Origin of the sequence: Pseudoclavibacter sp. CFCC 13611 (assembly GCF_008831225.1) — a bacterium.
Taxonomy (GTDB): domain Bacteria; phylum Actinomycetota; class Actinomycetes; order Actinomycetales; family Microbacteriaceae; genus Pseudoclavibacter_A.
The window spans coordinates 57672-470561 of sequence record NZ_WBKE01000003.1 but is presented as its reverse complement, the minus strand read 5'-3'; the positions used below and the strand labels follow the sequence as shown (position 1 = coordinate 470561).

Genomic DNA, 412890 nt, shown 5'->3' with positions numbered 1-412890 from the left:
GGGGCTGGGCCTATGACCCAGCTACCTCCGGCACGTCGATCCCAGTGCACGTCTACGTCACACGCCCCGACGGCACTACTGCCGGATACTCCGCACTCAACGGCACACCCACCACAGCCAACCTACCAAGGCCCGACGTCAACAACGCCTTCACCATCACCGGCAACCACGGCTACAACTTCCAGATACCCATCACCCAGACCGGCACCTACAAAGTCTGTACCTACGCCATCGGCACCAACTGGCGTAACACCGGCAACAACCCCCAAATCGGCTGCAAAGTCATCAACACAGGCACCGCGGCAGCCCCGCGAGGGTCATTTGACGAGCTCTCGCTGACTTCGAGCAACGCTCTGACCATCAGGGGCTGGGCCTATGACCCAGCTACCTCCGGCACGTCGATCCCAGTGCACGTCTACGTCACACGCCCCGACGGCACTACTGCCGGATACTCCGCACTCAACGGCACACCCACCACAGCCAACCTACCAAGGCCCGACGTCAACAACGCCTTCACCATCACCGGCAACCACGGCTACAACTTCCAGATACCCATCACCCAGACCGGCACCTACAAAGTCTGTACCTACGCCATCGGCACCAACTGGCGTAACACCGGCAACAACCCCCAAATCGGCTGCAAAGTCACCGCCAAGGAGCAGATCAGCTAGATCAATATGTCACGCTGCTTGTTCCGATAAGAGGGTTTCTACCGACCCCTCGCCAGGACGCACCTATCGCGAAGACTTCCACACTGTATGTACCGTGCTGGGTGATTGGAATCCTCACATCCAGCCCATGATTACCGGTTAGGCCGAAATACATGTTCACATCTTGACGCTGTTGGTCTGCGACGATCGGCGCAGATTGATTCATCGAGTGTCCGACTCTTTTCCCTTCTGGATCTGTAACGTAGATGTGCACCGGAATGGATTGAGAGGGCGTTGCTGGATCGACCGCCCAACCGCGAATCTGAATAGCCGCGCCAGTATCTGCAACGGCCACCTTTGCCTCGTCGACTACTCCAAGAGCAGTCACGGGGGCCAACTCGCTGGAAGTGGCACATCTTGCATCAGAGTGCACACTACCGTTCACCGCTGCATAGACGCAGATTTGGTAGGTGCCTGGCCGTTTCACCTCGATAGTCTCATCGAATCCGTGTGCGTCCCCCGGAGAGTAACTAGACTCGAAGGCTCTTCCGACATCGCTTCGAGGCTTGTCCGCAGTGAACCTGTAGCCAGCACGACTGCCATCCTCTAGGCGTTTGACGTAGACGTCGGTGTTAATCGACCGCGACGGGTCGCTGACGTCGAATGCCCACCCTCGCACACGTATTGTGCCGTTGGACCCTTCATCGCGAGTCGTGATCTCATCCGCAGAAGAGAGAAGCAGAACGCCTTGGTCGAGGATAACCGGCGCGCCACGCGATTGCACTTCAGTTCCCTTGCGCACGAGTGTCATTTCAAGTGACTCAATTCGCAGCGACTGCCCAGTCGTGCCTGAGACCTGTCCGTTCTTGGCCCATCCCATCCAGCCGACGTTCTGAGCGTGCACGCGATAGTAGAGATCGTATTTCTCGGCCAGCTGTCCAGTGACCTTCAGCTGTAGGGCTTCCACTCTCAGACTCTTCCCGACGCTGCCGACAGGTTGGCCACCATCTTGCCACCCTGTCCAGCCCTGGTTCTGCACGTGTGCGTTCCCTGCTACTGAGCCGGTGAGGGAGGCACCCACTGTCTGAACCTTCACTGCCTCCAGCCTCAATGACTGGCCGGTGCTACCAGACTGCATGCCATTGGTCGCTGGGGACTGCCATCCAACATTCTGCACATGAGTGGCATACGTAAGTTGTGTAGCGTCTTCGGCAGAGACACCAGCGGGCAGCCCATAGACTCCATCTAGATACGCGACACGCTTGGCTATCCAGTCACTTAGGTACCTCTGACTCCCGGTGACCGACCTCACTCCGTCAATGGAGTACTTCCCGCCCGCTGGCCATACCTTCTCGTTCGCCGCAGCAGACTTCTTGTTCGCAGCAAGAATCGTATTGAGACTGCTCGGAAGCTGCGCAAATGCTTCTCCGACACCCCCCGCCTGGTTGTAAATTTCGCGGAGTCTGCTGTCGAACTCGGGGTGTTGCGCGAGCTGGCGGAACCAGGCATTGCCGCTCCCAACGAGTTGTGCAGCATTCTTCGCATAGTTGGTGGTTTCGTCCATGCCTGGTTGATTGTACAAAGACCAGTCATAGTCCCAGATCGGACCAATATGAAGCCGATCGTCTTGGCCATCCATGGAGAAGAAAACACTCGTGGCGGTTGAATCACGATTCTCAGTGAGCTCGACGATGAAGTAGTAGAATGCAAAGGAGTCGACATCGATGAGGTTTTCTATGTTCGCCCATTGTGGATTGGGATCAGACAGAGCCTCGTCCAGTGTGTCAATCTTAGTTTGAAAGCTCCTCCAACCCCTTTGAGTGTCAGCGTCGAGAGCTCCATCATCGACGCCGTTCTTCGAATCCTGAAGGACAAACAGAGTGCCGCTCTTTGTCCGGTGTGTGTGAGCCTCACCTGAACCACGAAGCGTGTCCAGTTCGACCAACACACCGTCCTTGTTCTTGAGGTTGACTCGATCCTTTCCAACCTCCACCTTGTCAGTCAAAAGATAGTTTCCCAAGTACTTACCGTTGATAACGAGGTCAACGTAGGCTGCCGGCGGGGAGTATGTCATCCCCAAACGCTGACCGAGATCATAGATCAACTTGTTTCGAGCCAGAGATGCATCCAGATGGTTCGCCAATAGGACCCACGATTTCGCCCCTTTGTCTTTGTCCAGACCAAGCAAATTCACTTTGTCTGAAAAGGAGATCTGATACGGCTTTTTCGCACCGTCCCAGGTCGAGTTGCCTCGACCGCGAATTGTTACTCCTGTCGCATCGAGATTGTTCGACGCAGTATCGGGATCGCGTAGGGCCACTGTGGAACCACCGAACTTTGGCCATGATCCATTTGTGCGATTGCTGCCGTTCAAGTCGCCGAGCGTCTTACCCCCACCAATATTGATACTCAGCAGCGGGATGCCGTTCTGAGGCGTGGATGGATAGGAGTCTGCAGCGCCCCTGCCCTGCCGTGCCTGTGGCTCACCCGACTCTGCCTGCACCTCGCGCAGTTGATCTGGCGTGAGTTCCGAGTCGCTTTCCCCAGCAGTCGAGTCGCTGCTTCTGTCTTCCGAATCGTCATCGTCTTCGACCGAGGGCTGATTCGCATCGCTCTGACTCGGAGACGTGGTCGAACCGGAATCATCAGGTGTCGCAAAAGCCGAGATACCGTTGCCTGAGACGAGTACTGAGCAAAGGACAATCAGCGTCGCCACTCGGCCAAGGCGCAATAGATTCAAACTGACGCGTAGGTGCACACTACCCCCTAGAACGGCTAGATACTTGTCAGGAGCTTAGCCCATGGCAAGTGTCAGTCATGAATCCTCTGTGAGTTTATCGCTGTTCTCTTCGTATCACTTCACCGATATAAAGTGTCGCAGCTCCCTGCTTGACCACCTGGAGTGTGCGGGCGCACCCTGATTCAATGGGTACGTCGCTGAGCACAAATCGCACATCTGACTGTGCAAATTCACTACATGCATCGAAGGTCACATTGATGGCATCGGGTGCCGGATTCGTCACGATTGGCTCCCCTGCACCAAACGTCCATTTCACTTGGGCGAGCCTGTTCCACTGGTACTCATATCGGCTCGCCGGATCAATCTCGTTCCACATCTGAATCGGCGGATACGTCTGCATGCCACCGTACATGGCAACACCTGTCTCAAAAAGAACAGACATCACCTCGGGCCCTCCGACATTCACCCAGCGCGCGTCTGCGTCCGACGCTGACAAAGCTTGCACGGCCTGCCCCGCTTCTGTCTCCCGCAGGTCATACACACCTAAAGTAATTGGATTCACTCGGCCGCACAGTGCGACTGAAACCAAGAGCAGCACCACTGCTGCGGGCAGAAGCCGGCGACGCACAACCCACGCCATGGCAAGAGCCAAGACTACCGCCACCCAAATCCAAACGGTCGATGTCTCGGTCACAGTAGAATGGCCCCTTCTCAGCCCAAGAGCCACGACAACGACGCTGAGCCCCACTAGCAACACCGCAGAGGTGGCAATCCACCACGGACCCCTTCGTTTGAGCGTATCTAAACGATGCACTAGCAACGCCACTGCGACTACATTCAAGACGACAAAGGCAAGCCGGAGTCGATGCTCCGTGGTTAGGAAGAGTCCAAGAGGCTTAGATAGTAATGCCCAGCCTGGAACATACAGAAACGCGAGAATGACGAGGTCAGCAACAACGACAGAAATGAGCGTCCAGTCGAGATGGCCCGTAACCTTACGACAATGCGCAACCGCCCAGACCATCGCAGGAACAAGAAATAGGCTAACCAACAGAGCACTTGCAGATTCCGGAACGTTAGCGCCGAGACCACTGTAATCACCTGCAATCAAGGCACTCTGAAAGGGTGCTGACATCAGAGCAAGCAGGTCGTGTCGATCTCCTTGCCCTGGAAGAGTGTTCCGCGCCCCTGGATATGCCGTCGAGAGCACTTGCAGCACGGAAGCTCGTTGCTCAACCAACCAGAGCCCCACCACAAAGATTGCAGTAGCTCCCGCCACGAGTAGTGGAGTCAGGCGCGCAAGGACGACGCGCCACCCCAAAGAACGCCCATGAACAGTGAATGCGACCAGCCCTACTGACACAAAAAGAACTGGCACGAAGGTCGCGATCATGTAGGGCACGTACAGGCTCATTGCCATGGTGACTGTGAGATATCCGGCTACAGTAGCACCAGCCACTCGCACCCAACGTCTATCCGCTCTCAGAGCGAGAACCACCGCCGCCAGAACAACAAACGCCCACGCTACAGGCCACAAGGTCGAGGGCAGCATCCACCATTGAATGATCGGGCTAAAGAACGCCGCGATGCTCAACGCAGCCGCAGAAAGTGGCCGAGTCGGAAGAATGAGCACAAGAAACACATAGCAGCCACCCACCAAGGCGACGACCGGTAGCCACCAACGCACTGCCATGCCCTGATCCAGTGGCAACATCAAGAAACCCAGCAGATGTGGACGAAAGGCCATTGACCAGTGCCGGGTCGGGGCATCGTTGTACATCAGTGCGTTGACCCCGCCAGGAAACGCGCCGTTCATGACTGGGAAACCAAGCTGGTATTGAGACACAACCCAGCCGGACTGAATCATCCACTCGTCAGACCGAATCGGCCTCGGCTCTCCTGCAAGTACTGCCGCCCCTTCCTGATCGCCGAAATAGGAGGCCCACGCGGTAGTAGAGCTCCCGGAAATTCCGAACGTCACTAGGACGCCTGCCGTTGCAACTATGAGAATAGGAAACCACAACAGGACAAACAGATTCGGCATCCCGCTCTTACGCGGCTTTGTCAGCTCAACGACTCGGTCTTGAAAGAGGATCAGATACCGATTGCTTCTCGTCAGGGTCTCCTGCATGCGAGACAAACACACCCTCCGTGTATAGGCCAAACGACACCTCTAGAAACAGCCGTCATGTCGATCTCAAAGGAGCGAACTGCCAAGCCCGCCATCGTCTATAATCGAATGTACCGCGTGTGACTCCCGAGCACGCCACCATGGGGAGACATGTTTCCAGAACTCGAAATCGCAGCAATCATACCCTGCCACAATGAGGCTGCTGCTGTCGGCAAAGTGATCGCAGATCTGCGCAAGGCCGTCCCTCAGCTGACGATCTACGTCTACGACAACCTCAGTACAGACGGAACGGCAGCCGCCGCTCGGGAGCAGGGAGCGATCGTACGCTCCGAGCTTCACAAGGGCAAAGGCAATGTCGTCCGCCGCGCTTTCGGCGACATCGAAGCAGACGTCTACGTGCTTATCGACGGCGACGACACATATGATGCCCATGCATTGCCCCAGATGATCCAAACGCTTCTTGACGGTCCGTTCGACCACGTATTAGGGGTTCGGCAAGAGCAAACTGACTCTGCATACCGCCCTGGCCATTCTCTTGGCAATCGTGCGTTCAACAGTCTGGTCAGCTGGCTGTTCAAAGAGCCAGTCAGAGACATGCTCAGTGGATACCGGGTGTTCTCAAAACGATTTGTAAAGTCCTTCCCTGCAGTCTCTCGGGAATTCGAGACTGAGACCGAGCTCACCGTGCACTATGCAAGCCTCCGCATTCCCCACGCCGAGGTCGAAGTTGGTTTCAAAGATCGGGCCGAAGGCACAGAGAGCAAGCTGAACACGGTGAGCGACGGCATCAAGATTCTTTCCCTCATCGTTGATCTCGTGCGTTTCGAGCGCCCGCTCGTCTTCCATGGCGCGCTGGCGCTCATCGCTATGGTGGCAGCCATGATTTTCGGAGTACCTGTTCTCATCGACTTCGCACAGACTGGCTTGGTCCCCAAGCTTCCGTCAGCAGTTCTCGCGTCTTCTCTCGCTATTTTGGGCTTTATCAGCCTGTCAATAGGGATGATGCTTGACGGCATACGCCGCAACCGTCATGAGAACGCGCGCCTGTTGTACCTACAGTACCCGGCTGTGAGTTCAGGCAAGTAGCTCCAAAAGCCTACGCCCGTATCCGCTCTTGATCAGTGGCTCCGCAATAGTGCGGAGTTCGTCATCACTAAGGAAGCCCTGCCGCCAAGAGGTCTCTTCTGGCGATCCCACGAAGAGCCCCTGTCGGGCCTGCACGGTGCGAATGAAGTTGGTGGCGTCGTTGAGGCTGTCGAAGGTGCCGGTGTCGAGCCAGGCGGTTCCTCTGGGGAGGATTTCAACTTGGAGCTGACCCTGTTCGAGGTAGATACGGTTGAGGTCAGTAATTTCAAGTTCGCCTCGGGCCGAGGGTTTGAGGTGTCTGGCAATGTCGACGACTTGGTTGTCGTAGAAATAGAGGCCAGGGACAGCGTAGTTGCTCTTGGGGCGTGCGGGTTTCTCTTCGAGACTGATGGCGGTGCCGTTTCGGTCGAATTCGACGACGCCGTATGCGGTGGGGTCTGATACCCAGTAGCCGAACACGGCGGCGCCGTGGAGGTTGTCGAAGCGTTTCAGTTGGGTGCCGAGGCCTGCGCCGTAGAAGATGTTGTCGCCGAGAACGAGGGCGACATCATCGTCGCCGATGTGGTCTTCGCCGAGGATGAATGCTTGGGCGAGGCCGTCTGGTGAGGGCTGAACGGTGTAGGTCAAGTTGATGCCGAACTGCGAGCCGTCTCCCAAGAGCCTCTGAAACTGCTCGGCGTCGTGCGGGGTGGTGATGATCAGGATGTCCTGTATGCCCGCGAGGATGAGGGTCGACAGCGGGTAGTAGATCATCGGCTTGTCGTAGACGGGCACGAGCTGCTTGCTGATGCCGTAGGTGATCGGGTGCAGTCGAGAACCGGTGCCACCGGCCAGAATGATTCCTCGCATGGCACCATTCTTCCACATCCTGGGCTCCCAGCAGGCGGCAAACTCTCTGCACAGTAGGATGGAGTCTATGGCTGAAGTGATTGTGACCGGCGGAGCCGGGTTCATCGGATCGAATTTCGTGCACCATGTGGTAGCTGAGCGCCCTGGGTGGCATGTGACGGTGTTGGACAAGCTGACGTATGCGGGCAATCTCGCGAACATCGCTGGTCTACCGGAGGATCGCGTGTCGTTCGTGAAGGGCGATATCGCTGATGCGGATCTGGTTGATGGCCTGGTCGCTGGTGCTGATGCGGTGGTGCATTACGCGGCTGAGTCGCATAACGACAACTCCCTGCAGAACCCGCGCCCGTTCATCGATACGAACCTGATTGGCACGTACACACTGCTGGAGGCGGTGCGTCGTCACAACGTGCGTTTTCATCACATCTCGACAGACGAGGTCTACGGTGATCTCGAGTTGGATGACCCGGCACGTTTCACGGAGCACACACCATATAATCCGTCTTCGCCGTATTCATCGACGAAGGCCGGCAGTGACCTGTTGGTGCGGGCGTGGGTGCGTTCGTTCGGTGTTCAGGCCACGATCTCGAACTGCTCGAACAACTACGGCCCCTACCAGCACATCGAGAAGTTCATTCCTCGACAGATCACGAACGTACTCTCGGGCATCCGCCCGAAGTTGTACGGGGCTGGCCTGAATGTGCGCGACTGGATCCATACGAATGACCACTCCTCCGCAGTACTCAAAGTGCTGGAAGAAGGACGCGTCGGTGAGACGTATCTGATCGGTGCTGATGGCGAGCAGAACAACAAGACGGTGGTCGAGCTCATCCTTGAGCTGATGGGCAAAGACGCTCATGACTACGATCACGTCAATGACCGTCCCGGGCATGACCTGCGCTACGCGATCGACTCGACCAAGCTGCGCAGCGAACTCGGCTGGCAGCCGAAGTTCACCGACTTCCGTTCCGGCCTAGCTGAGACCATCGCCTGGTACACCGATCACGAGGAATGGTGGGCCGCGCAGAAGACAGAAGTCGAGGCGAAGTACGCCCAGGCAGGGCAGTAAGGGAGGAATGACGAACGTGAGCGAAGAGCTGCGCTACGAGCGCACCCTGCAGGCCACCACGACCGACATCCCCGGGCTGGTCGTGTTCGATCTGCCGGTGCATGGTGACAACCGAGGCTGGTTCAAGGAGAACTGGCAGCGGGCGAAGGAAGTAGCGTTGGGGCTGCCGGATTTCGGGCCGGTCCAGAACAACATCTCGTTCAACGCGACCCGTGGCACCACGCGTGGTATCCATGCCGAGCCGTGGGATAAGTACATCTCGGTGGCGACCGGGGCGATCTTCGGTGCGTGGGTCGACCTCCGCGAGGGGCCCACGTTCGGTGCCGTGCACACCCAGGTGATCCGCCCCGACCAGGCGATCTTCGTGCCGAGGGGTGTGGGCAACGCGTTCCAGACACTGGAAGACGCCACGGCATACAGCTATCTGGTCAATGATCACTGGTCAGCGGACAAACTCGACCAGTACTCGTTCGTGAACCTCGCCGATGAGACGCTGGCCATCGACTGGCCCATCCCCCTCGAGCAGGCCGAACTGTCAGACAAAGACCGCAACCACCCCAAACTCGCCGACGCGAAGCCCGTCACCGGCCGCACTACCCTGGTGCTCGGTGCCAACGGACAGCTCGGCCGCGCGCTGAAAGCCGAGTACGGCGGCCAGGCCGTCTACGCGGACCGCACCGTGATCGACATGACCAGCGACACCATCGCCACCGACTACGACTGGTCGAACGTGGGCGTGATCATCAACGCCGCCGCGTACACCAACGTCGACGGCGCAGAGACCCTCGAGGGGCGTCGCGCCGCCTGGCAGATCAACGTCAACGCCGTATGCCAGCTCGTCGACATCGCCCGCACGCACCACGCCACCCTCGTCAACATCTCCAGCGACTACGTCTTCGACGGCATCATCCCCGTGCACGACGAGAACGAACCCGTCTCGCCCCTCGGTGTATACGGACAGACCAAAGCCGCCGCAGACCAGATCGTCGCGACCCTGCCCGCCCACTACACTATCCGCACCAGCTGGGTCATCGGCGACGGCAACAACTTCGTGAAAACCATGTGGAACCTCGCGAAAAAAGGCGTCAAGCCCTCGGTCGTCAACGACCAACACGGCCGCCTCACCTTCACCACCACGCTCGCCGCCGGCATCCACCACCTCATCGACACCCACGCGGCACACGGCACGTACAACATCACCAACAGTGGCCCTGTGCAGAGCTGGGCAGACATCGCCAAGACCGTCTACGAAGCCGTCGGCGCCAACCCCGACGACGTCACCCCCGTGAGCACCGCCGACTACTACAAGAACAAGACCGGCATCGCACCACGACCAGAGCACAGCACACTCACCCTCGACCGTGTGCAAAGCACCGGCTTGTCGATTCCAACTGCGGCCACAGCACTCTCAGAGTACGTGAGTCAGGACTGGGGAAATCGTTGACGTCCCTCGGACTGGATACCTCACTGCCACTCGTGATCATGCCCGCGTGGAATGAGTCGGCGGTCATCGAGTCAACGATTCGCGACGTTCAGCAGAATGGCCCGAAGTGTGTCGTTCTTGTAGTTGATGACGGGTCGGATGACGACACCCCGGCCATAGCCCGCAGAGCTGGTGCTGTCGTACTTCAGCTGCCGTTCAACATGGGGGTCGGGGCGGCGATGCGTGCGGGCTTCACGTTTGCCGAGCGCATAGGGTTCTCCCGTGCTGTGCAACTTGACGCTGACGGTCAGCACAATCCTGAGGATCTGCAGAAGCTGCTTGACGCGGTGGATGCTGGCGCCGATATCGTCATCGGCGCCAGGTTCGCCGAGGTCGGCGAGTATGAAGTGCACGGACCGCGCAGATGGGCGATGAATGTGCTTGCCAGCGTGCTGTCGAAACTTGCAAACACACACCTCACTGATGTCACTTCCGGTTTCCGTGCCGCGAGCGCGAAAGCCATCCACCAGTATGTGCGCCACTATCCGGCAGAGTATCTCGGTGACACGATTGATTCATTGGTTGGTGCAATACGAGCCGGCTGTGTCGTACAGCAGGTGCCTGTCGCCATGCGACCGCGACAGGGAGGAATCCCCAGCCACTCGCCATGGAAGGCTGCCATCTACTTGGGACGATCAGGACTGGCACTTGGGTTCGCCTTGATTCGCCGCGCACCGGGAGCGCAGGCCAAGCGGGAAGGGGTTCGACAGTGAGAATTCTCGCAGCCATCTTCGTTCTGGCAGTGCTGGTTCTTCTCTTCGACCTAGTCAGACGGCAGAAGCTTAAGGAGAAATACGCGATCCTCTGGATGACCCTTGGGGTCGCGACACTTGTCTTAGCCGTCTTCCCTCGGATTCTCTACTGGCTCTCTGCACTGGTCGGCGTTCAGATTCCTTCGAATCTTTTGTTTGCTATGACACTCGCGTTGCTTGTCGGCGTCTCAGTTCATCTCTCCTGGGAACTATCCAGAAGCGAAGGACGCACCCGCCGGCTGGCAGAGGAGGTCGCCATTCTACGCACGCAAACAGAACTGATGGATCGATCGAACACAGAGAGGGATCGCCGATGAATCACGGGCAAGTCACGGCGATCATACCCACCTTTCACCCGGGGGCTGGATTGCTTGAGTGCGTGAGTTCCCTGGATGAAAACGGGATACGCGACATCGTCATTATTGACGATGGGTCCGATTTGGACAGGTCCAACGCCACGCTGCGCTTTCTTGACGAGGGTATTGAAGCGGCTGACCTCAAGATTAGACTGATTCGAAAGCAGCAGAACCTAGGCATTGCGAACTCATTGAACATCGGAGTCAACCAGGCGCGAGAATCTGGGCTGGCGCAAGCGATACTCACCATCGACCAAGATTCTCGACTTCCGAGGGGCTACGTCTCATCAGCGCTACAGCAGCTCGAACAGGCACACGATGAAGGCATCAAAGTCGGTCTTCTTGCCCCCAGCTCCATTGCAGGACGGAACGTCAAACGTGATTTAAACAACGCTCAGACCCACTGGGATCATCTGTTTGACCCGATTCAATCAGGGGCTGTGATCCCCCTGGAGACTCTGGATGCTGTCGGCCTGTTTGACGAGGACCTCGTCATTGACGGGGTCGATACAGACTTCAACTACCGTTGCCTCGAGCAGGGACGTTCCCTACTCGCCGTGGACGGCACAAACCTCTCTCATGCGATTGGCGAGCCAACTCCCCTTGAGCTGTTCGGTCGCCCTGTGCGCGTATTTGGCCGCCAGATCACCGTGGCTCGGCACAACCCTCTGCGCATGTACTACATTTCCCGAAACTCGATACTCATCGCTCGGGCGCATAGAAGGCACCTCGGCTGGCGCCGAGTTCTGAGACGACAGTTAATGGACGTTCCTTCGGTCATCTTGTCAGTTACCGTTGACAAGAACAGAACAGCGAACCGTCAGGCAGTCCGCGCTGCACTTCAGGATGCCCGACGGGGTTTCAAAGGGCAACGGCCAGCGGGGTCGGTGCGCTGAAGTTCAGCCCCGATCACCGGCCTTGGGCTGTAGATGTGTGAGCAGGCGATATGCGCGAGAGGTGATGTGGCATCTGGCAGCCCGTTGCGCCTTGCGCCATCCCATGGCTGCGAACTTTCGTTCGAACTCTCGAAACAGCGCCTCTTCTTCAGTGAATCGCCCACCTTCGCGGGCAAGTTCAGATGAGACGGACTTTTTGTGCCTGCGATATGTGAAGCACACCTCGTCACCGATGACCATGCTGCCACCGTCGCCGATGACACTCAAGAGCAACCGCAGGTCAAGAGCTGTTTCCATGCCCGAGTCGAACCCAAAACTGCGTACGTTCACAGTCTTCCACGCAATGGAGGGAAAATATGCCCAGTCGCCTCTGAGCAGGCTCGTGGCAAGCGCCTCTCCAGACAGTACGCGTTCTGCCCTACCTCTCAGCCGTGGTCTGATTGCTGATTTGACTCGGTCAACGAGGGGCCTGACTGCCTGCCCCGTTTCATCGATGACGCTCACGCCCGGTTGCACGATAGCGGCGTCCGGCAGCATGCCCGTCAGTCGATCGAGCTCACCAATGTAATTTGGAAGCAGGACATCATCAGATCCGAGCAAGATCGTGTACGTTCCTGTCGAAAGTTCCAGCGCCTTCTGAAAGTTCAATGCCAGCCCCAGGTTTTCCGGGTTCCGCATGTATGTGATGCGAGGATCGTTCAGGCTTTTCACCCAGTGGCCTGCGGATTCGTCTGGATACGCGTCGTCGAGGACAGTGAGCGTCCACCCAGTAGCTGTCTGCTGGCGAAGAACACTTAGTACCGCCTGTTGAAGGAGCGCCTTCGGGCCGTAGTACGGCAGCATTATGGCGAACTTGGTGTCACTCATGGGGTACCTCCTGTCTTCTTCTTCCCGCGGAACAACGGGGCAAGGGCACGGCTGACCGTCAGTTCACGCACTGATCCGACATCTAGAACCCCTTCTTTCTGCTCTTGCTGAAGCCACTTCGAATAACTGGCAAAACCATCCCGCAGAAAATGCTGTTGTGCATCGATAAACTGTGGGGAATAGCTTGAAAGACGCTCGCTCAGCGTACCCACCATGAGGTCTCGCCATCCGGTACCCATCTGAAAGACCGCGCGCGTCATAGCCAGAAGAGAGCCAGATCCTTCATACTTACGGGCGATGCCACGAAGTATGCTCAGAGTCTTCAATGGGTCACTGCGCCGCTCTTGGAGGCTCTGTTCCCCGATGACGTTGCCGCCATGCTGAACGTAGTCTTGCAGCACCTCGTCCACGACTGTCACAGTGCCCAGCGCACCAGCACATGCCGCAACCCAGTGATCATGCACCTCTGAGCGAGAAGACAGCGCCGGGAACGGGAGGGCAAGCGTACGGGCCTCTGGCCGAAAGAGCATCATCGCGCCTGAGAACTGATTAATCAGAAGAAACTCAGACAAAGACACCACCCGACGGTCGGTCTTCTCTCTGATCACAGCGCCGCTCGGGTATCGAACAATCCTCGCCTGTCCGGAAACCAAGGTGTTTTCGTCCAGAGCGGGGATCAGTCTCTCGAGCTTCTCGGGATACCAGTAGTCGTCCTGATCACTGAAGCCGTACCAGGCTGCGTCATCTGGGCAAGCCTTCAATGCTCTTTCAAAGTTCCTGTAGAACCCCACGCGTTCTTCGCACCCTGATACAGAGAAACGTGAGTCGCCATCAGTCGCCTCGCGAACGAGCTTCTGCACGTGTTCAGGCTCGCCGTCTGCAGAAATCACGCAGACAAAGTCTTCTACAGTTTGCATCTGAAGGGATCGCAGTTGCCGAGCGAACAGCTCTGGATCAGGTCTATACGCAGCTAGGGCAATCGCGCCGGTCATGCCTCACCATTCCTTTTCTCGTTAGGTACCCCGGATCGACGTTCTCTCTTCAGCTCGATCATTGCACTCGGTGCGAGAACCGCAAAGACGGCTATCTCGCTGACCACAAACCCCAAGGCTACTCCCAGCGCTCCCCACAGATATCCTCCAATGAGCATGGCTGGGACAGAGCTAATAGCAGCAAGGGCGGTTGCGACCAGTACAGTGGATGTCTTGCCTGCTGGAATCAAAACGTTTCGGTTCAACGGGGTAGAGATCGAAATGAGCAGAAACACGACACCATATGCCATGAGTACTGGCTGTGATACAGCCACCTCGCTGCCAAAAGCAACTCGGGTGAGCCACGGCCCAAGAAATACCAGACCGAGGAATCCCACAAGTCCGAGCAACAAATGCGCCGACATGCCTATCCACTGTCTACGCAGACGATTGCCACGCTGATTGGTTTCGAGTACCCAGCTCTGCAATGTATTGCCCAGTACCATGACCGCCATGGTCGCGAATCGGTAGAGCTTGTCGGCCGAGGTCATCTCTGCAGTCGCTGAGACACCGGCGGCAATAGCCGCCGCCGTCACTGGTGCTGCAGTGTAGAGCCCCCCAGCCAGCTCGATGAGTGCAGGCTGCCCGTTTAACACGAACGCGCGGCGAAAATCACGCAATGCCGGCGGGCCTGAGGGGATCCCTCTGCCCAAGATATGTCTGTGGAAAAGGAGAAGGCCTATTAGCGGGCCTGTTGCTATGCCGACCGGGTACCAGAGCAGATTGCCCGTCAGAACAATCACAACAGCGGAGGCCAACATTGCGAGAACTGTGGGGATCGTCTCAAACTTGAGAATCAGTGAGGGCTTGCCTTCACCGACTGCAAACCAGGCAAAGGACATCCCCGTGATCATCGATGCGACTGTCATCGTGATGCACAGGAGCTTTTCCAGCACCCCATAGTCGAGGTTGAATCCGAGAATGGCACTGCTGACAGCGGCCAGGAGCATCAACAGCAGAGGCCGTGTCAGAAGGCTCTCCTTATAAATGGAGAGCCTGTCGACAGACGTCTTGGCGAGTGCGATTCGCGCACCGCCAACCGTATTCCACCCATAGCTGACAACAATTCCACAGAACGATCCCACGGCCTGCCCCAATCCGATGGCGGCCCATCCGTCGACGCCGCCCATGCGGGAGACAATGGGCAGCAGTACCAACGAGCTCAGTGTGCTGATAAGCGGCAGCGTCGTGAACCCGAGGAATCGTTTCACGATCCCCTGCGCATACTTGCTTTCTGCTGACGCGCTCAATCGCAGATCCTGATGCGCAGCAGCCGGGCATTCCCGACTTGGACGACGGTCTCGGCCACATCGGAGGGGATGTCCTCGATGCCGGGAAAGCGATACCCACCGTTGTTCACCTGCCGAATGCCGAAGTCCAGAACATAGTCGACCCCAGAAGTAGCCACTGCTTCGCATACCTCAGACTTTTCTTGAGGGTTTTGGTCAGCACGGCTCAGACTCTCACGCAGAATCCCCTCATCAGCACTCTCGACAAACAGCACGTGAGCACCCGTGACCTGCCGGTCGGCCAAAGCGTAGGCGAACGCGGCACCTGTTCCAGGGTTCACCATGATGCGAGCATCAGGCGGCGTCACCTCGTCAAGCTGGTCCAGCACGGCTTTTTCGTCAGAATCGAGCACCGAGGAATCAGCTGTTACCTGATAGGTTTTCTGAGCTTCCTGCAGAGGCCGCGCCAGAGCCCAGCTTTGCAGGGCGACACAACCGATGATGATTGTCGCGATTGCTAACCGCACGTGGACGCGGGCGCATAGCGCCGAAAGGCCATATGCGCCGAGCAAGACAGCCGGTAGCACGACGAGGGCTGCCGCCCGGTAGCTGTCGTTGTACAACACCCCACCCACGAAGTCTCGCAATCCGCCCTCGCGAAAGCCCGAGACGATAACGAAGGCAGCTGCGGTCATGAGAAAGAGCAGTGGAGCGAAGAGATCAGCCCCCCTAACAAGCTGCCAACCTCCCACCCACATCAGAACTGAAGCGGCTAGAGCGATTCCCGCACCCATCTGAGCATTAAGTGCGACCTCGCCGAAGGCCTGAGCGACAGTCTGAGTCGGCTCCCAAACAGCGGCAGCTGCCGGTGGCCGCACAATGTTCCAGAGCACGGCAATGACCAGCCACACCGACACGACCGTGACGAAGGCCATCGCCCAGATGCCAATCCCACGACCTCGAGCTGTCTTGCTGCCCCAAGCAAGAGATCTCGTGGAGACCACCACGCCAAAGATGACGAGCTGGTACATCAGCGCATTCGGGTGAGCGACAGCAAGCGAAGACGCTGAAACACCGAGCAGGACAAGTGTCGCGAACCGTGATTCTCGCGAGATCGGGCATCGTTGAGTGAGCAGCAGGCGAACGACAAGGGTAGTTACTGCAGGGATCAGGCTAAATCCGAGCAGATTTGGGTAGAGCACACCGTAGTACAGGAAGCGCAGTGGGAACGACAGGAATGCAACTGCCGCAACCCCCGCGGCCAGTGCAATGTGCTTCTGTGAAGGCCACAGCTGCTGAGCCAGCAGGATCACGCCCATGGGCCAGACCAGGGCAACGATCACGAGGTTCACTGCATTAGCCGCGATGGGAATACTGGATCCTGAAGCCAGAGCGACCACAGACACGACCTCATGCCAAGCCGCGGGATAGAACTGACCGAGATGCTCTTGATCTATGAGCTCCATCACTCTGAAAGGCGATGAAGCTCCCGTATCCAGAATGAAGCGAACCGCATTCAGGTGGAACATGTTGTCGTAAGACTGGGAGAATCCTGTCGGAGAACCGACCAAGTAGAGCATGTAGGCGGTCATAGCGACAGCAGGTATGACTGAAGCTCTGACTAGAGTTCCGAGTGTCAGAGGGAGTGCGACTCTGCTGCGCCATTGCCATCGAGGCAAGATCAGCCACCGGCGCAGCAGCCATCCGATACCCACACCGACGAGCAACAACGCCGTCACTCCCGCGATCACTGACATCAGGTTCCAGCGCACCGTGAACACACCGTATCCCAGAGCGACGAGGACGATCAGTGCCAGAGAAGCTACCGGGGCCAGGGCCACCCCAGCTGCTGACCGTACCCCATAGGCACGGAGAAGAAGCCACCCCGGCAGGTACAGAGCACAAATTGCTATGCCCACGCCCAGTAGCAGCTGCAACCAGTCCGTCATCAAAATTCCCTAGCTCCCAGTGCGTACAGTACACAGACCCGTTCAGCTTATCGAAGTGGCCAGCGCTGATGCTCCTTACTCAGTGGCGGTAGACTCGACCACTGGACGCGAACCAACACTGCGAGGCATAGAACCATGACTTCCCAAGACACTTCCTATACATCTGTAGCTGTCAACCGTGTGATCTTTCCAATTACTGATCAGCACGAAACGGCCCCCCTTTATGCCATACCTTGGCAACCCCGTGTGTCATCCCAGTCTTTCGCCCAAGGGACTAAGCGGGGTCCTGCAGAGAATAGCCCTCTGAGAGCGACAACACCACCGTTCGTCGAGCCCTCAGACGTCTACGAGTTCATCGACAGGCGCTCGATTCGTGTACTCCCTCATCGCCGCCTCTCTTTAGGCACGTATTTCAACGCTTTTCCAGCGAGCTATTGGCAACGCTGGACAGGTTACAATTCCGTCACCTTGACCGTCACAATCAAGGGATCCGGTCAACTGCTTGTCATCCGGTCTTCTGCTCGTGGACGGTATGGGGTCTCCAACAGCCTGTCAGTGGCGGATGAGACCGTGTCAGTCGAGCTTCCTTTGAAGAGCTTCTTCGATGGCGGCTATTACTGGTTCGATGTCATCGCGAACGATGGCGGTGCCGAGATCTCAGATGCTGAGTGGAGCGTCAAGGTACTGAAAACGTTTACTCCCCATACGGTTTCCGTTGCCGTCACAACGTTTAATCGTCCCAGCTACTGCGTCAACCAGATCAAAACGATCGCGCACAGTGCTGATACTCGGGCGGTACTCGATAAGCTCTATGTCATCGACCAAGGAACTGATCATGTGGAAGCTCAGCAGGCTTTCCCTGCCGCCGCCGCTGAGCTCGGGGATCAGCTCGCGCTTATCTACCAGCCCAATCTTGGAGGGTCTGGAGGATTCAGCCGCGGGATGTACGAAACCGTCAAAGCAAGTACGAGCGACTACGTTCTACTTCTCGATGATGACGCGATCTGTGAGCCTGAGTCGATTGTGCGTGCAGTCAACTTCGCACAGTTCTGTTTGAAGCCCACACTGGTTGGAGGTGGGATGCTGCACCTTGACGACCGGCCCGTGCTCTATACTCAGGGCGAGCGCTACGATCCACGTACTGCATGGATGTCCCCGGCAGGTCCAGACGGATACGATCACGATTTCGCAGCGAAGCCTCTGCGAGACTCTCCCCTTCTCCACCGCCGCAATGACGTCGATTTCAATGGCTGGTGGATGACGCTAATCCCGACGCAAGTCATCCGTGAGATTGGCCTGTCGCTGCCTGCGTTCATTAAATGGGATGACCTCGAGTACGCTATTCGAGCCCAAGAACACGGCTATCAGACTGTGTCTCTTCCCGGCGTAGCGGTCTGGCACATGGCGTGGCACGACAAAGATCCCGTTCGCACGTGGGAAGAGTACTTCACCCACCGCAACCGCGTGATTGGCACTCTGATGCACTCACGTGTCCCACGCGGAGGAAAACTCCCACTGCGAAGTCTGCTCGGTGATCTCAAGCTGCTGCTGTCACTCGAATACTCGGCTGTCCATTTGCGTCGACTCGCACTACGCGATGCATTTACCGGTCCTGACGTTCTGAGCAAGACCATCAAGACTCGTCTCCAAGAGATCCGAGAAGAACGGACCAAGTTTTCTGACGCGCAGGTCATTTCCGATGTGCGCAAGATCCCTACCGTCCGTCCTATCGTGCCGGCACGTGCTGATGGAGGGCATCTAATCCCGAGGGCGGCTCTCGCCGTGCGCACTGGACTACGGCATGTGTTGAGAAAGACCTCGACCGAGCGCCTCAGTGCACCTGAGAAATCAATCCAGTCGCAGGACATCCTATGGTGGCGCTTCGCCGAAGTAGACTCAGCTCTTGTTACCACACCGAGTGGAGATGGTGTCGCATGGTTCAAGCGAGACCGTGATACGCTGCGTGAACTCCTCAAGAGCAGCATTGGGTTGAACCTGAAGCTGCGCCGCGAGTGGGATCGTCTTGCTGAGCAGTACGCCCGTGATCTCCCACGAGTCACTTCACTCGAGACTTGGGAGAGAATCTTCGAAATCGCAGAGCAGCCGAACAGTCCAGTCCACACGGCAGATCTGAAGGCTAAGAAGCCGACTCGATAGCTCCGACTCGTCGCCCACTCGGAAAATAGAAAGAGGGATCCGCAAACAGGCAAACCTAGTTGCGGATCCCTCTACCGACCTGATGCTCGCAACAAAATCGACGACCTAGTTGAACCAGCCGCGCACGACGTTGTCGAATCGGCTCAGTGCTGATCCGATCGCCATGTGCATGTCGAGGTACTGATAGGTTCCGAGCCGGCCGCCGAAAAGCACCTGCGGCTCATTATCAGCGAGAGCACGGTAGCCTTGCAGCTTTTCGCGGTCTTCCGGAGTGTTCACCGGGTAGTACGGCTCGTCGCCTTCATCGGCGAAACGCGAGTACTCACGCATGATGAGCGTCTTCTCCGACTGGTAGTTCCGTTCCGGATGGAAATGCCGGAACTCGTGGATGCGCGTGTACGGTACGGTCTCGTCAGAGTAGTTCATCACCGGTGTGCCCTGGAAATCGCCCGTCTGCTTGACCTCTTTCTCGAAGTCCAGCGTGCGCCAGGACAAAGCCCCGAGCTCATCGTCGAAGTACTTGTCAAGCGGTCCGGTGTAGACGATCGGAACTTTGCCGACCATCGCCTTCTTGTTCAGCGGCTGCGACTCGTCGAAGAAGTCGGTGTCGAGTTTGACCTCGATGTTGGGATGGTCTGCCATCTTCTTCAGCCACGGAGTGTAGCCGTCGACCGGCAGACCCTCGTGCGTGTCTTTGAAGTAGTGGTTGTCGTAGGTGTATCGCACCGGCAGACGGTTGATGATGCTCGGGCTGAGCTTCTTCGGATCGGTCTGCCACTGCTTTGCGGTGTAGCCCTTGATGAACGCCTCGTAGAGCGGACGGCCGATCAGCGAGATCGCCTTCTCCTCGAGGTTCTCAGGCTCTTTTCCGTGCAGCTCCGCCGCCTGCTCGGCGACCAGTGCACGAGCCTCATCGGGGCCGTACGCGGCCTGGAAGAACTGGTTGATCGTGCCGAGGTTGATCGGCAGCGGGTAGACGACGCCATCGTGGTTCGCGTAGACACGGTGCTGGTAGTCCGTGAACTTCGTGAACTGATTGACGTACTCCCACACATGCTCGTTCGACGTGTGGAAGAGGTGAGCGCCGTACTTGTGGTACTCGATCCCCGTCTCAGGATCGATCTCGCTGTAGGCGTTGCCGCCGATGTGGCTGCGGCGTTCGATGATGGTCACTTTCAGCCCGAGCTGCGTTGCAGCTCGTTCCGCGATGGTGAGTCCGAAGAACCCAGAGCCGACGATGAGAAGATCCACTGAACGCGTCCAATCTGTGCGAGGTGCAGGCGTCGCAGCCTTAATGAGGGCATACTGCATCCATACTAGCGGCCCCGACTCTGCCGCTGACATTCCAGATTACCGACTGGGCTCACACTGAGAGGGACGAACGGCCGAGGACGACTTGGTAACCTAGAGAGGTTATGCCTTCACCCAAGTACCGCAACGACATCCAAGGTCTGCGTGCCGTTGCAGCACTGCTCGTGGCCGTCTATCACATCTGGTTCCACAGGGTGTCCGGTGCAGTCGACCTCTTTTTCTTCATCTCCGCCTACTTCATGACGACATCGCTGCTGAGACGACTCGACGGCGAGCCTCTGCGAGCGCAGTGGCGGCAGATCTGTCAGTTCTGGGTGAACCTGCTCAAACGCATGCTTCCGCAAGGGTGGGTCGTCTTGGTCGTGGCTGCTCTAGCTGCTTGGTACATCACCCCTATGACCTGGTGGCAGCAGATGATCAGCGAATTCGCTGGCGCTGCGACGTTCACCGTCAACTGGGTGCTCGCGGCTCATGGCAACGACTATCTTCACACCGGAGACGTCCCGTCCCCCGTCCAGCACTACTGGGCGATGGCCGTGCAGTTACAGGTGTACGTGATCTGGCCTGTACTCATCTGGGCGGCAGCGCGCATCGGACGGCACCTGCACCTGACGTCTCCAAGAGCTGTGCTGCTGGTGCTCGGCGTCTTAGGCACTGCCTCTCTCGCCTACTCAGTTTTCCTCACCGGCGTCGATCAACCACTCGCCTACTACGACACGTTCACACGCTTTTGGGAGTTCGCCGCAGGCGGCATCTTCGCAGTCGTTCTGCCGCTCCTTCGAGTTCCGCGGCCGGTGCGGATCGTCTCAGGCTGGATCGGACTGCTCGGTCTGTTGAGCTTCGGCATGCTCGTCAACGTATCTGAGCGCTTCCCCGGGGCCATGGCTTTGGTTCCTCTCGCCTTCGCTGCACTAATCTTCATCTCGACTGAGACCGGCAGCCCCTTCAGTACTGAACGACTGCTCGGCAGCAGGCCACTGGTCTGGCTCGGGGCGAATTCCTACGGCCTCTACCTCTGGCACTGGCCGATCCTCACGCTGTGGCTCGCCAATAATGGGCAGTCTCAGCTCTCGTTTTCACAAGGCATCGTCGCCATCGAATTGGCGGTCCTGCTGGCGTGGCTCACCACCCGGTTTATCGAGGCACCGTTACGTCGCGCAACGAAGCAGCCAGCCACACCACACCATGTCGCTCGAGCACGCGGGCATCGCGTGGCTACACCGCCGACGAAGGCTCTACAGGGCATCGGCACTCTCGGCCTCGTTTTGGCTCTCGTAGTGACTCTCTGGGGTATGCACATCCGCCAGCTGACAAAGGTCGCCAACGAAACAGCCAATCCCGGAGCAGCCGTCCTCACCTCTGGCTATGACGGTCCTCAACTCTTTACCTCGTTGCAGCCATCCCCGGCGGGCTTGGCACAACAATGGCCAGAATGGCCGAGATCTTCGTGTACAGCTCATGCTGAGTACGGCGTGGCTGTTACTGAGTGCATACTCGATGCCCGTCTACAAGCGAGCACGGAGGCCTCCCCTACAATCTTTGTACTGGGCAGCTCCCATACCGATTCATGGACGACGACTCTTGCGCAGGTCGTGCAAGAGCAGCACTGGAGGATGCGAGTTCTCGTTGGTCCAAGCTGCGAGGTTCAGTCATATTCGGATGATCAATTCGAGTTGGCCGAAAAGACTGACTCCGTTTGCGCTGCCATGAACCAAGTCGCTTTGGACGTCATTCGGCAGGATCCGCCCGACGCTATCCTCACTGTGGGCAACCGTTCCGTTGCCGACTCACCCGAGCTCAGTCTCGACTCACGGTTCATTGAGCGGGTTGATGCTTTTCGAGAAATGGGCATTCCTCTCATAATCATTCGCGACAACCCACGATTTAGCCTTCCTCCCAGCACATGCGTTGCAGCGCTGAAAGAACCACTATCGCAACTCAGCAACTGTGACGTCCCACGGGAAGAGGTTCTCTCCCCTGTGCCTTATGAGGATCTCTTCCCGGAACCACTCTCCAGCGACCCGCACGTACAGACCCTCGATCTCTCAGACCTCTTCTGCCCCGATGGCGCGTGCCCTGCAGCAATCGGAGGCGTATTGGTCTACATTGACGGCAACCACCCCACGCGCGACTATATGCGCACTGCGACTCCGTTTTTCGCGGAGCGCTTCATTCCAGCCCTCGAGCGCGCAATCTCCACTGTTCAATAGCCCATCGTCTAACCTGTACAGACGATGAACTCCAAGCAAACGAACGGATACAGAACCGACATCCAGGGCCTGCGCGCACTCGCCGCCCTGCTGGTCGCCGCATATCACATCTGGTTTCACCGGGTCTCAGGCGCCGTCGACCTGTTCTTCTTCATCTCGGCGTTCTTCATGACGGCGTCGCTGCTGCGCCGCTTCACCACCGCCACGCCTCGCGAGGGCCTGCGCGAGCTGCGTCGGTTCTGGGGCAACCAGTTCAAACGCCTGCTGCCCCAGGCCTGGACGGTGCTCGCCTTCACCGCGATCGCCAGCATTCTGATCACCCCGATGGCCTGGTGGCGACAGATCGTCGACGAGCTCACCTCGGCGGCGATGTTCACCGTCAACTGGGTGCTCGCCGCGAACAACGTCTCGTACATCCACAACGACGACATCGCGAGCCCCGTGCAGCACTACTGGGCCATGGCCGTGCAGATGCAGGTCTTTCTCGCCTGGCCGCTGCTGATCGGCCTCGCTGTGGTCGTCGCACGCCTGCTGCATCGCAGCCCCAAGAAGTTCGTCGCCGTGGCCCTGTTGCTCGTCGGCGGCGCCTCGCTGGTGTACTCGATCGTCACCACGGGCACGCGCCAGCCCTTCGCCTACTACGACTCGCTGGCCCGCGTCTGGGAGTTCGCAGCCGGCGGCCTGTTCGCCATGGTGCTCCCCTACCTCCGCGTCGCGCGCCCGATCCGTCTCGCGGCCGGCTGGGTGGGCGTGATCGGCTTGTTGGTCTTCGGTCAGATTGCGGATGTCTCCTCAAGTTTTCCGGGAGCCATCGCCGCGGTGCCGCTCACCTTCGCCGCCCTGATCTTCATCTCGAACAAGACCGGTCGCGTTCCCGGCACCTCGAGCCCCTTCGGCACCGACCGTCTGCTCTCGACCAGGCCGCTCACCTGGCTCGGCGGCATCTCCTACGGCATCTACCTCTGGCACTGGCCGCTGATGACGCTCTGGCAGGCGAACACGCGTTCCACTGAGCTCAGCGCGTGGCAGGGCGTCGTGGTCATCGCCGCTGCGATCGGCCTCGCCTGGCTGACGACGACCTTCATCGAGAAGCCGGTTCGCGCCCCGCGCCAGCCAGCGGCGAGCGCGGCAGCACGTGTGCCGTTTCTCACACGGCATCCTCACATCGCCCGTGCGCTTCGTGCCAGCCGCCGCCCCGCCATCCGGGTCGTGGGCATCGCCGCCGTACTGGGCATGGTGGTCGTCGGCTGGCAGGCCGACATCAACCGCATCACCGGGCGCAGTGCGAACGCCGACAATCCCGGCGCCAGCATCCTGACCGCCGACTATCAAGGACCGCAGCTCTTCACCACGCTGCAGCCTGCCGTCACCGGGCTCGACAACGAGTGGGCAGACTGGTCATCACAGTGCGACCCGCTCGACGCACACGGCAGCGAGCTGATCACCTGCGTGAACCAGCCGGCCAATGACCCGACCATGGCCGATGACGCCACCGACCCAGCGACGCTGCCGCATCGCACGATCTTCGTGGCCGGCGACTCGCACATCGACACTTGGATGACCCTGCTCGCCCCACTCGCCGACCGCAACAACTGGACGCTGCGCACGTTCATTCTCGGCGGCTGCCCGGTACAGTCAGAGGGAACCGGCAAATACTGGCCCGATGAGACGCAGCGCATCGCTGACTGCCAGGCCATGAACGACACCATGCTCGACGCCGTCGCGACCGAGCGCCCCGATGCCGTGTTCACCGTCGGCAACGTGTCGGTCGCCGACTCGCCTGACATCCATTTCGAGGATGCTCTGGTGACGCAGGTGCAGCGCATCACGCAGCTGGGCACACCGGTCGTGCTCATGCGCGACAATCCACGCTTCTCGACGGCGCCGAGTCTCTGCGTCTCTCAGGCGCAGGACACGATTCTGGCGGTCGACCAGTGCGCGACGCCGCGCGACCAGGTGCTCGCCGACGTCGATCTCGCCGACGTGCTGCCGCAGCCCCTGGCCGATGACCCCGGCGTGCTCACGCTCGATCTCGCGCACCTGTTCTGCACAGCCGACAGCTGCCCGCCGGCGATCGGCGGCCGGCTGATCTACATCGATGACAATCACCCCACGCGCAGCTACGTGCAGACGCTCGAACAGTGGTTCGATCCGGCAGTTGCCGACGTGCTGGATCAAGCGGTGCAGCACCGCCAAGAGATCGCACGCCTGGCCGCGTAAGCACTGTGCGCAAAATCCGCGGTCAGCGCCATTGCCACCCCAATCAGTCAGATGTTTCACGTGAAACGGGTTCACCGTGGATTCGCGACCATTCACCAAGCCTTACTCGGCGTGAGAACGAGTTCTCTAAGACGTCCCGATGATGCACGGCGGAGATGCGCACGTGCTTCGGCCAGTGAGAAATGGACGTGCGGCACTTCGGCACCCTGCGGAATCGGTGTCAGAAGCCAGCGCACCACGCTCGCCTAATACACGCGCAGTGGGGTGTTCACCTCAGGCACGTGCGCACCTGCTGCCAGCGTGGCCAGGCAGCCAGTGTCTTGGTGAGAGTCTCGCGATACCAAAGATCGGTGCGTCCTGTGCGCACCCCGTGCACCACGTCGCAGTCGACGGCTTCGGCGAGCTTCAGAGCCTGTGCAACATCGTCACCGACGAACTGTCCGTCGCCATCAACGAAGACGATGTAGTCGGGATCGAGGTCGAGGCCGACTCGATAGGCGCGCAGGCCAGCGGGACGATGACCACGATTCTGCTCGGCATGAATGATGTGCACATGGCCATGTGCAGCCGCATACTCGTCGGGCCTGGCCTGCATGTCATTGGTCGAATGGTCGTCAACGACCACGACGTCGAACACACGGGTCGGCGGGCTGAGCACTTCGATCAGTTAGTCGAGGAACCCGACGATGCCGTCCTGCTCGTTGAAAGCCAGCATCACCAGCGCCACATACGGATTCACGCGTGCTCCCCAATTCATTCACCGTCTGTGTGCCATGAATCGGCTTCTCAACAGAACTCGGTGCCTGCCATGTCACATGGCTGCCGACGAGTAATGTTGTCGCAACAACGCCTGTGGGTGCGACGTCATCGAGCCAAGACATAACCTTCACCCGCCAGACCGAGTATCCTGAAACGTATATGTCCGCGTCACCTAGCCCCGCCTCACCACGCTCGAAGGTCGAGACGATCACGAAACCACAATCCGGCATCCGTCGTCTGATCGCGGCCACGTGGCGATTTCTGGCCGTCGGCGCGCTCAGCAGCATCATCGAGATCGCCTCGTTCAACGTGCTGATGTGGCTCGGGCTCGGGCCAGTCTGGGCAAAGGTCGTGGCCACGGCGATCTCGACCGTCAACGCCTACTTCGGCAATCGGCAGTGGGCGTTCAGCTCGCGTGAACACCGTCGACGAGGCGTCGAGATCGCACTGTTTCTCGGTGTGAACGCCGTGTGCCTGGCACTGGGCGCTGGGCTAGTCTGGGTGGGCATCGAACTCACGCAGATCATGCTCGGTCGCACGGTCGGCACGGTCGTGATCAACATCATCAACATCATCAGCATCGGGCTCACCACAATCGTGCGCTTCGGCCTGTACCACTGGCTGGTGTTCCCGAGGCGCGAGCGTAGCCCGCAGGCCGACCCGGCCGATGTCGAGATTCGGCGCTGACCTTTCGCGCGACTTCCGCTGAGGTCGCAGCTCACCCAATCAAAGGCTTCAACGCGGTCTGTTCCTCATCGGTCAGCACCTGTTCGTAGTACCGAAAGATGTTCCCGGTCATCAGTCGACGGGACTCAGTCGGGTCTCCCTGCTTGATCGCCTCAAGCAGACGCCCTGCGTCTTTGGCCGACTGCTGCACCACGCGTTGACGGTCACCGGGCTCATTGAGTCGGCTCTGCGCGATATGCGTGAGCGCGTCGCTCAAGGCCGCACCGCTCACTTCGATGAGACGGTTCTTGGCGGCGGCCCGAATCGCCTGGTGAAAGCGTTTGAGCCACGGCCCGAAGGCTTCTGGCCCGACCTGGCCAGATTCGAGAAGCCGCTGGATCTCATCAGTCACTCGTGCGATCTCGGCGATCGCCTCGTCATCGTGATGTGCGGCGGCAAGCAGGGCCGCCTCACCGTCGATGATGAAACGAAACTGCAGCAGCTCGACCCTGGTGGTGCCGGCCTGCGAAGCCATTCTCTGCAGCGGCCCGTCGAGCACCTCGGCGGTGAACGGCAGCACCACAGGACCACGAGGGTCGCCTGGCCGCGAGTCGACCAGGCCCGTCGCGTGCAGCACCCGCATGGCCTCACGAACCGTCGATCGGCTGACAGAGAAGGTCTCGACGAGTTTGCGCTCGCCGGGAAGCCGGTCGCCGGCCTGCAGCTCGCCCGAGATCACCGCCTGCTCGATCTGCTCGACGATCTGCTCATACGCGTTCACTCGTCGAACCGGGCTGAACTCCATGCTGTCTCCTCACATCGGTGCGGCCTCCCAGCCGGCGTGGGCACCTGTGGCGCTGCAGCTCTCTTCCGGTGACATGGCAGAGTGAGAGAACAGCAGCCAGAGCTGGCCCGACCAGTATTCTACGCGTTCGACGACGAAGGCACCCGACCTCAGCTGGCGGCGCGATCCAGGCTCGGAATGGCCTCCAGCAGACGCTCTGTGTAGTCATGCTTCGGTGCGTCGAACACGGCGTCGACGGGGCCAGCCTCGACGATCTGCCCCGCTCGCATCACGGCAACCGTCTCACACGAGTGGCGCACGACATGCAGATCATGCGACACGAAGACCATGGTCAGGTTCTCTTCGTGCACCAACTCGTCGAGCAGGTTCAGCACCTCGGCCCGCACCGACACATCCAACGCCGATACCGCCTCATCGGCGATCAGCACCTTCGGCTTCATGATCAGGGCCCGAGCTATGGCGATGCGCTGTCGCTGACCGCCTGAGAACTGATGCGGAAAGCGATCAGCCGCCTCTGCGGCAAGCCCCACCCGTTTCAGCAGGGCGACGACCCGCTCGCGGCGCTCCTCGGTCGAGACTCCGCGCAGACCCTCTGAGACGATGTCGAGCACGCGCATCTTGGGATCGAGCGACCCCATTGGGTCTTGAAAGACGATCTGCACCGACTCACGCAGCCATCGCAGACGTGACTCTCTCGTCGATTCGATCTGATTGCCCAGAATCGACACCTCGCCAGACGTGGCATTGTCGAGCCCCGTGAGCAGACGCAGCAGCGTCGACTTGCCACAGCCCGACTCACCGACGATGCCGAACCGCTCGCCTCGCCGCACATCGAAAGAGATGCCGCGCAGCGCTTCAACCGTTCGTTTGCGCCCCAGAGGGCCGCTCGAGGTTCGATAGGTCTTCACCAGATCGCGCACCCGCAGAATCGGCTCGGGCTCTGATGCGGCAACGGCATTAAAGACCTTGTCGGCAGCCGCTTCGCCAGAGGGCTCGAGCCAGGTGTGTGCGGCCGGTGTCAGCTGTGGCCTGGTCGTGCTCGAATCTCTGACAGCGGCCGGCACCTGGGCGGCGCGGTCACGAGCCTGCGAGAGATCGACCACTGTGGCGAGACGCCCGTCTGCACGTGTGCGCAGCTGTGACGCCGCCAGCAGCGCGCGCGTGTAGTGATGCTGCGGCTGGGTGAACACCCGATCGATCGGCCCGGTCTCGACGACGTCTCCTCGCTGCATGATGACGACGCGATCGCAAAGCGACGCAACGACGCCCAAGTCGTGAGTGATGAACAGCAGCGAGGCGTCATGCTGCCGCACCTGTCGACGCATCAGCTCCAGCACCTGTGCCTGCACCGTCGCATCGAGCGCCGTCGTCGGCTCGTCGGCCAGAAGCAGATCGGGGCGATTTGCCATCGCCATCGCCAGCATCACGCGCTGGCGCTGCCCTCCTGACAGCTCGTGAGGGAACGCGGTCGCGGCGCGCGCAGGGTCTGGCAGCTGCACCTCGTCGAGAAGCTCGACCGCTCGGCTTCTGCACGCCGTGCGTGGCAGAGACGAGTGGAGGCCGATGATCTCGGCGACCTGATCGCCGACTTTCATCAGCGGGTTGAGCGCAGTCATGGGCTCCTGAAAGACCATCGAGAGACGATCTCCACGCACCTTCGACCACTCCCCCTCGTCCAGCTGCGACAGGTCTCCGACGCCGTCAAGCGCGATCGTGCCAGTCGAGGTCAGCGGATCGGGCAGCAGCCCGATGATCGACAGGCAGGTCAGCGACTTGCCTGATCCCGACTCTCCGATCAGGCCGATGCGCTCGCCGCGCTGAATCGTCAGATCCAGCCCGTGTACCAGCTCTTTGCGACCGGCGTTGACACGCAGCCCGTCTATCGTCAACAGGGTGTTCATCGTGTTGCCTCCATTCGCGGGTCAAAACGATCTCGCAGGCCATCGCCCAGCAGGTTGAAGCCCAGCACAGTCACCGCGATGGCGAGACCGGGCCAGACGAGAGTGAGCGGCTGCACGTAGAGAAAGCTCTGAGCCTCCTGCAGCATGCGCCCCCACGAAGGTGTCGGTGCCGGTGTGCCCGCACCAAGGTATGACAGCGCTGCCTCGGCCAGAATGGCCACAGCGAATCCGACCGAGGCCTGCACGATGAGCATGCCCCGGATGTTGGGCAGCACGTGCCGGAAGGCGCTGAAGATCGGGCCACGACCCGCAGCACGAGCGGCCATCGAGTATTCGCGACTCAGCACCTGCAGGGTTCCGGAGCGCACGAGCCGGGCGACACCCGGTGCCGCACCGATGCCCAGGGCGATCATGGCCACTGTCGTGCTGCCGCCGAACACGGCGGCCAGAATGATGGCGAGCAGCAGCGGAGGGAATGCCTGAACGATGTCGTTCCACCGCATCATGACGCCGCCGATACGTTTGCCTGACATCGCCGAGGTGATGCCGAAAGGCACTCCCAGCACGAGAGAGATGCAGACCGTCACCGCCCCGACCATCAGCGGCGGTCGAGCGCCGGCCATGATCTGACTGGCGATGTCTCGGCCGAGACCGTCGGTTCCGAGCAGATGAACGGCGCTCGGCCCCTCCAGACGATGGGTGGGGTCTGTCGCCAGCGGATCCATCGGAGTCCATACCAGCGAGACCAGTGCGAGCAGCACCATCAGCGCCACCAGGATGGCACCGACGATCAGCGAGCCGTTCAGCCGCGAACTCTGTCGGCGCACCGCGGCCAGAGAGAGAGCTACGGTATTGACACTCATTCGACACTCCTCAGACGTGGGTCAACCAGCGTGTGGATGACATCGACGATTAGGTTCACCAGCAGCACCAACATGACGATCACCATCACGATGCCCTGGACCTGGATGAGATCTCGGTTGGCCACCGAGCGCAGAAGCAGGCTTCCCATGCCGGGGACGACGAACACCGTCTCGATGACGACCGCCCCGATGATCAGCGCGGGAAACTCGACTCCGGTGACCGTGATCACCGGCACGATCGCGTTGCGCAGACCATGTCGGCGCATGGCCTGCCAGGGCTTGAGTCCCTTCGCCCTCGCGGTGCGCATGAAATCCTCTCGCAGCACATCGAGAACCGATCCGCGCATGTATCGAGAGAGGATCGATCCGCGCACCAGCCCGAGTGCGAGCGCCGGAAGGATGAGATGCTGCAGAAAGCCGACGAAATCCTCACCCGGCGCCGACCATCCGCCAGAGGGCAGCCAGCCGAGCATCACGGCGAAGACCGTCACCAGAATCAGGCCCGCCAGAAAGCTGGGAATCGAGATGCCCACCTGACTCACCGCCGAGTAGAAGGCCCCGTCAATGTGCTTGCGACGTACTGCGGCCAGCGTGCCGAGTGGCAATGCGATGATCAGGGCGACGATGATGCCCGAGAGTACAAGAATCAGAGAGACCTGCAGAGCCTCGAAGATCTGTGGGCCCACGGCGGTGTGACTCGCGTATGAGGTACCGAGGTCACCGCGCAGAAACCCGCCGATCCACTCGAAGTAGCGCACGATCAGTGGACGATCGAGACCGAGCTGCTGCTGCAGCCGCTCGACATCGGCCTCGGTGGCATCCGTGCCCAGCTGCGCTCTGGCCGGATCACCGGGCATGACGCTGAGCAGCAGGAACACCACGACCGACGCCACGATCACCGACGCCACGAACGACAGGACTTTTCGTGACAGGGACACAAGCATGTTGTTCAGTCCTTTCCGACCGAGACAGAGAGGTCAGGTTGCCGGATGGCGGGCAGTCGGGCGCACAGGCCCAGGCTGCCCACCATCCGAGCGCGGCCTACTTGCTGACGGTGACCTGCGAGAAGTCGATGCCCGCTCCGTAGTAATCCGTGGGAAGACCAGTCACCGAGGCCTTGGAGGCCACGATGTTCGGTGTGTTGTACAGCCACACTGCCGCTGCGTCGTCGACGATCTGCTGCTGTGCCTTCTTCATGGCCGCCGTCTTCGCCGAGTCATCGGTGGCTGCCTTCGCCTCTGCGAACGCCGACTGCACGTCGGCATTGTCGTATGACCAGTAGTACTTCGGGTTGCCGAAGTTCGTCATGTTGTGCGCCTCGATGTGGTTGGTCACCGTGAGGTCGTAGTTCTTGCCGGTCATCGTCTTCTCGACCCAGACCGCGGGAAACTCCTGCACCTCGAGGTTCACCTTGATGCCGACCTCCGAGAGGTTCGACTGGATGACCTGAGCGGCTGCCTGCGCATACGGGCGGTTCGGAACGGTGAAGGTCAGCGACAAGTCAGACACCCCGGCCTCTCGCAGCAGCTGCTCAGCCTGATCAGGATCGTGCTTTCCGGCTTCGCCGAACTCCTCGAACCAGGCGTCGGTGGGCACTGACGGGCCGTTGAGCACGGTGCCGTGACCGCTGGTGGCTGCGGCGAGCACGGCATCCTTGTCGATCGCGTGTGTGATCGCCTGGCGCACGCGAACATCCTTCAGCGCCGGGTTCGCCTCGTTCATCGGCATCACGACGACCGATTGCGTCGACCCTTCGGTCACGGTGTACTTCGAATCGGATTTCAGCGCATCGATCTGGTCGTATGCCTCGGCCTGGAAGAGCGCGTCGGTCTCACCCGTGCGCAGCGAGTTCGCTGCGGCCGAGGCGTCGGCGTAGTAGGCCAGGTCGACTTCGGCGTTCTTCGCCGACGTGCCCCAGTAGCTGTCGTTGCGCTTCAGCTTCATCTTGACGCCGGGCTCGTACGACACGAACGTGTAGGGGCCGGTGCCGTTCGCGGTGGTCGACATGGTCGCCACCGAGTTTGGCGCAATCATCGAGCCCAGCACCGTCGTCAGCCAGAACAGCAGATCTGAGTCGGGCTTCGACAGCACCACGTCGGCCTGCGTGGGTGAGACGACTTCGACGTGGTCGATCGCAGCAAGGTTCGACGGGGTGTTCGCCTTCCACTGCGGCACACGCTCAAGCGAAGCCTTCACCACATCCGCATCGAATGCAGTGCCGTCGTGGAATTTGACCCCGTCACGCAGGGTGAACGAGTACCGCAGGCCGTCGTCGCTCACCTTCCAGTCTGTTGCCAGCAGCGGCTGAATCTGACCCCTGTCGTCCAGCTTGACCAGGCCTTCATAGACGTTGCCCGCGAGCGCCTGGAAGATGGCCGCTCCGCCGCTGGTGGTGAAGTCCAGGCCAGCCGGTGACGCGGCCATGCCCACAGTGACGGTGGCCGCGTCATCGGCCGCGCCGGAGCCTCCAGAGCCGCTGCCCCCGGCCGAGCAGGCCGAGAGAGAGATGGCGACTGCTGTCGCGACGAGACCTGCGCCGATGCGGCGCAGAGTAAGTGATCTGTTGACTGACATGCTTGCTCCTCAGGGTTGTGCAGGGGGTTACGGTTCGACTGTGCAGAGCTCGGAATCGGTGGTCATGGAGGTGGATCAGGCCGAGAGTGTCGGCCAGGGACGTACGGCGCTCGCCGGCCGCTCACTCTCGAAGAAGTGCGCGGCCGCCAGAGCGAGACGATCTTCATATCGGGCTGCAGCGATCTGCACACCGACGGGGCTGCCGGCCTCAGTGAATCCTCCGTTGACGCTGACTGCCGGCTGTCCTGACATGTTGTAGGTTACGCAGAATCCGATATGCGACATGGGATCGTTCACATCGTTGCTCGGCATCGGCCACTCTGCAGGGAACGCCGCACCGGGTGAGACCGGCGAGAGGATGACGTCCACATCTGCAGTCGCTGCGATCGTGCGCCGTGCGACGTCCAACTGCGCATCATGCGAGCGCAGAGCATCCTCACCGCTGATGCCGTGGCCTCCACGGCACCACTCGGCGATGAACGGCAGCAGCAGCTTGCGGCGCTCGGGATCCATTCTGCAGTAGTCGTTCCAGTGACCGATGCGCCAGAAGAGGTCGATGAGGTCGATCGTTCCGCTCTCGAGGAAGGGAGGGATCTCGACGATGGTCGCCCCGGCCCGCTCGAAGACCTCTGCCGCCTGTCGCACGACATCCAGCACCTCGGGGTCGGCCGCAGCCCCGTCGCCGACGTCGAGCACGAGGCCGATGCGTCGACCTGCCGGGTCGAACGTGAGATCGGCCCAGTCGATGCGCTGTTTCGGCAGACTGTAGGGGTCACGGTCGTCGGGGCCGGCGAGCGCACCGGTGGCCAACGCGAGGTCGGCGACGCTGCGCCCCATCGGCCCGATGTGCCGACCGAAGTACGGCGGATCGACCGCGATGCGACCGAACGTGGGTTTGAAGCCTGCGACTCCGCACCAAGATGCGGGCAGTCGCACCGAGCCGCCGATGTCTGACCCCAAGTTGATCGGGGCGTAGCCGATCGCCGCCGCAGCGCCGCCGCCGCTGCTCGAACCTCCCGGGCTCCAGGCCAGATTCCACGGATTGCGCACCGTCTCATGCAGTGACGAGACGCCCGATGAGAGCATTCCGAGCTCTGGCATCGTCGTGCGCCCCAGAATGATGGCGCCTTCGCTCTGCAGCCGTTCGATGACGGGAGCGTTCGACTCAGCGGGAACCGGGGTCGTGGCCGCCGAGCCCCATGGCGTCGGGCGGCCTTTGACCTTCTGATTCTCTTTCAGCGTAACGGGCACGCCGTCGAGCGGCCCGAGAGCGTGGCCGCTGGCCCAGCGTCTCGCCGATTCCTGTGCTGCCTCAAGAGCCTCCTCGGGAAAGCTGTCGTATATGGCGTGCAGCGCAGGTTCGCTCTTCTCGATCAGCTCGAAGCTGGCCGAGACGACGGCCTGCGGCTCGAGATCGCCCTCTTTGTAGGCGGCGACCAGTTCGGCAGCCGAAAGCCCGGTCAGGCTGGTGCCGCCGGGTTCTGCGGCCGGGTCATGTGTTGTCGAAGCAGACATCTTTGCGATCAACTCCTCGGTTGTGATGAGTCCATCGTCGGGGTCGTTTGTTACCAGCCAGTGTCAGACAACAGCCAAGTGTGTTACTGATCAGACCAGTAGCACGAGTCCACTGCTCACTGACGCGCTGTTGGTCAAAACCACCCCGCGAGCGCTGTATCGTACGTATATGGCTTCTGTCTCAGTGATCGTGCCTGCAAGCGGGCAGGCTGCACGGCTGCGTCACGTGCTCAAAGACCTCGAGGCGCAGACGCTGCGCCCCATGGAGATCATCGTCGTGACCTCTGCGAATCAGACCGAGCTCGAGCATCAGCTTGACCTCGCCAATCTGCAGGCTCGGGTGATCGGCGTCGCGCACGGAGCCGACGAGGCAGACGCCCTCAACGTCGGCGTGAGTTCGTCACACGGCGATCTCGTCGTCGTGCACCCAGAGAGCGCGTCATGGGCACCCACCGTGCTCGAGTCGGCGACCGACTGGCTGCAGTCACACCCCGCGATGGATGCCGTGGGCGTCTCCGCCTCCACCGGCGAGTCCGCCGTCTCAGGCTCCACTGCCCCACTCGTTTATCGGCGCACGTCACATGCCGTGCTCGGCTACTATCGCGCCCCCGAACACGGCAATGAGACCGTCGCAGAGAACTGGCTCAGGCGCCTGAACGACCGGAACCCCGTGTACGCGCTGCCGAATACGGTCACCGGGCACGGCGAACCACAGCTGCTGCTCGCCGGCGACTCGACGTCTGCCGAAAGCGCTGTGCGCATGGCCAAGCAGGGCTTCGCCCGCGTGCGCAGCCTGATCTCCAAGACCGTGACCGGTCGGCTCTCCCCCGCATCGTTCACGACACGCGATGCCGCCGAAGAGCAGGAAGTCGCGCTGCACTCAGCGGTGCGCATCGGTGCCGTCGCGCTCGGGGCGGTCGCCATTGCCGCGATCGCGCTGACCAGCCGTCGACGCCGTCCGAGCGAGCACGCTGACGCCTGAACCTGTCACACGCGTGCCACGCCGCTCCAGCAGCGCGTGCACGACCAACCCGGCCACGAGCGCCCAGAACGCGGCGCCCACACCGAACACGACAATGCCACTGGCTGCCACCAGCATCGTGACGATCGCCTGCGTCTGCTGCCCGGCTGCTTTGAGCGCTGACGTGAGCGCCCCGCCGAACGCCCCGATCAGAGCCAGACCTGCAACGGCCTCGATGAGCCCCTCAGGCGCAATGGCGACGAGAGTCGTGAGCGCACCCGCCGTCGCAGCGAGCACCAGATAGCTGCATCCACAGGTGACGGCCGCGATCCAACGGCGGCTTCTCAGCGGATGCGCATCGGGCCCCGCCGCCAGCGCTGCGGAGATCGCGGCCAGGTTCACGGCATGCCCTCCCGCCGGAGCGGCGACGGCAGTGGCCACCCCGGTCACCAGCATGCTCTCGCGCCACGGCACATCGAATCCGTTGGCACGCATGACGGCGACGCCCGGCACGTTCTGCGACACCATCGTGACGAGGTAGAGCGGTGCCGCGATACCGAGCACTGCTCCGAGGGTGAAGCTGGGCATGGTGAGCGACACCGAGGGCAGCATCGAGGCGAGGGCGAAGGCGGGGGCGACCGATGCATCCACCGAACGCCCGACGCCCATCGCGAAGGCCACGGCGATCGCCAGCGCAAGCGCGAACGCGGTGGGCACGGCCCACTTGGGTGCGAGTCTCAGCAGCACCAGCCACACCACGATCACCGGTGCGACCGCAAGGGGCGAGACGGTCAGGGCGTGCACAGGGGCAAGGCAGAGCGGCAGCAGCACGCCGGCGAGCATCGCCTGAGCGAGGGCCGCGGGAATGCGCGCGATGAGGTCGCTGAGCCCGCGCCAGAGGCCGGTGAGCAGAATCAGTACGGCGACGACGAGAAAGGCGCCGACTGCCGCTGACCATGCAGCGGGGTCTGCACTGGGGGATGCGCCGGTGAGGCTCGAGCCTGCAGCGCCGGCAAGCAGAGCTGCGCCCGGCGTCGACCAGGCGAGGGTGATCGGGCTGCGGTGTCGCAGCGCGAGCCAGATGATCCCGAGGCCCTGCACAAGGCAGAGCGCGACGAGACCTGAGGTCGCCTGATCGAGGTCGGCGCCCACGGCGCGCAGGCCGGCGATCACGATGGCCGACGAGCTGGTGAAGCCGACCAGAGCCGTGGTGACGCCCGCGAGAATCGGCTGGAGGCTGCCTGAGCCTGTGCCCTCTCGTGTGGCCGCGTGGGACTGTTCCATATATGGAACATAGCGCCACGTCGGCGCACCGCCAAACTCGCAGCCCGGCCAACCTCGCAGCACCGCCGAGCTCGCATCCCTGCCAAGTTCCCAGCACTGGCAACCTGACAGCTCTGGCATACTCACAGCACTGGCGAAGGCGGTGCGCCGACAGCCGGTGCTACTCGCTGACGCGACGCCGCAGCAGCATGACGCAGAGTCCGATCGTCAGCGCGACGCCGGCTGCACCGAGGCAGGGCCACACCCACTCTCCGCTTCCGCCGGTGTGCGCCAACGCATCGTTTGAGGTTTCGGCTGCCGTCTCAGACGGTGCTCCGCCGTGACTCGCCTCGGCCACATCGTTCGCGGGCGTCTGTGCCGGATTCGTGGGAGCCGGGTCTGTCGGAGCCGGGCCTGTGGGTTCCGGGTCTGTGGGCTCCGGGTCTGTGGGCTCCGGATCGACCGGCGTAGGGTCGACCGGCGTGACCGCAGACTCGACCTTGAGCGACACGACGCGCACCGAGGGCCTGGTGTCGTCCCAGGTGAAGAGCGCGGGGGCACCGATTGCGAACTGCACCGTAGTGCTCTGTCGGGCAGGGTCCTCAGTGAGGTCGGCGAACGACCTCCCAAGGTGCTCGCCCGCGCCGGTGCCCATGATCACCGCAGCCCCGGGGACCGCCTCGTCGGCGTTCACAAGATCGGCGGCATTCAGCACACCCGTCGTCGAAGTCGGCAGGGCACCCGTCACCAGTGCGTGCGAATCGAGCGCGACCGCGTATCCGGCGCCGTCCAGATCTCCGCTGGGTGACCCATCCATACCGCCGACCAGCAGCATCGACCGATTCTGCATGCGTGCAGCGCCAACTGCATGACCGAAGTGATCATCAGAGGCGATGCCGTTGAGCCACCAGCCGCGTTGGGTCTGAACGCCCGATTCGTCAGCCGTGCGCACGCTGAATCCCGCAGTCGCTTCCGGGTCGGTCGTGACCGGGGCGTCGGAGTCTGAGCCGAGCACGACGACGGCGCTGCCGGTCTTCGGGGCGTCGGAGTCGCCGCCCAGCATCACATCGTCGAAGCCGTCGGCGTTGATGTCGCCGATGGAGACCGCCGATCCTCCCAACAGGTCATAGCCGCGCTTGGGCCCTTCGATCCGATAGCCGGGCACCGCACCTGCCCCCACCTGCACAGACTGCCGAACGTCAGTCAGCACCCAGTTCACCCCCGTCGCGAAACTCTGCACGCCAGGCATCGACCACGAGGCCGACCCGACCAGCAGATCGTCACGGCCGTCGCCGTTCGCATCACCGGCTGACACCGCAGAGACGAGATCGATGCTGTCGGGATCGCCTGAGATCACCGGGGCGTCGAGCTCGTCGAGTGCACTGGTCTGCGGCAGGCCGTCGGCGCTGAGCACAGTGATTCGGCCCCGCGTGTCAGTGACACCGATTTCATCGAACCCGTCGCCATCGACGTCACCGACGCCAATCGCGCGCGTGATCGATCCGGTCACCGTTCGTCCGCGTTCGCCGAGATCATCGAGTGCCACGTCGCCGAAATCTGCTGCTCCGAAGACGATGCTGAGCGACCTGCCCTGCCGCACCACGGCGAGATCGTCATAGCCGTCTGCATTGACATCACCGGCACAGCGAAGATCCGATCCGGTGCCCCAGTCGCTGTCGTTGATGCGCACGGGGCGGAGGTCGGTCACCGAAGAGCCGCTCTCTGCAGCACTCGCAGTGTCGTCGAGCAGCACGTACGCGGCACTGGACTCGGCGTCGCCGTAGCCGAACATCGCGAAGTTGCCGATGCCCAGGTCTGGCCGGCCATTGCCGTTGACGTCACATCGAACCTGCGACATCGTGGCGCCGAAGCCCGTCGACTCCTGCCCGACAATCGTCGCGTCATGTGTCACGTCGACGGCGGCTGCTGCAGCATATGCCGCCTGCGGCATACTTGCGGGCACTGCGCTGCCGAGCGCCACCGCCAGCGCGGCACAGGTCAGCGTTCGAGCACGCGAACGTGCGGGGATGATAGACGTCTTCGTCATTTGACTGCTCTCTACGGGGGTTCGAGATCTCGCATGGGCGTTGCCTGCAAGCACAAGCACAAGCACAACCGTGAGAGATTAGCATGACCTTGGCAAGGCCGCACTCTCTTTCAACAGGTGACCTCTCTGTGTCTGCCGTCGCTAGACTGCGAGCATGACCTCCCGTGCGACGACCCCTCCGCCGGGCCGTGCGGCGCAGACGCGCATGGTTCCTGCGTCAGGTGGCGCATTGCCGCAGAGCCGTGAACCAGCGGCAGCCGTTCTGCCAGACCTCGCTGCAATCGGCGAACGCATCCGCAGCCTGCGCAGCGAACGCGCGATGTCGCTGCGAGCGCTGGCCGAGGCGTCCGGCGTCGGAGTGGCCTCCCTCTCGCAGCTGGAGAACGGCCAGCGCAACCCGACGCTCGCGACCCTCTATGCGCTCGCGGGTGCGCTGGGAGCTCCGCTTGCCCTGTTGCTGGATGCTCGAGCCGGCTCGTCAGTCGGGGGCCCGGGGGTCTCGGTGCGGCTGCTCGACACTGACGTCATCGGGGTCGACAGCGACAGCAGCGCACAGGTCACGATCGAGGTGTACCGACTGCACCTCGACAGTGGGGCCTCTCGCCGCTCCCCTGCACACGGCCCCGGCGTCGTCGAACACGTGCAGGTGCTCACCGGGATGCTGCGCGCGGGTCGTGAGGGTGAGGAGCGCGAAGCCTCAGCGGGGCAGAACCTGGAGTGGGTCAGCGATTGCCCGCACACCTACCGCGCGGTGAGTGGCCCGGTCGAAGCCGTGCTGGTAATCACCACTCCGCTCGTCTGACCGGGTGTTCCTGCCACGCGCCTTCACCCCACTCGCCGCGCTTGCGGCCCCCTCTGCAGCCGGCCCCCACGCAGCAGCCCAGACCCGAGCGACCACTGCAGCCACCCCAGCCACCGCAGCCACGCATCCGCCTCAGCCGCCCCAGCCGCCTCAGCCGCCGCACCTGTGTAGCGAAATTCGTGGCAAACCAGCGCTCTAACCACAAATGTCGCTGCACAGTCACGCTGCACAGTCACGCTGCGCCGTCACACTACACAGTCACGCTGCGCAGTCGCGTGGTGCCATCGCGCTAGGCCTGGTGCTGGTCGAGAAAGCGCTTCGGCACCTCGGGCTCGCCGAGACCGAGCATCAGCCGGTTCGCCCAGTTGAAGAACGCAGCGCCGTTGATGATGTCGATCACCTGCAGATCGTCGAGACCAGCCGTGCGCAGCACGTCGACATCGGCCTCGCCGAACTCGAGCGGGCTGAGCGTGAGCACCGCCGAGGCGCGCTCGATGGCGTTCCAGAGGTCGTCACCCAGGTCGGTGGCAGCTCCCCCGTTCAGCGCACCGGCCCCCACGCCTCGATCGAGCAGACGCTGCACGTCGGCCTGGCGTGAAGCCCCGGCGGCCTCCGACTCGTGACTGGCCCGGGCCGAATGCACCGAAGCGCAGTAGACACAGCCGTTCACTCGCGAGGTCACCGTCGCCGAGAGCTCGCGCTCGGCCCGGCCGATGCCGTCGTCGACGTTGAAGAAGATGTCCATGTCGGTCAGCGTGCGCGCCTCGAGGGCATCGGGGTCACGCACCAAGAGCCGGAAGTACGGGTTCTTCGCGCGCAGATCCTCCACCAGCGCCTCGCGGTGCCGATCAGTGAGCTCGTCTTCGGCGAGCGGCTCAAGCCACGGCACCCAGCCCAGCGAATGCTGCACGAAGTGCGTCGGCCGAGCGAGCTCGGGATAGATGTGCACCGGCGTACCGACCGTGCCCAGCGTGTCAGCCGGCAGCGATGCGGGCTCGCCCGTGGCATCCACCGCTGCTGCGTGCGCCTCGTCGGTGAGCGCGATCACGTCGGCGTTCTCATCGGTCGCAACCGACCCCGGCGGCGCCGCGTCGGGCGCGATGGCGGATGCCGGAGCCGGAACCGTACCGGCCAGCGCCCGCAGCCCCCATGCGCTGCGCAGCTGGAACGCGAGAAAGGCGATGAGCTGCTCCAGACTGACCAGGTCGGTGGTCGACCATCCGGCCTCGCTGAGCGGCACGAGCATCTCGGGTCGCGAGTCACGCGGGTGCAGTACCAGAATCTGCGCAAGCTGGAAAGCAGTCGACAGACGCGCACCGAGGGCATCGCGCTGCTCGTCGGTCAGACGCAGGTCGGGGCCGGGACGATTCTCGTTCGCCAGCTGCGGCTCGCGATAGATGCCGAACGGCCCCTGCACACGGTTGTTCGTCACGACCTCGTCGATGATGCCCGACAGCCGCTTGACCGCGGTCTCGTCTTCGATCGCGTCAGAGAGCAGATCGCGATAGAAGCTGCTGGCCTCGTCGAAGCCGTGCAGACCAGCCACCAGCGTCGCTACCGCATAGCGCTCGTCGTAGCCGAACGTGCCGGGCTGCTCGGGCTCGAGCAGAGCCGCGAAACTGCGCTGAGCGTTCTCGCGCGCCTGCTGCCGATGGCTGCGCAGCTCGTCGAGAGCGCTGCCGGGCGTGATGCCGGCCAGCTGGTCGATGATGTCGACGTTCGGTTCAGTCATGATCGTTCCTTGTCTCGGGGATGCTGCGGTGCCGGTGCGGCGAAGTCGTGCGCTGGTCTGATGCTGGGTCGTGCTGTGCCGTGGCTCACTCGGGCAGGGTCACAGCGGTCACGCAGCCATGCTCACTCGAGTGTTTCACGTGAAACACTCTTCGTGAAGGGCAGGCGACGTCCTGGGATCGCCGCGATGAGCTGCTGAGTGTACTCGGTCTCGGGATTCGCGAAGATGCGCTCCGTGGTACCGGCCTCGACCTGCCGGCCATGGCTGAGCACGCTCACCGTGTCTGAGATCTGCTGCACGACGGCGAGGTCGTGCGAGATGAAGACATAGGTCAGGGCAAGCTCCTGCTGCAGCTTCGAGAGCAGCCGCAGAATCTGCGCCTGCACAGTGACGTCGAGCGCTGAGACCGCCTCATCGAGCACGATAAGCCGCGGCTGCAGCACTAAGGCACGCGCGATGGCCACGCGCTGCAGCTGGCCGCCGCTGAGCTCGCGCGGGCGGCGTTCGAGGGCGTCCTGAGGCAGCGCCACCAGGTCGAGCTGCTCGGCGGCGCTGCGCCGCCGCGACGCTTTGTCGCCGATGCCGAAGTTGGCCAACGGCTCGGCGATGATGTCGCCGATCGTCTGCTTCGGGTCGAGCGAGCTGTACGGGTTCTGATAGACGAGCTGGATGTCTCGGCGCAGCTGTCGGCGCGCCTTGCGGTCCAGCCCGAGAATGTCAGATCCGTCGAAGAGGATGCTGCCCGAGGTCGGAGCGTTGAAGCCGGCGATGCTGCGGCCCGTCGTGGTCTTGCCCGAGCCGGACTCCCCCACGAGCGCATGCGTGGTGCCCGCCCGCACGGCGAACGACACGTCGTCGACCGCGACGAAGGGCTCCTTGCCACGCCCGCCACCGAACTCTTGACGCAGGTGTTCGACGCGCAGCAGCGGAGCATCCGCCGCCGCGGTCGCCGAGGAATCGGGCGACGTCACAGCCGGACGCTTCCAGTGCACGGCCTCGGTGATGTGCGCGAACGAGGGCGCGTCATCGAGCAGCTGTCGGGTGTAGGCGTGCTGAGGGTTCGAGAGCACCTGCACCGCCGAACCGTGCTCGCGCACTTCGCCGTGCTGCATGACCACGACCTGGTCGGCACGATCACCGGCGACGGCGAGATCATGAGTGATGAAGAGGATGCCGGTGCCGTCCTGCGAACGCAGTTCGTCGAGCAGATCGAGAATGCGCTGCTGCACGGTCACATCGAGCGCGCTGGTGGGCTCGTCGGCGATGATCAGACGCGGCTGCAGCGCGATGGCCGCGGCGATGAGCACACGCTGCTTCATGCCGCCGCTGAGCTCGTGCGGGTATTGTCTCGCGCGCAGATCCGGCTGGTCGATGCCGACGCGCTCAAGCAGCTCGAACACGCGCCGGTTTCGGGCGTCCCGATCCTTCCAGCGGTGGATGCGCAGGGCCTCTGACACCGTCTCGCCGATGCGCTTGACGGGGTTGAGCGAGTTGTTCGGATCCTGCGGAATCAGGCCGATCTGACGCCCGCGCACCGCACGCCATTCGCGCGGCCCGAGGTCGGAGAGCACCGACGACGTCGCACGCACCGCGGCACCGTCTTCGGGTCTGTCCATGCTCACCTGATCGCCCACGCGCAGGTCGGGGCCCAGAGTGATGGTGCCGCGCACCAGCTCGGCGTTCGTCGGCAGCAGGCCCATCACGGCCTGCGCCGTGGTCGACTTGCCCGAGCCTGACTCGCCGACGACGGCGGTCACCTCACCGGCGCGCACGCTGAGGTCGATGCCGTGCAGGGCGTCGATGTGTCCGCTGCGAGTGCGGTAGCGCACCGCGAGGTCAGAGATGTTCAGCAGGTCGCTCATTGATCCGCTCCCTTCTGAATGGCCTGGCTCAGTCGGTTGGTGGCCAGCACGACCAGCAGCACGACGATGCCCGGCAGCACGGTGAGCCACCAGGCGGTGGCCACGTAGTTGCGCCCCTCGGCGATCAGCAGCCCCCACTCAGGCGTGGGCGGCGGAGCGCCATAGCCCAGAAAGCCCAGAGTCGAGATCTGCAGAATCGCGCTGCCGAACTGCAGCGCCGCGAGAGCCAGCACCGGGGCCAGCGAGTTGGGCAGAATGTGCCTGAGCAGCACGGTGCCGAAGGTGCCGCCGCTGCCGTAGGCCGCCTCGACGTACTCGCTCGCACGCACCTGCATCACCCGCGAGCGCGCCAGCCGTGCGAACGTGGCCACCGAGGTGACGCCCACCGCGATGGCGGCGTTGGTCGTGCCGAAGCCCAGCAGAATGATCACGCTGAGCGACAGCAGCAGACCCGGAATCGACAGCAGCACGTCGACGATGCGCATGAGCACGGCATCCACCGCCCCGCCGCGGGCACCCGCGAACAGACCGATCAGGCTGCCGACGACGAGGCCGACCAGCACGGCGATCAGCGCACCGCTGAGCGACTGCACGGCGCCGTGCACGACGCGCGTATAGAGATCGCGGCCGGTCTGATCGGTGCCGAACCAGTGCTGGGCGCTGGGGGCCTGCAGCGAGACGCCGGATGCCACGGTCGGGTCACCGGGGGCGAAGAGACCCGGCATGACGGCCCAGAGCACCGCGATGAACAGCACCAGCAGCGAGAGCAGCACTGTGGGTGTGCGCCAGATGCGTTTCATGACCGCACCTCCTTGCGCAGACGAGCGTCGAAGACCGGGTAGAGCAGATCGACGATCAGGTTGATGATCACGAACACGGCTGCCGAGATGATGACCACGGCCATCAGCACCGGAGTGTCTCGGTTGGCGACTGCCTGTGCGGTGATCTGGCCGATGCCGGCGCGACCGAAGACGGTCTCGGTGACGACCGCGCCGCCGATCAGCTCGCCGAAGAGCAGGCCTGCGATGGTCATGGTCGGCAGCAGCGCGTTCTTCGCGACATTGCGCCAGAGCACCCAGCTGGTGCTCGCGCCGCGAGCGCGCACCACAGTGACGAAGGGCTGCACCCTGACCTCGTCGATGCTGCGAATGAGCACCTGCGCGAGCGGGGCGGCGATCGGAATCGACAGGGTGAGCACCGGCATCACCAGCGACTGCGGGCCGCTTGCGCCGATCAGCGGAATCAGCTTGAGCTGGAACGAGAGCACCTGGATGAGGATGATGCCGATCCAGAACACCGGCACCGAGACGAACAGCGGCGGCAGCGTGCGAAAGATGCGGCGCAACCAGGCGAACGCTCCGAACGTCGAGGTGAAGGCGATCGTCACGGCCAGCAGCACGGCGAGCGCGAAGCCCAACAGCGCGAGCAGCAGCGTCGAGGGCAGGGCCTCTGAGAGCATCGTCGTCACCGCCGACCCGGTCTGCACCGAGTAGCCGAGCTGACCGGTCAGAAACCCGCCGAGCGAGATCAGATAGCGCAGCCAGACCGGCTGATCGGCACCGTACGACCCGCGGATGTCAGCCAGCTGTTCGGGCGAGAGCCCGAGTTCGGGGCTGGCGTAGCGGGCCACTACGGCGTCTCCGGGCAGGGCGGCTAGCAGCACGAAGGCCACGGTGTATGCGGCCAGCAGCACCAGCAGCGCCTGCCCGGCACGACGCAGAATGTAACTCATCTGAGGCGATTCACCACTTGTCTGTGTTCAGCTCTACTTGTTCAGCCAGGTGCTGTAGAAGTCCGGTCGGCCCACGGCCTCGGTCTTGAAGCCCTGCACGTACGACTGCAGGCCGAAGACCTGCGGCTCTTCGAAGATGGGCAGCACGTAGGCCTGCTCGCTGAGGTAGTCCTGCACCGCCTGGCTGGCGGCCTCGCGCTCCGGAGCGGTGGGCTTCGACGCGACGTCCTGCAGCAGCTGCTCCAGGTGCGCGTCGCCGTAGCTGCCGTCAGTCTTGTTCAGGTTCAGCAGCGTGTTGCGGTTGTCGCCGGCGAACTGGCTCTTGATCACGTCGTAGTCGGCACGACCGACCATTGAGTGGTACACCTGCACGGTGTCCTGATCGAGCGATGCAGCGGTCTGCGCAGCCTGATCGCCCTGATAGAGCTCAACCTCGATGCCGATCTGCTTGAGCTGCTCCTGAATCTTGGTGACGACCTCTTTCGAGCGCGGCTGCGGCAGCGCCTCATTGAACGTCAGAGACAGGCGCTGGCCGTCTTTCTGACGAATGCCGTCGGCCCCCGGCGCCCAACCGGCCTCGTCGAGCAGCTGCTTCGCCTTGTCCTGGTCGTACACGTAGTTCGACGACTGGTCTTTGTATCCGGCAGCGCTCTTCGCCAGCGACGAGGTCGCCAGCGGGTACGAACCGGTGAACAGCGAATCAACGATGTTCTGACGGTCGATGCCGGCGATGATCGCCTGGCGCACGCGAATGTCGCTCAGACGAGAGTCGCGGAAGCGGAAGTTCAGACCGTTGTTGACTCCGTTCGTGCTGGCGGCAACGAGCTGCAGTCCAGCGCCGGTGATCTGGGCCTCGTCGGGGGCTTCGATCTGGCGGGCGACGTCGGCCTGGCCTGCGACGACCGAGCCGACGCGCACGCTGTCTTCACCGGCGAGCACGAAGTTGATCTGGTCGAGGTATGGGCGACCCTGGTGCTCTGCTGACGGCGGGGCCCAGTTGTAGTCGTCGCGAGCCTTCAGCGTGAGCTGGGTGCCCACTTGCTCGTCTGCGACCACGAAGGGGCCCGATGTGATGATGTCGGTGGCGTGACCAGGGCCGAAATCCTCATTCGATTTGTCGAGTGTGGCGTTGGCGAGCAGACCCGCGTTCAGCGTCGATGTCGCCTGTTCGAAACCGGGAGCCGGCGCGGTGAAGTGGAACTTGACCGTGTGATCGTCGACGACCTCACCATGGTCGTAGTTGTTGATCTGCTCTGACGCCGTCAGTTTGCGCGTCTTGTCGCCCTTACCGAACAGATCGAAGTTCTTCACCACGTTCGCGGCATCGAGCGGAGTGCCGTCGGAGTAGGTCACGCCCTCGCGCAGTTTGAACGTGTACTCGGTGGCGTCGGCGTTGATTTCGGGAAGATCCGTGGCGATCCACGGCTTCAGCTCGAGCGTCTGGGGATCCTGATAGAGCAGACGGTCAGTGATGTTGTTGACGATGCCGCCGTTGGGGTAGAAGCCGGCCGCGGGTGGGTAGAGACCCGTGAACGTCTGCGGCTCGAGATAGGTCAGTGTGCCACCGGTCTTCGGGTCACCGGCTTGCTGAGAGGTCCCAGAGCCACCCGACGAGCATCCGGCGAGCAGTGAGACAGAAGCGGCGACTGCAGCTGATGCGAGCAGTGCGCGACGCAGACGAGAGGTGCGCATGGTGACTCCTTCGATATCGGGGGAACTGACATAGTTCACCCGACAGCGTTCGATCGCGCCACCTTTCACGTCACAAACTGAAACAGTGCGACACTGGGTTTCGACGCGTACGTAAGGTTCTTCAGTGCACACCACGAATCCCCTCCTCTCTTCACGCGCGGCCGAGACTCGCCCGGCCTCCGCCTCTCGCGCATCCATCGCCGTCGTCGGCGTCGGCCCTCGCGGCGTCTCGCTGATCGAGCGTCTGGGTGCCGCCATCAGCGTCGCGCAGAGCGCACACCCGGCAGACACCCCAGCCCCGATCGATCTGCACCTCGTCGACGATCAGCAGCTGGGCGCCGGTCGCATCTGGCGCACCGATCAGACGCGCACACTGTGCATGAACACGCTCGCAGGTGCCGTAACGCTCTTCACCGAGCCCGGCGCGACCGTCGAGGGGCCGGTTCGCGAGGGGCCCACGATGTACGAATGGGTGCTGCTCGCGCTCGACGCCGCACGCCGTGCGGGCATCGCGGCGACCGGGGATGCCACCTCGGCCGACCCCTTCGTCTCGGCGGATGCTGCGGCCGGGTTCGCCGCACACGAACACGATGCGAGCGACACGGGCACGGCGCACGCACCGCATCCGACGCATGCGCTGCACGGTGAGCAGCTCGCACAGATTTCTGAAGCGCATCGACGCGTCTGGGTGGAGCATCCGGCCGATCTGACCGCGCTGTCGCCGGTGCTCGACGAGATGGCCCGCACACGCCCCGAGTCGAACCCGACGCGTGCGCTCTATGGCGAGTACATCCGCTGGTGCCTGGACGTCGCCCTCGCCTGGCTGCCCGACAACGTACAGGTGCACCGCCACCATGCTCGCGTCGTCGGTCTCGCCGCTGCAGGGGCCGAAGCGGCCGGCATCGGTGAAATCGCCGGCGATGACGCCGACATCCTCACGCTCAGCGACGGCGAGCGCATCCGCGCCACGGCGACCGTGATCTCGGGCGGCTGGCTGCGCAACGCGCCCACCGTCGAGGAAGAGGCCCTGCGCCTGGCGACGCACTGGCACCCGGAGCTGGTCTGGATCGCCCCGGACAACCCGATCGACCAGCCGCTCGAGAACGTGCCCGGCGGCGAGACCGCCCTCGTGCGCGGCACGGGCATGGGGTTCTTCGACGCGATGGCGCTGCTCACAATCGAGCGGGGCGGGCGGTTCGAGGTGACCCCCGAGACGCGGTCGGGGCTCACCTACGTGGCCGGCGGCCGCGAGCCGAAGCTGCTCGTCTCGTCGACGCGCGGGTATCCGTTCCTGCCGAAGTCGGAGTACCACTCGCTGCCGCCGAAGGCCGACCTGCATCGGCTCGGCGCGGTCGTCCGTCGGCTCGAGAACGAGGCGGCGGCCGAGGCCCAGACCGGCCGTCTCGTCGGCAGCATCGACTTCGACGCCGAGGTGTGGCCCGCGATCGTGCGCGACGCCTATGAGGCGCACGCCCGCACGCTGGCGCGGGTGCGCCCGCAGGCTCTGCTCGTCGACCTCACCGAGATCGTCCACCTGATCGACACCACCCCGGCCGAGTTCGCCGCGCTCGACGCTGCGCTGGCGCCGGTGATTCCGAACGAAGACGACCGGTTCCATCCGGATCGCCTGATCGCTCCCCTGGCAGGCATCGACACTGCACCACAGGCCAACGCACCACAGACCGAGGCGTCCTCCGCCGACAGGCACGATGTCGCATCCGCCGTCGAAGCGCTCACGCAGCTGATCGGCAATCGTCTGGTCGGCGACCTGCACGAGGCCGAACTCGGCCTGGACAGCCCGATCAAGGCGGGCCTTTGGGCGTTCAGCGCCGCACGCAAGCCCTCGTCGGTGCTCGGTCGCGGTGGGCGCTTCACTTGGGAGTCGCGCTGCGGCCGCTACCACGACCTGATGAGCTTCGGCGGCATGATCGGATCGGGGCCGCCCGCGTTCCGCAGCCGTCAGCTGCTCGCGCTGATCGACGCCGGTCTGGTGCACTTCGTCGGGGCGCACCCCACACTGACGATCGACGAAGGAGGCGACTCGCAGGGGCCCGCGTTCGAGCTGCGCTCGCCCACCACCGGCGGCACGCCTCTTCGCGCCCGCACGCTGATCGACGCGTGGATGCACTCCCCCGACGTGCGCATCTCGGCAGACCCGCTGCTCTCGAGCCTGCGTGCGGATGCTCGCGTGCGCCCGCATGAGCTGCGCCGCGCCGACGGCACTCGTCTTGAAGGCATCGCCCCCGATATCGATGTGGCGACGGGCTTGGTCGTGCATGCCGACGGCGAACTCGATGCGCGGGTGCACGTGGCGGGCATCCCGCTCAACGAGCTGCTCGGCGACGCGGTGATCAGCCCGATGCCCGGCACCGATCCGACGATGCTGCGCGAGACCGATCGCGTGGCTCGCAGTCTGGTGGCACAGGGGCTGTAGGGGCTGCGGGGCTGCGGGTCGGGGGCTCAGGGCTCAGGGCTCAGGGCAAGACTGCCCTGCATCGTTTCGCCGCCGCCAGCACTGTTCCCGGTTCCCGCTGCCGCCAGCGCTGTTCCCGATTCCCGCTGCCGCTAACACCGTTCCCGCCGCCAGCCTCCATCGAGCCATGGCAAATGCTCGGTCACCGCATCCAAACATGGAACTTGGCATGTCTCGATGAGCTACGACGACATTTGCCATGTCTCGACGCCGATGTGCGCACAGGCTGGCCCCTGATCAGCCCATCCGACGGCGCAGACCCCACAGACACACAGACACACAGACCAATGAAACGGCTCAGGCGTCGAAGGCGTCGAGCGTGCGGTCACCGAGCTCGATGCGCGGGCGCACGTCGACATTGGTGATCTGAGTAGATGGCCCGGCATCGACGACGAAACGCACAGCACGAGCAATCTCTGCCGGATCGATGATCTCGTAGACCGGCTTCGGCGCTTTCTCTGCTGCACGGGTCTCAGCACCCGCACTACCTGTGCCACCACGATTCATCTCGTGCAGCATCGGCGTATCGGTCGGGCCCGGGCTCACCGTGGTCACACGCACCCCGGCGTTGGCCTCTTCTTTGCGCAGCGAGTCGACGACGCCGAAGAGCGCGTGCTTCGACATGGCATAGACGGCATTGCCCGGCTGCGGATTCGACCCTGCCCCCGAGTTGATGAACACCGCGATACCGTGACTCGCCCTGAGCTTCGGCAGCAGTGCCGCAGTGAGCGCCGCCGGTGCGCCGACGTTCAGCGAGAAGTGCCGCTGCCACTCTGCGGCCGGCGCGTCAGCCACCGAGTTGCGGCGCGCAATGGCTGCGGCATGCACGACGACATCCACCCGATCGACGACGGTCGCCAGCTCAGCGATCGCGTCGCGTTCGCCTCTCATGCTGTCGGTGCCGCTGCCGCTGCCGTTCGCCTCGGCGCTGGCCACGTCATCGGCTCGGTCTGATGTGCCGCTGGACTCCCGGCCAGCCGCGCCGTCTGCGACATCACGCATCTCGGCTGCGACTCGCGCGTCGAAGACGGCGGCAAGGTCAGCGGCAAACGGCTCGGCCCCGTGCTCGTGAGCAAGCTGCCGCAGGATGCTCTGGTCGCGCCCGACCGCGATCACACGATGGTCGCGGGCCAAGTCAGCGACGATGAGCCTCCCCATGCCTCCGGTGGCTCCGGTGACGATCGCGACCGGGAGGTCAACGCGGATGCTGTTTGTTGCGGTCTCTGCCATCTCTGCGGCCTTTCTCGTCACGCCCGTCTCACCTGCCCCCACGACATCTCGATGCTCGGTGCTGGGCGTCATCAGCGACCTGTCGGCTCACCGGTGCCGCCCGCACTCGAGCCGCCGCCCGAGTTGCCGTCACGGCGTGCGCTGCCACGCTGAGCACCGCGCTCCGCGCCAGACTGATCGTCGCGATGGGTGCCTCGCTGGGCGGCCGCACGATTGCGGGCCTCGTCCAGGCTCTGCGCGACGCGCTGCTCTGTCTGCCCCTCGCGCACGGCATCCTGCGTCAGCAGTGCGGTGCGAATCTCGTCGCCAAGCTGCGAGACTCCGCCGGGGGTACCGGGCAGCAGCACGGTCGTCGCGCCGTTGCGGCCGAGTGTGGTCAGCGTGTCGAAGTACTGCGTCAGCAGAATCAGGTTGATGACGTCAGACTCTTCGATGCCCTCATGTCGCAGCTCGGCGATCGACGCATGCAGACCGTCGATGATCGCCTTGCGCTGATTCGCGATGCCCTCGCCCTGCAGCTGCTTCGCTTCGGCCTCGGCTCGCGCCTCGGTGACCACGCGGATGCGATCGGCCTCGGCGAGATCCTGCGCGGCGACGCGTTCGCGCTGAGCGGCGTTGATGCGGTTCATTGCCGACTTCACGCTGGCGTCGGGATTGATGTCGGTGACCAGCGTCTTGATGATCTGGTAGCCGAACTCCCCCATTTCGCCGGCGAGCGCCGCACCCACGGTCTGCGCGATGTCGTCTTTGCGCTCGAACGCCTCGTCGAGCTGCAGGTTCGGCACAGTGGCCCGCACCGCGTCGAAGACGTAGCTCTTGATCTGAGCCTCGGGATCATCGAGGCGGTACCACGCGTCGGCGACCCGCTGAGGCAGCACCGCGTACTGCACCGACACCAGCACGAGCACGAACACGTTGTCTTTGGTCTTGGTCTCGACCTGCAGGTCGAGCTGCTGCACACGCAACGAGACCACGCCTGCCTTCTTCTCGATGAGTGGGATCTTGACGTTCAGACCCGGTTGTGCGATTCGCACGAAACGGCCGAACCGTTCGATGATGGTGTTGGTCTGCGTCTGCACGGTGAAGAACGTGCCGAAGGCGAGCAGAATCAGGATGACGATGACGACGGCGAGAACGATGATTCCCATGGGATCACTTGCCCTTCAGGCTTCGGTGATGACTGGCCTCGCGCGCCGAGACGCTGCGGACCGCGGTTGCGCACATTGTACCGAAGCCCTCTGACAACGTGCTGGTGCACTGTTCCGATCACAGATGGTGCAGGCCACTCCGACCTTTCGTCCTTTCGTTGCTCAGCTGCCTGCACGGCGACCGCATCCGCATCCGACGCACGAATTCACCACTCACCCAAACGTGACGTTTCACGTGAAACATTCGCAGGCAAGTCGTCACCGATGACAGGGATGTCATGGACACGGATGCGGAACTATCGCGACCGCTGGGGGTCGCCTCAGAGGCTCTCAGCTCCGGCATCAAACCTGCAGCGGGAAGCACAATTCGTCGCCTAGGGGATCTCAGTGGCTGTGGCAGCACAGGCGGCTCCGCGCAGACCGGTCACAGAGCTAAAGTGATCCCATGAGTTCCGAGACATCCGCATCCACATCTCCCATCACCTTCTTCGGTGCCGCCTGGTGCGGTGACTGCAGACGGGCCAAGGCTTTGCTCGATGACCTTCACGTGACCTACGACTATGTCGACCTCGTCGCAACTCCGGAGCGAGCCGAAGACGCGAAACGCATCAGTGGCCGCACCAACATCCCCGTCATCGCCTTCGCCGACGGCACCCACCAGGTCGAGCCGTCGAATGCCGAGCTCGAAGCCAAAGTGCGCGAACTCGGGGTCGTGCCCGAGTAGGGTCGTTGCGTCGCCACGGGGAGCGTTCACCAGCCAGTTGCCCTCCGAAGGCACATTGAATGATGCAGTCACGGGAACGTCGCCGAGTCATGGAGATTGTGACCAGCAGCACCTAGTAGCAAGCCGATGAGTCACGTCATCATCGATGTATCACGGCGCCTATTTCGCCAGACAGACTCATCACGGGTTCACCTCGCGCACACGGGGGGCAAGTGATGTTTGAGGGTCACCGCCGCACATGCGGGGAACTCGGTTGGGCGGGGTGTGGGGTGTGTGCGGCGGCGGGATCCCCCCCGCGCATGCGGGGAACTCCTGCGCTCGGCTGCTCCGGTATTCCACGGTCACGGATCACCCCCGCGCATGCGGGGAACTCGTCGACCTTGCTTCGTTCAGAGGAACGGCACGCGGACCACCCCCGCGCATGCGGGGAACTCCAGCCGGTCCGTGTCGTCGATCGTGATGACACGGGATCACCCCCGCGCATGCGGGGAACTCAACGCGACTAGCATGGCCGTGTCGACCTGCAGCGGATCACCCCCGCGCATGCGGGGAACTCGCGTTCGTCGGACTCAACATCGGTTGAAGCCCGGGATCACCCCCGCGCATGCGGGGAACTCGTCAGACAATTCCTCGACCAAGGCGTCACCGGAGGATCACCCCCGCGCATGCGGGGAACTCATCATCTCAGTGTCAGCGGTGCCGAAGATGCAGGGATCACCCCCGCGCATGCGGGGAACTCGCAGGACCAGCCACACAGGCGAAAGCCCAGGCGGGATCACCCCCGCGCATGCGGGGAACTCCCGGAGAAGGTACGTGACCTGCTGGTAGACGCGGGATCACCCCCGCGCATGCGGGGAACTCGCAGAGGTGATCGAGTGTCATGCTGAGCGGGACGGATCACCCCCGCGCATGCGGGGAACTCCTGCAGGCGGGTGACATAGTGACAGTGAGCGCAGGGATCACCCCCGCGCATGCGGGGAACTCACCGCGACGAACCCGGCGTTGTTGTCGCCATAGGGATCACCCCCGCGCATGCGGGGAACTCGGGTTCGTCGCGGTCGGGGCTGTGGGCACGACGGGATCACCCCCGCGCATGCGGGGAACTCTCCCGCTCTGACCCGGCCCTGGTCGGCCGGCGGGGATCACCCCCGCGCATGCGGGGAACTCCAGGGCTTCGGGCACACGGCGGCAGAGCGCCGCGGATCACCCCCGCGCATGCGGGGAACTCGCGGTCATGCACCATTCAGAGGGTCTACTCCAGGGATCACCCCCGCGCATGCGGGGAACTCACGAACCGACACCACACGTCTGCCGTGCCCTGGGGATCACCCCCGCGCATGCGGGGAACTCGGAGAGCCCGAGGTGTTCTCGCAGGGTCTTGAGGGATCACCCCCGCGCATGCGGGGAACTCCCGGACCAGGACTCGGCCACCACGCAGGAAACCGGATCACCCCCGCGCATGCGGGGAACTCTCCAGCCGCTCGCTGTGTCTAGCCAGCCGCTGGGGATCACCCCCGCGCATGCGGGGAACTCACGGCGCGGGCGGTGCCTGCTGACACGGTGGGAGGATCACCCCCGCGCATGCGGGGAACTCGCTAAGGGCATCACACTTTGGAAAGACGAAGACGGATCACCCCCGCGCATGCGGGGGACTCTGCCCTGGTACTCGCGATAGAACGTCGCGGCGCGGATCACCCCCGCGCATGCGGGGAACTCGGTGTCGGGGCGAAGGGCGCGATCGTCGAGCCGGGATCACCCCCGCGCATGCGGGGAACTCCTGCCCGAAAGCGCGTTGATGTTCGCCTGCAGGGGATCACCCCCGCGCATGCGGGGAACTCTCACAGGCGTGTAGGGGGTAGACGATGGTGGCGGGATCACCCCCGCGCATGCGGGGAACTCCTGCCCGAAAGCGCGTTGATGTTCGCCTGCAGGGGATCACCCCCGCGCATGCGGGGAACTCTCACAGGCGTGTAGGGGGTAGACGATGGTGGCGGGATCACCCCCGCGCATGCGGGGAACTCAGAGCGTGGGGACGCGAGCTTGACCTCGCCGCTGGATCACCCCCGCGCATGCGGGGAACTCGAGCTTCTGGCCCTCACCATCACCGGTGGGGGCGGATCACCCCCGCGCATGCGGGGAACTCTGCACGGCATGGTCGCTCTGTTCCGTCTGGGTGGGATCACCCCCGCGCATGCGGGGAACTCGAGGTCGACGGGTCACCGATCGCGTTCGTCGACGGATCACCCCCGCGCATGCGGGGAACTCGGGTCGTGGGCGCTGGGCTCGACGTTCGCAGACGGATCACCCCCGCGCATGCGGGGAACTCCGACGCGTTCACCCTCATAGATGAACCTTGTCGGGATCACCCCCGCGCATGCGGGGAACTCTCGACGAGCAGCTTGCCGCCCACCTTCTCGACGGGATCACCCCCGCGCATGCGGGGAACTCTTCATCAGGTCGTCGTTCTCCCACTGGGAATCGGGATCACCCCCGCGCATGCGGGGAACTCTACGACGCGCAGAGCCTCGCCAAATGGACGTATGGGATCACCCCCGCGCATGCGGGGAACTCTGCCGCATGCCCCACGGAATGGCCGCATTGTGGGGATCACCCCCGCGCATGCGGGGAACTCGAGGGTCACCGTACTTCAAGTCGGCGGACATGGGGATCACCCCCGCGCATGCGGGGAACTCGTGCAGCCCATCTCAGTTTGGGCAAACCCCGGGGGATCACCCCCGCGCATGCGGGGAACTCACCGGCAACCTCGAAGAAGACGCCGCCAAAGAGGGATCACCCCCGCGCATGCGGGGAACTCTGCCGACGATTCGTCGTTCGTGAACGCCGATGGGGATCACCCCCGCGCATGCGGGGAACTCTCACGCAGGCGCGTCTTCTGTGCCTCGCTGATGGGATCACCCCCGCGCATGCGGGGAACTCCGTCGAGTCCAGCGCTACTCGATCCATCAACAGGGATCACCCCCGCGCATGCGGGGAACTCCGCGACACACCGACCTCGACGCCGACGTTCATCGGATCACCCCCGCGCATGCGGGGAACTCCACCGCGTAGACGGTGTCGTAGCTGACGGTGGCGGATCACCCCCGCGCATGCGGGGAACTCCGGGCGTTGTTGCGCGCGATGGCTTCCAGTTGTGGATCACCCCCGCGCATGCGGGGAACTCGACCTGCGCGCCGTCGCCGCCGTCCACCCCGGGGGATCACCCCCGCGCATGCGGGGAACTCCTCGCTGAGAGGTCGGGGCAGTTCGAGGTCGCGGGATCACCCCCGCGCATGCGGGGAACTCGTGCTGCTCGACGACCTCGGCGATGCTGCCGAGGGATCACCCCCGCGCATGCGGGGAACTCTGGCGCAGTCAGCGTGAACACATGGTGGTGTGGGGATCACCCCCGCGCATGCGGGGAACTCGTGTCCCCACTCAAGAAACTCGCCCTCTGGTACGGATCACCCCCGCGCATGCGGGGAACTCTCTCGACTGGACGCGGCCGGTGCCCTCCGAGCCGGATCACCCCCGCGCATGCGGGGAACTCAAGCACTACTTCTCCGATGCTCGGGCGAAGGACGGATCACCCCCGCGCATGCGGGGAACTCCCCACCGGGTCGCGGCGAGCACGGCACGCACAGGGATCACCCCCGCGCATGCGGGGAACTCCGAGTTCCGGAGCTATGTCTCCATCCCAGACAGGGATCACCCCCGCGCATGCGGGGAACTCCAATGCCCACGTGCTCGATGACGGCAGGTCCACGGATCACCCCCGCGCATGCGGGGAACTCAGCTTCGTGTCGGCCGCCGGCAGCCCTGACTGGGGATCACCCCCGCGCATGCGGGGAACTCCAGGAATCGCCAATGGCAAGGGCAAGGTCATCAGGATCACCCCCGCGCATGCGGGGAACTCCAGGAATCGCCAATGGCAAGGGCAAGGTCATCAGGATCACCCCCGCGCATGCGGGGAACTCTGGCATTCGCAGGCCGTGAGGTCGATTCTCGCGGGATCACCCCCGCGCATGCGGGGAACTCCATGCTGCGATCTCCTTGCCGATCTCGTTGCGGGGATCACCCCCGCGCATGCGGGGAACTCCTCCTTCTTGTTTGGTCTTGGTTGGGCGGTATGGGATCACCCCCGCGCATGCGGGGAACTCAGTGCGAGCTGTACCTTCCAGCTCGTCCAGTCGGGATCACCCCCGCGCATGCGGGGAACTCGCGCCATGTTCATGCGTGACGCCGTCCCGTCACGGATCACCCCCGCGCATGCGGGGAACTCTTGCCCTTGAGCAGCATGTACTCGGGGGTGAACGGATCACCCCCGCGCATGCGGGGAACTCCCGGACGAGAAAAGCCCCGCACAATGGCGAGGCGGATCACCCCCGCGCATGCGGGGAACTCAGCGCCTCGTCAGGCCAGCCCAGGAACTCGGCCGGATCACCCCCGCGCATGCGGGGAACTCCGTTTCTGTTTGCGTGCCTCGGCGCGTTCCCGGGGATCACCCCCGCGCATGCGGGGAACTCGACTACGACGACCTGAAGGCGAAGGCCGGAGAGGGATCACCCCCGCGCATGCGGGGAACTCTCTCCTTGCACAGGTCCAAGGGTTGGGCGCCGAGGATCACCCCCGCGCATGCGGGGAACTCTACTGGATCGAGGCGAGGCGTGCGTGATGTGACGGATCACCCCCGCGCATGCGGGGAACTCGTGTTGCGCGTTGTCGAGTCGCACCCCTCGGCGGGATCACCCCCGCGCATGCGGGGAACTCAGTTGAAGTTTACTGGTGGAGTACTGCTGTGTCTGGCAGGAATACTTTGATTACGACAGTGGCTCAGGCCTACGTACATCTCAACAGAGCGAGCGCAGAGCGTTCAAGCTGAGCTCTAGCATCAACCGTTGAGCACATCCGTAGACTATGGGAGCACACTCGCCTTGCTTTTCGCAGGGGTGACCCCGTAGGCGGTCTGAACCGTGCAGAGTCCTCGCGCGAGCGGGGTTTAGCCATGAGTATGACATCAGAGTCACTCATTGCTGAATGTAGGTGGTCTAATTGACTTACCACTCTCGATGTGTCAGTATGTTCCCAGAGCAGTGATCCAATCAGTTCACGCTCAGGGGGGGGAACAACATGATCGACGCTAACGGCACCCACAGACAGGCCGCCGCCAGTCAGCTCTCCCCCGCTGCGCGCTCAGTGTGGGCAAAGACCAATCTGGGCGATCCGAACGATTCAACTTCCCACCTGCAGCTGTGGCAACATCTGTCTGACACTGCTGAGGTCGCGCAACTGCTCTGGCACGAGTTCATCCCACCTCATGTGCGCCACCACATTTCGCAGGCCCTCTCGCTCGAACCACCTCACGTTGAGGCGCTGTACGTCTTTCTTGCTGGTGTGCACGATGCCGGGAAGAGTTCCCCGGCGTTTGTAATGCAGGCACCCTGCTTCGCACAGGCCTCAGGCGACTGCGGCCTGCCCATCCACATGGAATACAGCGGCAATCCGCTACGCAGCAAGGTTCGCCATGAACTCGTCGGCGAGGTTTCTCTGGCCGCATGGCTACAGAGCCAGGCGACGGTACCCAGACGCACCGCTGACTTTCTGGCCTCCGTACTCGGCGGTCACCACGGCAAAGGCACCACCGACGCACAGATCCAGCTGTGCCGAGAGCAGCCCGCCTTGGTCGGCGACGAGCCGTGGCAACGTGTGCGCAACGAGCTGTTCGCATGGATGGCCGACCTGACTGGCGTGCAAACCGCACTTCGCCATCTCGCTAAGTCGCCCATCCATGAGGCCACAGAAACCAAGACCGCGGTGGTGCTGCTCACCGCGTGCGTCATTCTTGCAGACTGGATCGCCAGCAGCACGTGGCTTTTCCCTCTCAACACGGGCAGCTCCGATGCACTCGCACACGATGCCGAAGAACGCGCACGACACGCATTCCGTCACCTGCATTTTCCAGCCCCATGGCATGCGGCGAGCACCTCAGAGACACTCGATGAGCGCTTCGCCGCGCGCTTCGGCATCACGGGCGCTCACGTGCGACCGACGCAACGCGACGCGGTGCAGGCCGCACAGCAGCTCACCGCCCCTGGGCTGATCATCATTGAGTCGCCGATGGGCGAGGGAAAAACCGAAGCCGCGCTGCTGGCAGCCGAAACCCTCGCTCAGCGCTTCAGGCTCAACGGCGTCTCATTCGCCCTGCCCACACAGGCCACCACCAATGCGATGTTCACCCGTCTGCATTCCTGGGTCGAACAGCTGCCGTCAGACGAGTCACTCACTCTCGCATCCCTAAGCCTCGTGCACGGCAAGAGCGGTCTCAACCCGGAGTTCGCCGCGATGCCCCACTCCTTTGCGCCAGAGACCCTCCCCGAGAAACCTGAAGACCCCCACGCGGCCGAGACCATCGCAATCACTCACCGCTGGCTCGAAGGCCGCAAGCGAGCCACGCTCGCTTCATTCGTCGCCAGCACCTTCGACCAGCTGCTGATGATGGGGCTCAGCAGCAAACACGTCGTGCTGAGACATCTCTCCTTCGCCGGCAAAGTCGTGATCCTCGACGAAGTGCACGCCATCGACGCCTACACCAACGAATTCCTCGAGACCACGCTGGCCTGGCTCGCCGCCGAAGGCGTGCCCGTCATACTGCTCTCAGCCACGCTGCCACCGGCCCGTCGCGAGGCGCTATTATCCGCTTATTCCTCAACGGTTCCAAGCGAACCCGAGTCAGATCACTCGGCCGATGAAGACGATCTCTTCCCACAGCTCGACGCCGACGTAGACACGGCTCTCAACAACGTGACGCCCTCTCAACCGTCGAATGCCGCCGTCGCGGCAGCAGACATCTCGTACCCGCTGATCTCTGCCGTCACTGCCACCGGCGCACGACAGGTCTATCGCCCAGAGCCCTCTGGCCGCGAGACCGAGCTCACCGTCACCGCCATCGCCGACGATGACGACTCTCTCGTCGACGCCATCCGAGACCTCGCCGCACAAGGTGGTGCCGTCGCGGTCATTCGCAACACCGTGGCACGCGCACAGCACGCGCACAAACTACTCAGTGTGGCCTTCCCCGAAGCCGAGATCACCTTGGCGCACTCTCGATTTCTGGCCTTCGACCGCGCTGCACTCGACGCCGCACTCGTTCATGACTTCGGCCCGCACAGCACCGGCTCAGGGCTCCGCATCGTGGTCGGCACCCAGGTGATCGAGCAGTCCCTCGACGTCGACTTCGACCTCATGTTCACCGACCTCGCACCCGTCGACCTCATGCTGCAGCGCGCCGGGCGGCTGCATCGACACGATCGCAACCGACCCCAAGGGCTTGAGACCGCCTGGCTGATCATCACCGGCGTCGATTGGCAGCCACATGTGCCCGCGCCCGCCAGAGGCTCCACGGTCATCTACGGCTCGCACCTGCTGTTGCGCACACTTGCCACGTTGGATGTGCGACCCGGCACCCAGCGCACCGTGCGTCTGCCGAACGACATTCCGGTACTCGTTCAGAAAGTGTATGGCGATGAGGCAGTGGGGCCCTTCTCCTGGAGCACAGCCATGATCGCAGCCGCAGCCGAATGGGCTGAGCGCCGAATCAAGCAGGCTGGCAAGGCTCGCCCCTTCCGGCTCGCCCCGCCGCAAGACGTGGCGATCCCTCCTTCTCTGCGCAACTGGCTCGAAGTCGCGACCGCAGATCCAGACTCACCTGAGGGGCGCGGCAGCCGTTCGAGCGTGCGTGACGGCGACGACTCCTTCGAAGTGCTCGTGCTGGTCAGACGTGGCGAACAGCTGCAGCTTCCGCCCTGGGGAGAGTGGAACGAAGCCGAACGCCGGACTCTTCCAATGGCCAACGCCGTGCCCGACGAAGCACAGATTCACGCCATGCGCAGAAGCACCATCGCCTTGGGCTCAGCTGCGACTGGCGTGTACGACGACCTCGACGCGCTGATCCGTGCACTCGAGGCACATACCGCGAGAGAGATTCCACAGGAGTGGGATCAAGCGACAGCCCTGCGAGGCGAGCTCTACCTCGTCTTCGACGAGCATGACGAATGCCGACTCGACGTTCCCTCTCACCAGGGCCCACCACGTGACCTCACCCTCACCTACAGCCAAACCACCGGATTGGAGCATTCCTGATGCCAGATCAGCCCGCCGACGCCCAGCCCGACACCGTACCTGCAACCTTCAACCTGCTTGACGAAGCATGGCTGCCCGTCGAACGCATTGACGGTTCGCGAGATTCCCTGTCACTTGTCGAGGTCTTCGCGCAGTCCCGACAGATCACACGCTTCGTCGGCGACCTGCCGTTGCAGGACTTCACTCTGCATCGCCTCCTACTGGCTGTGCTCTACGGAGTCATCCCGGGCGGTCCTTCTGCCAAACAATGGCGGTCTCTCTGGCAGAACGGCTTCCCGGGTGCTGTCACCGCATACCTTGAACGGTACCGACACCGCTTCGATCTGCTCGACGACGAGCAGCCGTTCTTTCAAGTCGCTGATCTCACCACGTCGAAAGGTGAGATGACCGGGCTCGAGCGGTTGATCCTCGACGTGCCCAATGGACATCTCTTCTTCACCACCCGCAGCGGTCGCGGTCTCTCCTCGATCAGCTTGGCAGAGGCAGCCCGCTGGCTGGTCACCGTGCAGGCGTACGACCCATCGGGCATCAAGAGCGGCGCCCTCGGCGACGACCGGGTGAAGGGAGGCAAAGGATACCCGATCGGAATCGCGTGGGCAGGCCACCTCGGCGGGCTACTGGTCACGGGCCGCACGCTGCACGAGACACTTCTGCTCAACTTCGCGGGGCAGGAGGTGCAGCCAGACGTGCGCTGGACCGACCGCAGCAGCGGTGTGCTCCACGACGTACCGGTCTGGCAACGTCCACAGCCGACCGCGGCAGCCTCTCTCGGCCTTGATCAGCCGTCAGACGCCATCGGTGGCACGACCTACTTCCATGGCCCGGCGACGCTCTACACGTGGCAGAGCCGTCGCATCCGCCTCGGCGTCTCGGGCGACCGCGTCACGAGCGTACTGCTCGCGAACGGCGATACGCTCAAACCGCAGAACGCCCACCAGTACGAGCCCATGACCGCCTGGCGCAAAAGCGAACCGCAGGCGAAAAAGCTCAAAATGTCGACTGTCTACATGCCGCTCGAACATCAGCCCGATCGTGCCCTTTGGCGAGGCGTCGCACAGTTCCTGCCCGTGAGCCTGCCGCAGGCCGGAGCTGACCGCCTCCCCTCCCTCACCACCAGGTGGCTGAGCCGGCTCCAGGCCGAGCATCTCATCGGCGACGATCAGCTCGTGCGCCTGAAAGCCTTCGGCGTGGAGTACGGCTCGCAGTCCTCGGTGGTCGACGAGGTCATCAGCGATGACCTCGATCTGCCTCTCAGCGTGCTGTCCTCGAGCGATCCCACAGTGAAGGGGCTGCTCGACTCGGCGACTGCTCTGGCTGACTCCGGCGTCGGAGAAGCCACCCGATTCGCCGCGAACATCGCTCAGGCCGCCGGTCAGCCCGTCGAAGGCCCACGCCGTCAAGTGCGAGAACGGGCCTTCGAGCTGCTCGACTCGGCCTTCCGCAAGTGGGTGCAACAGCTGACGGCAGACGCAGCGCAGGACACCACAGCCCTGAGCGCCTGGCAGGATGCCGTGCGCGACATCCTGCGCACGATCGGCGACGAGCTCATCGCGAGCGCCCCCCCGACGGCATGGACAGGCCGGGAAGTCTCATCCGGCCCGAAGGGTGAACGGCAGCAACGAGACCTGCCGCACGCTGACCTCTGGTATCGCGCCGCAGTGCGCAAACTTATCCCGGCAGAGGCCGACCCCAATACTTCCGCAATCGCCTGATCTGAGGAGAAACGCATGACCGAAACGCACACAGAACGCCCGCCACATCCGGAGCTGCGCGCATTCCCGAAGTACATCGACAAGAGAATCACCGCTTTAGTCTTCGGCGACCACGATTTGCTCAGCGGCCCAGGATACCTTCGCAACGGGCCCCAGGCCACAGCGGCACTCGCCCGGCTGCGCCACAACGTCGGCAAGCCCATCGGAGCCGACCCGAGCATCCTCACATGGACCATCGCTGACCTGCCACAGCATCGCCCGGCAGAGGGTGACCAGCCGACCGACCGAGAACTCGCGGCGCACACGGCACTCACCCTCTTCGCCCTGCACCAGCAGTCGAATCACGACACATCTGCGCACCGACTCAGCACATCCTTCGCACGAGCCTGCGCGCTGCTGCGTGCTGGCTCGATCAACGCAAAGGGGATCGAGCGCAGATTCGCCGCTATTCAGACCTCGACCGACTGGGATGAGACCGTGCGACATGCGCGCGGGCTCGTCCAACTGTTGAAGAGCGGCCGACAGCCTCTGGACTACGCGCACTTCGCCGAAGACCTGGTCACTCTGCGCGACCCCGACCGCGCCACCGGTGTGCGACTGCGCTGGGGGCGCGACTTCGTCCGCACAATCACACCACGAACCCCGTCAAGCGCCGCCTGACCTCAACCGACCGCACAGCACACTTCAGACAGGAGACATTATGAACACTCGCACCATCCTCGACATCAGCATCCTCCAGACGGTTCCCCCGAGCAACCTCAACCGAGACGACACCGGCAGCCCGAAGAGCGCGATCTACGGAGGTGTGCCCCGCGCCCGAGTCTCCAGCCAGGCATGGAAACGCCCCACTCGCGAGCGGTTCCGCACGCTGCTCGACTCCGAAAGCCTGGGCATCCGCACCAAACGCGTCGTCGAGGTGCTCGCCGCGCGCATTCTGGAGCGCAGTCCGCAGGTCGACGAAGACGCTGCGGCAGAGCTCGCCGCGGAGATCTTCAAGGCTGGCGGGTTGAAGCTCACTCCCCCTCGCGCACGCAAGAACGGCGCCGCTGACGAAGCCCCGAAGACACTCGACGAGACAGGCTATCTGTTGTTCCTGGGGTCACGACAGTACGATCGACTCGCCGAGCTCGCAGTGACTGCGCTGCAGGCCGACGATCCGAAGGCTGCCGCGACCGCCGAGAAGAAGGCCATCAAGACGATCCTGAAAGAGGACAACGCCGTTGACGTCGGACTCTTCGGACGCATGGTCGCCGACACCACCGACCTGAACATTGATGCGGCGTCTCAGGTCGCCCATGCGATCAGCGTGCACCGGGTGGATGCCGAGGCCGATTACTTCACCGCTGTCGATGATGTGAAGCAGGGATCTGACGACGCGGCGGATGCCGGCGCGGCGATGATCGGCACGGTCGAGTTCAACTCGGCCACACTGTATCGCTACGCCAACGTCGATGCCGACCGTCTTCGAGAGAACCTCGGCAACATCGATGCGACGGCAAAAGCGGTCGAGGCCTTCGTCACAGCCTTCGTCACGAGCATCCCCAGCGGCAAGATCAACACCTTTGCCCACGACACTCTGCCCGACCTCGTCGTGTTGAGCATTCGCGACACCCAGCCGGTGAACCTTGTGGGCGCCTTCGAGAGCCCGGTCACCGGCCCGGACAGAGTGAAGGATGCCGCTGATCGCCTCGTTACACGTGAGCAGCAGATCGATGAGGCTTACGACACCACACCGATCGCCACCTGGGTGGTGCGCATCGGAGAGGCCACCGCCGCAGCCGATCAGCTTGCTCCAGCGACATCGCTCAAGGCAGCCGCTGCCGCCGCACGCTCGCTGGTCGAGCAGCGACTCGCCGACTCTGAGACGAGTAACTGAGATGTCGTACGTGATCACGCTGCGACTGGCAGCGCCCCTCCAGGCATGGGGTGCCTCCAGCCGGTTCTCGCGACGCATGAGCGAACGCGCACCGACGAAGAGCGGCGTCATAGGGTTGATCGCGGCGGCTCTCGGCCTGGCGCGCACGGATTCGCTGGAACGATTCAGCGCGCTGCGCTACGGTGTTCGAGCCGACCAGCCCGGGTCGCTGCTGCGCGATTTTCACACCGCCCATGATGCCTCGGGTGCATCGATGCCGCTCTCCCAGCGGTATTACCTCCAGGACGCAGTGTTCCTCGCCGGGCTCGAGTCAGATGATCGCGAGCTGCTGGAGAGCTTCGCTCGGGCTCTGCGGCATCCACATTTCCCGATCTTCCTTGGGCGGCGCAGCTGCCCTCCTGACGGCCCTATCGTCACTCAGACCGTCGAAGGGGATCTCGAGACGGTGCTGCGCGAAGCTCCGTGGGCAGGCACAGCCCGTCATCTGGCTGTGCGCTGTGCGCGACACGACTGGAGTGCGAGCGCTGGTATCGCTGCCGAGCTGCTTATCGAACCTCGGCAGGACGATCTCTCAGGCGCCACCGCCGAGACTCTTGCCGATGAGCCGGTGAGTTTCGATCCCGAACGACGACGGTATGCGACACGGCGCATCCGACGACTCGCTCCCGTCGAGTTCGCGTCACTGACGCCGACAGATGTGGTCGCAGGCAGCGCAGAGGTCTGTGACCCGTTCGAGACCGTGCTCGAGCTTGAGAGCAGAACCTCGTCTCGCAACAGTCAAGAGGAACAGCAATGACGTATCTCAGCAGAGTGACACTGTCGCCATCCGCACGAAAGACGACACGGGCGCTGGCCTCCCCCGAAGTGCTGCATGCCATCGTCGCCCGAGCCACAGAAGGCTCACCTGATGCAACGTCACCCCGAGGGCGCACACTCTGGCGCCTCGACCGCGGCGCCGATCGGCATCGCCTGTTCATCGTCAGTCCCAGCCAGCCCGACAGGCAGGTCTTGGCCGACGAGCTCTCGGCGGAGCCGAAGGGCTTGGCGACACTCGACTACGCTCCGCTGCTTCGGGCCGTCAAAATGGGTTCTGAATGGCGGTTCCGGCTCAAGGCGAACCCCACGAAGTCGCTGTCGCAGGGCGAGGGGCAGCGTGGCCGACGCGTCGGCCTGGTCAAGACATCCGAACAGCTGGAGTGGCTCACCTCCCGCGCACAGCGACTCGGAATCGAGTTCCCCTCCAACCGGTTCGGGCAGCCCGAGGTGATCGTGCACGACAGTCGCACGGTCGAGTTCCGCCGCGCGTCAGCCACCGTGACCCTGGCGACCACCGTGTTCGATGGTTTTCTCATCGTTCGCGACGCGGCGCTGCTGCAGGATGCCTTGGTGAACGGAGTCGGACGAGCCAAGGGATATGGATACGGCATGCTGACCCTGGCGAAACCAGATGGGCCAAAGACCGATGGCTGATGTTCCCGGGGTTCGGCCGCCTGAGATCTCAGAGGTGTTGCGAGCAAGCGATCGTTTGACGTTCATCTACGTCGAGCACTGTGTCGTCAATCGCGATGCCAACGCCATCACAGCGACGGATGCCCGTGGCACCGTGCACATCCCGGCGGCGACGCTCGGCAGCCTGCTGCTGGGCCCCGGAACCACCGTGACACACGCTGCGATGTCACTGCTCGCCGAGTCGCGTTCGACATGCGTCTGGGTTGGCGAGCAGGGGGTGCGCTACTACTGCCACGGAGCCACTCTTGCCAGATCGACCAAACTGCTCGAGGCACAGGCACACTTGGTCTCGACCAAGCGGTCTCGCATGCGGGTGGCACGCGCGATGTACTCTATGCGGTTCCCTGGTGAAGACACCTCAGGTCTCACCATGCAGCAGTTGCTCGGTAAAGAGGGCACCAGAGTGAGACGCGTCTATGCCCGCGAAGCCCAGCGCACCGGCGTCGACTGGCGTGGCCGATCCTACAAAGTGGCCGACTTCGACAACGCCGATGCGGTGAACCAAGCGCTCAGCGCCGTCAGCACGTCGCTCTACGGGGTGGTACATGCGGTCATCGTCTCGCTGGGATGCTCCCCCGGCCTCGGCTTCGTCCACACTGGCAACGACCGCAGCTTCGTCTACGACATCGCCGACCTCTACAAAGCCGACCTCACGATACCGCTGGCCTTCGACCTTGCCGCTGGCGAGCATCCTGACATCGGCACCGCTGCACGCCGAGCCGTGCGCGATCAGATGCGCTCGAGACGGTTCATGGATCGATGCGTCCGAGACATCCGCCAGCTGCTGCTGCCTGATGCTGAACCGGTCGTCGCGGAATTCGAAGACGACTTGGCCTCCGACACAGGGGCGCTGTGGGCTGGCGGAGCCGGACGCGTCGCCTCAGGTCGAAACTATGGAGCCGCCTCCGTCGTGGATGAGGCCGACCAGTGATCACGCTCGTCGTCACCGCCAGCCCGCCGAAGCTGCGCGGCCATCTCACGCGGTGGCTCATGGAGATCTCACCCGGGGTCTACGTGGGCAGTGTTCCTGCGCGCGTGCGAGACCTGCTCTGGCAACAGGTGCTCGAGAATCTTGCCGACGGTCGCGCAATCATGGCTTACAGCGCTCAGAATGAGCAGGGCCTCGAATTCCGGACCCATGGGCAGGATTGGCAGCCCCTCGACTTCGACGGCGTCACCCTCATGCTGCGGCCCAACACCTCACAAGAACAGCAGCGCAACGGCCGCCGAGCAGGCTTCAGCAAGGTCTCTCGTATGCGCAGGTACGGCAGATGACCCAGACTGCGCCCGTCATCGCCTTCGCCGACGGCACCCACCAGGTCGAGCCGTCGAATGCCGAGCTCGAAGCCAAAGTGCGCGAACTCGGGGTCGTGCCCGAGTAGGCTCGACACATGACGAAGAAACCCGCCTCGCAGGCTGCCACATCCGCATCGAAAACACCTGCGTCGAAACGTGGCCGTGAGATCGCCGTCACCGTCGTCGGCGTCACACAGATCGCTCTCGCGGCCATCGCCGCTGCCGATCTGTCGCATCGGCGCTCAGACGAGGTGCACGGGCCGAAGATGGTCTGGTCGCTCGCGTTGAACATCCCGTGGGCCGGCCCGCTCTCGTACTTCGCGCTCGGCCGCAAAGACCCGACGTCTCTGCCCCGATTCAAGTGACCAGTTCGCTCGGCTAGACCGCGCGTCACGAAACGACGACCCTGGTGTGCTCCCAGTGCGCCACAATAGACGCATGAGCACAGCTGCAACCGCCACCGCATCCAACGACGACGAATCTCGTCGACCCGTCGACGCCTCTCGCTCCGAGAGCAGAGCGCCTGCTGCTGACCCGGCCGGTGCCGGCGGCTCTGTGCGCGACACGACGCCCGGCACCATCGGCACCCCGCTCACCCCGCATGCGACCCGCGCGCTGCTGCTGGGCTCCGGCGAGCTCGGCAAAGAGGTGACCATTGAACTGCAGCGTCTCGGCATCGAGACGGTCGCTGTCGACCGATATGCGAACGCACCGGCGCATCAGGTCGCCCACCGCGCACACGTGATCGACATGCAGGATCCCGCAGCACTGCGCAGCGTGCTCGAGACCGAACGTCCTGACCTGATCATTCCCGAGATCGAGGCCATCGCGACCACCGTGCTCGCCGAGATCGAAGCCGAGCAGCCGTGGCCGGTTCGGGTGGTGCCCACCGCCCGCGCGACCGTGCTCACCATGGACCGCGAGGGCATTCGCCGTCTCGCGGCCGAGACCTTGGGGCTGCCCACCAGCCCGTACCGCTTCGTCGATTCGGTCGACGAGCTGCGCGTGGCCGTCGGCGAGCTCGGTCTGCCTGCGGTCATCAAGCCCGTCATGTCGTCGTCGGGTCATGGCCAGTCGGTGCTGCGCACACTCGACGACGTCGACGCTGCGTGGGATGCCGCCCAGACCGGGTCTCGCGGCCACGCTGCCGAGGGGCATGCTGTGCGCTGCATCGTCGAGGGCTTCGTCGACTTCGACGACGAAATCACCCAGCTCACAGTGCGCCACACCGGTGGCACCACGTTCCTCGACCCTGTGCACCACCTGCAGGTCGACGGCGACTACGCCGAATCATGGCAAATGCCGCATTCCGGCACCTCATCCATGCCAAGTTCCATGCCTCGATCGGTGGGCGACACAATTCCCATGCCTCGATCGGCGAGCGACGCAGACCCCCTTCCCAGCTCAGAGGAGCACGCCGAGAACCGTCCCCGCTACCAGGAAGAGGCCGCCCTCAGCGAGGCAATCGTCACCAAGGCCCGCGACGTCGCTCGGCGCATCACCGACGCGCTCGGCGGCTGGGGTCTCTTCGGAGTCGAACTCTTCGTCAAGGGCGACGAGGTCATCTTCAGCGAGGTCTCTCCCCGACCGCACGATACCGGGCTCGTCACGCTCGTCAGCCAGGATCTCAGCGAGTTCGCCCTGCACGCCCGTGCCGTGCTCGGGCTCCCCGTGGCCGAGCCTGAGCGCTTCCCAGGCGCGGCGGCGAGCGTGCCCGTCAAGGTCGCCGGCAGCGGCGTGCCGGTGTTCAAACATGTGGATGCGGCACTCGCCGCCGCCCCGACCGCGCAGCTGCGTCTCTTCGGCAAGCCTCGAGTCGACGGCGAGCGCCGTGTGGCGGTCGCTCTCGCCCGCGGAGCGAACGTCGACGAAGCCCGAGCACGTGCCCATGCGATCGCAGACGCCCTGCAAGTCGATCTCATCTGACCGACGGGCATAGCCGAACAGCGCCCACCGATTCGGCGAGAGAGCTGTGTGCTCAGCATGGCCTCGTCGCCCGAAACGGCACGAGTGCGCATGCCCGAACCCCCGCCGGAGTGACCGCAGAGAGACCCGGACGAGAATGTTTCACGTGAAACATTCGCGAGCACTTGTGAGCATGTCAAGGCGTTTCACGTGAAACGTCTGCAGCGTGTGTGGACTAGAATCGCGCTCCATGACCACACCTACACTCGAACGCAACCTACAGAACAGGCACCTGCAGCTCATCGCCATCGGCGGAGCCATCGGCACAGGCCTGTTCATGGGCAGCGGAAAGACCATCTCGCTGGCCGGCCCCAGCATCCTGCTCGTCTACGCGATCATCGGAACAATGCTGTTCTTCGTGATGCGCGCACTCGGCGAGCTGCTGCTCTCGAATCTGAACTATCGGTCGTTCGCCGACTTCGCCGGCGACCTGCTCGGGCCATGGGCGACGTTCTTCACCGGCTGGACATACTGGCTGTGCTGGGTCGTCACCGGCGTCGCCGACGTCATCGCGATCACCGGCTACACACGCTTCTGGTTTCCAGACATTCCGCTCTGGGTGCCCGCGATCCTGCTGATCGCCCTGCTGCTGGCTCTCAACCTGCCCACCGTGCGCAACTTCGGTGAGATCGAGTTCTGGTTCGCACTCATCAAGATCGTCGCCATCGCCGCACTCGTCATCGTGGGCATCATCATGCTCGTGACGCACTTTCAGACGCCGTCGGGCGACACCGCCTCGATCACGCACCTCTGGGATGAGGGAGGCTTCTTCCCGACAGGTTTCTGGGGCTTTGTCGCCGGATTCCAGATCGCCGTCTTCGCCTTCGTGGGCATCGAGCTCGTCGGCACCGCGGCCGCCGAGACGCAGAACCCTCAGACGACGCTACCGAAGGCCATCAACTCGATTCCCTGGCGCATCGTGCTGTTCTACCTGGGCTCGCTCTTCGTGATTCTGACAGTGAACCCGTGGAACAAGATCGACCCGACACAGTCGCCCTTCGTCAACATGTTCGCGATGGCCGGCATCGGCATCGCCGCACACGTCGTCAACCTGGTCGTGCTCACCTCGGCCGCATCGTCGGCGAACAGCGGCATCTACTCGACCTCGCGCATGGTCTACGGCCTCGCCACCCAAGGCCACGCACCCTTCTGGCTCAGCGCCCTGAGCAAGCGTCGCGTGCCGAAGAACGCGCTGTTCTTCTCATGCACCTTCCTGCTCGCAGGCATCGTGCTGCTCTACGCCGGCGACTCGGTCATCGGTGCGTTCACGGTGATCACGACCATCTCGTCGGTGCTCTTCATCTTCGTCTGGACGATCATCCTCTGCAGCTACCTCGCCTATCGACGCAAACGCCCCGAGCTGCATGAGAAGTCGACCTACAGGCTGCCCGGCGGCATCGTCAGCGTGATCGTCGTGTTCGTCTTCTTCGCGTTCCTGCTCTGGGCGCTGACACAGGAACAGGACACCCTGCAGGCACTCATCGTCACGCCCGTCTGGTTCATTCTGCTGGCGGTCGTCTACTTCTTCATGCGGCACCGCATCAGCACCAACAAGACCGACCTGGCCGAGGTGGGCGTCGACATCACACCTCGCACCGAGCCGGTGCCCGGCACGAACAACGACGTGCCCGCCGACCGACCGGACACATCGACGAAGCGCGACTGACGCATCCGTCGCCCGACGCATCCGTCGCCCGACGCATCCGTCGCCTGACGCGGCGAGGCCCGCACCGCAGAGCGTGACCGCACCGCAGAGCATGAACACACCACAGAGCGTGACCGCACCGCAGGCACCAGGAAAGTGACAGAATCGACGATATGACCAGCTATCAGCCCGAGCCCGGGCACGTCACGATGTTCACCACTCCATGGTGCGGGTACTGCCGCAACCTCAAGGCGCAGATGCAGCGTGCCGAGGTGCCGTTCGAAGAGGTCGACATCGAGCAGCACCCCGACGCTGCCGAGATCGTCAGCAAAGTGAACGGCGGCGACCAGACCGTGCCGACGCTGCTCTTCGCAGACGGCAGCGCGGCGACGAACCCCTCGCTTGCGCTGGTGCGTGAGCGGCTGGGTGCCGCGTAGCGGTCTCACTCTGCGGCGGATGCCGTGGTCGCCCCGCCTCGCGCGGTCAATTCGTGCTGCCCCAACGGGCGACGTAAGATCGTCAGTGGACCGCCTCGCCGACGTCGGTCCGTCTGAGCCACAAGATATTGACGCAAAGGAGCTCATATGGCCGCCAAGAAGGCTGACCTGTCCAGCATCGAACTTCCCGAGGAGTTCTCGGGCATCAGCGTGCAGAAGCTGCAGGATGTCAGCGACGCCCTGCAGAAGGCGGCCGACGCCGCGCTGCTCGCCGCCGAGACCGGCACCGAGCCCGCACAGTGGCGCCGCCTGTCGGTCTCGACGCTGACTTCGACGATCTCGCGCACCGCGATCGAGACGATCATGCGCGTGACGAACATCCACCCCGCCACACTGCGTGCGCAGCTGACCGCTGCCGCTGCGATCAACGCCGAGCAGATCGCACGCGGCGCCGAGCTCGACGCCGCCGAGATCAAGACGTCGGTCGCCGCCTCAGAAGAGGCCCTGCGCCTGCTCGAGGCCGCCATCCAGCACCTCACCGAGGTCATCGGCGACTGAGGCCCCGCTGCCACAGAAGAAGAGGCCCTGCTGCCGCTGCCCCACCGCGAGATACGGTGCGGCGACGACCGCAGGGCCTTTTCGTGTGCCCGAAACGGTTCTGTGGCTCAGCCCTGCTGCTCGGCCCACCAGGCCTGCAGTCGTTTCGTCGCCTCTTCGAGGCCCAGTGGCCCCTCGTCGAGGCGCAGGTCGAGCAGGAACTTGTAGGCCTTGCCCACGACAGGCCCCGGCTCGACGCCCAAGACGCTCATGATCTGCTGCCCGTCGAGCTCAGGGCGCACCGCCGCGAGCTCCTCCTGCTCGTTCAGGTATTCGATGCGCCACTCCAGCTCGTCGTAGGCGGCGCGCAGCCGAGCCGCCTTACGCTGGTTGCGCGTGGTCATGTCTGCTCGCGTCAGGCAGTGCAGACGCTGCAGCAGTGGGCCGGCGTCGCGCACATAGCGCCGCACTGCGGCATCCGACCACTCCTGCTCGCCGTAGCCGAAGAAGCGCATATGCAGCTCGATGAGCCGAGCGACGGGCTTGATCACGTCTTTCTCGAAACGCAGCGCCTTGAGCCGCTTGGTCGCCAGACGGGCGCCCACCAGGTCGTGGTTGTGAAAGGTCACCACGCCGCCGGGTTCAAGACGACGCGTCGCCGGCTTGCCGATGTCGTGCAGCAGCGCTGCGATGCGCAGCACCAGATCCGGCTGATCGCCTTCGAGGTCCATGGCCTGCCTCAGCACGGTGAGCGAGTGCTCATAGACGTCTTTGTGGTGATGGTGTTCGTCGGTCTCGAGGCGCAGGGCGGGCAGCTCGGGCAGCACATGGTCGGCGACCCCGGTGTCGACCAGCAGACGCAGACCGCTGATGGGGTCGTCCGAGAGCATCATCTTGACCAGCTCGTCGCGCACGCGCTCGGCAGAGATCATCGTGATCGTGGCAGAGCGCTCGGCTGCGGCGTCATAGGTCTCAGGGTCGACGGTGAACCCCAGCTGAGCCACGAAACGAGCCAGGCGCATGATGCGCAGCGGATCGTCTGCGAACGAGACCGCGGCTGGCCCGGGCGTGCGCAGCACGCCGGCGAGCAGGTCGCTCACGCCGCCGAAGGGGTCGACCACGGCTCGTGCGGGCAGTCGCACCGCGATCGCGTTGACGGTGAAGTCCCGCCGTTTCAGATCGTCTTCAAGGTTGTCGCCGAACTCCACCGTCGGTTTGCGCGTCTGGTGATCGTAGGAGTCAGCCCGATACGTGGTGACCTCGACCTGCTGACCGTCGATGCGCGCCCCGACCGTGCCGAAGGCCCGGCCGATGTCCCAGTGCGCCGTCGCAAGCGGCTTCAGCACGGCGAGCGCCTCATCCGGGCTCGCACTCGTGGTGAAGTCGAGATCGACCCCCTGATGACCGAGCAGCGCATCGCGCACAGAGCCGCCGACCAAAGAGAGCTCGAAGCCCGCTTTGTCGAAGGCGCGTCCGAGCTTCAGCAGCGTCGGAGAGTCGAGCACCCGATGCATCGCTCCCATCGCCTCGACGATGCTCTTCGGCTGCTGCTGCGACTCGGCCTGCTGGTTCTCGTTCATATCCTGACAATCTTCCCACAGCCTGCCCGGAATCGACCCGGAGCTCGCGCCGGTAGAGTAGAGACGCACAATTCGAAGGGTACTCATGCACGCAGAACGTCGCGGCCGCTCGGCTGGTCAGTCCTCTGCGCCCCTTCGGCCCGCACCGGCGGCAGCACCTGTCCGGCGGTTGGGGGCGATCGGCGGCATCCTGCTGTCAGGCGCCCTGCTCTTCACCGCGACGGCTCCGGCAGCGCATGCCACAGCCACCTCGCCAGCAGCGAGCGCCACGGCAGACGTCACCACGGCATCCGCCGTCACGCCTGCCGGCCGTGACAAAGCCACGACCCAGCCCACTCGGGTCTCAGCCAGCGACGTGCAGCTGAGCATCGACCATCCCCCACGCGCGCTCGATGCGCACAGCCCCTTGAGCATTACGGCGACGGTGACCAACAACGGCGACGAACCGTTGGTGTCTGCGATGGTCGAGTTCTATCTGGGCAACCGACTGATGACCACCACCACGCAGGTGCGCGACTGGTATGACACCGCGAGCGCCACCGGGCCGAGCAACCGTGCGACGAAAGTCGGGGGTCGGCCCATGCAGACCATCGAGCCGGGCACCAGTGCGACCGTGACCTTCGACGCCGACGCCGATCGACTGCCCACCTGGCAGTTCGCCGACGACAAGGGGGTGCTCGGCTACGCGGTGCGCCTCACCTCGAACAGCAGCGACAGCGTCTGGCAGCAGAGCACGCTCGCCTGGAACGTCGCCCAGAGTGACGTGCGGCCGCTCAACGTCATCGTTCCGATCACCGCGCCCGTGGCGGCTGGCCGTTTCTACACGGCCGAACAGCTGGCCCAGCTCACCGGCGCCGACGGCGAGCTCACCACGCAGATCGACGCGCTCGACTCGTTGAACGTCCAGCTGGCCGTCGACCCCAAGATCCTCGCCAGCATCGCGCTGCTGGGCACGAGCGCGCCGGCGGATGCACTGGCGTGGAAGCAGCGGCTCGATGCCTTCCCCGAGATCATGCCGCTCATCTGGAGCGACGCCGACGTGCAGGCGCTCTCCGCGGCAGGAGTGTCTCAGATCGGCGACGACCTGCTCGGCGGCGGCGTGGCAGGCAGCACCGACCAGCCGCTCGTGCTCGCACAGGCGCCTGGCGACCTCTCCGCCTCAGGGCTCAGCGTGGTCAGCGGCCAGCGGCCGCTCATCATCAGCACCGATCGACTGCAGGACACCTCGGCCGATGTGAGTCTGCGCCGACTGCAGGGCACGCCGGTGATCGGGGCCAACCACAACCTCATCGATGCGCTGCACGACAGCCTCGAGAGCGACGGCGCCCAACAGCAACGCGACCTCGACCGCATCACGGCGATGGCGACGACGCTCGGCCTGGCCACACAGGATTTCTCGACGGTCACCACCGTGCTGCCGCGCGGCTGGAGCCAGCAGGCCAAGCAGGCCGGCGACGCGCTCAGATCGGTCGCCGGCTCCGGTGTGCGTTTCCAGCCGGGGGTTCAGATCACCCCGCACCACGACGCACAGAACGGCGGCGACACCGGCGATCAGAGCGACGGGCACGACGCCCCGCAGACCGATCTCGACACCTCGTCGCAGACCGCCGAGCAGGACGACCTCAGCCCGCTGGGCGAGCTGGCTCAGGCCGCCTCGTCGGTCGATCGCCTCGCCTCCGTCTCGGCCGACCCTCAGAGCGTGCACAGCACGTTCCTGCAGCAGACCGCCTCGCTGTGCGGCGCGGGCTGGACCCGCAACGACACCTGGCGCCAGGCGGTCACCGCACAGGCTGCCGAGAGCGCCGCTCAGCTCGATGCCGTCGCAATCACCTCGACGACCAACCTGACCCTGGTCTCGGGCAGCTCGCAGATTCCCGTGGCCGTGCGCAACGACACCGGACAGCCGGTGACCGTCCAGGTGCACATCTCTCCCAGCACCGGCCGCGTCACGACGAAGTCTCCCGTGAGCCTCACCATCGACCCGCACAGCGCAGCCACCGCACAGGTGCCAGTTCGGGCGATCGCCAACGGCAGCGTCGTGCTGAACATCGGCATCACCAACGACCACGGCGACCCGATCGGCGAGACGGTATCGCGGCCGATGGACGTCCAGGCGCAGTGGGAGGGCATCGGTCTCGGCATCGTCGGCGCCGCCGTCACCCTGCTCTTCGGCTTCGGGCTCGTGCGCAGCCTGATTCGGCGCCGACATCGACTGTCGGCCGACGGCGAGCCGCCCGCCGAGCATCCCGACCACACGACGGAGACCCCGACCCGATGACCGCCAAACCCGCCTCTGTGGGGCGCAGCTCGCTCGTGCTCGCCCTCGGCACCGCCGTCTCACGACTGCTCGGCTTCGTGCGCACGTTCCTCATCGTGGCGGCACTCGGCGTCAGCACCACCGCGTCCAACGCCTTCATGACGGGCAATCAGATTCCGTCGCTGCTGTACCAGCTCACCGCAGGCGGCGTGCTCACCGCCGTACTCGTGCCCCAGATCGTGCAGGCGACCCGCGGCGCGGACGGCGGCCGCGGCTATATCAACAAGATCATGACGCTGGTGCTCTCGGCGCTGCTCATGGTCACGCTGCTGCTCACGCTGCTCTCGCCCATGATCACCAAGGCGTTCACCGGAGGCTGGTCGGGAGACAACCTCGCCCTCGCCACCGCGTTCACATACTGGTGCATGCCTCAGGTCTTCTTCTACGGCCTCTATGCGCTGCTCAGCGGCATCTACAACGCCCGTCGGGTCTTCGGCCCGTACACCTGGGCTCCCGTGCTCAACAACGTCGTCTCGATCGCCGGCTTCCTCGTCTTCATCTGGCTCTTCAGCGCCGACCCCCAGGGCAACACCCCGGTCAGCGACTGGACGCCCGGCATGATCTCGACACTGGGACTCTCGGCGACGCTCGGCGTCGCGCTGCAGGCCGCGATCATGTTCGCCTGGTGGCGCAGAGCCGGTCTGAGCTTTCGGCCTGACTTTCAGTGGCGTCACACCGGGCTCAAGCCCACGTTCGTGGCCGCCGTGTGGATTCTGGGCATGGTCGCGCTCGACTGGCTGCACTCCTTCGTGAAGACCGTCGTGGCCAACTCGACCGAGCCGTATCGCACCCCCGGCGACACCACGCTGATGGGCCTCACCAGCTTCGAGACGGCCAGCCTCCTGCAGCTGGTGCCGCACGGCATCATCGCCGTGTCGATCGCCACCGTCTACTTCACGAGGTTCAGCGAGCACGCGGCGTCACACGATCACGTCGCCTTCACGCGCGATCTCTCGGCCAGCCTGCGCCACACCGGGGTGCTCACAGTGTTCGCCGCCGCCGCCATGACCGTCGTCGTCATGCCGATGGCCCGCATCTTCACCACCGGAGACTTCGCCCAGAACCAGGCCTTCGCCCGCGTGCTGCTCGTGCTGATGCCCTTCTTGATCGTGGTGAGCGCCAACCTCTTCGCCATCCGCGCCTTCTATGCCCTGGACGACACCAGAACTCCGTTCTTCGTCGCCCTGGTGCGCATGGCACTGGTGCTGCCCTGCTACTGGCTGACCACCCGCGGAGACCCGCATTCAGTGGTGTTCTTCGAGACCCTGGTCTCCGGCTGCGCCATCGCCTTCGACACCGTGGTGCTCTTCTGGCTGCTGCGCCGCCGTCTCGGCGGCATCGACGGCCGCCATGTCGTGCGCGTGCACGTGCGAATGCTGCTCGGCGCCGTGGTCTCGGCGGCGGTCGGCCTCGGGCTGATGGTGCTGCTCGGCGCATTCGCCCCCGGTGGCTTCGCGCTCGCCTCAAAGGTCACAGCGGTCGTGAGCTGCGTGCTGCTCGCGGTCGTCATGGGCGTCGTCTACATCGTCATGCTGCGTCTGCTTCGTGTGGATGAGCTGGGCACGCTGCTGCGTCCGGTCGGCAAGATCTTGGGTCGCCTTCGCAGCCGCGGATGACCTCACGGCGGGAATAGGCGTCTTCGATCCGAGGTTGACCTGAGATGTGGGTCGAGAGCCGGTCGACACAGCCGTAGGCTGGAGGTCGGCCTGCGATTCAGGCCCCGCAGCCGACGCTCAGCGTGCGGCCGCGGTCACATCACGAGAGCACAGGAGACATTCCACATGAGCGTGCATGACGTCGTCATCATCGGTTCCGGCCCCGCTGGCTGGACCGCAGCCATCTACACCGCCCGTGCCGGTCTGAAGCCTGTGGTGATCGCCAGTTCGGTCGAGACCGGCGGCGAGCTCATGAAGACCACCGCGGTCGAGAACTTCCCAGGCTTTCCCGACGGCGTGCAGGGGCCCGACCTCATGACCCAGATGCAGCAGCAGGCCGAGCGCTTCGGCACCGAAGTCGTCTACGACGACGTGACCGACGTCAAGCTGCTCGGTGACACGAAGGTGCTCACCACAAGCCTCGGCGACACCTACGAGGCCCGTTCTGTCATCATCTCGACCGGTTCGGCCTACCGCCGACTCGACCTGCCGAACGAAGACCGACTCTCTGGGCACGGCGTCTCGTGGTGCGCGACCTGCGACGGCTTCTTCTTCCGAGACAAGGTCATCGCCGTCGTCGGCGGTGGCGACTCGGCGCTCGAAGAGGCCACGTTCCTCACCCGTTTCGCGTCGAAGGTCTACCTGATTCACCGGCGCGACGAGCTGCGCGCATCGAAGATCATGCAGCAGCGCGCTCTGGCCAACGAGAAGATCGAGCCGATCTGGAACTCCCAGGTCGTCGCGATCGAAGGCGAGGATGAGCTGCGCTCGGTCGAGCTGCAGAACACCGTGACCGGCGAACGCAGCACGCTCGACATCGAAGGGCTCTTCATCGCGATCGGCAACGACCCGCGCACCGATCTCTTCGCCGACCAGGTCGACCTGACCACCGAGGGCACCATCGCCGTCGAAGGGCGCAGCTCGCGCACCAGTGTGCCCGGCGTCTTCGCGGCCGGCGACGTGCTCGACGCCACCTACCGCCAGGCGATCACCGCCGCCGGCTCGGGCTGTGTCGCGGCGATCGACTGCGAGCACTACCTCGCCGATCTGGACGACCAGGCCGATGAGGCGGGGGTGCCCATGGCATCCGCCGAAACCGCAGCAGTCTGACCCGAGACCTCAGACCACCACTGAACTCAAAAGGAGCTGACATGACCGTCATCAATGTGAACGAATCCAACTTCAAGCAGCAGGTGCTCGACGCCGACGTGCCCGTGCTCGTCGACTTCTGGGCGGAATGGTGCGGCCCGTGCCGCGCCATGGCGCCGGTGCTCGAAGAGTACGCGAACGACCACGAGGGCAAGGTCGTGATCGCCAAACTGAACGTCGACGAGAACCCGAACCTCGCCGGCCAGTACCGCATCACGTCGATTCCCGCGCTCAAGCTGTTCTCGAAGGGCGAGGTCGCCACCGAGGTCATCGGCGCCCGCCCCAAGGCGCAGCTCGAGAAGGATCTCGCCGAACACGTGGCCTGAGCGAATCGCGCTGACCCCTCTCCCTGCTCCCCGCCGCGCAGGTCTCCACCCCTCGGAGACTCACGCGGCGGGGAGTTCTGTGTCATCGCCACCCGTTCGGAATGTGCGACACGCTCGCCATGCGGGTGCTCTGTGACCTGCGCGACACATGAGGAGGTTATGCTGGTGCAATCTGGAGGTACAACGGTGTCCGATAATGCAATTCCGTCCACGAACTCGTCGCAGAGCTCAATTCGTCTCGACCCTTGGCTCGATCAGTATGCAGAGCGAGCCTCCGGGCTCAGTGCCTCCGAAGTCCGCGCCCTGTTCGCCGTCGCCTCACGCCCTGAGGTGGTATCGCTCGCCGGTGGCATGCCCTTCGTCTCGGCGCTGCCGCAGGAGTACCTCGGCGACGCCGCTCGCATCGCGACCACCACGCGTCGCGGCGAGGCCCTGCAGTACGGCTCGGGGCAGGGCATTCCGCACTTTCGCGAGCAGATCTGCGACATCATGAGTCTGGAGGGCATCCACGCTCACCCCGACGACGTGGTCGTGACCACCGGCTCGCAGCATGCGGTCGACCTCATGTCGCGCATCTTCCTCGACCCTGGCGACGTCGTCATCGCCGAAGGCCCCAGCTATGTCGGCTCGCTCGGCATCTTCCGCTCGTATCAGGCCGAGACCGTGCACGTGCCGATCGACGACGACGGCCTGCAGCCACAGGCGCTGCGTGAGACGATCGCGCGGCTGGAAAAGGCCGGCAGGCGCATCAAGTTCCTGTACACGATTCCCAACTTCCACAACCCTGCGGGTGTGACGCTGACGATGGAGCGTCGACGCGAGGTGCTCGACATCTGCCATCAGCACGGCATCCTCGTGCTCGAAGACAACCCGTACGGGCTCCTCTGGTTCGATCGTGTGCCCCCTGAGGCCATCCGCTCGCTCGACAGCGACGGCGTCGTGTATCTGGGGTCGTTCTCGAAGATCTTCGCCCCGGGCTTTCGCCTGGGATATGTGCTCGCGCCCCATGCGGTGCGCGAAAAGCTCGTGCTCGCCAACGAATCCGCCGTGCTGTCGCCGACGACCTTCGGCCAGGTCATGGTCTCTGAGTACCTCGAGCACAACGACTGGCGCGGGCAGATCGACACCTTCCGCGGCCTGTACCGCGATCGGCGTGATGCGATGATCTCGGCTCTGGACGAGTTTCTGCCGACCCTCGACAAGACGCATCCCAACGGCGGCTTCTACATCTGGCTGTCACTGCCTGAAGGCTTCGACTCCAAAGAGATGCTGCCGCTCGCCGTACACGAGCTCGTCGCCTACACCCCGGGCACGGCCTTCTATGCCGACGGCACCGGCCAGGACAAAATCCGGCTGTCGTTCTGCTACCCGACACCGGCAGAGATTCGCACCGGCATCGAACGACTCAGCCGTGTGGTGCACCGTGAGCAGGATCTGCTCGCCACCTTCGGCACGTCCCGCCCTCGCACCGACGCGCAGCACGGAGTGAGCACTCCCCCGCCAGACACCGTCTGAGTACAGGACACACCCACCCGGACGCGAGCCGAGAGCACGGACCGACCATCGCATCCCACGATGCGATCGTGATGAGACTGAGAGAGGCAGACCGATGACCGCAGAGAACGTCAGCAGCGAGAACGCCACCGCGAGTGACGTCAGTGAGAGCGAGGCCGAGGCGCTGAATGTTCTGGTGCTCGCCGGCGGAATCTCTCACGAGCGCGAGGTCTCAGTGCGCGGCGGCAACCGCGTGGCCGAGGCCATTCGCCGTGCCGGCGCACAGACCCGCGTGCTCGAGCCGAACGCTCGCCTGCTCGATGAGATCACCGCGGCGGCACCCGACGTGATCTGGTCGGTGCTGCACGGCGCAAGCGGCGAGGATGGCGCGCTGCGTGACGTGCTTCGGCTGACCGGAATCCCGTATGTGGGCAGCGGTCCGGCAGCGGCACGCCTGGCGTGGGACAAGCCCACTGCCAAAGAGATCGCCCGTCGTGCCGGCGTGCAGACGCCGGAGTGCGCCGTGTTTCCACGTGAGACGTTCAGCGAGCTCGACGCGCACAGCGTGCTGTCGGCCGTGGCCGATCGCTTCGGGTATCCCCTGGTGCTGAAGCCGGTCAAGGGCGGTTCGGCACAGGGCGTCTCAGTCGTCGAGCACGCCGACGAGCTGCCTCGCGCACTGGTCGACGCGTACAGCTACTCAGACGGGCTGCTCGTCGAACGCCATATTAGCGGCACTGAGGTCGCCGTCAGCATCATCGACACCGGTGACGGCCCAGAGGCTCTGCCCATCGTCGAGATCAGCCCGTTGAAAGGCCGATACACCTACGAGGCGCGCTACACCGCCGGTGACACCGACTTCTATGTGCCCGCACGGCTCACCGAAGAGGTCGCCGACCGGGTGGCCGCCGACGCCGTCACCGTGCACACCGCACTCGGACTCGCCGACTTCAGCCGCATCGATCTGATCGTCGATGCCGAGGGCACGCCCTGGTTCATCGACGCCAACGTCACACCTGGGGCGACTGAGACCTCGCTGGCACCGCTCGCGATTCGTGGCGCGGGTCGCACTGAGGGTGAGGTCTATCTCGACATCGCTCGCGCTGCCATCTCGCGCGCACACGCCTGAGCTGGCGAGCCGACCGTCGCGAGATGTTTCACGTGAAACATCTCGCGAGACACGGTCGTCATCTCTCGATCAGTGCTCGCCGAAGCCCTTCACCCCGAGCGCGCCCACGATGCGGTTCAGATCTCCCACCGTCGCGAAGTCGATGACGATCTGCCCCTTCTTCTTCGACAGAGAGACGCGCACGCGCGTGTCCAGCTGGTCTTCGAGACGCTCCGCGACTTCGTGCAACTGATCCTGGATTCCACCGGCCCGTGCCTTGGCTTTGGCCTGACGTCGTGGCGTGCGCTCACCCAGCTGCTCGGTCTCACGCACGCTCAGACCCTCGTGAATGACCTTGTCTGCCACCTTGTCGATGTCATGAGTCTCGGCCAGAGACAACAGCGCACGGGCATGGCCTGCCGAGAGCACTCCCGCAGCGACCTTCGACTGCACGCCCGTCGGCAGCTTCAGCAGGCGCAGGGTGTTGCTCACCTGAGGGCGTGACCGCCCGATGCGCTGGGCAAGCTGCTCCTGTGTGATGCCGAAGTCCTGCATCAGCTGCTGGTAGGCGCTCGCCTCTTCGAGTGGATTCAGATTCGAACGATGCAGGTTCTCGAGCAGAGCGTCGCGCAGCATGTCTTCGTCGGCAGTCTCACGCACGATGGCCGGAATCGCCTCGAGACCGGCTGCCTTTGAAGCGCGCAGCCGGCGCTCACCCATGATGAGTTCGTACCCGCCTTCTTCACGACGGCGAACCACGATCGGCTGCAGCACCCCGAACTCGCGGACGGAGTGCACCAGCTCATCGAGCGCTTCTTCGTCGAACTCCTTGCGAGGCTGCACCGGGTTCGGCACCACGTCGTGAGGCGAGACTTCGATCAGGGTCAGGCCGGGCACCGCAGCAAGATCTGTCTCTGCCGGTGTCTGCTCCACCGTGTCGACGGATACGCCCTCTGCCGCAGCCGCCTCGTCTGCGGCACGCAGCACTGCCGATGCGGCTGTGTTTCGCTCCTGCTCGACGACTTCGATGCGCACATCGGCCTCGCTGACCTCGACAGCGTCGGGTGCAGGCACAGTCTTCACTGTCTTCTGGCGGCGACTCTTCTTCGAGGCATTCGCGCTGTCAGAACCGCCTGCAACAGACGCATCAGCGCGCTCGCGACGACTGCCGCCGCGACGAGACGCCTCGAAACCGCGTTCTGCAGCCTCTGCGGCCTCGACGTCGGAGTGCGCCTGCCCTCCTGCGGGTGCGCCATCGAAGAAGACATCGACTGGGCGCTTGCGGGCGTCAGAAGCCGTCTCAGGCCGACCGCCACGACGCTGCTCCGTGTGTGTGGGGATCAGCGAGCTGATGCCGCGACCGAGACCACCTTTTCTACCGGCCATGATGCTCCTCTCGCTGGCTGAGCTCTGCAGCCGCTTCGATGTATGAGATCGCTCCCTTTGACCCCGGATCATACGCGATGACGCTCTGCCCATAGCTGGGTGCCTCGGCAATGCGAACCGTACGCGGAATCACCGCTTGCAGCGTCTCTTCGGTGAAGTGTGATCGCACCTCGTCGGCGACCTCTTCAGAGAGCCGTGTGCGGGCGTCGTACATCGTGAGCAGAATCGCACTGAGGCACAGATCCGGATTCAACTGGTCGTTGATCAGCAGAATGTTCTTCAGCAGCTGGCTCAGCCCTTCGAGCGCGTAGTACTCGCACTGAATCGGAATGAGCACTTCGTGCGCCGCCACGAACGCATTCACCGTGAGCAGCCCGAGACTGGGCGGGCAGTCGATGAAGATGAAGTCGAAGTGCGTCTCACGGTCTTGGCTCAGGCTGTCGATGGCCTGCCACAGTCGATACTCGCGCGACGGCAGTGACACCAGCTCGATCTCGGCGCCGGCCAGGTCGATGCTCGACGGCGCACAGTACAGCTGATCGTTCTCTGCGCTGGGAACGATCACCTCGCCGAGCCTGGCATCACCGATCAGCACGTCATAGATGCCCACGCCGCCCTCACGGATGTTCACGCCCAGCGCGCTTGAGGCGTTGCCTTGAGGGTCCAGGTCGATCACCAGCACGCGCATGCCGTTCAGTGCCAGAGCGGCAGCCAGGTTGACGGTCGTCGTCGTCTTGCCGACTCCGCCCTTCTGGTTCGTCACACTGAAGACGCGCGTACGACTGGGCTTTCTGAAGTCGAGTTCGGCCACGGCCTTGCGGCGTCTCGACAGACTGGCCAGTTCTTTGGCCAGCGGTGTCGAGTCATCGAATTCCACGCGTGTTTCACCCTCGCTCGAGATCTAGATCATGCCCGATGCAGATGCCCACCGGGTCATCATTGGACGTGTTCAGTTTAGTGCCCGGTGCCGACATTGACACGACGTCGGTGTTTCACGTGAAACACCCTCACCGACGACGTATCGAGAAAACCGTGCGCCCCGAGCGACGTTTCACGTGAAACATCACTCGGGAGGCGGTCACGACTCTTCGTGCACGCCGGGTGCAGGCATGCCCTCGGCGTCTTCGAGATCGGGAGTCTCGCCGACCGGGTACTCCCGAGGCCAGCCCAATCCGCGGGCGCCGTCTGGCGAGCCGACCGGAGACCCGAGTCCTTTCGCCACATCAGCCGGGATCTCTGGGAGCTGCGTGCTCTCGTCACTCATCACATTCTCCATCCGGGTTCGTGACCGCGCTCACGATGCGACCGCGCTCTATTCGTCTTCGATGGTCGGCAGCGTCGCGCAGACCACCGTGGTCGGCTCGCTCAGGTAGTCGGCGCCGAGATGTTCGACATGGACGTCCTGCAATGCGAACTTGCGAATCGGCTTGCTCGCCGCTTCGATCTCGGCCGCAGCGGAGCGGCCTTTCATCAGCACCAGCGAACCGCCTGGCCGCAGCAGCGGAGCCGTCCAGCCGATCAGCGTCTTCAGCGCGCTGACCGCTCGAGCCGTCACCACGTCGACCATGACCTCGTCGGTGACCTCCTGCGAACGCGCGCGAATCACCCGTACGTTCGTCAGCCCCAGCCGTGCGCTCTCGTCTTCGAGCCATGTGCAGCGCCGCTCCATGGGATCGATCAGGGTGAACTCGGCGTCTGAGCGGATGATCGCCAGCACCAAGCCCGGCAGTCCCGCTCCGCTGCCGACGTCGGCGACACGGGCACCCTCGGGAATGCGCTCTTCGACTGCTGCGCAGTTCAGCAGATGCCGACTCCACAGCCGACCGTACTCGCGCGGCCCCAGCAGACCGAGACGTTCGCCCTGCTCATAGAGATCGTTGGCGAGCTGCACGAGCTGCACACGTGCGACGGGAAAGCGTTCTGCGACGACGTCGGGCTCGTCTTCGAGCTCGCCGATCTGCTGCTGATCGCTCGACATCAGTTCGATGCCTCGTCTGCCGACGACCCCTGCCCGTCTGACTCGTGCTCAGAGGTCGCCTCATCGCCACCGAGTGTCAGCACGACATGGCGACGACGACCCTCACCCTCTGAATCGCTCTCGAGGCCCTCGGCCCGCGCGAAGTCGTGCACAAGCTTTCGCTCGTACGAAGACATGCCGGGCAGCGCCACACGATCGTCACCCGCCTGCAGCCGCTCGGCTGCATCCTGGACGAGCTCTTCGAGTTCGTGCTCACGCTGCTCTCGCGAGCCCTGCACGTCGAGCACCAGGCGACTGAACTCACCCGTCTTCTGCTGCACCGCGAGACGCGTCAGCTCCTGCAGCGCCGACACCACGCGTGGCGACGCCAACGTCGAAAGGTTGGAGTCTTCGTCGTCGGAATTCACCCCGATGTATGCCCGCCCGCTGCGCACCTCGATGTCGATGTCACCGTCGAAATCGGCGATGTCGAGAAACTCCTCGATGTAGTCAGCCGCGATATCGCCCTCGATCTCGAGTGCGCTGCGCGTCTCGCTGCTCTGCTCGTCGCTCATCGCTTGCCCTTTCTCTTGCTCCGGCTCGACTTCGAGCCTTTGCCCTTGCCCTGGCCAGCGTTCTGCTGGCTCCGGTCACCCTGTTGGCTCGTGTTCTCGCCCGGCTGAGCGCCCTGCGGGCTGCTCTGCTTCGAGCCTGATGCGGATGCCGAAGCTGCGCCCGAATGGTCGCTTTCGGTCGACTTCGCATCGGCCGCGCCGTCACGCTGCTGATCGGTCAGCTGCACGCCCTGCTTCTTGGCGCGGCTCTTGCCCACCGGCTGCTGGCGCTGCCCCTGCCCACGCCCTTCATGCTTGGCGAGCTCTTCGCGCTGACGATCGGTCAGCTTGCCTTTGGCCTCAAGACGGCTCTGTCGAGCGAAGTACGCGACGCTGCCCGGCGTTGGCATGCTGCGAATCACGATGGCCTGCTGCACCATGGTCCAGAGGTTCGAGGTGAACCAGTAGATCAGCAGACCGATCGGAAAGGCCACACCTGAGAAGATCATCAGGAACGGCATGCCGTACATGAGCATCTTCTGCTGCCGGAACATCGGAGACGCCTTCGTCTCTTCTGAGATGTTCTTGCCCATGATCTGAATACTCGTGTACAGCTGCGACGAGACCATGAAGATCACCAGCACGACGGCGAGCAGCACGACCTGCCACTGAATCGGATCGGCGTTGATCGAGTTCATCAGCGTGGTCGACAGCTGTGCGCCGAAGATCGAGCCATGCTGAAAGTCATTGGCCAGGTCGCCGTTCAGCACGCCGATGCCGCTGTGCCCCTGCGCGGCCTCATGCAGAACGGTGTACAGACCGAAGAACACCGGCATCTGCACCAGCATCGGCAGACAGCCGGCCATCGGGTTCGTGCCGGCGTCTTTGTACAGAGCCATCTGCTCCTGCGCCATGGCCTGGCGTGACAGCTGGTCTTTCTTACCTTTGTACTTCTGCTGCAGAGCGCGCACCTTCGGGGCGAGCTCCATCGATGCACGGGAAGACTTGATCTGCTTGACGAAGAGCGGGATCATCGCCGCACGCACGATGAGCACAAGACCGATGATCGAGAGCGTCCACGCCCAGCCAGAAGAGGCTCCCAAGCCGAAGATGTTGACCCAGACCCAATGCCAGCTCACGAGCACGAGCTCGATGAGCCACTTGATGGGCCACAGGATGCTACCGATGAGATCCACGTGTTCTTCTTTCGTCTGAAGCGGTCAGCTGGTCTTTAGTGATGTCGGGCACTCAGTGCCACGGCTCAGTGAGGTCACCGCCGATGGTGAACGCCCTCGTCATGCGCGTGATGAGTGTGCTGGGGCTCATGACGACCTGACGGCACGGGATCGACGCCTCCCGCTGAGAACGGCTGACAGCGCAGCAGCCGCCACACCGTGAGCCCCGTGCCGATCACGAACCCTCGACGTTCGAAGGCTTCGAGGGCGTAGGCCGAGCAGGTCGGATAGTAGCGGCAGACGTCTCCATAGAGCGGAGAGATGAATCGGCGGTAGCCACGCAGCACCAAGACGGCAAGACGACGCGGCAGCATCCAGACGAAGACCCCGACCTCGCACAGCAGTGTGGAACAGGGAACAGGACTGACCGTCATGACGCCCTCTTCGTTTCGGTACGACCGATCACGGCATCGCGAACCTCGTGACGCAGTTCGCCATAAGTGGCCCGCGCCGCATTGGGCTTCGCTCGTACGACGATCAGCCATCCTCTGGGAGCCGTCTCGAGCAGTTCGTGAGCGATCTCACGGAGTCTGCGTTTCACGAGATTACGTTGGACGGCATTGCCGACCGCCCGGCTGGTGACAAACCCGATTCTCGTGGTCGTGTCGTCGTCGGTGGCCAGCAGGTGCACCAACAGGTGCCTGGTGCCACGACGACGACCGCGACGACTCACTTTGGAGAAATCAGCGGATGTTCTCAGTCGATGCGGTCGGTCGAGCATGCGTATTACGCAGCGAGCTCTGTGCGCCCCTTGCGACGACGTGCCGACAGAATCGAGCGGCCGGCGCGGGTGCTCATACGAGCGCGGAAGCCGTGCTTCTTGGCGCGACGACGGTTGTTGGGCTGAAACGTTCTCTTGCTCATGATCTCTCCGAAAGATGGTAAAAGGGCATGCCGATATACTCGGGCAACTAGCGGTTAAACCTACCGATCAACCCGGTACAGGTCAAGCCGACAAACATGACAATCCACAATCATGCACACAGAACGAGCCGAACCCGGCTCTGACACGCCGAAATCCGCGCACGAAGATTTGCGAAGAGCATCCGAGCGCGCTAGCGTATCCGGAGCGGCTCAATAGGAGTGGCTTTCCACAGTTATACACATGTGGGTAATCCTGTGCATAACCCTGTGGAATCGTGACAAAGGGCCGGGAGTGCATCATGCCGCAGATCGATGCGACAGCAGACCCGGAGGGCTTCTGGCAGCAGATGGCCGACGCCCTGCAGTCCGACCCTGACATCACCGGACAGCTCTCCGGCTTCATCGGGCTGATCCATCCCAAAGGCGCCATCGGCGACACCATTCTTCTCGAAGTTCCAGACGAACTCGCCCGAGAGATGATCGAACATCGGGCACGCAACGCCATGATGCGTGCGCTCACCACAGTTCAGCCCGATGGCCCCGCCATCACCAGCTTCGCCGTGGTCGTCAACTCGTCGCTGCGTGAGATGGTCAGCAAGCAGACGCCGCAGAAGCCCTCGACCCGGCAGCCGAGTCTGCATGCGCTCGACATCGATCCGCATGCTCCCGCCCCGTCGTCGACGACGGATGCCGCTGCTGCGCCCCAGCCCGGAGCTGCGGCCGCGAGCGTCACCGGCCTCATCACGGCCGACATGCCTGGGACGGAGGCGAGCGGCACATCCGCCACACAGCCCTCGGCGACCACGTCACCGGCAGCGCCGATTCGACCGAGCGTGCCCACCGTGCAGGCGAGCGCACCGAAGCCCACGGCCGGCGGCAACGGGAACCGACTCAACCCGAAGTACACCTTCGACAGCTTCGTGATCGGCGCGTCGAACCGCTTCGCGCACGCGGCTGCCTTCGCCGTCGCCGAGACCCCGGCCAAGGCATACAACCCCCTCTTCATCTATGGCGAGTCCGGACTGGGCAAGACCCATCTGCTGCATGCGATCGGCCACTACGCGATCAGCCTGTTTCCCGACATCCGAGTGCTCTATGTGAGCTCTGAAGAGTTCACCAACGACTTCATCAACTCGATTCAGCGCAACGAGGCGGCCGAGTTCCAGTCGCGCTATCGCGACATCGACGTGCTGCTCATCGACGACATCCAGTTTCTGCAGGGAAAGGACTCCACTCAGGAGGCCTTCTTCCACACCTTCAACAATCTGCACGATCACAACAAGCAGTTGGTGATCACCAGCGATCTGCCGCCCAAACAGCTGACCGGCTTTCAGGAGCGCATGACCTCGAGATTCGAGTGGGGCCTCACAACCGATGTGCAGGCGCCCGATCTCGAGACGCGCATCGCGATTCTGCGCCGCAAGGCCGAGAGCGAACAGATGGAAGTGCCCGGTGACATCCTGGAGCTGATCGCCAGCAAGGTGTCTTCGAACATCCGCGAGCTCGAGGGCACGCTGCTGCGAGTGATCGCCTATGCGAGCATCGAGCAGAAGCCGATCGACTTTCCCCTGGCGCAGACGGCGTTGAAAGACATGATCACGCTGGCAGACGACAACTTGGTCGACCCCGACACGATCATTCAGACCACGGCGACCTATTTCTCATTGAGCGTCAACGACATCGTCGGCACCTCACGCTCACAGCAGATCGCGCTGGCTCGCCAGATCGCGATGTACATCTGCCGTGAGCTCACCAGCCTCTCACTGCCCAAGATCGGGCAGATCTTCGGCAATCGCGATCACACGACCGTGATGTACGCCAACAACAAGATCTCGCGCCTGATGCAAGAGAAACGCAACATCTATACCCAGGTCACCGACATCTCGACCGCTGTGAAGCAGGCGCACCGCTAGACCGCGGGCTGTGCCCGGCTGACGGGTTCGCTCTCCCCTTCCCAGGGCCATCCCTTCCTTCTCAGGGCCATCCCTTCGGCGTCTCAGGGTCATCCCTTCAGCGTCAGAAGATGCGGCCGCCGTCGACCCACAGCGTGCGTGTGCCCTCGCCAGACTGGACGCACATCTCCTCTGGTGCGCCCTCGCTCCAGAACGGCGATCCACGCCTCTCCTATACACACTCCTGCGCATCTGGATGCCCCCCACTGCGCACGGTTCGAGCCGCAGGAGGGCACATTTCGCTGGCCCGGACAGTCTCTCAATCGCACTCTGGACATGGCCGCGAAGGTGAACGACAGGTTTCTGACGAATGATGGAGTTATCCACAATCCACAGGTCAATTCCACAAGTTACACCGGTGTAGTTCTGGGCGGCCGCAACTATCCACGGGTTTGTCCACACCCTGTGGATAACTCGAGAAAACCGCAAATGCATGACTTTATCCACATATCTCTCCACAGATCTGTGGATAACTGGGTGAAACTGGGGAGAAATCGCCGGTTTTTGTGTACAGACGCCGCATCTGGCAAAACCCGCGCTCTTTTCTCCACAGCGCTCTCCACAAGCTGTGCACAAACTACATCGATGTCGTTCCCACGTTTTCTGTGCCCAACAGCAGGTCATGCACGGAATCCACAAGCGTTGTTAACCTTGCAGAGTTACATCTTTCAACAGCGAACTCTCTACGAACCTTCTCTTCCCCACTCGGCAGGCCTGGGAAAGATATGCTCATGAAGAGCGACCCTCGTGGCCGACGCAGCACTGCTCCAGCACATTGCAGAAGAGCAGCTCTGCTGCACGTCTGCTTCAGCCTCGCTTGCTGATTCTCAATAAGAGACGCGTGCTCTGCTCTGATGTTCGTTGTCTCAGCGGCTCTGAGCAGACGGGAACACCTCGAGCCGCACGCTGACACACCAGAATTGTGTCGACGCAGAATTGTGCGAAGATGGTGGGTGCGCTCACGCGCATACCAGTACCTCTGTGCCTGTGATCGGCGACACGCCGCGCACCAGGCCGAACCGTCGATCGTCTCAGTGACGAGACGTCGCGCGGGTGCAGCGGTATGCGCTGACCAAGACAGCAGTTCCGACAGAGAGGCATCCGTGAAACTCCAGATCAATCGTGACCTGCTCGCAGAGGCTGTCTCTTTCGCGGTGAAGCTGCTGCCTCAGCGCACGACCCTGCCGATCCTCGGTGGCATTCTTCTCGAAGCACAGGGCGGCGATCTGCATCTGGCCACCTTCGACTACGAGGTCTCATCGCAGACTGCTGTGGCGGCAGACATCGAGACAGAGGGCAGCGTGCTGGTCAGCGGACGCCTGCTCGCCGACATCTCGTCGAAGCTTCCCGGCGACGACGTCACCCTCTCGCTCGAAGACGGAAAACTGCTCGTCGTCAGCGGCGCAGCACGCTTTGAGCTCTACACCATGCCGCTCGAGGAGTACCCGAGCCTGCCGCAGATCGATCAGTGGGTCGGCACGGTCGACGCCGAGAAGTTCGCCGACGCGATCGCCCAGGTGGCCGTCGCCGCATCACGAGACGACGTCACGCCGGTCATCACCGGCGTGCAGATCGAGATCGACGAGAGCGAACTCACGTTCCTGGCCACCGACCGCTACCGCGTCGCCGTGCGCGGCATCGAGTGGAACAACGACGAACAGGCTGAGGGCAACGCTCTGGTTCCTGCGCGCACACTGAACGAGGTCGCCAAGACCTTCGCCCATCAGGGCAGCGTCAAAGTCGCTCTGATCAAGAACGACGATCGCGAGATCATCGCGTTCAGCGCGAACCGACGCACCGTCACGTCGCTGCTGATCAAAGGCAACTACCCGCCCGTTCGCCGGCTGTTCCCCGAGACCGTCGAGAACTACGCCGTGGTCAACACCGCCGAGCTGATCGAGGCCGTGCGCCGCGTCTCGCTGGTGCTCGATCGCGAGAGCCCGCTGCGCTTCACCTTCAACCTCGACGGCGTCACGCTCGATGCGGCAGGCAACGACCAGGCGCAGGCTCGAGAGCGTGTCGAGGCGTTTCTCACCGGTGACGAGGTCGTCATCTCGATGAAGCCGCAGTTTCTGATCGACGGGCTGAACTCCACTCGCTGCGAGTTCGCCAAGATGGCCTTCACAAAGACGGACAACCCGCACAAGCCCGGTCCCGTGCTGATCACGGGCCAGACCAGCAAAGACGGCGAGCAGCCGGGTGCGTTCAAGTACCTGCTGCAGCCGAACCTGCTGCTGCGCTAGCGAGCCGCTGTGTACGTGCAGTCGCTCCAGGTGCACGACTTTCGCAACTACACGCGCGCCGAGCTCACTCTGGGGCCGCAGATCTGGGTCTTCGCCGGCCGAAACGGCCAGGGCAAGACCAATCTCGTCGAGGCGGTGCGCTATCTTTCGGTGTTCGGCTCGCATCGCGTCTCAAACAATGCTCCGATGGTGCGTGCCGGCCAGCGCCAGGCCGTGGTGCGTGCGACAGTGCTGCACGAGGGCCGTCAGCTGCAGATCGACGCGCAGCTGAATCTCGACAGCCCCAATCGCATCCGCATCAACCGTGCCCCCAAACGCGTGGGCGAGGCGCAGGGCCAATTCTCGACGGTGCTCTTCGCCCCCGAAGATCTCGCCCTGGTCAAAGGCGGCCCAGAGGTGCGGCGGCGTGCTCTCGACGAGCTCTGCGTGGGCACCCGCGCCCGTTTCGCCGAGACGCTCGGCGACTATGAGCGTGTGCTGCGACAGCGCAACACCCTGCTGAAATCGGCGCGGGCGGCACGCACCGCGGCCGCAGGGCTCAACACCCTCGACATCTGGGACGAGCAGCTCGTCGACCTCGGAGCCCAACTGCTCGTGCAGCGCGCCGACCTGGTCGCTCGCCTGGTCGAACCGCTCAACCGCCTCTACGACCTGATCGCCGACACCGACGCCAGAGCCACCGCGCAGCTGGTCACGAACACGGTGGCCGATCGCCCGGGCGACCTCGAGCATGTGCGCTCCGCGTTCGCCGACCGTCTGCGCGCCGCTCGCGACACCGATCTCGACCGCGGCGTCACCACGGTCGGGCCGCACCGTGACGACCTGCTGCTGTCGATCAACGATCTGCCTGCCCGCGAGTATGCGAGTCACGGTGAGAGCTGGTCGCTCGCGCTCGCTCTGCGGCTCGCCGGGGCCGAGGCGCTGCGCCTAGCCTCCCCCGCAGGTGACCCCGTGCTCATTCTCGACGACGTGTTCGCCGAGCTCGACAGCGCCCGCCGCAGCCGACTCATCGAGCTGGCTGCGGGCTACGAGCAGGTACTGATCACCGCCGCGGTGCTTGACGATGTGCCGAGCTTCGGCGATCGTGAGACGAGAACGGTGCACGTGGCTCATGGCGAGCTGACCGGCGACGGGGTCGTCTACGGAAACGTCGAGGGCGCGCCTGCGGACGACGAGCACCCGAACGCAGAGCGAGGTGACGATGGCCGAGATTCGCGATGAGGCATCCCTCGTCTATCTGCGCATGCGCCGCATCTTCGCCCGCCGCGGTGCCCGCACGGGCGCCCGGAACCTTCGCGGCGACGGGTCGGACGAGCCCTTCGCGGCCGGCCGCGACTTTCGCGGCATCGGCCAGGTGCTCGGGCGGCTCGCCCAGGATCGCGGCTGGGAGCCGACGCTCGAGAAGGCGCGGCTGGCGAGCGAATGGCACACCATCGTGGGTGAGGATGTCGCGCAGCGCACCAGCGCGCGGCTGAACGGAACCGTGGTCGAGGTGCGCTGCGAGTCGACGTCGTGGGCGGCCAGTCTGCGGCTGATGAAGAGCCGTCTGATCGGCCGCATCGCCGAGCTGCTGCCCGAGGTCGAGGTCACTGACATGCGATTCATCGGGCCGGATGCGCCCTCGTGGAAGCGAGGCATCCGCTCGGTGAACGGGCGCGGGCCGCGCGACACCTACGGATGACTCTCTGCCTGCCTCTTCGCGGTGGGGTGCGGTCGCGGATCGTACGAGCGGCGTCTGAACGCGAACCCCTTGATCTGGCGTGGGTCTGTACGCGGAGGACTGGTCATTCGCTCTGAGGCGGCAATACGGCCCGTTGAGACGGATTCTTGATAGAATGGGTGAGTTGAGCTGTGACGATTCTGCGTCAGAGTCGGTCACACCACAGAACCAGGAGCACCACGTCGCGATGACTCAAGAGCCGCATTCCTACGATGCCAGTGACATCACCGTTCTCGAAGGCCTGGAGGCGGTTCGCAAGCGCCCCGGCATGTACATCGGATCGACCGGCCCGCGCGGGCTGCACCATCTGGTGTACGAAGTCGTCGACAACGGCGTCGATGAGGCCCTCGCCGGTTTCGCGACGCACATCGAGGTGACGCTGCTGCCCGACAACGGCGTGCGTGTGGTCGACAACGGACGCGGCATTCCGGTCGCTGAGCACCCCACTGAGCACAAGTCGACCGTCGAAGTGGTCATGACGGTGCTGCACGCGGGCGGCAAGTTCGGCGGCGGCGGCTATGCCGTCTCTGGCGGTCTGCACGGCGTGGGCATCTCGGTCGTCAACGCGCTGTCGGTCAGAGTCGAGACCGTCGTCAAACGCGACGGCTACGTGTGGCGTCAGTCGTTCCGCGACGGCGGGCAGCCGGTCGCCGCCCTTGAGCGTGGCGAGGCCACCACAGAGACCGGCACGTCACAGACGTTCTGGGCCGATCCCGAGATCTTCGAGACCGTGGTCTACGACTTCGAGACGCTGCGGCAGCGCTTTCAGCAGATGGCCTTTCTGAACAAGGGACTGACCATCACCCTCACCGACCTGCGCGGCGAAGAGCCGGTCGAGGTCAAGTACCACTACGAACACGGTCTGGTCGACTACGTCGAGTTTCTGAACTCGAGCAAGAAGGCCGAGGTCATCAACGACCCGATCATCGACTTCGAGGCCGAAGACACCGAGAAGCGTCTGTCGCTCGAGGTGGCCATGCAGTGGACGACTGCGTACACCGAGAGCGTGCACACCTACGCCAACACGATCAACACCTATGAGGGCGGCACGCACGAAGAGGGCTTCCGCGCCGCGCTCACCACGCTGATCAACAAGTACGGGCGTGAGAAGGGCATCCTCAAAGACAAAGATGAGAACCTCTCGGGCGACGACGTGCGAGAGGGACTCACCGCCGTCGTCTCGATCAAGCTCGGCGAGCCGCAGTTCGAGGGTCAGACCAAGACCAAGCTCGGCAACACCGAAGCCAAGGCGTTCGTGCAGAAGGTCACCGGAGAGCAGCTCGCCGACTGGTTCGACCGCAACCCGCAGCAGGCCAAAGACATCGTGCGCAAAGGCATGCAGGCCTCGCAGGCACGTCTCGCCGCACGCAAGGCCCGTGAGGCCACCCGGCGCAAGAGCGTGCTCGAGTCGGGCGGCATGCCCGGCAAGCTCAAAGACTGCTCGTCGAAGAACGCTGAGATCTGCGAGATCTTCCTCGTCGAGGGCGACTCGGCAGGCGGCTCTGCGGTGCAGGGCCGAAACCCCGAGACTCAGGCGATTCTGCCGCTGCGAGGCAAGATCCTCAACGTCGAGAAGGCGCGTCTTGACCGCGCACTGCAGAACAACGAGATCCAGGCCATGATCACGGCGTTCGGCGCCGGCATCGGCGAGGAGTTCAACTACGACAAGCTGCGCTACCACAAGATCGTGCTGATGAGCGACGCCGACGTCGACGGCGCACACATCGCGACGCTGCTGCTCACGTTCTTCTTCCGCTACATGCGGCCGCTGATCGAGCAGGGCCACGTCTTTCTCGCCCAGCCGCCGCTGTATCGACTCAAATGGAGCGACCGCGAGCATGAGTTCGCCTACTCCGACGAAGAGCGTGACGAACTGCTCGCCGAGGGCAAGGGCGCGGGTCACCGTCTGCCGAAAGACTCCGGCATCCAGCGGTACAAGGGCCTGGGCGAGATGAACTACGAAGAGCTCTGGGAGACCACCATGAACCCCGAGTCGCGCACGCTGCTGCAGGTGCAGCTCGAAGACGCGGCCCAGGCCGACGAAGTGTTCTCGGTGCTGATGGGTGAAGACGTCGACTCACGACGCACCTTCATCCAGACCAACGCGAAAGACGTGCGATTCCTGGACATCTGACGATCGTGACGCGCTCAGGCGCGTGACCCCAGCATCCGCATCGCACACTCGAATCGCACAGACGAAAGAGACAAGCAGAACATGGCAGACGACACACAGGGCCCCGAGAACCCGGGCACCGACGACCAGAGCACCGGCGTGACGCCGAACTCGGGCGTCTCGTTCGGCAGCGCAGGCAGCACCCACAACCACGGGCACATCTCGCAGGTCGACCTCAACGTCGAGATGCAGAAGTCATACCTGGACTATGCGATGAGCGTCATCGTGGGGCGTGCGCTGCCCGACGTGCGCGACGGTCTGAAGCCGGTGCACCGCCGCGTCATCTACGGCATGTTCGACGGCGGCTACCGACCTGACAAGGCCTTCTCGAAGTGCTCGCGTGTGGTCGGCGAGGTCATGGGCCAGTATCACCCGCACGGCGACTCGGCGATCTACGACACCCTCGTGCGCCTGGTGCAGCCGTGGAGCCTGCGCTATCCGCTCGCGCTCGGCCAGGGCAACTTTGGCTCGCCGGGCAACGATCCCGCCGCCGCGCCGCGATACACCGAGACGAAGATGGCGCCGCTCGCGCTCGAGCTGGTGCGCGACATCGACGAAGACACGGTCGACTTCCAGGACAACTACGACGGCAAGACGCAGGAGCCGGTCGTGCTGCCCAGCCGGTTCCCGAACCTGCTGGTCAACGGCTCGGTGGGCATCGCCGTCGGCATGGCCACGAACATCCCGCCGCACAACCTGCGTGAGGTCGCCGAAGGCGTGCAGTGGTCGCTCGAACACCCGGATGCGTCGCGCCAAGAGCTGCAGGATGCCCTGATTCAGCGCATCAAGGGCCCGGACTTCCCCACCGGCGCGCTCGTGCTGGGCCGCAAAGGCATCGAGCAGGCCTACCGAACCGGTCGCGGGTCGATCACGATGCGCGCTGTGGTGAACATCGAAGAGATCCACAACCGCACCTGTCTCGTGATCACCGAGCTGCCGTACCAGGTGAACCCCGACAACCTGGCGATCAAGATCGCCGAGCTCGTGAAAGACGGACGCGTCTCGGGCATCGCCGACATTCGCGACGAGACCTCGGGCCGCACCGGCCAGCGCCTGGTGATCGTGCTCAAGCGCGACGCGGTGGCCAAGGTCGTGCTGAACAACCTGTACAAGCACACGCAGCTGCAGGACAACTTCGGCGCGAACATGATCGCCCTGGTCGACGGGGTGCCGCGCACCCTCTCGATCGACCAGTTCATCAGCCTGTGGATCACGCACCAGATCGAGGTCATCGTTCGGCGCACCAAGTTCCGTCTGCGCAAGGCCGAGGAACGCGCCCACATCTTGGAGGGCTACCTCAAGGCCCTCGATGCGCTCGACGAGGTCATCGCTCTGATTCGCGCATCCGCCACCGTCGAAGACGCCCGTGAAGGCCTGAAGAAGCTGCTCGGCATCGACGACCTGCAGGCGCGCGCCATTCTGAACATGCAGCTGCGTCAGCTCGCGGCGCTCGAGCGGCAGAAGATCACCGATGAGTACAACGAGCTGCAGGCCAAGATCGCCGAGTACAACGCGATTCTGGCCAGCGAGGCGCGCCAGCGCGAGATCGTCGGCGAGGAGCTCGGCGAGATCGTCGCCAAGTACGGCGACGATCGCCGCACCGCGATCCAGCTCGGCTTCGACGGCGACATGTCGATGGAAGATCTGATTCCCGAAGAAGAGGTCGTCGTCACGATGACCCGCGGCGGGTACATCAAGCGCACCCGCTCGGACAACTACCGTTCGCAGCACCGCGGAGGCAAGGGCATCAAGGGCGCACAGCTGCGGGCTGACGACATCGTCGACCACCTGTTCGTGACCACGACGCACCACTGGCTGCTGTTCTTCACCGACGCCGGGCGGGTCTACCGTGCGAAGGCGTACGAGGTTCCCGAGGCGGGACGCGACTCGAAGGGACAGCACGTCGCGAATCTGCTCGCGCTGAACCCCGACGAGACGGTCACGCAGGTGCTCGACATCTCGGGCTACGACCAGGCGCAGTACTTGGTGCTCGCGACGCGCAACGGTCTGGTCAAGAAGACCCGGCTCGAGGCCTACGACTCACCGCGTTCGGCCGGTCTCATCGCCGTGAACCTGCGTGATGACGACCAGCTCGTCTCGGCGCTGCTGGTGAACGACGACGACGAGATCCTGCTTGTGTCGCGTAAGGGCCTGAGCCTGCGCTTCGTCGCCGACAACGACACGCTGCGCCCGATGGGCCGCGACACCTCGGGGGTGAAGGGCATCACCTTCCGGGCGGGCGACTCGCTGCTGTCGGCGTCGGTGATTCCGGCCGATGCGGATGCCGCGGAGCAGTTCGTCTTCGTGGTCACCGAGGGCGGATATGCGAAGCGCACCGCGGTCGACCAGTATCGCGTGCAGGGTCGAGGCGGCAAGGGCATCAAGGTGGCCAAGCTGAACGACGACCGCGGCGATCTCGCCGGAGCGCTCATCGTCTGCGAGAACGACGAAGTGCTCGTGGTGCTCGCGGGTGGCAAGGTGATTCGCTCGTCGGTCGCGGAGGTGCCGGCCAAGGGACGCGATACGATGGGTGTCGTCTTCGTGCGCGCCGACGGAAAAGACCACGTGATCTCGGTCGCACGCAACGAAGAGCACAGCCTCGATGAGGCTGAGGCCGTGGCTGATGCCGAAGCGGGTGCCGAGGCAGCCGCAGCGGTCGAGCCGTCAACTGAAGACACTGATCAGCCCGCTGTGGCTGAAGAGCAGTGAGAGGAACCCACAATATGAACATGACTCCCCCGCCGGTGGGTGGCTCTGGCCCGAAAGCCTCACGTCGTCTGGTGCACCTGCGCCTGTCTGGCATCAACGCCTGGTCGGCGCTGAAGGTGTCGTTTCTGCTCAGTCTGGCGCTGATGATCGTCGAGCTGGTCTGCTCGTTCGTGCTGTGGCTCTTCGTGGCTCAGCTGGGCATGTTCCAGCCGATCAACGACCTGCTGTCGACGACGACGAGTGACGGTTCTGAGAACGTCGCGCGCATCTTCAGCTTCGGTCGCGTTCTGGGTCTGACTCTGCTGGCCGGTGTCGTGACCGTGATCTTCGGCACGCTCGGCGGCGGGCTGATGGCCGTGATCTACAACGCGGTGGCGCGCATCGTGGGCGGCGTGAAGCTCACGTTCAGCAACGTCAAGTAGCGATTTCACGGGTCGAGATGCCCGCGTGCATCTCGACTTGTGCGCAGCGCCGTTTATACGTTAAGCTTTTCTGGTGCTGTGCATTGGGCCTATAGCTCAGGTGGTTAGAGCGCTTCGCTGATAACGAAGAGGTCCCTGGTTCAAGTCCAGGTAGGCCCACCAATGCGCATACTTGTGGGTTTGGTCGTCTCAGACTCATCCAGACTCACAGGTTGAGCACGCGGGGCCTTAGCTCAATTGGTAGAGCGCCTGCTTTGCAAGCAGGAGGTCGCGGGTTCGATTCCCGCAGGCTCCACGTCAGCAGTACCCCAACGCCCCGTCTTCGGACGGGGCGTTCTTCGTCCTTTCTGGCTTCTTCGTCTCTTCTGTTTTCTTCGTCCTACTGGTTTTGCACGGGATTCTCACACCCCCTGCGTCTGTGTAGCGATTTTCGTGCTCAAAGGTCGATATTTCCGCAAAAAGTGTAGATCGGATTGCTCCCGAGTGCGCTGTGCGCGTGTGCGGGAGGTCACCTCACAATCGCATCCCCGTCGTCTCACAATCGCATCCCTCGTTGAGTCAGCGCGCTGCGCAGCCGCGCAATGGCCAAGGCGGGGCGATTGAAGACGTGGTCGGCGGTGAGCACGATGACGATCCAGCCGGCGGCCTGCAGCTGCTCTCGACGCTCCGCATCGCGCAGAAAGCGCTTGCGGTCTGCGAAGTGGTGGCCACCCTCGTACTCGTAGCAGACGCGAAATCGCTCATACGCGCCGTCGACGCAGGCAATCCAGGCTCCGGTGTCGTCGAAGAGATCCTTGTTGAGCGCAGGTTCTGGGAGACCCGCCTGGACGAGGATGAGCCGAACCCATGACTCCGGTCTGGACCAGGAATCCTCGCGTACGTGTGTCAGTGCGCGGCGCAGCGTGTGGGCGCCCGCTCGGTGGTAGCGGTCGACTGCGTGGCGCAGTTCGGTCAGCGTGGTGAGCGGAGGTCGTTGCAGCGTCCGCCTGACGGGCCACGGCCGACGGTCGATGCGCACGGCAGCGTCTGCGGCCGCGACAAGATCGAAGAGGCCCAGGCTGTCGGCCAGAGATGCCCAAGTGTCGGCGACGTTCACCAGCGGCATCCACTCGCGCACGATGCGCTGAGTGCCCGGCGTCAAGAGGTGGCCTCTGACTCCTTTCACACGGGGCCTCCGGCCGGGGTGCGTCGTCGCCAGGTGGATGTCATGGTGCGAAAGCCGCGGAAGCGGCAGTCCGAAGAGCAGCGCAGCGGTGGAATGGCTGAAGCACTGGTCAGGAGTCAGGAGATAGGAGTATGCGTGCGCAAGTGTGCGGATCAGCTCGTGCTGGCGCTGCACCGACAGCGCCGACGGGTGCTGGTTGGGATGCTGTGGGAGCTGCCAGTGCATGAGCTCAGCAGCCTCGCCCTGAGCGCGGACACCGCGAAACGGCGTGTAGAGATCGGCGCCACGAAGCCGCCAGGGGGAGACGCCGCAGGCCAACGCCTGTGAGACGGAGAATACGTTCGGAAGAACGTCTGGGAGTGGCTTCGCACGGCGGGTCATGCACTCATGGTGAACCAAGCACGGTCAGCCGGTCGACGTGTAGCGATAGATGTGGGAAACCTTGGGGTAAACCACGAATTGTGCGTAGTGGGCTGGTGCTGGTGGTGGTGCTGGTGCTGAGGGTGCGAGATGGTTGGGGCGCTGGTACTGCTCGGGGCGGCAGATGAGTGCGCAGCGACTCAGAACTGGTGCTCGGGGCCGGGGAATGCGCCGGACGCGACCTCTGCGGCATACGCCCGCGCAGCATCCGTCAGAACGCCGCGAACGTCGGCGTACTGCTTGACGAAGCGCGGCATGCGGCCGGCGCGCAGCCCCGCCATATCCTGCCAGACCAGCACCTGAGCGTCGCATTCGGCGCCGGCGCCGATGCCGACGGTCGGTATGTGCAGGGCGGCGGTGACCTCTGCGGCGACGGCCGCGGGCACCATCTCGAGAACGACGGCGAATGCCCCGGCGGCCTCGAGCGCTCGTGCCTCGGCGACGAGGCGGGCGCCGTCGTCTCCCCTGCCCTGCACACGATAGCCTCCGAGCTGATGCTCGGACTGCGGGGTGAAGCCGATGTGCGCCATCACAGGAACGCCGCTGCGCACGAGCTTCTCGACCTGCGGCACGACTTCAAGCCCGCCTTCGAGCTTCACCGCGTGTGCGCCAGCTTCTTTCATGAAGCGTGCAGCGGTGAGGAAGGCCTGCTCGGGCGACGCCTGATACGACCCGAAGGGAAGATCGGCGACGATCAGCGCGCGTTTCGCCGCTCGTGAGACGCCACGAGTGAGCATGATCATTTCGTCGACGGTCACCGGCAGCGAACTCTCGTTGCCCAACACGTTGTTCGACGCGGAGTCACCGACGAGCAGTACGGGTATGCCGGCCTCTTCGAAGATCTGCGCGGTGTACATGTCGTACGCGGTGAGCATCGCCCATCGCTCGCCGCGCTCTTTCATCTGCTGCAGGTGCGGGATGCGCACTCGGCTCGTCGGCTTCGGTGCTGCAGTGCCGTACGGTGCGGGCTGATCGCTCACGCGGATCCTCTGTTCGTCAGTCGGCGCACGAAGGCACGACTCTCAGAAAGCGTCGGTGCTCGTGCGGGGGCCGTGGTTCAGCGTAGTCGTCTGAGAGGCGGGTCGTATATGCCAACAGTGGTATATACGACCCGCCTCTCGATCATGGTCAGTGTGCGTGCACCGACCGCCGTCGTGTCTACTTCTGGTCGAGGCCCTTGCCGGAGGGCGACACCAGGATCTTCACGGCCCTCTCATTGCGATGGATCAGCGTGTCGAAGCCCTCGTCGACCAGGTGATCGAGCGCGATCTTGCCGGTGATGAACGGCTTGAGGTCGATCTTGCCGCTCTCGACGAGCTTGATCGTGGCCGGATGGCTGTTCACGTAGCCGATGGTGCCGCGGATGTCGAGCTCTTTCATCACGATCTTGTGCATGTCGAGCTCGGCCTTCTTGCCCCAAATCGACACGATGACGATGACGCCGGTCGGGCGCACGGCGTCGAGCAGGGTGTCAAGCACGACCTGGACGCTGGTGCACTCGAACGCGACGTCGGCACCCTTGCCGTCGGTGAGCTTGCGGGTCTCTTCGACCACGTCGACCTCGGCCGGGTTGAAGGCGTAGTCGGCGACGCCGGCGTCGAGAGCCTTCTGGCGGCGCAGCGGGCTGAGCTCGGAGATGATGACCTTCACGCCCAGCGCGTGCAGCACGGCTGCGGTCAGCTGACCGATGGGGCCTGCACCGCCGACGATGGCGGTCTGGCCCTCCTGAACGCCGGAGCGCTCGACGGCGTGATAGGCCACGGAGAGCGGCTCGATGAGTGCGGCCTGATCAAGGGGCAGACCTGCATCGATCTTGTGCACCCACCGGCGGCGCACCACGACGTTCTCGGCAAGGCCGCCACCGCGACCGGCGAGGCCGATGAAGTTCATGTCTTTCGAGAGGTGGTAGTCCTTGCTCTCTGGGCCGGTGTAGACGTCGTCGCTGATGATGTACGGCTCGACGACGACGTGATCGCCGACCTTGAGATCGTCGATGCCTTCGCCGACCTCGCTGATGACGCCTGAGAACTCATGCCCGAGGGTGACGGGAGCCGACTCTCCCGAGATGGGATGCGGATGGCCTGCCGGGGGCACGAAGATCGGGCCGTCGAGGAACTCGTGCAGGTCGGTGCCGCAGATGCCGCACCAGGCGACATCGATGCGCACCGTGCCGGGCTTCAGCTGCTGGGGCTCGATGTCTTCGATGCGAATGTCGCCGCGGTCGTAATAGCGTGCTGCCTTCATGGTGTGGTTGTCTCCCTTGCGTGGCGCGACAGCACACGCACGGCGGCTGTCGCAGTGTTGGGTCGACGGATTCCCCCGTCGGCTTAAGTGTATCGGCGGTGAGACGACGACCTCTGAACAGCAGAGAAACAGCCGCGAAGTGTCTTGTTCTGGGACACTTCGCGGCTGTCAGTCAGCAGTGCTGATCGGTGCGGACGAGAGAATCAGAGATCGTCGTCGAACTCGTCGTCGATGCCGATCCAGTGTTCGTCGGCCAGCGTCACCGCACGCACGATGGCGACACCGATGCCGACGACGGCCGCGATGCCCAGCGTCGGCAGCAGCCACCGCCCGGCACCCGCCTTCTTCGGCTCGGTTGCGTCGGCGACCTGCTCGGACACCTCGTGCGTTGCCTGTTTCGCCTTCTTGGCCGCCTTCTTGGCCGCTTTCTTCGTCTGTTTCACCGATTCGACCACAGCATCTTTCACCTCTGCCGCAGTCTGGTCGGCGCTCTGCTTGAGATCGGTCGCCCCGCGGCGCACGTTCTCGGCGACATCGGCGTTGACCGGTGCCTCTTTCAGTGCTTCGAGCACGGCTTTCGCAGTGCCGACGGCCGTGATCGCGGCAGGCACCACATCGCTGTAGAAGCGCTCTTTGGCGACCTGTGTGGTCTGGCCGGCGACCTCTGCGCCTTTCTGCGCCAGGGGTTTGACGGTGTTGTTCGTGAAGTGCTCGAAGTCTCGGATCGCCTTTTCGAGGCGCGTCTTGAGCTGTTCGACGTTCTCAGTTGCCTTGTCTGCCATGGTGTGACCTCCTGTGCCCATTGTGCCATCTCAGGCAGCGGCCGTCAGACATCTGTGACAAACTCAACGCATCTTGCCAGCATCGTCGGTTGTGCGAGAATCGACGCATGACTCAGCACACGCATACTGCGACTCTGCACACGAACCACGGTGACATCGTCATCAACCTCTTCGGCTTTCAGGCACCGAAGACCGTCGAGAACTTCGTCGGTCTCGCCACCGGCGAGAAAGAGTGGAAGCACCCGGGCACCGGCGAGACTCAGACCACTCCCCTGTACCAGAATGTGATCTTCCACCGCGTGATCCCAGGCTTCATGATCCAGGGCGGCGACCCGATCGGCACCGGCACCGGCGGCCCGGGCTACGCCTTCGACGATGAGATTCACCCCGAGCTGCAGTTCACGAAGCCCTATCTGCTCGCGATGGCCAACGCCGGCCAGCGCGGCGGGCATGGCACCAACGGCTCGCAGTTCTTCATCACCGTCGACGCGACCCCATGGCTGAACGGCCACCACACCATCTTCGGCGAGGTTGCTGACGACGCCTCGCGCAAGGTGGTCGACGAAATCGCCGCCGTCGCCACTCAGCCCGGCGATCGCCCGGTCGAAGACGTGGTCATCACCGGTGTCGACGTCGTCAAGGCCTGACGCATGCCGTCATTGAACCAGCGGGTGCGTCGGGCGTTCCAACGTCCCGGCGCACCCGTCGTCAGCTATGTGATCATCGCCCTGTGCGTGCTGGGCTATCTGCTGCAGCTCGTCGTGCCCGGCTTCACCTCGCTGATGCAGTTTCACAGTGCATATGTCGGCACGTTCTTTCTCGCCGGCCCTGAGTCCGGCTTCTCCGGACTGATTCCCTTTGAGCCCTGGCGTGCGGTCACCTACGGCTTCGTGCACTCCACGCTCGGAGTGCTGCCGCTGCATCTGCTGCTGAACATGTACACGCTCTGGATCTTCGGCACCATTCTCGAGCCGATGCTCGGTCGCGGACGCTTCATCACGCTCTACGTCTTCGGTCTCGTGGGCGGCGCACTCGGTGTCTACCTGCTCTCGCCGCAGACAGCGGTGATCGGCGCATCAGGCGCGCTCTTCGCGATGATGGGCGCGCTGCTGGTGATGCAGCGTCGACTGGGTGGTCAGACGACTCAGCTGCTGGTGCTGCTTGCGATCAACTTCTTCTACGGGTTCTTCGCCGGTGGCGTCAGCTGGCAGGCGCACCTCGGCGGTCTCGTCGTGGGGCTGCTCAGCGGGCTCATCCTGGCCGAGACGCGTCAGCCCAAAGACCGCACGCTGCGCATCGTCTACTTCGTCGTGCTCGGCGTGGTCATGGTGGTGCTCTTCGCGATCGCCCCGGGGATGCTCTGGCAGCGCTAGGCGGTGATGTGGTCGTTCACCGGCACCGCGGCCGAGGTCAGCGCCAGCGGGTGGTCATCAAGAAGCCGACCATCAGAATGCCGAAGCCGACGAGGATGTTGCCCTGGCCGAGGGCCGGGATCGGCCACTGGGCGCTGAAGCTAATATAGAAGACAATGATCCAGAGCAGGCCGATGGCCATCAGGCCGAACATGACGAACTTGAACCACGGTGGGTTCGGTTTCGTGTTCTTCGACCGGCCGGCCGTCTCGGTCGAATCCTGCCGGTCGGAGTTCTTTTTCTTGTTGTTCGCCACGGAAGTACAGTGTAGCCCAAGGAGTGCAGACTTGTGAGTGAATCGATGTCGCGCCGAGAGCGCCGCCGCAGCGAGCAGCCGCGCCGCGCACGTCGCTCGGTAGGGTCGGCCATCGTGACGGTGATCGGCGAGCTCATGCTGACTGCGGGTGTGCTCGTGCTGCTCTTCATCGGCTGGAAGATGTCGCTCAACGACTCCAACATCGACCGCTCTCAGGAGAGAGCCGCAGCAGGCATCTCGCAGGGCTGGCAGCAGGAGGCAGCCCCAGGAACGGGCGGGCAGGCCACGTCGACGCCGGGCGACCCGAGCATCCACCCAGAGGGCAACGACATCTTCGGAGTGCTCTACATTCAGAGACTCGGCGACCAATGGCAGCGGCCGATCGCTCGGGGAGTCGAGAAGAAGCCCGTGCTCGACCACATCGGCTTCGGCTGGTATCCCGATACGAACATGCCCGGCCAGGTCGGCAACTTCGCGGTTGCCGCACATCGTGGTGGTCAGGGATCGAGCCTGCGCTACGTCGACAGCCTCACCGTCGGCGACAAGATGGTCATCGAGACCAAAGACGGCTGGTACACCTACACCTACCGCAACACCGAGTACGTCATGGACGTCGACGTGAACGTGCTGAATCCGGTGCCGCAGAGCAGCGTGCAGGCCACTGACCGGCTGCTGACGGTCACGAGCTGCAATCCGTATCCCTTCACGAACGGCGAGCGGATCATCTCGTACGGTGTGCTCGACAACTTCCAGCCGCGCTCGGCCGGGGCACCCGCGTCACTGGACTATCTGCAGAAAGGCTGATCCATGTACGGACTGATCTGGAGAATTCTACCGGGCCCGTGGCCGGTCAAACTGCTGCAGTCGCTGATTCTGGTCGGCGCAGTGCTCGCGTTGCTCAACTGGGTCGTCTTTCCCTGGGTGAACACCCTGGTCGACACCGGCGAAGCGACGGTGGGTTGATGAGCGACATTCTCGTCGTCGACAACTACGACAGCTTCGTCTATACGATCAACGGCTACCTGCAGCAGCTGGGCGCGACGACGACGGTCGTGCGCAACGACGAGCTGCAGACCAGTGATCTCGACGAGGCTCTGGGCCGCGTCGCCGGGCTGCTGATCTCGCCTGGACCGGGAACCCCGGCCGATGCCGGTGTGAGCCCCGATGCCATTCGCTGGGCTGCGGCACATCGCCTGCCCATGCTGGGTGTCTGCCTGGGGCACCAGGCGCTGGCTGAGGTGTACGGAGCCACGGTGTCGAACGCCGAGCAGCTGATGCATGGCCGGCTCTCGAACGTCGTGCACGACGACGTGCCGTTCTTTGCGGGTGTTCCCGAGCGGTTTCAGGCCACGCGATACCACTCACTGGCGGTGGTGGATGCCACGGTGCCGCCCGAGCTGCAGGTGACGGCTCGCACTGATGACGGGGTGATCATGGCGCTCCAGCATCGTGAGCTGCCTCTGTGGGGTGTGCAGTACCACCCGGAGTCGGTGCTGACCGAGCACGGCTACCGTCAGTTCGGAAACTGGCTCGAACTGGCCGGCGTCAAGGGGGCTGCGGAACGCGCCGCCCACCTCAGCCCGCTGATCAACGAGGCGTGAGCCGCCGAGCAGACTACGGAGCCGGCGGTGCTGACGACTCAGGGGCCGGTGCCTCACTCGACGGCGACGGTGGTGGTGCGCACTTCGAGCTGTCAGCCATGTAGTAGTACAGGATGACCTCGGTCGAGGCGTTCGCAGCCAGTTCGGTACCCGGTTTCGGGTCAGAGTACTGCACGGTGTAGGACGAGGCCTGGCAGCGGCGCACCGGCTGTGGCCGGGCAGAGAGCCCGAGGTCGCGCAGCTGGCTGATCGCGTCGTTGATCGGCTTGCCGACAAGATCGTCTGGGATGACGACACGGCCGGAAGAGACCTGCAGGCGCACCGAGGTTCCGGAGCGCACCTGGCTCTGGGCAGTGGGCTCAGAGGCGATCACCTGACCGGTGGGAATGTCGCCGTTGATCACCTGCGTGATCTGACCGATCTGCAGACCGGCATCGGTCAGCTTCTTGGTGGCTTCGTCCTGAGTGAGCTTCGAGACGTCGGGGATGGTGACCATGGGGGCGCCGCTGGAGACCTTCACCTGCACGTCGCTGCCGGCCAGAGCCAGGGCGCCTGCAGGGGGGTCGGTCTCGATGACGCGACCAGGCGAGACCGAGTCGTCGGTCTGATCGACCTTGACCGGATTCAGCCCGCGGTCTTTCAGCTGCTGCTCGGCGGTCTGATAGGTGGCTCCGGCCAGGTTCGGAACGGCGACCTGAGCCCCCTCGGGGCTGGCGATGCGCGGCTGCAGCAAGGCGAGCCAGAGAACGGCGATGACGCCGATGACGCCCACGCCGATCACGATGGCCCAGATGGTGCCGATGCCGCCCTTGCGCAGCTCGCGATCGATGAACCGCGACGAAGGGTCGTCGTCTTCAGGGTCGAGATCGAGCGCGTCGTCGATGGGGGAGTCTTCGAGAATCAGAGTGCTCGCCGCATCGTAGCTCGGGCCGCGAGTGGGCAGACCCTGCGCCAGTCGATCGACGTCGGCTCGGAAGTCTTCGGCGGTCTGGTACCGACGCGTCGGGTCTTTCGCGAGGGCCGACAGAATGACGCGGTCGTCGTTCTCGCCGAGAGCGTCGTTGAGGCTGCTCGGGGTCGGCGCGGTCGCGTTCACATGCTGATAGGCGATCGACGCCGGGCTGTCGCCTTTGAACGGCACACGACCGACGAGCATCTCGTACAGGATGACGCCGACGCTGTAGAGGTCTGAACGACCGTCGACACGGTCGCCGCGAGCCTGTTCAGGTGCGAAGTAGAGTGCGGTGCCGACGACCGAACCGGTCTGGGCGACGGTGCCCTCGCTCTCGCTGAGCGCACGCGCCACGCCGAAGTCCATCACCTTTGCGTCGCCGCTCGAGGTGATCATGATGTTGCCGGGCTTGATGTCGCGGTGGATGATGTTGGCCCGGTGCGAGTACTCGAGGGCACGCAGCACCTGGTCGGTGATCTTCAGCGCCTCGGCGCGGTCGATCGTGCCCTTCGCGAGCTTCTCTTTGAGCGTCTGCCCCTCGACGTATTCCATGACGAGGAACGGCACCTCTTGAGGGCGCGCATTCGGCCCGGTGGCGATCATGTCCTGCCCGGCATCGTACGTGCGCACGATGTACGGGCTGATCATGCGAGCTGCAGCGGTGGTCTCATTGCGAAAGCGCTTCTGGAAGATCGGATCATCTGCCAGCTGAGGTCGAAGCAGTTTAATGGCCACGGTGCGACCAAGTCGGGTATCGGTGCCAAGGTAGACGTCACCCATACCACCGTGCCCGATGAGACGGCCGACTCTGTATCGGCCGCTCAACAACGGCTGTTCACTCATACACCCACCTGTAGACAGTAGATTCCGTCCGCCAGTCTAGCGGAACTGACACGGGAATCCGTGTAGCCCGGCTCAGACGCTGTCGAGAGATCACCTGCCTCAGTGCTTTTGCTGGGTGCTCTGCGTCGGCGTGGGCGTCGGCGTAGCAGTAGGCGTCGGTGTCGGGGTGGTGTACTGGCCCACCGTCACGCTGATGCTCACACCGGGCTGGAAGGTGCCGGCCTCATGGCTGAGCACCTTGCCGTCTTGCGCAGGCGAGTCCACCGACTGCTCGATCTGGTTGACCGAGAGCCCCTTGCTGTTCAGCTGAGCCCGCACAGCGGCGATGTCCTGCCCGACGAACTCGTCTGCGGCGATGGTCACCGTGCTCTGGGTCGGCGTGGGCGTTGGCGTCGGCGTCGGCGTGCGCGTCGGCGTCGGAGACGGCTTCTCAGAGGGAGTCTCTGAGGGCGTCTCAGTCACCGTCGGGCTCGGGGCCGGCGGTTCGGGCTCACTCTGATTGGCCAGCAGCGCCCAGACGCTGCCACCGGCGACGAGCAGGAGCAGTGCGATCAGCGCGACCAGTGGCCACGTCCATTTGTTGCGCTTCTTCTTCGGCTTGCGTTTTTTCGCATCGTCGACCTGGGTTGCGCTGGCGTCGAGCAGCGGCTGCCCGTTCTGTGTGCCGATGATGGCAGTGGCCGGCTGAGTGGCATCTTGTGTGGTGCCGATCAGCGCGGTCTCTTCGAGCGCGGTGGTCTGCTGCCCGGTCGGCGTGACCTGCGGAACCTCCATGGCCGCAGTGCGGATGTCGCCCACGCGCAGTGCCTCAGCAGCTTTGGCCAGATGCGTGGCCGACTGCGGGCGGTCGGCGGGGTTCTTGGCGATGCAGCTCATCACGAGCTTGTTCACCGCGGCAGGCACACTGGTGGGCAGCGGCGGGGGAGTCTCGTTGATTTGAGCCATTGCGATGGCGACCTGGCTCTCGCCGGTGAAGGGCCGACGACCGGCCAGGCATTCGTAAGCCACGATGCCCAGCGAGTAGATGTCGGTGGCCGGTGACGCCGGGTGACCGCTCGCCTGTTCGGGCGAAAGGTACTGCACAGTGCCCATGACCTGCCCAGTGGCCGTCAGGGGCACCTGATCGGCGATGCGGGCGATGCCGAAATCGGTGATCTTGACATGGTGATCGGGCGTGATGAGCAGGTTGCCCGGTTTCACGTCGCGGTGCACGAGACCCACCTTGTGCGCGGCGGCAAGCGCCTGCGCGGTCTGGGCGACGATGTCGAGCACCTGGTCGACCGGCAGAACGCGCTCGTGTTCGAGCACGTTTGACAGCGGTTCGCCGGGCACGAGCTCCATCACCAGATAGGCGCTGCCCTTCTCTTCGCCGTAGTCGTAGACGCTGGCGATGCCCTCATGGTTCACGAGTGCGGCATGCCGAGCCTCGGCGCGAAAGCGCTCCAAGAACCCGGGGTCGCCCATGTACTCGTCTTTCAGAATCTTGATGGCGACGTCGCGACCGATGACCTCGTCATAGGCCTTCCAGACCTCGCCCATTCCGCCGACCGCGATACGGCTCGTGAGCTTGTATCGTGCGCCGTACGTGAGGCCTTCTGTGGGTCTCATCTGTCTAACACCGCCTTCATGATCTTCTGCGCCATGGGAGCCGCCACCCGGTTCGAGCCCTCTGAGTCACCGTAAGCGCCGCCCTCTTCGACCACGACCGCGACTGCGACCTTGGGATCGTTCGCCGGCGCGAAGCCGGTGAACCAGAGATTGTACTGGCTCTCTTTGGTGGTCTCAGCGGTGCCCGTCTTTCCGGCGACCTCAACCCCGTCTATTCTTGCACCTGAAATCTCGCCCGATGAGACATTGTTCACCATCATCGATGTGAGAGTCTGTGCGTTCTCTGCAGATATGGCCTGGTTGAGCTTCTGCGGAGAGAACTGCTGTGTGACCGACAGATCGCGGCCGCGCACGGCGTCGATCAGCCCGGGCTGCATGCGGGCGCCCTTGTTGCCGATCGTGGCCGAGATCGAGGCGACCTGCAGCGGCGTGACGCGCACATCGTACTGGCCGAAACTGGACAGCTGCAGCTGCGCGGTGCTCATGCCGGTCGGGTATCGACTCGCGGTGACGTCGAGCGGAATCTGCTGGTTCTCGCCGAAACCGAAGTCTTTGGCCGTCGAAGCGACCTTGTCTTCGCCCAGCTGCGGCCCGAGCTCTGCGAACGGGATGTTGCACGAGTACTGCAGCGCGGTCTTCAGCGTGGTCTCAGCGCCGCCGTTGCCGCAGGCGCGCTTGGTGACGTTGTAGATCTGTGTGCTGGTGCCGGTGAGGGTGAGCGAACCGGGGTTGGGGAAGGTGCTCTCGGGCGTGTAGCCGTTCTCGAGTGCGGCCGCCGACATGATCAGCTTGAACGTCGACCCGGGAGGATACGTGTCACCGCCGATCGCGCGGTTCACCAGAGGCTTGTCCTCCGCCGCATTGAGCTGATCGAAGACCTGGTTGGCCTGAGCGGTGTCGTTGTCGGCGAGCTTGGCGGCGTCGAAGCCGGGCTTCGAGACCATTGCGAGGATGCGTCCGGTCGAGGGGTCCATGGCGACCGCTGCGCCCTTGCGATCGCCCAAGGCATCCCACGCGGCCTTCTGTACGGCCGGGTCGATCGTCAGCACCACGTCGGAGCCCCGCGGCTCGGTGCCGTTGATGCGGTCGACGAGCTGGTCGATGGTCTGACCGCGGCTGGTGCCGGTCAGCGTCAGGTTCTCGGCGCTCTCGATGCCGGTCGGAGCCAGACTGTGCGAGTACCAGCCGGTGACGGCCGAGTACATCTCGCCGCCGGGGTAGCTGCGGGTGAACCGGTACTGGTTGTCGACCGGGTCGGACTGCGCGATCACCTGGTTGCCGACCACGATGCTGCCGCGCTGCACTTTGAAGCCGTCGAGAATGGCGCGCGAGTTTCGCGGGTCGCTGTTGAGCTGCTCGCCGAAGATGCCCTGAATCAGGCTCGTCGACACGAAGAGCGAGATGAAGAGCAGGAAGACGACGATCGCGACGCGGCGCAGACGCGTGGTCATGAGTGGGCCTCCTTCTCGGCAGGCGAGCCGACGGCGGATGCCGGGGCAGCGTCCGCCGTGCTGCGCAGGGCCCCGAATCGGTCGGCCTGCGAGCGAATCGAGTCGGTGATGCGCAGCAGCAGGGCCATGATGACCCAGTTCGCCAGCAGGCTCGAGCCGCCGGCTGCGAGGAACGGTGTGGGCAGGCCGGTGAGCGGGATCACCCGCGTCACACCGCCCACGACGATGAACACCTGCAGGCAGAGCACGAACGACAGCCCGGTGGCCAGCAGGCGGCCGAAGTCATCGCTTGCGGTGAAGCCCACCCGCAGGCCGCGGCCGACCAGCAGCAGGAAGAGACAGAGGATCGCGAAGATGCCGATCAGACCGATTTCTTCGCCGATGCTGGTGAAGATGTAGTCAGAGCGTGCGAGCGGCGTCAGCTGAGGGTAGCCGCGGCCCCACCCGGTGCCGAACATGCCGCCGTGCGCCTGACCGAAGAGTCCCTGCACGAGCTGGTAGCTGCCGCCGTACTGCTGGTTGTAGAGCGTGTCGTCGAGCGGGTCGATCCAGGCGTGGATGCGGCCCTGCACGAGCGGAATGAAGCGGTAGGCGGCGAGGCCGCCGGCGACGAACATGAGCAGCCCGATGACCACCCAGCTGGCCAGCCCGGTGGCGACGTAGAGCATCACCAGGAAGAGGCCGAAGTAGAGCAGCGAGGTGCCGAGGTCTTTCTGCACCACCAGCACGGTCATCGCCATCGCCCAGACGCCGAGGATCGGCCCGGAGTCTTTGGGGCGCGGGAAGGTCATGCCGGCGAAGCGGCGGCCGGCGGCGGTGATGCTCTCACCACGCGCGACCAGGTATCCGGCGAAGAAGACCGCGAGCGTGATCTTCGCGTACTCGCTGGGCTGGAAGGTGACCGGCCCCAGCTTGACCCAGAGCTCGGCATTGGTGCCCAGCGATGTGCCGATGCCCGGAATCATGGGCAGGACCAGCAGCACGATGCTCGCCAGCATGAACACGTAGGTGTATCGCTGCAGCACGCGGTGGTTGCGCAGAAAGTACAGCACGACCGCGGCGATGACGACTGCTGCCGTCGCCCAGAGCGCCTGTCGCATCGCGGGGGTCGAACCGGTCGACCCCTGGGCGATGTCGATGCGGTAGATCGCGACGATGCCGATCGAGTTCAGCGTCGCGGCGATGGGCAGGATGATCGGGTCGGCCTTCGACGCCCGCACACGCAGCACGATGTGCAGGGCGAGCACGGCCGCCCAGAAGACGGCGCCGATGACGAACGGGGGAATGTCGAGCGCGCCGAGTGCGCCGAGCTGCACGGCCGCCAGACCGAGTGCCGAGACGATGGCGCCGAGAACGAGCAGCACCAGCTCGATGCCGCGCAGATTCCGGTCGACCAGACGCAGGTTGTGCTGGCGACTCACTGGGCGGCCCCGTTCGTCGTGGCGCGTGGCGACGCGCTGCCGCGTTGGGCGTCTGAGGTGCCGTCAGGATGCGCGGTCAGGGGAGTCTCATCGGGCTCGGCGACCGAGACCGGCCCGGTGCCGTCGTCGGGCTGCGGGCTCTGCGTCGACTGCGGCTGCTCGGTGCTGTCGCGTCGGCGGTGCTCGCTGTTCAGCTCGCCGAGGCGACTGGCGGCCGCGTCGAGCGAGGGGAAGGCCACCGTCTCGCGCACCTGCTGCTGCGTGAGCTCGTCGAGGTCAGACATCGGAATCTGCGGCAGCCGCGAGTCGTCGACGGTGTGACTGAGCCTGAACGGGCCGACCTGCTGATTCACACCCTGGTAGATGACGGCGTAGCCGGCGTCTTCGCCGATGTAGTACTGCGTCTGCGTCCAGCGCCAGCCGAGCCAGGCGCCGAGGCCGATGCCGCCGATGATCAGCACGCTCAGCACGCTGACCACGACCCGGCGCAGAACGGTGCGGCGTCTGGTCTCGGCGATCAGCTCGTCGAGGTATTCGTCGGCCTGCGACTCGAACTGAGTCGGCTCGAGTCGTCGCGGCTTGAGATGGCTGGCCGCCTCACGCAGGGCGTGCAGGCTCTGCGCCTTCTGTGTGCGGATGCGTTCGAGGTGGTCGAAGCGCACCTCGCGTGCCGCCGCGCCCACGATGACCGGATGCCCGGGTGTGCCGTGCGGAGTGGCGTCGGGGTCGGCATCGGGCTCGACCAGCACCACAGTGCAGTTGTCAGGCGCACCATTGCGCAGCGCGAGCTCGAGCAGATGCGCGCAGGTCATATCGGCGCTGTCGCCTCGTGCCAGAGTCTTGGCGATCGCCTCGTCGCCCACCGGCCCGCTCAGACCGTCGGAGCAGATCAGCAGTCGGTCGCCGGGGTTGATCTGCTCGGTGAAGACGTCGATGTCGGGATTGGCCTCGATGTCGCCGAGCACGCGCATGATGACCGACCGTCGGGGGTGCACCAGCGCCTCTTCTGGGGTGATGCGACCGGCGTCGACCAGACGCTGCACGAAGGTGTGGTCTTTGGTCAGCTGGGTGAGCTCGCCGTCGCGCCAGCGATAGATGCGCGAGTCGCCGATGTGCGCGATGACCGCGGAGTCGTCGACGGCGAGAAAGCCCGAGAACGTGGTGCCCATGCCGGTGAGCTCCGGGTAGTCGGCCACGGTCTCGGAGAGCGTCGCGTTCGCCCGCCGCAGCGCCAGCTCGATCGCCTTCGCGGCCTCGTCGACGGTGTCGAAGCGCCGGTCGAGGTCGACCAGTGACTGCACGGTGAGCGCCGAGGCGATGTCGCCGCCGGCGTGTCCGCCCATGCCGTCGGCGACGGCGAACAGGTACTGACCTGCGATGGCCGAATCCTGGTTGTTGCGCCGCACCTTGCCGGTGTGGCTCAGCGCAGTTGCTCTCAGCACGGTCATGAGATCAGCCTCGCAGCTCCATGACGGTGGTGCCGATGGTGATGGGCACTCCGATGCCGACCGGCGTCGGGCGCGAGATGCGCTGACCGCCGACCATGGTGCCGTTCGTCGAGCCGAGGTCTTCGACCATCCAGGTGTCGCCGCGTTTCGACAGGCGGGCATGGTGCGTCGAGGTGTAGTCGTCACGCAGCACGACGCTTGAGTCCACGCTGCGACCGAAGGTCAGGGCATCCTGGCTGAGCGTGAGCTGGCGACCGCGCACCGGACCTGCGGTGAACACGAGGTGGGCGGGCGTGCCTGTCGAGGCTGCGGATGCCGCACGGCGTCCCGAGGCCGCAGGTGCGACAGGCGCAGCGGCAGGGGAGGCCGACGGAGCCGAGCCGGCGCTCGCGGCTGCTCCGCGCATCCGCTTGACCTTCGGGCCGAACAGATCGGAGCGCACGGCCCAGATGACCGAGAAGACGAACAGCCAGAGCAGCACCAGAAACACGGCGCTGATCAGCAGGTAGAGCAGCTCGCCGCTCATCAGCCCACCGCCTTCGGTGCCCGATGGTATGAGATCAGGGTCGAGCCGACCACGAAGTCGAGGGGGCCGGCGAGCTCCAGGGTCGTGATGCGCTGGCCGCCGACCTTGGTGCCGTTGGTCGAGCCGAGGTCGCGCAGCACGACGGTGGTGCCGTCCCAGGTCACACTGGCGTGCTGCTTCGAGACCGCTGAGTCGTTGACGGTGACGTCGCACTCATGGCTGCGCCCGATGGCCGTGACCCCATGGCGCAACGGGTAGGACTGCCCCTGCACCTCGAGCACCGGTACGAGGGTGACGTCGCCGACGGTGGTCGAGCTGGTCACGTCGAGCATGCCGACGCTCTGACTGTCGTCGGGCACGATGGCCACGGTGAGCGGGCCGGGAAACTGATACCCCTGCTGGTGGGCATAGGTGTGCAGGTCGGCGACGAACTGGTTCGCCAGCGAAGAGCCCTGCGCCCTGAGACGGTCGAAGTCGGCCTGGCTGATGCGCACGCGCAGGGCGTTCGGCACCAGAATCGTGTCACGCGAGAGGATGCGCGTGTTCGAGTCGAGCTCTCCCTTCAGCGCAGAGAAGATCTCGAGCGGCTGCAGGCGGGAGCGAAACGTCTTGGCGAAGGCGCCGTTGACAGCACGCTCCAAGCCGCGTTCCACGTTATCGAGTAGTCCCACTCGTCTCCTCACACCGATCTGTCGCAGCTATGGTACCCGGTTCAGCTGTGAGACGAGGAGTCGAGTTGCCGAGCAGCATCGTTTTCATGCTAATCTGTTCCAGTGCAGTCGCGCAGTTCGACCCAGTCGGAGTGTGCAATGCCCGAGTGGCGGAATTGGTAGACGCGCTAGCTTCAGGTGCTAGTGATCGCAAGGTCGTGGGGGTTCAAGTCCCCCCTCGGGCACCAGTGCAAAACCCCCGGAATCTCAACGGTTCCGGGGGTTTTTCTATGCACCGAGAACGGGCCATGTCCCGTCATATGTCCTAAGCGGTTTCGAGGAGGCGCTCGAACGCTGCCACGGCCTCGCGCTGCACCGTCGGCAGAACGTGGCTGTAGAGGTTTAGCGTGATCGTAATCGTCGAGTGGCCGAGGCGTTCCTGCACAACCTTGGGGTGCACGCCGGCCTGCAGCATGAGCGTGGCGTGAGTGTGCCGGACGTCGTGCAGACTGATCTCGTGAGGCGGCGTCTGCTGCCGCTCGACGCAGTACCTGGCGCACCGGTCGACGGCCGAGCGCCAACGCCGGCTGACGTTGTCGGGGTGGCGGGTGCCGTTGTCGTCGAGCCGGCCAAAGACGTTCGCGTTGCGAGCCGTGAACGCGATGTTGACCTGGGCGAGTGTCGACCGCCACTTCTTGAGCGTGATGATCGTGGCTTCGTCGAGGTCGACGACACGGGTGTGCCCTGACTTGGGCTTCTTCACCTCGAGTCGCTCTGGCCTGGTCTTCACGACCACTACTGCACGTCTGACTGAGAGTGTCTTACGGGCGAGGTCTATGTCGCCCCAGCGCAGCGCCAAGAGCTCGCCGCGACGCAGGCCCGTGTGAGCAGCGGTGAACCAGAGGGCAGCGAGATCGTCGTTGTCGGCCGCCCAGGTCGTGAACGCCTGCAGCTCGTCGACTGTCCACGGGTTGATCTCGTCTTTCGCCGCTTCGATCTCGGTCATGGTGGGTGGGTTGGCCGTCTTGCTGCGCGCGACGTTGCGCTGCAGCAGTCCCTCGTCGACAGCGGCTTGCAGTACCGAGCTGATGATCGTGTGCACCTTGCGCACCGAGTTCGGCCCCAGACCTTCGCCCTCATGACCCTTGTCGGCGCGGCCGGAGCGTTCGAGATCTCGATACAGTTTCGCCAGGCGGGCGGCTGTGATGCGGTTGAGCGGTACGGTGCCGATGTTCGGGTATATGTGCGCGTTCAGCTTCTTCTCGTACCCGATCAGTGTTGTCGAGGCGAGGCGGCGGCCGTCCAACCAGGTGCGTGCGTAGTCGCCGAACGTCACGAGGTCGTTGGTCTGCACTGTGCCGGTTTGGCGTCGCTCGCTGACTGCTGCCTGCATCGAGTCTTCGGCGTCCGACATGGTAGAGAAGCCGGCTTTGCCGATGCGCTTCTCGCCTTGCTCTGGGTGCTCGACGTCAATGGGCACGTAGAGGCGCCAGCGCCAGCGTTCGCCTGCAGCGGTCTTGTATCGTGACAGCCCGCCCTTGCCTCGGCGCCGGGTGCGCTTGTCAGTCACGGCCATACTTCTCGATGCCTTGGGCAGTAGTAAGACGCATGGCCTCGACCAAGGCTCCTGCTTCGTCGTCTGTTCCCTCCCACGCTGCTTGTGGCACTGATATGGCGCGTGCATGAATCTGAGGCTTCGCGATGCTCTTGAATCGCAGCGTTTCGATGTTGTCGACCTCGGTGCCACCTGGGAACGAGTGCACTGTCAGCGGTTCGTCGCCTCGGCCCCAGAGCCAAAGCACGTTAGCGCCACGTTCGTTAGCGAAGCCCGTGATCTCGGCCGTTGTCCAAGGATCGCCCTGCTCGGGCAGAAGTAGCGTCAGGGGAGACACATCAAGGGCCACTGCGAGTGCTGTCAGGTCATCAGCGTCAACTCGACGAGCCTCAGCCTCAATACGACGCAGGCCAAGCTCTGGGATGCGGTGGCCGTTCTCTGTGAGCCGCTTCGACAGCGCAGCATATGTCAGGTTCTGGCCGTCACGTAGGCGACGCACATTCTTTGCGACGGTCTGCCCAGTGGGGCCGAGCTCGATCTTCTTCATGCCGGGTTTATCAGTCATGCCGACAGTATGGCAGATCGTTTTGATCTGACTTGAGGTCGGCTTGCGTGCGTGTGCGTTCATGTGCTTAGATGAACTCGGAAGCGTTCAGAATGAACGGCAAGCAGTTCGAAAGGACTTATTATGAGGTCAAAGTCAAAATACCCTTGTGGTGTCAGTCTCGAGGACCTGCAGCGGTCTAGCGCTGCGACGATCACACGAACAGAAGCAGCAGCTGTCATGGGAATCGACCCTCGCACGGTATCCAAGGGCATCGCCGAAGGCACGATCCCGAGTATCAAGATCGGCCGGCTGCAGATGATCCCACGTGAGCGGTTCCTCGCACTGTTCGACTGCGAGGCGGCATAGATGACCACCACAAAGAGAAAGACCCTCGTGGCGGACGGCGCTGCAACGCCTGATGTCACACCCGAGGGCCAGCAGGATCCAACACCTAGCAAGGAGCAGAACCTTATGACCACAGTATATCGAGTAACCGATTGGGCTGATGCCGTGCACTTCGGTACCGCCGAGCAGATCGTCGGCCGTGCAGGCGCGAAGTTCGGCCGCGAGAACAACTACTGGCGCGCCGTCGCCCCGAACCCGCATGAAGACACGATCGACATTCTCGACCGCTACCGAGACGTGACTATCCACGCTTGCCACGAGGACTACTGGATGCAGGCTCTCACGGGCTGGCGTTGGGAGCTTCGCGGTGACGGCTCGATCTGCCTGTACCAGGAGATCAATGAAACGTTCGGGTACGAGTTCACCGTCCTGCTGACCGAGGACAAGCGCGTGATCGCGGGCATGGAGTGCCCGTCGTCGTGGGACTTCGACAACGGCAGCGAACTCGAGGGCATGGCGAACGCCTACACCGACCTGGCCGAGTGGCTCGACTGGCAGGGCACAGCACTCGACGCGATCAAGGCCGTCTTCGAGGGGGCCGACCATGAGTGACTTCGAACCCCGAGACTTCACCTTCAGCGAGGGCACGTACCCGTTGCACCTCAAGATCGACACCATCACCGCCTACACGGGCGACGAGTTGATCCGCATTCACGTCGACCAAAACTACATCCACCTGCACCCAGACCAGCTCGGGCCCGTGCTGCTCGCCCTGATCGACGCCGGCACCTCGATCACCGACGACAAGACGGTGCAGCGGCCGAGTGCGCAGTGTGCTGAACCGCAGCTCGATGGTATCGGGGGTGGGTTGTGAATGCCACGGTTATCGGCCTCGACGGCAAGAAGCACCCGCGTCACAAGACCATCGGCGATGAGAGACTGCGCATCATCGGCACCGAGCACATGCTGTTCCACCAGGGAAAGTCCGTGCGCCAGATTCAGGACATCCTCGCCAAGGGCCTCATCTCCCGTTCTGTCGGCACCATCCACGCAGACCTGACGAAGTGGCAATGCTCCCAGTGTTCAGGTGGCGCATATTGCTCACCTGAACAGCATGACGAGATCGCAGGTGGCCGATGACCGCCCTTATCGCCGCTGGCCTGCTCGGGCTCGCACGTTTCATCTGGTGGCCCGACCAACCCGTGCTCTTGCTGCTCGACTGGGCGCTGTTCGTCGCCGGTATCGCCCACTTTCTGATCCATGATTCGCAGATGACCTCGCAGGAGGAACTTGATGACAACAGCATTCGACCGACTGGTCTCGACGTTCGAGACGGCTGGGCTGAAGGTCAAGCACACTGGGCCGCGTAAGGCGTCGGCGCAGGCGCCCGGACACTCTGGGAAAGACCTCTCCGTGTCGCTTATGGGCATCGACGGCATGGTGCTCGTGCACTCGTTCTCCGATCCGACGGCAGACGTTCTGGCCTCGCTCGGTGTGAAGCCGGCAGACCTGTTCGACGAGCCTCACGGCGCCCGGTACGAGTACCGCACGGCCTCTGGTGCCCTGGCACGCACGGCGTACCGGTCACCGACGAAAGTGTTTCGCCAAGATGTTGTCAACACGGCCGAGACACCGCTCTATCACCTCGACGAGGTGACGGCTGGCGTCAAGGCTGGGCGGCGCATCTGGGTGTGCGAGGGCGAGAAAGACGCCGACGTGCTGCGTTCGCTGGGCGAGGTCGCTACGACAGCGCCGCAGGGTGCACCGTCGTGGGCGAAGGCCGACTACACGCCACTGGCGCATGCGCTCGAGGTCATCATCGCGGCAGACGACGATGAGGCGGGCAAGGCTCGCGCGACCGGCCTGTTCGCTCACCTGCAGCAGGTCTGCGATGGCACTGTACGGGTCGTGCTGCCCGCCGAGGGCAAAGACATCGCCGATCACGTCATGGCCGGCCACGGCCCGGACGAGCTGCGCGAGGTGACGACCAAGCGACCGGCGCGCAGGGTCGCTCTGACCAGGGCATCTGCGGTGACGACGACACACCAGCCGTTCGTCGCTGCCGATCTATGGCCAGAGGACGTACTCTCGCTGGTCGCAGGCCGGGCCGGCGAGGGCAAGTCCACTTGGGTCCTGCACAAGCTCGCCCAGGCTACTCGAGGCGAACTCGAGGGCGACTACAAGGGTCAGCAGCTTACCGTGGCGATCACGGCGACGGAGGACTCGAAACCGCTGCAGCGCATGCGTCTCGAGGCCGCCGGCGCTGATCTCGACCGGGTGCTGTTCCTCGAGGCGATGATCGACGTCGCCGGAGAGGACATCGAGGGCGTGCCGCGCATCCCGGACGATCTGCCACAGATTCGCCGGCAGCTCGAACGGGCCGGTGTGAAGGTCTGGGTGATCGACCCGATCACAGGTCTGATCGCTGGCGACTCGAACCGCCGTGATGACGTGAGGGCGAGCCTCGATCCGCTGGCCGGCCTCGCCCGCGACCTGCATCTGTCCATCGTCGGCGTCGCACACTTCGGCAAGGGCGGCGGCAGGGCGTCAGATAAGGTCAGCGGGTCGCATGCGCTGCGAGATGTCGTGCGATCGCTGATTCTGATCGCAACAGATGACGAGTCCGGTGACCGCGTGCTCACGCTCGATAAAAGCAACTATTCTACCGCAGCGGGCCAGTCCTGGGCGTTCCGTCTCGAGAACACCGAGGTGCCCACCAGCGACGGCACGATCGAGGACATCGCCCACGTCGTCGAGCTCGGCGCCAGCGAGCTGAACGTCTCGGAGATCATCAACCGAGAGCCCGCAGGCGACGAAGACGGTGAAGATCGCAACGCGGCCCAGGCGTTCGTCATCGACTACCTCAAGAATGTCGACAGTGGTGAGGCGAAAGCCGGTGACGTTCTCAAGGCCGGCCGTGCATCTGGGTTCTCTGACACCGAGCTGAAGAATGCGCGCAAACGATCGAAAGACCCGAAGATCGCCTCTCGCAAGTCTGGCTTCGGTGCTGGCTGGGTCTGGGCCATCGAAGAGGCCAGCCTCGAAGGTGTCACGAAGGTGTCCAAGGTGTCACGCTCTCAGAATGCGACACCTTCGACACCTTCGGTGACACCTTCGCAAACTGATCACGTCTCGCTACTGCGCACCGCCACTAAGAAACACACACGCCTGCAGGTCGTCGACGAGCACACCCGACTCTGCCCAGTGCATCACGCACCGCTGAACGGCAACACCTGCGCGCAGTGCCTCGCCCAGGCGAAAGGAGGTCAAGGTGCTTAGAACATGGACGGCACCCGACGGGTCTGTCTGGCCGCTCACCGGCTACTGGTGCCCACAGTGCAGCATGCCGATGGCCGAGGCCGCAGCGACATCGCTTGGCGTGCACCCGTGCTGCATGCCCGACTACCTGCAGCACACCGAGAACCACATCGCCCAGGAGGTGCAGCATGTCTGATCTGCGAGGCGTCTACGCGCAAGCAAGCCAATGGCGAGAACCAGACGGCAGCACCCGAGACTGCATCCGCATCTACTGCGCAGGACGGTTCCTCACTGCGATCGAACCAGACCACGCCTACCGGCTCAGCGACCAACTCGTCGACGCCGCAGAGACCATCGAAGACCGTCACCACACAGAACAGGAGAACCGATCATGATCGGATCGCGTCCAAAGAGGAAAGACCTAGAGACATCGGTCGAGAAGCTCGAAAGAGCTCTTGCCGCTGAACGCCAGGCTCACCGAGAGACCAGGCAGAAGTACCTGCAGAAGATCAGCAACCTGCAGGCCCAACTCATCGACGAAAGGAACAAGTATGACAACCGACGCAAACGAAGCAGTGCAGGACGACGCCCAAACCGCGGCTGAACCAGATGACACGAAACACGCTGCCGAGAGCAAAGGGAACAACGAGGCGGCACGCTACCGGGTACGGCTTCGCGAAGCAGAAGCCCAGCGAGATGCCCTGGTTGTCCAGCTCTCAGCTGCGCGCAGTCAGATCGTGCAGAACTCGACCGCGGCCCAGTACATCGACAAGAGGGCACGCGGTGACGTGTTCACCGATCCAGACCAATTCTTCGACGAGGAAAGCGGCAACCTCGACGAGGTTAAGCTGCGCGAGTTCGTAGAGGGCCTGCGCCAGTCTAAACCGTACATGGCATCGAACGCAGGTGTCGATCACAACCTAGGCCGAGAGCAGTCAGGCGCAGGGCTCGCAGCGAGTTTCGAGAGCGCCATCATGGGCAAACACGAGTAAACTAGCAGGGTAGGGCAGTTAGGCCGGGTGCCAGCTCCCTACCCTGCAGCCCCTGGTGGGTATCGGTCGAGATCCGTGATCTCCCGTGAACAAGCAAACAATCCGTTTCATCCACCAAGGAGAGAACTATGCCTACAACCACTTCTACCAATCAGGGAGCATTCCCCAACGTCAGCTACTTCCCAGCAGAGGACATCGTGGCCGATGCTCTCGTGCTGCAAGTCACAGACCAGGGGCCAGCCGTCGAGGGCGACCAGCCAAGCGTGCGCGTTCCCTACGTCACCGACGTTGCTGCAGGCTTCGTCGCTGAGGGCGCCAACATCGACGAGAGCGACCCAACGCTCGCAGAGATCGTGGTCAACACAGACAAGATCGCAGTGCTGACGAAAGTCTCGAACGAGGCCTACCGAACGGGCGGTGTCGCCGGCCTGCTGACAAACAGCCTGCGCCGCAGCGTCATCACCAAAGCTGACACAGCGTTCCTCACCAACCCATCCAACCCAACCGGCCTCGGCGCCGTCACGGGCATCGTCAATGGCGGAGAGATCACCACCAACCTCGATGCACTCGTCGACGCGATCGCAACCGTCGAAGACAACGGCGCAACGCCAAGCCATATCATCGCCAGCCCGAAAGCATGGGCCGCAGTGCTCAAGCTCAAAGTGGGCAGCGACTACAACACGCCACTACTGGGAGCGACGTCCGACACTGCAGCGCGTCAGCTGCTCGGCATCCCCGTTCTCATCAACAAGGCAGCAGCCGACAACACACTGCTCGTCGTCGATCGTTCGCAGATCGTCTCGAGCGTCGGACAAGTCGCCGTAGCAACCAGCTCAGACCGCTACTTCGACGATGACAGCGTGGGCGTTCGCGTCACGCTGCGCTTCGGCTGGGGAGTGGTACGACCTGACCGGCTTGCCAAGCTGACCATCGCCGAATGAGTCGACACTGACCGACAGCTGGGGTGGGGTGACTCCCTCGCCCTGGCTGTCGGTCAGGCCCGGCGGCATAGTGACTTTTCACACAGGCAGTTCTTACGTCTCTACCAGTTGCAATGGCTCTCTCGCTGCATCTGAGTCTGATGTCCCGACCCATGTCCTACCGACCTGGTAGCTGGGTGTTCTTGGATGTTTCTCAGCTCGAGGGCGCCGGCCGATAGCCCGCTGTTTACGTACGTTCATGCCGATTCGAGTGCTGCCGTGTTGGTCGTGCCATGAGAGTTCAAGTCCCCCCTCGGGCACAGGCTCATCTCAGTGAGATGAGAGAAACCCCCGGAACCTCAACGGTTTCGGGGGTTTCTTCGTCTCTGCGCGTTTCTGCTCAGGCAGGTGGGCCCGCATCGCAGATCGACGACCCTATGAAGGAGACGAAGATGGCACGCAGGGCAGCATGGCGAGCTGGGCACAGCCCGACGATCATCGGGCACCGCGGCGCGAGCAGCGAGGCGCCAGAGAACACGCTCGCGGCGTTCGATGCGGCGGTGGATGCTGCCGCACGCGAATCGGGGCCGGGTGCGCCCGCCTGGATCGAGCTCGATCTGCAGCACACCGCTGACGGCGAGGTGGTGGTGATCCACGACGACGAACTCGATCGCACGACGTCGGGGCAGGGAGCCGTCTCGGCACGCACCTCGGCCGAGCTGCGCACGCTGGACGCCGGCACCTGGTTCGATGCGGCGTTCGCCGGCCAGCGCATCCCCACGCTCGCCGAGCTGGCCGAGTGGATCGCGGCCAACCCGACCGCCCACGTACTGGTCGAGTACAAGGGGGCGTGGTCACCCCAGCAGATCACGCCGACGGTCGCGAGTTTCGAGGCGGCCGGAGTGGGGGAGCGTCTGGTGCTGCAGAGCTTCGACCCGAGGACGGTGCGTTCGCTGCAGCTGCGCGCCGGCGACTACGCCCTCGGGCTGCTGATCGATGAGACCGCGCACTACCCCGAGATCGAGACCGCCGAACTGCTGAGCGTCTCGGCGGTGAACCCGCACTGGAGGCGTGCGCTCGCCGAACCCGACCTGGTGCGGGCGGTGCACGAGCGACTGGGCGCCCAGATGGCGGTGTGGACGCCGGACGAGCCTGTCGACTGGGATGCGCTGGCCGCGGCCGGCGTGGATGCGATCATCACGAATCGTCCGCGCGAGGCTCGCTCGCACCTCGGCTGAAACGGTCGCGTGCAGCGGCGGCCTTCGGCCTGTGCCGGCTCGAGACCGTGGCTGGCCTCGAGCCGGCGCCAGCGCGTCAGTGCTTGTCGCCGTCGGTGTCGAGCGGGTTCGGGTTGCCCGAGGCGATGTTGGCCTCGTGCACCTCGCGGGCGATCGTGACCTCCGGGGCCTCACTGCCCTCTGCCTCGGCGAGCTCGTCGGCCATAGGCCGGCTGGCCACCACGGGGAAGGCGCCGGTGAATCCGATGCGCTCAGTGGCGATGCGCTTGACCTCGGAGCGGCAGGCATACCAGCCGATCACCAGAAGCGGGATCACGATGAGCATCGACGCCAGCGTGTAGGTGCCGGTCGGGTAGTCGAGGCCGATGAGCACGATGACCAGCAGCAGGAACGCGAGTGTGGCGTAGTTCGTATATGGCGCACCCGGCATACGAAACTTCGGCCGTCGGTAGAGACCCTGCTTCGAGAGCTGGTAGTAGCGCAGATGCGCGAGCGTGATCGTGGCCCAGCCCGAGATGATGCCGATCGAGGCGAGGTTCAGCACGATCTCGAAGGCCTGCTCGGGAACGAACATGTTGAGCACGACGCCCATGAGAGTCACGATCGCGGTGAGCAGGATGCCGCCGTAGGGCACGCCCTGAGGCGAGATCTTCTGTGCGAACTTGGGCGCCGAGCCGGCCATCGACATGGAGTGCAGGATGCGTCCGGTCGAATACATGCCGGCGTTGAGCGACGAGAGAGCGGCGGTGAGCACCACCAGCTCCATGATCGGAGCGGCCGCATCGATGCCGATGTGGCTGAAGAAGGTCACGAACGGGCTCTCGCCGGCACTGTATGCGGTGTAGGGGAGCAGCAGCACCAGCAGCAGCACCGAGCCGACGTAGAAGACGGCGATGCGCACGATCACGGTGTTGATCGCCTTCGGGATGACCTTGCGGGCGTCTTTCGTCTCGCCAGAGGTGGTGCCGACGAGTTCGATGCCTGCGTAGGCGAACACGACGCCCTGCATGATCACCAGGGCAGGCAGGATGCCATTGGGGAACATGCCGCCGTTGTCGAAGATCAGCGTGAAACCGCGTGGATCGCCGGTCGGTGTGCCGAAGATGACGAAGATGACGCCGAGTACCAAGAAGAGGACCAGCGCACCGACCTTGATCAGCGCGAACCAGAACTCCATCTCACCGAACACTTTGACCGAGATGAGGTTCATGCCGACCACGATGATGAGTGCCAGCAAAGCGATCGTCCACTGCGGAATCGAGGCGATGAACGGAGAGTACTGCCCGAACCATTTCACGTAGATCGCGATCGCCGTCACGTCGACGATCGAAGTGGTCGCCCAGTTGACCCAGTACATCCAGCCGCTGACGAATGCCGCCTTCTCGCCGAAGAACTCGCGGGCGTACGAGACGAAAGATCCCGAAGAGGGACGGTGAACGACCAACTCGCCGAGCGCTCGCAGAATCAGGTAGGCGAACACGCCACAGAAGGCGTAGATGATCAGCAGAGACGGGCCGGCCTGTGCGAGACGGCCGCCGGCGCCGAGAAAGAGACCCGTGCCGATCGCGCCGCCGATCGCGATCATCTGGAGCTGGCGTGCCCCGAGGCCCTTGTGAAAGCCGGCTTCCTCTTCGATGAAGATGTTCTCTTCGGGTGCAGCGGTGGTGACGGTGCCCGTATTCGGTGAGAGGCCGTCGGGCTTCGAGTGCTGTTGTGTCATCGGTTCTCTCCCTCGTGTGTGTTCGACCGTTCTGTGAGAACGACGTCTTTGACCTGATCGAGATGGAAGCGCATGGCGTCTTCTGCCTCGGTGATCGACCCTTGGGCGATCGCGGCGACGATGCTGCGATGCTCGTGCTCAGAGGGAAGACGGCGGTTGGAGCCGTCGTTCAGCTGGCCGGACTGCAGGGCGAGAGCCGCTTTGATGCTGCGCAGCACGGTGGTGAAGACGCGGTTGCCCGAGGCCTCGGCGATCGCGAGGTGCAGCTCGGTGTCCTGCCTGACCCATTCGTCGGGATCATCAGTGCGCTGCATGCTCTCGATGAGCCCCTGCATATGCTCGAGGTCGTGCTCAGAGCGGCGCACGGCAGCGAGACCTGCGGCCGGAATCTCGATGTGCGGCCTGGCCTCGACGAGGTCAGTGGCGCCGAACCCGGCGAAGTCGACTTGTGAGATGGGTTCGGTCGCGATCACGAAGGTGCCGACCCCGACTCGTGTGGCCGTCGTGCCGCGCACCTCGAGGACGCGCAGTGCTTCGCGCACGACCGAACGGCTGACGCCGAACCGTGCGGCGAGTGCGGCTTCTGAGGGCAGGCGCTGGCCGACCTTCACCACCCCGGCACTGATGGCGTGTTCGAGGTTCTGGCGAACATACTCGGTGGCACCGAGACGGTTGGCCGGTGGCACTCCTGCAGTCTGGCTGTCGGACAGGTTCATGAGAACAAGCTTGAGAGGTCTGCGTTTCCCCGGTGTTACACGGGTGCATCGACCTGGTTGCGTGGTCAGACCACGCAGGAGAAGGCGTGCCGGCCGGCCGACCGACTCGGCGCGCGAGTCAGCGCTTCTTGCCGCCGAAGATGCCGCGGATGACCTCGCGCACCACGGTCTGGAACGTGCGCGACTTGACCACGTCGTCGATCACGTCGGCAACACCGTGCTCTTTGGCGGTTCGGGAGCCTGAGCGCGATGTCGACCGAGACTCGCGCTCGCGGGCGGCCTCATCGCGCTGGCGCTCGCGCTCTGCTCGGTCGGCGGCCTTGGCATCCGCATCGGCCTGCTTGGCGGCCGCCGCGTCAGACGCAGCCTGCGAGGCGGCGTCGATGCGACCCTGCAGCTTCGCGGCGGCGCCCTCGGTCTGCGCAGGCGTGCCGTACTTGGCCTGCAGGGGCGAGGATGCGATGGCCTGGGACATGGCGTCTGCCGGCATCGGATCCATCGAGCCCTGCGGGGCGCGAACACGCGTCCAGGCGACCGGGGTCGGCGCGCCCTTGTCGTTGATGACGGTCACGATCGCCTCGCCGGTGCCCAGCTGCGTGAGCACCTCGCCGAGCTGATACTCGCTGGTCGGGTAGGTCGAGACGGTGGCCTTGAGCGCCTTGGCGTCATCGGGGGTGTGCGCACGAAGGGCATGCTGGATGCGGCTGCCGAGCTGGCCCAGCACGTCTCCGGGCACGTCTTTCGGCGTCTGTGTGACGAAGAAGATGCCGACGCCCTTCGAACGGATCAGGCGCACGGTCTGCGTGATCGTCTCGACGAAGCTCTTCGAGGCTCCCTTGAAGAGCAGGTGCGCCTCGTCGAAGAAGAACACGAGTTTGGGCTTGTCCTGGTCGCCGACCTCGGGCAGCGCACGGAAGAGCTCGGTGAGCAGATACATGAGGAAGGTCGAGAACACCGCGGGGCGATCCTGCACGCCGGGCACCTCGAGCATGCTGACCACGCCGAACTCGGTCGTCGCGCCGTCTGCGCCGGTCACAGATGCGGTGCGCAGAAAGTCGGTGACCTCGACGGCGGGCTGGCCGAAGAACACGTCTGCGCCCTGTCCGGCGAAGTTCACGATCTCGCGCAGGATCACACCGGCGGTCTGCGGCGAGAGACCGCCGATGCCCTTGAGCTCGGCCTTGCCTTCGTCGCCGGTGAGCCAGCTGAGCAGAGTGCGCAGGTCGTCCAGGGTGATCAGGGGCAGGTCGTTCTGCTTCGCGTAGTGGAAGACGAGGCCCAGGCTCGACTCCTGCGTCTCATTGAGGTCGAGCACGCGGGCGAGCAGCGTCGGGCCGAAGCCGTCGACCGTCGCGCGCAGCGGCACGCCCTGGCCGACGCCGCCCAGTGAGAAGAACTCTGTGGGCGTCGCGACGGGGTGCCAGTCCTGGCCGATGCCCTGCGTGCGTGCGGTGAGCTTGTCACTGGGAGTGCCGGCGACGGCGAGGCCGGAGAGATCGCCTTTGATGTCTGCGGCGAAGACGGGCACACCGTTGGCGGCGATCTGCTCGGCCAGGCCCTGCAGTGTCTTGGTCTTGCCGGTGCCGGTGGCGCCTGCGATGAGGCCGTGGCGGTTCAGCATGCCGAGCGGGATGCGCACCTGCACGTCTTTGAGCGGCTCGCCGTTGACGAGTGCCCCGATGTCGAGCGTCGTGCCTTCGAAGGTGTAGCCGGCCTTGACGGCGTCGACGGCCTGCTGCGAGAGCGGGCCGGATGCCGTGGTCGCGCTGGGCTGGGCTGCGGACTGTGCTGCTGGTGCCGCAGCTGTCTGTGCCGCGTCGGTCTGCTCAGTATCGGGCTGAGCTGCTTGCGCGTCTGCGGGCTGGGACGCTGGAACCGGTGCGGCCTCCTCAGTGGATGCGGGTGCGGGTTCTGGTGCTGCAGCGTCTGCGGGCTGCTCCGTGCTCTTCTCGACCATGCAGTAAGTCTACGGCCGGGGCTCAGCTGTTGCCGCTGCAGACACTCTCTGCCATCTGAGGCCAGTGGCAAAGGAGTCGCCGCCACGGATTGCACTTCGCCGCCGCCGACCGCTCGTTGCTGCCACGGATCGCTCGTTGATGCCACGGATCGCTCGAAGTGGGGGCGATTTGGAGCGAACGCGGTGCATCTGGAGCGAACGGCGGCGGCGACGCCGCGGGAGCTTCTTCGGGGCTGTGCCATCGCTGCAGCCGTGTAGCAGTTCTTGTGGCGAGCGAGCGCTTTACCCACAAAAAGTGCTGCAGGAGCGCGATAGGCGGCAACGCGGTGCATCTGGAGCGAACGGTGGTGGGAGTGCGGTCGAAGCCGCTGCAGAGCCAGGCCCTAGTCCAGCGGCGGCATCGGCTTCCAAGAGCGATCGCGGTAGATCTTTCGCGCCCCGCGCATCCCTTTGAACAGCGCCGACAGCCCCGACTTGAACGAATGGTCGACCGTGACGATGCGGATCACCTCTTTCGCGAGCGTCAGCAGCGTGCCGAAGCCGAAGACGAACCGGTTGTAGTCGCCATGCAGGCGAAAGTACCGCGCCATGTAGCCGCGGTTGCGCATGATGTGAAAGCGCACCATGTCGCTGGTGCCGTTGAGCTTGCGGGTGCCGAGATCGAGCCGTTTGATCTCGCGGGTGCGCCGCAGAATGAAGGTGTTGACCAGCGCCGGCGTCGTGACCTTGGAGGTCAGGTAGCCATAGACGGTGTCGTCCCAGTAGATGAAGAAGCGGGGATCGGGCAGCCCGACCTGCCGCACGACGTCGCGATGAAAGAGCCCGCCCTCGAAGCAGACCGTGTTCATCGGCAGCCAGTCTTGGGCGCTGAAGTCGTCTTTGGCCACCGGGTTCGGAATGCCCAGCGGCACGTTGAAGTCGAACTGCCAGTAGAACGGCGACCCGTCGTAGTTGTACCGGCGCCCCTGAATGACCTTGAAACGGTCGGTCCACGGGGTCAGCCGCTCGATCGCCTCGGGCAGCACGGCCACGTCGTCGTCCATCAGCCACAGCCACTCGGCGCCCAGGTCGTAGGCGATCTTCGTACCCGCGCTGAAGCCTCCGGCCCCGCCGGTGTTCTCTTCTTGGGGCGCGTAGACGAGGCGATCGCGGCCGTCGGCGCGTTTGCCCAAGCGCTCGCGGTACGACTCGACGATCTCGCCGGTGTCGTCGTGCGAGGCGTTGTCCACGATCACGATCCATGAGGGCGAGGTCTTGAGCTCAGTGAAGCTGTCGAGCAGCACGCGCAGCAGCTTGGTGCGCTTGTACGTGACGACGACGATGGCGACGTCGAGCGGATGCCGTGGCGCGGGAGTGCCCTCGGCTTGCGGCTGCGACTCAGCGCTCACGTCGACCCGACTCCCGTTCACAGTTCATGGCGGTGGGCCTGGGATTCGAACCCAGGGAGAGTTGCCCCTCACTTGTTTTCAAGACAAGCTCCTTCGGCCGCTCGGACAGCCCACCATGTCGGTCTCGCCGCGCGGCCTGATCAGTCGAGATCAGGATGCGAGAGCAAGAGACAACCAGACCATCATACAAGACAAGGGCCGGCCCCGCGTGGATGCGTCTTCTGGCTCTGTGGCGACGAGAGCGCTCGTCAGCCGACGATCGAATGAATCAGATCGGCGACACCGTCGCCGTCGAGATCGGCCACGACTCGGTTGGCCATCGCTCTGACCTCGGGCAGTGCGTGCCCCATGGCCGCACCGATGCCCTCTTCTGCCGCCCAGGTGATCATCTCGATGTCGTTGAGCCCGTCGCCGACGACCGCGACGCGGTTGCGCGGGATGCCGAGCCGGCGCCGCACCTTCTCGAGCGCCGTGCCTTTGTTCACGCCGAAGGGTGCGATGTCGAGCCAGGCCGACCAGCCCACCGAGTAGCTCACCTGGTGCAGGCCGATGCCCTCGACGATGCGCTGAAACTCGGCGGTGTCATGCGCGGGAGAGAACACGACGACGCGTGTCACAGGGTGTGAGCGCAGGTCGTCGAGCGACACCAGCTCGGCGGGAGCGCTGAAGGTGCCCGCGTTGAACGGGCGGAAGAACCGCCAGCCCTGGTCGGCGTCTTCGACGGCATACTTGGCGTCAGGCAGCGAGGGAACCAAGGCGTCGATGACCGGTGCCGGGTCGAAGAGCGTCATGTCGACGACGCGCCAGTGCCCGGTGCACTCTTCGTGCGGCTCGACGCCGCTGTCGTCGACCGCCCGAGTGCGGATGCCCTGGGCGGCCTGACCTGTCGGCTCGCGCATGCCGCAGACGAGCGCACCGTTCGAGCACACGCTGTATTCGGCGGTGAGGCCCAGTTCGCGGTAGATGCCTGTGACACCCTGAATGGGGCGCCCTGTGGCGATCATCACGACGTGGCCAGCGGCCTGTGCCATGTCGATCGCGCGCTGTACGGCGGCGCTGGCACGGTTGTCTGCGTCAACCGTGGTGCCGTCGAGGTCGAGTGCGATCAGCCAGCGGCCCTCATCATGCACAGGCGGCAGCGGGATGCTGCCGGTCTCGGGAAACGAACCCTTGCCCGGGGCGTGCCAAGGCAGTGCGTTGCCAACCATGTTGCTCCTCTTCGTTCACCCGCACAGTAGCCCATGCCGGTGACACTGTGGCGAACGGAGCGGGGCGTCAGGCGCCCGGCGTGATCGCCTCGATGCCGCCCAGATACGGGCGCAGTGCTGCCGGCACGCGCACCGATCCGTCGGCCTGCTGGTGGTTCTCGAGAATCGCCACGAGCCAGCGCGTGGTCGCGAGAGTGCCGTTCAGGGTGGCGACCGGAGCCGTCTTGCCGCCTTCTTCGGGGCGGTATCTGATGCCCAGGCGGCGTGCCTGATAGGTGGTGCAGTTCGACGTGCTGGTCAGCTCGCGGTAGGTGTGCTGCGTCGGGATCCAGGCTTCGGTGTCGAACTTCTGAGCGGCTGATGAGCCCAGATCGCCGGCGGCGGTGTTGATCACTCGGTACGGCAGCTCGACCTTCTGCAGCATCTGCTCCTCCCAGCTCAGCAGTCGCTGATGCTCGGCGAGAGCCTGATCAGGCGTCGTGTAGACGAACATCTCGAGCTTGTTGAACTGGTGCACGCGCAGGATGCCCCGGGTGTCTTTGCCATGCGAGCCGGCCTCGCGTCGGTAGCAGGTCGACCAGCCGGCGTAGCGCTTCGGCCCGGCTGTGAGGTCGATGATCTCGTCGGAGTGATACCCGGCCAGCGCGACCTCGCTGGTGCCGGTGAGGTACTGGTCGTCTGCGTCGAGGTGGTAGATCTCGTCGGAGTGCTGATCGAGGAAGCCGGTGCCCTGCATGATCTCGGGGTTCACGATCGTGGGTGTGATCATCGGGGTGAAGCCGTTCTCGATCGCCTGGTCGAGTGCGAGGTTCAGCAGGGCGAGCTCCAGCCGAGCGCCCCAGCCGGTGAGGTAGTAGAAGCGCGCGCCGGAGACCTTCGCGCCGCGCTCCAGATCGAACAGCCCGAGGTGCTCGCCGATCGCGACGTGGTCTTTCGGCTCGAAGTCGAACTGCGGGTGCTCGCCGATCTCGCGTTCGACGGTGAAGTCGTCTTCGCCGCCTTCGGGCACCCCCTCGAGCACGAGGTTCTGGATGCCGCGCACGGCGACCGAGAACTGCTCTTCGGCCTTGCGTGCGCGCCCCTCGGCCTGCTTGACCTGGTCGGCCAGCTCTCTGACCTGAGCCACAAGTGCGGCCTTCTCTTCTTTCGGCGCCTTGGCGACCTGCTTGCCGAAGGCGTTCTGCTGAGCACGCAGAGTCTCGAACTCGGTCAGCGACACCCGGCGCGAGGCATCGGCCTCAAGAGCCTGGTCGACAGCACTGACATCGCCTCCACGGGCGCGCTGGCTCTCGCGGAAGAGATCTGGGTTGGTACGCAGCAGTTCGACGTCAATCACCCCACCAGCGTAAACCACCCGCGCAGCACGCGCAGGGCAGCCACAGCAGGCATTCAGAATGCGCGGCTACGATTGAGGGCATGGTCAGATCCCCGGGCGCGAAACGTCGTCGAGCCGCCGTGGTCTACAACCCGGTGAAACTCGACCGTGTGCGCCTGAATCCGATCGTCGAGCGTCAGGCCGAACGCCACGGCTGGGGGTCGACGCTCTGGCTCGAGACCTCGGCCGACGACTCGGGCGCCGCTGCGGCCCGTACTGCGCTCGAACAGGGCGTGCAGCTCATTCTCGTCGCCGGCGGCGACGGCACTGTGCGCGTGGTGGCCGAAGAGGTCGCCGATTCAGGCGTGCCCGTGGCACTGATTCCCGCAGGCACCGGCAACGTCCTCGCGCGCAACCTCGAGCTGCGCCTCGCGAACGTCGAAGACGCGATCGAAGTCGCTTTCACCGGCCAGCCGCGAGCCGTCGACGTCGGCGAGGCCCGCATCCGCCGTGTCGACGGCCAGATCGAGACCAAGGCGTTCGTCGTGATGGCAGGTCTCGGCCTCGACGCCGAGATCATGGTCAGCACCAGCTCACGCGGCAAGCGGCTCTTCGGCTGGGTCGCGTACGTGACCGGTGCGCTGCGCGCGGTCAACCGGGCCGAACGCTTTCGCGCGCGCATCACCGCCGACCGGCGCCGCGACATGCGCACGCGCTCGCACACGGTGCTGATCTGCAACTGCGGCATGCTGCCCGGCAATCTGCTCTTGGTGCCCGACGCCTCGATCGACGACGGCGAGCTCGACGTGCTCGCGATCTCTCCACGGAGGCTCAGCGACTGGTTCGGGCTCTGGCGGCGCATCGTGGTCGAGCATCAGCTGACGCGTTCGCGCACCGGCCAGCGTCTGGTCGAGCTCGGCGGAACCCACCGGCTCACCACGCTCTCGCACACGGTGGGCAAGACCATCGATGTGAGCGTCGAACGGGTGGTGCCGTGCGAGCTGGACGGCGACGTCTTCGGCGAGGCGATCGGTCTCGAAGCGCGGATCAGACGCGGGGCGCTGTTGGTGCAGGTGCCTGCCGGGCTCGCCGACTGACCGCAGCCTGCAGGCGGCCACTCGCGCAGCGCCGCATCAGGGCTTGAGATAGTCTGGCGCGTCGGGCAGCCCGAACACCTTCTCGAGCGTGTGCACGTCGTGCTGTCGCATCCAGCTGGCCAGGGGCACGCCGACGTAGCGGTAGTGCCAGGCCTCTTCCATGTATCCCGTGGTCTGCTCCTGGCCGGTCTCGTAGCGCTGTACGAAGCCGAAACGCCAAGAGTTCTGCTGCAGCCAGGTGCCGAGCCCGGTGTGAGCGAACTCGTTGCACAGCTCGCACGGAGGCTGGGTCTCGTTGATGTCGCAGGCCAGGCCGGTCTGGTGCTCGCTGTGGCCTGGACGTGACGAGTAGCGGTCGGCGGCGGCCTGCCCGTCGCGTCGTTCGTACGTCTCGTAGAGGGCCTGCTGCCGCTGATAGCTGCGGAATCCGCTGATGATCTGGATGCCCTGGCCGAGCTCGCGCTGAGCGGCGGCGTCCATGTCGTGCAGCGCGGCCGCCGCGTCGTGCCGCAGGCGCTCGCCGTCACGGTTCACCGAGACGTTGACGGTGTCGAGATCGTCAGGCTGCCAGTCGATCGGAGAGAGCGGGCGCGCCTTGTTCGTCACGACCCAGATCGAGGAGGGATCGTCGGTGGAGTGCTGGGTGAGGTCGAGATCGGTGTCGAGCGGAGGGAGCGCCGACGTGTCAGACCAGTTGATCTGCTCGTGCGGCTCGGCCGCGGATGACGGCTCGGTGGCGACCTCGTCGCTCTGGGCCGCGGTGGATGCGTCGCCTTCGCCGCGTTCGAGCAGCGGCACCAGCGCGATCATCAGCACGGCCAGCAGCGTCATGGTGATGGTCGCCACACGAATGCGCAGCTGACGGCGATGTTCGGCGATCTGGTGCGGATGTCGCCCCGGGCGCAGCTGGGCGCGGCGACCGGGTGGAGTGGGGAGACGGCGGTCGATCACTGCAGAAGCGCCTCGTACCACTGGGCGGCGTCTTTATAGTCGTCGTTGGTCTGATGCGGCATGGGCTCGCAGGCTTCGCGCGTCGCTCGTGGGTAGGAGCCCAGAAACACGACGTTGGGGCTGAAACGGTGCACACCGCGCAGCGCCTCGGCGACTCGGGCGTCGAGGGCGTGCCCCTCGAGATCGATGTTGAAGCGGTACCGGCCGAGTTCGTCGCCGATGGGGCGCGACTCGATGCGAGTCATGTTGATGCCGCGGGTGCTGAACTGCTCGAGCAGTCTCAGCAGCGCTCCGGCCTCGTCGACCGGCAGCTCGGCGATCAGGCTCGTCTTGTCTGCTCCGGTGGGTGCGGGCAGACCGCGGTCGGGGCCGAGCAGCACGAACCGGGTCACGGCGTTGCGGTTGTCGCCGATGTCACGGGCGAGCACCTCGAGATCATAGTGATCGAGCACCCGTTCGCCGGCGATGGCGGCGTCGATGTTCTGATCGTGCAGCGCGCTCGCTGCCGCTGCGGCGTTCGACGGCGCCGGCAGAAAATCGTGTTCCGGCAGATGGCCGGCCAGCCAGGTGCGGCACTGCGGGTACGACATCGGATGCGTGGTGAGGTGGCGCACCTCGCTCAGGGTCGTGCCAGGTCGGGCCAGCAGATGGAAGGTGATGGGCACCAGGCGTTCGCCGAGGATGCGAACGCCCGGCATCGTGGCCAGGGCGTCGAGCGTGGCGCTGACGCCGCCCTCGATCGAGTTCTCGATGGGGATCACCGCGTGGGTCGACCGGCCCGTGGCGACGTCGTCGATGGCCTGAACCACCGAGGTCACCGGCTGCCACCGACCCAGGTGCTCGGGGTCGACCTGGCGCAGTGCGTCCTCGGTGAAGGTGCCCGCCGGGCCCAGGTAGCTGTAGACGGCCTGCGTCGTGGAATCGGTCATGCACTCATCGCTTTCACCTGTGACTTCAGCCCATCTGAGGCTGAATCGCGCCGTCGGGCGGCTGTGCAGCAGCCCGAACGTCAGCGCAACTCAGTCTACGAGGTCTGGAAGGCTGCGACTGAGCGTCGCCGGTAGACTCCTCGGTGTGCTCTCACCGCTGCTCTCCCGACATCCTCGTGCCCGCGGTCGCGCTGGTGGTCGTCTCCGCCGTGTGCCCCGCGCCGTCGTCACAGGTGCATTCGCTCTGACGCTGAGCGTCGCCGCCAGCGGGTGCACGACGCCCACCGTTCCGCAGACCACGACCGGGCCGCTCGAGGTGCGCATCGCCGCCGGGCTGTCGCTGCCAGACGGTGTCGCCGAACGATTCGAGCAGCAGACCGGCATGTCGCTGTCGGTCGACGACTCGCACAGCGCCGACGATCTGGCGGCACATCTGCATGATGGCGACGCCGATCTCGTCCTGGGTGTGAGCGCCGCGAACTCCTCGGGCATCGACGGCGACGCCGGTCTGGTCTCGTATGTCTCGCCTCGTGCCGGCGACGGGGCCGCAGACTTCGCGCTCGATCGCAGCGACCGGCTCACCGCGGTCAGCTACGACTTGGTCTGTGCGCTGGTCGATGGCTCTGCGGTGGCTGCCAGCGGCAGGCCGGCGCCCACATCGCTGCACGACGTCGTCGCTCAGTCCGACCGCCTGGTGATGCCCGACCCGGCCAGCGACAGCTCGGGCCTGGTGGCGCTCGCAGCCGTCGACCGGCAGAGCAGCGGCACAGACCAGCTGACCGACTCCCTGCGTCAGCTCGGTCAGGCGCAGATCGAACCCACCGAGGCACAGGCGCTGCAGGCCTCGGCAATGGGCGGGGGCGATCGCCCGGTGGTGTTCGCCTCGGCGATGCGCGCCGTCGATATATTCCCTCAGGGGAATATTGATGCGGTGACCTCGACATGCACGCCGCGGGTGCGCTACGCCGCGATCGTGGCGGGCTCCGCACACGTCAACGAGTCGCGCAAGCTCGTCGATCTGCTGCTCGACGATGGGGTGCAGAGCGACATTGCGCGCTCGTGGAGCGCACTGCCGGTGCAGCGCAACGCATCGGTGCCGCAGCAGTATCAGCGCTTCGTCGACGGCTACGCGGCCACGGCATCCGGCGCCGATCTCGCAGTGCTGCAGCAGCAGCTGCCCGCGCTGCTCGACGCGTGGCAGCAGCAGACCCCCGCGGTCAGGCCTCGCTGATCAGATCGTGGTGATCCGGTCGCCCAAGCGCGCTGCGGTCACTTCGACGGCGTCGGGGTTGCGGTCGATCAGCACGAAGCGTCGATCGAGCTGGGCCGCGACTGCTCCGGTGGTGCCTGATCCGCAGAAAAAGTCGAGTACGAGATCGCCCGGCCGACTTGAGGCCTGCACGATGCGACGCAGCACGCCTTCGGGCTTCTGCGTGGGGTAGCCGGTGCGCTCCGACCCGCTGGTGGGCACGATCGTGTGCCACCAGACATCTGTGGGCAGCTTGCCTCGTGCGGCCTTCTCGGGGGTGACCAGACCCGGTGCCATGTACGGTTCTCGGTCGACGCCGGTCGAGTCGAAGAAATAGCGGTCCGGGCGTTTCACGTAGACCAGAATCGTGTCGTGCTTCGCCGGCCAGCGTCGCCGCGACTTGCCTCCGAAGTCGTAAGCCCAGATCAGCTCGTTGAGAAAGCAGTCGCGCCCGAAGACGGCGTCGAGCATCACCTTGGCATAGTGAGCCTCGCGATAGTCGAGGTGCACATAGAGCGTGCCGGTCTCGTCGAGCAGCCGCCAGGCCTCGATCAGCAGCGGCTCGAGAAACCCCCAGTAGTCGTCGAAGCGGTCGTCGTACTCGCGCAGTCGACCGCGCACGGCGCGATACGAGGCGCCCTGAAAGCCGGTGCGCAGCCGGCCGACCGGCTGTGCCGTGGATGCCGTGGTCGCGCCGGCGCGAGAGGCCGCGGCCCCGAATGCGCTCGGCTCCGAGGCGTCACCATCAGCCGGCGCTTGGCCGTCTGACTCGTCGTTCACTCGTCGAGCGGACATGCGCTGCGATGTCTGCCGCCGGCCGGTGTTGAACGGCGGGTCGATGTAGATGAGCTGGCAGCAGCCGTCGTCGAGCATGGGCAGCACGTGGCCGCTCTCGCCCTCGATGAGCAGCCCGTGCCCCGAAGCCAGACCGCGCGCCAGCTCGGTCAGTTCGGATGCCGTCGTGTCAGTCGTGCTGTGGGTCACAGCTGCTGCTCGATCCAGGCGATGATGTCGCTGACCACCTGATCACCGTCGACCTCGTTGAAGATCTCATGCCGCATGCCCTCGTAGAGCTGCACGTCGACGTGCTGCAGACCGACGTCTCGATAGGCCTGCGCGAGTCGTTCGACCGACTTCGGGCTGCCGACCGGGTCATCGGCGCCGTTGGCGATCAGCAGTGGGATGTCGCTGCGGATGCGCGGCGTGGGCCGGGTGAACAGCCGGAGAGCGTCCCAGAAGCCGTGGCTGGAGAGCACGGTGCGGTCGGTGGTCAGGGGATCTGCCGCGAAGGCTCGGCCGACTTCGGGACGACTGCTGAGCCATTCGTAGCCGCTGGCACCAGGGGCGTCCCATCGCCGGTTGAAGCGGCTGGGAGTCACCCACCCGGGCTGGCAGTAGGCGGTTCCTGTGAGCACTGCGGCAGAGTACGTCTGCGAGCGGATGTTCAGCAGGTGCTGGGTGATGAACGAGCCCCAGCTGTGCCCGAAGATGACCGGTGGCCGGCCGTCACCGAGCTCTGCAGCGGCTCGCGAGACGGCGAGCACGGCGAGGATGGTGGCCTCGAGGCCGCCTTTTCCCAGCCGCCCCATCGCTCTGAGCGTGTCGGTCTGTGCGGCCACGGCGGGGTCGTCCTCCGGTACGTCAAGCAGCGCCGCCGCCCCGGTCGCACCGTGGCCGCGATGATCGTCGGCTACGACGTCGAACCCTGCCGCAGTGAGCCGACCTGCGATCGCGACGTAGCGACCGGCGTGCTCGCCGATGCCGTGCACCAGCTGCACCACACCGCGCGACCGCTCGGACTCTGTGCGCCACACATAGTGGTAGTTCGCAACGCCCCAGCGGTCGATCATGGTGTGCACTTCGGCACCCGATCGCCGCAGGTGATCGAGGTACTGTTCGAGCACCTGTGCAGTCGCTGTCATGAGGTTCACTGTAGCGGCATCACTGTTCTGTGCCGACCTGAAACAGATAGGCTGTGAAATCATGCGCAAGGTCCTGCTCTATTACCTTTTCACTCCGGTCGCCGACCCCGAGGCCGTGCGGCTCTGGCAGATCGCGCTGTGCGAGGGGCTCGATCTGCGCGGACGCATCATCGTCTCGGAGCACGGCATCAACGGCACGGTCTGCGGCGACATCGAGTCGTGCCGCGCCTACGTTCGGCGAACACGCGAGTATCAGCCGTTCCACGACCTCGAAGTGAAGTGGTCGTCGGCCGACGAACAGGTCTTTCCGCGCCTCCGTGTCAAGGTTCGCGCCGAGCTGGTCTCGTTCGGCGCTCCCGGAGAGCTCCGGGTCGACGAACACGGCGTCGTGGGCGGCGGGCGGCATCTCAGCCCGGCACAGGTCGATCAGCTGGTCGCCGAACGCGGCGACGAGGTGGTGTTCTTCGACGGGCGCAACGCCTTCGAAGCCGAGGTCGGACACTTTGCTGGTGCCGTCGTGCCGCCAGTCGAGCACACCCGAGACTTCGTCGAGGTGCTCGACCGCGGTGACTACGACGACCTCAAGCACCGGCCGATCGTGACCTACTGCACCGGCGGCATCCGCTGTGAAGTGCTCTCGGCGCTGATGCGCGCTCGTGGGTTCGACGAGGTCTACCAGATCGACGGCGGCATCGTCCGGTACGGCGAGCAGCGTGGCGACGACGGCCTCTGGCAGGGGTCGCTCTATATCTTCGACGACCGCAAGACGATCACATTCAGCGACCACGCAGCGCAGGTGGGCCGCTGTGCGCTGACCGGCGCCCCCACCACGACCTACTACGACCTCGACCGTCTGCCAGACGACCTCGTCACCGCTCTCGGGCATGCGCCCGGCGACGTGGGGCAGGTGCTGCTGTGCGATGACGTCGTCGCCCGCTACGCGAAAGCTCGGTAGGTGATGCTGAACTGGCTGCCTGACGTCAACCTGGTCGACGGCACGCTCGTCTCGACCCTGCGCATCGTCGTGTTCGCCGGCATCGTCGCGCTGCTCGTGTCGATGTGGCGCCGATGGCGAACGCTGCTCGTGGTGATCGGCATCGCCGTGGCGAGCGGCGGCCTGGGATGGTTGGGGGCCTGGCTCGTCTCAGACGTGTTCAACGTGTTCGGCGTCAGCATCGGCGCCGTCGCCATGCGGCGGGTCGGTCTGGGGTTCGCCGAGCTCGGGCTGCTGATCTCTGTGATCGTCGTCGCAGGCAGCTGGCGCAGCTGGCGGCGATGGGTCGCTCTGCTGGTGGCGGTCGCCTCGCTGTGCTTCACCGCTCTGCAGGTGAACTCGACCTTCGGGCAGTACCCGACGCTGCACGCCGCACTGGGCATCTCGAAGTTCGGTCCGGCGAACGACTCGCTGCTGCGCACCTCTGATCTCTCGCTCGGCGACTGGCGCGGTCGGCACCATGACCTGCCCGATCACGGCACGGTCGTCTCGGTGCACATTCCGACGCAGGCTTCGAACTTTCGCCCTCGCGACGGCGTGGTCTACCTGCCGCCCGCAGCCGTCGCCGACGACCCGCCGCAGCTTCCGGTGATCGTGGCCATGACCGGGCAGCCCGGGGCGCCTGACGACATGTTCACCGCCGGCCAGCTGCAGCCGGTGCTCGATGCCTACGCCGCCAAACACGACGGCATCGCCCCCATCGTCGTCGTGCCCGATCAGCTCGGCGACGCCTACCAGAATCCCATCTGCGTCGATTCGCAGCAGATGGGACAGGTCGAGACCTACCTCATGCAGGATGTGCCCGACTGGATCTCGCACCACCTGCCGGTGAGCACCGAGTCGAGTCAGTGGACGCTCGGCGGATTCAGCCAGGGCGCCACCTGCACCATGCAGATGGGGCCCGCGAACACGGCGCGCTTCGGGCACCTCTTTGCGATCTCGAGCGAGATGCAGCCCAACAACGCACCCGAGGCCGAGATGATCGATCAGTACTTCGGGGGCGACCGCAGCGCATTCGTCGCCAAGACTCCGCTCGGGGCGCTCGCACAGCATCCGGCCCAAGGTCAGGACGTTCTTCTGGCCGCCGGCAGCAACGACGCCGACGCGCAGGCCGCGATCGCCAAGTTCGTCCCGGTCGCGAAGCAGTCGGGCCGTGAGGTGCAGACCTTCATCTCGCAGGGCACCGGCCATGACTGGTACACGGTGCGCGCAGTGCTGCCGTCGATCATCGACGTGCTCGGAGTCCAGCTGGGCCTGGCCGATCACGAGGAGCCCGCCCAGACGTGGCCCAACGTCGTGAGGGCGACGCCATGATCGACGAGATGAGACGCCTCCTCGCTGCCGTGCCGCGCTGGCTGCGCGCCCGACCGCTCACCGTGGCGGTGGTGATTCTGCTGATCGCCGCCAACGTGCTGGTGCGGGTGCTCGACCAGGTGCTGGGCACGTCGCTGCGCACCGACCTGTCAAGCGTCAGCGCCATGCAGACGACGACCGGTCGTGCTCTGTGCGTGCCGGCCTCGATGCTGATCAGTGACCGATGGATGCTGGTGGTGGTGCATGTTCTGCTCACGCTGGTGCTGTTGGGCGTTGCGGAGCGCCGGCTGGGCTGGCTGCGCGCACTGGTCGGACTCATCGTCGCCGGCCTCGGCGGCACGGCGATCGGCATGCTGCTGCTGCTCGCCGGGCTGCACGTCAACGAGATGTGGTCGCTGAGTCTGGCCGCGCAGGCGAGCAGCATGATGTGGGCGCCGCTGACCGGCGTGCTGCTGGCGGCGACCGGCGTCATGAACGTGTTCTGGCGTCGTCGGGTGCGTACGGTCGGCTACTCCGTGCTCATCGCGCTGCTGCTCTTCGGTGCGACGCCCGGACACCTCTATGCCCTGCTGGCCGCAGTCATCGGGCAGCTGTTGGGCATGTGGTGGGGCAGAGACCGACACGTGCACGTGGTCGGTCGAAGCTCGCATCATGAGGCTCGTGTGCTGCTGGCGACGCTGGTCGCGGTGTTGGGGGTCGGCCCGGTGCTCACGGTGTTCTCGGCGGTGCCGCTCGGGCCGCTCGCACCGCTCGGTCTGCTGCTCGGCGAAGGCGACATCGACATCAGTGGGTCGGGGCCGAACTCCGACCACTTGGCACGGTGCCTCGCCAGCGACCAGCTCACCGGGTGTCTGCACGAGTTCTCGGTGGCGCGCGTCTCGACGATCAGCGGCATCGTGGTGACCATTCTGCCCACGCTGCTGCTGCTCGTCAGCGCGTATGGCATCCTGCGAGGTCGCCGCGTGGCGGCCTGGATGGCCATCGGCATCAACCTCGCCTACTCGCTGCTCTCACTCTGGTACTTCTTGATCGGGCCGTTCCTGATCGGCGGGCTGTCGCTCAACCATCACCACGGCATCGGTGAGATCACCTTCGTGCTGCTGGCCTCGGCGCTGGCCCCGCTCGTCGTCTCGGCGCTGTTGGTGGGCGGGCTCAGACACCTGCAGCTGCGCCCGTCGCGTCGACGCCTGATCGGCGCGATCACCGCAAGCCTGGGCACCTTTGCGCTGCTCTCGGCGCTGTATCTCGTCGTCGGCGTGGTGCGACCCGGCGACTTCACGCCGCAGACCTCGTTCGGGGCCCTGCTCGCAGACCTGCCCGAGCGGTTTCTGCCGGCCGGGTTCTTGGGGCTGACCAGACCCGGGTTCCTGCCCGCGGGGGCGCTCTCCGGCACGATCTATCACTGGATGGGGCCGCTGACCTGGCTGGTGGTCATCGTGAGTTCGATCTCGCTGCTGCAGGTGGTGCCGCCGCGTTCGGAGCGTGCGGCACGGGCGAAGGTCGACGATCTGCTGCTCAAGGGCGGCCGGTCGCTCTCGTTCATGGCCACCTGGCCGCACAATACGTACTGGTTCTCGTCGACCGGACGAGTCGGCATCGCCTATCGTGCGTCTCACGGCGTTGCGCTCACCGTGGGAGAGCCGTTCGGCGCTGAGAACGAGATCGATGCGGCCACGCTGGAGTTCGTGCGCTTCTGCGACGATCACGCGCTGGTGCCGGTGTTCTACAGCGTGCATGATCACTGCCGCGACCTGCTGGCCGCGCACGGGTGGAGCTCTCAGCCGGTCGGCCTGGAGTCGGTCATCGACCCGGTGCACTGGCAGACGAAGGGCAAGCGCTGGCAGGATGTGCGCACGGCGATCAACCGCGCCAAGCGTGAGGGAGTGACCGACCGCCTGTCGGTGTTCGCCGACCTCTCGCTGGCTACCCAGCTGCAGATCAAGGCCATCAGCGAGGAATGGGTCAGCGAGAAGGCGCTGCCCGAGATGGGCTTCACGCTCGGCGGCGTCGAACAGCTGCGCGACCGCCGGGTGCGCCTGCTGCTGGCCGAGAACGAAGACGGTCAGGTGCTCGCCGTGACCAGCTGGCTGCCGTTCTGGCGCGACGGGCGGGTCGTCGGATGGACGCTCGACTTCATGCGCCGCCACCCCGACAGCTCGAACGGCGTGATGGAGTTTCTGATCGCGCGCATGGCCGAGCGGCTGCAAGAGGAGGGCGAGGCCGAGAGCATGAGCCTCTCAGCGGCACCGCTCGCCGGTCTCGACGAAGACGACGGCTCTGCGCTCTCCCGCCTGCTGGCCGCGATCAGCGGCGCCCTGGAGCCGGTCTACGGCTTTCGCTCGCTGTTCTTCTTCAAGCGCAAGTTCCAGCCCGAAGAGCAGCAGATCTCGGTGGTCTATCCGGATGCCTCGGCGCTGTCGTCGATCGCGCTCGCGGTCACCGAGGCGTACGTTCCGGGCATGCGTCTCGATCAGCTGGTGACCTCGCTTCGGCGCAGCGAGGCGACGAGCGACGTCTCACCCAGTTAGACATCTCTTCACAGGAACGGCTACCATAACCACACGAGGTCATGCACAGCGGTGCCGTACCCCGCGACACCGAAGACGGCTGGCCTCTCGACAGAGAGGAACGACATCATGAGTTTTCTCGGATTCCTTCTGCTCGGCCTCATCGCCGGCGCCATCGCCAAAGCCATTCTGCCCGGCAAGTCTGAGGGTGGCTGGATCTCGACCCTGGTACTCGGCATCATCGGTGCCATGCTCGGCGGCTGGCTGGGCAACGTGCTCTTCGGCGCCGAGATGAACCGCTTCTTCTCGATCGGCTCCTGGGCCCTCGCCATCGGCGGCTCATTGATCGTGCTGCTGATCTGGGGCGCGATCACTCGCAAACGCAGCTGAGCCTGCCGTGGCAGAGACCCGGCGCTCGGAACATATCACCTGCCGCCGTGTGACGGTCGACGGCGGCGAGATCTCGATGCTGCATCTCGCCGCCGTGACCGGTGTGAGCGCATCTCGGCGCTTCGTCGTGCTGCACGGCATCGGCATGGCGGGCAACACCTTCAGCGGCCTGGCCGAGCGGCTCAGCTCTGTAGGAGAGGTCTGGGCACCCGACATGCCCGGCTTCGGCGACTCGCCGGAGCGTCCGACCCCGTTGAACATTCCGCAGACCGCCGACCTGCTCGCCCAATGGATGCGGGTGGCCGGCGTGCCCACCCCGGTCACGCTGGTCGGGCACTCGATGGGCACCCAGGTGGCCGCCGAGATCTGTGTGCGTCACCCTGAGCTCGTCGACCGTCTGGTGCTGATGGCGCCGACGGTCGACGCCTCGGCGCGATCTGCGGCGACACAGGCGCTGCGCATGGCCGACGACCTGCGCGACGACAGCCTGCGCGTGCTGGGCCTCGGTCTGGCGAACTACGTCAAAGTGGGCCCGAAGTGGTTCGCCGACAAGCTCGGCATCATGCTTGACCATCGTATCGAGCAGGTGCTGCCCCAAATCCGTGTCCCGACGCTGGTGCTGCGCGGCAGCGATGACAAAGTCTGCCCCGAGCCCTGGGTGCGGCACTGTGCGCAGCTGACTCCCGGAGCGACGTTCGTGCAGCTGCCCGGCGTGGGGCACGAGACGATGATCGCGGATGCCGACCCGGCTGCCGAGGCCATCCTGGCGTTCCTGCGTGCCTGCGACGCCGATCGGGCGGAGGCCGCGCAGAGGCGTGGCAACGCGCAGGCGTCGCGTCTCACCTGAGGCCAGGGCTGCTGTGCCTGGCGCTGTGGCCAGCCCCGTCGGACTATCCGCGCTGTGTGGTGAGCCGCGAATCCGGGTCCAGACAGCAGCACCCCCGCACAGTGGATGCTGTGCGGGGGTGCTGCTGTCGGCTGGTCAGTCTGTGCTGGTCAGCCGGGTTCTCTCAATGAGAACGTCGGGCGAGACCGATCAGAACGATCCGTCGATGTCGGTGACGACGACGACCTTCTCGTTCACGAACTCCTTGATGCCGAGGTCGATGAGCTCATGGCCGTAGCCCGAGTTCTTGACGCCGCCGAAGGGGATGTCGGCCTTCACGCCGGTGGGCTGGTTGATGTAGACCATGCCGGTGTCGAGACGACGAGCGACATCCTGCGCACGGTGGATGTCCTGGCTGAACACCGAACCGCCCAGGCCGAACGGCGAGTCGTTGGCGATGCGCACGGCGTCGTCTTCGTCTTTCGCGCGGTAGAGCTGCGTCACCGGGCCGAAGAACTCGGTGTGGAACGCATCGGTGTCTTCGTCGATCTCGGTGAGGATGGTCGGCTGGAAGAACGCGCCCTGAGCCGGCACGTCGGCGGCGAGGGTCTCAGCCTTGGCGCCGTCTGCGACGGCCTGCTCGACCTGCGCCTTGAGGTCGTCAGCGGCCTTCTGCGACGACAGCGGGGCCAGAGTGCTCTTGGGATCCATGGGATCGCCGGCGACGAGCTTGGCGACGCCCTCGCGGTAGCGGGCGACGAACTTGTCGTAGACCGCGTCGACCACGATGAGACGCTTCGACGAAACGCAGACCTGACCGCCGTTCCAGTGGCGGCCGAAGACGGCCCAGTCTGCGGCCTTCTCGACGTCGGCATCCTCGAGCACGATGAATGCGTCGGCGCCGCCGAGCTCCAGAGTGCTCTTCTTGAGGTGCTTCGCGGCCAGCCCGGCCACGAGCGAGCCGGCCTTCTCGCTGCCCGTCAGAGCGACGCCGCGCACGCGCGGGTCGGCGATCACTCGCTCGGTCTGATCATGCGGCAGGAACAGGTTGGTCAGCAGGCCTTCAGGGGCACCCGCCTTGGCGAACAGGTCGACCATGGCCAGCGCCGACTGCGGAACGTTCGACGCGTGCTTGAGCACGATGACGTTGCCGGCTGTGACCTGCGGGGCCGTGATGCGGATGACCTGGTAGTAGGGGAAGTTCCAGGGCTCGACGGCGAAGATGACGCCCAGCGGGTCGCTGACCAGCTGCACGTCGGTGTCGCCGAAGCCGGCGGCGGGCAGGAAGCGAGGCTTGAGCGCCTCGGCTCCGAACTTCACGTAGTAGTCGAGCATCTGCGCGCAGAGCTCGACCTCGAGCTCGGCCTCGCCGATGAGCTTGCCCATCTCAAGGGTCAGAATCTCTGCGTACTCGCGTTTGTTGTCGCGCAGAATCTGCGCGGCGCTGGCCAGAATCTCGGCACGGTGCTCGAAGCTGGTCTCGCGCCAGTCGAGGAACGTCTTGTGCGCCTGCTCGAGTGCGGCGTCGACCTCCTGCTCGGTGGCGTTCGGGAACTGCTTGACGACCTCACCCGTGAACGGGTTGGTGGTTGCGTATGCCATGAACCTCTTCTTTCTCGATGCGACGACGAAGACCTCGGGTGCCTTGCGGGCACGAGATCGGCCGGGTGCAGACCCGGATTCGTCGTCGCCGTCGTGTGGCGGTCGGGAACGGCCGCCAGGATGTCCGAATCATTTTAGTGGTCAGGCCACATGATCCGGTTGCCATAGTCATGAACGCTGAGAGGCGGATTGTATTCCGATGCGGCCAGAATGCCAATTGCAACGCTCTGCAACCCGAGCACACCGATCTGCAGGCAGGGCAGTCAGTAGACTGCCGAACGTGAGCGCGCACAACGGAACAGCACAGCAGCCCGATCAGCCCGGCCAGCACGACGACCAGAGCCGACACCGACACGGCGAGTACAAGCTGCCCGGCGGCAAGCTGGTCGTCGTCGATCTGCAGGACGTCGACGGCTTCATTCGTGGATTCCAGCTCTCCGGAGACTTCTTTCTCGAGCCCGACCACGCCCTCGACGCGATCAACGCGGCGGTCGAAGGCATGCCGGCCGACGCATCCGCCCGTGCGCTGCAGCAGCGCATCGAGTCGGCACTGAGCCCAGAGGTGCACCTCGTCGGCGTCACCGTGCCGGGCATCGTCACGGCCCTGCGCCGTGCGATCACGCATGCCACCACCTGGCGCGACCATGAGTGGCAGCTGGTGCGCACCGATCCGCTGCCTCCGCGGGTGCATCTCGCCCTCGACCAGGTGCTCACCGAGGCGGTCGCCGCCGGCGAGCTCAAACCGACTCTGCGCATCTGGAACTGGAACCAGCCCGCGATCGTCATCGGCTCGTTCCAATCGGTGCGCAATGAGGTCGACCTCGAGGCGGCAGCCCGCTTCGACGTGCCGGTGGTGCGCCGCATCTCGGGCGGCGGTGCGATGTTCATGGAGGGCGGCAACGTGGTCACCTACTCGCTGTATGCGCCGGCCAGTCTGGTCGCCGGCCTGAGCTTCGAAGACTCCTACGCCTTTCTCGACTCGTGGGTGGTCACGGCGCTGCGTGAACTCGGCATCGACGCCTATTACAAGCCGCTCAACGACATCGCGAGCACCGCAGGCAAGATCGGCGGCGCCGCGCAGAAGCGCATCTCCGGACGCGGGCGCACCAGCGGCGGCGTGCTGCACCATGTGACCATGAGCTACGACATCGACGCCGACCGCATGGTGCAGGTGCTGCGCATCGGTCGAGAGAAGCTCAGCGACAAGGGCATCCGCTCGGCCAACAAGCGCGTCGACCCGCTGAAGTCGCAGACCGGTCTGCCCCGTGAGGCGATCATCGACCACATGTGCGAGGTGTTCGCCAAAGAGCACGGACTCACAGCCGGCACGCTGTCGCCCGAGCACTTAGCGGCGGCCGAAGAGCTCGCCGCGACGAAGTTCTCGAGCGATGAGTGGCTCTACCGCGTGCCCTGAGCTGACTGCGCTCAGCCGCCGGCCCCGAGAGCTACCGCCGGCTCTGAGCTACCGGCCCCGAGCCGCGCACTCAGCCAGCTGCTCAGTCGCTCAGCAGCACCAGCTCGTCGCTGCCGCGACGCACGCGAGGGGCGACCTCGCGCTCACGGGCGCCCTCGTCGAGCTGGTCTGGAGACGCGTGCCGACCGGCGACGGTCACGGTGAAGACCTGCATCTCGTCTGGCAGCTCGAACTCGTCGTGCAGGCCGCTGGCGTCGATGCCCGAGATCTGGTGGGTGTCATAGCCGTCGTACTGCAGCTGCAGAGTCTGGTTCGCGACGGCGAGGCCCAGATCGTACGCTGCGGTCGGCAGCGTGTGCCCGTCGGCCTCGATGTACGCCGCGTTCACGATGACGAGGCCTGCCCGGTGCACCCAGGCCTGGTTGAAGGCGGTCAGGTGCGGCAGCACGCGGTCGAAGATCGCGCCGCGTCGGCCGTCTTCGCTGCGACGCCCGATGACGAAGCGCCAGGGCTGGCTGTTGAACGCAGAGGGCGCCCAGCGCGCCGCCTCGATCGCTGCGGCGATCGCCGACTTGTCGACGGTCGCGTGTTCGTCGAAGGAGCGCGGACTCCAGCGGGCGGCGATGGCCGGGGCGAGATCGGCGTCTGTGACGGCGTGGCGAGCGGTGGATGCTGTGGTCGAAGACATGTGGCTCCTGCGTGTGTGCGTGGTCGAGAAGGAAAGTGCCTGCACAGCGCAGTGTAGGCCCTGCGGCTGGTCGGCTCCATATACTCCTATCATGACGTCACGACGAGGCAGCAGACAGCGCCTCACGCGCAATCTGATCCTGCTGGCCCTTGTGGCGGTGCTCGCGATCTGGGTGTTCGTGCAGCGCGGTCTCGACGCGAACGAAGCCACCAGCCCTGCTGCGCACGATGCCGGGGCGCACACCTCGGCATCCGCCGCACCGAACGAGAGCGGAGTATCGCGCGCCAAGCCGAGCGAGGCCGCCCCGAAAGACACCTCGCTCGACGCCCCGGGGGCGCACGCCGGCAGCTCGGGCGACATCAGCGGGCTCAGCCGGCTGCAGGGCACCGACCATTTCACCCGCAACGCGCTCACCCATATTTTCTCTGGTGAGATCAGCCGTGCAGGCAAAGCGGTCGGCTATCACTCGCAGGCGTTCACCGGAACGAAGGGCGCGGTGGTCGGCGGCACCGAGACCCCTCCCGACACGCAGGGGGTCTACACCGCCCAAGTGACGGTCGACGGGCGGGCCAAAGCGGGCAACCGCGGTTTCTCGACGTTCTACCCGACCTCGATGAGCGCGCAGCAGGTGGTCGACGCGATCAATGAGGCGTATGACAGTCGTCGCGCGCAGGGTGACGCGTTCGTCGGGCGCGGCGGCGGGCTCACGATACAGATGGCGCTCGACGACCGAGGGCGCATCATCACGGCGTACCCGGTGCAGCGATGAGTCACGCCCACGAGTCAGCAGACGATGCGCTGCAGCAGCGCGATCTGCGCCATGAATTCGCCGAGATCCGCTTTGACGACGGCACGGTGGTGCCTGAGATCCGCTTCGACGACCCCCGGGCCCGACTGGTCGGGCGTCTGCTGATGAACGACCTGCAGGGGCGCGACGCACAGGGAGCGCTCGACCTGATCGACCGGGTGCTGGCCGGCAGGCTGCCGGTGGCCGAGATCGCGGGCAACACGACTCGTGCCGTGGTCGGCCCGCAGACGACCCGACTGATCGATGACATCGGGAGCCCGGCCGACGGGGCCAATCGGCTGCAGACTGACGTCGCTACCTCTTCTTTGCGCGCGATCATCGTAGAGTGGTTCGGGTATGCCGCCCGCACGCGCGCGCGGCACGCACAGGCCCTTGAGCCAGAGGAGACCGAATACGATCGTGCACTCGGTTCTGCGTCTCGCGGTCGGCCCTCGTGCGATCACGAAGCAGGGGAAGAGCACGGAGCATGACTCGTCGACGCAGTGACCTGCTCGCGCAGGGGGGTGCCGCAGCGCTGAAACCTGCGCGCGGCATCGGGTGGCCCATCACGGTCGTCGTCGCCTCGATTCTGCTGTCGCTCGCGGCGTGGGTGGCGTGGGGGCCGCTGCCGGTGCAGTCGGCGAGCATCGCCTTCGCCGATACCTCGCTGCAGCAGGTGGATGCCGGCGCAGAGTCCGCAGACACCGCGGCGGTCGGCGGCGGTGCGGGCGCTGGTGCTGATCAGCCTGCCGATGCCCAGCTGGCCTGGCCGTCGACCGGAGCCGGAGCGTTCGTGCTGCGCAGCCTCGGCGATCAGCCTGCGGCGAGCCAGGTGAGCGTCTCGATGACGCACGGCGAGCAGAAGGCCTACTCGATCGCGAGCGTGACGAAGCTCGTCACCGCGCTGCGCGTGCTCGATCGTCGGCCGCTGCAGGTCGGCGACCAAGGGCCGTCGATCACGATGACGCAGGCCGACGAAGACCTCATGAAGAGCTACGTGGAGCAGAACGGTTCGGTCGAGCCGGTGACCGTCGGCGCGTCGATCAGCCAGTTCCAAATGCTCGAGCTGTCGCTGCTGCCGTCGAGCAACAACTACACCACCAGCTTGGCGACTTGGGCGTTCGGCAGCGTCGACGACTATCTGGAGAGCACCCCGGCCTGGCTGGAGGAGAACGGCTTGGGCGGCATGACGATCGCCGACCCGACCGGAATCGACGAGCGCAACCAAGCGACCCCAGAGCAGATCGTGCACTTGGGCGAGCTCGCGCTGGCGAACCCGGTGGTGCGTCAGATCGTCTCGACGCAGACAGCTGACATCCCAGGGGTCGGCGAGATAAAGAACCACAACTCCCTGCTCGGCCAACAGGGTGTCGACGGGCTGAAGACCGGCAGCCTGGCCGACGTGTTCAATCTCGCCTACTCCGCCCATTTCACCGTTGACGGGGTTCCGTTCGAGCTGATCGGAGCCGCCCTCGGCAGCACCGAAGACCATGCGAAGCTGCAGCCTGAGGTCGATCAGCTCATTCAGTCGATCAGGCAGTCGATCATCTCGCGTGATGTGCTCGTCGCCGGTGAGTCGGCAGGAACGCTGACCACGTCGTGGGGGGCGTCGGCTGATGCGCAGTCTGCGGCCACGGTGCACGTGCTGAGCTGGCAGGGCACGCCGGTCACGGGGCGGTTCGTCGGCGCATCGGTGCAGGCTGGGGCGCGATCAGGATCACAGGTGGGCACGGTGCTGATCGAGCGAGCAGGCGAACAGGTCGGCTCTGCGCCGGTGCTGATCTCTCAGTCGATCGACGACCCGGGGCTCGACTGGCGCATCGCCAATATCGGGCTGCTGCCCGGCCCGGCCTGGTCGATGATCACCGGCCAGACCGGGTCATAGCTCGGCGGCGTTCATTCGGCGAGAATCACCAGATGCGAACGCGCTCGTCGCTGCCCAGCCACAGTCGATCGTCTGCGACGACCGAGAACACCTCGTGAAAGGCGTCCAGGTTGCGGGGAATCTGATTCGCGCGCAGATCGTTGGGCGAGTGCGGGTCGATGGTGAGCAGACGCACTGCCTCTTCCGGGCGACGCTTCTCGGCCCAGACCTGCGACCACGACAGAAAGAACCGCTGCGGGCCGGTGAGATCGTCGATGACCGGCGCCTGACGTGCGGCCTGGGCCACGGCATCTGCCGCTGACTGCGCAGGGTCGACGCCCAGCGACAGCAGGTATGCCTGCCAGGCGATCGAGAGGCCGCTGAGGTCGGCGATGTTCTCACCCAGCGTGAGGGCGCCGTTGACTTTGTGGCCGGGGGCGTCGAGCGGCTCGAGCGCGTTGTACTGCGCGACGAGCGCGGCGGTGAGCTTCTCGAAGGCCTCGCGGTCGGTCGCGCTCCACCAGTCGACCAGTCGACCGTCGCCGTCGTACTTCGACCCCTGGTCGTCGAAGCCGTGGCTGATCTCGTGGCCGATCACGGCGCCGATGCCGCCATAGTTCGCGGCGTCGTCGGCCTCGGCGTTGAAGAAGGGCGGCTGCAGAATCGCAGCCGGGAACACGATCTCGTTGAAGCCGGGGTTGTAGTAGGCGTTCACGGTCTGCGGGGTCATGAACCACTCGTCGCGGTCGATCGGACGACCGATCTTGCCCAGCTCCCGCGCCTGCTCGTAGCGCCCGATCGCACGCACGTTGCCGACCAGGTCGTCGCGGTCGATCTCGAGCGTGGAGTAGTCGCGCCACTTCACGGGGTAGCCGATCTTCGGAGTGAACTTCGCGAGCTTCTCGAGAGCCAGACGCTTGGTGTCGTCGCCGAGCCAGGTCAGCGAGTCGACCGAGCGGCGGTAGGCCTCGATGAGGTTCGCGACGAGCTCGTCCATGCGGTGCTTCGCCATCGGAGGGAAGTGCTGCGCGACGTACTCGCGCCCGACGGCCTCGCCCAAGCCCCCCTGCACGAGCGAGACGCCGCGCTTCCAGCGGGGGCGCAGCTCGGGGGTGCCGCTCAGTGTGCGGCCGTAGAAGTCGAAGTTGATCTCGACGAAGTCGTGCGAGAGGTAGGGGGCGGCACCGCGGATGACGTTGACGGCGAGCCATGATCGCCATGCCGGCAGCCGGTCTTCGGTGAGCAGGGCGGCGAGACCCTCAAGTGCCGACGGCTGTGCGACGACGACCTCGGCGAGCACCTTCGGGTCGACCTGCGCGGCCTCGAGATAGGCGCTCCAGTCGATGTTCGGCGTCGCGGCGACGAGCTGGTCGAACGTGCGCAGATTGTAGGTCTTCTCGATCTCGCGGCTCGCGACGACGTCCCAGTGTGCGGCCGCGATGTCGGTCTCGAGCTGCAGCACGTCGTGGGCTCGCTCGGCGGCGGCGTCGACGCCGGCGAGCTCAAGCAGCACCTGCAGGTAGATCAGGTACTTGCCTCGCACGTCGGCGAACTGCTCTTCGCGGTAGTACGACTCGTCGGGCAGGCCGATGCCGCCCTGCATGACGAAGGGCACATAACGGTCGGGCTGCCCCGGGTCGTTGTCGACGTAGAGCCCGAAGAATCCGCTCGAGCCGCGCTCCTCGGCGCGGCCGACCGCGGTCACGAACTCGGTGACGGTCTGCGGTGCCAGCGCGGCGGCGATGTCGTCGGCGATCGGAGAAGCGCCCAGCTGCTCGGCGCGGTCTTCGTCCATGAAGCTCGCGTAGAGATCGCCGATCTTGCGGCGGTCGGCGGTCGAGGCGTCGTCTGCGTTCGCGTCGGCCTCGGCGTCGGCCTCGATGATCGTGCGAATCGCGTCTTCGGCCGCCTCGGCGAGCTGCAGGAATGCACCATAGCGCGACTTGTCGGCCGGAATCTCGGTGCGTTCGAGCCAGCGTCCGTCGACGTGCAGGTAGAGGTCGTCCTGCGGGCGCACCGCAGGGTCGAGGTCGGTGACGCGGATGCCAGATGAGAGGTCGGCGGGCTGAGAGTCGCGAGAGGCAGCAGAAGTCATGCCCACAGCATAGTTGTCGACGTGGCGGTGTCCGCCTGTCTGCCCGCACCCGGTCGATTTCCCTCGCATGCGGCCGCAGAGTGTGCCTAGCATGGAACATGGTCAACCCTTACGATGAACTGCCACAGGTTCCCTCATTCACGCTCACCAGCGACGACGTCGTCGACGGTCAGACGCTGAAGTCGGCCCAAGTCGGGGTCGGCGCCGGCGGAGAAGGCCGGTCTCCGCAGCTGTCGTGGTCGGGCTTCCCCGCCGGCACGAAGAGCTTCGCGATCACGGCCTACGACCCCGACGCCCCCACCGCGAGCGGCTACTGGCATTGGGCGGTCTATGACGTACCTGCCTCGGTGACCTCGCTGGATGCCGGCGCCGGCAACGCCTCGACCGGCGGCGGATCGCTGCCCGCGGGTGCGATCGCCCTGACGAACGACTCGCTCGGTCGCGACTTCGTCGGCGCCGCACCGCCCGTCGGGCACAAGCCGCACCACTACTACTTCGTGGTGCACGCCGTCGACGTCGACCATCTCGATCTGCCAGAGAACGCGACGCCGGCCGTGCTGGGGTTCAACCTCTTCTCGCACACGCTCGCGCGCGCGACGCTGGTCGGCGTCTACCAGCGCTAGCGCGATCGAGGCGCTGCCCCGGCGACGTGTCAGGCGTCGCCGCTAGAGTGCCTGTATGACCGAACCGCGGCACAGCCTCGACCGGCGCATCACGGCCCTCGCGGTTCCGGCGCTCGGCGCGCTCGTCGCCGAGCCGGTGTTCACGCTGATCGACTCGGCGATGATCGGCCACTTGGGCGCTGCTCCGCTGGCCGGGCTCGCAGCCGCGGCGAGCATCCTGCAGACGGCGGTCGGCCTGATGGTCTTTCTCGCCTATGCGGCCACGCCCCTCGTCGCACGTCGCCTGGGCCAGGGACGGCCCACCGAAGCGCTCGCCGCCGGCATAGACGGGCTCTGGCTCGCACTCCTCACCGGCGTCGCGCTCGCGGTCGTGGGGTGGTGTGCCGCCGACCCGCTTGTGGCGATGCTCACCCCTGACGCCGAGGTGGCCTCCCACGCTCATGCGTATCTGCGCGTCTCGCTGTTCGGCCTGCCGGCGATGCTCGTCGTGCTCGCAGCGACCGGCGTGCTGCGCGGTCTGCAAGACACCAAGACGCCGCTGGTGGTGGTCGCAGCAGGCATGGGCGCGAACGTCGGACTGAACGCGTTCTTCATCTACGGGCTGGGCTGGGGCGTCGCAGGCTCGGCGCTGGGCACCGTCGTCGTTCAGTGCGGCATGGGCTTCGTGCTGGCCGGCATCGTCGTGCGGCGCGCCCGTGCCGTCGGTGCTGGCCTGCGGCCGGAGTGGGCGGGTGTGGGCCGCTCGATGCGCGAAGGCGGCTGGCTGTTTCTGCGCACGGCGACGCTGCGCGTGGCACTGCTCGCGACGGTCTGGCTCGCCGCGCGTCTCGGCACCGACACCCTCGCCGGCTACCAGGTGCTCTTCTCGCTGTTCAGTGCGTTGGGCATGGCCTTCGACGCGCTCGCCGTCGCCGGTCAGGCGCTGGTCGGGCTCGAACTCGGCGAGCGTGAGCGGCAGCGACGAGAGTCGGCAGACGCCAGAGCCCCGAAGGGCTCTCCGACGGCCCCCTTCGGCGTGCGCGTGGTGAGCCGACGGCTGCAGCAGTGGGGCGTTCTGGTCGGGGCAGCGCTGACCGTCGTCTTCGTGGCTGCCTCGCCGTGGGCCGGGCGAGCGTTCACGAGCGACCTGGGTGTGCTGTCGATGCTGACCCCGGGGCTGATCGCGATGGGGGTGACGCTGCCGCTCGCCGGGTACGTGTTCGTGCTCGACGGCATCCTGATCGGCGCCGGCGACGGACGCTATCTGGCGCTGGCCGGGCTGCTCAACTTGGCCGGCATGGCTGTGTGGATGGCGGCGGTGCTCTGGCTGCTCGACGGCGCCATGGTCGCCGATCAGTGGAAGCTCGTCGCGGTGTGGTCGTGCTTCGGCGGCGGGCTGATGATCATGCGCGCCCTCACTCTCGGGCTGCGTCTGCGGGGCGACCGCTGGGTGCAGCGCGCCTAGAACAGCCGCTCGTCGGCGTCGTCGGTGCCGCGCATGGCCTCGTAGTCGAGCACGAGGCAGCGGATGCCGCGGTCCTCGGCCAGGGTGCGCGCCTGCGGTTTGATCTCCTGTGCGGCGAAGACGCCCTGCACGGGGGAGAGCAGCGGGTCGCGGTTCAGCAGCTCGAGGTAGCGGGTGAGCTGCTCCACCCCGTCGATGTCACCTCGACGTTTGAGCTCGACCGCGATGTGCTCCCCGTTCACCCCGCGGGCCATGATGTCGACCGGCCCGATCGCGGTGGCGTACTCTCGGCGCACGAGTTCGCATCCCTCGCCCAGCAGCTCGATCTGTGCCGCGAGCAGCTCCTGCAGGTGCGCCTCGACCCCGTCTTTGATCAGTCCGGGGTCGGTGCCGAGCTCGTGCGAGGTGTCGCTGAGAATCTCGTGGATGCCCACGATCAGCTGGTCTGACGTCTTGCGCTGGGTGACGCGCCAGACTTCGGTGACGCCGACCTTGCGCTGGTCGTCGTCGGGCTCGTCGACGGTCAGGCTGCAGGGCGGTGACATCCAGTTCAGCGGCTTGTACGAGCCGCCGTCGGCGTGCACGAGCAGCGAGCCGTCGGCTTTGAGCATGAGCACACGGGTGCCGAGGGGCAGGTGAGACGTGAGCCGCCCGGCGTAATCCACCGTGCAGCGAGCAATGACGAGACGCACATCGGCATTGTAGACGGGCAGACAGGCGTTTCACATGAAACATCGGCACACTAGTAGAGTTTGTAGATCAGACTGACCTGGCGAAAGGGGCCTTGATGGCGCAGTCGCGACGAGAGCGACGTGAGGTTGAACGTCGCCTGGCGAAGGCGTCCTCCGCTGCGAACGACAACCGCTTCACCGCGGTCGCACGCCACGGTGCGCTCGCGCCGGCCGGAGGCGGCCCCAAGGCGATCTTCAAGTGGCTCGCCCTCTGCGTGACCATGGTCATCGTCGGAGGCATCGCACTCGCCGGGCTGATGGTCTGGTCGGTGCAGAAAGACATCGGCTACTTCGACTTCACGAACGTGGACGGCAGCCCGCAGGTCGCCACCGTCGACGGCCCGGTCAACTTTCTGCTGATCGGCTCTGACACCCGCAAAGACCAGGGTGAGGGCTTCACGGCCGAAGACAAAGACGCCGACCTGGCCGACGTCATCATGCTGCTGCACGTCTCGGCCGACCATCAGACGGCGACCGCAGTGAGCTTTCCGCGAGATCTGATGGTCTCGATGCCCGCGTGCCCCAAGACCGACGGCAGCGGTGGCACCTACCCGGCGCAGAGCCGGGTGCAGATCAACTCGACCATCTCGTACGGCGGGCCGAGCTGCACGGCGCTCACCATCGAGAAGCTCACCGGCGTCGACATCGGCTTCGTCGGAAAGATCGACTTCAAGGGCGTCATTGAGATGTCGAACGCGATCGGCGGCGTGCCCGTCTGCGTGACGAACGACATCAACGACAACGACTCCGGTCTGCACCTGACGGCCGGCGAGCACACGATCCAGGGGTCGGACGCTCTGGCGTTCCTGCGCAATCGCCACGGCGTGGGCGATGGCAGCGACCTCGGGCGCATCAGTTCGCAGCAGGTCTATCTCTCGTCGCTGGTGCGCACGATTCAGACTCAGGGTGCGCTCACGAACCCGGTGCGGCTCTACGACCTCGCCTCTGCCGCAGCCCGCAACATGGAGTTCTCGTCGAACCTGAAAGACACCGGCATGCTGGTCTCATTGGGTGCGACGGCGGCTGGCATCTCGCTCGACAACGTCGCTTTCGTCCAGGCCCCAGTGACCGAAGACCCCCGCGACCGTAACCGCGTCGTGCTCGATCCGACGCTGTCGACGCCGCTCTTCCAGGCGATCGCCTCGGGCGAGGGCGTGCGGCTGAACGAGAACAGCAAGACGGGCATCGGATCAGAGACGGTGGGTGAGGCGCCTGACGCCGCCGCCTCGCAGCCGGCAGATGCCGCGCCGTCGACGTCAGCGCAGCCCTCGCCCGCCTCGGGGTCGCCTGCGCCGGAGGCCTCGCAGCCGGCGACGGTGCTTCCAGAGGGCATCGTCGGGCAGACTGCCCGAGACCAGACCTGTGCGGTGGCCAACCGGTAGGTCTGCGCTTGAGCGGTGTGGCGCGCCCGTGCGAATCCGCTATGATGACATGGTGCCTTTCGCGGGCACATCTGGAGACGTCGCATAGTCTGGCCTAGTGCACCACCCTGCTAAGGTGGAGTCCCGAATTTCGGGACCGAGGGTTCAAATCCCTCCGTCTCCGCGCTGAGTCGAAGGCCCTGCATCCCACAGAATCACCGGGATGCGGGGCCTTTGTTATCGTGTCTTCAGAAACGTGAGAGCCATCTGTTCGCTGCCGCTGCTAACCTGTCTTCGAGGCCTGAATGCCGGCCTGCGGACGAGGGAGCAGTACCCGCATACGACAAGACTGACTCGTAGGAGGGTCACGTCGTGGCATGGATCATACTCATCGCATCAGGTCTGCTTGAGACCGTCTGGGCGGCAGCGCTCGCGGCGTCGCGAGGTTTTCGCAGACTCTGGCCCAGCATCCTCTTCGTCGTCGCGTTCAGCGCGAGCATGGCCGGCCTCGCATATGCAATGTCGGTGATCCCGACCGGCACGGCCTATGCCGTCTGGGTGGGCATCGGCGCATGTCTCACGGTGGTCTGGTCGATGGTGAGCGGTCGAGAACGCGCCTCGATCGCGCGTGTGCTGCTGCTCGTGCTGCTCGTCGCATCCGTCATCGGCCTGAAGGTGGTGAGCTGATGCCGTGGGTCATCCTCGTCGTGAGCGGCGTGCTCGAAGCTGTCTGGGCGACCGCGCTCGGAAGCTCCCAGGGGTTCACGCAGCCGGTCGCGGTCATCGTCTTCTTCGTCGCACTGGTGATCAGCATGGCTGGTCTGAGTCGTGCGGCTCGTACGATCCCGATCGGCACCGCCTACTCGGTCTGGGTGGGCATCGGTGCGGTGCTGACGGTGGTCTTCGCGATGGCGACGGGTGCCGAGTCGTTCTCATGGCCCAAGGCGGCCTGCGTCGGCGGTGTCGTCGTGGCGGTGATCGGGTTGAAACTGGTGCGGTCGGATGCGGTGATTGCGAAAGACGCGGAGCCGTCGCCTAAAGAGTGAAGGTCAGCGCGTAGAGCGCGGCGAAGATCACCGCGGGCAGATAGAGCAGGATGCCCAGCGCCCACGAGACGAACACCTTGGTCGAGCGGGAGCTCCACGACCCGGCCCCAATGACAATGTGCAGCGCGATGCCGAGCACGAGCACGACCGGAAAGCCGTAGACGAGCACCACCAAGAAGATCAGCGGGGCGTATGGGCCGGGAGAGGTGACGGCCACCAGGGCGTACCAGATCGACGCGACTGCCAGCGGTAAGAGTGGCAGTGCGATGCTCAGGCGCCGTGCCCACTGCTCTCTGCGGTTGAGCCGGGGGCTGGCGGGGTTCTCAGCAGTCATCTTCAGTCGAGTCTATCGGACAGCATCCATATGAGGCGTGCTTCGGCGCCATTCCGGGGCTCGCGGGGGCGGTGACTGCAGTCGTCGAATGTCAGAGGGTGTGTGTTGAATCAGGACATGGAAGCCACAACGCACCTCGCGCAGCCCTCGCAGCCAGACCCGCTGCAGGCCTTGATCGCGCTCGGTCGCGTGGCCGGCGCGGTCGGTGCGCAGACCGGAGCGCCTGTGGCGGCATCTGGGCCTGCGTCGACGTCTGGTGCTGTGTCGGGGGCCGAGCATGCTGACACGAGTGGGCCCGGCTCGCGCTGGGGCGACCTGACAGGGGATGCCTTGGTCGCGGCCGTCGAACTCGTCGAGCACGCAGGGCGCGCCATAGATTCGCTGCGTGTGCAGGTGGCCGGTGAGGTGGCTCAGCGGTGCGCGGCGTGTGACAGCGACGAGCGTCTGTCGACGAAGTACGGACAGCGCACTGCGGCAGAACTCATCGAGTACGTGGCCGGAGTCTCGGCTCGGGAGGCACGCCGTCGGGTGCGGCTCAGCGAGCAGCTGCTCGGGCGAACGAGTGACACCGGCCTACCGTTGCCTCCGCTCTTCGCGCAGGCTGGTGCGGCGCTTGCGGCCGGTGACCTCGGCGTCGAAGCGGCCGAGGCCATCGTGAGCGAACTGGGCAAAGCGGCTCCCCGGGCTGATCTTGAGCTGCTGGATGCAGCCGAGTGCGCGCTCGTCGACGGGGCGTGCCCGCAGCGCGAGTCTGAGCAGACGAATGTCGGCTCACCGAATGCTGCAGGCGACGACGATCATGGTGAGTCGGGATACCTGCAGCGTGTGCCCGGCCTTTCCGCAGATCTGGTTCGGGTGCAGGCGCGAGCTTGGCGAGAGGCGCTCGACCCCGATGGGGTGCAGCCACGAGAAGACGAGGCGGTCAATCGACGCGACTTCTGGATTTCATCTCGGGCTCGCAACGGGCTGCATGCTGTGCGGGGTACGATCCCAGCTGATGTCGCAGCTCGTGCGCTCGCGGTCTTCGACGCCTGTCTCAGTGCGAAGACCCCGCCGCGGTTTCTGCGTGACGTCGTCGGCGGTGCAGATGCGACAGGTGATGAACACCGAGATGGCGTGAGCGGCAGTCGACCGACCGAGACGCGCACGCTCGGCCAACAGCGCGCCGACGTCTTCGCCGCCATGGTCGCCGCGCTCACCGGCAGCCCAGAGTTCCATATGCCGCCTGCGGTGATCGTGACGATCCCGGCTGCGGATCACTCTGCCAGTGGTTCTGCCAGTGGCTCTGGCTCATCTTCTGCAGAGGCCGCTCTCTCTGGCAGATGCTGTGGCATCGGACCGGTCGCCGAGACCGGCAGCATCTCGGGCGTCGACGACCCGGTCGCCGCGCAGACGATCGGTCGAATGGCCTGTGACGGCGGCGACCAGCTTGCACGGCTCGACGCACAGGGAGCCCTCGTCTCGCTCACGACGACGCAACGGGTGTTCAGCACGCACCAGCGGCGGGCGATCGCGGCTCGAGACGGTCACCAGTGCGCGATTCCGGGCTGTCGCATCCCTGCTCATGCGTGTGAGGAACACCATGTCGTGCCCTGGCAGCAGGGCGGTAAGACGCATGTCGGCAATGGCGTGCTGCTGTGCTGGTGGCACCACCGTCACATCGACAACGGAGCCTGGCAGATCACGATGTGCGAAGGCAGACCGCAGATCCGGCCGCCGCAGATTCGTTCGCTGCTGCATCAGACCGCACGTCGAAGGCGATGAAGAGGGCATGTTCACAGCGTCCGCTCAGCTCAAGTCATTGCACACCGGGCAAACTTGCACGTAGGGTAATTTCATGCCCGTCTCTTCTGCACCACAATCAGCGTCGCGTCCCGACGCTGTGCGTGAGCCTGGCCGACGCGAGCTCAATCGCGCGGCCACCCGAGCGGCAATCATCGATGCCGCCATCAGCCTGGTGCTCGAGCATGGGCGCGATCACGTGAACGTCGAGCAGATCGCCGAGCATGCAGGGGTCTCACGACGTACCTTCTTCAACTACTTTCCCGGCATCGACGCAGCGCTCAATGCGCCCACCGAAGACCTGCTGGTCAAGGCCCGACAGCAGATCGAGAATCGTCCCGCTGACGAATCCGTCATCGATGTCGTGATGCAGGTCTTCTCCAGCAGCGTCACGTCCAGCTATCTGCAGCAGTGCCTCGAACTGGCTGCTGCCCTCGACGGGCACGCCGAATTCCTGCAGTACGAACTGATGGCGTGGGATGAGGCGGAATCCCGGTTCGTCACCGCGCTGCAGCAGCGCGCGCCTGAGGGGATGCCACGCATACGCCTGGTGGTGTTCGTCGCGTCGGTGCTGGCGAGCTGCCGTGCGACCATCAACGTCTGGCTCGGCGAGCGACATCAGGGCGCAGCGGCAATCGGTGCCGCTGACTCGTCTCGTACGCACGTGCCTTTCGCAGGCGCTGCGCTCACCGACGCCGACCTCATCAACCTCAAAGACCAGCTGCTCGAAGCAGTCAAGACCGTGCGCGATGGATATCAGGATCTCTGATGCTGACCCCCTACCCGCAGACCGCGCTCTAGCCCGCCCCCACACGAAGGAATCTCTCCATGGCCTCACTGCTCTACCGACTCGGGCGCTTCAGCGCGGCGCACCGGCGCATGGTCGCATCGATCTGGCTGATCATCATGATCGCGGTGGGCGGGGCGGTCGCCGCCTTCGCCGGCACGACCAGCAACAACTTCACGATCCCGGGCACCCAGTCACAGACGCTGATCGACCGACTCTCCGATCGCATCCCCGCGGCATCGGGCGGCACCGGCAGCATCGTCTTCGATGCGGGCGAGGGAATGCAGTTCACCGACGAGCAGAAGGCGGCCATCGGGCGTGCGCTCGCCGACGTGAAGCAGCAGGACGCCGTCGCCACTGTGATCGACCCGTTCGAGACGCAGCAGCAGCTTGAGTCCGGCCGTCAGCAGATCGATCAGGGCAAACCCCAGCTCGACGCCGCAAAGGCGCAGCTTGACGCCGGTCAGCAGCAGCTGGATGCGGCGAAGAGCCCCCTCACTCAGCTCGAGCAGGCCCGCGACGCCGCGCAGCAGGCGGCGCAGCAGGCTGCTGATGCCGGGCAGTCCGCTGCAGCCGCGCAGGCCACCGCGCAGGCCGACGCCCTGACTGCGCAGCTCGAGGCCGCGCAGCAGCAGCTGGCGCCCCAGCAAGAGAAAATCGACGCCGGTCGCGCCGAACTCGACCGACAGCAGGCCGAACTTACTCGTGCCGAGCGCTCTCTCGATGCCGCATCCGGGGTGCAGCTGGTCTCAGACAACGGCCGCATCGCACAGGCGCAGGTGACCTTCACGACTTCGTCCGACAACGTCTCGGCCGAAGACAAAGAAGCCGTCGTCGAAGCCGTCAACCAGGCTCTCGACGGCTCTGGCGTGACGCCTCAGTACAGCACCGAGATCGCGTCGAGCATCTCAGGCCTGTTCGGCCCGGGCGAGGCGATCGGAATCCTGGTCGCCGCGATCGTGCTCGTCATCATGCTCGGCACGCTGATCGGTGCCGGTCTGCCGCTGCTCATGGCGATCGTCGGAGTGGTCGTCGGAGTCGGCACGACCTTCGCCCTCACCGGTGTGATCGAGATGACCTCGGTCTCGCCGATGCTCGCGCTGATGCTCGGCCTCGCCGTCGGCATCGACTACTCCCTCTTCATCGTCAATCGCCATCGCATCCAGCTGAAACAGGGCATGCCGATGCACGAGTCCATCGCACATGCCTCGGGCACGTCGGGCAACGCCGTGCTCTTCGCCGGGCTCACCGTGGTCATCGCGCTCGCCGCACTGGCCGTTCCCGGGCTGCCGTTCCTGACCGTGATGGGTCTCGCCGGTGCCGGCACGATCATCGTCGCCGTGCTCGTCGCGCTCACGCTGACGCCGGCCATGCTCGGCTTCGTGGGGATGCGCATCCTGAGCCGCCGGGAGCGGCGTGCGCTGCAGAGCTCCAGCGTCGACCCTGCCGCTGAAACGGCAGACGCAGCGGCAGAGCAGGCACCGAAGGCCTCGTCGCAGGCTGCCGCACCGTCCGCCTCGAAACGTTCGTCCAAGGCGGGCCCGCGCTGGGGGCGCATCGTGACTGCGCATCCGTGGCTGGCGCTTCTCGCCGGAGTCATCATCGCCGGGGTGCTTGCGCTGCCCGCCGGCCAGCTGCGGCTCGGGCTGCCCGACGGCAGCTCCGAAGAGCCCAGCAGCACGGCGTACAAGTCGTACCAGCTGATCAGTGAGAACTTCGGGGCCGGCTCGAACGGACCGCTGGTCGTCGTGGCAGAGCTGCCCGAGAGCGTCACCACGGCCGAGCAGCAGGAGGATGCCTCACTCGACCTGGCCGATCATCTGCGTTCGATCGACGGGGTCGCTGCCGCGGTGCCCGGCGGAGCGAGCGACGATCACCGCACCGCTGTGCTGCAGGTCGTCTCGAACGACGGCCCGTCGACGGAGCAGACCGAGCAGCTCGTCGAGCGCATTCGCGCCGATGCCGCCGAGATCGAGCAGCAGACCGGCGCGCAGGTCGGGGTGACCGGGCTCACCGCAGCGAACATCGACGTGTCGAAGAAGCTCGGTGACGCCCTGCCGCCGTATCTTGCGATCGTGGTCGGGCTCTCGCTCGTGCTGATGATTCTGGTGTTCAGGTCGGTGCTGCTGCCGGTGCTCGCGACGCTGGGATTCCTGCTCTCACTGGCCGCCAGCCTCGGAGCGGTCGTGGCGATCTACCAGTGGGGATGGCTGGGCTCTGTCTTCGGGGTGCACGACCCGGCCGCGGTGCTGAGCTTCCTGCCGATCATCCTGATCGGCGTGCTCTTCGGCCTGGCCATGGACTACCAGATGTTTCTGGGGTCAGGCATGCGCGAGAGCTTCGCACACGGGGCGACCCCGCGCCAGGCAGTGCTGCACGGCTACAAAGTCGGCGGTCGCGTGGTCGCGGCTGCGGCCATCATCATGATCAGCGTCTTCGCCGGGTTCGTCTTCTCGGAGCTGACCATGATTCGCCCGATCGGCTTCGCGCTCGCGTTCGGCGTGCTGATCGACGCGTTCCTGGTGCGCATGACGATCGTGCCTGCGGCGCTGTACCTGCTGCGGCGCTCGGCCTGGTGGATTCCCAAGTGGCTCGACCGCATTCTGCCCGACGTCGATGTGGAGGGCGCGAAACTCGATGCGCTGAAGTCGTCGTCGAAGCCGGCGCGGTGAGTCGTCAGCCGCGCTCCAGGGTGCCCAGCACGTCGCCGGCGTCGTCGAAGGCCGTCATCCGGTCGCCCTCGACGCTGACTTCGCGCGTCTTGTCAAGCCAGTCGAGAATGACGCTGCATCCGCGCAGCGTGTGCATGTCAAAGCGGAGCGTCGTGCGATCCTCGCCGCTTGGCGAGAAGCTGCCAGAGAGATTGTTGCAGTTGTCCGATCCGATGAACGTTCCGTCGTCGGAGAACGTCAGATAGGCACCCGTCGGGTCGTCTTTCCACGAGCCGATGAGGGAGGCCTGGAGGTCGGGAATCGCAGACGAAGCGACAGGTTCGTCAGCAGCAGAATCTGACGAGGTGGGTGTGGGGTCAGACCCCGAGGAGCCGCAGCCTGCGGCTGAGAATGCGATGGCGGTCACGAGTGTGACGGTGGCGAGATGATGCAGGCGCATGATGAACCCTCTCAGTCGAAGAAGCTGGGTCTTGCTGTGATTGTTGCACAGAGTTGACTAGAAATTCACAGCCATCTGATAGTCTCGCGTCGGCTGTTGAAATAGACGGCTGTCAAGACAACGACATGCTTTGCGCTGACTGGGGGGAACGCAGAGACGCTGTCCTCGGGCAGTGTTTGCTCCCGCGTCGCAATGAAGCTGACGAGAGGAACCAATGAAGTCGAGCTGGCTGAAGAAGTCGGTGGCCGCAGTCGGGGCGCCACTGGCGGCCCTGACTGTCACAGGCGTGTTCGCCACGTCTGTGGCCGCTCAAGAGAACACCACATCTGACACTCCGGGGAGCGCAGAGGCGCTGATCTCCGAGGTGCAGAACCAAGGGCCTGAGAAGGCCGAGCTGCTGCAGGGTGCGGCAACCAAGGCCGACGGCAAACTCATCGCGATCGTGAACACGGGCGACGACCAGAAGCTGAACCAGGCCGTAGAGCTCAAGACGCAGCTGGAAGACAAAGGCGTCGAGGTTTTGACCTCAGAGAAGGGTCTCACCGCGCTCGCGGGCGACGACCTGGTCGGCGGCGCAGGCTTCGCCACACCTGGTGCTCCGACGGCTGAAGGGCTGCCGTACGGGCTCTGCTCAGTCGGCTTCTCAGCGTGGTCCCCGAAGGGCGACCCGGCCTTCATCACTGCTGGTCATTGCTTCCCCAATACCTATGGCGACACGGTCTACCGGACTGATCCTCGGCATGACGAGGCGTTCGCCGGTGCAGGCAGCGCAGCGTCCGCAGACTTTGCCGGCGTGGCTCTCGGAACCAAGAAGTTTGCCCAGTTCGGCGGCCCGAACGGGACTGCCGGGGCGGAAGGCGACAAGAACTCGATCGACATCGCCGCTGTCGATGTGACTGATCCCTCCGCACGGACGCTCCCCGAAGTCACCGATTGGAGCACCGCATCCACTGGCGATCTCTCGGGCAGCACGTCAGTCGTGACCTCAGTGGGTGCAGCTCAGATCGGACAGTCGGCGACGCGCTCAGGGCGTACGACGAAGCCGAGCACGGGTGCCGTCTCAGCTGTGGACGGATGGATGCAGGTCGACAACAAGTTTGTGCACGGCTTCATGTTGGATGCATCGGCTGATCACGGTGACTCTGGCGGGTCGATCGTCCAAGGCACCAAGGCAGTCGGCGTGGTCTCAGGCGGAGGCGACGTCACCTACAGCGACGGCACGAAGAAGACCATCGTCTGGGGCGCATCTCTCGTCGACTCGCTGCCTGCGACCGGTGGATACAGCATCGCGCTGCATCTCGACGCGCCGAAGGTCACGACTCCGGCAGGTGCGAAGGTCGAACTCGGGTCGCCGATCACCGGCACCGCCCCGGCCAACACCAAGCTCGTCGTGGAGAACGGCGGCAAGACCACGAGTGTCGACGTCGACGGCAACGGCAACTGGTCGTTCCCGGTTCAGGCCCCGGCAGGAAAGCAGAGCTTCACCCTGCATGTCACTGACAAGGACAAGGGCTTCAACAAGTCGGCCACGGTCGAGACCTCGGTCGAGGCCGTCGTGCCCGCACCGGCCATCACGACACCGGCTGACGGCTCCACCGTCGCCGGGCCGCTGAGCGTGATCGAGGGCACCGGCGTCGCCGGAGCCACCGTCACCCTGACCGGCGACGTCACGCAGACGACAACGGTGGGTGCAGACGGCAAGTGGAGCGTCAAGCTCGACAACGCCCTGGACTACAGCAACGATCAGTACACCGTGAATGCCGTGCAGAAGCTCGGCGAGGTCGCCTCTGAGCAGGCAGCCACCTCGAAGTTCAAGGTGGTTCCCGCAGCTCCAGTCATCGAGAACCCGATCAACGGCACGGAGTTCGCCCACGATCAGCTGCCGACCACGATCAGCGGCACCGGCATCGCCGGAGCCGAACTCGCTGTGACCGTGCGCTCCGAACCACAGACCGTCACCACTGAGGTCGGCGAAGACGGCAAATGGAGCATCGCCGTCCCCGCTGGTCTCGAGGCCGGTCAGCACAGCATCACCGCAGTGCAGACCGTCGACGCAGTCGCGTCGCTTGAGGCTCAGGCAGCCTTCAGCATCCAGTCTGCACCGACGCCGGGCGGCACGGATCAGCCCGGTGGCGACCAGCAGCCTGCCGGCGACAAAAAGCCGGCCGCTCCTGCCGCCGAGGAGCCGGTGAAAGACGGCACGCTCGCACACACCGGTGCCGAGGCCGGGCAGTTCGGTCTGCTCGCCGCCGGCGCGGCCGCCATCGCGCTGGCAGGCGCAGGCGTGCTGCTGGCTCGTCGTCGCAGCTCGCAGCGATGAGTCTGACCCTCGACTGAGGGTCGCAGCACGATGACATCGCATCGGTGAGAGGGCCCCACCATTGGTGGGGCCCTCTTCTGCTTCCTGCCTGGGCTGCAGTTCGCGCCGGGGCCTCGAGCTTGAGTCGGGGCTTCGAGTTTGAGCCGGACCTCATGCGTCTGGCATACTGATGCAGCTGCGCTGTCATCCCCCAACGCGACACGCATCTGTTCCTGCACCTCCGACAATGCGAACACCCGTTCGCACCACACCGCGACGCTCCTGACAACGCTCAAGGCGACGCGCTGCGCGACCACCTGAGCCAGCATCCCCAGCCGATTTCGCAGTCGGGACGGCAGGCCACACATCGCGAGGCGTGCACCACCGAGTCGAGAGCGCTCGCAGAGGCTCAGGGCCGATGTGCTCGCCGGGCCGCTGACGTGTCCCCGCAGCAGAGAGACGCTCATGACTCTGCTCAGACTGCTGACCGCATTCACGAAGCGCTACTGGCCCTGGGTCGTGGCGGTCTTCGTGCTCCAGCTCGTCTCGACGCTGGCTGCGCTGTACCTGCCCAGCCTGAACGCCGAGATCATCGACGACGGCGTGAGCCAGGGCGACACCGATCTGATCTGGTCGATCGGCGCGAGGATGCTCCTGGTCTGCTTCGTCCAGGTGGTCACCGCCGTCGGTGGCATCTGGTTCGGTGCGCGCACCGCCATGGCCGTGGGGCGCGACCTGCGTGCCGGTGTGTTCGACACCGTCACGTCGATGAGCGCGCAGCAGGTGAGCGGACTCGGTGCCGCCACGCTGATCACCCGAGGCACGAACGACGTGCAGCAGGTGCAGATGCTGCTGCTCATGACCCTGAACTTCATGGTGTCGACCCCGATCATGTGCATCGGCGGCATCGTCATGGCCGTGCGCGAAGACGTCGGGCTGTCGTGGCTGGTCTGGGCGTCGGTGCCGCTGCTGCTGGTCATCGTGGGCTTTCTGGTCGCCCGACTCATGCCGCTCTTCCGCGGCATGCAGGATCGCATCGACGACATCAACGGCGTGCTGCGCGAACAGATCATCGGCATCCGCGTTGTGCGGGCGTTCGTGCGCGAACCGCATGAGACCACACGTTTCGCCGGCGCGAATCGACGTCTCACCGACGTCTCACTGAGAGTCGGCGCCATCTTCGTGCTCATGTTCCCCGTGATCGGCATGGTGCTGCACCTCGCGACCGCAGCAGTGCTGTGGTTCGGCGGCCACCGGGTTGACGCAGGCGAGATGCAGGTCGGTTCGCTCACCGCATTTCTGCAGTACCTGCTGCAGATTCTGATGGCCGTGATGATGGGCACTTTCATGGTCATGATGATTCCGCGCGCCGTCGTGTGCGCCGAGCGCATCGACGAAGTGCTGAGCACTGAGCCCGATCAGACCGAGCCCGAGCACGAACGCGAGGTGCCGCGCATCGGCGTGGTCGAGTTCGACGGCGCGGGCTTTCGCTACCCGGGTGCCGAGCAGCCGGTGCTCGCAGACCTGACCTTCACCGCGCGTCCCGGCGAGACGGTTGCGATCATCGGCTCGACGGGGTCGGGCAAGACCACGCTGCTCAGCCTGATTCCGCGACTGATGCAGGCGACCGCCGGCGAGGTTCGCATCGATGGCGTGCCGGTCGACGAGCTCTCGCGCCGTCAGCTCGCCGAGCGGGTGAGCCTGGTCACACAGCGGCCGTTTCTGTTCTCGGGCACGATCGCGAGCAACCTGCGCTTCGGGCGCGAGGACGCAACCGACGACCAGCTCTGGCAGGCGCTCGAGGTCGCACAGGCGGCCGATTTCGTGCGCGAGCATCCCGACGGCCTCGAACGCCGCATCTCGCAGGGCGGCACCAACGTCTCGGGCGGCCAGCGGCAGCGACTCTGCATCGCGCGCACGCTGGTCGCGCACCCCGACGTCTACCTCTTCGACGACTCGTTCTCAGCTCTCGACGTGGCGACGGATGCGCGGCTGCGGCGCGCCCTGAAGCCTGCGCTGGCCGGGTCGACGGCGATCATCGTGGCGCAGCGCGTCGCGACGATTCGCGAGGCGGATCGCATCCTCGTGCTCGACGACGGACGCATCGTCGGTCAGGGCACGCACGATGAGCTGCTCGCCTCGAACGAGACCTATCAACAGATCGTCAGATCGCAGCTGTCGGCAGAGGAGGTGGCGTGATGAGCGAACGCGCAGACAAGCGAGACGCGGCACAGACGAAGGCCGCGGCCTCACACGTGCACGAACCCGATGACGAGGACTTCACACCGACGCCCGGCGACGGCGACATGTTCGGAGACGCCCCAGCGGTCACCAAGGCCCAGCACTTCTGGCCGTCGGTGCGACGCCTCTTCGGCCTGCTCGCGCCGCACAAGCTGCCGCTCGTGCTGGTGCTGCTGTTCGTCACCTGCTCGGTGGTGCTGAACGTCTGGGCGCCCAAGGTGCTGGGGCAGGCGATGGACACCATCTTCAACGGCGTCGTCGGCAGCCAGCTGCCGCAGGGCGTCAGCCGAGATCAGCTCGTCGAGCAGATGCGTGCCCAGGGCAACACGCAGATGGCCGACATGCTCGCCAACATGGACGTGGTGCCCGGCATGGGCATCGACTTCACCCGACTCGGCGTCATCATCGTCATCGTGCTGGGCATGTATGTGATCTCGTCGGCGTTCATGTGGGCGCAGGGCGAGGTGCTCAACCGCATCACCATGCAGGCCGTCAGCAAGCTGCGCTCTCGGGTCGAAGACAAACTCAACGCGCTGCCTTTGAGCTATTTCGACACTCGCAAACGCGGCGATCTGCTCTCGCGCGTCACCAACGACGTCGACAACGTGCAGAACGCCCTGCAGCAGGCCTTCGCCCAGCTCGTGCAGTCGGCGCTGAGCGTCATCGGCGTCACGGTGATGATGTTCGTCGTCTCGTGGCAGCTTGCGCTGGTCGCCCTGCTCGCGCTGCCGCTCGCCGCTGTGATCACGGGCGTGATCGGCGTGCGCTCGCAGAAGCTCTTCGCGGCTCAGTGGAAAGAGACCGGCCAGCTCAACGGCACCATCGAGGAGTCGTTCTCAGGGCACGACCTGGTGACCATCTTCGGGCGCAGCGACCGCATGGAGCAGGCTTTCACCGAGCAGAACGGCCGCCTCTACCAGGCGTCGGCGGGCGCGCAGTTCGTCTCGGGCATGATCATGCCGGTGATGCAGTTCGTCTCGTACCTGTCGTATGTGGGCATCGCGGTGCTCGGCGGGCTGAAGGTCGCCTCGGGCACGATGACGCTGGGCGACGCGACCGCGTTCATCCAGTACTCGCGCGAGTTCACTCAGCCGCTCGCACAGATGTCGGGCATGGCCAACATGCTGCAGTCGGGCGTCGCCTCGGCCGAGCGCATCTTCGAGCTGCTCGACGCTGACGAACAGGATCCCGACACCGTCACCGAGGAGCTTCCCGAGCATCCGACCGGGCGCGTCACCTTCGACGACGTGAGCTTCAGCTACGACCCGGAGGAGTCGCTCATCGAGCACCTCTCGTTCGAGGCGCAGCCGGGCCAGACGATCGCGATCGTCGGCCCGACCGGGGCAGGCAAGACCACTCTGGTCAATCTGCTGATGCGGTTCTACGAACTCACCTCGGGGCGCATCCTGCTCGACGGCGTCGACATCACAGACATCTCACGCGCCGACCTGCGCTCGCAGACCGGCATGGTGCTGCAGGACACCTGGCTGTTCAAGGGCAGCATCCTCGAGAACATCCGTTACGGCCGACTCGATGCGACCGACGACGAGGTCGTGGCCGCGGCACAGGCCACCTTCGTCGATCGCTTCGTGCGCCAGCTGCCTGATGGCTACGACACCGTCATCGACGAAGAGAACGGCAGCATCTCGGCCGGCGAACGTCAGCTGATCACCATCGCGCGAGCGTTCCTCGCCCGACCGACGCTGCTGATCCTGGACGAGGCGACCTCTGCGGTCGACACCCGCACCGAGGCGCTGGTGCAGCACGCGATGGCTACCCTGCGCACCGATCGCACCTCGTTCGTGATCGCCCACCGACTCTCCACGATTCGTGACGCCGACACGATTCTGGTCATGGAGCACGGCAGCATCGTCGAGCAGGGCAGTCATGACGAGCTGCTCGAACAGCACGGCGCCTATCGTCGCCTCTATGAGAGTCAGTTCAGCGGCGCGGCCGAGTGAGCGGGACTCAGCCGCTGCTCGCGCGGCTGTGACGCCCTTCGGCTGACGACTCGGGCGAAGCGGCAGGGTAACGTTGAGGCGAGCATCGCCGCCGACATGAGGAGCCCACCACCGTGAACGCCCTGCAGATCAACGCCGCTCTCGCCACTGACGTCGGTCTGCGGCGCAGGCTGAACGAAGACTCCGGCATCGCCGAGCGACCGGTCTATGCGGTCGCCGACGGCATGGGCGGGCACGACTCGGGCGAGGTCGCGAGCGAGCTGGTGGTCGAACGGCTGGGTGCGCTGGCAGCGGCTTCGACCGGTGGTGCGACATCGGCGGATGCGGTGGCGGATGCTCTGCGGCAGGCCCAGCGCGAGGTTGCCGAGCTCTCGGCGAGTCGCCCCCATGGGGCAGGGTCGACCGTCAGCGGCGTCGCGCTGGTCGAGTCGGCAGGCGAGCCGCACTGGCTGGTCTTCAACGTGGGCGACTCGCGCGTGTACCGGTCGCGCAATGGGTCTCTGGTGCAGTGGACGCGCGACCACTCGCAGCTGCAGCAGTGGCTCGACGCCGGTCGCATCACGCCCGAGCAGGCCGCAGAGAGCTCACGAAGCAACGAGATCACGAAGGCGGTCGGGGGCGACGACTCCGATCCCGACTTCTTTCTGGCGCCGGTCGTCACCGGCGAGCGGCTGCTCATCTGCTCTGACGGGCTGCACGGTCTGGTCAGCGCCGAGGCGCTGCGGGCCTCGCTCGTGATGGGCGGCACTCCCCAGACCACGGCCGACTCGCTCGTGGAGCGTGCGCTGATCGCCGGGGGCACCGACAACGTCACGGTGATCGTGGTCGACGTGGTGTCTGGCGGGCTGCTCAGCGATCCGGAGTCGCCCAGCGAAAGCCTCGCCTCACGGGCCGACGCGGCGCTGGTGCACAACAAGCGTCGAAGCGCGGCTCATCATGAAGTCGAGCACTCCGCAGAGACCGGCGACACCCGCTATGTCTCTCGATCGAGCCGACGGGCGCGAATCCTCACTGAGGCAGACGAGACCGTGCTGATCACTCCCAGTGAGTCCGGCGACGACCTCGACGACGACCTCGACGACGACACCGTCGTGATCAGGCGCGGGCCGACTGCTGTCCCAGACGAGTGTGTCGTCGAACACATCGACGACACAGTGCCGGTCGGCCGGGCCTCCGACGGGGCCGACACCAGGCCGATTCGCCGCGAGCGGCGTGCGCGAGCATCCGTCGAACGTTCGCAATAGTCATTTCGACGTGTGTCTTCGCCCTCCTGTGCCTTAGAATCGCTAGAGACTTCGGGAGGGTGACATGGGCAAAAGACTGCCGTCCGCTCCTCCTGCGCTTTCCGGCTGCACCTATGTGCGTCCACTGGGAACCGGCGGCTTCGCCGATGTCTTCCTGTTCGAACAGGACATGCCCCGTCGCCCCGTCGCAGTGAAAGTGCTGCTCTCCGACGTCGTCGACGAAGACGTCGTGCGCATGTTCAACGCCGAAGCCGACGTCATGGCGCGGCTCAGCTCGCATCCCGCGATTCTCAACGTCTATCAGGCGAGCATCGCACCCGACGGTCGCCCCTACCTGGTCATGGAATACTGCCCGACGGGCGTCTCCCCGGCCTACCGCGAACAGGTGCTGCCGCTGCCGACGGTGCTCGACATCGCGGTGCGCATGGGCAGCGCGCTCGAGACCGCACACCGGGCGGGGGTGCTGCATCGCGACATCAAGCCTTCGAACATCCTCTTCACCTCGTTCGGCACGCCGGTGCTCGCCGACTTCGGCATCGCGACCTCGCTCTCCGGCCGCCACGCGACCGATCTGTTCGCCATGTCGGTGCCATGGAGTGCCCCGGAGGTCGTGCGCGAGCAGACGAGAGGCACGGTCGCCACCGAGGTGTACTCACTGGCCGCGACCGTCTACACCCTGCTGGCCGGGCATTCGCCGTTCGAGATACCGGGCTCTGGGCGCAACTCGGCAGACCGGCTCAAGGCGCGCATCGTCAAAGGCCGCATCACGCCGATCAACCGCGAAGACGTGCCGCCCGTGCTGCAGCAGCTGCTGCAGCGATCGCTGTCGACCAATCCTGCCGAGCGGCCGGCGACCGCGCTCGAGTTCGCCCGCGCGATCCAGCAGATTCAGCAGCAGATCGGCGTCGTGCCCACGCAGCTCGAAGTGGCTTCGTCAGAGTGGGCGGGCGCCGGGTCGGTGCTCGGGTTCGATGACGCGGCGCTGCGCGGACCGAAACGTGCGGCTGTGCCGGTGGCCTCGGGCCGGCGGCGGCACGGGCGCAGCGTGCGCGAGCTGGCGACGCAGACCGAGGTGGTCGATGAGGCCCGAGGCGCTTCGGGGCGGGGCCGACTGTGGCTCTGGTCGGGCGTGACCGCTGCGCTCGTCGTGATCGCGGTGGCCGTCACCGTCTGGGTGGTCGGGCAGTGAGCCCGGCGGGGGAAGGCGCGGTCGGCGTCGCAGGTGCGAACGCCGGCCTGCAGCGCCTGCTGCGCAGCCGGTGGACGCGGTGGATCGCGCTGTTGGTGATCGTCTCGCTGGCAGCGGTGGGCGTCATCGTCTGGCGCGGAGTGCCCACCCAGCAGGCCGACTTGGGAAACCCCACAGTGTGGTCGGTCAACGGTCGGGGTCCGCTCTACGGGCAGGTCAACACCGACGTCACCGAATTGGGGGCGATTCACGCGGGTGACCCGAGCGCGTTCAAGATCAGCGGTGTGCTGCAGAGCGGCTCCGACGTCGTGCTCTACAGCGATCAGCAGAAGCTGAAGACGGTCGACCCGACGAATCCGGTGAGTGTCGACGACCCGCAGGATGTCACGGCGGCGCCCTTCGACGCCGATGTGATCGTGCCCTCCGGCGGCTACGTCGCCTTTCTGAACCGCAAGACCGGCACGCTGGGCGCGGAGTCGATCGGTGATCTGGCCAGAGGAGTCTCGCCGTCGCCGATCAATCGGCGTGAGGGCGATGAGACCGAACGCTTCGTGGCCGGTGCCGTCACCGAGCGGGGGCGCCTCTTCGGGCTGAGCAGCGCGGGAGACCTCGTCGAGTTCGACGTCACCAGCGACAAAGAGGTCGCTCGCCGGTCGACCGACGGACCGACGTCGGGTGACAAAGTCGAGATGACGGTCTTCGGCGAGCATTGGGCCGCCCTCGACCACAGCGACAGCGGTGCGACGCTGTGGATCGACGGCACCCAGGTGGATGCTCAGCTCGGCGCGGGTGCACGGCTGGCCGTCGCCGATGCAGAAGCCGACCAGCTTGCGACATCCGACGAATCGGGGCTGCGCACCTTCGACGCGCACGGCGCTCACGGCGACATCAGCGTCGATGCGCAGGGCGCTCCCGCCGCCCCGGTCTGGGAGGCCGGCTGTCTGCATGCCGCCTGGGGGTCGGGCAGCGCGATGTCGGTCTCGGACTGCGGCGGTGATTCGCAGTCGCTCGACGTGCCGACTCAGGCGGCTGTGAGCGCGAGCCAGCCGGTGTTCCGACGCAACAACGGCGGCTTCGTGCTCAACGACGTCGCCTCCGGGCTGATCTGGCAGCGTTCGGGCGACGACTGGACACTGGTGCCGTCGTCGGTCGCCTGGCAGCGTGATGACGACCAAGAAGAGACCAGCGACGCGCAGCAGAACCAGGACGCCCGGCAGAATGAGTGCCCGATTCCGGCCAGCGGCGCCAACGCCGAGTTCGGCGTGCGGCCCGGGCAGCTCACCACGATTCCCGTTCTGGTGTCGGCACTCGATCCGAATCCGCAGGACACGATCTCGATCGTGCCGTCGGCCGACAGCCCGAAGTGGAATGCGGGCGGTCTCGGCGATCTGTCGGCGGTCAACGACGATCAGGCCGTCGCGCTCGCGCCGACGGCCGCCGAGGGCAGCGGCACGATCGGCTTCGTCATCACCGACGGCTCCGACTGCCGGGTGAACGCCGAGGCCAAAGTCACCGTGCACCCGATGAGCGAGAACAGCGCACCGGAGTATCGCGCGGTCAACGACCAGTCTTTGGCCAACCTGCAGGTCGCTCCCGGCGGCTCACTGCGGTTCAACGGGCTGAACGGATGGGTCGATCCCGACGGCGACCCGGTCTACGTGACGCAGGCCACCGCATCCGTCGGCACCGCCGCAGCCACGCCGTCGGGCATGATCGCCTACAAGGCCGACGACGACCAGCCCGCCGGACGCGTCGTGATCACCGTCGAGGTCTCCGACGGCCGCGGCGGCGTCGCGACGCGAGACGTGCCGGTGACCGTCGCCGACTCCCCGCTGCTCAAGGCGCGCTCGTTCTCGCGCACGGTCACTGTCGGCACCTCGCCGTCGATCGACCTCAGCGAGTTCGTCAGCGGTGTCTCGGGTGGTGGCGTCGAGGGCAGCCGCGTCGAACTCAGCCGCGCCACCGTCGACGAGAGCCTGCAGTCGAAGGTGCGCGTGCAGCCCAGCAGCGACTCGCTCTCGGTGAGCGTTATGGCGAGCGAGGCCGGAGTCTACCCGGTGACGTATGAGGTGAAGTCGGGGGCCAGCCAGGCGACCGCGACGATGCTGATCACGGCCAGTGCCGCCGAGAACAAGATGAGCACCCCGCCCATCAGCGTGTTCCTGCGGCCCGACGAAGACGTCACTGTTGATCCGCTGCAGCCGGTGAGCAACCCCGGCGGGCGAGTGCTGATGGTCGGCGACGGCCAGCAGTACTCGTTGGCCGACCCGAGGTCGTCGCTCAATGCGGCGGCCGTCGGCGGAAGCTCGCTGCGGGTCAGCGGGCAGACTCCCGACAAGCTCCCTGGCCGCATCGGCACGTTCACCTACGCGGTGACCGACGGGGCGCAGACGATCACCGGTCAGGCGACGGTCTTCCAGCTCGACGAGAGCCTGTCGACGAAGCCGGTCGCCGTCGCCGATCAGGTGACGGTGCGGGCGGGCGATCAGATCGACATCCCGGTGCTCGACAACGACGTCGCCCCGGCGGGAGGCACTCTGATGCTCGACCCGCGGCAGACCACCGACGATCTGCCGGGTCTTGCCTTCCCCTCTGGCTCAGTGCTGCGCTATCTGGCGAGTGACACGCCGGGCAGCTATACGATCGACTACCGGACGTATTCCGCGGGACACCCGGGAGAGGGTTCGATCGGCCGAGTGAACGTGCGGGTGACCACCGAGGACGGCAACCAGCCGCCGACCCCCAAGAACATCGACGCTCGTGTCGAGGCGCGCAGCAGCACGATGATCAGCGTGCCGAGCTTCGGCGTGGATGCCGATGGCGACGACGTCAGCGTGGTCTCGGTCACGCAGCCGGGACAGGGTGGGTCGGCGCAGGTGCTCGCGGACGGGCGGGTGCAGGTCAGCAGCACCGATGACGCCGGGCCGATCGAGTTCGACTACACCGTCGCCGATTCGCGCGGAGCGACCGGTACCGCGCACATGCGGGTCGGTGTCATCACGAACACCACGCTGGCTCCCATCGCCTACAACGACTACGTCGAAGCCGCTCCCGGCACCGATGCCGTGACGATCGATCCGACGCTCAACGACACCCGCGTCGGCGACGAGAAGCTCGAACTGCAGTCGGCCGACGAAGTGGTGTCAGCGGCGGCAGAGGGTGACGCGGCGCGATCGCCGGTCGAGGTCTCTGACAACACGGTCACGCTGCACCCCGGTCGGTCCGTCGGCAAGACCGTCTTCACATACACGGTGCAGAGCGCAGGCGGCAGCACCGCCACTGGAAGCATCGTGCTGAACGTCACCAACGACGCCCTGCCGCAGTACCCGGTGCTGGTCGACACAGTGATCGGCGCCGGAGAGATCGACGGCGACTCGTTCGGCGCCGACGTCATCGCCAACAAGCTGGTCTGGTCGGGCCCTGACCTCTCGATCGAACTGCGCGGATCTCCCGACGGCATGCGTCTCGACGGCGATCGGGTGCAGGGGTCGCTGAGCGACCACCGGCAGATCGTGCCGATTTCGGTCACGGCGCCCAAAGGCGACGCCGAACAGGCCCCGCAGACGTGGGCGTTCGTCCGCGTGCCGAAGAAAGACGCCCTCCGGCCGCAGCTCAAAGACCCGACCAAGGTGTACGAGGTGCGCGAGCAGCAGCAGGTCTCGGTGAATCTCGTCGATGAGATCGGCCGGCTCAGCGGTCGCACGCTGCAGGTCAACGCGGCCCGGGCATCCGGCGCACGTTCGCAGGCGACCTGCTCGTCATCCGGCACCACGGTCACCTATGCGGCCGGCGGCGACAGCCAGGTCGAGCGTGACACGTGCAGCGTCGAGGTGCAGTGGGCCGGCGACGACGGCACCCGCAGCACTGTCGCTCTGCCGATGAGGATCACACTCGACAACCCGCCGCCCGAGATGCGCGCGCAGCAGATCGCGGTCGTCGCGCCGGCCGAGTCCAAGACCGTCTCGCTGACCGACTCGGTGCAGTGGACCGACGACAAAGGCAAACTCGGCTTCCAGTGCGGGCCGGCGTCTGGCGCGCCCGGTGTCACGGTGACCTGCAGCGGCTCTTCGGCGACGATCACGGTCGCCGCCGACGCGCAGCAGGGGTCAGTGGCCGGCTTCGACGCGAAGATCGTGTCGCCGTCGTTCGCCCCGCAGCCCGGTGCGAGGCTCAGCGTGCAGGTCGGCACGCTGCCGCCGCAGACGCTGTCGGCGGCCGGCCTGTCGATCGATGTCTCGGAGGGCGACGGCGGCGCGGCTTCGGGCAGCGTCGACGCGCTGGCTCCGAACGGTTCGATCAGCAAATATCGCCCGGTCGAGCTGACCGGTGTGAGCTTTGCCGGCGCCGCAGGAGTGACCGCTTCGATCAGCGGCTCGAACATCTCGGTGCAGGTCGCGGCGAACTCCCCCGGCGGCGTGAAGAGCGGCACCTACCAGGTCAGAGACGCGCAGGGGAACACCGGTCAGGGGCGCATCGAGGTCAACTACCAGGCGCGGCCGAACAGGCCGAGCGTCAGACTCGACACGGTCGGTGACGGCACGGTCACACTGGCGATCGCCCAGAGCGAGACGCTGAGCGTGCCGGCCGTGACCGGCTTCAACGTGACCTACGGCGGCGGCTCGAAGAACTGTGCCGTCGGCGGCACCTGCACCATCGGCGGCCTCAAGAACTTCGAGAACCAGACCTTCACCGTCGCTGCGGTCAACGACGTCGGGTCGTCGCGTGAGACGGCGTCGGTGTCGGGCTTCGCGTACAAGGCGCCGTCGACGCCCAGCATCGGCACCGTCGCACCCTCTGGCGACCGCCAAGCGAGGATCGAGGTCAGCATGCCCGACGACAGCGCCTCGACCATCACCCTGACCAGTGAGAGCGGCAGCTCCTCCGGGCTGGGAGGCTCGGGAGGAACCACCACCATCGGCGTGAACAATGCGCCGACAGGAGTCACCGTCACCGCATCCGCCCGCGACGTGCCGACCGGACTCCGCCAGGCGCCCGCAACCACCGCAGGCACCGCGACGACCTCTGCCTACGGCGTCGGCAAGCCGGGCATCTCCGGCGTCTCTGCGTCGGCCCAGAACGGTTCGGTCTCGGTCACCGGCGACATCAGCGCCCAAGGCGGTCAGACCAAATACTGCTGGATCGTCAACGGAGAATGCAGACGTGAGGGGTCTGGCGGCAACGCGGCGACCACGTTCGGCCCGAGTGACCTGAAAAAGAACATGCCGAACACCTTCGTGCTGCAGGCCGAAGGTCTCGACGCTGAGGGCAGAAGCGTCGGGTGGGACACGACATCGCAGTCGAACAGTGTCTCTGCGACACCGATCACATTCCCCTCGAGTGCAGGCAGAGTCAAGTATCGGGTGAACAACGACGGCACGTTCGGCGGTCTGGCCGACAGCGAAGACGACGGCTTCACTGCCGTGGGCGAGGGCCCGCTCCCGAGCGCATCGAATCAGAGCTACACGATTCGATGGAGATTCTCCGACGGCACGACCGACAGCCAGACCTACACCGTCGGCCCAGCCGGCAAGCCGCAGTACCCCTTCTCCATCGGGGAGTCGAGCGGCTGGCAGAGCGGCACCGTGGAGCACACCTTCACCAGTGCGGCAGAGTGGACCTTCACGCTGCCTGCGATGCCGACCGTCAATGCCTCGAGCGGTGACTACGAGGTCACGGTGCAGTACCGCAAAGGCGGCGGGAGCTGGCAAGAGCTGGAGGCAGGCACCACATCTGTCAAGCTGCCCGAGGGCACGGCGACCTACACGTTCCAGTGGTCCGTGAAGTTCAAGAACCAATTGGAGAATCCGAATTCAGCCGAGCGGCAATTCACCCTGAAGACGCAGGCCTATGAGCCGCCTGCCCCTGCCCCGGAGCCTGAGCCTGAGCCTGAGCCTGGAGGCGGCGAGGGCGGCAGACCCGCGACCACCCCGTGACGCTCGTGATCGCCACACGCGGTCAGCGCGAGGTCACCAAGCATCCATCGAAACAGGAGAACGCATGAGCAGCAGCATCACCGCCGGGCAGTCGGCGTGGTTCGGCGACACCTTCGGGCGCCTCGTCGACAACGTCGAGCAGGCGATCGTGGGCAAACGCCACGTCATCGAGCTCGCCTTCACCGCGCTGCTCACCCGCGGGCACCTGCTGCTCGAAGACGTTCCGGGCACCGGCAAGACCGCGCTTGCCCGGGCGCTCTCGCGCACCGTGCAGGGCACTTCGTCGCGGGTGCAGTTCACCCCGGATCTGCTGCCTGGCGACATCACCGGCATCAGCGTGTACGACCAGAAGCGCGGTGAGTTCGAGTTTCACAAGGGCCCGATCTTCGCGAACATCGTGCTCGCCGACGAGATCAACCGCGCCTCGCCGAAGACCCAGTCGGCGCTGCTCGAGGTCATGGAAGAAGGGCAGGTCACCGTCGACGGCGTCACCCGGCCGCTCGACAGGCCGTTCATGGTGATCGCGACGCAGAACCCGATCGAGCAGGCAGGCACCTACCGCCTGCCCGAGGCGCAGCTCGACCGCTTTCTGATGAAGACCTCGCTGGGCTACCCCGACTCGGCGTCGACCCGTCGCATCCTCGAAGGCGCCGCCGTCACCACCGATCAGATTCCCGGCATCATTCTGCCCAAGGCCGTCAACGACATGATCGCGCTCACCGCCGGTGTGTTCATCGAACCGGTGCTCATCGACTACATCACACGGCTGGTCGAAGCGACGCGTGACGCGGCGCAGACGAGGCTGGGCGCCAGTGTGCGCGGCGCTCTCGCACTGGCCAACGTGTCGCGCACCTGGGCGCTCGCACACGGGCGCAACTTCGTCACGCCAGACGACATCAAGGCGCTGGCTCTGCCGGTGCTCGGGCACCGCATCATCCTCGACCCCGAAGCCGAGTTCGACGGCGTCACCGCCGACCAAGTCATCGGGCAGGTTCTGCTCGACACCGCTCCGCCGACGCAGGGGGCTGCCCAGTCGTGACCTTCGACCCCAGCACTCGCACCTCGACGCGCACCGAGACCGTCACCAGCTTCGCGCAGGGCAGCGTCTCGACGCGTGCTCGCGCACGGCTGAGCGTGTTCGGCGCGCGTTCCGTGCGCAGGGCCCGGCGGTGGATGCGGCATGCCGTCCGGTGGCTCGGCGAGACCGTGACGGCGGCGGGGTGGGTCGCCGTCGCGGTCGCCGTTCTGGCGACGCTGCTGGGGCTGAGCCTGGGGATCGTCGAGTGGCTGGTCGCCGGGCTCGCCGCATTGGTGCTGCTGCTGATCGGATCGGTGTTCCTCTTCGGGGCGAACGCCTACCAGATCGACCTCGGTGTGCTGGAGGATCACGTCGTCGCCGGTGACGAGGTGACCGGCGACATCACCGTCACGAACGTCTCGCGGCGGCCTGTTCTGCCGGGGCGTCTGGAGATTCCCATCGGCGCCGCCCTGGCCGAGACGCACGTGCCCCTGCTGCTGGCGGGAGCCACGCATGCGCAGCGCATCGGCATCCCCGCCCAGCGTCGCGGCGTCATCGCCGTCGGGCCGGTTCGCTCGGTGCGCGCCGACCCCATCGGACTGCTGCACCGTGACATTCAGTGGACCAAGAGGCACACGCTCTTCGTGCACCCGAAGACCGTGTCGCTGCCGACGACCGCCAGCGGCTTCGTGCGCGACCTCGAAGGAACGCCCTCATCGGTGCTGGTCAGCGACGACATCTCGTTTCACGCCGTTCGCGAGTACATGCCGGGAGACGCCCCGCGCAACATCCACTGGAAGTCGACGGCCAAGACCGGCACGCTCATGGTGCGTCAATACGAAGAGACGCGTCGTTCGAAGGTCGGCGTCGTGCTCGGCATGGCAGCTGACGACTTCGCCGCCGACGATGAGTTCGAGCTCGCGGTGAGCGCCGCGGCGTCGATCGGCGTGCGTCTCATTCGTGACCGGCGAGATCTCGACGTGGTGGTCAGCGCAGAGGTGCCCGAGTCGGCCCGGCGAGTCATCCGGTCGGCACGTCGGCTCAGCACGTTCACGCCGATCACTCTGCTCAACGACTTCAGCGGGGTCGACCGCAGCGCCCAGATGATGCGCCTCGACGAGGTGGCCACGCTGACCGCCCAGCAGATCGACGGGCTGTCGCTGGTGTTCATGGTGTGCGGCTCGTCCCTCTCACTGCACGATCTGCAGACGGCAGCGCACCGATTCGGTCTCGACACCGCGGTGGTCGTGGTGCGCGTCGACCTCGACACCGAGCCCGGGGTGCAGCGCATCGGCGACATCACCGTCTTCACGCTGGGCGTGCTCGACGACCTTCGGCATCTGATGGCGAGGGTGGTGCAGTCATGAGTGACGTGGGTCAGGCGCGGGCCGTCTCACGTGCACAGCTGGTCGCCACTCTGGTGTTCACCAGCGTCGTGCTGGCGCTCGTGATCATCGGTTCCTGGCCGATCTATCGCAAACCCACCCTCTTTGTGGCCGGCGCAGCGGCGCTCGTCGCAGGTCTGGCCGTCGGACTCATCATCGTGCGGCGGCGCCTGCGGGCACTGCCGGCACTGGCACTCGCGCTGGCGACCTACGCCGTCGTCGGGCTGCTGGCAGCGGTGCCGTCGACGTGGTCGGCGCTGCCGGCCACCTTGGGTGACGGCGCGCTCGAGGTGCTGACCGCTCCGGTCACGGGCTGGAAGAACCTGCTCACGATCACGATTCCGGTCGGCGACTTTCAGGGCATGCAGCTGCCGCTCTTTCTGGTCGTCTACGTTGCGGCCCTGCTCTCTGTGCTCTTCTCGCTGCGTCTGGTGCGGTTCTGGGGGCTCGCTCTGGCGGCGCTCGCGGTGGCGCTGCTCTTTCCGACGGTCTTCGGCGCGCGCGCCGCCGCCGAGACGGTGACGGTGCCGCTGCTCTCCCTGCGTGCACCGGTGCACCTGATCTGCGGCCTGCTGGGCCTCGGCCTTCTGCTGGCCTGGCCGATCGTGCGGCAGCGACGGCAGCGCCTGGCCGCTCGCGTCGCCTACGTCAGCGATGTGCTCGGGGATGCCGAGGGCGAGACCGCTCGAAAGTCGACCGATGCCGCGAAGGTCGCCGTCGCGTCCTCAGGCAGGCGCGCCGCACGACTGCGACGGATCGCTCTGGCCGTCGGCATGGCCGTCGTCGCCGCGGTGGTGGCCGGAACGGTCAGCGGCCCGCTGCTCGGCGACCGCGATCGCATCGTCGGCCGCAGCGTCGTCGAACCCGAGACGCAGGTTCCGCCGCTGAACAGCCCGCTGGCGGCCTTCCGCCGCAACTTCACCGCGGCGCATCTGAACCAGACGCTGCTCAGCGTCAGCGGCGACGCACCGCAGCGGCTGCGGTTCGCGACTCTCGGCGAATACGACGGGCAGGTCTTCCGCACGGCAGATCCCGAGCAGAGCAACAGCGCCGACACCGCGTTTCGCCGGGTGCCGTTCGTTCTTGACACCGCTGGCGCGACGCGCGACGCGACGGTCACGGTCGGTGACTACCAGTCTGTGTGGGTGCCCCTCGGCGAGCAGCTCGAGCAGCTGCACTTCGACGGCGGCGACCAGCGGTCGCTCGGCAGCCGGTTCTTCTTCAGCGACCGTCTGCAGTCGGGCCTCCAGCTCGCCGATCGGGCGGGCCAGCAGGGTCTTCGCTCGGGCGACGAGTACACGTTCTCGTTCGCCCCGAACGACGAGCAGCCGTCGTCTGAGGTGGGCCCGGGAGTCGGCTCGGTCGACGGGGTCAGCGCCGATCTGATGCCCGCGCTCAACGAGTGGGTCGCCCAGAAGCGCGAGGGCGGGGCCACGCTCGGCGAGGTGCAGCGGCTGAATCGGCTGCTCATCCAGCGCAGCTATCTGGGGCACAGCAAGGATGATCCGGGCCACGATGAGAACAGCTGGCTGCCTCGGGACTATCAGTTTCGCAGCAGCGACGCCGGGCATACGCGTGCACGTATCGACGGGCTGTTCGCCTCTATGCTCGATAGCCGCTATCTCGACTGCTCGAGCACGGTGTCGCAGTGCGCGGCCACGGTCGGCGACCAAGAGCAGTATGCGACGGCGACCGCGCTCGTCGCGCGGGTGGTCGGCTTTCCGTCTCGGGTCGTCTACGGGGCGAAGGTCGACGACGACGGCCAAGTGCGGGGCCGGGATGTCACGGCCTGGGCAGAGGTGCTCACCAGCGACGGTCGGTGGGTCGCCATCGACGCCGACCCGCGCACCGACAACCGCTTCGTCGAGAACCCAGACCAGAACGCGTTCAAACGGTACAGCCCGACGACGGCTCAGCAGAACGCAGGGCAGGTGCCGCCGCCGGACAAAGACCCGTCGGGGGGAGACCTCGGGTCGGATGTGGCCAGCGGCAGCCAGACACTCGCTCAGGTGCTCGCGATCGTGCGCCTCGCCACGACGGTGCTCTTCTGGGCTGCGCTGATCACGCTGCCGCTCTGGGGAGTGCTGCTGCTCAAGCTTCTGCGACGTCGCCGTCGTCGTACTCGGGGCACCGCTGACCAGCGCGTCGTCGCCGGCTGGGACGAACACGTCGACAACATCGTCGACGCCGGGGGCAGCGCGCCGATTCGGGCCACGCGACGCGAGATCGCCGAGCCGTTGAGCAGCGAGAGCCGACAGCTCGCCGACCTCGCCGACTGGGCGGCGTTCTCTGGAGTCGCACTGAGCACCGAGCAGGCAGCGGAGTACTGGCGACTCGTCGACGCCGAGCGTGCTCGGATGGTGGCGGGCAGAACCCGCTGGCAGCGGTGGAAGGCGCGGTTGTCGCCCAAATCGCTGACAGGATATGTTAGACGCGTGCGCATTCTCGCACAGGTGCCCCAACGTTTCCGCTTGGGGCTGGGAAGAGGAAAGACAAGATGACGAATCCGCAGTTTCCCTCGTACGGATCCAACGACTGGACCGGTGGTCCTTCCCTCGCCCAGCAGGCGGCCGATCCGGCCACCTCGCCGGAGCAGATGCGCGTCATCATCCAGCAGGATCCCTCGCTCTCCGCGGTCGTGGCGGTGAACCCGAGCGTCGATGACGCGCTGCGAACCTGGCTGTGGGAGTACGGCGGCGACGACGTGCGCCAGGCCATGACCGATCAGTACGAGCAGGCTCTGCAGGCGCAGCAGACACTCGCGACGCAGGCGACGGCCGACGACGGCTTCGGTCAGCAGGAGGTCGTGGTCGAGCAGGTCGTGCAGGCAGCGCAGGCCCAGGCGCAGACGGACTCGTGGTACCAGGAGTCGGCCCCGGTGATCGACTCGGTGCCCGGGTTCACGGCTGCGCAACCGCCAGCCGATGGGGCTTTCGGCACGCCGCAGGCACCGGCACAGGCATTCGCGGCAGAACAGCAGGCGCCGTTCGCCGAGCCCCAGCATGCGCTCGAGCCACAGCCCGCTGCACAGCAGGAGTCCCCGATCTTCGGCGGTGCTGAGAGCTTCGGCTCGACGGGCTTCGGCACCGCCTCCGACGTCGAAGACGACGACGTCGAGAAGACTGTGCTGGTGCGCCGCAATCATCGTCCGGTCAGCCGCCTGCTGCTGGAGTCTGGTGACAGCGTCGAGATCGAGGCCGATGTGGCGATTCTGGGACGCAACCCACGAGGTGAGTTCAGCCGACGTGATCAGATCGTGCGCATCCCCGATTCGCACAAGACGATCTCGAAGACGCACGCCAAGCTGGAATGGGTCGACGGCGGCTGGTTCATCACCGATCTCGAGTCGACGAACGGCGTGACGCTGGGCACGGCCGACGATGAGGTCGAGATCACCCCGAACACCGCGACTCCGCTCGACGGCCCGTTCGCGCTCGGGCTCTACCGTATGGAGCTCAAAGTCGATCGCTGATCGCGGCCAGGCGCCAGCCGATCAGAGCTTGTGCGACGGGTGTGCAGTGTGTATAGTGATTCTTCGGACATGCGCCCGTAGCTCAGCTGGATAGAGCGTCTGACTACGGATCAGAAGGCCGGGGGTTCGAATCCCTTCGGGCGCACCACCGAAAAGGCTCCGCTGCGGCGGGGCCTTTTTCATACCCGTGCGATGAACATGGACGCGAGAGAACATGAGCGCGAAGTGAACACCGAGCAGCTGAATCAGGTGCGTGCGCTGCTCACACAAGCGGTCGAGTCGCTGCGTGCGGCCGGAGCCGACGATGAGGCGCTGGCCCGTTATGTGGCGCCGCGTCGACGATGGATGTTCACCCGCCGCGCCCGTCTCGAACCCGTCTGCCGTGTCTGGCGCATCGGAACGCTCCTGGTCGACGAGGCAGGCGACGCGTGGATCGTCGGCACGACGACTCGGGCGGTCGAACCGGCGTGGCCGCGCAACACGGCGCTCGCGATCGAAGAGCGCCGACAGCTGCAGGAACTCGCCTGGAATGGCCCCTTCGAACCCGGCGACACGGTGAACTTCGAAGCTGTGCCGATCGACCTGAACAGCAGCGGGCACGGTGAGACCGAGGCGTGCCCCTTCGTCGAGGTCGACGGCGAGATCATGGTTCGGTGGGATCCCCACACGACGGGCACACGGCTGCAGCCGCTGGCAGAGTACCTGGCCGAGCAGGTTCGCCTGCGCATCGACCCGTTCAGTTAGACGGCAGTCCGAGATTGCGCAGGGCGTCACGCAGTCGTTCGCGCCCGTAGAAGTCGGCGTAGTCGGCGAAGTGCTCGGTGATGTAGCTCTCCCAGTCGAACTCGCGCCCGTAGTCGGCGAAGAAGCCGTTGATGCGCTCGGCATAGGCGTCCAGTCCGGGCAGCACGTCGGCGTCGTACTGCTCTTGATGCACGACGACCTCGGGCAGCGGGCGCGGGCGAATCTTCGCGCGGTCGGTCGGACTCGGCCACCCCAGCGTCATGCCGAAGGCGACGGCTGCGTGCGACGGCAGTGCGAGGGCGGCTGCAGTCTCTTCGGGGTGATTCCTGGCTCCGCCGATGTACGTGATGCCCAGGCCCAGAGACTCGGCTGCGACCGCGGCATTCTGTGCGGCGAGCGCGGCGTCGATGAACGCGACCAGCGTGGCCTCGAGCAGTGCGCCGCCGACGAACGGCTGTTCGGCGCGTTCGGCCAGCGCCGCAGAACGGTGCAGGTCGGCGATCCAGAACAGCAGCACAGGCGCCTTGTCGATGAAGGGCTGGTTGCCGATCAGCGGCTTCAGCTGCTCTTTGCGAGCCTGGTCGCGCACGACGATGACGCTCCACGAGTGCTGATTCGAGCTGGTGGATGCGGCCTGTGCGGCGGTGAGAATCGCGCGCAGTTCGTCGTCGGTGACGTCGCGGTCGCTGAACCTGCGCACCGACCGATGCTGCAGCTGTCGCAGAATCGTCGGGTTCACGGCGTCGAACGTCGGCGCACCGTCACCTCCGAAGCGCACGCGCAGCGCCTCGACGAGCTCGTCGCGCGTCGGCTGGTGCAGGTCGGGATTCTGACTGGTCGTTGCGTCTGCGGCTTCGCTCATGCAGTCATGCTATCTGGCTGAGCCGATGCTTGCGCATGTCTCAGCGCGACGCGGCGTTCACCGCGTCGCCGATGCGCTTGAAGATCTCGGTGAGAATCGGCAGTGGCGTGGCGAAGTTGATGCGGATGAAGTCGGCTGCGCTCGGGCCGGTGGCGGCTCCGTCGGTGACCGCGACGCCGGCCTGCTCGAGAATGAAGTCTCCGAGCGGCCGCGGCAGACCATAGTCGCGCAGATCGATCCAGGCGAGAAAGGTTCCTTCGGGGCGACGGTAGTGCGCTCGAGGCAGGTGTGTGGCCACCAGCTCGTCGACCACGCTGCGATTGCGGTCGAGATAGGCGATGAGGTCGCCGAGCCATCCGCGGCTCTCATTGTAGGCGACGGTGTTCGCGACGACTCCCAGCGGGCTTGCCGCGTCTTCGGGCCAGTAGCGCACCTGTTGCCAGATGCGCAGGTCGTCGTCGTTCGAGAAGATCACCTGGGCGGTCTTGAGGCCCGCGAGGTTCCAGGCTTTCGATGCACTGGTCACTGTGATCGTGTGAGAAGCCGCGGCCTCGTTCACCGAGGCGTAGGGCACGTGACGCCTGGGGGCATAGACCAAGGGAGCATGGATCTCGTCTGCGAACACCCTGCCACCGTGGTGTTCGACGACCTCGCTGATGGCGACGAGCTCGTCGCGTGTGTAGACGTGCCCGGTCGGGTTCTGCGGGTTGACCAGCACGAGCACCTCGCCGCCTGCGCGGAAGGCCCGATCGAGCGCGTCCGGGTCGAGGCTCCCGTCGGCCTCGAGCGGCACCTGCACCGTGTCACGCTGCCAGGCCTGCTCGGGCAGAAAGAGGAAGGGCATATACGCCGGGGTCGGCAGAATCACCTTGCTGTCCGACCTGCGCGTGAAGTGCTGCAGCGTCACCTCGAGACCGCTGACCACGTCGGAGAGCCGGCCCACATGGTCGGCGTCGAGCTTCCATCCGTAGGCATCGCCGTGCCACTTCGCAGTGGCCTCCTGCAGGGCCAGCGCCTGCTGCGGCACCAGGTAACCGAAGCGGCCCTCGCGCACCCAGCGCTCGAGCGCCGCGGTGATCTCGGGCGCTGCGCCGAAGTCCGACTCGGCGATGAACGCCCCCACGGCATTCGGATAGTGTGCCCACTTGCGGCCGCCGACGGCGCGCAGTTGGTCGATCGTGATGGCGTCCCAGCTCGTTGCGAGCTCGTCGAAGGCGGATGCGTCGGTCATGTGGTTCCTCTCGGGTGCAGCGCTCGATTGGCTGCGAATTCCAGTACGGTACAGGTTCAATGATGCGCTCGACACGGTGTGAGAGGGGTCGCCGCTGTGGGATGAGCCAGCTGCCCCAGGGGAAGAGGGCAGCCGGCCCGCACTCAGAAGAGTGCTGCGCCACAGCAGGCGCTGTGCGTTTCCGCACGCCCACAGCACTTGCAGATCGTGGTGTGGGCCCCTACAAAGATACCGATCGGCGGGGCGTCAGAGCAAGCGACTCAGTCGGCTTTGACGGCCACGTCGGCGTGTCGGTCGAAGCGGTAGCCGATGCCGCGCACGGTGCGCACGATCTCTTGGTAGTCGCCCAGCTTCGCGCGCAGGCGGCGCACGTGCACGTCGATGGTGCGCTCGTTCGGCACGCCCTCGGCCTCTTCGTCCCAGAGGTCGGCGAGCAGGTCGTTGCGGTGCACGGTCTCGCCCTCATGCTCGACGAGGTGCCCGAGCAGGTGGAACTCCTTGTAGGTCAGTGCGACCTCCTGGCCGTCGACGAGCACACGCTGGCGAGAGAAGTCGATGACGACACCGCGGCGATGCGTCTGGCGTTCCTGCTGCCGTGCGCGCTGGGCCGCAGGGTCGCGCAGAGCCAGCCGCACGACATCCACATCGCGGCCGCCCGCGCCGCGCGGTGCGATCGCGAGCGTCGCGTGCGTCTTGATGTCGGGCACCAGCGCCTCGGCGGTCTCTTTGAGAGCGGCGACGAGCTGCTGCAGGCTGACGCCGCTGGCGGCTGCGCTGACCTCGTCGAAGCCGACGTAGAGTGCGAAGCCGCGAGCTTCGACGTTCTCGTCGCGGCGGGCGTGCGGATGCTGCCCGTGGTCTGTCTGACGGGAGGCCGGTCGCGTGGTGTGCGCGCTCTGGGTGTGTGCGCTGCGGGCGCCGTTGCCGGTCTGCACGTCTTCGGTGAGGCTGCGCTGATCGTATGAAGTGGTCATGAGTGAGTCCTTGGTGTCGTGAGCGATGTCTGTGTGCGGATGCTCGCGCGCTGCCGTCTGATCGGACGCGGGATGCTCCGCGGGGTGAGCGCCGGTATGGTTCGACCGGTGAGGCTGCGGAGTGTCTGACAGTGGGTCAGTGTGCGCTTCGAACCGGTCTGGCTGCTCGGAGGGGTGTCGGGTCAACGACACATTCGGGACGCTTCGGCCGCCATGCGCATCATCGAGCGGCGGCTCACTGCCACCTCGATGCGTGCTGCGCTGGTGTGGTCGAAAATGCTCATAGCGTCCAGTCTGCGATACCGAAGGGGATGAGTCAAGGCGGGTCGTCGGATGTGACGAACAATGACGATTGTGACGCTGGGGTAAGTTGGACGTGGCGCTGCACAGCCGATCCGTGAGTGAGGAACCTTTCGTGAACATGCCTGTCTCCCCCGTTTTCGAGCAGTGGATGGATGCCGCACTCGAGGAGTCGCGAGGCGCGCTCGAGACCGGAGACGTCCCGGTCGGGGCGATCATGCTCGACGCGCTCGGCAACGTCATCTCGGTGGCGCACAATGAGCGCGAGAAGCTCGAAGACCCGACCGCTCACGCCGAGGTGCTGGCGATTCGCCGTGCGGCGAGGGCGTGGAACAGCTGGCAGCTGCCGAATACGACCCTGGTCGTGACGCTTGAGCCCTGCGTGCTGTGCGCAGGTGCGATTCTCTCGGCCCGCATCCCGCGCGTCATCTTCGGCGCCTGGGACGACAAAGCGGGTGCTGCCGGGTCGGTCTACGACCTGCTGCGTGATCGACGGCTCAATCACCAGGTCGAAGTCATCGGCGGCGTGCGCGAGCAGCAGAGCACTGCGCTGCTGCAGGAGTTCTTTCAATCTCGGCGCTGATCTCCGATCGTTTATCTTTGCGACACAGCCTCAATGCCGAGGCGGAAACAGGTAGCCTGAGAGTGAAGGCGGGGGCAGTTGGCTCCGCCGAACCTTGAGGAGGCAGGCCAGAATGACCAAGAAGATCGTGATCGGTGTCGACGGCTCAGAACCGGCTCGCGCAGCGCTGCGCTGGGGTGTCGGTTACGCCCAGCGCGCGAAGACCGAGGTCGAGCTGTTCTACGTGATCGACCTCACCCCGTTCTCTGACACGCCGGTGTTCGAGAGCGAGGCTCTTGCTGAAGGGCAGAAGCTGCTCGATCAGGAGGTCGCATATGCGAAGTCCGTCGCACCCGATGTCACTTACACCACCAACCTCGCTCCCGGCACGCCCACTGCGGTGTTCGAAGAGGAGTCGAAGGGCGCCGAGCTGATGGTCGTCGGCACACACAAGGGCAGCAAGCTGCCGAACGTGATCTTCGGGTCGAAGCCGATCCGCCTGGCCGCGTCTGCGCATTCGCCCGTCGCCGTCGTGCCCACCTATGATCTGGGCGAGCGCCACGGGGTCTACGTCGCTGTCGACGGCAGCCCCACGGGCAATGTCGCCCTCGAATATGCGGCTCGGGCTGCGGATTCGCTCGGCGAGACGCTGCACATCATCTCGGCATGGACGATTCCCGCCATGCCGGCCACCGATGTCGCATGGAGCGCGCAGATCATCGAAGAGGTGCGCAACGAGTCGCGCGCCGTGCTGCAGGGTGCGAAAGATCTCGTATCGGGCATGCTGCCCGACCTGAAGATCGAGACGCAGCTCATCGAGGCCGAGCCGGTGCGCGGCATCGTCGAGACCGCCAAGCATGCTGCGCTGCTCGTCGTGGGCAACCGCGGGCGCAAGGGCCTCACACGTCTCTTTCTCGGGTCTGTCAGCCACGGTGTGCTGAACAACATTCCGTCGCCGGTCATCATCGTCCGGGCCGACGAGAACCTCGAGAAGTAGGCGCTCACTTGCGTCTCAGCGTCGACTGGTAGAGGTCAGCTGAGAGAACGGGCCGCCCCACAGCTGTGGGGCGGCCCGTTCTGCGTCTGGTGTTGAGCGGTCTTCAGCTCTCTGCCGCCGTGTCGAGTGACTGGCGTGTGAGGTCGATGAAGGCGCGGGCAGCCGGAGTCAGCGTACGAGCCGTGCTCCATGCGAGTCCGATGGCGCCGTCGATGCGAGGTGTGATCGCTCTCACGGTGAGGTCGTCACCTCGGTATCGCAGGATGACCGATTCCGGCACGACGGCCGTACCGAGTCTGGCGAGGGCGAGGCGCAGCAGGAGGTCGGGGTCACCTGATTCGAAGGCGATGTGCGGCCGGGCTCCGATACCTGCGAATGCCGTGTCGAGGCGATCTCGGAGTCCGGTTCCGGTGCTGGGAACGATGAGCGGCTGATCGACGAGCGCGTTCAGCGGCACTGACAGCTGTGCGGGCAGGGGAGAGCCGCAGCTGACGGCGACGAGCTGTTCACGGGCGAGCTCCAGCGTCGCAGTTTTGTCCCCGGGCAGGGCGGATCCCAGCCCGACGAGCCCGACTTCCGGGCGCGCATGGCTCAATCCGTCGAGGAGTCGGGCGCTGGTCAGCTCGCGGAGTGTGATGTCGACATCGGGGTGTTCGGCACGGAAGGCGGCAAGCAGCGCGGGCAGGTCGACGGAGGCGGAGCTGATGGTCGAGATCGTCCCGATGGTGAGGTGCCCCGTGACCAGACCGGCGACGGCAGAGACGCTCGCAGCGCCGGATTCCGCAGCATCGAGAGCGGCCTGCGCATAAGGCAGGAAGGCTTCGCCTGCGGCGGTGAGGCGGACTCCGCGTGACACTCGATCGAGCAATGGCTGGCCGAGCTCACGTTCGAGCTGGCGCAGCTGGGCGCTGACTCCGGGCTGAGTCACATGCAGCTTTGCGGCCGCACGAGTCACATTTCCCTCGGCCGCGGTGGTCACGAAGTATCGCAGATGACGCAGCTCCATAACTGTGCATTATATCTATGAGACAATATGAGTATTGGAAGTATTCGCTGGGTGGGCCGACCATTGTCAGCATGACTGTTGGACACTCTCGCAAAGGGCTTCAAACGACCCTGATCTTCCTGGCCGTTCTCTCGACTTCCGTCGCGAGCCTGGGCACACCGCTGCTGCCGGCGGTTCAGGAACACTACGGCGTCTCGTTGTCGGAGTCACAGTGGGCGCTGACGATCACGTTGCTCGTCGGTGCAGTCGTCACGCCGGTGATCGGGAGGCTGGGGTCGGGTCCGGCGCACAGAGCCACCACAATCGGCGCGGTTGCCGGCATGACCGTCGGCTGTGTGCTCGGAGCTCTTCCAGCAGGATTCCCCGTTTTCCTGCTCGGGCGGGCGATCCAAGGGCTCGGGCTCGGGCTCGTGCCGCTGGCGCTTGCGACCGCTCGCAATGATCTTCCCGTGGAACGTCGGGCGAGGTCGATCGCCGCGATCGGCGTCACGACTGCGGCGGGCATCGGCATCGGATACCCGGTCGTGGGTGCGCTCGCCGAACTCGGCGGTGTGGCTGCGCCGTTCTGGTTCGTTGCCGCACTCAGTGCGGTCTGTCTGGTCGCGGTCATCCGTGTGCTTCCCGCCACGACGGCCGGACAGAGCCATGTGGGACTCGTCAGCTCTGCTCTGCTTGGCACAGGACTGACCCTGACGCTGGTGGCGCTCTCTGAGGGAGCCGAGTGGGGGTGGGCATCTGCGCCGGTCATCATGCTGGCGATCGTCGCTCTGGCTCTGCTGGCGGTCTGGGCGCTCTGGGAGCTGCGCGCCGCGCATCCTCTGATCGATCTGAGGATGCTCAGACGCCCGGCTGTGGCCAGTGCGAATGTCACCGTATTCTTGGTCGCGATCGGGTTCTACCCACTGGCGCCCCTGGTGGTCCGGCTGGTGCAGGCTCCGAAGTCGACCGGCTACGGATTCGGAGCGTCGATCCTGACAGCAGGGCTGCTGCTTCTGCCGTTCTCGCTGGCGAGCTTCGCGGCCTCACGCCTCGTGCCCATGCTGACCAGACATCTCTCGTACGAGATCATCGTCGCGCTGGGCTGCCTGTTCCCGCTGTCATCGTATGTGGTCTTTCTCTTCGCGCGCTCCACGTATCCGGAGCTGATCATCGCGATGGCGCTCAACGGACTCGGCGTCGGACTCGTCTACGCGATCAATCCGCTGCAGATCGCCGATGGGGTTCCGCCTGCAGAGACCAGCAGCGCGATGAGCACATATCAGCTGAACCGCAGTGTCGCGTATGCCGTGGGCAGTGCGCTCAGCGCCACTTTTCTCATCATGGCGACGGCGAATGGAGAGAGCTTCGCGCAGCCCTCCGGCTATGACGGCTCGGCGGAGTTCAGCATCGCCGTGCTGGCCTTGGCCTTCGTCGCCAGCGTGGCGTTCGCGCTGAGCGCTCGTCGACGGCGCCGAACCTCTTCTGTTGCGTCTCGGTGAGACTGATGGAACCTGCCGAAAGACGCCGGAACGGCTGGGCGCTACGCAGCCGTGCGCAGGACGTCGGGCTCGATGAAGATCGTCGTGGCGATCGGCACCTGTGCGCGAATGCGCTCCTCGATCGCATCGATGGCCTGAGCCAGCTCGCGCGCCGACTCCGTCGGAGGCACCGCGACCTTCATCGCGACGAGCAGCGCATCGGGCCCGAGGTAGAGCGTACGCAGATGAATGATCTGATCGACATCGTCACCGGCCAGCACGGCGGTGCGAATGCGGTTCAGGTCGGCGTCGGTCGCGCCTTCGCCGATGAGCAGGCTGCGGGTCTCGGCACCGAGCACGAGCGCCACCACGATGAGCAGGACGCCGATGGCGATCGTTCCCACGCCGTCCCAGACGCCGTTGCCGGTGAGCACAGTGAGCCCGACGCCGAACAGGGCGAGAACCAGCCCGGTCAGAGCGGCGGTGTCCTCCAAAATGACCACGGGCAGCTCCGGGGCCTTCGCACGCCGGACGAACTCCAAGACGCTGCTGTCGCCGCGTGCGGCCTTCGACTCGCGCAGTGCGGTGCGCAGCGAGAGTGACTCCAAGACGATCGACACCACGAGCACCGCGATCGGCAGCCACCAGTTGTCGAGCGGATGCGGATGCATGATCTTCTCGTAGCCCTCATAGACGGCGAAGAGACCGCCGAGGCTGAACAGCACGATCGACACTACGAATGCGGCGACGTAACGTTCGCGCCCGAAGCCGAACGGATGCTCAGGCGTGGGCTCGCGGCGCGCCTTACGCCCGCCGACGAGCAGCAGCAGCTGGTTGCCGGTGTCAGCCAGGGAATGCACTGACTCGGCGAGCATCGAGCTGGACATCGAGATCAGGTAGGCGACGAACTTTGTGACGGCGATGCCCAAGTTAGCCAGCAGCGCTGCGATGATCGCGCCGGTGCCCTCCTGCCGTTGCTCGGGTGTGCTGGCAGGAACGGGTGTCGCTGCTGACGCGTTCGTTGTCATCCCTTCAGAATACTCGTCGCGCTGCGTTGCGGGCCCGCAACGCTACTACACTGACCACCATGACTGAGAGCGCATCTGAGAACCTGCATCCGACATCCGCTGTCGCAGCTGACGCCGGCTCGCCGTCGGCGGCTGCACCGAACGCGTTTCCTGCGATCGCCTTTCTCGGCGTCGGCTCGATGAACGGCGCGATTCTGCACGGCCTGATCGCCTCGGGCATCCCCGTGGCCGACGGAGCCGACGACGGCATCCGTGCGACCAATCGCTCTGCGGCGAAGGCCGACGCCCTGGCCAGCGAGTACAGCGGCCGCGTGCATGCGCTCAGCGGCGAACGCGAGGCCGACGCCAACTCGGCGGCGGTGCGCGGGGCGGGCATCGTCGTGCTGGGCGTGAAGCCGTACCAGGTCTCAGAGGTGCTCCGTGACATTCGCGGCGATCTCGCGCCGGGGGCGATCGTGGTGAGCGTTGCCGCGGGCGTGACCATCGCCTCCATGGTCGGCGCGCTGCCTTCGGGCACGCCGGTCTTTCGCGCAATGCCGAACACCCCGGCCCGAGTGGGCGCTGGGGTGACGGGGCTGGCCGCCGGACCCGGCGCCACCGAAGAACAGCGGATGCTGGTGAAGTCGCTGTTTGAGACGGTGGGTGCGGTGCTCGAGATTCCCGAGTCGCGCATCGACGACCTGGCCGCGGTGTCGGGGTCGGGGCCGGCCTACCTGTTCGCGTTCGTCGAGCAGTTCGAGCAGGCGGCGCAGAACATCGGCTTCACCGCCGACGAGGCCAGGCTGCTCGCCGATCAGACTGTGATCGGTGCCGCACGTCTGCTCGACGAGAGCGGGCAGACCGCCGAACAGCTGCGCATCGCGGTGACCAGCCCGGGCGGCACGACGCAGGAGGCGCTCGCAGTGATCTCGCGGGGCGGTCAGGTCGAGAACCTCACCGAGGCGCTGCATGCGGCGATCGATCGGGCGCAGGAGATGGCGGCTGAGAACGCCTGACGCCCGCCGAGGCTCGTGCCTGGAGCCGGGCCGAGCTGTGTGGGGTCGGGCTCAGCGGTCGAGGTTGGCGAAGCGCTCGATGTCTGCGACGCGGCCTGAGACGATCACCAGGTCGTGATTCGTGATCACGGTGTTCTCGGTCGCATAGGTGAACTCTTTGCCCGGTGACTTCACGCCGACGACGGTCACATGGTACTTCGACCGCACGATCGAGCGCCCCAGCGGCTTGTCGCGGATGATCTTCGGGGGGTACAGCTTCACGATCGCGAAGTCGTCGTCGAACTGGATGAAGTCGAGGAGTCGGCCGCTGACCAGATGCGCGACGCGATTGCCCGCCTGCGCCTCGGGGTAGACGACGTGGTTGGCGCCGATGCGCGCGAGGATCTTGCCGTGCGACTGCGTCGACGCCTTGGCCCAGATCTGCGGCACCTTCAGGTCGACGAGGTTCGCGGTGATCAGCACGCTCGCCTCGAGCGTGCCGACGGCGACCACAACGATCTGAAAGTGCCCGATGCCGATCTGCTTGAGCGCCTCGGGGTTGCGGGCGTCGGCCTCGACGGTGTGCGTGACGCGCTCCGACCACTTCTGCACCAGAGACGGGTTCGTGTCGACCGCCAAGACCTCGCGATCGAGTCGGTTGAGCTGACCGGCGGTGGCGGCTCCGAACCGCCCCAGACCGATCACGGCCACTGGTGCGTCGACGGCGATTCTCTCAACCAACGATCGGCCTCTCTTCTGGGTGCTTGTACAGCTGGCGACGCGATGAAGACGCGATCGCCGCCGCCAACGTCACTGTACCAACACGGCCGGCCCACATCGTCGCAGAGAGCACCACGATCGCGGGGGTGGGCAGCTCTTGGGTCACGCCGGTGGAGAGACCGCAGGTCGCGAACGCCGAGATGACGTCGAAGAGCACGTCGGCCAGCGGCCGATCGGTGAACGGCAGAATCGCGATGGTCGAGGCCAGGACGATCGTCGTGCCCCAGAGCACGATGCTCACGGCGACGCGCAGCACGTCGTTGGGGATGCGGCGGTCGAAGGCCTGGATCTCGCCCTGACCGCGCGCCTCGGCCAGGGCCGCGAGCAGCAGCACGGCGACGGTGGTCACCTTGATGCCGCCGGCCGTTGAGGCCGAGCCGCCGCCGATGAACATGAAGAGCTGACTCATCAGCAGGCTGGAGTCGTTCAGCTCGGCCGGGTCGAAGAGTGCGAAGCCGCCCGAGCGGGTCATGGTGGTGTAGAACAGCGCTTCGAAGGGTCGACTCCATGCGACGCTGTCGCCGAACGTCTCAGGGTTGTTCCACTCTGAGAGCGAGAACGCCAGCGTGCCGAGCAGCGCCATGGCCGCCGTGGCGACCAGGGTGAGCCGCACGTGCAGGCTCCAGTGCGGGTGACGGGTGCTGCGCTTCAGCACAGCCCGAAGGTTGCGCATGATGGTGTACACGACCGGGTATCCCAGCGAGCCGGCGAACACGCCGAACACCAGCATCCCCATCAGCCACGAATTCGACTCGTGAGCGGCCAGACCCTCGGGAAAGGGCGTGTACCCCACGTTGTTGAACGCGCTCACCGAGAGATAGACGCTGTCATAGACCGCCGTGCCGAACGAGGCGCCGCCGATGAGCAGATTCGGCAGGATGCCGACGAACAGCACGAACTCGACGATCAGCGACGTGAAGAGCACGGTGGTGAGCAGCCCGCCGACCTCGCCGAGACGGATGGCCTGACCCTCGCTGACCGGGCCGGCGTGCGTGCGCAGCGGGTTGGTGTCGCTCGCCGCGATGAGCCGCTGGCGCAGGCTGAGGCGCCGCGTGACCACCATGCCGAGCATCGAGGCCATCGTCAGCACACCGATGCCGCCGATCTGTGCGCCGATCAGGATCACCGCATTGCCGAACGGCGACCAGTGCGTGGCCATGTCGACGACCGCGAGCCCGGTGACGCAGACGGTGCTCGTCGCCGTGAAGAGCGACTCGTGCAGAGGAGTCCACGTGCCGTTCGCGCTGGCCATCGGCGTGCTGAGCACGAGTGTGACGATGAAGATGATCGAGGTGAACGCCAGAATCGCGAAACGCGAGGGAGAGCGCCCCGCATAGGTCTTGAGACGGTCGGTCAGGCGACGCAGACGTGTCTGCCCCGCACCGATGCCGACTTCAGCGGCCATTTCTGCTCCCGTGGTTCGTGATCGGCCGCACTTCGCCGATGCCCTCAAGCCTATCTCTCATGCTGGGGTGCGTGCCTCCTGCACGGTCGGCGGTGCTGCCGCGTCGGGTCTTCGCGCAGACCGGTGTCGCAAGCGCGGCCGATTGGCTAGCCTAGAGGGCATGAGCTCGGTATTCGAAGCCGTCAGCGAGCAGACTCGCCGACGCATCCTCCAAGCCCTCCACGATGCGGGAGCGGAGCTGAGCGTCTCCGAGCTGGTCGACCAGCTCGAGGTCAGCCAGCCGACGGTCTCGAAACACCTCAGAGTGCTGCGCGACCACGACCTCGTCGAGGTGCGCGAAGACGGCCAGCGGCGGCTGTACCGCATCAATGTCACAGCGCTCGATCCGGTGCGCGAGTGGATCGACGAGTTCTACCCCGAACCCGAGCCCACGGGCCTGGCCACGGTGACCGTCGGGGCGACCGGCGGCAGCGAGGGGGCATCCCCATGCCCGAACGACGGCGCACAGTTCAAAGACGACGACCCGCTGGCCGCGCGTCTCGGCACACCAGAGCACCCGATCGAACGCGGGGTGGCGCAGACGCTCGGTCAGGTCGCCGCAGCGGTCGCGCGGCCGTTCATCGCCGGTGCGCGGCGGGTCGGCCGGGCGTTCGGCCGCCGCTGAGGTAGTGCCGGCGTGCAGCTGCTGGTAGAATAACCGGGTTGAGCAAAAGGTCGGCACCCGACCAGAACATTCAGTGAGGTTTCCCTATGGGTTCAGTGATCAAGAAGCGCCGCAAGAGGATGGCTAAGAAGAAGCATCGTAAGCTTCTGCGCAAGACGCGCCACCAGCGTCGCAACAAGAAGTAGGTCGCAGGGTTCGCGAACGGTCTTCGACCGCGCGAACGCGTGTTGACCAGGGCGTCAGGATTCCTTCCTGGCGCCCTTCTTCGTGCCCTGTTCGTGTGTGTCGGGGTGTGCGTGCCCGGTCACGCGTCAGGGCGCTGGCGTCGGGTGAAGCGGCGGATGCTCCATCCGTTCTGCAGAGCCAGCGTGCGCAGCTGCGCATCTGGGTTCACCGCGACCGGATGCCCGACCAGCTCGAGCAGGGCGCGGTCGTTGATCGAGTCGGTGTAGGCATACGAGTCGGCGAGGTCGTAGCCGTGGGCCTCGGCAAGTGCGCGCACGGCGACCGCCTTCTGCCCGCCGTGACGCACCGGGCCGGCGAAGCGTCCGGTGAGCTCGCCCGTCGGCGTGAGCTCGAGCTGCGAGGCGATGGCGCCGGTGCAGCCGAGGCGTTCGGCGATGTAGTCGGCGATGAGCGAGGGGGATGCCGTGGCGATCCAGACGTCGCGACCTGCCGCCCGGTGGCGTGCGATCAGGCCGGGAATCTGCGGCCAGATGCGCTTGGCGATGTAACGGCCGTAGATCGACGGCATGAGCGCACGCAGGTCGTCGAGACGGTGCCCTGCGGCGATGCCCAGCGCGCGATCCTGGATGTCGGTGAGCTTGCCGGTGTTCTCGCCGCGGTGCGAGAAGCGAAACTGCTGCCAGGCGAACGACCAGATGTCGCGATAGCGGATGACACCCTGCTTGACGGCACCCTGCCCGAAGTGGAAGACAGCGGAGCCGCGCACGATGGTGTTGTCGAGGTCGAAGACGGCGATCTCGGCAGAAGGGGAGGCGGATGACATCACCGCATATCCTACCTGCCCGCGCCGAGATGAGACGTGTCGGAGCCTCGATGACTCGCCGAGATTCCTAGAATCGAGACATGACCATCGATGTGCTGCTGCTGGGCAAACCCGGATGTCACCTCTGTGACGACGCTCGAAGGATCGTCGCAGAGGTGATTGCCCAAGCGCGAGAGGCAGGCGAGCCGGTCACGCTGCGCGAGCGGAGCATCCTCGATGACGCAGACCTGCAGAGGCGCTTCGGCGAGCTGATCCCGGTCGTCTTCATCGGCGACCGACAGGTCGCGCAGTGGCATGTCGACCCGGCGCGGCTGCGGTCGCAGATCGATCAGACGGTCTCAGAAGACTGAATGTCCAGGGTCTTGCGCAGCGGCCGGTTCGGAATGAACAGCACTGCGATGACGGTGAGCACCGACAGGCAGGCAGAGATCAGAAAGATGCGGCCGGTGGCGTCGCCATAGGCGCTGGTGACGATGTCGCGGGCGAAGTCGGGCAGTTGGGAGAGGTCGAGCCCGGACGGCGCGCCTGATGTCGCCTCTGCCGCCTGAGCGCCGGGCCCTAACGCGGCGAAGCCGCTGCTGACCAGATCGCCGACTCGGTTCGACAGCACGGTGCCCAAGACGGCGACACCGGTCGCACCGGCGAAGGTGCGGATGAACGCGACCATGCTGCTGGCCGCACCGACGTCGCGCACGCTCACGGTGTTCTGCACGACGAGCACGAGGTTCTGCATCAGCATGCCCATGCCGAGGCCGAGCACCGCGATGCGGCATCCGGTCTGCCACATCGGCGTCTCGTGCGTGGTGAAGGTGAGCATCGTGAGCGCGGTCGTCACCAAGAGGCTGCCGACGACGAGGAACACCTTCCAGTGGCCGGTTCGGCTGATCAGCACGCCGGTGCTGATGCTCGCGGTGATCATGCCGATGACCATCGGCAGCTGCAGCAGGCCGGCGGCTGTGGGGGTCTGCTGCAGCGCGATCTGAAAGTACTCGCCCAGATAGGTCGATGCGCTGAACAGTGCGACGCCGATCGGAATCGATGCGATCAGCACCAGCGCCGTGGTCCGGTCACGCAGCAGCCCGAGAGGGATGATCGGCTCGGCGACCCTCGACTCGACGAAGAGCGTGGCGACCAGCAGCAGCACACCGCCGATGACCATGGCGAACGAGGCCGGCGAGACCCAGTCGAACGAACCCCGAGGGCCGGCGAACGAGACCCAGATGAGCAGCACGCTGACGCCTGAGGTGAGCAGCAGCGAGCCGGCCCAGTCGATGTGCACCGGGCCGGTGCGCACACTCGGCACTTTCAGCGTGAACTGCAGCAGCACCAACGAAGCGATCGCGAAGGGCACGCAGACGAAGAACGTCCAGCGCCAGCCGAGCGCGCTGTCCACGATGAGACCGCCGACGAGGGGGCCGCTGGTCTGCGCGACGGCGATGACCGCGCCGATGAGACCGGTGTAGCGGCCGCGGTCGCGCGGAGGGGTGATCGTGGCGATGATCGCCTGGGCGAGGGCCATCAGACCGCCCATGCCGAGGCCCTGCAGCACGCGCGCGCCGATCAGCCAGGGCATTCCGTGGGCGAACCCGCAGGCGACCGAACCGATCGTGAAGATGATGATCGCGAGCTGCACCAGCGTCTTCTTGTTCAGCAGATCGGCGAGTTTGCCCCAGATCGGAGTCGAAGCGGCGTTTGCGAGCAGAGCTGCGGTGATGACCCATCCGTACTGAGACTGCGAGCCGTGCAGGTCTCCGACGATCTGCGGCAGCGCGTTGGCCACGATGGTCGTGCTGAGCATCGCCGTGAACAGCGCGAGCAGCAGACCGACGATGACCTTCGCGACCTGCCTGAACGTCAGATTCTGGGTGGCGCTGTCGGGCACTGGGATGGCTGCAGAGCTGTCAGGTGTGTTGGATGCGGGGGACAAACAGGCCTCGGTTCAAAGGTACGTGGTGGATGGTGGGGCGGCGGGGCGAATCAGCTGCCGCCAGCTGGCTGTGCGTCGTCGTCTGGGCGTGCGTCTGCGGCGCCTCGTTCGAGGCGGTCGCTGAGCAGGCCGAGTGCCTGCACCGCCTCGGCAGCCTGCACCTCGTCCCAGACGCCGATGCGGTCGATCAGCCGTCGCGCTCTGAGCTGCTGTGACTCGTGCAGGCGCTTTCGGCCGTGCTCGGTGATCGTCACGATACGTGCACGAGCGTCGTCTGGGTCGGCGACGCGTTCGACGAGACCGTGCTCTTCGAGCTCGGCGATGTGCCTGCTCAACACCGACGGGGTGAAGCCGATCTGCTCGCCGACCTGCGCGGCACGGCAGCTGCCGTGATTCAGCAGTGCCTCGAGCACCAGACTGAGCGGAACGTTCAGCGCGCCTGCCTTCGTGGCCTCGAACGACACCGCACGGGCGTTGCGGATGAATCGAGCGGTCTCACTCACGAGCTGGATGGCGGTCTGGTCTTGCACGAACATCAGTATAGATAGTTGGTTGCGGAATGCAACTAATTACCGCGGTAGGTCTCACGTCGCCGTGTCACCTCTGTTTCAGCAGGTCTCACGGCGCCCGCGTCGCCTCAGAGCGGGCGTGCCGCGCTCAGGGTCGTGTGACCGCTGCGCTGTCGGCGAGCGTGAAGTACTGTCGATCGCGATACATCAGCGGCCCGGACTCTGGGCCTTCGTGCACGTCGAGCACTTCGGCCACGATGAGCTGCGATCGCCCGACAGTGAGCGTGTCGAGTGCTCGGCTGCGCAGGGCCACTGGGGCATCGAGCAGCAGGGGCTCGCCGGTGGGCAGAGTGCCCCAGTGCTGCTCGGGAGTGAAGCGGGGTTCGCCGCTGCGCGCGAAGGCGTCGGCCACGTCAGCCTGACCCTCGCCCAGCAGGTGCACGACGAAGGAGTCGGCGCCGATGATCTGCCCGGCCGACCCGCTCGACTTCGTCACCGAGAACACGAGGGCCACCGGGTCGACCGAGACCGAGGCGACGCTTGAGACGGTCAGCCCGAAGCGTCCGTCGGCCGATTCGGCGGCGACGATGGCGACACCGGCGGGATGCCGGCGAAAGGCGTTCTTGAACCCCTGGACGAGGTCGGTCATGAGTGGCTCCTTCGTAACACGTCTGCCTGCTGTGGCGAACGGCTGCTCTGCCGTGCCCGGGCTCATGCCATCTGATCGGCACAGTACTCGCTGACCGCACAGCGCGAAAGAGCCGAAGCGGAACGTCTCTGTCACGAGACGCAACGCTCCGGCCCTGCGGCGCTGCTCGGCCGCGGTCTCGACGTCAGTGGCTATTCTGCGACAGCCGACTTCTGATCGGGCTGCTGCGCGTCGCCCTTCTTCTCTGGCTTCGCGTCGACGCCGGCCTCCTTGCGCTGCTGCGCAGAGATCGGGGCCGGGGCGCCGGTCAGCGGATCCTGGCCGTTGCCCGACTTCGGGAACGCGATGACGTCGCGAATCGAATCGGTGCGCGAGAGCAGGGCGTTGATGCGGTCCCACCCGAAGGCGATGCCCGCGTGCGGCGGAGCCCCGAACTTGAAGGCGTTGAGCAGGAAGCCGAACTTCTCCTGGGCGTCTTCGGCCGAGATGCCGAGGAACTCGAAGATGCGCTCCTGCACGTCGGTGCGGTGGATGCGCTCGGAGCCTCCGCCGATCTCGTTGCCGTTGCAGACGATGTCGTAGGCGGTCGAGAGCGCGTGCTCAGGATCTTCTTCGAAGCGGTCGATCCACTCAGGGGTCGGCTTCGTGAAGGGGTGATGCTCACTCGTCCAGGCACCGGCGCCGACGGCTACGTCGTCATCGCCCTCTTCGCCGACGCGCTTGAACATCGGGAAGTCGACGATCCAAACGAACGAGAACTCGTCGTCGTTCAGCAGGCCGTTGCGGCGGGCGATCTCGACACGAGCCGCGCCGAGCAGCTCCTGCGAGGGCTTGACCGATCCGGCGGCGAAGAAGACCGCGTCGCCGGGCTTCGCGCCGACGGCAGCGGCGAGACCGTCGCGCTCCGACTCCGAGATGTTCTTGGCCACGGGGCCGGCCAGGGTGCCGTCTTCTTTGAACGTCACGTAGGCGAGGCCGCGCGCACCGCGCGAACGGGCCCAATCCTGCCAGGCGTCGAACTGGCGACGCGGCAGCGACGCGCCGCCCTCGTAGACCACGGCACCCACATACGGGGCCTGGAAGACGCGGAACGGGGTGTCTGCGAAGAAGTCGGTCAGCTCGGTGATCGGGTTGCCGAAGCGCAGGTCGGGCTTGTCCGAACCATAGAGGCGCATGGCGTCGGCATAGGGCAGGCGAGGAATCGGTCGAGGAATCTCGACGCCGATCTCGGCCCAGACTGCGGTCAGCACGTCTTCGGCCAGAGCGATGACGTCTTCTTGCCCGCCGAAGCTCAGCTCGGCGTCGAGCTGGGTGAACTCGGGCTGGCGGTCGGCGCGAAAGTCTTCGTCGCGGTAGCAGCGGGCGATCTGGTAGTAGCGCTCGAGACCGGCGACCATCAGCAGCTGCTTGTACAGCTGAGGCGACTGCGGCAGGGCGTACCAGCTGCCCGGCGACAGACGTGCGGGAACCACGAAGTCGCGAGCGCCTTCAGGCGTCGACCTCGTCAGGGTGGGGGTCTCGACCTCGACGAAACCGTGCGCGTCGAACACGCTGCGGGCGGCGCGGCTGACCGCGGCGCGCAGGCGCAGGGCCTTCGCCGGTGCCGGACGACGCAGGTCGAGGTAGCGGTACTTGAGCCGCACATCGGAGCTGACGCTCTCGGTCTCTTCGGTGCCGGCCAGGGCGGTGGAGACCTGGAAGGGGAGGGCGGCGGAGGGTGCGAGCACCTCGACCTCGGTGGCGACGACCTCGACCTCGCCGGTGGCGAGCTTCTCGTTCGCGTTGCCTTCGGGGCGCAGGCGCACATCGCCGACGACCTTGACCACGAACTCGCTGCGCAGCGGGTGTGCGACGGCCTCGTCATAAATGACGACCTGAGCGATGCCGGTCGAATCACGCAGATCGATGAATGCGACGCCGCCGTGGTCGCGCCGACGATCGACCCACCCTGCCAGCGTGACGGTCTTTCCTACCAAGTCTTTGCCGAGCGACCCGGCCTCGTGCGTACGCAGCACAGATGTCCTTCCGAAGAATGTGATGTCCCGTCGATTCTACTGTGCCGAGCCGTGCCCGGCTCGGCATCATCTGCGCGGATTGGACTTCGCCGCCGCGGATTGGACTGCGCCGCCATGGATTGGACTGAATCGCTCGGTCTGCGCGAGATCGGTGCAGGCAGCTGCGATCCCCGCAGGTGACGCGGCTCGCCGACTCGCACGCGCGCGCAGGGTTGCGTAGAATGCCGCATATGTCTCCCAGACGCATCCATTTGGTGCGCCACGGCGAAGTCTTCAACCCCGACGGCGTGCTCTACGGGCGGCTGCCCGGGTTCCGGCTGTCCGACCGCGGCGAGCTGATGGCGAAGACCACAGCCCGGGCGCTCGTCGACGACGGCCGCCCGATCGCTGCGCTCTATGCATCGCCGCTGCAGCGCGCGCAGGAGTCTGCCGCGCCGTTCGTCGACCTCACCGGTCTGCCGCTGCAGACCGACGATCGCCTCATCGAAGCCGGCAATCAGTATGAGGGCACGGCTCGCAAACCGGGCCTGCACCTGCTGCGAGACCCCAAAGAGTGGCGTCGGGTCTACAACCCCTTCCGCCCGAGCTGGGGCGAGCCCTACCGGCACATCGCCAATCGCATGATCGACGTGATGCGCGCCGCCTGGCTTGCGCGCCAACGTGAGGTTGACGACCATCGGGCGCAGGATGCCGGTCTGGACGCCGACCCCGATGCCGACATCGTGATGGTCAGCCATCAGTCGCCCATCTGGATGGCGCATCGGGCGATCGCCGGCGACGCACTCTTTCACAACCCCGCACACCGCCGCTGCGCGCTCTCGAGCGTGACCAGCTTCGAGTACGACCCAGAGCACGACGTGTTCCACGAGGTCGCCTACTGCGATCCGGCGGCGGATGTGCCCAGCATCGACCAGGGAGCCGTATGACCCCGGGCATCCGTCACCACGACAGCCGTTCCGCGCAGAGCCGTTCCGCACAGAACCTCTCCACAACGCACGCCGCCCAGCAGCGCGCAGACCGACCGCAGGCACGCCGAGCGGCCGGCCGCGGCATCCGCCGTCTGGTCGCCGCTGCGCTCGCAGCAGGCGTCGCCCTCTCGCTGGCTGCGTGCTCGAACGCAGACCCGCTCGCCGAACAGCAGTACGGCGACTCGGCCGACAAGGGCTACATCTCGGGCACCGGCGCGGTGAAAGAGTTCGCCGCCGACCAGCGCCCGGCACCCGTCACCTTCTCGGGCACGACCGAAGACGGTCGGCAGATCACCCAAGACGAGCTCTCGGGCAAAGTCTCGGTGGTGAATTTCTGGTACGCGGCCTGCCCGCCGTGCCGTGCTGAGGCCGGTGACCTGAAGACGCTGCACAGCGAATTCGAATCGCAGGGCGTGGAGTTCTTGGGCGTGAACGTTCGCGACGGCGGCGAGACCGCGCAGGCCTTCGAACGCAACTACGGCATCGACTATCCCTCGGTGCTCGACGCCGAGGCGGCCGGAGGAACCGTTCAGGCCGCCTTCGCCGCGGCCGGCGTGCCGCCGAAGGCCGTTCCGACGACCGTGGTGATCGGTCGCGACGGCCGGGTCACCGCGACGATTCTCGGGCAGCTCGACGCCGGCACGCTGCGGGCGCTGATCAAGACTGCCGTGGCCGAGTAGATGGGCGGCTCTCTCGCCGAGATCGTGCTCTCTGGGTCGCTGTGGGCGGGCGTGCCGATTGCGCTGCTCGCGGGGCTGGTCAGCTTTCTGTCTCCGTGCGTGCTGCCGCTGATCCCGGGATACCTCGCCTATGTGGGGGCGGTGACGCCGGGGCAGCAGGTCTCGGCTCGGCCCTCGACTTCTGCCTCGACATCCCCCGCGACTCAGACCGCGACTCAGCCGCTGACATCACCCAGCCGCTCGCGCACTCTCGTGGGAGCGCTGCTCTTCGTGCTCGGCTTCGCCCTGGTCTTCGTGATCGTGGGCGGGGCGATCGGCACGCTCGGCATGTTCCTGCTCTCGTACGAGAAGATCGTGACTCGGGTGCTCGGCGTGCTGGTGATGGCGCTCGGTCTGGTCTTCGTCGGACGATTCGGATTCATGCAGCGCACGATCAAGCCCGGCTGGCAGCCGCGGCTCGGTCTGATCGGCGCGCCCCTGCTCGGCATCGTGTTCGGGCTCGGCTGGACGCCGTGCATGGGCCCGGTGCTCGCCGCGATCCAGACGCTCAGCTTCACCAGCGGCGACGCCTGGGTCGGCGCCGTGCTCAGCTTCGCGTTCGCGCTGGGCCTCGGCGTGCCCTTTCTGCTGATCGCCGCCGGGTGGGGGTGGGCCAACCGTTCGCTGGGCTGGGCCCGTCGACACGTGCGCGCGATCAATCTGGCAGGCGGTGCGCTGCTGATCGTGCTCGGCCTCGCTCTCGCCACCGGCCTGTGGACCGCGTGGATAAACACTCTGCAAGGATGGATCGGTGCATATGTCACGCTCATCTGAGAACTCCGCCGAGGCCGAGCAGGCCGAGGCCGCGAAGAAGGCCTCCGCCGCCGACCGCGCTCGAGCCGAGGCCGACGCCCGGGCGACCACGCTGTCGACCGGCCGGCAGACCGAGGCACTGCCGCAGGATGTCAAACTCGGCTTCGGCGGCTGGCTGCGGTTTCTCTGGCGACAGCTGACCAGCATGCGCATCGCCCTGCTGCTCCTGCTGCTGCTGGCGATCGCATCGGTGCCCGGCTCGATCGTGCCGCAGCGCGGCGCCGACCCCAACGGCGTCACCAAGTACTTCAACGAGCATCCCGACCTCGCGCCGGTGCTCGACAAGCTGAGCCTCTTCGACGTGTACGCGTCGCCGTGGTACTCGGCGATCTACCTGCTGCTGTTCATCTCGCTGATCGGCTGCATCGTGCCGCGCATTAAGCTGCACGCCAAGGCGCTCTTCTCGAAGCCGCCGAAGACGCCGGTGCGGCTGGGTCGTCTGGCCGGCTACCAGCGCGTCGAGCTGCCGTCGACGGCGGATGCCGTGGCCGCGACGCCGGAGCAGGTGATCGCCACAGCAGATCGGCTGCTGGCCGGGCGCCACTATCGTCGTGCCCGCTATGACCGGCCCGAGTCGAAGCGCTGGCCCGCCGCAGTGAGCGTGAGCGCCGAGCGCGGCTATCTGCGCGAGACCGGCAACCTGCTCTTTCACGTCGCCCTCGTCGGCGTGCTGATCGCCGTCGGCATCGGCGGCGGCATCTCGTATCACGGACAGCGTGTGATCGTGCAGGGCGGCACCTTTCCGAACACGCTGAGCAGCTACGACTCGTTCAGCCCAGGCCGCTGGTTCTCTTCGGAGCGGCTGAAGCCCTTCGCCATCACCCTGGACTCGTTCGAGACGAAGTACGCCGAGACGATGACCGACATCAAGAGCGGTGCCTACGGACAGCCGCTCGACTACACCGCAGACGTGACCGTGCACCACGCCGACGGCAGCGAGGCGCCCGGCCAGATCAAGGTCAACCAGCCGCTGAACGTCGACGGCACCGACGTCTTTCTGCTCGGCAACGGCTATGCGCCCAAGATCACCGTGCGCGACCCACAGGGCCAGGTCGTGTTCTCCGACCCCGTTCCGTTCCTGCCGCAGGATTCCAACCTCACCTCGATGGGTGTGGTGAAGGTCACCGACGTGGCTCCGCAGCAGATCGGCATGCTCGGCTATTTCTATCCCACTGAGGCGTCGGCGCACGAGGGCATGTCGATGTCGGTCTACCCGGCGCTGGACAACCCGGTGCTCAGCCTCAATGTCTACGTGGGCGACCTCGGCGTGGACCAGGGCGAACCCAAATCGGTCTACACCCTCGACCCCGACGGTCTCGAACAGATCGCCGGCGGGCCGAACTCCGGCGACGGCGGCAGCGTGGCGAAGTCGCTGCGGCTGACACCCGGGCAGACCGTCGACCTGCCGGGCGGCCGTGGCACGGTCACCTTCGACGAGGTGCGGCCATACGTCAGCCTCGAGATGCGTCACGATGCGAGCCAGGTGTGGGTGCTCGGCTTCGCGCTCCTCGCGGCCGCTGGGCTCATCGCCTCGCTCTTCGTGCCCCGTCGCCGCATCTGGGTGCGCGCGTGGAGCGAACCCGTGCCCGCAGCCGGGCCGAACCCGGCAGGCGAAGGCGAGACGGCATCCGCCGACGGCACGCGCACGGTCTTCGAGATCGGCGGCCTCGCTCGCGGCGACGACCACCTGCTCGAAGACGCGGTGCGCAGCATCGCCGCCCGTCTCGCGCGGGCGCACGACGACACGAACGACAATCGGCCCCAGGCCGGCGACGCGGTGAAGAAGGGCTAGGCTAAGCAACCATGGATCTGGCGCAACTCGAGGAATGGTCGATGACCGCGGTCGTCACCGCCGGCATCATCTTCGGCCTCGCATTCATCTTCTATGCGTACGACTTCGCGGTGCGTACGGCGGGGCGGGCATCGGCGCGCACACACAAGAGCCTGCGCATCGGCACATCGCTGTCATGGCTCGGGTTCGTCGTCATCGTAGCGGCGGTCGTGCTGCGCGGCGTCGCGGCACAGCGTGTGCCCTGGTCGAACATGCACGAGTTCTCGATCACTGCGGTCGCGATCATCGCAGGCGTCTATCTGTTCGTGAATCTCTGGCGCGACGTCAGCTTCACCGGCATGTTCGTCACCGGGTTTCTCGTGATCGTGCTGCTGCTCGCGACGACCATCTGGTACACCGCGGTCAAACCGCTGATGCCCGCACTGGAGTCGGCCTGGATCGTGATCCACGTGCTGGTGGCCATTCTCGGCACCGGCTTCTTCGCGGTGGGCGCCGCACTGAGCGCACTGCAGCTCGTGCAGGCCCGACGTGAGGCCAAACCCAAAGACCGGCGCCGAAAGAACGCCTACCTCGATGCGCTGCCGTCCAGCGAGAAGCTCGAGCAGCTCTCGTTCACGGTGATCATCATCGGCTTCGTGCTCTGGACGTTCACGCTGATCTTCGGCGCGATCTGGGCGCAGAAGGCCTGGGGACGCTACTGGGGCTGGGACGTCAAAGAGACCTGGACGCTCATCATCTGGGTGGTCTACGCGGGCTACCTGCATGCCCGCGCGACGCGCGGCTGGCGCGGCACTCGCGCGGCGGTGCTGGCCATCATCGGGTTCGCCTGCGTGCTCTTCAACTTCGGCGTGGTGAACACGCTGTTCAAGGGCCTGCACGCCTACTCCGGGCTCGGCTGACCCGCTCGGGCAAGGCCTCTGGCTCAGCCGGCGTCGGGTGAATCGCGCGTGAGCTGCGCGTAGCAGTCAGCGATCCGCTCGCGCCACCATCCGGTGCGTGCCGTGCCGGCGTCGAGCTGGCGCAGCGCATCCGCATCGACTTCGGGCCACCCCGGGGCGATCGCGAAGTCGTGCACCAGCGGGCCGGCCACGACATCCCGATCGAAGAACGCACCGGTGCCGAGCCCGCAGGCGTGCTCAAGTGTCGGCAGTGCGGCCGCTACGCGCGCGCCGAAGGCGATGCCGACCGCCGTGTCGAGCGCCGACGAGACGACCGCGGGAAGCCCGGTCTCTCGCACGATGTCGAGCACTCGGCGTGCGCCGCCGAGCGGCTGGGCCTTCACAATGATGAGGTCGGCGGCACCGAGAGCGGCGACCCGCATCGGGTCTTCGGCCTTGCGGATGCTCTCGTCGGCCGCGATCGGCACAGCGACTGCGGCGCTCGCGAGCATCTCGCGCAGCCGGGCGAGCTCTTCGACTGTCGCGACCGGCTGTTCGGCGTACTCGAGCCCGAAGCGCTCGAGCTGGGTGAGCGCTGCGAAGGCCTCGTCGAGCGACCAGCGCCCGTTGACGTCGATGCGGATGCGCACGTCGTCGCCGACGACCTCGCGAACGGCTCGCAGGCGGGCCCGGTCGTCTTCGAGGGCCTCGCCGAGCGCGGCCACTTTCACCTTGACCGTGTGCAGCCCGGCGAGATCGCCGTAGCGCGCCATGACCTCGGGCACCTGTGAGGCTGGCACGGCAGGCATCGTGGCGTTGACCGGCACGCTGTGCCGCACCGGCTCGGGCTGCGTCTGCCAGCCGGCGTCGAGCGCGGCGGCCAGCCATGTGCTCGCCTCGGCGGTCTCGTACTCCAGAAACGGCGAGAACTCGACCCAGCCGCCGGGCGCCTCGAAGAGGGCGGCCTCACGCACCGTGACGTTGCGAAAAGGCGTGTTCATGGGCAGCGAGACGACTCGCAGCGTGTCGAGCAGCTCGTCGAGCGGGGGCAGTGTGCTCATGTGCCCACGTTACTCCACGGCGTCTGTGACGTTCTGCGTGCCAGGCGCTCAGCGTCAGCGCGGTGCTTCGATCGCGGTGCACCGATCTCGGTGCGTGCAGGGGTCATCTGAAGAGACATGAGTGTATTTGGCATGGAGTATTCGAAGTGGAGTATGCTCGCATCTGTCGCGCTGAGAGGTGCTGCGACACACATGCCGCAGCACACAGCACGTTCCAGCTTGATGCCGACAGGAGTGACGCATGCCCAGAGACCGGCCACTGAGCTCGATGGCGATCATGGTCATCGCTCTGCTCGAAGAGCAAGGGGCGACGCACCCGTACGAGCTGCAGCAGGTGATGCTCAGCCGTGGGGCCGACCGATATATGCGTCTCACCACCGGCACGCTCTACCACACAGTGAATCGCCTGGCCGAACAGCAGCTGATCCGTGCGGTCGGCACGCAGTGCGAGGGCAACCGGCCCGAACGCACCGCGTACGAGGCCACCGAAGCGGGCATCGAGGCTCTGCGCGATCGCGTCGCCGACCTGCTGAAGACGCCGGCTGACGAACACCCGGTGTTCGCCGTGGCGATCGCCGAAGCCCATCATCTGCCTGCGCCGCTGATCGTCGAGCTGCTGCAGCGTCGAGTCGAGCATCTCAGCGAGATCGAGGCGCTCATCGATTCGAACCTCGCCAGCGCCGAGGCCGCCGGTGCCGCACGCCGCTATCTGCTCGGCGCCCACTATCGAAAAGCCCTCGTGACAGCAGACCTGACCTGGACCCGTCAGCTGATCCACGACATCCGCACCGAGCACCTCGAATGGGAGAACAAGTGAACACCGCAAAACCGTCTGACCACGACGTCATGACGCCCCCCGAGACCCCACACGGCCCGTGGCCGGCGCTGTGGGCGCTGATCATCGGCTTCTTCATGATCCTGATCGACACGACCATCGTGTCGGTCGCGAACCCGAGCATTCAGCACGGGTTGGGCATCGACGTCAATGAGGTGATCTGGGTCACCTCTGCATACCTGCTCGCCTATTCGGTGCCGATGCTGGTGGCTGGTCGTCTCGGCGATCGTTTCGGCCCGAAGCGGGTCTACCTGGTCGGGCTGGTGATCTTCACTCTCGCTTCGCTGTGGTGCGGTCTCTCCGGCTGGCTGCCGGGCAGCGGCTTCGTCAACATCATCCTGGCGCGAACGATCCAGGGGTTTGGTGGGGCGCTCATGACGCCGCAGACCATGGCCGTGGTGCAGCGGGTGTTTCCGCCGCATCGCCGTGGCAGCGCCATGGCGGTCTGGGGCTCGGTCGCGGGTCTGGCCACGCTGGTCGGGCCGCTGTTGGGCGGTCTGCTGGTCGACAGTCTGGGCTGGGAGTGGATCTTCGTCGTCAACGTGCCGATCGGCGTCATCGGCTTCGTGCTGGCCGTCTGGCTGGTGCCCGACCTCAAGTCGCATCGCGAGAGCTTCGACTGGTTCGGCGTCGCACTCTCGGCGGTCGGCGTGTTCCTGCTGGTCTTCGGCATTCAGGAGGGCAACCGCTACGACTGGAACCTGTGGGTGATGCTGTCGATCATCGGCGGTGTGGTCTTCCTGATCGCATTCGTGCTGTGGCAGCGCGCAGAGCGCGTCGCTCCGTTGGTGCCGCTGCAGCTCTTTCGCGATCGCAACTTCTCGGTCTCGAGTACCACCATCACCTTGATCGGTCTGAGCATCACTGCGATGTTCATTCCGTTGGTCTACTACTTTCAGATCGTCCGAGGCCTCACTCCGACTCAGTCAGCGCTGATGACCCTGCCCGCCTCGGTGCTCGGCATGCTGTTGGCCCCTATCTCGGGGCGGCTGACCGACCGGGTGCACCCGCGCCTCCTCGCGGCGACGGGCACGCTGTGCTCGGCGCTGGGCATGTGGGCCTACCTGCTCGTCATGCACACAGACACGCCGTGGCAGCTGCTGCTCGTGCCGTCGATGATTCTCGGTCTCGGCAACGCCTTCATGTGGGGGCCGGTCAGCGCCACCGCCACCAGAAACCTGCCGATGAAGCTGGCGGGAGCGGCATCCGGCGTCTTCAACACGGCTCGCCAGATGGGCGGCGTCATCGGCGCTGCGGCGATCGCCGCCGTGATGACATCGCGACTCGATCACTACCTGCCCGGTGCGTCTGGGGCTGCCAGCGCCGGAGGCTCCGCAGGCTCGCTGCCCGAGATCGTCGCCACTGGCTTCACCAGTGCGATGTCAGACTCCATAATCCTGCCCGCGGTCGCTCTGACGGTGGCCGGGCTGGTTGCCCTGCTCTATCAGCGGCCGAACCACTTCGGCGACCGGGGCACGCCGAGCGTCGAGACCGACGGCAGTCCCGCCGCAGCGGCTGCTGCCCGGCAGACCGACTAACGTCGATCTGCGCGCTGACTGATCGCGGCCCAGATGCCCCCGATGATCAGCAGCGCGCCGAAGCCGATCAGCACCGAGATGATCGCGATGGTTGGGTCGATCGTGAACGGCAGTGTGAGCGAGGCGACCACGAGCACAGCCGCCACGATGACGATCAGCCCCCAGACGACGGTGCCGATGCGCGGGCCGGGGCGTCCCGGCGCCTGCACCGGCGCCTGCTCGGGTGTCTGCACCTGAGTCGGTGCGTCGGCGGGCGCAGCGGGCGCACCAGCCTCAGGGGGCGCTCCAGCTGCGGCGGATGCCGTGGTCGCGCCGAGCGGCTCGTGCAGCGGCTCGTGCAGCGGCAGGGTGTCGTGCATGTCTTCGGCGTTCGTCTTCGGCTGCTGGTCGGGATCGCGCGGTTCGGGTGTGGTGGGAAGTGACATCGGAATGACCTTTCGAGAAGAGGATCGGGGAGCGGGCTCAGCGCGTTCGTGCGGGTGGCCGAGGGTCATCGTGCCGGCTGCAGGCTCATCGTCGAGGCGATCAGATGCGCGTTGACGGTCACGCCCGCAGAATCGTCGGTGTCGCCTGAAACGACCCGACCGTCGCGCACCACGGTGATCGAGCTGAAGCCGAGACCCGAGCGCTGCTCGGACTCACCTCCGGGCAGCGCGTCTTGGTTCAGCGTGCTGACGGTGGCCGTCGTCACGATGCGGAACGTGCCCGAATCGGGAATCATCAGAGACAGCGTGCCGGCCGTGCTTGAGACGTCGATCGGCGCCGGGGTGTGCGAAGCGTCGTCGAGCGCCCGAAGATCGAGCCGGCCGGTCGAGGCGACCATGGAGAACGACGGTGCCGACGCCTCGTCGACCAGGTCGCTCGGCTGCACACTCCAGTGCGCGTCGCCGGCGACCGTTACGGGTCCGGTGCGCACGACGGTCAGCGGGCTGAGCGTCAGCGTGGCGGCAGCGGCGACCACGGCGAGAAAGCTCAGCACGCCGCCGCGTCGACCCATCAGCCCGAGAACCGTGATCGTGACGCCGAGCACGAGCAGTGCTGCGGCGAATCCGAGTGCGACGGCGGTGAGCGCGCTGATCTCCGAGCTGATCATCGGCGCGAGACCGCCGACCGCCCCGCCGACGACGAGCGCGATGCCGAAGCCGATCGAGACGGCCGCGCTGCCCGGCCGGCTGCGTTCATGCGAGAGACGTGCGCGTTCCGCTGCCGCCTGACCCTGCATCCGCGCCTGCTGGGCCTGCTGCCGCCCGCGTGCTCGGGCCTCTTCGTGCGCTGCTCTCGCCTGCGCACGACCTTGGGCGTTCGCGGCGGCGAACGCGGCCTTCGACTGCTGTGCGGCGTCAGAGAAGGCGTCACGGGTCTGCTGCGCAGCGTCGTCGTATGCGGTGGGCTGAGGGCCGCCGCCCGACCGGCTCGCGCGCCGGATCAGCCAGACCACCAGCCAGATCAGCGCGGCGGTGACGGCGATCGTCCAGATCACGCGCAGGGCGATGGCGAGGCCCGACAGGTGCAGCACATCGTCATCCCAGAACCAGCCGATGCCGAACCCGTGACCGCCGATCGGGGTGAGCAGCAGCAGTACGACGGCGCCGAGACCCACCCACACCCCGGTGCTCGCGCGGCCCTGCAGCGCCTCTTCGAGATGGATGCGACCGTCGGCCGCCGGCAGCAGCAGCCAGGCCGTGAGGTAGGTGAGCACGCCGATGCCGCCGACGAAGAACAGTGCGACGGCGATGCCGCGTACGATCAGCGGGTCGATGCCGAAGCGATGCGCGATGCCGGAGCACACGCCCGCGAACCATCGGTCTTCGCCACGGGGCACCCCGAGGCCGCGCAGCCAGGGGAAGAAGCCGGTCTGCCGGCTCTGGTCGCCGTGGTCGGTCTGGGCTCCATGGTCTGTCTGGGCGCCGTCGCCGGAGTGACCGGCGTCGGCAGGGCCTTCGGGCGCTGGAGGTGTGGGGTGAGCGTTCATGTTCACCAGTGTGCGTGCCGGGTCGGGGCCGCCGCTATCAGGGATCACCCTGATTTCTGCTCAGGGCACTCTCCCCTGCGGGGATCGCTCCCTGCCACCACGGATCGCTCCGAAACGGCCGTTGACGAGCGATCGCGGTAGAGACCGAGCGCTCCCCGCAGGCGTCCGTGGTTGGATGGAGGCATGAGCCCACCCGTCTCGCAGCGCCGGATGCTGCGCACGCGCCCGCGTGTGCTCGGCGGCGTGTGCGCGGGGCTCGCGGAGCATCTGCACGTCTCGGTGCAGGCTGTGCGCATCGGCATGGTGGTCGCGGCCCTCTTCGGCGGCGCCGGCATCGTGCTCTATTTCTGGCTGTGGCTGCTGGTGCCGGACGCCGACGACCCGGCACGTCAGCCACCCGCCGCCTCGGTCGCGGGCAGCATCCTGCAGCGACCGGGCGATGCAGCTCGGACAACGTCGGATCCCGCACCTTCCACCAGCCGTCGTTTCAACCCGGCCGTGCCGCTGCTGATCGGCGGCGGGCTGCTCGCGCTCGCCATCGCCGTGGCGACCGGCAGCGTGCCGCTGCAGATTCTGATTCCCGCCGCGATCGCCGTCGTGGGCCTGGTGCTGGCCTGGCGTCGGCTCATCAGCGACGGCGCAGCCGGAACGCGGGAGGTGACCTGGCAGGTCATCGGCGGCGCGGCGCTCGTCGTGGTCGGTGTGATCCTGCTCGTGCTGCCGGGCGGCGAGGGGCGACCCACCGGCGTGCTGGGCGGCGCGCTCGCGGTGCTGGCAGGTGCCGGCGTCGCACTGGCGCCGTGGGTCGTCAAAGTGATGCGCACGCTGGCCAACGAGCGGGCGGAGCGTGCTCGGGCGAACGAGCGAGCCGACATCGCCGCGCATCTGCATGACTCGGTGCTGCAGTCGCTGGCGCTGATCCGGCAGAAGTCTGCCCCGGACAGCGACGTCGCACGCATCGCCCGACGCCAGGAACGCGAACTGCGCGACTGGCTGTTCGTGCGCGACACCGGGCTCACAGACGAGGAGCGCGCCGAACCGAGCGACGTCGGCGCACGGCTGCGCGCGATCGCAGAGCGGCTGGATGAGGAGCACGGCTGCACCTTCGACGTGGTGACGATCGGGGATGTCGTGGTCACCGGGGCGCTGCGCGGGAGCGGCGGTGCCGACGCCCTGGTGGCAGCCGCAAACGAGGCGATGACGAATGCCGCCCGGCACGCCGGCGGGCGCATCTCGGTGCTGGTCGAGGGCGGCGTCGACGCGGGAGCGGCGGCTGCGGATGCGATGCCACGTCGCCGGCTGAGCGTGACGGTGACCGATCGCGGCCCGGGGGTCGATCTCGGTGCGATTCCCGATGACCGACATGGCATCCGCTCGTCGATCATCGCGCGCATGCGGCGGTCTGGCGGGCAGGCGCGCATCACCGCAGGCCCGGGCGGTCACGGTACGCGCGTGGTGCTCACCCTCGACGAGCAGGACGCGATGACGACGGAGCGGGGCGGCAGATGAACGAGACGGACGAAGCACGCATCAGCGTCGTGCTGGTCGAAGACCACTCGATCTTTCGGGCGGGGCTGCGCGAGTCGCTCGCCGACGACCTGGCAGTGGTCGGCGAGGCTCCCGACGTCGACGCCGCCGTGCGGGTGATCGACGAGGCCCAGCCGCAGATCGTGCTGCTCGACGTGCATCTGCCCGGTGGTCAGGGCGGTGGCGGAGCAGAGGTGATCGAGCGCTCGCAGCGTTCGGCGCCGCACACGCGCTTTCTCGCGCTGAGCGTCTCGGACTCGGCCGAAGACGTCGTGCGAGTGATTCGCGCCGGTGCTCGCGGCTACATCACGAAGAGCTCCTCGGCCGAAGAAGTCTCTGACGCGGTACGGCGGGTGGCCGACGACGACGCGGTCTTCTCGCCGCACCTCGCCGGGTTCGTGCTCGACGCGTTCGGAGCCGCCAGCGGCGAGACCGCGCAGGCCGACGACGAACTTGACCGGCTCACCCGGCGCGAGCAGCAGGTGCTGCGCCTGATCGCACAGGGCTACACCTACAGAGAGATCGCGGCCGACCTCTTCATCTCGGTCAAGACCGTCGAGACGCATGTCTCGTCGGTGCTGCGCAAGCTGCAGATGTCGTCGCGGCACGAGCTGACCGCGTGGGCGCTCGCCCGCCGGCTGCTCTGACCGAGCGCGACCGGTGGCATGCGGTTCAGCCCACGGGGTCGGCATGATGCGCCAGGGTGAACTCCGCATCCTGCCACGGGCTCGCACCGGTGAGTGCCAGATCGGCGAGGGCCTGACCCCAGACGGGAGCGAACTTGAAGCCGTTGCCCGACATGCCGGCGGCGATCGAGATCCGTCCCTCGCCGATGGTGTCGATGATCGGCCGGCTGTCGGGGCTCTGAGAGTCGGGGTGCACCGACCACCGGACGGGCTCGGGATCGAGACTCGGGAAGATGCGCTGCGCCTGAGTGCCGAGCCAGCGCAGCTGCTCTCGCGAGAGAGTCATCGGACGACGGGCCGGATTGGCCACCGTCGGCAGGTGCAGGTGCGGGCTGACCTTCACGCTGAAGCCGTCGATGCTCGGCGCGCCGAAGGCGTGCATGTCGCCGAAGTCGCGCATGAACCCCGGCAGCCTCGCGGGCAGAAAGGCCGAGATGTCGGCGGGCATGAACCAGGCCAGTGCAAAGTTCGCGACCGTCAGCATCCGGCTCAGGCCCGGCACCAGACGAGCCGTCCACGGGCCGGCCGTCACGATCACGTGACCGGCTTCGACCGCGCCGGCAGAGGTCTCGATGCGAACCCCGGTGCCCGTCGGACTCAGCGAGGTCACGACGGTGTTGTACAGCACCTCGGCGCCGTCGGCCTGGGCCTGTCGTGAGGCCGCGAAGACCGCGCTCTCCGGGCGCACGACGCCGGCCAGCTCGTCGAGGAAGCCCTCGTCGCCGTGGTCGACTGCGAACTGAGGGTACTGGCGTCGCAGGTCGTCGGCGTCGAAGTGTCGATGGGGCAGGTCGAACTCCTCGGCGGCGCTCAAGGCCGCGTGAAGATCCGGGTGCCCGCTGGGAGCGATGTGGATGGCACCAGCCGGAATGAGGAGATCGCGAGCTGCGAGTCGCCCGAGCTCGAGCCACCGGGTGCGCGCTTCGAGCAGCGCCGGGGTGAGATGACGTCCCTCTTTGGCGGCGACGCGGAACAGTCGGGACTCTCCGGTGAAGGCGCCGTGGGTGTGCACCGTGCCGTACTGCTCGATGCCGAGCACGCGCAGCGTGCTCGCGGATCGCCGTCGTGCTGTGGAGAGCGCCCAGAGCGCCATGGAGCCGATCGTGCCGACGCCGACCACGGCGACGTCGACGACTCTGGCAGCTGGTGTGGAGTGCTTGCTCATCCGGGTGCCGGCCTTTCGCCGGGGTTCGGCACGCTGCCGTCTCCGCTCCATCGCCGGGTCGGCTGCAACGGCACATGAAGGGCGGACAACGCCATTGTGAACCTCTTCTGCCGAACGGGAGGTGAAGCCGTGTCGCTCGAACCTGCACGGAATAAGAACCCACCATTGTTATACGAACGTATTGTTTCGGCGCTCTTCCAAGCATGTTTCCACTGGGAAACACTGCGGCTCTGCCAGACCGACCGCTAGAATCGGCGTCGTGAGCGACGCGAACAACTCGACCCCGGCATCCACCCCAGAACATTCGGCAGAACACGCGGCCGCATCGGTCTCTGAGACCTTCGACGCGACGCAGTGGCGCGCAGTCGCGGGCTTCGAAGACTTCGCCGACGTCACCTACCACCACGACGTCAGCGGCCGCATCGCGCGTGTGGCGATCGACCGGCCCGAGGTGCGCAACGCGTTTCGCCCCCGCACCGTCGACGAGCTCTATCGTGCGCTCGACGACGCGCGCTGCAACCCGCGCATCGGCGTCGTGCTGCTGACCGGCAACGGCCCCAGCCCGAAAGACGGCGGATGGGCGTTCTCGTCGGGAGGCGACCAGCGCATCCGCGGCCGCGACGGCTACAAATACTCAGACGACGAGACGCACGTCGACGCCGCCGACCAGGCCCGCTCGGGGCGCCTGCACATTCTCGAAGTGCAGCGGCTGATCCGGTTCATGCCCAAAGTCGTCATCGCGGTGGTCGGCGGCTGGGCAGCCGGCGGCGGCCACTCGCTGCACGTGGTCTGCGACCTCAGCATCGCGAGCCGCCAGCACGCGCGCTTCATGCAGACCGACGCCAACGTGGGGTCGTTCGACGCCGGCTACGGGTCGGCCCTGCTCGCCCGGCAGGTGGGGCAGAAGAACGCCCGCAGCATCTTCTTCCTGGCCGAGGAGTACGACGCGCAGCGCGCCTATGAGATGGGTGCGGTGGACACCGTCGTCGATCACGACCAGATCGAGGTCGAGGCGCTGCGACAGGCGCGGGTGATCCTGACCAAGTCGCCGACGGCCATCCGCATGCTCAAATTCGCGTTCAACGCCGCAGACGACGGCATGGTCGGTCAGCAGATCTTCGCCGGCGAGGCCACGCGCCTCGCCTATGGCACCGATGAGGCCGTCGAGGGCCGCGACTCGTTCCTGCAGAAGCGCGACCCCGACTGGAGCCCGTTCTCGTGGCAGTTCTGACCCCGCTCGAGGTGGCGTCGGCACCGGGGCTGGCGCGACCGCTGGTCGTGGTCGACGCCGACCCGATGTCGCTGTTCACCGCGCTGCCCGACGTGCTGGCCGGGCAGGGGCCGGCGCTGCTGCCGTCGCCCGCTGAGACGGCGGATGCCGAGCGTGCGTTCGTCGAGCAGGCCGGCGGTCTCGAGGGTATGGAGGTCGCCGTCGACCCCGACGTCGCCGTCGTCATTCGCACCTCGGGGTCGACGGGGCGTCCCAAGCGCGTGGGGCTCTCGGCGCAGGCCTTGGTGTCGAGCGCGCGGGGCACGAACGAGATTCTTGGAGAAGGGCACTGGCTGCTCGCCCTGCCGGCACACTATATCGCCGGGCTGCAGGTGCTCGTGCGGTCGCTCGCAGCAGGCACCACCCCGGTCGTCGCACACCACCTGCGCAGTGATTGCGTCGACCGGCACTTCACCCCAGAGGCGTTCGTCGCGGCGACCGACGAGCTGGCGGCGCAGGCCGCTGCCGAGGCGCAGCCGAACGCGTCCGCGCGGGCAGACGCCCCCAGCGCATCCGCCGCACACCTGCTCACCGCGCTGGTGCCGACACAGCTGCATGTGCTGCTCGAAGACGCCGCCGCGCACCCGGCGACGCTCGACGCCCTGCGTCGATATGCGCACATCATGGTCGGCGGGCAGCGTTCGGCGCCCGGTCTGCTGCAGGCCGCCCGCGACGCCGGCATCGACGTGGTCACCACGTACGGCAGCTCCGAGACGGCCGGCGGCTGCGTCTACACGCTCGCCGATGGTTCGCAGCGGCGGGTGGGTGACACTACACTTGCAGTCAGAGACGGCAGCGTCTTCGTCTCGGGGTCTGTGCTTGCCAGCGGCTATATCGCCGACCCCGAGCGCACTGCACAGACCTTCGTCGAGCACGGCGGCAGCCGGTGGCTGGCCACCGGCGACCTCGGCGACCTGACTAAGGGAGTGTTGACCGTGACCGGACGCGACGATCAGACCATCATCACGGGTGGAGTCAAACTCGACCTCAACGAGGTGCACGACGTGCTGCACAGCCTGCCCGGCCTGGACGATGCCGTCGCGGTTCCCTTCGACGACGAGAAGTGGGGCACCCGCTTCGCCGTCTACGCCGACGGGCGCAACCGGGTCAAGCGCATGACGCGAGAAGAGCTGAACCTCGTGCTGCGCGAGCGTCTCGGGCGCCATGCCGGTGCCGCCGCCATCACATACTTCCCCTTCGGGCTGCCTCGGCTGTCGAGCGGCAAGGTCGATCTGCGCTCGCTGCACGAGACGGCAGAGGCGCTGGCGGGTTCGGCGCTCGCAGCTCAGCGCCCCTCTCCCAAAGACTCCATCTGACCGCAACGACCGGCCGCCTCATGGCTGATCGATGACGAATTGACGAGAAAGACCCCCGCTGCATGAACTTTCAGGATCCCTCCGGTTCCCTGACCCGCCGAGCCACGTTCGGCGACTGGCTCGAAGGCGCGAGACTGCGCACGCTGCCCCTGGCGATCGCCCCGGTCGTGGCCGGGTCTGGCGTCGCCGGCCACTACGGCCGATTCAACCTGCTCTTCGCGGTGCTCGCGCTCGCGGTGGCGCTGCTGCTGCAGATCGGGGTGAACTACGCCAACGACTACTCCGACGGCATTCGCGGCACCGATGAGCATCGAGTCGGTCCGGCCCGTCTGACCGGCGGCAAGCTGGCGAAGCCCCTGGTGGTCAAGGCGGCGGCCTTCGTCTGCTTCGGGCTGGCGGCAGTGCTCGGCCTGTGGCTGTCGCTCGCCTCGGGGTTCTGGTGGTTTCCGATCATCGGGCTGGTGGCCATCGTCGCGGCCTGGTTCTATACCGGCGGCTCGCACCCGTACGGCTACGCAGGGCTCGGAGAGGTCGCCGTCTTCGTCTTCTTCGGTCTGGTCGCGACGATGGGCACCGAGGTCGTGCAGACCGGCGCGCCCAGCTGGGTCGGCGTGTGGGCCGCCGTGGCCATGGGGCTGTTCTCGTGCGCGGTGCTGATGATCAACAACATCCGAGACATCGAGACCGACCGCGTGGCCGGCAAGCACACGCTCGCGGCCCGTCTCGGTCGTCGCAATGCGAACATCGCCTACCTGCTGATGTGCGGGCTGCCCTTCGTCATCGCAGCGGTCGCACTGCATCCGGATGCGTCACTCGGGTGGATCTCGCTGGCTGCGGTGGTGCCGGTCGCCTTCGCTGTGGTGCGTGGGCTGCACCCGCGTTCGCCGCGAGACCAGATCGCCTCGCTCAAATTCACCAGCCTCGGAGCGCTGGCCTTCGCGGTGCTGCTCGCCGTCGGCCTGCAGTTCTGAGCTCAGGCGTCGGGCTTCGCAGCGTCGTCAGGCTTCGCAGCGTCGTTGGGCTTCGCCGGCCGGTCTGCACGGCCATCGGCCTGCCGCTCGGCCTCGTCGAGTTGGGCGTCTTCGATGTCGTCGGCCACACGACCGAGGCGACGCTTCGCCCGCACCTCTTCAGGGTGAGCCTTGCGGCGGGCGAGCTCGTCGCTGAACGCCTGACGCTGTTTGCCGAGCACGAGGTATGAGACCAAGAGGCCGACGACGACGGCGATCAGGGCGGCGACGAACGGGTTGAATCCCAGAAGCAGCAGAATGATGAGCGCGACCAGCACGATGCCGACGCGCAGCAGAGTGTAGACGAGCCAGGCGGGAAGCTTTTTCACGCCCTTGAGTCTAGAGGCTCCGCTCATGACGAGCCTGTGCGGGCACGTCGCGAGATTCGAGATCAGATACGTCACCCAGCTCGCTGACAGCGGTCTCGCGTACGATAGACGGCATGGTACGCATCGGAATCGTCGTCGCTCTCGTGGCTCTGGCCGCCATGGTGGTGGCGTTCATCGATGCCGCCCTGACGCCTCGCGGCACCACCGGCGTGATGCCGAAATGGGCGTGGATGATCGTGATCGTGCTGCTGCCGGTCATCGGGGCGGTGCTCTGGTGGTACGCGGGTCGTCCGCGCGCATCGGTGACCGCCGAGGGCTCATCGTCTGCACAGCAGGGTCGGCCCGGTGGTGCGGGCTCGTCGCACGACGATGCCGGCGGCGTGCGCCCGACAGTCGAGCTTCCCAGCGAGAGCGCGATGCACGGCATGACGGCAGACGAGCGCATCGCCTGGCTCGAGCAGCAGCTGTCCGACCTCGAAGAAGAGAACGATCGGCCGAACGGCGGAGACAAATCCTCGAAGGGCGATCAGTGACCGCCGCTGTGGCGGCATCCAGCGAATTCGCAACGGCCCTGCTGCTGGCGCTCGTCGAGCGCGGCGTCAAGCACGTCGTCGTGAGCCCGGGGTCGCGGTCTCAGGCGCTCGCACTCGCCGCGGCAGAGCTCGAGGCCGTTGGCCTGCTTCACCTGCACGTGCGCATCGACGAGCGAGATGCGGCGTTTCTGGCGCTCGGCATCGGCATGGCCACACGACGCCCGGCGGCCGTGATCACGACCTCGGGCAGCGCTGTCGGCAATCTGGTGCCTGCCGCGATGGAGGCCGCTCGCGCACAGGTGCCGATGCTGCTGCTCACCGCAGACCGGCCGGCCGAGCTGCGCGGCACCGGAGCCAACCAGACCACTCGACAGGCGAACATTCTCGGTGATCTGGCGACGCTCGACCACGACCTCGCTGAGGGAGACTACGCGCACGACCCAGTGGGTCTCGCGGTTCGACTCGCCTGCGAGGTGCTGCCGTTCGCCGAGCTCAACCGACCCGGCATCGATGACGGACACATCTCGCTGCGCGGGCCCGTACAGGTCAACGTGCAGTTCGTCGAGCCGCTGTCGGGGCGCCACACCGAGACGAGCGCGCTGCAGGCGCTGGTGCGCCGTCGTATCGACGACGAGCGGCCACAGCATCCGCTGCTGAACGCGACGCGCAAAGAGACGGCCACCGTGCCGGCGCGTGGCGCCGTGCTGGTCGCCGGGTTGGGCGCCAACGTCGATCTGGTGCGAGCGGCTCGTGACGCCGGCGTGCCGGTCATCGCCGAGATCACGTCGGGAGCCCGGCAGTGGCACACCGTCAAGGGCTACCGAGAGTGGCTCGATCACGGAGCCGACGGCGCGTGCAGGATGATCGTCACCGGCCTGCCGTCACTCTCGCGGCAGGTGTGGCACTTCGCCGAACGCGCCGACGTGCAGGTGATCGCGGTGGCTCCGGCCGGGCGTGAGCACTTCTCTCCGGGGCATCGGGCGCGTCGCGTCGACCTGCTGCGGTTCGAAGCGAGCGCGCAGGGGGGTGACGCACACGGCGACGGCGCAGCGGATGCCCCCGGTGCGCCGGTCTTCGCCGATGCGTCGCCGACCGGTGAGGCCCTCACCCGCGAAGCGGTCATCGACGCGGTCTGGCGGCACAGCCGCATCGATGCCCCGAGCGCCGATGCGATCTATCTCGCCTCGTCGCACATGGTGCGCGTGGCCGACGAACGAGTGGGTGCGAGCGCCGTTCCCGTATTCGGGCATCGAGGTCTCGCCGGCATCGACGGCACGATCTCGGCAGCCTCGGGCGTCGCTGACGCACGGCGCACAGCCGGTGCCGGCGCGCTCACGCGCCTGGTCATCGGCGATCTCGCCTTCGCGCACGATGTGGGCGGCCTGCTGCGCCCGGAGTGCGAGGCCGCACCGCCGCTGCAGATCATCGTCGTCAACGACCACGGTGGCAGCATCTTCGCCGGCCTCGAGGTCGCGACCGCAGACCCGGCGCTCTATGAACGGGTCGTGCGCACGCCGCAGCCGCTGCGCGTGCGAGAGACCGCCGCGGCCTACGGATGGGCCTACCGTCAGGCGCGCGACGTCGCCGAGCTCGACGGTCTGGTGGCGGCCGGAGAGCCGGGCATCGTCGAGGTCGTGATCGACGCGTGACTGCGGCCGCCGAGCCCGATGTCGTGCGCGTCGGGGTGCTGCTCGCCGGGGGAGTGGGCGCTCGCGTGGGCGCCGGCCTGCCGAAGCAGCTGGCCGAGGTCGCCAGGCGGCCGCTCATCGAGCACACCATCGCGGCGTTCGAGCGCAGCGGCCTGTTCGACGAGCTGCTCGTCGTGATGCATCCCGACCATGTGGATGCGGTGCGCGCGCTGGTCGGCGACGACGGGTCGGGCGTTCGTCGGCATCCGCTGGTGCGCGCGGTGATTCCCGGCGGTGCCGAGCGCAGCGACTCGTCCCGTCTCGCCCTCGAGCATCTGGCCGGTCGGCTGCCTGACGACGCGCGCGTCTTTCTGCACGATGCCGCACGTCCGTTCGTGAGCGCCGAGGTGCTCAGGCGAGTCGACGCCGGCCTCGAACGTGCAGACGCGGTGGTCACTGCGGTGCCGAGCGCCGACACCGTGATCGAAGTGCGCGACGAAGAGGTCGGCGGGCGCCGTTCAGAGGTGCTGGCGGTGACGCCGCCGCGGTCGCACATGAGACTGGTGCAGACCCCGCAGGCGTTTCGTCTCGGGGTGATCCTCGACGCGCATCGACGTGTGCGTAACGACCCGGAGTTCGCTCCCACCGACGACGGCTCAGTGGTGCGACATGCCCGACCCGACGTCGCGGTGCTGGTCGTCGCCGGCGACGCGGCGAACGGCAAAATCACCACGGCGGCCGATCTGGCCGAGGCGCGTCGTCGTCTCGCTGATCCCGAGGGCTGAACCTGCTCAGCCGGCGAGAGCCTGCCGAATCGGCTGCAGCTTGGCGCTGGTCTCGGCGAACTCCTGCTCGGGCACAGACCCGGCCACGATGCCGCCACCCGCCCAGGCCGTGATCGTCGAGCCGATGCGCTGTGCCGAGCGCAGCCCGATGGCCCATTCGCCGTCGCCACTCGCATCGATCCAGCCGACCGGGCCGGCATAGCGTCCCCGATTCACGCCTTCGATCTCGCTGATCGTCTGCAGCGAGGCCTCACGCGGAACGCCGGCGACCGCAGCCGTCGGGTGCACTGCGGCGATCAGAGTGAGCACGTCTGCGCCGTCGGCGAGCTCGGCGTCGACGTCGGTGGCCAGGTGCAGCACATTGGGCAGCTCGAGAACGAAAGGGCCGTCGGCCCCGAGATCGCGCACATGCGGGGCCAGCGTGTCGAGCAGGCTCTGCGCGGCGAGCGCGTGCTCGTGCTGGTCCTTGGACGACGTCAGCAGGTCGCGGGCGAGGTCGTCGACGGCGGGGTTCGCGTCACGCGGTCGCGTGCCGGCGAGCACCCGCGCATGCACCCGTCCGCGATGCGCTTCGACGAGCGTCTCGGGGCTGGCGCCGAAGAACCCGTCGACGCAGAAGTTCCAGCATGAGGGGTAGGCGGCCTCGAGCCGCTGCAGCACGGTCGGCAGATCGAAGCCCGCCGGCAGGCTCGCGCGCTCTGACCGCGCGACGACCACCTTCTGCAGCGTGCCGTGCTCGATCAGGTCGAGTGCCCGGCGAACTGCGTGCGCGTGCCGTTCGGGCGCGTCGGCATCGGCGTGCAGCGTCGCGACCGAGTCGGCGGCGAGGTCGGCTGCTCGGTGTGCGCGGCGGTCGGCGGATGCGGCCAGCAGATGGTCGACCTCGGCTCTGATGCGATCGGGGTCGAGCCGGTCGTCGACGGAGGCTCCCGCACTCGATTCGATCACCCGGGTGGCCCAGGTGCGCCCGCCGCGCTGTGTGATCAGCAGGCTCGGCACCACGAGCACGCTGGGCACGGCTGCGGCGTCGTCGAAGGCGAACGCTCCGAAGGTGGCCAGACCGGTTCCCGGCTCTGCTGCGGCACCCAGCTGGTGGGCCGAGTCGGCCACTGACTTCCAGACGCGACGGGCCTGATCGAAGCGCTCCGGGCCCGAGAACGTGAGGGTCAGCGCGCGGCCGATGCCCAGCATCCCCTCGCCGTCTCGCCACCAGAGCAGGGGGTCTGCGGCGTCGAGCAGAGGGAAGGGAGTGTCGAAGGCGTGCACCTGGACTGTGCGGGTGGTGAGTTGGAACACGTGCAAGATCCTAGCCCGGAGCCGTCCGCTGTCGGCGATATGACGAGACGCCGTCGTGCCCTGCTCGGGGAAAGTCAGTACACTGGGGCGTTGTGACGAGCGCAGATCTCAGCAAACGACCCGAAGAGGTCTCGGCGATGTTCGACCAGGTCGCGCCGGGATATGACCGCACCAACACGGTGATGACGTTCGGGCAGGTCGGGCAGTGGCGACAGGCCACGACGCGTGCCGTCGCCCCGAGGCCGGGAGAACGTGTTCTCGACCTCGCGGCAGGCACCGGCACGTCGAGCGTGCCCTTTCATCAGGCCGGCGCCGATGTGGTCTCGGCAGACTTCTCCGAAGGCATGCTCGCCGAGGGCCGCCGCCGCTACCCGTTCCTGACGTTCGAGTGGGCCGACGCCACGGCGCTGCCCTTCGACGATGACAGCTTCGACGCGGTGACCATCTCGTACGGGCTGCGCAACGTGGTCGACATGGACAAAGCGATGAGCGAGGCGCTGCGAGTGCTGAAGCCAGGCGGCCGATACGTCATCTGTGAGTTCTCGACGCCGACGTGGCGTCCGTTCGCCAAAGTCTACGACTGGTGGCTCGGCAACGTTCTGCCTCGTCTGGCACAGCTGGCCAGCACCAACGACGCTGCCTACCCGTATCTGAGCGAGTCGATCGAGGCCTGGCCCGATCAGCGCTCGCTCGCCCGGCATCTGCGCGCTGCCGGGTTCGAGCATGTGCAGTGGCGCAATCTCAGCGGCGGCATCGTGGCCCTGCATCGTGCATGGAAGCCGGCGGCGAAGGACGAAGACTGATGGAACGCGGCAACGACACCACCCGACTGGTCAGCGGACCCAAACGGTTCTTTCTGCGCTCCGAGGATCGCCAGCTGGTCGGCCGCATGGAGCAGGGGCTCGAAGACGTCGAGCGGCGCATCGTCAAGGAGTCGACCTCGGCCGACTCGGTGACCAATGCCGCCACCCGGTACCTGGTCGAGGCAGGCGGCAAACGCGTGCGGCCGCTGCTCGCGCTGCTCGCCTCGGAGCTCGGCGAGGGTGTGAACGACGGCGTGCTCGAAGCGGCCACCGGAGTCGAGCTGACCCACGTGGCGAGCCTGTACCACGATGACGTCATGGACGAGGCCGACACCCGCCGCTCGGTCACCAGCGCCCACCGCATTTGGGGCAACAACGCCGCCATTCTGGCCGGAGACATCCTGTTCGCACGCGCGTCGATGATCGTCAGCGAGCTGGGCCAGCAGGCGATCATGATCCAGGCGCACACCTTCGAGCGCCTGTGCCTCGGGCAGCTGCATGAGACGCTCGGCCCGGACGAGGGCGCTGACCCCATCGAGCACTATCTGCAGGTGCTCGCCGACAAGACCGGGTCGCTGATCGCCGCCGCCGGCGAGCTCGGCGTGCTGCTCGGCGGCGCCCCAGACGAGTACCGCGTCGCGGTGCGTCGTTTCGGCGAGTGCATCGGCGTGGCCTTCCAACTCGTCGACGACGTGATCGATCTGCGCAGCACGAGCGACGAGCTCGGCAAGACGCCGGGAACCGATCTGCGCGAGGGCGTGCCGACGCTGCCGTGGCTGCTGCTGCAGCGACAGGCTGAGACCGACCCCGAGGCCGCGGCCGTGCGAGACGAGGTGAAGCGTCTGCTCGCCGACGACGACACGCTTGACCAGGCTCTCGCGACGCTCGCCTCGCATCCGGTCACCGATGAGGCGCTCACACAGGCGAAGGCCTGGGCGAAAGACGCGACCGACGCGCTCAAGGCGCTGCCCGCAGGCCATGTGCGCGACCTGTTCGTACGGCTGGCCGACTACATCGTCAGCAGAAGTCACTGAGATCCCAGATTCAGCAAGGAGCATCGCGCATGTCAGAGTCGTCAGCGAGACAGCCGGCGCGCATCCGGGTCGCCGTCATCGGCGCCGGGCCGGCCGGCATCTATGCATCCGACATCCTGCTGAAGGCCGAGCGCGACTTCGACGTGTCGATCGATCTGTTCGAGCGGCTGCCCGCCCCGTACGGGCTGGTGCGCTACGGCGTGGCCCCCGACCACCCGCGCATCAAAGGCATCATCAACGCGCTGCGTGAGACGCTCGACCGCGGCGACATCCGCATCTTCGACAATGTCGACTTCGGGCGCGACATCACGCTCGACGACCTGCGCTCGCATTACCACGCGGTGATCTTCGCGACCGGTGCGGTCGAGGATGCGCCCCTGCGCATTCCGGGCATCGACCTGCCCGGGTCGTATGGTGCTGCCCGTTTCGTCAACTGGTACGACGGGCACCCCGACTTTCCTCGGGAATGGTCGCTGGACGCGCCCCATGTCGGTGTGGTGGGCAACGGCAACGTCGCGCTCGATGTGGCGCGCATGCTCGCCAAGCACGCCGACGATCTGCTGCCCACCGAGATTCCGGCGAACGTCTATGCTGGGCTCAAAGCCTCGAAGATCACCGACGTGCACGTCTTCGGGCGACGCGGCCCCGCCGACGTGAAGTTCACGCCGCTTGAGCTGCGCGAACTGGGCGAGGTTCCCGACGTCGACATCGTGCTCGACCCGGCCGACTTCGTCTACACCGAGGCCGACGAGGCCGCGATCGCGAAGAACAACCAGAAGAAGGTCATCCGGCGCATCTTCGACAAGTGGCTGCAGCGTGAGCCGGGCACGGCATCGCGACGGCTGCACCTGCACTTCTGGCAGCGCCCGGTCGAGGTGCTCGGCGTCGAGCGCGTCGAGGGGCTGCGCCTCGAGCGCACGCAGGTCGACGCCGAGGGGTGTGTGGTCGGCACCGGTGAGACGCACGACGTCGAGCTCGGTCAGCTCTACCGTGCGGTCGGCTACTACTCGTCGCCGCTCGAGCAGGTGCCCTTCGACGAGGTGCACGGCGTGATTCCGAACGAGGGCGGTCGCGTCGTCGATGAGGGTCAGACCGTACTCGGCGAATACTCGACCGGCTGGATCAAACGCGGCCCGGTGGGGCTGATCGGCTCGACCAAGTCAGATGCGCTCGAGACGGTCACCAACCTGATCGAAGACGTGCATGCCGGTCGCATCTGGCAGCCGACCGTCGCTGCCGAAGAGACCATTCCGGAGCTGCTCGGTGAGCGTGGCGTCGACTTCACTACCCTGGAGGGCTGGCACAACCTCGATGCCGCTGAGCGTGCGCTGGGCGAGGCAGCAGACCGCGAACGTGTGAAGATCGTCTCGCGTCAGGGCATGCTCGATGCGAGCCGAACTGCGAAGAGCTCTGACTCGATCGAGTGACCGCAGGCCTCAGTAGCTGTATGAGGCAGTGCTCGCGACGATGATGAAGATGAACGCGAGCCAGAGCAGCGTCAGTCCGAGACTGGCGTAGCTCACGATCAGCCCGGCGAGGGCGAGACCTCTGCCGCCTTCGCCACGAGTCTTGATCTGGTTCAGCGCGATGTGCCCGAAGACGACGCCCAGCACGTTGAACACGAATGCGAAGATCAACGAGAGAATCGCCATCGTATTGGTCGGCGGTGCCGGCGTGTAGCCGTACTGCCCCTGGCCCGCCGGTGCGGCAGGATACGCCGGTGAAGCAGGATACGCCGGTGCTGCGGGGTAGCCCGGAGCGGCAGGATAGGTCGGCGTGCCTGGGTACGTGGGAGCGCCGTTGGAGACCGGCGGCGCGTCGTATGCGGGAGGATTCTGCGGCGGCGTGCCGTAGGCCTCGGGGCCAGTCTGGTACCGGTGCTCATTCGGGTTCGGGGTGGACGGATCGGGCATGTCTGCTCCTCGTTCAAACGATCAGCTGGTTCTCTGACTGTAACGTGTGTGGCGGCCTGTGCCCGCATCAGGGGTGCCTGTCGTCAGTTGGCCGCCCCGGCTAGGCTTGAGCTGCACGCCCGAACACCTGAGGTCAGGAGAGAACGATGAACGCCCCCAGCCCGCAGGATCCCAATCCCGCTCAGCAGCCTCCTCTGCCACCTGTGGAACCGCGCTCTGCAGGCGCAGAGCCGCAGGCATCGGCGCCGCCTTCGGGCCCCTATCCGACGGCTGCCGGTTTCGGAGAGGCGCTGCGGCCGCGATCCAATCGCGTGGCTCAGAAGATCCCGACGAACCTCTGGATCGCCATCGGCGCGCTCATCGCCGTCACACTCTTCGTGATCGTGTCGCTGTTCTTCGGAGACGTTCCGGCCAAGGGCGGCAAGGTCACGGTCACGGTGATCTATTTCGCGGCGTTCATCGGCATCACGATCGGCGAACTGAGCATCGCCGACCGAGATCGCTTCTATCCCGTGCCGCTGGCGATCGTGAGCAGTGTCTACGTCGTGGCATTCGGCGTGATGCTCACCTGGATAGAGCCGGCGCGTCAGATCAGCGACGTCTACTCCTACCGAAGCAGCGTCTCGACCGCCGGGCAGAACGCTGCGCTGGCGCTCGGGCTGCTCATCCCCTTGATCATCGCGGCCAAGGCACCGGTCGCCGCGGCTCGGTTCACGTTCAAGCAGGCCGGTGAGAACGCTGTGCTGAAGTTTCTCGCCGTCGCCTCGGCGGGGCTGTTCTCGCTGCTGGCCGTGATCCTGTTTCTGCCGACGCTGCTGCAGCGTTCGTTCCGTGTCGACGCAGGCGAATGGTTCGGGCGTCTCATCGTGATCGTCCTGATGCTCGCGTTCCTGGCGATCAGCGTGTTCATTCTGCTGTCTTGGACGTTCAACGCAGACGAACGGCGTGCCCGCCGCCTGGAACGTCAGCAGCGTCTGGCTCAGTCCCGGCAGCGGCCATACGGCTCAGAGACGGCTCAGTGGGCCGCTGAGAGCGCTCCCATCGCGCCGGTCGCCATGCCTGCAGCCGCACCAGAGGCGCCTGCGTACCCAGCGGCTTCTGTGTACCCAGCGGCTTCTGTCCACCCCGAGCCCGTCGTCTCACCGGCCGCTACCGAGGAGCCCACGCCGCATCTGCCGTGGCCCGTCTTCGAAGACGGCATCACTCCGCTGCCGGTGGGAGCCGATGGCCGGCCGGCGTTCAGTGTGCTGCAGCCCTTTCCCGGGCGCACCGAGCCGGTGGTCGAGGGGTCGCCTGAGGCTGATGCGGCGATCGAACGCGCACGGCAGACGCATCCCGGGTACTGAGGCGGCAGGGGCCGCGTCGGTGCGCTGATCAGCGCCGGCGCTGGGCCCCTTTGCCGTTCTTGCCGTCTTGATCGTCTTTGACCTTCGACGGCTGAATGACGAGTCCGCTGATCAGGCCGATGCCCACGCCGACCAGTGAGTAGAGCCATTCGCCGGTGATCGCGAACATGATCAGCCCGACGATCGCGCCGATGATCAGCCCGCGGATGATCTGCCGCTTGCCGAGCGCGCGCTCTTTCGCGGTGGGCTTCGCCGCCGGCTGTCTGTTCTTGCCCTGGCTCATTTCGCTCCTCGGTTCTTCGAACCGTCGTCGGCATCCGCGTCGGGTTTCGAGTGCTTCGGCGTCGCGGTCGACGCGTGGTCGTCTCGCAGATCACGGCGGCGCACCGGTGCAGACGCCCGGCGGCCGGTTCGGCGAGCGGCCCGCTGAGGGTCGGCGTGACTGGCGGATGCCGTGGCCGACGGGTCTTGGTCACAGGCGGGCCCGCCCGGTGCAGACCGACGAGAGGTGACATCCATCGACTGCAGGCGCAGGTCGCGACGACGCAGGGTCGCGCGCACCCGGTCGGTCGGATCGGTCTGGGGCGGCACCGAGTCTGACGGCTTGGGCGGCTGACGCAGCTCAGCGGGCATTCCGAGGAGGCCCAAGGCCATGTCGACGACTTCGTCGTGCCGCCCGAGGTCGGCGAGCGTACGCACCTTGAGAGCGGCGAACCAGCGGCCGGGCTCTTCGCCGGGATACTCGGCGAGACCGAAGTCGAGCCAGCGCAGAGCGTCCTCTCCGCGGCCGAGCGAGCGCAGCGAATCGGCCATCTGCAGGATGGCCAGCGGGCGGTTCTCTTCGCTGAGACCGCGCTTGATCACGAACTCGAGAAAGAGCTGCGCCTTGAAATGGTTGTTGGCGTAGTAGTACGCGCTGGCGAGCTGGAAGACATCGTCAGGATCCTGGGCGTCCATGAAGGGCACGAGCTCTTCGAACAGGCGCACGGTCGACTCGGGGTCTGAGTCTTTCGCGACGTTCCACGCCTGTTCGGCGATGCGCCTCCACAGATGCTCCGTCGGCTCACTATGCATATACAGGAACCCCTAGCGGTAGTTCGTGAACTGCAGGGCGACGTCGAGATCGGCACCCTTCAGCAGCGCGATGACCTCTTGCAGGTTGTCGCGACTCTTCGACGACACTCTCAGCTCATCGCCTTGGATCTGCGCTTTCACGCCTTTGGGGCCGTCATCGCGAATGAGCTTCGCAATCTTCTTCGCCTGGTCTTGGGCGATGCCTTCGACGAACGAGCCCTGGATGCGGTATTCCTTGCCGCTCGCAGCAGGCTCGCCAGCGGTAAAGGCTTTGAGCGAGATGCCGCGTTTGATCAGCTTCGTCTGAAAGACGTCGAGCACCGCGCTGGCGCGCTCTTCGCTGTTGGCGATGATGAGCACGTCTTCGCCGCTCCAGGCGATGGATGCTCCGGTGCCACGAAAGTCATAGCGCTGCGAAATCTCTTTTGCCGCCTGATTCAGGGCGTTGTCGGCCTCTTGACGGTCGATGGAACTGACGATGTCGAAAGAGGAGTCTGCCATGTGACCGATCATACAGAGAAGAACTGTGGATTTGTTTTGCGAGCGGTCGATACTGCTAGTATCCTTATCTGGTTGCGGTCTTCTTGAAACACTGCAGCACGGCGGGTTACCCGAGCGGCCAAAGGGAGCTGACTGTAAATCAGCCGGCACAGCCTTCGCAGGTTCGAATCCTGCACCCGCCACGCCGAGCAGCGAATTCGGCATGCACGACGCAGTCGCGCAGTCGATTCGCCGCTCGCACTCCGGTTTGTCGACCGGGGCCCTGAAGATGTTATTGTCTTATGGTGCCTCGGCCGGTCGGTCAGAGTGCATGCCTCGATAGCTCAGTGGTAGAGCACTTCCATGGTAAGGAAGGGGTCGCGAGTTCAATCCTCGCTCGAGGCTCTCCGGTTCTTCCTCTCTCTTCTTTTCTCCTCAGTCTGCTGCGGCCACCTCATGCACTGAAGGCGGCCATGACTAGCGCATCCTTCCCTCTTCTCACGGCCAGGAATCCGCACGATTCTCGCGTTCTTTCGTCTTCAGGGTGACTCGGCGAGGTGAAAGAGGTCTCACAGCCCCAGAACATGTCTCTGACAGATGATCGTGCCTCTTTCGGTGCATAGGCTGTTGTAGCCGGTGTGCTGTCTGCGCCCCGGGTTCGCACATACATAAGAGATATGAGGATGGTTATGCAGAATCCATCGTTGTTCTCTGGGGGGATCGTCACCGAGCCGTCCCAGAGCAAGACGCGGTTCCGCTGGAGGAGTTCGCTCGCCGTACTGGTCAGCGGCGCTCTGGCGCTGGGAGGTCTTCCTGCCGCAGCCACTGCTGCCAGTGCCGACAGCACGGCCAAGATGACGTATACGACGACATCGACCAGCAAAGACGACGCAGTCAGCACCGGCGGGCGGCTCAGCTACGAGCTTCGGGTCGAATGCTCGAACATGATTCCCGGTGACTGCGCGCAGCCGGTCATCTCGTTCCCCGCGCCCAAGAACGACGACGGCTCGGTCGTGGCGCACACTCCGGTCGTGAGCTCGCCGGCGGTCAAGTCGCAGAACTACGACGAGAAGACCGGTCTGCTCACGGTCGCCCTCAACGACATGAAACCGGGTGAGTCGCAGCAGCTCAGCATCAGCTGGGCCGTCGACAACTTCACGGTCAAGCCCGGCGAAGAGCTTAAGACCGATCCCACCGTGGTGTTCAAGGCCGACGGCACCGACACGCAGGCTGCCAAGGTCGGTGACGATCCCGCACCGATCGTGACCAAGACCTCTCCGCAGATCTCGGTCACCAAGACGCTCGTCTCGCCGAAGGTCGTCAGCGGAACCGGTTTCGACGACCAGGGCAACCTGCCCGCCGTCTACGATCTCTCCGTCTGCGTGCCCGGCAACACCGAGGGCATGGAGAACCTCTCACATGTGACGATCACCGATACCGTGACCGACTCGAAGAAGCGCATCACGGCTGACACGATCAAGGTCGAAGACCTCTCGAAGCAGGCCGGTGACACGGTCACACAGCCGTCCGTCATCCAGCTCGACGGGCAGAATGCCGTACAGATGAAGTACGACATCGATCTTGACGGCCAGACCCTCACTCGCTGCGGGCAGTCGTCTGAGCCGGTGACGCGGCGTGTGCAGGTCACCTACTCGAACGATATTCTGGCGCCGGCGAGCCAGGATGACCCCAACCCAACCAATGACGTCACCAACACCCTGGATGCGACTGCGCAGACGATCAGCGGCACGATGATCAGCGGCCAGTCGGCTCTGAAGCACGCCTTCGCTCGGCCCGGCGGTGGCTCATATGGTCAGCTGATCGCTGTCACGTGGAAGCGCACGAACGACGAAGCAGGGGCCGGTACCGACTCGAACAACACGACCGTCGGCAAGGTCCCCACGACGAGTACCACCAAAGAGTGGGGCTGGACGATGGCCGGCTCATGGCAGGGCGACTCCAAGGTCTACCCTGACTACGATAAGGAGCTTCGGTGGGTAAGCGATATGGATCGCCTTCCCTGCCTGGCCCCCGACCAGAACGGCAACACCGAGGCGAAGTCACCTCTCGGCAAAAAGGGCAACGAGTCGCTCGCCTACGCCTGGGGCGGTGACACCTACCAGAGCCCCTATAACTTCGGCGCCGACGGCAGACTGACGCCGTGGGGCATGCCAGACAAAGATGCCGACGCCCCGTTGTGCAACAACCCCTCGTACAGACTCGACCGCATCTTCTTCCGTAACAGCACGTTGCAGCCCGAGTCGATCTCGAACGTCGCAGCGGTCGAGATCACCTATCTCGAGAACGGCCAGCACAAGTCGAAGATCGAGTACTTCGATCAGGGGCTGTCGCAGCAGGGCACAGTCAACGTCGGAGACAGCGGCAGCAAAGGCTACGCATATCTCTACATGTACGGCAGCACGGCTGCGCAGGGTGCGCCCTCCTTCGGACTCGCCGATGACGCAATCGTGACCGACTTCGTGGTGCACTACCGCAATCAGCCGAACAACATGGGTGGTAATAACTACTCGCTGTGGGGCACCAGCACGTCTGCGTTCGCGCAGTCCGGGCTCAAGGCGCAGACGAACACCGAATCGGTGATTGCGTCGAACGATCCGCAGAAGATGACTGACGCATCTGACCCAGCTTCGGCCAAGGGGCAGAACCCCGTCGGCAACGGCAAGACTTCGGCCGGCTCCGAGCCTCGAGTGCAGCAGTTCGACGATGCCACTGTCGACATGCAGATCAGCAAGTCGGCTCAGGGCGACGTCTCGAAGCTCGCGATCGGCGACACCGTGACCTGGAAGATCGATGCCAGCGTCAATGCGACCATTCCCGAAGACCGCAAGATCAAGCCCGGCATCACCGATGTGCTGCCAGCAGGGCTCGACTACGTTCCCGGCAGCACAAAGTGGGCATCAGTGCCCGCGGGGGTGACCGCGCCCGGCGAGCCAGAGATCGGTCAGAAGACGGTCAACGGCCAGCAGCGCACCACGCTTTCATGGAAGTTCGACAGCGATTTCCCGACTCAAGAGACGGCATCGCTGACGTTTGACACCAAGGTGAGCGTGGCGGCTTCGGCCGGTGCCCACTCTGCCGAAGACGCGCAGTATGTCGCGCTCTACGACCAGAATGCGTCCATCTCAAACGGCGGCAACGACAACGACAAGTACGACGTGAACGGCGACGGTCAGACGTCCGACAGAGTGGCTGCCTCGACGACCACCTGGACGGTTCAGGCGACCAGCGGAGCCACGATTCAGAAGCAGGTCAAGGGCACCGTCGGCGAGGACCACGGCATCGACAACCAGCCTTCGGGCCAGGACTGGTCGAGCGCAGCGGTCTCAGCCGCCAGCACTGACAACTCGGGCACCGCGGTCGACTATCGCCTCAAGGTGAACAATGGCGGAACCACTCCTCTGCAGAACACGGTCGTCTACGACGTGCTTCCGTACGCAGGTGACAAGGCCATCGGCAGCACCCTGGCAGGTCAGGATCGCGGCTCGCAGTTCGACGTGAAGTTCCGCGAGCTCACCGGTCAGCTTCCGGCTGGTGTGAAAGTGCAGTACTCTACGTCGAACAACCCGACTCGTCCAGAGCTCGGGGTCTCAGGCGGCGATGACAACTGGAGCGACCAGCTGCCCGCCAACCCTGCTGACGTTCGTGCTCTGAAGTACACGATCGATGAGCTGACACCGGGTCAGGAGCTCAATCTCGACTACCGGGCTGACATTCCTCAGTTCCAGTTCGGGGTTCCGCATCCTGCGCAGCAGACGGGCAGCGACACCGAGTACGCATGGAACAACCTCGCCTTCCGCACCAGCACGAGCGAACGTGATCTGCTGCCTGCAGAGGCACCCAAGGTCTCCATTCGCTCTGTGCTCGGCGAGATCGGTGACTACGCCTGGTACGACGCGAACCGCGACGGCATCCAGGATGCCGGCGAGAAGCCGGTCGAGGGTGTGAAGTTCCAGCTGCTCGACGGCAACGGCAACGAGGTGAAAGACGTCGACGGCAACCCCGTCACGGCCACGACCGACTCGAACGGTCTGTACAAGTTCGAGGTTCCGGTCGGCGACTGGAAGGTGAAGGTTGTCGAGGGTCCTGAGGGCTACGTCACGACCAAGGCTGACCAGGGCGGTGACAACGAGAAAGACTCAGATGTTCCCGGCTTGAACGTGCCGTCTGAGACGGTCAAGATCACGGCCGACCACCTCGTCGATCACAGCCTTGACGCCGGATTCGTCAAGCCGGCTGTCTCAGTGGGTGACTACGTCTGGTTCGACCAGAACGGCGATGGCATCCAGAACGACGGCGAGAAGGGGATCCCCGGAGTCAAGCTGACCATCACCGACCAAGACGGCAACGCCGTCAAGGACGTGAACGGCAAGGATGTCTCCGAGGTCACGACTGATGCCAACGGCGCCTACGACTTCAGCCTGCTGCCGGTCCTGACCGACGGCAAGAAGTACCAGGTGCACGTCGACAATGCGCAGGACGCATTGAAGGCCTACCAGCCGACGAAGAAGGCAGTCGGAGACGACCGCGCCAAGGATTCGTCCACGGCACAGGCGACCACAGGCGAAGACGGCCAGCCCGCGCTCGACCAGAACGAGCAGCGTGACTCGTCGCTCGACTTCGGGTTCGTCGGCAGCGTCAGCGTCGGTGACTATGTCTGGCAGGATGACAACCGCGACGGTCTGCAGACCGAGGGTGAGCCGGGCATTCCCGGCGTGCTCATCGAGCTGTTCGTCGAGGGGCCTGACGGCACGCTGATTCCGGCCACGTACCCTGACGGAACCCCGGTCGCTGCGCAGCGCACAGACGACAAGGGTGCCTACCTCTTCCCGAACCTGCCGAGCCTGCCGTCACCGGCTGGCAAATACGTCACGAAGATCAAGTCCGACGACGAGCAGACGAAGTCCGTCCTCGACAAGTACCTTCCCACCAAACCAGGTGCGGGGTCAGACCGTGAGAAAGACTCATCGACGGGCCAGGCCTCTTCGATCAAGGATCTCTCGACGCCGGGCGCCGAAGATCGCAGCCTTGACTTCGGCTTCATGCCCAAGGTCAAGGTCGGTGACTACGTCTGGTTCGACGCCGACAAGAACGGCAAGCAGGACGAAGGCGAGAAGGGCATTCCGAACGTCACCCTGACGTTGGTCGGCCCTGACGGCAAGCAGGTGACTGACGTCAACGGCAACCCGGTCGGTCCGGTCAAGACGAATGACGACGGGTACTACGAGTTCGCGAATCTTCCGACGCTCGCTCCAGGCCAGCACTACACTGTGGTGCTCGACAAGGACGGACAGCCAGAGACGCTGGGCAAGTACTCACCGACGCAGCCCGACGCTGCCGGCACTGATCGCGCTGACGACTCCTCGACAGGGTCTGCTTCTTCAGAGGGTCTGAACGCCCCCGGCGACGAAGACCTCACACTCGACTTCGGTTTCGTCCCGACGACGCCGACCGTCGAGATCAAGAAGTACGACGTCAACGGTAACGACGCAGACACAGCCCAAGACGCTGCTGCTCTGCCGAGCGGAGACACCGACCTGCGCTTCACCATCACCAACACCGGTGACGAAGAGCTGGTCAACCTGAAGATCTCTGACGCCATCACCCAGGGAGATGCGACCGTGACCGACTTGGTCTGCACCTTCCCCGATGGCACACAGGGAACCTCATGGGCCGGGCCGCTGAAGGTCGGCGAGAAGTTCGACTGCACGGCAAAGCTCTCGGGAGTCAAATCGGGTGACGATCACGCAGACGCGGCGACCGTCGTGGGCGACGGCCGTTGGTCGGGCGTGCCCGTGACCGATGTGAACGAGTACCACGCTCGCACGCCGAAGCCGAGCATCGATCTTGAGAAGACCGATACCGACGGCAACGACGCAGACACCGAGTCTGACAAGGTGATCGTGAACGCAGACACGCGCGACCTGAAGTTCACGGTGACGAACAACGGCGACGAGGGCCTGAAAGATGTGAAGCTCTCTGACTCGGTCATCAAGGGCGGCGCGAAGGTTCAGAACATCGTCTGCACCTTCCCCGACGGCAGCACTGGCACCTCGTGGGCCGGCGTCTTCGAGGTTCGTGCATCGTTCGAGTGCCGCGGGCAGATCACCGGTCTTGTCGCCGGCGACCTGCACGCTGACAGCGCTACCGTGACGGGAGTCGGCGTGATCACCGGTCAGACGGTGACTGACGAGGATCCCTTCTATGCAGAGCGTCAGCAGTCAGGGCTCGCACGTACGGGTCTTGACGGCATCGGCGGCATCGCTGGCATGATCCTGCTGCTGCTGGGCGGCGGAGTCGTGGCGTTGGCACGGCGCAATCGCAGCAAGTCGGCCAACTGAGCGGTATCCAGCAGGTGAGTCTGTGAGCTGATCGCAGACAGCGTGGGGCCGGTTCCGTCCAGGAACCGGCCCCACATCTGTGATGTGCCTGGCCGAGCTTTCTGAGTGTGGGTCGGCGCTCTGCGGCGGCAGAGTTCGCTGCTCGCCAAGGGGCCCAGACTTGCCTGCACTGAAAGCCGAATGCTAGAGTACTTTGGTTGCGATCAGGCGTGTCATCGTGCCGCTGAGATCACCGTATCCATGGCTGGGTAGCTCAGATGGTAAGAGCGCACGACTCATAATCGTGAGGTCGAGGGTTCGATCCCCTCCCCAGCTACAACACATGCAAGGCCCTGCACCCCGCAGAATCACTGGGGAGCAGGGCCTTCGTCATTCCCCGCAGAAAGCGACGCCACAACACTGGGCACAACATTTGCGGAAATTATGGCCGCGTTCATGGCATCAGAAACGGCGTCGAGGTCGTCATCGAACAGGTCGGCGTACACATCGAGCGTCACCGCCGCCGAGCTGTGCCCGAGCATCCGCTGCACCGCCTTCACGTTCGCGCCGGCCGAGATCGCCAAGCTAGCCGCAGTATGCCGCAGGTCGTGAATCGTCATCGACGGAAGGCCCGCCTTCGCAAGCGCCGTCTTATACCAAGACCGATCCTTCGCGCTCGTGCCAGGCCGTCGCAGGAAGTGGCCCCATCGGTTCGGGAAGAGTAGCGCCTCATCATCGAGGCCTTCGGCACGTCGCTGGATAGCCTGCAGGATCGCAGCAGGCACCGGCACCGAACGATTCTCGTACGTCTTTGGTGAACCGACGTAGATATTCGCGCCGACCTCGACCGCGTTGCGAGTCACCTGGATGCGGCCACGATCGAAGTCCACGTCTGACGGGCGCAGCGCGATAGCCTCGCCCCAGCGCAGCCCGCAGTAGGCGAGCACCAACAGCAGCAGGGTGTGCTCACCGCCAGCAGCGGCCAGCGCGCCGACCTGCTCATGCGTCAGATAGACGTGCTTGCGTCTGATCTTCTTCGGCAGGCTCACACGGGCCGCAGGATCGGCGCTGAGCCGCTTGTCGAGCACCGCAGTGGTGATGATGCCATGCAGCACACCGAAGGCCCGCAGAACGACCGTTGGTGACCGCCTGGACGCCAGCTCAGAGACCCAGGACTGTATCGCCGAGTGCTCAAGATCCATCAGCCGCACGTCACCCCAGACCGGTTCGACATGCGTACGCCATGACGATTCGAGCGGCTTGTACGCCGAGATCTTCAGATACTTCTTGCCGGCCAACCAGTCGGGGCCGAGCTGCCCGATCGTGATCCGGCCGCGCTCGACCGGAATGAACTTCCCCGTGGCCTTGTCCACGACGACACTCGCCTCGAAGGCCACCGCGTCAGCCTTGCGCTTGAACCCGTACTTCGACTGCTGTTTATGATCCGGCTTGCGGTAGACGACCCGGTACCGTTTCGAGCCGTCGGTCAAGGTGTAGGAGTAGATCGGCATTAGTCGTGGTGTGGGGTGCGCTTGCTTGCAATGTACTCGTCAGTTCGTTCTTGGAGGTGTTTTTCGATTTCGTAGGCCCCCAAGAGGCGTTTGCGGTAGATGAAGGGAGCTTTTCGTCTCTGGCCATCGGACATCGTGTGGCGCAGTAGATCAAGAAATTTGTCGACTTCGGATGAGGCGATCATGGATGGAGTAACCACTGTCGCTTCTCGATAGATCCTCTCAGCTTCTTCCTCAGTCACTTCGTCGTGCAGCAAGTAGACATCCAAAGCGGAAGCAAGAGTCAGTTCATCCTGAAAGAGCTGTTGCAAGGCATCGCTCACGGCGCCATGATGCCGTCGTACCTCGGATGCCGCGTACTTGAGGGCGACGATCGCTTCGGATGCTGTGAGATCCTGCACAGACTTCCCCAAGATTGCTGTCGCGTCTTCGGCCTCGGATAGCCGCAGGGGGCGCTCTCCCTTTTCAATGGCCCATACGGTCGCCTGCGACCAGCGATACCCACGATCTCGCATCGCTTTCGCAAGCCCTTCTTGCGATACATTCCCGCGCAAACGCGCCAAGTTTGCGCCTATCTTGTCGTCTCTCGTGGTCATAAATCGAGTCTAGGCGAAATCTAGTTGCCGCTCACCAGAAAAGATGTATGCTAGTGATCGTCCACTAGGAAAGAATCTAGTGGCTGTCCACTTGGAGGGAATATGAACGACCGACTACTGACACCGAAAGCGCTCTGTGAATTGGTACCGGGCACCACGCCGAACTATTGGGCGGGTCTGCGGTTCAAGGGGCAGGGGCCGGCATTCCTGAAGCCGTCACCGAAGCGCGTGCTGTACCGGGAATCGAAGGTCTGGGAATGGCTGGAGAGCACCGAACGTCACGGCACCGCCGAGGGGGCCGCATGACTAACGAGGCAGAGAAAAACCCCGGCGCTGCAAGAGCAGCAGGTGCGCCAACACCTAAAACCGGGGCAGAGATCGAAACACCTAGAGAGGGCAACAATCCAATGACCACAGTATATCGCAGTGTCGAACTCGTGCCAGAAGAGATCAGTGCACACTACAGTTCACTGCTCAAGAGCGCGCGTCGCGCCTACGCGCAGCTGAACGGCGACTTCCGGCCTAACAGCCTCGAGCGTGCAGAGCTTGAGGAAGCGCTCACGAATGCAGGCATGGGCTTCACCGATGGTGAGCCGCCAGTCGCAGCGCTACGCAAGGCATATCGGCAGTACGTCTGGACTCCACTCGACACCACGCAACCATGGATCGGCGACCTTCCGGCCTGGGCTGAGCAGGCCGACGTGTCGTTCGACATCGTTGGTGGTGAAGCCACCGTGGTGTTCTGGTATGGCCGTGGAACCGGTATCGAAACGTCGCAGTCACTCTCATTCCACGTTGGCACTGGCGTCGTGACTGACAAGGGTGAGATGACCACGTGGGTGCACCATGATGATCGAGACGGGGAGATGACAACCGCTGATCTGCACAACCTCGTGGACGCGCTCACGGATCATCTCGAACGCATCGACCAAGAGGACGCCCCGACCACTCGAGTACGCAGATCCACGGACTACTGCGCCGAACCCCAGCACGACGGCATAGGCGGTGGACTGTGACACGCGAACGTATCGACGAGAAGTACACGGACGAGGAACGCGCCGAACTCAGCCAAGGCGTGCAGAACCTCCAGGCACTCATGGCCAAGTACGGGGCGAACACCATCGGCGACCTGTACCGGGCTATCGCAGCTGAACGTGCAGGCGGTGGTGCCGAGTGAGACGCCTGCTGATCCTCGTCGCCGTCCTGGCCGTCCTGACCATCATCCGAGTGGTGGCCGTCATCCCGATCGCCGAGACCGCAGCAGTCATCGTGTTCATCATCGCCGGTGCGCAAGCACTGCACCTCAACGCCCAGCAGTAACCCCGGAGGGTGTCCGCTCAATGGACACCCTCCACCAGTACCAGAAAGGAGGCACGCCATGGCAGATGCGAGATTTCCAGATCGCTGGCTCATGGACCGACGCGTCATGGCTCTGCCTGCCGAGGGCTTCAGGGACTTCGTGACCTCGCTGACCTGGGCGGTGTCGAACATGACTGACGGGAAGATCACCCGAGCCGACCTCATGTTCGTGCCGGGCTTCAACCAGACCAGCATCAGAACGCTCGTCATCAGTGATCTCTGGGAAGAACTCGACGACAACTCGTGGCAGATCATCGACTTCGCCAAGACGCAGAGCAGCAAAGCCGAGCTCGAGGCCTACTTCTCACGCAAGGCGAACGATCGTGACCGCAAGGCGAGACAGCGTGCGAGAGAACGTGCACAGGAGTCACGGGACATGTCACGTGACATGTCTGCGGAATCCCCTAGGCAAGGCGAGGCGAGGCAAGGCAAGGACAGGCAAGGACGAAAGAGAGATGCAGACAACGTGGTTCCACTGCACGCAAACACCTACGTGAACGCTGAGACCGGTGAGCAGATCTCGCAGGAGCAGTACGACAAAGCGTGGCCGGAAGAGCAGGAACAGTATCAGCCGATGGATGGGAGCGCATCGTGAAGTCGAAGAAGGCCGCGCCATTCTTCACGACGATCAAGGGCAAGCGAGTGATGCTGCACGTCGGCACGACGATCATGCACATGACACCAGACCAAGCACGCTACGTCGCCGACCTGCTGCACGACACCGCCGACAAGATCGAAGCCAAGGAGCGCACAACATGTTGAAGACCTGCGCAGTCTGTGGCGAACCCACCGAGCACGCACGCTGCTCAGACCACCAACTACCAGCACGACACCGAGACAAAGCACCACGAGAACAACGAGGCTACGACTCAGCCTGGCAACGCCTATCTAAACGAGCCCGCAAACTGCAGCCCTGGTGCTCCCACTGTGGAACACACCACGACCTCACAACAGACCACCTGCACTGGCCCGCAAGGACACTCGAAGACGTCGACGTGCTCTGCCGCAGCTGCAACGCGAAGAAGGGCAAAGCCGACGGCCGAGACGACTGGAAACAACGACACGGCACCGGTGCCGCCAGCTACCCAGGGGGGATGACCCTCGACCCCGACCCCACCACCCCCCGCGCGCAGGCTTCTTCATCTACACAATTTGTAGATACAACCATTCGTGAGGAGGTGCGACATGGCAAGGGCAGGCGCTAAGGGCGCGATCTCGGCTGATCCGCTGGACTTTGCGGGCTGGCCGGGGCCTGGCTGGCGTCGTTTGGTGCGGTTCGCGCAGGAGTTCGTGGTGGTGCCGAAGGGTGCGGGGGCTGGCGAGCCGTTCAAGTTGCGGCCGTGGCAGGTGGAGATCGTGAAGGGGCTGTTTCCGTACCGTGGGGGCCGGCCTCGGACTGGCCTGGTGTCTTTGCCTCGCGGCAATGGGAAGACGACGCTGGCGGCTGTTCTGGCGCTGTATGAGCTGTTCGCTTCTGAGACGGTGAGCCCGCAGGTGATGGTCGCTGCGGGTACGGAGCAGGTGGCTCGGCATACGTTGAAGATCGCGCAGCGCATGATCGAGTTGTCGCCGGAGTTGGCCGCGCGTGCTCATCTGCTGCAGCATTCGATCAAGGTTCCGCACACCGGTGGGGAGATGGTCACGGCGGCGTCGACGGTTGCTGCGTTGCAGGGCTATGACCCGTCGTTGCTGATCGTGGATGAGTTGCACACGGTCTCGACTGAGGACTGGGAGGCGGCCACGTCGGTGGCTGGTAAGCGCCCGCAGTCTCTGACGTTGGCGATTTCGACGCCGTCTGATTCGCAGGAGTCGGTGATGTGGGAGCTGGTGCAGCACGGCCGCAAGGGCGATGATCCGCAGTTCTACTTCAGGGAGTTCGCGGCTGATACCGGGTGCGACATTCTCGACCATGACCAGTGGGCGAAGGCGAACCCGGCGCTGGGTGACTTCTTGACCGCTGATGGTCTGTTGTCGGTGGCGAAGACGATGCGCGAGGCCGCTTTCAGACGGTACCGGCTGGGGCAGTGGGTTGGTGCTGCTGACACGTGGCTGCCGTTCGGGGTGTGGGACAAGCTGGCGGTCGATCGGCAGCTGCAGCCAGGGGAGAAGATCACTCTGGGTTTCGATGGTTCGGCGTCTGGTGATTCGACCGCGCTGGTGGCGTGCACGATGGATGGTTTCGTGGCGCCGATCGCGGTCTGGTCGAACCCGAACGATCCGGGTTGGCGTGTTCCTCGCCATGAGGTGACGGAGACGGTTGCGGAGTGCTTCGAACGCTACGACGTGGTGGAGCTGGCCGCTGACCCGTGGGGCTGGCGTTCAGAGCTGGAGGACTGGGCGAAGAAGTTCGGCGAGCGGCACGTCATTGAGTACAACACCGCGTACAAGGCACGTATGGCACCGGCCTCTGACCGCTTCTACGCGGCTGTGATGGACGGCCTGATACACCACGACGGCGACCGCACACTGTCGGCTCACATGGGCCATGTCGTCGCCGAGCAGACCGCTGTGGGCGCGATCATCCGCAAGGACAAACGCAACAGCCCACGCAAGATCGACGCCGCTGTGACGGCGGTCATCGCGTTCGACCGAGCGCAATTCCATAGCAAGAAGAAGAAACGGAGGGTTGCTGCATGGTGACCACGCTGGAGAAGTTGAGAGAGAAGCTGCAGGCAGCCCAGGGAGGGCTGGCACAGCTCGATATGTACTATGCGGGCCGGCAGCCGCAGGCGTTCCTGTCGCCGGACTCGAAGGCGGCTCTGGGCAACCGTCTGCGCACGCTGGGGGTGAACTTCCCGAAGCTGGCGGTGACGTCGATCGCGGAGCGCCTGCAGGTGGCGGGTTTCCAAGCGTTCGGCTCTGACGAGGCAGACAAGGATCTCTGGCGCGTCTGGCAGGCGAACGATCTCGAGGAGCAGGCGCATCTGGCGCACGTCGACGCGCTGACCTACGGCCGCAGTTACGTGATCGTCTGGGTAGACGACGCTGGTGACCCGCTGGTGACGGTGGAGAGCCCGCAGCAGGTGACCGCGATCCACGACCCGGCCACGGGGCGGCTGCAGGCCGCTCTGAAGCTCTGGAAGGAAGACGACGGCGTCACCACGAACGCGGTGCTGTACGCGGCCGACACGATTACCAGGCTGCGCGGCAAGGAGTATTCGCTGCAGGTCGTGGAGCGCATCCCGAACCCGCTGGGCGAGCCGCCCGTGGTGCAGATCACGAACAAGACTCGGCTGCTGGATCTCGAGGGCGTCTCGGAGATGGCCGACATTCTGGATCTCGCCGACGCCTTGAACAAGATCATGTCCGATTCGATGGTGTCTTCCGAGTACTTCGCCCGGCCACGCCGCTGGGTGACGGGGCTGGAGATCGCCGAAGACGAGGACGGCAACCCGATCAACCCGTTCAGCAACGAGCAGAACCGTGTCTGGCAGTCTGAGTCGCCCGATACGAAGTTCGGGCAGTTCGACCCGGCGAGCCTGTCGTCGTACACGCAGCTGGTCGCCACGATCACGCAGCAGATCGGTGCGATCTCCGGTCTGCCGCCGCACTATCTCGGCTTGAACGGTGACCAGCCGCCGTCGGCTGACTCGATCCGGTCGGCTGAGGCGTCACTGGTGGCGAAGGTTATCGGCAGGCAGCGCACGTTCGGCCGCTCATGGGCGAAGGTCGCCGATCTGATCCGCAAGGTGCAGGGCGCGGCAGTGGTCGACTACGAGACGATCTGGGCGGCCCCTGACACCCGTACGCCGGCGCAGGTCGCTGACGCGGCCGCGAAGCTCCAGGGCATCGGTGTGCCGCTTGAGGCGGTGCTTGCCGATCCGATGGGGTACACGCCCTCGCAGATCGAGAAGATCCACCAGGCACGCCTCGCCGAGGCTGCCCTGACACAACCGACAACACCTGACGATGAAAGGAACGCAGCATGAGCGAGATCACCAAGCCAGATGAAGGGGGCGCAGAAGTGTGTACCCCTGAACAGGATGAGGTACGCCAGGCGTATCCCACGCAAGGGGGTGGCGATTCACTACCCCCTGACGTCGGTGCTGCCGATCCCACCGATGAGGTGGCCGATCACCATCCCACCGACGATGCCCTCATTTCAGATGAGGGCACAGAGCCTGATACGTTCCCGCGAGCCTACGTCGAGGATCTCCGCAAGGAAGCCGCCGGCTACCGCGACAAGGCCAAAGACCGTGACGAGATCGCCCAACGCCTGCAGGAGGCTCTGGTGGCCGCCACGGGGCGTCTGCAAGACCCCACAGACCTGCCGTTCGACGAGGCCCTCCTGGCCGACCCGGACGCGCTCACGGCAGCTATCGACGCGCTGCTGGAGAAGAAGCCGCACCTCGCGTCACGCAAGCCCCAGGGCAGCATCGGGCAGGGCGTGTCAGCGGGTGCAGATAGTGTCAGCCTATCCGGGCTGCTGAAGAGAGGAGCATAACCATGAGTGACGTTGAGGATGATCTGCGCGTGGTGCTGCGCAACCAGAAGAGAATCGAGTCGAAGATAGACGCGATCGGGCGAGACTTGCAGTTCCTCGTCTGCACGGCCAAGCTCGACCCGGAGAAAGTCGCGCACTACTATGACGACCCCGAAGAAGGCCTTGGCGAGAAGGTGCAGGACTGGTGGGGGCCGGGCGAAGACCCGAAGCCTGGTCAGGTGCGCGGCTACGCCTGACTCACCTGCGAGAGATCTCGCACCTGATGCCCGCCGTGGTGGTATCATATTGATACCCCGGTGGGTATTCTCGTTTGAGGGCCTGGCGTCCTGACGTATCTGACACATCACCATTCGCGCACTACTGCGCACTTCAGACCGTTAGGACAATCATCATGGCTGGATCCACCACCCTTCACCCAGAGCTGACCGCTGAGCAGGTTCAGAAGATCCTCGTCGAGCCCCTCGAGGCCGCGAGCGTCTTCCTCGCCTCCGGCCCTCGTGTCTTCGACACTGCAGGCGGCAACCAGATCCGCATCCCGAAGCTCACCGGCACCACCGACCCGAGCTGGCACGGTGAGAACGAACAGATCGACGAGGTCGACGTCGACTTCGGCGAACTGATCCTGCTGCCCTCGACCATCAAGAGCCTGAAGACGCTGACACGGTACTCGAACGAACTGGCGCGCCAGTCGCTGCTCTCCCTCGACTCGATCCTCAAGGATCGCCTCGTGAAGGACGTGGCTGCGAAGCTCGACCACCAGCTGTTCGCCGGCACCGGTGACGTCGTGGGCGGTCATCGCACCACCCCGATCGGCCTGCTCAACTACGAAGACGTCCAGGAGATCGACAGCGTCGGCGCGATCGGCTTCGACGTGCTGCTCGACGCCTGGGGCAAGCTCCTCGCAGCGAACGTGAACACTGCCGCCGCCAAATGGTTCGTGCGGCCCGAGACGTTCGTCGCCCTGCGCAAGATCAAGGACAAGCAGGACCGCTACCAGCTGCAGCCAGACCCCACGCAGGACGGCGTGTTCCGACTGTTCGGCACACCAGTCGTCGTGACCGACCGCATCCCGAAGACCACCGGTGAGAACCCGACCACGCAGGCCGTGCTCGCCGACTTCTCACAGATCGCCGTCGCCCGCGACCAGGAACCGGCCGTGAAGATCCTCGATCAGACGTTCGGCGACTACGACCAGCAGGCGATCCGCGTGACCGCACGCTACGACGCCGCACCGCTGAACCCAGAGGCGATCGTGCGCCTCGACGGCATCACGGTGGCCTGATGGCAGCCCCGACCGCAGACCAGGTGGCGGCGTTCCTCGGCGAGCCCGACGACCAGCGGCTGAAAGCCGCAGCTGCAGTGCACCTGCCCATCGTGGCCGAGCTGATCCGCGAGTACACGCGCGGTCGGGGCTTCACCCGCAACCAGGCAACGCAGCTCGACGAACCCACCGACGGCATCGCGGCAGTGATCGTCTCAGCGACCGCCAGGCTCACCCAGAACCCGCAGGGCATCATCACCCAGTCGGTGAACGGGGCGTCGATCCGGCAGACGGTGTTCGAGGGGCTGAGCCTGTTCGAGCAGACCGTGCTGAACAACTACCGCAGGCGGGCCTCGTGAGGTTCCCGCGCGCAGAGGTATTCACCCGGCTGCGGGCCGGCCTCCTGACCGACCCGTACGACCCCGAGACGGTCATCGGCATGGACTGGGCGCACCCTGACGAGCTCGAGGTCTACGGCTTCTTCGCCTCGCAGCAGAGCCTGGAGCAATCCGACCCTGTGCGCGCGCAGATCATCACCACGAAACAGCTGGTGCTGGAGAGCCCCGACGCTGACGTGCAGGCCGGTGACCGCATTCGCAAGGGTGACCAGACCTGGTCGGTGACTGGTGAGCCCGCTGCTGACATAAACCCGTGGTCTGGCTGGCGTCCGTCTCGAGTCGTGAACCTCGAGAACGTGACCGGCTGACCACTCAAGCCGGGGCGGAGGGTTCCCGCCTCGTAACGGCCCCGACGTGATCTTCACTCCTTTCTGCACGTCGGGGCCACTCTCTGCCTGCTTCACGCGCGCGGGGCGGGTGGTTGATAGCTCTAGTTCCCGGGAACAGAAGCTATGCCTGCTTCACGCGCGCGGAGACCATTTTGCGCGACCCCGCAAAATGATCATCTGGCCTGCTTCACGCGCGCGGAGAGATCTCTCTCCGCCATGGGGTGTGGATTGAATACACCCCCTGACCCTCGCGCGCGCGGAGCCGACTGGGGAAATTCCCCACGTCGAGACACGCACTGATCCTGACCCTCGCGCGCGCGGGCGCGAGCCCCATCACTTCTGTTCCCGGGAACAGAAGTGTCACTGACCCCCGCGCGCGCGGGCGCGAGAATCAGTTGCGCTAACCGCAACTGATCCGGCTACACTGACCCCCGCGCGCGCGGGCGCGAGCCCTCGTGCCACAACAATTCCGCAACATCTAATCGGAATTACCGTGTCTCACCGTGATCGTCAGAAATCGAAGATCCGCCTAAACACTGGGCTATAGCGGTCTCGTTGAATGGCACCAGATCGCGCATTGGTTTCGATCCCCTCCCCAGCTACAGCACATGCAAGGCCCTGCACCCCGCAGAATCACTGGGGAGCAGGGCCTTCGTCATTCCCATCAGATCCGCCCGTGACAACGCTGCGGCAACATCTGCCGAAGACGCAGACGGCGCTCACACCCGATGTCCGCTGACACGAGCGAAGCCCTCGCGGGCCAGGCCCATCACGATCATCGCGGCGATCGGCGGCAGCCAGAGCAGCGGTGACAGTGGCGCGGTGCCGAAGAAAGCGCCGACGAACGGTACGTAGACGATCACGAGCATCACGGCGATCGCGAGCAGGCATGACAGCCAGAACCATCGGTTGGTCAGCTGGTGTCGGCTGAAGATGCCGTGCACGCTGCGACGATGCATGATGTTGACCAGCTGCGTGAGCAGAATCGTGGCGTAGGTCACCGTTGTGGCCGCAGCGATCTGCGTCGCGCTGCCCTCGCCGAGTCCGAGGCCCTGCAGCGGGTAGGCGACCAGATAGGCGAGCGCGGCGAGCACGCCCATGACCGTGCCGCTGAACACGACATCGGTGATCGAGTGCCCCTGCAGAATGCGGGCCTTCGGGTCGCGCGGCGGCCGGCGCATGTTCTCGCCCTCGGCGCGGTCGGAGCCGAGCGCCGAGATCGGGATGATCTCGCCGAGCACGTCGACTGCCAGGATCTGCAGCACGTTGATCGCGAGCGGCATGCCCAGCAGCGTCGTCAGCGCCAGGCTGATCATGTTGACCACGAACTCGCCCACGTTCGAGGTGAGGCAGCTGAGCACGCCGCGAGAGATGTTCGTGTAGATCGTGCGTCCCTGCCCGATGGCGTGCACGAGGGTGGCGAAGCTGTCGTCGAGCAGCACGACCTCGGCCGCCTGCTTGGCAACGTCGGTGCCGGTGCGTCCCATGGCCACCCCGATGTTGGCGCTGCGCAGTGCGGGCGCGTCGTTGATGCCGTCGCCGGTCACCGCGACCACGTGACCGCTGTCGCGCACCAGGTTCACGATGCGCATCTTGTCTTCGGGAGCCACCCGGCTGAACACCACGCCTCCACCCAGTGCGTGCCGCAGCACCTCGGCGTCGGGCATGGCGTGCAGCTGGTCTCCGGTCACCACGGCGAGGTGGCCGGCCTGGTCGGCGAGTCCGGCCATCTTGGCGATCGCGCCGGCAGTGAGCGCCGAGTCGCCGGTCACGATGCTCACATTGATGCCGGCGGCTCGTGTCTCGGCCATCGCGTCGGGCACCTCGTCGCGCAGCGGGTCTCGCATGCTCACGAACCCGAGCAGCAGCAGGTCGTGCTCGATGTCGTCGATGCCGAGCGTCGAGAGCGTCGAGTCGGCTGAGTCGGCTGAGTCGGCCGGGTCGGCGGATGCCGCTGCGACGAGCGAGGTCACGTCGCGCACGGCGAAGGCCAGGTTGCGCAGCGCCTGCCCGGCGGCCTGACGCTGAGCGTCGAGAAAACGACGCCGATCGTCGTCGGTGATCGGGCGCACGGTGTCGCCGTCGAGCACCCGCGTGCACACGTCGAGCATCGACTCCGGCGCGCCCTTGACGTAGGCGATGTGGCGGGTCGGGCTCGCCCCGACCACGCGACGCACCGAGGTCATCCGTTTGCGTTCTGAGTCGAAGGGCAGCTCGTGCTCTTCGACGCGGTCGTGCTGCAGCTGGTCGAGGTCGACACCGGCCTTGACGGCGAAGGGCAGCAGCGCGCCCTCGGTGGGGTCGCCGAGCACGTGCCAGTCGGGATGCTCGTCATCGGGCGGCAGCAGGCGAGCGTTGCTGGCCAGCACGCCGGTCTCGGCGAACGTGCGCTGCCAATGCGTCGGGGTGAGACGGGCGCCGTGCGCGTCGTGGACCTCGCCGGTGGGCGCGTAGCCGCTGCCGGTGACCGTGAACGGCGCGAAGCCGATCTCGGCGCTGACCACGGTCATCTCGTTGCGGGTCAGCGTCCCGGTCTTGTCCGTGCAGATGACGTGCGTCGCGCCCAGCGTCTCGACCGCGCTGAGCTTCTTGACCAGCGCACGGCGACGCGCGAGCACCTCTGAGGCCTGCGCAAGGGCTGTGTTCACCTCGGCGGGCAGACCCTGTGGCACGAGCGCACAGGCGAGCCCCACGGCGAACAGCAGCGCCTCGCGAAAGGGCATCTGTGCGATCACGGCGAAGACCAGCAGCACGGCTGCGAGTACGGCGACCGTGATTCCGATCACGCGTGCGATCGTCGACATCTCACGCTGCAGCGGGCTGGGGGTCGTCGGAGCCTGATCGCTCAGCTGGGCGATGCGTCCGAGTTCGGTGCGCATGCCGGTGGCGGTCACGACGCCGAACACCTCGCCGGTGCCGATGTCGGTGCCCGTGAAGAGCAGGTTGCGCCGGTCGGCCAGCGGCACCGGATACTCCAGTGTGGCGACGGTCTTGCGTGTGGGATTGCTCTCGCCGGTCAGTGCGAACTCGTTGGCGCTGACCGCCTGCGCCTCGATCACCCGCATGTCTGCGGGTACGGAGTCGCCCTCGGCCAGATGTACGACGTCGCCGGGCACCAGCGTGGCCGTGTCGACCTCGGTGATGCGCCCGTCGCGCAGCACGTCGGCCGTGGGCGTCACCAGTGCTTCGAGCGCCTGCATGGTGCGTTCGGCGCGAGCCTCTTGGGCGAACCCGATCGTGGTGTTGATGAGCACCAGCACCACCAGCACGGCGGCGGTCGACCAGTCGCCCAGGTAGCTCACGACGACGGCGCATGCGAGCAGCAGCAGCACGAGCCAGTCGCGAAACTGGGCGAGATAGCGCATGACCGGGCTGACGCGACCAACCTGAGCGATGCGGTTGGGGCCGTTCTCGGCCAGCCGGCCGGATGCCTCGGTCGAACTGAGCCCGGAACGCGACGTGTCGAGCGTCTGCAGCGCCGCGTCGGCAGAGATCGTGGAGAAATCGGTGGGTGCGGCGGTCATCGTGCCGACCGTTGGGGAATCGTTGTTGCCCATCGAACAGAACCTCTTTCCCAAGTGTCCTCTTCTCATGCTAGTGAGCCGAATGACGTATTCTGCAACGATGGTCAGTACACAGACGGCGCATCCCCCGTCGCGTCGATCGATACGCGGCACCTGGCGTCGAGAGCCGAGCACCCATGTGCGCACCGGAACGACGGCGCCGCCGACCGTACCCGGCTCGTTCACGATTCTCGCTGAGACCGAGGTGGCGCACTCTCCCCAGGAATGGGCCCCGCACTCCCACCCCCACCACGAGCTGGTCTGGAGTCACGGCGGCACGGTGACGGCACGTGTCGGCGACGCCATGTTCACGGTGTCGGAGGGCTGCGGGTTGTGGATTCCGGCCGGTATGGTGCACGCCGGGCGGCTGACCGCCGAGGTGGAGTTTCACGATGCCTTCTTCGCCGCAGGGCGCACCCCCGTGGCGTTCGCAGAGCCGACGGTGATCGAGATGAGCCCGCTGCTGCACGCCCTGCTGTCACACCTGGTGAGTCCCGGTCTGACCGAGGCGGCGCGGGCCCGGGCAGAGGCAGTGGTGTTCGACGTGCTGCGACCGGCGAGTCGACAGCTCACCCTGCGCCTGCCGGCCGACGAGAGGATCGCCCCAGTCGCCGAGGTGCTGCTGCACGACCCCGCCGACGGGCGCTCGCTCGGGGAATGGGCGCTCGCACTGAACATGAGCGTGCGCACGCTCTCGCGCGCCTTTCGCGCCTCGACCGGGCTGTCGTTCGGCCAGTGGCGGCAGTCGCTGCGCATCCATCATGCGCTCGCGCTGCTCGACGAGGGGCACGACGTGCAGCGGGTGTCGGCCCGACTCGGGTATGCGCAGCCGAGCACCTTCATCGCGACGTTCCGTCGTCTGATGGGGGTGACGCCGGGCGTCTACGTGGCCGAAAAGCCGTACTCGCTGTCGTGAAGTCCTGATTGCGGCCAGCTCTTCGCCGTCTCTATTCTTTTGTGCGTGCAGGCAACCCTTACCTCCCTCAGATGCAACCACGTTGCGGCTGTGATCTGCGGATGAGGCCAGCGAGGAGCCTGCAGGGCGATCGACTCGTGCTGCAGTACGGCCGTTCGGTCGCGGTGCACGGCGTCTCGGTGCGGCTGCGGCCGGGCCTGGTCACCGCGTTCGTCGGCCCGAACGGCAGCGGCAAGTCGACGCTGCTGCGCTCGCTGGCCCGGCTGCACGACGTCGCAGAGGGGCAGGTGCTGCTCGGTGACGAGGATGCGCCGGGCACCCCCGTCTCGCTGCTCACCCGTCGCGACTTCGCCCGTGAGGTGACGCTCTTCGCGCAGACCCATGCCGCCCCGGAAGGGCTCAGCGTCGCCGAGATCGTGGCTTTGGGCAGGCACCCGTACCGCCGCCGACTCGGTGGACTGAGCGATGACGACCGGCGGGCGATCGACCATGCCATGCAGGTGACCGGGCTGCAGGGCAAGGCGGGTCGCGCCGCTGCAGAGCTCTCGGGCGGCGAGATGCAGCGTGTCTGGCTGGCCGCGTGTCTGGCGCAGAGCACCGGTGTGGTGCTGCTCGACGAACCCACCAACCACCTCGACCTGCGCTATCAGGTCGAGACGCTCGATCTGATGCGTGAGCTCGCCGAAGCGCATGACGTGGCCGTCGGCGTCGTGCTGCACGACCTTGAGCAGGCGGCGAGCGTGGCCGACGAGCTGCTGCTGCTCGACCACGGGCGGGTGCATGCCGAAGGCGAGCCCGACGAGGTGCTCACCGCCGAGCACATCCAGGCGGTCTACGGCATCCCCGTCGACGTCGGCGTCGACCCGGGCAGCGGTGCGCTGCACATCGATCCGGTCTCCAGACGCCGTCGGCGTCGTGCCTCCATCCCCCGAGAAGAAACCCGAAAGGATCACGAATGATCTCCGCCCCCAGAATCGCCGCTGCGGCGGCAGCGCTGATCGCGGTGTCGCTCACCGCGGCCGGCTGCGGCACCACGACGGTCGATCAGAGCGACGCAGCCGCGTCTCCAACCTCGCAGAGCTGCGCCGACGACACGACCACGACATCCACCGGCCCCGTCGATCTGACCGACGGCGTCGGCCGTCAGGTGCACCTCGACAAGCCCGCCGAACGCGTCGCCGTGCTCGAATGGCAGCAGACCGAAGACCTGCTGAGCCTGTGCGCCTCGCCCGTCGCGGTCTCAGACCCGGACGGCTACAAGACCTATGTGAGCGCCGAGAAGCTGCCCGACCAGGTGACCGACATCGGCGAGCGAGGTGAGCCCGACCTCGACGCGCTCTACGGGGCGAACCCCGATCTGATCGTGATCGAGGCGTTCAGCGCCGACGACGAGCTGATCGGCAAGCTCGAGCAGCGCGGTGTGCCCGTGCTCGCGACACTGGGCGCCGACGCGGCAGACCCGATCGGCAACATGAAGAAGGTGTTCTCGCAGATCGGCGAGGCCACCGGGCGCACGGAGCGCGCCGACCAGGTGATCAAGGAGTTCGACGACCACCTCGCTGCGGCGAAAGACAAAGTGGCCGACGTCGATCTGCCCACCAAGAGCTTCCTCTTCTTCGACGGCTGGATCGAGGGCGGCAACGTCGCGATCCGCCCCTACGGCAAGGGCGCGCTCTTCACCGCACTCGGCCAGCAGCTGGGCCTCGAGCCTGCCTGGACAGACGAGATCAACGCGGCCTACGGCAGCGGCGGCGTCGACCCGGCCTACGGCCTGGCCCAGACCGACATCGAAGGCCTCACCGCCGTGGGCGACGCGAACCTGTTCTACTCCAGTGACGACACGCCTGACAGCTATGTGACCGAGCTCGAGAAGAGCCCCATCTGGTCGTCGCTGCCCGCCGTGCAGCAGCACCGTTCGCATGCCTTCCCCTCGGGCGTCTGGGGCGCCGGAGGGCCGCGCTCGAACGAGCAGGCGATCGACGCCTTCGTCGACGCGATCACCCAGGGGTGACCGAGCCGCGTCAGCACACGACGACCCCGTCCGGCATCGCCGGCGGGGTCGTCGTGCTGGGCGGGCTCGCCGTCGCGGTCATGGCGGTCGGCGTCTGGCACCTGACCCAGGGCACCTCGGGTGTCGGCGCCTGGGAACTGCTGCGGGCGCTCGCCGGGTCTGGCGAGACGGTCGGCGGGGTGCCGCTCGTCGACGTGCTCACCGGGTCGCGCCTGCCCCGACTCTTCGCCGGCATCGCGGTGGGCTTCGCGCTCGGCGTCGCCGGCGCGCTGCTGCAGTCGATCACCCGCAACGCGCTCGCCTCGCCTGACACCCTTGCGGTGACCGCAGGCTCGTACTTCGCGCTCGCCGTCGTCGCCGCATTCGGCATCGCCGTGCCGCTGTGGGCCTCGGGGCTGGTCGCATTCACCGGCGGGCTGCTGGCTGCGGCAGTCGTGCTCGGGCTGGCCGGCAGCGCGTCGGGCGCGGCGACCACACGGCTCATTCTGGCCGGATCGGCCATCGCCATGGCCCTCGACGCCGCGACCGGCATGCTGCTGATCCTCTTCAAAGAGAGCACGACCGGGCTCTTCGCATGGGGGAGCGGCTCGCTGGCGCAGCTGAATCTCGACGCCGCGATGCGTGCGATGCCGATGATCGTCGTCGTGCTCGTCGCTGCGCTGCTGCTCGCTCGGCGCCTCGACGTGCTGCGGCTGGGTGACGACACCGCCGCGTCGCTCGGCGTCTCGGTGCGTGGCACGCGCAGCGTCGCAGTGGTCTGCGCCGTGCTGCTCACCGCTGTGGCCGTCACGCTCGCCGGCCCGATCGCCTTCGTCGGTTTGGGGGCGCCGGTGGTCGCGCGGCTGATCTCGAGCCGGATGCCGACGTTGCGTCGACACGCGCTGCTGCTGCCCGCCTCGGGGCTGCTCGGCGCGTTCCTGCTGCTCGCAGCCGATGCGCTGCTGCGGGCCTTGATGGGGGCCCAGGCGGCGGCCTCGATCCCGACCGGCGTGCCCACCGCACTGCTGGGAGCGGTGGTGATCGTCGTGCTCGCGCTGCGGCTGCGCGATGCCGGTGCCTCACGGCCGCATCAGCGTGCTCGCTCCGGGCTGTGCAGCAGCCGGCGGTTCGCAGCGGTCATGGTCGGCAGCCTGGTGCTGCTGGTCGTGGTGGCGGTCGTCGGGCTGCTGGCCGGCAGCCTCTGGCTTCGGCTGGGCGACTTGGTGCTCTGGGCCCAGGGAGCCGCACCCGATCTGATCGAGCGCGCGCTCGACGAGCGGTTGCCCCGGGTGGCCGCAGCAGTGCTGGCCGGCGCCGCCCTCGCGCTCTCGGGGTCGGTCGTGCAGGCCACCGTGCGCAACCCGCTCGCCGAACCCGGCATCCTCGGCATCACCGCCGGTGCCGGGCTGGGCGCGGTCTGGGTCGTGACCAGCGGCGCCGGCGGCCGACCGCTGCTGATCGGCATGGCCGTGCTCAGTGGTCTGGCCACGTTCGCACTCATCGCCGTGCTGGCCTGGCGCGGCGGTCTGCGCCCCGATCGGTTCGTGCTGATCGGCATCGGCTGCGGCTACGGACTGACCGCGATCACCACGTTCCTGCTGCTGCGGGCGGATCCCTGGGACACCCCGCGCATCTTCACCTGGCTCTCGGGCACGACCTACGGGCGCACGCTCGTCGACGTGCTGCCGGTCGCGATCGCACTGGTGCTGCTGACGCCGGTGCTCTTCGCCATGCGTCGGCAGCTTGACGTCGTGTCGATCGACGACGACACTCCCCGTCTGCTCGGCATCGGGCTCGAACGAACGCGCCTGACGCTGCTCACGATGGCTGCGGTGCTCGCGGCCGTCAGCGTGGTCTCGATCGGCGTGGTGGGATTCGTCGGTCTGGTGGCGCCGCATCTGGCGCGCTCGATCGTGGGCGCGCGGCATGGCCGCATCATTCCCGTGACGATGGTCTTCGGGGCACTGCTGGTCGCGATCGCAGACACGCTCGGTCGCTCGCTGATCGCCCCTTCGCAGATTCCGGCGGGGCTCATGATCGCGCTGGTCGGAGCGCCCTACTTCGCCTGGCTGATGCGTCGGTCGCGCTGAGCGACGCGCTGGGCGGAGGAGCGGGGCCGCAGGCTCAGCGCTCGTGCAGAAAGTCGCCGATGACCGTGCTGATCAGCTCGGGGCGTTCGGCGACCAGCGCATGTGTGGCTCCCGGCACGATGCACAGCTGGGCGCCGGGAATCGACTTCGCGATCAGCAGGGTGTGCTCGACGGGAACGGCATCGCGATCTGCGGCCATGACGAGTGTCGGGGCAGTGACGGCGCCGAGGTCGGCCGCAGCGATGTGCGGCTCGGTGCTCCAGAGCTCCATGAGCTTGTCGAGCACCACGTCGACGTGCTCCGGGCCGTCTGGCGAGAGCCGCTGATACCAGTCGCGCTCGCTGCCCGGTTCGACCGTCGGCTGCTCAGGCTGCGCTTCTGGCTCTGGCTCTGGTTCTGGTTCTGGCCCTGGCTGTGACTCTGGCTCTGGCGACGAGCCCGCCTCGTCGCCCATATGGAAGGCCGAGGGGTCGAGGTTCGCGCTGATGGCCACGAGCGAGCGCACCCGCTGCGGATGCCGCATCGCGAGCAGCAGCCCGATGATCGCGCCGTCGCTGTAGCCGACGACATGCGCTTGGTCGACGCCCATCGCATTGAGATAGGCGAGCACGTCGTCCACGCCTCGGTCGTAGTCGAACGCTTCGGCAACATCGGCGCTTCGGCCGTGACCGGGCCGCTCGAACGCGAGCACGCGATGTTCCGCGGCCAGAGCATCCGCTTGTGGGCGCAGCGATTCGAGCGAGCAGAACCCGCCATGCAGCAGAAGCACCGGGGCGCGCTCGGCAGAACCGGCGTCTTCACCCTCGACGTCGTGCGGGCGGGTGTCTTCGGCATACATCTCGCGGCCGTTGATCGTGAGATGGCCGCTTGTCGTGCGAGCCGCTCGAACGAGCTTTCCGGGCATAGCCATGCTCCGAAGTCTAACGGTCACATTCCCAGCCAGAGCCGCAGCAGCGCCGCGACCGCCGCACCTGCGACCACGACCACGATGAAGGGCGCTCGCATCCACAGCAGCAGCGCGGCGACGCCGAGGGCGACCACGCGCGCGTCGAACACCACCGCACCGTTCGTGGTGAACGCCTGCACGGCGACCAGTGCACCCAAGAGCGCCACGGTGACGCCGCCGAGCACCGACTGCACACGCGGCGACGAGAGCACTCCGGCCGGAATCAGATAGCCGGTCAGCTTGAGCCCGAAGGCGATCACGGCCGAGACGAGGATGATGACCCAGGCGATGCTCATCGTGTCATGCCCCGATCTGTCTGTCGGTCACGCGGTCGGCGTCGAGGGTTGACGCGTCGCGCCTCGCCGATGGAGGCGATGGCGAGCCCGACCGCGGCGGCGACGAGCACGGGGATGCCGGCGGGGGTCGTCGGCGTGAGCACCAGCGCGACGACTGCGGCGGCGATCGCGATCGCAATCGGTTCGCGTCCGCGAAGGCGCGGCCAGAGCAGCCCGAGGAAGGCCGCGGCCGCGGCCGCGTCGAGACCCCAGACGCGGGGGTCGGGAATCTGTTCGCCGATCAGTGCGCCGACCAGCGTCATGGCCGCCCAGCCGAGGTAGACGCCGACGGCGGTCACCCAGAACCCGAGGCGTTTCGCCGCCTTCGTCGGCTGCGCGAGTGCGACGGCGGCCGTCTCGTCGATGGTGAACTGCGCGGCGGCGAGACGACGGAGCCCGGGCAGATCGAGGATCGGCGCCAGCTGCAGACCGTAGAGGCTGTGCCGCATGGCGAGCAGCGACGAGCTCGCGACGGCGCTCACCGCGCTGGCCGGGGTGAACCCGCCGGTGGTCACGACGCCCACGATCGCGTACTGCGAGCCGCCGGTGAAGAGCAGCAGACTCATCACGAGCGACTGCACCGTGGTGAATCCCGCGGCCACCGAGAGCGCTCCGAAGCTGATGCCGTAGAGGGCCGTGGCGATCGACACAGACAGTCCCATGCGCCACGCCTCGCGGCGATCGTCGGCCCCGGAACGACTGGGGCGCTCGTCGGTGAGCGGGTCGTGTTCGGGCATGGCGACCATTATCGCGTGCCGGGCCGGCATCGGTACACTGAAGGCGTGGTGAATCTCAACATTGCCGGCAAGACGTATCCGGCCACAGAGCCCTATCTGGTGGCACGCGAGAAGGTGCGCGAGTTCGCCTCCGCGGTGTTCTCGAACAGCGCGCTGAGTCGTGATCCGCGGGTCGCCCTCGACAGCGGATACGGCGGGGTCGTCGCACCGCCGACCTTCGCTGTGATCATCTCGCAGCGTGCCGAACAGCGCCTGCTCTTCGACCCCGACGCGGGCATCGACTTCACCCGTCTGGTGCACGGCGACCAGCGCTTCATCCACGAGCGGCCGATCGTCGCCGGCGACGAGCTGACCGCTCAGCTCACCGTCACCGCGGTGCGCAGGCTCGGCCACAACGCCATGGTCACGACGGTCACCAAGATTCGAGACCGTGACCAGCAGCTGGTGTCGACTGCCATCGCGACCTTCGTGATTCGCGAGGAGCCGGCCGAGGCCGCGCCTGAGACAGCACCCGAGACGGTGCCTGAGCCGGCGCAGGGCAGCAAGGAGGACGCACGATGAGCGACGCAGAGCAGACACCTCAGGTCGAGCCGCACACAGAGTCGCAGCTTGCCGCAGACACCCGCGATCTGCCTGCGGTCGAGGTCGGCGCGGAGTTCGGCCCGAGAACCGTGCACCTCACGCGAGACAGCCTGGTGCGCTATGCCGGGGCGTCCGGTGACTTCAACCCGATTCACTACCGTGACGATGCGGCCAAGCAGGCAGGCATGCCCAGCGTGCTGGCCCACGGCATGCTCACCATGGGTCTCGCGATTCAGCCGGTCGTCGACTGGGTCGCCGCGGGCGATCCCAGCCGCGTCTTCGACTATCAGGCGCGGTTCACCCGCCCGGTGCTCGTCGACGTCGAGACGGGTGCCGACGTGCAGGTGAGCGCCAAAGTCACGGCGATCGAGACGATCGAGCAGGGCGTGCACACCGGAAAGCGTGCCGCGAAGGTCACGATCACCGCGACCTTCGAAGGTCGCACGGTGCTCGGCAAGGCGCTGGCGCAGGTGCTGCTGTGACGTTCCGCTTCGCCGACGAGACCACGATGGGCGTCGGCGGCGGGGTCGAGCGTGTCTTCGACATCACCACACCGGCCGAGGCTCTGGAGGCACTCGGCGAGGTCGACGGCGTGCATGACGAATTCGTGGTGCTCGGCGGCGGGTCGAATCTGGTCGTCGCCGATGAGGGTTTCGAGGGGGCCGTGCTTCGGGTGCGCAACGAGGGCACTGACGTTCGCGTGCACGCCGAGGGCGTGCTCGACCTGCATGTGGCCGCCGGCGAGGTCTGGGACGACCTCGTGGCCCGAACGGTTGAGTCCGGCCTGGGCGGCATCGAGGCGCTGAGCGGTGTTCCCGGCCGCGTCGGGGCGGCGGTGATTCAGAACATCGGCGCCTACGGGCACGAGGTGGGTGAGGCACTGGTCTCTGTCGACTTCGCCGATGCCGCCACCGGTGAGCTGCGTACGATCTCAGCCTCCGACCTGGGGCTCGGCTACCGCACCAGTGCCTTCAAACGCGGAGAGCTCGAAGGCGTCGTGACAGCGATCACCCTGCGGCTGTACGGCGACGGGCTCTCGGCCCCGGTGCAGTATGCCCAGCTGGCAGCGGCACTCGGTGTCGAGGTCGGGCATCGCGCACCGGTGCAGCAGGTGCGTGACACGGTGCTGAGCCTGCGTCGCGGCAAGGGCATGGTCTACGACCCGGCAGACATCGACTCGCACGGCTGCGGGTCGTTCTTCACGAACCCGATCGTGCACGCCTCGTTCGCGAACGGGCTGCCGGCGGATGCCCCGCGCTGGCCCGTCTCGGAAGAAGCGCTGAACGGGCAATCGTCGACCGGCTCGTCGAGCGCCCCTGCGAACGACGCGGGGGATGCCGCTGTCGCAGCGGTGATCCCGCTCGATCGCTTTCGCGGCGACGAGCTGTACGCAGCCGGTCAGCAGGGACGACAGAGCAGTCGGCGTCTGGTCAAGCTGAGTGCCGGATGGCTGATCGAGCACGCAGGAGTGCACCGCAGCTTCGCGCTGCCAGGGTCACAGGCGGGTATCAGCTCTCGGCACACGCTGGCGATCACTAATCGCGGTGGCGCGACCGCCCGACAGGTCGTCGAGCTCGCCACGTTCGTGCAGACGCGGGTGGCCAACGAGTTCGGCATCGCGCTGCAGCCGGAGCCGATTCTGCTGGGATTCGGCGAGAACTGAGTCGGTCTCAGCGGCGGCGGAAGATCCGCGCTGCCAGCAGCACGCCCAACGCCGAGCTGCCGACGATCGCTGCGGTCTTGCCGAAGCGCTTCAGCTTGCGCGAGTACTCTGACGGATTCGCACGAGCAGTGAGTTCGGTGATGTCTGCCGAGAGCAGACGCTGGGTGTGCTCGATCTTCGCCTGAATGCGCTCGATCTCTGAGAGTCCCTGGCCGAGGTCGGTGTTGCTCATCGCTCGCTCCTGTTCGGGGTGATGGTGCTGACGATGCCGCGCACCGACTCGACGGTCTTCGGTGCGCCTTTGACCTTCTTGAACCGCTTGACGCCGATGAGCACGGCGAGTCCTGCGACGATCAGCCAGAACACCCCGAGGATCAGTCCCGACCAGCCGTTGCCGACCAGCAGCCCGAGTCCCCACCAGGCGCCGAGCGACAGAAAGAGCAGAGCGAAGACGACGATGGCGCCCGCACCGATGAACAGCGCGCCGCCGATGCCGGCGTTGCGACCTGAGTCGCGGAGTTCGGCCTTCGCCAGCTCGATCTCCTGGTGAACGAGATCCTGCACGCCGGTCGAGATGTCTCCCAACAGAGTGCTGATCGGGCGTCTCTCAGTCATGATCGTGTCGCCTTCCTTGAGTCCGGCCCTCAGTCTACGCTGAAGAATCGCTGCAGGCGGTGCACGCCCTCGAGCAGCGACTCGTCGTCGAGCGCGTATGAGAGACGCAGGTAGCCGCTGCGCCCGAAGGCCTCGCCCGGCACGACCGCGACGTCGGTCTGATCGAGCAGCAGATCGGCCAGCTCGAGCGTCGTGGTGGGAGTCACGCCGTGCCATTCGCGGCCGAGCACTCCGGTCACATCTGGGTAGGCGTAGAACGCACCCTCGGGCACCGGAACGACGAATCCGTCGATCTTCGACAGCTCGTCGACGATGAGGCGGCGGCGGCGGTCGAACGCCGCGCGCATCTCGGCCACGGCATCCTGCGGGCCGGTCAGGGCCTCGACGGCCGCGCGCTGCGACACGTTCGAAACGTTCGATGTGAGGTGCGACTGCAGGTTCGAGACGGCCTTGGCCACCCGCTGCGGGCCGACCAGCCAGCCGACTCGCCAGCCGGTCATCGCGTAGGTCTTGGCGACGCCGTTGACCAGCACGGTGTTGTCGGCGGCCTCGGGAATGACTGAGGCGATGCTGGTCGCGGTCACTCCGTCGTAGGTCAGGTTCTGATAGATCTCGTCGGCGAGAATCCAGATGTCGTGCTCGACCGCCCAGCGTGCGATCGCCTCGGTCTGCTCTCGCGTGTACACCGCGCCCGTGGGGTTCGAGGGCGAGACGAAGAGCACGAGTCGGGTGCGCTCAGTGCGGGCCGCTTCGAGCTGGTCGACCGTTACGCGATAGCCCTGGTCTGCGCCGGCGAAGACCTCGACCGGGGTGCCGCCGGCGAGACGGATCGCCTCGGGGTAGGTCGTCCAGTAGGGCGCCGGAAGGATGACTTCGTCACCCTCGCCGACGAGCGCAGCGAACGCCTCATAGACTGCCTGCTTGCCGCCGTTGGTGATGACCACCTGTGCGGGGTCGACCGTCAGGCCGCTGTCGCGCTGCGTCTTCGCCACGACTGCTCTGCGCAGATCGGGCAGACCGGCCGCGGGCGTGTAGCGAAAGTTGCCGGGGTCGTCGAGTGCGCGACGTGCGGCGTCGACGATGTTGGCCGGTGTCGAGAAGTCTGGCTCGCCGGCTCCGTAGCTGATCACCGGTCGGCCGGATGCCTTCAGGGCCTTCGCCTTTGCGTCGACCTTCAGAGTGGCTGATTCGTTGATGGCCAGGATGCGTGGGGAGAGAGGAAGTTCAGTGCTCACGGCCTCCAGTGTACGAGCAGGTGGTCGGTCGCGGCCACAGTCGACGCGCGCAGAATGCGCTGAGTTGCAGAATGCACTTGAGTTTCTGCGCGCACCGTCGTCGGGTGCGCGCGATGGCATACCTGGTGAGAGAGGGAGCGTCCATGAGAGAATGTCCCAACCTCGTGGCGGCGTCGCTCCTGGCCTCGCCGCACAGCGCGAGGCGAAGCAGCACACAGAAGACAAATGAAGACTCTGAGCAGGTGAGGGTCAACAGCGTTCAGTCGAACGCTGACAGCCAGAGGAGCAGCCATGAGAAACCGATTCATCCAGACCGGCGCCGCCGCCGCTGTCGCGCTCGCAGCCGTGCTCTCGCTGAGCGCCTGCAGCACGGCGCAGTCGAAAGACGACGCCTGCACGCAGCTGCGCAACATCGACGGCAGCGACATTCAGACGCCGAGCGCGTCAGAAGTGCGCTCCGGTGCGGCCAAAGATGCGCTCTCCGATGTGGCGAGCACGCTGGAGAACGCTGCCTCCGGCATCAGCAACGAAGAGGTCAAACCGTTGGTCGACGACGCTGCGACTTCGGCTCGCGGTGTCTCGGACTACTATTCCGAGAACTTCGCGAACGGCATCGACACCAATGTCACTGACCTCGAGGCAGCGAAGCAGCTGCAGACCAAGGCGACTGAGTTCAGCGACAAGACGAAAGACTTCACCGACAAGCTCAAGACTCTTCGCGACACCTGCCAACTCTGAGCAGCGCAACGGGTGAGCGGGCTGCGGCACAGTCGATCGGAAGTGCGACCCACCCCACGGCAGAGGCCGGAGCAGCCGTATGGACATGATGCGCGCAGCCCGCTACACTGGCAGACGGTATTGACAGATACCAAGCTGAACTGTGCCTTCGACGTCAGCGCACCGCGTGTCGGTGAAGATCGAGGGCCTCACGTGTGAACCACGTGAAGGGCGGTGGCTCAATTGGTAGAGCAGCGGTCTCCAAAACCGCAGGTTGCAGGTTCGAGTCCTGTCCGCCCTGCACATCTCGTGTGAACGGGGTGCTGTGCACACCGGCACGGTTGATGAGAGGGATGGAACCACATGGCTGCAGCGTCGAGCGACGAGCTGAACGCGCACCTGGTCGAGAACGCTGAGACTGACCGGGCCAAGGCTCGGGGCATCTTCGGGCGTCTCTTCCTGTTCTTTCGTCAGGTCTTCGGCGAGCTGAGAAAAGTCACCACACCGACTCGCAAAGAGCTCACCAACCAGACGCTGGTCGTGCTCGTGTTCGTGCTGATCATGATGGCCATCATCACTCTGCTGGACTTCGTCTTCGGCATGGGCGTGGGCTTCCTGTTCGAACGCAGCGCCTGAGCGCCTGTCGTCTGACAGCACCGGCACATCCATAGCAGCAAATCGAGGAAGACGAACGTGGCAGAAGAAGAGACTGAACAGGCCGTGACCGAGACTCCGCAGGTCGACGAGGCGACAGCCGAGACCGCGGCGACGGCTGACGCTGCTGAGGCGACTTCTGCCGATGAGACGGCGGCTGTCGAACCGGCCGAAGCGGATGCCGCCGAGGTCAGCGACGAGGAACGCGTCCTGGCTGACTTCCGTCGTGAGCTGCGGCGTGCCGCAGGCGACTGGTACGTCATTCACTCGTACGCAGGCTATGAGAAGAGCGTCAAGAACTCGATTCTGAAGCGCCGTGAGTCGCAGGCCGGTGGCGACGACGTGCTCGAGGTGCAGGTGCCGATCGAGACCGTGCGCGAGGTTCGCAACGGCCAGTACAAGCTCGTCAAGCGCGTGCGCATCCCCGGCTACGTGCTCGTCCGCATGTTCCTCAACGAAGACTCATGGGAGCTGGTGCGCCGCACTCCGGGCGTGACCGGCTTCGTGGGCAACGCGCATGACCCGCTGCCGCTGCGCCGCAAAGAGGTCTTCGACATGCTGAAGACCACTGTGGTGCAGGAGGCGCAGGCCGAGGCAGAGAAGGCCGCCGAAGCCGAACAGGGCGCCGCACCCAAGTCGAAGAAGTCGAAGGCACAGCCCGCTCGGGTCATCCCGGTCGACGTCGACTTCGAGATCGGTGAGACCATCACCATTAAAGAAGGCTCGTTCGCGGGCCTGCCCGGTACGATCAGCGAGATCAACACGACCAGCGGCAAGCTCACCGTGCTCGTCTCGCTCTTCGAGCGCGAGACTCCGGTCGAGCTTTCGTTCGACCAGGTCACCAAACAGCTCTGAGACGGCGCAAACGCGGCGCATCCTGATGCGTCGTCGCCGACTCGTCACAGACTTTCCGTGCAGAACGCGGAGAGAACATAGGTAAGAAGGAAAGAAAATGGCACCGAAGAAGAAAGCGGTGGGTTTCATCAAGCTTCAGATCGAAGCTGGTGCAGCGAACCCCGCACCGCCCATCGGCCCGGCACTGGGTCAGCATGGCGTGAACATCATGGATTTCTGCAAGGCCTACAACGCCGCGACTGAGTCTCAGCGCGGCAATGTGGTCCCGGTCGAGATCACCGTGTACGAAGACCGTTCGTTCACGTTCGAGCTCAAGACCCCGCCTGCAGCGAAGCTGATCCTCAAGGCAGCAGGCGTGCCCAAGGGCTCCGGCGTGCCGCACACCGACAAGGTGGGCTCGATCACGCACGAGCAGGCCAAAGAGATCGCTCAGACCAAGTTCGACGACCTCAACGCGAACGACATCGAGAACGCGGCGAAGATCATCGAGGGCACAGCGCGCTCGATGGGCATCACCATCAAGAAGTAGTTCCCACCGCCGTCGGCTCTCGACGGCGCACCAGACAGGAGTGGGAGGGTCACGCCGACCCGATGAACCACGACTGCACCAAACACTGCAACGGGGAGCCATCCCCGAGACATACAGGAGAAGCAGATGACCAGGCGTTCAAAAGCCTATGTGGCCGCGGCCGAGAAGATCGAGCCCGGCAAGTTCTACACTCCGGCGGAGGCTGTCGCCCTCGCCCGTGAGACCGGATCGGCCAAGACCGATTCAACCGTCGAGGTGGCGCTGAAGCTCAGCGTCGATCCTCGCAAAGCCGACCAGCTGGTGCGTGGCACCGTCAGCCTGCCGAACGGCACTGGTAAGACCGCCCGCGTGATCGTGTTCGCCAACGGCGACGCGGCCGACGCAGCTGCAGCCGCCGGCGCCGACGAGGTCGGCAGCGACGAGCTCATCGCCAAGGTGCAGGGAGGCTGGACCGACTTCGACGCGGCCGTCGCAACCCCTGACCTGATGGGCAAGGTCGGTCGCCTCGGTAAGGTGCTCGGCCCCCGCGGTCTGATGCCGAACCCCAAGACCGGTACGGTCACCACCGACCCGGCGAAGGCCGTCACCGACATCAAGGGCGGCAAGATCGAGTTCCGCACCGACAAGCACGCCAACGTGCACTTCATCGTCGGCAAGGCGTCGTTCACCCCCGAGGCGCTGACGCAGAACATCCAGGCCGCACTCGACGAGATCATTCGTCTGAAGCCGTCGGCTGCCAAGGGCCGCTATGTGACCAAGGGCGTCGTCTCGACGACCTTCGGCCCGGGCATCCCACTCGACGTCAACGCACTGGTCGTTCCGGCCAAGTAGTCGCACCGGTCGTCCTGACCTGCGCATTCGCAGAAAGCCCCGCACCCTCACTGAGTGTGCGGGGCTTTCTCGATGATGTGCGCCGGATGCGTCCTGGCATCGTCGGCCCGCATCTCGTCAGCCGTTCGTGGGCGCGGATGCATCGAGACTCTCTGCACGCTGCGAGTGGGCAGACCTCGTCGACTTCGCCATACTTGAGGTGGGGGGACAGCATTACTGGGCCCTCCCAATCGCATGGAACGCTCCAGAGGGCGTTCTGCAGTTTGATCCAGAGCACGATCCATAGGAGGATCCAGTCATGAGTGACACCACCACACTTCCCGCGCCGAAGCTCGGCAATCAGCTCGGTGCGGAGTTTCTCGGCACGTTTCTGCTCGTCTTCGGAGGCACCGGCGCAGCCGTGCTGGCGGCGACGGTCGACCACGGCATCGGCTATCTCGGTGTGGCCCTGGCGTTCGGCCTGACCGTAGTGGTCGGCGCCTACGCCTTCGGCCCGGTCTCCGGCGGCCACTTCAACCCGGCGGTCACCATCGGTCTCGCCGCAGCCGGCCGATTCTCCTGGAAGCATGTGCTGCCCTACGTCGCCGCCCAGATCGTCGGAGGCATCGTCGGTTCGGCCGTGCTGCTCGTGATCGCTTCGGGCCGCGCCGGCTTCAGCCTGAGCGACGGCTTCGCCACCAACGGGTACGGAGCGCATTCGCCTGAGGGGTATGGCATGCTGCCGGCGTTCGTGATCGAGTTCGTACTCACCGCGATCTTCCTCTACGTGATCATCGGCGTGACCGGAAAGCGCGCAGCGGCAGGATTCGCACCGCTGGCCATCGGCCTGACGCTCGCCCTCATCCACCTGATCTCGATCCCGGTGACCAACACCTCGGTCAACCCCGCGCGTTCGATCGCTCCGGCGATCTTCGTGGGCGGTGACGCACTGGTGCAGCTCTGGCTGTTCATCCTGGCACCTGTTCTCGGTGCGATCTTCGCCGGTGTGACCTACGCGCTGGTCACCGGCGAGCGCAAGTAGCGGTCAGACGAAGTCGGGCTCTGGCACGGCGTCGAGCCGGGCCAGAGTCTCGTCAGCGAGCTGCACGAGCTTCGCGATCTGCTGATCGTCTCGATCGACCCAGCGGGTGACCGGGTCGCCCAAGGGGCGGAAGTCCTCGTGCTGCTCCCAGACCAGCAGCGTGCGCTGGGCGCCCATCACGTACTGCTGCCACCAGATCTGACGCAGGTAGGTGCGGGGCAGCTTCTCGATCGGCTTCGTGCTGGTCTTGATCTCGGCCAGCAGCAGGTCGCTGCATCCGCTGCATTCGTTGATGCCGTCCGGCGTCGCCAGATGGCGGGCGTTGCCGTCCGAGCGAAAGAGCACCGTGCTGGTGTGCAGCCCGAAGTTCTGGCGCATCCACTCGGCGATCACCGGCTCGCGTTCGCGACCGTAGTCGGTGTAGGCGTTCCCCGAGAACCCGTGCGGGTCGCACTTCGACCGCACCACTCCATCCACCGATCGCGGGGTCGCGAGGTGCGCTGCGTCGGTCGCGGTGATGCCGAAGCTGCGGGCCTTGAGCCAGCTGATGCGATCGTGGCTGTCGGCGAGCACGCGGGAGCGCAGAAAGTCGGGAACGTGAGTCACGCCCTCCAGCCTAGCCACCGCTCTCGCAGACTGACGCAGAACCGGCGCACTGGCACAGATCGGCGCACTGACGCAGAACCGGCGCACCGGCACGGAACCGGTCAGCCCAGGCCGCGCAGGCTGAACACGGTGTACCACGAGGTTCCAGGCGTAGCCGGCGCCTCCTGTACGCCGTGGGCTCGGCAGAGCACCATCGCTGCGGCAGAGATCGCCTGCGCTTCTCTGTGGCTGCAGGGCAGCGGCTGCCGCAGAAGTCGAGCCCAGTCGTCGCAGTGCGCCCAGCGGGCGATCCGCTCGCTGACCTGGGTCGACGCGCAGGAGAAGCCCAGGGCCGACCCCCAACAGAAGACGCCCTGGGCGGCCCGATAGAGCCCGATGACCTGCGCGGGTGCTCGGAACCTTCGAGCGTCGTCGAACCACCAGGTCAGCTGCCCGGTGGCGATGTCGAACTCGACGTGACGCTCACCCCCGATGCCCCAGCGCATCAGGTGCGCACGCGATGCACGGTCGAGATGTCTGAGCCCGATCTGTGCCAGCCGATTCAACGACAACGAGCTCGCCTCGGGAGCGGGGCAACCTCGCTCATGCGCACTCAGCGGCAGATGGCAGCGTGGACAATAGGCATTGATCATCAGCGTTCCCCCCTAAGCCGCGTCCGCGGCTCCACTGGCCGTCAGAGTGACCAGACCAGAACGGGTCGGCTCCTTTGACGACCGCGTCAGTCCCATTCCACCGGAGTTCGTGCAGACTGCAACTGGAATCAGACGACTGTGGATAACTTCCCTTGCTCACAAGGGTAGGGGTATGCGCTCTTGTGTCGGTACGTGCGTGCGGCGGAGTGCTCTCATCGATACGAGGATCGAGCGTCTGGGGAAACGCCGGTCGAAGACCCGCTTGTGTCGACTCCTGACAACCGGTAGGCTAGTCGACGGCCAAAGACCGCCGGTTCCTGTCTAGTGACAGGCGAAGGTCACGAGAGTGACGACCTGCGTAGGTGAACGAACAACATGCACGACCGTGTCGAACGCGCCGTGCATCGAGCTCCGACATCTACGTCGGAGCTTTTTTCATTCTTGTGGGCATCGGGCCGCCGGCATGACATCACGAGGAGTGCAATGGCGAACAAGGAAGCTGCAGTCGCCGAGCTGACGGAGGAATTCCGTAGCTCAAGCGCAGTGCTGCTGACCGAGTATCGCGGCCTCACGGTTGCAGATCTGAAGAAGATCCGCGATTCAATCCGTGAGAATGCCACGTTCTCTGTGGTGAAGAACACGCTCGCGAAGATCGCCGCGAAGGAGGCGGGCATCGACGCATTCGACGATGCTCTCGCCGGCCCGAGCGCGCTGGTGTTCGTGCACGGCGACGTGGTCCCTGTGGCCAAGGCGCTGCGTGACTTCAGCAAAGAGAATCCTCTTCTGGTGCTCAAGAACGGCTACTTCGATGGCGCCGCTCTGACTCCCGAAGACGTGCAGAAGCTTGCCGATCTCGAGACCCGCGAAGTGCTGCTGGCAAAGCTGGCCGGCGCGTTCAAGGCCTCGCTGTTCGGTGCCGCATACCTGTTCAACGCACCGCTGTCGCAGGCCGCTCGCGCGGTCGACGCGCTGCGTCAGAAGAAAGAAGAGGCCGAGGCGTAAGACCTCTTCGGTCTTCACTACGGTTTCATCCGCAAACCACACATCAGACATCTGAGATAAAGGAACCATCATGGCAAAGCTGTCAACTGAAGAGCTCATCGCGGCCTTCAAGGAGCTCACCCTCATCGAGCTCAACGATTTCGTCAAGGCATTCGAGGAGACCTTCGAGGTCACCGCTGCCGCTCCCGTCGCCGTGGCTGCTGCCCCGGCTGCCGGCGGCGACGCCGAGGCTGCCGAAGAGAAGACTGAGTTCGACGTCGTTCTCGAGGCTGCTGGCGACAAGAAGATCCAGGTCATCAAGGCTGTTCGCGCCCTGACCAGCCTGGGCCTGGGCGAGGCCAAGGCTCTCGTCGACGGCGCTCCTGCGACCGTTCTCGAGGCTGCCAACAAGGAGACCGCCGAGAAGGCCAAGGCCGACATCGAGGCTGCAGGCGGCAAGGTCACCCTGAAGTGAGTCGATCGCTCGACTGAGTGAGCGGCCGACTTCGGTCGCCTGCACACAGCGAGCATCGGTGACGAGCCGGGGCTGACCCCGTTCCGAGCCGAGTCTCTGAAAGACCGCCAGGACTGTCATTCGTGACAGCCCTGGCGGTCTTCTCTGTCTCTGGGCGCAACTGCGCCCAAACGGTTCAGTCACCGGTAACATCCCCCTCGACCGGCCTAGACTGGCAGGGCACGATCTTCCGAGCACAGGAGCGCAGATGGCACAGCACGCTGAGGGATTCTTCGACAATCGCGAACGATTCCGAGACGCCGACATGGCGACGCGCGCTGTGCACGTGGGGCTCGACCCCGACAAAGAGACTGGGTCGGTGGTGCCGCCCATCTACCAGACGTCGACCTATGTGCAGGACGGCATCGGGCACGGACGCCACGGCTATGAGTACGGCCGCATGAGCAACCCGACTCGCGACGCCCTGCAGGTGAGCCTCGCTTCGCTCGAGAACGGAGCAGCGGCGTTGAGCTTCAGCTCTGGTCTGGCAGCCGAAGACGCCCTGCTGCGCACTCTGCTGAAACCCGGCGACACCGTGGTCAGCGGCAACGACGTCTACGGAGGCACGCATCGTCTGATCTCGAAGATCTGGGGCGAATGGGGTGTGCACTCAGTCGAGACCGATCTCTCTGACGTCGACCTCGCCCGCGGCGTGATCGAAGAGGCCCAGCCGCGCGTGGTCTGGATCGAGACACCCACGAACCCCATGATGCAGATCAGCGATGTCGCCGCACTCGCCGAGATCGCCCATCAGTCGGGCGCTCTGGTGGTCGTCGACAACACCTTCGCATCGCCGGTGCTGCAGCAGCCCATCAGCCTGGGCGCCGACTTCGTCGTGCACTCCACGACGAAGTACCTGGGCGGGCACTCCGACGTGGTCGGAGGTGCGGTGGTTCTCGCCACGGACGAATACGAAGACCGGCTCTGGTTCAGCCAGTACGCTCTGGGTGCGATCTCGTCGCCCTTCGACTGCTGGCTCACGCTGCGCGGCATCAAGACGCTCGGCCTGCGTGTGCAGCGCCACTCCGAGAACGCGCAGCAGCTCGCCGAATGGCTCTCATCGCATCCCAAGATCGAGCAGGCTTTCTATCCGGGGCTACCCAGCCACCCCGGCCACGACGTCGCGGCGAAACAGATGCACGGAGGCTTCGGCGGCATGGTCTCGGTGGCCGTCGCCGGCGGCGAGCAGGCCGCCCGCACCTTCGCCGAGAGCACGAAGCTGTTCGTGCTCGGCGAGAGTCTCGGCGGTGTCGAGTCGCTGATCAACTACCCGTCAGAGATGACCCATGCCTCAGTCAAGGGCACGCCCCTCGCGGTGCCGCTGAATGTCGTGCGCCTCTCGGTCGGCATCGAGGGCGTCGACGACCTGCAGGCTGATCTCTCCCAGGCGCTCGATCAGATCTGATCGGCTCGAGCCTGGTCTCAACTGCCGTCTCTACCGTCGCCGCCGCACATCAGGCAGCGCAGACAGTGCGATGGCGCCGAACGTGAGCACGGCGCCGCCGATCGCTGCGAACGAGACACCGGCCGTCGACGTCGGCCAGACCCAGTCGAGCAGCAGCGAGCCGAGCAGCTGCCCGCCGATCGCGGCGATGGTGAAGCGCAGCACGCCGATGCGTGGCACCATATGCGCACCGGTGAAGATGAAGACGATGCCCATGGCACCGCCGAGATACATCCACCACACGCCTGGCAGCTGCGGCACGATTGCCAGCCCGCGCGAGGTGCGTTCGATCAGCGTGACGACGAGCAGGGCGACGCTGCCGGCCACGAAGTTCATGTAGGTCGCGCTGAAAGGTGCTCTGGCGATCGTGGCGATGCGCCCGTTCATGGCCTGCTGGAACCCGCTGAGAATGCCGGCGCTCAGCGGCAGCAGCGCGGTGAGCAGCATCGTGCCGACGGCGAGCCCGGCGGGAATGCTGCCCGACACCGACCACACCACCGCCACGATGGTGACGGCGGCAGAGATGACTCGCAGTGGCGTCAGGGGCTGCCTCCGGTCGGACAGAAAGCCGAGTCGGTCGACGAGCAGCCCGCTCACGGTCTGCCCCGCGATCAGAGAGATCATGAACAGCGCCACGCCGAACACCCCCACGCTGATGCTCTGCGCGATCACCAGCCACGCACCCAGCGCGCCGGCCACGATGAGCCACGGCTGCATCCGTCGACTGCGGATCGCCGCCCACAGCGCACTGAGCGCACGCCGGTTGCCGGGCAGCACCAGCAGCACCGTCAGCAGCACGAATCCCGACCCGAAGCTCACGAACGCCGCGAAGACGGGGTCGCTGATCTCGCTGGCCAGGGCGCCGTTCATGCGGGACTGCACGGGCATGGTCAGGCCTGCGGCAACGGTGATCAGGGCGTCGAGAACCAGCCGTGCTCGCGATGGTGCGGCGGGCGGCGTGGATGATGGCTTACCGAGGGATGCCATGGGAGCTCCTGTTCACTGCGTCGGGGCGCCGTGAAGAACGCTCGCAGTCTCGTGCCCGGCGGCACGTGGCCGCGGGGACGTTGATACGGTCGTGGTCAGCGTGCGACGTGCACCCTGGTGAAGAGCACGAGCCCGACCAGCAGCACTGCCGCGATGCCCAAGATACCCCAGATCTGCGCACCGAGCAGTGCGACGGTCACACTGAACGCGGCCGGTGCCAGAAAGCTCACCGCGCGGCCGGTGGTGGCGTAGAGCCCGAAGATCTCGCCGTGGCGCCCGGCCGGGGTGATCGAGGTGAGGAACGACCGCGACGCCGACTGCACCGGCCCCACGAACACGCACATCAGCATGCCGAAGATCCAGAAGAAGGTCTTGCCGCCGCCCGAGGTCAGCAGTGTGAGCAGCGCCGCGGCGATCATGCCGATCAGCGAGACCGTGATGAGCACGCGTGGGCCGACGCGGTCGTCGACCATTCCCAGCAGCATCGTGGCGATGCCAGAGACTACATTTGCGGCGATCGCGAAGACGATAACCTCGCTGCTCGAGAAGCCGAATGTGCCGGCCGCGAGCACGCCGCCGAAGGTGAAGACCCCGGCGAGGCCGTCGCGGTAGACGGCGCTCGCGATGAGAAAGACGAGAGTGCTGCGCGCGCTGCGCCAGAGCCGTGCGATGGTGCGGCCGAGCTCGCGGTAGACGCCGAAGAACGAGGTGCGCGGGCCGGATGCACGGGCCGGCTCGGGCAGCCCGTCTCTCTGCAGCAGCGTGGGCAGCGCGAAGACGGCGAACCACAGCGCGGCGAGCAGCGCGACGGCGCGGTAGCGGGTGCCGTTCTCGTCGCCGACGCCGAACCAGCCGACCGCCGGGTTGATGAAACCGACCAGCACGATGGCGAGCAGCACGATGCCGCCGATGTAGCCCATGCCCCAGCCGATGCCCGACACCCGGCCCACGTCTTTGTGCGACGAGACGCCGGGCAGCAGCGCGTTGTACTCGGCACTGGCCAGCTCGAAGAAGATGTTGCCGACGGCGATCAGCGCGATGCCGAAGAACAGCCAGTCGGGGTCGGGCTGCACGAACCACATGGCGATCATGCAGACCACCGTGCCGAAGGTCATGATACCGAGGTTGCGGCGGCGATTGCCCGACTCATCGGAGCGATGCCCGAGCACCGGCGCGAGCAGGGCGACGATCAGCCCGGCCAGAGACAGTCCCAGACCGAGCCAGGAGGAGTGCTGCGCCAGAATGGCCTCGACCTGGTCGATGGCGGGACTCGACGTGAGACCGGCGGCTCTGTCGGCGTTGCGCTGGTCGACGAGCGCATGGTCGCCGATGAAGGCGGTGCTGGTCAGCCAGACGGTGTACACGAAGGTCGTGGTCACCGCGTTGAACGCTGCGGAGCCCCAATCCCACGACGCCCAGCGCAGGATGCGACCTCGCGTCGGCGGGATCGTTGCGGTTGCGGTTGCGGCCGCGTTGCCGTCGGCGCGGTGCAGATCGTTCGACATCACTGCAGACTATTCGCCCGAGGTGAACGAGAGATGACCATGGTGACCGTGTCACCCGGATCGAGTGAGAGTTCGGCGTGCCAGCCCGAGACGGCGATCGTCGTCGTGCGTCGCTCGCGGGCGTCGCTGGCGATGATCAGGACGAGCGAGTCGTCGGGGTTCTGAAAGGCGGCGTTGAGCGTGTACCCGGTCTCGTGCCCGGTGGAGGTGAGGCATCGGGCCCCGGGCCGTACGGCGCTGAGGTGGGCGAGGCTGTAGTAGCCCACGTTGCGTCGAACGGTCGTCTGTCTGTTGCCTGCCGGGTTCGTCTGCGGGGAGGCGATCACATCGACCACACCCTCCATCTGCGAGCCGTGGCGTCTGCCGGGAACCGCGCCCGGCCCCAGGAACGGGCCGCCGTGGCCGTCCAGCGCAAGGTTCCAGTAAGTGATCGACTCCGCCCAGTTGCGCGTCGCCCCGAGGGCGATCATCCGCATGTGCCAGCGCAGGTCGTGCGCGATCGGCTGGGCGAGCAGCGTCTTCGGATCGCGAAACGAGGTGATCTCGGTCAGATGGGCGCTGCGCTTGGGGAACGCACGGTGCACGACGCTCTGCGCGTCGGGTTCGCCTTTGTACCCGTGCCAGGCCGTGCCGTCGAGAAAGCGGCCGGCCGCCGGGTCGCCGAGCAGTCGCAGCACCTTGGAAGCGGCATCCCAGTTGTGGTCGTGGGCGAGCAGCCGGGTGTGCACCGACGAGGCGGCCAGCGCCGGCCCGAGGTGGTCGGCGATGAGCCGAATCTGATCGTGCACGCTCATCACCATGCCGGGATACCCCGGTGCCAGGCCGGGCTCGTTCTGCAGAGTCAGTAGGTCGACGGGATGCCCCAGCTCGGCCATGCGCTCGCAGTAGCGCACGAGGTAGTTCGCATAGTCGCCGAAGTGGCGGCGATCAAGTCGGCTGCGCCGTCCGAGCCAGGTGAGCCATGGGCGTGCGGTGCGTCTGGCGAGTCCCGGACCCAACCGACCGAACATGGTGGGTCGGGTCTTCATCCACGGTGGTGCCGACCAGGGCGATGCGATCAGGCGCAGGTCGGGCTGGATGCTGCGGATCTCGTCGAGCAGCGGCACGATCCGCCGTTCGTCGTGCTGCAGAGTGAACGCGCCGGGGCGCGGTTCGTAGTTGTAGATGCTGTTTGAGAAGTCGCTCGACCCGATGGTGAGTCGCAGTGTGGTGAGCCCCAGCGTCGGGATGTCCTGCGTGGCACCCTCCAGCGCGGTGGCCTCCCGCCTGGAGAGATCCCGCGTGGCGAAGAGTTCGTGCAGCAGCGCGCTGCGATGGCTGCTGGGCATGCTCAGCAGCACCTCGGCCGAAGCGTCGGTCAGCGCCGCGCCGAATCCGAGGATGCGCTGGCGTGGCGAGTCGGCGTCGATGACGATCGCGTGGTCGGGAACGAACGCGCCACGCTGCCAGCGCAGGTCGGCGGCGATGCCGGCGGTGGCATCCGCATACAGGCGTGTGCCGTCGCCGGAGGACACTCGCGCCGCGAGCAGCTCGGGCGGCTGGTCTGGGAGCATGAGTCTCAGCGTAGTCTGGCAGAGTGCTGAACATCGATCTTCATCCCGATCTCACGTTGGTCGTCTCGGAGGTGCGTGACGGCACCATGAAAGCCGCAGCCCCCGGGGCGAACGGCGACGACGCCCAGACGTGGGCTGAGGCGCGGCGAAATCGACGTGCGCTGCTGCGTCAGGCCGGTCTCGACCCCGAGCGCGCGGCCTACGTGCGCATCTCCTACGATCGATCCGACTTCTGCGAGTACCGCGAGGTCGACGAGGTGACTGCCGACGGGGCAGACGACGGTGCAGCCGACGGCGCGGGCGACGAACGAGACGCGACCCGCCACGAGACGATCAGCGCTCGGTTCGCGGATGACGCGTCCACCGCCTGCGACGCGCTCGCCACCGGACTGCCGGGCACACCGCTGCTGCTGCCGGTCGCCGATTGTATGCCGGTCGTGGCATATGACCCTGAGCATAAGGTGGTCGCGCTGACGCATCTCGGTCGTCACAGCGTCGAGCAGCTGGGCGGGCAGCGCACGGTCGAGTGGATGCAGCGGCGGTTCCGCAGCGACCCTGCTCAGCTGGTCGTGTGGCTGGGGCCGTCGCCGAACGGTCAGAGCTATCCGCTGCACGCGCTGGGTGATCGGTCGTTCGCCGAAGTGGTGCCGCAGCAGCTGCGCGATGCCGGGTTGAAGCGGCGCCATATCGTCGAGAGCGGCATCGACACGGTGAGCGATGCGCGGTTCTTCTCGCACAGCGAGTTTCTGGCCGGGCGGCAGCCGGTGGATGGACGCTATGCGGTGGCCGTCGCGCTGCACGGCAGGTCGGTGTCCGGGAGCATCGGAGATGGGCAGTCTGGGCAAGCCGGGCATTTCGGGCAGCTTGGGCGATCCGCGCAGTCTGGGCGATCCGGGCGGCCTGCGGAAGGTGCGTCGGAGGTCTCTCAGCCGCCGGCTGCCGAGCCGCACCGGGTCACGACCGTCGTCTCCGATGTGCTTGTCGAGGAGGGCGTGATCAGGGCGGGGGAGTGCACGGCGCTCAGCGGCCTCTCGGCTGACCCGGCGCATCCCGGGCTGCTCTATGCGGTGAACGACGACTCGGTCGGACTCACTCGTGTGTTCACGCTTGACGCGACCAAGACTCCCGTCGAGGCCGTCGCGGCGCTGACCGTGACGCAGGCTGACGGGTCGCCGGCGCATCTCGACGTCGAGGGCGTCTTCGCACGGCCGCAGGGCGGGTTCTGGCTCGCCGACGAAGGCGCGACCGGGCCGGGCAACGCCGTGCACAGAGTCGATGCCTCGGGGCGCATCCGTGCGACGGTGCGTCTGCCCGAGGCGGTCTCGCGTCACCTGGGCAAATGGGGGTTCGAGGGCGTCACGGCGTTCACCGACCCGCGCGGTCAGGAGTGGCTGTTCGTCGTGATTCAGCGGCCGCTCTGGAAAGACCCGGCGGCGAAGCCTCGTGAGGCGGGCGTCGACGGCCCCGACGTGATCCGCATCGGCTGCCTTCGTGTGGATGCTGCGCTGGGCGGCCCAGGCGGCGCGGGTGATGACGCTGGCGGCGTGGGCGATGACGGTGGCGTGAGCGATGAGAGAGGTTCGTCGGACGCCGCATGGAGCTGGCACGGCTACGGTCTCGACCCGGCGTCGGATCGCAAGAACGACTGGGTCGGCGTCTCCGAGATCTCGGTTGCCACGGTCACCGGCGAGGGAGGGTTTTCTGACGATCCCGGCTGTCGTGTCACGCTCGTGCTCGCCGAACGCGACAAACAGGAAGGCGACCGCGCGCGCACGAAACGCATCTATGCGGTCGATCTGGAGCATCCGGGGCAGGTGACGACCGACAGCGCCGGCAGCCTGGTGCCGATCACCGTGCCGGTGCCGAAGCGGCTCGTGGCCGATCTGCTGCCGTGGCTGCGCGAACCGGGTGGACAGGTGCAGGAGAAGCTCGAGGGCGTCACGGTCGATGCTCGCGGGCGGCTCTTCGCGCTGACCGACAACGCAGGCGACAGTCATGCGCCCTGCGCGACGGTGTTCGTCGATCTGGGGGTGCGTGACTTTGGCTGAGCGCGGCTGTGGCTGACCGCGACTTTGGCTGACCGCGGCTTTGGCGTGTGGGGCAGGGCTCGGTCAGGCCGGTGCCGCAATGTCGGTGGGTGCTGTCAGACTCTGACCATGCACACGAGAAGCCAGATTCCCAGCGCAGCGGCACTTGCCGATCTGGTTGAGTCTGCGTGCTCGGGGCAGCGCGACCTTTTCGCCGCCGAAGGCAGGCAGGCCGCCGAGCTCGTCGCCGTGCACGCTGCGTCAGTCGATGCGGCGCGGCAGCATCGGGTCGACCCTGGCGTCTACCTGCGCGGAGTCTACGCAGACATCGGTACGCGCCTGGGCTGGTCTGAGCGCACGGTATCGCGGCTCATGAATCTGGCCGAGAGCCTGCAGCGTCAGCTGCCCGCCACCCTCGAAGCCTGGCAGCGAGGCGAGCTCGGGCGTCAGCACGCCGAGGTGTTCAACGCCGAGCTCGGCGGCCTCGACGAAGACCGGCGCCGTGAGACAGAGCAGGCCCTGTTGCAGCGCATGGTCGATCGGCCGATGCCTCCGGCGCGACTGCGCGATCTGGCTCGCCGCCTGGCCGAGACGTTCGAGCCTGAGACCATGGCCGAGCGTCATCGTGCCGCCCGAGCAGAGCGCTTCGTGACGATCGAGCCCGACCGTGACGGCATGGCCTGGTTGAGCGTGCGTCTGCCTGCGGTAGATGCAGTGGCCGCCCACCAGCGCACTCGCGCGATCGCCCGTGGTCTGCAGGCGGCGGCCAAGACGATGCCACAGGGCGATCAGACGCAGGCCGCGCCCACTGTCGACCGGCGCACATTCTCGCAGCTGCACGCCGATGTGGTGCGCGACCTGCTGGTGCACGGCACCTGTGGCGCTGAGGCAGCCGAAGGCGGTTCCGTCGCTCTGGGCACGACAGGCCGGGATGCCAGCGGCGCGAACCGAGACCCCGGCAGTTCGGGTCGAGACTCTGGTAGTTTAGCTCGAGACTCTGGCAGAGCCCATGAGCTGCCGCGACTGGGCGAGGGTGTGCGCGCGCAGGTGCAGGTGGTCGTTCCGGTCGATCTGCTGATCGACGAGATCGCCGGCCACCCCGTCATCAGCTCGGGCGCGATGGCAGAGCTGCGCGGCTACGGTGCGATCGACCCGGTGACCGCACTCGAACTTGCCGCCTCCGCTGATGGTCTCGGCCGCATCCTCACTGACCCGGCCACAGGGCAGGTGCTCGAAGCCGGGCGCACGGTCTATCGGCCGCCGGCGGCGCTCGCGAGGTTCGTGCGCGAGCGTGACCAGACCTGTCGATTTCCGGGATGTGCGGTGCCGGGGCAGAACTGTGAGATCGATCACACGCTCGACTGGCAGTGGGGTGGGCCGACCGACGCGAGCAACCTGGCGTGTCTGTGCCGGCGGCATCATGTGATGAAGCATCATTCCGGCTGGAACGTGATGCATGTCAACGACGATGCCGACCTGCTGTGGACGAGCCCGACCGGCGCGGTCCACCAGACCTTCGCGCCGTGCACCGGGCCCATTCGCCACGGGCCGGGCTTCGAGACGCCGCCTCAAGACATCGATGTCGAGAGCCTGGTCGACCTTGACCCGCCAGATCTGCTTGATCTGTCTGACCCGCCAGACGTGCCAGATTTGGGTGCGCCCGCGCCGTTCTAGAAGGCTGTCGGGAGATCCTCAGCACCGGTTTCATGGTCAAGGCCGAGGTTCGGAGCACAGCATGACGGCTGCGTCATCCACCTGCGCCGTACGCTGAGACTTCTCGGCCAGATGATCTCGGCCAGATGATCTCAGCCAAAGGATCTCAGTCAGAGGCGCCCGCAGTGAGACCGCGACGTTTCAGCAGCGGCTCGATCGCAGCATCCGTCCCCCGAAACTCGACGTAGGTCTTCTTGGTGTCCTGGCTGCCGCCACGTGTGAGCAGCTCGCGACGGTAGTGTTCGCCGGCAGAACGCGACAGACCGCCGTGTTCGGCGAACCACTGTTCGGTGTCGGCGTCGAGCACCTCGCTCCAGATGTAGGAGTAGTACCCGGCCGAGTAGCCGCCCGAGAAGATGTGCTGAAAGAAGCTCGTGCGGTAGCGCGGCAGTACGAGCTTCGAGGCCAGCCCCCGCTGCAGCAGGGCCTGCTGCTCGAAACGCGACACGATCTCGCCTTCTGACGTTGAGTCGACGCCGTCGCCACCCTCTGCAGCGGGCTCGACCAGCGCATCCGCCTCAGCGGTCGACAGCGAGTGCCATGCCAGGTCGATGACCGAAGCCTGCAGATACTCTGTGGTCTCGTAGCCCTGGTTGAACGTGCTGGCCGCCTTCAGACGGTCGATCAGCTCCTGCGGAATCACCTCGCCGGTGCGCACGTGCTTCGCATAGTGCGGCAGCACCGCAGGATGCAGTGCCCACGTCTCGTTGAACTGGCTCGGCAGCTCGACGAAGTCACGCGGCACGTTGGTGCCCGAGAACTGCGGGTAGCGCACGTCGCTCAGCAGGCCGTGCAGCCCGTGTCCGAACTCGTGGAAGAGCGTGTGCACCTCGTCGAGCGTCAGCAGCGTCGGCTCGCCCGTCGGCGGCTTCACCAGATTCAGCACGTTCACCACGATCGCACGCTCGTCTAGCAGTCGTGACTGGTCGACGAATGAGCTCATCCACGCACCGCCGCGTTTGGTCGGTCGGGCATAGAGATCGAGCAGGAAGAGGCCGACCGCCTCGCGCTGCGGAGCATCGCCGGCTTCAGCGACGGGCGTGCGCGAGACCTCGAACACACGAACGTCGGGGTGATAGCCGTGCAGGTCGGGCCGCTCTTCGAGATGCACGCCGTACAGCTGCTCGGCCGCGTAGAACACGCCGTCGCGCAGTACCCGCTCCACCTCGAAGTACTCGCTCAGGGCCTCGGCGTCGATGTCGAACTCTCGTTTTCGACGCAGCTCGGTGTAGTACGGCCAGTCCCAGGCCTGAAGCGTGAACCCCTCGCCTCGCTCGGCAGACGCGGTCTCGGCGGCACCGTTCGCCTCGCCGCTCTCACTCTCTTCGTCGATCAGCTTCTGCAGCTCACGTGCTTCGTCCTGGGCGTTCGCCATTGCTGCCGGAGCGAGCCGCTGCAGCAGGGTGTCGGCAGCCTCCAGGCTGCCCGCTGTCTCGTCGGCGAGCACGTACTCGGCATGATTCGCATAGCCGAGCAGCTCGGCACGATGTGCCCTGAGCTGAGCGATGCGCACCGCAATCGTCCGGGTGTCGTTGGGGCCGCCATGTGCGCCGCGTTCGAGAGAGGCCCGCAGAATGCGCTCGCGCGTCGCACGCACCGTGAGCTTCGACAGCCATGGATGCCCGCTCGGCAGCACGAGGGTCACCATGTGCTTGCCGTGGTAGCCCGCCTCGTCGGCGGCGGCGGATGCCGCGGCCAGTTCCGTCGCATTCAGGCCGTCGAGCTCGGCCGGGTCATCGAACACCACGCCGAGTGCATTGGAATCGTCGAGCAGCCTCGCGCCGAAGCGCGTGCTCAGCGTCGAGAGCTCGGTGTTGATCTCGCGCAGGCGCTGTTGCGCCTCAGGCTCCAGCCCCGCACCCGCACGCACGAACCCGAGATGTGTGCGCTCGATCAGCCAGCGCGATTCGGCATCCAGAGACAGCTCGTCGCGCTGGTCGTAGACCGCCTGCACCCGCTCGAAGAGACGCGGGTTCAGTGAAATCGCGTCGTAGTGCTCGCTGAGCACGCCCGAGATGCGCTCTTCGAGCTCGAGCAGTGCCGGGGTGCCGTCGGTGCTCGTCAGGTTGAAGAACACCGAGAGCACCCGATCGAGAGCCCACCCGCTGCGCTCGAGCGCCACGATCGTGTTCTCGAACGTCGCAGGTTCGTCGCTGTCGGCGATGTGCACGATCTCGCGGTCGTGCTGCACGAGCGCGTCGGCAATCGCCGGCTCGTAGTCGTCTTCGCCGATCGTGGCGAAGTCGGGCAGTCCGTAGGGAAGACCGGTGTGCAGCAGTCGCTGTGAGAGCAGGTCAGACGAAGGATGCGATGCGTGCGAAGTCATGCGGCCAGCGTACCGCGCCGGGCAGGTCGAGAGGTCCTGCCCGGCGTTCGGCGGCCGTCACCGGGTCTGCATGATCACTGAGTCCGGGCTACCAGGTCTGGTTGCCGTCGCCCTTCGGGCCGCCCTTGTGCCCGTCGCGGCGGTCGCTCTTGTATGCCGGGCGGTAGCTCTTGCCCTTGCCGCCGCGGCCGTTGTCCCGGCTGTCGCGGGCGGCGCGGTCGTCAGCCGTCCAACGACGTTTGGGCCCGCTGTGACCGTCGCGCCTGAAGTCGCCCTCGCCGCGATTGTCGCGATGCTCATGCCGGCCGCCGTTATCGCGGTTGTCGCGTCGGTCGTCACGGTTCCAGTCCCGACGGCCGCCGTCATGCCGGTCGTCGCGGTTCCAGCCTCCGCGGCCGCCGTCACGTCGGTCGTCGCGTCGGTTGTCGAAACGGTCGCCGTCGCGCCGGTTCCCTTTGTACCCGCCGCGGTCATTGCGATCATTGCGGTCGTTCCGGTCATTCCGATCGTTGCGCCAGCCCCCGCGTCCGCCGCGGTCGTTGCGATCACCGCGACCGTTTCGGTCGCCACGCTCGCTGCGATCGCCACGGTACCCACCGCGGTTGTCGTGCCCGCCCTGGTAGCCTCCGCGGCCGCCCTTGTTGTAGCCGCCCTTGTTGTAGCCGCCCTGACGGTCGTCGCGGTTGCGGTGCGGCACGGCCTCAAGGTGATCGCGCTCGGGATCGAGCAGCAGCGGGCGATCGCCCTGGGCGACCAGAGCCAGCGCCGCGGCGACGTCGGCCTCGGGCACGTCGTTGTGACGCACATAGTGGTCGATCACATCGCGCAGTTCGCTGATCTCAGACTCGCGTTCGAGCGCCTCGGTGATGCCGTCGTCGAAGCGGCTCAGCCGCGACTCGTTGACCTCGTCGACGCTCGGCAGCGACATGCGGTCCATCTTCTGACGAGTGGTGCGCTCGATCTGCTCCTGCAGACGGCGCTCGCGCGGGGTGATGAAGCTGATCGCAGCCCCCGTGCGCCCGGCACGACCGGTGCGCCCGATGCGGTGCACGTACGACTCCGGGTCGCTCGGGATGTCGTAGTTGATCACGTGTGTGATGCGTTCGACGTCCAGCCCGCGAGCGGCGACATCGGTGGCGACGAGCACGTCGATCTGGCCGTTCTTGAGCTGCTCGACGGTGCGCTCACGCTGTGCCTGCGGCACGTCGCCGTTGATCGCGGCGGCCGAGAAGCCGCGTGCGCGCAGCCGCTCGCTGACCGTCTCGGTGTCGCCGCGGGTGCGCACGAACACGATCACGCCGTCGCTGCCCTCGACCTCGAGCACGCGTGCGAGCACGTCGAGCTTCTGGCGGCCGGCGACCACGAGAAAACGCTGCGACACATTGGTGTTGGTCTGCGTCTTGGTCTTGACCGTGATCTCTGCCGGGTCATGCAGGTGCGTCTTGGCGAGACGACGGATCTGCTGCGGCATGGTCGCCGAGAACAGTGCGATCTGTCGGGTGTCGGGGGTGCTGGCGAGAATCGTCTCGACGTCGTCGACGAAGCCCATCTGCAGCATCTCGTCGGCTTCGTCGAGCACGAGCATGCGCAGCTGCGACAGGTCGAGGGTGCCGCGCTTCATGTGGTCCATGATGCGTCCCGGGGTGCCGACGACGATGTGCACGCCCTTGCGCAGTGCTGAGAGCTGCATGCCGTAGGCCTGGCCGCCGTAGACCGGCAGGATGCGCACGCCGGGCATCTTCTGCGCGAACCGCTCGACGGCCTCGCAGACCTGGAGCGCCAGCTCGCGGGTGGGTGCGAGCACCAGCGCCTGAGGTGCGTTCACCTGTGGGTCGACGGATGCCAGCATCGGAAGTGCGTAGGCCGCGGTCTTGCCGGTGCCGGTCTGCGCCTGGCCGACGACGTCGCGTCCGGCGAGCAGAGTCGGAATGGTGGCCGACTGGATCGGCGAGGGAGTCTCGTAGCCGATGGCGTCGAGCGCGTCGAGCAGCGGCTTGGGCAGCCCGAGATCGGCGAACGCGTTGTCCGTCGTCTCGTCGGTCTTGGCCTCAGCTTTGGTCTCGGTGACCGTTTCGGTGGCAGGCTCAGCAGACTCGGACTCAGCAGGGCGTTCGGAAGGGGTGTTCACAGGGGTGTGCTCCTCAGCTGCTGGCGTGTGCTCGGCAGCGGTGTCGATGGCAGCTGACGCGTCGCTCGCGTCAGCAGATGGTGCAGAAGAAGATGAAGAAGATGTGGGAGAAGACGAAGAACCAGCGGCAGAATCAGAAGTCACCAATTGATCGTAGTCGCTGGCAGGGTGTCGCGTCCACAGCGCAGGGTAGTCCTCTGCCACGACACATGCTATCAGCATCCACTGATGTTCGTCACAGTGAGGGCTCCCTCTGCTCCTTACGCGCCCCGGGTGGCGGAGGGGATGGTCCCGGGTGGCGGCATGGGGAGGGTAGCGGCGCGTGATGAGTTCCCAAGTATTGACCAGTGGATAAACAAGCCTTCGCCAGCGGCTTCACTGACCTTAGACTGGAAGTCGGACATCACGCGCCGGCGAGTGCACAGGGAACCTCCCGAGCTGCAGACTGGTGCGACGTTGAGAGGAACCTCATGTCAAACAGCATCGATTCAGATCTCGTCAAGAAGGGCATCGGGTCGATTCGTACCGCACTCGGCATCAGCGGTGTGCTGACACTGCTCGCCGGTATCGCCATCACGTTCTGGCCAGGGCGCAGCGCCGAACTCGCCGTGGCGATCGTCGCGATCTACACGATCATCGGCGGTCTCGTCTACGGCGCGATCTCGATCTTCGGCAAACTGCAGTCGGGCTGGGGCCGAGTCGGCGACATCCTGCTGGCCGTGTTCATGATCATCGTCGGCATCGTGGCGTTCGCGAACCTGGGCTCGGCCGCTGCAGCCTTCGGCATCGTGCTGGGCATTCTCGTCGGCATCGCCTGGTTCGTCGAGGGCATCGTAGCCCTCGCCTTCGTCGGAGACTCCGACTCGAAGGCCTGGAGCATCATCTTCGCCGTGCTCAGCATCATCGCCGGCATCACGCTGCTGTTCTCTCCGCTGTGGGGCGCCGCCGTGCTCTGGCTGCTGCTGGGCGTCTCGGCGATCGTGCTCGGCGTCGCGCAGATCATTCGCGCGTTCCAGTTCGGCAAGTCGCTGCGCTGAGCGGATGCCTGCGACTGACAGCGCGGGCGGCACCTGAACGTTCGGGTGCGACATGAAAGAAGCCCCCGAGAAGATCGTGAGACCTTCTCGGGGGCTTTCTGTCGGGGTAGCGGGATTTGAACCCACGACCTCCTCGTCCCGAACGAGGCGCGCTACCAAGCTGCGCTATACCCCGTCGCTGAGAATCAGCGGCAACTGCTATAGCTTAGTCCATTCTGAGGCCCAGTTTCAATGTGCGGTTGTCGCATCCTCGTCTCGCGCCACCAGAGTGAGGAGCGTGGCCTCGGGACGGCAGTTGAAACGCACCGGTGCATAGATCGAGGTGCCCAACCCGGCACTGACGTGCAGCCACGAGCTGCGATCGCCGGTCGTCCACTCGTGCAGCCCCTTCACAAAAGGCCGCGGCAGGTCGCAGTTGGTCGTCAGCGCGCCGAAGAACGGCACGCACACCTGGCCGCCATGCGTGTGGCCGGCGAGCATGAGCTCGGCACCCATCGAGGTGAAACCGTCGAGCACGCGCTGGTAGGGGGCATGCGTCACACCGAGCGTCAGATCGACGTCTGCAGGCATTCCGGCGATGCGTCGGCGCAGCCCTTCGGGATCATCGTTACCGAGGTGTGCGTCGCCGGTGCCGACCAGACCGATCCGGCTGCCGTTCACGGTCAGCTGCGCGGTTCGATTGTTCAGGTTGCGCCAGCCGGCTTCGACGAGACGGTGGGTGAGTGCGGCGGTGTCGATATCCGGCGTCTCACGTCGGACGCGGCTGGAGTGCAGCAGGTACGAGAGCGGATTCTTCGGAGTCGGTGTGAAGAAGTCGTTCGACCCGTAGACGAAGGCGCCAGGTACGTCCAGCAGTGGCTCCAGGGCGTCCAGAATCGCCGGCAGTGCCTCCGCATGGCCGTAGTTGTCTCCGGTGTTGATGACCAGATCGGGCTTCAGCGAGGCCAGATCACGGGTCCACGCGACGCGCGCACGCTGCCAAGGCGCCAGATGCAGGTCGGCGACGTGCAGCATCCGCAGAGGCCGACTGCCCTCGGGCAGCACAGGCACCGTGAACTGACGCAGCGCGAAGCTGTTGCGTTCGATCAGCGAGCCGTACGCGAGCGCGCCGACCCCAGCCAGCGCGGCGATGCCGAGCGAGGATGCGAACGTGCGCAGACCAGGCAGCCTCGCGTCGTTCTCTGCGCTGGGCGCAGACGACCCTGATGCCGCAGCAGTCATCACTGTGCTGACGGACTCGGCGAGGCACCCGACCCGTCTGCGGGGGCGTTCGATGCGCCTTCCTTGCCAGAGCTGAGGTAGATGGTCACCAGTGCCCCAGCGTCGGCCGAGCCGGCAGCGGGATCAGTGGTCACGACCTGACCCGCAGGCACGGAGTCGGAGGGCCGACGTTCAGGCGAGATGGCCACTTGGAAGCCGGCGCCCTCGAGCTGCTGCTGCGCCTCTTCGGGCGTCTTGCCGGTCACATCGGGCAAATCGGTGCTGCGGAAGGTCAGCGAGGTGTCGTCGGGAGCCGGGAACGATGCCGCGCCCGGGTACCTGCTGTGCACGCCGCGCTGGATGTCCTTCCACATGGAGTAACGGACGTTCCAGCCGGCCACGCCCTTGATGCGGTAGTACCGGAGGTCGGCCTTGTTGTTGGTCGTGCCGGTGTTGCCGATCCAGGTCGCCTGCACCGTCGAAGTGGTGTAGCCGACCAGCCAGGTCTGATGGTAGCTGTCGGTCGAACCGGTCTTGCCAGCGACCGCCGAACCGTCGAAGGGATTCGCCTGACCGGCGGTGCCGTCGCGATCGAACACCCCTTGCAGTGCAGAAGTGGCGGTGCGGGCGACCGTCGGCGTCACTGCTTCGGAGCACTGGGAGGCCGGTGTCGGGCGCTCGCTGCCGTTGTTGCCGTCGACGACGCTCAGAATCGCCTTGGGCGTGCAGTATGTGCCGTCGTTCGAGATGCCGGCGTAGGCGCCTGCGATCTGGATCGGTGCGATGGTGTTCGCCGAACCGCCGATGATGCTGGTCGGCACGTGGTCGAGGTCTTTGCCGTTGGCCGACTTCGTGATGCCGAATGAGACCGCGGTGTCTTTGATGTCGCAGAGGTCGAGCTGCTGCGCCATCGCGGCGAAACCGGTGTTCACCGAGTTCTTCGTGGCGTAGCGCACGTCGAACGACGAGGGCATGTTCGACACAGCGTTGTCGAGCTGCCAGGTGCCGACATAGCCGCCGGGCTGGCATCGATCGGGAAAGTCTTTCTGCCTCAGCGTGGCCGGCGCGGGTGCGTTCAGTCGCTCATTGAGAGAATGGCCCTGTTTCAGCCAGTCGAGCAGGGTGAACACTTTGTATGTCGAACCAGGCTGGAAGCCTGATGACCCGCCTTCGTCTTTCGTGGTGCTGTAGTTGATCGCGGTTCGGCTGGTGTCGCCGGCGGTGTCATCCGTCTGCGAGAAGGTGCGGTTCTGCGCCATGGCCAGCACATTACTGGTACCGACCTGCAGAACCGTGGTGGCCGCCCCGATCTTGTCGTTGCGGTTGATGCTCTTGTCGATGGCTGCCTGGGTGTCGTCCTGCAGCCCGAGGTCGATGCTGGTGTGAATCTGCAGGCCTCCGCGGCGCAGCAGAGCCGTGCGGTCTTCGGGAGTGTCGCCGTACGCAGAGTCGTTGCGAATCAGGTTCACGACGTAGTCGCAGAAGTAGCTTGCGTTGTGGGTGGCCGCCTCACAGCCTCGAGGCTGTTGAGTGATGTGCGGCTCGATCGGGGTCGCGATCGCCGCATCGGCGGTCGGCTGGTCGATGTAGCCGTGTTCGACCATACGGTTCAGCACGAGATCACGGCGGGCCTTGGCGCGATCGAGGTTCTCAGGCGCGTCGACACGGTAGGCGTTGGGCGAGGGAAAGACGCTGACGAGCTGGGCCGCCTCGGGCAGCGTCAGGTCTGAAGCGTTCTTGCCGTAGTAGTACTGAGCCGCGGCGCCGATGCCGTAGACGTTGCCGCCGAACGAGGCGTAGTTCAGATAGCTGGTGAGGATCTGCTCTTTCGAGTAGTTCTGCTCGAGGCCGATCGCGTAGCGCATCTCGAGCAGCTTGCGCGAGGCGCTCTCTTCACGGGCCTCGTTGATGGCCGACTCGTCGTTCTCCCACTCGGCTGCCTCGATGCGCAGGTTGCGCACCAGCTGCATGGTGATCGTCGAAGCGCCTGACTGAGTCGAGCCGCTCGACTGGTTCTGCAGCACCGCACGGGCGACGGCGGCGAAGTCCACGCCGCCGTGGTCGTAGAAGCGCGGGTCTTCGATCGAGACGACCGCATTCTTCACGAGGTCAGGCATCTGGTCTGCGGTCAGCGGGATGCGGTTCTTCTCGTAGAACGTGGCGAAGGCCACGTCTTGGCCATCGAGCTTGCCGTACAGGGTCGACGGGCTCTGCAGCTCGACGTTTGCGAGTGAGGCGGGCAGGGTTTTCGCGATGTTGACCGCGTCGGCGCCGAACACGCTGGCGATGGCCAGAGCAGGTGTCGACATGCCGACTGCGACGAGGCCGAGGGCGGCGGACGCGGCGATGAACCGCACGATCGCGCGGCTGGAACGTCGCCGGTTTGCGGGCAGGTGAGAAGACATAGGCTAGATGCTACGCGATTATCCTATGAATGGAGCAGCCATGGTCAAGTGGGAGTACTTCACCGCCCCTCTCATCATCCACAACACCCAGCAGATTCTCAACAACTTCGGATCCGAAGGGTGGGAGCTGATCCAGATCGTCGAGGGGCCCACCGGCGGCCTCGTCGGCTACTTCAAACGACCCATCGAGGAGCAGGCATGAGTTTCACCAGCAGGCTGAACGAGCTGGGCATCACCCTTCCCGCGGTCGCAGCCCCGGTCGCCGACTACGTGCCGGCGCTGCGCATCGGCAGCCTGGTGCACACCTCGGGGCAGCTGCCCTTCATCGACGGCGAGCTGCCGGCGACGGGCAAGGTCGGCGTCGGCGAGGGGCTGGTGCCGCCTGAAGAGGCGAAGACCCTGGCGCGCACGGCAGGTCTGAACGCGATCGCGGCGGCGGCGGATGCCGCGGGCGGCATCGACCGCATCGCTCGCGTCGTGAAAGTGGTCGGCTTCGTCTCGTCGGCACCCGATTTCACCGGTCAGCCCGGCGTGATCAACGGCGTCAGCGAGCTGCTCGGCGAGGTCTTTGGCGAGGCCGGAGCGCACGCACGCAGCGCCGTCGGCGTCGCGGTGCTGCCGCTCGACTCCCCGGTCGAGGTAGAGATCACGGTCGAGCTCGTCGCCGACTGATCTCTGCTGGCTGGTCTTGATCTCTGCCAGCTGGTCTGCGTCGACTGATCTGTGTTGCCTGACCTGTGCACAGGCTCATCTGCGCACAGACTGTTTCATGCCGTGAGGCTGTGCACAGGTCGCCTTCGTCTGTGGCGGACGCGGTCAGACCACTGCACGATGGGCGCATGCCGCACAGACACAGAGTCTCTCTCACCGCCTCAGCAGCACGTGGGCAGATGGCGGAACTCGCGACCACAGCGCTCCCGTCGCCGTCGCCGACGCAGCCAGCCGCATCCGCCGCCTGCGATGCCGAGACGCTCGGCGCGTTCGGTCCGCTGCGCACGCTGATCACCCGCGCCGGAGTGACCGACGTGCTCGTCACCGCTCCCGATGAGATCTGGATCGATCGGGGCAAGGGCGTCGAGCGGGTGCCTCTGCGTCTCAGCGGTCAGCGTCAGCTGCGGGCGCTCGCGGTCTCGCTCATCGCCGCGGGAGGTCGGCATCTCGACGATGCGACACCCTTCGTCGACGTGCGGTTGGGCGAGCTGCGCGTGCACGCGGTGCTGCCGCCCGTGGCGGTCGGCGGCGTCCAGCTCTCGGTGCGTGTGCCCCAGCGAGGGCTGCACGACTTCGGCTCGCTGCTTGGCACCGGCATGATCGTCGCCGGGCACGAAAGGCTGCTGCGCGACGCCATCGAGTCAGGGGCCAATCTGCTCATCACGGGGGCGACCGCCAGCGGCAAGACGACGCTGCTGCGGGCGCTGCTGCAGCTGGTCGAGCCTGATCAGCGCATCATCTGCGTCGAAGACGTCGCCGAGCTCGATGTGCGGCACCCGCACGTCGTGCAGCTCGAGACGCGGCAGCCCAATGCCGACGGTCTCGGCACAGTCGGCCTCGACGTCCTGCTGCGCCAGGCGCTGCGTATGCGTCCCGACCGCATCGTCGTCGGCGAGTGCCGTGGGCCCGAGCTGATGCTGCTGATGACCGCGCTGAACACGGGGCATCGAGGTGGGGCGGGCACGCTGCATGCCAACTCGGTCGCCGACGTGCCGGCTCGGCTCGAGGCACTGGCGCTGATGAGCGGCATCAGCGAACGGGCCTTGGCGCGTCAGGCGGCCAGCGCCTTCGACCTCGTCCTGCACCTCGGGCGCAGTGCCGGTGTGCGGCGTCTCGAACAGGTCGGGCGCCTCGAAGTCGACGCAGACGGGCTGCTCGTCGCACGGGTCCTGACCGTCGACTCTGAACATCCGGGCGTTCACCGGCGTCCGTGGGCCACTGACCGCATCACGCACGCACCGGGCCGATGACCGAGTCGCTCGGCAGCACGGCAGAGTCGCTCAGCGCACTCTCTGCTCTTGTTGATGCCGGGGTCGCCCCGCAGCGGGCGCTCGAGCTCGTGGCTGACGGCGTCGGCGGTCTCGACGGCGAAGTGCTCGCCGAGGCTCTGCCCCGAGTGCGACAGCACGGGGTCTCGGCGTCGCTGCTCGATGCGGCGGCGCGGCTGTCCTTTGTGCCACGCCGGTTCGGCGAGCAGCGGGGAAGAGCACTGCAGCAGTCGGTTCGCAGCTGGCGTCGCATCGCGGCCGTCTGGGGCATCGCCGAACGGGCCGGGGCCCCGCTGGCCGATGCGCTGCGTCGCATGTCCGGCATGCTCGAACAGCTTGAGCGCATCGAGATTGAGTCTCGCATCGCCGCATCCGGTCCGACGTCCACAGCGCGGCTGCTGCAGGCGATGCCGTTGGTGGGCGTGCTGCTGGGGGCGCTGCTCGGCGTCGATTCGCTCGGAGTGCTCTTCGGCACGCCGTTCGGGTGGGGCTGCCTCGTCGTGGCGCTGGTGCTGATGCTGGTGGGCGCTCGCTGGCAGAAGAAGCTGCTCGCTTCGCTGCAGCCTCCCGACGACTCTGACGGCATGCTCCTGCTAATGGTGTCGCTGGGGGTTCGTGCGGGGCATGCCGCCGACAGCGCGATCGACCTGAGCGAGCGGATGCTGACTCGCGCCGGTCTTGACGCCGACCGCGACGACGAGCGCGCGAGACTGGATCGTCTGGTCGCACTCTGGCAGCGCTCCGGCGTGCCGCTGTTGGGGCTGCTCGACGGTCAGCTCGATGACGTGGCACGCATGCGTGCGGCCGCATTGCGAGTGCGTGCCGCCCGGCTCGAGACGCTGCTGCTGCTGCCACTGAGCGTCTGCTCACTGCCGGCCTTCATCGTGGTCACCGTGCTGCCGATGATCGCATCGATTCTGTTCTCCACATTTGTCGATCTGCGCTGATCTGTGCACAGCGGTCACGTATCCCAACGCTCTCTCCTCGGTTTCCGCGACGCTGAAAGCACAGCCAGGGTCATCCCTGACAGAGCAGAGAAAAGCACATCGAAGAAAAGAGGACACCATGCCGACGATCACCACAGTGACTGACCCCTCAGAGCCGCATGGCCGCCGAGCTCTGCACGCGGTCGCCAGCGCGCTGCTGCTGCGCGTGTCGCTGGCCGTCACCGACGTCGCGGCCGCGGCGGCTGCGCTGGCGCTCCAGCGTCTGAACGAGCTCCGGGCGCGCCCGCAGGAAAGCGGGGCCGCCACTGCTGAGTACGCCATTGCGATGCTGGCCGCCGTGGGCTTCGCCGGCGTGCTCGTGGTCATCCTGCGCGGCGACGAGGTGCGCGGGGTGCTCACCAACCTTGTGCGCAACGCGCTCAATGCGGCGCCTTAGAACGGCACCCGAGAATATGACTGTGCGCAGCACCAGAGGCGAGCGTGCCGAAGGCGCCGTCTGCGGCAGGGCTTGGGATGCCTGCGAGCAGGAGCGTGGGTCGGCCACCGCAGAACTGGCCGTCGTGCTGCCCGTCGTCGTGCTGGTGCTGGGCCTCGTGCTCGGCACCGGCGCGGCGTCGGCGCGCATCACCACGACCACAGAGGCCGCTGCGGCCGCCGCGCGCAGCCTGGGCCGCGGCGAGTCTCAGGCACAGGCGCGCAGCCTCGCCGCAGCGGTGCAGCCAGACGCGAAGCTGCAGATCTCTGACCAAGGCGATCTGGTCTGTGTGCGCGCGAACTCTGCCCAGCGTCTGCTCGGTGCGCTGCCGCTCGATATCACCCAACGTGTGTGCGTGCCGCGCGAAGGCCGCTGAGGGGCGTTGCGCCGCCGCCAGCGCGTGCTGACACGCCGGGTTGCGTCGAACACCCGATTCGCCGCGAGCGCACAGAGCTCCCGGCCCACATGCGAACAGTCGCAGAGAAGAGGAACGAACGGTGACGAACGACTCAGAACGGGGCAGCATGACCGTCGGCATCGTCGTGCTGGTCGCCGCTGTGGCGCTGCTGGCTGCGCTGGCAGGCGTCATCGCCGCACAGAGTCAGCACGACCAGGTGCGAGCGGCTGCAGGCATCGCCGCGCTGCAGGCCGCTGACGCACAGCGTGGGCTGATCGCAGACGTTCCGTGCTCACGAGCCGAACGAGTCGCCGTCGCTCACTCGGCGACAGTGGCGTCGTGCGGCGAGACTGACCGCGGCATGCTCGTCACGCTGACTCGTGACACGCTGCTTGGCCGGGCGGCCGCCACAGCGCATGCCGGCCGCAGCGATGAAGATTAGATACCGAATCGCTCAGGCGCTGCACAGCTTGTCGCAGGCCTCGTCTTTGTCGAGCTGCGGGCGTCGTCTTTGTAGAACCGAGAGCGCTCCCCTATATTGTGGAACGACGAGTCACAACTGGCGGAAGACTGAATCTCAAGGTCGCCGGGCGAGCTGTGACCGCAGGAACACCGCTAGTGCGCGGGGTGAGGAATCTCAAGTGGCACATACGAAGAGGCTGGTCATCGTCGAGTCTCCGGCCAAGGCGAAGACCATCGGCAAGTATCTCGGCGAAGACTACACAGTGCTCGCCTCGGTCGGTCACGTGCGTGACCTCATCGAGCCCAAGAACCTTCCGCCAGAGCTGAAGAAGGGCTCGCTCGGCAAATTCTCGGTCGACGTCGACCACGGGTTCGAGCCGTACTACGAGGTCAGCAGCTCGAAGAAGAAGACCGTCGCCGAGCTGCGCCGAGCGTTGAAAGGTGCCGACGAGCTCTATCTCGCAACTGATGAGGACCGCGAGGGGGAGGCCATCGCGTGGCACCTGCTGCAGGTGCTCAAGCCGAAGGTTCCCGTGCGGCGCATGGTGTTTCACGAGATCACCAAAGAGGCGATCACCAAGGCGAAAGAGACCACCCGAGATCTGAACACCGCGCTGGTCGATGCGCAGGAGACCCGACGCATCCTCGACCGTCTCTACGGCTACGAGATCTCGCCCGTGCTCTGGCGCAAGGTCGGGCCGGGGCTTTCGGCAGGGCGAGTGCAGTCGGCGGCGACCCGTCTGGTGGTCGACCGTGAGCGCGAGCGCATCGCCTTCCGATCGGCCGAGTATTGGGACGTCGTCGTCGAGGCCAAGGCCGATGAAGACGCGACCGAGTTCGAGGCCCGACTGGTCAGCTACAACGGTGTGAAGATCGCGACGGGGCGAGACTTCAGCGACCGAGGTGAGCTGAAGACCGCTGCGCATGTGCTCACCGGCGACGAGGCCAAGGCGCTCGCGACCGCACTCGAATCAGCGCGGCTCGAGGTCGCATCCGTCGAATCGAAGCCGTATCGTCGTCGTCCGGCAGCACCGTTCACCACCTCGACGCTGCAGCAGGAGGCCGCACGCAAGCTGCGCTTCTCGGCGCGACAGACGATGAGCCTGGCGCAGGGGCTGTACGAGAACGGCTACATCACCTATATGCGAACCGACTCGCCGATTCTGTCGCATCAGGCGGTCACCGCCGCCCGGGCGCAGGCGAAGTCGCTCTACGGTGAGAGCTCGGTTCCTGAGAAGCCTCGTGTCTACACCGGCAAGTCGAAGAACGCGCAGGAGGCCCACGAGGCGATCCGTCCGTCGGGCGACCACTTTCGGCTGCCCAGCGATCTGCGCTCGAACCTGCGCGCCGACGAGCTGAAGCTCTACGACCTGATCTGGAAGCGCACCGTCGCCTCGCAGATGGCCGATGCGACCGGTTCGACCGCCACAGCCACGCTGCGCTACGACGGCAAGGGCATGAAGAGCGAGTTCACCGCCTCGGGCACCGTCATCACGTTCCGCGGCTTTCTCGACGCCTACGAAGAGGGGCGCGACGCCGACCGCCATGCGACCGCAGAGCGCGCCGCCAAAGAGCATCGGCTTCCGGCGCTCGCGCAGGGGCAGTTCGTCTCGGTGATCGAACCCGAGTCGAAGCAGCACGAGACGCTGCCTCCGCCGCGCTACACCGAGGCGAGCCTGGTCAAGACCCTCGAAGAGCTGGGCATCGGGCGCCCGTCGACGTACGCGGCGATCATCTCGACCATCGTCGATCGCGGCTATGTGACACCCAAGGGGCAGTCACTCGTGCCGACGTGGGTCGCGTTCTCAGTGGTGCGTCTGCTCGAACAGCACTTCACGTCGCTGGTCGACTACGACTTCACCGCAGGCATGGAGGGCGACCTCGACCGCATCGCGGCCGGTCAGGAAGACCGCCGCCACTGGCTCAGTCAGTTCTACTTCGGCGAAGGCGATCACCCCGGCCTGCGCTCGGTCATCGACAACCTGGGCGAGATCGACGCCCGCGGCATCAACTCGACGCCGATCACCGACGCGATCACGCTGCGCATGGGCAAGTTCGGCCCGTATCTCGAGCAGCAGGTCGACGGAGAGGAGACCCCGAAACGGGTGAGCCTGCCCGACGGCCTCGAACCCGACGAGCTCACCGCTGCGAAGGCCGTCGAGATCATGGATCGCCCGAGCGGTGATCGCGAACTCGGCGTGAACCCCGACACCGGGCACGCCGTCGTCGTCAAGGCTGGCCGTTTCGGGCCGTACGTCACCGAGACGCTGCCCGAGGGCGAGGAGTGGCCCAAGGGGGTCAAACCGCCGACGGCGTCGCTGTTCCGCAGCATGGAGCCGGCGACGGTCGATCTGGCCACAGCCCTGAAGCTGCTCTCGCTGCCGCGCGTGGTCGGCGAGGTCGACGACGTGCCGGTCGAGGCGCTCAACGGCCGCTACGGGCCGTACCTCAAACACGGCAAAGAGACGCGTTCGCTGCCCGACGAGGATGCGATCTTCTCGATCGACCTCGAGAAGGCGAAAGAGCTGCTCGCTCAGCCGAAGTACGGCGGTCGTCGCGCGGCGGCTCCGCCGCTGCGCGAGTTTGACAAGCCCGACCCTGTCAGTGAGAAGCCGATCGTCGTGAAGAACGGCCGCTTCGGGCCGTACGTCACCGACGGTGAGATCAACGCGACCGTGCCCAAGGCCGAGAACGCCGAAGAGCTCACCTACGAGCGCGCCGTCGAACTGCTCGCCATCAAGCGAGAGAAGGGGCCGGCCAAGAAGCGCACTCGTAAGGCTCCCGCGAAGAAGGCGCCGGCGAAGAAGACGACCGCGAAGAAGTCGACTGCTCGCAAGACCGCGGCGAAGAAGACCCCGGCGGCGAAGACGTCCACAGCCAAGAAGACGACCCCGGCGAAGAAGGCCCCGTCGAAGAAGGCGACAACGGCCAAGACGACCACGGCAGCGAAGCCCGCGACCGCAGGTGACGGCGAGAGCACCGGCCAGTGACCGAGAAGGCTGAACGGCATGGCCTCTTCGTCACCATCGAAGGCATCGATGGGGCCGGCAAATCGACACAGCTGACCCTGCTGCGAGACTGGCTGACAGATGCCGGCCGTGAAGTCGTCTCGACCTTCGAACCGGGTGCGACGCCGCTCGGCGTCAGTCTGCGAGAGCTGCTGCTGCATACTGAGGGTCCCGTCTCCGAGCGCGCTGAGGCGCTGCTCTATGCCGCCGACCGCGCCCAGCACGCCGATCAAGTCGTGCGGCCCGCTCTCGAACGCGGCGCGGTCGTGATCTCTGACCGCTATCTCGATTCGTCGATCGCCTATCAGGGCGCCGGGCGACGCCTGCTCGCGAACGAGATCCGTGATCTGTCGCTCTGGGCGACCGACGGGCTGCTGCCCGATCTGACCGTACTGCTCGATCTGCCGGTTGCGCAGGCTGCGTCGAGGGTGGATGCCGAGCCCGGCGAACGAGATCGTCTCGAGAGCGAGCGGGCAGACTTCCACCAGCGCGTGCGCAGCGGCTTTCTCGCGCTGGCAGCCGCCGACCCCCAGCGCTTCGAGATCATCGACGCCCGACTGGCGGTCGACGAGATCGCCGAGCGCATCCGCCGCGCCGTCATGCAGCGAATGACTGGGCAGATCGCGGCCGACGACTCTGTCAGCGAGCCTGCGAACCCTGATGTCAGCGGCGAACGCTAGGCTCCACACATGAACGCACCCGCAGCATCCGCATCACTGAGTCGGCGACTCGTCGGCCAGCCGCAGGTCGTCGCCCAGCTCGAGCACACCATCGCGCACGCCGACGACCCCAAAGTGATGACGCACGCCTGGCTGTTCACCGGCCCGCCCGGGTCGGGCCGGTCGGTCGCCGCGCTCGCCTTTGCCGCCGAGCTGCAGGCGACCGGAGCCAGCGATCCCGAGCACCAGCGGGTCATGGTCGAAGCGGGCACGCACCCCGACGTGCAGGTGGTGCGCACCGACAAGGTCATCATCAGCATCGACGAGGTGCGCGACATCGTGCGCCAGTCGCAGCTGTCGCCGTCGGTGGGGCGCTGGCGCATCCAGGTGATCGAAGACGCCGACCGCATGAGCGAGCACACCTCGAACGTGCTGCTCAAATCGCTCGAAGAGCCGCCCGACCGCACCGTGTGGATTCTCTGCGCACCGGGCGAGGCCGATCTGCTGCCGACCATCCGCTCGCGCGTGCGCATCGTGCGGCTTGGCACGCCCTCTCCAGACGCCATCGCCGATCTGCTCACGAGCGAGTCGAACGTGAGTCGCGACCTGGCGCTGCTGGCTGCACGCGCCTCGCAATCGCACATCGGCATGGCGCGGCGTCTGGCCACCGACGCGGCGGCGCGGGAACGGCGCCGCTCATCACTCACCGGCATTCTGAGCATCGACAGTCTCAGCCGTGCCATGGCCGTCTCGCGCCAGCTGCTGCAGATCGCCAAAGACGATGCCACCGCGCTGGTCGGCGACGAAGAGCAGCAGGAACGCGCCAAGCTGATGCGTCAGATGGGGCTCGGCCCCGACGACCGGGTGCCGCCGAAGCTGCGCTCGCAGCTTCGCGAGGCCGAAGACAACTGGAAGCGTCGCTCGAAACGTGCGCTGGCCGACGGCGTCGACCGGGTGCTCACCGATGCGCAGGCGCTGCTGCGAGACGCGCTGCTGTCGAAGCTGGGCAGCGGGCAGCAGCTGATCAACGGCGACCTGATCGACGAGCTGCAGAACTTCGCACGGCGCTACACCGAGGCTCAGCTGCTGCACGGCATCGACGCCACCGAGCAGGCGAGAGGCCAGCTGGCGCACAACGTCTCGCCGGCCCTCGTGCTCGACGCGTATCTGGCGAGTCTCGTTCCGGGGGTGCTGCAGTGAGCGGGGCGGGCCGGTCGGCTCGAACGAGACCGCTGCTGGCCGCGCTCGCCGGTCTCGTCGCGCTGGCGCTCTCTCTTGGCGGATGCGCCCTCGGTCCGGTCGTCTCGGGATCGGACCCGAACTCCGGTGTGGCCGACGACTTCGACCCGACGCAGGGTGTGCCCGCCGAGCTGCAGCAGTTCTACGGCCAGCAGCTCGACTGGTCAGACTGCGGCGACGGCGCAGACTGCGCGGCGCTCACGCTGCCGCTCGACTGGTCGCAGCCGCAGGGCGATACCGTTTCGGTCGCTCTCGCCCGAAAAGCTGCCGACGGCAGCGGGCATCACCGGGCACTGGTGATGAACCCCGGTGGCCCAGGGGCTCCAGCCCTGCAGTACGCCACCGACAAGTCGTACCGCGACTACTTCTTCGGGTCTGCGCTGCAGCGTGAGTTCGACATCGTGACCTTCGACCCGCGAGGCGTCGCAGGCAAGTCCACACCGGTGCGCTGCGTCGATGCGCAGCAGATGGACCACTACCTCTACGACCTGCCGGCCGCGCCGCGAGGCACCCCGGCCTACATCGCCGAGGCAGAGGCGAGTTCGAAGGCGTTCGGTGCGGCCTGCCAGGCCAACACCGGCCCGCTGCTCGGGCATGTCGACACGGCGAGCGTCGCCCGTGACCTCGACGTGCTCCGCGCCGCCTTGGGGCAGCCGCAGCTCGACTACCTCGGCTACTCGTACGGCACGCGCATCGGCGCTACATACGCCGATCTCTTCCCTGATCGCGTCGGGGCGTTCGTGCTCGATGGGGCCGTCGACCCGTCGCTGTCGGCCGAAGACATGCTCGTCGAACAGGTCGGCGGGTTCGAATCGGCGGCGCGGTCATTCCTGCAGAACTGCGTCTCGAACGCCTCCTGCCCCTTCACCGGCACTGCAGACGAAGCCGCCACACAGCTGGCCGCACTGATCGGCGGTCTCGACCAGCATCCGCTGTCAGTTCCAGACGGCCGTCAGCTGGGCAGTGACACCATGGTGACCGCGATCAGTTCGGCGCTGTACTCGCGCTCGCAGTGGGGCGCGCTGGCTCGGGCGATCACCAGCGTGAGTCAGGGCGACGCCCGAGGTGCGATGGCTTTGGCCGACCAGTACAACTCGCGCTCGGCCGACGGCACATACGAAGACAACTCCACCGAAGTGCTCACTGCGGTCAACTGCATCGACCTGCCCGCCGACCAGACCCCAGAAGGCGTGCAGCGGCTGAACGAGCGCATCCGGGCGGCGGGGCCGGTGTTCGGGCAGTTCCAGGCAAATGGCACGGCGATGTGCAGTGGGTGGCCGGTGCCGCCCACGGCAGCGCCGCACAAGGTCAGCGCGACCGGCTCGGCGCCCATCATGGTGATCGGCACGACCGGCGACCCAGCGACGCCGTATGCCTGGGCGCAGTCGCTGGCGGACCAGCTCGATCACGGTTTTCTCGTCACGAACGTGGGTGAGGGGCACACCGCCTACAACAGCATGGCATCGGTCTGCATCACGCGTGCGGTCGAGCGCTTTCTCGTCGCCGGTGAGCAGCCGGCCGACGGGCTGCGCTGCGAGTAGTGCGCAAGCCGCGCCGCAAGTTGTGCTGTGCGTCGTGCTGCGAATGGTGAATCCGGCTGAACTTCTGGTAGTCTGTTCGGCGGTGCCGCGAGGCATTGGCCACCTTAGCTCAGTCGGTAGAGCACTTCACTCGTAATGAAGGGGTCGCGAGTTCGATTCTCGCAGGTGGCTCTCGAATCTTCTCTGTGTTTCCTTTCTGCCTGCCAGGTAGGCTGAATCCATGAACCCCGCTTGACACGCCGGCTGGCCTGCAGTGCACGGTGATTGCTCCGCATTCTTTTCTCCCTATCCTCGGCCATGCAGAGGTCTGCCCTGCCAGGGGCACCGTCGGGCTGCCCTTCCATCTCGAGCTGCTGTGAACGAACGACAGCATGGATCTCGGCCCGTTGCTGCTGCCTGCACGAACGGCGGCTGCTGTCTTCACGAACGCTGGTTGCCCCAGTGAGAACCCTTCGGCTCGGGCAGCTTGCCCGTCTGTTTGACAGCAGTGATGGCACTTCGGTGGACATGTACTTGTAGGACAGCTTCGTACGCTCAGAAGTGTTGCCTATGAGTCACATTTGTGATTAGATGAACGCGTCGTTGACCGCATGCGGGTTCTCGTATTGAGCATGCGGGAATTCCATGAGGGGGGAATGTGCGAAGCAAAGTCAAGCATGCGGGCGGGCTGGTTGGGGTCGCTGCACTGGCCAGTGTCTTGCTTGTCGGTTGCTCGAGCACCACCACCAGCACCAGCGGCACAAATGATGCAGTGCAGGAATCGGCGCAGCAAGATGCGAACGGCTCGAATGTCGAACCTGCCCCCGACACTGCGATCTACGAATATGACTCTGCGGATTCTCTGCCTGTTCGGGCCAAGACGATCACGGTCCGGCTGCCTACTGCTTTGGAGGCCAGGCTTCTCGCAGACGGGCTGCCTCGCCCAGAATTCGAGTCATACACTTTCGCCGCTGCGGCGGCGGATCCGCAGAATGACTCATCGAGGGATCTGTGCACGCTCAAGGCGAAGGCGGTCAGATCTGATGGGTCTGGTGATGAAGACGAAGCCCTTCGCCTTGCCTGTGGGAAGCCAGATCAATCTCTCAACGGCAGAAAGGGAGCCGTGTCGTACACCTTCCAAGTGGATCTGTCTCAAGTGCCAGCGTCGACTCTGTCGAAGCTGGGATTCGCTGACAAGGGCTTATCCACCGGCGGTGATCGTGGTGGAGCTGTCGTCGCATCAGTAACAGTCGCACCGATGAATGACGGCACCGTTGAGGTCGTCGGCGACCTTGATGGTCAAGTGGGGACGAAAGTCGACAAAGAGATGTACGTCATGGATCAGGGCGGCAACTGGGTGCCGAAACGGCCTCTGTGATGAGGAATGACACAGACGGGATCACAAAGCACATGATGAGGGCAGGCATGTTTCGGAAGACCTATCTCACGAACTCCCAAGACGGGGCAACTGTGAACCATGCGGGTACCGGCGCGCGAGTGGCGACGCTTCTCATCGCGGTGAGCGTGCTCGCAACCGGTTGCGCTACGTCTTCTGGCGGCTCGCAGAACGAGAGCAGTGCCTCATCGCCCGCCGACAGTGATACGACCTCAGGCTCTCAGGAGGGCACCGACGCTACCGCGGCCGATGTGCCGGATTCATTGACGTATGCCTATGACCCGTCCCAGCAGCTGCCTCTCCGTGCGAAGAAGATCACGATATCTCTGCCCGACTCGTTGAAACAGAAGCTGACCGCTGATGGAGTGCCCCTTCCAAAAATAGAGTCGTTCACGTTTACGGGGCTTGGTGAGAAGGCGACTTCCACGGGCGGCACGTCTGGGCAGTGCTCCATTCAGCAGTCGGCTTCGCCTGCAGGAGACGGAGCATATCCAGACGGCACACAGGATGTCTCCTGCGCATCGCCGATCAGAGGGGGTGGGACGCCTCTGCAGGTGCGGTTTGTCGCTCAGATGGACGGCGTCTCATCGACACGCCTGGCAGAGCTCGGTCTCGGTGATTCCTGGGCCGTTGGCTCTGCGACCGTTGTGTCGCTCCCAGACGGGAGCGTCATGCTCCTAGAGAAGACTCCAGACGGAGGCCGTACAGAGCTGTCATCAAACTATGTGCGGAATGCGAGTGGGGACTGGGTTGTGAATGTCCCAGAAGGCTCACGGTGATCGGCGATCAGCTCGGGGAGCCCATCTCTTCAAGGTATCGGGCCTCGGCTGGGCAGAAGGGGCATTTGAGCGTGGGGGAGTCCGAGCCTGGTGCGGCGGCGCTGCTGCGGCCTGCGACCCAGTCTGGCTGCCCGCGGAGTCGATGAATGAGGTTGGTGAAGCCAGACTGTCGTAGTACTCACCGAAGAGCGCCCTTGGGGGTATCTGAAGCGCTTGGGCCAGTTTGACAATCGTGTCCAAGGTTGGATTTCGGCGGCCGCGTTCTATCCCAGACACGTACGTGCGGTCTAACCCTGCATGGAGGGCGAAGGCCTCCTGCGACGTCCACCCCGCGGAGCGACGGAGCCTTCGGAGCTGCCGTCCGAATGCAAGTCGATGAGCTGGAGTATCCACCCATCAACCTTGTAGACGAAGGGCTGATAAGTCCACGGACAATGAGTCACACAGGTCTGCGCTGACGGCCTGACGAGCAGGGACGCCATGGGGCGGACTGCGAGGCATGACCGAGAGGGGCAATGTGACGAAGTCTGAGGGATGCGGGCATGAAGAGAATTCGATCGTGATTGAGGGGGTGTGGAGTTTGTGAAAGACGCAAAACTGATCAGCGTTCTCATTCCGGTGTACAACGAAGCTGAAGTGCTCCAGAAGTTGTACAGCAAACTGCAGAACATGGCTGAGGGTTTGAATGCCTACCGCTTTGAGTTTCTCTTTGTCGATGACGGAAGTGCTGATGCGAGCATGAGCATCATCCGCGACCTGGCCGCAACAGACGCACGCATTGCGTGGGTGAGCCTGTCTCGCAACTTTGGCAAGGAGCTTGCCATGCTTGCAGGGCTGGATAACGTCCGTGGCGACGCCACCGTGGTGATAGACGCAGATCTCCAGGACCCTCCAGAGCTCATTCCTCGCATGATCGAACAGTGGGAGCGCGGGTTCGATGATGTCTATGCTCGTCGAAGAACGCGCAGCGGAGAGTCTTGGCTGAAGAAGTCCACGTCAAAGCTCTACTACAGAATTCTGCAGCGAACGACCCGTGTGCAGCTGCAGATGGACACCGGAGACTTCAGGCTTCTTGACCGCAAATGTGTGGAAGCCCTTCGTCAGTTGAGGGAGTCGGAACGGTATACAAAGGGGATGTTCAGCTGGATAGGGTTTCGCAAGGTCGAAGTGGTCTACGATCGCCCGGCTCGGCAAGGGGGCATCACGAAATGGAACTACGGCCAACTGGTCCATCTTGCCATTGACGGGCTGACATCCTGCACGACGGCTCCTCTGCGGTTCTCCAGCTTCATGGGAGCCGTCATCTCGATCGCCGCTTTCGCCTATCTGCTCGTCATCGTCGTGAGAACGCTGATGTGGGGCAACACAGCTGTTGGGTACCCATCGCTCATGGCGGTGATGCTGTTTCTTGGTGGGGTGCAGCTGCTGAGTCTTGGCATCATCGGCGAGTACATCGGTCGCATCTTCATGGAGTCGAAACGCCGACCGGCATATCTCGTTCAGTCGATGCATGAGAGCAGGCCGGAATGACCAGAATGGCGTCAAGCTGGCAGAGATGGTTGGCTGTGGACTGGGCTCTGGCCGCTGTCACCTCGGTTGGCGTATTCTTTCTCGCGCTATGGCTGGCTGCCGGGCAGTCGATCTGGTACGACGAGGCCTACTCTGTACTGGTCGCTCAGAGCCCTGTTGACGACCTGTTTGCGCTGACCGCGGTGGATGCCCACCCGCCCTTCTACTACCTCTTGGTCAAAGCATGGGCGGGAGTGTTCGGGTGGAGTGAGCTGTCGCTTCGCAGTCTGAGTGCATTGGCGGCAGGTGCGACCGTCTTCGTCATGTTCTGCATCGTGCGAAGGATGTTCTCGTCGAGAATCGCGCTTATGACGTTGCCCTTCGTCTCACTGTCGGCGTACTCCCTTCGGTACTCATATGAAGTTCGAATGTATGCGATCGCCGGATTGATCTGTGCGTTGGCAACTCTGTGCCTGGTGAGCGTCGTGCTGTCGGAGAACACGCGGCGCCAGACAATTTTCAAGTGGTCTGCCTACAGCCTTCTGGTCGTACTCGGCATGTACACCATGTACATGTGTGCCGTTGTCTGGGTTGCGCATGCGATCTGGCTTGCAGCGCGATGGCACCGACTGCGAACGGGGCCGCTTGTCAAGCAACCGTGGCTCCTCGCGTTCGGAGCGGCCGCTCTGCTGTTCGCGGCGTATGTCCCGGTGGTCATGAACCAGCTGAGAGACAGTGCGTCTTCGGGGATCGAATCAGCGGTCACGGTCGAGAAGGCTGTCAACTTCTTCACAATGAGTCTGACGTACACCCCGATCTGGCGGGCGGGCGCATGGCTTTCGTGCCTGATTCTTGTGGCAGTGCTGCTCGTGCTCTACTCATTGCGTCATGTCGTGATCGAGCAGAGCCACCGTGACGCGATCAGCCTCTTGACCCTTCTCTCCATGGTGCCGATGCTGTTCGAGATGTGCGTCTCACTGCCTCCGCTGTCACCACATTTCGTCAATAGGTACATCTCTCACACGGTTGTCTATCCGCTTGCGCTCCTTCCTGTTCTGCTCTGGTTGGTCTGGAGGCGAAATGGCAGGAAGCAGCGTTGGGTCGCGATCATCAGCGCCTGCAGCGTCGTCGCGCTCCAGATCGTGGGCGTGACCACGCTGAAAGCCACCGGCAACTTCAACTTCGATAATCTGACCACGAATCATGCCCGCGAAGTGCGTGATTCGGTCGAATGCAGTCCACAGAACACTGTTGTCGCCGACACGCCGTTGGAAGGGATCGGATTCAGCTACTACTTTGCGGACTGTCCGCTGTACTTCGCCAGCAATGACGAGGTGGCCTTTCACGGTGGATACGCTCCACTTCACGGGAGTGACCGGCGAATTTCCTCATCATCGTCTATCGGCACACCTGAGCTGACGGTGCTGCGGATGGAAGAAGCAGGGAAGCTATTGGTCGATGACCGCTACGAGCTGGTCAGAACTGACCGCATTGGCAGCGCGATCGTCGACCATTATGCGCTGCGCCCGTGAGAGCGCGTCTGGCTGGGCACACCTCTCAGCGGCATGAGCTGACTTGACTCTGGGCACAGAGACCGGCCCGACTCAACATCCCCCGAAGTGAGCCGGGCCGGCGTGGTTCGCGCTGAAGTCGGCCCTGCAGTGCACCGGTCACGGTGTGCAGCCGATCTGGGCGGTGCAGCGCCCGATGCCTGACCAGGGGCACGGGCATGCGCCGACTTCAACGCAGTCAGTGGGCGATCAGGCGGTCTCCTTCTCGCGTTCGTAGTTGTGCACGGCGATCTGCACGAGCGTCAGCGTGGCCGTGTCTTCGATGGTCGGCGGAACGATCAGCTTCTCGCCGTTGACGATCTGTCGCAGGTTCTTGCGCAGGATCTTGCCGGAGCGCGTCTTGGGCAGCCCCTCGACGACGACCACGTCTTTGAACGCCGCGACGGCGCCGAGCTCTTTGCGCACCTTCTGCACGAGCTCTTTGCGCAGCACCTCTTCGGTGCTGTCGAACCCGTGCTTGAGCACGACGAACCCGAACGGCTTCTCTCCTTTGAGCGCATCGGCGGCCCCGATGACCGCCGCCTCGGCGACAGCCGGATGCGCACCCAGAATGCCTTCCATCTGACCGGTGCTGAGGCGGTGGCCGGCGACGTTGATCACGTCGTCGGTGCGGCCCATCACGTAGACGTAGCCTTCACGGTCGATGTACCCGGAATCCCCGGTGAGGTAGTATCCCGGGAACGGCTTCAGGTAGCAGCGCTGGTAGCGCTTGTGACGGCGCCAGAGCGTGGTCAGCGTTCCCGGCGGCATCGGCTGCTTGATGACGATGTTGCCTTCGCCCATGTTCGGCACAGGGTTGCCCTCGTCGTCGACGATCTGCACGTTGTAGCCGGGGGTGGGCAGCCCGGACGATCCCGGCCGAGACTCGACCGGCTGCAGACCGATGAAGTTGCCGGTGATCGCCCAGCCCGTCTCAGTCTGCCACCAGTGGTCGACCACTTTCGGGTGGATGTTGGCGACCGCCCAGTGATAGGTGTCGGGATCGGTGCGCTCGCCGGCGAGAAAGAGCGCCTGCAGCGACGAGATGTCGAACTGCTTCACGAGCTCGGCCTTCGGATCCTCCTTGCGCACGGCGCGGATGGCTGTGGGCGCAGTGAAGAACGAACGCACTTTGTGACGTTCGATGATGCGCCAGAACTGGCCGGCATCCGGCGTGCCGACGGGCTTGCCCTCGTAGACGACGGTGGTCGCACCGACCAGCAGCGGGCCGTAGATGATGTAGCTGTGCCCGACGACCCAGCCGACGTCCGACGCCGTCCACATGACCTGACCGGCCTCGATGTTGTAGAGGTTCTTCATCGTCCAAGCCAGCGACACGGCGTAGCCGCCGGTGTCACGGACGACGCCCTTCGGCGCGCCGGTGGTGCCCGAGGTGTAGAGAATGTACAGCGGATGCGTCGAGACGACCGGCACCGGTTTGTGCGGTGCCGCATGGGCCATTTCGTCGTCCCAGTCGTACCACTCGGTCTCGATGAGGTCGGCGACCCAGTCGGTGCCGTCCTTCGCGCCGCCGGGAATCTCTGGGCGGTCTTTGACGATGATCGAGTCGACGAAGTGGTCGCAGAGGGCGATGGCCTCGGCGACGATCGGCAGGTACTCGACGATGCGGTTCGGCTCGATGCCGCCGTCGGCGGTCACGAGCACCTTCGGCTTCGCGTCGTTGATGCGGGTGGCGAGCTCCTTGGCAGCGAACCCGCCGAAGACGACGGAGTGCACGGCTCCGAGTCGAGCACAGGCGAGCGAGGCGATCAGCGCCTCGGGGATCATCGGCATGTAGATGACGACGCGGTCGCCGAGGCCGACGCCGTGGGAGGCCAGCACGCCGGCGAAGCGAGCGACCTCGTCCCGCAGTTCGTTGTAGGTGTACGTGCGCGACTTGTCTGTGACCGCCGATTCGTAGATCAGCGCCTTCTGGTCGCCGCGGCCCGCCTCGATGTGTCGGTCGAGCGCGTTGTAGGCGACGTTCAGCGTGCCGTTCGGAAACCACTGGTATTCCGGATCGTTGGACGAATCGAGCGCCTGTGTGGGCTCTGAATGCCAGTCGATGGCCTTGGCGGCGTCGAGCCAGAACGACTCTGGATCCTGGATGCTCTGCTGGTACGCCTGCCCGTAGGCTCCCTCACGCACCTGGTCACGCGTGATGTTCATCGTGTCCTCCTCATTGAGTACCTCCCGAGGATGCCGACACGACGGCTCTGTGGCGCCTCATCCTCGAAGCATGGGATCAATATACCGACGTTGTATACACAGATGCAAACATCAACAATGAACTGCAGATGCAATGTGCCAAATACGGCGCTTGATCGCAGGAGATGACGGTCTTCTGCGAAATTGTGTATACATTGACGTGTGATTTGTGTATACACTGATGGCGATCGATCGACGATGACCGAAGGAGGGGATCATGCGCGCAGGTGACCGGGCGTATCAGACTCTCCGTGAAGAGATCACCAACGGCGATCTGCCCGCGGGCACGGTGCTGGGCGAGGTTGAGCAGGCAGTGCGCCTCGGCATCTCCCGCACCCCGGTTCGCGAGGCCCTGCGGCAGCTGATCAGCGAGGGTTTGGCAGTGCAGCGGCCGCGCGGCGTCGAGGTCTCAGAGGTCTCGTTCGAGAACATCAGCGAGCTCTATGACGTGCGCCTGGCCCTGGAATGCCAGGCTGCTCGACTCGCCGCACGCAATCGTGACGTCGACGTGTTCCGAGCGCTGCTCGTGGACTTCCAGCACGTCAGCGACCTGCTCAACACCCGTGACCGCAACCGGCACGACTACTACGAACTCGTCAACCGCCTCGACGACGCCCTCGACCAGGCCGTGCGGAATCCCTACCTGGTCTCGGCGATGGCGACGGTGCGCACGCATCTCGCTCGCATCCGCCACATGGCGCGCAGCGATCGCGCCCGACTCATGGACGCCGCCCGCGAGCACGCGCTCATCGTGCAGGCGATCATCGACGGCGACGGCGATCTCGCTGCGCACGCCACGCATGTGCACCTCTACAACAGTCTTTCCCACCGACTGGCGAAGGCCGCCAGTCTCGAGACCCACTCCGCTGACGCCGTCAGCCCAGATGAAGGAGATGCTCGTGAGACAGCATGACGTCCGTGTGTACAAGAGCGAAGAGAACCTGGCTCGCAAGGATCAGCTCGCCTGGAAGATCGCCGAGGTCGCCGCTGACCCCGTCGAGGTCAGCCAGGAGGTGACCGACGAGGTCATCAACCGTGTGATCGACAACGCCTCGGTGGCCGCGGCATCGCTGCTGCGCGCCCCGATCGTCTCCGCTCGCGCACAGGCAAAGGCTCACCCGTTCACGCGGGGCGGCTCGACGGTCTTCGGCCTGCCCATTCCCAAACGCTACTCGCCAGAGTGGGCCACCTGGGCCAACGGCGTCGCCGTGCGCGAGCTCGACTATCACGACACCTTCCTCGCGGCTGAGTACTCGCACCCCGGCGACAACATCCCCGCGATGATCGCCGTGGCCCAGCACGTCACCGGCACCCGCAGCGCACAGGTCTCCGGCCACGACGTCGTGCGCGGCATCGCCACCGGCTACGAGATCCAGGTCGACCTGGTGCGCGCGATCAGCCTGCACAAACACAAGATCGACCATGTGGCCCACCTCGGCCCGTCGATCGCCGCCGGCCTCGGTACGCTGCTGCATCTCGATCCCGAGGTGATCTTCCAGGCGATCGGCCAGGCACTGCACACCACCACCGCGACGCGTCAGTCTCGCAAGGGGCAGATCTCGACCTGGAAGGCGCATGCCCCGGCATTCGCCGCGAAGATGGCTGTCGAGGCGGTCGACCGCGCGATGCGCGGCCAGACCAGCCCCGAACCCATCTACGAAGGCGAGGACGGCGTGATCGCGTGGATGCTGGACGGCCCCGACGCGCATTACTCGGTTCCGCTTCCCGAGCGCGGTGAGGTCAAGCGCGGCATTCTCGACACCTACACCAAGGAGCACTCAGCCGAGTACCAGGCGCAGGCCTGGATCGATCTCGCCCGTAAGCTGCACAACGAGCACCCGGAACTGGCGAACCCCGCAAACGTCAAGTCGATCGTGCTGCACACCTCGCACCACACGCACTACGTGATCGGCTCGGGCGCGAACGACCCGCAGAAGTACGACCCGACCGCGAGCCGTGAGACGCTCGACCACTCGATTCCGTACATCTTCGCAGTCGCACTGCAGGACGGACGCTGGCACCACGTCGACTCCTACGCTCCCGAGCGGGCCGGTCGGTCTGACACCGTGCAGCTGTGGCACAAGATCACCACTGAAGAGGATGCCGAGTGGACCCGTCGCTACCATTCGATCGATCCTGAAGAGAAGGCCTTCGGCGGCCGTGCCGAGATCGAGCTCGCCGACGGTTCGCACATCACGGCAGAGATCGCCGTCGCCGACGCGCACCCGCTGGGCGCACGCCCGTTCCAGCGAGAGAACTACATCCAGAAGTTCAAGACCCTCGCCGAGCCCGTGCTCGAACCCAGCGAGATCGAGCGCTTCCTTGATGTCGCTCAGCGCCTTGACACCCTGACCGCCGACGAGTTGGGCGAGCTGACCATCGTGGCCCGGCCCGGCCTGCTCGAGAGTGTCAACGACCCGAAGGGAATCTTCTGATGCTGTACTCGAAAGTCACCCCCGAGGCGAAGCGCCGAGCTTTTCGCGACGGGCTGGCCAGCGGACGACTGCAGCGGCTGCCAGGCGCGTTCAACGCGCTCTCGGCGCGGCTGATCGAGCGCAAAGGCTTCGAAGGGGTCTACGCGTCGGGCGGCGTGCTGGCCAACGATCTCGGCTTTCCCGACATCGGCCTGACGACGCTCACCGAGGTCGCCGGTCGCGTGCACACCTATGCGCGCTCGACCGATCTGCCGGTGCTCGTCGACGCCGACACCGGCTTCGGTGAGCCCATGAACGTGGCCCGCACGGTTCAGGAGCTCGAAGATGCGGGCGTCGCCGGCATCCACATCGAAGATCAGATCAACCCGAAGCGATGCGGCCACCTTGACGGCAAAGCCGTCGTCGATCAGGCGACGGCGGTCAATCGAATCCACGCCGCCGTCGAGGCGCGCCGCGACGAGAACCTGGTGATCCTGGCGCGCACCGACATCAGAGGGTCTGAGGGGCTCGAGGCGGCCATCGACCGGGCGAAGGCCCTGGTCGACGCGGGCGCCGACGGCATCTTTCCCGAGGCACTGCGCGATCTGGGCGAGTTCGAGGCGTTCCGCAGGGCGATCGACGTGCCGCTGCTGGCGAATATGACCGAGTTCGGCAAGAGCGAGCTGTTCACGAACCGGCAGCTGCAGGATCTCGGGTTCAACCTCGTGATCTACCCGGTCTCGCTGCAGCGACTGGCGATGGGCGCTGCCGAGCGCGGTCTTGACGCGATCATCAGCGAGGGCAGCCTGAGCTCGCAGGTCGAGCACATGCAGACCCGAGCCGATCTCTACGAGCTGGTCGACTACCCGGCGTACAGCGAGTTCGACACCTCGGTGTTCAACTTCGACGTCGAGCGCGACAACTACCACTGATCCGCATTCCGAAAGAGACAATCATGACTGAGATCTACAAGGGCCTGGCCGGTGTGCCCGTCGACTACACCGCCATCTCGAAGGTGAACCCCGAGACGAACTCGCTGCTCTACCGCGGTTACCCCGTGCAGGAGCTCGCTGCGACGCAGTCGTTCGAGGCCGTCGCCTATCTGCTCTGGCACGGTGAGCTGCCCAACGACGAGCAGCTCGCCGAGTTCGTGTCGACCGAGCGCTCGCTGCGCGGTCTCGATGCGAACGTCAAAGCCGTCATCGACTCGCTGCCGACTGACTCGCATCCGATGGATGTCGTGCGCACGGCCGTCAGCGTGATCGGTGCGAACGACCCCAAGACGGCTGACGAGTCGCCCGAGGCCGAGCTCGAGAAGGCGGTGAACCTCTTCGCGAAGCTGCCGTCGATCGTCTCGTACGATCAGCGTCGCCGCCGCGGCGAGGCATACGTCGAGCCGAACGCCGACCTCGACTATTCGGCGAACTTCCTCTGGCAGACCTTCGGCAAGGAGCCCGACGACTTCGAGGTCGACGCATTCAGGGTGTCGCTGATTCTGTACGCAGAGCACTCGTTCAACGCGTCGACCTTCACCGCCCGCGTCATCACCTCGACGCTCAGCGACCTCTACTCGGCGGTCACCGGCGCGATCGGCGCGCTGAAGGGGCCGCTGCACGGCGGAGCGAACGAGGCGGTGCTGCACATCTTCAACGAGATCAACGCGCAGGCCGAGCAGCAGGGCGTCGAGATCGAGCAGGCCGCGCATGACTGGCTGACTCAGGCGTTCTCCGAAAAGCGCAAGGTCATGGGCTTCGGGCACCGCGTCTACAAGAAGGGCGACTCGCGTGTGCCGACCATGCAGCAGTCGACGCTCGAGCTGATCGAGCGCTACGACCGCGACGACCTGAAGCGTCTCTACGACGCGCTGGCCAAAGAGGTCGACGAGGCCAAGGGCATCAAACCGAACCTCGACTACCCGGCCGGCCCAGCGTACTTTCTGCTCGGGTTCGACATTCCGACGTTCACGCCGATCTTCGTGGCGGCCCGCGTCACCGGCTGGACGGCGCACATCATCGAGCAGCGCGCGAGCAACGCGCTGATTCGCCCGCTCTCGCTGTACAACGGCGTCGATGAGCGGCACGTGCCGGGCTTCGAGGGCTAGGCTTGCACTGCGGCACCCGAATCGGACGGGGCCGCGACTCACAGACCGGCGTCACTTGGGCATGAGCGTGGGTGGCGTCTACAGACGGGCGGGATGCGGAATCGGGGGATGCCGCATCCCGCCCTTTCCTGTCTGCTTGGGCGTCTGGCGCTTGGGCGCCTGGCTACTCGGGTGCCTGGCGCTTGGTGCTTAGCTGCTTGGTGCCTGGCTGCTTGACACCTGTCAGCTGGGTGCCTGTCTGGCTGGGGTCCTGTCTGCCTGAGGCAGTGCCCACGGCATGGCATTCGTCGTCTGCTGCCGGCCTCACGTCCCCCGGATGCAGTGCTCTGCAGCCCGACGTGTTCGTTCCGGGCTTTGCCCCATCGAGACATGACAAATGACTGTCCTCCCCATCGAGACATGCCAACTTCCATGCCTGGATGCTTCAGAAGGACATCTGCCATGTCTCGATGCCTCGGCGGGTGTTCGTTCTGCACACATGAGCTGAACACGCTGCAGACAGACGAAAAGGCCGGGTCAGACATCATTCGTTGATGTCAGACCCGGCCTGTGTCATGCCCGGCTGCCGCAGCTCCAACGTCCGGCGGCAGCTCAGAGGGAGCTACCTTCGATCGAACCGTACGCCCTCGGGCTTGGAGTCGAGGGCGAGCAGCACGATCACGATGATGCCGCCGGCGAACGGGATCAGTGACAGGAAGTAGAAGGCGCCCGACTTGTCGGTGTCATGGAAGCGGCGCCAGACGAGTCCGAGCGTGGGCAGCAGCACGGCCAGGCTGTAAAGCACCAGAATCACGGCGACAGCGATGCCGAACGGCCCGGGCACGGACTGCTGGGTGGTCATGAGCTGGTCGCCGACGCGCACGGTCGAGACCTCGGTGCGTGAGCCGACCCCGGTCAGCACGCTCAGCACGAACGAGATCACGGCGTTGACCAGCATGACCCACCAGAACTCGCTGCGGCTGGCACGCCCTGAGAAGTTCACGTAGTTCTTGAGCCAGCGGACGACCGCCTGCTTGATCGTCGCACCGTAGAGCGGGAGCGTGAGGTCGTCGGGATCGCTTGCGCCGAGCGGCCCCGAGGGCTGGCCGTATCCCTGCGGGCCTCCGTACTGCGGCGGCTGTGGCGGCTGCTGCGGAGGCTGACCGTACTGGCCCGGTGCACCGTACTGCGGCTGCTGGGGGCCTCCGGCCTGGGGAGGCTGGGGCGCGGCATACTGCGGTGGCTGCGGTGGCTGCGGGGGACGCGGTGGCTGTGGCGGCTGCTGGCCGCTGCCATCGGTCGGCTTGGGGCCGTTTGGCGACGCCGGAGGCTCATAGGGAGGAGGAATGGTCATGTCAGTGCCTTTCTCAGGTATCAGCCAGTCGTTGCCCAGCAGCCTAACAGCGAGCGGGCGGGGGAGACCAGTGACCGGCCGTGATCGCGAGGAGTCGGTGTGGCATCGGGGCGATCCGGTGATCACTGCCGAACACTGATCACACCTGCAGCTCGGCCCCCATGACAACAGTGCGCTCTGGCGGCAGGTGAAATGCCTGCGTGCGGTTCGTCGACAGTCGCTCAAGCGCACGAAAGAGGCGGCGCTGCCACCGAGGCCAGTGCGCGACGTGCTCTGTCGCACCGGGCTCGATGCGGAACACGGAGAGCACGTAGGTCGCCGTCGACGGATCGATCTCGAGCTCGGGCGAGAGACCACGGGACTGCTCAAGCGCAGCAGGGATGTTCTGCGAATCGTTGAAACCGACTTGGTAGCGCAGCTGTACGATGCCGTCCTCTGTGTCGGTGAGATTGTCTACGACGATCCGCTGGTCGACCGGCACATGCGGAACGCCCAGGCTGCGCACGCAGACGATGACGACATGCTCGTGCAGCACGTGCGTGAAGTCGATGTTCGCGCGCAGAGCCAGCGGCGTGGTCGCGATGTCGCCATGTGGGTAGACGGCCACTCCGGGCACGCGATCGATGCCGCCGCAGCGCACCTCGTCGACGAGGTCGCCGATCGGCCCCTCCATATCGTGCCGTCGGCCGAAGGCGATCTTCGAGCCGCGGCTCCAGGTGAACATGATGACGACGAAGATCGCTGAGATCGTGAGCGGCAGCCATCCGCCGGTGATCACTTTCAGCGAGTTCGCCGCCAGCAGCAGCATCTCGAGCCCGCCGATGAGCACCGCCATCGTTGCGATGACCGGCCACGACCACTGCCAGACCGTGCGGGCGAAGACCAAGAAGAGCGTCAGCTCGAGCACCAGGGTGCCGGTCACCGCGAGCCCGTAGGCAGAGGCGAGCCGTTCGGAAGACCCAAATCCGAGCACTAAGGCGAGCACGCCGACCAGCAGCAGCGCATTGACCGCCGGCAGATAGATCTGTCCGGCGTTGCTGCGTGAGGTCTGCACGATCTTGAGCCTCGGCAGCAGGCTCAGACGAACAGCCTGGCGCACGATCGAGAAGGCGCCCGAGATCACGGCCTGCGACGCGATCACCGTCGCCAGCGTTGCCAGCACGACGATCGGCACCAGCGCCCAGCTCGGCGCCATGCGGAAGAACGGACTGCTGAGCGCGTCAGGATCATGAAGCAGCATCGCACCCTGGCCGAGGTAGTTCAGCAGCAGTGCCGGGAAGGCGAACATCAGCCAGCCGAGCACGATCGGGCGTCGGCCGAAGTGCCCGAGGTCGGCGTAGAGCGCCTCGGCGCCTGTGACGGCGAGCACAGCCGCTCCGAGAGCCATGAACGCGACCCATGGGTGAGCGGCTGCGAAGGAGAGCGCGTACGTCGGGGAGAGCGCTCGCAGCACGCTGGGGTCGGTGGCGAGCCAGCCGACACCGAGCACGGCGAGCACGACGAACCACAACGCCATGATCGGGCCGAAGGCCTTGCCGATGCGCCCGGTGCCCCGAGGCTGCACGAGAAACAGCAGAGCCAGAATCACCACTGAGATCGGCACGACCCAGGATCCGAAGTCGGGGTCTGCCACCGAAAGCCCCTCCGACGCGCTCATCACGGAGATGGCCGGGGTGATCATGGAGTCGCCCAGAAAGAGCGCGGCGCCGACCACTGCGACTGCGATCGCGAACCCGGAGACGCGAGCACCGCGTCCGTTTTTGCGTCGAATCATGGCGGCGAGTGAGATGATGCCGCCCTCGCCCTGGTTGTCGGCTCGGGTGATGATGCCGACGTATGTCACTGTGACTATGACGATCAGGCACCAAATGATCATCGAGATGACGCCGAGCACGCTCTGCTCGTTGATGTCGGCGTCGGAGTGAGAGCGCAGCACCGTGCGCAGCGTGTACAGCGGGCTCGTGCCGATGTCGCCGAACACGATGCCGATGGCGCCGAGGGTGAGCGCAGCGATTGGACCGCGCTTCGATGCCGTCAGGGCGGTCATCTGCGTCGTGACCGGGCCGGTGTACGGATGACTCTCACCGGTGTTTCTGCGCGAGGCGAACATGATCGCCATCATGCCACTGGCGGGGTACGTCGTCTGCATCGCACGGCGTGTCACGGATACGACACTGAACGCTGTTTCGCGCAGCAGGCCGGACGAATTGGGCGGATGTCGGGCGGCTTCTCGTGGCACACCGCTCGGCCAAGAGTGCGCCGGGTGCGAAAGAAGGCCCCTCTCCCGTGTAAACACTGGGGAGGGGAGCCTTCGTGACGTGCCCCCCGAGAGTTTCGATCTCTCTACCCGCGGAGAACATAACCAGCCCTCGAAGCGGTTTCGGGCGGTTGCCCGAGGGTCGCACTGCCCTCGTGAAAAGCGGCCAGACCGTCTCACCTGTTGCGGCCGTCTGCCCTCCGGTCTCATCCAAAGCGCGGGAAAAGTGCGGGAGTCTTCCGCCCGTCATGGCCTGCTCGTGTTCCACTTGCGCACAAGGGCATGTCAGCGCCCGAGCACTGTCACGATCAGACACATGGACCTGCACAACGACCTCGCCAGCACCGACGCCCAGATCGCCGGCCTTGAGTCACAGCTCGACGAGTGAGAGCAAACGGTGAGGATCGCTTGTTGCGGCCAACGAGCACAGAGCCGTGAGATTTCTGTTTGGACGTCCGTGACAGGCCTCTAGCTGGACTAACGCGATTTTTCAGTTACGAAGCTGAACTGCAAAGTTAGATCGTGGCCGTGCGTGTGTGGCCACAGCTGGTCATGCCACAGCCTCCCAACGACGACACCTGGACTGACCCCGATCTCGCTGGCCAACGCCCTGACCTGTTCCTTACTCTTCAGCTTCGGGAGCTCAACGGCATACGAAGATGGGATGAGCACCTCTTGGGCATAACTATCTGCCTCGATTTCAGCAGCATTATCAGACCGACTGGCGACTTCGTTGATATGCGCAACCGACTTATTGTGCTTCAGTACATGGCCAATTTCGTGAAATAACGTGAACCAGAATTGCCCGTCATCTTTGCCTCGGAGCGTCAAACCTATAACCGGGCGCCCCTCATGCCAGAATGTGCCCCCATATGCACGCGCTCCATCGACGCCGGGCTCAAAAATGAGCTGCACTCCAGCACTTGCTAGTAATGAGACTAAACGTTCCTGGGCATCATCGGGGCCGCTGAGAAACTCGCGCGACAGAGCGCGAATTTGGGGAACAGCAAGCTCTAACGCCTGCTTTGAATACGGTGAACCGCCTCCCCACGAGGCCTCTGCTTGCAACTCGCATAGACGAACCCACGTAGCCATTGCGTAGGTCTGAGGTCTCAGCACAACCTGCTGGCGCGGTAAGGCGAGCTGACGTTCCGCCAGCTCCGTGAGAACTGAGAAGTTGGCAACTCGAAAGAACGCACAAAGCTCCCGGGCAACCAAGGCGGGCCTTCTAAGCGTGGCTGTAACGTAATTATGCTTTCGCAGAGTAGACAGAGGAAAGCGTGCTAGAACGTCTTTAGACGGGACAACGGATTCCAATTCTGACAGTCGAGCCATGTCTGCGCGGTACAACGCTTCCCAAGTCAGCCATGTGGCTGCTGGCACACCTGTGACGAGAGCTACGCCATTAGCCACTGAGGGAGAAAGAGAGGCCCCGCCAATTAATTTAGACACGTGCTTTCCTGATACCCCAAGACGTCGGGCAAGCTCCGCTTGCGACATCTGATGATCGTCGAGCCACTCTTCGAGGTAGCTCCCTGGGGGCACCGCATAATCAGGTTCTTGTGTAAACATGCTGCCCTCCTTCAGTGGTAGTCATCTATATCGTGCACGATGCCCTCGACGGTGCCGTCAGAGAACTCGGATAGCTGGACAACTAGCCGCCAATTCTTGGTAATCGAGCCAGCTCTCCCAATAGGGGGCACTTCCCCATATGGATGCCATTTACCGAGACCACCGGCAAGCTCCTGCAGAGTGTTCGCAGCTCGCAGTTCGTTGAGACGGTTTTTTATGCCTCGCTGCATCCTTGGATCGGAATAGGCTTTTCTCATGGCCTTTTCGTCCGTACAAATCTGCATGATGCGCTTCGTCTGGTAGCTAAGTCTCAAGAGACAACACCGTTACCTATTTGGTTATAGTACATGGAAAGCCGGCGCGCCGCACCCCTCCACTGCCCCCAATTTTGCATAGGCCTCATAGTAACTCAACGTAAGATGCCGGCCCCGATGTACGCATAGCTTCCCTTCGTGCGTCCGGCACCGACCAGCACCAGCGCCGTGCTCATCGCCTGCTGGACAGACTCAGAACGGCCCAGAGGTGTCTCTCTCCACCGGTGCCATGTGCGCGCGCTGCAGCAGCAGCCGTGGCGCCCCGTGGACGCGCCGCCGGTTCCACAGCGTCGCCCGGCCCAGGCCCGTAGCGTCGGCGATTACCGACCACGGCACACCCGCCTCGCGAGCCTCACCGACCAGCGTGTCGAACGACGCGGCCAGGCGCTTGTACTCGGCCAAGTCCTGCAACGCTGGCACCGACTCGTGCCAGTCCTCCGACGTCGGCTCCTGCTTGTGCTTGGCCGCCGACATGCGCCACTGACGCCACGTGATCCGCCGCGCCTGCTGATCCTCCTCGACCCAGCGCACGAACTCCTCCGAATACCAGCCACCCGCCTTGAGTGTCTCCCACGGCCCCGACCAGCCCTGCAGAACCTCGTCAGTGTTCAGCCACCTCGGCAACGGCCGGCCGACACGGTGAGCCCAAGCAGTCTTCCTGCGTGACAGCACCTCGGCGTTCGTCTCCCGACGGAACTGCTCGAACCGGGCAGCCACCCAACCCTCGAACGTCTCCCGCTCACGCTCCCAGAAACCGATCACAACCACTCCTATTGCGTACACGAAACACCACGAAATGCCCTACTTATAGTGTACAGAATATGGCCCTTTCGAAAACCCCCCAGACTCGTACAGATAGCGAGCAACAGACGCGGGGCGGTCACTTGTGATTCCTGGGGTGGGGGGACCCCAGGCCGGGGGTGCCCTTGCAGATTATGGGGTTTCGGCGTGTTTTTGGTGCTCGAAAACCCTGCAGTTCTTTGATCGAAGTTGTGCAATCGGTCGTGTGTGTTTGTGTATCGCGTTCGTTTGTGTGTAGTGTGTGGTCATCGGGTTCGAGACGAAGGAGTGGAACATGAGTGATTACACGGTTGAGTGCCAGGCAGACTTCGGCGCTGTGATGGCTGGGCTGGCTGAGCGAGTGGCGGCATGAGCACGCGCAGGTTCTTGTCGCGTGCTGAGGCTGCGGCTGCGTTGGGCATCTCGAAGTCCACGTTCGTGGCTGCGTTGCGGGCTGGGAAGTTGCTTGAGCCCGATGCTGTGATCGGTGAGGTCGAGGGTTGGTCTCGGGCGAGTGTTGAGCGTATGGCTGAGATGCGTGCCCGGTCTGCGAAGGTGCAGGCGTGGGCTGCGAAGAAGGGCGAGTGACATGGGGCTGTTCAAGGGTTTGATCGTGGGGCTGCCTGTGGTGGCGTTGCAGGTGTTCGGCCGTGTGCTGGCTGGGCTGTTCGGTCTGGCTGCTGTGGGCGTGGTCGCGGCTGTCCGTGCGGGCGGTGCGGCTCGGGCTCGGCGTGCCCACGGTGCGGTCGTGGGGGCGTCTGGTGTGCCTGCTGTGGGCTGGTATCCAGATGCGTGGCAGTCGGGCTGGTGGCGGTACTGGGACGGCGTGTGCTGGTCGCAGTCTGTGCCGCCGCAGGGGCCGGCCGAAACGAAGGTCGAGCACGGTGAGGTGCGTGGTGAGACGGTCGCTCGGCAGGTGGCTGCGGCGTTCGCCGACTATCGAGGGCCGGCCGCTGGTCTGCGGGCTGGTTTCGCCTGGGGGTGATCTGCAGAACGGCCCCGGCAGCGTGATGCGTGTCGGGGCCGTTCGGGTGAGGCTTGGGACGGGCCCCAGCGGTTGCGGTAACCGCCGGGGCGCTGCCGGGCGTGTCAGTGGGTGATAGCAGTCCGCACTTGGATTAGTCATGCCCGGTCGTCGTATCGAGTCTACTGCGCTGATTCTCGGCGAACCTTTGCGGCTGCGTCGCGTAGCTGGACGGCCGTTGGTGCCCACAGTCGTGCGCCGGTCTGCGCGATAACCCGCAGGACTTCTCCGGTGCCGACGCCGACCTGTGCGAGCTTGGTCAGATTGTCGGGGTGCACGATGGTGAGGTGGTTGTCCGGCACGGACTGTCGGGAGGTGCCCAGGAGCTCCCGAGATGCACGGTGCAGGGTCTCGAACTCCTCGACGAGTTCTGGGAGCAGGCGTGCGCCCTTGGGGACTGGCAGGTCGTACTGTTCGGCGATCTGCCGTTTGATGGCGTTCGGGACGGCGTCGACGATGATCTGCAAATGTTCGAGCACGTAGGACTGAATCTCGGTTGTGTGTTCCTGCACCCAGGCGGAGACTGCACCGTCGTGGGCGCGGCGCGCTTGGGCGAGTTCTTGCTCGAACACTTTGTGTCGTGCTTGGGCGCGTTCGGCGTCTTCGAGGATCCTCGTTGCCTCTACCGGGGTCTTCGCGTTGAGCAGCGCGTCGGTGATGACCGGCTGGTTGTACTCCGGCACGCACGCGGCGAACGAGGTGATTCGCTCGGCGCGTTCCTGCAGGTCTTCGATGCCGGGCAGGGCTTGCAGGATGGTCTCGACGGCTGGGCTGCGCCAGTCGCCTCTGTCGATGAGGTGCCCGACGAGCAGTGGCTTCTTCGTTGCGTGTGACATGGTGTGTCTCTCTTTCGTTGGGGTCAGTTGTTGATCGGGTTGTTGGCGAGTAAGTTCTGGTCGTCGAGGTCGAGCTCTGCCTGCTCGATCTGCTCTGGCGTGAACTGGAAGACTTCGCGCCAGATCGTCTTGAGTGGGAGCACGGCGGCGAGCTGTGAAGCGGATTGGGCGCGCTCTGCCAGGGAGGTCGACTCGAATGGTTCCCATCCGATTCGCACTCGGCCGGCGACCGGTGTGCCTTGTGCCGCCGCTGTGGCTGCGATGCCCTCGCCGATGACGCTGCCGGCGCGTGTCGCCAGCTGTCTGGTCTTGGCAACGAGTGTTTCGCGTGCGATCGCCGCACCTGTCGCCGAGCCTTGTACTGCGTCGGGGACGAGCATGTAGAGCGGCGTGCCTGTCACGGCCGCGACGTTCTTGAGCTCCTGCTGAATGGCCGCTGTGAACTGTGTCGTATCCGTCGGCTGCAGCTCTTTGAGTTCGACGTTCGCGGGCAGACGAATCATGGCCGCCGGCCCGTACTGGAAGATCGCGTTGTAGTCGATCTCCTCACCCTCGTTCGGGTGGCCCTTGGGGTAGTACTGCGGCAGGTTGCCCGAGAGGTAGCGTTGCCGGAACGCTTGCATCGTCATGATGACCGTGCGGTTGAAGACCAACGTGTTGAGCCGGTCCAGCGAGGACTTGTGCGCTTCGAACTGTCCACGTCCGCCCGGTGCGAGGGCTCGGAGTACGGGCACTGTTGTCGCCCAGGGCACGCTCTTCGCGGCGCCCGCCCATTCCCAAGACGCGAGCTGCCGCCACGAGTCCGGTGATGGTGCTGCTGCGACTGCTCGACGCACGACGATCTTGCCGTCGGGTAGCTCACGGTACAGGTCGACGTATTCGAGGCCAGCAGTGTCGTCACGGCCGAGTACGATCGCTGCGCGCGCTTCCCACGGCCGGTCGGCGGCTGGTTCGACTGCTACCGCCCACGGGTCGAGGCGGCGTAGGCCTTCGACACCGGCCAGCAGGTAGCCGGCACCGTAGACGCACATGTCCGTGAACACTGCTGGCAGCTGGTCGGCGAGGTGTGACGCGTCGTACACACCCTGGACGATCCGGTCAGCGGCATCGTCTCCGGCAGTCGATGAGCGCACGGTGCGTACGCGCATCCGCGACGCCGGCGCGCTGACGATCAGCTGGGCGATGTTCGTGCGGGACGCCTCCTTGAACGCCTCCCACGCTCGCTGCTCCGGCGAGTGCTCCTGCAGACTATCGCCAGATCGTACGGGCGGCTCGCCTGCGAAGTGATCTCGCAACGGGATCATCCGCCGGCGGTCGTTCTCGCGCTGGTCGAGCAACCGGTGCAGCCACCAGTCGTCGGTTCCCGGCTCGAATCTAGTTTTCGCGATGGTCATGGTTGGTCTCCTTCGTGGCGGGCGGCTCTTCGGCCGGCCCGGTGGTCTGTTCGCGGGTCTTCTCTTCATGGGCTCTCCTGCGTTTCGCGAGCTCGATGCGTTCGGCGCCGTCGACGAGGTCGTCAGCGAGCCGGATCGCGTGCCACGGGTTCGCCCAGGCGATCACCTGGCCGTCGCGCAGCACCTCGAGCACCCGTCGCCCGAACCGCCTGCTCTCACGCACTTCAAACGGGCCCTTGTTACGCGCCATCAGTTCGCCTCCTGCAGTTCGAGAGCGCGCTTCGCGATCGCGTTGGCGATCGGGGCGCCGGTGTCGGTCAACTGCCCGTCGAGCACCTCGTTCGCAGCGCGGATGATGTGCTGGTACCCGATGCGCGGCGAGATGGTCTTCACGGCGTTTGCCGGCGTCAGCATGACCCCGTCGCCGTTTGAGACCGGCACGAACCGTCCTGTGCGACCGCCTGCGTCCGTCTGAGACTCGAATACGGCCGCGACGCACCATTCGCCCACCTTGGCGCCCATCGCCCTCACTGCCCCTCTACGGTCTGCTCTGACACGGAGCATCGCCCGGTGACCGGACATCTGCTCCGCCCGCAGACGAGAGCCCGACACCGACGCGCCCAGCCCGCCACGACCGAACACCGCAGGCTCGTCACCGTCACACACGTCGAGACCGATCACGGCCGCCCCAGTACCAGCGAACGCCTCAAGGACAAGGCGCAGCGACTCCGACCAGCCGTCCTGGGGTGATCCACCCATCAGACCCGGCATCGACCCCAGCGACCCCACAAGCACAACGCTCGGGTGCCAGCTCCCGGCATCTTCCACGACTCGCAACAGCTCGCCACGGTCAGCGGGCTGCGCGAACCGGAACCGGTCACGGCTACACAGCGCGGCAGTCGACACGCCCAGCCCGTCGAGCACGTCCAGCAGCGGCCACGGGTCGTTGCCGTCGACGTCAACGACCAGAACACTGCCGCCCGTCTCAAGCATCTGCGCGGCCACGACCGCCGAGATCAACCAGCCGACCTCAGCGCGCCCCTCAAGGACGTTCACCGCCCCCGCATAGAACAAGCCGCAGCCATCCTGCCGGAGCCCCACAGACCCCGGCTGCGTGTGCGGGTCGAACAGCATCCTCCCCACGTCAGCGAACAGGTCACTCATCGTCGCCCCCTTCCAACGGCCCGTACAGGCCAGGCGCGAGACGACGGATCAGCCCGAACTCAGCAGCCCTCGCCATCCGGTTCTGCACCGTGCTCCGCCGCACCTCCGGCCAGCATGAACACAGCTCCGCCGGCGTCACCCCCTCGGGATGCTTCGCAACCTCGGCCGCCACCGCGCGGCCAACAGTGCTGCCCCGAACCGGGGCCATCGGTTTGCGATCCTCAACAATCGACAACGCCGACTCAAGAGCCCGCAACCGGCCCATATCTCTCGGCGCCGCCCCAGCAAGAAGCTCGCCCTGCTCAGCGATGATGGTGCGCTGCACCTCGACCACCGCCAACAACGTTCGTATATCTGTCAACGTGTTTCCCTTCGTCGTCAAAGCTCTGATCGAGCCCAAGTTGTCCACCCCCTCCATGCGTTCGTCGTCTGTCACTGCGTCAACGCCTCGATCACGCCCGCGCCCCCGCACTCGAGCCTCAGCTCGTCATCGGGTGCGAAGCCCACGGTCTCGCCTGAGGAGAACGACACGTCGACACGACCGGCCGTGATCACCAGACGAACGATCTCCCCACGCTCCGCGTCGATACGGCCAACGTCGAACACAGTCAGCGCGCGAGCATGTTTCGCCCGCACACGAGGCACAATCCGCTGACCAGGAACCGCCGGCCGACATATCAGACACGCGTGATACCTGCTCCGCATCGTCTGCAGGTCGGTGACGCTCACACGCCGGTCAACGACTCTCGGGCCTTGGCTGCCCTCTTCAAGTGCACGGCCGTCTGAGTACAAGCGGCGCAGACAGCCGCAGTCCAACCGGTGAACCGTGCGAGTCGAGGTGAGTACGAACACCTTCTCGGCTCTCTTGGTAGCTTCTTTTGACTTCAATGGAATCTCCTGCTCTGGTTATGTCGTCGTCATCTCGGTTCTCAGCGAGAATCGAGGCAGATACCTTCACGAGATACCTTCACGAGATACCTTCTGAGATAGGGCGTACTGAGTAAGGGTCGAAAGTGAACTCAGTCAGTGTGGTCAGTGAACTCAGTAAGGGTGGTCACTGAACTCAGTTCACCCCGGCACACTTACTCAGTACGGGTCGTCGTCTAAGGCGGGCTCCCGACGAACTGCGGCTCAACGTCATCGAGCGGGTCGCCGTTCCTGTCACGGGCGGCCATCCATGGGTCATCCTTCGCCCGTATATCGTTCGGCACCTTCGGCAGGTAGTAACGGTTGTTGGCGTGTTCCGCCCGCCCGTACTTCTCTTTAGCGATGCGCACCCAGCCGATCTCGGCGAACATGTTGACTACACGGCGGGCGTACTCGGGTGTGCAGCACGCCTTCTCGCCGAGCTGCTGCAGCGTTGGGTAGGCGTACCCGAGTTCGATGTTCTCGAGGTCGGCGATCACGAGCAGAACGAGCTTCTCTGCCGGCGACATCTTCCGGATGAAACCACCCTTCTTCGACGGCTTCTCGGTCGGCGTCACTGGCCGCGCGATCAACGACATCGCCCAGATGCGCGCGCTCAGACTCACCTCGTCACGCCCCTCCCGGACACCTCGCCCAGGACGATCTGCACGCCGCCGACGACGAACAGCGCGGTCGCAACGGTTGTGAGGGCCGGGCACAGTGCGAAGATGTTGCCGACGCTGACGGCGGCCGACGCGATGATGCACCGCATCAGAGCCCACCTCCGACGCCGTCTTGCTGCGGTTCGGCCGCGTAGTCGAGCGGCCGCCGCACCTCGCGGCCCTCAGCGATCTCCCTGCCGACACGGAGCAATTCGAGTACGACCGGGCCGATCTCGCCGGGGTCGAGGCTGAACTGACCGTCATCGTGGCTAACCTGCAACACTGGCTGACCGTCCTGGTCGGCGGCTTCTTCGATGTCTATGGTGCAGAGGCGGTTGAACAGAGTGCTCATCGTTGGACCCCCTCGTTCTCGGCAGCCTCACGCTGCGCTGCCAGCTTGAGCAGACCCAGACCGAGCGCGCGCGCCTCAGCGGTCGTGTGCACCTCGACGTCACCGCCACGGGTCGCGATGCAGAACGAAACCTCTGTCTTCGCGTTCGGGAACCGGATGCCGTCCAGCCATGCCTTCGTGCGGCCTTCACCAACCGAATCGCTGACGTACAGCGTCGTGCCGTCGGGAGCCTCGGTCGTTCGCGTCGACCATGCGGGCGCACCATCGGCACCAGCACGCCCCTCAGCGCGAGCCTCGATCAGATCGACCAGACCAGCCGCACCAGCAAGATCGCCTGCCAGAACAAGAGCCGCCTCAGACGAGCTGATGTCGATGATCGAAGCACCGGTACCGGCGAGCTCACCGCCACGCAACCGGATCGACATCATGTCGGCCATCGTGCTGCCGTCAGCGAGCCGGTACAAGGGCTGCTCGACCCGCACGCTTGCGTCACCGTCCAGGTTGCTCTCATCCGTGGTCGCCAGCATCTCAATCTCGTCGCCGGGCAGCGCGGCCGGCTGCATCGACGTCGCCCACCAGGGCTGCGTGGGAAGGTCGTCTGCTGTAACGTTGTGTGAAGTCATCTTCGATCCTGTCGTTTCGAACTCGGTTGGTTTGTTGATGCTGGCCTCGTGCGCACTCCAATGCGCCGGGGCCTCTTTTCGTTCGTCGGTCATTTCGCCTCCTCGAGTTGCGATTCCATCCACGCGGCGACGTCAGCCGGCCGCCATCTCAGCTGTTGGCCGATCTTGAACGCCCGTGGGAGCGAAGCCCCCTCGCTGCGCATGCGATAGATCGTCGCGGTCGCGACGCCGAGCTCTTCGGCGAGTCGGTGAATGTCCCAGACCCGTTCTGCCGTAGGTGATGCAGTGGTCATCTTGCCCTCCTGTTGCTAGTAATACGAGCAGCTGTGCTCTGGTAACGACCATAAGTGTTCCGATGGGAGAATGTCAAGATCACTAGCAACTTCTGTCGATAGACTTGCAGAATGGAGATTGAGCTCAAGCAAATCGGCTGGCGTATCCGTAACTACCGCCGACTCAATGGATGGTCGCAGCAACAGCTCGCTGACCTAGTCCCTGGGTTGAGCCGGGGGACTCTTTCGCAGATTGAGTCTCAGAAGAGCAGCAGCGAAACGGCGCGCAAGACGCTCGACTTCAGCCTGCTCCTCGGCATCGCGTGGGCCTTGAGGGTCCCGCCTGTGGCCTTGGTGGTCGACGTGACTAAACCCGATCAGACCGTGACGGTGAATGACCGGGTTTTCAATCGCGTATCCCAGTCCTGGGAACTGCGCCCTACGGAGCGATCAACGTGGGATGTCATTGTTTGGTTCATGGGATGGTCAGATCACGTAGGTGAGCTCTCTGCAGACAACACAGCTGCGCGCGGCGAGACCTATCAGCAGCTCGGACTTCTGCAGGGCATAGCTCGCGCTGAGCAGTCCGAGTATCAGACGAAGGTCGACAACCTCGACTATCCTCCTGCGGCTGACTACGAGGCTGAGGGTGAGGCCGCGGCTCTCGTCGACAGACTCAAATCAGAAGCACGGGCTCTCGGTATTGAGTTTGGCGGCGACACGGATGCCTAGGGCTCGTCTGGTGCCGGGAACGGCTGGGTCGATCGCGGTACACCAAGTCGATGACAACACGTGGGAAGCCCGCGGCCGATACCGAACATGGGACGGCCGTCGCACCCAGATACAACGCCGCGCCGAGACCGAAGCACAAGCCCGCCGCCTCGCGACGATCGCCATACGAGACGTGCTCAAATCGGGCACCGGTGTGGACACGACTACGGCCACGACCGTCGCTAATCTCGTCGACCGGTTCACCGAGCGCAAACGTCAAGACGCCGACACCGCACAAGCAACCATCCGCAGCTACGACTCAGTAGCCGGCGTCATCACTGGGCCCGACGGCTGTGGCGAGCTGACGCTACTCGAGGCCACGCCTGGACGCATTGTGAAGTGGCTGCGCGCCACCGCGACAACCAGGGGAGCGGGCATCGCGAAGACCGCGAGATCGGTGCTCTCAGGTGCGTTGGACATCGCAATCGAAGACGGCGCGCTCAACCAGAACCCCATGCGCATGCTGCCAAAGATGAAACGACCACGCCCCGTCGGCGCACAAGCAATCCCGCCAGACGAAGTACCAGCACTGCGCACAGCGATCGCCACGAACAAACTCGTCGCCGAACGCGACCTCACAGACCTGCTGTTGCTCCTGCTCGCCACAGGGCTGCGTGTAGGTGAAGCGTGCGCACTCCGGTGGGATGACATCGACCTCGACGCCGGGACTCTCACAGTGGCCGCTACAGCCGCCCGCGTGCCAGGCGAGGGCATGATCCGACAAGACCGGCCGAAGACCGACCAGAGCCGCCGCACGATCACCCTGCCAGCCGACGCCGTGAAACTCCTGGCCGACCGGGTCGTGCTCTCAGACCTCGTGTTCCCAGCCAGCCACGACAAACCACGAGACCCATCTCTCGTGAACAAGCAGCTCCGGGCGTGTCGCGCCGCCCTCGGATACCCAGAACTCACGACACACGCGTTCAGAAAGACCGTCGCGACCGCGCTCGACGCCGCCGGTCTCAGCGCCAGAGCCATCGCCGACTACCTCGGACACGCACGGCCGAGCATGACCGAAGACGTGTATTTGCGCAGGAAACTCGATACCTCGGCTGCTGCCGCAGCGCTGCAGGTCGCGATGCAAAGTGGGGGAAAAGCGCGGGATCACGCGAAAAGTAGCGATGCTGAGGGCGCTACTCCCGCGTGATCCCGGGCCAAACGTGCCCCCCGAGAGTTTCGATCTCTCTACCCGCGGATTAAAAGTCCGCTGCTCTTCCGATTGAGCTAGAGGGGCCCAGTGCGCTTTGCGGCGCACCGCCCATCATTCTGCCACAATCGCCGAACCTTTCGCTACCAGCGCTCCTATTTACTTAGGCTAACTAATTGTCTAGTGTTGTAGCCAACATGAGTGTCTCTTCTACCTCTGAACCTGTCTCCCGATCACAGCCCCAGTCGACTCCGCCGGCTCCGGCGATCGCTGACGGCTCTGACCCCGCCTCGCTCCGCACGATCGCCGACCTCGCCGAAGAGCTGCGCACTGCGGTGGCTCGTATCAACCGGCGGCTGCGCTCAGAGAACCCCGGCGGCGTCACTCCGGCCCAGCTGACCGTGCTGCTCACCCTCGACCGCAGCGGCGAGCAGACGCTGGGGTCGCTGGCCGAGATCGTCATGGTCAGCCCTCCGTCGATGAACCGCACTGTGTCGCATCTGGTCGAGGCCGGTCTCGTCGAGCGCGAGCAGTCGCAGACCGACCGTCGCGTGACGCGACTGCGCATCACGGCATCCGGCCGAGTCGAAGCCGACCGCACCCGGGCTCACCGCGACGAATGGCTCGGGCGGCAGCTCGCGGCTCTCACCGCCGAGCAGCGCGCCGAGCTCGGCCGCGCCGCCGCATACCTCAGCGAGGTCGCCGCCCGATGATCTCGACCTTTCGCTCGCTCGCGGTGCGCAACTATCGCTGCTGGTTCGCCGGCGCGCTGGTCTCGAACGTCGGCATGTGGATGCAGCGCACGGCCCAAGACTGGATCGTTCTGACCCAGCTCACCGACCACGACGCGGCTGCCGTCGGCGTCATCACGGCGCTGCAGTTCGGCCCGCAGCTCCTGCTGACGCCGCTGGCCGGAATGGTGTGCGACCGGTTCCAGCGTCGTCGTGTGCTGTTGGTGACCCAGATCGTCATGGGGCTGCTCGGCTTCGCCTTGGGCGCTTGGGTGCTGCTCGGCAGCCCCGATCTGCTGCACATCTATGCCTTCGCCCTTGCCCTCGGCGTGGTCAGTGCGTTCGACACCCCGGCCCGTCAGGTGTTCGTCAGCGACCTGGTTCCCCGTGGAGCGGTCGGCAACGCGGTCGCGCTCAACTCCACGTCGTTCAACCTCTCGCGCATGGCCGGCCCGGCCGTCGCCGGTGTGCTCATCGCCATCGTCGGCGCGGGCTGGGTGTTCGTGATCAACGGATTCACCTTCGTCGGGGTGATCGCGGCGCTGCTGCTGATTCGTCCTCGCGACTACTACGGCGAACCCGTCGCGACCACGCCCAAGACGGCGCGCACCAGCGGCATCCTCGAGGGCATCCGCTACGTGCGCGGACGCTCCGATCTGCAGCTCGTGATGCTGATGATCTTTTTGATCGGCACGTTCGGCATGAACTTTCCTGTTCTGCTCTCGGCGATGGTCACCGTCACGTATCAGCAGGGGGCGCAGGAGTACGGCGTCATCTCGTCGGTGCTCGGCATCGGCTCGCTCGTCGGTGCGCTCATCAGCGCCTCTCTCGAACGGCCTCGGCTGCGCAGCGTGATGCTCGGCGCCGTCGGTTTCGGCTTCGTCATGCTCGGAGCCGCCTTCGCCCCGACGCTGCTCACCTTCGCGATCGCACTGGTCGCGCTGGGGCTGTGCACGCAGACCATTCTGGCAAGCGCCAACGGCTACGTGCAGCTGACCAGTGCCCCCACCGTGCGCGGCCGCGTGATGGCGCTCTACATGGCGCTGCTGATGGGCGGAACCCCGTTCGGCGCACCGCTGGTCGGCTGGGTGGCGAACACGTTCGGCCCCCGCTGGTCGTTGGTCGTCGCCGCAGCCTCGGGTCTGGTAGCAGCAGGAGCGGCTGCCTGGTGGCTCTTTCTCACGCACCATGGCCGTCTGCACCGAAACCCCGACGGCGGGCTGCGTCATGCCTTCGTCATCGAGCTCGACGGGGGTGAGGCTCGCACACCGGCGGATGTCGATCTTGCGGCCGCCTCGAAGCCCAGAGCTGGGCACGCGGGGGCCGGTGGCGACAGCGATCGGCAGCCTGTCACTCAGCCGGTCTCGACCGTGACGACCGAGATCGCCGTGATCGACGTCGACAGGCTCGGACGGCGTCGCCGAGTGCAGCGGCGGCAGAGGCCTCCGCATACACTGGAGCGGTGAGAGAACACCACAGACCCGTGCTCTTCGGCGACGGGGAGTTCGAAAGAATCGAAGGCGCAGCCGACCCGGCGGCGGTCTACCGCCTAGCTCATGAGACCGCCCGAACTCTGATGGCTCGGGCTCGAGGCATGGACGATGAGAACGTGCTCAAACGACTGTCTCACTACACCGACGAGCACGGCGTCGAAACGATCACGGAGCTTTGGGCGACCGCCTCTGCCGAGAGTCTGCCCGGCGTGCTCTGGCGCATCTATCTGCTGCGCAGCCTGATCATGGCGTCGACCGAAGAGGTGACCGCGCTCTACGACCTCGGGGCCCGGCGGCTGAGCACCGCAGACCCGATCGTCACCGGGCTAGACACGCCCGCACAGGTGCTCGAGGTGCAGCGACTCAGCGAACGCATCCTGCGCGGCGTCTTCAGCGGCGACTTCCACCTGGCTCTGATGCAGGCGGCGGCGTTCTGCAGCGTTCTCGCGGCCGGCTGCCTGGCACACGTCGACGTGATCGAGCTCGCCGAGCCGGATGCGGCTGCACGACTCACCCGCCAGGCCGGGACGCTCACCGACATGGTCGTGGTCTTTCGCAGGGGGGCTGTGCTCTGGACGCAGGATGCCCTAGACTGACATGGCTCTCGGCAACGGGAGCTGGCCAGGTCGTGTAACCCCGGGCTCCAACTTTTGCCGCTTCGAGCGGCCTTCCGCCGAGAGGCGTTCGCGGCCTGGCCACACCACTTCTGATCGAGGGCGATGACGTGCCGATCGGCTGCCTCCCCGAGAGAGACAGGATCCGACATGCTCGACCGCCAGCGCATCCGCCATGACCTCAGAGTTCGCGAGGTGACGGTCAGCGCCGTCTCGCAGGTCTCGCCTTCCATGCGGCGAATTACTTTCTCGTCGCCGACGCTCGACGACTTTCTCGCCCCCGGACCAGCCGATCACGTCAAGCTCTTCCTGCCTGACGAGCACGGGGTGATCAACGCGCCCGCCGTCGATGCCGAGGGCCGCCTGCGACGCCCTGATGCGCCGCTGACCAGCCGTGACTACACCCCACGCGCATGGCGTGCCGCCGAGAGCGGGCACGAGGCGCAGATCGACATCGACTTCGCGCTGCACGAAGGCGGACCGGCGACCAGCTGGGCGCGTGCGGCGGCCGTCGGAGACCACTTGGTGATCGCGGGCCCGCGTGGATCGCGCACGGCTCCGCTTGAAGCCGCTCGCGCCGTGCTGATCGCGGATGTGACCGCGCTGCCCGCCTTGGCCCGCTGGCTCGAGGCGCTGCCGGGTCGCACGGTGATCGACGTGATCGTGTGGGGCACCTACGAGGCCGATGCCGAGTATCTCGACGCGCGGCTGCGAGCCCGCATCGCCAGTCTGAACTGGGTGCCCGCGGATGCGCCGTCATCGGCTCTCGAGGATGCTGTCGCCGGGATCGACTTTGCGGCGGGCACGTTCGTGTGGGCAGCCGGCGAGGCGTCGGCGCTGATTCCGGTGCGGCGTCATCTGCGCGGTCTTGAGACGCTCGACCGCCGTGATCTTGACGTCCAGGGATACTGGAAGCGGGGCGTGGTGGCACTTGACCATCACGCCCCGCTTGATCCCAGCGATCCGGAGTGACCCGGCACTGACGCCGTCGGCTTCCCCCTCCGAAGCCGACGGCAGGCCGGTGTTCGCTTTACCCGAAGCGACCCGAGATGTAGTCCTCGGTCTCTTTCTCGGTCGGGTTGGCGAAGATCTTGCGCGTGTCGTCGTACTCGATGAGGCGACCCGGCTTGCCGGTGCCCTCGATGTTGAAGAACGCGGTCTTGTCCGAGACGCGTGAGGCCTGCTGCATGTTGTGCGTCACGATCACGATCGTGTACTGCAGCTTCAGCTCTTCGATCAGGTCTTCGATGGCCAGCGTCGAGATCGGGTCGAGGGCCGAGCAGGGCTCGTCCATCAGCACCACGTCGGGTTTCACCGCGATCGTGCGCGCGATGCAGAGACGCTGCTGCTGACCACCCGAGAGACCCGATCCCGGGGCATCGAGTCGGTCTTTGACCTCGTTCCAGAGGTTTGCTCCCCGCAGCGACTTCTCGACGAGCTCGTCGGCGTCGCTGCGCGAGATGCGCTTGTTGTTCAGAGTGACGCCGGCCAGCACGTTCTCGCGAATCGACATGGTCGGGAACGGGTTCGGGCGTTGGAACACCATGCCCACCTGGCGGCGCACGAGCACCGGGTCAACGCCCGGGCCGTAGAGGTTCTCGCCATCGAGCAGCACTTCGCCCTCGACGCGGGCGCCGGGGATGACCTCGTGCATGCGGTTGAGCGTGCGCAGGAACGTCGACTTGCCACAGCCTGAGGGGCCGATGAAGGCGGTCACTGACTTCGGCTCGATGTCCATGTTGACATCGGCGACGGCCAGAAACTTGCTGTAGTAGACGTTGAGATCCTTGGCGACGATGCGTTTTGACATGTTCTGTGAATCCTTACGATGTGGGTCTGCGAGTCAAAGATGATCGGTGGGTGCTAGCGCGACTTCGGCGAGAAGATCTTGGCGATGATGCGCGCCGCGAGGTTCAGCACCATGACGATGAGCACCAGGGTCAGCGCACCGGCCCAGGCTCGCGCATAGTACGGGTCGGCGTCGATGCCGGGGTTCTGGTACTGGTTGTACACGAACACCGGCAGGGTCGTCATGCGCTCTGAGAACGCGTTGTAGTTCATGTTCGAAGCGAGCCCAGCGGTGACCAGCAGCGGGGCTGTCTCACCGATGACGCGGGCGAGGGCGAGCATGACACCGGTCATGATACCGGCCACCGAGGTGCGCAGCACGACCTTGACGATGGTGAGCCACTTCGGCACGCCGAGGGCGTACGAGGCCTCTCGCAGCTCGTTTGGCACCAGGCGAAGCATCTCTTCGGTCGAGCGCACGACCACCGGGATCATGAGCACCGACAGTGCGACTGCACCGGTGATGCCCATCTTCGCGTCGGCGCCGAAGAAGATCACGAACACTGAGAAGGCGAACAGGCCGGCGACGATCGAGGGGATGCCGGTCATCACGTCGACGAAGAACGTGATCGACTTGGCGAGCTTGCCGTGGCCGTACTCGACGAGGTACACGGCAGTCATCAGACCGATCGGCACTGAGATCAGCGCCGTCCAGCCGGTCACGATGAGCGTGCCCATGATGGCGTGGATCGCGCCGCCGGGAGCGCCCAAGGGCACCTGCATCGAGCTGCTGAAGAACTCGCCGTCGAAACGCGAGAGACCCTTCGAGATCACGACCCACAGGAGTGAGATGAGCGGAATCAGCGCGATGATGAATGCGCCCCAGACGACCACGCGCATCGAGACGTCTTTGGTCTTGCGCCGTCGGCTGTTGCCGGCCAACGCCGAAGAGGCAGAGAGGGTGTTGACTGTGCTCATCAGTTGGCTCCTGAGAATTCCTTGCGGCGGTTGACGATCCAGCGTGCGCCGAGGTTGGCGGCGATGCTGATCACGAAGAGCACGAGACCGCCGAAGATCAGCACGCTGATCTTGGTGCCTGAGGCCTCGGGAAAGTTCTGCGCGATAGCGGCGGCGATAGTGTTCGGGTTCTGACCCTGCAAGAGAGCAAAGCTGACCAGCCCGGGCGTAGCCGAGAGCACCATGGCGACAGCCATGGTCTCGCCGAGCGCGCGGCCGAGGCCGAGCATCGCACCTGAGATGATGCCCGGGCGTGCGAAGGGCAGCACGGCCATCTTGATCATCTCCCAGTGCGTGGCGCCGAGAGCGAGGGCGGCCTCTTCGTGCAGCGCAGGAGTCTGCAGAAAGACCTCACGGTTCATGGCAGTCATGATCGGCAGGATCATGATCGCCAGCACGATGGCTGCGGTCAGTACCGAGGTGGCTGGGTTGGCGACCGGGCCGGCGAACAGCGGGATCCATCCGAGGTAGGTCGACAGCCAGTCGTAGAAGGGCTTGATGGCCGGCGCGAGCACTGCGATGCCCCAAAGGCCGAAGACGACTGAGGGGATGGCGGCCAGGAGGTCGATGACGTAGCCGAGAACCTGAGCGAACTTGCGGTTCGCGTAGTGCGAGATGAACAGGCCGATGCCGATCGAGAACGGAAAGGCGATCAGGAGGGCGATCAGGGCGACCCACAGCGTGCCGAAGGCGAGCGGCCCGACGTACTCCCAGACGTTGTCGCCTGCCGTGCCGGGAATGTCGCCGTTCGCCCGCGATGCTCCGAACGCGGGCAGTGCCTGCCCGACCAGGAAGATCGCGACGCCGGCGAGGATGACCAGGATCAGCACGCCGGCGATGAGCGAGGTGCGCGAGAAGATGATGTCGCCAGGGCGCTGTTTCGCCCGCGGAGCGACTTGAGGGCTTGCGGTAGTGCTCATGATTCCCATCGGGTCAGAACGTAGAGGAGCGTGGAAGAGAACTGCTGAAAGACGACTGAGGCGGAGCGACGAAGGAATGTCGCTCCGCCTCAGCGAGGCTCGCGATGGGCGAGCCGGGTGTTTCGGACTACTTGATCGCGTTGACCGCGGTCTTGGCCTTCTCAGTGACGGCGTCGCTCAGCGGAGCAGAACCGGCATGGTCGGCAGCCTGCTTCTGGCCGTCGGCGCTGATGACGTACTCGAAGTACGCCTTGACGAGTTCGCCCTTGCCCTCGGTCTGGTACTCCTGGCAGCCGATCAGGTAACTGACGAGCACGATCGGGTAGGCGCCCTCGACGCTGTAGTCGAGCTTGTACGCCAGGTCGGCGTCGCCACGGCCGTCGACGAGCTTCGAGTGCTCGACGATCTTGGCGGCAGCGTCGGCCGAGTACTTGACGCCGTTGACGGCGACAGTGCCGAGGTCGCCGGCCTGAGAGGCGTCGAGGTAGCCGATGGCACCCTCTGCGCTGCTCAGCGCCTGCTTGACACCCTGGGTCTTCTGAGCCGACTGTGCGTTCGGGTTTGAGGCGAAGGGGAAGGTCTCGCCGACCTCTGCGCCGCCGAAGGCGTCAGCGGCCTCTGACTTCAGGTAGTTCAGGAAGTTCTTAGTGGTGCCCGACTCGTCGCCGCGGAAGATCACCTTGATGGTGGTGTCGGGCAGGTCGACGCCCGAGTTGAGGTCGGCGATGGCCGGATCGTTCCACTTGGTGATCTGACCGGCGAAGATCTTGGTGATCGTCGGAGCGTCCAAGCTCAGCGAGTCGATACCGTTGAGCTTGAAGGCCACGGCGATGGGCGAGATGTACGCGGGAATCTCGACGATGTCACTGGTCTTGCAGGCGGCGAACTTGCCGGCCAGCTCATCGGTGCTGACAGCGGCGTCACTGCCCGCGAAGTCGGCGGTGCCGCCGATGAACGCCTTTCGGCCTGCGCCCGAGCCCTCGGGGTCGTAGTTGACGGTCACGCCCGAGTTCGCAGCGGTGAAGCCGGCCTTCCATGCCTCCTGCGCGCCGCTCTGGCTCGAAGCTCCCGAGCCGCTGATCTGACCGCTCAGCGAAGAGGTCGATGAGCTGCTGCCGCTCTCGTTGCTGGCGCAGGCCGACAGCGAGATAGCGGCGACGCCGAGCAGTGCGGCGGCCTGGATGAGGCGAGTCTTCTTCACGATGTACCCTTTCAGGTTTCTTGCATGCGGCCGCAGTGAGAAGCGGCCCGGTTCGACTCTCAACCTACGGAGGCTCGGTGTCGGGATTCTCACCAGCGTCTTAACGGGAGGTGAACGACGGTGGGCCGTTCAGGTCGTCGAGTAACTCTGTGCAGAGAGCAGTCTGCCCGGGTCATCTCGTGGAGGGATGCCCCGGGCAGGTTGCCGTGCTCGCTCAGCGGCCAGGCAGGTCAGCTCTCATTCTCTTCGTCGAAGGGAGCGTAGGTCGCCACCGTGACGAGTTCGAACGGGTGCTCGGCGTCGCCCGTCTGGGCGATCTGCGCGATCACCAGCTCTGCTGGTGCCAGCGTGGCGTGTGAGAGCAGCAGGGCGCGGGCCGGTTCGTCGATGAGCGCGCCGACTGCTGAGAGTACGCCCGGAAGCACCGGCCGGTGGGTGCAGAAGAGAGCCGAACGCCCCTGCGAGACGACGTCGGTGACCAGATGCTCCGAGGCCTCGGGGTCGGTGGCATAGTCGGTCTCGGTGAGTTCGCTGGCACGACGCACGCGCGTTCCGCAGGCTGTCGCATACGGCTGCACTGTCGACAGACAGCGCTGCCACGGGCTCGTCACGATCTGCTGGAACGCTCCCCAGCACTGCAGCAGCGCAGTCAGGTGTGTGGACTGGGACTGTCCGTGCGAGGTCAGCGGGCGGCTGGCCTCGCCTTTGCTCCAGTCGACACGGGATGTGGCCTTGGCGTGTCGCAGCACCCCCACCGTGAGGATCGGGCGGTCGAGTGTGGGCAGCTGACCCTCGAGTCGAGTGAGCAGCTCGCGGTCGAAGTCGTAGGTCAGCAGTCGCTGCGCTTCTGCGAAGGGCAGCCAGAGCAGCTCGTCGACCTCATGATTCGGCGAGAAGTGCTTCGCACTGTCTTTGACCTGCTCGGCAGAGATCTGAGAGGTCCAGTAGTGCACGACCTTGGGCTTGCCCCCGACGTGATAGTGCACGGCGTCGAGATACGGCCCGAGAGCGGCCCGAATCCGGCTCTCTTCGCGCAGCTCGCGAATGGCCGTCTCAGGCACGCTCTCGCCTGGGTCCTGTTTGCCCTTGGGAAACGAGTAGTCATCATGGGCAGCGCGGTGGATGACCAGAATGTAGGGCTCGCCGGCGATGCGTCGCCAGCAGAGCACTCCGGCGGCGACGATCATTTGCGCTTCGCCCGGGCCCGAGCCTTGCGCGTCGCGGCGATGCGCAGGAGCTCCTCCTGCACATCGAGCAGCCGGTTGCCGTGATCGTCGAGGTAGTGACGTTTCCAGCTGCCGTCTGCGCTGAGGTGCCATGACGAGGTAGTGTCGGCGACACCCATCGCGAGCAGATCGGTGAGCTCTGAGATCTGGTCGGGGTCGACCAGCCGCACGAGCGCCTCGACACGACGATCGAGGTTGCGATGCATCATGTCGGCGCTGCCGATGTACACGATCGGGTCGCCCTCGTTCGCGAACCAGAAGATTCGCGAGTGCTCGAGAAAGCGACCGAGCACCGAGCGCACGGTGATGTTCTCGCTGAGCCCCGGCTCGCCCGGCTTGAGTGCGCAGATGCCGCGCACCCAGACCTCGACGGGAACGCCGGCCTGGCTGGCACGATAGAGCGAATCGATGATCTGCTCGTCGACCAGCGAGTTGACCTTGATCTTGATGCCGCTCGTCTTGCCTGCGCGTGCATGCGCGATCTCTTGGTCGACCAGATCGATCAGGCCCGTGCGAATGGTCTTGGGGGCGACCAGCAGACGGTTGTAGTCCGACTCGGCCGAGTATCCCGAGAGGTGATTGAACAGCCGGCCCAGGTCGGCTCCGACCTCCTCGGAGGCGGTGAGCAGGCCGAGGTCTTCGTAGAGACGTGCGGTCTTCGGGTTGTAGTTTCCGGTGCCGACGTGGCTGTAGCGCACCAGACGGCCCTCTTCTTCGCGCACGGCGAGCGAGAGCTTGCAGTGCGTCTTCAGCCCGACCAGACCGTAGACGACGTGCACGCCTGCGCGTTCGAGCTTGCGCGCCCACGAGATGTTGTTGGCCTCGTCGAAGCGTGCTTTGATCTCGACGAGGGCAAGCACCTGCTTGCCTGCGTCAGCCGCGTCGATCAGTGCCTGCACGATCGGGCTGTCGCCCGAGGTTCGGTACAGCGTCTGCTTGATGGCGAGCACGGTCGGGTCAGCCGCAGCATGCTCCAGGAACGCCTGCACGCTGGTCGCGAACGACTCGTAGGGGTGATGCAGCAGGATGTCCTGCTTGCGAATCGCCCCGAAGAACTCGGTGTGCTGATGCGGCTCGATGTCCTGCAGAAAGCGATTGGTGACGGGAACGGCGACAGGGTAGTGCAGCTCGGGTCTGTTCAGCCCCGAGATGGCGAACAGGCCGGTGAGGTCGAGCGGCTCGCGCAGCTTGTAGACGTCTTCGTTCTGCACGCCCAGTTCGCTGACCAGCAGCTCGAGGATCGTCGGGTTGATGTCGCTGGCCACCTCGAGGCGAACCGGCGGGCCGAAACGGCGGCGCAGAAGCTCTTTCTCAAGTGCCTGCAGCAGATTCTCCGCCTCGTCTTCGTCAACCTCGAGGTCTTCGTTGCGAGTGACGCGGAAGGCGTGCGACTCGACAACCTCCATGCCGGGGAAGAGCTGGTCGAGATGCGCAGAGATGAGCTCTTCCAACGGGACGAAATGCGTCTGTGCGTCGCCGATCTCGCCGACGCGAATGAAGCGGGGCAGTGACTGCGGCACTTTGACGCGGGCGAACTCGCGCTTGTTTGTCGTGGGGTTGCGCACGATCACGGCCAAGTTGAGCGAGAGGCCGGAGATGTACGGGAAGGGATGCGCCGAATCGACCGCCAACGGGGTCAGGATCGGAAAGACCTTCTCATCGAAGTAGGTGCGCAGACGAGCGCGGTCGGCCTGATCGAGGTCGTCGAAGTGCGAGATGCCGATGCCGACCTTCTCGAGCTCTGGCAGAACGTGCTCGTGCAGGATGCTCGACTGACGCTCCTGCAGACGGTGTGCCTCTTTCGAGATCGCGCTGAGCAGCTCGAGCGGGGCGTAGCCCGAAACGGCGGGAACGGCGATGCCGAGTGCCACGCGGCGCTTCAGGCCGGCGACGCGCACCATGAAGAACTCGTCGAGGTTGTTTGCGAAGATGGCCAGAAACGAAGCTCGCTCGAGCAGCTGCAGTCCGGGGTCTGCGGCCAGCTCCAGCACGCGCTCGTTGAACCCCAGCCACGAGAGCTCTCGATCCAGATAGCGGTCAGGTGGCAGCTGTGCGCTCTTCGGCTCTGCTGCGGCCGTGGGCGAAGGCTCTGTGACGGTGCTCTTCCCCTGGCTGTTCTTCGTCTTAGTCTGCTGTGACGGTTCGCTCATTCCTCAATCATCTCACCTGCCAATGAATATCTCGTGAACGCTCTTCGAAACCGAGTCGCCGGTACAGCGCGAGGGCAGGCGCATTGTCTGCTTCGACATACAGCGACACGTCGGCGACGCTCTCTGCCAGATGGCGAAGGCCGTGCTCCATGAGCACCCGTCCGAGACCGCGTCCGCTGTGGTCGGGGCTCACCGCGATCGCGTAGATCTCGCCCTCGGGTCTGCCGTCGGGGCCGGGGGCTATCTTCGTCCAGTTGAACCCGACAAGTTCGTCAGCCTGCCAGAGCAGCAGCACGTCGTCGGGCGAGTACCAGCTCTCGCGCTGCAGCGCGGCGAGATCGTCAGCGGTGATCTGGCCCTGCTCTGGATGCGCTGCGAAGGCCCGCGCATTCAGATCGAGCCAGGCCTGCTCGTCGCGGCCGGTCTGCATGGTCCGCAGCTCGAGCCCGTCTGGCAGCGTCCGGGTAGGTGCGTCGGAATCGGTCAGCTCCAGCAGCGCATGGTGCGGCAGCTGCATCAGCAGCAGCTCGCGAATCGCGACGGCGCCGCATGCCGTGGCGAGCGCCCGAGCCTCGTCAAGCCCCCCGTGGGCCCAGACGAGGCGTCCGCCGGCGCCGACCGCTGCCTGCCACAGTCGCCTGCCGAGCCCCTGTCGGCGCGCGTCAGGGGCGACCACGAGCTCGAATTCGTCGCCGGTGACGACTGCGGCGGCAGCCAGCGTCTTCTCGTCGGCGTGTATCAGTGCCACGCGGGCCTGACCCTCGCTCAGCTGGCTCCATGAGTGGTCGTTGAAGGGCTGGGCTCCGTCAGCCTGGAACGCTCGTGCGGCGAGGTCGCGCAGCGCTCGCAGGTCGGCGTGGCGCACCGGCCGTGGCCCGTCGATCGCCGAGACGATCACAAGCCCGCTCCGCTGGCGCCGTTCGCCGCGGCTATGGGGCGCTCTTGATCGACCGGGTTGAAGCGATAGCCCACGTTGCGCACGGTGCCGATCAGCGAGTCGAGCTCGCCGAGCTTGGCGCGCAGACGACGCACGTGCACGTCCACTGTTCGCGTACCGCCGAAGTAGTCGTAGCCCCAGACTTCGCTGAGCAGTTGCTCGCGGGTGAACACTCGGCCGGGGCGGCCGGCGAGAAAGCGCAGCAGCTCGAACTCTTTGTACGTGAGATCGAGCGGTTTGCCGTTGATGCGCGCCGAGTAGCTGGCTTCGTCGATGGTGAGCCCGGCAGCGCGGATGACCGAGGGGCCGTCCTGCTCGACGGCTGCGCTGATGCGCCGGGCCAGACGTATGCGAGCGTCGATTTCGGCCGGCCCGGCGGTCGACAGAATGAAGTCGGATGCGCCCCAGTCGCGGCTGATCGCGGCGAGTCCGCCTTCGGTCACGACCAGAATGACCGCGACATCGAGATGAGAGGCGGCCATCAGCGAGCAGAACTGTCTCGCGGCAGGCAGGTCGGCCCGAGCGTCGACGAGAACGACGTCGGCGTCGATGCATGACATGACGCTGCTGCTCGACGGCTGCACGGTCGTGACCTGGTGGCTGAGCAGGGTGAGAGCGGGCAGCACGCCGTCTTTCATGCTGGTGAGAACGACGAGCTTCGACACTGGGGGCCTTCCTGGGGAAAGTTGACCTCATCATAGTCGAGGCTGGGGCGATCGGCGTCAGCGCCGCGTCTCAGCCGCATCCATACCCCTGCTCGGGACGTGCGCGAGGGGGTGCGGAACGGGTTAGACTGCTGGCATGGACGGAATCGTTGCACTTGAGATTTTCTTCGTCGGCCTGCTCGCACTGGCCAGCCTCGCGATCGCCTTCGTGTCGGTGACCGTGCTGGTCAAGCTCTTCAAGGGTCAGCGCTGAGCGTGTTTGACATCCCAGAGGGGCTGCCCGCCGAGGTCAACCCGCTCAGCTGGCTGATCGGCGTGTGGGAGGGCACTGGCGTCGTCAGCTACGGGGTCGACGAAGACCACGTCGAATACGAATTTGGGCAGCGTGTCAGCTTCACCAATGAGGGCCTGGCTGACCTGCACTACAACTCGTACTACTGGCTGCTCGACGATGAGCGCACCCCGCTGACGGCAGAAACCGGTTACTGGCGCCTGGCCGCGCCCGAGCGGCCTGCTGATCACGGGCCTGCGCTGCTGCCCGGAGCCGACGGTGCCGCACGCACCATCGACGACGTCGACGAGCTGCGCTCTGAGACCGGGTTTCCGCTCGAGGTGAGCGTGCTGCACCCTGACGGCATCAGCGAGCTCTATGTCGGCACCATCAACGGGCCCCGCGTGCAGATCGGCACTGATGCCGTGCTGCGCCCGGCAGAGTCGCGTCTCTATACCGCCGCCGAACGCATGTACGGCCTGGTCGACGGCCAGCTGATGTGGGCGTGGGACATCGCCGCGTTCGGCCGGCCGATGGCCTCGATGGCCTCGGGTGTGCTGGCTCGACGCAGTGCCTCCGGGGCAGATGCGGGAGCCGCTGAGTGACCTCCCGCGCACCGCTCGAGCCCCGACAGCTCGGTGACCCCCTCGGCGAGCAGCATCGGCTGATCACGGGGCGGGCGGTGCTGAGCATCCCCACGCGTGACGTCGTTCACGTGACCGGCGCCGATCGCGAGCGCTTTCTCAACGTGCTGCTCTCTCGTGACGTCGGATCCCTGCCCGCAGGCGCCAGCGATGAGGCTCTGCTGCTCGATGCCGCCGGCCATGTGCAGTTCGCCGTCGGTGCCGTCGGCGGCGCCGATGACGACATCTGGCTGCTGCCCGAGCGCGGTGGTGCCGAGCGCGTGGTCGAGTGGGTGCGCAAGATGCGCTTCATGCTGCGGGTCGATGCCGAGGATGCCACCTCGCGTTTTGCGCAGGTCGGCTGGTTCGCCGTCAACGGCCGTGACTGGCAGCCGGCGCTCGAACAGCTCGCCGACTTCGTCTGGTGCGACCCGTGGGCGCACCTGGCTGTCGGAGGCTGGCAGTACGCCGACGCTGAGACAGTCGAGTATGAGACGTGGACCTGGCGCATCGCCTTCGTCGACGGCAGCCGGCGTGCCGAGGCGAAGACGCTGCTCGACGACGCCGAAGTGCGCCGTTCCGGCGGCGACGCCTGGCAGGCGCTGCGCATCGCGGCTGCCCGCCCGCGTGAGGCCGACGAAGTCGACGACCGCACGATTCCGCATGAGCTCGACTGGCTGCGCAGCGCAGTGCATCTCGACAAAGGCTGCTATCCGGGTCAGGAGACGATCGCCAAGGTGCACAATCTGGGTCACCCGCCGCGGCGGCTCGTGCTGCTGCAGCTCGACGGCAGTGACACCTGGGTCGAACACGGCGACGCCGTGCTGGCAGGAGACCAGCAGGTCGGCACGGTCACGACCGGCGGCATGCACTGGGAGATGGGGCCCGTCGCGCTCGCGGTGGTGCGACGCGGGCTCGCTCTCGACGCCGAGCTGACCGTGCAGCACGGCGACGAGACGATGGTCGCTCGTCAAGAGGCGATCGTGCCGGCGGATGCCGGAGGACTGGCCGCCTCTGCCGTACGCGATCTGCGTCGGGCGCGTCGCCGGGCGCACTGACCTACGACGTCGAGGCGCGACGTTCGAGCGGCGTTAGGAGCGGGCCGGCCGGGTAGACTTGTCGCATGACTCAAGAGACGCGCACGTTGGTGCTGCTGCGCCACGGCAACAGTGAATGGAACAAGCTGAATCTCTTCTGCGGGTGGGTCGACGCCGACCTGTCCGAGAAGGGTGTCGAAGAGGGACGGCACGCAGGCGAGCTGCTCGCCGAGGCGGGTGTGCTGCCTGACGTCGTGCATACGTCTGTGCTCAAACGTGCGATCAAGACGGCGAATCTCGCGCTGGAGGCAGCGGATCGTCACTGGATCGACGTGCGCCGTTCCTGGCGTCTGAACGAGCGCCACTATGGCGCGCTGCAGGGCAAGAACAAGAGTGAGACCCTCGAGAAGTACGGCGAAGAGAAGTTCATGACCTGGCGCCGCTCGTACGACATCGCGCCTCCTGAGATCGCCGAAGACGACGAGTACGCCCAGACGAACGATCCCCGCTACGGGCTGCTCGAGCGCGTGCCGCGATCGGAGTGCCTCAAAGACGTGCTGGGGCGACTGGTGCCGTACTGGCAGGATGCCATCGTGCCCGATCTCGCAGCCGGCCGCACCGTGCTGGTCACGGCGCACGGCAATTCGCTGCGTGCGCTCGTCAAGCACCTTGATCAGGTGCCTGACGACGAGATCGCCAAGCTGAACATTCCGACGGGCATCCCTCTGGTCTACCGTCTGAACGAGGAGCTGCGCCCCCTCGTGCCGGGCGGCGAGTATCTCGACCCCGAAGCCGCCGCGGCCGGTGCTGCCGCCGTTGCCGCTCAGGGGCGCAAACAGCAGTGACCAGCTGAGCTGTCAGAAGAGGGCCCCGACACTGTACTGAGCAGTGTCGGGGCCCTCTTCTGACTGTCGCCTCTGGGCGAGGCGATCAGAGCGTGCTGCTGTCGCTCTCGTCGCCCTCGTTCGCCCAGTCGCCTGTGGCCAGATAGATGACCATGTTGGCGATGTTGACCGCGTGGTCGGCGAAGCGCTCATGGTAGCGGCTGGCGAGGGTCACGTCGACGGTGTCGAGCGCAGCGTTCTTCCACTCGTCAGAGAGCACGGTGTCGAACACATGCTTGTGCAGTGCGTCGACCTCGTCGTCGGCCTGACGGATCGCCTCGGCGAGCTCGAGATCCTGGGTGGCCAGGAGCTCCGGCACCTTCTTGGCGATGGCGACGTCGAGTGCGCCGAGGCGCATGAAGGTGTCGCGCAGATCGCCGGGAACGACGCGATCGGGAAAGCGGTACCTGGCCAGCTGGGCGACGTGCGCGGCGAGGTCGCCCATGCGTTCGACCGATGCGGTGATGCGCAGAGTGCTCACGATGGTGCGAAGATCTCGCGCAACCGGCTGCTGCTTGGCGAGGATCATGATTGAGAGCTCGGTGAGATCGGAGGCGAGCTCGTCGATGCGGTCGTCGTTGTCGATGACCTCTTCGGCGAGATGCACATTCGACTCGTTGAATGCGGTGACGGCCTTCTCGATGGCCTCGGAGACGAGTGTCGAGATCTCGACGAGCTTGCCCTGGACCTCTTCGAGCTCCTGCTGGAAAACGATGCGCACGGGATTCCTAACGACGTGACGGGTCAGCGATGCTGAACAACGCTGCTGATCATCTCGGAGTGAAGTGAACAACCGGTGAAGTGACGCTGAACACGAACGAACCGGCAGCTTACCATGCGACGGCCGTGACGATTCTGCGCCAACCTCCTTGCCTAGAATGGTGCCCATGGGTCTTTGGACGGTCGTTCTCGCCGCAATGGTCGGCGCGCTCGTGGCGACGACCGTCGGGCTGCTGCTCTTTCGCTCGTATCAGAAGGGCGAACGCGGTCGGTATATGGTCGCTCAGATTCTGCCCGACGGCGTCGTGCAGTCGCTGGAGGCTCTGCCCTTTCCCGCCTTCGTCGTGAACGCGTCGAACGAGGTACTGCTGACCACTCCGTCACTCAAGCCGTTGGGCATCGTCTCCGGCCGACGTGTGGTGCTCGACGAGATCACCCATGACATCGACCAGGTCAGAGAGACCGGTACCGCAGTGCAGCAGGAGCTCGTGCTGCGCCGCGGCCGCGGCGATCGGGCAGACAGCCACGTCACCACGCACGTCTCGGTGCTGGGCAACCGGTACATTCTCGTCGTCGTCGAAGACCGCACCCAAGAGGTGCTGGTCGAGGCCATGCGCCGCGACTTCACGACAAACGTCAGTCACGAGCTGAAGACGCCCATCGCCGCGGTGCTGCTGCTCAGCGAGGCTCTCGCCGATTCTGCGGACGACCCTGAGATGGTGGGTCGGTTCGCCCGGCAGCTGCGTTCCGAGACGCAGCGACTGAGCGACATGGTCGGAGACATCCTCTCGTTGAGTCGCATCGAGAGCGAGCTCGATCAGCGTACGCAGTTCTCCGACGTCAATCTGGCGGCGGTGGTCGACGCGGCAATAGCCACTGCGCAGGTGACGGCACAGCGCAAAGGGGTCAGCCTCTCCGCGCGCACAGAGGGCGATCTCAGCATCGAGGGCGACGAGAAGTCCCTGGTCTCTGCGGTCGCCAATCTGCTCACGAACGCCATCGAGTACTCGCCCCAGGGGAGTGACGTCGGTGTGCTGGCCTCAGGTCGTGATGATGGCGTCTCGATCGTCGTCACCGACAAAGGCGAGGGCATCTCGAAGGCGCAGCAGTCACGCATCTTCGAACGCTTCTATCGAGTCGACCCTGCGCGGGTGCGCTCCACCGGCACAGGGGGCACCGGTCTGGGGCTCAGCATCGTCAAGCATGTCGCCCGCACCCACGGTGGCACGGTCAGTGTCTGGTCCAGGGTCGGCATCGGCTCGAGCTTCACCCTGAATCTTCCGCGCAGCGGAGACCTGACCGGGCAGGTGATCGGCACCGATCGCGAGACGCCCACAGCTGCTCCCGTGGTGGTGCGGCGGCCGTGACCTCTGACATCCGCCCCCTGTTCAACAGATGCCAGAGCCAGTTCTGGCAAGATGGCGGCCTGCTGCCGCCGCGCGACGAGAGGAAGACACGTTGACGCACCTGCTGCTAGTCGAGGACGCACCGTCGATCAGCGAGCCCCTGACATACCTGCTGCGACGCGAGGGCTATGAGGTCACGGTCGCGCACGACGGTCTCAAGGCTCTCGAGGCCTTCGCCCAAGTCGAGCCGGATCTCATTCTGCTCGACCTCATGCTGCCGGGCATGAACGGTCTCGACGTCTGTCGGCAGATCCGCCAGACCTCGGACGTCCCCGTCATCATGCTCACCGCGAAAGACACCGAGCTCGACACGGTGCTCGGCCTGGAGGTCGGCGCAGACGACTATGTGACCAAGCCCTACTCATCTCAGGAACTGCTGGCTCGCGTGCGCGCAGTGCTGCGGCGCAGCGGCGGGGCCGACGTCGGCGGCGATGAGATCACGGTCATCGAGGCCGGCGGCATTCGCATCGACCTTGATTCGCATGTGGTCAGCGTCGAGGGCGGCGAGGTCTATCTGCCGCTGAAGGAGTTCGAGCTGTTGGCCTACCTCGCTGAGAACGTGGGCCGTGTGCTGACTCGAGGCCAGCTGATCGACCAGGTGTGGGGGCCCGACTACTTCGGCGACACCAAGACCTTGGACGTGCATGTCAAGCGCATCCGCTCGAAGATAGAGAAAGACCCCAAACACCCGCAGCGTCTGGTGACGGTTCGGGGTTTGGGGTACAAACTCGAGGCGTGACGTCTCGCGCGCCCGCCGGCGATGAGCCGGTCAGTGCGTTGTGTGCGACGGCGTCGCGGCTTCGTTCGGCGCGGTGGATGCGGTGCTCCCGTTCGGCGACGGCGTCTCGGACGACGAGATCGCAGCAGGCGAGCTGGGCTCGCTGCTCGGCACCAATGACGAGTACTCCTTGAGGTGCCCGGCGATGACCGGAATGGTCTTCTGATCTTCGGTCTGGCCGTCAGCGGTCGCCTTCGCGCGCAGCGTGGCGCCGGGCTTGGCGCCGAGATCGGTGAGCACGTGCTCGTTCTCGGTGGTCTCGAGATCGATCGGCTGGTTCGGCTCGACGTTCCAGCTGATCGGCTGCTGGCCTTCGATGGTCAGCGTGACGCTGGCCGCTTTGGTTCCAGAGGTGGCCACCTGGCCGATGAGTCGGGCCTGGCTGCCTTCGTCATCAGAGATCAGAGCGATGTTGCTCAGGGTGACGTCGCCGACGCCGATCACGATGCCGTCAGAGGCGTTGTAGGTGCGCTCGGTGGCGACTGGCGTCGCGTACGAGCAGCCGGCCGCTCCGACCGAGACCAGCGCGACGACGAGGGCGGCCAAAGATGCTCTGCGAATGCTCACGTTTCCTCCGCGGTAGTGCCCGCCCACGGCCGCGGGCGGTGAAATACTAGACGTACTCGGTCAGTCTACCGCGAATTCTGTGCGTCTCTCGTCACTCTGGGCGGGCACGGCGGAACGGACATATGAATATGGTATCCTTGCGGCCTACGGAGGGCGTTATTCAATGCGTTTTGAAGTCGGCGAAGTCGTCGTTTACCCCCATCACGGGGCAGCCAAGATCACTGAGGTCAAGAAGCGTGCCGTGCGTGGCGAAGAGAAGCTCTATCTCACGCTCGAGGTCGCACAGGGAGACCTGACGATTCAGGTTCCTGCAGACAGCGTCGAAGAGGTCGGCGTTCGTGACGTGATCGACAAGAAGGGCCTCGAGACCGTCTTCGCCGTGCTCCGCGAACCCTTCACCGAAGAGCCCACCAACTGGTCGCGTCGGTACAAGGCCAATGTCGAGAAGCTGGCCTCCGGCGACGTCATCAAGGTCAGCGAAGTCGTGCGCGACCTGTGGCGCCGCGACCAGGATCGCGGCCTGTCGGCGGGTGAGAAGCGCATGCTCGTCAAAGCTCGTCAGATTCTCATCTCAGAGCTCGCCCTGGCCGAGAAGACCGACGAAGACAGCGCCGGCGAGATGCTCGACAAAGTTCTGGCCTCCTGAGGCCGCAGCCTCTGAACTTCCCTCGATGACCACTCCGCCCGAGGCTCCGTCTTCCGCGACGCGAACCGGCATCGCCAGCGATGTCCATGCGTTCGGCGACTCCGGCATCCTGCGCCTCGCGGCTCTCGACTGGGCCGACACCCCTGCGCTCACCGGGCACAGCGACGGCGACGCGGTCGTGCACGCCATCTGCGACGCGCTGCTCTCTGCAGCGGGCCTGGGTGATATGGGCGAGCACTTCGGCACCGATCGGCCCGAGTATGCAGGTGCCCGAAGCGAGGTCTTTCTGCACGAGACGCTGCAGCTGGTCGCACAGGCCGGCTGGAGGGTCGAACACGTCGCCGTGCAGGTGATGACTCAGCGGCCTCGGATCTCGCCCCGCCGTCGTGAGGCCGAGCAGCGTCTCACCGAGCTGGTCGGGGCCCCGGTGTCGTTCGCGGCGACGACCGCAGACCGGCTCGGAGTCATCGGGGCGGGTGCCGGGCTGCTGGCCCAGGCGGTCGCGACGCTGCGACGATGACCTGGTCTTCGATCTGAGCCTTCGACGTAGACTTGCCCTGTGACGATTCACCTTTTTGACACCAAGAGCCGTGCCCTGCGCGAGCTGCGGCCGGTGCACCCCGGCCAGGTCGGCATCTACGTCTGCGGCCCCACGGTGCAGTCTGCGCCGCACATCGGGCACCTGCGATCGGCGCTGATCTACGACATCATGCGGCGGTGGGCCACGGCATGCGGACTCGAGGTCACACTGATTCGCAACGTCACCGACATCGACGACAAGATCCTCTCGGGCGCCGAGCAGACCGGCGAACCCTGGTGGGCGCTGGCCTATCGGGTCGAGCGGCTGTTCAACGACGCATATGACCGGCTGCGCGTGCAGCCGCCGACGTACGAGCCGCGTGCCACGGCCAACATCCAGCGCATGCAGCAGATCATCGCACGGCTGATCGAGCGCGGTCATGCCTATGCAGCCGAAGACGGCAGCGGCGATGTGTACTTCGACACGAAGTCCTGGCCGGCCTACGGCGAGCTCACCCACCAACGCCTCGAAGACATGGCCGACGCGGCAGACGCAGATCCGCGGGGCAAACGTGATCCCAGAGACTTCGCGCTGTGGAAGGGGCACAAGGCCGGTGAGCCCGAGACCGCCGCATGGGATTCCCCATGGGGGCGCGGTCGTCCTGGCTGGCACATCGAGTGCTCGGCGATGTCGACCCAGTATCTGGGCGAGACCTTCGACATCCACGGCGGCGGGCTCGACCTGCGCTTCCCCCATCACGAGAACGAGCTGGCCCAGTCGACCGCCGCCGGCTTCGAGTTCGCCCGCATCTGGGTGCACAACGGTCTGGTCGCCGTCGGCGACCAGAAGATGAGCAAGTCGCTCGGCAACTCGGTCTTCGCAGCCGATCTGCTCGATGCCGCCCCGGCGCAGGCCGTGCGATACTTTCTCAGCTCTGCGCACTACCGCTCGACGCTCGAGTACTCGCCGAGTGCCCTGGACGAGGCAGCTGCTGCTGTCGGACGCATCAACGGGTTCGTGCAGCGTCTGCATGAGACCGTCGAGGGCGTGGACGACGGCGCAGACCCCTGGGCCGCACTGCCGACGGCGTTCGTCGAGGCGATGGACGACGACCTCGGTGTGCCGCAGGGACTCGCCGTGCTGCACGAACAGGTGCGCCGCGGCAACGCAGCTCTGGCTGATGGCGATGCGGCGACGGCGCTCCAGGCCGGCGCTGCAGTCGAAGCCATGCTGCGGGTTCTGGGGCTGCACCCCGACGACTTCGCCGCTGAGACCGGCGGTGACGATGCGGCTGAACGCGTGCTCGACCATCTGGTGGCAGAGCGCCTCAAAGCGCGTGCGACGGCACGGAATGAACGGGACTTCTCGGCTGCGGATCGCATCCGTGACGAGCTGATCGCAGCCGGGCTGCAGATCGAAGACACCCCCAACGGGGCGAAATGGAGTGTGGAGTGATGGCAGAACGTCGTCGCGCGGGAGCCGTGCGCAAACACAAGAAGGGCGCGCAGGCCGGCTCGGGCGGTCAGGGGCGCAAGAAGCTCGAAGGCCGTGGGCCGACGCCGAAGGCTGAGGATCGGCCGTATCACCCCAAAGCCAAGGCGAAGGCCCGAGCCGAGCGCTCCGCCTCCGGTGCACAGCCCTACCGCGGCCATCAGAGCAGTCGCGCCGGTCGGCCGACCGTGCACAAGCAGCGCGACACCGAACTGATCGGTGGCCGCAACTCGGTCGTCGAGGCCCTGGTCGCCAAAGTGCCCGCCACCGCCCTCTATGTGGCCGAGCACATCGACGCCGACGACCGCGTTCGCGACGCGCTCGCTCGCGCGACCGGGCGCGGCATCCCTGTGACGACCGTCACCCGAGACGAACTCGACCGCCTGGTCGGCGAGGGTGCAGTGCATCAGGGCATCGCACTGCAGGTGCCGCCCTACCGGTATGCGAAGCTCGACGACCTGCTCTCGCAGGCCAGCGACCATGCGCCCCTCATCGTCGCGCTCGACGGTGTGACCGATCCGAGGAATCTCGGTGCGATCATCCGTTCGGTCGCAGCCTTCGGGGCTGACGGCGTCATCATCCCCGAGCGCCGCAGCGCCGGCGTGACGGCATCGGCCTGGAAGACCTCGGCGGGTGCCGCACTGCGCACGCATGTGGCGATGGTGCCCAACCTCACTCAGACACTGCGCCAGCTCAAGAAAGACGGCCTGTTCGTCGTCGGTCTCGACGGGGGCGGAGACGTGTCGCTGCCCGAGCTCAACCTCGCCACCGATCCGCTGGTGATCGTTGTGGGCTCGGAGGGCAAAGGGCTGTCACGTCTGGTGCGCGAGACGTGCGACGAAATCGTGTCGATTCCGATCACGAGCGGCGTCGAGAGCCTGAACGCCGGCATCGCCGCCGCTGTTGCGATGTATGCGGTCTCAACCGCGCGCAGCGGGAGCGGCGAGTAGTCGTCCGCTGTCGGCGTGGAACACCCATGCGAGCTCGACGGCGACGGCTAGACGCACGCGGTCACCGGGCTGCAGCCTGACGCCGTCGGTGCGCATCTGACACTCGCTGCGGTCGCGGTCGGCCAAGCGCAGGGTGAGTGTGTGCCCGCCGTTGGGCCCCGGTGCGATGTGTTCGACCGTGCCGCCGAGATCTTCGCGCTGGTCGCTCAGCGTCATGTGTCGCGAGGCGATCGCGAGCACCACCGGGCCGTCTGCTCCCGGAACGATGCGGCACTGATCGCCGACGCAGATCGTGCCGTCTTCGGCGGAGGCCGTCCAGCAGGTGAGCGGCTCGTCGATGACGGTCTGGGCGACGGTGAGATCCTCTGGTCGGCTGCGCAGATGTGCGAGCGAACCGATCTGGTGCAGCCGGCCGTCGTCGAGCACGGCGATGGGCTCGTCGAGCAACGCCGCCTCTGAGAGATCTCTGGTCGCGTAGAGCGTGGTGACGCCGAGTCGCGCAGCCAGAGTGCGGATGCTGCTGAGCAGTGGATGGCGCACATCGGCGGGCAGGCTGGTGAAGGGCTCGTCGAGCAGCAGTAGATCGGGGATGCGAGCGAGCGCCCGCCCCACGGCGACGCGCTGGCGCTCGCGGCCGGAGAGCTCGTGCGGTGACGAACTCAGCAGATCGTCGAGATCGAGGCCGTCGGCGACCACGCTGACGCGGCGATCACGTTCGGTCTGGTCGACGCCGGCGACTTTCAGCGCGAACGCGATGTTGTCGCGCACTGACATCTGCGGGTACAGCGCGTAGTTCTGAAACACCATGGCGACGTTGCGGTGTTTCGGGGGCAGGCGTGTGACCTCTCGCCCGTCGATGCGCACAGTGCCCGAGGCGGTCTCTTCGAGGCCGGCGATCATGCGCAGCAGCGTCGACTTGCCTGAGCCGCTCTGGCCCAAGAGGGTGAGAAAGGCTCCGTCGTCGACAGACAGCGACATGTCGCGCACCGCGGGATCGGCCGCGCCCGGATAGACGCAGGAGGCGCGTTCCAAAACCAGAGAGGGCATAGTCTCATTATGCGCGATTCTCGGGGACGCCAGGCAGTGGGTGACGCGGTATCCTCGGTGAGAGCTGTGAGACCACGCGATCCGGCCTGCTGTGTGGCATGCTGGTATGCGCAATCCATTGTAGGTGCAACTTATTTGGCCGAATCGACCAGAGGGAGATCATGGCAGGCAGCACATCAGGCGGCAATCCGCAGAGCCGCCCGACAAAGAACCAGCGCCGTGAGGCGGCGCGTGAGAAAGCCCGCCAGTTTCGCGAGCAGCAGGAGCGGCAGCGCAAGCGCAAGCGACTGCTCATTCAGATCGGCGTGATCGTCGCTGTGGTCGCTGTGGTCCTCGGAGGCTGGCTCATCATTCAGAGCGTGCAGAAGCACGAGCAGGCAGCGGCTTCGGTCATGCCGGCGAACATGCCCAACGACGGTGTGGTGATCTCTGAAGGTCTTGCGGTGCAGAAGGCCGAGCCACGTGCCGCCGACGTGCAGCCGGAACGTCAGACCTCGCCAGACGGGCGTCTCGTCGTAGAGATCTACGCCGATTTCATGTGCCCGATCTGCGGTCAGTTCGAGCAGACGTATGGACAGATGCTCAGCGAGCAGGCGCAGGCGGGCAACATCGACTTGGTCATCCACCCGGTGTCGATCTTGGATCAGGCGTCTCAGGGCACCAAGTACTCGACGCGGTCTGCCGCAGCCGCTGCCTCGGTCGCGACGTATGCGCCCGACAGCTTTCTGAACTACTTCACCACGCTGCTGCAGCCCGGCGTGCAGGCGAACGAGAGCACGAGCGGGCTGAGCGATGACCGGCTCGTCGAGCTGGCTCGCCAGGTGATCGGCGACGACCACCCCGAGCAGCAGGATCAGGTCGAGAAATCGATCCGTGACGGCGAGTTCAAGAAGTGGGTCAAACGGTCGACGGACGCGGCGAACCTCACCGGCACGCCTACGGTCTACATCGATGGACAGTCGCTTGACGACCTCAGCAAGGTCAGTGACACCCTGCAGCAGAAGCTCAAAGATCGCGGCATCGACATGACGCAGACCGGTGCCGGCGCTTCTGAAGGTCAGTGAGCGCCAGGCTGATCTGAGCATGATCGTGCGGACGGCCCGAATCACCCGCTAAGATGGGTTCGGCCGTTCGCGCGGTCGATGCCGACTTAGCTCATCTGGTAGAGCACCTGTCTTGTAAACAGGAGGTGGCGGGTTCGAGCCCCGCAGTCGGCTCAAGTGGAACAGCCCGGAATCACGGGCGAGTAGAGGCCTCAGAGCCCGCTTCGAACGTGAGCGCCACCGAGTTCATGCAGTAGCGCTGTCCCGTCGGCGTCTGGGGAGCATCCTCGAACACATGCCCCAAGTGCGAGCCGCACTTCGCGCAGCGCACCTCGGTGCGCACCATGCCGTGGGAGTCGTCCCTGACCAGCGTCACGGCGTCGGTGTCGCGCGGATCGTAGAAGCTGGGCCATCCGCAGCCTGACTCGAACTTCGTCGTCGAGGTGAAGAGCTCGGCGCCGCAGGCGCGGCAACGGTAGACACCGACGCGATGCTCGTCGAGCAGCTCGCCCGTCCACGGGCGCTCAGTGGCCGCCTCGCGCAGCACCGCGTACTCGATGGGGTCGAGCCTCTGCCGCCATTGCGGCTCGGTGACCGTCGCCGGGTCAGAGGCCGTGTCTGCATCGTGCGCGGGTGAATCGTGCTGATCTGTCATTGGATTGACCTCCGTGCCTCACCGCAGTCTGCGCAACGGCGAATCGTGCCTGAACGCCCCCACACTCATAGCGTAGACTCCCATACCATGTGCACGGGCGGGCTCACCTCACTGCAGCGTGACGTGCTGCGCTGCGAGATGGAGCTGCAGAACCTGCGACAGGGGCGCAGCCGGGCGATTCGCGACAGACTCGGCCTCAGTGCCGTGCGCTACGAGCAGATTCTGCGATCACTGGTCGGCGTGCCTGCCGCGGTGGCGTTCGCCCCCGACGTCATGCATCGCGTCGAGCGTCGACTGCACCGTCAGGAGCCTCGCGACCCACGTGCGCAGAAGTGAGAGAGAATTGAGACATGGCTGAGAAGTTCCCGAAAGACGAGTTCGACGACCTGCCCGTATCGCGCAAGGTCGGCGCGCATCGTGCGGTCGAACGTGGCTGGCGCACGCTGCGCATCGTGATCGGCGCGCTGGTCGCCACGGCTCTCGTGGTCGGCATCGTCTACGGAGTCATGCAGATCACTCGCAGTCAGAGCGTCTTCGATGACTATTCGGCCGCACCGCAGCAGAGCGAGAGCTCTGAGCCAGCGGAGTCTGAGAGTGCGTCGGCTGAACCTGCCGAACCGTCTGAAGAGCCCAGCGAGCCGGCTCCGTCGCCCAGTCCGTCGGCCCCGACCGTCAACCCGCACTCGCTCCAGGTCACTGTCTTCAACGCACAGGGAGCCAACGCGCAGAGCGGCCTGGCCGCACGCACCGGTGCGAAGCTCACGGCGAACGGCTGGAAGGTCGGGCAGGTGACCAACGCTCCTGCCAGCTTTGGCACACACCGCACCACGGTCGTGTACTACACCGATGAGCGCTACGCTGACGCCGCCAAACAGCTCAGCAGCGATCTGCAGCTTTCCAGCTCGCCGCAGCTCAATCAGACGCTGTCAGTGCCGCTCACGGTGGCGATCGGCAGCGACTATTCGACTCGCCGCTGACCGTTCGGCCGCCCTGCACCGGCCACGTCGCCGAACCGCACCACGAAGGAGACCCCATGAACAGCATCCGCACGCGAACCGCTCGTCGAGGCACGGCGGTGATCGGTGGTCTGCTGGCCCTGGGGCTGGGGGCTGCGGGGTTCGCCGGCTGCGCGAAGCACGAGCCGGAGCCAGATCCGGTCTCAGAGTCGCCGAGCCCGTCGGCCCCGGCTCTGGCTCCGCTCACCGGCGAAGAGATGCCCGACGTCGATCTGAACCATGCCGCGGTCACCGTGAAAGTGCCGAACGCGAACGACGGCGCTCGCCCGCAGGTCAACCTCAACTCGGCCGACCTCGTCTACGAAGAGCAGGTCGAAGGTGGCATCACCCGGTATGTGGCCGTCTACCACTCGCAGCTGCCGAGTCTCGTAGGGCCGGTGCGTTCGGCCCGCCCCACTGACACCAGTCTCGTGTCGCCCATTGGTGGAGCCTTCGTCTACTCGGGGTCGCACAGCGCTTTCGACGACGTGCTCGGATCGATGGCGGCCACCCGAATCGACGAGAGCCATGGTGATGTGCTCACTCGTGACGACAGCTGGGGGCGAGGCGCTCCGAACAACCTGTTCGCGCATCCGCAGGCCGCGCTCGATGCGCTCGACGACGGAGCGCGGACGACGCAGCCGGCCGCCCAGTTCGCCTACGCCGCGAAAGACCAGCCCGCGTCGGCCGCGCAGAGCGGCGACGCGCTGACGGGGCTGTCGGTCTCGGTCGGGGCGGATGCCCCGCGTCGTTGGACGTGGGATGCTGCGCAGAACCGGTGGGTGCGTTCGACGGCCAACGGCCAGGTCGACAGCACGCTGCAGGGCGAGTCTGCCAGCGCTGCCCAGTCGCAGCAGATCGCAGCAGACAACGTCGTGGTCATCAAATCGGTGCTCGGAAAGCCCTACGACCTGGGGCCGAAAGGCCTCTCGCCGCGCTACCAGCTCGACGGTGCCAACGGGCAGGGGTACGTGCTCTCGAACGGACGTGTGCTCGACGTCTCGTGGAGCAAGGCCGATGCCGCGTCGCCGTTCGTGCTGACCACGACCGACGGTGCCGGCGAGGTTCGTCTGCAGCCGGGATCGAGCTGGATAGAGCTGGTGCCCGACGGCAGCGGACAGGCCACGCCGGAGGGGCGGACCGCCGCCTGACGAACTTCGTCGTGTGACTTGCACTCTCATGGTGCGAGTGCTAATCATGTATTGGCACTCGTGAATGCCGAGTGCTAACGAAGCTGACACTTCCGAGAGTCCAGAAGGGACGATTTCACATGGCTAAGATCATTGCCTTTGAAGAGGAGGCCCGTCGTGGCCTCGAGCGCGGTCTGAACACCCTGGCAGACACGGTGAAAGTGACGCTGGGCCCGCGCGGTCGCAACGTCGTGCTCGAGAAGAAGTGGGGCGCCCCCACGATCACGAACGACGGTGTGTCTATCGCCAAAGAGATCGAGCTCGAAGATCCGTACGAGAAGATCGGCGCCGAGCTGGTCAAAGAGGTCGCAAAGAAGACCGATGACGTCGCTGGTGACGGCACCACGACCGCAACCGTGCTGGCACAGTCGCTGGTCAAAGAGGGCCTGCGCAACGTGGCCGCCGGAGCCGATCCGGTGGGGCTGCGTCGCGGCATCGACAAGGCGACCGCTGCAGTCGTGAAGCAGCTGCTCGAGACCGCCAAAGAGGTCGAGACCGAAGAAGAGACCGCTGCGACCGCATCGATCTCAGCCGGCGACCCCGAGATCGGCAAGATCATCGCCAAGGCGATTCACACGGTCTCGAAAGAGGGCGTCGTCACCGTCGAGGAGTCGAACACCTTCGGCATCGATCTTGAGATCACCGAGGGCCTGCGTTTCGACAAGGGCGTGCTCTCGCAGTACTTCATCACCGATCCGGAGCGTCAGGAGGCCGTGCTCGACGACCCCTACATCCTGATCGTCAACGGCAAGATCTCGGCGATCAACGACCTCGTTCCCGTGCTGAACAAGGTGCGCGAGGCAGGCAAAGAGCTGCTGATCATCGCTGAGGACGTCGACGGCGAAGCGCTGGCCACTCTCGTGGTCAACAAGATCCGCGGCATCTTCAAGTCTGTTGCCGTGAAGGCTCCGGGCTTCGGCGATCGTCGCAAGGCCATGCTGCAGGACATCGCCATCCTGACCGGCGGTCAGGTCATCGCCGAAGAGGTCGGCCTCAAGCTCGAGAACACCGACCTCAGCCTGCTGGGCCGTGCCCGCAAGGTCGTCGTGACCAAAGACGAGACCACCATCGTCGAGGGCGCTGGCGACAAGGCTCAGATCGACGGTCGTGCCGCGCAGATCCGCGCTGAGATCGAGAAGACCGACTCGGACTACGACCGCGAGAAGCTGCAGGAGCGCCTGGCGAAGATCTCGGGCGGCGTCGCCGTCATCAAGGTCGGCGCTGCGACCGAGCCCGAGCTCAAGGAGCGCAAGGCCCGTATCGAAGACGCTGTGCGCAACGCCAAGGCTGCTGCTGAAGAGGGCATCGTCGCAGGCGGCGGCGTGGCGCTGATCCAGGCCTCGCACGTCATCGACACCCTCGACCTCGAGGGCGACGAGGCGACCGGTGCACAGATCGTGCGCAAGGGCGTCACCGCACCGCTGAAGCAGATCGCACTGAACGCAGGGCTCGAGCCCGGCGTCGTCGCTGAGAAGGTCTCGACTCTGAAGCCCGGCGAGGGCCTCAACGCCGCGACCGGCGAGTACGTGAACCTGCTCGAGGCCGGCATCGCCGACCCGGTCAAGGTCACCCGCTCAGCTCTGCAGAACGCCGCGTCGATCGCCGGCCTGTTCCTGACCACCGAGGCAGTCGTCGCCGAGAAGCCCGAGAAGGCTGCTCCGGCTGCTCCCGCTGACCCGTCTGCAGGAATGGACTTCTGATCGGCTGACCTGTTCGGCTGACTGGTCTGGTTGATCTGTTCAGCTGACCGGTTTAACTGATCTGGTCACAAAAGCCCTGGCTGCGTTTCGCAGTCAGGGCTTTTGTCTGTCTGCGCGGCTGTGCCGCTGGTGCTGGTGCTGGTGCCGTGGGCTGTGCTGCTGCTCCGCCACGGATTGGGCGGCTTCGTCGCGGATTGGCAGGAATCGACCGACTTCCTGCGATCGGCGGTGGTGTTCTGAAATCGGTGCAGGTGCAGGTGCAGGTGCTGGTGCTGGTGCTGGTGCTGGTGCTGGTGCTGGTGCTGGTGCTGGTGCTGGTACAGGCGCAGGTGTAGGTGCAGGTGCTGGGCGTTGCTGCAGGTGCTGGCGCTCAGCACAGGCGCAGCGGCAGAACGCAGCTGCGACAGTCGCCAGCTCAGGCGGGGATGCTCACCGGCAGGTCTTCGGCGTCGACGATGCGGTACGAGTAGCCCTGCTCGCTCAGAAAGCGCTGCCGAGACAGCGCGTAGTCCTGGTCGACGGTGTCAGCCACCACGATCGAGTAGAAGATCGAGCGTGAGCCGTCGCTGTTCGGGCGGATGATGCGCCCGAGTCGCTGCGCCTCCTCCTGCCGCGAGCCGAACGCTCCCGAGATCTGGATCGCGACGCGCGCATCCGGCAGATCGACCGAGAAATTGGCGACCTTCGAGACGATCAGGGCCCGCTGCTCACCGGTGCGGAACGCCGCGAAGAGCCGTTCTCGCTCCGGGGTCGGCGTCTTGCCCGTGATCAGCGGCAGTCCGGTGCGCTCAGCGACGAGTTCGAGCTGGTCGAGGTACTGCCCGATGACCAGAGTCTGATCGTCGGCGTGCTCGTCGAGCAGCTCGGCCACCGTGTCGAGCTTCGCCTCGGCCAGCGCCGTCGCGTGGTAGCGCTCGGCATCGGCGAGCATCGCATAGCGTGCCTGCTCGTCTTCAGTGAACTCGACTCGCACTTCGACGCAGTCGGCCGGTGAGATGAATCCCTGTGCCTCGATGTCGCGCCAGGGAGCCTCGTAGCGCTTCGGCCCGATCAGTGAGAACACGTCGGACTCTTTGCCGTCTTCGCGCACCAGTGTGGCGGTCAGCCCCAGACGGCGGCGCGCCTGCAGCTCAGCCGTCAGTTTGAAGATGGGCGCCGGCAGCAGGTGCACCTCGTCATAGACGATGAGGCCCCAGTTCTCGGCGTCGAGCAGACTGAGGTGCGTGTACTTCTTGCTGCGACGAGCGGTGAGCATCTGATAGGTCGCGATGGTCACCGGCGCGATGATCTTGGCCTCGCCCGAGTACTCGCCGATCTGCTCGTCGGTGAGCCGGGTGCGTCGCAGCAGCTCGTCACGCCACTGGTGCGCCGCGAGCGTGTTCGTGACCAGAATCAGGGTCTTGCGGCTGAGCGCGGCCATCGCCCCCGCCCCGACGATGGTCTTGCCGGCGCCGCACGGCAGCACGACGACGCCGGAGCCCCCGGCGACGAACGAGTCGACGGCCTGCTGCTGGTAGGGGCGCAGGTGCCAGTCGTCCTCGTTCAGGTCGATCTCGTACGGGTCTCCGTCGGTGTAGCCGGCATGGTCTTCGGCCGGCCAGCCGATGCGCAGCAGCTCCTGTTTGAGCTGGCCGCGGGCCCACTCCTGCACGATCCAGGTGCGCTGGTCGACCTGCTCGGTCAGCAGCGCGGCGACGCGCTTGTGATTGGCCACGTCGGTCAGCAGGCGGGCATCGTCGGCGGTGAGCACCAGCCGGCCTTCACTGTCACGGATGATGTCGAGGCGGCCGTAGCGGTCGATCGCATCGGTGATGGTGCGCACGACGGTGTCGGGCACCGCGAACTTCGCATAGGTGTTCAGGGCGCTGATGATCTCGTCGGCGGTGACCCCGGCTGCAGCGGCATTCCAGAGCCCCATGCGGGTGATGCGATAGGTGTGCACGTGCTCGGGAGCGCGCTCCAGCTCGGCGAAGCCGCCGATCGCCTGCCGTGCGGCGTTGGCGTCGGGATGGTCGAGTTCGAGCAGCACCGTACGGTCGCTCTGCACGATCAGTGGTCCCATGAGGTCTCCTTCGTGATCGGATGCACTTCGGCGATGGCCTTCAGCGGCAGCGTGCGCTCGATCTCGGCACCGGGCTCGCGCCCGCGCAGGCGCGTCGCGCCCATGCCGATGACTTCGAGTACGACGGTGCGCAGGGCGTCACCGACGCGCACCGTGATCGAGATCGGAGCATGCTCGCGCAGCGCCGTCTCGAGCAGCAGGCGGATGCGTGCGTCTGGCGAATCGCGGAACTCACCGACCAGCGCACGTGCTCGGCTGACCGGGTCGCGGTCGTCGGCGGACTCCATCGTAATGCTCGGTGTGCTGCTTGGAGAGGTGCGGGGCGCAGCATGAGTCGATGCGGCTGCGGTGTCTGGCCGGCTGGGGCTGACGACGGCTTGGGGCGACTCGGCGAAGGAGCGCAGCAGATACTGCAGCGGCTGGCTCAGATCGCCGCGCAGCAGCGTCTTGAGAAAGTCGCGGATCTCGCCCACCGATTCGCCATGACCCACTGCTGCGGCGATCGTCTGCTCGCTGATCTGGTAGGTGTGCGTCTCGACGAGTCGCGTCGGCGTCGCGATCCGTCGCAGCTGCCTGGCGAGCTGCGGCGTGAGCAGTCCGGGCACCAGCAGCTCGAGGTGGTTGTAGAGATAGCCGTACTCGGTCGGAGCGGGCCACTGTTCGGCCAGGCTCTGCTGCCGTTCGTCGTCGTGGGCGCCCCACGCCTCACCGAGATCGGTCAGCTGGCCTGCCGCATCGATGACCGCAAGAACTCGCCAGTCGTGAAGCAGACGCTGCAGCCGGGCGGCGAGGTGCTCGTGTGCCAGCGGCCAGCGCGTGTTCGCCGCGTCGATCAGTCGATCAGACATCGACTGTGCGGTCTCGGCACCGTGCAGAACCGCCTGCTCGACGACAGGCGCGAGGTCTTTCGGGACTGTCGCGTCGGCGAGCGTGCGCCAGGCATCGAGCAGTGAGAGGCCGAGCCAGCTCTCGGCTTCTGCTTCGGCAGAGATGTGGTCGTCATCGGTGTGGAACAGGCCTGCGGTCGTGGCGATTGAGATGAGCGCGCTCACCGTGCTGGGCTCGATGTCGAGGATGTGCCCCAGATCGGTCAGTGCGGAGACCGGCACATGGCCGGTCGCGGTCAGCGGCAGGGAAGAGTTCTCGGCCTGCAGCACGACGGTCTGCACTGCGACGACGGAGTGCCACGGCGCGGGTGCATCGAGAGCCGGTATGGCCGACACCTCTGGGCGCGGCAAGCCACGCATCGCCGCGATGCGATCTGCGACTCCGGGAAGAGGATGCCCGGCGCCATCAGCCAGCAGCAGTGCAGTGGCTGCCGCGCTGGGGGTGTCGGCTGCGAGCAGCGCGCGCAGGTCTTCGTCGGTGAGCACCGCGAGTCGGCGGTCGATCGAGTCAGGGTGGGCCAGCCGCGAGCTCAGATCGTAGAGATCGGCGATGCGCAGTCTGGGCAGGTGCGAGAGCGAGACGACGGTGTCGAGATCGGTGTCGGAGAGTGCGACCACGGCATCGGAGTAGGCGATGGTCTGTGACATTCACATCACGACTGTTCGCGACGGCGCTGGCGGATGATGACTGTGGTCAGCACCGCGATGAGCACGATTCCGATGGGGAGGCCGATGAGCGGCACGGTCTCGACAATGCGTGCGAACGTGCCGAGTTCGCTCTGCCTGGAGAGGAAGAAGATGGTGATCAGCGCACAGACTGAGGAAAGCACGAGGATGCCGATCGTGATCGCTCCGAGCACGTTCACCGCTCGCGAACGGCGGGGTGTGTCTTGTTGGATCATCCTTATAGAATACTTGTCGTGCGCGATCCGCGCGACGGAGTATCTTGCGCAGATGTCGCGAGACCGTGAGTGAACTCGAAAGAGATGTGCGATGCCAACCGGAAAAGTGAAGTTCTTCGACGAGGAGAAAGGGTTCGGCTTCATCACCGCTGATGACGGCCAACAGGTCTTTCTGCATACCTCGGCACTGCCCGCCGGGGTGACCTCGCTGCACCCGGGAACCCGTCTGGAGTTCGGTGTGGCCGAGGGCAAGCGAGGGGCGCAGGCGCTCTCGGTTCGCGTGCTGACGGCGCCGCCGAGCGTCGCGAAATCGCGTCGACGTGCGGCCGAAGACATGTCTGTCGTGGTCGAAGACCTGATCAAGCTGCTCGACGGCATCGGAGGCGGCCTGAAGCACGGCCGTTACCCGTCTGACGCACATGCGCGCAAGGTCGCTGCGGTGCTGCGAAAGGTGGCGGACGAACTCGATGTCTGACCCGACTGTGTCTGATCCCGCCGAGTTCCTGGCTCAAGAGGCAGCTGCGCGCTCGGCTTTGGCCGAAATCGCACCACGCCGGCAGATCGGGGCGCTGCTGCGGGCAGACCCCGAACCCGACGAGAACGTGTTCACTCTGCGGTTCGCCTCTGACGTTCCCGGCTACCCGCACTGGGAATGGGCCGCCGTGCTGGGCCGCGTCGACGCCGAATCGACTCCTACGGTGCTCGAAGTCGGGCTCATGCCCGGCGAGGGCGCGCTTGTTCCGCCCGCCTGGGTGCCGTGGTCCGAGCGCTTCGCCGAGTACAAGGCGCAGCATGATGACGACTCTGACGACTCTGACGACTCTGACGACGTCGACGACGCGGACAGCCGTGACGACGCCGACGAAGATTCGACGGCCGATGCCGAATCGCAGTCTGACGGTGACGCCGAGTCCGAGTCTGCGGATGAGCCGATGAGCGAGGAAACATCTGAGACGACGTCTGAGGCGACGGCTGAGGCCGAGGGGTCACCCGCGCAGGAGTGACCCCGGCGGCATCACATGCGGTCGAGCACGTAGGTGACCGACTCGATGAGGCGCTGCACCTCAGCCGGCTCCACCGCGACGAACGTGCCGATGCGCAGCTGGTTGCGGCCGAGCTTGCGATAGCCGTTCACGTCGACGATGCCGTTCTCGCGCAGCGCTGCCGTGACATCGGCGGCGTGGATGCTCTCGTCGAGATCAATCGTCGTCACGACCTGTGATCGCACGGCCGGATCGCTGACGAACGGCGTGAGCCGCGTGTCGGCCTCTGCCCAGTCGTAGACGAGCTGTGACGACTCTTTCGTGCGAGCGTCGGCCCATGCCAGGCCCCCGTTGGCGAGCAGCCACTGCACCTGCTGATCGAGCAGAAAGAGCGTGGCGATCGCCGGAGTGTTGATCGTCTGATGCTTGCGCGAGTTCGTGATCGCACCCTGCAGCGAGAGGGCGGCAGGGATGAAGCGATCGCCGTCGGCGATGCGCGCAGCCCGTTCGATCGCAGCTGGTGACATCAGCGCGATCCAGAGGCCGCCCTCCGAACCGAGGTTCTTCTGCGGCGAGAAGTAGTAGACGTCGAACTGGGCGGGATCGACGAATGTGCCGCCTGCTGCGCTGGTGCCGTCGACGACGCTCAACGCGCCCATGGCATCCACTCGGCGAACCGGCAGCTGTACGCCGGTCGACGTCTCGTTATGCGGCCACGCATAGAGATCGACGCCAGAAGTCGGCACGTTGGCGGTCGCCTCACCGAACGCCGCCTCACGCAGGTCGGGCGCCTGCAGCCACGGTGCGCTCGCGGCCTTGGCGAACTTGGCGCTGAACTCGCCGATGACCACATGCTGACTGCGCTGCTCGATGAGCCCAGCGGCTGCAGTGTCCCAGAACACGCTCGCACCGCCGAGGCCGAGCACGACTTCGTAGCCGTCGGGCAGACCGTAGAGCTCGGTGAGATGCTGCTGCAGATCGGCGACGAGCTGTTTGACCGGAGCAGCTCGGTGTGAGGTGCCGATCAGGGCGCGTCCGGCGGTGTTGAGAGCGTCGAGCTGTTCGTCTCGCACCCGGCTCGGGCCAGAGCCGAAGCGGCCGTCACGGGGAAGCAGGGTCTGGGGAATCTCGATGGAAGCCATGCGTCAATGCTAGCTGCCGACATGACCGGACATCGGGACGATCATTGACGATCGTGCGCCGAGTCGACCAAATAATTAGGCTAGACTAACTTGGCGTGACGGCCGTGCGGGCGTCGGCCGAAGGAGGACTGCTCGGTGACTGATCTCATTGACACGACAGAGATGTATCTGCGAACCATTCTCGAGCTGGAAGAAGAGGGAATCGTGCCGCTCCGTGCACGGATCTCAGAGCGACTCGGTCATTCGGGTCCCACGGTCTCTCAGACGGTCTCCCGCATGGAGCGTGACGGACTGGTCGTGGTCAGCGGAGACCGTCACTTGGAGCTCACGGCAGAAGGGCGGGCAAAGGCCGTCCGCGTCATGCGCAAGCATCGCCTTGCCGAGCGTCTGCTCTCAGACGTGATCAAGCTGGACTGGGAGCTGGTGCACGACGAGGCCTGCCGCTGGGAACACGTGATGAGTGAAGACGTCGAGCGCCGCATCATCCCGCTCATCTCGCGGCTGGACGAGAGCCCGTACGGAAACCCGATTCCGGGGCTGGACGAGCTGGACGAACAGAGCAACGTGGAGTTTCTGCACGGCGTGGTCGACGTGCACACGCTGGCACGCACGGCCAAGGGGTCGCTGCAGCGCGCGGTGCGCCGAATGGGCGAGCCGGTGCAGCTCGATCCCGACCTGCTCAAACAGTTCCGCGAGGTCGGCATCGTGCCCGGCGCCGAGGTCACGATCCAGGCAGTGGGTGACTACACGCGCGTCAAAGTCGAGGGGCGCGACGAAGGGCTCGAGCTGGCACCCGAGATCGCGACGCACATCTTCGTGGACGACCACTGAGCCCGAGCCTGCGTGGGGGCGACGGGCGCAATGGTGACAAGAAGAGCGGGGCAAAGTAAGCTGGTTCACTGAGTATGTTCGCCCAAGAGAGGAATTCGCACGCGAATGCAGAGCGACAGTGACGCGGCTCGAGCCGAGACGCCCGCAGAGCAGCCGCTGACTCGACGTCAGATGCGTGAGATCTGGGCAGCTCAGGATCGTCTTGCCGAACAGCGCGCTCAGGACTCGTCGACATCTGAGACGCATGCCCTGCTTCCGGTGGCGATTCCCGGACACCTGCCTGTGTCAGAGCGGATGCCACGTCGGCAGCAGCTGCCCGATGGCGGAACGATTCGTCGTCGGCGTTCGCTCTCGCTGCCGTTCTCCTCACGCCGTATGCGCAGCACGCTCATCTTCTCTGTGGCGATGGGGCTGAGCTTCACCGCTGCGGTTCCCGCTTACGCGGTCTCGCCGTCGGTCTCGGCAACCGTCGACATGACTCGCACGTCACCGCAGGATCTCGTCCGGCATGAGGCCGAGCTCGTCGACAACGGCCACCTGCAGTCGGGTGCACTGCTCGCCTCTTCGGCGAGTGCCGTCGGGCAGCCCGGAGACGAACTGCTGACGGCTGAGGCTCGATCGGCTGCGCGCCTCACTGTGAACAACGTCTGCGAATTGGGGCAGAGCCCCTATACCGACGACGTCCAGTTCTCCATTCCGGTGCCGCAGGGCTCGTACACCGTGAGCTCCAGACTCGGCGAACGCTGGGGGCGCATGCACAAGGGCGTTGACTTCGCTGCGCCGATCGGAACCACCATCGCTGCGGCGATGTCGGGCACGATCACCAACGTCGGATTCACCGGAGTGAACCCGTATGTCCAGCTGACCAGTCGACTGCCTGACGGCACGAAGATCGACACTCTGTATCTGCACATGCCGCTCGACTCGGTGCGCGTTCAGGTCGGTGACCAGGTGAAGACCGGTCAGCCGATCGCCGAGGTCGGCAACGAGGGCAACTCACAGGGTGCCCATCTGCACTTCGAACTGCACATCAACGGCGGGGCCGATGTGACCTACGGGGCGGGTGAGGGCACGATCGTCGACGGGCTTGACTGGCTGCAAGCCCACGATGCCGCGACTCTGCCGGGTTGCACGGCCTGAGTCAGGGCTGTGCGCCTCTGACCTTTGTGGCAGCTGAGGCTTCGGCTGCCTGGGTTGAGTCAGCAGACCACTGCCTGTACTCTGAAACATATGGCTCTTTTCCACGTTCGTCAGCTTGTCCAGCCGCTGGCCACCGCAGCAGTAGTAGGTGGGATTCTCTTCTCGACGGCGGTTCCGGCTCAGGCCCAAGAGGTCTCAGCAGCCGTCGATCAGACGATTGAGGCTCAGGCGTTCAGGCAGAGCGTCGGCGCGATACGAGAGCCGCTCGACGAGACGCAGCAGGAGTTCGTGCATGCGGCGCTGGCGAATCCAGAACCGCTGACGACCGCAGATGACGATCGCGTCGCTCCGTCGCCGACCGCCACGACGGCCGTTGGGGCACAGTCGGCTGTCGCGGCGTCTGACAGCTCGCCCAGGGCGACCGTCGTCGGCAGCAGCATCACAGACACCGCTCTGCGGTACCTCGGCGTTCCCTATGTCTGGGGCGGGGCAAGCCCTGCAGGTTTCGACTGCTCGGGGTTCACCTCGTTCGTGTATGGGCTGCACGGCAAGTCGCTGCCGCACTCCTCATCGGCTCAGCGTGCTCTCGGCACAGTCGTTTCAGAGAGCAGTGCGCAGCCGGGTGATCTGGTCTGGTGGCCGGGACACATCGCGATCTACCTCGGCAACGGCAAGATCGTGCATGCGCTCGAACCTGGTTCCACCGTCGTCGTCGGTGCCGTCGGAGACCTTCGGGGCAGCGCCCCCACGTACCTGCGTTTCTGAGTCATGACCTGCTCAGCGCGCGCTACCGTAAAGACGATGTGCCAGTGGCACAGACAGAACTCGATATTCGTGAGTGCGTTAGGATGAATGAATGCTGATCAGACTCAACTCTTCGACGCTCACCGGGACCCTTGCTACGTTGGCGGTCTCAGGAGGCCTCGTCTTCGCTACGGCCGTACCCTCGCAGGCAGCAGAGGTGAGCCTCACACAGCAGTCGGGTGAGTCGCAGTTCGTGCGTCAAGAGATGCAGCGTCAGCAGGTGGTCTCGGCGTCAACGGGAGTGGACGCTGCTGGAACAGACGTTGTCTCACTCACGGCGTCCGTGCCCACACCGGAGCCGGCAGCACCCGCCGTCACTCCTGCGGCCACAACCGTGCTCACGCCGGGTGCAGGTGCGGCTGCGGCCGCCGCCACTGCCGGTGCCACAGCGACTGCCGCGGCGCCAGCGCGCCCGCAGGTGGTCGTTGGCTCGAGCATCATCGCCACCGCGTCGCAGTTCATCGGGTACCCGTATGTTTCGGGTGGCAACAGGCCTGAGACGGGCTTCGACTGCTCTGGACTGGTTCAGTATGTCTACGGGCTGCACGGGATCAGCCTTCCGCGCACTGACGCGGCTCAGAAGGCCGCAGGCACGGTCATCAGCGAGGCCGAGGCGCAGCCCGGCGATCTGGTCTGGTGGCCCGGGCACATCGGCTTCTACGCCGGAAACCATCAGGTCCTCGACGCTGGCAACCCGCGAGTCGGCGTGTCTCAGCGTGCGATCTGGGGGTCGCCGACCTTCATTCGCATCTGACCCGGTCGCGCAGCCTCTTCCATCGACTCCATCAGAGATCAGCGATGGTCGTCGTTGGTCTGCCTGCCGCCGTAGCTCAGTGGATAGAGCGACAGTTTCCTAAACTGTGCGTCGCGAGTTCGATTCTCGCCGGTGGCACTTGTCGGTCGAGCAGTCGGCATGTCACCGGCTGTCTCGCAGACAGTTTTGTCTCGCTCGCAAACGGCGGCAGACAAGTAAGCTGAGAGATGGAGTGCAACCGGATTTCGGAGGAGTTCGTGTGACTGCAGAATCAGATCAGCGCAGCGCCGCCTGGGCGGGGTGGCGCGATCGACTCACAGCAGTCGGCGAAAGCGCCCGCAGAGGCACCGAACGCTCGGCGATCCTCGATCTCAGCACCGCGCATCCCGGCGGCATCGCCCGACTCTTCAGCGGGCGAGTCACCCGTCTCTCGACGCTCATTCGCGATGAGAAGGCGCGCGCACGTTCGATGCGGGTCGCTCGGCAGATCGAGCACAAGGCGGCCGAACTGGCCGAAGACCGAGGCATCGACGCGGTGCACCTGCTCGCCGGCGAGATGCTCTGGCACGGCAGCAGAGGGCGCTCCGGACACCTGCCTCTGATCGTTCAGCCAGCCGCGATTCAGGCCGTGCCCGGAGACTTCGAGCTGCTCATCACCGGTCGTTCGCTGATCAATCCCGAGGTCGTCTCGCTGCTGGAACGCCGATTCTCCTCAGAGATCGACGTCGACGGCATCGTTGCGGCCGTGCATGACGAGAACGGCTTTCACCCGGATGAGGCGCTGCACCGTCTCGATCGCGAGTTCCACTTCGTCGACGGCGTCGACTTCCAGAGCCGACTCGTCATGGGAACGTACAGCACCGCGGCGAGCGGTCTCTCGACGCGGGCGGCCACGCGCATCCACCCCATTCTGGATGCGGTCGCCGGTGTGCCGGGCGCGGCCGATTCGCTGCAGGAACGGGCCCGGCTCGTCACTGTAAACAGCGCCGACGAACGCTCTGCGCTGTCGGATGCGCTGATACTCGATGCGAGCGCCGAGCAGGAGCGCGTCGTCGCCCAGGCCAGCACCGGCACATCGTTCGTCGTGCGCACAGTGCCGGGGTCAGGGGTTGCCCAGGCGGTGTCGAACATCTTGGCCACCCTGGTGCCGGTCGGGCGTCGGGTCGCGGTGGTCGCCTCGTCGCGCGCGACGCTGGATGCCGTGGCGGCGAAGCTGGCATCGCGCGGACTGGCCGGCATGGCGGTGACGGCGCAGCACCTGCGCCAGGATGTGGTGCACGCGATCTCGCGCAACGAGCGTGCGCAGGCGCCCCAAGACCGTGAGGAGCGCGCTGGGGCCTACGCCCGCATCCGCGACGCGCTGCTGGGCTACCGGCGCAGTCTGGGGCAGGTCAGTCAGACGTATGGCGTCTCGGTCGAGCAGGCGCTGAGCGAGCTGGCTCGTCTGTCGCTGCTGCCCGACCCGCCGCACACCAAGGTGCGTCTGCACTCGACCGTTCTCGAGGCGCTGGCCGTTGACCGCACCTCGGCAGCGGCTCTGCTGCGCAAGGCCGCTGATCTCGGCCAGTTCGACTTCGGGCCTGACGACTCGTCATGGTACGGGGCCGAGTTCGACACCCCGCAAGACGCTGAGAACATCTATCTGCTCGCCAAACGGCTGGCGGGCAATGACCTGCAGGTACTGGTCGAGAAGTCTCGGCGGGTGTTCCAAGACGCCGGTCTGCGCCGCCCCACGAATCTCACCGAGATCGGTGAGGGGCTCGCTCTGCTGCTGCGCGTGCGCAGCACTCTCGACCGTTTTCAGCCGGTGGTCTACGACCGGTCGCTCGAAGAGCTCATCATCGCGACGGCTCCGCGTCGCGAACAGGATATGCCGGTCGGCTCGCGCCGTCGCCTGCGTCAGCTGGCCAAGGAGTATCAGCGGCCGGGTGCCCACGTCAACGACGTGCACCAGGCGCTGCAGGAGATCCAGGAGGAGCGCATCCTCTGGGGGCAGCTGGTGGCCGACCACCGACCGCCCAACGTGCCGGTCGGCCTCGGCGACGTGAACATCATGTACACCGCGCTGACCGCCGACCTGCAAGAGCTGCAGCGGCCGCTCGACCGTGAGCGCATCGGCGATCTGATGCGTGTGCCGATCGAGCGGGTGCAGGAGGTGCTCGATTCCCTGTCGCGCGACGTCGGTGCGTTGGAGCACCTGCACGAGCGCGCCGAGCTGCTGGCAGCGCTCGAACGCGAGGGGCTCTCTGAGCTCGTCGACGACTTCGCCCGACGGCATGTGACGGCCGAGCACGCCGCTGACGAGCTCGAACTCGCATGGTGGCAGTCGGTGCTCGAACTGCTGCTCGAGCGCGACGGTTCGCTGCTCAACGCCAACACGCAGGTGCTGGCGCGGCTGGAGCGCGATTTCGTGCTCGAAGACCGCCGCGTGGTCGACGATCACGCCCAAGAGCTCGCAGCCACGCTCGCGAGCCGCTGGCGTGAGGCCATCGACGTGCATCCGGACGAGGCGGCCGAACTGCGGCAGCGTCTGCTCGACGACGCCGTCACGCCATCGACGCTCATGCAGCGTCTGCCTGTCGTCGGGCGGGCCATCGCACCGGTCTGGCTGTTCTCGCCGTACCAGTTCGGATCTGATGTGCCTGATCGAGCACATTTCGACACGGTGATTCTGCTCGATGCGGCGAGTATGGCGCTGTCTGAGGCGGTGCTGCCGATCGCCCAGTCCGAGCAGGTCATCGCCATCGGCGACCCGGTGCTCGGCACGCCCAGCCGGTTCAGCATCGATCCGAACGACCCCGAGGTGGTGCCGATCACCGACGAGCCGTCGGCGTTCGCAGCGCTTCGCGGGCTGCTGCCCGAGTTCACCCTCGACTTCAGCTATCGATCCGGCGGCCGTGCCCTGGCGTCGCTGGTGAATCGTCGCTGGTACGACCTGCAGATTCGCGCGCTGCCCTCGGCAGCCGAGTTCGCCGGACAGCGAGCCTACGACGTCGTGCAGGTCGACGCTCCTGGACGCGGCACGCCCGACCCCGACAGCGGCAACGTCGAGGCGCTGCCCGCTGAGGTGGCCAAGGTCGTCGATCTGGCCTTCGCCACTGCGGTCTGGCACCCGGACGACTCGCTCATGGTGGTCACGCCCAGCGAGGCCATGGCACAGCAGGTGCGTGCGGCGCTGCGCTCCGAGCTGGCTACGCGGCAGGCGCTGCAGACGTTCTTCGATCCGCGGCAGCCAGAGCCGTTCTTAGTGCTCACGGTCGCACAGGCTGCGGCGCGCAGTCGCGATCGCGTGATCTTCGCGCTCGGATACGGTCGCACGCCGCACGGCCGGATGCTGTCGGCGTTCGGGGCGATCACCCCAGACCCCAGCGGGATGCGCTGGCTGGGGGTGGCGCTCACCCGCGCTCGTCGTCATCTCACGCTGGTGGCAGCGCTGCAGCCGAGAGGCAATGAACTGGAACGGCTGACCGGAGCCCCGCGGGTGCTCTTCGACCTGCTCGGCGGAGAGCGCGACCCTGCTCCAGAGCGCCGCTTCTTCTCAGCACAGGCACTGCTCGTCGATCTCGGACGTCGGCTGCACCGCAAGGGGCTCAAAGTGAACGATCACTTCGACGACGACCTGGGGCTGGCGGTCGACGACGGCACCACGCAGATGATCATCGAGACAGACTCCGACTACAACCGCGACACGCTTCGAGAGGTGCTGCGCCTGCACCCGACGCTGCTCACCAAGCTCGGCTGGAAGTTTCGCCGGGTCTACTCGTTCGAGCTCTTCGCGAACCCGCAGCGCATCGCCGACGAGATCGCGGCCGAGCTCGATCAGCATCGCGCTGCGGCCGAGCGACAGCAGCGCGAGTACGCGCGTCGAGGGCAGCAGTGACCGAACGCATCCGTCGCATCGGCAGTCGGCGCGTGGTCTATGGCGAGGTGCCCGACGAACACGACGTGCAGGCCGAACGTGCGCTGACCCGGCGTGATCAGACCCTGGCCGCGGACGCATCCGCTGAGCACGGGGAGTGGGGAGATCAGACGGCCGAAGCCGAAGAGGACCGCTGGCTCAAAGCACAGCGGCCTCCGCACTGGGGCTGAGCCGGCGCGATCGGCTCCTGCCGCTCAGCAGACAGACAGAGCCCCGCTGCCACGCCGATAGGGCGATGGCAGCGGGGCTCTGTCATGACACGGTTCTGTCACGACACAGTTCGCCGGGGCCCAGCGGAAGGACGCCCGACCACCGGTCATTTCTGCGCGTGAGCGCCGGAACCGGTGGAGCCGTTCTGCGCCTGCAGAGCCTCCTGGATCTCTTTGAGCACATCGAGCTCGGTGCGGGGGTCTACCGGTGCCTCGGGCTTCTTGGCGCTGTGCTTGACCTGGTACTCGCGCAGCTTGTTGAACGGCAGCACGATGCAGAAGTACAGTGCCAGCGCGATCAGCAGGAAGTTCACGATGGCAGTGATCACTGCGCCGACCGAGAAGTCAGCGCCGTTGATCGTGAAGTTGCCGACTGAGTCGAAGTCGGGCTTGCCGAAGATCGCCGCGATCAGCGGCATGATGAGCTTCTCGACCAGTGCGTTGACCAGCCCGGTGAAAGCCGAGCCGATGACCACACCGACGGCCAGCTCGATCGCGTTGCCTTTTGAGATGAAGTCTCGGAATCCGGCGAAGACCTGTTTCATTGCGTTTGCTCCTGAATCATGTGATTGCACGCATGGCGCGTTGAGGGGCGCCCCGTGCGCCTGTGCAGCGTCTGTGGAACGCCGCCACTCTCTACTGTATAGGCGTCGGCGGAGTCACGGCGAGGATTCGCCGATCGGTGACGATCCAGTCGACCGGTCGGTCGTGCGCTTCGATCGGGAGATCGGCGATCACCTCGTCGTCGAAGACGGCGGCGACCACTGGGGCGGTGAGCGCCCGGTCGGCCAGCGTGCGGTCGTAGAAGCCGCCGCCCTGCCCGAGACGTGCCCCGGTTTCAGAGGCGGCCAGCGCAGGAACGACGATGACCGACGCTTCACGCAGCGCACCCTCAGGCAGTGCGGCAGCATCCGCTTCGGGCACGCCGAGGCCGCTGTCGCGCTCGCCCGCCCCAGCGGCGTCGGCCCAGTCCAGGCCGCCGTCGACCCTGACCTGCGGCAGCAGAACACGGTGCCCGGCCTCTTGCGCGGCCGCGATGAACCCGCGCGTCTGCGGTTCACTTCGGGAGGCCAGATAGCAGGCGACGGTTGCCGGGATGTCACTGGTCAGCTGGCTGAGCAGGCGCAGCAGATTGGGGGTGAGGTCTCGAGTCGGTGATGGAGGCTGGCGCCTCGCTGCGCGGATGCGCTGACGCAGCGCTGCCTTGCGGGCTGTCGACGGCTCGGCCGCGGCGGTGCCCGGCGACGTGTCTGGAATCGGGTCAGCGGCCATCGGCATCAGTCTAATCCCGTGAGCGCGCACGGGTGCCGGTAAGCTGAGGCGTATGACTGCAGAGAATCAGGGTGGTACGCAACAGCATCGTGCGGTGAAGGCGGTGGTGCCGGTTGCGGGTTTGGGGACGCGTTTTTTGCCGGCGACGAAGGCGGTGCCGAAGGAGATGCTGCCGGTGGTTGATCGTCCGGCGATTCAGTATGTGTTGGAGGAGGCTTCGGGTGCGGGGCTTTCTGATGTGTTGTTGGTGACTGGGTCGGGCAAGGGTGCGATCGAGGATCATTTTGATGCGGCGCCGTATTTGGAGTCTCGTTTGGCTGCTGATGGCAAGGATGCTTTGTTGGCGTCGGTGCGTGAGGCGACTGGGGTGGCTGATGTGCATTCGGTGCGTCAGGGTGTGCCGCGTGGTTTGGGGCATGCGGTGTTGTGTGGGCGTGAGCATGTGGGGGATGAGCCGTTCGCGGTGTTGTTGGGTGATGACCTGATTGATGCTGATGAGGATTTGCTGAGCCGGATGTTGGATGTGCAGGCGGCGCGGGGGGCGTCGGTGGTGGCGTTGTTGGAGGTGCCGGCTGATCGTACGCATTTGTATGGTGTGGCCGAGGTTGAGGCGACGGGTGAGGCTGATGTGGTGCGGATCACGGGTCTGGTGGAGAAGCCGGAGCCGGGGACGTCGCCGTCGAATCTTGCGGTGATTGGTCGGTATGTGTTGCAGCCGGGTGTGTTCGATGTGTTGGCGCGCACGGCTCCGGGTCGGGGTAATGAGATTCAGTTGACGGATGCGTTGGAGACGTTGGCGGCGGATGAGTCGATTGCTGGCCCTGTGTTGGGTGTGGTGTTTCGTGGTCGTCGTTTCGATACGGGTGACAAGCTCGAGTATCTGAAGACCGTGGTCACGCTGGCCAGCGAGCGCGACGATCTCGGGCCCGCATTCCGCACCTGGCTCAACGACTTCAGCAAGACGCTGTGAACCTGCCGCTGCATCGGTGCGTCTGGGGCGAGGTCGCCATTCGCCCGGTGCGGCAGCGTGACTGGCGGGCGCTCGACGCCGAGCTGAGAGCCGGCCGGGCCTGGCTGCAGCAGTGGGAGGCCACGCTGCCCGGTCAGCCGGCGGGAATGCCGGACACCCGACGTCAGGTGCGATCGATGATCGTCAGCATGCGCGAGGGCCTCTCGGTCACCTGCGTCATCGAATGGCGCGGCGAGATCGTCGGTCAGGTCAGCGTGGCGCAGATCGCCTGGGGAGCGATGAACTCGTGCTCGATCGGCTATTGGGTCGCCGAGCGTGTGGCCGGTCGCGGCATCGCACCGACGGCGACTGCCCTGATCTGCGATCTGCTGTTTCGGGAGTGGGGCATGCACCGGATCGAGATCTGTATGCTACCCGAGAATGCGGCTTCCCGCCGCGTGCCCGAGAAGCTCGGCTTTCGCCCCGAGGGGCTGCGTCGTGGCTACATCCACATCGGTGACCGCTGGCGCGATCACCTGGTGTTCGCGCTGTTGGCCGAAGACACTCCTCGTGACGGCCTGATCGCGCACCTCGCGGCCGACGGCGGATGCTCGCCACACCGTGGCGAATCATCGCTAAACGACTCTGCCGAACGTAGGTTAATGCCATGAGTGGACTTCTCGGGCAGATCGGCGGCGCCATGCTGGTGCTCTGCATCGTGGGGCTGTGGCTCGCCGTGCTCACTCCAGGCTGGATCGAGCGACGCAATCTGCGCACCACCGCTCGCAACGCCACGCGTGTGCAGCGTGCTGTCAACGTCATCGCTCGCAACCAGGAACTCCCAGACGAATACGAAGAAGAAGTGAGCGCCCGCCGCGCAGCGGTGCTCGCGAGAGAGGCACGCCGAATGGAACGTGAGAGACAGCGTGCCCAGCGTAGCGAAGCTCGCCGCGAAGCCGGTCTGCCGCCGAAACTGCGGGCTGCCGTGCGAGGACAGCGAGTCGGCTCGACACTGAGCCTGATCGCTCTCGGCCTCGTCATCATCGGGGCGCTGCAGGTCACAAATCGTGCGAGCGGGTGGCTCTGGCTCGGCTGCGGCCTGGTCATCGGTGTGCTGGGGCTGGCCATGCGGGCGCGGGCGACTCGAGTCGTGCGCCATCAGCGTCGTCGGCTCGCGGCCGAGCAGACGGCGCAGCAGGTTCCCGCACAGCAGACACCGGTCTATGACGTCGCCGACGATCTCGACGCCGATGCCCGGCGTCAGGCAGCTGCAGAGGGTGTCCAAGCGGACCACACCTGGACGCCGAACCCGCTGCCGAAGCCGCTGGGCGTCACCCGCGACGAAGTCGTCGCGGCAGCCCTCGCTGAGGCAGCACGCATCGGTGACGACTCGGTTCCCGGCCTTCGGCCCGCGACGCCGAACCGCGCTGCAGGCGAGCAGCAGGCAGACGTGCGCCAGCTCCCGGTCGTGACTCCGCAGGCGGACGCCGCGGGCGCATCCGCCGCAGAGCCAGCGCACAGCCGTGACGCGCAGCCAGCCGCAGAGGCGGTCGCCGAAGAGATCGAGGCATCGCTCGGCGAGCACGACGAATACGACTGGATCGACGATCGTGCCGGGGTCGACGCGAGCTTCGACTCGGGGCGCCTCGACGACATTCTGAATCGGCGCCGCAACGTCGGATGAGCACGTGCTCATCGTCTGAGCGTCAGAGTGATTTGTCTTGTTCGTAATTTTGAGTTCATCAAAATATTGCTAGACTGTGGGCATGAGCGTTCATGTCTCCATCGCTCCCGAATCGTGGGGTGAACAGCTGCGTGAAAGCGGACTGCGCGTCACTGCCGGACGCCTGGCGACGCTGCAGTACCTCGACGAGCACCCGCACAGCTCGGCCGCAGACATTCTCGCGGGACTGAGCGACGACATGCCGAGCATCTCGGCGCAGTCGGTGCACAACATCGTGCACGATCTCACCCGCCACGAGCTCGTGCGGCGCATCGATCTGCCAGACTCCGGCAGTGCGCGATACGAGACGCGCACTCACGACAACCATCATCATGTGCAGTGCGTGGTCTGCGGACGCATCGAAGACGTCGACTGCGTCGTGGGGCATGCCCCCTGCCTGACGCCTGACGACGTGCACGGCATGCGCGTGCTGACCGCCGACATCACTTTTCGCGGCGTCTGTCCCGAATGCGAGCAGAAGCTGCGCGACCATGACCCCCAGTACTGAACACAGGGGCGATGTTGCCCTGTGACACGCAGAATCACAACCACAGCACGGAAGGAAGCACACATGTCTGAATCAAAGTGCCCCATCGACCACGAGACCGGAGCACCGGTCAGCGGCGATGCCACCGGGGTCACCATGCCCGGAATCCCTCAGAAAGAGCTGCCGCATCCCACGCAGGGCGACGCCAGCTTCGCCTGGTGGCCGAAGCACTTGAACGTCGGGCTGCTCGATGAGAATCCCCGTGAGCGCAACCCCGAAGAAGACGGCTTCGACTACAAAGCGGCTTTCGAGGCGCTCGATCTCGACCAGGTCAAGAAAGACATCGCCGAGGTGCTCACCACCTCGCAGCCCTGGTGGCCGGCCGACTTCGGGAACTACGGTCCGCTGATCATCCGTGTGGCCTGGCACAGCGCCGGCACCTATCGTCAGTTCGACGGACGAGGCGGTGCGGGCACCGGGCAGCAGCGTTTTCTGCCGACCGAGGCCTGGCCCGACAACGTGAGCACTGACAAAGGCCGTCGTCTGCTCTGGCCGGTGAAGCAGAAGTACGGTCGCAGCATCTCGTGGGGCGACCTGATCGTGCTCGCCGGCAATGTCGCACTCGAGATCATGGGGCTGCCGACTGCCGGCTACGGCGGCGGGCGCATCGACGCGTGGGAGCCCGAGAACGTCTACTGGGGCTCAGAGCCGCAGTGGAAGGGCACTGAAGACCGCATCACTGACAAGCAGCGGCGCGATCTCGAGAAGCCGCTCGGCGCGACAGTGATGGGGCTCATCTACGTCGACCCCGAGGGCCCTGAGGGACAGCCCGATCCGGCCCGCGCTGCGCATGACATCCGTGAGACCTTCGACCGCATGGGCATGAACGATCGCGAGACGCTCGCGCTGATCGCCGGTGGGCACACCTTCGGCAAATCGCACGGTGCCGCACCCGACGGAGAGCACGTGCACGGCAGTCCGGCTGAGGCCGGCATCCAGGATCAGGGCCTCGGCTGGAAGAACGACTTCAAGAGCGGCATCGGCGACGACACCATCACCTCGGGCCTCGAAGTGACGTGGACGTATCACCCCACTCGTTGGGACAACGAGTACCTGCACATTCTCTTCTCATACGAGTGGGAGTGCTACAAGGGTGAGGGCGGCCACTGGCAGTGGCGGCCGAAGGACGGCGCCGGGCAGGACATGGTGCCGCTCGCACACTCCGATGGCCGGCGCGAGCCGCGCATGTTCACCACAGACCTCGCACTGCGCGTCGACCCTGAGTACGAACGCATCGGTCGTGAGTTCCTCGGCGATCAGAAGCTCTTCGAGCAGGAGTTCGCCAAGGCCTGGTACAAGCTGGTGCACCGCGACATGGGCCCGAAGTCGCGTTACCTCGGCAAAGAGGTGCCCGCGGCCGACTACATCTGGCAGGATCCGCTGCCCGCAGCGACCGGTGAGCCGGTGCTGGCCGCCGACATCAACGAACTCAAGCGGCAGATTCTCGCCTCGGGCCTGAGCCGACAGCAGCTGGTCAAGACCGCCTGGGCATCAGCCTCGACGTTCCGCGCGACCGACTATCGCGGCGGCGCAAACGGCGCGCGCATCCGTCTGGAGCCGCAGCGCCACTGGGAGGTCAACGAGCCCGAGCAGCTTGACCAGGTGCTCTCGGTCTACGAGAAGATCCAGAGCGATTTCAACGAGCAGAACGCGCCGCGCCACATCTCGCTGGCAGACCTGATCGTGCTCGGCGGCTCCGCTGCGATCGAGCAGGCCGCTCACGAGGGCGGCGTCGACATCGAGGTGCCGTTCACACCGGGTCGTGTCGACGCCACTCAGGACGACACCGACCCCGAGACGTTCGCATACCTCGAGCCGACCAACGACGGGTTCCGCAACTATCTGCGCCCCGGGCACTCGCTGCCGGCTGAGAACCTGCTGATCGACCGTGCTCAGCTGCTCGGACTGCGTGTGCCTGAGCTGACGGCGCTGATCGGCGGGCTGCGCGTACTGGGGACGGGCTATGAGGGCACCGACCTCGGCCTGCTGACCGATCGTCCCGGCGTGCTGAGCAACGACTGGTATCGCAACCTGCTCGAGAACGGCAACGTGTGGAACTCGACCGACGAGACGCAGAACACCTTCGAGATGCGCCACTACGGCGAAGACGAGGTCGTGTGGCGGGCCAGCCGCTTCGACCTGGTCTTCTCGGCCAACTCGGAGCTGCGCGCCGTCGCCGAGTACTACGCCTCAGACGATGCTCGTGACATCTTCGTGCGCGATTTCGTGGCCGCCTGGAACAAGGTGATGAACGCGGATCGCTACGATCTGCGCTGAACGGTGCGCAGCCGCTGAACGAAGCGCTGCATCCTGAGCGAAAGGGCCCCGTCCACGATCATTCCGTGGACGGGGCCCTTGCACGTCGCGAGCGCTGGCAGCGTCAGCGCTCAGACGATCGGCAGATCATCTCAGTTCGTCGGAAAGCCCAACTCGATCTGGCTTTCGCTGGGGTGCGGCCAACGCGAGGTCACGACCTTGCGGCGAGTGTAGAAGTTGAACGACTCCGGCCCGTACATGTGGGTGTCGCCGAAGAGAGAGCTCTTCCAGCCGCCGAACGAGAACGAGCCGACCGGCACCGGAATCGGCACGTTCACACCCACCATGCCCACCTCGATGTCGAACTGGAACTCACGGGCGGTCTTGCCGTCACGGGTGAAGATCGCGGTGCCGTTCGCATACTGATTGGAGTTGATCAGGTCGACGGCCTCGTCATAGCTGTCGACGCGCACCACTGCCAGCACCGGGCCGAAGATCTCGTCGTCGTACACGCGCATGCCGGGGCGCACGTGGTCAATCAGAGAGACGCCGATGAAGTAGCCGTCGCCCTCGAAGTGCTGCTCGCGCCCGTCGACGACGACCGTCGCACCTTCGCCAGCGGCAGAGCCGACGTACTCGGCGACGCGCTCCTGAGCCTGCCGGGTGATCAGCGGCCCCATCTCCGAATCCGGGTCGAAGCCGTCGCCGATGCGCAGATCGGCGATGCGGGCCGCGACCTTCTCGATGAGCGGGTCGGCCGTGTCGCCGACGGCGACCAACACCGAGACCGCCATGCAGCGCTCGCCGGCAGAGCCGTATGCCGCTGAGACCGCAGCGTCCGCAGCCGAGTCGAGGTCGGCATCCGGCATGACCACCATATGATTCTTGGCGCCGCCCAGCGCCTGCACGCGTTTGCCCGCGTGCGCCGCCGTCTCGTAGACATAGCGTGCGATCGGCGTCGAGCCGACGAAGGCCGCGCCGGCGATGCCGGGGTTGGTCAGCAGCTCGTCGACGACCTCTTTGTCGCCGTGCACGACATTGAGGATGCCATCGGGCAGACCGGCCTCGCGGAACGCCTCGGCGATCCAGACTGATGCGGAGGGGTCACGCTCAGAGGGCTTCAGGATGACGGCGTTGCCTGCTGCGATCGCAGTCGTCACCATCCACAGCGGCACCATGGCCGGAAAGTTGAAGGGCGTGATGCAGGCGACGACGCCGAGTGGCTGGCGCAGCTGATGCACGTCGATGCCGGTGGCGACCTGCTCGGCGAATTCGCCCTTGAGATGGTGTGTGAGCCCGGCGCAGAACTCGACGTTCTCGAGCCCGCGCGCGATCTCGCCGCGTGCATCGGGGACGGTCTTGCCGTGCTCGGCGGTGATGATGCGGGCGAGTTCGTCTGCGCGCTCGTTGATGATGTGCACGAGGCGGAAGAAGACCTGCGAACGCTTCGCGAGGCCGACGCGACGCCAGGCCCGCTGGGCCTCAGCAGCCTGCGCGATGGCGGCATCGACCTGTGCGGCACTGGCGAGCGGCACCTCGGCGGTCTGCCGCCCGGTGGCCGGGTTGAAGACCGGGCCGTACCGTTCTGCTTCGTCCGTCTGCTGACCGCCGATGACGTGCGGGATGCGAGTGAGCGTCTGCGTCGTGCTGGTGGTGGTGTTCATCTGAGCTCCTGTAGCTGCGAATCTGGTGTTTGTGATGAGCGGTGGGGGCGGCGCATGCGCATGATCAGGGCTGCCAGCCGCGCAGGGTGCCGTCAGGTGTGGCGTACTTGGCGACCAGGGTGCAGTCTTTGCCGCCGAGCCCTTCGTCGATCAGCCGCTGCAGCTGATCGGCCGCCAGCGTCGCCGCCGGGAGATGCACGCCGGTCTGTCGGCCGGCCTCAAGCGCCAGACCGATGTCTTTGTTCGCGAGGTCTGCGGTGAAGGTCGCGTCGAAGTTGTGGTCTGCTGCCGAGGTCGGAATCACGCCGGGCACTGGGTACCAGGTCTGCTGGGCCCAGGAACGGCCGGATGACGCGCTCGCGATCTGCCAGAAGACCTTGGGGTCGAGCCCGAGCTCCTCGGCCAGCTGCGAGCCCTCGGAATTCGCGAGCACGTCGATCAGCAGCATCATGTTGTTGACGATCTTGGCGGCGATGCCCATGGTCGGGCCTCCGGCGACGATGGTGCTGCCGCTCATCGGCTCGATGTACTCGGCGGCGCGAGCGGTGTCGGCCGGGTCTCCGCCGAGCATGAAGGCGAGTGTGCCGTCGGCGGCTCCGCTGATGCCGCCGCTGACCGGCGCGTCGACGAAATGGTGTCCGCTGACCTCTGACTGCTCGTGCAGATAGCGCGACGTCTCGACGTCGATCGTCGAGCAGTCGATCAGCAGCGTCGACGTGGCGGCATGCGCCCACACGCCGTCGGCACCCTCATAGACGCTGCGCACATGCTGCCCCTTCGGCAGACTGGTGAACAGCGCATCGGCGCCGTCGAGTGCTGCGGCGATGCTGTCGACGATGGTCACGCCCTCGGCCTGAGCCGCGGCAGTCGCCGCCGGGTTCAGGTCGTAGCCCAGCACGGTGTGGCCGGCACGCACGAGATGGCCGGTCATCCGACCGCCCATGTTGCCCAACCCGATCCAGCCCAAAGTTGCCATGATGATTCTCCTCGGCTCCGTTGTCGAAAAGTCGTATGTGTGATGACAGGCTAAGTCGCCGGTTCTGTGCGTGGCAATCTCTGAGAGACGTCATTTGTGCACCAGAGCTGTGCATTCATGCACAGCTCATGACGCGGATGCGGCACAATGGGGCCATGGAACACAGACTTGACGAGACGCACCTGCAGGGCCTGATGACGTTGCTCGCTGTTGCTCGTTCAGGACGCTTCACCGCCGCAGCGAAAGCGCTCGGAGTGAACCATTCGACGGTGTCGCGCAGAATCGGGCAGCTCGACGAGGCTTTGGGCGGACGCGTGCTGGTGCGGGGTGCGACGGGGTGGGAGCTCACCGTGCTCGGCACGAGAGCGATGCAGGCGGCTGAGCGCATCGAACGCTCCGTGCACGATCTGGTCTCAGACAAGCCCCATGATGCCGTTCGGGGCCTCGTGCGCGTGGGAGCACCGGATGCGTATGCGGTCTTCATCGCCATGCCGGCCTTGGCCTGGCTGCAGCGCAGGCATCCCGCACTCGACCTTGAGGTCGTCGCGGCGACGCAACAGGCTCGACAGCGCCGCTCAGGCGTCGACATCGAAGTGGTCGTCGGTCGGCCACAGGTCAACCGAGCGGTCACCGTCGAGCTGTTCTCATACCAGCTGCGGCTGTACGCGACTGCGGAGTATCTGTCGCGGATGGGTCGGCCTGCGAAGATCGCCGATCTGACCGAGCACCGTCTCAACTACTACATCGAATCGGCGCTGCAGGTCGACGATCTCGACGTTGCACTGCAGCTGCTGCCGCGGATGCGCGAGGCCATCAGCTCGACGAGCGTCTTTGCACACGTCGCTGCTACGCGTGCGGGGGCAGGCATCGGACTGCTGCCGGACTATGTGGCGCAGCGGTACGACGACTTGACCGTGGTGCTCGAACACGAGTTCTCTCACGGTGTCTCGTACTGGGCCGCGCTGCGCGAAGAGAACGACCGCAATCCGGCGGTCGGGGCCTGCCTGTCGGCAATGGTCTCCTACGCCCAGAGCAGCGACTTCGTGAAATGAGTCTGGCGGGCGGCCGAGAGGTCTCTCCTCGGCCGCCCGCCAGACTGTGACGGATGCGTTCAGGCTCCCGGTGTCGCTTCTGCGCGTGTGCTCTGCATCAACGGGGCGATGTGTCGTTCGTGGTCGCGCCGGTCGATCTCTTCGAGGGTGATTCCCTTGGTCTCGCGCAGTGAGACTGCGGCGATCAGGGTGATCAGTGCGGCTCCGACGAGGTAGAGCGCAATCGGCACCCACGAGGAGAATTGTCCGAGCAGCGCAGTCGCGATGATGGGCGCGACGGAGCCTGCCACGATCGAGGTCACCTGGTAGCCGAACGAGACGCCGGCATAGCGCATGCGCGTCGGGAACATCTCGGACATGATCGCAGGCTGGCCGGCATACATCAGGCCGTGCACGAACAGTCCGAGGATGATCGCCAGAATCACCATCAGCGGCGCAGCCGTGTTGAACATCGGGAAGGCGACGAACGGCCAGACACCGGTGAGCACGGCCCCGGCGATGTAGACGGGTTTGCGGCCGACCCGGTCAGTGAGCGCGCCGGTCAGTGGCACGATCACGAACTGGAAGACATGTGCGAAGAACATCAGCCCCAGAATGCTGCTGGTGTCCATCTTGACCCAGACCGACAGATACGTGATCGAGAACGTCACGACCATGTAGTAGAGGATGTTCTCGGCGAAGCGCAGACCCATCGCAGTGAGCACGCCACGCGGGTAGCGTTTGAGCACCTCGAAGACGCCGTAGCGCACCTCGTCCTCCTGCTCGATCTTTCGCTGCGTCTCTTGGAAGATCGGCGCATCAGAGATCTTCGTGCGCACGTAGTAGCCCACGGCCACGATGACGACCGACAGCCAGAAGCCGATGCGCCAGCCCCAGCTCAGGAACGCTTCGGGGGAAAGCGACGCCGAGAGCACCAACAGCACGATCGTCGCCAGCAGGTTGCCGAGAGGCAGGGCGGCCTGCGGCCAGCTGGCCCAGAAGCCGCGTGACTTCGCCGGTGCGTGCTCTGCGACGAGGAGCACCGCTCCGCCCCATTCCCCGCCGACGGCGATGCCCTGGATGAACCTCAGCGCGACGAGCAGCGCGGGCGCCCAGTACCCGACCGTGGCGAAGGTCGGCAGGCATCCCATCAGGAACGTCGAGGCTCCCACCATGATGATCGCCACCTGGAGCAGATGCTTACGGCCGTAGCGGTCGCCGAAGTGTGCGAAGACGATTCCTCCGAGCGGTCGAGCGACGAAGCCGACGGCGTAGGTGACGAATGCGGCGATGATCGGCGCATAGGGGTCTTCGCTGGGCGGAAAGAAGACCTTGTTGAAGACCAGGGTCGCGGCCGTCGCGTAGAGAAAGAACTCGTACCATTCGACGATGGTGCCCGCCATTGACGCGAGCACGACCTGTCGCAGGCCCTTCTTCGGGGCTGCCGGGGCGGACACAGACATCTGCTACCTCCTTGTAGTCAGGGATCTGAGAACATCCTGCAAGAGTTGGTGTGTCATGTCTATGCACCGGCGCTGGTGATTGCGCACAGTGCCTGTGCATATACGCACAGGCACTGTGACCTCGCCAGACATGCAGCGAGCCGGGGTCTCCGTCGTGATGATAGAGGCCCCGGCTCGCGGGAATCGTATACGGAGTCAGTCGCTCACTTGTGCGATTCGGTGCGGTTCAGCTCGTCGTGCAGGTCTTCTGGAGACAGGTTGGCCTCTTCGAACGCCTCGGTGCGCGGCAGCGACAGACGCAGGTCTGTTCCGAGGCAGACCTCGACGGTGCCCTTGGCCATCTGGAAGTCGAGCACATGCCCGCCCATGGTGCGTTCATCGTCGATGAAGTGCACGTGGCAGCCGGGCACCGAGATGCCCTGCTCATACACCGGCGTGCGGAAACCGCCGACGACGCCTGACACATTCTCGAAGCGCAGCGTCGGCTCGTCGTTGGTCGCATCGACCATGCGCGGGTAGGGCTTGCTCTGCAGCTGCACCGTGCGGGTCTTGACCCAGTCGAACTCACCGGTGATGCGCAGCGCGTACAGATAGTTCGGCGACACCGTCAGCGAGTCGACCAGCGCCGAGACGTCTTCACGGCTGGAGTGCCGTTTGACCTCGGCACTCAGGCTGGTCACGAAGTTGGTGACCACGGCGAACGGCGTGCGCGCGTCGAGTGGTGCGGGCTGCACTGAGCCGTCGACGCGCATCTGCCAGCAGTGACCATCGAGAATGATCATCTCGCCGTCGAGCCCGTCGAAGGTGCCCAGACCGAAACTGCCCTGGCCGAGCAGCTCCGCGATGGTCATCTCGCCGTCATAGATGCCGTCGAGCAGTGCGCTCATCAGCGAGGTCTGAAAGACCTCGTGGCGGACGATGTGGTTCGAGACCCGTTTGGCGGCGGGTGCCGACGTCGAATCGGTAATGTCGGATGATGTGGTCATGACAGAACTCCCTCTCTGAGATCACCGGCGAGACCCGCGAGGTTGTCGCGGTAGTCGACCGGTACGTCGATGATGGTCGGGCCCGACTCGGCGAGCCCTGCGCGCACCTCGGTGACGAGTTCTTCGAGCGAGGTGGCGCGGCGGCCGTGGGCGCCGAACGACTCGGCGTACGCAGCCAGATCCGGGTGCCCCAGGGTGATGCCAGAGGTGCGCCCGTACTTCTTCATCTGCTGGAAGGCGACCATGTCGTAGGTGCCGTCGTTGAAGATGACGTGGGTGAAGTTCGCTCCGCGGCGCACGGCTGTGTCCAGCTCCATGGCCGAGAACAGGAAGCCGCCGTCGCCCGACACCGAGAGCACCGGCTCGTCGGGGCGAACCATGGTGGTGGCGATGGCCCACGGCAGCGCGACGCCGAGCGTCTGCTGGCCGTTCGAGAACAGCAGCCGACGCGGGCGGTAGGTGCGGAAGTAGCGGGCCATGTAGATGTAGTGCGAGCCGACGTCTGAGATCACTGTGGTGTCATCGCTGACGAGGTCTCGCAGGGTGAGCGTCACGGCCACGGGGTCGAGTCCGAACTTGTCGTCGTGCTCTTCGCTCGGGCGTGCCTTCTCGGCGAGACGGGCGAGCTGTGAGTCGACGACCTCGCGAGCCGCGCTCTCGAGCTTCAATCCCTGCAGCCGGTCGGCGAGAGCCGAGACCGTGGTGGGAATGTCGCCGCGCAGCTCGAGCGCGGGCGCATAGCTTGCGTCGATGTCGGCTGCGATCTCGTCGAGGTTGATGATGCGACGCGAGCTGTCGTGATTCCACATCTTCGCGTCGTACTCGACCGGGTCGTAACCGATCGCAAGCACCACATCGGCGTGATCGAGGATGACGTCGCCGGGCTGGTTGCGGAAGAGCCCGACGCGACCGAGGTAGTGATCTTCGAGATCGCGTGAGACGAGCCCCGCGGCCTGGAAAGTCTCGACGACCGGCAGCTCGGTGGCCTTCAACAGCTGGTGCAGTGCCTCGGCCCCAGAGGTGCAGGCTGAGCGCACGCCGGCCAGGATGACCGGGAACTTGGCATTGCGCAGCAGATCTGCTGCCGCATCCAGCGACTTCTGAGAAGCCGGACCGAGGTCGGGCACCGGCTGCACAGGAGGCAGCGGCACTGAGGTGTGCTCCGCCATCACGTCAGAGGGCAGCACCAGTGAGGCGGCGCCCCGCGGCATCACCTCAGCCTGGCGGAAGGCGTTCACGATCGCCTCGGGAACGTTGTCTGCGGAGTCGACCTCGCCGGCGAACTTCGAGACGGTCGACAGCAGGCCCACGGCATCCATCGACTGGTGAGTGCGCTTCAGGCGGTCGCCGCGCGGCACGGCGCCGCACAGCGCGATCATCGGATCACCCTCGGTGGTCGCCGTCACCAGTCCGGTGGCGAGGTTGCTGGTGCCGGGCCCTGAGGTGACCAGTGCGACGCCGGGGTGACCGGTCAGACGACCGACGGCGGCGGCCATGAATGCCGCATTCTGCTCGTGTCGGCAGACGACGACCTCGATGGGGGAATCCTCCAGAGCGTCGAAGACCTGATCGACCTTCGCGCCGGGAACGCCGAAGACCCATTTCACGCCTGCCGCCTCGAGTGCTTCGACGATGCGGTTCGCGCTGCGCACCGATTCTGCGCTGCTGTTCATTGCTGCTCCTGAACTGTGCGGTCGCCAGCTGGTGCCGGCGACCGGGATGTGTGTGATGGAAACCTGTGGGAAAGTGTGGACGAGCGGGTCGGTCTCGTCATGGCGCCTGCCGCTCTGTGAGGGAGCGGCAGCATCGCTGTGACGCTGAACCGACTGGCTCGAGAACACCCCGCGTCTTTGAGGTGGACTCACCGTATACAACATAGATACTAGATCTCTTTGGGGCTGAGCGCGAATCTGTTTCAGAAGAGCTCATCGGGACGAAGGCGATAGCTGTGGTCGTGCGGCGGTTGGGGCTGATGTGGGTGGTCAGCCGGGCGACTGTTCGGCCGGCCGGACGGATGATATGCGAAAAGTGTGGTCTACCCGAAGGTAGACCACACTTTTCGCTCGTCAGCTTTGTGCGCTGTTGCTACTGGCTCATCACGCTACTGGTTCAGCGGAATGCCCAGCGCGTCGAGCGTCGCCTCATGCATCGTCTCAGAGAGCGTCGGGTGTGCGAAGACCACATGCTCAAGGTCTTCGGCGGTGCCCTCGAGAGCTCGCAGCACGCTGAACCCGGGCAACAGCTCGGTCACGTTCGGGCCGACCAGGTGTGCGCCGAGCAGCTCGCCCGAGGCCGCATCGTAGATCACCTTGACGAAGCCCTCGGTGTCGTCGATGCCGATGGCGCGGCCGTTCGCGACGAAGGGCATATGCCCCACGTTGAGCTCATGACCCGCCGCACGAGCCTGCGGCTCGGTCATGCCCAGACTGGCGACCTCGGGATGCGTGTACGTCGCCCCCGGGATCCAGTCGCGGTCGACGGGCTGCGCACTGCGCACGCCGGCCAGGTGCTCGACCGTCGCGACACCCTCATGCGCGGCCTTGTGCGCGAGGCACGGCGGGCCCGCCACGTCGCCGATGGCGTACAGCCCCGCGACGTTAGTGCGCCCCCATTCATCGACCGCGATGAAGTGACCGCGATCGGTCAGCTCGCAGCCGAGGGGTTCGAGGCCGAGCCCCTCGGTGTTGGGCTGCACGCCGGCGGCGATCAGCAGACGATCGGCACGCACCTCGGTGCGTGAACCGTCGCCCGACACCAGTACCGCCGTGACCACGTCGGCCGTCGACTCGACCTGCTCGAGATGCGAACCGGTGTGCACCTCGATGCCGCGACGCTCGAACGAGCGACGCACCACGGCCGAGACCTCGGGGTCTTCGACCGGCAGATTCTGATCGGCGAGCTCGACGATCGTCACGCGGGCACCGAGATCGCGGTACAGACTTGCGAACTCGGAGCCGATCGCCCCCGAACCGACGATGAGCAGGTGCTCGGGCACATCGGTGGGAATCAGCGCCTCGGCGCTCGTCCAGATGCGCTCACGGTCGGGAACGATGCCCGGCAGTGCTCGCGGTCGTGCGCCGGTGGCCACGATCACGTGGTCGGCGGTGAACGTCTGGTCGGCGGCAGAAACCTCCGACGCCTTGCCCGCGACCGGGGTGACGGACACCTCGCCCTTGCCGGTGAGCGCGGCCTCGCCGGCGATGACCCGCACGCCATTCTTGCGCATGAGGCCGGCGACGCCCTGTGACAGGCGATCGGCGACATCGCGGCTGTAGCGCACCAGAGCAGACAGATCGATGCCGAGCTCACCGGTGGTGAATCCGAGTCGGCCGGCCTGCGTGATGCTGCGCAGCGTGTCGGCTCCATGCAACAGTGCCTTGGTGGGGATGCAGCCCCAGTTCAGGCACACGCCGCCGAGCTCGGCCCGCTCGACGAGCACGGTGTCGAGACCGAGCTGCGCCGAGCGGATCGCTGCGGTGTAGCCGCCGGGCCCGCCGCCGATGATGAGCACATCTGCATGTTCGTTCTGTGTCGTCATCTCAGCCCCTCACGCCAGCAGCAGTTCGGGCGACTCGATGATCTTCGCCAGCTCGGCGAGGAATCGGGCGGCGAGTGCGCCATCGATCACCCGGTGATCGCTCGACATCGTCAGCGCCAGAATGCTGCGGCCGATGACCTGCCCATCTGCGTCGAACACGGGTCGACGCTGAGCGGCGCCGACGGCGAGGATCGCCGCCTGGGGTGGGTTGATGATCGCATCGAACTGCGTGACTCCGAACATGCCGAGGTTCGAGATGGTGAAGCTGCCGCCCTGGAACTCGTCCGGGGTCAGCGTGCCTGCCTTCGCCTTGGTCGCGAGCAGACGAGTCGCATCGCTGATCTCGGCCAGCGACTTGACGTCGGCCTCGCGCACGATCGGCGTGATCAGCCCGTTGGGCGTCGCCACGGCGATCGCGATGTCGGCGTGCCGGAACTGCAGAATGCTCTGGCTCGCTTCGTCGAACTGCACGTTGACCTCGGGCACCGTGACCAATGCCTGTGCCACCGCTTTGACGATGACGTCGTTGACCGAGAGGTGCACTCCGGGCAGCTTGTCGTTGAGTGAGGCGCGCAGTTTCAGCAGCGCGTCGACCTCGACCTCGTGCGTCACCCGGTAGTGGGGCGCGTTCTGCTTCGAGGCCTGCAGTCGCTGCGCGATGACCCGCCGCACCGAGGTGAACGGAATCGTCTCGAACGCCGGCTCGGCGAGCTGCTCCGGCGTCACTCCCGAGGCTTCGGCCTCGACGGCAATGCGCAGACGGTGTGCGGCCTCTTCGACGTCGGCCTTCGTCACACGACCGGCGCGACCGGTCGCCTTGGCGTCGTGCAGGTTGACGCGCAGCTCTTTCGCCACCCGACGAGCGACCGGCGTGGCAGGCACGGTCGAGTCGTCCTCGGTCGACCGCAGCACGACGCCGCGACCGCGAACGGGTTCGGGTACGGAGCCTCCTGCGGAGAGGACGGCTTTGCGCACGTCTTCGACGCTCACGCGACCGTAGCGATCAGTGCCGGTCACCTTCGACAGATCGATGCCTTCACCGTCAGCCAGTCGTCGTGCGTGCACCGTCGCTGCGACATCGGCATCGGTGCTGCCCGAAAGCGCCGCCGGAATGCGGTACTCCTGGTCGGCGGCCGATTGCGCCGGCGCGCCCGAGGGCACGCTGACCGTCGCTGCGAAGGGCGATGCTGCGGCGGATGCCGGAATCGCCGCCGCTGGCACAGGTGCGCTGGCCGTCGGTGCCGGTGCGCTCACGGCCGCAGCGGCCGGGGCGGAGGCGACCGGCGCATCCGACGATGCTGCTGCCGCCGGAGCCTCGCCGAAGCGAACCGCGTCTTCGGCCTTGCGCTGCTCGATGAACGCGTCGATCTCGTCGTCGGGAACGCTCGGATCAGCGCTCACGCCGATGATGGCGCCCACGGGGCGCACATCACCCGAGTCGGCGACGATGCGCCGCAGCGTGCCGTCGAACGGCGCCTCAAGGTCGTTGGTGATCTTGGTCGACTCGACGGTGACGATGGGGTCGCCCTGTTTGAAGGAGTCGCCGACCTTGATGTTCCACGAGTCGATCGCCCCCTCTTCCATGGTCATGCCCCAGTTGGGAATCTCAAGGGCCTTGATCTCTGCCATGGTCATGCCTCCATGAGTTTGCGCACCGACGCCTCGATGCGCTCTGCCGAGGGCACCCAGTGCTTCTCGAGTGCGGGGGAGAACGGCACCGGGGTCAGCGGCGGGGTGATGAGCTCGACCGGTGCCTTCAGGCTGTTGAAGGCCTTGATCGACACCAGTGCGGCGACGTCCTGGCCGAACCCGCAGCGTGCGGACGACTCGTCGACGACCACGACGCGGCCGGTCGACTCGGCTGACTCGACGATCGCGGCCTCGTCGAGCGGCGAGGTCGTGCGCGGGTCGACCACCTCGACCGAGATGCCCTCGGCGCCGAGCTTGTCGGCGACCTCGTTGGCGGTGTTGACCAGCTTCGACAGCGCGATGATGGTCACATCGGTGCCTTCACGGGTGTAGTTCGCGACGCCCAGAGGAATCGTGTACGGCTCATCGGGCACCTCGCCCTTGATGTCGTAGAGCGCCTTGTGCTCGCAGAACATGACCGGGTCGTCGTCGCGGATCGAGGCCAGCAGCAGCCCCTTCGCATCGTATGGGTTCGACGGGGCCACGACCTTCACCCCGGCGGTCGAGGTGAACACGTTGTAGGGCGAGTTCGAGTGCTGCGCCGCAGCGCCCACCCCGGCGCCGATGATGCCGCGCACGGTGAGAGGTGTCTTGGCCTTGCCGCCGAACATGTAGCGGAACTTGGCCGCCTGGTTGTAGATCTCGTCGTAGCAGACGCCGAAGAAGTCCATGAACATCAGCTCGGCGACCGGGCGCAGACCGGTGACGGCCGCACCGGCGGCGAGCCCGAGGATGGCCGACTCACTGATCGGGGTGTCGACGACGCGCTCGTCGCCGAATTCCGTCCACAGGCCGCCGGTCACGTTGAACACGCCGCCGAAGGCCTCGACGGTCTTGTCCGGGTTCGTGCCGCCTTTACCGCCTCTGAGGTCTTCGCCGACCAGAAAGACGTTCTCATCTTCGCGCAGGGCATCGGCGAGTGCTTCGCGGATGGCCTCTCTATAGCTTTTCTTGCTCATTGCCGTTCGTCTCCCCAGTTCTTCAGTAGCTTGCGTACACGTCGGTGGTCAGCTCGTCAGCGCTGGGCCATGGCGATTTGCGGGCGTACTCGACCGCGTCGTCGACCTGCTGCTTGACTTCGGCTTCGATGGCGTCGAGCTCTTTGGCTGTGACCTTGCGACCGACCTTCTCACGGAAGATGCGCAGCGGGTCGTTGGCCTTTTTGATCTCGTCGAGCTGCTCTTTGGTGCGGTAGAGCCCCGGATCGCCCTCAAAGTGGCCGTACCAGCGGTAGGCCTTCGCCTCGATCACCGAGGGGCCCTCGCCGGCGCGCGCACGGGCGATGGCTTTGCTGGCAGCCTCGTGCACGGCGAAGAAGTCGGTGCCGTCGACCTTCTCGGCGGGCAGACCGAAACCTGCGGCACGAGCGGCGATGTCGCCACTGCCAACCGCGAAATCAGCGCCGGTCGCTTCGCCGAAGCCGTTGTTCTCGAAGATGAACAGCGCCGGCAGCTTGAGCACGACGGCCATGTTCATGGCTTCGAAGACGGTGCCCTGGTTCGAGCCGCCGTCGCCGCTGAATGCGACGCCGATGTTGCCTTCGCCCTTGTACTTGCCGGTGAACGCCGCGCCGACGGCCAGCGGAGCAGCGCCACCGACGATGCCGTTGGCGCCCAGCATGCCCACTGAAAGGTCGGCGATGTGCATCGAGCCGCCCTTGCCGTGGTTCAGGCCGGTCTCTTTGCCGAAGATCTCGGCCATCATGCCGTCGAGGTCGCAGCCCTTGGCGATGGAGTGCCCGTGACCACGGTGCGTCGAGCCGATGACGTCGGTGGGGCGCAGGTTCTCGCACACACCGACGGCGACGGCCTCTTGACCGGCGTAGAGGTGGATGAAGCCGGGGATCTCACCCGACTGGTTCTCAAGGTGGACTCGCTCTTCGAAATAGCGGATCTCAGCCATTTTGCGGAATGCGTGCAGCAGCTGCTCTTTCGTCAGCTGGGACGCCTGTCTCTGAGCCATGCTCTTCCCTTCACTCGTGGTCGGTACGGTGATGGATGAGCCTCGGTGTCTCCATCGATACCGGCAACTTCAGGTTGATCTCAGACTACGCTGGCCGTCTGACGTCGAGGGTGCAGGTGAACACCATTGCAGAGGGTTGCACGGAGGTGGTTGATGGCACAAGAATCAGACGTGTGCCGAGGCCTCGGGCCACACCCCAGAGACACGAAAAGTGTGGTCTGCAGAGCTGCAGACCACACTTTTCACTACTCAGCTTTCGAGCGATGCCCCAACTGTCATCGGGCGCACTCCCGGCATCCGGCGATCAGATGTGCGTCGGGTACCCGATCGCGATGTCGGCGGCCTCGGCGATGGGCTCCGAGAGCGTCGGATGCGGGTGAATCGTCAGCGCGATGTCTTCGACGTTCATCTGAGCGTTGACCGCGAGGCTGAGCTCGGAGATGAGGTCGGAGGCCCCCGGGCCGACGATCTGCGCGCCGATCAGCGTGCCCTCGTCTTTCGTCGACACCAGTCGCACGAAGCCGTCAGGCTCGCCCAGCGACACGGCGCGGGCGTTGCCGGCGAAGGGGAACTTCGCCGTCTCGACCGCGACGCCCTGTTTCTCGGCCTCGTCTTTGGTCACGCCCACTGTCGCGACCTCGGGGTCGCTGAAGCAGACGGCAGGCACACCGATGTAGTCGTTCGCCGTCGGCTGCCCGGCGATGGCGCCGGCAGCGGTCTTCGCCTGGAAGAACGCCTTGTGCGCCAGAGCTGGCCCCGCCGTGATGTCGCCGATCGCGTAGATGTGCGGTGACGCTGTGCGTCCCTGCTCATCGGTGACGACGAGACCGTGGTTGTCGATCTCGACGCTGGTGAACTCGAGCCCGATGTTGTCGGTGTTGGGGCGGCGACCGACGGTGACCAGACAGTAGTCGGCCTCAAGAGTCTCTTCTTCGTCGTTCAGCGTAACGAAGACCTGCACGCCGTCGGCATCCTCATCGACGTCGCGCGCCCGCACGCCGGTGTGGATCTCGACGCCCTTGGCCTCGAGCCGCTTCGTGACGATCGACGAGAGATCGCTTTCGAAGAGCGGCAGGATGCTGGGGGAGCCTTCAAGGATGATCACCTTGGCGCCCATGTCGGCGTAGGCGCCGGCGAGCTCGGTGCCGATGTACCCGCCGCCGATGACGATCATGCGCTTGGGCACCTCGGGCAGATTCAGCGCACCAGTCGAGTCGATCACACGGTCGCCCCAAGGAAAGCTCGGGATCTCGATGGGGCGAGAACCGGTCGCGATGATCAGGTCGTCGAAGGTGAACTGTCGGCCGAGGTCGACGCTCATGAACTGCTGCGGGCCTGCCGGCATCACGCGCAGCACGGTGTCGCTGTCGAGGGTGGCGAAGCCCTGGACGATCTCGACGTCGTGCTTCTTGAGCAGCCCGCGCACGCCACGCGTCATGCGCTCGACCACGTCGTGCTGCTTCCAGTGCTGCGTCTTGGCGAAGTCGAGCTTCGGTGCTTCGAAGCTCAGGCCGTACTGGTCGGTGTCGTGTGCGGCGCGGATGCGGTGCCCGACGCTGATCAGAGCCTTCGAGGGCACGCAGCCCTCGTTCAGGCAGATGCCGCCGACTCGATCGGTGGCCTCGATCAGCGTGACCTTCTGCCCGAGCTCTGAGGCGCGGATGGCCGCGACGTAGCCGCCGGGCCCCGAACCGATGACGATGGTGCCGCGGTGTTCGACTGTGGAGTCGCTCATGATGTTCCTCTCAATGCTTCGTGTCGTGACGCGGCCGGATCAGGCCTCGACCAGCAGACGTGCTGGGTCGTGCAGCACCGCGGTGAGCAGGTTCAGCGCCTGCTGTGCCTTGGCGCCGTCGATGACGCGGTGGTCGGTCGTGAACGACAGCTGCAGCAGCTGCCCGACTTCGAGTTCGCCCTCGTCGTTGACGACCGGGCCCGGTTTTGCGCGCCCGACGCCCAGAATCGAGGTCTCAGGTGCGTTGAGGATCGGTGTGAACCAGCCGCCGCCGACGCTGCCGAGGTTGCTGATCGTGATCGACCCGTCGCCCATGTCGTTGGGGCCGAGCTTGCCGGCTTTCGCCTTCTCGGTGTTCTCGGCGATGCGCTGTGCCACCTCGAAGAGGCTCAGCCGGTCGGCATCGCGCACCACCGGCACGAACAGGCCGCGGTCGGTGTCGGTCGCAATGCCCACGTCGATGCGGTCGCGGTAGACGATCTCACCGGCGTCGAGGTCGAGCCGGGTGTTCAGATCGGGGAACTGCTTCAGCACGGCGACCAGCGCTTTGACGATGTAGGCGAGCGGCGTCAGATGGATGTCGCGTTCGACGGCGAGCTGCTTGTACGTCTTGCGATGTGCGAGCAGCGCAGAGATCTCGACCTCGGCGAAGAAGGTGACCGGCGGAATCTCGTGCGCCTTCGTGACGGCGTTCGCGGTGGCCTTGCGGATGCCGTTGAAGGGAGTGCGACGCTCGCCGCTGCCGTCGTAGGCCGGCGTGACGCTGACCTCGTCGGTCGGTGCGGCGGCTGCCTCGGGATGCGGCTCGGCGCTCGCGGCGACGGCCGGAGCCGACTCTGCATCCGCCGGCGCGGCGCGATGGCCGAAGACGGCGTCGACATCGGCACGCAGCACGTGACCGTGTGCCCCGGTGGGCACCACGGTCGACAGATCGACACCGTGTTCGCGGGCGTACAGGCGGACTGACGGCATCGCGAGCACCGGAGCGCCCTCGGGGCGTGCGTCTGCCGGCGCTGCTGCGGGTTCGGCCGCGGGTGCGGCTGCAGCCGGTGCCGGGGATGCCGGAGCGGCGGGTGCCGCAGGTGCCGGTGCAGCGGGCGCGGGTGCGTTTGGCGCCTCGGGCTCGGCGGCATCCGCGGCTGGCGCCTCATCAGACGCGTCGGGCTCGTCTGGCGAGCCGTCATCGATGTCGATGATGACCTGGCCGACTTCGACGGTGTCGCCTTCTTTGAACTTCAGGCTCTTCACCGTGCCGCTGACCGGTGACGGCAGGTCGACGACCGACTTGTCGTTCTCGATCTCGACGAGGGTCTGATCAGTCTTGACCTCGTCGCCCTCTTTGACCTGCCAGGCTGAGATGACGCCCTCAGAGAGGCCCTCACCCAGCTCGGGCAGTTTGAACTTGAATGACATCTTGACAGTCCTTTCATTGCCCCGGTGGGGCCCGGCGTCTGCGCAGTCACACTGCGCAGACGCGCTTTGCAATCGACGTTTCGGCGCTGGTCGTGACCAGCGTGGGCAATCAGTAGGTCAGGGCCTCGCGGGCCTTGGCCTCGATGTCGGCGGCATTCGGAATCCAGTCGAGCTCGGCGGCGGCGAACGGATAGACCGAGTCGGGAGCCGCGACGCGCATGATCGGTGCCTCGAGGCTGAGGATGCGCTCTTCGGCGATGGCCGAGACCACCTGAGTTCCGACGCCGGCGATGCGCTGCGCCTCCTGCGCCACGACCACGCGGTGGGTCTTGTCGACGGAGGCGAAGATCGTGTCTGTGTCGATCGGCTGCAGCGAGATCAGGTCGATGACCTCTGCCTTGATGCCGTCGGCTGCCAGTGCGTCGGCCGCCTTGACGGCCTGCTGCACCATGGCGCCGTAGGCCACGATCGTCACGTCGGTGCCTTCGCGCACGACCTTCGCCGTGTCGAGTGCCACGCGGTACGGTTCTTCGGGCACATCGCCTTTGACCGAGCGATAGAGCTTCAGGTGCTCCATGAACAGCACCGGATCGTTGTTCTCGATCGCCGCGATGATCAGGCCCTTGGCATCGTAGGGATTGCTGGGGGTGACCACGCGCAGACCGGGAGTGCCGGTGAAGACATGCTCCAGGTTGTCGCTGTGCAGCTCGGCGGTGTGCGTGCCGCCGCCGTACGGGGTGCGCACGGTGATGGGCTGCGCGACCTTGCCGCCGAAGCGGAAGCGGTTGCGAGCCATCTGCGCGTTGAGCGAGTCGGCGGCTTCGAACGTGAACCCCATGAACTGGATCTCGGGGACGGGACGCCAGCCAGTGGCGGCCAGTCCGATCGAGAGTCCGAGGATTGCCGACTCGGCGAGCGGAGTGTCGAAGACGCGGTCTTCGCCGTACTTCGCCTGAAGGCCCTGCGTGGTGCGGAACACGCCGCCGTTCTTGCCGACGTCCTCACCGAAGATGAGGGTGCGGTCGTCTTCGGCGAGCGCCTGATCGAGTCCTTCAGTGATGGCTTTGATGTACGTCAGTTTTTTCGAGCTCATCTCACTCGGCCTCCTTCGCGGTGAATGCTTTGATCTGCTTGGCGACGCCCGGGGTGGGCACCTCGTAGGTGTTGCGCAGGAACTCTGCGACGGTCTGCTTCGGCGCTTTGTCTGCCTCTGCGAGCGCCTCACGGAACGACTTCTTGTACTGCTCGGTGAGGTCGCTCTCTTTCTCAGGGCTCCAGAGGCCGCGGGGAACGAGCAGGTCACGCAGACGGTTGAGCGGGTCACGCTCGATCCACGGCATCTCTTCATCGTGTGTGCGGTAGCGGCTCGGATCGTCGCCGGCGCTTGAGTGCGCTCCGAAGCGGTAGGTCAGAGTCTCGATCAGCACGGGGCCGTTGCCGGCGACCGCGTAGGCGCGGGCGGCGCGGGTCACGGCGTTGACCGCGAGAATGTCCATGCCATCGACCTGGACCGAGGGAATGCCTGCGGCGACGGCCTTCTGAGCGAGCGTGAGCGTATGGGTCTGCTTCGAACGCGGCACCGAAATCGCCCAGCCGTTGTTCTGGATGATGCCCACCAGCGGAGACTGGAACGCGCCGGCGAAGTTCAGTGCCTCGTAGAAGTCGCCTTGTGAGGTGGTTCCGTCGCCGCCGTATGCCAGAGCCACGTTCGGCTCGCCGTTCTTCTGGATGCCGAGGGCTGCTCCCGCAGCCTCGACGTACTGGGCGCCGATGATGATCTGCGGCATCCAGGCGCGGTGGCCTTCGGCCATCGCGTTGCCCTGCACGTGGCCGCGTGACCACAGATAGCCCTGAGCGGGTGTGATCGCACCGTGCTGAATGAGCTGGGGGAGGTCGCGGTACGCAGGGAAGAGGAAGTCCATGGGCTCGAAGGCGGTGATGGTGCCCATGTTACTGGCTTCTTCACCGAGAGTCGGGGCGTAGAAGCCGAGGCGACCCTGTCGGGAGAAGACGATCGTCTGTTCGTGCAGCGCACGCTCCCAGACCATCAGCTCGAGAAAGTGCACGAGCTCGTCTTCGCTGTAGGAGTCGAAAGTCTTCTGGTCGACCACGTTGCTGTTGCGGTCGAGCACGCTCACTGGGTGGTCGTACTCTTCGCCGAGGTTCTCGGCGATCGCCGCGAAGTCGACGATGGGTGTGGCCTCGTCGGTGGCCGGTGTGGCCTCAGGGCCATGAGGTGTGGTCATCATGCCTGTGGTTCCTTTCCTTGTTCATTGCTGCGGGTGCTCGACCGGAGTGCGAGCAGAGAATCGGTCGGTCATTCGACGGGGGCGGGTTTGCGGACCAAGAACAGGATCACCGCGCTGACCGCCAAGAACACGCTGCCGATCAGCAGCGAAGTGCCGAAAGTGATGATCTTCTGTGCCATCAGAATGTTGAAGATCAGCGTGATCAGGGCGCCGCTGGCGAAGCCCTGGTAGATCACGGAATAGTTCTTCGCCTGGTTGTTCTTGCCGAAGAACTCGCCGACGATGGTCGGGTAGATCGTGATGCAGCCGCCGAACGAGGCGCCGAAGAGCAGGAAGCCGACGATGTACAGCGCCGGCTGCGGCAGCCAGGCCAGCCCCAAGACGAACGCGAAGACGGCGAGCACCGCGAGAGCCACGGCCACGATGAGGGTGCGCCGCACCCGGTCGGAGAGCCAGCCGAAGAAGAAACGACCGATCGTGTTGACCAGCCCGACCAGCGACACCAGCGTGATGGCCGTACCGATCAGGTACTTCGAAGGATCATCTGCCGCGATCGCGCCGTCACCCGCGTGCCCGATGATGAACAGGCCGGCGAAGCAGAACGCGGTGATGCCGAAGTACAGCAGGTAGGCCTGCGGGCGGCGAAGCATCTGCGGAATGGTGTATTCGTTGCTCGCGTGCGAGTGGTCTTTGGGGATCTCTGGGGCGTCTTTGAGCAGCAGCCCGCCGCCGCCGATGAGCACGATCACCGTGACCGCCCAGAGGATGAAACAGGTGGTGAGCCCGGCATAGCCGTTGTCGGCGCTGCCCAGCACGGGCGTGACGATGAACGGCAGGATCACAGCGGGCACGCCGTACGAGCCGACCGAGACGCCGGAGATCGCACCAGCTTTGTCGGGGTACCAGCGCAGGACGTTGGTCAGGCTGAGCAGATAGCCGATGCCGTCGGCGGCGCCGACGATGACGCCGGCGAAGATGTAGAGCATCCACAGGTTGGTGGCGAAGGCCGAGACGATCAGGCCGGCTCCGAGCACGATGCCGCAGGCGACCAGCACTTTACGCACGCCGAATCGATGCTGCAGCCATCCGATCAGCAGCGTCGACACCGACAGGCTGATCATCATGATCGAGAAGGTGATCGCGATGGGGAAGGTCTGCGTGCGATCGCCCGAGATGCGCTGCGCGAGAGCGGGATTCAGCACGCTCCAGGCGTAGACCGTGCCCAGGCCAAGCTGGGCGAGCACCGTGCCGAGCAGGACGCGACTCCGAGAACCGCCGGCACCGAGCGCGGCGGACGTCTGGGGCTTGAGTGTCTGGCTCATCGTCACTCCTTCGCAGAGCGAACCTGTGCGCAGCCATGTAGAAGACCATCGGTTTCAGTCTCACTCTGCGATCGGTTCTGATTCCACTCTACGTCTCTTTCCCCGACAGATGTCGGGGAGTCTGCATTGCGTTCAGACGTTGTTCATTCCTGACACGAAGCAGGTGCAGAAGATGTGCGCAGAGGGCTGGCGATGAGGCCGGGAAAGTGCCTATGCAGGGGAGGTGAAAGAAAGTAACGGCCGCCGAGTCTTGTCTGTGCAAGAACCGACGGCCGACTGTGGAGCTATGGGGAATTGAACCCCAGACCTCTTCATTGCGAACGAAGCGCTCTACCAACTGAGCTATAGCCCCGTGACCCTGACGGGCACCAGAAGATGCTACCACTTCTCAAGTGACGTCGCATCAGTCGAGATAGCGGTTGATCGTGATCATGGCGGTGCGATCGTCTGATGTGGCCGTCTCGGCCTCGCAGTCCGCGAGCCGTGCGGCGACGTCGGCCGCATCGACGCCGATGCCGATGAGCACGAGCTGCGTCTCGTCGACGAGCGGATGATTCGGCGACTGGCGCTGGCGGGCGAAACGCACGTGTGCGCCGACGCTCTGCACCTCGAGCGGATGCCGTGCCGCTCCCGGCCCCCGGGTGACGGTGAATCGGACGTGCCCTTTCAGGCGGTAGAGACCTGCCGGGCGGTGATAGAGGAGTTCGAGGAAGCGATGCGGGCTGAGCGGGCGGTCGGTGCGGAACGAGACGCTGGCGTACTGGTCGTGCAGGTGCGGGGGATGCCGGTCGTGAGCATGGCGTTCCAGGTTCTCGAAGGGCAGAGGCACCTGGCCGTATCGCGGCGGTTCGTGCCGGGCCCGGTCGAAGAGCAGCCGAGGATCGATCGTGCCGAACGTGGTCGGCAGCACCGGCGCACCTCGTGAGGAGTCGTCGAGCGTGCGCATGAGCTGGTCGAGGTCGGATGAGGACACCAGGTCTGCCTTGTTCAGCACGATCAGGTCGGCGATGCGGCCGTCCTGTGCGATCTGCGGGTGGCTGCGCAGCGTCTCGAGGTATTCGCCGGCGTCGACCATGAGAACGACGCCGGCGAATCTGACGCCGCGCGTGCTGCTGCGGCTGACGCGCAGAGCAAGGTTCGCCGGATCGGCCAAGCCGCTGGCCTCGATGACGACGGCGTCGATCTCGAGGCTCGGGTCGAGCAGCTGCTGCAGCATGTCGTCGATCTGACCGGCGTCGGTGACGCAGCAGAGGCACCCGCCGCCGAGCGTCACCATGGTGTCTACCGAGGCATCGACCAGCCAGCTGTCGACGGGGATGTCGCCGAAGTCGTTGATGATCACCCCGACGCGCACACCGAGTGCATTGTGCAGCAGCCCGTTCAGAAAGGTCGTCTTGCCACTGCCGAGAAAGCCGGCGAGCACGAAGACGGGAATCTGACGTGTGGGCATGGCAGCATCCTACGGCGATCGCAGCACGCCGAGAAACAGCATCAGCGCATCGACCATACGCTGTGCGCTCTCAGGTGTGAGATCGACGCCGAGGCCGTCGTCGGTGCTGCAGGTGAGGTAGGGGTCGGTGCCGCACTGGATCAGCCCGACCCAGCATTCGTGCCCGCGCGGCGTCGAGAGGACCTGTCCGTCGGTCATCAGCGTCTCGCGTACGACCAATGGCACGGGAACCATTGCGCTCATGTGCATCAGGTCGACCTCGAGGTCGTGCTGGTGGCTCTCGCCCAACACGCACCACGACGGGCAGTCGAGATGCAGTGCGTGGGCGTTCTCGCGAGGCCGCTGGTCGTGCGACGACGTGGCGGGAGCGTCGATCGAAGGGGCGTCGTCGGGCGTGGGCTCTGGGATGTCGTGTTCGTTCATGCGGCCAGTTCACCGGCAGGCGCTGACAGATCGGCACGTGGGTGGCCTCGGCCATCGAAGTGTGCACAGACGATGGTCGGTCGGTCGTCTGTGCAGAGTGCTCAGTCCAAGCGGATGTCGGGGTACTGGTCTGGAATGATGTCTTCGACGCGAACGTGCAGAGCGTTCGCCAGACAGATCAGGTTGATGAGCGTGAGGTTTGCAGGTCGACCGTCCTGGCCGCGCCCCTGCTCATAGCGCACATATGTGTAAGGAGCCATGCCTGCCTGAGCGGCGACGTACTCCTGACTGAAGCCGCGCTCTCGCCGCACCTGAGCGAGCAACAGCCCGAAGTCTGCCATGAAACGCTGCCAGTCCTGCTGCGCGTGAGCGGTCAGGCGGGCGTGACGGGGCATCCAAATAGGATGCAGCTCGCCTCGCTGCGGCATACCCTTGCAGACAAGGGGGAATGCGCAGACCGGCGTCGAGGCCTACGCTGTCTGTGTGAGCACCAATACCACTGCACCAGATGTGACCGCCGAAACCGACGTCGCCGCAGGCGAGAGCCCGACGGTCTTCGCCGAGCTCGAGACGCCGCAGCAGCGAGCCGACCGGCTCTCGCGCGTCGGCACGGGCCCGGTGTGGATCATCACAGCGATCGTGCTCGACGCCGTCTCGATTCTGCTGTTCGCCTTCATCGGCGGTCGTGCGCACGCAGCCGACCCGAGCTTCCTGCATGTGCTCGAGGTGGCCTGGCCGTTCCTGCTGAGCGCGTTCGTCGGGTGGGTCTGGACGCACGCCTGGCGTCGCCCGCTCGACCTCTCGCACACCGCTGCGCCGATCTGGCTGTTCACCCTCGTCGGGGGCGTGCTGCTGCGCGGCCTCACGCTGCACGGCGTCGCCTTCGGATTCGTGATCGTCACCGGCACGGTGCTCGCCGTCTTCATGTTCGGCTGGCGAGCCATTCTGCGGTCGTTCGCTCGACGCTCAGCCGGCTGGCGTCGCTGACCTGCTGAGGTCGACCACGATCGGTCGATGATCGCTCGCGGTGACTCGCTGGCCGGAGATCGGCCAGAGGCCTCTGACCTGCCACTGATCGGTCGTGTATGCACGATCGATCGGCGCTCCCAGCCATGCCGGCAGCACGCTCGGCCAGGTGCCTCCTGTGGCCGACCCCTGCGTGTCTGAGCCCGGCGCCCGGCACGAGCCCAGCGTCGGCCCGATGTTCGCGTCGGTGCCGTTGAAGTCGCCGACGATGACGGCCTCGCCGCTGTCGCACCATGAGCCGAGCCACCCCAGGTGTGCCCGCCAGATCTGGGCTTGTTCCACGGCGAAGCCCGGCTGCTGCGCATGCGCCACCACGATGGTCGGCCCTTGGCCGTTGACCGGTTTGGCGGCGACTCCCGGACGCACCGACTGCGAAGTGTCGTCGACGACGCGGTACCTGCCCAGCTTCGAGCTGATCAGCACCGACGACGGCCATGCGCTGTCGCTGCCCTGCGCGGGAAGCACTCGCATGTCGAGACCGTCTGCTGCGAGCTGGTCGGCCAGGGCGTGCGCTTCGCTGGGGGTCGTCTCTGGGAGCGCGATGACCTGCGGCGAGACCTGCTGAGCGAGGGCTGCAACGTCGTCGATCGAATCGGCTGAGCCGCCCACGTTCCAGCTGAGCACGCGCAGGCCATCAGCGGATGCCGAGGGCAGGCTGGCGACGTCGAAAGCGCGCGGCGGGGCGGTCAGGCGCGGCGAGAGCCATGGCACCGAGGCGAGGGCGACGGCGAGCACGCAGACCAGCGTCAGCATCCGTGCGCGACGGTGCAGCAGCGAGGTGATCAGCAGCAGCAGGCCGATCAGAGCGAGGGCGGCGAGCCACGGCGCGGGCATCGCGAAGAACTGTGCGAAGCCGATCTGCTGGCCGAGGTGCGCGGGCAGCCAGGCGAGGGCTCCGAGCAGCGTCAACACGACGAGCGCCCAGAGCACCGTCACGAGACGACGCATGTGCGGCCTTCCCTCTCATCGCACGGCCGGGCTGCTGAGAGAACAGTACAGTTGAGAGCGTGCCGCACGCTCAACCCATGTTAGCGATGCGCGCCACGTTCGGGGGTCGAGTGCGCCTCCCGTACCTGTGAATCCGCTGAACACTCTGACAGGAGAACCACCCGTGCCCGATCTGCCCAAACTGGTCGCCTTCGATCTCGATGACACACTCGCGCCCTCGAAGTCGCGCGTGCCGGAATCGATGGCGCAGGTGCTGCGCCGGCTGCTCGACCGCACCCAGGTGTGTGTGATCTCGGGTGGCAACATCGGGCAGTTCCAGGCTCAAGTCATCGATGCGCTCGAGGCCGCCGGCGGCACCGACGACGAACTCGACCGGCTGCACCTGATGCCGACCTGTGGAACGCGCTACCACCGGCATGCAGGCGGCGCCTGGCACGAGGTGTACGCGCAGGATCTCAGCGCCGACGAGAAGGCGGCCGCCGAGCGTGCGCTGACCGAGCAGGCGAAACGGCTCGGACTGTGGGAGTCGAAGACGTGGGGGCCGATCATCGAAGATCGCGGGTCACAGATCACCTTCTCAGCGTTGGGGCAGCAGGCGCCGGTCGAGGCCAAGCAGGCGTGGGATCCGACCGGCGAGCGCAAAGACGGGCTGCGACGTGCGGTGCAGGCCGTGCTGCCCGACCTCGAGGTGCGGGCGGGGGGCACCACGTCGATCGACATCACGCGGCGCGGCATCGACAAGGCGTATGGCATCCGGCAGCTCGCCGAACAGACCGGCATCGGCCTCGACGAGATGCTCTTCTTCGGTGACAAGCTCCATGAAGACGGCAATGACTACCCCGTGCGGGCTCGGGGAGTGCAGTCGGTCGAGGTGACCGGCTGGCCCGATACGGAGCAGCGTCTGCGACACCTGTTGGGGCTGTAGAAAATCGTTCTCGTGGCGTGTCGCACCCGCTTGGCGCACGCGATCCGCGTCATTCCGCGGCAGAACGCCATCGTGGTAATTACATTGGTGTTACACATCATCTAGTGGTGGCTTGCGTGGCCCGCCACTAGATGTAGTATCGACTCATATCTGCTGCGGCAGGCACTCCAAGAGAGGGATCATCGAGAGCGCAGCTGCCCAGAACACTGAGAAGACACCGATTCGAACTGCCGCTGAGGGCGAGTGCGAGTCTGAAGAATGGAGACGAAAGATGTCAGTCACGGTCTACAGCAAGCCAGCATGCGTGCAGTGCAACGCGACCTACCGCGCTCTCGATAAGCGTGGCATCGACTACACCGTCGTCGACATCACCGAAGACGCCGCTGCGCTCGCCCAGGTCAAGGAGCTCGGCTACATGCAGGCGCCGGTCGTCGTGACCGATGGCGGTCACTGGTCGGGCTTCCGCCCCGACAAGATCGACGCGCTCGCAGCATCCGCCGTCGCAAGCCTGGCTTGAGACCGAGGCTGAGAACCATCTTGGACACCACGCACCCCGGCTCCGGAAGCGGCGAGAACAGCCAGCTCGACTACCACGCGCTCAACGCGATGCTGAACCTGTATGACGAGCAGGGACACATTCAGTTCGACAAAGACCACGAGGCGGCTCGGCAGTACTTTCTGCAGCACGTGAACCAGAACACGGTCTTCTTCCATGACCTGGAAGAGAAGATCGAGTATCTGATCGAGAACGAGTACTACGAGAAAGAGTTCCTCGACCTCTACCCGTGGCAGTTCGTCAAAGACCTGTTCAAACGGGCCTATGGCTACAAGTTCCGCTTTCCGACCTTCTTGGGTGCGTTCAAGTACTACACGAGCTACACGCTCAAGACCTTCGACGGCAAGCGCTATCTCGAGCGTTTCGAAGACCGCGTCACGATCGTGAGCCTCTACCTGGCAGCAGGCGACCAGGAGCTCGCGACGCATCTGGTCGACGAGATCGTCTCGGGCCGGTTCCAGCCGGCGACGCCGACGTTCCTCAACGCGGGCAAGAAGCAGCGCGGCGAACTCGTCAGCTGCTTTCTGCTGCGCATCGAAGACAACATGGAGTCGATCGGCCGTTCGATCAACTCGGCGCTGCAGCTCTCGAAGCGCGGCGGCGGCGTGGCCTTCCTGCTGTCGAACATTCGCGAGTCGGGTGCGCCGATCAAGCACATCGAGAACCAGTCGTCGGGTGTCATCCCGATCATGAAGCTGCTCGAAGACTCGTTCAGCTACGCGAACCAGCTCGGTGCGCGTCAGGGCGCCGGTGCGGTGTACATCAACGCACACCACCCCGACATCTATCGGTTCCTCGACACCAAGCGTGAGAACGCCGACGAGAAGATCCGCATCAAGACCCTCTCGCTCGGCGTGGTCATTCCCGACATCACGTTCGAGCTGGCCAAGCGCAACGAAGACATGTACCTCTTCAGCCCCTACGACGTCGAGCGCGTCACGGGCAAGGCGTTCGCCGACCTGTCGGTCAGCGAGCACTACTACGAGTGGGTCGACGACTCCCGTATTCGCAAGACGAAGATCAGTGCCCGCGAGTTCTTCCAGACGCTCGCCGAGATCCAGTTCGAGTCGGGCTACCCGTACATCCTGTTCGAAGACACGGCCAACCGGGCGAACCCGATCAAGGGCCGCATCAACATGTCGAACCTCTGCAGCGAGATTCTGCAGGTCAACGAACCCAGCCAGTACGACGAAGATCTGTCATACGCCCAGATCGGCAAAGACATCTCGTGCAACCTCGGTTCGCTGAACATCGCGAAGACGATGGACTCCGAAGACTTCGGTACCACCGTCGAGACCGCCATCCGCGGTCTCACCGCGGTCAGCGACCACAGTCACATCCACTCGGTGCCGTCGATCGAGGCGGGCAACGACCGCAGCCATGCGATCGGCCTCGGGCAGATGAACCTGCACGGCTACCTCGCTCGTGAGCGCGTCTTCTACGGCAGCGAAGAGGGCGTCGACTTCACGAACATCTACTTCTACACGGTGCTCTACCACGCACTGCGCACATCGAACCAGATCGCCATCGAGCGCGGCGAGCGCTTCGACGGCTTCGACGAGTCGAAGTACGCCAGCGGAGCGTTCTTCGACAAGTACATCGAGCAGGAGTGGAAGCCCACGACGCAGCGCGGCCGCGAGCTGTTCGAACAGGCCGGCGTGCGCATCCCCACACAGGACGACTGGCGCGAGCTCAAGGCGAGCGTGCAGGAGCACGGCATCTACAACCAGAACCTGCAGGCGGTGCCGCCGACCGGCTCGATCAGCTACATCAACAACTCGACCTCGTCGATTCACCCGATCGCCTCGAAGATCGAGATTCGCAAAGAGGGCAAGATCGGTCGCGTCTACTACCCGGCGCCGTTTATGACGAACGACAACCTGGAGTACTACCAGGATGCCTACGAGGTCGGCTACGAGAAGATCATCGACACCTATGCCGCGGCGACGCAGCACGTCGATCAGGGGCTGTCGCTCACACTGTTCTTCAAAGACACCGCGACCACCCGTGATCTGAACAAAGCCCAGATCTACGCATGGCGCAAGGGCATCAAGACGCTCTATTACATCCGTCTGCGCCAGATGGCGTTGGAAGGCACCGAGGTCGAGGGCTGCGTCAGCTGCATGCTGTGACGCAGATGTGACTGTTTGGCTGCGGCAGTCGGCTCAGGTCGATTGATGCGACTAGTCTCAGGAGGAGTCCCCGTTTCTGCGAGGGCTCCTCTTGTCTGCTGCCGTGACCGCGATTTTCATTCTGAGGGAGAGAGATGTCTGCACCGAAGCTCAAGCTCGTCGACCGGGTCGACGCGATCAACTGGAATCGCATTGAAGACGACAAAGACCTCGAGGTCTGGCAGCGTCTGACCGGCAACTTCTGGCTGCCTGAGAAGGTGCCGCTCTCGAACGACATCCAGTCGTGGGCCACGCTCACCGAGGCTGAGAAGACGCTCACCATGCGTGTGTTCACCGGCCTCACTCTGCTCGACACGATTCAGGGCACCGTCGGTGCGGTCTCGCTGATTCCCGACTCGATCACCCCGCACGAAGAGGCGGTGTACACGAACATCGCGTTCATGGAGAGCGTGCACGCGAAGTCGTACTCGTCGATCTTCTCGACGCTGTGCAACACGCCTGACATCGACGATGCCTTCCGCTGGTCGGTCGACAACCAGAAGCTGCAGCGCAAGGCCGCGATCGTGCTCGAGTACTACCGCGGTGACGACCCGCTCAAGCGCAAGGTGGCCTCGACGCTGCTCGAGTCATTCCTGTTCTACTCGGGCTTCTACCTGCCGATGTACTGGTCGAGCCATGCGAAGCTCACGAACACGGCCGATCTGATTCGCCTGATCATTCGTGACGAGGCGGTGCACGGCTACTACATCGGCTACAAGTTCCAGAAGGGCCTTGAGGCGGTCGATCAGGCCAAGCGCGACGAGCTCAAAGAGTACACGTTCTCGCTGATGTACGACCTGTACGACAACGAGGTCGAGTACACCCAGGATCTCTACGACGAGGCCGGGCTCACCGAAGACGTCAAGCGCTTCTTGCACTACAACGCGAACAAGGCGCTGATGAACCTCGGGTATGAGCCGATGTTCCCGTCATCGGTCACCAACGTGAGCCCGGCGATTCTCTCGGCGCTGTCGCCGAACGCCGACGAGAACCATGACTTCTTCTCTGGCTCGGGCTCGTCATACGTGATCGGCAAGGCCGTCAACACCGAAGACGACGACTGGGACTTCTAATCTGACCCAGCGAAGCGGTAGGGGCTGAGCTCTGTCTGCTGGAGCGCACCTGCGCCGATTGCACTCTGCCTGCGCGGATTGGACGAAATCGGCCGGTTTGCGAGTGATCGCGGTAGAGAGCGAGTGATCCGCGCAGGTGGACTGTGCGCCCTCGCGAGAATCGACACCCCGGCATTCCTGAGCTCTCGATGCAGCAGGGGCGAGGTGAAGTTGGGGTTCTCACGGACACCGACGCTGAGAACAAACGTTCGTGCACCTCGGATTCAGCCACCCCTGCTGCAGTCTCCTGCGGCAGCTGCTCACGCGTCGCGGCGCGCTTGACCTTGACGCGGCCGTGCTGCGAGACGCCCTGTGCCTCGATCTGCTGCATCCACGCATTCGCTATTGGCCGTGGTGCGCCGTTCCAGGTGGCGCTGGAAGCGGGCGCTGGATGCGAGCGGATGAGGCACTCCGGTCGCAAGGTATATTGTTTACTAAGTTAGGTAAATCAAGTCAGCGACCTTCACTGACGCCTTTTCACGCGATGAGGCTGCGTACGCAGGTTCGGGGTGCGTCCCCAACGCCTTCTCGCCATGATCGGAGCTTTCCATGGAGCAGAACACCGCTGTGCCCTATGCCTCGCCTGCAAGCGCGGCAGGGGCGCCGTTCGTCTCCCAGTCGCAGCGATACGACGGCATTCTTCTTGCCGGCTTCGGAGGCCCCGAAGGGCAGGAAGACGTCATCCCGTTTCTCAGAAACGTGACGCGCGGTCGCGGCATTCCAGAAGAACGGCTTGAAGAGGTCGCCCACCATTACCGTCGCTTCGGCGGCATCAGCCCGATCAACGCACAGAACCGAGCCCTGAAGAAGGCGCTCGAGCGCGAGCTGGCGGCGCGAGGCATCGACCTGCCCGTCTACTGGGGCAACCGCAACTGGGCACCGTATCTGACTGAAGCGGTACGCGAGGCGGATGCGGCAGGCGACCATCGACTTCTGGCGCTCGCCACGAGTGCCTACAGCTCGTTCTCAAGCTGCCGTCAGTACCGAGAAGACTTCGCTCGTGCGCTCGAAGAGACCGGCCTCGCCGAGACCATGACGATCGACAAGATTCGTCAGTTCTTCGATCACCCGGGCTTCGTCGACTCATTCGTTCCGAGCGTTCTGTCTGCTCTGCAGAGGTTCCGCGACGATGGAACCGACGTCGAACACATGCGTGTGCTCTTCACCACCCACTCGATTCCTCTCGCCGACGCGCAGCGGTCGGGGCCACGAGATGCAGACTTCGGCCCGGGTGGCGCGTATGAGGCACAGCACCGGGCGGTGGCCGCAGCGGTGATGCGTCGCGTCGGCGATCAGGATGCGATGCTCAAAGACGTGAGCTGGGAGCTCGTCTACCAATCTCGCTCAGGGCCCGCGGCGCAGCCCTGGCTGGAGCCGGACGTCTGCGACCGCATCGCCGAGCTGCCGGGCGAGTCGGTCGAGGCCATCGCGATCTCGCCCATCGGATTCGTCAGCGACCACATGGAGGTGCTCTGGGATCTCGACACCGAGGCTCTCGAAGCGGCGTCAGAAGCCGGTCTTCGCGCCGTGCGAACGGATACCCCCGGCACCGCTCACACACAGGTGGCCGGCATTGTCGACCTCATCGAAGAACGCATGTCGGCGGTCGACCCGGCTGATCGCCCGTCTGCGACCGCGCTTGGCCCGTGGTTCGACGTGTGTCGGCCAGGCTGCTGCGAGAACGTCAGAGCGGGGTTCAAACGTGCTGCCGCAGGCGTCGCGCCGTGAGTGCAGCCGTCGTCGTGAAGCGTCCGCAGAGGCGCATTCCGCTGTTCGGCTGAGGGCCGTGACCGCCGATCGCGGCGTGTAACGTGGTGGAGGCAGGATGCCCTTCGGACGCGTCGAGGGTCGGCGCGTCGCTGCGAGACAGGATGAGGATTTCTGATGGCGACACACGGACTGATCATCGACCACCCCGGACTCCCGACCGTTCCCGACCAGCGCGCGGCCCTCGACGACGCCCAGGTCGGCGAGTGCACAGAGATCGCACCACGCACGCAGGAAGACTGGCACTACCGCATTCGCGAGGCGCTGGAGACCTTCGACGCGGACGACACCGCGGTGGTCTCAGAACTCTGCGTACTCGGTCTGAACGCGGTGAGCCTGCTCGACAGCCTTGAGGCCGTCAGCGCGAGCCACGTGCGCTTCGTCTCGCTCGGGGATGGCATCGACACCGCCGAGGATCCTCGATTTCTGGCGCACGCCAAGACCATCAGCAACGCGCTCGAGGCCGGCAGGCTCGCGCAGGCGCGCACCATCATCGACCGTGCGAAGCATCGAGACGCGGTGACTCCGCCCAAAGCCGAGTTCGTCGATCGCGACCTCTGGGAGGCCACGCCCGCTGAGACCATCGAGGACTGACTCAGGAAAGCGGGAGACCATGTCGCCGAACCAGTCGCAGCGCCTGAACGCCGAAGCGCTCGAGAAGTTCTCGTCGAACGCGCAGCGCAGACTGGACGCCGCCCGACTGCAGGGCCGTGTGATCGATCAGTCTGACAAGGTCGCGGTCGACGGCTGGCTCGGCGCCATGGAGCGCGGCTTTCTCGATGCGCTGCCGCCGACACCGCGCATGCGTCGAGAGCTGCGCGACACGTTGGTCGGCAGTCGCATCATCGGCATCTACGACGACGCTCTGAGCATCGAGGGCGATTCTGCCGATCAGAGTGATCGCGAAATCGACGAAGACCCGACTGACGAAGAGGCCATGCACAGCGCGATCGCGGCATCGCCGGCGGGCACCGCCCAAGGGTGGCCGGCCGGTCTCACGCTTGTCGGTGGCGCATCAGTGGATGCCTGGGCGATTTCTGCTGTGACGGTCGCCGGCACGCATCGTCGGCGGGGCATCGCCCGAGCCATGATCACGGATCAGCTGGACGCAGCGATCGCGAGTGGAGCATCCGCCGCTGTGCTGACCGCAACCGAAGGCGGCATCTACGGGAGATTCGGATTCGGCCCGGCCACACGCTCGACGACGCTGCGCTTCGATCCGAGACGAGTCTCATGGCGTGACCAGACAGACGACGATATGACTGTGCAGCTGGTCGCGCCGCAGACTCTGCGCGCCGAGGCGCCGCAGGTGTTCGAACGTGCGCGGAATGCCGGAGACATCGGCAGACGTGACGTGTGGTGGCAGCAGGCGCTGCGCGTCTTCTCGCTGCGGCTGTTCAACCACGGTGACTCAGGCACCACGCTTGCGCTGCGCGTCGACTCTGCGACGACTGGGCGGCTCGAAGGCTTCGCCCTGTACCGAGTCTCCGGCGGCGAGGAGCACGGCCGTCTGACGGTCGACGAGGTCTGTGCTGCAGATCCCGCTGCCGAGGCGGCGCTCTGGCACCATCTGCTCTCGACCGATCTGGTCGGCGAGGTCTCTGCACGCAGTCAGCCGGTCGACTTCCTGCTGCCGTGGCTGCTGAACGATCCGCGGGCGGTCGCGGCGAAGCAGACCAGCGACTCGCTCTGGGTGCGTGTGCTCGATGTCTGTTCAGCGCTTGCAGCACGGTCGTGGTCGCGCAGCCCGGCCGGGACTCGGCTGCGGCTGCGCGTCGGCGACGCGTTGGGCTATGCCGACGGAGACTATCTGCTGCAGGTCGACGAGCTGGGCGCAGGCACCGTCGAACGCCTGCGCAGCGCCGCGACGACGGACGCTTCGGTGCCGACGCTGGAACTGGACGTCGCCGACCTGGGGTCGCTGCTCTTCGGATACACCTCGGCGAGCCTGCTGGCTGGTGCCGGGCGAGCCCGTGGGCTGGGCCAATGCGAGGCGGAGGCCTTGGCACTGGCCGATGACCTGTTCTCGACCGCCCGTGCGCCGCACCTGCGCACACCCTTCTGAGGTCTGACCACAGAGGGGAGGTGCCGGCCCGATCGCGTGCGACGGAACCTCGACAGCGCTGGCGCACACGTGCGTGAAGACGTGGTGACGATTCGCCGCACACTATGCAAAAGACGGGCATACAATGAGGGGCGTGCCACGGCAGAATGACAGAGTTCTCGACCCCAGGGCGCAGCGAACTCGTCAGGCGCTGCGCACGGCCGTGCTCACCCTGATCAGTCAGGAGCCGATCGAGGTCATCTCGATCTCAGACGTCGTTCGTGAGGCAGGCGTCAACCGCAGCTCGTTCTACGTGCACTACAGCGATATCGACGAACTGCTCGCCGACGCGTTCGAAGAGCTCTCGATCAGCGTCAATCAGACGAACATGATCTCGCCCGGAGTGCCGCACGACGCCGAGACCGGCCTTCCCAAGACGCTCATGCAGTATCTGGAGCACATCGCCGAATACAAGTCGGCCTATGCCTGGGCGCTTGGCCCGAAAGGCAGCGCCGCGGTCACGCACCGTCTGCGCGAGCAATTTCGCGCGATCATCGAGCAGAGTCTGTTGCAGTACGCCGACCGCAGCACCGCAGTGCCGATGGGGTTCGACGCCGACGCGGCCTTTCTCGCCGGTGCAGTGATCGGGACCATCTCGATCTGGCTCTCCGAAGCTCCCGAGGTGCCAGCCAAACGCGTGAGCGTGTGGCTGTGGCGCCAGCTGCAGCAGGATTTCCTGCGCATCCTCGAACGCTACGCACTCACCAACCGGCCGGCCGCCCGGCTGCCGAAGCGCGGGCGTCGTCCGAGCAATCCTGGTCGCGGCTGAGCGTCAGCGCACCACCTGTACCTGATCGCCCACAGTCTTCTGCACGAACGCGTAGCGGCTGTCGGCGCTTTCGCCGGGAAACTCGCTGCGCACCCGCTCGTCGGCCTGCGACATGGGCAGGATGCGCAGGCCGTGTCGAGCCCCCAGCGAGACGCCGCGAGCGACGAAGTCCATGAACGTCGGTGTGAACGTGGCCTGCTCGACGGTGACTGGTCCGTCGCCGGTGCGCACCAGCTGCCACTGCGCGATGCCTCCGGTGCGATTGTTGACCGGCACCTGCGTCGAGAGCATGTTGCCCAGTGAGTTCCAGACCAGCGTGCGCCCGCCATCCGGACGATCGATGAACTCGGCCGGCTGCAGTACATGCGGGCCGGTGCCGATGACGACGTCGGCGCCCGCGTTCACGAGCTTCTGCGTGAGCTCGCGCTGCGGGGCATCGGTCGCCGTGGAGTCTTCGGTGCCCCAGTGCATTGAGACCATGACGACATCGGCCTGTTTGCGGGCCTCGGCGAGCTGCTCATCCATGAGCGGGCCGTCGGTGGTGTTCAGACCGAAGGTCGTGTGCCCCATGTTGCTCTGTGCGGTGAAGGCGAGCTGGGCGATCTTCATGCCGTTGATCTCGGCGTAGGCGATCGTGCGCTGCTCTTCGGAGCTGCGGTTGGCCCCGGCGATGAGCTTCGGCTGCAGGGCGTCCCAGGTGTCGCGGGTGCGGTCGATGTCAGCCTGCTCGTAGTCGGCCATGTGGTTGTTCGCCAGGTTGATGTCGTTGCAGCCGACGTCGCGGCTCAGACTCTCGGCGAACTGAGTGGGGGCGCGGAACCGAGGATAGGTCGTGATCTGTGCGGGGGATGTGGCCGAGGCGAGCACCTCTTCGTTGCAGAAGACCAGGTCGGAGCTCTGATAGATCGGCCGGATCGCGTCGAAGTAGCGACCGTAGTCGTAGCCGTCAGCGGTCTTCGCCTCGGCGTTGACCGCCTGATGCGGCAGCATGTCGCCCATTGCACTCACGGTCACGCGCTGTTCTGTCGGTGCGCTTGGTGTGCTCGGTGCGCTGCTGGTCTGCTCTGGGATGGATGAAGCAGGTGCATCTGGTGCGCCGTTCGGAGTGCACCCCGTCAGCGCGAGTGTCAGACCGAGCAGGCCGACGGTGAGAGACAGCGGCAGAGACCGAGGTAGGTGGCGCATGCGACTCAGTATATGGGCTGCTGTGATTCAGCTGTGAGAGACGTTGTGTGAACGGTGACAGCCTGCGGAGTCGACTGACGAGGCGGAGCCGCCCGCGCATCCGCTCGACACGTCTTTGCGTTCGCATCTGCAGCCGTTGAGCGGGGTGTTCATCGATGCATCGGTCGCGGTAGGGTGAACGGCGTGACCAACGCGATTCCCACCCCATACGAAGACCTGCTGCGCGACGTCTCCGAACACGGCGCAGCCAAGGGCGACCGCACCGGAACCGGCACGCGCTCGCTCTTCGGGCGTCAGATTCGGTACGACCTCTCGAAGGGGTTTCCGCTGATCACGACGAAGCGCGTGCACTTCAAATCGGTCGCATACGAGCTGCTCTGGTTTCTGCGCGGCGAGTCGAACGTGCACTGGCTGCAGGAGCACGGCGTGAGCATCTGGGACGAATGGGCAGACGCCGACGGCGAGCTCGGGCCGGTCTACGGTGTGCAGTGGCGGTCATGGCCGACGCCCGACGGCGGGCATATCGACCAGATCGCGCAGGTGATCGAGCAGCTGCGCAGCGACCCCGAGTCGCGACGCATCATCGTATCGGCCTGGAACGTCGCCGAGATCTCGAAGATGGCGCTGGCGCCCTGCCATGCCTTCTTCCAGTTCTACGTGGCCGACGGCAGACTCTCGACGCAGCTGTACCAGCGTTCGGCCGACATGTTTCTCGGGGTGCCGTTCAACATCGCGTCGTATGCGCTGCTGACCCATATGATCGCTCAGCAGGTGGGGCTCGAGGTCGGCGACTTCGTCTGGACGGGCGGCGACTGCCACATCTACGACAACCACACCGAGCAGGTCGAACGGCAGCTCGCGCGTGAGCCCTACCCGTACCCGACGCTGAAGATCCGTCGTCGGCCAGAAAGCATCTTCGACTATGAGTACGACGACTTCGAGATCGTGAACTACCAGCATCATCCCGGGATCAAGGCTCCGGTGGCGGTGTGAGGACGGGGGATGCTGCCGAGCAGGCTGCTCGTGGCGAACGCGGGGCAGATGTCGGCCGCGGCGCAAATGCCAGCCGCAGCGCAGATGCTGAGCAGATTCTGCACGATGAACGCAGCGCACGTGGCACACGCAGCGCAGACGTCGGCCTCGAAGAGATCATTGAGCACAGGCCGTTGATCGGGCTGATCTGGGCGCAGGATCGCCACGGCGTGATCGGCGCACAAGGCGGCATGCCCTGGCACGTGCCCGAAGATCTGGCGCACTTCAAAGCTGTGACGATGGGCGCGCCGGTGATCATGGGACGGCGCACCTGGGATTCGCTCAACCCGCGGTTCCGTCCGCTGCCCGGGCGGCGCAACATCGTGGTCACTCGACAGGAGTCTTGGGGCGAAGCCGCCGCGGCGAGCGACGAGCGCGCCCGGCGCGGCCTCGAACGCGGCGATCTGCAGGTCGTGCACGCGCTGAGCGAAGCCGTGACGCTCGCGACGCAGGATGCAGCGGCAGAGGGAGCGGGGCATCCTGCGCCCGTCTCGCAGCCGACCGCAGGTGGCACGATGTCGCACGATGCGGCTGCGCGTGCTGCTGCACAGAGCACGGCTGGCACGGGCACGGCTGCACAGGGCGCTGGTGCCCACGGTGCTGGTGCCCACGGTCCGGCTGGTTCGGGCACGGCTGCGCTGGGTGCTGGTGCCCACGTCGAGATCGACGCCTGGATCATCGGGGGCGCCCAGCTGTTCGCCGAGGCACTCAATTCGGGGCTCGCCGATGTGGTCGAGCGCACGATGCTCGACGTCGACGTAGCGGGTGATGAGGGTGTCGTCGGCGATACCTTTGCTCCGGAACTCGGGGCCGACTGGCGGGCGGTCGCCGCCTACGAGGCAGACTGGGCGACCTCGCGCTCGGGCATGCGCTATCGCTTCGAACGGCTTGTGCGGGTCTGACTCTGCTGATTGGGCTAGGCCTAGGGGGCGAGTGGGCGCTCTCAGCCGGTTGGCCGCTGGGGCTCACCTAGACCATCTGCTCTCAGCCCATCGAGTCATGGGATCTGCCGAGGCGTATCTGGTCTCAGCCCATCGAGGCA

General features: G+C 65.5%; 366 protein-coding genes, 16 tRNA genes, 2 pseudogenes, 1 CRISPR repeat array and 1 riboswitch. Of the genes and pseudogenes, 222 read left to right on the top strand and 162 right to left on the bottom strand.

Annotated features, from left to right (window positions below; translation table 11 throughout):
* Positions 1–671 (top strand): annotated as a pseudogene (locus F8O08_RS10905) (glycoside hydrolase); the annotation flags it as partial.
* Between the two features lies 1 nt (position 672).
* Here F8O08_RS10905 and F8O08_RS10755 read toward each other — a convergent pair.
* Together F8O08_RS10755 and F8O08_RS10750 are read right to left on the bottom strand one after the other, a co-directional pair.
* Positions 673–3366, bottom strand: coding sequence for a CotH kinase family protein (locus F8O08_RS10755; RefSeq protein WP_192497774.1), 2694 nt, complete (start codon positions 3364–3366; stop codon positions 673–675).
* A gap of 118 nt (positions 3367–3484) precedes the next feature.
* Complete coding sequence (locus tag F8O08_RS10750) at positions 3485–5521, bottom strand: hypothetical protein (RefSeq protein WP_158043261.1); 2037 nt, start codon at positions 5519–5521, stop codon at positions 3485–3487.
* 150 nt (positions 5522–5671) lie between these two features.
* Here F8O08_RS10750 and F8O08_RS10745 point away from each other — a divergent pair, with 150 nt between their 5' ends.
* A complete protein-coding gene (locus F8O08_RS10745) occupies positions 5672–6607 on the top strand; it encodes a glycosyltransferase (RefSeq protein ID WP_158043260.1) in 936 nt (311 codons plus the stop codon).
* On the opposite strand, the gene rfbA is transcribed toward F8O08_RS10745, so the two are convergent.
* Positions 6596–7456 carry a glucose-1-phosphate thymidylyltransferase RfbA gene (gene rfbA / locus F8O08_RS10740; protein WP_158043284.1) on the bottom strand — a complete coding sequence of 287 codons (861 nt, stop codon included), beginning with the start codon at positions 7454–7456 and terminating at the stop codon, positions 6596–6598. The two genes, F8O08_RS10745 and rfbA, sit on opposite strands and share 12 nt — an antisense overlap.
* Before the next feature lie 67 nt (positions 7457–7523).
* On the opposite strand from rfbA, the gene rfbB reads away from it, so the two are divergent.
* The 5 genes from rfbB to F8O08_RS10715 are packed head-to-tail and all read left to right on the top strand — an operon-like array spanning position 7524 to position 12012.
* Positions 7524–8525, top strand: a complete 1002-nt coding sequence (gene rfbB / locus F8O08_RS10735) for a dTDP-glucose 4,6-dehydratase (RefSeq protein ID WP_158043259.1) — start codon at positions 7524–7526, stop codon at positions 8523–8525.
* 16 nt (positions 8526–8541) lie between these two features.
* Positions 8542–9969 (top strand): sugar nucleotide-binding protein, encoded by a 1428-nt coding sequence (locus F8O08_RS10730; protein ID WP_225733639.1) that lies wholly within the window; start codon positions 8542–8544, stop codon positions 9967–9969.
* Positions 9970–10007: 38 nt separating this feature from the next.
* Positions 10008–10721 carry a glycosyltransferase family 2 protein gene (locus tag F8O08_RS10725; RefSeq protein ID WP_158043283.1) on the top strand — a complete coding sequence of 238 codons (714 nt, stop codon included), beginning with the start codon at positions 10008–10010 and terminating at the stop codon, positions 10719–10721.
* Entirely contained in the window at positions 10718–11077 is a 360-nt protein-coding gene (locus F8O08_RS10720; RefSeq protein ID WP_225733638.1) for a DUF2304 domain-containing protein, read from the top strand. The genes F8O08_RS10725 and F8O08_RS10720 overlap by 4 nt, the downstream gene beginning before the upstream one ends.
* Positions 11074–12012, top strand: a complete 939-nt coding sequence (locus tag F8O08_RS10715; protein WP_158043256.1) for a glycosyltransferase — start codon at positions 11074–11076, stop codon at positions 12010–12012. The genes F8O08_RS10720 and F8O08_RS10715 overlap by 4 nt, the downstream gene beginning before the upstream one ends.
* Before the next feature lie 3 nt (positions 12013–12015).
* Here F8O08_RS10715 and F8O08_RS10710 read toward each other — a convergent pair whose 3' ends face one another.
* Genes F8O08_RS10710 through F8O08_RS10695 form a run of 4 tightly spaced genes read right to left on the bottom strand, consistent with a single transcriptional unit; the run spans position 12016 to position 17088 of the window.
* Entirely contained in the window at positions 12016–12879 is an 864-nt protein-coding gene (locus F8O08_RS10710; RefSeq protein ID WP_158043255.1) for a glycosyltransferase, read from the bottom strand.
* Entirely contained in the window at positions 12876–13871 is a 996-nt protein-coding gene (locus F8O08_RS10705; protein ID WP_158043254.1) for a glycosyltransferase, read from the bottom strand. The genes F8O08_RS10710 and F8O08_RS10705 overlap by 4 nt, the downstream gene beginning before the upstream one ends.
* Positions 13868–15160 (bottom strand): lipopolysaccharide biosynthesis protein, encoded by a 1293-nt coding sequence (locus F8O08_RS10700; protein ID WP_158043253.1) that lies wholly within the window; start codon positions 15158–15160, stop codon positions 13868–13870. Before F8O08_RS10700 ends, F8O08_RS10705 begins: the two co-directional genes overlap by 4 nt.
* Positions 15157–17088 (bottom strand): DUF6541 family protein, encoded by a 1932-nt coding sequence (locus F8O08_RS10695; protein WP_158043252.1) that lies wholly within the window; start codon positions 17086–17088, stop codon positions 15157–15159. The genes F8O08_RS10700 and F8O08_RS10695 overlap by 4 nt, the downstream gene beginning before the upstream one ends.
* A gap of 135 nt (positions 17089–17223) precedes the next feature.
* Here F8O08_RS10695 and F8O08_RS10690 point away from each other — a divergent pair, with 135 nt between their 5' ends.
* On the top strand, positions 17224–19245 hold the full coding sequence (locus F8O08_RS10690; protein ID WP_158043251.1) for a glycosyltransferase: 2022 nt from the start codon (positions 17224–17226) through the stop codon (positions 19243–19245).
* A 105-nt stretch (positions 19246–19350) separates the two neighbouring features.
* Here F8O08_RS10690 and glf read toward each other — a convergent pair whose 3' ends face one another.
* Positions 19351–20556, bottom strand: coding sequence for a UDP-galactopyranose mutase (glf, locus tag F8O08_RS10685; protein ID WP_158043282.1), 1206 nt, complete (start codon positions 20554–20556; stop codon positions 19351–19353).
* Between the two features lie 104 nt (positions 20557–20660).
* Between glf and F8O08_RS10680 the strand changes: the two genes are divergently transcribed.
* Both F8O08_RS10680 and F8O08_RS10675 read left to right on the top strand, forming a co-directional pair.
* A complete protein-coding gene (locus F8O08_RS10680; protein WP_158043250.1) occupies positions 20661–22766 on the top strand; it encodes an acyltransferase family protein in 2106 nt (701 codons plus the stop codon).
* Positions 22767–22790: 24 nt separating this feature from the next.
* The gene (locus F8O08_RS10675; RefSeq protein WP_158043249.1) at positions 22791–24986 is read left to right on the top strand and encodes an acyltransferase family protein; all 2196 of its coding nucleotides are present in this window, start codon (positions 22791–22793) and stop codon (positions 24984–24986) included.
* A 268-nt stretch (positions 24987–25254) separates the two neighbouring features.
* Here the strand turns inward: F8O08_RS10675 and F8O08_RS10670 are convergent, their stop codons facing one another.
* Positions 25255–25644 carry a glycosyltransferase family 2 protein gene (locus F8O08_RS10670; protein ID WP_192497773.1) on the bottom strand — a complete coding sequence of 130 codons (390 nt, stop codon included), beginning with the start codon at positions 25642–25644 and terminating at the stop codon, positions 25255–25257.
* 260 nt (positions 25645–25904) lie between these two features.
* On the opposite strand from F8O08_RS10670, the gene F8O08_RS10665 reads away from it, so the two are divergent.
* Positions 25905–26432, top strand: a complete 528-nt coding sequence (locus F8O08_RS10665) for a GtrA family protein (protein ID WP_158043247.1) — start codon at positions 25905–25907, stop codon at positions 26430–26432.
* 31 nt (positions 26433–26463) lie between these two features.
* Here the strand turns inward: F8O08_RS10665 and F8O08_RS10660 are convergent, their stop codons facing one another.
* The 6 genes from F8O08_RS10660 to F8O08_RS10635 all read right to left on the bottom strand — a co-directional run bounded on the left by F8O08_RS10660 (position 26464) and on the right by F8O08_RS10635 (position 34069).
* Positions 26464–27216, bottom strand: a complete 753-nt coding sequence (locus F8O08_RS10660; protein WP_158043246.1) for a FadR/GntR family transcriptional regulator — start codon at positions 27214–27216, stop codon at positions 26464–26466.
* 149 nt (positions 27217–27365) lie between these two features.
* Entirely contained in the window at positions 27366–29117 is a 1752-nt protein-coding gene (locus F8O08_RS10655; protein ID WP_158043245.1) for a dipeptide ABC transporter ATP-binding protein, read from the bottom strand.
* On the bottom strand, positions 29114–29980 hold the full coding sequence (locus tag F8O08_RS10650; RefSeq protein ID WP_158036925.1) for an ABC transporter permease: 867 nt from the start codon (positions 29978–29980) through the stop codon (positions 29114–29116). Before F8O08_RS10650 ends, F8O08_RS10655 begins: the two co-directional genes overlap by 4 nt.
* A complete protein-coding gene (locus tag F8O08_RS10645) occupies positions 29977–30924 on the bottom strand; it encodes an ABC transporter permease (RefSeq protein ID WP_158030473.1) in 948 nt (315 codons plus the stop codon). Before F8O08_RS10645 ends, F8O08_RS10650 begins: the two co-directional genes overlap by 4 nt.
* Before the next feature lie 97 nt (positions 30925–31021).
* Positions 31022–32554 (bottom strand): ABC transporter substrate-binding protein, encoded by a 1533-nt coding sequence (locus F8O08_RS10640; protein WP_158043244.1) that lies wholly within the window; start codon positions 32552–32554, stop codon positions 31022–31024.
* A 75-nt stretch (positions 32555–32629) separates the two neighbouring features.
* A complete protein-coding gene (locus tag F8O08_RS10635) occupies positions 32630–34069 on the bottom strand; it encodes an amidase (RefSeq protein WP_158043243.1) in 1440 nt (479 codons plus the stop codon).
* A gap of 169 nt (positions 34070–34238) precedes the next feature.
* On the opposite strand from F8O08_RS10635, the gene F8O08_RS10630 reads away from it, so the two are divergent.
* Positions 34239–35051 carry a glycosyltransferase family A protein gene (locus F8O08_RS10630; protein ID WP_192497772.1) on the top strand — a complete coding sequence of 271 codons (813 nt, stop codon included), beginning with the start codon at positions 34239–34241 and terminating at the stop codon, positions 35049–35051.
* Here F8O08_RS10630 and F8O08_RS10625 read toward each other — a convergent pair.
* The gene (locus F8O08_RS10625; RefSeq protein WP_158043241.1) at positions 34950–36314 is read right to left on the bottom strand and encodes a benzoate/H(+) symporter BenE family transporter; all 1365 of its coding nucleotides are present in this window, start codon (positions 36312–36314) and stop codon (positions 34950–34952) included. The genes F8O08_RS10630 and F8O08_RS10625 overlap by 102 nt on opposite strands.
* A gap of 160 nt (positions 36315–36474) precedes the next feature.
* The gene (locus F8O08_RS10620) at positions 36475–38340 is read right to left on the bottom strand and encodes an FG-GAP repeat domain-containing protein (RefSeq protein ID WP_158043240.1); all 1866 of its coding nucleotides are present in this window, start codon (positions 38338–38340) and stop codon (positions 36475–36477) included.
* Between the two features lie 154 nt (positions 38341–38494).
* On the opposite strand from F8O08_RS10620, the gene F8O08_RS10615 reads away from it, so the two are divergent.
* Positions 38495–39142 carry a helix-turn-helix domain-containing protein gene (locus F8O08_RS10615; RefSeq protein WP_225733637.1) on the top strand — a complete coding sequence of 216 codons (648 nt, stop codon included), beginning with the start codon at positions 38495–38497 and terminating at the stop codon, positions 39140–39142.
* Positions 39143–39431: 289 nt separating this feature from the next.
* Here the strand turns inward: F8O08_RS10615 and F8O08_RS11090 are convergent, their stop codons facing one another.
* The 5 genes from F8O08_RS11090 to F8O08_RS10590 all read right to left on the bottom strand — a co-directional run bounded on the left by F8O08_RS11090 (position 39432) and on the right by F8O08_RS10590 (position 46160).
* Positions 39432–40874, bottom strand: a complete 1443-nt coding sequence (locus F8O08_RS11090) for an alkylhydroperoxidase domain protein (RefSeq protein WP_158043239.1) — start codon at positions 40872–40874, stop codon at positions 39432–39434.
* Positions 40875–40996: 122 nt separating this feature from the next.
* Complete coding sequence (locus F8O08_RS10605; RefSeq protein WP_158043238.1) at positions 40997–42736, bottom strand: dipeptide ABC transporter ATP-binding protein; 1740 nt, start codon at positions 42734–42736, stop codon at positions 40997–40999.
* Positions 42733–43536, bottom strand: coding sequence for an ABC transporter permease (locus F8O08_RS10600; protein WP_158043237.1), 804 nt, complete (start codon positions 43534–43536; stop codon positions 42733–42735). The genes F8O08_RS10605 and F8O08_RS10600 overlap by 4 nt, the downstream gene beginning before the upstream one ends.
* On the bottom strand, positions 43533–44468 hold the full coding sequence (locus tag F8O08_RS10595; protein ID WP_158043236.1) for an ABC transporter permease: 936 nt from the start codon (positions 44466–44468) through the stop codon (positions 43533–43535). The genes F8O08_RS10600 and F8O08_RS10595 overlap by 4 nt, the downstream gene beginning before the upstream one ends.
* A gap of 33 nt (positions 44469–44501) precedes the next feature.
* A complete protein-coding gene (locus F8O08_RS10590; RefSeq protein ID WP_158043235.1) occupies positions 44502–46160 on the bottom strand; it encodes a TIGR04028 family ABC transporter substrate-binding protein in 1659 nt (552 codons plus the stop codon).
* 124 nt (positions 46161–46284) lie between these two features.
* Here F8O08_RS10590 and F8O08_RS10585 point away from each other — a divergent pair, with 124 nt between their 5' ends.
* Positions 46285–48594 (top strand): FAD/NAD(P)-binding protein, encoded by a 2310-nt coding sequence (locus tag F8O08_RS10585; protein ID WP_158043234.1) that lies wholly within the window; start codon positions 46285–46287, stop codon positions 48592–48594.
* 336 nt (positions 48595–48930) lie between these two features.
* Here the strand turns inward: F8O08_RS10585 and F8O08_RS10580 are convergent, their stop codons facing one another.
* Together F8O08_RS10580 and F8O08_RS10570 are read right to left on the bottom strand one after the other, a co-directional pair.
* The gene (locus F8O08_RS10580; RefSeq protein ID WP_225733636.1) at positions 48931–49863 is read right to left on the bottom strand and encodes an SDR family NAD(P)-dependent oxidoreductase; all 933 of its coding nucleotides are present in this window, start codon (positions 49861–49863) and stop codon (positions 48931–48933) included.
* 71 nt (positions 49864–49934) lie between these two features.
* Entirely contained in the window at positions 49935–51011 is a 1077-nt protein-coding gene (locus F8O08_RS10570) for an SPFH domain-containing protein (protein WP_158036937.1), read from the bottom strand.
* A 445-nt stretch (positions 51012–51456) separates the two neighbouring features.
* On the opposite strand from F8O08_RS10570, the gene F8O08_RS10565 reads away from it, so the two are divergent.
* The 14 genes from F8O08_RS10565 to F8O08_RS10495 all read left to right on the top strand — a co-directional run bounded on the left by F8O08_RS10565 (position 51457) and on the right by F8O08_RS10495 (position 70869).
* Positions 51457–51735, top strand: a complete 279-nt coding sequence (locus F8O08_RS10565) for a glutaredoxin family protein (protein ID WP_158036938.1) — start codon at positions 51457–51459, stop codon at positions 51733–51735.
* Between the two features lie 223 nt (positions 51736–51958).
* A CRISPR array of direct repeats spans positions 51959–56502; the repeat unit is 28 nt; unit sequence GGATCACCCCCGCGCATGCGGGGAACTC.
* Between the two features lie 360 nt (positions 56503–56862).
* Complete coding sequence (cas3, locus tag F8O08_RS10560; RefSeq protein ID WP_158043233.1) at positions 56863–59871, top strand: CRISPR-associated helicase Cas3'; 3009 nt, start codon at positions 56863–56865, stop codon at positions 59869–59871.
* Positions 59871–61583 carry a type I-E CRISPR-associated protein Cse1/CasA gene (gene casA / locus F8O08_RS10555; protein WP_158043232.1) on the top strand — a complete coding sequence of 571 codons (1713 nt, stop codon included), beginning with the start codon at positions 59871–59873 and terminating at the stop codon, positions 61581–61583. Before cas3 ends, casA begins: the two co-directional genes overlap by 1 nt.
* Before the next feature lie 15 nt (positions 61584–61598).
* Positions 61599–62243: a type I-E CRISPR-associated protein Cse2/CasB gene (gene casB, locus F8O08_RS10550; protein WP_158043231.1), complete on the top strand. Its 645-nt coding sequence runs from the start codon at positions 61599–61601 to the stop codon at positions 62241–62243.
* A gap of 40 nt (positions 62244–62283) precedes the next feature.
* On the top strand, positions 62284–63459 hold the full coding sequence (gene cas7e / locus F8O08_RS10545) for a type I-E CRISPR-associated protein Cas7/Cse4/CasC (protein WP_158043230.1): 1176 nt from the start codon (positions 62284–62286) through the stop codon (positions 63457–63459).
* 1 nt (position 63460) lies between these two features.
* Positions 63461–64255 (top strand): type I-E CRISPR-associated protein Cas5/CasD, encoded by a 795-nt coding sequence (gene cas5e, locus F8O08_RS10540; protein ID WP_158043229.1) that lies wholly within the window; start codon positions 63461–63463, stop codon positions 64253–64255.
* On the top strand, positions 64252–64929 hold the full coding sequence (gene cas6e / locus F8O08_RS10535) for a type I-E CRISPR-associated protein Cas6/Cse3/CasE (RefSeq protein WP_158043228.1): 678 nt from the start codon (positions 64252–64254) through the stop codon (positions 64927–64929). Before cas5e ends, cas6e begins: the two co-directional genes overlap by 4 nt.
* Positions 64907–65899, top strand: a complete 993-nt coding sequence (gene cas1e / locus F8O08_RS10530) for a type I-E CRISPR-associated endonuclease Cas1e (RefSeq protein WP_318655645.1) — start codon at positions 64907–64909, stop codon at positions 65897–65899. Before cas6e ends, cas1e begins: the two co-directional genes overlap by 23 nt.
* Positions 65896–66243 (top strand): type I-E CRISPR-associated endoribonuclease Cas2e, encoded by a 348-nt coding sequence (cas2e, locus tag F8O08_RS10525; RefSeq protein ID WP_158043226.1) that lies wholly within the window; start codon positions 65896–65898, stop codon positions 66241–66243. Before cas1e ends, cas2e begins: the two co-directional genes overlap by 4 nt.
* 116 nt (positions 66244–66359) lie before the next feature.
* Positions 66360–66629, top strand: a complete 270-nt coding sequence (locus F8O08_RS10520) for a PLDc N-terminal domain-containing protein (RefSeq protein ID WP_158043225.1) — start codon at positions 66360–66362, stop codon at positions 66627–66629.
* 73 nt (positions 66630–66702) lie between these two features.
* Positions 66703–68190 carry a formate-dependent phosphoribosylglycinamide formyltransferase gene (gene purT / locus F8O08_RS11025; RefSeq protein WP_225733635.1) on the top strand — a complete coding sequence of 496 codons (1488 nt, stop codon included), beginning with the start codon at positions 66703–66705 and terminating at the stop codon, positions 68188–68190.
* 229 nt (positions 68191–68419) lie between these two features.
* Complete coding sequence (locus F8O08_RS10505) at positions 68420–69895, top strand: amino acid permease (protein ID WP_158036942.1); 1476 nt, start codon at positions 68420–68422, stop codon at positions 69893–69895.
* A gap of 152 nt (positions 69896–70047) precedes the next feature.
* Entirely contained in the window at positions 70048–70311 is a 264-nt protein-coding gene (locus tag F8O08_RS10500) for a mycoredoxin (RefSeq protein WP_158030444.1), read from the top strand.
* A gap of 147 nt (positions 70312–70458) precedes the next feature.
* Positions 70459–70869 carry a hypothetical protein gene (locus F8O08_RS10495; protein WP_158036943.1) on the top strand — a complete coding sequence of 137 codons (411 nt, stop codon included), beginning with the start codon at positions 70459–70461 and terminating at the stop codon, positions 70867–70869.
* 107 nt (positions 70870–70976) lie between these two features.
* Here the strand turns inward: F8O08_RS10495 and F8O08_RS10490 are convergent, their stop codons facing one another.
* Positions 70977–72428 carry a CCA tRNA nucleotidyltransferase gene (locus F8O08_RS10490; protein WP_158043224.1) on the bottom strand — a complete coding sequence of 484 codons (1452 nt, stop codon included), beginning with the start codon at positions 72426–72428 and terminating at the stop codon, positions 70977–70979.
* A gap of 85 nt (positions 72429–72513) precedes the next feature.
* On the opposite strand from F8O08_RS10490, the gene F8O08_RS10485 reads away from it, so the two are divergent.
* From F8O08_RS10485 to F8O08_RS10460, 6 genes are all read left to right on the top strand, one after another.
* Positions 72514–74706 carry a DUF6049 family protein gene (locus tag F8O08_RS10485; protein ID WP_158043223.1) on the top strand — a complete coding sequence of 731 codons (2193 nt, stop codon included), beginning with the start codon at positions 72514–72516 and terminating at the stop codon, positions 74704–74706.
* On the top strand, positions 74703–76361 hold the full coding sequence (murJ, locus tag F8O08_RS10480) for a murein biosynthesis integral membrane protein MurJ (RefSeq protein WP_158036946.1): 1659 nt from the start codon (positions 74703–74705) through the stop codon (positions 76359–76361). Before F8O08_RS10485 ends, murJ begins: the two co-directional genes overlap by 4 nt.
* Positions 76362–76532: 171 nt before the next feature.
* A complete protein-coding gene (gene trxB, locus F8O08_RS10475; protein WP_412973622.1) occupies positions 76533–77510 on the top strand; it encodes a thioredoxin-disulfide reductase in 978 nt (325 codons plus the stop codon).
* Between the two features lie 41 nt (positions 77511–77551).
* Positions 77552–77875: a thioredoxin gene (trxA, locus tag F8O08_RS10470; protein ID WP_158043221.1), complete on the top strand. Its 324-nt coding sequence runs from the start codon at positions 77552–77554 to the stop codon at positions 77873–77875.
* A gap of 159 nt (positions 77876–78034) precedes the next feature.
* Positions 78035–79390, top strand: coding sequence for a PLP-dependent aminotransferase family protein (locus F8O08_RS10465; RefSeq protein ID WP_158043220.1), 1356 nt, complete (start codon positions 78035–78037; stop codon positions 79388–79390).
* A 94-nt stretch (positions 79391–79484) separates the two neighbouring features.
* Positions 79485–80498: a D-alanine--D-alanine ligase gene (locus F8O08_RS10460; RefSeq protein ID WP_158043219.1), complete on the top strand. Its 1014-nt coding sequence runs from the start codon at positions 79485–79487 to the stop codon at positions 80496–80498.
* Positions 80499–80567: 69 nt separating this feature from the next.
* Here the strand turns inward: F8O08_RS10460 and F8O08_RS10455 are convergent, their stop codons facing one another.
* The 9 genes from F8O08_RS10455 to rpmH all read right to left on the bottom strand — a co-directional run bounded on the left by F8O08_RS10455 (position 80568) and on the right by rpmH (position 86473).
* A complete protein-coding gene (locus F8O08_RS10455; protein WP_318655646.1) occupies positions 80568–81512 on the bottom strand; it encodes a ParB/RepB/Spo0J family partition protein in 945 nt (314 codons plus the stop codon).
* A 340-nt stretch (positions 81513–81852) separates the two neighbouring features.
* The gene (locus F8O08_RS10450) at positions 81853–82740 is read right to left on the bottom strand and encodes a ParA family protein (protein ID WP_225733633.1); all 888 of its coding nucleotides are present in this window, start codon (positions 82738–82740) and stop codon (positions 81853–81855) included.
* 201 nt (positions 82741–82941) lie between these two features.
* Positions 82942–83127 carry a hypothetical protein gene (locus F8O08_RS10445; RefSeq protein WP_158036953.1) on the bottom strand — a complete coding sequence of 62 codons (186 nt, stop codon included), beginning with the start codon at positions 83125–83127 and terminating at the stop codon, positions 82942–82944.
* A gap of 48 nt (positions 83128–83175) precedes the next feature.
* Positions 83176–83841 carry a 16S rRNA (guanine(527)-N(7))-methyltransferase RsmG gene (gene rsmG, locus F8O08_RS10440; protein ID WP_158043216.1) on the bottom strand — a complete coding sequence of 222 codons (666 nt, stop codon included), beginning with the start codon at positions 83839–83841 and terminating at the stop codon, positions 83176–83178.
* A complete protein-coding gene (locus F8O08_RS10435; RefSeq protein WP_158030432.1) occupies positions 83841–84395 on the bottom strand; it encodes a protein jag in 555 nt (184 codons plus the stop codon). Before F8O08_RS10435 ends, rsmG begins: the two co-directional genes overlap by 1 nt.
* On the bottom strand, positions 84392–85570 hold the full coding sequence (yidC, locus tag F8O08_RS10430; protein WP_158043215.1) for a membrane protein insertase YidC: 1179 nt from the start codon (positions 85568–85570) through the stop codon (positions 84392–84394). The genes F8O08_RS10435 and yidC overlap by 4 nt, the downstream gene beginning before the upstream one ends.
* Positions 85571–85644: 74 nt before the next feature.
* Positions 85645–85983, bottom strand: coding sequence for a membrane protein insertion efficiency factor YidD (yidD, locus tag F8O08_RS10425; protein WP_158043214.1), 339 nt, complete (start codon positions 85981–85983; stop codon positions 85645–85647).
* Positions 85980–86330: a ribonuclease P protein component gene (rnpA, locus tag F8O08_RS10420; RefSeq protein WP_158043213.1), complete on the bottom strand. Its 351-nt coding sequence runs from the start codon at positions 86328–86330 to the stop codon at positions 85980–85982. The genes yidD and rnpA overlap by 4 nt, the downstream gene beginning before the upstream one ends.
* Before the next feature lie 5 nt (positions 86331–86335).
* Complete coding sequence (gene rpmH / locus F8O08_RS10415; RefSeq protein ID WP_158030428.1) at positions 86336–86473, bottom strand: 50S ribosomal protein L34; 138 nt, start codon at positions 86471–86473, stop codon at positions 86336–86338.
* 347 nt (positions 86474–86820) lie between these two features.
* Here rpmH and dnaA point away from each other — a divergent pair, with 347 nt between their 5' ends.
* The 9 genes from dnaA (at position 86821) to F8O08_RS10370 (ending at position 97987) form a co-directional block, all read left to right on the top strand.
* Positions 86821–88386, top strand: coding sequence for a chromosomal replication initiator protein DnaA (gene dnaA, locus F8O08_RS10410; RefSeq protein ID WP_412973621.1), 1566 nt, complete (start codon positions 86821–86823; stop codon positions 88384–88386).
* A gap of 1142 nt (positions 88387–89528) precedes the next feature.
* Entirely contained in the window at positions 89529–90668 is a 1140-nt protein-coding gene (dnaN, locus tag F8O08_RS10405; protein ID WP_158036960.1) for a DNA polymerase III subunit beta, read from the top strand.
* A 9-nt stretch (positions 90669–90677) separates the two neighbouring features.
* Complete coding sequence (gene recF, locus F8O08_RS10400; RefSeq protein ID WP_158043211.1) at positions 90678–91889, top strand: DNA replication/repair protein RecF; 1212 nt, start codon at positions 90678–90680, stop codon at positions 91887–91889.
* The gene (locus tag F8O08_RS10395; RefSeq protein WP_158036962.1) at positions 91870–92349 is read left to right on the top strand and encodes a DUF721 domain-containing protein; all 480 of its coding nucleotides are present in this window, start codon (positions 91870–91872) and stop codon (positions 92347–92349) included. The genes recF and F8O08_RS10395 overlap by 20 nt, the downstream gene beginning before the upstream one ends.
* Before the next feature lie 226 nt (positions 92350–92575).
* The gene (gyrB, locus tag F8O08_RS10390) at positions 92576–94522 is read left to right on the top strand and encodes a DNA topoisomerase (ATP-hydrolyzing) subunit B (protein WP_225732938.1); all 1947 of its coding nucleotides are present in this window, start codon (positions 92576–92578) and stop codon (positions 94520–94522) included.
* 81 nt (positions 94523–94603) lie between these two features.
* Positions 94604–97270 (top strand): DNA gyrase subunit A, encoded by a 2667-nt coding sequence (gene gyrA / locus F8O08_RS10385; RefSeq protein WP_158036964.1) that lies wholly within the window; start codon positions 94604–94606, stop codon positions 97268–97270.
* A 20-nt stretch (positions 97271–97290) separates the two neighbouring features.
* Positions 97291–97692 carry a DUF3566 domain-containing protein gene (locus tag F8O08_RS10380; RefSeq protein WP_192496774.1) on the top strand — a complete coding sequence of 134 codons (402 nt, stop codon included), beginning with the start codon at positions 97291–97293 and terminating at the stop codon, positions 97690–97692.
* 85 nt (positions 97693–97777) lie between these two features.
* A tRNA-Ile gene (locus F8O08_RS10375) sits at positions 97778–97854 on the top strand.
* A gap of 60 nt (positions 97855–97914) precedes the next feature.
* Positions 97915–97987: transfer RNA gene (locus F8O08_RS10370), tRNA-Ala, on the top strand.
* A gap of 240 nt (positions 97988–98227) precedes the next feature.
* On the opposite strand, the gene F8O08_RS10365 is transcribed toward F8O08_RS10370, so the two are convergent.
* The 4 genes from F8O08_RS10365 to F8O08_RS10350 form a co-directional block, all read right to left on the bottom strand.
* Positions 98228–99238 (bottom strand): hypothetical protein, encoded by a 1011-nt coding sequence (locus F8O08_RS10365; RefSeq protein ID WP_158036966.1) that lies wholly within the window; start codon positions 99236–99238, stop codon positions 98228–98230.
* Positions 99239–99417: 179 nt separating this feature from the next.
* Positions 99418–100257, bottom strand: coding sequence for a 3-methyl-2-oxobutanoate hydroxymethyltransferase (gene panB, locus F8O08_RS10360; RefSeq protein WP_158036967.1), 840 nt, complete (start codon positions 100255–100257; stop codon positions 99418–99420).
* A 178-nt stretch (positions 100258–100435) separates the two neighbouring features.
* Positions 100436–101521 (bottom strand): 2,3-butanediol dehydrogenase, encoded by a 1086-nt coding sequence (locus tag F8O08_RS10355; RefSeq protein ID WP_158043210.1) that lies wholly within the window; start codon positions 101519–101521, stop codon positions 100436–100438.
* A 203-nt stretch (positions 101522–101724) separates the two neighbouring features.
* The gene (locus F8O08_RS10350) at positions 101725–102303 is read right to left on the bottom strand and encodes a hypothetical protein (protein ID WP_158043209.1); all 579 of its coding nucleotides are present in this window, start codon (positions 102301–102303) and stop codon (positions 101725–101727) included.
* 107 nt (positions 102304–102410) lie between these two features.
* Between F8O08_RS10350 and F8O08_RS10345 the strand changes: the two genes are divergently transcribed.
* Positions 102411–102950: a peptidylprolyl isomerase gene (locus F8O08_RS10345; RefSeq protein WP_158036970.1), complete on the top strand. Its 540-nt coding sequence runs from the start codon at positions 102411–102413 to the stop codon at positions 102948–102950.
* A gap of 3 nt (positions 102951–102953) precedes the next feature.
* Positions 102954–103676 carry a rhomboid family intramembrane serine protease gene (locus tag F8O08_RS10340; protein ID WP_158043208.1) on the top strand — a complete coding sequence of 241 codons (723 nt, stop codon included), beginning with the start codon at positions 102954–102956 and terminating at the stop codon, positions 103674–103676.
* A gap of 37 nt (positions 103677–103713) precedes the next feature.
* Here the strand turns inward: F8O08_RS10340 and F8O08_RS10335 are convergent, their stop codons facing one another.
* A complete protein-coding gene (locus tag F8O08_RS10335; RefSeq protein WP_158036972.1) occupies positions 103714–103971 on the bottom strand; it encodes a cell division protein CrgA in 258 nt (85 codons plus the stop codon).
* Positions 103972–104004: 33 nt separating this feature from the next.
* Between F8O08_RS10335 and F8O08_RS10330 the strand changes: the two genes are divergently transcribed.
* The 3 genes from F8O08_RS10330 to F8O08_RS10325 are packed head-to-tail and all read left to right on the top strand — an operon-like array spanning position 104005 to position 105572.
* Entirely contained in the window at positions 104005–104775 is a 771-nt protein-coding gene (locus F8O08_RS10330) for a class E sortase (RefSeq protein WP_225733632.1), read from the top strand.
* A 3-nt stretch (positions 104776–104778) separates the two neighbouring features.
* Positions 104779–104934 carry a hypothetical protein gene (locus tag F8O08_RS10900; RefSeq protein WP_192496582.1) on the top strand — a complete coding sequence of 52 codons (156 nt, stop codon included), beginning with the start codon at positions 104779–104781 and terminating at the stop codon, positions 104932–104934.
* Positions 104934–105572 (top strand): anthranilate synthase component II, encoded by a 639-nt coding sequence (locus tag F8O08_RS10325; RefSeq protein WP_158043207.1) that lies wholly within the window; start codon positions 104934–104936, stop codon positions 105570–105572. The genes F8O08_RS10900 and F8O08_RS10325 overlap by 1 nt, the downstream gene beginning before the upstream one ends.
* A gap of 13 nt (positions 105573–105585) precedes the next feature.
* Here F8O08_RS10325 and pknB read toward each other — a convergent pair whose 3' ends face one another.
* The 7 genes from pknB to F8O08_RS10290 form a co-directional block, all read right to left on the bottom strand.
* Positions 105586–107367 (bottom strand): Stk1 family PASTA domain-containing Ser/Thr kinase, encoded by a 1782-nt coding sequence (gene pknB, locus F8O08_RS10320; protein WP_158036974.1) that lies wholly within the window; start codon positions 107365–107367, stop codon positions 105586–105588.
* Between the two features lie 99 nt (positions 107368–107466).
* Positions 107467–108975, bottom strand: coding sequence for a serine/threonine-protein kinase (locus F8O08_RS10315; protein ID WP_158043206.1), 1509 nt, complete (start codon positions 108973–108975; stop codon positions 107467–107469).
* Positions 108972–110426 (bottom strand): peptidoglycan D,D-transpeptidase FtsI family protein, encoded by a 1455-nt coding sequence (locus F8O08_RS10310; RefSeq protein ID WP_158036976.1) that lies wholly within the window; start codon positions 110424–110426, stop codon positions 108972–108974. Before F8O08_RS10310 ends, F8O08_RS10315 begins: the two co-directional genes overlap by 4 nt.
* Positions 110423–111847 carry an FtsW/RodA/SpoVE family cell cycle protein gene (locus tag F8O08_RS10305; protein ID WP_225733631.1) on the bottom strand — a complete coding sequence of 475 codons (1425 nt, stop codon included), beginning with the start codon at positions 111845–111847 and terminating at the stop codon, positions 110423–110425. Before F8O08_RS10305 ends, F8O08_RS10310 begins: the two co-directional genes overlap by 4 nt.
* On the bottom strand, positions 111844–113295 hold the full coding sequence (locus F8O08_RS10300) for a PP2C family protein-serine/threonine phosphatase (RefSeq protein WP_158043205.1): 1452 nt from the start codon (positions 113293–113295) through the stop codon (positions 111844–111846). Before F8O08_RS10300 ends, F8O08_RS10305 begins: the two co-directional genes overlap by 4 nt.
* 4 nt (positions 113296–113299) lie before the next feature.
* The gene (locus F8O08_RS10295) at positions 113300–113821 is read right to left on the bottom strand and encodes an FHA domain-containing protein (protein WP_158043204.1); all 522 of its coding nucleotides are present in this window, start codon (positions 113819–113821) and stop codon (positions 113300–113302) included.
* Positions 113821–114492 (bottom strand): FhaA domain-containing protein, encoded by a 672-nt coding sequence (locus tag F8O08_RS10290; protein ID WP_158043203.1) that lies wholly within the window; start codon positions 114490–114492, stop codon positions 113821–113823. The genes F8O08_RS10295 and F8O08_RS10290 overlap by 1 nt, the downstream gene beginning before the upstream one ends.
* A 140-nt stretch (positions 114493–114632) precedes the next feature.
* Here F8O08_RS10290 and F8O08_RS10285 point away from each other — a divergent pair.
* Positions 114633–114719 (top strand) — tRNA-Leu (locus F8O08_RS10285).
* A 77-nt stretch (positions 114720–114796) separates the two neighbouring features.
* On the opposite strand, the gene F8O08_RS10280 is transcribed toward F8O08_RS10285, so the two are convergent.
* Positions 114797–116041, bottom strand: a complete 1245-nt coding sequence (locus F8O08_RS10280) for a tyrosine-type recombinase/integrase (RefSeq protein ID WP_192497771.1) — start codon at positions 116039–116041, stop codon at positions 114797–114799.
* A complete protein-coding gene (locus F8O08_RS10895) occupies positions 116034–116591 on the bottom strand; it encodes a helix-turn-helix domain-containing protein (RefSeq protein WP_192497770.1) in 558 nt (185 codons plus the stop codon). Before F8O08_RS10895 ends, F8O08_RS10280 begins: the two co-directional genes overlap by 8 nt.
* A 123-nt stretch (positions 116592–116714) precedes the next feature.
* Between F8O08_RS10895 and F8O08_RS10275 the strand changes: the two genes are divergently transcribed.
* The 10 genes from F8O08_RS10275 to F8O08_RS10230 all read left to right on the top strand — a co-directional run bounded on the left by F8O08_RS10275 (position 116715) and on the right by F8O08_RS10230 (position 123326).
* Positions 116715–116939, top strand: a complete 225-nt coding sequence (locus F8O08_RS10275; RefSeq protein ID WP_158043201.1) for an excisionase family DNA-binding protein — start codon at positions 116715–116717, stop codon at positions 116937–116939.
* Complete coding sequence (locus F8O08_RS10270) at positions 116940–117530, top strand: hypothetical protein (protein ID WP_158043200.1); 591 nt, start codon at positions 116940–116942, stop codon at positions 117528–117530.
* Complete coding sequence (locus tag F8O08_RS10265; RefSeq protein ID WP_158043199.1) at positions 117523–117792, top strand: hypothetical protein; 270 nt, start codon at positions 117523–117525, stop codon at positions 117790–117792. Before F8O08_RS10270 ends, F8O08_RS10265 begins: the two co-directional genes overlap by 8 nt.
* Positions 117789–118058 (top strand): hypothetical protein, encoded by a 270-nt coding sequence (locus F8O08_RS10260; RefSeq protein ID WP_158043198.1) that lies wholly within the window; start codon positions 117789–117791, stop codon positions 118056–118058. Before F8O08_RS10265 ends, F8O08_RS10260 begins: the two co-directional genes overlap by 4 nt.
* 153 nt (positions 118059–118211) lie before the next feature.
* Positions 118212–120197 carry an AAA family ATPase gene (locus F8O08_RS10255; RefSeq protein ID WP_158043197.1) on the top strand — a complete coding sequence of 662 codons (1986 nt, stop codon included), beginning with the start codon at positions 118212–118214 and terminating at the stop codon, positions 120195–120197.
* Positions 120190–120372 carry a hypothetical protein gene (locus F8O08_RS10250; RefSeq protein WP_158043196.1) on the top strand — a complete coding sequence of 61 codons (183 nt, stop codon included), beginning with the start codon at positions 120190–120192 and terminating at the stop codon, positions 120370–120372. Before F8O08_RS10255 ends, F8O08_RS10250 begins: the two co-directional genes overlap by 8 nt.
* Entirely contained in the window at positions 120365–120571 is a 207-nt protein-coding gene (locus F8O08_RS10245; protein WP_158043195.1) for a hypothetical protein, read from the top strand. Before F8O08_RS10250 ends, F8O08_RS10245 begins: the two co-directional genes overlap by 8 nt.
* Positions 120572–120727: 156 nt before the next feature.
* Complete coding sequence (locus F8O08_RS10240; protein ID WP_158043194.1) at positions 120728–121168, top strand: hypothetical protein; 441 nt, start codon at positions 120728–120730, stop codon at positions 121166–121168.
* Between the two features lie 128 nt (positions 121169–121296).
* Positions 121297–122109 (top strand): phage major capsid protein, encoded by an 813-nt coding sequence (locus F8O08_RS10235; protein ID WP_158043193.1) that lies wholly within the window; start codon positions 121297–121299, stop codon positions 122107–122109.
* Positions 122110–122540: 431 nt separating this feature from the next.
* Complete coding sequence (locus tag F8O08_RS10230; RefSeq protein ID WP_192497769.1) at positions 122541–123326, top strand: glycerophosphodiester phosphodiesterase; 786 nt, start codon at positions 122541–122543, stop codon at positions 123324–123326.
* Positions 123327–123402: 76 nt separating this feature from the next.
* Here the strand turns inward: F8O08_RS10230 and F8O08_RS10225 are convergent, their stop codons facing one another.
* The 7 genes from F8O08_RS10225 to serS all read right to left on the bottom strand — a co-directional run bounded on the left by F8O08_RS10225 (position 123403) and on the right by serS (position 131651).
* Complete coding sequence (locus F8O08_RS10225) at positions 123403–125046, bottom strand: amino acid permease (RefSeq protein WP_158036981.1); 1644 nt, start codon at positions 125044–125046, stop codon at positions 123403–123405.
* Complete coding sequence (locus F8O08_RS10220; protein ID WP_158043191.1) at positions 125043–125762, bottom strand: FadR/GntR family transcriptional regulator; 720 nt, start codon at positions 125760–125762, stop codon at positions 125043–125045. Before F8O08_RS10220 ends, F8O08_RS10225 begins: the two co-directional genes overlap by 4 nt.
* A gap of 118 nt (positions 125763–125880) precedes the next feature.
* Positions 125881–127719, bottom strand: coding sequence for a helicase HerA-like domain-containing protein (locus F8O08_RS10215; protein WP_158043190.1), 1839 nt, complete (start codon positions 127717–127719; stop codon positions 125881–125883).
* 383 nt (positions 127720–128102) lie between these two features.
* Complete coding sequence (locus F8O08_RS10210; protein WP_158036988.1) at positions 128103–129107, bottom strand: glycosyltransferase; 1005 nt, start codon at positions 129105–129107, stop codon at positions 128103–128105.
* A gap of 27 nt (positions 129108–129134) precedes the next feature.
* Positions 129135–129222 (bottom strand) — tRNA-Ser (locus F8O08_RS10205).
* A 133-nt stretch (positions 129223–129355) separates the two neighbouring features.
* Complete coding sequence (locus tag F8O08_RS10200; protein ID WP_158043189.1) at positions 129356–130315, bottom strand: HAD hydrolase family protein; 960 nt, start codon at positions 130313–130315, stop codon at positions 129356–129358.
* 67 nt (positions 130316–130382) lie between these two features.
* The gene (gene serS, locus F8O08_RS10195; protein ID WP_158036990.1) at positions 130383–131651 is read right to left on the bottom strand and encodes a serine--tRNA ligase; all 1269 of its coding nucleotides are present in this window, start codon (positions 131649–131651) and stop codon (positions 130383–130385) included.
* Between the two features lie 80 nt (positions 131652–131731).
* Here serS and F8O08_RS10190 point away from each other — a divergent pair, with 80 nt between their 5' ends.
* Complete coding sequence (locus F8O08_RS10190) at positions 131732–132727, top strand: diacylglycerol/lipid kinase family protein (protein ID WP_158030387.1); 996 nt, start codon at positions 131732–131734, stop codon at positions 132725–132727.
* 36 nt (positions 132728–132763) lie between these two features.
* Here F8O08_RS10190 and F8O08_RS10185 read toward each other — a convergent pair whose 3' ends face one another.
* Positions 132764–133678, bottom strand: coding sequence for a D-alanyl-D-alanine carboxypeptidase family protein (locus tag F8O08_RS10185; RefSeq protein WP_158043188.1), 915 nt, complete (start codon positions 133676–133678; stop codon positions 132764–132766).
* On the bottom strand, positions 133675–134607 hold the full coding sequence (gene pheA, locus F8O08_RS10180; protein WP_158043187.1) for a prephenate dehydratase: 933 nt from the start codon (positions 134605–134607) through the stop codon (positions 133675–133677). The genes F8O08_RS10185 and pheA overlap by 4 nt, the downstream gene beginning before the upstream one ends.
* Positions 134608–134752: 145 nt before the next feature.
* Here pheA and F8O08_RS10175 point away from each other — a divergent pair, with 145 nt between their 5' ends.
* A complete protein-coding gene (locus F8O08_RS10175; RefSeq protein WP_192497768.1) occupies positions 134753–135838 on the top strand; it encodes a substrate-binding domain-containing protein in 1086 nt (361 codons plus the stop codon).
* On the opposite strand, the gene F8O08_RS10170 is transcribed toward F8O08_RS10175, so the two are convergent.
* A complete protein-coding gene (locus F8O08_RS10170; protein ID WP_158043276.1) occupies positions 135839–136729 on the bottom strand; it encodes a DNA-methyltransferase in 891 nt (296 codons plus the stop codon). It abuts the gene before it with no gap.
* 107 nt (positions 136730–136836) lie between these two features.
* Complete coding sequence (locus F8O08_RS10165) at positions 136837–137778, bottom strand: alpha/beta fold hydrolase (RefSeq protein ID WP_192497767.1); 942 nt, start codon at positions 137776–137778, stop codon at positions 136837–136839.
* 61 nt (positions 137779–137839) lie between these two features.
* On the opposite strand from F8O08_RS10165, the gene F8O08_RS10160 reads away from it, so the two are divergent.
* From F8O08_RS10160 to F8O08_RS10140, 5 genes are all read left to right on the top strand, one after another.
* Positions 137840–138733 (top strand): rhodanese-related sulfurtransferase, encoded by an 894-nt coding sequence (locus tag F8O08_RS10160; RefSeq protein ID WP_158043184.1) that lies wholly within the window; start codon positions 137840–137842, stop codon positions 138731–138733.
* 3 nt (positions 138734–138736) lie between these two features.
* On the top strand, positions 138737–140086 hold the full coding sequence (locus F8O08_RS10155) for an alpha/beta hydrolase (RefSeq protein WP_225733643.1): 1350 nt from the start codon (positions 138737–138739) through the stop codon (positions 140084–140086).
* Positions 140056–142614 carry a bifunctional lysylphosphatidylglycerol flippase/synthetase MprF gene (locus F8O08_RS10150; RefSeq protein ID WP_158043182.1) on the top strand — a complete coding sequence of 853 codons (2559 nt, stop codon included), beginning with the start codon at positions 140056–140058 and terminating at the stop codon, positions 142612–142614. Before F8O08_RS10155 ends, F8O08_RS10150 begins: the two co-directional genes overlap by 31 nt.
* 108 nt (positions 142615–142722) lie before the next feature.
* Positions 142723–142983, top strand: a complete 261-nt coding sequence (locus tag F8O08_RS10145) for a GlsB/YeaQ/YmgE family stress response membrane protein (protein ID WP_158030379.1) — start codon at positions 142723–142725, stop codon at positions 142981–142983.
* A 7-nt stretch (positions 142984–142990) separates the two neighbouring features.
* Positions 142991–143830, top strand: coding sequence for an alpha/beta fold hydrolase (locus tag F8O08_RS10140; protein WP_158043181.1), 840 nt, complete (start codon positions 142991–142993; stop codon positions 143828–143830).
* A gap of 189 nt (positions 143831–144019) precedes the next feature.
* On the opposite strand, the gene F8O08_RS10135 is transcribed toward F8O08_RS10140, so the two are convergent.
* Positions 144020–145411, bottom strand: coding sequence for an NAD-dependent succinate-semialdehyde dehydrogenase (locus F8O08_RS10135; protein WP_158030377.1), 1392 nt, complete (start codon positions 145409–145411; stop codon positions 144020–144022).
* 367 nt (positions 145412–145778) lie between these two features.
* Between F8O08_RS10135 and F8O08_RS10130 the strand changes: the two genes are divergently transcribed.
* Complete coding sequence (locus F8O08_RS10130) at positions 145779–146825, top strand: biotin/lipoate A/B protein ligase family protein (protein ID WP_158043275.1); 1047 nt, start codon at positions 145779–145781, stop codon at positions 146823–146825.
* Positions 146826–146907: 82 nt separating this feature from the next.
* On the opposite strand, the gene F8O08_RS10890 is transcribed toward F8O08_RS10130, so the two are convergent.
* On the bottom strand, positions 146908–147513 hold the full coding sequence (locus F8O08_RS10890) for a nitroreductase family protein (protein WP_192497766.1): 606 nt from the start codon (positions 147511–147513) through the stop codon (positions 146908–146910).
* 91 nt (positions 147514–147604) lie between these two features.
* Here F8O08_RS10890 and F8O08_RS10120 point away from each other — a divergent pair, with 91 nt between their 5' ends.
* Genes F8O08_RS10120 through F8O08_RS10110 form a run of 3 tightly spaced genes read left to right on the top strand, consistent with a single transcriptional unit; the run spans position 147605 to position 150185 of the window.
* Complete coding sequence (locus tag F8O08_RS10120) at positions 147605–148282, top strand: EndoU domain-containing protein (protein ID WP_192497765.1); 678 nt, start codon at positions 147605–147607, stop codon at positions 148280–148282.
* Positions 148279–148791, top strand: coding sequence for a hypothetical protein (locus tag F8O08_RS10115; RefSeq protein ID WP_158043179.1), 513 nt, complete (start codon positions 148279–148281; stop codon positions 148789–148791). The genes F8O08_RS10120 and F8O08_RS10115 overlap by 4 nt, the downstream gene beginning before the upstream one ends.
* Positions 148788–150185, top strand: a complete 1398-nt coding sequence (locus F8O08_RS10110; RefSeq protein ID WP_158037001.1) for a D-alanyl-D-alanine carboxypeptidase family protein — start codon at positions 148788–148790, stop codon at positions 150183–150185. Before F8O08_RS10115 ends, F8O08_RS10110 begins: the two co-directional genes overlap by 4 nt.
* A gap of 25 nt (positions 150186–150210) precedes the next feature.
* Here the strand turns inward: F8O08_RS10110 and F8O08_RS10105 are convergent, their stop codons facing one another.
* On the bottom strand, positions 150211–152259 hold the full coding sequence (locus F8O08_RS10105) for a M13 family metallopeptidase (RefSeq protein WP_158043178.1): 2049 nt from the start codon (positions 152257–152259) through the stop codon (positions 150211–150213).
* Between the two features lie 98 nt (positions 152260–152357).
* Here F8O08_RS10105 and F8O08_RS10100 point away from each other — a divergent pair, with 98 nt between their 5' ends.
* Entirely contained in the window at positions 152358–152882 is a 525-nt protein-coding gene (locus F8O08_RS10100) for a YbhB/YbcL family Raf kinase inhibitor-like protein (RefSeq protein WP_158037003.1), read from the top strand.
* A gap of 55 nt (positions 152883–152937) precedes the next feature.
* Positions 152938–154326 (top strand): MATE family efflux transporter, encoded by a 1389-nt coding sequence (locus F8O08_RS10095; protein ID WP_158043177.1) that lies wholly within the window; start codon positions 152938–152940, stop codon positions 154324–154326.
* Here F8O08_RS10095 and nucS read toward each other — a convergent pair.
* Complete coding sequence (nucS, locus tag F8O08_RS10090) at positions 154323–155018, bottom strand: endonuclease NucS (RefSeq protein ID WP_158030370.1); 696 nt, start codon at positions 155016–155018, stop codon at positions 154323–154325. The genes F8O08_RS10095 and nucS overlap by 4 nt on opposite strands.
* Positions 155019–155113: 95 nt before the next feature.
* Here nucS and F8O08_RS10085 point away from each other — a divergent pair, with 95 nt between their 5' ends.
* From F8O08_RS10085 to F8O08_RS10070, 4 genes are all read left to right on the top strand, one after another.
* Positions 155114–156439: an LCP family protein gene (locus tag F8O08_RS10085; protein WP_158037005.1), complete on the top strand. Its 1326-nt coding sequence runs from the start codon at positions 155114–155116 to the stop codon at positions 156437–156439.
* A gap of 73 nt (positions 156440–156512) precedes the next feature.
* Positions 156513–156602: transfer RNA gene (locus tag F8O08_RS10080), tRNA-Ser, on the top strand.
* 110 nt (positions 156603–156712) lie between these two features.
* A riboswitch (guanidine-III (ykkC-III) riboswitch) is annotated at positions 156713–156777 on the top strand.
* A gap of 13 nt (positions 156778–156790) precedes the next feature.
* Entirely contained in the window at positions 156791–157105 is a 315-nt protein-coding gene (locus F8O08_RS10075) for a DMT family transporter (RefSeq protein WP_158037019.1), read from the top strand.
* Entirely contained in the window at positions 157105–157464 is a 360-nt protein-coding gene (locus tag F8O08_RS10070; protein WP_158043176.1) for a DMT family transporter, read from the top strand. Before F8O08_RS10075 ends, F8O08_RS10070 begins: the two co-directional genes overlap by 1 nt.
* On the opposite strand, the gene F8O08_RS10065 is transcribed toward F8O08_RS10070, so the two are convergent.
* Entirely contained in the window at positions 157454–157798 is a 345-nt protein-coding gene (locus F8O08_RS10065; RefSeq protein WP_158037021.1) for a hypothetical protein, read from the bottom strand. The two genes, F8O08_RS10070 and F8O08_RS10065, sit on opposite strands and share 11 nt — an antisense overlap.
* A 117-nt stretch (positions 157799–157915) precedes the next feature.
* On the opposite strand from F8O08_RS10065, the gene F8O08_RS10060 reads away from it, so the two are divergent.
* The 3 genes from F8O08_RS10060 (at position 157916) to F8O08_RS10050 (ending at position 163039) form a co-directional block, all read left to right on the top strand.
* Positions 157916–159562 carry an HNH endonuclease gene (locus tag F8O08_RS10060; protein ID WP_158043175.1) on the top strand — a complete coding sequence of 549 codons (1647 nt, stop codon included), beginning with the start codon at positions 157916–157918 and terminating at the stop codon, positions 159560–159562.
* 73 nt (positions 159563–159635) lie between these two features.
* On the top strand, positions 159636–160349 hold the full coding sequence (locus F8O08_RS10055) for a TetR family transcriptional regulator (protein WP_158037023.1): 714 nt from the start codon (positions 159636–159638) through the stop codon (positions 160347–160349).
* Between the two features lie 59 nt (positions 160350–160408).
* Positions 160409–163039, top strand: a complete 2631-nt coding sequence (locus F8O08_RS10050) for an MMPL family transporter (protein WP_158037024.1) — start codon at positions 160409–160411, stop codon at positions 163037–163039.
* A 4-nt stretch (positions 163040–163043) separates the two neighbouring features.
* Here the strand turns inward: F8O08_RS10050 and F8O08_RS10045 are convergent, their stop codons facing one another.
* Positions 163044–163478 (bottom strand): META domain-containing protein, encoded by a 435-nt coding sequence (locus F8O08_RS10045; RefSeq protein WP_158037025.1) that lies wholly within the window; start codon positions 163476–163478, stop codon positions 163044–163046.
* Between the two features lie 214 nt (positions 163479–163692).
* Here F8O08_RS10045 and F8O08_RS10040 point away from each other — a divergent pair, with 214 nt between their 5' ends.
* From F8O08_RS10040 to F8O08_RS09985, 12 genes are all read left to right on the top strand, one after another.
* The gene (locus F8O08_RS10040) at positions 163693–165798 is read left to right on the top strand and encodes an Ig-like domain-containing protein (protein WP_158037026.1); all 2106 of its coding nucleotides are present in this window, start codon (positions 163693–163695) and stop codon (positions 165796–165798) included.
* Positions 165799–166242: 444 nt separating this feature from the next.
* On the top strand, positions 166243–167976 hold the full coding sequence (locus tag F8O08_RS10035) for an ABC transporter ATP-binding protein (protein ID WP_158037027.1): 1734 nt from the start codon (positions 166243–166245) through the stop codon (positions 167974–167976).
* A complete protein-coding gene (locus tag F8O08_RS10030) occupies positions 167976–169979 on the top strand; it encodes an ABC transporter ATP-binding protein (protein WP_158043174.1) in 2004 nt (667 codons plus the stop codon). The genes F8O08_RS10035 and F8O08_RS10030 overlap by 1 nt, the downstream gene beginning before the upstream one ends.
* Positions 169980–170092: 113 nt before the next feature.
* Positions 170093–171223: a PP2C family protein-serine/threonine phosphatase gene (locus F8O08_RS10025; RefSeq protein ID WP_158037029.1), complete on the top strand. Its 1131-nt coding sequence runs from the start codon at positions 170093–170095 to the stop codon at positions 171221–171223.
* Positions 171224–171287: 64 nt separating this feature from the next.
* Positions 171288–172412 carry a serine/threonine-protein kinase gene (locus F8O08_RS10020; RefSeq protein ID WP_158037030.1) on the top strand — a complete coding sequence of 375 codons (1125 nt, stop codon included), beginning with the start codon at positions 171288–171290 and terminating at the stop codon, positions 172410–172412.
* Entirely contained in the window at positions 172409–178345 is a 5937-nt protein-coding gene (locus F8O08_RS10015) for an Ig-like domain-containing protein (RefSeq protein ID WP_158043173.1), read from the top strand. Before F8O08_RS10020 ends, F8O08_RS10015 begins: the two co-directional genes overlap by 4 nt.
* Before the next feature lie 64 nt (positions 178346–178409).
* Positions 178410–179384, top strand: coding sequence for an AAA family ATPase (locus F8O08_RS10010; RefSeq protein WP_158037032.1), 975 nt, complete (start codon positions 178410–178412; stop codon positions 179382–179384).
* Positions 179381–180730: a DUF58 domain-containing protein gene (locus F8O08_RS10005; RefSeq protein WP_158037033.1), complete on the top strand. Its 1350-nt coding sequence runs from the start codon at positions 179381–179383 to the stop codon at positions 180728–180730. The genes F8O08_RS10010 and F8O08_RS10005 overlap by 4 nt, the downstream gene beginning before the upstream one ends.
* Entirely contained in the window at positions 180727–183249 is a 2523-nt protein-coding gene (locus F8O08_RS10000; RefSeq protein ID WP_158043172.1) for a transglutaminase-like domain-containing protein, read from the top strand. Before F8O08_RS10005 ends, F8O08_RS10000 begins: the two co-directional genes overlap by 4 nt.
* Positions 183246–184220 (top strand): FHA domain-containing protein, encoded by a 975-nt coding sequence (locus F8O08_RS09995; protein WP_158037035.1) that lies wholly within the window; start codon positions 183246–183248, stop codon positions 184218–184220. The genes F8O08_RS10000 and F8O08_RS09995 overlap by 4 nt, the downstream gene beginning before the upstream one ends.
* Positions 184221–184291: 71 nt before the next feature.
* Positions 184292–184368, top strand: a tRNA-Arg gene (locus F8O08_RS09990).
* A gap of 77 nt (positions 184369–184445) precedes the next feature.
* A complete protein-coding gene (locus F8O08_RS09985; RefSeq protein WP_158037036.1) occupies positions 184446–184964 on the top strand; it encodes a hypothetical protein in 519 nt (172 codons plus the stop codon).
* Here F8O08_RS09985 and F8O08_RS09980 read toward each other — a convergent pair.
* The 3 genes from F8O08_RS09980 to F8O08_RS09970 all read right to left on the bottom strand — a co-directional run bounded on the left by F8O08_RS09980 (position 184957) and on the right by F8O08_RS09970 (position 188031).
* Positions 184957–185826, bottom strand: coding sequence for a nitroreductase family protein (locus F8O08_RS09980; RefSeq protein WP_158043171.1), 870 nt, complete (start codon positions 185824–185826; stop codon positions 184957–184959). The two genes, F8O08_RS09985 and F8O08_RS09980, sit on opposite strands and share 8 nt — an antisense overlap.
* Before the next feature lie 40 nt (positions 185827–185866).
* A complete protein-coding gene (locus F8O08_RS09975) occupies positions 185867–187057 on the bottom strand; it encodes a MalY/PatB family protein (RefSeq protein ID WP_158037038.1) in 1191 nt (396 codons plus the stop codon).
* A gap of 260 nt (positions 187058–187317) precedes the next feature.
* Positions 187318–188031, bottom strand: coding sequence for a winged helix-turn-helix domain-containing protein (locus tag F8O08_RS09970; RefSeq protein ID WP_158037039.1), 714 nt, complete (start codon positions 188029–188031; stop codon positions 187318–187320).
* A 421-nt stretch (positions 188032–188452) separates the two neighbouring features.
* Between F8O08_RS09970 and tadA the strand changes: the two genes are divergently transcribed.
* A complete protein-coding gene (tadA, locus tag F8O08_RS09965; RefSeq protein WP_192496782.1) occupies positions 188453–188914 on the top strand; it encodes a tRNA adenosine(34) deaminase TadA in 462 nt (153 codons plus the stop codon).
* A gap of 112 nt (positions 188915–189026) precedes the next feature.
* Positions 189027–189890, top strand: coding sequence for a universal stress protein (locus F8O08_RS09960; RefSeq protein ID WP_158043170.1), 864 nt, complete (start codon positions 189027–189029; stop codon positions 189888–189890).
* Between the two features lie 103 nt (positions 189891–189993).
* Here the strand turns inward: F8O08_RS09960 and F8O08_RS09955 are convergent, their stop codons facing one another.
* The gene (locus F8O08_RS09955) at positions 189994–190896 is read right to left on the bottom strand and encodes a LysR family transcriptional regulator (protein ID WP_158043169.1); all 903 of its coding nucleotides are present in this window, start codon (positions 190894–190896) and stop codon (positions 189994–189996) included.
* A gap of 71 nt (positions 190897–190967) precedes the next feature.
* Here F8O08_RS09955 and F8O08_RS09950 point away from each other — a divergent pair, with 71 nt between their 5' ends.
* Positions 190968–192374, top strand: a complete 1407-nt coding sequence (locus F8O08_RS09950; protein ID WP_192497764.1) for an MFS transporter — start codon at positions 190968–190970, stop codon at positions 192372–192374.
* A 41-nt stretch (positions 192375–192415) separates the two neighbouring features.
* On the opposite strand, the gene F8O08_RS09945 is transcribed toward F8O08_RS09950, so the two are convergent.
* Positions 192416–193381 (bottom strand): cation diffusion facilitator family transporter, encoded by a 966-nt coding sequence (locus tag F8O08_RS09945; RefSeq protein WP_158043167.1) that lies wholly within the window; start codon positions 193379–193381, stop codon positions 192416–192418.
* Positions 193382–193440: 59 nt separating this feature from the next.
* On the opposite strand from F8O08_RS09945, the gene proC reads away from it, so the two are divergent.
* Positions 193441–194376 carry a pyrroline-5-carboxylate reductase gene (proC, locus tag F8O08_RS09940; RefSeq protein ID WP_158043166.1) on the top strand — a complete coding sequence of 312 codons (936 nt, stop codon included), beginning with the start codon at positions 193441–193443 and terminating at the stop codon, positions 194374–194376.
* Positions 194377–194427: 51 nt separating this feature from the next.
* Here the strand turns inward: proC and F8O08_RS09935 are convergent, their stop codons facing one another.
* On the bottom strand, positions 194428–195096 hold the full coding sequence (locus F8O08_RS09935; RefSeq protein ID WP_158030343.1) for a potassium channel family protein: 669 nt from the start codon (positions 195094–195096) through the stop codon (positions 194428–194430).
* On the bottom strand, positions 195089–196540 hold the full coding sequence (locus tag F8O08_RS09930) for a TrkH family potassium uptake protein (RefSeq protein ID WP_158037046.1): 1452 nt from the start codon (positions 196538–196540) through the stop codon (positions 195089–195091). Before F8O08_RS09930 ends, F8O08_RS09935 begins: the two co-directional genes overlap by 8 nt.
* A 160-nt stretch (positions 196541–196700) precedes the next feature.
* Here F8O08_RS09930 and F8O08_RS09925 point away from each other — a divergent pair, with 160 nt between their 5' ends.
* Both F8O08_RS09925 and F8O08_RS09920 read left to right on the top strand, forming a co-directional pair.
* Entirely contained in the window at positions 196701–197204 is a 504-nt protein-coding gene (locus F8O08_RS09925) for an ArsR/SmtB family transcription factor (protein WP_158043165.1), read from the top strand.
* An 86-nt stretch (positions 197205–197290) separates the two neighbouring features.
* On the top strand, positions 197291–197389 hold the full coding sequence (locus F8O08_RS09920) for a 30S ribosomal protein bS22 (RefSeq protein WP_003792170.1): 99 nt from the start codon (positions 197291–197293) through the stop codon (positions 197387–197389).
* A 119-nt stretch (positions 197390–197508) separates the two neighbouring features.
* Here the strand turns inward: F8O08_RS09920 and F8O08_RS09915 are convergent, their stop codons facing one another.
* The gene (locus F8O08_RS09915) at positions 197509–198213 is read right to left on the bottom strand and encodes an HAD family hydrolase (RefSeq protein WP_158037048.1); all 705 of its coding nucleotides are present in this window, start codon (positions 198211–198213) and stop codon (positions 197509–197511) included.
* Between the two features lie 80 nt (positions 198214–198293).
* Between F8O08_RS09915 and F8O08_RS09910 the strand changes: the two genes are divergently transcribed.
* Positions 198294–198563: a glutaredoxin family protein gene (locus F8O08_RS09910; protein ID WP_158043164.1), complete on the top strand. Its 270-nt coding sequence runs from the start codon at positions 198294–198296 to the stop codon at positions 198561–198563.
* Here F8O08_RS09910 and F8O08_RS09905 read toward each other — a convergent pair.
* The 4 genes from F8O08_RS09905 to aspS all read right to left on the bottom strand — a co-directional run bounded on the left by F8O08_RS09905 (position 198542) and on the right by aspS (position 203313).
* Positions 198542–200140, bottom strand: a complete 1599-nt coding sequence (locus F8O08_RS09905) for an MFS transporter (protein WP_225733630.1) — start codon at positions 200138–200140, stop codon at positions 198542–198544. The two genes, F8O08_RS09910 and F8O08_RS09905, sit on opposite strands and share 22 nt — an antisense overlap.
* 50 nt (positions 200141–200190) lie before the next feature.
* Positions 200191–200670, bottom strand: a complete 480-nt coding sequence (locus F8O08_RS09900) for a MarR family winged helix-turn-helix transcriptional regulator (RefSeq protein WP_192496783.1) — start codon at positions 200668–200670, stop codon at positions 200191–200193.
* A 127-nt stretch (positions 200671–200797) separates the two neighbouring features.
* Positions 200798–201298 carry a flavin reductase family protein gene (locus tag F8O08_RS09895; RefSeq protein ID WP_158030337.1) on the bottom strand — a complete coding sequence of 167 codons (501 nt, stop codon included), beginning with the start codon at positions 201296–201298 and terminating at the stop codon, positions 200798–200800.
* A gap of 191 nt (positions 201299–201489) precedes the next feature.
* Positions 201490–203313 carry an aspartate--tRNA ligase gene (gene aspS, locus F8O08_RS09890; RefSeq protein ID WP_158030336.1) on the bottom strand — a complete coding sequence of 608 codons (1824 nt, stop codon included), beginning with the start codon at positions 203311–203313 and terminating at the stop codon, positions 201490–201492.
* 230 nt (positions 203314–203543) lie between these two features.
* On the opposite strand from aspS, the gene F8O08_RS09885 reads away from it, so the two are divergent.
* Genes F8O08_RS09885 through ccsB form a run of 5 tightly spaced genes read left to right on the top strand, consistent with a single transcriptional unit; the run spans position 203544 to position 208504 of the window.
* Positions 203544–204239 carry a histidine phosphatase family protein gene (locus tag F8O08_RS09885; RefSeq protein ID WP_158030335.1) on the top strand — a complete coding sequence of 232 codons (696 nt, stop codon included), beginning with the start codon at positions 203544–203546 and terminating at the stop codon, positions 204237–204239.
* The gene (locus F8O08_RS09880) at positions 204236–204961 is read left to right on the top strand and encodes a TlpA family protein disulfide reductase (RefSeq protein ID WP_158043163.1); all 726 of its coding nucleotides are present in this window, start codon (positions 204236–204238) and stop codon (positions 204959–204961) included. Before F8O08_RS09885 ends, F8O08_RS09880 begins: the two co-directional genes overlap by 4 nt.
* A complete protein-coding gene (locus F8O08_RS09875) occupies positions 204962–205774 on the top strand; it encodes a cytochrome c biogenesis CcdA family protein (RefSeq protein ID WP_158043162.1) in 813 nt (270 codons plus the stop codon).
* Positions 205758–207605, top strand: coding sequence for a cytochrome c biogenesis protein ResB (locus F8O08_RS09870; protein WP_225733309.1), 1848 nt, complete (start codon positions 205758–205760; stop codon positions 207603–207605). Before F8O08_RS09875 ends, F8O08_RS09870 begins: the two co-directional genes overlap by 17 nt.
* 11 nt (positions 207606–207616) lie before the next feature.
* Positions 207617–208504 (top strand): c-type cytochrome biogenesis protein CcsB, encoded by an 888-nt coding sequence (gene ccsB / locus F8O08_RS09865; RefSeq protein WP_158043161.1) that lies wholly within the window; start codon positions 207617–207619, stop codon positions 208502–208504.
* A gap of 23 nt (positions 208505–208527) precedes the next feature.
* Here the strand turns inward: ccsB and F8O08_RS09860 are convergent, their stop codons facing one another.
* Positions 208528–209544, bottom strand: coding sequence for an o-succinylbenzoate synthase (locus F8O08_RS09860; protein WP_158043160.1), 1017 nt, complete (start codon positions 209542–209544; stop codon positions 208528–208530).
* A gap of 241 nt (positions 209545–209785) precedes the next feature.
* Between F8O08_RS09860 and F8O08_RS09855 the strand changes: the two genes are divergently transcribed.
* Together F8O08_RS09855 and F8O08_RS09850 are read left to right on the top strand one after the other, a co-directional pair.
* The gene (locus F8O08_RS09855) at positions 209786–210361 is read left to right on the top strand and encodes a PadR family transcriptional regulator (RefSeq protein WP_158037057.1); all 576 of its coding nucleotides are present in this window, start codon (positions 209786–209788) and stop codon (positions 210359–210361) included.
* Between the two features lie 29 nt (positions 210362–210390).
* Positions 210391–211917 carry a DHA2 family efflux MFS transporter permease subunit gene (locus F8O08_RS09850; RefSeq protein WP_158043272.1) on the top strand — a complete coding sequence of 509 codons (1527 nt, stop codon included), beginning with the start codon at positions 210391–210393 and terminating at the stop codon, positions 211915–211917.
* Here the strand turns inward: F8O08_RS09850 and F8O08_RS09845 are convergent.
* Together F8O08_RS09845 and F8O08_RS11065 are read right to left on the bottom strand one after the other, a co-directional pair.
* Positions 211914–212342 carry a hypothetical protein gene (locus F8O08_RS09845; protein WP_158043159.1) on the bottom strand — a complete coding sequence of 143 codons (429 nt, stop codon included), beginning with the start codon at positions 212340–212342 and terminating at the stop codon, positions 211914–211916. The two genes, F8O08_RS09850 and F8O08_RS09845, sit on opposite strands and share 4 nt — an antisense overlap.
* Before the next feature lie 65 nt (positions 212343–212407).
* Positions 212408–213889 carry a PspC domain-containing protein gene (locus F8O08_RS11065; protein ID WP_158043158.1) on the bottom strand — a complete coding sequence of 494 codons (1482 nt, stop codon included), beginning with the start codon at positions 213887–213889 and terminating at the stop codon, positions 212408–212410.
* A 183-nt stretch (positions 213890–214072) separates the two neighbouring features.
* On the opposite strand from F8O08_RS11065, the gene F8O08_RS09835 reads away from it, so the two are divergent.
* Positions 214073–215398 (top strand): ATP-binding protein, encoded by a 1326-nt coding sequence (locus F8O08_RS09835; RefSeq protein WP_158043157.1) that lies wholly within the window; start codon positions 214073–214075, stop codon positions 215396–215398.
* Entirely contained in the window at positions 215395–216063 is a 669-nt protein-coding gene (locus F8O08_RS09830) for a response regulator (RefSeq protein WP_158043156.1), read from the top strand. Before F8O08_RS09835 ends, F8O08_RS09830 begins: the two co-directional genes overlap by 4 nt.
* Before the next feature lie 25 nt (positions 216064–216088).
* On the opposite strand, the gene F8O08_RS09825 is transcribed toward F8O08_RS09830, so the two are convergent.
* Positions 216089–217267, bottom strand: a complete 1179-nt coding sequence (locus F8O08_RS09825) for an FAD-dependent oxidoreductase (RefSeq protein ID WP_158043155.1) — start codon at positions 217265–217267, stop codon at positions 216089–216091.
* Positions 217268–217526: 259 nt separating this feature from the next.
* Between F8O08_RS09825 and F8O08_RS09820 the strand changes: the two genes are divergently transcribed.
* The 3 genes from F8O08_RS09820 to F8O08_RS09810 all read left to right on the top strand — a co-directional run bounded on the left by F8O08_RS09820 (position 217527) and on the right by F8O08_RS09810 (position 220824).
* Positions 217527–218498: a 1,4-dihydroxy-2-naphthoyl-CoA synthase gene (locus F8O08_RS09820; protein ID WP_158043154.1), complete on the top strand. Its 972-nt coding sequence runs from the start codon at positions 217527–217529 to the stop codon at positions 218496–218498.
* Positions 218486–219853: an AMP-binding protein gene (locus F8O08_RS09815; RefSeq protein ID WP_158043153.1), complete on the top strand. Its 1368-nt coding sequence runs from the start codon at positions 218486–218488 to the stop codon at positions 219851–219853. The genes F8O08_RS09820 and F8O08_RS09815 overlap by 13 nt, the downstream gene beginning before the upstream one ends.
* Before the next feature lie 62 nt (positions 219854–219915).
* Positions 219916–220824, top strand: a complete 909-nt coding sequence (locus F8O08_RS09810) for a 1,4-dihydroxy-2-naphthoate polyprenyltransferase (protein ID WP_158043152.1) — start codon at positions 219916–219918, stop codon at positions 220822–220824.
* Between the two features lie 2 nt (positions 220825–220826).
* Here the strand turns inward: F8O08_RS09810 and F8O08_RS09805 are convergent, their stop codons facing one another.
* Positions 220827–221192 (bottom strand): DUF4229 domain-containing protein, encoded by a 366-nt coding sequence (locus F8O08_RS09805; RefSeq protein ID WP_192497763.1) that lies wholly within the window; start codon positions 221190–221192, stop codon positions 220827–220829.
* Between the two features lie 113 nt (positions 221193–221305).
* On the opposite strand from F8O08_RS09805, the gene F8O08_RS09800 reads away from it, so the two are divergent.
* From F8O08_RS09800 to F8O08_RS09790, 3 genes are read left to right on the top strand one after another with little or no spacing between them, the layout of a single operon-like run.
* On the top strand, positions 221306–221725 hold the full coding sequence (locus tag F8O08_RS09800; protein WP_158037067.1) for a PLD nuclease N-terminal domain-containing protein: 420 nt from the start codon (positions 221306–221308) through the stop codon (positions 221723–221725).
* Positions 221722–223374 (top strand): 2-succinyl-5-enolpyruvyl-6-hydroxy-3-cyclohexene-1-carboxylic-acid synthase, encoded by a 1653-nt coding sequence (gene menD, locus F8O08_RS09795; protein WP_192497762.1) that lies wholly within the window; start codon positions 221722–221724, stop codon positions 223372–223374. Before F8O08_RS09800 ends, menD begins: the two co-directional genes overlap by 4 nt.
* Positions 223371–224138, top strand: coding sequence for an IspD/TarI family cytidylyltransferase (locus F8O08_RS09790; RefSeq protein WP_192497761.1), 768 nt, complete (start codon positions 223371–223373; stop codon positions 224136–224138). The genes menD and F8O08_RS09790 overlap by 4 nt, the downstream gene beginning before the upstream one ends.
* A gap of 6 nt (positions 224139–224144) precedes the next feature.
* On the opposite strand, the gene F8O08_RS09785 is transcribed toward F8O08_RS09790, so the two are convergent.
* Positions 224145–225434, bottom strand: coding sequence for an isochorismate synthase MenF (locus F8O08_RS09785; protein WP_158043148.1), 1290 nt, complete (start codon positions 225432–225434; stop codon positions 224145–224147).
* A 92-nt stretch (positions 225435–225526) separates the two neighbouring features.
* On the opposite strand from F8O08_RS09785, the gene F8O08_RS09780 reads away from it, so the two are divergent.
* The 3 genes from F8O08_RS09780 to F8O08_RS09770 are packed head-to-tail and all read left to right on the top strand — an operon-like array spanning position 225527 to position 228698.
* The gene (locus F8O08_RS09780; protein ID WP_158030317.1) at positions 225527–226237 is read left to right on the top strand and encodes a demethylmenaquinone methyltransferase; all 711 of its coding nucleotides are present in this window, start codon (positions 225527–225529) and stop codon (positions 226235–226237) included.
* Positions 226237–227271 carry a polyprenyl synthetase family protein gene (locus F8O08_RS09775; protein ID WP_158043147.1) on the top strand — a complete coding sequence of 345 codons (1035 nt, stop codon included), beginning with the start codon at positions 226237–226239 and terminating at the stop codon, positions 227269–227271. The genes F8O08_RS09780 and F8O08_RS09775 overlap by 1 nt, the downstream gene beginning before the upstream one ends.
* Positions 227272–227300: 29 nt before the next feature.
* Positions 227301–228698 (top strand): FAD-dependent oxidoreductase, encoded by a 1398-nt coding sequence (locus tag F8O08_RS09770; RefSeq protein WP_158037073.1) that lies wholly within the window; start codon positions 227301–227303, stop codon positions 228696–228698.
* Positions 228699–228707: 9 nt separating this feature from the next.
* Here F8O08_RS09770 and F8O08_RS11015 read toward each other — a convergent pair whose 3' ends face one another.
* Positions 228708–229184 carry a DUF4190 domain-containing protein gene (locus tag F8O08_RS11015; RefSeq protein ID WP_225733311.1) on the bottom strand — a complete coding sequence of 159 codons (477 nt, stop codon included), beginning with the start codon at positions 229182–229184 and terminating at the stop codon, positions 228708–228710.
* A gap of 146 nt (positions 229185–229330) precedes the next feature.
* Between F8O08_RS11015 and F8O08_RS09760 the strand changes: the two genes are divergently transcribed.
* Positions 229331–230530: a hypothetical protein gene (locus F8O08_RS09760; RefSeq protein WP_158037074.1), complete on the top strand. Its 1200-nt coding sequence runs from the start codon at positions 229331–229333 to the stop codon at positions 230528–230530.
* A gap of 28 nt (positions 230531–230558) precedes the next feature.
* On the opposite strand, the gene F8O08_RS09755 is transcribed toward F8O08_RS09760, so the two are convergent.
* The 3 genes from F8O08_RS09755 to F8O08_RS09745 are packed head-to-tail and all read right to left on the bottom strand — an operon-like array spanning position 230559 to position 232105.
* Positions 230559–230813, bottom strand: a complete 255-nt coding sequence (locus tag F8O08_RS09755; RefSeq protein WP_158043146.1) for a hypothetical protein — start codon at positions 230811–230813, stop codon at positions 230559–230561.
* The gene (locus F8O08_RS09750) at positions 230810–231604 is read right to left on the bottom strand and encodes a tetratricopeptide repeat protein (protein WP_158037076.1); all 795 of its coding nucleotides are present in this window, start codon (positions 231602–231604) and stop codon (positions 230810–230812) included. Before F8O08_RS09750 ends, F8O08_RS09755 begins: the two co-directional genes overlap by 4 nt.
* Positions 231605–231616: 12 nt before the next feature.
* Positions 231617–232105, bottom strand: coding sequence for a YajQ family cyclic di-GMP-binding protein (locus F8O08_RS09745; protein ID WP_192496786.1), 489 nt, complete (start codon positions 232103–232105; stop codon positions 231617–231619).
* Between the two features lie 100 nt (positions 232106–232205).
* On the opposite strand from F8O08_RS09745, the gene F8O08_RS09740 reads away from it, so the two are divergent.
* The 4 genes from F8O08_RS09740 to F8O08_RS09725 all read left to right on the top strand — a co-directional run bounded on the left by F8O08_RS09740 (position 232206) and on the right by F8O08_RS09725 (position 238759).
* Positions 232206–232287: transfer RNA gene (locus F8O08_RS09740), tRNA-Tyr, on the top strand.
* A 130-nt stretch (positions 232288–232417) separates the two neighbouring features.
* Positions 232418–232489, top strand: a tRNA-Thr gene (locus F8O08_RS09735).
* A gap of 284 nt (positions 232490–232773) precedes the next feature.
* The gene (locus F8O08_RS09730; protein WP_192497760.1) at positions 232774–238443 is read left to right on the top strand and encodes an SdrD B-like domain-containing protein; all 5670 of its coding nucleotides are present in this window, start codon (positions 232774–232776) and stop codon (positions 238441–238443) included.
* Positions 238444–238685: 242 nt separating this feature from the next.
* Positions 238686–238759, top strand: a tRNA-Met gene (locus tag F8O08_RS09725).
* A 31-nt stretch (positions 238760–238790) separates the two neighbouring features.
* Here the strand turns inward: F8O08_RS09725 and F8O08_RS09720 are convergent.
* Together F8O08_RS09720 and F8O08_RS09715 are read right to left on the bottom strand one after the other, a co-directional pair.
* Positions 238791–239933, bottom strand: a complete 1143-nt coding sequence (locus F8O08_RS09720; protein ID WP_158043144.1) for a tyrosine-type recombinase/integrase — start codon at positions 239931–239933, stop codon at positions 238791–238793.
* On the bottom strand, positions 239933–240529 hold the full coding sequence (locus F8O08_RS09715) for a hypothetical protein (protein WP_158043143.1): 597 nt from the start codon (positions 240527–240529) through the stop codon (positions 239933–239935). Before F8O08_RS09715 ends, F8O08_RS09720 begins: the two co-directional genes overlap by 1 nt.
* Before the next feature lie 102 nt (positions 240530–240631).
* Here F8O08_RS09715 and F8O08_RS09710 point away from each other — a divergent pair, with 102 nt between their 5' ends.
* The 13 genes from F8O08_RS09710 (at position 240632) to F8O08_RS09665 (ending at position 248299) form a co-directional block, all read left to right on the top strand.
* Positions 240632–240835: a helix-turn-helix transcriptional regulator gene (locus tag F8O08_RS09710; protein ID WP_158043142.1), complete on the top strand. Its 204-nt coding sequence runs from the start codon at positions 240632–240634 to the stop codon at positions 240833–240835.
* Positions 240832–241545 (top strand): hypothetical protein, encoded by a 714-nt coding sequence (locus tag F8O08_RS09705; protein WP_158043141.1) that lies wholly within the window; start codon positions 240832–240834, stop codon positions 241543–241545. The genes F8O08_RS09710 and F8O08_RS09705 overlap by 4 nt, the downstream gene beginning before the upstream one ends.
* Complete coding sequence (locus tag F8O08_RS10885) at positions 241542–241706, top strand: hypothetical protein (RefSeq protein WP_192497759.1); 165 nt, start codon at positions 241542–241544, stop codon at positions 241704–241706. Before F8O08_RS09705 ends, F8O08_RS10885 begins: the two co-directional genes overlap by 4 nt.
* Positions 241703–241849: a hypothetical protein gene (locus tag F8O08_RS10880; RefSeq protein WP_192497758.1), complete on the top strand. Its 147-nt coding sequence runs from the start codon at positions 241703–241705 to the stop codon at positions 241847–241849. The genes F8O08_RS10885 and F8O08_RS10880 overlap by 4 nt, the downstream gene beginning before the upstream one ends.
* 58 nt (positions 241850–241907) lie before the next feature.
* The gene (locus tag F8O08_RS09700; protein WP_158043140.1) at positions 241908–242483 is read left to right on the top strand and encodes a hypothetical protein; all 576 of its coding nucleotides are present in this window, start codon (positions 241908–241910) and stop codon (positions 242481–242483) included.
* On the top strand, positions 242480–242650 hold the full coding sequence (locus tag F8O08_RS10875; protein WP_192497757.1) for a hypothetical protein: 171 nt from the start codon (positions 242480–242482) through the stop codon (positions 242648–242650). The genes F8O08_RS09700 and F8O08_RS10875 overlap by 4 nt, the downstream gene beginning before the upstream one ends.
* Before the next feature lie 423 nt (positions 242651–243073).
* The gene (locus F8O08_RS09695) at positions 243074–244528 is read left to right on the top strand and encodes a terminase large subunit domain-containing protein (RefSeq protein ID WP_158043139.1); all 1455 of its coding nucleotides are present in this window, start codon (positions 243074–243076) and stop codon (positions 244526–244528) included.
* Entirely contained in the window at positions 244522–245817 is a 1296-nt protein-coding gene (locus F8O08_RS09690; protein WP_158043138.1) for a phage portal protein, read from the top strand. Before F8O08_RS09695 ends, F8O08_RS09690 begins: the two co-directional genes overlap by 7 nt.
* Positions 245814–246332, top strand: a complete 519-nt coding sequence (locus F8O08_RS09685; RefSeq protein ID WP_225733629.1) for a hypothetical protein — start codon at positions 245814–245816, stop codon at positions 246330–246332. The genes F8O08_RS09690 and F8O08_RS09685 overlap by 4 nt, the downstream gene beginning before the upstream one ends.
* A gap of 2 nt (positions 246333–246334) precedes the next feature.
* Positions 246335–246568, top strand: coding sequence for a hypothetical protein (locus tag F8O08_RS09680; RefSeq protein WP_158043137.1), 234 nt, complete (start codon positions 246335–246337; stop codon positions 246566–246568).
* 155 nt (positions 246569–246723) lie between these two features.
* Positions 246724–247614 (top strand): phage major capsid protein, encoded by an 891-nt coding sequence (locus tag F8O08_RS09675; protein ID WP_158043136.1) that lies wholly within the window; start codon positions 246724–246726, stop codon positions 247612–247614.
* Entirely contained in the window at positions 247614–247952 is a 339-nt protein-coding gene (locus tag F8O08_RS09670; protein ID WP_158043135.1) for a hypothetical protein, read from the top strand. The genes F8O08_RS09675 and F8O08_RS09670 overlap by 1 nt, the downstream gene beginning before the upstream one ends.
* On the top strand, positions 247949–248299 hold the full coding sequence (locus F8O08_RS09665; RefSeq protein WP_158043134.1) for a hypothetical protein: 351 nt from the start codon (positions 247949–247951) through the stop codon (positions 248297–248299). Before F8O08_RS09670 ends, F8O08_RS09665 begins: the two co-directional genes overlap by 4 nt.
* Positions 248300–249039: 740 nt before the next feature.
* Here the strand turns inward: F8O08_RS09665 and F8O08_RS09660 are convergent.
* On the bottom strand, positions 249040–251877 hold the full coding sequence (locus tag F8O08_RS09660) for a cation-translocating P-type ATPase (RefSeq protein WP_192497756.1): 2838 nt from the start codon (positions 251875–251877) through the stop codon (positions 249040–249042).
* Positions 251878–251944: 67 nt separating this feature from the next.
* Here F8O08_RS09660 and F8O08_RS09655 point away from each other — a divergent pair, with 67 nt between their 5' ends.
* From F8O08_RS09655 to F8O08_RS09640, 4 genes are all read left to right on the top strand, one after another.
* A complete protein-coding gene (locus F8O08_RS09655) occupies positions 251945–252799 on the top strand; it encodes a helix-turn-helix transcriptional regulator (protein ID WP_158037080.1) in 855 nt (284 codons plus the stop codon).
* A gap of 101 nt (positions 252800–252900) precedes the next feature.
* Positions 252901–253758, top strand: a complete 858-nt coding sequence (locus tag F8O08_RS09650; protein WP_158043132.1) for an ABC transporter ATP-binding protein — start codon at positions 252901–252903, stop codon at positions 253756–253758.
* Positions 253755–254810, top strand: a complete 1056-nt coding sequence (locus tag F8O08_RS09645) for an iron-siderophore ABC transporter substrate-binding protein (protein WP_158043131.1) — start codon at positions 253755–253757, stop codon at positions 254808–254810. Before F8O08_RS09650 ends, F8O08_RS09645 begins: the two co-directional genes overlap by 4 nt.
* Positions 254807–256879 carry an iron ABC transporter permease gene (locus F8O08_RS09640; protein ID WP_158043130.1) on the top strand — a complete coding sequence of 691 codons (2073 nt, stop codon included), beginning with the start codon at positions 254807–254809 and terminating at the stop codon, positions 256877–256879. The genes F8O08_RS09645 and F8O08_RS09640 overlap by 4 nt, the downstream gene beginning before the upstream one ends.
* Before the next feature lie 34 nt (positions 256880–256913).
* Here F8O08_RS09640 and F8O08_RS09635 read toward each other — a convergent pair whose 3' ends face one another.
* Genes F8O08_RS09635 through F8O08_RS09625 form a run of 3 tightly spaced genes read right to left on the bottom strand, consistent with a single transcriptional unit; the run spans position 256914 to position 258897 of the window.
* The gene (locus F8O08_RS09635) at positions 256914–257789 is read right to left on the bottom strand and encodes an alpha/beta fold hydrolase (protein ID WP_225733628.1); all 876 of its coding nucleotides are present in this window, start codon (positions 257787–257789) and stop codon (positions 256914–256916) included.
* A gap of 17 nt (positions 257790–257806) precedes the next feature.
* Positions 257807–258121 carry an AzlD domain-containing protein gene (locus F8O08_RS09630; RefSeq protein ID WP_158030303.1) on the bottom strand — a complete coding sequence of 105 codons (315 nt, stop codon included), beginning with the start codon at positions 258119–258121 and terminating at the stop codon, positions 257807–257809.
* Positions 258118–258897, bottom strand: a complete 780-nt coding sequence (locus F8O08_RS09625) for an AzlC family ABC transporter permease (protein ID WP_192497755.1) — start codon at positions 258895–258897, stop codon at positions 258118–258120. The genes F8O08_RS09630 and F8O08_RS09625 overlap by 4 nt, the downstream gene beginning before the upstream one ends.
* A gap of 45 nt (positions 258898–258942) precedes the next feature.
* Here F8O08_RS09625 and F8O08_RS09620 point away from each other — a divergent pair, with 45 nt between their 5' ends.
* Genes F8O08_RS09620 through F8O08_RS09610 form a run of 3 tightly spaced genes read left to right on the top strand, consistent with a single transcriptional unit; the run spans position 258943 to position 261142 of the window.
* On the top strand, positions 258943–259458 hold the full coding sequence (locus F8O08_RS09620; RefSeq protein ID WP_158043129.1) for a MaoC family dehydratase N-terminal domain-containing protein: 516 nt from the start codon (positions 258943–258945) through the stop codon (positions 259456–259458).
* Positions 259455–259961, top strand: coding sequence for a MaoC/PaaZ C-terminal domain-containing protein (locus tag F8O08_RS09615; protein ID WP_158037086.1), 507 nt, complete (start codon positions 259455–259457; stop codon positions 259959–259961). Before F8O08_RS09620 ends, F8O08_RS09615 begins: the two co-directional genes overlap by 4 nt.
* Positions 259958–261142, top strand: coding sequence for a UDP-N-acetylmuramate dehydrogenase (locus F8O08_RS09610; protein WP_225733627.1), 1185 nt, complete (start codon positions 259958–259960; stop codon positions 261140–261142). The genes F8O08_RS09615 and F8O08_RS09610 overlap by 4 nt, the downstream gene beginning before the upstream one ends.
* A 7-nt stretch (positions 261143–261149) precedes the next feature.
* Here F8O08_RS09610 and F8O08_RS09605 read toward each other — a convergent pair whose 3' ends face one another.
* The 3 genes from F8O08_RS09605 to F8O08_RS09595 are packed head-to-tail and all read right to left on the bottom strand — an operon-like array spanning position 261150 to position 262992.
* Positions 261150–261374 (bottom strand): DUF3618 domain-containing protein, encoded by a 225-nt coding sequence (locus F8O08_RS09605; protein WP_158037087.1) that lies wholly within the window; start codon positions 261372–261374, stop codon positions 261150–261152.
* Positions 261371–261757 (bottom strand): phage holin family protein, encoded by a 387-nt coding sequence (locus F8O08_RS09600; RefSeq protein WP_158037088.1) that lies wholly within the window; start codon positions 261755–261757, stop codon positions 261371–261373. Before F8O08_RS09600 ends, F8O08_RS09605 begins: the two co-directional genes overlap by 4 nt.
* Positions 261758–261786: 29 nt before the next feature.
* Positions 261787–262992, bottom strand: a complete 1206-nt coding sequence (locus F8O08_RS09595; RefSeq protein WP_225733626.1) for a pyridoxal phosphate-dependent aminotransferase — start codon at positions 262990–262992, stop codon at positions 261787–261789.
* 291 nt (positions 262993–263283) lie between these two features.
* Between F8O08_RS09595 and F8O08_RS09590 the strand changes: the two genes are divergently transcribed.
* The 7 genes from F8O08_RS09590 (at position 263284) to aqpZ (ending at position 267599) form a co-directional block, all read left to right on the top strand.
* A complete protein-coding gene (locus F8O08_RS09590; RefSeq protein WP_158043127.1) occupies positions 263284–263730 on the top strand; it encodes a hypothetical protein in 447 nt (148 codons plus the stop codon).
* A gap of 207 nt (positions 263731–263937) precedes the next feature.
* A tRNA-Trp gene (locus tag F8O08_RS09585) sits at positions 263938–264010 on the top strand.
* Positions 264011–264072: 62 nt separating this feature from the next.
* The gene (gene secE, locus F8O08_RS09580) at positions 264073–264345 is read left to right on the top strand and encodes a preprotein translocase subunit SecE (protein ID WP_158030296.1); all 273 of its coding nucleotides are present in this window, start codon (positions 264073–264075) and stop codon (positions 264343–264345) included.
* A 57-nt stretch (positions 264346–264402) separates the two neighbouring features.
* Entirely contained in the window at positions 264403–265218 is an 816-nt protein-coding gene (gene nusG / locus F8O08_RS09575; RefSeq protein WP_225733315.1) for a transcription termination/antitermination protein NusG, read from the top strand.
* Between the two features lie 97 nt (positions 265219–265315).
* On the top strand, positions 265316–265747 hold the full coding sequence (gene rplK, locus F8O08_RS09570) for a 50S ribosomal protein L11 (RefSeq protein WP_158030294.1): 432 nt from the start codon (positions 265316–265318) through the stop codon (positions 265745–265747).
* 126 nt (positions 265748–265873) lie between these two features.
* Positions 265874–266578: a 50S ribosomal protein L1 gene (gene rplA, locus F8O08_RS09565; protein WP_158030293.1), complete on the top strand. Its 705-nt coding sequence runs from the start codon at positions 265874–265876 to the stop codon at positions 266576–266578.
* A gap of 298 nt (positions 266579–266876) precedes the next feature.
* Entirely contained in the window at positions 266877–267599 is a 723-nt protein-coding gene (aqpZ, locus tag F8O08_RS09560; RefSeq protein ID WP_158037092.1) for an aquaporin Z, read from the top strand.
* Between the two features lie 3 nt (positions 267600–267602).
* On the opposite strand, the gene F8O08_RS09555 is transcribed toward aqpZ, so the two are convergent.
* Together F8O08_RS09555 and F8O08_RS09550 are read right to left on the bottom strand one after the other, a co-directional pair.
* Positions 267603–268205: a YqaJ viral recombinase family protein gene (locus tag F8O08_RS09555; protein ID WP_158037093.1), complete on the bottom strand. Its 603-nt coding sequence runs from the start codon at positions 268203–268205 to the stop codon at positions 267603–267605.
* Between the two features lie 101 nt (positions 268206–268306).
* Complete coding sequence (locus tag F8O08_RS09550; RefSeq protein WP_158037094.1) at positions 268307–268756, bottom strand: DUF6882 domain-containing protein; 450 nt, start codon at positions 268754–268756, stop codon at positions 268307–268309.
* A 564-nt stretch (positions 268757–269320) separates the two neighbouring features.
* On the opposite strand from F8O08_RS09550, the gene rplJ reads away from it, so the two are divergent.
* The 3 genes from rplJ to F8O08_RS09535 all read left to right on the top strand — a co-directional run bounded on the left by rplJ (position 269321) and on the right by F8O08_RS09535 (position 271737).
* The gene (gene rplJ / locus F8O08_RS09545) at positions 269321–269839 is read left to right on the top strand and encodes a 50S ribosomal protein L10 (protein ID WP_158030289.1); all 519 of its coding nucleotides are present in this window, start codon (positions 269321–269323) and stop codon (positions 269837–269839) included.
* Positions 269840–269909: 70 nt separating this feature from the next.
* Entirely contained in the window at positions 269910–270293 is a 384-nt protein-coding gene (gene rplL / locus F8O08_RS09540) for a 50S ribosomal protein L7/L12 (RefSeq protein WP_158030288.1), read from the top strand.
* 247 nt (positions 270294–270540) lie between these two features.
* A complete protein-coding gene (locus F8O08_RS09535; RefSeq protein WP_158037095.1) occupies positions 270541–271737 on the top strand; it encodes a cystathionine gamma-synthase in 1197 nt (398 codons plus the stop codon).
* 30 nt (positions 271738–271767) lie between these two features.
* Here the strand turns inward: F8O08_RS09535 and F8O08_RS09530 are convergent, their stop codons facing one another.
* The 3 genes from F8O08_RS09530 to F8O08_RS09520 all read right to left on the bottom strand — a co-directional run bounded on the left by F8O08_RS09530 (position 271768) and on the right by F8O08_RS09520 (position 275821).
* A complete protein-coding gene (locus F8O08_RS09530; RefSeq protein ID WP_158043126.1) occupies positions 271768–272763 on the bottom strand; it encodes a DMT family transporter in 996 nt (331 codons plus the stop codon).
* A gap of 95 nt (positions 272764–272858) precedes the next feature.
* The gene (locus F8O08_RS09525; RefSeq protein ID WP_158043125.1) at positions 272859–274268 is read right to left on the bottom strand and encodes an MFS transporter; all 1410 of its coding nucleotides are present in this window, start codon (positions 274266–274268) and stop codon (positions 272859–272861) included.
* Positions 274268–275821 carry a glycoside hydrolase family 30 protein gene (locus F8O08_RS09520; protein ID WP_158043124.1) on the bottom strand — a complete coding sequence of 518 codons (1554 nt, stop codon included), beginning with the start codon at positions 275819–275821 and terminating at the stop codon, positions 274268–274270. The genes F8O08_RS09525 and F8O08_RS09520 overlap by 1 nt, the downstream gene beginning before the upstream one ends.
* 23 nt (positions 275822–275844) lie before the next feature.
* Between F8O08_RS09520 and F8O08_RS09515 the strand changes: the two genes are divergently transcribed.
* Positions 275845–277869: an esterase-like activity of phytase family protein gene (locus tag F8O08_RS09515; protein WP_158043123.1), complete on the top strand. Its 2025-nt coding sequence runs from the start codon at positions 275845–275847 to the stop codon at positions 277867–277869.
* Positions 277870–277977: 108 nt separating this feature from the next.
* Entirely contained in the window at positions 277978–279522 is a 1545-nt protein-coding gene (locus tag F8O08_RS09510; protein WP_158043122.1) for an HNH endonuclease signature motif containing protein, read from the top strand.
* A gap of 145 nt (positions 279523–279667) precedes the next feature.
* On the opposite strand, the gene F8O08_RS09505 is transcribed toward F8O08_RS09510, so the two are convergent.
* Both F8O08_RS09505 and F8O08_RS09500 read right to left on the bottom strand, forming a co-directional pair.
* Entirely contained in the window at positions 279668–281887 is a 2220-nt protein-coding gene (locus F8O08_RS09505) for a M3 family metallopeptidase (RefSeq protein WP_158043121.1), read from the bottom strand.
* An 88-nt stretch (positions 281888–281975) separates the two neighbouring features.
* Positions 281976–284015 (bottom strand): DEAD/DEAH box helicase, encoded by a 2040-nt coding sequence (locus F8O08_RS09500; protein WP_412973620.1) that lies wholly within the window; start codon positions 284013–284015, stop codon positions 281976–281978.
* A 470-nt stretch (positions 284016–284485) separates the two neighbouring features.
* Between F8O08_RS09500 and F8O08_RS09495 the strand changes: the two genes are divergently transcribed.
* Complete coding sequence (locus F8O08_RS09495; RefSeq protein ID WP_158037103.1) at positions 284486–285052, top strand: HdeD family acid-resistance protein; 567 nt, start codon at positions 284486–284488, stop codon at positions 285050–285052.
* Between the two features lie 101 nt (positions 285053–285153).
* Here the strand turns inward: F8O08_RS09495 and F8O08_RS09490 are convergent.
* The 3 genes from F8O08_RS09490 to F8O08_RS09480 form a co-directional block, all read right to left on the bottom strand.
* Positions 285154–285227, bottom strand: a tRNA-Pro gene (locus F8O08_RS09490).
* A 53-nt stretch (positions 285228–285280) separates the two neighbouring features.
* On the bottom strand, positions 285281–286273 hold the full coding sequence (locus tag F8O08_RS09485; RefSeq protein WP_158043119.1) for a metallophosphoesterase: 993 nt from the start codon (positions 286271–286273) through the stop codon (positions 285281–285283).
* A complete protein-coding gene (locus tag F8O08_RS09480; RefSeq protein WP_158043118.1) occupies positions 286273–288657 on the bottom strand; it encodes a penicillin-binding protein in 2385 nt (794 codons plus the stop codon). The genes F8O08_RS09485 and F8O08_RS09480 overlap by 1 nt, the downstream gene beginning before the upstream one ends.
* A 40-nt stretch (positions 288658–288697) precedes the next feature.
* Between F8O08_RS09480 and F8O08_RS09475 the strand changes: the two genes are divergently transcribed.
* The 13 genes from F8O08_RS09475 to F8O08_RS09415 all read left to right on the top strand — a co-directional run bounded on the left by F8O08_RS09475 (position 288698) and on the right by F8O08_RS09415 (position 300721).
* Entirely contained in the window at positions 288698–288859 is a 162-nt protein-coding gene (locus tag F8O08_RS09475) for a DUF4177 domain-containing protein (RefSeq protein WP_158037550.1), read from the top strand.
* The gene (locus tag F8O08_RS09470; RefSeq protein WP_158037106.1) at positions 288856–289329 is read left to right on the top strand and encodes a RidA family protein; all 474 of its coding nucleotides are present in this window, start codon (positions 288856–288858) and stop codon (positions 289327–289329) included. Before F8O08_RS09475 ends, F8O08_RS09470 begins: the two co-directional genes overlap by 4 nt.
* Positions 289330–289547: 218 nt before the next feature.
* A complete protein-coding gene (locus F8O08_RS09465; RefSeq protein ID WP_158043117.1) occupies positions 289548–290618 on the top strand; it encodes a TadA family conjugal transfer-associated ATPase in 1071 nt (356 codons plus the stop codon).
* The gene (locus tag F8O08_RS09460) at positions 290615–291583 is read left to right on the top strand and encodes a type II secretion system F family protein (protein WP_158043116.1); all 969 of its coding nucleotides are present in this window, start codon (positions 290615–290617) and stop codon (positions 291581–291583) included. The genes F8O08_RS09465 and F8O08_RS09460 overlap by 4 nt, the downstream gene beginning before the upstream one ends.
* Positions 291584–291719: 136 nt before the next feature.
* Positions 291720–292019 (top strand): DUF4244 domain-containing protein, encoded by a 300-nt coding sequence (locus F8O08_RS09455; protein WP_225733316.1) that lies wholly within the window; start codon positions 291720–291722, stop codon positions 292017–292019.
* Between the two features lie 22 nt (positions 292020–292041).
* A complete protein-coding gene (locus F8O08_RS09450) occupies positions 292042–292434 on the top strand; it encodes a TadE family type IV pilus minor pilin (protein WP_225733317.1) in 393 nt (130 codons plus the stop codon).
* Positions 292435–292555: 121 nt separating this feature from the next.
* Positions 292556–292897, top strand: a complete 342-nt coding sequence (locus F8O08_RS09445) for a hypothetical protein (protein ID WP_158037111.1) — start codon at positions 292556–292558, stop codon at positions 292895–292897.
* A gap of 199 nt (positions 292898–293096) precedes the next feature.
* Complete coding sequence (gene topA / locus F8O08_RS09440) at positions 293097–295907, top strand: type I DNA topoisomerase (RefSeq protein WP_158037112.1); 2811 nt, start codon at positions 293097–293099, stop codon at positions 295905–295907.
* Positions 295904–296605 carry a dTMP kinase gene (gene tmk / locus F8O08_RS09435; protein ID WP_158043115.1) on the top strand — a complete coding sequence of 234 codons (702 nt, stop codon included), beginning with the start codon at positions 295904–295906 and terminating at the stop codon, positions 296603–296605. The genes topA and tmk overlap by 4 nt, the downstream gene beginning before the upstream one ends.
* 9 nt (positions 296606–296614) lie before the next feature.
* Positions 296615–297784: a DNA polymerase III subunit delta' gene (locus tag F8O08_RS09430; RefSeq protein ID WP_158043114.1), complete on the top strand. Its 1170-nt coding sequence runs from the start codon at positions 296615–296617 to the stop codon at positions 297782–297784.
* The gene (locus tag F8O08_RS09425) at positions 297781–299364 is read left to right on the top strand and encodes an alpha/beta hydrolase (protein ID WP_158043113.1); all 1584 of its coding nucleotides are present in this window, start codon (positions 297781–297783) and stop codon (positions 299362–299364) included. The genes F8O08_RS09430 and F8O08_RS09425 overlap by 4 nt, the downstream gene beginning before the upstream one ends.
* Before the next feature lie 98 nt (positions 299365–299462).
* A tRNA-Thr gene (locus tag F8O08_RS09420) sits at positions 299463–299535 on the top strand.
* 466 nt (positions 299536–300001) lie between these two features.
* A complete protein-coding gene (locus tag F8O08_RS09415) occupies positions 300002–300721 on the top strand; it encodes a hypothetical protein (RefSeq protein ID WP_158043112.1) in 720 nt (239 codons plus the stop codon).
* Between the two features lie 788 nt (positions 300722–301509).
* Here the strand turns inward: F8O08_RS09415 and F8O08_RS11120 are convergent.
* Positions 301510–301911, bottom strand: a complete 402-nt coding sequence (locus F8O08_RS11120) for a helix-turn-helix domain-containing protein (protein ID WP_158037117.1) — start codon at positions 301909–301911, stop codon at positions 301510–301512.
* Between the two features lie 189 nt (positions 301912–302100).
* Between F8O08_RS11120 and F8O08_RS09405 the strand changes: the two genes are divergently transcribed.
* Positions 302101–303048 carry a glycosyltransferase family 2 protein gene (locus tag F8O08_RS09405; protein ID WP_158043111.1) on the top strand — a complete coding sequence of 316 codons (948 nt, stop codon included), beginning with the start codon at positions 302101–302103 and terminating at the stop codon, positions 303046–303048.
* Positions 303049–303083: 35 nt separating this feature from the next.
* A complete protein-coding gene (locus tag F8O08_RS09400; RefSeq protein WP_192497754.1) occupies positions 303084–304559 on the top strand; it encodes a glycosyltransferase family 39 protein in 1476 nt (491 codons plus the stop codon).
* A gap of 228 nt (positions 304560–304787) precedes the next feature.
* On the opposite strand, the gene F8O08_RS09395 is transcribed toward F8O08_RS09400, so the two are convergent.
* Positions 304788–306746 carry an acetate--CoA ligase gene (locus F8O08_RS09395; protein ID WP_158043109.1) on the bottom strand — a complete coding sequence of 653 codons (1959 nt, stop codon included), beginning with the start codon at positions 306744–306746 and terminating at the stop codon, positions 304788–304790.
* A 256-nt stretch (positions 306747–307002) separates the two neighbouring features.
* Here F8O08_RS09395 and F8O08_RS09390 point away from each other — a divergent pair, with 256 nt between their 5' ends.
* Genes F8O08_RS09390 through F8O08_RS09375 form a run of 4 tightly spaced genes read left to right on the top strand, consistent with a single transcriptional unit; the run spans position 307003 to position 311300 of the window.
* Positions 307003–307698 (top strand): GntR family transcriptional regulator, encoded by a 696-nt coding sequence (locus F8O08_RS09390; RefSeq protein ID WP_158037120.1) that lies wholly within the window; start codon positions 307003–307005, stop codon positions 307696–307698.
* On the top strand, positions 307679–309220 hold the full coding sequence (locus tag F8O08_RS09385) for an MmgE/PrpD family protein (protein WP_158037121.1): 1542 nt from the start codon (positions 307679–307681) through the stop codon (positions 309218–309220). Before F8O08_RS09390 ends, F8O08_RS09385 begins: the two co-directional genes overlap by 20 nt.
* Positions 309220–310131: a methylisocitrate lyase gene (gene prpB, locus F8O08_RS09380; RefSeq protein WP_158043108.1), complete on the top strand. Its 912-nt coding sequence runs from the start codon at positions 309220–309222 to the stop codon at positions 310129–310131. Before F8O08_RS09385 ends, prpB begins: the two co-directional genes overlap by 1 nt.
* A gap of 23 nt (positions 310132–310154) precedes the next feature.
* Positions 310155–311300 carry a bifunctional 2-methylcitrate synthase/citrate synthase gene (locus tag F8O08_RS09375; protein WP_158030261.1) on the top strand — a complete coding sequence of 382 codons (1146 nt, stop codon included), beginning with the start codon at positions 310155–310157 and terminating at the stop codon, positions 311298–311300.
* 601 nt (positions 311301–311901) lie between these two features.
* Here F8O08_RS09375 and F8O08_RS11060 read toward each other — a convergent pair.
* The 4 genes from F8O08_RS11060 to F8O08_RS09355 all read right to left on the bottom strand — a co-directional run bounded on the left by F8O08_RS11060 (position 311902) and on the right by F8O08_RS09355 (position 317538).
* Positions 311902–312633 (bottom strand): DUF805 domain-containing protein, encoded by a 732-nt coding sequence (locus F8O08_RS11060; protein ID WP_158043107.1) that lies wholly within the window; start codon positions 312631–312633, stop codon positions 311902–311904.
* A 139-nt stretch (positions 312634–312772) separates the two neighbouring features.
* On the bottom strand, positions 312773–314797 hold the full coding sequence (locus tag F8O08_RS09365) for a potassium transporter Kup (RefSeq protein ID WP_225733625.1): 2025 nt from the start codon (positions 314795–314797) through the stop codon (positions 312773–312775).
* Between the two features lie 570 nt (positions 314798–315367).
* Complete coding sequence (locus F8O08_RS09360; RefSeq protein WP_158043106.1) at positions 315368–316462, bottom strand: ImmA/IrrE family metallo-endopeptidase; 1095 nt, start codon at positions 316460–316462, stop codon at positions 315368–315370.
* 506 nt (positions 316463–316968) lie between these two features.
* A complete protein-coding gene (locus tag F8O08_RS09355; RefSeq protein ID WP_158043105.1) occupies positions 316969–317538 on the bottom strand; it encodes a hypothetical protein in 570 nt (189 codons plus the stop codon).
* A 607-nt stretch (positions 317539–318145) separates the two neighbouring features.
* Between F8O08_RS09355 and F8O08_RS09345 the strand changes: the two genes are divergently transcribed.
* Positions 318146–318541 carry a hypothetical protein gene (locus F8O08_RS09345; RefSeq protein ID WP_158043103.1) on the top strand — a complete coding sequence of 132 codons (396 nt, stop codon included), beginning with the start codon at positions 318146–318148 and terminating at the stop codon, positions 318539–318541.
* Positions 318542–318702: 161 nt separating this feature from the next.
* On the opposite strand, the gene F8O08_RS09340 is transcribed toward F8O08_RS09345, so the two are convergent.
* The 11 genes from F8O08_RS09340 to F8O08_RS09295 form a co-directional block, all read right to left on the bottom strand.
* Positions 318703–319416, bottom strand: a complete 714-nt coding sequence (locus F8O08_RS09340) for a hypothetical protein (RefSeq protein ID WP_158043102.1) — start codon at positions 319414–319416, stop codon at positions 318703–318705.
* A gap of 23 nt (positions 319417–319439) precedes the next feature.
* Complete coding sequence (locus tag F8O08_RS09335; RefSeq protein WP_158043101.1) at positions 319440–320810, bottom strand: hypothetical protein; 1371 nt, start codon at positions 320808–320810, stop codon at positions 319440–319442.
* Complete coding sequence (locus F8O08_RS09330) at positions 320791–321060, bottom strand: hypothetical protein (RefSeq protein ID WP_158043100.1); 270 nt, start codon at positions 321058–321060, stop codon at positions 320791–320793. Before F8O08_RS09330 ends, F8O08_RS09335 begins: the two co-directional genes overlap by 20 nt.
* Positions 321060–321974 carry a hypothetical protein gene (locus F8O08_RS09325; RefSeq protein WP_158043099.1) on the bottom strand — a complete coding sequence of 305 codons (915 nt, stop codon included), beginning with the start codon at positions 321972–321974 and terminating at the stop codon, positions 321060–321062. Before F8O08_RS09325 ends, F8O08_RS09330 begins: the two co-directional genes overlap by 1 nt.
* Positions 321967–322410: a hypothetical protein gene (locus F8O08_RS09320; RefSeq protein WP_158043098.1), complete on the bottom strand. Its 444-nt coding sequence runs from the start codon at positions 322408–322410 to the stop codon at positions 321967–321969. The genes F8O08_RS09325 and F8O08_RS09320 overlap by 8 nt, the downstream gene beginning before the upstream one ends.
* Entirely contained in the window at positions 322407–322610 is a 204-nt protein-coding gene (locus tag F8O08_RS09315; protein ID WP_158043097.1) for a hypothetical protein, read from the bottom strand. Before F8O08_RS09315 ends, F8O08_RS09320 begins: the two co-directional genes overlap by 4 nt.
* A 467-nt stretch (positions 322611–323077) precedes the next feature.
* A complete protein-coding gene (locus F8O08_RS09310) occupies positions 323078–323506 on the bottom strand; it encodes a hypothetical protein (protein ID WP_158043096.1) in 429 nt (142 codons plus the stop codon).
* On the bottom strand, positions 323503–323652 hold the full coding sequence (locus F8O08_RS10870; protein WP_192497753.1) for a hypothetical protein: 150 nt from the start codon (positions 323650–323652) through the stop codon (positions 323503–323505). Before F8O08_RS10870 ends, F8O08_RS09310 begins: the two co-directional genes overlap by 4 nt.
* Positions 323652–323894 (bottom strand): hypothetical protein, encoded by a 243-nt coding sequence (locus tag F8O08_RS09305; protein WP_158043095.1) that lies wholly within the window; start codon positions 323892–323894, stop codon positions 323652–323654. The genes F8O08_RS10870 and F8O08_RS09305 overlap by 1 nt, the downstream gene beginning before the upstream one ends.
* Complete coding sequence (locus F8O08_RS09300) at positions 323891–324610, bottom strand: hypothetical protein (protein WP_158043094.1); 720 nt, start codon at positions 324608–324610, stop codon at positions 323891–323893. The genes F8O08_RS09305 and F8O08_RS09300 overlap by 4 nt, the downstream gene beginning before the upstream one ends.
* On the bottom strand, positions 324607–324810 hold the full coding sequence (locus tag F8O08_RS09295) for a helix-turn-helix transcriptional regulator (protein WP_158043093.1): 204 nt from the start codon (positions 324808–324810) through the stop codon (positions 324607–324609). The genes F8O08_RS09300 and F8O08_RS09295 overlap by 4 nt, the downstream gene beginning before the upstream one ends.
* Positions 324811–324921: 111 nt before the next feature.
* Here F8O08_RS09295 and F8O08_RS09290 point away from each other — a divergent pair, with 111 nt between their 5' ends.
* Both F8O08_RS09290 and F8O08_RS09285 read left to right on the top strand, forming a co-directional pair.
* Positions 324922–325521, top strand: a complete 600-nt coding sequence (locus F8O08_RS09290) for a helix-turn-helix domain-containing protein (RefSeq protein WP_158043092.1) — start codon at positions 324922–324924, stop codon at positions 325519–325521.
* A gap of 193 nt (positions 325522–325714) precedes the next feature.
* Complete coding sequence (locus F8O08_RS09285; RefSeq protein WP_192497752.1) at positions 325715–326707, top strand: tyrosine-type recombinase/integrase; 993 nt, start codon at positions 325715–325717, stop codon at positions 326705–326707.
* A gap of 14 nt (positions 326708–326721) precedes the next feature.
* On the opposite strand, the gene F8O08_RS09280 is transcribed toward F8O08_RS09285, so the two are convergent.
* A tRNA-Lys gene (locus F8O08_RS09280) sits at positions 326722–326794 on the bottom strand.
* A gap of 110 nt (positions 326795–326904) precedes the next feature.
* Here F8O08_RS09280 and F8O08_RS09275 point away from each other — a divergent pair.
* The 4 genes from F8O08_RS09275 (at position 326905) to F8O08_RS09260 (ending at position 330517) form a co-directional block, all read left to right on the top strand.
* A complete protein-coding gene (locus F8O08_RS09275) occupies positions 326905–327420 on the top strand; it encodes a MarR family winged helix-turn-helix transcriptional regulator (RefSeq protein WP_158037124.1) in 516 nt (171 codons plus the stop codon).
* Complete coding sequence (locus F8O08_RS09270; protein WP_158037125.1) at positions 327417–328904, top strand: MFS transporter; 1488 nt, start codon at positions 327417–327419, stop codon at positions 328902–328904. Before F8O08_RS09275 ends, F8O08_RS09270 begins: the two co-directional genes overlap by 4 nt.
* Positions 328901–329527, top strand: coding sequence for a DNA-directed RNA polymerase subunit beta (locus tag F8O08_RS09265; protein ID WP_158037126.1), 627 nt, complete (start codon positions 328901–328903; stop codon positions 329525–329527). Before F8O08_RS09270 ends, F8O08_RS09265 begins: the two co-directional genes overlap by 4 nt.
* Before the next feature lie 168 nt (positions 329528–329695).
* The gene (locus F8O08_RS09260) at positions 329696–330517 is read left to right on the top strand and encodes a siderophore-interacting protein (protein WP_192496789.1); all 822 of its coding nucleotides are present in this window, start codon (positions 329696–329698) and stop codon (positions 330515–330517) included.
* 58 nt (positions 330518–330575) lie between these two features.
* Here F8O08_RS09260 and pstB read toward each other — a convergent pair whose 3' ends face one another.
* The 8 genes from pstB to F8O08_RS09220 form a co-directional block, all read right to left on the bottom strand.
* Positions 330576–331355, bottom strand: coding sequence for a phosphate ABC transporter ATP-binding protein PstB (gene pstB / locus F8O08_RS09255; RefSeq protein ID WP_158037128.1), 780 nt, complete (start codon positions 331353–331355; stop codon positions 330576–330578).
* A 53-nt stretch (positions 331356–331408) separates the two neighbouring features.
* Positions 331409–332311, bottom strand: a complete 903-nt coding sequence (gene pstA, locus F8O08_RS09250; RefSeq protein WP_158043090.1) for a phosphate ABC transporter permease PstA — start codon at positions 332309–332311, stop codon at positions 331409–331411.
* Positions 332311–333270 carry a phosphate ABC transporter permease subunit PstC gene (pstC, locus tag F8O08_RS09245; protein WP_158037130.1) on the bottom strand — a complete coding sequence of 320 codons (960 nt, stop codon included), beginning with the start codon at positions 333268–333270 and terminating at the stop codon, positions 332311–332313. Before pstC ends, pstA begins: the two co-directional genes overlap by 1 nt.
* A gap of 127 nt (positions 333271–333397) precedes the next feature.
* Entirely contained in the window at positions 333398–334471 is a 1074-nt protein-coding gene (locus tag F8O08_RS09240) for a phosphate ABC transporter substrate-binding protein PstS (RefSeq protein ID WP_158037131.1), read from the bottom strand.
* Between the two features lie 230 nt (positions 334472–334701).
* Positions 334702–335658 carry an NUDIX hydrolase gene (locus tag F8O08_RS09235; RefSeq protein ID WP_158037132.1) on the bottom strand — a complete coding sequence of 319 codons (957 nt, stop codon included), beginning with the start codon at positions 335656–335658 and terminating at the stop codon, positions 334702–334704.
* Positions 335655–337847 (bottom strand): RNA degradosome polyphosphate kinase, encoded by a 2193-nt coding sequence (locus F8O08_RS09230; RefSeq protein ID WP_158043089.1) that lies wholly within the window; start codon positions 337845–337847, stop codon positions 335655–335657. The genes F8O08_RS09235 and F8O08_RS09230 overlap by 4 nt, the downstream gene beginning before the upstream one ends.
* Positions 337848–337854: 7 nt before the next feature.
* A complete protein-coding gene (gene mshD, locus F8O08_RS09225; protein WP_158037134.1) occupies positions 337855–338745 on the bottom strand; it encodes a mycothiol synthase in 891 nt (296 codons plus the stop codon).
* Positions 338742–339449, bottom strand: a complete 708-nt coding sequence (locus tag F8O08_RS09220) for a winged-helix domain-containing protein (RefSeq protein WP_225733320.1) — start codon at positions 339447–339449, stop codon at positions 338742–338744. Before F8O08_RS09220 ends, mshD begins: the two co-directional genes overlap by 4 nt.
* A gap of 255 nt (positions 339450–339704) precedes the next feature.
* Between F8O08_RS09220 and F8O08_RS09215 the strand changes: the two genes are divergently transcribed.
* From F8O08_RS09215 to F8O08_RS09205, 3 genes are all read left to right on the top strand, one after another.
* Positions 339705–340325, top strand: a complete 621-nt coding sequence (locus tag F8O08_RS09215; protein ID WP_158043088.1) for an FABP family protein — start codon at positions 339705–339707, stop codon at positions 340323–340325.
* The gene (locus tag F8O08_RS09210) at positions 340322–341401 is read left to right on the top strand and encodes a YgfZ/GcvT domain-containing protein (protein WP_158037136.1); all 1080 of its coding nucleotides are present in this window, start codon (positions 340322–340324) and stop codon (positions 341399–341401) included. Before F8O08_RS09215 ends, F8O08_RS09210 begins: the two co-directional genes overlap by 4 nt.
* 65 nt (positions 341402–341466) lie before the next feature.
* Positions 341467–342225 carry a phosphoglyceromutase gene (locus tag F8O08_RS09205; protein ID WP_158037137.1) on the top strand — a complete coding sequence of 253 codons (759 nt, stop codon included), beginning with the start codon at positions 341467–341469 and terminating at the stop codon, positions 342223–342225.
* 85 nt (positions 342226–342310) lie between these two features.
* Here F8O08_RS09205 and phoU read toward each other — a convergent pair whose 3' ends face one another.
* Positions 342311–342985: a phosphate signaling complex protein PhoU gene (phoU, locus tag F8O08_RS09200; protein WP_158037138.1), complete on the bottom strand. Its 675-nt coding sequence runs from the start codon at positions 342983–342985 to the stop codon at positions 342311–342313.
* Positions 342986–343151: 166 nt separating this feature from the next.
* On the opposite strand from phoU, the gene F8O08_RS09195 reads away from it, so the two are divergent.
* Together F8O08_RS09195 and F8O08_RS09190 are read left to right on the top strand one after the other, a co-directional pair.
* The gene (locus F8O08_RS09195) at positions 343152–344351 is read left to right on the top strand and encodes a sensor histidine kinase (protein WP_192496790.1); all 1200 of its coding nucleotides are present in this window, start codon (positions 343152–343154) and stop codon (positions 344349–344351) included.
* Positions 344352–344442: 91 nt separating this feature from the next.
* Positions 344443–345129 carry a response regulator transcription factor gene (locus F8O08_RS09190; RefSeq protein WP_158030241.1) on the top strand — a complete coding sequence of 229 codons (687 nt, stop codon included), beginning with the start codon at positions 344443–344445 and terminating at the stop codon, positions 345127–345129.
* Between the two features lie 30 nt (positions 345130–345159).
* Here the strand turns inward: F8O08_RS09190 and F8O08_RS09185 are convergent, their stop codons facing one another.
* Entirely contained in the window at positions 345160–345735 is a 576-nt protein-coding gene (locus tag F8O08_RS09185) for a hypothetical protein (protein ID WP_158037140.1), read from the bottom strand.
* A gap of 163 nt (positions 345736–345898) precedes the next feature.
* Here F8O08_RS09185 and F8O08_RS09180 point away from each other — a divergent pair, with 163 nt between their 5' ends.
* The 4 genes from F8O08_RS09180 to rlmB are packed head-to-tail and all read left to right on the top strand — an operon-like array spanning position 345899 to position 349342.
* A complete protein-coding gene (locus tag F8O08_RS09180; protein ID WP_158030239.1) occupies positions 345899–346381 on the top strand; it encodes a CarD family transcriptional regulator in 483 nt (160 codons plus the stop codon).
* 25 nt (positions 346382–346406) lie between these two features.
* Positions 346407–346901, top strand: coding sequence for a 2-C-methyl-D-erythritol 2,4-cyclodiphosphate synthase (ispF, locus tag F8O08_RS09175; protein ID WP_158037141.1), 495 nt, complete (start codon positions 346407–346409; stop codon positions 346899–346901).
* 39 nt (positions 346902–346940) lie between these two features.
* Positions 346941–348356 carry a cysteine--tRNA ligase gene (cysS, locus tag F8O08_RS09170; protein ID WP_158043087.1) on the top strand — a complete coding sequence of 472 codons (1416 nt, stop codon included), beginning with the start codon at positions 346941–346943 and terminating at the stop codon, positions 348354–348356.
* On the top strand, positions 348356–349342 hold the full coding sequence (gene rlmB / locus F8O08_RS09165) for a 23S rRNA (guanosine(2251)-2'-O)-methyltransferase RlmB (RefSeq protein ID WP_158037143.1): 987 nt from the start codon (positions 348356–348358) through the stop codon (positions 349340–349342). The genes cysS and rlmB overlap by 1 nt, the downstream gene beginning before the upstream one ends.
* On the opposite strand, the gene F8O08_RS09160 is transcribed toward rlmB, so the two are convergent.
* A complete protein-coding gene (locus tag F8O08_RS09160) occupies positions 349313–350389 on the bottom strand; it encodes an ABC transporter ATP-binding protein (protein ID WP_158037144.1) in 1077 nt (358 codons plus the stop codon). The genes rlmB and F8O08_RS09160 overlap by 30 nt on opposite strands.
* Positions 350390–350550: 161 nt before the next feature.
* Between F8O08_RS09160 and F8O08_RS09155 the strand changes: the two genes are divergently transcribed.
* Positions 350551–351453, top strand: coding sequence for a DsbA family protein (locus F8O08_RS09155; protein WP_192496791.1), 903 nt, complete (start codon positions 350551–350553; stop codon positions 351451–351453).
* Positions 351454–351533: 80 nt separating this feature from the next.
* Positions 351534–351606: transfer RNA gene (locus F8O08_RS09150), tRNA-Thr, on the top strand.
* 19 nt (positions 351607–351625) lie between these two features.
* On the opposite strand, the gene msrB is transcribed toward F8O08_RS09150, so the two are convergent.
* Positions 351626–352087 carry a peptide-methionine (R)-S-oxide reductase MsrB gene (gene msrB, locus F8O08_RS09145; protein ID WP_158037146.1) on the bottom strand — a complete coding sequence of 154 codons (462 nt, stop codon included), beginning with the start codon at positions 352085–352087 and terminating at the stop codon, positions 351626–351628.
* 87 nt (positions 352088–352174) lie between these two features.
* Between msrB and F8O08_RS09140 the strand changes: the two genes are divergently transcribed.
* The 5 genes from F8O08_RS09140 (at position 352175) to F8O08_RS10865 (ending at position 356307) form a co-directional block, all read left to right on the top strand.
* Positions 352175–352423: a DUF3263 domain-containing protein gene (locus tag F8O08_RS09140; protein WP_158037147.1), complete on the top strand. Its 249-nt coding sequence runs from the start codon at positions 352175–352177 to the stop codon at positions 352421–352423.
* Between the two features lie 14 nt (positions 352424–352437).
* Positions 352438–353064, top strand: a complete 627-nt coding sequence (locus tag F8O08_RS09135; RefSeq protein ID WP_158037148.1) for a LytR C-terminal domain-containing protein — start codon at positions 352438–352440, stop codon at positions 353062–353064.
* Positions 353065–353120: 56 nt separating this feature from the next.
* Positions 353121–354233, top strand: a complete 1113-nt coding sequence (locus F8O08_RS09130) for a DUF3048 domain-containing protein (protein ID WP_158037149.1) — start codon at positions 353121–353123, stop codon at positions 354231–354233.
* 119 nt (positions 354234–354352) lie between these two features.
* Positions 354353–355972: a chaperonin GroEL gene (gene groL / locus F8O08_RS09125; protein WP_158030229.1), complete on the top strand. Its 1620-nt coding sequence runs from the start codon at positions 354353–354355 to the stop codon at positions 355970–355972.
* A gap of 194 nt (positions 355973–356166) precedes the next feature.
* Positions 356167–356307, top strand: coding sequence for a hypothetical protein (locus F8O08_RS10865; RefSeq protein WP_192497751.1), 141 nt, complete (start codon positions 356167–356169; stop codon positions 356305–356307).
* An 80-nt stretch (positions 356308–356387) separates the two neighbouring features.
* Here the strand turns inward: F8O08_RS10865 and F8O08_RS09120 are convergent, their stop codons facing one another.
* The 3 genes from F8O08_RS09120 to F8O08_RS09110 are packed head-to-tail and all read right to left on the bottom strand — an operon-like array spanning position 356388 to position 359823.
* Complete coding sequence (locus tag F8O08_RS09120) at positions 356388–358034, bottom strand: DNA repair helicase XPB (RefSeq protein ID WP_158037150.1); 1647 nt, start codon at positions 358032–358034, stop codon at positions 356388–356390.
* Positions 358022–359569, bottom strand: a complete 1548-nt coding sequence (locus F8O08_RS09115) for a helicase-associated domain-containing protein (RefSeq protein ID WP_158043086.1) — start codon at positions 359567–359569, stop codon at positions 358022–358024. Before F8O08_RS09115 ends, F8O08_RS09120 begins: the two co-directional genes overlap by 13 nt.
* Positions 359570–359574: 5 nt before the next feature.
* Positions 359575–359823, bottom strand: coding sequence for a hypothetical protein (locus F8O08_RS09110; RefSeq protein WP_158030226.1), 249 nt, complete (start codon positions 359821–359823; stop codon positions 359575–359577).
* A gap of 91 nt (positions 359824–359914) precedes the next feature.
* Here F8O08_RS09110 and F8O08_RS09105 point away from each other — a divergent pair, with 91 nt between their 5' ends.
* Positions 359915–360298 carry a cold-shock protein gene (locus F8O08_RS09105; protein WP_158030225.1) on the top strand — a complete coding sequence of 128 codons (384 nt, stop codon included), beginning with the start codon at positions 359915–359917 and terminating at the stop codon, positions 360296–360298.
* Positions 360291–360827, top strand: coding sequence for a DUF3027 domain-containing protein (locus F8O08_RS09100; RefSeq protein WP_192497750.1), 537 nt, complete (start codon positions 360291–360293; stop codon positions 360825–360827). Before F8O08_RS09105 ends, F8O08_RS09100 begins: the two co-directional genes overlap by 8 nt.
* Positions 360828–360838: 11 nt before the next feature.
* Here F8O08_RS09100 and serC read toward each other — a convergent pair whose 3' ends face one another.
* Complete coding sequence (gene serC / locus F8O08_RS09095) at positions 360839–361948, bottom strand: phosphoserine transaminase (RefSeq protein WP_158043084.1); 1110 nt, start codon at positions 361946–361948, stop codon at positions 360839–360841.
* 135 nt (positions 361949–362083) lie between these two features.
* On the opposite strand from serC, the gene F8O08_RS09090 reads away from it, so the two are divergent.
* The 7 genes from F8O08_RS09090 to F8O08_RS09060 all read left to right on the top strand — a co-directional run bounded on the left by F8O08_RS09090 (position 362084) and on the right by F8O08_RS09060 (position 369566).
* Positions 362084–362779: a metal-dependent transcriptional regulator gene (locus tag F8O08_RS09090; RefSeq protein ID WP_158030222.1), complete on the top strand. Its 696-nt coding sequence runs from the start codon at positions 362084–362086 to the stop codon at positions 362777–362779.
* A 105-nt stretch (positions 362780–362884) separates the two neighbouring features.
* Positions 362885–363919, top strand: coding sequence for a M23 family metallopeptidase (locus tag F8O08_RS09085; RefSeq protein ID WP_158037154.1), 1035 nt, complete (start codon positions 362885–362887; stop codon positions 363917–363919).
* Between the two features lie 90 nt (positions 363920–364009).
* Positions 364010–364684 (top strand): C40 family peptidase, encoded by a 675-nt coding sequence (locus F8O08_RS09080; protein ID WP_158037155.1) that lies wholly within the window; start codon positions 364010–364012, stop codon positions 364682–364684.
* A 91-nt stretch (positions 364685–364775) separates the two neighbouring features.
* Entirely contained in the window at positions 364776–365477 is a 702-nt protein-coding gene (locus tag F8O08_RS09075; RefSeq protein WP_158037156.1) for a C40 family peptidase, read from the top strand.
* A 65-nt stretch (positions 365478–365542) separates the two neighbouring features.
* A tRNA-Arg gene (locus F8O08_RS09070) sits at positions 365543–365615 on the top strand.
* Positions 365616–365736: 121 nt separating this feature from the next.
* The gene (locus tag F8O08_RS09065; protein WP_158043083.1) at positions 365737–369357 is read left to right on the top strand and encodes a DEAD/DEAH box helicase; all 3621 of its coding nucleotides are present in this window, start codon (positions 365737–365739) and stop codon (positions 369355–369357) included.
* Positions 369354–369566, top strand: a complete 213-nt coding sequence (locus F8O08_RS09060) for a hypothetical protein (protein WP_158037158.1) — start codon at positions 369354–369356, stop codon at positions 369564–369566. The genes F8O08_RS09065 and F8O08_RS09060 overlap by 4 nt, the downstream gene beginning before the upstream one ends.
* Positions 369567–369712: 146 nt before the next feature.
* On the opposite strand, the gene mscL is transcribed toward F8O08_RS09060, so the two are convergent.
* A complete protein-coding gene (gene mscL, locus F8O08_RS09055) occupies positions 369713–370150 on the bottom strand; it encodes a large conductance mechanosensitive channel protein MscL (protein WP_158037159.1) in 438 nt (145 codons plus the stop codon).
* Positions 370151–370241: 91 nt separating this feature from the next.
* Positions 370242–370877, bottom strand: a complete 636-nt coding sequence (locus tag F8O08_RS09050) for a 5-formyltetrahydrofolate cyclo-ligase (protein ID WP_192497749.1) — start codon at positions 370875–370877, stop codon at positions 370242–370244.
* Between the two features lie 52 nt (positions 370878–370929).
* Here F8O08_RS09050 and F8O08_RS09045 point away from each other — a divergent pair, with 52 nt between their 5' ends.
* The 5 genes from F8O08_RS09045 to katG all read left to right on the top strand — a co-directional run bounded on the left by F8O08_RS09045 (position 370930) and on the right by katG (position 376373).
* Complete coding sequence (locus tag F8O08_RS09045) at positions 370930–371847, top strand: UTP--glucose-1-phosphate uridylyltransferase (RefSeq protein ID WP_158037161.1); 918 nt, start codon at positions 370930–370932, stop codon at positions 371845–371847.
* Complete coding sequence (locus F8O08_RS09040; RefSeq protein ID WP_225733321.1) at positions 371844–372497, top strand: GNAT family N-acetyltransferase; 654 nt, start codon at positions 371844–371846, stop codon at positions 372495–372497. The genes F8O08_RS09045 and F8O08_RS09040 overlap by 4 nt, the downstream gene beginning before the upstream one ends.
* Complete coding sequence (locus F8O08_RS09035) at positions 372494–373510, top strand: hypothetical protein (RefSeq protein ID WP_158043081.1); 1017 nt, start codon at positions 372494–372496, stop codon at positions 373508–373510. The genes F8O08_RS09040 and F8O08_RS09035 overlap by 4 nt, the downstream gene beginning before the upstream one ends.
* A gap of 82 nt (positions 373511–373592) precedes the next feature.
* Positions 373593–374057: a Fur family transcriptional regulator gene (locus F8O08_RS09030; protein ID WP_158037163.1), complete on the top strand. Its 465-nt coding sequence runs from the start codon at positions 373593–373595 to the stop codon at positions 374055–374057.
* Positions 374058–374120: 63 nt separating this feature from the next.
* Complete coding sequence (gene katG, locus F8O08_RS09025) at positions 374121–376373, top strand: catalase/peroxidase HPI (RefSeq protein WP_158043080.1); 2253 nt, start codon at positions 374121–374123, stop codon at positions 376371–376373.
* A 131-nt stretch (positions 376374–376504) separates the two neighbouring features.
* Here katG and F8O08_RS09020 read toward each other — a convergent pair whose 3' ends face one another.
* Complete coding sequence (locus F8O08_RS09020) at positions 376505–378016, bottom strand: CoA-acylating methylmalonate-semialdehyde dehydrogenase (protein WP_158043079.1); 1512 nt, start codon at positions 378014–378016, stop codon at positions 376505–376507.
* 64 nt (positions 378017–378080) lie between these two features.
* Positions 378081–378992, bottom strand: a complete 912-nt coding sequence (locus F8O08_RS09015; protein ID WP_158037166.1) for an NAD(P)-dependent oxidoreductase — start codon at positions 378990–378992, stop codon at positions 378081–378083.
* A gap of 155 nt (positions 378993–379147) precedes the next feature.
* Here F8O08_RS09015 and F8O08_RS09010 point away from each other — a divergent pair, with 155 nt between their 5' ends.
* Positions 379148–380044, top strand: a complete 897-nt coding sequence (locus tag F8O08_RS09010; RefSeq protein WP_225733322.1) for a LysR family transcriptional regulator — start codon at positions 379148–379150, stop codon at positions 380042–380044.
* A gap of 59 nt (positions 380045–380103) precedes the next feature.
* Here F8O08_RS09010 and F8O08_RS09005 read toward each other — a convergent pair whose 3' ends face one another.
* From F8O08_RS09005 to F8O08_RS08930, 16 genes are all read right to left on the bottom strand, one after another.
* Positions 380104–381486: an MFS transporter gene (locus tag F8O08_RS09005; RefSeq protein WP_158037167.1), complete on the bottom strand. Its 1383-nt coding sequence runs from the start codon at positions 381484–381486 to the stop codon at positions 380104–380106.
* Between the two features lie 203 nt (positions 381487–381689).
* Positions 381690–382472, bottom strand: coding sequence for an acetolactate decarboxylase (gene budA, locus F8O08_RS09000; protein ID WP_158043078.1), 783 nt, complete (start codon positions 382470–382472; stop codon positions 381690–381692).
* Positions 382469–384145 (bottom strand): acetolactate synthase AlsS, encoded by a 1677-nt coding sequence (gene alsS, locus F8O08_RS08995; RefSeq protein WP_158043077.1) that lies wholly within the window; start codon positions 384143–384145, stop codon positions 382469–382471. Before alsS ends, budA begins: the two co-directional genes overlap by 4 nt.
* A 428-nt stretch (positions 384146–384573) precedes the next feature.
* The gene (gene lpdA / locus F8O08_RS08990; protein WP_158043076.1) at positions 384574–386010 is read right to left on the bottom strand and encodes a dihydrolipoyl dehydrogenase; all 1437 of its coding nucleotides are present in this window, start codon (positions 386008–386010) and stop codon (positions 384574–384576) included.
* 9 nt (positions 386011–386019) lie between these two features.
* Complete coding sequence (locus F8O08_RS08985; RefSeq protein ID WP_158037170.1) at positions 386020–387639, bottom strand: dihydrolipoamide acetyltransferase family protein; 1620 nt, start codon at positions 387637–387639, stop codon at positions 386020–386022.
* A gap of 2 nt (positions 387640–387641) precedes the next feature.
* Positions 387642–388658 carry an alpha-ketoacid dehydrogenase subunit beta gene (locus tag F8O08_RS08980; RefSeq protein ID WP_158037171.1) on the bottom strand — a complete coding sequence of 339 codons (1017 nt, stop codon included), beginning with the start codon at positions 388656–388658 and terminating at the stop codon, positions 387642–387644.
* Between the two features lie 22 nt (positions 388659–388680).
* On the bottom strand, positions 388681–389661 hold the full coding sequence (locus F8O08_RS08975; RefSeq protein ID WP_225733323.1) for a thiamine pyrophosphate-dependent dehydrogenase E1 component subunit alpha: 981 nt from the start codon (positions 389659–389661) through the stop codon (positions 388681–388683).
* 304 nt (positions 389662–389965) lie between these two features.
* Positions 389966–391396: a dihydrolipoyl dehydrogenase gene (gene lpdA / locus F8O08_RS08970; RefSeq protein ID WP_158030206.1), complete on the bottom strand. Its 1431-nt coding sequence runs from the start codon at positions 391394–391396 to the stop codon at positions 389966–389968.
* 39 nt (positions 391397–391435) lie between these two features.
* Complete coding sequence (locus F8O08_RS08965) at positions 391436–392809, bottom strand: dihydrolipoamide acetyltransferase family protein (RefSeq protein WP_158043075.1); 1374 nt, start codon at positions 392807–392809, stop codon at positions 391436–391438.
* A gap of 109 nt (positions 392810–392918) precedes the next feature.
* Positions 392919–393902, bottom strand: coding sequence for an alpha-ketoacid dehydrogenase subunit beta (locus F8O08_RS08960; protein WP_158030204.1), 984 nt, complete (start codon positions 393900–393902; stop codon positions 392919–392921).
* Position 393903: 1 nt separating this feature from the next.
* On the bottom strand, positions 393904–395058 hold the full coding sequence (locus F8O08_RS08955; RefSeq protein ID WP_225733324.1) for a thiamine pyrophosphate-dependent dehydrogenase E1 component subunit alpha: 1155 nt from the start codon (positions 395056–395058) through the stop codon (positions 393904–393906).
* Between the two features lie 68 nt (positions 395059–395126).
* Complete coding sequence (locus F8O08_RS08950) at positions 395127–396380, bottom strand: MFS transporter (RefSeq protein ID WP_158037173.1); 1254 nt, start codon at positions 396378–396380, stop codon at positions 395127–395129.
* Between the two features lie 279 nt (positions 396381–396659).
* A tRNA-Ala gene (locus F8O08_RS08945) sits at positions 396660–396732 on the bottom strand.
* Between the two features lie 51 nt (positions 396733–396783).
* Positions 396784–397830, bottom strand: a complete 1047-nt coding sequence (locus tag F8O08_RS08940; protein ID WP_158037174.1) for a CobW family GTP-binding protein — start codon at positions 397828–397830, stop codon at positions 396784–396786.
* 9 nt (positions 397831–397839) lie between these two features.
* Positions 397840–398253: a DUF6907 domain-containing protein gene (locus F8O08_RS08935; RefSeq protein ID WP_158043074.1), complete on the bottom strand. Its 414-nt coding sequence runs from the start codon at positions 398251–398253 to the stop codon at positions 397840–397842.
* 101 nt (positions 398254–398354) lie between these two features.
* On the bottom strand, positions 398355–398648 hold the full coding sequence (locus F8O08_RS08930; RefSeq protein ID WP_192496794.1) for a helix-turn-helix domain-containing protein: 294 nt from the start codon (positions 398646–398648) through the stop codon (positions 398355–398357).
* Positions 398649–398736: 88 nt separating this feature from the next.
* On the opposite strand from F8O08_RS08930, the gene F8O08_RS08925 reads away from it, so the two are divergent.
* Positions 398737–399240, top strand: coding sequence for a DUF3054 domain-containing protein (locus F8O08_RS08925; RefSeq protein ID WP_192497748.1), 504 nt, complete (start codon positions 398737–398739; stop codon positions 399238–399240).
* Here F8O08_RS08925 and F8O08_RS08920 read toward each other — a convergent pair.
* The gene (locus F8O08_RS08920) at positions 399220–400227 is read right to left on the bottom strand and encodes an endonuclease/exonuclease/phosphatase family protein (protein WP_158037178.1); all 1008 of its coding nucleotides are present in this window, start codon (positions 400225–400227) and stop codon (positions 399220–399222) included. The genes F8O08_RS08925 and F8O08_RS08920 overlap by 21 nt on opposite strands.
* Positions 400228–400390: 163 nt before the next feature.
* Here F8O08_RS08920 and F8O08_RS08915 point away from each other — a divergent pair, with 163 nt between their 5' ends.
* From F8O08_RS08915 to F8O08_RS08880, 8 genes are all read left to right on the top strand, one after another.
* Entirely contained in the window at positions 400391–401152 is a 762-nt protein-coding gene (locus tag F8O08_RS08915; protein ID WP_158043071.1) for an HAD-IIB family hydrolase, read from the top strand.
* 271 nt (positions 401153–401423) lie between these two features.
* Positions 401424–401669, top strand: coding sequence for a glutaredoxin-like protein NrdH (gene nrdH, locus F8O08_RS08910; protein WP_158037180.1), 246 nt, complete (start codon positions 401424–401426; stop codon positions 401667–401669).
* 20 nt (positions 401670–401689) lie between these two features.
* Positions 401690–403840: a class 1b ribonucleoside-diphosphate reductase subunit alpha gene (gene nrdE / locus F8O08_RS08905; protein ID WP_225733325.1), complete on the top strand. Its 2151-nt coding sequence runs from the start codon at positions 401690–401692 to the stop codon at positions 403838–403840.
* Positions 403841–403974: 134 nt separating this feature from the next.
* The gene (gene nrdF, locus F8O08_RS08900) at positions 403975–404952 is read left to right on the top strand and encodes a class 1b ribonucleoside-diphosphate reductase subunit beta (RefSeq protein WP_158043070.1); all 978 of its coding nucleotides are present in this window, start codon (positions 403975–403977) and stop codon (positions 404950–404952) included.
* Between the two features lie 588 nt (positions 404953–405540).
* The gene (locus F8O08_RS08895) at positions 405541–406719 is read left to right on the top strand and encodes a ferrochelatase (protein ID WP_158043069.1); all 1179 of its coding nucleotides are present in this window, start codon (positions 405541–405543) and stop codon (positions 406717–406719) included.
* A gap of 156 nt (positions 406720–406875) precedes the next feature.
* On the top strand, positions 406876–407352 hold the full coding sequence (locus F8O08_RS08890; RefSeq protein ID WP_158043068.1) for a hypothetical protein: 477 nt from the start codon (positions 406876–406878) through the stop codon (positions 407350–407352).
* A gap of 19 nt (positions 407353–407371) precedes the next feature.
* A complete protein-coding gene (locus F8O08_RS08885; protein ID WP_158043067.1) occupies positions 407372–408823 on the top strand; it encodes a GNAT family N-acetyltransferase in 1452 nt (483 codons plus the stop codon).
* A 133-nt stretch (positions 408824–408956) separates the two neighbouring features.
* A complete protein-coding gene (locus F8O08_RS08880; RefSeq protein WP_192496559.1) occupies positions 408957–409631 on the top strand; it encodes a TetR/AcrR family transcriptional regulator in 675 nt (224 codons plus the stop codon).
* Positions 409632–409634: 3 nt separating this feature from the next.
* Here the strand turns inward: F8O08_RS08880 and F8O08_RS08875 are convergent, their stop codons facing one another.
* Positions 409635–410645, bottom strand: coding sequence for a CapA family protein (locus F8O08_RS08875; protein WP_192497747.1), 1011 nt, complete (start codon positions 410643–410645; stop codon positions 409635–409637).
* A gap of 345 nt (positions 410646–410990) precedes the next feature.
* On the opposite strand from F8O08_RS08875, the gene F8O08_RS08870 reads away from it, so the two are divergent.
* Positions 410991–411809, top strand: a complete 819-nt coding sequence (locus F8O08_RS08870) for a thymidylate synthase (RefSeq protein WP_225732956.1) — start codon at positions 410991–410993, stop codon at positions 411807–411809.
* Positions 411810–411967: 158 nt separating this feature from the next.
* A pseudogene (locus F8O08_RS08865) lies at positions 411968–412195 on the top strand (dihydrofolate reductase); the annotation flags it as partial.
* Positions 412196–412890 lie beyond the last annotated feature (695 nt).

Bases quoted from the DNA above. Each gene is read 5' to 3' on its own strand.
- F8O08_RS10750 (WP_158043261.1), bottom strand. From the start codon at position 5,521: ATGCAGGAGACCCTGACGAGAAGCAATCGGTATCTGATCCTCTTTCAA.
- F8O08_RS10745 (WP_158043260.1), top strand. From the start codon at position 5,672: ATGTTTCCAGAACTCGAAATCGCAGCAATCATACCCTGCCACAATGAG.
- rfbA (WP_158043284.1), bottom strand. From the start codon at position 7,456: ATGCGAGGAATCATTCTGGCCGGTGGCACCGGTTCTCGACTGCACCCG.
- rfbB (WP_158043259.1), top strand. From the start codon at position 7,524: ATGGCTGAAGTGATTGTGACCGGCGGAGCCGGGTTCATCGGATCGAAT.
- F8O08_RS10725 (WP_158043283.1), top strand. From the start codon at position 10,008: ATGCCCGCGTGGAATGAGTCGGCGGTCATCGAGTCAACGATTCGCGAC.
- F8O08_RS10715 (WP_158043256.1), top strand. From the start codon at position 11,074: ATGAATCACGGGCAAGTCACGGCGATCATACCCACCTTTCACCCGGGG.
- F8O08_RS10710 (WP_158043255.1), bottom strand. From the start codon at position 12,879: ATGAGTGACACCAAGTTCGCCATAATGCTGCCGTACTACGGCCCGAAG.
- F8O08_RS10705 (WP_158043254.1), bottom strand. From the start codon at position 13,871: ATGACCGGCGCGATTGCCCTAGCTGCGTATAGACCTGATCCAGAGCTG.
- F8O08_RS10695 (WP_158043252.1), bottom strand. From the start codon at position 17,088: ATGACGGACTGGTTGCAGCTGCTACTGGGCGTGGGCATAGCAATTTGT.
- F8O08_RS10690 (WP_158043251.1), top strand. From the start codon at position 17,224: ATGACTTCCCAAGACACTTCCTATACATCTGTAGCTGTCAACCGTGTG.
- glf (WP_158043282.1), bottom strand. From the start codon at position 20,556: ATGCAGTATGCCCTCATTAAGGCTGCGACGCCTGCACCTCGCACAGAT.
- F8O08_RS10680 (WP_158043250.1), top strand. From the start codon at position 20,661: ATGCCTTCACCCAAGTACCGCAACGACATCCAAGGTCTGCGTGCCGTT.
- F8O08_RS10675 (WP_158043249.1), top strand. From the start codon at position 22,791: ATGAACTCCAAGCAAACGAACGGATACAGAACCGACATCCAGGGCCTG.
- F8O08_RS10665 (WP_158043247.1), top strand. From the start codon at position 25,905: ATGTCCGCGTCACCTAGCCCCGCCTCACCACGCTCGAAGGTCGAGACG.
- F8O08_RS10660 (WP_158043246.1), bottom strand. From the start codon at position 27,216: ATGGAGTTCAGCCCGGTTCGACGAGTGAACGCGTATGAGCAGATCGTC.
- F8O08_RS10655 (WP_158043245.1), bottom strand. From the start codon at position 29,117: ATGAACACCCTGTTGACGATAGACGGGCTGCGTGTCAACGCCGGTCGC.
- F8O08_RS10650 (WP_158036925.1), bottom strand. From the start codon at position 29,980: ATGAGTGTCAATACCGTAGCTCTCTCTCTGGCCGCGGTGCGCCGACAG.
- F8O08_RS10645 (WP_158030473.1), bottom strand. From the start codon at position 30,924: ATGCTTGTGTCCCTGTCACGAAAAGTCCTGTCGTTCGTGGCGTCGGTG.
- F8O08_RS10640 (WP_158043244.1), bottom strand. From the start codon at position 32,554: ATGTCAGTCAACAGATCACTTACTCTGCGCCGCATCGGCGCAGGTCTC.
- F8O08_RS10635 (WP_158043243.1), bottom strand. From the start codon at position 34,069: ATGTCTGCTTCGACAACACATGACCCGGCCGCAGAACCCGGCGGCACC.
- F8O08_RS10630 (WP_192497772.1), top strand. From the start codon at position 34,239: ATGGCTTCTGTCTCAGTGATCGTGCCTGCAAGCGGGCAGGCTGCACGG.
- F8O08_RS10625 (WP_158043241.1), bottom strand. From the start codon at position 36,314: ATGGAACAGTCCCACGCGGCCACACGAGAGGGCACAGGCTCAGGCAGC.
- F8O08_RS10620 (WP_158043240.1), bottom strand. From the start codon at position 38,340: ATGACGAAGACGTCTATCATCCCCGCACGTTCGCGTGCTCGAACGCTG.
- F8O08_RS10615 (WP_225733637.1), top strand. From the start codon at position 38,495: ATGACCTCCCGTGCGACGACCCCTCCGCCGGGCCGTGCGGCGCAGACG.
- F8O08_RS11090 (WP_158043239.1), bottom strand. From the start codon at position 40,874: ATGACTGAACCGAACGTCGACATCATCGACCAGCTGGCCGGCATCACG.
- F8O08_RS10605 (WP_158043238.1), bottom strand. From the start codon at position 42,736: ATGAGCGACCTGCTGAACATCTCTGACCTCGCGGTGCGCTACCGCACT.
- F8O08_RS10600 (WP_158043237.1), bottom strand. From the start codon at position 43,536: ATGAAACGCATCTGGCGCACACCCACAGTGCTGCTCTCGCTGCTGGTG.
- F8O08_RS10595 (WP_158043236.1), bottom strand. From the start codon at position 44,468: ATGAGTTACATTCTGCGTCGTGCCGGGCAGGCGCTGCTGGTGCTGCTG.
- F8O08_RS10590 (WP_158043235.1), bottom strand. From the start codon at position 46,160: ATGCGCACCTCTCGTCTGCGTCGCGCACTGCTCGCATCAGCTGCAGTC.
- F8O08_RS10580 (WP_225733636.1), bottom strand. From the start codon at position 49,863: ATGGCAGAGACCGCAACAAACAGCATCCGCGTTGACCTCCCGGTCGCG.
- F8O08_RS10570 (WP_158036937.1), bottom strand. From the start codon at position 51,011: ATGGGAATCATCGTTCTCGCCGTCGTCATCGTCATCCTGATTCTGCTC.
- F8O08_RS10565 (WP_158036938.1), top strand. From the start codon at position 51,457: ATGAGTTCCGAGACATCCGCATCCACATCTCCCATCACCTTCTTCGGT.
- cas3 (WP_158043233.1), top strand. From the start codon at position 56,863: ATGATCGACGCTAACGGCACCCACAGACAGGCCGCCGCCAGTCAGCTC.
- casA (WP_158043232.1), top strand. From the start codon at position 59,871: ATGCCAGATCAGCCCGCCGACGCCCAGCCCGACACCGTACCTGCAACC.
- casB (WP_158043231.1), top strand. From the start codon at position 61,599: ATGACCGAAACGCACACAGAACGCCCGCCACATCCGGAGCTGCGCGCA.
- cas7e (WP_158043230.1), top strand. From the start codon at position 62,284: ATGAACACTCGCACCATCCTCGACATCAGCATCCTCCAGACGGTTCCC.
- cas5e (WP_158043229.1), top strand. From the start codon at position 63,461: ATGTCGTACGTGATCACGCTGCGACTGGCAGCGCCCCTCCAGGCATGG.
- cas6e (WP_158043228.1), top strand. From the start codon at position 64,252: ATGACGTATCTCAGCAGAGTGACACTGTCGCCATCCGCACGAAAGACG.
- cas1e (WP_318655645.1), top strand. From the start codon at position 64,907: ATGGGCCAAAGACCGATGGCTGATGTTCCCGGGGTTCGGCCGCCTGAG.
- F8O08_RS10520 (WP_158043225.1), top strand. From the start codon at position 66,360: ATGACGAAGAAACCCGCCTCGCAGGCTGCCACATCCGCATCGAAAACA.
- purT (WP_225733635.1), top strand. From the start codon at position 66,703: ATGAGCACAGCTGCAACCGCCACCGCATCCAACGACGACGAATCTCGT.
- F8O08_RS10505 (WP_158036942.1), top strand. From the start codon at position 68,420: ATGACCACACCTACACTCGAACGCAACCTACAGAACAGGCACCTGCAG.
- F8O08_RS10500 (WP_158030444.1), top strand. From the start codon at position 70,048: ATGACCAGCTATCAGCCCGAGCCCGGGCACGTCACGATGTTCACCACT.
- F8O08_RS10495 (WP_158036943.1), top strand. From the start codon at position 70,459: ATGGCCGCCAAGAAGGCTGACCTGTCCAGCATCGAACTTCCCGAGGAG.
- F8O08_RS10490 (WP_158043224.1), bottom strand. From the start codon at position 72,428: ATGAACGAGAACCAGCAGGCCGAGTCGCAGCAGCAGCCGAAGAGCATC.
- F8O08_RS10485 (WP_158043223.1), top strand. From the start codon at position 72,514: ATGCACGCAGAACGTCGCGGCCGCTCGGCTGGTCAGTCCTCTGCGCCC.
- murJ (WP_158036946.1), top strand. From the start codon at position 74,703: ATGACCGCCAAACCCGCCTCTGTGGGGCGCAGCTCGCTCGTGCTCGCC.
- trxA (WP_158043221.1), top strand. From the start codon at position 77,552: ATGACCGTCATCAATGTGAACGAATCCAACTTCAAGCAGCAGGTGCTC.
- F8O08_RS10465 (WP_158043220.1), top strand. From the start codon at position 78,035: ATGCTGGTGCAATCTGGAGGTACAACGGTGTCCGATAATGCAATTCCG.
- F8O08_RS10460 (WP_158043219.1), top strand. From the start codon at position 79,485: ATGACCGCAGAGAACGTCAGCAGCGAGAACGCCACCGCGAGTGACGTC.
- F8O08_RS10445 (WP_158036953.1), bottom strand. From the start codon at position 83,127: ATGAGTGACGAGAGCACGCAGCTCCCAGAGATCCCGGCTGATGTGGCG.
- rsmG (WP_158043216.1), bottom strand. From the start codon at position 83,841: ATGTCGAGCGATCAGCAGCAGATCGGCGAGCTCGAAGACGAGCCCGAC.
- F8O08_RS10435 (WP_158030432.1), bottom strand. From the start codon at position 84,395: ATGAGCGACGAGCAGAGCAGCGAGACGCGCAGCGCACTCGAGATCGAG.
- yidD (WP_158043214.1), bottom strand. From the start codon at position 85,983: ATGACGGTCAGTCCTGTTCCCTGTTCCACACTGCTGTGCGAGGTCGGG.
- rnpA (WP_158043213.1), bottom strand. From the start codon at position 86,330: ATGCTCGACCGACCGCATCGACTGAGAACATCCGCTGATTTCTCCAAA.
- rpmH (WP_158030428.1), bottom strand. From the start codon at position 86,473: ATGAGCAAGAGAACGTTTCAGCCCAACAACCGTCGTCGCGCCAAGAAG.
- dnaA (WP_412973621.1), top strand. From the start codon at position 86,821: ATGGCCGACGCCCTGCAGTCCGACCCTGACATCACCGGACAGCTCTCC.
- F8O08_RS10395 (WP_158036962.1), top strand. From the start codon at position 91,870: ATGGCCGAGATTCGCGATGAGGCATCCCTCGTCTATCTGCGCATGCGC.
- gyrB (WP_225732938.1), top strand. From the start codon at position 92,576: ATGACTCAAGAGCCGCATTCCTACGATGCCAGTGACATCACCGTTCTC.
- gyrA (WP_158036964.1), top strand. From the start codon at position 94,604: ATGGCAGACGACACACAGGGCCCCGAGAACCCGGGCACCGACGACCAG.
- F8O08_RS10380 (WP_192496774.1), top strand. From the start codon at position 97,291: ATGACTCCCCCGCCGGTGGGTGGCTCTGGCCCGAAAGCCTCACGTCGT.
- F8O08_RS10365 (WP_158036966.1), bottom strand. From the start codon at position 99,238: ATGACCCGCCGTGCGAAGCCACTCCCAGACGTTCTTCCGAACGTATTC.
- F8O08_RS10355 (WP_158043210.1), bottom strand. From the start codon at position 101,521: ATGAAGGCAGCACGCTATTACGACCGCGGCGACATTCGCATCGAAGAC.
- F8O08_RS10350 (WP_158043209.1), bottom strand. From the start codon at position 102,303: ATGGCAGACAAGGCAACTGAGAACGTCGAACAGCTCAAGACGCGCCTC.
- F8O08_RS10345 (WP_158036970.1), top strand. From the start codon at position 102,411: ATGACTCAGCACACGCATACTGCGACTCTGCACACGAACCACGGTGAC.
- F8O08_RS10340 (WP_158043208.1), top strand. From the start codon at position 102,954: ATGCCGTCATTGAACCAGCGGGTGCGTCGGGCGTTCCAACGTCCCGGC.
- F8O08_RS10900 (WP_192496582.1), top strand. From the start codon at position 104,779: ATGTACGGACTGATCTGGAGAATTCTACCGGGCCCGTGGCCGGTCAAA.
- F8O08_RS10325 (WP_158043207.1), top strand. From the start codon at position 104,934: ATGAGCGACATTCTCGTCGTCGACAACTACGACAGCTTCGTCTATACG.
- pknB (WP_158036974.1), bottom strand. From the start codon at position 107,367: ATGAGTGAACAGCCGTTGTTGAGCGGCCGATACAGAGTCGGCCGTCTC.
- F8O08_RS10315 (WP_158043206.1), bottom strand. From the start codon at position 108,975: ATGAGACCCACAGAAGGCCTCACGTACGGCGCACGATACAAGCTCACG.
- F8O08_RS10310 (WP_158036976.1), bottom strand. From the start codon at position 110,426: ATGACCACGCGTCTGCGCCGCGTCGCGATCGTCGTCTTCCTGCTCTTC.
- F8O08_RS10300 (WP_158043205.1), bottom strand. From the start codon at position 113,295: ATGACCGTGCTGAGAGCAACTGCGCTGAGCCACACCGGCAAGGTGCGG.
- F8O08_RS10295 (WP_158043204.1), bottom strand. From the start codon at position 113,821: ATGAGCGGCGAGCTGCTCTACCTGCTGATCAGCGCCGTGTTTCTGGTG.
- F8O08_RS10895 (WP_192497770.1), bottom strand. From the start codon at position 116,591: ATGACTGATAAACCCGGCATGAAGAAGATCGAGCTCGGCCCCACTGGG.
- F8O08_RS10275 (WP_158043201.1), top strand. From the start codon at position 116,715: ATGAGGTCAAAGTCAAAATACCCTTGTGGTGTCAGTCTCGAGGACCTG.
- F8O08_RS10270 (WP_158043200.1), top strand. From the start codon at position 116,940: ATGACCACCACAAAGAGAAAGACCCTCGTGGCGGACGGCGCTGCAACG.
- F8O08_RS10265 (WP_158043199.1), top strand. From the start codon at position 117,523: ATGAGTGACTTCGAACCCCGAGACTTCACCTTCAGCGAGGGCACGTAC.
- F8O08_RS10255 (WP_158043197.1), top strand. From the start codon at position 118,212: ATGACAACAGCATTCGACCGACTGGTCTCGACGTTCGAGACGGCTGGG.
- F8O08_RS10245 (WP_158043195.1), top strand. From the start codon at position 120,365: ATGTCTGATCTGCGAGGCGTCTACGCGCAAGCAAGCCAATGGCGAGAA.
- F8O08_RS10240 (WP_158043194.1), top strand. From the start codon at position 120,728: ATGACAACCGACGCAAACGAAGCAGTGCAGGACGACGCCCAAACCGCG.
- F8O08_RS10235 (WP_158043193.1), top strand. From the start codon at position 121,297: ATGCCTACAACCACTTCTACCAATCAGGGAGCATTCCCCAACGTCAGC.
- F8O08_RS10230 (WP_192497769.1), top strand. From the start codon at position 122,541: ATGGCACGCAGGGCAGCATGGCGAGCTGGGCACAGCCCGACGATCATC.
- F8O08_RS10225 (WP_158036981.1), bottom strand. From the start codon at position 125,046: ATGACACAACAGCACTCGAAGCCCGACGGCCTCTCACCGAATACGGGC.
- F8O08_RS10220 (WP_158043191.1), bottom strand. From the start codon at position 125,762: ATGAACCTGTCCGACAGCCAGACTGCAGGAGTGCCACCGGCCAACCGT.
- F8O08_RS10215 (WP_158043190.1), bottom strand. From the start codon at position 127,719: ATGGTCGAGAAGAGCACGGAGCAGCCCGCAGACGCTGCAGCACCAGAA.
- F8O08_RS10200 (WP_158043189.1), bottom strand. From the start codon at position 130,315: ATGGTTGGCAACGCACTGCCTTGGCACGCCCCGGGCAAGGGTTCGTTT.
- F8O08_RS10190 (WP_158030387.1), top strand. From the start codon at position 131,732: ATGGTCAGATCCCCGGGCGCGAAACGTCGTCGAGCCGCCGTGGTCTAC.
- pheA (WP_158043187.1), bottom strand. From the start codon at position 134,607: ATGACCGATTCCACGACGCAGGCCGTCTACAGCTACCTGGGCCCGGCG.
- F8O08_RS10170 (WP_158043276.1), bottom strand. From the start codon at position 136,729: ATGCTCGACGACGGCTGCTGCCAGCTCATCTACATCGACCCGCCGTTC.
- F8O08_RS10165 (WP_192497767.1), bottom strand. From the start codon at position 137,778: ATGACAGCGACTGCACAGGTGCTCGAACAGTACCTCGATCACCTGCGG.
- F8O08_RS10160 (WP_158043184.1), top strand. From the start codon at position 137,840: ATGCGCAAGGTCCTGCTCTATTACCTTTTCACTCCGGTCGCCGACCCC.
- F8O08_RS10155 (WP_225733643.1), top strand. From the start codon at position 138,737: ATGCTGAACTGGCTGCCTGACGTCAACCTGGTCGACGGCACGCTCGTC.
- F8O08_RS10145 (WP_158030379.1), top strand. From the start codon at position 142,723: ATGAGTTTTCTCGGATTCCTTCTGCTCGGCCTCATCGCCGGCGCCATC.
- F8O08_RS10135 (WP_158030377.1), bottom strand. From the start codon at position 145,411: ATGGCATACGCAACCACCAACCCGTTCACGGGTGAGGTCGTCAAGCAG.
- F8O08_RS10890 (WP_192497766.1), bottom strand. From the start codon at position 147,513: ATGTCTTCGACCACAGCATCCACCGCTCGCCACGCCGTCACAGACGCC.
- F8O08_RS10120 (WP_192497765.1), top strand. From the start codon at position 147,605: ATGACGTCACGACGAGGCAGCAGACAGCGCCTCACGCGCAATCTGATC.
- F8O08_RS10115 (WP_158043179.1), top strand. From the start codon at position 148,279: ATGAGTCACGCCCACGAGTCAGCAGACGATGCGCTGCAGCAGCGCGAT.
- F8O08_RS10110 (WP_158037001.1), top strand. From the start codon at position 148,788: ATGACTCGTCGACGCAGTGACCTGCTCGCGCAGGGGGGTGCCGCAGCG.
- F8O08_RS10105 (WP_158043178.1), bottom strand. From the start codon at position 152,259: ATGACTTCTGCTGCCTCTCGCGACTCTCAGCCCGCCGACCTCTCATCT.
- F8O08_RS10100 (WP_158037003.1), top strand. From the start codon at position 152,358: ATGGTCAACCCTTACGATGAACTGCCACAGGTTCCCTCATTCACGCTC.
- F8O08_RS10095 (WP_158043177.1), top strand. From the start codon at position 152,938: ATGACCGAACCGCGGCACAGCCTCGACCGGCGCATCACGGCCCTCGCG.
- F8O08_RS10085 (WP_158037005.1), top strand. From the start codon at position 155,114: ATGGCGCAGTCGCGACGAGAGCGACGTGAGGTTGAACGTCGCCTGGCG.
- F8O08_RS10070 (WP_158043176.1), top strand. From the start codon at position 157,105: ATGCCGTGGGTCATCCTCGTCGTGAGCGGCGTGCTCGAAGCTGTCTGG.
- F8O08_RS10065 (WP_158037021.1), bottom strand. From the start codon at position 157,798: ATGACTGCTGAGAACCCCGCCAGCCCCCGGCTCAACCGCAGAGAGCAG.
- F8O08_RS10060 (WP_158043175.1), top strand. From the start codon at position 157,916: ATGGAAGCCACAACGCACCTCGCGCAGCCCTCGCAGCCAGACCCGCTG.
- F8O08_RS10055 (WP_158037023.1), top strand. From the start codon at position 159,636: ATGCCCGTCTCTTCTGCACCACAATCAGCGTCGCGTCCCGACGCTGTG.
- F8O08_RS10050 (WP_158037024.1), top strand. From the start codon at position 160,409: ATGGCCTCACTGCTCTACCGACTCGGGCGCTTCAGCGCGGCGCACCGG.
- F8O08_RS10045 (WP_158037025.1), bottom strand. From the start codon at position 163,478: ATGCGCCTGCATCATCTCGCCACCGTCACACTCGTGACCGCCATCGCA.
- F8O08_RS10040 (WP_158037026.1), top strand. From the start codon at position 163,693: ATGAAGTCGAGCTGGCTGAAGAAGTCGGTGGCCGCAGTCGGGGCGCCA.
- F8O08_RS10035 (WP_158037027.1), top strand. From the start codon at position 166,243: ATGACTCTGCTCAGACTGCTGACCGCATTCACGAAGCGCTACTGGCCC.
- F8O08_RS10030 (WP_158043174.1), top strand. From the start codon at position 167,976: ATGAGCGAACGCGCAGACAAGCGAGACGCGGCACAGACGAAGGCCGCG.
- F8O08_RS10020 (WP_158037030.1), top strand. From the start codon at position 171,288: ATGGGCAAAAGACTGCCGTCCGCTCCTCCTGCGCTTTCCGGCTGCACC.
- F8O08_RS10010 (WP_158037032.1), top strand. From the start codon at position 178,410: ATGAGCAGCAGCATCACCGCCGGGCAGTCGGCGTGGTTCGGCGACACC.
- F8O08_RS10000 (WP_158043172.1), top strand. From the start codon at position 180,727: ATGAGTGACGTGGGTCAGGCGCGGGCCGTCTCACGTGCACAGCTGGTC.
- F8O08_RS09995 (WP_158037035.1), top strand. From the start codon at position 183,246: ATGACGAATCCGCAGTTTCCCTCGTACGGATCCAACGACTGGACCGGT.
- F8O08_RS09980 (WP_158043171.1), bottom strand. From the start codon at position 185,826: ATGAGCGAAGCCGCAGACGCAACGACCAGTCAGAATCCCGACCTGCAC.
- F8O08_RS09975 (WP_158037038.1), bottom strand. From the start codon at position 187,057: ATGACCGACGCATCCGCCTTCGACGAGCTCGCAACGAGCTGGGACGCC.
- F8O08_RS09970 (WP_158037039.1), bottom strand. From the start codon at position 188,031: ATGACCACTTCATACGATCAGCGCAGCCTCACCGAAGACGTGCAGACC.
- tadA (WP_192496782.1), top strand. From the start codon at position 188,453: ATGCCTGTCTCCCCCGTTTTCGAGCAGTGGATGGATGCCGCACTCGAG.
- F8O08_RS09960 (WP_158043170.1), top strand. From the start codon at position 189,027: ATGACCAAGAAGATCGTGATCGGTGTCGACGGCTCAGAACCGGCTCGC.
- F8O08_RS09955 (WP_158043169.1), bottom strand. From the start codon at position 190,896: ATGGAGCTGCGTCATCTGCGATACTTCGTGACCACCGCGGCCGAGGGA.
- F8O08_RS09950 (WP_192497764.1), top strand. From the start codon at position 190,968: ATGACTGTTGGACACTCTCGCAAAGGGCTTCAAACGACCCTGATCTTC.
- F8O08_RS09945 (WP_158043167.1), bottom strand. From the start codon at position 193,381: ATGACAACGAACGCGTCAGCAGCGACACCCGTTCCTGCCAGCACACCC.
- proC (WP_158043166.1), top strand. From the start codon at position 193,441: ATGACTGAGAGCGCATCTGAGAACCTGCATCCGACATCCGCTGTCGCA.
- F8O08_RS09930 (WP_158037046.1), bottom strand. From the start codon at position 196,540: ATGGCCGCTGAAGTCGGCATCGGTGCGGGGCAGACACGTCTGCGTCGC.
- F8O08_RS09925 (WP_158043165.1), top strand. From the start codon at position 196,701: ATGAGCTCGGTATTCGAAGCCGTCAGCGAGCAGACTCGCCGACGCATC.
- F8O08_RS09920 (WP_003792170.1), top strand. From the start codon at position 197,291: ATGGGTTCAGTGATCAAGAAGCGCCGCAAGAGGATGGCTAAGAAGAAG.
- F8O08_RS09915 (WP_158037048.1), bottom strand. From the start codon at position 198,213: ATGTCATCCGCCTCCCCTTCTGCCGAGATCGCCGTCTTCGACCTCGAC.
- F8O08_RS09910 (WP_158043164.1), top strand. From the start codon at position 198,294: ATGACCATCGATGTGCTGCTGCTGGGCAAACCCGGATGTCACCTCTGT.
- F8O08_RS09895 (WP_158030337.1), bottom strand. From the start codon at position 201,298: ATGACCGACCTCGTCCAGGGGTTCAAGAACGCCTTTCGCCGGCATCCC.
- F8O08_RS09885 (WP_158030335.1), top strand. From the start codon at position 203,544: ATGTCTCCCAGACGCATCCATTTGGTGCGCCACGGCGAAGTCTTCAAC.
- F8O08_RS09880 (WP_158043163.1), top strand. From the start codon at position 204,236: ATGACCCCGGGCATCCGTCACCACGACAGCCGTTCCGCGCAGAGCCGT.
- F8O08_RS09875 (WP_158043162.1), top strand. From the start codon at position 204,962: ATGGGCGGCTCTCTCGCCGAGATCGTGCTCTCTGGGTCGCTGTGGGCG.
- F8O08_RS09870 (WP_225733309.1), top strand. From the start codon at position 205,758: ATGTCACGCTCATCTGAGAACTCCGCCGAGGCCGAGCAGGCCGAGGCC.
- ccsB (WP_158043161.1), top strand. From the start codon at position 207,617: ATGGATCTGGCGCAACTCGAGGAATGGTCGATGACCGCGGTCGTCACC.
- F8O08_RS09860 (WP_158043160.1), bottom strand. From the start codon at position 209,544: ATGAGCACACTGCCCCCGCTCGACGAGCTGCTCGACACGCTGCGAGTC.
- F8O08_RS09855 (WP_158037057.1), top strand. From the start codon at position 209,786: ATGCCCAGAGACCGGCCACTGAGCTCGATGGCGATCATGGTCATCGCT.
- F8O08_RS09850 (WP_158043272.1), top strand. From the start codon at position 210,391: ATGACGCCCCCCGAGACCCCACACGGCCCGTGGCCGGCGCTGTGGGCG.
- F8O08_RS09845 (WP_158043159.1), bottom strand. From the start codon at position 212,342: ATGTCACTTCCCACCACACCCGAACCGCGCGATCCCGACCAGCAGCCG.
- F8O08_RS11065 (WP_158043158.1), bottom strand. From the start codon at position 213,889: ATGAACGCTCACCCCACACCTCCAGCGCCCGAAGGCCCTGCCGACGCC.
- F8O08_RS09835 (WP_158043157.1), top strand. From the start codon at position 214,073: ATGAGCCCACCCGTCTCGCAGCGCCGGATGCTGCGCACGCGCCCGCGT.
- F8O08_RS09830 (WP_158043156.1), top strand. From the start codon at position 215,395: ATGAACGAGACGGACGAAGCACGCATCAGCGTCGTGCTGGTCGAAGAC.
- F8O08_RS09825 (WP_158043155.1), bottom strand. From the start codon at position 217,267: ATGAGCAAGCACTCCACACCAGCTGCCAGAGTCGTCGACGTCGCCGTG.
- F8O08_RS09810 (WP_158043152.1), top strand. From the start codon at position 219,916: ATGAACTTTCAGGATCCCTCCGGTTCCCTGACCCGCCGAGCCACGTTC.
- F8O08_RS09800 (WP_158037067.1), top strand. From the start codon at position 221,306: ATGGTACGCATCGGAATCGTCGTCGCTCTCGTGGCTCTGGCCGCCATG.
- F8O08_RS09775 (WP_158043147.1), top strand. From the start codon at position 226,237: ATGGAACGCGGCAACGACACCACCCGACTGGTCAGCGGACCCAAACGG.
- F8O08_RS09770 (WP_158037073.1), top strand. From the start codon at position 227,301: ATGTCAGAGTCGTCAGCGAGACAGCCGGCGCGCATCCGGGTCGCCGTC.
- F8O08_RS11015 (WP_225733311.1), bottom strand. From the start codon at position 229,184: ATGCCCGATCCGTCCACCCCGAACCCGAATGAGCACCGGTACCAGACT.
- F8O08_RS09760 (WP_158037074.1), top strand. From the start codon at position 229,331: ATGAACGCCCCCAGCCCGCAGGATCCCAATCCCGCTCAGCAGCCTCCT.
- F8O08_RS09755 (WP_158043146.1), bottom strand. From the start codon at position 230,813: ATGAGCCAGGGCAAGAACAGACAGCCGGCGGCGAAGCCCACCGCGAAA.
- F8O08_RS09750 (WP_158037076.1), bottom strand. From the start codon at position 231,604: ATGCATAGTGAGCCGACGGAGCATCTGTGGAGGCGCATCGCCGAACAG.
- F8O08_RS09745 (WP_192496786.1), bottom strand. From the start codon at position 232,105: ATGGCAGACTCCTCTTTCGACATCGTCAGTTCCATCGACCGTCAAGAG.
- F8O08_RS09730 (WP_192497760.1), top strand. From the start codon at position 232,774: ATGCAGAATCCATCGTTGTTCTCTGGGGGGATCGTCACCGAGCCGTCC.
- F8O08_RS09720 (WP_158043144.1), bottom strand. From the start codon at position 239,933: ATGCCGATCTACTCCTACACCTTGACCGACGGCTCGAAACGGTACCGG.
- F8O08_RS09715 (WP_158043143.1), bottom strand. From the start codon at position 240,529: ATGACCACGAGAGACGACAAGATAGGCGCAAACTTGGCGCGTTTGCGC.
- F8O08_RS09710 (WP_158043142.1), top strand. From the start codon at position 240,632: ATGAACGACCGACTACTGACACCGAAAGCGCTCTGTGAATTGGTACCG.
- F8O08_RS09705 (WP_158043141.1), top strand. From the start codon at position 240,832: ATGACTAACGAGGCAGAGAAAAACCCCGGCGCTGCAAGAGCAGCAGGT.
- F8O08_RS09700 (WP_158043140.1), top strand. From the start codon at position 241,908: ATGGCAGATGCGAGATTTCCAGATCGCTGGCTCATGGACCGACGCGTC.
- F8O08_RS09695 (WP_158043139.1), top strand. From the start codon at position 243,074: ATGGCAAGGGCAGGCGCTAAGGGCGCGATCTCGGCTGATCCGCTGGAC.
- F8O08_RS09690 (WP_158043138.1), top strand. From the start codon at position 244,522: ATGGTGACCACGCTGGAGAAGTTGAGAGAGAAGCTGCAGGCAGCCCAG.
- F8O08_RS09685 (WP_225733629.1), top strand. From the start codon at position 245,814: ATGAGCGAGATCACCAAGCCAGATGAAGGGGGCGCAGAAGTGTGTACC.
- F8O08_RS09680 (WP_158043137.1), top strand. From the start codon at position 246,335: ATGAGTGACGTTGAGGATGATCTGCGCGTGGTGCTGCGCAACCAGAAG.
- F8O08_RS09675 (WP_158043136.1), top strand. From the start codon at position 246,724: ATGGCTGGATCCACCACCCTTCACCCAGAGCTGACCGCTGAGCAGGTT.
- F8O08_RS09670 (WP_158043135.1), top strand. From the start codon at position 247,614: ATGGCAGCCCCGACCGCAGACCAGGTGGCGGCGTTCCTCGGCGAGCCC.
- F8O08_RS09660 (WP_192497756.1), bottom strand. From the start codon at position 251,877: ATGGGCAACAACGATTCCCCAACGGTCGGCACGATGACCGCCGCACCC.
- F8O08_RS09655 (WP_158037080.1), top strand. From the start codon at position 251,945: ATGGTCAGTACACAGACGGCGCATCCCCCGTCGCGTCGATCGATACGC.
- F8O08_RS09650 (WP_158043132.1), top strand. From the start codon at position 252,901: ATGAGGCCAGCGAGGAGCCTGCAGGGCGATCGACTCGTGCTGCAGTAC.
- F8O08_RS09645 (WP_158043131.1), top strand. From the start codon at position 253,755: ATGATCTCCGCCCCCAGAATCGCCGCTGCGGCGGCAGCGCTGATCGCG.
- F8O08_RS09635 (WP_225733628.1), bottom strand. From the start codon at position 257,789: ATGGCTATGCCCGGAAAGCTCGTTCGAGCGGCTCGCACGACAAGCGGC.
- F8O08_RS09630 (WP_158030303.1), bottom strand. From the start codon at position 258,121: ATGAGCATCGCCTGGGTCATCATCCTCGTCTCGGCCGTGATCGCCTTC.
- F8O08_RS09625 (WP_192497755.1), bottom strand. From the start codon at position 258,897: ATGCCCGAACACGACCCGCTCACCGACGAGCGCCCCAGTCGTTCCGGG.
- F8O08_RS09615 (WP_158037086.1), top strand. From the start codon at position 259,455: ATGAGCGACGCAGAGCAGACACCTCAGGTCGAGCCGCACACAGAGTCG.
- F8O08_RS09605 (WP_158037087.1), bottom strand. From the start codon at position 261,374: ATGAGCAACACCGACCTCGGCCAGGGACTCTCAGAGATCGAGCGCATT.
- F8O08_RS09600 (WP_158037088.1), bottom strand. From the start codon at position 261,757: ATGACTGAGAGACGCCCGATCAGCACTCTGTTGGGAGACATCTCGACC.
- F8O08_RS09590 (WP_158043127.1), top strand. From the start codon at position 263,284: ATGAGAAACCGATTCATCCAGACCGGCGCCGCCGCCGCTGTCGCGCTC.
- secE (WP_158030296.1), top strand. From the start codon at position 264,073: ATGGCTGCAGCGTCGAGCGACGAGCTGAACGCGCACCTGGTCGAGAAC.
- rplK (WP_158030294.1), top strand. From the start codon at position 265,316: ATGGCACCGAAGAAGAAAGCGGTGGGTTTCATCAAGCTTCAGATCGAA.
- rplA (WP_158030293.1), top strand. From the start codon at position 265,874: ATGACCAGGCGTTCAAAAGCCTATGTGGCCGCGGCCGAGAAGATCGAG.
- aqpZ (WP_158037092.1), top strand. From the start codon at position 266,877: ATGAGTGACACCACCACACTTCCCGCGCCGAAGCTCGGCAATCAGCTC.
- rplJ (WP_158030289.1), top strand. From the start codon at position 269,321: ATGGCGAACAAGGAAGCTGCAGTCGCCGAGCTGACGGAGGAATTCCGT.
- rplL (WP_158030288.1), top strand. From the start codon at position 269,910: ATGGCAAAGCTGTCAACTGAAGAGCTCATCGCGGCCTTCAAGGAGCTC.
- F8O08_RS09535 (WP_158037095.1), top strand. From the start codon at position 270,541: ATGGCACAGCACGCTGAGGGATTCTTCGACAATCGCGAACGATTCCGA.
- F8O08_RS09530 (WP_158043126.1), bottom strand. From the start codon at position 272,763: ATGGCATCCCTCGGTAAGCCATCATCCACGCCGCCCGCCGCACCATCG.
- F8O08_RS09525 (WP_158043125.1), bottom strand. From the start codon at position 274,268: ATGTCGAACGATCTGCACCGCGCCGACGGCAACGCGGCCGCAACCGCA.
- F8O08_RS09520 (WP_158043124.1), bottom strand. From the start codon at position 275,821: ATGCTCCCAGACCAGCCGCCCGAGCTGCTCGCGGCGCGAGTGTCCTCC.
- F8O08_RS09510 (WP_158043122.1), top strand. From the start codon at position 277,978: ATGCACACGAGAAGCCAGATTCCCAGCGCAGCGGCACTTGCCGATCTG.
- F8O08_RS09505 (WP_158043121.1), bottom strand. From the start codon at position 281,887: ATGACTTCGCACGCATCGCATCCTTCGTCTGACCTGCTCTCACAGCGA.
- F8O08_RS09495 (WP_158037103.1), top strand. From the start codon at position 284,486: ATGTCAAACAGCATCGATTCAGATCTCGTCAAGAAGGGCATCGGGTCG.
- F8O08_RS09485 (WP_158043119.1), bottom strand. From the start codon at position 286,273: ATGACTGCTGCGGCATCAGGGTCGTCTGCGCCCAGCGCAGAGAACGAC.
- F8O08_RS09480 (WP_158043118.1), bottom strand. From the start codon at position 288,657: ATGTCTTCTCACCTGCCCGCAAACCGGCGACGTTCCAGCCGCGCGATC.
- F8O08_RS09475 (WP_158037550.1), top strand. From the start codon at position 288,698: ATGGTCAAGTGGGAGTACTTCACCGCCCCTCTCATCATCCACAACACC.
- F8O08_RS09470 (WP_158037106.1), top strand. From the start codon at position 288,856: ATGAGTTTCACCAGCAGGCTGAACGAGCTGGGCATCACCCTTCCCGCG.
- F8O08_RS09465 (WP_158043117.1), top strand. From the start codon at position 289,548: ATGGCGGAACTCGCGACCACAGCGCTCCCGTCGCCGTCGCCGACGCAG.
- F8O08_RS09460 (WP_158043116.1), top strand. From the start codon at position 290,615: ATGACCGAGTCGCTCGGCAGCACGGCAGAGTCGCTCAGCGCACTCTCT.
- F8O08_RS09430 (WP_158043114.1), top strand. From the start codon at position 296,615: ATGAACGCACCCGCAGCATCCGCATCACTGAGTCGGCGACTCGTCGGC.
- F8O08_RS09395 (WP_158043109.1), bottom strand. From the start codon at position 306,746: ATGAACATCACGCGTGACCAGGTGCGTGAGGGAGCCTACGGGCAGGCG.
- F8O08_RS09390 (WP_158037120.1), top strand. From the start codon at position 307,003: ATGCGCGCAGGTGACCGGGCGTATCAGACTCTCCGTGAAGAGATCACC.
- F8O08_RS09385 (WP_158037121.1), top strand. From the start codon at position 307,679: ATGCTCGTGAGACAGCATGACGTCCGTGTGTACAAGAGCGAAGAGAAC.
- prpB (WP_158043108.1), top strand. From the start codon at position 309,220: ATGCTGTACTCGAAAGTCACCCCCGAGGCGAAGCGCCGAGCTTTTCGC.
- F8O08_RS09375 (WP_158030261.1), top strand. From the start codon at position 310,155: ATGACTGAGATCTACAAGGGCCTGGCCGGTGTGCCCGTCGACTACACC.
- F8O08_RS11060 (WP_158043107.1), bottom strand. From the start codon at position 312,633: ATGACCATTCCTCCTCCCTATGAGCCTCCGGCGTCGCCAAACGGCCCC.
- F8O08_RS09360 (WP_158043106.1), bottom strand. From the start codon at position 316,462: ATGTTTACACAAGAACCTGATTATGCGGTGCCCCCAGGGAGCTACCTC.
- F8O08_RS09345 (WP_158043103.1), top strand. From the start codon at position 318,146: ATGGGGCTGTTCAAGGGTTTGATCGTGGGGCTGCCTGTGGTGGCGTTG.
- F8O08_RS09340 (WP_158043102.1), bottom strand. From the start codon at position 319,416: ATGTCACACGCAACGAAGAAGCCACTGCTCGTCGGGCACCTCATCGAC.
- F8O08_RS09335 (WP_158043101.1), bottom strand. From the start codon at position 320,810: ATGACCATCGCGAAAACTAGATTCGAGCCGGGAACCGACGACTGGTGG.
- F8O08_RS09330 (WP_158043100.1), bottom strand. From the start codon at position 321,060: ATGGCGCGTAACAAGGGCCCGTTTGAAGTGCGTGAGAGCAGGCGGTTC.
- F8O08_RS09325 (WP_158043099.1), bottom strand. From the start codon at position 321,974: ATGAGTGACCTGTTCGCTGACGTGGGGAGGATGCTGTTCGACCCGCAC.
- F8O08_RS10870 (WP_192497753.1), bottom strand. From the start codon at position 323,652: ATGCGGTGCATCATCGCGTCGGCCGCCGTCAGCGTCGGCAACATCTTC.
- F8O08_RS09305 (WP_158043095.1), bottom strand. From the start codon at position 323,894: ATGAGCACTCTGTTCAACCGCCTCTGCACCATAGACATCGAAGAAGCC.
- F8O08_RS09300 (WP_158043094.1), bottom strand. From the start codon at position 324,610: ATGACCGACGAACGAAAAGAGGCCCCGGCGCATTGGAGTGCGCACGAG.
- F8O08_RS09295 (WP_158043093.1), bottom strand. From the start codon at position 324,810: ATGACCACTGCATCACCTACGGCAGAACGGGTCTGGGACATTCACCGA.
- F8O08_RS09290 (WP_158043092.1), top strand. From the start codon at position 324,922: ATGGAGATTGAGCTCAAGCAAATCGGCTGGCGTATCCGTAACTACCGC.
- F8O08_RS09275 (WP_158037124.1), top strand. From the start codon at position 326,905: ATGAGTGTCTCTTCTACCTCTGAACCTGTCTCCCGATCACAGCCCCAG.
- F8O08_RS09270 (WP_158037125.1), top strand. From the start codon at position 327,417: ATGATCTCGACCTTTCGCTCGCTCGCGGTGCGCAACTATCGCTGCTGG.
- F8O08_RS09260 (WP_192496789.1), top strand. From the start codon at position 329,696: ATGCTCGACCGCCAGCGCATCCGCCATGACCTCAGAGTTCGCGAGGTG.
- pstB (WP_158037128.1), bottom strand. From the start codon at position 331,355: ATGTCAAAACGCATCGTCGCCAAGGATCTCAACGTCTACTACAGCAAG.
- pstA (WP_158043090.1), bottom strand. From the start codon at position 332,311: ATGAGCACAGTCAACACCCTCTCTGCCTCTTCGGCGTTGGCCGGCAAC.
- pstC (WP_158037130.1), bottom strand. From the start codon at position 333,270: ATGAGCACTACCGCAAGCCCTCAAGTCGCTCCGCGGGCGAAACAGCGC.
- F8O08_RS09235 (WP_158037132.1), bottom strand. From the start codon at position 335,658: ATGATCGTCGCCGCCGGAGTGCTCTGCTGGCGACGCATCGCCGGCGAG.
- F8O08_RS09230 (WP_158043089.1), bottom strand. From the start codon at position 337,847: ATGAGCGAACCGTCACAGCAGACTAAGACGAAGAACAGCCAGGGGAAG.
- F8O08_RS09205 (WP_158037137.1), top strand. From the start codon at position 341,467: ATGACTCAAGAGACGCGCACGTTGGTGCTGCTGCGCCACGGCAACAGT.
- F8O08_RS09195 (WP_192496790.1), top strand. From the start codon at position 343,152: ATGGGTCTTTGGACGGTCGTTCTCGCCGCAATGGTCGGCGCGCTCGTG.
- F8O08_RS09180 (WP_158030239.1), top strand. From the start codon at position 345,899: ATGCGTTTTGAAGTCGGCGAAGTCGTCGTTTACCCCCATCACGGGGCA.
- ispF (WP_158037141.1), top strand. From the start codon at position 346,407: ATGACCACTCCGCCCGAGGCTCCGTCTTCCGCGACGCGAACCGGCATC.
- rlmB (WP_158037143.1), top strand. From the start codon at position 348,356: ATGGCAGAACGTCGTCGCGCGGGAGCCGTGCGCAAACACAAGAAGGGC.
- F8O08_RS09160 (WP_158037144.1), bottom strand. From the start codon at position 350,389: ATGCCCTCTCTGGTTTTGGAACGCGCCTCCTGCGTCTATCCGGGCGCG.
- F8O08_RS09155 (WP_192496791.1), top strand. From the start codon at position 350,551: ATGGCAGGCAGCACATCAGGCGGCAATCCGCAGAGCCGCCCGACAAAG.
- msrB (WP_158037146.1), bottom strand. From the start codon at position 352,087: ATGACAGATCAGCACGATTCACCCGCGCACGATGCAGACACGGCCTCT.
- F8O08_RS09140 (WP_158037147.1), top strand. From the start codon at position 352,175: ATGTGCACGGGCGGGCTCACCTCACTGCAGCGTGACGTGCTGCGCTGC.
- F8O08_RS09135 (WP_158037148.1), top strand. From the start codon at position 352,438: ATGGCTGAGAAGTTCCCGAAAGACGAGTTCGACGACCTGCCCGTATCG.
- F8O08_RS09130 (WP_158037149.1), top strand. From the start codon at position 353,121: ATGAACAGCATCCGCACGCGAACCGCTCGTCGAGGCACGGCGGTGATC.
- groL (WP_158030229.1), top strand. From the start codon at position 354,353: ATGGCTAAGATCATTGCCTTTGAAGAGGAGGCCCGTCGTGGCCTCGAG.
- F8O08_RS09120 (WP_158037150.1), bottom strand. From the start codon at position 358,034: ATGGGACCACTGATCGTGCAGAGCGACCGTACGGTGCTGCTCGAACTC.
- F8O08_RS09115 (WP_158043086.1), bottom strand. From the start codon at position 359,569: ATGTCACAGACCATCGCCTACTCCGATGCCGTGGTCGCACTCTCCGAC.
- F8O08_RS09110 (WP_158030226.1), bottom strand. From the start codon at position 359,823: ATGATCCAACAAGACACACCCCGCCGTTCGCGAGCGGTGAACGTGCTC.
- F8O08_RS09105 (WP_158030225.1), top strand. From the start codon at position 359,915: ATGCCAACCGGAAAAGTGAAGTTCTTCGACGAGGAGAAAGGGTTCGGC.
- F8O08_RS09100 (WP_192497750.1), top strand. From the start codon at position 360,291: ATGTCTGACCCGACTGTGTCTGATCCCGCCGAGTTCCTGGCTCAAGAG.
- serC (WP_158043084.1), bottom strand. From the start codon at position 361,948: ATGGCTTCCATCGAGATTCCCCAGACCCTGCTTCCCCGTGACGGCCGC.
- F8O08_RS09085 (WP_158037154.1), top strand. From the start codon at position 362,885: ATGCAGAGCGACAGTGACGCGGCTCGAGCCGAGACGCCCGCAGAGCAG.
- F8O08_RS09080 (WP_158037155.1), top strand. From the start codon at position 364,010: ATGGCTCTTTTCCACGTTCGTCAGCTTGTCCAGCCGCTGGCCACCGCA.
- F8O08_RS09075 (WP_158037156.1), top strand. From the start codon at position 364,776: ATGCTGATCAGACTCAACTCTTCGACGCTCACCGGGACCCTTGCTACG.
- mscL (WP_158037159.1), bottom strand. From the start codon at position 370,150: ATGAAACAGGTCTTCGCCGGATTCCGAGACTTCATCTCAAAAGGCAAC.
- F8O08_RS09050 (WP_192497749.1), bottom strand. From the start codon at position 370,877: ATGGCCGCTGACCCGATTCCAGACACGTCGCCGGGCACCGCCGCGGCC.
- F8O08_RS09045 (WP_158037161.1), top strand. From the start codon at position 370,930: ATGACTGCAGAGAATCAGGGTGGTACGCAACAGCATCGTGCGGTGAAG.
- F8O08_RS09035 (WP_158043081.1), top strand. From the start codon at position 372,494: ATGAGTGGACTTCTCGGGCAGATCGGCGGCGCCATGCTGGTGCTCTGC.
- F8O08_RS09030 (WP_158037163.1), top strand. From the start codon at position 373,593: ATGAGCGTTCATGTCTCCATCGCTCCCGAATCGTGGGGTGAACAGCTG.
- katG (WP_158043080.1), top strand. From the start codon at position 374,121: ATGTCTGAATCAAAGTGCCCCATCGACCACGAGACCGGAGCACCGGTC.
- F8O08_RS09020 (WP_158043079.1), bottom strand. From the start codon at position 378,016: ATGAACACCACCACCAGCACGACGCAGACGCTCACTCGCATCCCGCAC.
- F8O08_RS09015 (WP_158037166.1), bottom strand. From the start codon at position 378,992: ATGGCAACTTTGGGCTGGATCGGGTTGGGCAACATGGGCGGTCGGATG.
- F8O08_RS09010 (WP_225733322.1), top strand. From the start codon at position 379,148: ATGGAACACAGACTTGACGAGACGCACCTGCAGGGCCTGATGACGTTG.
- F8O08_RS09005 (WP_158037167.1), bottom strand. From the start codon at position 381,486: ATGTCTGTGTCCGCCCCGGCAGCCCCGAAGAAGGGCCTGCGACAGGTC.
- budA (WP_158043078.1), bottom strand. From the start codon at position 382,472: ATGACCACATCATCCGACATTACCGATTCGACGTCGGCACCCGCCGCC.
- alsS (WP_158043077.1), bottom strand. From the start codon at position 384,145: ATGAACAGCAGCGCAGAATCGGTGCGCAGCGCGAACCGCATCGTCGAA.
- lpdA (WP_158043076.1), bottom strand. From the start codon at position 386,010: ATGACGACACAGAACGAACATGCAGATGTGCTCATCATCGGCGGCGGG.
- F8O08_RS08985 (WP_158037170.1), bottom strand. From the start codon at position 387,639: ATGGCAGAGATCAAGGCCCTTGAGATTCCCAACTGGGGCATGACCATG.
- F8O08_RS08980 (WP_158037171.1), bottom strand. From the start codon at position 388,658: ATGAGCAAGAAAAGCTATAGAGAGGCCATCCGCGAAGCACTCGCCGAT.
- F8O08_RS08975 (WP_225733323.1), bottom strand. From the start codon at position 389,661: ATGGCTCAGAGACAGGCGTCCCAGCTGACGAAAGAGCAGCTGCTGCAC.
- lpdA (WP_158030206.1), bottom strand. From the start codon at position 391,396: ATGAGCGACTCCACAGTCGAACACCGCGGCACCATCGTCATCGGTTCG.
- F8O08_RS08965 (WP_158043075.1), bottom strand. From the start codon at position 392,809: ATGTCATTCAAGTTCAAACTGCCCGAGCTGGGTGAGGGCCTCTCTGAG.
- F8O08_RS08960 (WP_158030204.1), bottom strand. From the start codon at position 393,902: ATGAGCTCGAAAAAACTGACGTACATCAAAGCCATCACTGAAGGACTC.
- F8O08_RS08955 (WP_225733324.1), bottom strand. From the start codon at position 395,058: ATGATGACCACACCTCATGGCCCTGAGGCCACACCGGCCACCGACGAG.
- F8O08_RS08950 (WP_158037173.1), bottom strand. From the start codon at position 396,380: ATGAGCCAGACACTCAAGCCCCAGACGTCCGCCGCGCTCGGTGCCGGC.
- F8O08_RS08940 (WP_158037174.1), bottom strand. From the start codon at position 397,830: ATGCCCACACGTCAGATTCCCGTCTTCGTGCTCGCCGGCTTTCTCGGC.
- F8O08_RS08935 (WP_158043074.1), bottom strand. From the start codon at position 398,253: ATGAACGAACACGACATCCCAGAGCCCACGCCCGACGACGCCCCTTCG.
- F8O08_RS08930 (WP_192496794.1), bottom strand. From the start codon at position 398,648: ATGCCCCGTCACGCCCGCCTGACCGCTCACGCGCAGCAGGACTGGCAG.
- F8O08_RS08920 (WP_158037178.1), bottom strand. From the start codon at position 400,227: ATGCGTCGTCTCGTGACGGTGCTCTGGGCGCTCGTCGTGTTGACGCTG.
- nrdH (WP_158037180.1), top strand. From the start codon at position 401,424: ATGTCAGTCACGGTCTACAGCAAGCCAGCATGCGTGCAGTGCAACGCG.
- nrdF (WP_158043070.1), top strand. From the start codon at position 403,975: ATGTCTGCACCGAAGCTCAAGCTCGTCGACCGGGTCGACGCGATCAAC.
- F8O08_RS08895 (WP_158043069.1), top strand. From the start codon at position 405,541: ATGGAGCAGAACACCGCTGTGCCCTATGCCTCGCCTGCAAGCGCGGCA.
- F8O08_RS08890 (WP_158043068.1), top strand. From the start codon at position 406,876: ATGGCGACACACGGACTGATCATCGACCACCCCGGACTCCCGACCGTT.
- F8O08_RS08885 (WP_158043067.1), top strand. From the start codon at position 407,372: ATGTCGCCGAACCAGTCGCAGCGCCTGAACGCCGAAGCGCTCGAGAAG.